Origin of the sequence: Streptomyces liliifuscus, assembly GCF_016598615.1 — a bacterium.
GTDB lineage: Bacteria > Actinomycetota > Actinomycetes > Streptomycetales > Streptomycetaceae > Streptomyces > Streptomyces liliifuscus.
In genome coordinates, this window is the sequence record NZ_CP066831.1 from 9,619,682 (window position 1) to 10,073,139 (window position 453,458).

405 protein-coding genes and 6 pseudogenes (1 of these 411 cut by a window edge) are annotated in these 453,458 nt (G+C 70.8%); 197 read left to right on the forward strand and 214 right to left on the reverse strand.

Features of this window, described 5'->3' with window-relative positions; all coding sequences use genetic code 11:
- Window positions 1-127 precede the first annotated feature (127 nt).
- Entirely contained in the window at window positions 128-1,171 is a 1,044-nt protein-coding gene (locus JEQ17_RS41925) for a lactonase family protein (RefSeq protein WP_200400137.1), read from the forward strand.
- A gap of 126 nt (window positions 1,172-1,297) precedes the next feature.
- On the opposite strand, the gene JEQ17_RS41930 is transcribed toward JEQ17_RS41925, so the two are convergent.
- The 4 genes from JEQ17_RS41930 to JEQ17_RS41945 form a co-directional block, all read right to left on the reverse strand.
- On the reverse strand, window positions 1,298-2,221 hold the full coding sequence (locus JEQ17_RS41930) for a sirohydrochlorin chelatase (protein ID WP_200400138.1): 924 nt from the start codon (window positions 2,219-2,221) through the stop codon (window positions 1,298-1,300).
- Window positions 2,222-2,376: 155 nt separating this feature from the next.
- On the reverse strand, window positions 2,377-3,384 hold the full coding sequence (locus JEQ17_RS41935) for an N-acetylglucosamine kinase (protein WP_234048568.1): 1,008 nt from the start codon (window positions 3,382-3,384) through the stop codon (window positions 2,377-2,379).
- Window positions 3,381-4,058: a uracil-DNA glycosylase gene (locus JEQ17_RS41940; protein ID WP_200400139.1), complete on the reverse strand. Its 678-nt coding sequence runs from the start codon at window positions 4,056-4,058 to the stop codon at window positions 3,381-3,383. Before JEQ17_RS41940 ends, JEQ17_RS41935 begins: the two co-directional genes overlap by 4 nt.
- 132 nt (window positions 4,059-4,190) lie before the next feature.
- The gene (locus tag JEQ17_RS41945) at window positions 4,191-5,276 is read right to left on the reverse strand and encodes a WD40/YVTN/BNR-like repeat-containing protein (RefSeq protein WP_200400140.1); all 1,086 of its coding nucleotides are present in this window, start codon (window positions 5,274-5,276) and stop codon (window positions 4,191-4,193) included.
- 201 nt (window positions 5,277-5,477) lie between these two features.
- Between JEQ17_RS41945 and JEQ17_RS41950 the strand changes: the two genes are divergently transcribed.
- The 3 genes from JEQ17_RS41950 to JEQ17_RS41960 all read left to right on the forward strand — a co-directional run bounded on the left by JEQ17_RS41950 (window position 5,478) and on the right by JEQ17_RS41960 (window position 8,001).
- Window positions 5,478-6,050: an Rv1733c family protein gene (locus JEQ17_RS41950; RefSeq protein WP_200400141.1), complete on the forward strand. Its 573-nt coding sequence runs from the start codon at window positions 5,478-5,480 to the stop codon at window positions 6,048-6,050.
- Between the two features lie 150 nt (window positions 6,051-6,200).
- A complete protein-coding gene (locus JEQ17_RS41955; protein WP_200401998.1) occupies window positions 6,201-7,148 on the forward strand; it encodes an RNA polymerase sigma-70 factor in 948 nt (315 codons plus the stop codon).
- Window positions 7,149-7,254: 106 nt separating this feature from the next.
- Window positions 7,255-8,001 (forward strand): SDR family oxidoreductase, encoded by a 747-nt coding sequence (locus tag JEQ17_RS41960; RefSeq protein WP_200400142.1) that lies wholly within the window; start codon window positions 7,255-7,257, stop codon window positions 7,999-8,001.
- Between the two features lie 56 nt (window positions 8,002-8,057).
- Here the strand turns inward: JEQ17_RS41960 and JEQ17_RS41965 are convergent, their stop codons facing one another.
- A complete protein-coding gene (locus JEQ17_RS41965; RefSeq protein ID WP_200400143.1) occupies window positions 8,058-9,137 on the reverse strand; it encodes an NADH:flavin oxidoreductase/NADH oxidase in 1,080 nt (359 codons plus the stop codon).
- 149 nt (window positions 9,138-9,286) lie between these two features.
- On the opposite strand from JEQ17_RS41965, the gene JEQ17_RS41970 reads away from it, so the two are divergent.
- Window positions 9,287-9,643, forward strand: coding sequence for an ArsR/SmtB family transcription factor (locus tag JEQ17_RS41970; protein ID WP_200400144.1), 357 nt, complete (start codon window positions 9,287-9,289; stop codon window positions 9,641-9,643).
- Here the strand turns inward: JEQ17_RS41970 and JEQ17_RS41975 are convergent.
- Together JEQ17_RS41975 and JEQ17_RS41980 are read right to left on the reverse strand one after the other, a co-directional pair.
- On the reverse strand, window positions 9,563-10,966 hold the full coding sequence (locus tag JEQ17_RS41975; protein WP_200400145.1) for a nucleobase:cation symporter-2 family protein: 1,404 nt from the start codon (window positions 10,964-10,966) through the stop codon (window positions 9,563-9,565). The genes JEQ17_RS41970 and JEQ17_RS41975 overlap by 81 nt on opposite strands.
- Before the next feature lie 193 nt (window positions 10,967-11,159).
- Complete coding sequence (locus JEQ17_RS41980; protein WP_200400146.1) at window positions 11,160-12,512, reverse strand: FAD-dependent oxidoreductase; 1,353 nt, start codon at window positions 12,510-12,512, stop codon at window positions 11,160-11,162.
- Window positions 12,513-12,737: 225 nt separating this feature from the next.
- Between JEQ17_RS41980 and JEQ17_RS41985 the strand changes: the two genes are divergently transcribed.
- Window positions 12,738-13,223, forward strand: coding sequence for a DUF6214 family protein (locus JEQ17_RS41985; protein ID WP_200400147.1), 486 nt, complete (start codon window positions 12,738-12,740; stop codon window positions 13,221-13,223).
- Window positions 13,224-13,291: 68 nt separating this feature from the next.
- Here the strand turns inward: JEQ17_RS41985 and JEQ17_RS41990 are convergent, their stop codons facing one another.
- Window positions 13,292-13,945 (reverse strand): DUF305 domain-containing protein, encoded by a 654-nt coding sequence (locus JEQ17_RS41990; RefSeq protein ID WP_200400148.1) that lies wholly within the window; start codon window positions 13,943-13,945, stop codon window positions 13,292-13,294.
- A 193-nt stretch (window positions 13,946-14,138) separates the two neighbouring features.
- Here JEQ17_RS41990 and JEQ17_RS41995 point away from each other — a divergent pair, with 193 nt between their 5' ends.
- Window positions 14,139-15,641 (forward strand): LVIVD repeat-containing protein, encoded by a 1,503-nt coding sequence (locus JEQ17_RS41995; RefSeq protein WP_200400149.1) that lies wholly within the window; start codon window positions 14,139-14,141, stop codon window positions 15,639-15,641.
- A 38-nt stretch (window positions 15,642-15,679) separates the two neighbouring features.
- Here the strand turns inward: JEQ17_RS41995 and JEQ17_RS42000 are convergent, their stop codons facing one another.
- The gene (locus JEQ17_RS42000; RefSeq protein ID WP_200400150.1) at window positions 15,680-16,396 is read right to left on the reverse strand and encodes a TetR/AcrR family transcriptional regulator; all 717 of its coding nucleotides are present in this window, start codon (window positions 16,394-16,396) and stop codon (window positions 15,680-15,682) included.
- A gap of 244 nt (window positions 16,397-16,640) precedes the next feature.
- Here JEQ17_RS42000 and JEQ17_RS42005 point away from each other — a divergent pair, with 244 nt between their 5' ends.
- Window positions 16,641-16,886, forward strand: coding sequence for a DUF2630 family protein (locus JEQ17_RS42005; protein WP_200400151.1), 246 nt, complete (start codon window positions 16,641-16,643; stop codon window positions 16,884-16,886).
- A 45-nt stretch (window positions 16,887-16,931) separates the two neighbouring features.
- Here JEQ17_RS42005 and JEQ17_RS42010 read toward each other — a convergent pair whose 3' ends face one another.
- Both JEQ17_RS42010 and JEQ17_RS42015 read right to left on the reverse strand, forming a co-directional pair.
- Window positions 16,932-17,624: an HAD family hydrolase gene (locus JEQ17_RS42010; RefSeq protein ID WP_200400152.1), complete on the reverse strand. Its 693-nt coding sequence runs from the start codon at window positions 17,622-17,624 to the stop codon at window positions 16,932-16,934.
- A gap of 154 nt (window positions 17,625-17,778) precedes the next feature.
- Complete coding sequence (locus JEQ17_RS42015) at window positions 17,779-18,204, reverse strand: SH3 domain-containing protein (RefSeq protein ID WP_200400153.1); 426 nt, start codon at window positions 18,202-18,204, stop codon at window positions 17,779-17,781.
- Between the two features lie 428 nt (window positions 18,205-18,632).
- On the opposite strand from JEQ17_RS42015, the gene JEQ17_RS42020 reads away from it, so the two are divergent.
- Together JEQ17_RS42020 and JEQ17_RS42025 are read left to right on the forward strand one after the other, a co-directional pair.
- Window positions 18,633-19,607: an XRE family transcriptional regulator gene (locus JEQ17_RS42020; protein ID WP_200400154.1), complete on the forward strand. Its 975-nt coding sequence runs from the start codon at window positions 18,633-18,635 to the stop codon at window positions 19,605-19,607.
- A 109-nt stretch (window positions 19,608-19,716) separates the two neighbouring features.
- Window positions 19,717-23,106: a S8 family peptidase gene (locus JEQ17_RS42025; RefSeq protein ID WP_200400155.1), complete on the forward strand. Its 3,390-nt coding sequence runs from the start codon at window positions 19,717-19,719 to the stop codon at window positions 23,104-23,106.
- A 106-nt stretch (window positions 23,107-23,212) separates the two neighbouring features.
- On the opposite strand, the gene JEQ17_RS42030 is transcribed toward JEQ17_RS42025, so the two are convergent.
- The 5 genes from JEQ17_RS42030 to JEQ17_RS42050 all read right to left on the reverse strand — a co-directional run bounded on the left by JEQ17_RS42030 (window position 23,213) and on the right by JEQ17_RS42050 (window position 26,545).
- The gene (locus JEQ17_RS42030) at window positions 23,213-23,848 is read right to left on the reverse strand and encodes a YdcF family protein (protein ID WP_200400156.1); all 636 of its coding nucleotides are present in this window, start codon (window positions 23,846-23,848) and stop codon (window positions 23,213-23,215) included.
- Window positions 23,849-23,936: 88 nt separating this feature from the next.
- Window positions 23,937-24,092 (reverse strand): hypothetical protein, encoded by a 156-nt coding sequence (locus tag JEQ17_RS42035; RefSeq protein ID WP_200400157.1) that lies wholly within the window; start codon window positions 24,090-24,092, stop codon window positions 23,937-23,939.
- A gap of 59 nt (window positions 24,093-24,151) precedes the next feature.
- On the reverse strand, window positions 24,152-24,856 hold the full coding sequence (locus JEQ17_RS42040; RefSeq protein ID WP_200400158.1) for a phosphatase PAP2 family protein: 705 nt from the start codon (window positions 24,854-24,856) through the stop codon (window positions 24,152-24,154).
- A gap of 66 nt (window positions 24,857-24,922) precedes the next feature.
- Entirely contained in the window at window positions 24,923-25,855 is a 933-nt protein-coding gene (locus JEQ17_RS42045; protein ID WP_200400159.1) for a M56 family metallopeptidase, read from the reverse strand.
- Between the two features lie 150 nt (window positions 25,856-26,005).
- A complete protein-coding gene (locus JEQ17_RS42050) occupies window positions 26,006-26,545 on the reverse strand; it encodes a DUF5134 domain-containing protein (RefSeq protein WP_200400160.1) in 540 nt (179 codons plus the stop codon).
- Window positions 26,546-26,707: 162 nt separating this feature from the next.
- Between JEQ17_RS42050 and JEQ17_RS42055 the strand changes: the two genes are divergently transcribed.
- Together JEQ17_RS42055 and JEQ17_RS42060 are read left to right on the forward strand one after the other, a co-directional pair.
- Complete coding sequence (locus JEQ17_RS42055; RefSeq protein WP_200400161.1) at window positions 26,708-28,423, forward strand: FUSC family protein; 1,716 nt, start codon at window positions 26,708-26,710, stop codon at window positions 28,421-28,423.
- Window positions 28,420-28,995, forward strand: coding sequence for a MarR family winged helix-turn-helix transcriptional regulator (locus JEQ17_RS42060; protein ID WP_200400162.1), 576 nt, complete (start codon window positions 28,420-28,422; stop codon window positions 28,993-28,995). The genes JEQ17_RS42055 and JEQ17_RS42060 overlap by 4 nt, the downstream gene beginning before the upstream one ends.
- A gap of 35 nt (window positions 28,996-29,030) precedes the next feature.
- Here JEQ17_RS42060 and JEQ17_RS42065 read toward each other — a convergent pair whose 3' ends face one another.
- Window positions 29,031-29,795: a VOC family protein gene (locus JEQ17_RS42065; protein ID WP_200400163.1), complete on the reverse strand. Its 765-nt coding sequence runs from the start codon at window positions 29,793-29,795 to the stop codon at window positions 29,031-29,033.
- 234 nt (window positions 29,796-30,029) lie between these two features.
- Between JEQ17_RS42065 and JEQ17_RS42070 the strand changes: the two genes are divergently transcribed.
- A complete protein-coding gene (locus JEQ17_RS42070; protein WP_200400164.1) occupies window positions 30,030-30,935 on the forward strand; it encodes an N-acetyltransferase in 906 nt (301 codons plus the stop codon).
- Window positions 30,936-30,963: 28 nt separating this feature from the next.
- Here the strand turns inward: JEQ17_RS42070 and JEQ17_RS42075 are convergent, their stop codons facing one another.
- Window positions 30,964-32,031, reverse strand: a complete 1,068-nt coding sequence (locus JEQ17_RS42075) for a LacI family DNA-binding transcriptional regulator (RefSeq protein WP_234048569.1) — start codon at window positions 32,029-32,031, stop codon at window positions 30,964-30,966.
- Window positions 32,032-32,154: 123 nt separating this feature from the next.
- Here JEQ17_RS42075 and JEQ17_RS42080 point away from each other — a divergent pair.
- Window positions 32,155-33,597 (forward strand): annotated as a pseudogene (locus JEQ17_RS42080) (endo-1,4-beta-xylanase).
- A 64-nt stretch (window positions 33,598-33,661) separates the two neighbouring features.
- Here JEQ17_RS42080 and JEQ17_RS42085 read toward each other — a convergent pair.
- Window positions 33,662-34,738: a Ppx/GppA phosphatase family protein gene (locus tag JEQ17_RS42085; RefSeq protein ID WP_200400165.1), complete on the reverse strand. Its 1,077-nt coding sequence runs from the start codon at window positions 34,736-34,738 to the stop codon at window positions 33,662-33,664.
- A 93-nt stretch (window positions 34,739-34,831) separates the two neighbouring features.
- Between JEQ17_RS42085 and JEQ17_RS42090 the strand changes: the two genes are divergently transcribed.
- Window positions 34,832-35,194, forward strand: a complete 363-nt coding sequence (locus JEQ17_RS42090; RefSeq protein ID WP_200400166.1) for a DUF6479 family protein — start codon at window positions 34,832-34,834, stop codon at window positions 35,192-35,194.
- 77 nt (window positions 35,195-35,271) lie between these two features.
- Here the strand turns inward: JEQ17_RS42090 and JEQ17_RS42095 are convergent, their stop codons facing one another.
- The gene (locus JEQ17_RS42095; protein WP_200400167.1) at window positions 35,272-36,294 is read right to left on the reverse strand and encodes an SMP-30/gluconolactonase/LRE family protein; all 1,023 of its coding nucleotides are present in this window, start codon (window positions 36,292-36,294) and stop codon (window positions 35,272-35,274) included.
- A gap of 142 nt (window positions 36,295-36,436) precedes the next feature.
- Window positions 36,437-36,679 carry a DUF7218 family protein gene (locus JEQ17_RS42100; protein ID WP_200400168.1) on the reverse strand — a complete coding sequence of 81 codons (243 nt, stop codon included), beginning with the start codon at window positions 36,677-36,679 and terminating at the stop codon, window positions 36,437-36,439.
- A 171-nt stretch (window positions 36,680-36,850) separates the two neighbouring features.
- Here JEQ17_RS42100 and JEQ17_RS42105 point away from each other — a divergent pair.
- Both JEQ17_RS42105 and JEQ17_RS42110 read left to right on the forward strand, forming a co-directional pair.
- Window positions 36,851-37,635 (forward strand): annotated as a pseudogene (locus JEQ17_RS42105) (TIGR03557 family F420-dependent LLM class oxidoreductase); the annotation flags it as partial.
- Window positions 37,636-37,691: 56 nt separating this feature from the next.
- Window positions 37,692-38,063: a VOC family protein gene (locus JEQ17_RS42110; protein WP_200400169.1), complete on the forward strand. Its 372-nt coding sequence runs from the start codon at window positions 37,692-37,694 to the stop codon at window positions 38,061-38,063.
- A 56-nt stretch (window positions 38,064-38,119) separates the two neighbouring features.
- Here the strand turns inward: JEQ17_RS42110 and JEQ17_RS42115 are convergent, their stop codons facing one another.
- Complete coding sequence (locus JEQ17_RS42115) at window positions 38,120-38,506, reverse strand: VOC family protein (protein ID WP_200400170.1); 387 nt, start codon at window positions 38,504-38,506, stop codon at window positions 38,120-38,122.
- A 35-nt stretch (window positions 38,507-38,541) separates the two neighbouring features.
- On the opposite strand from JEQ17_RS42115, the gene JEQ17_RS42120 reads away from it, so the two are divergent.
- Window positions 38,542-39,117, forward strand: a complete 576-nt coding sequence (locus JEQ17_RS42120; protein ID WP_383380007.1) for a GNAT family N-acetyltransferase — start codon at window positions 38,542-38,544, stop codon at window positions 39,115-39,117.
- Between the two features lie 24 nt (window positions 39,118-39,141).
- On the opposite strand, the gene JEQ17_RS42125 is transcribed toward JEQ17_RS42120, so the two are convergent.
- Entirely contained in the window at window positions 39,142-39,825 is a 684-nt protein-coding gene (locus JEQ17_RS42125; RefSeq protein ID WP_189842207.1) for a glycerophosphodiester phosphodiesterase, read from the reverse strand.
- A gap of 378 nt (window positions 39,826-40,203) precedes the next feature.
- Between JEQ17_RS42125 and JEQ17_RS42130 the strand changes: the two genes are divergently transcribed.
- The 5 genes from JEQ17_RS42130 (at window position 40,204) to JEQ17_RS42150 (ending at window position 44,854) form a co-directional block, all read left to right on the forward strand.
- Window positions 40,204-41,601, forward strand: coding sequence for a DUF6421 family protein (locus tag JEQ17_RS42130; protein WP_200400172.1), 1,398 nt, complete (start codon window positions 40,204-40,206; stop codon window positions 41,599-41,601).
- A 38-nt stretch (window positions 41,602-41,639) separates the two neighbouring features.
- Window positions 41,640-42,395, forward strand: a complete 756-nt coding sequence (locus tag JEQ17_RS42135; RefSeq protein ID WP_200400173.1) for an SDR family oxidoreductase — start codon at window positions 41,640-41,642, stop codon at window positions 42,393-42,395.
- Window positions 42,392-43,462 (forward strand): threonine aldolase family protein, encoded by a 1,071-nt coding sequence (locus tag JEQ17_RS42140; protein ID WP_200402000.1) that lies wholly within the window; start codon window positions 42,392-42,394, stop codon window positions 43,460-43,462. The genes JEQ17_RS42135 and JEQ17_RS42140 overlap by 4 nt, the downstream gene beginning before the upstream one ends.
- 83 nt (window positions 43,463-43,545) lie before the next feature.
- Window positions 43,546-44,139, forward strand: a complete 594-nt coding sequence (locus tag JEQ17_RS42145; protein ID WP_200400174.1) for a transglutaminase domain-containing protein — start codon at window positions 43,546-43,548, stop codon at window positions 44,137-44,139.
- A 22-nt stretch (window positions 44,140-44,161) separates the two neighbouring features.
- Entirely contained in the window at window positions 44,162-44,854 is a 693-nt protein-coding gene (locus JEQ17_RS42150; protein WP_200400175.1) for a B3/B4 domain-containing protein, read from the forward strand.
- 21 nt (window positions 44,855-44,875) lie between these two features.
- On the opposite strand, the gene JEQ17_RS42155 is transcribed toward JEQ17_RS42150, so the two are convergent.
- Window positions 44,876-45,604 carry a lysophospholipid acyltransferase family protein gene (locus tag JEQ17_RS42155; RefSeq protein WP_200400176.1) on the reverse strand — a complete coding sequence of 243 codons (729 nt, stop codon included), beginning with the start codon at window positions 45,602-45,604 and terminating at the stop codon, window positions 44,876-44,878.
- Between the two features lie 189 nt (window positions 45,605-45,793).
- Window positions 45,794-46,210 (reverse strand): DUF4395 domain-containing protein, encoded by a 417-nt coding sequence (locus JEQ17_RS42160; protein ID WP_200400177.1) that lies wholly within the window; start codon window positions 46,208-46,210, stop codon window positions 45,794-45,796.
- A gap of 75 nt (window positions 46,211-46,285) precedes the next feature.
- On the opposite strand from JEQ17_RS42160, the gene JEQ17_RS42165 reads away from it, so the two are divergent.
- The 4 genes from JEQ17_RS42165 (at window position 46,286) to JEQ17_RS42180 (ending at window position 49,529) form a co-directional block, all read left to right on the forward strand.
- Entirely contained in the window at window positions 46,286-46,708 is a 423-nt protein-coding gene (locus JEQ17_RS42165) for a TlpA family protein disulfide reductase (protein WP_200402001.1), read from the forward strand.
- Window positions 46,709-46,940: 232 nt separating this feature from the next.
- On the forward strand, window positions 46,941-47,465 hold the full coding sequence (locus JEQ17_RS42170) for a flavin reductase family protein (protein WP_200400178.1): 525 nt from the start codon (window positions 46,941-46,943) through the stop codon (window positions 47,463-47,465).
- Window positions 47,466-47,708: 243 nt separating this feature from the next.
- Window positions 47,709-48,494 (forward strand): electron transfer flavoprotein subunit beta/FixA family protein, encoded by a 786-nt coding sequence (locus JEQ17_RS42175; protein WP_055613450.1) that lies wholly within the window; start codon window positions 47,709-47,711, stop codon window positions 48,492-48,494.
- Window positions 48,495-48,566: 72 nt separating this feature from the next.
- A complete protein-coding gene (locus tag JEQ17_RS42180) occupies window positions 48,567-49,529 on the forward strand; it encodes an electron transfer flavoprotein subunit alpha/FixB family protein (protein ID WP_200400179.1) in 963 nt (320 codons plus the stop codon).
- An 88-nt stretch (window positions 49,530-49,617) separates the two neighbouring features.
- Here JEQ17_RS42180 and JEQ17_RS42185 read toward each other — a convergent pair whose 3' ends face one another.
- Window positions 49,618-50,529 (reverse strand): endonuclease/exonuclease/phosphatase family protein, encoded by a 912-nt coding sequence (locus JEQ17_RS42185; RefSeq protein WP_200400180.1) that lies wholly within the window; start codon window positions 50,527-50,529, stop codon window positions 49,618-49,620.
- Window positions 50,530-50,913: 384 nt separating this feature from the next.
- On the opposite strand from JEQ17_RS42185, the gene JEQ17_RS42190 reads away from it, so the two are divergent.
- Together JEQ17_RS42190 and JEQ17_RS42195 are read left to right on the forward strand one after the other, a co-directional pair.
- Window positions 50,914-52,218: a DUF6986 family protein gene (locus JEQ17_RS42190; RefSeq protein WP_200400181.1), complete on the forward strand. Its 1,305-nt coding sequence runs from the start codon at window positions 50,914-50,916 to the stop codon at window positions 52,216-52,218.
- 211 nt (window positions 52,219-52,429) lie between these two features.
- Window positions 52,430-54,565: a serine/threonine-protein kinase gene (locus JEQ17_RS42195; RefSeq protein WP_200400182.1), complete on the forward strand. Its 2,136-nt coding sequence runs from the start codon at window positions 52,430-52,432 to the stop codon at window positions 54,563-54,565.
- Here the strand turns inward: JEQ17_RS42195 and JEQ17_RS42200 are convergent.
- Window positions 54,511-55,323 carry a hypothetical protein gene (locus JEQ17_RS42200; protein WP_200400183.1) on the reverse strand — a complete coding sequence of 271 codons (813 nt, stop codon included), beginning with the start codon at window positions 55,321-55,323 and terminating at the stop codon, window positions 54,511-54,513. The two genes, JEQ17_RS42195 and JEQ17_RS42200, sit on opposite strands and share 55 nt — an antisense overlap.
- A gap of 3 nt (window positions 55,324-55,326) precedes the next feature.
- Entirely contained in the window at window positions 55,327-56,391 is a 1,065-nt protein-coding gene (locus JEQ17_RS42205) for a LacI family DNA-binding transcriptional regulator (RefSeq protein ID WP_200400184.1), read from the reverse strand.
- 194 nt (window positions 56,392-56,585) lie between these two features.
- On the opposite strand from JEQ17_RS42205, the gene JEQ17_RS42210 reads away from it, so the two are divergent.
- On the forward strand, window positions 56,586-57,545 hold the full coding sequence (locus JEQ17_RS42210; RefSeq protein ID WP_200400185.1) for an ROK family protein: 960 nt from the start codon (window positions 56,586-56,588) through the stop codon (window positions 57,543-57,545).
- A gap of 178 nt (window positions 57,546-57,723) precedes the next feature.
- Here JEQ17_RS42210 and JEQ17_RS42215 read toward each other — a convergent pair whose 3' ends face one another.
- Window positions 57,724-59,790 carry an NPCBM/NEW2 domain-containing protein gene (locus JEQ17_RS42215; RefSeq protein ID WP_200400186.1) on the reverse strand — a complete coding sequence of 689 codons (2,067 nt, stop codon included), beginning with the start codon at window positions 59,788-59,790 and terminating at the stop codon, window positions 57,724-57,726.
- Window positions 59,791-60,174: 384 nt separating this feature from the next.
- Between JEQ17_RS42215 and JEQ17_RS42220 the strand changes: the two genes are divergently transcribed.
- Together JEQ17_RS42220 and JEQ17_RS42225 are read left to right on the forward strand one after the other, a co-directional pair.
- Window positions 60,175-60,372 carry a hypothetical protein gene (locus tag JEQ17_RS42220; RefSeq protein WP_200400187.1) on the forward strand — a complete coding sequence of 66 codons (198 nt, stop codon included), beginning with the start codon at window positions 60,175-60,177 and terminating at the stop codon, window positions 60,370-60,372.
- A gap of 155 nt (window positions 60,373-60,527) precedes the next feature.
- Entirely contained in the window at window positions 60,528-61,568 is a 1,041-nt protein-coding gene (locus JEQ17_RS42225) for an NUDIX hydrolase (protein WP_200400188.1), read from the forward strand.
- 99 nt (window positions 61,569-61,667) lie between these two features.
- On the opposite strand, the gene JEQ17_RS42230 is transcribed toward JEQ17_RS42225, so the two are convergent.
- Window positions 61,668-63,023 (reverse strand): dipeptidase, encoded by a 1,356-nt coding sequence (locus JEQ17_RS42230; RefSeq protein WP_200400189.1) that lies wholly within the window; start codon window positions 63,021-63,023, stop codon window positions 61,668-61,670.
- Window positions 63,024-63,194: 171 nt separating this feature from the next.
- Between JEQ17_RS42230 and JEQ17_RS42235 the strand changes: the two genes are divergently transcribed.
- A complete protein-coding gene (locus tag JEQ17_RS42235; protein ID WP_200402002.1) occupies window positions 63,195-64,397 on the forward strand; it encodes a geranylgeranyl reductase family protein in 1,203 nt (400 codons plus the stop codon).
- Window positions 64,398-64,456: 59 nt separating this feature from the next.
- Here JEQ17_RS42235 and JEQ17_RS42240 read toward each other — a convergent pair whose 3' ends face one another.
- Window positions 64,457-64,912: a nitroreductase family deazaflavin-dependent oxidoreductase gene (locus JEQ17_RS42240; RefSeq protein WP_200400190.1), complete on the reverse strand. Its 456-nt coding sequence runs from the start codon at window positions 64,910-64,912 to the stop codon at window positions 64,457-64,459.
- A 192-nt stretch (window positions 64,913-65,104) separates the two neighbouring features.
- On the opposite strand from JEQ17_RS42240, the gene JEQ17_RS42245 reads away from it, so the two are divergent.
- Window positions 65,105-65,839: a TetR/AcrR family transcriptional regulator gene (locus JEQ17_RS42245; protein WP_200400191.1), complete on the forward strand. Its 735-nt coding sequence runs from the start codon at window positions 65,105-65,107 to the stop codon at window positions 65,837-65,839.
- Here JEQ17_RS42245 and JEQ17_RS42250 read toward each other — a convergent pair.
- Window positions 65,794-66,618, reverse strand: coding sequence for an AfsR/SARP family transcriptional regulator (locus JEQ17_RS42250; RefSeq protein ID WP_200400192.1), 825 nt, complete (start codon window positions 66,616-66,618; stop codon window positions 65,794-65,796). The genes JEQ17_RS42245 and JEQ17_RS42250 overlap by 46 nt on opposite strands.
- Between JEQ17_RS42250 and JEQ17_RS42255 the strand changes: the two genes are divergently transcribed.
- Genes JEQ17_RS42255 through JEQ17_RS42265 form a run of 3 tightly spaced genes read left to right on the forward strand, consistent with a single transcriptional unit; the run spans window position 66,603 to window position 70,953 of the window.
- A complete protein-coding gene (locus JEQ17_RS42255; protein ID WP_234048570.1) occupies window positions 66,603-68,933 on the forward strand; it encodes an MMPL family transporter in 2,331 nt (776 codons plus the stop codon). The genes JEQ17_RS42250 and JEQ17_RS42255 overlap by 16 nt on opposite strands.
- A gap of 53 nt (window positions 68,934-68,986) precedes the next feature.
- Entirely contained in the window at window positions 68,987-70,291 is a 1,305-nt protein-coding gene (locus JEQ17_RS42260; RefSeq protein WP_200400193.1) for a sensor histidine kinase, read from the forward strand.
- A complete protein-coding gene (locus JEQ17_RS42265; RefSeq protein WP_200400194.1) occupies window positions 70,288-70,953 on the forward strand; it encodes a response regulator in 666 nt (221 codons plus the stop codon). The genes JEQ17_RS42260 and JEQ17_RS42265 overlap by 4 nt, the downstream gene beginning before the upstream one ends.
- On the opposite strand, the gene JEQ17_RS42270 is transcribed toward JEQ17_RS42265, so the two are convergent.
- Complete coding sequence (locus JEQ17_RS42270; protein WP_200400195.1) at window positions 70,914-71,198, reverse strand: DUF6332 family protein; 285 nt, start codon at window positions 71,196-71,198, stop codon at window positions 70,914-70,916. The two genes, JEQ17_RS42265 and JEQ17_RS42270, sit on opposite strands and share 40 nt — an antisense overlap.
- 233 nt (window positions 71,199-71,431) lie before the next feature.
- Window positions 71,432-72,940, reverse strand: a complete 1,509-nt coding sequence (locus JEQ17_RS42275; RefSeq protein ID WP_200400196.1) for an MFS transporter — start codon at window positions 72,938-72,940, stop codon at window positions 71,432-71,434.
- 50 nt (window positions 72,941-72,990) lie between these two features.
- Between JEQ17_RS42275 and JEQ17_RS42280 the strand changes: the two genes are divergently transcribed.
- Entirely contained in the window at window positions 72,991-73,437 is a 447-nt protein-coding gene (locus JEQ17_RS42280; protein ID WP_407700172.1) for a MarR family winged helix-turn-helix transcriptional regulator, read from the forward strand.
- A 76-nt stretch (window positions 73,438-73,513) separates the two neighbouring features.
- Here the strand turns inward: JEQ17_RS42280 and JEQ17_RS42285 are convergent, their stop codons facing one another.
- The 5 genes from JEQ17_RS42285 to JEQ17_RS42305 form a co-directional block, all read right to left on the reverse strand.
- A complete protein-coding gene (locus JEQ17_RS42285) occupies window positions 73,514-74,251 on the reverse strand; it encodes a maleylpyruvate isomerase family mycothiol-dependent enzyme (RefSeq protein ID WP_200400198.1) in 738 nt (245 codons plus the stop codon).
- A gap of 239 nt (window positions 74,252-74,490) precedes the next feature.
- Window positions 74,491-75,390 carry an NAD(P)-dependent oxidoreductase gene (locus JEQ17_RS42290; protein WP_200400199.1) on the reverse strand — a complete coding sequence of 300 codons (900 nt, stop codon included), beginning with the start codon at window positions 75,388-75,390 and terminating at the stop codon, window positions 74,491-74,493.
- Window positions 75,391-75,576: 186 nt separating this feature from the next.
- On the reverse strand, window positions 75,577-76,749 hold the full coding sequence (locus tag JEQ17_RS42295) for an MFS transporter (protein ID WP_200400200.1): 1,173 nt from the start codon (window positions 76,747-76,749) through the stop codon (window positions 75,577-75,579).
- Between the two features lie 807 nt (window positions 76,750-77,556).
- Window positions 77,557-79,743 carry a protein kinase domain-containing protein gene (locus JEQ17_RS42300; RefSeq protein WP_200400201.1) on the reverse strand — a complete coding sequence of 729 codons (2,187 nt, stop codon included), beginning with the start codon at window positions 79,741-79,743 and terminating at the stop codon, window positions 77,557-77,559.
- 150 nt (window positions 79,744-79,893) lie between these two features.
- Window positions 79,894-80,673 carry a GNAT family N-acetyltransferase gene (locus tag JEQ17_RS42305; RefSeq protein WP_200400202.1) on the reverse strand — a complete coding sequence of 260 codons (780 nt, stop codon included), beginning with the start codon at window positions 80,671-80,673 and terminating at the stop codon, window positions 79,894-79,896.
- 374 nt (window positions 80,674-81,047) lie between these two features.
- Between JEQ17_RS42305 and JEQ17_RS42310 the strand changes: the two genes are divergently transcribed.
- Window positions 81,048-81,656: an NAD(P)-dependent oxidoreductase gene (locus tag JEQ17_RS42310; RefSeq protein WP_200400203.1), complete on the forward strand. Its 609-nt coding sequence runs from the start codon at window positions 81,048-81,050 to the stop codon at window positions 81,654-81,656.
- 86 nt (window positions 81,657-81,742) lie between these two features.
- On the opposite strand, the gene JEQ17_RS42315 is transcribed toward JEQ17_RS42310, so the two are convergent.
- A complete protein-coding gene (locus tag JEQ17_RS42315) occupies window positions 81,743-82,642 on the reverse strand; it encodes a LysR family transcriptional regulator (protein ID WP_200400204.1) in 900 nt (299 codons plus the stop codon).
- A gap of 54 nt (window positions 82,643-82,696) precedes the next feature.
- On the opposite strand from JEQ17_RS42315, the gene JEQ17_RS42320 reads away from it, so the two are divergent.
- Window positions 82,697-83,482, forward strand: coding sequence for an inositol monophosphatase family protein (locus JEQ17_RS42320; protein WP_200400205.1), 786 nt, complete (start codon window positions 82,697-82,699; stop codon window positions 83,480-83,482).
- Between the two features lie 36 nt (window positions 83,483-83,518).
- Here JEQ17_RS42320 and JEQ17_RS42325 read toward each other — a convergent pair whose 3' ends face one another.
- A complete protein-coding gene (locus tag JEQ17_RS42325) occupies window positions 83,519-84,322 on the reverse strand; it encodes an SDR family NAD(P)-dependent oxidoreductase (RefSeq protein WP_200400206.1) in 804 nt (267 codons plus the stop codon).
- A gap of 86 nt (window positions 84,323-84,408) precedes the next feature.
- Here JEQ17_RS42325 and JEQ17_RS42330 point away from each other — a divergent pair, with 86 nt between their 5' ends.
- Entirely contained in the window at window positions 84,409-85,260 is an 852-nt protein-coding gene (locus JEQ17_RS42330; protein ID WP_200400207.1) for a helix-turn-helix transcriptional regulator, read from the forward strand.
- A 68-nt stretch (window positions 85,261-85,328) separates the two neighbouring features.
- On the opposite strand, the gene JEQ17_RS42335 is transcribed toward JEQ17_RS42330, so the two are convergent.
- Together JEQ17_RS42335 and JEQ17_RS42340 are read right to left on the reverse strand one after the other, a co-directional pair.
- Window positions 85,329-87,320, reverse strand: coding sequence for a serine/threonine-protein kinase (locus JEQ17_RS42335; RefSeq protein ID WP_200400208.1), 1,992 nt, complete (start codon window positions 87,318-87,320; stop codon window positions 85,329-85,331).
- 210 nt (window positions 87,321-87,530) lie between these two features.
- Window positions 87,531-88,493: an EamA family transporter gene (locus JEQ17_RS42340; RefSeq protein ID WP_200400209.1), complete on the reverse strand. Its 963-nt coding sequence runs from the start codon at window positions 88,491-88,493 to the stop codon at window positions 87,531-87,533.
- Window positions 88,494-88,561: 68 nt separating this feature from the next.
- Here JEQ17_RS42340 and JEQ17_RS42345 point away from each other — a divergent pair, with 68 nt between their 5' ends.
- On the forward strand, window positions 88,562-89,419 hold the full coding sequence (locus tag JEQ17_RS42345; RefSeq protein WP_200400210.1) for a LysR family transcriptional regulator: 858 nt from the start codon (window positions 88,562-88,564) through the stop codon (window positions 89,417-89,419).
- A gap of 67 nt (window positions 89,420-89,486) precedes the next feature.
- On the opposite strand, the gene JEQ17_RS42350 is transcribed toward JEQ17_RS42345, so the two are convergent.
- The 3 genes from JEQ17_RS42350 to JEQ17_RS42355 all read right to left on the reverse strand — a co-directional run bounded on the left by JEQ17_RS42350 (window position 89,487) and on the right by JEQ17_RS42355 (window position 92,084).
- A complete protein-coding gene (locus JEQ17_RS42350; RefSeq protein ID WP_200400211.1) occupies window positions 89,487-91,439 on the reverse strand; it encodes an APC family permease in 1,953 nt (650 codons plus the stop codon).
- 145 nt (window positions 91,440-91,584) lie between these two features.
- On the reverse strand, window positions 91,585-91,719 hold the full coding sequence (locus JEQ17_RS50575; protein ID WP_267924815.1) for a hypothetical protein: 135 nt from the start codon (window positions 91,717-91,719) through the stop codon (window positions 91,585-91,587).
- 74 nt (window positions 91,720-91,793) lie between these two features.
- Window positions 91,794-92,084: a hypothetical protein gene (locus tag JEQ17_RS42355; protein ID WP_200400212.1), complete on the reverse strand. Its 291-nt coding sequence runs from the start codon at window positions 92,082-92,084 to the stop codon at window positions 91,794-91,796.
- A 54-nt stretch (window positions 92,085-92,138) separates the two neighbouring features.
- Between JEQ17_RS42355 and JEQ17_RS42360 the strand changes: the two genes are divergently transcribed.
- From JEQ17_RS42360 to JEQ17_RS42420, 13 genes are all read left to right on the forward strand, one after another.
- Window positions 92,139-92,867 carry a MerR family transcriptional regulator gene (locus JEQ17_RS42360; RefSeq protein WP_200400213.1) on the forward strand — a complete coding sequence of 243 codons (729 nt, stop codon included), beginning with the start codon at window positions 92,139-92,141 and terminating at the stop codon, window positions 92,865-92,867.
- A 163-nt stretch (window positions 92,868-93,030) separates the two neighbouring features.
- Entirely contained in the window at window positions 93,031-95,604 is a 2,574-nt protein-coding gene (locus JEQ17_RS42365) for an ATP-binding protein (protein ID WP_200400214.1), read from the forward strand.
- Window positions 95,601-96,422, forward strand: a complete 822-nt coding sequence (locus JEQ17_RS42370; RefSeq protein WP_325176309.1) for a DUF4118 domain-containing protein — start codon at window positions 95,601-95,603, stop codon at window positions 96,420-96,422. The genes JEQ17_RS42365 and JEQ17_RS42370 overlap by 4 nt, the downstream gene beginning before the upstream one ends.
- 182 nt (window positions 96,423-96,604) lie before the next feature.
- Entirely contained in the window at window positions 96,605-98,443 is a 1,839-nt protein-coding gene (locus JEQ17_RS42375) for an APC family permease (protein ID WP_200400215.1), read from the forward strand.
- Window positions 98,444-98,739: 296 nt separating this feature from the next.
- Window positions 98,740-98,829, forward strand: a complete 90-nt coding sequence (gene kdpF, locus JEQ17_RS42380; RefSeq protein ID WP_037659531.1) for a K(+)-transporting ATPase subunit F — start codon at window positions 98,740-98,742, stop codon at window positions 98,827-98,829.
- Window positions 98,830-98,861: 32 nt separating this feature from the next.
- Window positions 98,862-100,526 carry a potassium-transporting ATPase subunit KdpA gene (gene kdpA, locus JEQ17_RS42385; RefSeq protein WP_200402005.1) on the forward strand — a complete coding sequence of 555 codons (1,665 nt, stop codon included), beginning with the start codon at window positions 98,862-98,864 and terminating at the stop codon, window positions 100,524-100,526.
- The gene (kdpB, locus tag JEQ17_RS42390; RefSeq protein ID WP_200400216.1) at window positions 100,523-102,658 is read left to right on the forward strand and encodes a potassium-transporting ATPase subunit KdpB; all 2,136 of its coding nucleotides are present in this window, start codon (window positions 100,523-100,525) and stop codon (window positions 102,656-102,658) included. Before kdpA ends, kdpB begins: the two co-directional genes overlap by 4 nt.
- Window positions 102,659-102,664: 6 nt before the next feature.
- Window positions 102,665-103,375: a potassium-transporting ATPase subunit C gene (locus JEQ17_RS42395; RefSeq protein WP_200400217.1), complete on the forward strand. Its 711-nt coding sequence runs from the start codon at window positions 102,665-102,667 to the stop codon at window positions 103,373-103,375.
- A gap of 124 nt (window positions 103,376-103,499) precedes the next feature.
- Complete coding sequence (locus tag JEQ17_RS42400) at window positions 103,500-104,183, forward strand: response regulator (RefSeq protein WP_200400218.1); 684 nt, start codon at window positions 103,500-103,502, stop codon at window positions 104,181-104,183.
- A gap of 90 nt (window positions 104,184-104,273) precedes the next feature.
- On the forward strand, window positions 104,274-106,817 hold the full coding sequence (locus JEQ17_RS42405) for a sensor histidine kinase (RefSeq protein ID WP_200400219.1): 2,544 nt from the start codon (window positions 104,274-104,276) through the stop codon (window positions 106,815-106,817).
- Window positions 106,818-106,998: 181 nt separating this feature from the next.
- Complete coding sequence (locus tag JEQ17_RS42410; RefSeq protein WP_200400220.1) at window positions 106,999-107,373, forward strand: hypothetical protein; 375 nt, start codon at window positions 106,999-107,001, stop codon at window positions 107,371-107,373.
- A gap of 133 nt (window positions 107,374-107,506) precedes the next feature.
- Window positions 107,507-108,946 carry a carotenoid oxygenase family protein gene (locus JEQ17_RS42415; RefSeq protein ID WP_200400221.1) on the forward strand — a complete coding sequence of 480 codons (1,440 nt, stop codon included), beginning with the start codon at window positions 107,507-107,509 and terminating at the stop codon, window positions 108,944-108,946.
- Between the two features lie 26 nt (window positions 108,947-108,972).
- On the forward strand, window positions 108,973-109,950 hold the full coding sequence (locus JEQ17_RS42420) for an RNA polymerase sigma factor (RefSeq protein ID WP_200400222.1): 978 nt from the start codon (window positions 108,973-108,975) through the stop codon (window positions 109,948-109,950).
- A gap of 22 nt (window positions 109,951-109,972) precedes the next feature.
- Here JEQ17_RS42420 and JEQ17_RS42425 read toward each other — a convergent pair whose 3' ends face one another.
- Entirely contained in the window at window positions 109,973-111,502 is a 1,530-nt protein-coding gene (locus tag JEQ17_RS42425) for a purple acid phosphatase family protein (RefSeq protein ID WP_200400223.1), read from the reverse strand.
- Window positions 111,503-111,929: 427 nt separating this feature from the next.
- Here JEQ17_RS42425 and JEQ17_RS42430 point away from each other — a divergent pair, with 427 nt between their 5' ends.
- Both JEQ17_RS42430 and JEQ17_RS42435 read left to right on the forward strand, forming a co-directional pair.
- Entirely contained in the window at window positions 111,930-112,277 is a 348-nt protein-coding gene (locus tag JEQ17_RS42430; protein WP_200400224.1) for a hypothetical protein, read from the forward strand.
- Window positions 112,278-112,333: 56 nt separating this feature from the next.
- Window positions 112,334-113,071 (forward strand): GntR family transcriptional regulator, encoded by a 738-nt coding sequence (locus JEQ17_RS42435; protein ID WP_200400225.1) that lies wholly within the window; start codon window positions 112,334-112,336, stop codon window positions 113,069-113,071.
- Window positions 113,072-113,092: 21 nt separating this feature from the next.
- On the opposite strand, the gene JEQ17_RS42440 is transcribed toward JEQ17_RS42435, so the two are convergent.
- The 6 genes from JEQ17_RS42440 to JEQ17_RS42465 all read right to left on the reverse strand — a co-directional run bounded on the left by JEQ17_RS42440 (window position 113,093) and on the right by JEQ17_RS42465 (window position 119,395).
- On the reverse strand, window positions 113,093-113,416 hold the full coding sequence (locus tag JEQ17_RS42440) for an L-rhamnose mutarotase (RefSeq protein ID WP_200400226.1): 324 nt from the start codon (window positions 113,414-113,416) through the stop codon (window positions 113,093-113,095).
- On the reverse strand, window positions 113,413-114,993 hold the full coding sequence (locus JEQ17_RS42445; protein WP_200400227.1) for a sugar ABC transporter ATP-binding protein: 1,581 nt from the start codon (window positions 114,991-114,993) through the stop codon (window positions 113,413-113,415). The genes JEQ17_RS42440 and JEQ17_RS42445 overlap by 4 nt, the downstream gene beginning before the upstream one ends.
- Complete coding sequence (locus tag JEQ17_RS42450) at window positions 114,990-116,072, reverse strand: ABC transporter permease (RefSeq protein ID WP_234048830.1); 1,083 nt, start codon at window positions 116,070-116,072, stop codon at window positions 114,990-114,992. Before JEQ17_RS42450 ends, JEQ17_RS42445 begins: the two co-directional genes overlap by 4 nt.
- A gap of 5 nt (window positions 116,073-116,077) precedes the next feature.
- Window positions 116,078-117,142 carry an ABC transporter permease gene (locus JEQ17_RS42455; protein WP_200400228.1) on the reverse strand — a complete coding sequence of 355 codons (1,065 nt, stop codon included), beginning with the start codon at window positions 117,140-117,142 and terminating at the stop codon, window positions 116,078-116,080.
- Complete coding sequence (locus JEQ17_RS42460; RefSeq protein WP_200400229.1) at window positions 117,139-118,227, reverse strand: mandelate racemase/muconate lactonizing enzyme family protein; 1,089 nt, start codon at window positions 118,225-118,227, stop codon at window positions 117,139-117,141. The genes JEQ17_RS42455 and JEQ17_RS42460 overlap by 4 nt, the downstream gene beginning before the upstream one ends.
- A gap of 76 nt (window positions 118,228-118,303) precedes the next feature.
- A complete protein-coding gene (locus JEQ17_RS42465; RefSeq protein WP_200400230.1) occupies window positions 118,304-119,395 on the reverse strand; it encodes a substrate-binding domain-containing protein in 1,092 nt (363 codons plus the stop codon).
- A gap of 367 nt (window positions 119,396-119,762) precedes the next feature.
- Between JEQ17_RS42465 and JEQ17_RS42470 the strand changes: the two genes are divergently transcribed.
- The gene (locus JEQ17_RS42470) at window positions 119,763-120,548 is read left to right on the forward strand and encodes a carbonic anhydrase (RefSeq protein ID WP_234048571.1); all 786 of its coding nucleotides are present in this window, start codon (window positions 119,763-119,765) and stop codon (window positions 120,546-120,548) included.
- A 61-nt stretch (window positions 120,549-120,609) separates the two neighbouring features.
- Here JEQ17_RS42470 and JEQ17_RS42475 read toward each other — a convergent pair whose 3' ends face one another.
- Window positions 120,610-121,740: a peptidoglycan DD-metalloendopeptidase family protein gene (locus JEQ17_RS42475; protein ID WP_200400232.1), complete on the reverse strand. Its 1,131-nt coding sequence runs from the start codon at window positions 121,738-121,740 to the stop codon at window positions 120,610-120,612.
- Window positions 121,741-121,979: 239 nt separating this feature from the next.
- Between JEQ17_RS42475 and JEQ17_RS42480 the strand changes: the two genes are divergently transcribed.
- Window positions 121,980-122,894 carry an expansin EXLX1 family cellulose-binding protein gene (locus JEQ17_RS42480; protein WP_200400233.1) on the forward strand — a complete coding sequence of 305 codons (915 nt, stop codon included), beginning with the start codon at window positions 121,980-121,982 and terminating at the stop codon, window positions 122,892-122,894.
- 27 nt (window positions 122,895-122,921) lie between these two features.
- Here the strand turns inward: JEQ17_RS42480 and JEQ17_RS42485 are convergent, their stop codons facing one another.
- A complete protein-coding gene (locus JEQ17_RS42485) occupies window positions 122,922-123,815 on the reverse strand; it encodes a class I SAM-dependent methyltransferase (RefSeq protein ID WP_200400234.1) in 894 nt (297 codons plus the stop codon).
- 74 nt (window positions 123,816-123,889) lie between these two features.
- Here JEQ17_RS42485 and JEQ17_RS42490 point away from each other — a divergent pair, with 74 nt between their 5' ends.
- Entirely contained in the window at window positions 123,890-124,321 is a 432-nt protein-coding gene (locus JEQ17_RS42490; RefSeq protein WP_200400235.1) for a helix-turn-helix domain-containing protein, read from the forward strand.
- Between the two features lie 60 nt (window positions 124,322-124,381).
- A complete protein-coding gene (locus tag JEQ17_RS42495) occupies window positions 124,382-125,578 on the forward strand; it encodes an epoxide hydrolase family protein (protein WP_200400236.1) in 1,197 nt (398 codons plus the stop codon).
- 120 nt (window positions 125,579-125,698) lie between these two features.
- On the opposite strand, the gene JEQ17_RS42500 is transcribed toward JEQ17_RS42495, so the two are convergent.
- Window positions 125,699-127,219: a glycoside hydrolase family 3 protein gene (locus tag JEQ17_RS42500; protein WP_200400237.1), complete on the reverse strand. Its 1,521-nt coding sequence runs from the start codon at window positions 127,217-127,219 to the stop codon at window positions 125,699-125,701.
- Window positions 127,220-127,757: 538 nt separating this feature from the next.
- Here JEQ17_RS42500 and JEQ17_RS42505 point away from each other — a divergent pair.
- From JEQ17_RS42505 to JEQ17_RS42530, 6 genes are all read left to right on the forward strand, one after another.
- Complete coding sequence (locus JEQ17_RS42505; RefSeq protein WP_200400238.1) at window positions 127,758-128,825, forward strand: phytanoyl-CoA dioxygenase family protein; 1,068 nt, start codon at window positions 127,758-127,760, stop codon at window positions 128,823-128,825.
- The gene (locus JEQ17_RS42510; RefSeq protein ID WP_200400239.1) at window positions 128,807-130,126 is read left to right on the forward strand and encodes a DUF6271 family protein; all 1,320 of its coding nucleotides are present in this window, start codon (window positions 128,807-128,809) and stop codon (window positions 130,124-130,126) included. The genes JEQ17_RS42505 and JEQ17_RS42510 overlap by 19 nt, the downstream gene beginning before the upstream one ends.
- A complete protein-coding gene (locus JEQ17_RS42515; RefSeq protein WP_200400240.1) occupies window positions 130,060-131,346 on the forward strand; it encodes a type III PLP-dependent enzyme in 1,287 nt (428 codons plus the stop codon). Before JEQ17_RS42510 ends, JEQ17_RS42515 begins: the two co-directional genes overlap by 67 nt.
- Entirely contained in the window at window positions 131,343-131,945 is a 603-nt protein-coding gene (locus tag JEQ17_RS42520) for a GNAT family N-acetyltransferase (protein WP_200400241.1), read from the forward strand. Before JEQ17_RS42515 ends, JEQ17_RS42520 begins: the two co-directional genes overlap by 4 nt.
- Window positions 131,923-133,086 carry an MFS transporter gene (locus tag JEQ17_RS42525; RefSeq protein ID WP_200400242.1) on the forward strand — a complete coding sequence of 388 codons (1,164 nt, stop codon included), beginning with the start codon at window positions 131,923-131,925 and terminating at the stop codon, window positions 133,084-133,086. The genes JEQ17_RS42520 and JEQ17_RS42525 overlap by 23 nt, the downstream gene beginning before the upstream one ends.
- Window positions 133,087-133,320: 234 nt before the next feature.
- Window positions 133,321-133,734, forward strand: coding sequence for a DUF3662 domain-containing protein (locus JEQ17_RS42530; RefSeq protein WP_407700173.1), 414 nt, complete (start codon window positions 133,321-133,323; stop codon window positions 133,732-133,734).
- Between the two features lie 79 nt (window positions 133,735-133,813).
- Here JEQ17_RS42530 and JEQ17_RS42535 read toward each other — a convergent pair whose 3' ends face one another.
- Both JEQ17_RS42535 and JEQ17_RS42540 read right to left on the reverse strand, forming a co-directional pair.
- On the reverse strand, window positions 133,814-134,200 hold the full coding sequence (locus tag JEQ17_RS42535) for a hypothetical protein (protein ID WP_200400244.1): 387 nt from the start codon (window positions 134,198-134,200) through the stop codon (window positions 133,814-133,816).
- 117 nt (window positions 134,201-134,317) lie between these two features.
- On the reverse strand, window positions 134,318-134,923 hold the full coding sequence (locus tag JEQ17_RS42540) for a hypothetical protein (RefSeq protein ID WP_200400245.1): 606 nt from the start codon (window positions 134,921-134,923) through the stop codon (window positions 134,318-134,320).
- A 114-nt stretch (window positions 134,924-135,037) separates the two neighbouring features.
- Here JEQ17_RS42540 and JEQ17_RS42545 point away from each other — a divergent pair, with 114 nt between their 5' ends.
- On the forward strand, window positions 135,038-135,823 hold the full coding sequence (locus tag JEQ17_RS42545; RefSeq protein ID WP_200400246.1) for a cyclase family protein: 786 nt from the start codon (window positions 135,038-135,040) through the stop codon (window positions 135,821-135,823).
- Complete coding sequence (locus JEQ17_RS42550) at window positions 135,820-137,595, forward strand: thiamine pyrophosphate-binding protein (RefSeq protein ID WP_200400247.1); 1,776 nt, start codon at window positions 135,820-135,822, stop codon at window positions 137,593-137,595. The genes JEQ17_RS42545 and JEQ17_RS42550 overlap by 4 nt, the downstream gene beginning before the upstream one ends.
- Before the next feature lie 106 nt (window positions 137,596-137,701).
- Here the strand turns inward: JEQ17_RS42550 and JEQ17_RS42555 are convergent, their stop codons facing one another.
- From JEQ17_RS42555 to JEQ17_RS42595, 9 genes are all read right to left on the reverse strand, one after another.
- The gene (locus tag JEQ17_RS42555; protein WP_200400248.1) at window positions 137,702-140,008 is read right to left on the reverse strand and encodes a glycosyl hydrolase family 95 catalytic domain-containing protein; all 2,307 of its coding nucleotides are present in this window, start codon (window positions 140,006-140,008) and stop codon (window positions 137,702-137,704) included.
- Between the two features lie 28 nt (window positions 140,009-140,036).
- The gene (locus tag JEQ17_RS42560; protein ID WP_200400249.1) at window positions 140,037-140,741 is read right to left on the reverse strand and encodes a polysaccharide lyase family 7 protein; all 705 of its coding nucleotides are present in this window, start codon (window positions 140,739-140,741) and stop codon (window positions 140,037-140,039) included.
- Window positions 140,742-140,885: 144 nt separating this feature from the next.
- Window positions 140,886-142,244 carry an MFS transporter gene (locus JEQ17_RS42565; RefSeq protein ID WP_200400250.1) on the reverse strand — a complete coding sequence of 453 codons (1,359 nt, stop codon included), beginning with the start codon at window positions 142,242-142,244 and terminating at the stop codon, window positions 140,886-140,888.
- A complete protein-coding gene (locus JEQ17_RS42570) occupies window positions 142,241-143,548 on the reverse strand; it encodes an ATP-grasp domain-containing protein (RefSeq protein ID WP_200400251.1) in 1,308 nt (435 codons plus the stop codon). The genes JEQ17_RS42565 and JEQ17_RS42570 overlap by 4 nt, the downstream gene beginning before the upstream one ends.
- The gene (locus tag JEQ17_RS42575; protein ID WP_200402007.1) at window positions 143,545-144,690 is read right to left on the reverse strand and encodes a pyridoxal-phosphate dependent enzyme; all 1,146 of its coding nucleotides are present in this window, start codon (window positions 144,688-144,690) and stop codon (window positions 143,545-143,547) included. The genes JEQ17_RS42570 and JEQ17_RS42575 overlap by 4 nt, the downstream gene beginning before the upstream one ends.
- 71 nt (window positions 144,691-144,761) lie before the next feature.
- Window positions 144,762-145,769 carry an ABC transporter substrate-binding protein gene (locus JEQ17_RS42580; RefSeq protein WP_200400252.1) on the reverse strand — a complete coding sequence of 336 codons (1,008 nt, stop codon included), beginning with the start codon at window positions 145,767-145,769 and terminating at the stop codon, window positions 144,762-144,764.
- A complete protein-coding gene (locus JEQ17_RS42585; protein ID WP_200400253.1) occupies window positions 145,766-146,581 on the reverse strand; it encodes an ABC transporter ATP-binding protein in 816 nt (271 codons plus the stop codon). The genes JEQ17_RS42580 and JEQ17_RS42585 overlap by 4 nt, the downstream gene beginning before the upstream one ends.
- Window positions 146,582-147,727, reverse strand: coding sequence for a FecCD family ABC transporter permease (locus JEQ17_RS42590; RefSeq protein ID WP_200400254.1), 1,146 nt, complete (start codon window positions 147,725-147,727; stop codon window positions 146,582-146,584). It lies immediately after the preceding gene.
- A gap of 81 nt (window positions 147,728-147,808) precedes the next feature.
- Window positions 147,809-148,576 (reverse strand): class I SAM-dependent methyltransferase, encoded by a 768-nt coding sequence (locus JEQ17_RS42595; RefSeq protein ID WP_200400255.1) that lies wholly within the window; start codon window positions 148,574-148,576, stop codon window positions 147,809-147,811.
- A 200-nt stretch (window positions 148,577-148,776) separates the two neighbouring features.
- Here JEQ17_RS42595 and JEQ17_RS42600 point away from each other — a divergent pair, with 200 nt between their 5' ends.
- Complete coding sequence (locus JEQ17_RS42600) at window positions 148,777-149,262, forward strand: PaaI family thioesterase (RefSeq protein WP_200400256.1); 486 nt, start codon at window positions 148,777-148,779, stop codon at window positions 149,260-149,262.
- Between the two features lie 42 nt (window positions 149,263-149,304).
- On the opposite strand, the gene JEQ17_RS42605 is transcribed toward JEQ17_RS42600, so the two are convergent.
- From JEQ17_RS42605 to JEQ17_RS42615, 3 genes are read right to left on the reverse strand one after another with little or no spacing between them, the layout of a single operon-like run.
- Window positions 149,305-150,798 carry a tripartite tricarboxylate transporter permease gene (locus tag JEQ17_RS42605; protein ID WP_200400257.1) on the reverse strand — a complete coding sequence of 498 codons (1,494 nt, stop codon included), beginning with the start codon at window positions 150,796-150,798 and terminating at the stop codon, window positions 149,305-149,307.
- 1 nt (window position 150,799) lies between these two features.
- A complete protein-coding gene (locus JEQ17_RS42610) occupies window positions 150,800-151,342 on the reverse strand; it encodes a tripartite tricarboxylate transporter TctB family protein (protein ID WP_200400258.1) in 543 nt (180 codons plus the stop codon).
- Entirely contained in the window at window positions 151,339-152,325 is a 987-nt protein-coding gene (locus JEQ17_RS42615; protein ID WP_200402008.1) for a Bug family tripartite tricarboxylate transporter substrate binding protein, read from the reverse strand. The genes JEQ17_RS42610 and JEQ17_RS42615 overlap by 4 nt, the downstream gene beginning before the upstream one ends.
- 287 nt (window positions 152,326-152,612) lie before the next feature.
- Here JEQ17_RS42615 and JEQ17_RS42620 point away from each other — a divergent pair, with 287 nt between their 5' ends.
- Window positions 152,613-154,274: a sensor histidine kinase gene (locus JEQ17_RS42620; protein ID WP_200400259.1), complete on the forward strand. Its 1,662-nt coding sequence runs from the start codon at window positions 152,613-152,615 to the stop codon at window positions 154,272-154,274.
- 14 nt (window positions 154,275-154,288) lie between these two features.
- Window positions 154,289-155,029, forward strand: a complete 741-nt coding sequence (locus JEQ17_RS42625) for a response regulator (RefSeq protein WP_200402009.1) — start codon at window positions 154,289-154,291, stop codon at window positions 155,027-155,029.
- An 18-nt stretch (window positions 155,030-155,047) separates the two neighbouring features.
- Here JEQ17_RS42625 and JEQ17_RS42630 read toward each other — a convergent pair whose 3' ends face one another.
- On the reverse strand, window positions 155,048-155,827 hold the full coding sequence (locus JEQ17_RS42630) for a DeoR/GlpR family DNA-binding transcription regulator (RefSeq protein ID WP_200400260.1): 780 nt from the start codon (window positions 155,825-155,827) through the stop codon (window positions 155,048-155,050).
- 179 nt (window positions 155,828-156,006) lie between these two features.
- Here JEQ17_RS42630 and JEQ17_RS42635 point away from each other — a divergent pair, with 179 nt between their 5' ends.
- Complete coding sequence (locus JEQ17_RS42635; protein ID WP_200400261.1) at window positions 156,007-156,891, forward strand: SIS domain-containing protein; 885 nt, start codon at window positions 156,007-156,009, stop codon at window positions 156,889-156,891.
- A gap of 11 nt (window positions 156,892-156,902) precedes the next feature.
- Window positions 156,903-157,760, forward strand: a complete 858-nt coding sequence (locus JEQ17_RS42640) for a class II fructose-bisphosphate aldolase (RefSeq protein ID WP_200400262.1) — start codon at window positions 156,903-156,905, stop codon at window positions 157,758-157,760.
- A 6-nt stretch (window positions 157,761-157,766) separates the two neighbouring features.
- Here JEQ17_RS42640 and JEQ17_RS42645 read toward each other — a convergent pair whose 3' ends face one another.
- Window positions 157,767-158,069, reverse strand: a complete 303-nt coding sequence (locus JEQ17_RS42645) for a hypothetical protein (RefSeq protein WP_200400263.1) — start codon at window positions 158,067-158,069, stop codon at window positions 157,767-157,769.
- A complete protein-coding gene (locus tag JEQ17_RS42650; protein ID WP_234048573.1) occupies window positions 158,066-158,845 on the reverse strand; it encodes a phytanoyl-CoA dioxygenase family protein in 780 nt (259 codons plus the stop codon). Before JEQ17_RS42650 ends, JEQ17_RS42645 begins: the two co-directional genes overlap by 4 nt.
- Window positions 158,846-159,038: 193 nt before the next feature.
- On the opposite strand from JEQ17_RS42650, the gene JEQ17_RS42655 reads away from it, so the two are divergent.
- Window positions 159,039-159,815, forward strand: coding sequence for an AraC family transcriptional regulator (locus tag JEQ17_RS42655; protein WP_200400265.1), 777 nt, complete (start codon window positions 159,039-159,041; stop codon window positions 159,813-159,815).
- A 27-nt stretch (window positions 159,816-159,842) separates the two neighbouring features.
- Here the strand turns inward: JEQ17_RS42655 and JEQ17_RS42660 are convergent, their stop codons facing one another.
- Window positions 159,843-161,012, reverse strand: a complete 1,170-nt coding sequence (locus JEQ17_RS42660; protein WP_200400266.1) for a methyltransferase — start codon at window positions 161,010-161,012, stop codon at window positions 159,843-159,845.
- 74 nt (window positions 161,013-161,086) lie between these two features.
- Here JEQ17_RS42660 and JEQ17_RS42665 point away from each other — a divergent pair, with 74 nt between their 5' ends.
- A complete protein-coding gene (locus JEQ17_RS42665) occupies window positions 161,087-161,737 on the forward strand; it encodes an alpha-ketoglutarate-dependent dioxygenase AlkB family protein (protein WP_200400267.1) in 651 nt (216 codons plus the stop codon).
- 84 nt (window positions 161,738-161,821) lie between these two features.
- A complete protein-coding gene (locus JEQ17_RS42670; protein ID WP_200400268.1) occupies window positions 161,822-163,063 on the forward strand; it encodes an ROK family protein in 1,242 nt (413 codons plus the stop codon).
- A 77-nt stretch (window positions 163,064-163,140) separates the two neighbouring features.
- On the opposite strand, the gene JEQ17_RS42675 is transcribed toward JEQ17_RS42670, so the two are convergent.
- The 3 genes from JEQ17_RS42675 to JEQ17_RS42685 are packed head-to-tail and all read right to left on the reverse strand — an operon-like array spanning window position 163,141 to window position 165,292.
- On the reverse strand, window positions 163,141-164,091 hold the full coding sequence (locus JEQ17_RS42675) for a phosphotriesterase family protein (protein WP_200400269.1): 951 nt from the start codon (window positions 164,089-164,091) through the stop codon (window positions 163,141-163,143).
- Window positions 164,088-164,672 carry a DUF4865 family protein gene (locus tag JEQ17_RS42680; RefSeq protein ID WP_200400270.1) on the reverse strand — a complete coding sequence of 195 codons (585 nt, stop codon included), beginning with the start codon at window positions 164,670-164,672 and terminating at the stop codon, window positions 164,088-164,090. The genes JEQ17_RS42675 and JEQ17_RS42680 overlap by 4 nt, the downstream gene beginning before the upstream one ends.
- A 41-nt stretch (window positions 164,673-164,713) precedes the next feature.
- A complete protein-coding gene (locus tag JEQ17_RS42685; protein WP_200400271.1) occupies window positions 164,714-165,292 on the reverse strand; it encodes a TetR/AcrR family transcriptional regulator in 579 nt (192 codons plus the stop codon).
- Window positions 165,293-165,470: 178 nt separating this feature from the next.
- Between JEQ17_RS42685 and JEQ17_RS42690 the strand changes: the two genes are divergently transcribed.
- The 3 genes from JEQ17_RS42690 to JEQ17_RS42700 are packed head-to-tail and all read left to right on the forward strand — an operon-like array spanning window position 165,471 to window position 169,152.
- Entirely contained in the window at window positions 165,471-165,818 is a 348-nt protein-coding gene (locus JEQ17_RS42690; protein WP_234048575.1) for an SHOCT domain-containing protein, read from the forward strand.
- Window positions 165,815-166,594 carry an ABC transporter ATP-binding protein gene (locus tag JEQ17_RS42695; RefSeq protein WP_200400272.1) on the forward strand — a complete coding sequence of 260 codons (780 nt, stop codon included), beginning with the start codon at window positions 165,815-165,817 and terminating at the stop codon, window positions 166,592-166,594. The genes JEQ17_RS42690 and JEQ17_RS42695 overlap by 4 nt, the downstream gene beginning before the upstream one ends.
- On the forward strand, window positions 166,591-169,152 hold the full coding sequence (locus tag JEQ17_RS42700; RefSeq protein WP_200400273.1) for an ABC transporter permease: 2,562 nt from the start codon (window positions 166,591-166,593) through the stop codon (window positions 169,150-169,152). The genes JEQ17_RS42695 and JEQ17_RS42700 overlap by 4 nt, the downstream gene beginning before the upstream one ends.
- Window positions 169,153-169,298: 146 nt before the next feature.
- On the opposite strand, the gene JEQ17_RS42705 is transcribed toward JEQ17_RS42700, so the two are convergent.
- Both JEQ17_RS42705 and JEQ17_RS42710 read right to left on the reverse strand, forming a co-directional pair.
- Complete coding sequence (locus JEQ17_RS42705) at window positions 169,299-169,832, reverse strand: ATP-binding protein (protein ID WP_200400274.1); 534 nt, start codon at window positions 169,830-169,832, stop codon at window positions 169,299-169,301.
- 227 nt (window positions 169,833-170,059) lie between these two features.
- Entirely contained in the window at window positions 170,060-170,383 is a 324-nt protein-coding gene (locus tag JEQ17_RS42710; RefSeq protein ID WP_200400275.1) for a hypothetical protein, read from the reverse strand.
- 418 nt (window positions 170,384-170,801) lie between these two features.
- Between JEQ17_RS42710 and cds1 the strand changes: the two genes are divergently transcribed.
- Complete coding sequence (gene cds1 / locus JEQ17_RS42715) at window positions 170,802-171,899, forward strand: L-cysteine desulfhydrase Cds1 (RefSeq protein WP_200402010.1); 1,098 nt, start codon at window positions 170,802-170,804, stop codon at window positions 171,897-171,899.
- Window positions 171,900-171,968: 69 nt separating this feature from the next.
- Here the strand turns inward: cds1 and JEQ17_RS42720 are convergent, their stop codons facing one another.
- Together JEQ17_RS42720 and JEQ17_RS42725 are read right to left on the reverse strand one after the other, a co-directional pair.
- Window positions 171,969-172,451, reverse strand: a complete 483-nt coding sequence (locus tag JEQ17_RS42720; protein WP_200400276.1) for an SRPBCC family protein — start codon at window positions 172,449-172,451, stop codon at window positions 171,969-171,971.
- A 142-nt stretch (window positions 172,452-172,593) separates the two neighbouring features.
- Window positions 172,594-173,430, reverse strand: coding sequence for a DeoR/GlpR family DNA-binding transcription regulator (locus JEQ17_RS42725; RefSeq protein ID WP_200400277.1), 837 nt, complete (start codon window positions 173,428-173,430; stop codon window positions 172,594-172,596).
- Between the two features lie 291 nt (window positions 173,431-173,721).
- Here JEQ17_RS42725 and JEQ17_RS42730 point away from each other — a divergent pair, with 291 nt between their 5' ends.
- Window positions 173,722-176,127 (forward strand): hypothetical protein, encoded by a 2,406-nt coding sequence (locus tag JEQ17_RS42730; protein WP_200400278.1) that lies wholly within the window; start codon window positions 173,722-173,724, stop codon window positions 176,125-176,127.
- A 45-nt stretch (window positions 176,128-176,172) separates the two neighbouring features.
- Here JEQ17_RS42730 and JEQ17_RS42735 read toward each other — a convergent pair whose 3' ends face one another.
- The 4 genes from JEQ17_RS42735 to JEQ17_RS42750 form a co-directional block, all read right to left on the reverse strand.
- Complete coding sequence (locus tag JEQ17_RS42735) at window positions 176,173-178,608, reverse strand: right-handed parallel beta-helix repeat-containing protein (protein WP_200400279.1); 2,436 nt, start codon at window positions 178,606-178,608, stop codon at window positions 176,173-176,175.
- A gap of 177 nt (window positions 178,609-178,785) precedes the next feature.
- Window positions 178,786-179,391, reverse strand: coding sequence for an Rv1733c family protein (locus tag JEQ17_RS42740; RefSeq protein WP_200400280.1), 606 nt, complete (start codon window positions 179,389-179,391; stop codon window positions 178,786-178,788).
- 161 nt (window positions 179,392-179,552) lie between these two features.
- Window positions 179,553-180,377, reverse strand: a complete 825-nt coding sequence (locus JEQ17_RS42745) for an MOSC domain-containing protein (protein ID WP_200400281.1) — start codon at window positions 180,375-180,377, stop codon at window positions 179,553-179,555.
- Window positions 180,378-180,422: 45 nt separating this feature from the next.
- On the reverse strand, window positions 180,423-180,857 hold the full coding sequence (locus tag JEQ17_RS42750; RefSeq protein ID WP_200400282.1) for a DUF6643 family protein: 435 nt from the start codon (window positions 180,855-180,857) through the stop codon (window positions 180,423-180,425).
- Window positions 180,858-181,163: 306 nt separating this feature from the next.
- Here JEQ17_RS42750 and JEQ17_RS42755 point away from each other — a divergent pair, with 306 nt between their 5' ends.
- On the forward strand, window positions 181,164-182,459 hold the full coding sequence (locus JEQ17_RS42755) for a TerD family protein (RefSeq protein ID WP_200400283.1): 1,296 nt from the start codon (window positions 181,164-181,166) through the stop codon (window positions 182,457-182,459).
- Between the two features lie 34 nt (window positions 182,460-182,493).
- Here JEQ17_RS42755 and JEQ17_RS42760 read toward each other — a convergent pair whose 3' ends face one another.
- A complete protein-coding gene (locus JEQ17_RS42760) occupies window positions 182,494-183,669 on the reverse strand; it encodes a glycosyltransferase (RefSeq protein WP_200400284.1) in 1,176 nt (391 codons plus the stop codon).
- A gap of 58 nt (window positions 183,670-183,727) precedes the next feature.
- On the opposite strand from JEQ17_RS42760, the gene JEQ17_RS42765 reads away from it, so the two are divergent.
- A complete protein-coding gene (locus tag JEQ17_RS42765; RefSeq protein WP_234048576.1) occupies window positions 183,728-184,513 on the forward strand; it encodes a glutamate racemase in 786 nt (261 codons plus the stop codon).
- Between the two features lie 95 nt (window positions 184,514-184,608).
- Window positions 184,609-185,166, forward strand: coding sequence for a hypothetical protein (locus JEQ17_RS42770; protein ID WP_200400286.1), 558 nt, complete (start codon window positions 184,609-184,611; stop codon window positions 185,164-185,166).
- A 57-nt stretch (window positions 185,167-185,223) separates the two neighbouring features.
- On the opposite strand, the gene JEQ17_RS42775 is transcribed toward JEQ17_RS42770, so the two are convergent.
- Window positions 185,224-186,297, reverse strand: a complete 1,074-nt coding sequence (locus tag JEQ17_RS42775) for an O-antigen ligase family protein (protein ID WP_200402011.1) — start codon at window positions 186,295-186,297, stop codon at window positions 185,224-185,226.
- A 223-nt stretch (window positions 186,298-186,520) separates the two neighbouring features.
- Here JEQ17_RS42775 and lnt point away from each other — a divergent pair, with 223 nt between their 5' ends.
- The 4 genes from lnt to JEQ17_RS42795 all read left to right on the forward strand — a co-directional run bounded on the left by lnt (window position 186,521) and on the right by JEQ17_RS42795 (window position 191,530).
- The gene (gene lnt, locus JEQ17_RS42780; protein WP_200400287.1) at window positions 186,521-188,134 is read left to right on the forward strand and encodes an apolipoprotein N-acyltransferase; all 1,614 of its coding nucleotides are present in this window, start codon (window positions 186,521-186,523) and stop codon (window positions 188,132-188,134) included.
- Window positions 188,135-188,211: 77 nt separating this feature from the next.
- Window positions 188,212-188,685: an NUDIX hydrolase gene (locus tag JEQ17_RS42785; protein ID WP_200400288.1), complete on the forward strand. Its 474-nt coding sequence runs from the start codon at window positions 188,212-188,214 to the stop codon at window positions 188,683-188,685.
- A 60-nt stretch (window positions 188,686-188,745) separates the two neighbouring features.
- Window positions 188,746-189,546 (forward strand): 3-hydroxybutyrate dehydrogenase, encoded by an 801-nt coding sequence (locus JEQ17_RS42790; RefSeq protein ID WP_200400289.1) that lies wholly within the window; start codon window positions 188,746-188,748, stop codon window positions 189,544-189,546.
- Between the two features lie 58 nt (window positions 189,547-189,604).
- Window positions 189,605-191,530 (forward strand): helix-turn-helix domain-containing protein, encoded by a 1,926-nt coding sequence (locus JEQ17_RS42795; RefSeq protein ID WP_200400290.1) that lies wholly within the window; start codon window positions 189,605-189,607, stop codon window positions 191,528-191,530.
- A gap of 54 nt (window positions 191,531-191,584) precedes the next feature.
- Here JEQ17_RS42795 and JEQ17_RS42800 read toward each other — a convergent pair whose 3' ends face one another.
- The 5 genes from JEQ17_RS42800 to JEQ17_RS42820 all read right to left on the reverse strand — a co-directional run bounded on the left by JEQ17_RS42800 (window position 191,585) and on the right by JEQ17_RS42820 (window position 209,325).
- Entirely contained in the window at window positions 191,585-192,982 is a 1,398-nt protein-coding gene (locus tag JEQ17_RS42800) for an MFS transporter (protein WP_200400291.1), read from the reverse strand.
- Between the two features lie 240 nt (window positions 192,983-193,222).
- Complete coding sequence (locus tag JEQ17_RS42805) at window positions 193,223-194,095, reverse strand: TauD/TfdA dioxygenase family protein (protein ID WP_200400292.1); 873 nt, start codon at window positions 194,093-194,095, stop codon at window positions 193,223-193,225.
- A gap of 25 nt (window positions 194,096-194,120) precedes the next feature.
- A complete protein-coding gene (locus JEQ17_RS42810; RefSeq protein WP_200400293.1) occupies window positions 194,121-203,570 on the reverse strand; it encodes a non-ribosomal peptide synthetase in 9,450 nt (3,149 codons plus the stop codon).
- Window positions 203,567-207,565: a non-ribosomal peptide synthetase gene (locus tag JEQ17_RS42815; RefSeq protein ID WP_267924816.1), complete on the reverse strand. Its 3,999-nt coding sequence runs from the start codon at window positions 207,563-207,565 to the stop codon at window positions 203,567-203,569. The genes JEQ17_RS42810 and JEQ17_RS42815 overlap by 4 nt, the downstream gene beginning before the upstream one ends.
- A 554-nt stretch (window positions 207,566-208,119) precedes the next feature.
- Window positions 208,120-209,325 (reverse strand): glycosyltransferase, encoded by a 1,206-nt coding sequence (locus tag JEQ17_RS42820; RefSeq protein ID WP_200400295.1) that lies wholly within the window; start codon window positions 209,323-209,325, stop codon window positions 208,120-208,122.
- Between the two features lie 468 nt (window positions 209,326-209,793).
- Between JEQ17_RS42820 and JEQ17_RS42825 the strand changes: the two genes are divergently transcribed.
- Both JEQ17_RS42825 and JEQ17_RS42830 read left to right on the forward strand, forming a co-directional pair.
- Complete coding sequence (locus tag JEQ17_RS42825) at window positions 209,794-210,378, forward strand: hypothetical protein (protein WP_325176310.1); 585 nt, start codon at window positions 209,794-209,796, stop codon at window positions 210,376-210,378.
- 181 nt (window positions 210,379-210,559) lie between these two features.
- A complete protein-coding gene (locus tag JEQ17_RS42830; protein ID WP_234048577.1) occupies window positions 210,560-211,213 on the forward strand; it encodes a hypothetical protein in 654 nt (217 codons plus the stop codon).
- Window positions 211,214-211,288: 75 nt separating this feature from the next.
- Here JEQ17_RS42830 and JEQ17_RS42835 read toward each other — a convergent pair whose 3' ends face one another.
- Genes JEQ17_RS42835 through JEQ17_RS42845 form a run of 3 tightly spaced genes read right to left on the reverse strand, consistent with a single transcriptional unit; the run spans window position 211,289 to window position 213,193 of the window.
- Window positions 211,289-212,083 carry a thioesterase family protein gene (locus JEQ17_RS42835; protein WP_200400297.1) on the reverse strand — a complete coding sequence of 265 codons (795 nt, stop codon included), beginning with the start codon at window positions 212,081-212,083 and terminating at the stop codon, window positions 211,289-211,291.
- Window positions 212,084-212,136: 53 nt separating this feature from the next.
- On the reverse strand, window positions 212,137-212,466 hold the full coding sequence (locus JEQ17_RS42840; protein WP_200400298.1) for a branched-chain amino acid transporter permease: 330 nt from the start codon (window positions 212,464-212,466) through the stop codon (window positions 212,137-212,139).
- Entirely contained in the window at window positions 212,459-213,193 is a 735-nt protein-coding gene (locus JEQ17_RS42845) for an AzlC family ABC transporter permease (protein ID WP_200400299.1), read from the reverse strand. Before JEQ17_RS42845 ends, JEQ17_RS42840 begins: the two co-directional genes overlap by 8 nt.
- A gap of 62 nt (window positions 213,194-213,255) precedes the next feature.
- Here JEQ17_RS42845 and JEQ17_RS42850 point away from each other — a divergent pair, with 62 nt between their 5' ends.
- Entirely contained in the window at window positions 213,256-213,714 is a 459-nt protein-coding gene (locus tag JEQ17_RS42850) for an Lrp/AsnC family transcriptional regulator (protein ID WP_200400300.1), read from the forward strand.
- Between the two features lie 84 nt (window positions 213,715-213,798).
- On the opposite strand, the gene JEQ17_RS42855 is transcribed toward JEQ17_RS42850, so the two are convergent.
- Both JEQ17_RS42855 and JEQ17_RS42860 read right to left on the reverse strand, forming a co-directional pair.
- Entirely contained in the window at window positions 213,799-214,596 is a 798-nt protein-coding gene (locus JEQ17_RS42855) for an SDR family NAD(P)-dependent oxidoreductase (protein ID WP_200400301.1), read from the reverse strand.
- A gap of 95 nt (window positions 214,597-214,691) precedes the next feature.
- Window positions 214,692-215,585, reverse strand: a complete 894-nt coding sequence (locus JEQ17_RS42860; protein ID WP_200400302.1) for a helix-turn-helix transcriptional regulator — start codon at window positions 215,583-215,585, stop codon at window positions 214,692-214,694.
- A gap of 107 nt (window positions 215,586-215,692) precedes the next feature.
- Between JEQ17_RS42860 and JEQ17_RS42865 the strand changes: the two genes are divergently transcribed.
- Window positions 215,693-216,085 (forward strand): alpha/beta fold hydrolase, encoded by a 393-nt coding sequence (locus JEQ17_RS42865; protein WP_200400303.1) that lies wholly within the window; start codon window positions 215,693-215,695, stop codon window positions 216,083-216,085.
- Between the two features lie 82 nt (window positions 216,086-216,167).
- Window positions 216,168-217,145 carry a Ppx/GppA phosphatase family protein gene (locus JEQ17_RS42870; RefSeq protein WP_200400304.1) on the forward strand — a complete coding sequence of 326 codons (978 nt, stop codon included), beginning with the start codon at window positions 216,168-216,170 and terminating at the stop codon, window positions 217,143-217,145.
- Between the two features lie 299 nt (window positions 217,146-217,444).
- Here the strand turns inward: JEQ17_RS42870 and JEQ17_RS42875 are convergent, their stop codons facing one another.
- Both JEQ17_RS42875 and JEQ17_RS42880 read right to left on the reverse strand, forming a co-directional pair.
- Window positions 217,445-218,404, reverse strand: coding sequence for an arsenic resistance protein (locus tag JEQ17_RS42875; RefSeq protein WP_200402013.1), 960 nt, complete (start codon window positions 218,402-218,404; stop codon window positions 217,445-217,447).
- A 234-nt stretch (window positions 218,405-218,638) separates the two neighbouring features.
- Window positions 218,639-219,457, reverse strand: coding sequence for a heavy metal-responsive transcriptional regulator (locus JEQ17_RS42880; protein ID WP_200400305.1), 819 nt, complete (start codon window positions 219,455-219,457; stop codon window positions 218,639-218,641).
- Window positions 219,458-219,745: 288 nt separating this feature from the next.
- Here JEQ17_RS42880 and JEQ17_RS42885 point away from each other — a divergent pair, with 288 nt between their 5' ends.
- The gene (locus JEQ17_RS42885) at window positions 219,746-220,081 is read left to right on the forward strand and encodes an ArsR/SmtB family transcription factor (RefSeq protein WP_200400306.1); all 336 of its coding nucleotides are present in this window, start codon (window positions 219,746-219,748) and stop codon (window positions 220,079-220,081) included.
- On the forward strand, window positions 220,081-220,788 hold the full coding sequence (locus JEQ17_RS42890) for a cation transporter (protein WP_200400307.1): 708 nt from the start codon (window positions 220,081-220,083) through the stop codon (window positions 220,786-220,788). The genes JEQ17_RS42885 and JEQ17_RS42890 overlap by 1 nt, the downstream gene beginning before the upstream one ends.
- A gap of 88 nt (window positions 220,789-220,876) precedes the next feature.
- On the opposite strand, the gene JEQ17_RS42895 is transcribed toward JEQ17_RS42890, so the two are convergent.
- Together JEQ17_RS42895 and JEQ17_RS42900 are read right to left on the reverse strand one after the other, a co-directional pair.
- Window positions 220,877-222,904 (reverse strand): ATP-binding protein, encoded by a 2,028-nt coding sequence (locus tag JEQ17_RS42895; protein ID WP_200400308.1) that lies wholly within the window; start codon window positions 222,902-222,904, stop codon window positions 220,877-220,879.
- A 67-nt stretch (window positions 222,905-222,971) separates the two neighbouring features.
- Window positions 222,972-223,625: an alpha/beta fold hydrolase gene (locus tag JEQ17_RS42900; RefSeq protein ID WP_200400309.1), complete on the reverse strand. Its 654-nt coding sequence runs from the start codon at window positions 223,623-223,625 to the stop codon at window positions 222,972-222,974.
- 231 nt (window positions 223,626-223,856) lie between these two features.
- On the opposite strand from JEQ17_RS42900, the pseudogene JEQ17_RS42905 reads away from it, so the two are divergent.
- Both JEQ17_RS42905 and JEQ17_RS42910 read left to right on the forward strand, forming a co-directional pair.
- A pseudogene (locus tag JEQ17_RS42905) lies at window positions 223,857-224,440 on the forward strand (sigma-70 family RNA polymerase sigma factor).
- Window positions 224,437-225,186 (forward strand): anti-sigma factor, encoded by a 750-nt coding sequence (locus JEQ17_RS42910; protein ID WP_200400310.1) that lies wholly within the window; start codon window positions 224,437-224,439, stop codon window positions 225,184-225,186. Before JEQ17_RS42905 ends, JEQ17_RS42910 begins: the two are co-directional and overlap by 4 nt.
- Window positions 225,187-225,281: 95 nt before the next feature.
- Here the strand turns inward: JEQ17_RS42910 and JEQ17_RS42915 are convergent, their stop codons facing one another.
- Window positions 225,282-226,508, reverse strand: a complete 1,227-nt coding sequence (locus JEQ17_RS42915; RefSeq protein ID WP_200400311.1) for a phospholipase D-like domain-containing protein — start codon at window positions 226,506-226,508, stop codon at window positions 225,282-225,284.
- Window positions 226,509-226,750: 242 nt separating this feature from the next.
- Here JEQ17_RS42915 and JEQ17_RS42920 point away from each other — a divergent pair, with 242 nt between their 5' ends.
- On the forward strand, window positions 226,751-227,611 hold the full coding sequence (locus tag JEQ17_RS42920) for an RNA polymerase sigma factor SigF (protein WP_200400312.1): 861 nt from the start codon (window positions 226,751-226,753) through the stop codon (window positions 227,609-227,611).
- 102 nt (window positions 227,612-227,713) lie between these two features.
- Here JEQ17_RS42920 and JEQ17_RS42925 read toward each other — a convergent pair whose 3' ends face one another.
- The 6 genes from JEQ17_RS42925 to JEQ17_RS42950 all read right to left on the reverse strand — a co-directional run bounded on the left by JEQ17_RS42925 (window position 227,714) and on the right by JEQ17_RS42950 (window position 233,163).
- The gene (locus tag JEQ17_RS42925) at window positions 227,714-228,295 is read right to left on the reverse strand and encodes an Asp23/Gls24 family envelope stress response protein (protein ID WP_200400313.1); all 582 of its coding nucleotides are present in this window, start codon (window positions 228,293-228,295) and stop codon (window positions 227,714-227,716) included.
- Window positions 228,295-229,302 (reverse strand): DUF6286 domain-containing Asp23/Gls24 family envelope stress response protein, encoded by a 1,008-nt coding sequence (locus tag JEQ17_RS42930; protein ID WP_200400314.1) that lies wholly within the window; start codon window positions 229,300-229,302, stop codon window positions 228,295-228,297. The genes JEQ17_RS42925 and JEQ17_RS42930 overlap by 1 nt, the downstream gene beginning before the upstream one ends.
- Window positions 229,299-229,490: a hypothetical protein gene (locus JEQ17_RS42935; RefSeq protein ID WP_200402125.1), complete on the reverse strand. Its 192-nt coding sequence runs from the start codon at window positions 229,488-229,490 to the stop codon at window positions 229,299-229,301. Before JEQ17_RS42935 ends, JEQ17_RS42930 begins: the two co-directional genes overlap by 4 nt.
- Window positions 229,491-229,540: 50 nt before the next feature.
- Complete coding sequence (locus JEQ17_RS42940) at window positions 229,541-230,041, reverse strand: Asp23/Gls24 family envelope stress response protein (protein WP_200400315.1); 501 nt, start codon at window positions 230,039-230,041, stop codon at window positions 229,541-229,543.
- A 783-nt stretch (window positions 230,042-230,824) separates the two neighbouring features.
- On the reverse strand, window positions 230,825-231,478 hold the full coding sequence (locus tag JEQ17_RS42945; RefSeq protein ID WP_200400316.1) for a fasciclin domain-containing protein: 654 nt from the start codon (window positions 231,476-231,478) through the stop codon (window positions 230,825-230,827).
- Between the two features lie 68 nt (window positions 231,479-231,546).
- Window positions 231,547-233,163 carry a sulfite oxidase gene (locus JEQ17_RS42950; RefSeq protein ID WP_200400317.1) on the reverse strand — a complete coding sequence of 539 codons (1,617 nt, stop codon included), beginning with the start codon at window positions 233,161-233,163 and terminating at the stop codon, window positions 231,547-231,549.
- A 289-nt stretch (window positions 233,164-233,452) separates the two neighbouring features.
- On the opposite strand from JEQ17_RS42950, the gene JEQ17_RS42955 reads away from it, so the two are divergent.
- Genes JEQ17_RS42955 through JEQ17_RS42965 form a run of 3 tightly spaced genes read left to right on the forward strand, consistent with a single transcriptional unit; the run spans window position 233,453 to window position 234,992 of the window.
- Window positions 233,453-234,037: an RNA polymerase sigma factor gene (locus JEQ17_RS42955; RefSeq protein ID WP_234048578.1), complete on the forward strand. Its 585-nt coding sequence runs from the start codon at window positions 233,453-233,455 to the stop codon at window positions 234,035-234,037.
- 29 nt (window positions 234,038-234,066) lie between these two features.
- Window positions 234,067-234,648: an Asp23/Gls24 family envelope stress response protein gene (locus JEQ17_RS42960; RefSeq protein WP_325176311.1), complete on the forward strand. Its 582-nt coding sequence runs from the start codon at window positions 234,067-234,069 to the stop codon at window positions 234,646-234,648.
- Window positions 234,645-234,992 carry a hypothetical protein gene (locus JEQ17_RS42965; RefSeq protein ID WP_200400321.1) on the forward strand — a complete coding sequence of 116 codons (348 nt, stop codon included), beginning with the start codon at window positions 234,645-234,647 and terminating at the stop codon, window positions 234,990-234,992. Before JEQ17_RS42960 ends, JEQ17_RS42965 begins: the two co-directional genes overlap by 4 nt.
- Window positions 234,993-235,065: 73 nt before the next feature.
- Here the strand turns inward: JEQ17_RS42965 and JEQ17_RS50580 are convergent, their stop codons facing one another.
- From JEQ17_RS50580 to tsaD, 5 genes are all read right to left on the reverse strand, one after another.
- Window positions 235,066-235,194 (reverse strand): hypothetical protein, encoded by a 129-nt coding sequence (locus tag JEQ17_RS50580; protein WP_267924817.1) that lies wholly within the window; start codon window positions 235,192-235,194, stop codon window positions 235,066-235,068.
- 148 nt (window positions 235,195-235,342) lie between these two features.
- Window positions 235,343-236,401: a TerC family protein gene (locus JEQ17_RS42975; protein ID WP_200400323.1), complete on the reverse strand. Its 1,059-nt coding sequence runs from the start codon at window positions 236,399-236,401 to the stop codon at window positions 235,343-235,345.
- Window positions 236,402-236,595: 194 nt separating this feature from the next.
- Window positions 236,596-236,757 (reverse strand): hypothetical protein, encoded by a 162-nt coding sequence (locus JEQ17_RS42980; protein WP_200400325.1) that lies wholly within the window; start codon window positions 236,755-236,757, stop codon window positions 236,596-236,598.
- An 83-nt stretch (window positions 236,758-236,840) separates the two neighbouring features.
- Window positions 236,841-237,407: a GNAT family N-acetyltransferase gene (locus tag JEQ17_RS42985; protein WP_200400326.1), complete on the reverse strand. Its 567-nt coding sequence runs from the start codon at window positions 237,405-237,407 to the stop codon at window positions 236,841-236,843.
- Window positions 237,404-238,468 carry a tRNA (adenosine(37)-N6)-threonylcarbamoyltransferase complex transferase subunit TsaD gene (gene tsaD, locus JEQ17_RS42990; protein WP_200400327.1) on the reverse strand — a complete coding sequence of 355 codons (1,065 nt, stop codon included), beginning with the start codon at window positions 238,466-238,468 and terminating at the stop codon, window positions 237,404-237,406. The genes JEQ17_RS42985 and tsaD overlap by 4 nt, the downstream gene beginning before the upstream one ends.
- Window positions 238,469-238,835: 367 nt before the next feature.
- Here tsaD and JEQ17_RS42995 point away from each other — a divergent pair, with 367 nt between their 5' ends.
- Window positions 238,836-239,477, forward strand: a complete 642-nt coding sequence (locus JEQ17_RS42995) for a superoxide dismutase (protein ID WP_200400328.1) — start codon at window positions 238,836-238,838, stop codon at window positions 239,475-239,477.
- A gap of 467 nt (window positions 239,478-239,944) precedes the next feature.
- Here the strand turns inward: JEQ17_RS42995 and JEQ17_RS43000 are convergent, their stop codons facing one another.
- Window positions 239,945-240,724, reverse strand: a complete 780-nt coding sequence (locus JEQ17_RS43000) for a class I SAM-dependent methyltransferase (RefSeq protein WP_200400329.1) — start codon at window positions 240,722-240,724, stop codon at window positions 239,945-239,947.
- A gap of 136 nt (window positions 240,725-240,860) precedes the next feature.
- Window positions 240,861-241,472 (reverse strand): TetR/AcrR family transcriptional regulator, encoded by a 612-nt coding sequence (locus JEQ17_RS43005; RefSeq protein WP_200400330.1) that lies wholly within the window; start codon window positions 241,470-241,472, stop codon window positions 240,861-240,863.
- Window positions 241,473-241,582: 110 nt separating this feature from the next.
- Between JEQ17_RS43005 and JEQ17_RS43010 the strand changes: the two genes are divergently transcribed.
- A complete protein-coding gene (locus tag JEQ17_RS43010) occupies window positions 241,583-242,158 on the forward strand; it encodes an ester cyclase (RefSeq protein WP_234048579.1) in 576 nt (191 codons plus the stop codon).
- A gap of 96 nt (window positions 242,159-242,254) precedes the next feature.
- On the opposite strand, the gene JEQ17_RS43015 is transcribed toward JEQ17_RS43010, so the two are convergent.
- The 3 genes from JEQ17_RS43015 to JEQ17_RS43025 all read right to left on the reverse strand — a co-directional run bounded on the left by JEQ17_RS43015 (window position 242,255) and on the right by JEQ17_RS43025 (window position 244,962).
- Window positions 242,255-243,268 carry an NAD(P)/FAD-dependent oxidoreductase gene (locus JEQ17_RS43015; RefSeq protein WP_200400332.1) on the reverse strand — a complete coding sequence of 338 codons (1,014 nt, stop codon included), beginning with the start codon at window positions 243,266-243,268 and terminating at the stop codon, window positions 242,255-242,257.
- Window positions 243,265-243,804 (reverse strand): isoprenylcysteine carboxyl methyltransferase family protein, encoded by a 540-nt coding sequence (locus JEQ17_RS43020; protein ID WP_200400333.1) that lies wholly within the window; start codon window positions 243,802-243,804, stop codon window positions 243,265-243,267. Before JEQ17_RS43020 ends, JEQ17_RS43015 begins: the two co-directional genes overlap by 4 nt.
- 72 nt (window positions 243,805-243,876) lie before the next feature.
- The gene (locus JEQ17_RS43025; protein WP_200400334.1) at window positions 243,877-244,962 is read right to left on the reverse strand and encodes a type III polyketide synthase; all 1,086 of its coding nucleotides are present in this window, start codon (window positions 244,960-244,962) and stop codon (window positions 243,877-243,879) included.
- Between the two features lie 170 nt (window positions 244,963-245,132).
- Here JEQ17_RS43025 and JEQ17_RS43030 point away from each other — a divergent pair, with 170 nt between their 5' ends.
- From JEQ17_RS43030 to JEQ17_RS43040, 3 genes are all read left to right on the forward strand, one after another.
- Complete coding sequence (locus JEQ17_RS43030; RefSeq protein WP_200400335.1) at window positions 245,133-245,999, forward strand: UbiA family prenyltransferase; 867 nt, start codon at window positions 245,133-245,135, stop codon at window positions 245,997-245,999.
- A 283-nt stretch (window positions 246,000-246,282) separates the two neighbouring features.
- Window positions 246,283-246,549, forward strand: coding sequence for a CU044_2847 family protein (locus JEQ17_RS43035; RefSeq protein ID WP_200400336.1), 267 nt, complete (start codon window positions 246,283-246,285; stop codon window positions 246,547-246,549).
- On the forward strand, window positions 246,542-248,389 hold the full coding sequence (locus JEQ17_RS43040) for a trypsin-like peptidase domain-containing protein (protein ID WP_200400337.1): 1,848 nt from the start codon (window positions 246,542-246,544) through the stop codon (window positions 248,387-248,389). The genes JEQ17_RS43035 and JEQ17_RS43040 overlap by 8 nt, the downstream gene beginning before the upstream one ends.
- Here the strand turns inward: JEQ17_RS43040 and JEQ17_RS43045 are convergent.
- The 4 genes from JEQ17_RS43045 to JEQ17_RS43060 all read right to left on the reverse strand — a co-directional run bounded on the left by JEQ17_RS43045 (window position 248,371) and on the right by JEQ17_RS43060 (window position 252,452).
- A complete protein-coding gene (locus JEQ17_RS43045) occupies window positions 248,371-249,006 on the reverse strand; it encodes a class F sortase (RefSeq protein WP_234048580.1) in 636 nt (211 codons plus the stop codon). The genes JEQ17_RS43040 and JEQ17_RS43045 overlap by 19 nt on opposite strands.
- Before the next feature lie 118 nt (window positions 249,007-249,124).
- Window positions 249,125-249,484, reverse strand: coding sequence for a hypothetical protein (locus tag JEQ17_RS43050; RefSeq protein ID WP_200400339.1), 360 nt, complete (start codon window positions 249,482-249,484; stop codon window positions 249,125-249,127).
- A 123-nt stretch (window positions 249,485-249,607) separates the two neighbouring features.
- A complete protein-coding gene (locus JEQ17_RS43055) occupies window positions 249,608-251,707 on the reverse strand; it encodes a sensor histidine kinase (RefSeq protein WP_234048581.1) in 2,100 nt (699 codons plus the stop codon).
- Window positions 251,694-252,452, reverse strand: a complete 759-nt coding sequence (locus tag JEQ17_RS43060) for a response regulator transcription factor (RefSeq protein WP_200402015.1) — start codon at window positions 252,450-252,452, stop codon at window positions 251,694-251,696. Before JEQ17_RS43060 ends, JEQ17_RS43055 begins: the two co-directional genes overlap by 14 nt.
- A gap of 535 nt (window positions 252,453-252,987) precedes the next feature.
- Here JEQ17_RS43060 and JEQ17_RS43065 point away from each other — a divergent pair.
- From JEQ17_RS43065 to JEQ17_RS43080, 4 genes are all read left to right on the forward strand, one after another.
- Window positions 252,988-255,702 carry a LuxR C-terminal-related transcriptional regulator gene (locus JEQ17_RS43065; RefSeq protein ID WP_200400340.1) on the forward strand — a complete coding sequence of 905 codons (2,715 nt, stop codon included), beginning with the start codon at window positions 252,988-252,990 and terminating at the stop codon, window positions 255,700-255,702.
- A gap of 182 nt (window positions 255,703-255,884) precedes the next feature.
- The gene (locus JEQ17_RS43070; protein WP_200400341.1) at window positions 255,885-257,522 is read left to right on the forward strand and encodes an MFS transporter; all 1,638 of its coding nucleotides are present in this window, start codon (window positions 255,885-255,887) and stop codon (window positions 257,520-257,522) included.
- 61 nt (window positions 257,523-257,583) lie between these two features.
- Entirely contained in the window at window positions 257,584-258,102 is a 519-nt protein-coding gene (locus tag JEQ17_RS43075; RefSeq protein ID WP_200400342.1) for a hypothetical protein, read from the forward strand.
- A 144-nt stretch (window positions 258,103-258,246) separates the two neighbouring features.
- Window positions 258,247-258,444 (forward strand): hypothetical protein, encoded by a 198-nt coding sequence (locus JEQ17_RS43080; protein ID WP_200400343.1) that lies wholly within the window; start codon window positions 258,247-258,249, stop codon window positions 258,442-258,444.
- A 74-nt stretch (window positions 258,445-258,518) separates the two neighbouring features.
- Here JEQ17_RS43080 and JEQ17_RS43085 read toward each other — a convergent pair whose 3' ends face one another.
- Together JEQ17_RS43085 and JEQ17_RS43090 are read right to left on the reverse strand one after the other, a co-directional pair.
- Window positions 258,519-259,928, reverse strand: coding sequence for a DUF2252 domain-containing protein (locus JEQ17_RS43085; RefSeq protein WP_200400344.1), 1,410 nt, complete (start codon window positions 259,926-259,928; stop codon window positions 258,519-258,521).
- 40 nt (window positions 259,929-259,968) lie between these two features.
- Complete coding sequence (locus JEQ17_RS43090) at window positions 259,969-260,577, reverse strand: potassium channel family protein (RefSeq protein ID WP_200400345.1); 609 nt, start codon at window positions 260,575-260,577, stop codon at window positions 259,969-259,971.
- 199 nt (window positions 260,578-260,776) lie between these two features.
- Here JEQ17_RS43090 and JEQ17_RS43095 point away from each other — a divergent pair, with 199 nt between their 5' ends.
- The 5 genes from JEQ17_RS43095 (at window position 260,777) to JEQ17_RS43115 (ending at window position 265,242) form a co-directional block, all read left to right on the forward strand.
- Window positions 260,777-261,481: an HdeD family acid-resistance protein gene (locus JEQ17_RS43095; protein WP_200400346.1), complete on the forward strand. Its 705-nt coding sequence runs from the start codon at window positions 260,777-260,779 to the stop codon at window positions 261,479-261,481.
- 55 nt (window positions 261,482-261,536) lie between these two features.
- The gene (locus tag JEQ17_RS43100; RefSeq protein WP_200400347.1) at window positions 261,537-262,889 is read left to right on the forward strand and encodes a hypothetical protein; all 1,353 of its coding nucleotides are present in this window, start codon (window positions 261,537-261,539) and stop codon (window positions 262,887-262,889) included.
- 105 nt (window positions 262,890-262,994) lie between these two features.
- The gene (locus JEQ17_RS43105) at window positions 262,995-263,459 is read left to right on the forward strand and encodes an SHOCT domain-containing protein (RefSeq protein WP_200400348.1); all 465 of its coding nucleotides are present in this window, start codon (window positions 262,995-262,997) and stop codon (window positions 263,457-263,459) included.
- Window positions 263,460-263,511: 52 nt separating this feature from the next.
- Window positions 263,512-263,946: a DUF7144 family membrane protein gene (locus tag JEQ17_RS43110; RefSeq protein WP_200400349.1), complete on the forward strand. Its 435-nt coding sequence runs from the start codon at window positions 263,512-263,514 to the stop codon at window positions 263,944-263,946.
- A gap of 93 nt (window positions 263,947-264,039) precedes the next feature.
- Window positions 264,040-265,242, forward strand: a complete 1,203-nt coding sequence (locus JEQ17_RS43115) for a hypothetical protein (RefSeq protein ID WP_200400350.1) — start codon at window positions 264,040-264,042, stop codon at window positions 265,240-265,242.
- Between the two features lie 104 nt (window positions 265,243-265,346).
- Here JEQ17_RS43115 and JEQ17_RS43120 read toward each other — a convergent pair whose 3' ends face one another.
- The gene (locus JEQ17_RS43120) at window positions 265,347-265,766 is read right to left on the reverse strand and encodes a RidA family protein (protein ID WP_189838724.1); all 420 of its coding nucleotides are present in this window, start codon (window positions 265,764-265,766) and stop codon (window positions 265,347-265,349) included.
- A 165-nt stretch (window positions 265,767-265,931) separates the two neighbouring features.
- Here JEQ17_RS43120 and JEQ17_RS43125 point away from each other — a divergent pair, with 165 nt between their 5' ends.
- The 9 genes from JEQ17_RS43125 (at window position 265,932) to JEQ17_RS43165 (ending at window position 278,171) form a co-directional block, all read left to right on the forward strand.
- A complete protein-coding gene (locus JEQ17_RS43125; RefSeq protein WP_200400351.1) occupies window positions 265,932-266,414 on the forward strand; it encodes a cupin domain-containing protein in 483 nt (160 codons plus the stop codon).
- The gene (locus JEQ17_RS43130; RefSeq protein ID WP_200400352.1) at window positions 266,411-267,325 is read left to right on the forward strand and encodes an acyl-CoA thioesterase; all 915 of its coding nucleotides are present in this window, start codon (window positions 266,411-266,413) and stop codon (window positions 267,323-267,325) included. Before JEQ17_RS43125 ends, JEQ17_RS43130 begins: the two co-directional genes overlap by 4 nt.
- A gap of 41 nt (window positions 267,326-267,366) precedes the next feature.
- Window positions 267,367-269,064, forward strand: a complete 1,698-nt coding sequence (locus tag JEQ17_RS43135; protein WP_200400353.1) for an AMP-binding protein — start codon at window positions 267,367-267,369, stop codon at window positions 269,062-269,064.
- Between the two features lie 11 nt (window positions 269,065-269,075).
- A complete protein-coding gene (locus JEQ17_RS43140; protein WP_200400354.1) occupies window positions 269,076-271,457 on the forward strand; it encodes a bifunctional salicylyl-CoA 5-hydroxylase/oxidoreductase in 2,382 nt (793 codons plus the stop codon).
- Window positions 271,458-271,773: 316 nt separating this feature from the next.
- Window positions 271,774-273,264: a hypothetical protein gene (locus JEQ17_RS43145; RefSeq protein ID WP_407700124.1), complete on the forward strand. Its 1,491-nt coding sequence runs from the start codon at window positions 271,774-271,776 to the stop codon at window positions 273,262-273,264.
- Window positions 273,265-273,410: 146 nt separating this feature from the next.
- Entirely contained in the window at window positions 273,411-275,630 is a 2,220-nt protein-coding gene (locus JEQ17_RS43150) for an NADP-dependent isocitrate dehydrogenase (protein WP_200400355.1), read from the forward strand.
- 111 nt (window positions 275,631-275,741) lie between these two features.
- Complete coding sequence (locus tag JEQ17_RS43155; RefSeq protein ID WP_200400356.1) at window positions 275,742-277,238, forward strand: purine-cytosine permease family protein; 1,497 nt, start codon at window positions 275,742-275,744, stop codon at window positions 277,236-277,238.
- Window positions 277,235-277,795 (forward strand): cysteine hydrolase family protein, encoded by a 561-nt coding sequence (locus JEQ17_RS43160; protein WP_200400357.1) that lies wholly within the window; start codon window positions 277,235-277,237, stop codon window positions 277,793-277,795. The genes JEQ17_RS43155 and JEQ17_RS43160 overlap by 4 nt, the downstream gene beginning before the upstream one ends.
- 94 nt (window positions 277,796-277,889) lie before the next feature.
- Window positions 277,890-278,171 carry a metal-sensitive transcriptional regulator gene (locus JEQ17_RS43165; protein WP_200400358.1) on the forward strand — a complete coding sequence of 94 codons (282 nt, stop codon included), beginning with the start codon at window positions 277,890-277,892 and terminating at the stop codon, window positions 278,169-278,171.
- A gap of 24 nt (window positions 278,172-278,195) precedes the next feature.
- On the opposite strand, the gene JEQ17_RS43170 is transcribed toward JEQ17_RS43165, so the two are convergent.
- Window positions 278,196-279,461, reverse strand: coding sequence for an alpha-L-fucosidase (locus JEQ17_RS43170; protein WP_200400359.1), 1,266 nt, complete (start codon window positions 279,459-279,461; stop codon window positions 278,196-278,198).
- A 226-nt stretch (window positions 279,462-279,687) separates the two neighbouring features.
- On the opposite strand from JEQ17_RS43170, the gene JEQ17_RS43175 reads away from it, so the two are divergent.
- Together JEQ17_RS43175 and JEQ17_RS43180 are read left to right on the forward strand one after the other, a co-directional pair.
- Window positions 279,688-280,929 carry an acyl-CoA dehydrogenase family protein gene (locus JEQ17_RS43175; protein ID WP_200400360.1) on the forward strand — a complete coding sequence of 414 codons (1,242 nt, stop codon included), beginning with the start codon at window positions 279,688-279,690 and terminating at the stop codon, window positions 280,927-280,929.
- 121 nt (window positions 280,930-281,050) lie between these two features.
- Complete coding sequence (locus JEQ17_RS43180; protein ID WP_200400361.1) at window positions 281,051-281,458, forward strand: SseB family protein; 408 nt, start codon at window positions 281,051-281,053, stop codon at window positions 281,456-281,458.
- 217 nt (window positions 281,459-281,675) lie between these two features.
- On the opposite strand, the gene JEQ17_RS43185 is transcribed toward JEQ17_RS43180, so the two are convergent.
- The 9 genes from JEQ17_RS43185 to JEQ17_RS43225 form a co-directional block, all read right to left on the reverse strand.
- Window positions 281,676-283,070 (reverse strand): FAD-binding oxidoreductase, encoded by a 1,395-nt coding sequence (locus JEQ17_RS43185; protein ID WP_234048583.1) that lies wholly within the window; start codon window positions 283,068-283,070, stop codon window positions 281,676-281,678.
- On the reverse strand, window positions 283,067-284,230 hold the full coding sequence (locus JEQ17_RS43190; protein ID WP_234048584.1) for an acyl-CoA dehydrogenase family protein: 1,164 nt from the start codon (window positions 284,228-284,230) through the stop codon (window positions 283,067-283,069). Before JEQ17_RS43190 ends, JEQ17_RS43185 begins: the two co-directional genes overlap by 4 nt.
- Window positions 284,227-285,237 (reverse strand): ABC transporter substrate-binding protein, encoded by a 1,011-nt coding sequence (locus JEQ17_RS43195; RefSeq protein WP_200400362.1) that lies wholly within the window; start codon window positions 285,235-285,237, stop codon window positions 284,227-284,229. Before JEQ17_RS43195 ends, JEQ17_RS43190 begins: the two co-directional genes overlap by 4 nt.
- A 111-nt stretch (window positions 285,238-285,348) precedes the next feature.
- The gene (locus JEQ17_RS43200) at window positions 285,349-286,449 is read right to left on the reverse strand and encodes an LLM class flavin-dependent oxidoreductase (protein ID WP_200400363.1); all 1,101 of its coding nucleotides are present in this window, start codon (window positions 286,447-286,449) and stop codon (window positions 285,349-285,351) included.
- 64 nt (window positions 286,450-286,513) lie between these two features.
- Window positions 286,514-287,494, reverse strand: coding sequence for an ABC transporter substrate-binding protein (locus tag JEQ17_RS43205; RefSeq protein WP_234048585.1), 981 nt, complete (start codon window positions 287,492-287,494; stop codon window positions 286,514-286,516).
- Entirely contained in the window at window positions 287,491-288,237 is a 747-nt protein-coding gene (locus JEQ17_RS43210; RefSeq protein WP_200402020.1) for an ABC transporter ATP-binding protein, read from the reverse strand. The genes JEQ17_RS43205 and JEQ17_RS43210 overlap by 4 nt, the downstream gene beginning before the upstream one ends.
- A 62-nt stretch (window positions 288,238-288,299) precedes the next feature.
- Window positions 288,300-289,184, reverse strand: coding sequence for an ABC transporter permease (locus JEQ17_RS43215; protein WP_200400364.1), 885 nt, complete (start codon window positions 289,182-289,184; stop codon window positions 288,300-288,302).
- Between the two features lie 53 nt (window positions 289,185-289,237).
- Window positions 289,238-290,146 (reverse strand): sulfurtransferase, encoded by a 909-nt coding sequence (locus tag JEQ17_RS43220; RefSeq protein WP_200400365.1) that lies wholly within the window; start codon window positions 290,144-290,146, stop codon window positions 289,238-289,240.
- Window positions 290,143-290,895 carry an alpha/beta fold hydrolase domain-containing protein gene (locus JEQ17_RS43225; RefSeq protein WP_200400366.1) on the reverse strand — a complete coding sequence of 251 codons (753 nt, stop codon included), beginning with the start codon at window positions 290,893-290,895 and terminating at the stop codon, window positions 290,143-290,145. Before JEQ17_RS43225 ends, JEQ17_RS43220 begins: the two co-directional genes overlap by 4 nt.
- 334 nt (window positions 290,896-291,229) lie before the next feature.
- Here JEQ17_RS43225 and JEQ17_RS43230 point away from each other — a divergent pair, with 334 nt between their 5' ends.
- Window positions 291,230-292,087: a LysR family transcriptional regulator gene (locus JEQ17_RS43230; RefSeq protein WP_200400367.1), complete on the forward strand. Its 858-nt coding sequence runs from the start codon at window positions 291,230-291,232 to the stop codon at window positions 292,085-292,087.
- Between the two features lie 133 nt (window positions 292,088-292,220).
- On the opposite strand, the gene JEQ17_RS43235 is transcribed toward JEQ17_RS43230, so the two are convergent.
- Together JEQ17_RS43235 and JEQ17_RS43240 are read right to left on the reverse strand one after the other, a co-directional pair.
- Window positions 292,221-292,679 (reverse strand): MarR family winged helix-turn-helix transcriptional regulator, encoded by a 459-nt coding sequence (locus tag JEQ17_RS43235; protein WP_200400368.1) that lies wholly within the window; start codon window positions 292,677-292,679, stop codon window positions 292,221-292,223.
- 143 nt (window positions 292,680-292,822) lie between these two features.
- Entirely contained in the window at window positions 292,823-293,407 is a 585-nt protein-coding gene (locus tag JEQ17_RS43240) for a TMEM165/GDT1 family protein (protein ID WP_200400369.1), read from the reverse strand.
- A 357-nt stretch (window positions 293,408-293,764) separates the two neighbouring features.
- On the opposite strand from JEQ17_RS43240, the gene JEQ17_RS43245 reads away from it, so the two are divergent.
- Complete coding sequence (locus JEQ17_RS43245) at window positions 293,765-294,157, forward strand: SseB family protein (protein ID WP_200400370.1); 393 nt, start codon at window positions 293,765-293,767, stop codon at window positions 294,155-294,157.
- 12 nt (window positions 294,158-294,169) lie between these two features.
- Here JEQ17_RS43245 and JEQ17_RS43250 read toward each other — a convergent pair whose 3' ends face one another.
- From JEQ17_RS43250 to JEQ17_RS43265, 4 genes are read right to left on the reverse strand one after another with little or no spacing between them, the layout of a single operon-like run.
- Window positions 294,170-295,201, reverse strand: a complete 1,032-nt coding sequence (locus tag JEQ17_RS43250; RefSeq protein WP_200400371.1) for a LacI family DNA-binding transcriptional regulator — start codon at window positions 295,199-295,201, stop codon at window positions 294,170-294,172.
- On the reverse strand, window positions 295,198-296,103 hold the full coding sequence (locus tag JEQ17_RS43255) for a carbohydrate ABC transporter permease (RefSeq protein WP_200400372.1): 906 nt from the start codon (window positions 296,101-296,103) through the stop codon (window positions 295,198-295,200). Before JEQ17_RS43255 ends, JEQ17_RS43250 begins: the two co-directional genes overlap by 4 nt.
- Complete coding sequence (locus JEQ17_RS43260) at window positions 296,100-297,023, reverse strand: carbohydrate ABC transporter permease (RefSeq protein WP_200400373.1); 924 nt, start codon at window positions 297,021-297,023, stop codon at window positions 296,100-296,102. Before JEQ17_RS43260 ends, JEQ17_RS43255 begins: the two co-directional genes overlap by 4 nt.
- Window positions 297,020-298,342 carry an ABC transporter substrate-binding protein gene (locus JEQ17_RS43265; protein WP_200400374.1) on the reverse strand — a complete coding sequence of 441 codons (1,323 nt, stop codon included), beginning with the start codon at window positions 298,340-298,342 and terminating at the stop codon, window positions 297,020-297,022. Before JEQ17_RS43265 ends, JEQ17_RS43260 begins: the two co-directional genes overlap by 4 nt.
- A gap of 311 nt (window positions 298,343-298,653) precedes the next feature.
- Here JEQ17_RS43265 and JEQ17_RS43270 point away from each other — a divergent pair, with 311 nt between their 5' ends.
- Both JEQ17_RS43270 and JEQ17_RS43275 read left to right on the forward strand, forming a co-directional pair.
- Window positions 298,654-300,675: a beta-galactosidase gene (locus JEQ17_RS43270; protein ID WP_200400375.1), complete on the forward strand. Its 2,022-nt coding sequence runs from the start codon at window positions 298,654-298,656 to the stop codon at window positions 300,673-300,675.
- A 300-nt stretch (window positions 300,676-300,975) separates the two neighbouring features.
- Window positions 300,976-302,544, forward strand: coding sequence for a glycoside hydrolase family 53 protein (locus JEQ17_RS43275; RefSeq protein ID WP_200400376.1), 1,569 nt, complete (start codon window positions 300,976-300,978; stop codon window positions 302,542-302,544).
- 70 nt (window positions 302,545-302,614) lie between these two features.
- On the opposite strand, the gene JEQ17_RS43280 is transcribed toward JEQ17_RS43275, so the two are convergent.
- Entirely contained in the window at window positions 302,615-304,126 is a 1,512-nt protein-coding gene (locus JEQ17_RS43280) for an AMP-binding protein (RefSeq protein WP_200400377.1), read from the reverse strand.
- Window positions 304,127-304,240: 114 nt separating this feature from the next.
- On the opposite strand from JEQ17_RS43280, the gene JEQ17_RS43285 reads away from it, so the two are divergent.
- From JEQ17_RS43285 to JEQ17_RS43335, 11 genes are all read left to right on the forward strand, one after another.
- The gene (locus JEQ17_RS43285) at window positions 304,241-304,636 is read left to right on the forward strand and encodes a nuclear transport factor 2 family protein (protein ID WP_200400378.1); all 396 of its coding nucleotides are present in this window, start codon (window positions 304,241-304,243) and stop codon (window positions 304,634-304,636) included.
- Between the two features lie 50 nt (window positions 304,637-304,686).
- Window positions 304,687-305,163 (forward strand): fluoride efflux transporter CrcB, encoded by a 477-nt coding sequence (crcB, locus tag JEQ17_RS43290; RefSeq protein WP_200400379.1) that lies wholly within the window; start codon window positions 304,687-304,689, stop codon window positions 305,161-305,163.
- Between the two features lie 31 nt (window positions 305,164-305,194).
- A complete protein-coding gene (gene crcB, locus JEQ17_RS43295; RefSeq protein WP_200400380.1) occupies window positions 305,195-305,569 on the forward strand; it encodes a fluoride efflux transporter CrcB in 375 nt (124 codons plus the stop codon).
- A gap of 112 nt (window positions 305,570-305,681) precedes the next feature.
- Window positions 305,682-306,512: an undecaprenyl-diphosphate phosphatase gene (locus JEQ17_RS43300; protein WP_200400381.1), complete on the forward strand. Its 831-nt coding sequence runs from the start codon at window positions 305,682-305,684 to the stop codon at window positions 306,510-306,512.
- 87 nt (window positions 306,513-306,599) lie between these two features.
- Window positions 306,600-307,343, forward strand: a complete 744-nt coding sequence (locus JEQ17_RS43305; protein WP_200400382.1) for a FadR/GntR family transcriptional regulator — start codon at window positions 306,600-306,602, stop codon at window positions 307,341-307,343.
- A complete protein-coding gene (locus tag JEQ17_RS43310) occupies window positions 307,340-308,791 on the forward strand; it encodes an amino acid permease (protein WP_200400383.1) in 1,452 nt (483 codons plus the stop codon). Before JEQ17_RS43305 ends, JEQ17_RS43310 begins: the two co-directional genes overlap by 4 nt.
- A complete protein-coding gene (locus JEQ17_RS43315; protein ID WP_200400384.1) occupies window positions 308,788-309,825 on the forward strand; it encodes an asparaginase in 1,038 nt (345 codons plus the stop codon). The genes JEQ17_RS43310 and JEQ17_RS43315 overlap by 4 nt, the downstream gene beginning before the upstream one ends.
- Window positions 309,826-309,905: 80 nt before the next feature.
- Window positions 309,906-311,303 (forward strand): aspartate ammonia-lyase, encoded by a 1,398-nt coding sequence (gene aspA / locus JEQ17_RS43320; RefSeq protein ID WP_200400385.1) that lies wholly within the window; start codon window positions 309,906-309,908, stop codon window positions 311,301-311,303.
- A gap of 367 nt (window positions 311,304-311,670) precedes the next feature.
- On the forward strand, window positions 311,671-312,603 hold the full coding sequence (locus JEQ17_RS43325) for a glutaminase (RefSeq protein ID WP_200400386.1): 933 nt from the start codon (window positions 311,671-311,673) through the stop codon (window positions 312,601-312,603).
- Between the two features lie 131 nt (window positions 312,604-312,734).
- A complete protein-coding gene (gene mptB, locus JEQ17_RS43330; RefSeq protein ID WP_200400387.1) occupies window positions 312,735-314,141 on the forward strand; it encodes a polyprenol phosphomannose-dependent alpha 1,6 mannosyltransferase MptB in 1,407 nt (468 codons plus the stop codon).
- Window positions 314,138-315,538: a glycosyltransferase 87 family protein gene (locus JEQ17_RS43335; protein ID WP_234048586.1), complete on the forward strand. Its 1,401-nt coding sequence runs from the start codon at window positions 314,138-314,140 to the stop codon at window positions 315,536-315,538. The genes mptB and JEQ17_RS43335 overlap by 4 nt, the downstream gene beginning before the upstream one ends.
- Before the next feature lie 59 nt (window positions 315,539-315,597).
- Here the strand turns inward: JEQ17_RS43335 and JEQ17_RS43340 are convergent.
- Window positions 315,598-316,440: pseudogene (locus tag JEQ17_RS43340) on the reverse strand (D-alanyl-D-alanine carboxypeptidase family protein); the annotation flags it as partial.
- A 125-nt stretch (window positions 316,441-316,565) separates the two neighbouring features.
- Window positions 316,566-317,708 (reverse strand): transcription termination factor Rho, encoded by a 1,143-nt coding sequence (gene rho / locus JEQ17_RS43345; RefSeq protein ID WP_234048587.1) that lies wholly within the window; start codon window positions 317,706-317,708, stop codon window positions 316,566-316,568.
- A 397-nt stretch (window positions 317,709-318,105) separates the two neighbouring features.
- On the opposite strand from rho, the gene JEQ17_RS43350 reads away from it, so the two are divergent.
- The 4 genes from JEQ17_RS43350 (at window position 318,106) to JEQ17_RS43365 (ending at window position 322,393) form a co-directional block, all read left to right on the forward strand.
- The gene (locus JEQ17_RS43350; protein ID WP_200400390.1) at window positions 318,106-319,293 is read left to right on the forward strand and encodes a flavin-dependent monooxygenase; all 1,188 of its coding nucleotides are present in this window, start codon (window positions 318,106-318,108) and stop codon (window positions 319,291-319,293) included.
- Window positions 319,294-319,373: 80 nt separating this feature from the next.
- A complete protein-coding gene (locus JEQ17_RS43355) occupies window positions 319,374-320,639 on the forward strand; it encodes a cytochrome P450 family protein (protein ID WP_234048838.1) in 1,266 nt (421 codons plus the stop codon).
- Between the two features lie 105 nt (window positions 320,640-320,744).
- Complete coding sequence (locus JEQ17_RS43360) at window positions 320,745-321,086, forward strand: YciI family protein (RefSeq protein ID WP_055616712.1); 342 nt, start codon at window positions 320,745-320,747, stop codon at window positions 321,084-321,086.
- 41 nt (window positions 321,087-321,127) lie between these two features.
- Window positions 321,128-322,393 (forward strand): RNA polymerase sigma factor, encoded by a 1,266-nt coding sequence (locus JEQ17_RS43365; RefSeq protein WP_200402022.1) that lies wholly within the window; start codon window positions 321,128-321,130, stop codon window positions 322,391-322,393.
- Window positions 322,394-322,460: 67 nt separating this feature from the next.
- Here the strand turns inward: JEQ17_RS43365 and JEQ17_RS43370 are convergent, their stop codons facing one another.
- A complete protein-coding gene (locus JEQ17_RS43370; RefSeq protein WP_200400391.1) occupies window positions 322,461-324,056 on the reverse strand; it encodes an alpha-amylase family glycosyl hydrolase in 1,596 nt (531 codons plus the stop codon).
- 163 nt (window positions 324,057-324,219) lie between these two features.
- Here JEQ17_RS43370 and JEQ17_RS43375 point away from each other — a divergent pair, with 163 nt between their 5' ends.
- Window positions 324,220-324,957 (forward strand): class I SAM-dependent methyltransferase, encoded by a 738-nt coding sequence (locus JEQ17_RS43375; protein ID WP_200400392.1) that lies wholly within the window; start codon window positions 324,220-324,222, stop codon window positions 324,955-324,957.
- Window positions 324,958-324,981: 24 nt separating this feature from the next.
- Here JEQ17_RS43375 and JEQ17_RS43380 read toward each other — a convergent pair whose 3' ends face one another.
- Both JEQ17_RS43380 and JEQ17_RS43385 read right to left on the reverse strand, forming a co-directional pair.
- Window positions 324,982-325,545 carry a hypothetical protein gene (locus JEQ17_RS43380; RefSeq protein WP_234048588.1) on the reverse strand — a complete coding sequence of 188 codons (564 nt, stop codon included), beginning with the start codon at window positions 325,543-325,545 and terminating at the stop codon, window positions 324,982-324,984.
- A gap of 158 nt (window positions 325,546-325,703) precedes the next feature.
- Window positions 325,704-327,725, reverse strand: a complete 2,022-nt coding sequence (locus JEQ17_RS43385; RefSeq protein WP_200400393.1) for an amino acid permease — start codon at window positions 327,723-327,725, stop codon at window positions 325,704-325,706.
- Between the two features lie 216 nt (window positions 327,726-327,941).
- Between JEQ17_RS43385 and JEQ17_RS43390 the strand changes: the two genes are divergently transcribed.
- From JEQ17_RS43390 to corA, 4 genes are all read left to right on the forward strand, one after another.
- Window positions 327,942-328,355 carry a VOC family protein gene (locus JEQ17_RS43390; protein WP_200400394.1) on the forward strand — a complete coding sequence of 138 codons (414 nt, stop codon included), beginning with the start codon at window positions 327,942-327,944 and terminating at the stop codon, window positions 328,353-328,355.
- Window positions 328,356-328,672: 317 nt separating this feature from the next.
- On the forward strand, window positions 328,673-329,065 hold the full coding sequence (locus JEQ17_RS43395; protein ID WP_234048589.1) for an SAV_915 family protein: 393 nt from the start codon (window positions 328,673-328,675) through the stop codon (window positions 329,063-329,065).
- A 19-nt stretch (window positions 329,066-329,084) separates the two neighbouring features.
- Entirely contained in the window at window positions 329,085-330,419 is a 1,335-nt protein-coding gene (lysA, locus tag JEQ17_RS43400) for a diaminopimelate decarboxylase (protein ID WP_200400395.1), read from the forward strand.
- 143 nt (window positions 330,420-330,562) lie between these two features.
- Complete coding sequence (gene corA / locus JEQ17_RS43405; protein WP_200400396.1) at window positions 330,563-331,645, forward strand: magnesium/cobalt transporter CorA; 1,083 nt, start codon at window positions 330,563-330,565, stop codon at window positions 331,643-331,645.
- Between the two features lie 37 nt (window positions 331,646-331,682).
- Here the strand turns inward: corA and JEQ17_RS43410 are convergent, their stop codons facing one another.
- Window positions 331,683-332,504 carry an alpha/beta fold hydrolase gene (locus JEQ17_RS43410; protein WP_200402024.1) on the reverse strand — a complete coding sequence of 274 codons (822 nt, stop codon included), beginning with the start codon at window positions 332,502-332,504 and terminating at the stop codon, window positions 331,683-331,685.
- A 202-nt stretch (window positions 332,505-332,706) separates the two neighbouring features.
- Window positions 332,707-334,779 (reverse strand): ATP-binding protein, encoded by a 2,073-nt coding sequence (locus tag JEQ17_RS43415; protein ID WP_200400397.1) that lies wholly within the window; start codon window positions 334,777-334,779, stop codon window positions 332,707-332,709.
- A 170-nt stretch (window positions 334,780-334,949) separates the two neighbouring features.
- Between JEQ17_RS43415 and JEQ17_RS43420 the strand changes: the two genes are divergently transcribed.
- The gene (locus JEQ17_RS43420) at window positions 334,950-335,837 is read left to right on the forward strand and encodes an MEDS domain-containing protein (protein WP_200400398.1); all 888 of its coding nucleotides are present in this window, start codon (window positions 334,950-334,952) and stop codon (window positions 335,835-335,837) included.
- A gap of 26 nt (window positions 335,838-335,863) precedes the next feature.
- Window positions 335,864-336,838 carry a sensor histidine kinase gene (locus JEQ17_RS43425; RefSeq protein WP_200400399.1) on the forward strand — a complete coding sequence of 325 codons (975 nt, stop codon included), beginning with the start codon at window positions 335,864-335,866 and terminating at the stop codon, window positions 336,836-336,838.
- Here JEQ17_RS43425 and JEQ17_RS43430 read toward each other — a convergent pair.
- On the reverse strand, window positions 336,816-337,523 hold the full coding sequence (locus tag JEQ17_RS43430; protein ID WP_200400400.1) for a TetR/AcrR family transcriptional regulator C-terminal domain-containing protein: 708 nt from the start codon (window positions 337,521-337,523) through the stop codon (window positions 336,816-336,818). The two genes, JEQ17_RS43425 and JEQ17_RS43430, sit on opposite strands and share 23 nt — an antisense overlap.
- Window positions 337,524-337,684: 161 nt before the next feature.
- Between JEQ17_RS43430 and JEQ17_RS43435 the strand changes: the two genes are divergently transcribed.
- From JEQ17_RS43435 to JEQ17_RS43455, 5 genes are all read left to right on the forward strand, one after another.
- Complete coding sequence (locus tag JEQ17_RS43435; protein ID WP_200400401.1) at window positions 337,685-338,722, forward strand: zinc-binding dehydrogenase; 1,038 nt, start codon at window positions 337,685-337,687, stop codon at window positions 338,720-338,722.
- On the forward strand, window positions 338,719-339,237 hold the full coding sequence (locus JEQ17_RS43440; RefSeq protein WP_200400402.1) for a VOC family protein: 519 nt from the start codon (window positions 338,719-338,721) through the stop codon (window positions 339,235-339,237). The genes JEQ17_RS43435 and JEQ17_RS43440 overlap by 4 nt, the downstream gene beginning before the upstream one ends.
- 67 nt (window positions 339,238-339,304) lie before the next feature.
- A complete protein-coding gene (locus JEQ17_RS43445) occupies window positions 339,305-340,405 on the forward strand; it encodes an MBL fold metallo-hydrolase (protein WP_200400403.1) in 1,101 nt (366 codons plus the stop codon).
- A complete protein-coding gene (locus JEQ17_RS43450) occupies window positions 340,402-340,944 on the forward strand; it encodes an ester cyclase (RefSeq protein WP_200400404.1) in 543 nt (180 codons plus the stop codon). The genes JEQ17_RS43445 and JEQ17_RS43450 overlap by 4 nt, the downstream gene beginning before the upstream one ends.
- Window positions 340,941-341,726, forward strand: a complete 786-nt coding sequence (locus JEQ17_RS43455; protein ID WP_200400405.1) for an MBL fold metallo-hydrolase — start codon at window positions 340,941-340,943, stop codon at window positions 341,724-341,726. The genes JEQ17_RS43450 and JEQ17_RS43455 overlap by 4 nt, the downstream gene beginning before the upstream one ends.
- Before the next feature lie 45 nt (window positions 341,727-341,771).
- On the opposite strand, the gene JEQ17_RS43460 is transcribed toward JEQ17_RS43455, so the two are convergent.
- On the reverse strand, window positions 341,772-342,350 hold the full coding sequence (locus JEQ17_RS43460) for a TetR/AcrR family transcriptional regulator (protein WP_200400406.1): 579 nt from the start codon (window positions 342,348-342,350) through the stop codon (window positions 341,772-341,774).
- A gap of 116 nt (window positions 342,351-342,466) precedes the next feature.
- On the opposite strand from JEQ17_RS43460, the gene JEQ17_RS43465 reads away from it, so the two are divergent.
- A complete protein-coding gene (locus JEQ17_RS43465; protein ID WP_200400407.1) occupies window positions 342,467-344,743 on the forward strand; it encodes an MMPL family transporter in 2,277 nt (758 codons plus the stop codon).
- Between the two features lie 139 nt (window positions 344,744-344,882).
- Window positions 344,883-345,509, forward strand: coding sequence for an NAD(P)-dependent oxidoreductase (locus JEQ17_RS43470; RefSeq protein WP_200400408.1), 627 nt, complete (start codon window positions 344,883-344,885; stop codon window positions 345,507-345,509).
- A 38-nt stretch (window positions 345,510-345,547) separates the two neighbouring features.
- On the opposite strand, the gene JEQ17_RS43475 is transcribed toward JEQ17_RS43470, so the two are convergent.
- On the reverse strand, window positions 345,548-346,702 hold the full coding sequence (locus JEQ17_RS43475; protein ID WP_200400409.1) for a serine hydrolase domain-containing protein: 1,155 nt from the start codon (window positions 346,700-346,702) through the stop codon (window positions 345,548-345,550).
- Between the two features lie 188 nt (window positions 346,703-346,890).
- A complete protein-coding gene (locus JEQ17_RS43480) occupies window positions 346,891-347,859 on the reverse strand; it encodes an acetylxylan esterase (protein ID WP_200400410.1) in 969 nt (322 codons plus the stop codon).
- A gap of 112 nt (window positions 347,860-347,971) precedes the next feature.
- On the opposite strand from JEQ17_RS43480, the gene JEQ17_RS43485 reads away from it, so the two are divergent.
- Window positions 347,972-349,330 carry an 8-oxoguanine deaminase gene (locus JEQ17_RS43485; protein WP_200400411.1) on the forward strand — a complete coding sequence of 453 codons (1,359 nt, stop codon included), beginning with the start codon at window positions 347,972-347,974 and terminating at the stop codon, window positions 349,328-349,330.
- Window positions 349,331-349,351: 21 nt separating this feature from the next.
- On the opposite strand, the gene JEQ17_RS43490 is transcribed toward JEQ17_RS43485, so the two are convergent.
- Window positions 349,352-349,936, reverse strand: a complete 585-nt coding sequence (locus tag JEQ17_RS43490) for an Rv1733c family protein (protein WP_200400412.1) — start codon at window positions 349,934-349,936, stop codon at window positions 349,352-349,354.
- 307 nt (window positions 349,937-350,243) lie between these two features.
- Between JEQ17_RS43490 and JEQ17_RS43495 the strand changes: the two genes are divergently transcribed.
- A complete protein-coding gene (locus JEQ17_RS43495) occupies window positions 350,244-351,131 on the forward strand; it encodes a universal stress protein (RefSeq protein ID WP_200400413.1) in 888 nt (295 codons plus the stop codon).
- A gap of 60 nt (window positions 351,132-351,191) precedes the next feature.
- On the opposite strand, the gene JEQ17_RS43500 is transcribed toward JEQ17_RS43495, so the two are convergent.
- Window positions 351,192-351,977, reverse strand: coding sequence for a ferredoxin reductase (locus JEQ17_RS43500; RefSeq protein WP_234048590.1), 786 nt, complete (start codon window positions 351,975-351,977; stop codon window positions 351,192-351,194).
- 16 nt (window positions 351,978-351,993) lie between these two features.
- On the reverse strand, window positions 351,994-352,599 hold the full coding sequence (locus JEQ17_RS43505; protein ID WP_200400414.1) for a sulfite oxidase-like oxidoreductase: 606 nt from the start codon (window positions 352,597-352,599) through the stop codon (window positions 351,994-351,996).
- Between the two features lie 206 nt (window positions 352,600-352,805).
- Here JEQ17_RS43505 and JEQ17_RS43510 point away from each other — a divergent pair, with 206 nt between their 5' ends.
- Window positions 352,806-353,726: an NADP-dependent oxidoreductase gene (locus JEQ17_RS43510; RefSeq protein WP_200400415.1), complete on the forward strand. Its 921-nt coding sequence runs from the start codon at window positions 352,806-352,808 to the stop codon at window positions 353,724-353,726.
- Window positions 353,723-354,442, forward strand: coding sequence for a GNAT family N-acetyltransferase (locus JEQ17_RS43515; protein WP_200400416.1), 720 nt, complete (start codon window positions 353,723-353,725; stop codon window positions 354,440-354,442). The genes JEQ17_RS43510 and JEQ17_RS43515 overlap by 4 nt, the downstream gene beginning before the upstream one ends.
- Window positions 354,443-354,562: 120 nt before the next feature.
- On the opposite strand, the gene JEQ17_RS43520 is transcribed toward JEQ17_RS43515, so the two are convergent.
- Window positions 354,563-355,021: a MarR family winged helix-turn-helix transcriptional regulator gene (locus JEQ17_RS43520; protein ID WP_200400417.1), complete on the reverse strand. Its 459-nt coding sequence runs from the start codon at window positions 355,019-355,021 to the stop codon at window positions 354,563-354,565.
- Between the two features lie 306 nt (window positions 355,022-355,327).
- Here JEQ17_RS43520 and JEQ17_RS43525 point away from each other — a divergent pair, with 306 nt between their 5' ends.
- From JEQ17_RS43525 to JEQ17_RS43535, 3 genes are all read left to right on the forward strand, one after another.
- Window positions 355,328-356,095 (forward strand): putative protein N(5)-glutamine methyltransferase, encoded by a 768-nt coding sequence (locus JEQ17_RS43525; protein WP_200400418.1) that lies wholly within the window; start codon window positions 355,328-355,330, stop codon window positions 356,093-356,095.
- Between the two features lie 151 nt (window positions 356,096-356,246).
- Window positions 356,247-358,262 carry an NADPH-dependent 2,4-dienoyl-CoA reductase gene (locus tag JEQ17_RS43530; RefSeq protein ID WP_200400419.1) on the forward strand — a complete coding sequence of 672 codons (2,016 nt, stop codon included), beginning with the start codon at window positions 356,247-356,249 and terminating at the stop codon, window positions 358,260-358,262.
- A 46-nt stretch (window positions 358,263-358,308) separates the two neighbouring features.
- On the forward strand, window positions 358,309-358,863 hold the full coding sequence (locus JEQ17_RS43535) for a PadR family transcriptional regulator (protein WP_200400420.1): 555 nt from the start codon (window positions 358,309-358,311) through the stop codon (window positions 358,861-358,863).
- A gap of 145 nt (window positions 358,864-359,008) precedes the next feature.
- On the opposite strand, the gene JEQ17_RS43540 is transcribed toward JEQ17_RS43535, so the two are convergent.
- The 3 genes from JEQ17_RS43540 to JEQ17_RS43550 form a co-directional block, all read right to left on the reverse strand.
- Entirely contained in the window at window positions 359,009-359,581 is a 573-nt protein-coding gene (locus JEQ17_RS43540; protein WP_200400421.1) for a hypothetical protein, read from the reverse strand.
- 201 nt (window positions 359,582-359,782) lie between these two features.
- A complete protein-coding gene (locus JEQ17_RS43545; protein WP_200400422.1) occupies window positions 359,783-360,724 on the reverse strand; it encodes a LysR family transcriptional regulator in 942 nt (313 codons plus the stop codon).
- 106 nt (window positions 360,725-360,830) lie between these two features.
- Entirely contained in the window at window positions 360,831-361,832 is a 1,002-nt protein-coding gene (locus tag JEQ17_RS43550; RefSeq protein ID WP_200400423.1) for a fibronectin type III domain-containing protein, read from the reverse strand.
- A gap of 360 nt (window positions 361,833-362,192) precedes the next feature.
- On the opposite strand from JEQ17_RS43550, the gene JEQ17_RS43555 reads away from it, so the two are divergent.
- Window positions 362,193-362,927: a glycoside hydrolase family 75 protein gene (locus JEQ17_RS43555; protein ID WP_200400424.1), complete on the forward strand. Its 735-nt coding sequence runs from the start codon at window positions 362,193-362,195 to the stop codon at window positions 362,925-362,927.
- Window positions 362,928-362,942: 15 nt separating this feature from the next.
- Here JEQ17_RS43555 and JEQ17_RS43560 read toward each other — a convergent pair whose 3' ends face one another.
- From JEQ17_RS43560 to dhaK, 3 genes are read right to left on the reverse strand one after another with little or no spacing between them, the layout of a single operon-like run.
- Window positions 362,943-363,368 (reverse strand): PTS-dependent dihydroxyacetone kinase phosphotransferase subunit DhaM, encoded by a 426-nt coding sequence (locus tag JEQ17_RS43560; protein ID WP_383384298.1) that lies wholly within the window; start codon window positions 363,366-363,368, stop codon window positions 362,943-362,945.
- 1 nt (window position 363,369) lies between these two features.
- Window positions 363,370-363,969, reverse strand: a complete 600-nt coding sequence (gene dhaL, locus JEQ17_RS43565; protein ID WP_200400426.1) for a dihydroxyacetone kinase subunit DhaL — start codon at window positions 363,967-363,969, stop codon at window positions 363,370-363,372.
- 59 nt (window positions 363,970-364,028) lie between these two features.
- Window positions 364,029-365,021, reverse strand: a complete 993-nt coding sequence (dhaK, locus tag JEQ17_RS43570) for a dihydroxyacetone kinase subunit DhaK (RefSeq protein WP_200400427.1) — start codon at window positions 365,019-365,021, stop codon at window positions 364,029-364,031.
- A gap of 296 nt (window positions 365,022-365,317) precedes the next feature.
- On the opposite strand from dhaK, the gene JEQ17_RS43575 reads away from it, so the two are divergent.
- On the forward strand, window positions 365,318-366,211 hold the full coding sequence (locus tag JEQ17_RS43575; protein WP_200400428.1) for a MurR/RpiR family transcriptional regulator: 894 nt from the start codon (window positions 365,318-365,320) through the stop codon (window positions 366,209-366,211).
- A gap of 125 nt (window positions 366,212-366,336) precedes the next feature.
- On the opposite strand, the gene JEQ17_RS43580 is transcribed toward JEQ17_RS43575, so the two are convergent.
- The 5 genes from JEQ17_RS43580 to fae form a co-directional block, all read right to left on the reverse strand.
- Window positions 366,337-367,497 (reverse strand): iron-containing alcohol dehydrogenase family protein, encoded by a 1,161-nt coding sequence (locus tag JEQ17_RS43580; protein WP_200400429.1) that lies wholly within the window; start codon window positions 367,495-367,497, stop codon window positions 366,337-366,339.
- Window positions 367,498-367,599: 102 nt separating this feature from the next.
- Window positions 367,600-368,535 carry an NAD(P)-dependent oxidoreductase gene (locus JEQ17_RS43585; protein ID WP_200400430.1) on the reverse strand — a complete coding sequence of 312 codons (936 nt, stop codon included), beginning with the start codon at window positions 368,533-368,535 and terminating at the stop codon, window positions 367,600-367,602.
- 62 nt (window positions 368,536-368,597) lie between these two features.
- Window positions 368,598-370,118: an aldehyde dehydrogenase gene (locus tag JEQ17_RS43590; RefSeq protein WP_200400431.1), complete on the reverse strand. Its 1,521-nt coding sequence runs from the start codon at window positions 370,116-370,118 to the stop codon at window positions 368,598-368,600.
- The gene (locus JEQ17_RS43595) at window positions 370,115-371,227 is read right to left on the reverse strand and encodes a mandelate racemase/muconate lactonizing enzyme family protein (protein WP_200400432.1); all 1,113 of its coding nucleotides are present in this window, start codon (window positions 371,225-371,227) and stop codon (window positions 370,115-370,117) included. The genes JEQ17_RS43590 and JEQ17_RS43595 overlap by 4 nt, the downstream gene beginning before the upstream one ends.
- Window positions 371,224-371,763, reverse strand: a complete 540-nt coding sequence (gene fae, locus JEQ17_RS43600; RefSeq protein ID WP_200400433.1) for a formaldehyde-activating enzyme — start codon at window positions 371,761-371,763, stop codon at window positions 371,224-371,226. The genes JEQ17_RS43595 and fae overlap by 4 nt, the downstream gene beginning before the upstream one ends.
- Window positions 371,764-371,994: 231 nt before the next feature.
- Between fae and JEQ17_RS43605 the strand changes: the two genes are divergently transcribed.
- From JEQ17_RS43605 to JEQ17_RS43620, 4 genes are all read left to right on the forward strand, one after another.
- Window positions 371,995-372,804, forward strand: a complete 810-nt coding sequence (locus JEQ17_RS43605; protein ID WP_234048591.1) for an IclR family transcriptional regulator — start codon at window positions 371,995-371,997, stop codon at window positions 372,802-372,804.
- 169 nt (window positions 372,805-372,973) lie between these two features.
- Window positions 372,974-374,455 carry an NAD-dependent succinate-semialdehyde dehydrogenase gene (locus JEQ17_RS43610; RefSeq protein WP_200400435.1) on the forward strand — a complete coding sequence of 494 codons (1,482 nt, stop codon included), beginning with the start codon at window positions 372,974-372,976 and terminating at the stop codon, window positions 374,453-374,455.
- A 104-nt stretch (window positions 374,456-374,559) separates the two neighbouring features.
- Window positions 374,560-375,930, forward strand: a complete 1,371-nt coding sequence (locus tag JEQ17_RS43615; RefSeq protein WP_200400436.1) for an MFS transporter — start codon at window positions 374,560-374,562, stop codon at window positions 375,928-375,930.
- Between the two features lie 116 nt (window positions 375,931-376,046).
- Complete coding sequence (locus JEQ17_RS43620) at window positions 376,047-377,294, forward strand: pyridoxal phosphate-dependent aminotransferase (RefSeq protein ID WP_325176341.1); 1,248 nt, start codon at window positions 376,047-376,049, stop codon at window positions 377,292-377,294.
- Between the two features lie 1,517 nt (window positions 377,295-378,811).
- Here JEQ17_RS43620 and JEQ17_RS43625 read toward each other — a convergent pair.
- Both JEQ17_RS43625 and JEQ17_RS43630 read right to left on the reverse strand, forming a co-directional pair.
- Entirely contained in the window at window positions 378,812-379,471 is a 660-nt protein-coding gene (locus JEQ17_RS43625) for a fasciclin domain-containing protein (protein ID WP_200400438.1), read from the reverse strand.
- A gap of 948 nt (window positions 379,472-380,419) precedes the next feature.
- Window positions 380,420-380,581, reverse strand: a complete 162-nt coding sequence (locus JEQ17_RS43630) for a hypothetical protein (RefSeq protein WP_200400439.1) — start codon at window positions 380,579-380,581, stop codon at window positions 380,420-380,422.
- A 185-nt stretch (window positions 380,582-380,766) separates the two neighbouring features.
- On the opposite strand from JEQ17_RS43630, the gene JEQ17_RS43635 reads away from it, so the two are divergent.
- Genes JEQ17_RS43635 through JEQ17_RS43655 form a run of 5 tightly spaced genes read left to right on the forward strand, consistent with a single transcriptional unit; the run spans window position 380,767 to window position 386,186 of the window.
- Entirely contained in the window at window positions 380,767-382,056 is a 1,290-nt protein-coding gene (locus tag JEQ17_RS43635; protein WP_200400440.1) for an NAD(P)/FAD-dependent oxidoreductase, read from the forward strand.
- Window positions 382,050-382,796 (forward strand): DUF1365 domain-containing protein, encoded by a 747-nt coding sequence (locus JEQ17_RS43640; protein ID WP_200400441.1) that lies wholly within the window; start codon window positions 382,050-382,052, stop codon window positions 382,794-382,796. Before JEQ17_RS43635 ends, JEQ17_RS43640 begins: the two co-directional genes overlap by 7 nt.
- Window positions 382,793-384,085 carry a class I SAM-dependent methyltransferase gene (locus JEQ17_RS43645; RefSeq protein WP_200400442.1) on the forward strand — a complete coding sequence of 431 codons (1,293 nt, stop codon included), beginning with the start codon at window positions 382,793-382,795 and terminating at the stop codon, window positions 384,083-384,085. The genes JEQ17_RS43640 and JEQ17_RS43645 overlap by 4 nt, the downstream gene beginning before the upstream one ends.
- Window positions 384,082-385,392, forward strand: a complete 1,311-nt coding sequence (locus JEQ17_RS43650; protein WP_200400443.1) for an SAM-dependent methyltransferase — start codon at window positions 384,082-384,084, stop codon at window positions 385,390-385,392. The genes JEQ17_RS43645 and JEQ17_RS43650 overlap by 4 nt, the downstream gene beginning before the upstream one ends.
- On the forward strand, window positions 385,389-386,186 hold the full coding sequence (locus tag JEQ17_RS43655; RefSeq protein WP_200400444.1) for a DUF1295 domain-containing protein: 798 nt from the start codon (window positions 385,389-385,391) through the stop codon (window positions 386,184-386,186). The genes JEQ17_RS43650 and JEQ17_RS43655 overlap by 4 nt, the downstream gene beginning before the upstream one ends.
- Before the next feature lie 30 nt (window positions 386,187-386,216).
- Here JEQ17_RS43655 and JEQ17_RS43660 read toward each other — a convergent pair whose 3' ends face one another.
- The 4 genes from JEQ17_RS43660 to JEQ17_RS43675 form a co-directional block, all read right to left on the reverse strand.
- The gene (locus tag JEQ17_RS43660) at window positions 386,217-386,966 is read right to left on the reverse strand and encodes an anti-sigma factor (protein ID WP_200400310.1); all 750 of its coding nucleotides are present in this window, start codon (window positions 386,964-386,966) and stop codon (window positions 386,217-386,219) included.
- Complete coding sequence (locus JEQ17_RS43665) at window positions 386,963-387,547, reverse strand: sigma-70 family RNA polymerase sigma factor (RefSeq protein WP_200400445.1); 585 nt, start codon at window positions 387,545-387,547, stop codon at window positions 386,963-386,965. The genes JEQ17_RS43660 and JEQ17_RS43665 overlap by 4 nt, the downstream gene beginning before the upstream one ends.
- 259 nt (window positions 387,548-387,806) lie before the next feature.
- Complete coding sequence (locus JEQ17_RS43670; RefSeq protein WP_200400446.1) at window positions 387,807-389,849, reverse strand: hypothetical protein; 2,043 nt, start codon at window positions 389,847-389,849, stop codon at window positions 387,807-387,809.
- Window positions 389,850-390,010: 161 nt separating this feature from the next.
- Window positions 390,011-390,481, reverse strand: a complete 471-nt coding sequence (locus JEQ17_RS43675) for a CorA family divalent cation transporter (RefSeq protein ID WP_200400447.1) — start codon at window positions 390,479-390,481, stop codon at window positions 390,011-390,013.
- A 6-nt stretch (window positions 390,482-390,487) separates the two neighbouring features.
- Between JEQ17_RS43675 and JEQ17_RS43680 the strand changes: the two genes are divergently transcribed.
- A complete protein-coding gene (locus tag JEQ17_RS43680; RefSeq protein WP_200400448.1) occupies window positions 390,488-390,895 on the forward strand; it encodes an ArsR/SmtB family transcription factor in 408 nt (135 codons plus the stop codon).
- Window positions 390,896-390,906: 11 nt separating this feature from the next.
- Here JEQ17_RS43680 and JEQ17_RS43685 read toward each other — a convergent pair whose 3' ends face one another.
- From JEQ17_RS43685 to JEQ17_RS43705, 5 genes are all read right to left on the reverse strand, one after another.
- Window positions 390,907-391,119, reverse strand: a complete 213-nt coding sequence (locus JEQ17_RS43685; RefSeq protein WP_200400449.1) for a hypothetical protein — start codon at window positions 391,117-391,119, stop codon at window positions 390,907-390,909.
- A 353-nt stretch (window positions 391,120-391,472) separates the two neighbouring features.
- On the reverse strand, window positions 391,473-391,835 hold the full coding sequence (locus tag JEQ17_RS43690; RefSeq protein WP_200400450.1) for an STAS domain-containing protein: 363 nt from the start codon (window positions 391,833-391,835) through the stop codon (window positions 391,473-391,475).
- Window positions 391,832-393,103, reverse strand: coding sequence for a SpoIIE family protein phosphatase (locus JEQ17_RS43695; protein ID WP_200400451.1), 1,272 nt, complete (start codon window positions 393,101-393,103; stop codon window positions 391,832-391,834). Before JEQ17_RS43695 ends, JEQ17_RS43690 begins: the two co-directional genes overlap by 4 nt.
- Window positions 393,103-393,912, reverse strand: coding sequence for an alpha/beta fold hydrolase (locus JEQ17_RS43700; protein WP_200400452.1), 810 nt, complete (start codon window positions 393,910-393,912; stop codon window positions 393,103-393,105). The genes JEQ17_RS43695 and JEQ17_RS43700 overlap by 1 nt, the downstream gene beginning before the upstream one ends.
- Window positions 393,909-394,226 (reverse strand): hypothetical protein, encoded by a 318-nt coding sequence (locus JEQ17_RS43705; RefSeq protein WP_200400453.1) that lies wholly within the window; start codon window positions 394,224-394,226, stop codon window positions 393,909-393,911. Before JEQ17_RS43705 ends, JEQ17_RS43700 begins: the two co-directional genes overlap by 4 nt.
- A gap of 66 nt (window positions 394,227-394,292) precedes the next feature.
- On the opposite strand from JEQ17_RS43705, the gene JEQ17_RS43710 reads away from it, so the two are divergent.
- Complete coding sequence (locus JEQ17_RS43710; RefSeq protein WP_200400454.1) at window positions 394,293-394,517, forward strand: heavy-metal-associated domain-containing protein; 225 nt, start codon at window positions 394,293-394,295, stop codon at window positions 394,515-394,517.
- A 48-nt stretch (window positions 394,518-394,565) separates the two neighbouring features.
- Here the strand turns inward: JEQ17_RS43710 and JEQ17_RS43715 are convergent, their stop codons facing one another.
- Window positions 394,566-396,536 (reverse strand): potassium transporter Kup, encoded by a 1,971-nt coding sequence (locus tag JEQ17_RS43715; RefSeq protein ID WP_200400455.1) that lies wholly within the window; start codon window positions 396,534-396,536, stop codon window positions 394,566-394,568.
- A gap of 322 nt (window positions 396,537-396,858) precedes the next feature.
- Here JEQ17_RS43715 and JEQ17_RS43720 point away from each other — a divergent pair, with 322 nt between their 5' ends.
- The 4 genes from JEQ17_RS43720 to JEQ17_RS43735 are packed head-to-tail and all read left to right on the forward strand — an operon-like array spanning window position 396,859 to window position 399,705.
- Complete coding sequence (locus JEQ17_RS43720) at window positions 396,859-396,996, forward strand: lasso RiPP family leader peptide-containing protein (protein ID WP_200400456.1); 138 nt, start codon at window positions 396,859-396,861, stop codon at window positions 396,994-396,996.
- Window positions 396,997-397,034: 38 nt separating this feature from the next.
- Window positions 397,035-399,005 carry an asparagine synthase-related protein gene (locus tag JEQ17_RS43725; protein ID WP_200400457.1) on the forward strand — a complete coding sequence of 657 codons (1,971 nt, stop codon included), beginning with the start codon at window positions 397,035-397,037 and terminating at the stop codon, window positions 399,003-399,005.
- A complete protein-coding gene (locus JEQ17_RS43730; RefSeq protein ID WP_200400458.1) occupies window positions 399,002-399,265 on the forward strand; it encodes a lasso peptide biosynthesis PqqD family chaperone in 264 nt (87 codons plus the stop codon). Before JEQ17_RS43725 ends, JEQ17_RS43730 begins: the two co-directional genes overlap by 4 nt.
- Window positions 399,262-399,705, forward strand: coding sequence for a lasso peptide biosynthesis B2 protein (locus tag JEQ17_RS43735; RefSeq protein ID WP_200400459.1), 444 nt, complete (start codon window positions 399,262-399,264; stop codon window positions 399,703-399,705). Before JEQ17_RS43730 ends, JEQ17_RS43735 begins: the two co-directional genes overlap by 4 nt.
- Window positions 399,706-399,784: 79 nt before the next feature.
- Here the strand turns inward: JEQ17_RS43735 and JEQ17_RS43740 are convergent, their stop codons facing one another.
- Entirely contained in the window at window positions 399,785-401,683 is a 1,899-nt protein-coding gene (locus tag JEQ17_RS43740) for an ATP-binding cassette domain-containing protein (RefSeq protein WP_234048592.1), read from the reverse strand.
- 241 nt (window positions 401,684-401,924) lie between these two features.
- On the opposite strand from JEQ17_RS43740, the gene JEQ17_RS43745 reads away from it, so the two are divergent.
- Window positions 401,925-403,457, forward strand: coding sequence for an MFS transporter (locus JEQ17_RS43745; RefSeq protein ID WP_200402026.1), 1,533 nt, complete (start codon window positions 401,925-401,927; stop codon window positions 403,455-403,457).
- 57 nt (window positions 403,458-403,514) lie between these two features.
- On the opposite strand, the gene JEQ17_RS43750 is transcribed toward JEQ17_RS43745, so the two are convergent.
- Window positions 403,515-403,703 (reverse strand): hypothetical protein, encoded by a 189-nt coding sequence (locus JEQ17_RS43750; protein ID WP_200400461.1) that lies wholly within the window; start codon window positions 403,701-403,703, stop codon window positions 403,515-403,517.
- Between JEQ17_RS43750 and JEQ17_RS43755 the strand changes: the two genes are divergently transcribed.
- Entirely contained in the window at window positions 403,678-404,217 is a 540-nt protein-coding gene (locus JEQ17_RS43755; RefSeq protein WP_200400462.1) for a P-loop NTPase family protein, read from the forward strand. The genes JEQ17_RS43750 and JEQ17_RS43755 overlap by 26 nt on opposite strands.
- 36 nt (window positions 404,218-404,253) lie before the next feature.
- Here the strand turns inward: JEQ17_RS43755 and JEQ17_RS43760 are convergent, their stop codons facing one another.
- Window positions 404,254-404,685: an SRPBCC family protein gene (locus JEQ17_RS43760; RefSeq protein ID WP_200400463.1), complete on the reverse strand. Its 432-nt coding sequence runs from the start codon at window positions 404,683-404,685 to the stop codon at window positions 404,254-404,256.
- Between the two features lie 64 nt (window positions 404,686-404,749).
- Complete coding sequence (locus JEQ17_RS43765) at window positions 404,750-405,766, reverse strand: aldo/keto reductase (protein ID WP_200400464.1); 1,017 nt, start codon at window positions 405,764-405,766, stop codon at window positions 404,750-404,752.
- A gap of 152 nt (window positions 405,767-405,918) precedes the next feature.
- Here JEQ17_RS43765 and JEQ17_RS43770 point away from each other — a divergent pair, with 152 nt between their 5' ends.
- Both JEQ17_RS43770 and JEQ17_RS43775 read left to right on the forward strand, forming a co-directional pair.
- A complete protein-coding gene (locus tag JEQ17_RS43770; protein WP_200400465.1) occupies window positions 405,919-406,818 on the forward strand; it encodes a LysR substrate-binding domain-containing protein in 900 nt (299 codons plus the stop codon).
- Between the two features lie 310 nt (window positions 406,819-407,128).
- A complete protein-coding gene (locus JEQ17_RS43775) occupies window positions 407,129-409,501 on the forward strand; it encodes a M4 family metallopeptidase (RefSeq protein ID WP_200400466.1) in 2,373 nt (790 codons plus the stop codon).
- Window positions 409,502-409,866: 365 nt separating this feature from the next.
- Here JEQ17_RS43775 and JEQ17_RS43780 read toward each other — a convergent pair whose 3' ends face one another.
- The 15 genes and pseudogenes from JEQ17_RS43780 to JEQ17_RS50280 form a co-directional block, all read right to left on the reverse strand.
- On the reverse strand, window positions 409,867-411,009 hold the full coding sequence (locus tag JEQ17_RS43780) for an acetate/propionate family kinase (protein WP_200400467.1): 1,143 nt from the start codon (window positions 411,007-411,009) through the stop codon (window positions 409,867-409,869).
- 489 nt (window positions 411,010-411,498) lie between these two features.
- The gene (locus JEQ17_RS43785) at window positions 411,499-413,673 is read right to left on the reverse strand and encodes an FUSC family protein (protein ID WP_200400468.1); all 2,175 of its coding nucleotides are present in this window, start codon (window positions 413,671-413,673) and stop codon (window positions 411,499-411,501) included.
- 123 nt (window positions 413,674-413,796) lie between these two features.
- Window positions 413,797-414,927 carry a hypothetical protein gene (locus JEQ17_RS43790; RefSeq protein WP_200400469.1) on the reverse strand — a complete coding sequence of 377 codons (1,131 nt, stop codon included), beginning with the start codon at window positions 414,925-414,927 and terminating at the stop codon, window positions 413,797-413,799.
- A 530-nt stretch (window positions 414,928-415,457) separates the two neighbouring features.
- A pseudogene (locus JEQ17_RS43795) lies at window positions 415,458-415,661 on the reverse strand (transposase); the annotation flags it as partial.
- A gap of 299 nt (window positions 415,662-415,960) precedes the next feature.
- Window positions 415,961-416,944 (reverse strand): AraC family transcriptional regulator, encoded by a 984-nt coding sequence (locus tag JEQ17_RS43800; RefSeq protein WP_200400470.1) that lies wholly within the window; start codon window positions 416,942-416,944, stop codon window positions 415,961-415,963.
- Between the two features lie 122 nt (window positions 416,945-417,066).
- Window positions 417,067-417,201, reverse strand: coding sequence for a hypothetical protein (locus JEQ17_RS50585; RefSeq protein ID WP_267924819.1), 135 nt, complete (start codon window positions 417,199-417,201; stop codon window positions 417,067-417,069).
- Window positions 417,202-417,242: 41 nt separating this feature from the next.
- Window positions 417,243-419,024, reverse strand: a complete 1,782-nt coding sequence (locus tag JEQ17_RS43810; RefSeq protein WP_200400471.1) for an FAD-dependent oxidoreductase — start codon at window positions 419,022-419,024, stop codon at window positions 417,243-417,245.
- Window positions 419,024-419,284, reverse strand: coding sequence for a UBP-type zinc finger domain-containing protein (locus JEQ17_RS43815; protein WP_200400472.1), 261 nt, complete (start codon window positions 419,282-419,284; stop codon window positions 419,024-419,026). Before JEQ17_RS43815 ends, JEQ17_RS43810 begins: the two co-directional genes overlap by 1 nt.
- 6 nt (window positions 419,285-419,290) lie before the next feature.
- Window positions 419,291-419,749 (reverse strand): thioredoxin, encoded by a 459-nt coding sequence (gene trxA / locus JEQ17_RS43820; RefSeq protein WP_200400473.1) that lies wholly within the window; start codon window positions 419,747-419,749, stop codon window positions 419,291-419,293.
- Entirely contained in the window at window positions 419,746-422,385 is a 2,640-nt protein-coding gene (clpB, locus tag JEQ17_RS43825; RefSeq protein ID WP_200400474.1) for an ATP-dependent chaperone ClpB, read from the reverse strand. Before clpB ends, trxA begins: the two co-directional genes overlap by 4 nt.
- Complete coding sequence (locus JEQ17_RS43830) at window positions 422,376-422,744, reverse strand: chaperone modulator CbpM (protein WP_200400475.1); 369 nt, start codon at window positions 422,742-422,744, stop codon at window positions 422,376-422,378. The genes clpB and JEQ17_RS43830 overlap by 10 nt, the downstream gene beginning before the upstream one ends.
- On the reverse strand, window positions 422,744-423,679 hold the full coding sequence (locus JEQ17_RS43835; protein ID WP_200400476.1) for a DnaJ C-terminal domain-containing protein: 936 nt from the start codon (window positions 423,677-423,679) through the stop codon (window positions 422,744-422,746). Before JEQ17_RS43835 ends, JEQ17_RS43830 begins: the two co-directional genes overlap by 1 nt.
- Window positions 423,680-423,685: 6 nt before the next feature.
- Complete coding sequence (locus JEQ17_RS43840; RefSeq protein WP_200400477.1) at window positions 423,686-424,270, reverse strand: nucleotide exchange factor GrpE; 585 nt, start codon at window positions 424,268-424,270, stop codon at window positions 423,686-423,688.
- Between the two features lie 10 nt (window positions 424,271-424,280).
- Window positions 424,281-426,197 carry a molecular chaperone DnaK gene (gene dnaK / locus JEQ17_RS43845; RefSeq protein WP_200400478.1) on the reverse strand — a complete coding sequence of 639 codons (1,917 nt, stop codon included), beginning with the start codon at window positions 426,195-426,197 and terminating at the stop codon, window positions 424,281-424,283.
- Window positions 426,198-426,265: 68 nt separating this feature from the next.
- Entirely contained in the window at window positions 426,266-426,427 is a 162-nt protein-coding gene (locus tag JEQ17_RS50280) for a hypothetical protein (RefSeq protein ID WP_234048594.1), read from the reverse strand.
- A 475-nt stretch (window positions 426,428-426,902) separates the two neighbouring features.
- Between JEQ17_RS50280 and JEQ17_RS43855 the strand changes: the two genes are divergently transcribed.
- Together JEQ17_RS43855 and JEQ17_RS43860 are read left to right on the forward strand one after the other, a co-directional pair.
- Window positions 426,903-428,612, forward strand: a complete 1,710-nt coding sequence (locus tag JEQ17_RS43855; RefSeq protein WP_200400479.1) for a PucR family transcriptional regulator — start codon at window positions 426,903-426,905, stop codon at window positions 428,610-428,612.
- Window positions 428,613-429,053: 441 nt separating this feature from the next.
- A complete protein-coding gene (locus JEQ17_RS43860) occupies window positions 429,054-432,290 on the forward strand; it encodes a glycosyl hydrolase family 95 catalytic domain-containing protein (protein ID WP_200400480.1) in 3,237 nt (1,078 codons plus the stop codon).
- Window positions 432,291-432,462: 172 nt separating this feature from the next.
- Here JEQ17_RS43860 and JEQ17_RS43865 read toward each other — a convergent pair whose 3' ends face one another.
- The 10 genes from JEQ17_RS43865 to JEQ17_RS43910 form a co-directional block, all read right to left on the reverse strand.
- Entirely contained in the window at window positions 432,463-433,881 is a 1,419-nt protein-coding gene (locus tag JEQ17_RS43865; RefSeq protein ID WP_200400481.1) for an NADH-quinone oxidoreductase subunit N, read from the reverse strand.
- Window positions 433,878-435,383, reverse strand: a complete 1,506-nt coding sequence (locus tag JEQ17_RS43870; RefSeq protein WP_200400482.1) for a complex I subunit 4 family protein — start codon at window positions 435,381-435,383, stop codon at window positions 433,878-433,880. The genes JEQ17_RS43865 and JEQ17_RS43870 overlap by 4 nt, the downstream gene beginning before the upstream one ends.
- A 5-nt stretch (window positions 435,384-435,388) precedes the next feature.
- Entirely contained in the window at window positions 435,389-437,278 is a 1,890-nt protein-coding gene (locus tag JEQ17_RS43875; RefSeq protein WP_200400483.1) for an NADH-quinone oxidoreductase subunit 5 family protein, read from the reverse strand.
- Window positions 437,275-437,580: an NADH-quinone oxidoreductase subunit NuoK gene (locus tag JEQ17_RS43880; RefSeq protein WP_200400484.1), complete on the reverse strand. Its 306-nt coding sequence runs from the start codon at window positions 437,578-437,580 to the stop codon at window positions 437,275-437,277. The genes JEQ17_RS43875 and JEQ17_RS43880 overlap by 4 nt, the downstream gene beginning before the upstream one ends.
- Window positions 437,577-438,137 carry an NADH-quinone oxidoreductase subunit J gene (locus tag JEQ17_RS43885; RefSeq protein WP_200400485.1) on the reverse strand — a complete coding sequence of 187 codons (561 nt, stop codon included), beginning with the start codon at window positions 438,135-438,137 and terminating at the stop codon, window positions 437,577-437,579. The genes JEQ17_RS43880 and JEQ17_RS43885 overlap by 4 nt, the downstream gene beginning before the upstream one ends.
- A 32-nt stretch (window positions 438,138-438,169) precedes the next feature.
- Entirely contained in the window at window positions 438,170-439,114 is a 945-nt protein-coding gene (locus JEQ17_RS43890) for an NADH-quinone oxidoreductase subunit H (RefSeq protein ID WP_200400486.1), read from the reverse strand.
- Window positions 439,107-440,357, reverse strand: a complete 1,251-nt coding sequence (locus JEQ17_RS43895; protein ID WP_325176312.1) for a hypothetical protein — start codon at window positions 440,355-440,357, stop codon at window positions 439,107-439,109. Before JEQ17_RS43895 ends, JEQ17_RS43890 begins: the two co-directional genes overlap by 8 nt.
- Before the next feature lie 11 nt (window positions 440,358-440,368).
- Entirely contained in the window at window positions 440,369-440,725 is a 357-nt protein-coding gene (locus JEQ17_RS43900; protein WP_200400488.1) for an NADH-quinone oxidoreductase subunit A, read from the reverse strand.
- A gap of 97 nt (window positions 440,726-440,822) precedes the next feature.
- Window positions 440,823-443,081 carry a heavy metal translocating P-type ATPase gene (locus JEQ17_RS43905; RefSeq protein WP_200400489.1) on the reverse strand — a complete coding sequence of 753 codons (2,259 nt, stop codon included), beginning with the start codon at window positions 443,079-443,081 and terminating at the stop codon, window positions 440,823-440,825.
- Between the two features lie 77 nt (window positions 443,082-443,158).
- Window positions 443,159-443,449, reverse strand: coding sequence for a heavy-metal-associated domain-containing protein (locus JEQ17_RS43910; protein WP_200400490.1), 291 nt, complete (start codon window positions 443,447-443,449; stop codon window positions 443,159-443,161).
- Window positions 443,450-443,641: 192 nt separating this feature from the next.
- On the opposite strand from JEQ17_RS43910, the gene JEQ17_RS43915 reads away from it, so the two are divergent.
- Both JEQ17_RS43915 and JEQ17_RS43920 read left to right on the forward strand, forming a co-directional pair.
- Window positions 443,642-444,640: a hypothetical protein gene (locus JEQ17_RS43915; RefSeq protein ID WP_200400491.1), complete on the forward strand. Its 999-nt coding sequence runs from the start codon at window positions 443,642-443,644 to the stop codon at window positions 444,638-444,640.
- Between the two features lie 113 nt (window positions 444,641-444,753).
- Complete coding sequence (locus tag JEQ17_RS43920; RefSeq protein WP_200400492.1) at window positions 444,754-445,473, forward strand: DUF5134 domain-containing protein; 720 nt, start codon at window positions 444,754-444,756, stop codon at window positions 445,471-445,473.
- A 42-nt stretch (window positions 445,474-445,515) separates the two neighbouring features.
- On the opposite strand, the gene JEQ17_RS43925 is transcribed toward JEQ17_RS43920, so the two are convergent.
- Together JEQ17_RS43925 and JEQ17_RS43930 are read right to left on the reverse strand one after the other, a co-directional pair.
- A complete protein-coding gene (locus JEQ17_RS43925) occupies window positions 445,516-446,637 on the reverse strand; it encodes a sensor histidine kinase (RefSeq protein ID WP_234048595.1) in 1,122 nt (373 codons plus the stop codon).
- Between the two features lie 65 nt (window positions 446,638-446,702).
- Entirely contained in the window at window positions 446,703-447,368 is a 666-nt protein-coding gene (locus JEQ17_RS43930; RefSeq protein ID WP_200400493.1) for a response regulator, read from the reverse strand.
- Between the two features lie 175 nt (window positions 447,369-447,543).
- On the opposite strand from JEQ17_RS43930, the gene JEQ17_RS43935 reads away from it, so the two are divergent.
- From JEQ17_RS43935 to JEQ17_RS43955, 5 genes are all read left to right on the forward strand, one after another.
- Window positions 447,544-448,788, forward strand: coding sequence for a DUF418 domain-containing protein (locus JEQ17_RS43935; protein WP_200400494.1), 1,245 nt, complete (start codon window positions 447,544-447,546; stop codon window positions 448,786-448,788).
- A gap of 230 nt (window positions 448,789-449,018) precedes the next feature.
- Window positions 449,019-449,447, forward strand: coding sequence for a DUF6153 family protein (locus JEQ17_RS43940; protein ID WP_234048596.1), 429 nt, complete (start codon window positions 449,019-449,021; stop codon window positions 449,445-449,447).
- An 85-nt stretch (window positions 449,448-449,532) separates the two neighbouring features.
- Window positions 449,533-450,174, forward strand: coding sequence for a DUF305 domain-containing protein (locus JEQ17_RS43945; protein WP_200400495.1), 642 nt, complete (start codon window positions 449,533-449,535; stop codon window positions 450,172-450,174).
- A 218-nt stretch (window positions 450,175-450,392) separates the two neighbouring features.
- Window positions 450,393-450,923, forward strand: coding sequence for a hypothetical protein (locus JEQ17_RS43950; protein WP_383384187.1), 531 nt, complete (start codon window positions 450,393-450,395; stop codon window positions 450,921-450,923).
- A 254-nt stretch (window positions 450,924-451,177) separates the two neighbouring features.
- Entirely contained in the window at window positions 451,178-451,792 is a 615-nt protein-coding gene (locus JEQ17_RS43955; protein ID WP_200400496.1) for an MFS transporter, read from the forward strand.
- Here the strand turns inward: JEQ17_RS43955 and JEQ17_RS43960 are convergent.
- The 3 genes and pseudogenes from JEQ17_RS43960 to JEQ17_RS43970 form a co-directional block, all read right to left on the reverse strand.
- The gene (locus JEQ17_RS43960; protein ID WP_234048597.1) at window positions 451,789-452,298 is read right to left on the reverse strand and encodes a DUF6174 domain-containing protein; all 510 of its coding nucleotides are present in this window, start codon (window positions 452,296-452,298) and stop codon (window positions 451,789-451,791) included. The genes JEQ17_RS43955 and JEQ17_RS43960 overlap by 4 nt on opposite strands.
- 108 nt (window positions 452,299-452,406) lie before the next feature.
- The gene (locus JEQ17_RS43965; protein ID WP_200400497.1) at window positions 452,407-453,420 is read right to left on the reverse strand and encodes a VOC family protein; all 1,014 of its coding nucleotides are present in this window, start codon (window positions 453,418-453,420) and stop codon (window positions 452,407-452,409) included.
- Window positions 453,417-453,458 (reverse strand): annotated as a pseudogene (locus JEQ17_RS43970) (alpha/beta fold hydrolase); it runs 830 nt beyond the window's last position. The gene JEQ17_RS43965 and the pseudogene JEQ17_RS43970 overlap by 4 nt, the downstream one beginning before the upstream one ends.

Sequence of the window (453,458 nt, forward strand, 5' to 3'; positions counted from 1 at the left end):
CCTCACCGGCGACGGGACCGGGTTGGCCGACGGCCGAAGCCTCACGTCTGGTCTAGGCCCCTCGTCTGGTCTAGGCCATTGACTGCTACCGTCGCCCCGAACGGCTTGGCACCGAGAGGGGACGGCAGTGGCGGACGGCGACGGACGGCGGCGACGGGCCTACATCGGCTCCTTCACGGCGGCAGGGGGCCTCGGTGTCCTCACCGCGGCCGTGGACGAGGAGAGCGGCGCCCTGACGCTGCTGGGCGCCGTGAACAGCGTCGCCGACCCCTCGTATCTCGCCCTGTCACCCGCGGGGGACATGCTCTACGCGGTGAGCGAGACGGCCGACGGCGCGATCGCCGCGTACCGCCTGAAGGGCGACGAACCCTCCCTGGCCGGCCCGCTGGTGCCGGTCGGCGGCAGCGGACCCACCCACCTGAGCCTCTTCGACGGACACGTCCTGACGGCCAACTACGGCTCCGGCAGCGTCAGCGCCGTGCCGATCCGCCACGACGGCAGCCTCGCCACCGCCTCCGGAGTGCTGCGGCACAAGGGATCGGGTCCCCACGGCCAGCGCCAGCAGGGCCCGCACGCCCACCACGTGCAGCCCGACCCGAGCCGCCGGTGGGCCGTGAGCGTCGACCTCGGAACCGACTCGGTACGCGTGTGCGCGCTGCGGGACGGGGTGCTCTCCCTGCACCGCGAGTTCGCGCTGCGGCCCGGCTCGGGGCCCCGCCACCTGGCGTTCCACCCGGACGGCGAGCGCGCGTACGTCCTCAACGAGCTCGCGCCGACCGTCACGGCCTGCCACTGGGATGCCGTCGAGGGAGCCCTCCGGCCGGTCGGTGAGACGTCCGTGCTGCCCGGCCTCCCCGACGGGGACGCCTATCCGTCCGGCATCGTCGTGTCGCCCGACGGCCGCTTCCTGTGGACCGCCACGCGCGGCCAGGACGTCCTCTCCGTGCTCGTGCCCGGCCCGCCCGGCGAAGGGCCCCGCCTGGTCACCACAGTGCCCTGTGGAGGCACCTGGCCACGGGCCCTCGCCCTCGACCCGACCGGCCGCTTCCTGTACGTGGCCAACGAACGCTCGGGACACGTCACATGGTTCGAGGTGGACCAGGACACGGGCGTGCCGAAGCGGGGCGGCTCGGTCAGGGCACCCGCGGCGTCCTGTGTGGTGCTCGACTAGGACGCCCGCGGGGAAGGCCGCCGGCGCAGCTGCAGCTGTGGGAAGAACGCCGGAACCCCGAAGGGCCCGGCTCCGGACAACGGAGCGGGCCCTTCGGGATTCGTGCCTGTGTGACTGCCGTCCGCGTCAGCGGACCGGGGCGCCCTGCGGCTGCGGGGGCGCGATGCCCAGCGCCGAGGTGTACTTCGCGAGCGCGAGCTTGCCGATCGCCGGGTACGGGCCCAGCGCCTCGGCGGCGGAGCAGCCCGCCTCCTTCGCGGCGGCGTCGAGCAGACCCGCGTCGAGCTCGGGACCGATCAGGTACGGGGCGAGCGCCAGCTGCTGCGAGCCCGAGGAGCGCAGTTGCTCGGCGGTGGCCGCGATCGCGCCGTCCACGTCGAGCGCCGCCGCCATCACGGGCACGGCGAGCCGCGCGGCGAGCAGCATGCCGGTGATCCCGGCCGCCTGCACGGCCTCGTCGCCGCCCACGGACGCCAGGATGATGCCGTCCGCGGCCGTCGCCACGGTGAAGAGCCGGGCGCGGTCGGCGCGGGCCAGACCCGCCTCGGACAGCCGCACGTGCAGCCCCTCGGCGAGCAGCGGGTGCGGGCCGAGCACATCGGTCAGCTCGGCCGCCACGCGGCTGTCCATGACGGCCTGGCGGACGCGGCGCAGCAGCGCGCCGTCCGGGCCCGCGAGCAGCGGCACGACCACGGCGACCGGGCCGTCGGGCTCCACCACGTCCACACCGGCGGCACGGGCCTGCTCGAAGCGCGCGATGCGCTCCTCGGAGGCGTGCGCGAGCACGGACTGGAGCGTGGGGAACTCCGAGTCGTCCCCGTCGAGGTACCCGATCCGCCCGTCGAGGCCGGGAAGCTCGGAGCGCGCGATGCTCACGACCTCCTCGGCGAGGCTGCGGGTGGCGGCGCTGGGCATGCCCGGCACCGCGAGGACGAGCGCGGGCGCGCCCTCGGGAGCCGCCAACGGTTCCGGTCGGCGGTGCCGGCCGGGCTGGCGGGGTCGCGGCATTCGTACTGGCAGGCCGGACGCGGGCCCAGTGGGGGAGCTCATGGCGCCGAATGTTACTGGTTTCCTGGGCTCCCCTGTTCGGGGAGGGTGCAGGTGAGCGGTATCCGTCCGGTTTTGTCTGATGAGTTACGTACGGATTGATCTCACTGGCTGTCCACGGATCAAGGGGAGTACGTCCACCGACGGTGATCCGGGGGCTACGAGGCGTCCGTCACGACGTACAGCATGCTCTCGTCGCGCGGCAGCGTCAGCCGGTCGTCGGCCACGTCGACGGCGATGCGTACGGCACCGTCGAGCGGGTCGCCCGCCGCCGGGACCTGCCGGGCGTACGGCAGCCGCTCCGCCAGGGCGGCCCGCAACGGTACGAGGAGGGGATCGCCCATCCTGAGGAGACCACCCGTGAGGGCGACCTGGATTTCTCCCGGAGCCTCGTCCGGGCACACCGCGGCCGCCGAGTCCGCGATGTGCCGGGCGGCGGCGGCCAGGATGTCCGCCGCCACCGGGTCGTCGCCGGCGCAGGCGGCCACCTCGGGTGCGAAGGACGCCAGCACGGCGGGGCGGTCCGAGCGCGGGTAGAGCTGTCCCGGCAGCGCCGAGGCCGAGCCGAACATCTCCTCGGCGCGGGTGAGGAGCACGGCCGAGCCGCCGGGCCGTCCGTCGTCGGCGCGCAGCGCCGCCTCGAGTCCGGCCCGTCCGATCCACGCGCCGCTGCCGCAGTCGCCGAGCAGATGGCCCCAGCCGTCCGCCCTGCGCCAGCTCTTCAGATCCGTGCCGATCGCGATCATCCCCGTTCCGGCCGCGACGACCGCGCCCACCCGCTGCCCCAGCGCACCCGTGTACGCGGTGACGGCGTCGGCGACCAGCGCGAGCCTGCGTACGCCGAGTTCGCGGGCCAGCGCCGACGGCAGATCGGCGCGCAGCGAATCGCCGAGGGTGGTGAGACCGGCGGCGCCGACCGCGATCGCCCGGAGCCTTTCGACCCCGGCCTCGGCCGCCAACCGCCGTGCCATCGGCACCAGTTGTTCGAGGAGATGCCCGGCGTCGATACCCCGAGGGCCGGTGCGCACCGGCTCCCTGGACGCCAGCGGAGCCGTGACCCGGCCGCCGTCGACGGCCAGGACGACACGCAACCCCGAACCCCCGGAATCCACACCCAGTACGCCCGACGCCTCCGACACCCCCGACGTCCCGCCGGGAGGGGTCACGGCAGCCGCCAGTCCACGGGGGTGCCCCCCTGGCGGGTCAGCAGGTCGTTGGCCCGGCTGAACGGACGCGAACCGAAGAAGCCGCGGTCCGCCGACATCGGTGACGGATGCGACGACTCCACCGACGGCAGATCGCCCAGCAGCGGCCGGAGATTGCGGGCGTCGCGCCCCCACAGGATCGACACCAGCGGACGCCCCCGCGCGGCCAGCGCCCGTATCGCCTGCTCCGTGACCTCTTCCCAGCCCTTGCCTCGATGGGCGGCCGGCTTGCGCGGGGCCGTGGTCAGCGCCTTGTTGAGCAGCAGGACGCCCTGCTGGGTCCAGGGCGTCAGATCGCCGTTCGTCGGCGGGGGCAGACCCAGGTCGGTGGTCAGCTCCCGGTAGATGTTGATGAGGCTGCCGGGCAGCGGACGCACCTCGGGCGCGACCGAGAACGACAGCCCCACCGCGTGCCCCGGGGTCGGATAGGGGTCCTGGCCGACGATGAGGACCCGGACGTCGTCGAAGGGTTGCTGGAAGGCGCGGAGCACGTTCGGGCCCGCTGGCAGATAGGTGCGTCCCGCGGCGATCTCCGCGCGCAGGAAGTCCCCCATCTCGGCGATCCGCCCGGCCACGGGTTCAAGCGCTTTCGCCCAGCCCTGTTCGACGATTTCATTCAACGGTCGTGGTGCCACGGCGTCACCCTACTGCCGTACGCGCATGGTTGATCAACCGGTTGCCGCCGCACGGCCCGGAGTGGTATGTGCCGTGACAGCGGCGGGTGTTGGGGCCCAGGGCGGTGGCGCGGCCCGGCTCGGTCGGGGGACTCAATCGATCACCGCGGCCCGTACGCAGAGGACGTCCGGAAGATGGGACGCCAGCTGCTGCCAGCTGTCCCCGTCGTCCGCGGACGCGAACACCTCGCCGTTGCGATTGCCGAAGTACACGCCCGCCGGGTCCGCGTCGTCCGTGCACATGGCATCGCGCAGCACCGTGCCGTAGTGGTCCTCCTGCGGCAGCCCCGCCGAGAGCGGCTCCCAGGTCTTGCCCGCGTCGGCCGTGCGGAAGACCCGGCATCGGTGGTCCGCGGGAACGCGGTCCGAGTCGGCGTTGATGGGAAAGACGTAGGCGGTGTCCCCGCGATGCGGATGGGCGGCCGCGGCGAAGCCGAACGTGGACGGCAGGCCCTCGCCGATGTCCGTCCACCGCCCCCCGGCGTCGTCGCTGCGATAGACACCCCAGTGGTTCTGCAAATACAGGCGGTCCGGTGTCGTCGGGTCCTGCGCGATCTTGTGTACGCACTGGCCGAACTCCGGGTTCGGATCCGGCAGGAACACCGCGGAGACACCGGAGTTGGACGGCTCCCAGCTCTCCCCGCCGTCCTTCGTGCGGAAGACGCCGGCCGTGGAGACGGCGACCGTCACCGCGCGCGGGTCGCGCGCGTCGGTGAGGACGGTGTGCAGGCCCTCTCCGCCGCCGCCGGGCACCCACTTCGAGCGGGTGGGGTGCTCCCAGAGGGGACGGACGAGCTCGAAGGACTCGCCGCGGTCCGTCGAGCGGTACAGCGCCGCCGGTTCCGTGCCCGCGTACACCACGTCCGGTTCGGCCGCCGCCGGGTGCAGCTGCCACACGCGCTCCAGCGAAGCCCCCGTGTCCTGGGGGAACTTGACGGCGGCCTTGGCCGGTTCGGTCCAGGTGCGGCCCAGGTCGTCGGAGTGGAACACGGACGGGCCCCAGTGCGCGCTGTCGCCGCCGACGAGGAGCCGCGGCACGTCACCACGGGTGTCGATCGCGACCGAATAGACCGCCTGAGCGTTGAAATACGGACTGTCGTCGAACTCCCAGGCAGCGCCGCGTCGCCTTCCGACGAACAGTCCCTTGCGTGTGCCTACCGTGAGCAGTACCTCGGCCATGCCGGCCACCTCCGGACGTCGTTGTCTCAGATATCGGCCAGTTTGCACCCCGGCACTGACAGTCACCCCCGGACGCGACATCTGTGCAGGTCAGAACGTTTCTTCGGCGGTGCCGCCGATGTGGGGTACGTCTCCTGAGCAACAGGGCGGCGGCGTTCGTATGGGAGGGCGTCGGTGTGCCGGTGATGAGGAGGGCCCGCGATGGCGGCGTTACGAGGTCCGAGGGCGTTGCTGTGGCGGTGGTGGCCCAATCCGCTGCGGCGCCGCAGCGACCGGCTGGAGGCCTGGACCGTGCTCGCCACCTGGCTGCTCGTGCTGCTCGCCGGGATGGTCGCGGGTCTGGCGGCCGCGGAGTCGGTCGAGCGCACCCTCGCCAGGGAGCGCGTCGAGTGGCGGCCCGTACCCGCGCTGCTCACCGAGCGGGCGCCCGGCACCAGGGCCGCCGGTGCGGAGCGGGTGTGGGCGAAGGTCCGCTGGACCGCGCCCGACGGTTCGGCCCACGAGGGCCAGACCCGGGTCGACCCCGGCAGCGCGGCAGGCACGCCGGTCACCGTGTGGACCGACCCCGACGGCCTGCTCGTCACCAGGCCCGCGACGGAGGCCCAGGCGGGTCTGCGGGCGGCGATGATCGGCATTCTGATCGGAGTGAGCGCCTCTGCCGTGCCTTTCGCCGGCGGGCGGATGGTCCGCGGCCGTCTGGAGCGCCGGCGGATGGACCAGTGGGACATGGAGTGGGAGCGGGTCGGTCCCCAGTGGGGATGGAAGACCGGCTGAGGGGGGCGGGGCGGACCGCGGTGGCGTGAACCCCGCGGCCTCCCGCGGGCGCGTCGTGTGCCCCGTGAAAGAATCCGCACGTTCACGGAGCGGCTCACGGAGGCGGAGGCAGCAGCGATGCGCTCGGACCGGCCGGAGAGAGCCGCGGCGATGCGTTCGGAGCATCCGGAGAGAGCGGCAGAGGCGACGCACTCGGAGCCTCCCGGGAAGAGCGCGCTGGACGAGGCCGCGAAGGTCTTCGTCGGCGTACGGCGACAGCTCTTCGGCATCGCCTACCGCATGCTCGGCAGCGCGGCGGAGGCCGAGGACGTGGTCCAGGAGGCATGGCTGCGCTGGCAGTCGACGGACCGCACGGTCGTCCTGGACCCGCCCGCCTATCTCGCCACCGTGACGACCCGCCTGGCGATCAACGTCGCCCAGTCCGCGCGCGTGCGCCGGGAGACGTACGTCGGCCCGTGGCTTCCCGAACCGGTGGACACGAGTCTCGACCCGCAGACGGGGGCCGCACGCGGCGAGGCGGTGGAGCTCGCGGTGCTCCTCCTGGAGAAGCTGACGCCGACGGAACGGGCGGCCTACGTCCTCCGCGAGGCCTTCGACCACCCGTACGAGCAGATCGCGGCCATCCTGGAAACGGGGCAGGCCAACGCCCGTCAGCTGGTCAGCCGGGGACGCAGGCGCCTGGCCGCCGAGCGGCGGGAGCCGGTGGACGCGGCCGAGCACCGGCGACTGCTCGAAGTCTTCCTGGCGGCGGCGCGGACGGGCGACCTCGCCGCGCTCGAAGCGCTGCTCGCCGAGGACGTCGTCAGCTACTCGGACGGCGGGGGAGTGCGCGGCGCGTCGAGGATCCCGGTGCTCGGCAGTGCCCGCGTCGCCAAGTACCTGGCGGCCTTCGCGCCGAGGTTCTGGCCCGGTGCCGGGACCGAGTGCGTCGAGGCGAACGGCCGCCCGGCCGTGCTCGTCTCGCACGAGGGCCGAGCCGTCGCCCTGCTGGCCGTCGACGCCTCCGCGCGGGGCATCGAGCGGATCATGTGGGTGATGAACCCCGCCAAGCTCGACCCGTACGTCCGGTCGCTGTCGAGTCCTCGCGGCACTGCGTAGGAGGCGGGCGCGAGGAGAGGATCCGGGCTGTCACAAACCCGGACCCTGTCCGGTCTTCATGGTCAGCAGGTCCGATTCCGTCGGACGAAACCGGAAGGGTTGCACCATGAAGATCGTAGTCATCGGCGGCACTGGGCTCATCGGGTCGAAGCTGGTGGAAAGGCTGCGGGCGGACGGCCACGACGTACTGCCCGCCTCCCCGAACACCGGCGTCAACAGCATCACCGGCGAGGGCCTCGACGACGCGCTGGGGGGCGCCTCGGTCGTCGTCGACGTGTCCAACTCGCCCTCCTTCGAGGACAGCGCGGTGCTGGAGTTCTTCCGTACGTCCACGGACAACCTCGTCGCGGCCGAGGCCGCCGCGGGCGTGGGACACCATGTCGCCCTGTCGGTCGTGGGGAGCGAACAGCTGCCCGACTCGGGCTACCTGCGCGCCAAGGTCGCCCAGGAGGAGCTGATCAAGGGCTCCGGGATCCCGTACACGATCGTCCGCGCCACCCAGTTCTTCGAGTTCGTGAAGGGCATCGCGGCCGGATCCACCGAGGGCGACACCGTCCGGCTGCCCTCCTCGCTCCTCCAGCCGCTCGCGTCCGACGACGTGGTCGCGGCGGTCGCCCTCGCCGCCGAGGCGGCCCCGCTGAACGGCACCACCGAGGTGGCGGGCCCCGAGGAGCTCCACCTCGACGAGTTCGTCCGCACGGGCCTGGCGGCCGAGAAGGACCCGCGCGAGGTCGTCACCGACGAGTCCGTCGGCTACTTCGGCGCGCACCCCCAGGGGCGCGAGCTGCTGCCCGGTCCCGACGCCCACGTCGCCGGGACCAGCTTCACGGAATGGCTCGACCGCCAGAAGTAGGCCGCGTCGGAACGTAGGCCGCACAAGCGGTAGGTCCCGCCTCGGGCGGGACCTGTTCAGACCGAACGGTGGTACTGGTCCGGCACGTGCGCGTCGCCCCCGAGTTCGCGGGCCGCGTGCCGGGCCCACGAGGGGTTGCGCAGCAGCTCGCGGCCGAGCAGAACGGCGTCCGCCTCACCGTTGGCGACGATCTTCTCGGCCTGCTCGACGTCGGTGATCAGACCGACGGCGGCGACGGCCATCGACGTCTCGTCCTTGACGCGGGCGGCGAACGGAACCTGGTAGCCCGGCCCGACGGGAATGCGTACGCCGGAGGCGTTGCCGCCGGTGGAGACGTCGAGCAGGTCCACGCCGTGGGCGGTCAGTTCGGCGGCGAAGCGGACCGTGTCGTCGGCCGTCCAGCCGTTCTCCTCCAGCCAGTCGGTGGCCGAGACGCGGAAGAACAGCGGCTTGTCGTCCGGCCACACCTCGCGCACGGCGTCCACGACTTCGAGCGCGAAGCGCACGCGGTTCTCGTACGAGCCGCCGTACGCGTCCGTGCGCCGGTTGGAGTGAGGGGAGAGGAACTCACTGATGAGATAGCCGTGCGCGCCGTGGATCTCGGCGACCTCGAAGCCGGCGTCCAGCGCCCGCCGCGCGGCGTCGGCGAACTGGCCGACGATCTCCTTGATGCCGTCCACGGTCAGCTCGGTCGGCACGGGGTGGTTCTCGTCGAAGGCGACCGGGCTCGGCCCGAGCGGCTGCCAGCCGTACGCGTCCGGGCCGACGGGCGCGCCGCCCTTCCAGGGGCGGTCGGTCGAGGCCTTGCGGCCGCCGTGTCCGAGCTGGATCGCGGGAACCGTGCCCTGGGACACCAGGAACCGCGTGATCCGCCGGAACGCCTCGACCTGGGTGTCGTTCCAGATGCCCAGGTCGTACGGCGAGATCCGCCCCTCGGGGCTGACCGCGGTGGCCTCGACGATGATCAGGCCCGTCCCGCCGGCGGCCCGTGCCGCGTAGTGCGCGAAGTGCCAGTCGTTGGGGGCGCCGGTCCCGGGGCCCTCCGGCGCGGCCGAGTACTGGCACATCGGCGGCATCCAGACCCGGTTCGGGACGGTCAGATCGCGCAGGGTGTAGGGCTCGAAGAGCGCGCTCACGGCGGACTCCAATTCGTGACGGGGCCGGTTACGACTCGTACGATAGGCATCGTAGTACGGGAGATGTCAAACTACGAGACCTCTCGTACAATGAGGTTCTCCGGAGATCTCGGACCTCAGATCTCCGGCCCCGACGGACTGGAGCCGCCGTGACGACCGCCGCCCCCACCAGCAGCCGAGACCTCCCGCACCCCGAGCGCACGGAGATCCGGCTGGCGGCCGTGCTGCACGCGCTCTCCGATCCGATGCGGCTGCTGGTCGTGCGGGAGCTCGCCGCCGACGGCGACGAGCTCTCCTGTTCGCACTTCGACCTGCCCGTCACGAAGTCCACGACCACGCACCACTTCCGGGTGCTGCGCGAGGCGGGCGTCATCCGGCAGATCTACCGGGGCACCGCCAAGATGAACGGGCTGCGGCGCGACGACCTAGACGACCTCTTCCCGGGGCTTCTCGACAGTGTCCTCGCCGCCGCCGCTCGCCAGGCCGTCCGCCTCGGGGGCAGCTGAACCTCCCTTCGAGGGAAGGTGGTTGAAGAGCAGGTTCAGCACGATCGCGGTGAGACAGCCCGCGCTGATACCGCTGTTCATCACCGTCTGGAACCAGTCGGGGAACTTCGCGTACACCGTCGGCACGCCGACCGGCAGCATGCCCACGGCGACCGAAACGGCCACCACCGTCAGGTTGTTGTTGCCCTTGAAGTCGACCTGGGCCAGCGTCCGCAGGCCGCTCGCTGCGACCGTGCCGAACATGACCAGGCCCGCGCCGCCGAGCACCGGAGCCGGTATGGCCGCGACCACCGCGCCCAGCTTGGGCAGCAGGCCGAGCAGGACGAGGATGCCGCCGGCGGTGGCGACCACCCAGCGGCTGCGGACCCGGGTCATGCCGACGAGGCCCACGTTCTGCGCGTACGCCGTGTACGGGAAGGTGTTGAAGACACCGCCCAGGACCGTGGACAGGCCGTCCGCGCGCAGGCCGTCGGCCAGTGACCGTGGCTCGATCTTCCGGTCGGTCATCTCGCCGACCGCGATGAAGTCACCGGTCGTCTCCGTCATCGTCACCAACGCCACTACCAGCATCGACGCGATCGCCGACGCCTCGAACGTGGGGGCGCCGAAGTGGAACGGCGTGCTGATGCCGAGCCAGTCCGCGCTCCCGACCCCGTCGAAGTCCGTGAAGCCGAACGGCACGGCGACCGCGAGCCCCACCGCGATGCCGAGCAGCACCGCGATCCGGCTCAGGAAGACCGGCGCGAACCGCTGCACGGCGAGCACGGCCGCCAGGACGAAGGCCGCGAGCGCGAGGTTCTTCGGCTCGCCGAAGTCCGGTGAACCCACCCCGCCGGCCGCCCAGTTGCCCGCCACCGGCAGCAGCGAGAGCCCGATGATCAGGATCACCGTGCCCGTGACGAGCGGCGGGAAGAACCGCAGCAGCTTCCCGAAGACCGGCGCCAGCAGGATGATCGCCAGTCCGGCGACGATCACCGACCCGTAGATCGCGGGCAGTCCGCCGCCGCCCGTACCGATCAGCACCATCGGCGACACGGCCGCGAAGGTGCAGCCCTGCATGATCGGGAGCCGCACGCCGAAGCGCCAGAAGCCGACGCACTGGATGAGCGTCGCGATGCCGCACAGCAGCAGGTCGGCCGTGATCAGGTACGCCATGTCCGCCGGCGACAGCTTCATCGCGCTGCCGACGATCAGGGGGACCGCGACCGCGCCCGCGTACATCGCGAGGACGTGCTGCAGACCGAAGGCGGCGAGGTGGCGGACGGGTGGGACCTCGTCCACGGGGTGCACTTGACGTGCGGGGGTGGGGGTGGGGGTTGCCATGGGCACTCCAGGAACGGCGGGGAGCGGGGACTGCACGTGACCGTACGTGGCTTGAACAGTTTGTTGATTTCTGACCTGTTGCCGCCAGGTGTCATGCCCCTTGGGGCATGGTCCACTCCCCCGGGAGGGCCCCGGAAGGGTTGCACGTCGACTGCGGGCCGGGAGGGGCTGGTCGCGCAGTTCCCCGCGCCCCTTACGGGGCGTCTGTCGTGCGGGCCGCCTCCATCAGTGACTGCCAGTCCGGGAGTTTGACCACGTGCCTGCCCAGGGAGGCGCCCAGGGCTGCCTCCGCTCGTTCTATCGCCTGCCAGCCCTCCCACTCGACCGGGTCCAGCCCCTCCGCCCTCAGCGCGGCCAGCGGGTCGGGCGGCACATCGCGGCGCGCGAGAGTGGGCGCGTCCTCCAGGAGTGAGGTCACCGTTTCCTTTGCGCAGGGGCGGTTGGTGCCGATGACGCCTGTGGGGCCGCGTTTGATCCAGCCGGCCACGTACTCGCCGGGGGAGACCGAGCCGTCGCGCAGAACGCGGCCCGCGAGGTGGGGGACGGTGCCGAGGCTCGTGTCGAAGGGGAGGCCCTCCAGGGGTACTCCGCGGTAGCCGACCGAGCGGAAAACCAACTGGGCCTCGATGTCCTCGAATCGGCCCGTCCCCGTCACGCCGCCTCGGCCGTCCGGGAGTGTCCGTTCGAAGCGGACGGCGCCCACGCGCCCTGCGTGCGGAAGGAGTTCGACCGGGCGGAGGAAGAAGCGGAGGCGGATCCGGCGGGTGCCGGAAGGGTGCGGGTTCTCGGCCCAGCCGCGCAGCACCTCGACGTTGCGGCGCTGCGCGGCCGGCAGTCCCGAGGGGTCGGCGTACGCCGGGTCGAGCGCCAATTCGGCAGGATCCACGACGACTTCGGTGTCGGGCAGGCCGCCGAGTTCGCGCAGTTCCTTGGTGGTGAAGCGGGCCTGCGACGGACCGCGCCGCCCCACCATCTGGATCTCCCGCACCGGGCTGGCGGCCAGTGCGGCGAGCGCCGCCTGGGGCATGTCGGTGGGGCTCAGCTCCGCGGCGCCGCGGGCCAGCATCCGGGTCACGTCCACCGCCACGTTGCCGACGCCGATGACGACCGCCGCCCGCGCGCCGACCACGAAACCGTCGGACAGGGAGTCCGGATGCGCGCTGTACCAGGACACGAACTCGGTCGCCGACCAACTGCCGGGCAGCTCCTCGCCGGGCACCCCGAGATGCCGGTCGGTGGCGGCGCCCACGCAGTACACGACTGCGTGGTACAGCTCCCGCAGCCGGGCGGCCGACAGCCCGTCAGGGCCGACCCGGACACCGCCGAGGAACCGCACCCGCTCGTGCTCCAGAACCGTACGCAGATTGTTCTGCAGTGACTTGATCTTCTCGTGGTCGGGTGCCACGCCATAGCGCACCAGTCCGTACGGGCACGGCAGCCGGTCCAGGACGTCCACCCTGACTTCCGGCACCTGGCCCTGCTGGACGAGACCTTGCGCGGTGTACACCCCACTCGGCCCCGAGCCGACGACGGCGACCTGCAGCACGGCTGAGCCCCTTCCCCGAGGAGAACGAGGAGATCGCTGGTGCTTCCAGCATCGCACCGCATGGCGCGCCCGGGGAGGGGCAGTGCACGGTGCTGCGCCGACGGGGTGCCCTGCCGGGAGCGTATGCGTGCCTATTCGCAGTGAATGTGATCATGCGGTTACGTTGCGTATGTGCTGGAAGCATCCTTTCTTAATCTTTTTGATCGATATGCGCCGGACGGCGTCGTGTCCGTATGGCCCGTCTGGGAAGTGCGGGAGTGCGAGCAGGAGCGCGACACCGCCTCGACGTGGTGCAACGTCCGGCTGACCTTCGACGACGGCGCCCAGGTCGACATGCTCGCCGTGGTGTGCGACGGATGCGTCTCCATCGAGGACGTGCGGGCCCAGCCGGCGCTCTCGCTCGACGACCTGGCGGTTCTTCCGGAGTGGATCGAGGGTCCGCTCCTGGAGGCGTGCGGGGGAGCGGCGGAACCGGCGGGAGTCGCGTCCGCCGAAGGGTCTTCGGGCAAGCGGCACGCGCGCCCCGCCCGGCCGCGCGGCATCGAGGGCCGACGCTTCGTCGCCGGGGAGTATCTGGCGGCTCAAGGGGCGGGCCGGGACCCGGTGCTCGCGGTGATGTCCGCGACCGGACACAGCCGCCGGCGTGCGCTCAGGCTGATCGCCGGAGCGCGCGACGCGGGTCTGCTGACGCCGCGTCACGTGCGTCGCTGAGCGGAAGATCGGGCGATCGGGCGATCGGAGGGTCGGGAGGGTCGGGAGGGTCGGGCGTTCGGGAGCCGTCAGGACATCTCGCGCATCCGGCTGATCTCGGCCGTCTGCTGGGCGATCACGTCGTCGGCCATCTCCTCGATCTGGAGGTTGTTGCCCTGCGCCTTCACGTCGGTGGCCATGGTGACGGCCCCGTCGTGATGGGTGATCATCAGCTTCAGGAAGAGCTCGTCGAACGCCTTGCCCTGCGCCGCCCGCAGCTTCTTCAACTGAGCCTCGGTCGCCATGCCCGGCATCGGCTCGTGGTCGTGGGACTCGCTCTTCCCCGCGCCGCCGTGCTTCTCCAGCCAGCCCTTCATGGTGTTGATCTCGGGTCGCTGCGCGGCCGTTATCCGGTCGGCAAGTCCCTTCACCTGGGTCGACTCGGCCTGCTTCGCGGCGAGTTCCGTCATCTCCAGCGCCTGCGTGTGATGCTCGATCATCATGCGCGCGTAGTCGCGGTCGGCGGAGTTGGGGGAGTCGTCCTCGGCCCGGTGCTTCGCGGCGTCCTCGGCGGAGAGCGTCTGGGCGGCCTCACCCGGCTTGCCGGGGGCGATGACCGAAGGGCCCGTACCCGCCGCGGACTTGGACGGGGTCTCGTCGTCCGAACCCGTGCAGCCCCCGAGTGCGAGGACGGCGGACGCCGCGATCGCGACGCGGTACAGGGACGTACGGCCAAAGGGCACAGCGACCTCCTGAGTCACCCGGGACAACAGACACCTCGTGAGTGTTGATGACCGTCTTAGCACGCTGCTGAACGTGATTGATCAAAAACATTCATTACGAATGCGTTGCCGCCTGTTGATCTGTGCATGATGAAGACGATACTTCGGGTGAACCTGAACCGTTCGACTGCGAACGGCTACAAGGGAGGACGCAGTGACCCTGTTGAACAATCACCGAACGCGGCGCAGACGTCTGGGAGTTGCCGCCACCGCGGCCGGCCTCCTGGCCGCGCTGCTCACAGCCGGTCCGGCGGTCGCGACCCCAGACCCCGGGGACTCGCCGGCCGCGTCGCAGAAGGTCTCCAAGAGCGATGCGGCCGAGGCCAGGGCCGCGATAGCGAACGGCGAGATACCCGGGCAGGACGAGATCGTCCACTCGGAGAACATCCAGCACCTCGCCAACATCCCCAAGGACACGCTGCCGGGCACCAATTCGGACCTGGCCTTCCAGGGCAAGTACGCGTTCGCCGGCAACTACGACGGCTTCCGCATCTTCGACATCAGCAACCCGAAGTCCCCGAAGACGGTCTCCCAGGTGCTCTGCCCGGGCTCGCAGAACGACATCTCCGTCTCCGGCGACCTGCTCTTCCTCTCCACCGACTCCTCGCGCAGCGACAACTCCTGCAACAGCACCACGCAGCCTGCGACCGAGAAGTCCTCCTGGGAGGGCATGAAGGTCTTCGACATCAGCGACAAGAGGAACCCGAAGTACGTCGCGGCCGTCGAGACCGCCTGCGGGTCGCACACCCACACGCTGGTGCCGGAGCGCAAGAACGTCTACGTCTACGTCTCCTCGTACTCGCCCAGCGCCGCCTTCCCCGACTGCCAGCCGCCGCACGACGGCATCTCGGTCATCAAGGTGCCGCGCAAGGCCCCGCAGAAGGCGAAGATCGTCAACTTCCCCGTCCTGTTCCCCGGTTCGGGACCTGACGGCGGCGGCAACCCGGGCGGGCCCACCAACCCGGGCGTCTCCAAGACCACCGGCTGCCACGACATCACCGTGCTGCCCTCCAAGGACCTCGCGGCGGGCGCCTGCATGGGCGACGGCATCCTGTTCTCCATCAAGGACCCGGAGAACCCGAAGATCATCGACCAGGTCCAGGACAACGTGAACTTCGCGTTCTGGCACTCGGCGAGCTTCAACCAGAAGGCCAACAAGGTCGTCTTCACCGACGAGCTGGGCGGCGGCGGCGCGGCCACCTGCAACGCGGCCATCGGTCCGAACCGCGGCGCCGACGGCATCTACGACATCGTCGGCAAGGGCGACAAGCGCAAGCTCGTCTTCAAGAGCTACTTCAAGATCCCGCGCCACCAGGCCGACACCGAGAACTGCGTTGCCCACAACGGCTCGCTGATCCCGGTCAAGGGCAAGGACATCATGGTCCAGGCCTGGTACCAGGGCGGCATCTCCGTCTGGGACTTCACCAACTCCTCGAAGCCCAAGGAGATCGCCTACTTCGAGCGCGGTCCGCTGAGCACCGACACCTTCTCGGTGGGCGGTTCCTGGTCGGCGTACTACTACAACGGCTACATCTACTCGAACGACATGGCCAAGGGCTTCGACGTTCTGAAGATCAACGACCGTCGTACGGACCCGGCGAAGAAGCAGCGTCTGCATGAACTGAACGTCCAGACGCAGCCGGACTACTTCGACTGACCGGACTGTTCCGGTCGGCCGGACCGGCTCCGGCCGGACTACTCCGGTCGGCCGGACCGGCCGGACTCGTCCGTCTCGCGGTTGTGCTCACGGCCCTGTTCCCGGCTCTCGGGAGCGAAGAACCGTGAGAGGTCCTCGTGGCAGGTCCCGTCGGGTGCCTCGGCGCCCGGCGGGGCACCCCGCTCCCAGTCGAGCCGGTAGCGCCGGAACAACTCGGCCCGCAGCGTCCGCAGCGGCATCGGGACTCCGGGCACCAGCGCCGCGTACACCGAACCCATCAGGAGCGCGCGCAGCATGGGGTAGTCGGTGGCGGCGTCCGGTGAGCCGTAGCGGGCCATGGTGTCGCTGAGCAGTTCCGCCAGGCGCTGCTGCTCCGGGCACTGCACGAACCCCTCGGCCTGGAGGATGCCCGCCATGTGCTGGCGCATCAGCATGGGGTGATCACGGGCCAGGCCCAGGATGGCGTCAATGGCCCGCGCCATGCGCTCCCGACCGTCCTCCGTACGCGGCTCGCGCTCCAGCGCCTCCTCCAGCGTGCGGTGCATCAGCCGGTGCACCGCCGACTGCACGAGCTGGCGTTTGCCCGGGAAGTAGTACGAGACGAGGCCGCGGGCGGAACCGGCCCGGTCCGCTATGTCGCCCAAGGTCGTGGCCTCGTACCCACGCTCGCCGACCAGCTCCAGGGCCGCCTGCAGAAGCCTCTCGCGGGAACGCCGCCGCAACTCTTCATTGACCGAGGCGCTGCGAGGGGACATCCTATGTACTCCTGCGTTGACTGGCTGCCAGCCAACTATACTCAGCGCGTCCGGAGCGAGTCCCGTCAGGGATCTTTCTCCGGGCTGCCGTCCGCTCGGGGCGACGCGGGGGATCGTCCCGGGCGGACGGGAAGTACTGCCGCCTCCCTGCCGTCCCGCGCAGCCGTCCTGGCCTGACCAGCAGCTGTCGCCGAGCCGTCGCCCGCTCCTTACAGTGGGCTGGAGTGCCGAGGAGGCGTAGGACATGGATCAAGAGCAGATCCTGGCCAGGATCACGGCGATGGTCGACGACGAACGCAGGCTCCGTGACGCCGTCGCGTCCGGGCAGATCGACAGCACGACCGAACACGAACGGCTCGGACAGCTGGAGCGCGAGCTCGACCAGTGCTGGGACCTGCTGCGCCAGCGGCGGGCGAAGTCCGAGTTCGGCGAGAACCCGGACGAGGCACACGTCCGTCCGTCGTCGCAGGTCGAGGGCTACCAGAGCTGACCGGTCCGCCCGGACCTCGTTCGGCCCACCAGGTCCGGTACGCGGTCAGCCCACCAGGTCCAGTACGGGCCGCAGCCCGTCCGGGCGCTCGGTGACCGGCAGGTGGTCGACGAAGTGCACTCCGCAGCCCAGGGCCGCGGCTCCGCCGTCCGCACGCCGGTCGTCGCCGACCATCAGGGTGTCCCGCGGTTCGACCCCGAGCGCGTCGCAGGCGGTCGCGAACAGCCCGGGGTCCGGCTTCTGGATGCCGTGCTCGTACGACAGGACGTACGCGCCGATGTACGCGTCGAGGCCGTGGTCCCTGAACACCGGCCGCAGATCCCAGCCGATGTTGCTGACCACGCCGACGGCGACCCCGCGCTCACGCAGCGCGCCCAGCACCTCGGCCGTGTCGGGGTACGGACGCCAGGCGGCCGGTGCCATATGGCGGTCGTACAGCCTGTCGTGCAGCGCCGGATCGGGTAGCGCCACCTGACGGGAGACACCGGTGTACGCCGTCCGGTGCAACTCGGAGGTCTGGTCTCGGATGCCCCAGATGGGGGCCACGTCGGCCGGCACCGGCGCCGACGGGTTGGCCCCGCCGGGCTGCGCCCCGACGGTCTCCAGTTCCTTCGCCGCCCGGATCAACTCCGGCTCGGACAGGGACACTTCGGAGTCGTCCAGAACCGCGCGCAGCCATGACTCGGCGGATTCGATTCGGAAGAGGGTCCCGGAGAAGTCGAACAACACGGCAGCCATGCGCCGGACTTTACCGGCGGCAAAGGCGGCGTACGCAGGCAGGCTCCGGGCGATGACGCGTACAGAGGGACTTTCACGCCGCGGGTGGCTCGCCCGACGGGTCCGGCGAGCCACCCCTCCCCCTGTCGCGTCACTCAACGGACATGGCGTCGGCTCAGCACAGGACGGTGCTGCCGCCGTTCGTGAGATTGCCGTCGTACACCCAGCCCTGGGCTCCGCTGGCACGGACCGTCACGTACGTCCATGTGTTGTCCGACTCGTTCACCGTGTAGCAGTGGTAGTCGACTGCCCTGCTCCCGACAGGATTGCTGCCGCAGGTGCTGTGAGGGCCGCTGCGGCGCGGCGTACTGGTGCTGGTTGTCTCCCCGCCGCCGTTGTCGCGGTCGCTGTGGGAGTGGGAGGAACAGGTCGCTGTTCCACTGGGAGTCCAGCTGGGCGGTTCCCCGATGCCGGTGGCCCGGGCCTCGAACGGTAACGAGGCACTCGGGCCGGCGGGAACCGCCTGCGCGGTGGTGACCGAACTGCCGGCCAGCAGGGCGGCTCCCGCCGCGAGGCCGGTGAACCATGTACGAGTACGCATGAATCTCCTTCGAGATCGGTGTGTCGAACGATGGGCCGAGGGCGGATTCGCGCCTCGGGCTTTCACCGCTGTCTCGTCAGCCCTCTTCGGCCTCCGAACAATGACTTGATGGAACCTGCCGACCGGGAGCGGTGGTGCGTAGATTTGGCCGCCGACCGGGGCTTCGGTGTCGGAGGGGGCGGGAGCGTGGCGGGTCAGCGCGAGGTGCCGGTGAATCAGGCGGTGGAACCGGCGCGGAGAGTTGGAGTCCTCGCAGAACCGTCGCTCGGATTTCGCTGGGGCCAACGCTGCTTGCCGCTCGTCGCGTCGGCAAGGCAGAACGATGTTCGGCCGTGTTCGGAACAATGCTCGTCGTGTTCCGAACCTGTCCGAACACGGGAGTGTCGTCTCAATGTGATGGCTGTCCGGTTTCCGCGAGGGCTGTGGCGATGAGCCGGGAAGAGGGCGACTTAGCCGGGCAACCGGCGGCGACACCACAGCCGGCACAGGTCGGCACCCCGGCCGAGTTCGTAGCGGTACTGCGCGTGTTGCGGACCTGGTCCGGACTGACCTACCGCCAGCTGGAGAGCAAGGCGACCGCGCATGGCGACACACTGCCCGCCAGTACGATCGCGACCACCCTCGGTCGTACCACCCTGCCGCGGGAACGGTTCGTCGACGCCTTCACCCGCGCGTGCGGCCTCGGTGACGAGGAAGTGCGTCAGTGGCTGAACGTTCGCCAGCGCATCGCCACTGGCGAGCCCGCACCCACCGGCGACAGCCAGGCTTCCGGTTCCGACGTCTCGAAGCGTGCCCCGCGCTGGCACCGGGCAGCCGGCCTGGCCGTCGCGGCGAGCATCGGGATGGCCGGCACCCTGGGTGTCAGCAGCCTTTTCAACGCCTCGGCGCCGTCGGCAGCCCCGTCGGCGAGGCCGGTGAGCGGACTGCGCATCCTGGCTGTGGGCAGTTGGGCACGTATTCACCCTGTCCGAACACCCGAGTTCTGTGTCACCGAAGGAAGAGATCGCACTGGGCACTACAAAACCGCTGTCGCCGCCCAGCAACCCTGCGCGGAGGCGGTCCAGCCCCGGGTGTTCCTCGAACCGCTGGGCAAGAACATCGTGCAGATTCAGTGGCACCACCCGAAATACAGCATCGGCTGCCTGACGGTTCTCCCGAAAGGGCCCGGTCGTGACCTGCTCGAACCTCGCGACGACTGTGCCGACGACAACCGGGCCCAACAGTTCCGCATCGGCTCCGTCGGCCCGTCTGCCGCAGCGCACTTCCGCCTTCGCCCTGTCAGTACCGGCCGGTGTCTGAGCCTGCGCGACCAGGACACCGACGTCGGCACGGAAATCGTCCAAGGCCGCTGTTCCGGCGCCGCCGACCAGGAGTTCCTGATCGAACTGATCCCGCCTCCGTGAACCGCCTCTCCCCTCCACCGATTTGCGAGTGCCGTCGAGAACCGAACGTGATCTCTGTGCGTGGTAACGGAGAACGCGTTGGCATGGACACAAAGGCGGGGGAACGCGAGTGGGATTCACAGGACGCGCGAGAACGGCGGCGCTGGCCGTCGTCGTGGCCGGGGCGCTGGTCACGGGGGCGGTATCGGCGGGCGGTCAGCCGGCGCAAGCGGCCGGCTCCGCCGCACAGGACGGGACGAAGCCCTCGGCGAAGGAGAAGGCGAAGACCAAGCCACCGGCGACCGTCACGCTGATCACCGGCGACCGCGTGGACGTCGACTCCGACGGCCGGGTGGTTCGGCTCAAGCGCGCCAAGGGCCGGGAGGAGATCGGCTTCTCGGTGCGGCGCGAGGCCGGCCACACGTACGTCGTACCGCAGGACGCCCTGCGCCCGATCGCCGACGGCGTACTCGACCGGAAGCTGTTCGACGTCGCGCGGCTGGTCAAGGACGGGTACGACGACGCACACCGCACCACGCTGCCGCTGATCGTCGGGTACCGGCAGGACGGTGCAGGAGCAGGAGCAGGAGCAGGAGCAGGTGCCCGCACCGCCGCGCGCGACCCGTTCGCGGGCGTGGCCGTCCGGGAGCGCCGTGCGCTGCCCGCGGTCGACGGCGAGGCGTTCAAGGCGCCCAAGACCGGTGCCCCGGCGCTGTGGGCGGCCGTCACAGGCGGCTCTCCGGCCCGTACGGCAGGAGGTAGGGCCGCACCCGTGCGGCCCATCGCCCATGTCTGGCTGGACGAGAAGGTCCGCGGCTCCCTGGCCGAGAGCGTGCCGCAGATCGGTGCGCCCGCCATGTGGAAGTCGGGCTACACCGGCAAGGGCGTCACGGTGGCGGTCCTGGACTCGGGTGTGGACGAGACCCACCCGGATCTCAACGGCGTCGAGATTGCGCAGAAGAACTTCAGCGATTCCCCCGACGTCCAGGACCGCTACGGGCACGGTACGCACGTGGCCTCCATCATCGCCGGGAGCGGTGCGAAGTCCGACGGCCGCCACAAGGGCGTGGCGCCCGAGGTGAAGCTGCTGGACGGCAAGGTCCTCGACGACGACAACATGGGATCCACCTCGAACATCGTCGCCGGCATGCAGTGGGCCGTCGACCAGGGCGCGCAGATCGTCAACATGAGTCTGGGCGGCCTCGACAGCCCGGGAGTCGACCCGAAGGAGGCGGCCGTCGCCCGGCTCTCCGACAAGGCCCTGTTCGTGGCGGCCGCGGGCAACTCGGGCAACGGGCCCCGCACGCTCTCGTCGCCCGCCAGCGCCCCCGAGGCGCTCGCAGTCGGCGCCGTGGACAAGGAGGACCAGATCGCCGACTTCTCCAGCCGCGGCCCGAACCTCGACGGCACGCCCAAGCCGGACATCACCGGTCCCGGCGTGGACATCACCGCCGCCCTGAGCACGCAGAGCTCGGTCCCCCCGACCGAGGACTACGTTTCGAACTCCGGTACGTCGATGGCCACCCCGCACGTCGCGGGCGCCGCCGCCCTGGTGCTCCAGCAGCACCCTGACTGGAGCGGCGCCCGGGTGAAGGCGCTGCTGACCGGTTCGGCCAAGCCCAACCCGCTGCTGAACGCCTACCAGCAGGGCGCGGGCCGGGTGGACCTGACGCGCGCCGCCACGAGCCTGGTCGTCGCCGAGTCCGGCTCCCTCGGCTTCGGCACGCAGGCCTGGCCGCACACCGACGACGAGCCGGTCTCCAAGACCCTCACCTACCGCAACCACGGCACCCGGCCCGTCACCCTGCGGTTGAGTGCCTCCGGGACCGACCCGGCGGGCGACCCCGCCCCGGCCGGCATGTTCACCGTCAAGGACGCCCAGCTCACCGTTCCGGCAGGCGGCACCGCGGAGACCACCGTCACGGCCGACACCCGCGACGGCACCGTCGACGGCGTCTTCGGCGGCACCCTGCTGGCGTCCGGTGAAGGCCAGGAGGTGCGCACCGCTCTCGTGGTCGAACGGGAGGAGGAGTCGTACGACGTCACCGTCCGGCACATCGACACCACCGGGGCGAACCCCGTCACCTACGCGACGATCATCACCCCCATCGGCGGGCTCGGCGATCGCATGGAGCTCCCCCACAGCGAGAACGGCACCGTGGTCCATCGGCTGCCCAAGGGCTCCTATCAGCTGGAGAGCCTCGTCTTCGACGACGACAACGATGTGGCCTTCTTCGTCCAGCCCGTGCTGAACGTCGGCGCGGACACCACGGTCACCCTCGACGCGCGCAAGGCCAAGCCGTTCGCGGTGAAGGCCCCCGATCCGGCCGCGAAGCTCGTCACCTCCAGAGTCGGGTACGACGACGAGGCCGCGGGTGTGTCCCAGACCTGGTCCAGCAACGGCGTGCCGGCGATGCGCACCGCTGCCCTCGGACCGGCCTCCGACGCGATGCGGGCCCAGTTCAACGGGGTGTGGCAGACGCCCGGCGCGGCCGGCAAGAACGTCGACTACCGGCTCGCCTTCAACCGCCAGGGCAGCTTCTTCACCGGCCTGAACCGCACCGTCACCCGGGCCGAGGTCGCCGAGGTGAAGCTCGGCTTCGGCGCCTCCGTCACCGGGGCCAAGGGCCTGGTCCACATCACGCCGCTGGACGAGCGCGGGATGGGCGTCGGCATAAAGGACCCACAGGAGCAGAACCTGCCGCAGAGCACCACGCACTACCTCAGCACGGAAGGCGTGCACTGGTCCTGGAAGGCCGCGCAGCTCAACTCCGGCGGCGAGGAGCGCCTGGTCCACACGAAGGACTGGGTGACCTACAAGCCGGGCTCCAGCCACACGCTGAGGTTCAACACCGGTGTGGCCGGCCCCGATCTGGCGGCCGGAAGCCCGGAGCTGCAGGGCGCCGAGCGGACCGGCGACTACCTCAGTGCCAGGATCCCGCTGTTCAACGACGGCAGCGGCAACCCGGGGTCCTCGGTCGTCACCAGCGGCTTCACCCGGCTGGAATCCGGCGGGCGGATCCTCAACGAGGGCTCGCCCACGGAATGGCTGACCACCGAAGTCCCCGCCGCCTCCGCCCCGTACCGCCTGACGGTCGAGGCGAGCCGCTCCGCCGAGGACACCTCCACCAGCACGAAGGTGACAGGGGTGTGGACGTTCACCTCGGCCCTGCCGACGTCTCAACCCACGGCCAGGCTGCCGCTGTCGACGGTGCGGCTCGCGCCGAAGCTGAGCCTGGGCGGGACGGCTCCTGCGGGCGGCACGCTCACGGTGCCGCTGAAACTGAGCGGTGCGGCCGCCGAGGCCGGGCAGGTCGCCGCGCTGACCGTGAACGTCTCCTACGACGAAGGCCGGACCTGGAAGCCGCTCACGGTGACGACCGACGCGAAGGGGGCGCGCTCGGTGAGCGTCAAGCACCCGGCGACCGCCAAGGCCGTGTCCTTCCGAGTGGACCTGAAGGACAAGGGCGGCAACACCGTGCGCGAGACGATCACGAACGCCTACCGGCTCGCTCCATGAAGTGACCCGACGACGGTGACCGTTGCCCGGCGCCGTTGAACCTCCGGCCTGGTTCCCGCACCCGCGGGCACCAGGCCGGATCAGTCCCTGTCCACACAGGTGCTGTCTACGGCGAGATCTTCTGTTCGTCGGGCTTGAGAACGCGGAGCTTCCAAAGTCCGTACACGGCGAGCAGCGGCTTGACGACGATCCACTCGCCGGGGCGGTAGTCGTCCGCACGCACGAGTCTCGCTGCGAGATCCGGGCGTTGGCGCCGCAGGTACGCGCGGGCCTTGAGCGCGTGCGCCGGCTGCGAGACGATCTTGATGTGGTCGACGTCCTCAAGCAGTGGGATCACGTTCGTGATGTTCTCCCAGGTCGTCGTGCTCTGGTCCTCCAGGAGCACCGTGCCGTCGAACTCGAGCACCGACTTCGCGTAGTCGGCCATCAACTGGGCCTCGGAAGCGCCGCTGCCGGTCGCACCACCACTGAAGATCACGCGGGTGTCGTGCGCTCCGTCGGTGGCACTGTCGGTGGCACTTTCGTTGACCCTGTCGGCGGTGATGGAGCGAAGTCCGGCTCGGACCCGCCATCGGTTGACGACGTTCGCCGTCGCCTGGGGGTTCTGGAAGCCCAACACGACCACGGCCTCGACAGCGCCCTCGCTGTTCCCCACGAGAGTTCGTGACCAGCGCCAGTTCAACCACTCGCTCCAGGCCAGGGCCGCAACTCCGGCCATCGCCAGTCCTGTCCTTCGCCGCATCCGGCGACTCTAGGGCACCTCGGCAACAGCCGCGACGGAACCAGCCACGCGTACGACTGAGGCAGCAGCCGGATCCGGCCACGGTGGTTCAGGTCAGTGGAGCCGGAGCCGGGGTGCCGTAGAAGGTGGCGGCCGGCCAACCGCGGGACTCGGTAAGCTCGTTGAGCAGGTTCGCGATCTCGATCGGGGTGATGACGTTCCCCGTCGGCGTGTCCATGACCGAGCCGCTGAAGGTCAGCGTCATGTACGCGTCGATGGGGCTTCGTCCGCAAGTGGAGGCGGCAGGACGGCCCGACGGCGCCGTCAGCGCGGCTCGGCGGTGCCCTGGAACCTCGTGGTGCCCTGGAACCTCGTGTACGACGCCACCGCGAGCGCCACCGTCAGCACGCCCAGCAGCCAGCCGCCGAGCACGTCCGTCGACCAGTGCACGCCCAGCCAGATACGGGTGAGGCCGACGCCGAGGACGGACACGACGGAGAGGGCGAGCGCGATGCGCCACAGGACGCGACCGGCGCCGTACAGCCGCAGCAGCCACAGCATCAGGCCGCACACGACCGTGGCCGTCATGGCGTGGCCGGAGGGATAGGCCGCGAAGTGGGCCGAGTCCACGGGGTCGGACCAGACCGGACGCTCCCGGTCGACCGCCGCCTTGAGTCCCTGCTGGAGCAGTGTGCCGAGCACACATGTGGCCGTCAGCCACAGCGCGAGCCACCATGCCGAGTGGTGCAGGACCAGCCAGAGCACGGCGACGGCACACAGGGCACGCATCGTCCAGGGGTCCCACACCCAGTCCGTGAGGATGCGGAACGTCTGCGTCGTGTCGGGGTCGTCGACCGCCCAGCGGTGGGTGGTGCGGGCGATGTCCCCGTCCAGGGCGACGAGCGGGTCCCAGGACATCGCGACCAGGACGAGCAGGAGTACGGAGGGAAGAGCGACAGCCGCCGCGACACGTACGGCGATCCCGGGACCAGGAGCGTGGGGCGGCGAGTCGACGGGTGGGGAGTGCATGCACCGATCCTCGCCGACCGGTGGGGTCGAACGCGAACCCGGGGTGTCCTGCGTGCTGCGAGCCGGCTAACCGAGCGCCCGCAGACCCGGCACGAAGGTCACCAGGACCGGGATCACCGGCACCAGCGCGGCGGCCGCCGTGAGCCGCAGCCGACGGGCGGGCGGAAGGCGGTCCGGGGGAGTGAGCAACCGGTGGACACGCTGCGGAACATGGGCATGCGGCGTGGGGCAGGGGCCGAACACGCCCCGGTCCTCGTTGAGTTCGACCAGCGCGAGGGCGGTCGTCAGCCGGCCGAAGCGGCGCGAGGCCATGTCGTCCGCGGCGAGTTCGACCAGCCGGTGCATCTCGTGGCGGAACGCCGCGAACACCGGGACCTGCGGAAAGCCGTTGGCCAGCGCGGCCGACGAGTGCAGCAGCCAGTCGTGCCTGGCCTGCGCGTGGCCCTGCTCGTGGGCGAGCACCGCGTCCAGCTGACGTCCCTTGAGGCGGCGCAACGCGGCCGTGGTGATGACCAGTTGGGGTGCCGCCCCCGGCAGCCACCAGGCGTCGGGACGCTCGCCCTCAAGGACGACCAGACGATCGCTGCCGGGCTCCTCGCCGGGCAACACCGGGGCGCGTACGAGGAGTTCGGTCCGCCGACGACGGTGCCGGGACCTGGCCCGGGTGATCTCGCGGGCCAGCATCGCGGCGCTCCAGACGCCACCGAGCGCGAGTGCCACCGCGGTCGTCGCGGCCCAGGGGCCTCCGGCGAGCGCGTAACTCTCCACGACGGCATGCGGGGCGGGGGCGAAGACATGGCCGCGGACGGCCTGCCAGGCGGCCGCCGCACTGAGCGTCATCGACAGCGCGCAGCACAGCAGAACGGCCATCACCACGCACTGCCACACCCACAGGGCGACCACCGGTTCGCGGTCCTGCCAGTCCGTCCGGGCGAGCAGCCGCGGAGCGAGGACGGCGGCCAGGGCGCCGAGCAGCAGCAGTGCCGCGGGGACCATCATGGCTGCAGCCTATGAGCGGGGCACCGCCGACGGATATGGGCTGCCGCGGCAAGTGACGTACACCACGGTTTCGTAAAGCGAGCCCGGGGCCCGGCAGATACCCGTCCGGAGCGTGAGATGCCGCCGGCCCGGAACGTGAGAAGTCGCGGTTCAGAGTGTGAGAAGCATGGCCAGCATCCCGATGCCCATCGAGAGACGGCACGCCCGCGCCAGCTCCAGCCGGTCGCCCCACCCGGCGGCCCGGACGCTCTCTCCGGGGCCACCCCCTGCGACGGCGACCGGCATCAGTCGTGTGCCGGTCCACAGCACATACGCGGTGAAGTACGCGAGAAGTACCCCCGTGAGAATCGGAACCCCTGCGTGCGCCCCGCTCGCCATCACCGCCGCCATGTAGGCCATCGCGAACGCGCCGATCAGATGGTGCAGATGGTGGGCGCTGCTCCGCGCGGCCCACAGAGCGCGCAGCCCGGCCGCCCCGAACACCGCCGCGTAGGCGACCCAGGCCCAGCGCGGAGGTGCGAGAACCGCCGCTGGCACGGCCATCGCGGCCATTCCGAACCCCATCAGCGCCTCGCCGCCCGCGGTGCGGCGCTGTTCCTCGACCCTGCTGCGCATCCGCAGCAGACAGTAGGCCCCGGTCGCCGCGCACAGCGCGACGAGCAGCCAGCCGGGTGACGCAGGACCGTGCACCGCGCACCTCCCCGCTCGACGGTGTCGAACAGTCCGCTCGAAGTGATGCCCGGACAGGGCGGAGCGCAAGCAAGCGCAAGGGTGTAGACGGGGGAGCGTGCGGGAGCGCGGGCGATATCCCCGATATCTTTCACGAGTAAAACACCTGCTAACCTTATCGCCATGAGCAGTGCCGCACCCAGCCCTACCCCCGTACGCCGACTGCCTCTCGCCGGCGTCCTGCGCGTCGGCCGGCCCTCCGACATCTGGTTCAAGCCCGCGCTGAGCGTGGTCGTCGCGGTCGGCGTGCCGAACCTGACGCTGCTGGCGCTCGGCCGGCTGGACCTCGCGATGTACACGATGGCCGGGTCGCTCTGCGCGCTCTACGCCCACAACCTGCCGTACGCGGCCCGTGCCCGGGCCCTTGCCTGGGTCGTGCTCGGCATGCTGACCTCGCTCGCGGTCGCCCTGGTCACGGCGTCGCTCACGTCCTCCGCCGTGATCCTCGTCGCCGTCGGCGCGCTGCTCGCCGCCGCCCAGAAGGTGCTGTGCGACGCGACCCGCATCGGCCCGCCCGGACCGGTGATCTTCGCCTTCATCAGCTCGGCCGCCCTCTTCACCCCGCAGACGCTCGGCCAGGTCCCCGGCCATCTCGCCCTCGCCGCCGCGGCAGGCACCTGGGCATGGCTTGTGGGCATGGCCCCCGGCCTCGTACGACCGCACGGGCCGGAGCGCCGGGCCACGGCACGAGCCCTGAACGCGGCCGCCGCGTACGCCGACACGTACGCCACCGCCACCGCCACCGCCGCCTTTGCCGAGACGTCCGCCGCCGCTTCCCCCACCGCTTCGTCCGGACACGAGCGCGCCAGAGCCGCGGCCGCCGCAGCCGCGGCGGCCGCCGTGCACGCCGCCTGGCAGTCGCTGCTCGCCACCGGTGCCCGTTCGGAGCCCCGACGTGCCCTCGAACGGTTCGTCGTGCGGGCCGAGGTCGCGCTCGCCGCACCCGCCGACACGGATCCCGGACGGCTGCGCTCCTGGGCACGCGACCTGCGCGGAACGCGCCCCGTACCGAGCGTGGACCTGGCATCGGCGGCCGACGACCTCCTCGGCTCGGAGGCCGAACGGGCCGCGGGCAGGCGCCCGTTGGCCGACCGGCTCGGCCCGCTCCTGCCCCTCGCCCTGCGTACCGCGCTCGGCTGTGCCCTCGCCGGTTATGTGTCGCTGGCCCTCGGCGTCGGCCGCCCGTACTGGGCGCTGGTCACCGCCGCGTCGCTCTATCAGGCGAACGTCACGCTGACCTGGAGCCGTGGAGTGCAGCGCGTCGTCGGCAACCTCGTCGGCGTCCTCCTCTTCGCGGCCGTCGCCCCGCTCGCCCACCTCGGCCCCGCCGCCCTCGTCCTGTGCTGCCTCGCCTTCAATTTCGGAGCGGAGGCCCTGATCAGCCGCAACTACTGGCTCGGCAGCATCTGCGTGACCCCGATGGCGCTGCTGATCACCGAGTTCACGGGCTTCCAGCAGCCCGGCGAGCTGATGACGGACCGGATCGTGGACACGGTCGTCGGCGCGCTGGTCGGCTTCGCCGCCGCGGTCGCGGTCACCAACCGGCGGGCCGGAGACCGCATCGAAAATGCCCTCGACTCGGTGGAACGGGCCCAGGAACACGCCGCGCGACTGATCGCCGCCGAGCAGCCGGGTCCGGGCGCCCTGGAGGCCTCCCGGCGTCGGCTGGCCGCGGCGCTCGTCGAACTGCGCGCCACGGCCGATGCCGCCGCGGGCGAGTGGTGGCAGCGCGCCGTGCCGGAGGAGCGGGTGCTGCTGGCCGAGCGGACCGGACACCGTACGCTCGCGACTGCGGTACGACGGCAGGGACTGCACGTTCTGGAGGGCACACGGGCATGACGGCAGCGAACGGGCGGACGGCGGGCGGAGGGGGCGCGGTCCATGGCGGGGCGGCCGGGAGTACGGCTGCGGGGGACACCCTCGCCGCGGTGGTACGGCAGTGGAAGACGGTCCACCCCGACCTCGACACCGGCCCCATGGAGATCATCGGCCGCATCAACCGCTGTGCCGCGCTCCTCCAGCAGGCCGAGGACGCGCCCCTGCGACACGCCGGACTCACCCGCCCAGAGTTCGACCTCCTCGGCGCCCTGCGCCGCACCGGCCTGGAACTGACCCCCGGCGAGCTGGCCCGCGAGACGTTCTCCTCCGGCGCCGCCGTCACCAAGCGGCTCAAGCAGCTGACCGAGCGAGGTCTGGTCGAGCGCCGGGGCGACACCCGCGACCGACGCGTCGCCCATGTGCGCCTCACGGACGCCGGACGCGACCTGGTCGACTCCATCCTGCCCGAGCAGCTCTCGTACGAGACCGCTGTCCTGTCCGGGGTAGACGACACCGTGCAGCGGGAACTCGCCGCGCTGCTGGGAGAGTTGCTGGTCCAGCTGGAGGGCCGGCTGCGCGCCCCGCGCGGCTGACGCCTCGGCGGCGTCAAGCCCTGGCCGATGGCTCCCTAGCCCTCGTCGCCCGCCCGGTAGATGCCGAACACCGCGCCCTGCGGGTCCCGGAGCACCGCGATGCGCGGGCCCTCCGGGACAGACGTGGGCTCCATGAGTACGCCGCCGCCCGCCTGCGTACTCGCCTCGGCGGTGGCCTCGACGTCCTCGACGGCGAAGTACGGCAGCCAGTGCGAGGGCACCTCGTGCGGGAACTTGTCGCCCATCTCCACCATGCCGCCGAAGTCGGCGCCGCCGATGCCCCACTGCGTGTAGTGCTCCGAGGCGTTGACGGTCCAGCCGAACACCGTCGTGTAGAACGCGGTGACCAGGCCGGGGGTACGTGTCATCAGCTCGACCCAGCCGAGCGCGCCGGGGGCGTTGAACAGCCCGGCGCCGGCGAAGGAGCGCGCCTGCCAGAGCTGGAACACCGCGCCGCCCGGGTCGGCCACCACCGCGAAACGTCCCAGGTCGAAGACGTCCATCGGCTCCATGACGACCGCGCCGCCCGCGTCCCGTACCGTCCGCACGGTCGCGTCCGTGTCGGGCACCGCGAACGACACGTTCCAGGCGACCGGCTGCGACTCCTGGAACAGCGGGGTCAGGGCGGCGACCGACGCGTCGCCGAGGTGCGCGAGCGTGTAGCCGCCCGCCTCCGCGCGCGGATCCGTCTCCGGACGCCAGCCGAAGACATCGGAGTAGAACCGCTTGGCCGCCTCCAGGTCACTGGTCCCCAGCTCGGTCCAACAGGGCCCGCCGGGCACGGGCTTGTCCAGTTTCATGGCCGACCTTCCTTCCGGCTTTCCAGCTTTCCAGCTTTCTGGCTTGAGCACGTCACTTTCCTGTGTGAGCACGTCAGGAGCGTGACGGGCCCCTCCTCGCACGCTAGTCCCGGCCACGGGCCCCGGCGAGCCGACGGAAAACCACATGGCGGCGCCACCCGGTGAGGCGTACTCTCGCCCGCGTACCGCACCTCATGGCGGCCTCCTCATGTACACCGATCCGGAGGTCTCCGCATGCCCGCGCTCACGGTGCGTCCCTTCCACCGCGACGACCGCGACCAGCTCACCGAACTCGTCAACGCGCATGTCGCCGCTGTCGTCCCCGGTGTCTCCGTCTCCGTGAACACCGTGCTCAGCGGTATGACACGGCAGCCGGACGAGTTCATCACCGACCCCTGGGTGGCCGAGCGGATCACGCTCGTCGCCGAGCAGCGCCGGTACGTGGTGGCCGGCGCGCATCTTCTGCGCTACCGAGCCGACACCGAGGTCGGTGAGAGCTTCCGGGACGCCGGCGCGATCGACTGGTTCGTCTGCCATCCGCCCGCCTCCTTCTGGCCGGATTCCGACCAGGCCTCCGACCTGCTGATGGCGGCCTGTCTGGCCCAGCTGGCCCGCTGGAACGTCCGCCTCCGTTACGCCGACGGATCCCTGCCCGCACCCGTCGTCTACGGACTGCCACGGCCCTGGCCGCACATCCGCGCCGCCTACGAACGGGCCGGTTTCCGGCACACGGGCGACACCGAGGTCATCCTGATCGCCGACGTGGCGGATCTGCCGTCGTTCACACCCCTGCAGGGAGTCTCCGTCGACCGCACGCTCGGCGAGTGCGGCACCCGCTTCACGGCTCACGCCGACGGGCGCGCACTCGGCTTCATCGAGGTCGACACCGCCCTGGACCGCCCCGAACGGCACTCGCGCAGCGGCGGCCTCGCCGACATCGGCAACCTCCACGTCGAGCACCCGGTGGACGGCCTGGAGAACTGGCTCCTCGCGCAGGCCGCCCACTGGCTGCGGCTCTCAGGAGTACGACGGCTCTTCGCGTACGAGGCCGCCGGCGCCGTGGAAGCGATCGGCAGGCTGACCGGCGCCGGGTTTCGCGAGCTGACCCGCACGGACCGCGGGTGGGAGCACCTTCCGTAGGACACCCCCAGGACATACCAGGGCACCCTCACACGCCGCCGCCGCGCCGCCCGGCCGGCACCGGTGCCGTGCTCGACCGCACGACGAGTTCGGTGGCCAACTCCACCCGGGGCGAGTCGAGTTCCTCGCCCCGGGTGAGCTTCAGGACCGTACGGACCGCGAGTTTGCCCATCTCGGCGAGGGGCTGGCGGACCGTGGTGAGCGGGGGAGCCGACCAGCGGACTTCCGGAAGGTCGTCGAAACCCACCACGCTCATGTCCTCCGGGACACGAAGTCCCCGTCGCCGCAGTGCCTCGACCGCGCCCATCGCCATCTGGTCGCTCGCGGCGAACAGCGCCGTGGGCGGCTCGGCGAGGTCGAGGAGGGCGTTGCAGCCGGTGAAGCCGGACTCCTGGTAGAAGTCGCCGGGCACGATCAGCGAGGCGTCGACGGCGATCCCGGCACGGTCAAGGGCCGCCCGGTAGCCGTGGAGGCGGGCCCGGGAGCAGAGCAGCCGGGGCGGACCCGCGACGAATCCGATCCTGCGATGGCCGAGCCGCAGCAGATGCTCGGTGGCGGCCATCCCGCCCGCCCAGTTCGTCGCCCCGACCGTCGGCACGTCCAGCGTGGGGGAGCCCGCCGGGTCGATCACCACGAGAGGCACGCCGAGGCGGCGCAGTTCCTCGTGCAGAACCGGTTCCAGGACGGAGGTGACCAGGACGACACCGTCCGAGGCGCGGGCCCGCAGGTTCGTCATCCACTGGCGTGCGTCGCCCGAGCGGTTGTGGATCGCCGAGACGACCGTGCCGATGCCCGCCGCGTGCGCGACCTCCTCCACACCGCGGATGATCTCCACGGCCCAGGGGCTGTCGAGGTCGTTGAAGACCAGGTCGAGCAGCGCGGCGCGGGTGCGTGAGACGGCCGGCTTTCTGCGGTAACCGTGTTGGTGCAGCAGGTCCTCGACCCGGGCCCGGGTTCCGGGCGCCACGTCCGACCGGCCGTTGACCACCCGCGACACGGTCGGTACGGAGACACCGGCCTCCCGGGCGATCTCCGTGATCGTGACCTTGCCCCGGCCCTCCCGCAGCGCCCTGTCCCCGGCGTCCCCCACGGTCAACTGCCCCACCTCCGTTGACGGTTACCACGTACGCCTCTACCGTTCCGGACGCACTCTCGAAACTTTGCAGAAGTCCTCCGGAAATTCCGGGATCGACGTGAAGCCATCATGAGAGGGACGTCCATGAAGCTCCAGAGCTTACGCAGAGCCGCGTCGGTGACCCTGGCCGCGGCGTCGCTCGTGATCGGGGGAGCCGTCTCCGGTCACACGGCGGACGGGTCGGGGCAGGCCGACGGTTCGGGACGGGCCGGCGGCTCGGGCCAACAGGCCGCCGCCGCACCCGTGTTGCGGGACCTCGCCGCTGCCAAGGGCATCTACTACGGGACGGCCGTCACGGCCTCCAAGCTGACCGGCACGTACGGCACGATCGTCGGCGAGCAGTTCGACTCGATCACGCCGGGCAACGAGATGAAGTGGGGCTCGGTCGAACCGACCCGCGGCAGCTTCAACTGGTCGGGCGCCGACGCCGTCGTGAACTACGCCGAGGCGCACGCGCAGAAGGTCCGCGGCCACACCCTGGTCTGGCACAGCCAACTGCCGAACTAGGTCAGCAACGGCAGCTGGACCGCCGACAGCCTGCGCACCGTCATGACCGACCACATCGCCACCGAGGCAGGCCGCTACAAGGGCCGCATCGACCACTGGGACGTGGTCAACGAGCCGTTCAACGAGGACGGCACCCGACGCCAGTCGGTCTTCCAGACGGCGATCGGCGACTCGTACATCGCCGACGCGCTGCGGGCGGCCCGCGCCGCCGACCCGGCAGCGAAGCTGTACGTCAACGACTACAACGTCGAGGGTGTCAACGCGAAGAGCACCGCTCTCTACAACCTGGTCAAGTCCCTCAAGGAGCAGGGTGTTCCGATCGACGGTGTCGGACTGCAGGCCCATCTGATCCTCGGCCAGGTGCCGTCCACCATGCAGGCCAACATTCAGCGCTTCGCCGACCTCGGCGTGGATGTCGCGATCACCGAGCTCGACATCCGCACGACGGTCCCGCCGACCAGTGCCCAACTCGCCCAGCAGAAGGCCGAGTACAAGGCCGTCACCGCCGCCTGCGTCGCCGTGGCACGCTGCGAGGGCGTAACCGTCTGGGGCTTCACCGACTCCGACTCATGGATCCCCGACGTGTTCCCCGGCTACGGAGCGGCGACCCCGTACGACGAGAACTTCCAGCCGAAGCCCGCCTATTACGGCATCGCCGAGGCGCTGGGCTGGACCGACGGCGGTACGAACCCACCGGCGGGCGCCTGCGGGGTGACATACGCCGTGCAGAGCCAGTGGAACACCGGCTTCACCGCGCAGGTGACCATCAGGAACACGAGCACGGCCGCCGTCAACGGCTGGGCCCTGGCGTGGAGTTGGCCCGCCGGGCAGAGCGTGACGCAGGCCTGGAACGCCAGCGTCACCCAGTCGGGCTCCGCGGTCTCCGCGGCCAACGCCACCTACAACGCGGCGATCGCGCCCGGTGCTTCGGTCACCTTCGGCTTCAACGGTTCCTGGTCGGGCGGCAACGCCGCACCCACCGCCTTCACCCTCAACGGAACGGCCTGCGCGCTGTCCTAGAGGGCGGGGTGCCTTGCTCCTGGCGCACCGGGTGCCGGCGGGAGTCGCCCGCCGGCACCGGTCATCAGTTGAACTGCCCTGATCGGGTGGAGAGTTGAGCGGACGACGGGGTGGCGGACACCGTGGCGCTCGCGTCCACTCCTCCGAAAGGCCGGAGTACCTGCGGCGGTACGGCCCCCTGATCGCGGAGACTGGGTGCCGTTCCGTCCCACCAGTCCGAGTTGCCGTCCTCGATACAGCGCAGCAGAACCCCTTCGCGCAGCGCCCACGGGCAGAGGGTCATCTCGTCGATGCCCATCAGCTTCATCGTGGTGTGCGCGACGATCGCCCCGGCCAGGGACTGACCGGCCCGCGCGGGGGAGATGCCGGGCAGGAGGGCACGATCGGCGGCGGGCAGCACCGAAAGCCGCTCGACGGCCACGCGGAGATCGGTACGGGTGATACCGCGCGGAGTGAAGGGCCCCGACCGGCCCGGGGCCGCGCCGCACAGCCGGCCCAGTTGCTGGAGCGTGCGCGAGGTCGCGACCGTCGTCCGGGGCGCCTCCCAGCGGATACGGGCGGCGACGTCACGCAGCTGGTGGCGTACGTGCCGACGCAGCAGCTTGGCCCTGCGGAGCGAGGGCGGGTCCTGGCCGCGGAAGAACTCACGGGTCAGCCGGCTGGCCCCCAGCGGCAGCGAGATCGCGAAGTCCGGCAGCTTGCTCCGGCCGAACGCCACCTCCAGCGTGCCGCCCCCGATGTCCAGCATGGCCAGTGGCCCCGCGCGCCAGCCCATCCAGCGCCGCGCCGCCAGGAAGGTCAGCTCCGCCTCGACCTCGCCGGGGAGCACATGCAGCGGCACTTCCGCCTCCGCGGTGACCCGCTCCAGGATCTCGGCGCGGTTCGGGGCGTCCCGCACGATCGCCGTGGCGAAGGCGAAGGGCTGGGTCACCCCCCACCGGCTGCCTTCCACCCGGGCCTCCGCCACCGCCTCCACCAGCCGGTTCACCTGTTCCTCGGGCAGATGGCCACCCCGCTCGACATGGTCGGAGAGCCTCAGCCGGCGCTTGGCCGTGTGCACAGGGAGCGGAACGGCTCCGTCCGTCTCCGCGATGACGAGTCCTACGGTGTTCGAGCCGACGTCCAGTACACCCATACGCATCCCCTCCCCGTACCCTTGGCGGCCCTCTGCACACCGTCGCGGGAACACCGAGCAGGCCCTGTTTGAGCAGGTATGGGTGGGTACTATGCCTTTATGGACAGCTTCGGCAGGGAGATAGCCATCCCGCACGAAGTCGTGGCCGGTTCGGCACCCTTCGTGGTGGGACTTCTGATCACGGCGATGCTGGTCGTCGCGGTGTGGTGGGGGATGCGGGTGCGCGCCCGGGAACCGGGTCCACCGCGCCCCGAGGACCACCCCCATCTGCCCGAGGGCGGCGCGGTCCACGAGATCAGCGAGATGCGCGAGCCCGACGAGATGCCGCAGAACGGCAGGGTCCTCACCCCGCACGAGCTGCACGGCAACGTCTCCTCGCGCCGCGCAAAGGACCAGACACGACCGATCTGGGGCCGCAACAGCAGCGGCGGCTTCGGCAGCGGCGGCCTGGGCCACCACTGAGGGACTGGGCCATCACAGAGCGGCTGGACCACCGCTGAGGGGCGCGGGCAGAGGGCCCCTGTTCCGTTCCGTCGTCCTCACGCCCGCCCCGGCAGCTCGCACACGACGATCCCCTTCTCCAGCAGGCTGCCCATGATCAGCATGCCGTCGTGCTCGCACACGCTGGTCACCATCCGGTAGCCCGCCCTGCGGCGCCTGAGGTCGTGGCGGACGCGCCCGCCCGGGCCGATGCCCAGCACCCGGGCGACTGGACGAGGGCGGATCGGCAGCGGCCGGGCGGCTCGCCACGCCGCCCGCCGGGCGCTCGCGGGCGCCCGGCGCAGCCAGTCGAGCGGCCGCTGCCGCGGACCCGCCAGGGCGATCCACACCGTGCCGTCCGCGCCACGGGAGAGGTTGTCCGGGAAACCTGGGAGGTTCTCGACCAGGGTGTCGCGCTGTCCGGCCCGCGGCCCGGACAGCCACAGCCGGGTGAGACGGTACGCACCGGTCTCGGCCACGGCGACCCAGGACTCGTCCTCCGCCAGCACGACTCCGTTCGCGAAGTCCAGGTCGTCCAGCAGGACCTCGGGCTCGCCACCGCCGGGCGGGAGCCGCAGCAGGCGTCCCGTCGCCGTCTGCTCCATCAGGTCGCCGAGCCACTCGTGAAGCCCGAAACGCCTGCTGGAGGCCGTGAAGTACACCGTGCCGTCCGCCGCCGCGGCCGCGTTGCTGCAGAACGTCAACGGCTCACCCGCCACACGGTCGACCAGAACCTCGACCCTCCCCGCGGAAGAGGAAGGGAGAGAGCCGGCAGAGGTCCCGGAGTCGGTCTCCGGAGTGACCCGCAGCAGCCCCCGCTCCGCGTCGCACACCAACAAACGCCCGTCCGGCAGGACTTCGAGTCCCAGCGGACGCCCTCCCGTCCGGGCGATCTGCTCCACACGGGCGGGGCTGCGCGGCCGGACGCGGAGGATGCGGCCGTCGGCCACGCCCGTGATCACGCGGCCCTCATGGTCGACGACGACATCCTCGGGACCCGTGCCACCGAGAGGGATCGGACGAAGGGGCGGCAGGACGCCGGGCCCCGCGGTGCGGGCTGTCACGGAGAGTCGCGGTGTCATGAAGAGCGTTCTGCCCGTATGAGACGCCACAACTCCTCGACGCCTCGATGCGCCCTCCTGCAGCTCCCCAAGGAACCACGAGATACGCGCTCGCCGCAGGCGTCGCCGGAGCGTGGTCAGGGACAGTCCGGCCGTTCGGCCGTCAGCGGTTCCGCAGAGCCTTGATCAGCTCGTCCTTCGACATAGACGAGCGGCCCTCGACACCGACCTTCTTCGCCTGCTCGTACAGATCCCGCTTCGACCGGTCCTCGTACGAGCCGCTCGTGCCGCCCTTGCGCGAGGAGGATTTCGGACTGTTGGCGATCCGAGCGGCCTTCTCCTTGCCCGCGCCCTCGCGGCGCAGCGCCTGGTAGGTCTTCTCGTCCTTGATCTGCGGCCTGGGCATGGCTTCCCTTCCTCCGCTCGTCCAGGGTCGTCCGGGGACCGAACCGCCGCGCGGCGCGACTCGTTGCGCCACCCGGCGGGGCACGTTTCGGGTACCCCCGACCGGCCACTCGGAACACATGACGCACATCGGACACACGATGACGACCGAGCAGGCCGGCCCCCGTGACCTCGTACAACCACCACGATCCCTCTCATGACGTACGTGACCTGTCCGACGACCCGCTACCACCCGGCGGTCGTCGCCCAGAAGGCCGCCACCACGCAGCTGCTCGCCGAGGGCCGCTTCCGGCTGGGACTCGGGTCCGGCGAGAACCTCAACGAACACGTGGTGGGCGGCGGCTGGCCCGCCGCGCACGTACGGCTGGAGATGCTGGAAGAGGCCGTGGAGATCATCCGCGCGCTCTTCGACGGCAAGAACGTCAACCACCACGGCCCGCACTTCGACGTGGAGAACGCCCGGCTCTTCGACCTGCCGGACGAGCCGACCCCGATCGGCATCGCCGTCGCGGGTGAACGCTCCTGCGCCCCCGCCGGCCGCCTCGCCGACCTGTTGATCGCCACCGAGCCGAAGGCCGAACTGGTCGACTCATTCGAACGGCACGGCGGCAGTGGCAAGCCCAAGGTGGGCCAGCTGCCCGTCTGTTACGACCCCGACAGGGATGCCGCGGTCCGGCGGGCCCACGAACAGTTCCGCTGGTCGCTGGGTGGCTGGCCGGTCAACTCCGAACTGCCCGGCCCGGCGAGCTTCGACACGGCACCCGGCACACCCGGCCCGAGGACGTCGCGGAGTCGATCCCGTGCGGCGACGACGTCGACACCTTCGTCGAGGCCGTACGCCCTTATGTCACCGCCGACTTCACCGAGATGGCCCTGGTCCAGGTCGGCGGCGACCACCAACTCCCCTTCCTGGACTGGGCCGAGAAGAAACTGCTCCCCGCACTGAAGGACCTCTGAGGGGCCGCTGAACGACCCCTGAAGGGACCTCTGGGCGGACGACCGAAGGGACGATCATGGCCATCGCCACGTACACCCTCGTAGCCCTGGACTGCCCGGACCCACCCGCCCTCGCCGAGTTCTACGCGGGCGTGCTCGGCGGCGAGGTCAAGCAGTACGACGACGACTGGTACGACCTCCACGTGCCCGGCGGCCACCGCATCTCCTTCCAGCGGGCCCCGGGCCACCGCCCGCCGGACTGGCCGCGCGCCGACGGCAACTCCCAGCAACTGCACCTCGATTTCCTCGTGCCGGACATCGACGCGGCCGAGCCGCAGGTGCTGGCCCTCGGCGCCACCCCGCTCGATCTGGACGACGAGGGCGGCACCCGCAGGTTCCGCGTGTACGCGGACCCGGCCGGCCACCCGTTCTGCCTCTGCTGGGAGTGACGCCAAGGGCGGTCCGCGCAGAGCCTCCGCGCAGGGCTTCCGCGTAGAGCCTTCGCTCAGGGCCGGTACCGCAGCGGATGGTCCGCAGGTACCTCCACCACCACGATCTCGGTGCCGTCAGGATCCGCGAGCCACATCTCGATCAGCCCCCACGGCTCCTTCACCGGCGGCCGGCGCACCTCGACGCCCGCGGCCACGAGTTCCTCGTACGCCGCTGTGACGTCCGCGACCTGGAGCCACAACTTGACGGCGGGGGAGGGGGGTTCCTCGGAGCGGCCCGCGACCTCCAGAAAGCCGCCGCCCAGGAAGTAGACCGTGCCGCGCTCGGGACCCGTACCGAACTCGCGATAGACGGGCAGGCCCAGCTTCTCGCCGTAGAAGGCGCGGGAACGCTCAGGGTCGGTGGGTCGGAGCAAGGTCCGGCTGCTCAGTACATGCACCATGCGCCCGGAGCCTAGTAGGAGGGTTACGCTCGGCGGTGCCCGAGCCGCGCCCGAGATCGGAGAACCGCTCCATGGACACCGCCGCCACCGGACTGACGTTCCGCGACGCCACCGACGCCGACGTGGACGCCCTCGTCGTGCTGATCGAGTCGGCCTACCGGGGAGACTCCAGCCGCACCGGGTGGACCACCGAGGCGGACATCCTGGAAGGCCAGCGGACCGACCCGGAGGGCGTGCGCGCGGTCATCAAGTCCTCCGACAGCCGTCTGCTGACCGTCGAGCGCGACGGCACGGTGGTCGCCTGCTGCCAGCTCGAACACCGCGGCGACCACGCCTACTTCGGGATGTTCGCGGTCAGCCCCGCACTCCAGGGCGCCGGCCTCGGCAAGGTGATCATCGCCGAGGCGGAGCGGTTCGCCCGCGAGACCTGGGCCGTCAAGGAGATGCACATGACCGTGATCTCCGTACGCGAGGACCTCATCGCCTGGTACGAGCGGCGCGGTTACCGCCGTACGGGAGAGATGACCCCCTTCCCGTACGGCGACGAGCGGTTCGGCATCCCGCAGCGCGACGATCTGCGCTTCGAGCTCCTGGTGAAGCCGCTCGCATAATCGTTCCGCCGCGTGGTCCGGCCGTTACGCCGTGAAGCGGCCGGTGCGCTTGATCTCCGGATAGTCGGTGGTCGCGCCGTCCAGCTCCAGGGCGCGTACGAGGCGCAGATGGTCCTGGGTGTTCACGACCCAGCCGATGATCCGCAGGTCCGCCTTGCGGGCGCGCTCGACGACCTCCAGGGTCAGGCGCCGGATGTTCAGGACGAGACTCGTGGCGCCGACCGCGGTGGCCCGCTCGACGACATCGATGCCATAGCGGCTGGCGACCAGCGCCGTGCGGACACCGGGGACGAGCCGCGCGATCTCGGCGATGGCCTCGTCGTGGAACGACAGGACCTCGACCCTGCCGACCAGATCGCGCCGGTTCATGACCTCCGCCAGCGCCCGGGCGGCGGCCACGTCCTTGATCTCGGCCTGCAGCGGCGCCGTGACGGCGTCCAGGACCTCCTCGAACACCGGGATGCGCTCACCGCGGCCGGCGTCCAGCACCCGCAGCTCGGCGAGGGTCTTCTCGGCGATCGGCCCCGAGCCGTCGGTCGTACGGTCCACGTCGGCGTCGTGCATGACGACGAGCGCGCCGTCCTTGCTCAGATGCAGATCGAGTTCGATCAGGTCCAGGCCGGCCTGCTGGGCGGCGATGAAGGAACGGAGGGTGTTCTCGGGTTCGACACCCATGATTCCGCGGTGCCCGATGGTGAGAAAGTTCAAGGCTGACTCCGCTTCCGTCGACGGCGGCTTGGCTGCCGCGTGCTGCGGTCCCGTGCCCACGCGGCAAGGCCGCAGCCTAATCGCCCGGCCCGGCGTTGAACCCGCTCCGGCAGCGGCCAATGAGGCCTTCCAGCGGCGAGAACAGGCCGTGCCGGGCTCCTCCCGCCTCACTCCTGCGTGGGCGAGTCCCGAGTCGGTTGACCGAACTTCGGCGGCTACCCAGCAATCGGCGGAAGTATTCGTCCCCGTGGCGTCCGGCAGGAAAAAGAGCGGTGAAGATGAGGGGAGGCAGGATAATCTCCCGAGTCTCCACTTGTGGCGGAGAACCCTGCGCGCATACGGTGTCCATACGCGAGGTTCTCCCGTGGAGGATGGGTCATGACGGAAATTCTTGTGCAGGTGGGTACGGAGGAGCAGGCTCCTCCCCAGGACAGGGTGGTGGAGCACCCGGCTTGGCCCGTGCTCAAGGATGCCGTGGAGCGGATCCGGCCATGGCAGTCCAAGGACGGTTCGGTCGACTTCGACGCCGAGGGTGCCCCGGATCAGGCCGAAGCCGGTCTCACCGTGCGCCGTGTCATCGACGCGGTCGAGGAGCTCTCCCCCCTCCTTCCGCACGACGCCGCCTACCACGAGGCGCTGGTCAAGGACCTGCACCGCTGGGCGGAGGGCGGCTTCCAGGTCCCCGACTTCCTCGACTCCCTGCTGGCCTTCCAGCCCGCCGCGCACCGCGAGGACGGGCTCCAGCACCTGGTCGTCTTCCCGATGTACACGCAGAACGGCAATCCGGACCGCAACTTCGAGGCGATCGTCCTGCGCATGGTCTGGCCCGAGTGGCTGGCCGATCTTGAGCGCACCCGCTACGACAACCCGTTGTTCTGCGGCATCACGTTCGAGGACTTCACGGCCGGCTACGACACCAACTCGGCCGTCCTCTTCCCGGAGACCATCGCCGTGCGCGAGGCGCCGGAGCGATTCTCCTGGGGCGGTATCTTCTGCGACCGCGAGGCCGCCCGCTTCCGCAAGGTCACCGAGGCCGCCGTCGGCACGCTCGGCCTCGAACTGCCCGACGACATCCGCGAGATGGTCGGCGACCAGGCGCGCTGCGAGCAGGCCTTCGTGCTGTGGGACATGGTCCACGACCGCACCCACAGCCACGGCGACCTGCCCTTCGACCCCTTCATGATCAAGCAGCGCCAGCCGTTCTGGATGTACGGCCTGGAGGAGCTGCGCTGCGACCTCACCGCCTTCAAGGAGGCCGTGAAGCTGGAGGCCGACGGCTTCCCGCAGGGCCGTGACGTGCAGTACGCGGTGCTGTTCGACCGCCTGTTCCGCTTCCCCGTGACCGGCGACCGCGTCCGCAACTACGACGGGCTCGGCGGCCAGCTGCTCTTCGCCTACCTGCACAAGCACGACGTCGTCCGCTGGACCGACAACAAGCTGCACATCGACTGGCAGCGCGCCCCGCAGGTCACCAACCAGCTGTGCGCCGAGATCGAGAAGCTGTACCGCGACGGCATCGACCGTCCGAAGCTGGTCCACTGGTTCGCCGCGTACGACATGGTGTCCCAGTACCTCGCGCCGCACCCGGGATCCCGCTGGGCCAAGGGCCCGGACGCCCTCGATCTGAACCAGCCGCCGCGAAAGCTCGTGGACGACGTGCTTCCTGACGAGTTTCCCCTGAGCATGTTCTATGAGGCCCTCTCCAAGAAGCTGAAGAACGTGATCGCCTCCACCAAGGGGATCACGGCGGAGAGTGCCGAGCGGGTGGCCGCGTGAGCGACCGCGCCAAAAACACTGCTCAGGAGGCGAAGATCATGGGGAATGGGGCTCTCAGCGGTGCGGTGATCGCGGTGGCCGGCGCGGGCGGACCCGCGGGCCGGGCGGCGCTCCTGCGGCTCGCCGAGGCGGGAGCGACCGTCGTCGGCTCGGACAACGATCCCGAGCGGCTCGCGGAGGCGGTGGACGCGGCCCGGTACGCGCACGGCGGCTCCACGGTCGTCGGCGACACGGTCGACCTGCTCGACCTGCAGTCCAGCCACGACTGGGCCGCCCGCATCGAGAAGGACTTCGGGCGGGTCGACGGCCTGGTCCACCTCGTGGGCGGCTGGCGCGGCAGCGAGACCTTCACCAAGACGGTCCTCGACGACTGGGACCTCCTGGAGATGCTGCTCATCCGCACCGTGCAGCACACCTCCCTCGCCTTCCACGAGGCGCTGCAGCGCAGCGACCGCGGCCGGTACGTCCTGATCAGCGCCGCGGGCGCCAGCAGGCCCACCGCGGGCAACGCCGCCTACTCCGCCGCCAAGGCCGCGGCCGAGGCCTGGACGCTGGCCATGGCCGACTTCTTCCGCAAGGCCGGAGTGTCCGAGGGCGCGGACGGGGCGACGTCGGCGGCTGCCATCCTGGTGGTGAAGGCGTTGGTGCACGACGCGATGCGCGCCGAGCGCCCGAACGCGAAGTTCGCGGGCTTCACGGACGTCAAGGAACTGGCCGAGGCCATCACCGGCGTCTGGGAGCAGCCCGCCTCCGAAGTGAACGGAAAGCGTCTGTGGCTGACCGAGAAGCGGTGAACCCTCCGAAGACCGACGCGCGACGTCGTCACGACCCGGAGATCCGCGGATTCGCCAGCGACAACTACGCGGGGGCCCACCCCGAGGTGCTCGCCGCCCTGGCCCTGGCCAACGGCGGGCACCAGATCGCGTACGGCGAGGACGACTACACCGATCACCTCCAGCAGGTGATCCGGGGCCACTTCGGCGCGAGTGCCGAGGCGTTCCCCGTCTTCAACGGCACCGGCGCGAACGTCGTGGCGCTCCAGGCGCTCACCGACCGCTGGGGCGCGGTGATCTGCGCGGAGAGCGCGCACATCAATGTCGACGAGGGCGGCGCCCCCGAGCGCATGGGCGGGCTCAAGCTGCTCACGGTGCCCACGCCCGACGGCAAGCTCACCCCCGAGCTCATCGACCGGCAGGCGTACGGCTGGGACGACGAGCACCGCGCGATGCCGCAGGTCGTGTCGATCACCCAGAACACCGAGCTGGGCACCGTCTACACGCCCGACGAGGTCCGCGCGATCTGCGAGCACGCCCACGCGCACGGCATGAAGGTGCATCTCGACGGCGCCCGGATAGCCAACGCGGCCGCCTCGCTGGACGTCCCGATGCGGGCGTTCACCAACGCCGTCGGCGTGGACGTCCTGTCCTTCGGCGGCACGAAGAACGGCGCGCTGTTCGGTGAAGCCGTCGTCGTTCTCAACCAGGACGCCGTCAGTCACATGAAGCACCTGCGCAAGCTGTCGATGCAGCTCGCCTCCAAGATGCGCTTCGTCTCGGTGCAGTTGGAGGCGCTGCTGGCCAAGGACCTGTGGCTGCGCAACGCCCGCCACGCTAACGAGATGGCCCAGCGCCTCGCCGAGGGCGTGCGCGCGGTGCACGGCGTCGAGATCCTCCACCCCGTGCAGGCCAACGCCGTCTTCGCGCGGCTGCCCCACGACGTGAGCGAGCGCCTGCAGAAGCGCTACCGCTTCTACTTCTGGGACGAGGCCGCGGGCGACGTCCGCTGGATGTGCGCCTTCGACACGACCGAGGACGACGTCGACGGGTTCGTGGCGGCGCTCAAGGAGGAAATGGCCCGCTAGCGTCCTAGGACGTCATGCATAGATATGTGGTCACCTGAAAAGTCATTGACTCTCGGGTGGCCGCATTCCTATGCTCTGCGGGCATGGAGCTGATCCAGAACACCCCCGACCTGTCCGCATACTTGGCCGCTGACGAGGTGGTCGACCATCACCATCCGCTCGTACGGGAGACGGCCGCACGTCTTGCCGAGGGGGTGGCGGACTCGTATGACTATGCGCGTGCCGCGTACGAGTTCGTGCGCGACACCGTTCCGCACTCCCAGGACGCGGGCGACCCGCGCGTCACCTGGCGCGCGTCCGACGTCCTCGAACTGCGCACCGGCATCTGTCACGCCAAGGCGCACGCGCTCGCCGCGCTCCTGCGGGCCGAGGACATCCCCACCGCCTTCTGCTACCAGTCGCTTCTCCATGACGACGGAAGCGGGCATGTCGTGCACGGTCTGGTCGCCGTGCGGTTCAACGGGGCCTGGCACCGACAGGACTGCCGTGGCAACAAGCCGGGTGTGGACGCCCGGTTCTCGCTCGACGGCGAACGGCTGGCCTTCCCCGTCGATCCGCAGTCCAATGAGGTGGACTATCCAGTACTGTACGCTGAACCTCATCCGGTCGTCCTGAGCGCCCTCAAGGCAGCCCCCGACCGGCCGCACCTGTGGAAGACCCTCCCCACCGCACTCTGAGGCAAGGCAGACAAGGCAGAAGATGACCCTCCCGCTCACCGTGTCCGACGAGGTGCGCGCCCTCGCGCCCGGTTTCACGCACCTCACCATCGAGGCGCACGGACTCGTCAACGGGCCCAGTACGGACGGCACCTCGGCACTCCTCGACGACGCGGCCCGCCGTCTCGTCGCCCGCCTCGACGGGCGCGCCCCGCACGAGGACCCGCACATGGCCGCCTGGCGCGAGGTCTACACGGCGTTCGGCTCCAAGCCCTCGCGTACGCGCAACTCGGCGGAGGCGCTGGCGAAGAGGGCCCTCTCGGACGCAGGGCTGCCCCGGATCAACATGCTGGTCGACCTCTACAACGCGATCAGCGTCGCCCACCTGATCCCGGTCGGCGGGGAGGACCTCGACCACATCCAGGGCGGGATGCGTCTCGTGCGCGCCACGGGCGACGAGGACTTCGTGACCGTCGCGGCGGGGGAGGAGACCGTCGAGCACCCCGACGCGGGCGAGGTGGTGTGGTGCGACGAGAGGGGCGTGACCTGCCGCCGCTGGAACTGGCGCCAGGGCCCGCGCACCCGCCTCACCGAGGAGTCGACCTCGGCGGTGTTCCTCCTGGAGAGCCTCACACCGATGCCGGTGCCCGCCGTCGAGGCCGCGGGCACCGAACTCGCCGAACTGCTGGAGAAGTTCAGCCCGGGTGCGCGGATCACTGTGCACGCGCCTCGGTAGCGGCTCGGCGTAACCGGCCTCTCAGCGGGCCTCGGCGGCCTTGACCTCTTCGGGGGTCGGGGCCGTGCCGCCGAGGTGGGCCGGCATCCACCAGGTGTCGTTCGGGCCCTTGGGGCGTACGGGGTAGGCGCGCTGGGCGGCTTCCAGGAGCTCCTGTACTCGCTCGCGCAACTGGCGGGTGATCGCGCCCGCGTACTTGTCGCGCGAGGCCTCTATGGCCTCGCCGACGCGGATGGTGATCGGGATGTGGCTGCGCTTGAAGTGGCGCGGGTGGCCCTTGGTCCACAGCCGCTGCGTGCCCCACACCGCCATCGGGATCAGCGGGACGCCGGCCTCCTGGGCCATGCGCGCGGCACCCGACTTGAAGCTCTTCAGCGTGAACGACTGAGAGATCGTGGCCTCGGGGAAGACACCGACGATCTCGCCGGAGCGCAGCGAGTCGAGCGCGTGGGCGTACGCCGCCTCGCCGTTCTTGCGGTCCACCGGGATGTGCTTCATGTTGCGCATCAGCGGACCGGAGATCTTGTGCCGGAAGACCGACTCCTTCGCCATGAAGCGGACCAGACGCTTCTGCGGCAGGGCGGCCAGACCGTCGAAGATGAAGTCGAGATAGCTGATGTGATTGCTCACCAGCACCGCACCGCCCGAGCGCGGGATGTTCTCCGTTCCCTTGAGGTCGATCTTCAGGTCCCAGGCCTTGAACAACGTCTGGGCGAGACCGATGGCGGGACGGTAGGCAAGCTCAGCCATGGACGGAGTGGACCCTTCTCTCTGGTCTGCCTGGGAAGGGGGCTCCCGGCGGGAAGTTACGGTGCCGTAGGTTTACGGCATTGCGCAGATCGTGCCCCAAGAACGGACGAGTGGCCAGTCCTCGTGCCGCGCAAGGGCGAGATCCTCGTCACGTCACCCCTTGATCCACCTCGGAGTTTTAAACCGCCTTTACTCTGCGCGAACCGTGAGCCGACGTACGAGCAGGTACATCTCGCACCCGAGGCAGTACCCGAACGCCGCGTTCAGAAACGCCGCCGCAAGCGCCGCGCCGGTCGCCGCGAGCCCCAGCCACTCGGGCCCCACTCCGTAGCCGATCAAACCCAGCGCCGCGAACACGAAACCGACCGCCTGTGCGAACCGCGGCGGCTCCGGCGCCTCGAACTCCGTCGGCGGCCCGATCCGGGGACGCACCGCCTTGCGGAACAGCCAGCCGTACGGGGAACGCGCCACGCCACCGGCCGCGCCGAGCGCGAACGCCAGCGTCTGCCAGGCCAGCAGCCAGGCGCTGCCGGTGATCAGTACGACCGCCAGTACGACGGTCGTCACGGCCGCTCCGAAACGCGGCCCTCTTGCATCGATGTCCATGGATCAAGCATTCCGCATGGAAAACGATCCGTTGACGCGGGAATCTTTGCAGTCTCGTGAATGCTGAAGCCGAAGATGGCCGGAATCGTGGTGTGCGTGGTGGTGCTCGTGGCGGCGAGCGCCTTCGGAGTGCTGAACCGACGGCGGAGCGGGAGAGTCAGAGTGCGCGGGCGGGACGGCGGAAAGCGGCTCGGCGCGGCCGAGTTGGGCGAGGACCTCGGTGAGCGCGCCACACTCGTCCAGTTCTCCAGCGCCTTCTGCGCTCCCTGCAGGGCGACCCGCAGGGTGCTCGGCGAGGTCGCCGACATCGTCCCGGGCGTGACGCACGTCGAGATCGACGCCGAGGACCACCTCGACCTCGTACGGGAACTCGACATTCTCAAGACGCCGACCGTGCTCGTCCTCGACGCGGACGGACGCGTGGTCCGGCGCGCGACCGGACAACCGCGCAAGGCGGACGTGATCGCCGCGCTCGGCGAGGCGGTCGGAACACCCTGACCTGTGACGCTGGACGAGGCTGGAGGGCACCGGTGACGCATCTCCCATATGCCGGGACGCACTTGACTGCACGCACCACCTATCGTCAGCCTGACCGTATGCCCCCGGAACTCCTTCTCGTCGAGCGCGAACGCCCTCGGACCGCGGCTCCCGCCCGCTGCGCGAGCGCGCACTGTCCGGGCTGTTGACCAGCCCAGGACCTGCTCGTCGCCTCCCGCAGAAGGACAACTCCATGACGGCCTCGCCCGATCTCGGAACCCCTCGACTCACCACTCCCGAACTCGCCTCCCCGGACCTCCTGCGCTCCGTCTTCCGGCGCCACGCGGCCGGAGTCGCCGTGATCACCGCCCAGGGCGGCGAGGGCCCCGTGGGCTTCACCGCCACCTCGCTCACCTCGGTGTCCGCCGAGCCCCCGCTGGTCTCCTTCGGTGTCGGCACCGGCGCGTCCAGCTGGCCGGCGATCGCCGAGAGGGACCACGTCGGCGTCCACATACTCGGCGAGCACCAGCGCGAACTGGCGGCCACCTTCGCCCGCAGCGGCGCCGACCGCTTCGGCGCGCCCACCGCCTGGCGGGAGGGGCCCGAGGGCGTCCCCGTACTGGACGACGTCCTCGCCTGGCTCGTCTGCCGGGTCGTCGCCCGTGTGCCGGCCGGGGACCACCGCATCGTGCTGGCCGAGGTGGTCCTCGGGGACCCCACCGGTGCCGGTCGCCCACTCCTGTACCACCAGGGCGACTTCAAGGGGCTGCGGGAATGACGCGTCGGGCCGTACGGCCCACCTCGCCTGCGGGAGCGTCGAGTTCCGATTACGCTGCGTTGCAAAGGTCACAGTTCAAAGCGCTTGCTTAGAGGGAACCACCTGCGGGAGCGTAGATGTGCGTACTGGCGAGTAATATTTCGCTCGGAGCGCGGGTCGCCCCCACCGGGAACGGCCGCTTCAGGCGCCTATGCTGCCCATAAGCAGGCAGCCCAGAAAAGACGATGCAGTAGGAGAGCCGGCGTGAGCTTGAGGATCGTTGTCACCGTGAAGTACGTGCCCGACGCCACTGGCGACCGGCACTTCGCCGATGACCTGACCGTCGACCGTGACGACGTGGACGGCCTGCTGTCGGAGCTCGACGAGTACGCGGTCGAGCAGGCCCTGCAGATCGCCGACGAGGCGGACGACGCGGAGATCACCGTGCTGACCGTCGGCCCCGAGGACGCCAAGGACGCGCTGCGCAAGGCGCTCTCCATGGGCGCCGACAAGGCGATCCACGTCGAGGACGACGACCTGCACGGCACGGACATCATCGGTACGTCGCTCGTGCTGGCCAAGGCCATCGAGAAGGCCGGCTACGACCTGGTCATCTCCGGCATGGCGTCCACCGACGGCACCGCCGGTGTCGTCCCGGCGCTGCTCGCCGAGCGTCTGGGCGTCCCGCAGGTCACGCTGCTCTCCGAGGTCTCCGTCGAGGACGGCGTGGTCAAGGGCCGCCGCGACGGCGACACCGCCTCCGAGCAGCTGGAGGCCTCCCTGCCGGCCGTCGTGTCGGTCACCGACCAGTCGGGCGAGGCGCGTTACCCGTCCTTCAAGGGCATCATGGCCGCCAAGAAGAAGCCGGTGCAGTCCTGGGACCTGGAGGACCTGGAGATCGAGACGGACGAGGTCGGTCTCGAAGGCTCCTGGACCAAGGTCGACTCCGCCACCGAGCGCCCGGCACGCACCGCCGGCACGATCGTCAAGGACGAGGGCGAGGGCGGCAAGCAGCTCGCCGAGTTCCTCGCGGGCCAGAAGTTCATCTAGGGCCCCGTCGAGGCTCGCTGAACCTCCGTTCGCCCACCGCCCCTCATCTTTCGCAAGCAGGAGAGCATTCCCATGGCTGAAGTTCTCGTCTACGTCGACCACGTGGACGGTGCCGTCCGCAAGCCCACCCTTGAGCTGCTGACGCTGGCCCGCCGCATCGGCGAGCCCGTCGCCGTCGCGCTGGGCCCCGGCGCCGCCGACACCGCCGCCGCGCTCGCCGAGCACGGCGCGGTCAAGGTCCTCACGCACGACGCCTCCGAGTACGCCGACTACCTGGTCGTCCCGAAGGTGGACGCGCTGCAGGCCGCGTACGAGGCCGTCTCCCCGGCCGCCGTGCTCGTGCCGTCCTCCGCCGAGGGCAAGGAGATCGCCGCCCGTCTCGCGGTCCGTATCGGCTCGGGCATCATCACCGACGCCGTCGACCTGGAGGCCGGCGACGAGGGTCCGGTGGCCACGCAGTCCGCGTTCGCCGCCTCCTTCACCACCAAGTCCCGCATCTCCAAGGGCACCCCGGTCATCACGGTCAAGCCGAACAGCGCCGCCGTGGAGGCCGCCCCGGCCGCCGGCGCCGTCGAGGCCCTCGCGGTCTCCTTCTCGGACAAGGCGACCGGCACCAAGGTCACCGGCCGCACCCCGCGCGAGTCGACGGGCCGCCCCGAGCTGACCGAGGCCGCGATCGTGGTCTCCGGCGGCCGTGGTGTCAACGGCGCCGAGAACTTCGGGATCATCGAGGCCCTCGCCGACTCGCTCGGCGCGGCCGTCGGCGCCTCGCGTGCCGCGGTGGACGCCGGCTGGTACCCGCACACCAACCAGGTCGGCCAGACCGGCAAGTCGGTCTCCCCGCAGCTCTACATCGCCTCCGGCATCTCCGGCGCCATCCAGCACCGCGCCGGTATGCAGACCTCGAAGACGATCGTCGCGGTCAACAAGGACGCCGAGGCACCGATCTTCGACCTGGTCGACTACGGCGTGGTCGGCGACCTCTTCGAGGTCGTCCCGCAGCTCACCGAGGAGATCAACACCCGCAAGGGCTGATCGGCTCCACGGGTACCCCGCAGGTGTTTCGCGGGTGCCCCGTGACCTACGAGGCCCCGGTGACCGTCAAGGTCACCGGGGCCTCGCCTCATGCCAGGGTCAGCGACGCCTGTACGGGCAGATGGTCGCTCGGGAACTGTCCGCCCACGGCGAAGGTGTTGATCGACGCCCGGTGCGAGGTCACGCCGGGCGTGGCGAGTATCCAGTCGATGCGGTCGCCGTCCGGGGTCAGGGGCCGGTAGCCGTGGAAGGTGGCGTACAGCGTGCTCCGCTCGGCCGCGGTGTCCCAGGTGTCGGTGAGTCCGGCAGCCAGCATCGTGTCGTAGACCGCGTTCTTGTGGGCGGCGACATTGAAGTCGCCGGTCACCACGAGCGGCAGGGTCCGGTCGAGCCCGGCGATCCGTGCGGCGATCAGGGACGCCGCACGCGCGCGTGCGTTCTGGCTCGCGTTGTCGAGGTGGGTGTTGAGGAAGTAGAACTGCCGCTCGCCGTCGCCCAGGTCACGGAAGCGGACCCAGGTCACCATGCGTATGGATCCGCCGCCCCAGGTGTTCGAGCCGATCACGTTGGGGGTGTCGGAGAGCCAGAAGTGGTCGTACTCGACCGGGGCGAGTCTGCGGGTGTCGTAGTAGACCGCCATGAACTCGTCGCGGCTGCCGCCCGCGCGGCCCGTGCCGATCCAGTCGTAGTGCAGTCCGAGGTCGGCCTCGATGTCGCGTACCTGCTGGTAGAGACCCTCCTGGACGCCCATGACGTGCGGCTGCTCCTGGCGCAGCAGTTCGCGCATCACGGGGCGGCGGACGGCCCAGCTGTTGGGTTCGGCGGTGCTCGCGTACCGCAGATTGAAGGACATGACCTCCAGTCGGCGGCTCCGGGGTATTCGGTTCGCGGCGGAGGCGGGTGAGGTCGACAGTGCTGTACTGGACAGAGGCAGCGTGACCGCCGCGGCGAGCGCGGTCTTGAGGCCCAGGCGGCGCGTGACTCGACTGCGATGGGGCACGGGTGGCTCCTTCTGTGGCGGATGCCGGTTCCTGTGGGGGACACCGGTCCTGCAGCGGACAGCGGACGAGTCGTGCGCATCGCAGTCTCGAAGCTCGGCGTGAACATGTCGAGATCCCGGGATGGACCCCGAAGGAAGTCCCGGGGACGGCCCCCGAGGGAATTCAGGGGCGGCCGCGGTGCGAATCCCGGACGGCCGGGGAAGGGATCCGGCCATGGCCTGAAAGGAATCTGGACGTGGCCCGGCAGGGTATCGGAGGCGGTCGGGGCGGGAGCCTTCGGGGTGGCCCGGGTGGGCGGAGGGTGTTGACCGGCGGGAAGGTCCGCGGATAACTTCGCTCTACGGATATTTGATTCCGTGAAGCGGAAAACAGGAGGGCGTGGAATGGGTCAGGGCCAGCAGGAGAAGGTGGCGACGAGCCTCGCGGGCGCGGTCAGCGAGGAGATCAGCGCCTCCCTCGCCCCGGTCGACGCCGAGTTGGGGCGCCGCTACCCCGGCGACCCCGGCACCCGCCAGCCCGTCCACACCGTGTACGTCCCCGGTGACGTCTTCGCCGCCGACACCATCCGCTCCTGGGGCGACCAGGCTCTCGCGGCGCTCGACGAACACGCGCCCGACGCCGCCTCCTTCGCCGCGGTCCTCGGCCTCTCCGACGACCTCGCCGCGCCCGTGTACGACCGCGTACGCGCCAAGCTGGAGCGCGAGCCCGTCGAGGACCTGCGCGTCGACTTCGAGGACGGCTACGGCCCGCGCCCGGACACAGAGGAGGACGAGGCGGCGGCCCGCGCGGCACGACTGGTCTCGGAGGCGTACGAGAACGGCACGGCGGCCCCGTACATGGGCATCCGTATGAAGTGCATGGAGGCGCCGGTCCGTGACCGTGGCATCCGCACGCTCGACATCTTCCTGACCGGCCTGATGGAGGCGGGCGGCCTGCCCGACGGGCTCGTGCTGACCCTCCCCAAGGTGACCTATGCCGAGCAGGTCACGGCCATGGTGCGGCTCCTGGAGGAGTTCGAGAAGGCGCGCGGCCTGGAGCAGGGCCGGATCGGCTTCGAGATCCAGATCGAGACCAGCCAGTCCATCCTCGCCACCGACGGCACCGCGACCGTCGCCCGCATGATCCAGGCGGCGGAGGGGCGGGCCACGGGCCTGCACTACGGCACCTTCGACTACAGCGCCTGCCTGGGCGTCTCCGCCGCCTACCAGGCCAGCGACCATCCGGCCGCCGACCACGCCAAGGCGATCATGCAGGTCGCGGCCGCGGGCACCGGCGTCCGTGTCTCGGACGGCTCCACGAACGTCCTGCCGGTCGGACCGACGACCAAGGTCCACGACGCCTGGCGGCTGCACTACGGCCTCACCCGCCGCGCGCTCGCCCGCGCCTACTACCAGGGCTGGGACATGCATCCCGGCCACATCCCGACGCGCTACGCGGCCGTGTTCGCCTTCTACCGCGAGGGCTTCGAGCAGGCCGCGGGACGTCTCGCCCGGTACGCCAACCACGCCGGCGGCGACGTCATGGACGAGCCCGCCACCGCCAAGGCCCTCAGCGGCTACCTCCTGCGCGGCCTGGACTGCGGCGCCCTCGACATCGCGGAGGTGGCCCGAGCGGCGGGCTTGACCCGCGCCGACCTGGAGACCTTCGCAACCCCGAGGCGCGCGGACCTGACAATCTCGGCTCCATAAGGGCTCGGCCCAGCCCCGCCCCACCAGGGGCGCGGGGAACTGCGCGACAAGCCACAACCGGCCCGCAGGTTCAAGACGGCCCGTGGCACCCCGCACACCGGAGTACCCCGCACTTCGTGGCACCCCGCACCTAGCGACCAAGTCACAGCGACAGCGCCCCGCCCCGTACTCTGGACGCCACTCATTGGTGTGACTCAGGAACGGGGCAGCGGTGTCTTCGGGGGAAAATCAGCAACCAGGGGAGAAGGACCGACCGGACGGGCCAGACCAGCCCGACGGGATCGGCCGACTCCTCGTCGGACGCTACCGCGTCGTCGCCCAACTGGGCCGCGGCGGAATGGGCGTCGTCTGGCGGGCGCTCGACGAGGTCCTGGGCCGCGAGGTCGCGGTCAAGGAACTGCGTACGTACTCGGACGCGGGCGCGCCCGAACTGGCCGACCTGGGGCTGCGCATGCAGCGCGAGGCGCGTGCGGCGGCCCGCGTGCGCCACCCCGGAGTCGTCGCCGTGCACGATGTGGCGGAGGTGGACGGCCGGCCGCTGATCGTCATGGAACTGGTGGACGGACCGTCCCTGGACGACGTCCTGCGCGACCGCGGCACCCTCGACGCCCGCGAGGCGGCCGGGATCGGTGCGAAGGTCATGGACGCGCTCTCCGCGGCCCACCGCGTCGGAGTGCTTCACCGTGACGTGAAGCCCGGCAACATCCTGCTCGACCGCTCCGGCCGGGTCGTCCTCACCGACTTCGGCATCGCCACGATGGACGACCCGGGCGACGGCTCCGCCACCCATCTCACCCGCAGCGGCGAACTGGTCGGCTCCCTGGACTACTTGGCACCCGAACGGGCCCAGGGCCACGAACCGGGCCCCGCCTCCGACATCTGGGCCCTGGGCGCCACGCTGTACGCGGCCGTCGAGGGAGCCTCGCCGTTCCGGCGTACGTCGACCTGGTCCACCCTCACGGCGATCGTGGTCGAACCGCTGCCGGAGCCGCAGCGCGCCGGACCGCTCGGCCCTGTTCTGCAGCAACTGATGCACAAGCAGCCGGAGTCCCGCCCGGACGCCGTAGAAGCGAGCCGCCTGCTGCAAGCGGTGGCGGACGCCACCACCGGCCCGGACTCGGCGACGAGGGGCCTGCGCCCGCCCGCGCCCCGGCCGCGCGAGGCGACCGAGCGGAGCGTGCCGGCGGTGCCGCCGGGCTTCGGCCCACCGGAGTCGGCCGGCGCGGGCTTCGGGCCCGCGGGCGAGGGCCGGGCGGAAGCCGGCTCCTTCGGCGGCTCCGCGCCCGGCGTTCCGGCGACGGGTCATGCGGGCTTCGGCGCCCAGGAACCGGGCGGGGCCGGGGCTGAGGGGCCGCGTACAGGCACGGGAGCAGCCGCATTCGGCGCTGCGGGCGTCGGCGGGACCGGGCCCGGATCCCCCGGGGAAGGCCGGCCGGGGTCCGCAAGTCCGGCGACGGACGGGACGGGCGCCTCGACATCTGCATCGCCGTCGGCCTCCGCTTCCGCTTCCGCAGGGAGCGGTTCCGGGCCCGGCTTCCCGGACGCGGGGCCGACAGCACCCGGTGCCCAGCAGACAGGCGGCCACGGCACCCCCTCGGCCGTGGGCTCCTCCGCACCATCCCCGATGACCGGGCCGGGCTTCGGGCCGCCCGAGTCGATGGCTCAGCCCGCCGTTCCGGCGGGCCCCCGGCGCCGCAAGGGCCGGGTCCTTCTCGCCGCCGCAGCGGTCACCGTCGTGCTGGCCGCGACCGGCGTCACCGTCGCCCTCATGAACGGCTCCGACGAGTCGGGACCCACGGCCGGGCCCAGGGCCTCCCAGGGCGGTGACGCCACCCCGTCCGAGGGCGCGAGCCGCGGCTCGATCGACCTCTCCGACGACACCGAGCCCACGGAACAGGGCGACAAGAAGGAGTCCGCGAAGCCGAGCGAGAAGCCGGAGCGCACCGAGGACGCCAAGCCCACGGACAAGGCACCGGCCGCCTCGCCCAGGCCCAGCGAGGGCGGTACCACGGGCGGCGGTTCGGACGGCGGCACGACCGGCGGAGGCGAGGACCCCAGCCCCGCCCCGGTCTGCCACGCCATCGGCGGCGGCAAGTTCAACTGCGAGGTCTGGAAGACGTCCAAGTCCTACACCGCGGCCGGCGCCGAGGCGGGCACCCTCAACGCGGGCACCAACTACTTCTACTGCCAGCAGAACCTCGGCCGCCGCGAGACCTACGGCGAGTGGACGAACGTCTGGTGGGCGAAGACAGACGACGACAGCGGCAACACCAACGTCTTCGTCAGCGACGTCTACATCAAGGGCGGCGACAACGACGCGCCGGTTCCGGGGCTGCCGGTCTGCTGACCGGGCAGGTACTTCTCCAGTCCGGAGGCCGTCGTCCACCCCTCCTCTGCGAACAGCCGGGTGCCCGCGGTGCAGAGCCGCAGATCGCCGCGGGCCCGGGCGCAGAACTCCTCGGGCGTGGCGCCGAACAGGTCCCGCAACCGCGCTGACCGGGCAAGGAGTCCGGTGAGCAGCGGCCGCTCACCGGGATGCCTCAGCGGCGCCCCCGTACCGTCGTGGAGGACTCCGCGCCGGTTGACGTAGAGGTGGGCGCCGTCGAGTGCGGTGCCCGACTCCAGCTCGATCCGGACGTCGGCGGCGGGCAGCGACACACGGTCGTACGCCCCCGCCGGCGCCGTGACGCCCTCGCTCGCGTCGACCGCCGCGAGCTGCGCCGGGTCCAGCCAGGTGACGAACAGCTCGCGGGTGTGCCCGGGCGCGCGAAAGGGCGACGCGGACACGTACCCCATCGCGCTGACGTGGGCCGAGGCGCCCACCTCCAACCCGGTGACCCGGGCCTTCACCAGCGGGAGCGGGGACGACAGCTCGTACTCCCGCATCTTGTGCCGGAGTTGCGCGGGGCAGGCGTTGGAGCCGACGGCGAGGACCGGGACGCGGTCCGGGAACGTGTGGCGGGTGAGGGGCAGCAGCCGGTCCCCGTCCAGGAGTCCCGATTCCTCGGGCCACGCGCCCGGATAGGCCAGCGGATGGTCGCGGGGCGCCTCGGCGAGACCGAGCGCTTCCAGCGTGCGGTGGGCATACGGGTCGCCGGCCGTCATGTGTCAGTCCGAGGGCGGCTGTTCGCCCGAGCCGCGGGTGATCAGACGCGTCGGGAGTTCGATGCGTTCAGGTAGGACGAGCGAGCCGTCGAGCTGACGGAAGAGGCGCTCGGCGGCGGTGCGGCCGAGCTGCGCGGCGTCCTGGGCGACGACCGTGACCCCGGGCTTGAGGAGGTCGGCGAGTTCGATGTCGTCGAAGCCGACCAGGGCCACGGGGCGGGAGCCCTCGGCGATGACACGCACGGCCGTGACCGTCACACGGTTGTTGCCCGCGAAGATCGCCGTGACGGGGGAGGGGCCGGCGAGCATGTCCTCGGCGGCCTTGCGCACCCGCTGCGGGTCGGTGACGCCCAGGGACATCCAGGCGTCCTCCACCGGAATGCCGGCGTCCTCCATGGCGGCGCGATAGCCGCGCAGACGCTCGGCGGAGGTGTGGATGCGCGGCATGTCACCGATGAACCCGATCCGGCGGTGGCCGTGCGCGATGAGGTGGGCGACGCCGTCGCGCGCACCGCCGAAGCTGTCGGAGAGGACGACGTCCGCGTCGATCTGTCCGGCGGGGCGGTCCACGAAGACCGTGGCGACACCCGCCTTTATCTCGGGCTCCAGATAGCGGTGGTCGTCACCGGCCGGGATGATCACGAGCCCGTCCACGCGGCGCGCGCACAGCGCGAGGACGAGCTCCTGCTCGCGGTCCGGGTCCTCGGCGCTTGAGCCGTTGATCAACAGGGCGCCATGGGCGCGGGCCACTTCCTCGACCGCCCGGCTCAACGGACCGTAGAACGGGTCCGCCAGATCCTCCAGTACGAGACCGATGCTCGCCGTACGCCCCTTGCGGAGCACCCGCGCGCTGTCGTTGCGCCTGAAGCCCAGCGCGTCGATCGCCTCCTGTACCCGGCGCTCGGTGTCCGGGGTGACTCCTGGCTCGCCGTTGACTACACGCGATACCGTCTTCAGACCGACACCGGCACGCGCCGCGACGTCCTTCATCGTGGGACGGTTGCCGTAGCGGCTCTCGGTTCGGCGGGCGGTCTCGGCCACGATGCGCTGTCCTGTCCTGTAGTCCATGGGGCTGCGTCGGTCCTGAGGATGCTCGGTTGGTCGCCAGATCGGGGTGTGGCGTCGAGCATAGAGCCTGGACAACGTTGTCAGATGCGGGAGAGACTGTCCATCGCAATCTCCGGCCCACCCTTCCTCACGCCGAGACCGGCCTGCCCTTTTCTCATGGTCCAAATGGGATCCAAACGGGAGAACAGACACTGATGCACACCGACCTCGTGGCCGCGCTCGACATCGGCGGCACCAAGATCGCCGGAGCGCTGGTGGACGGCCACGGCCGGATCCTGCTGCGCGCCCAGCGGCCGACGCCCGCTCAGGAGGGCGGCGAGACCGTCATGGCGGCCGTTGACGCCGTGCTCGGCGAACTGACGGTCTCGCCCCTGTGGAGCCGCGCCACGGCCATCGGCATCGGCAGCGCGGGCCCGGTGGACGCCTCCGCGGGCACCGTGAGCCCCGTGAACGTGCCCGGCTGGCGCGACTACCCCCTGGTCGAGCGGGTCCGGGCAGCCACGGCCGGGCTGCCCGTCGAGCTGATCGGCGACGGCGTGGCGATCACCGCGGCCGAGCACTGGCAGGGTGCGGCCCGCGGACACGACAACGCGCTCTGCATGGTCGTCTCGACAGGCGTCGGAGGCGGCCTTGTCCTGGGCGGACAGCTGCACCCCGGACCCACCGGCAACGCCGGTCACATCGGGCACATCAGCGTGGAGCTCAACGGCGACCCCTGCCCGTGCGGGTCCCGCGGCTGTGTCGAGCGCATCGCGAGCGGCCCGAACATCGCGCGCCGCGCCATCGAGGGCGGCTGGAAGCCCGGGGCCGAGGGCGACGACTCGGCGGCCGCCGTGGCCGCCGCCGCCCGCGCCGGTGACCCGGTCGCGGTGGCGTCCTTCGAGCGTGCCGCCCAGGCCCTGGCCGCCGGGATCGCGGCTACCGCGACGCTGGTGGAGATCGACATCGCGGTGATCGGCGGAGGGGTGGGGAAAGCGGGTGACGTCCTGTTCACGCCGCTGCGTGCCGCGTTGCGCGACTACGCCACGTTGTCGTTCGTGCGGCGGCTCACTGTGACGCCGGCGCAGATGGGGACGGATGCGGGGCTTGTGGGTGCGGCGGCGGCTGCGCTCAGCCGGCAGGCCGGCGCCACCACCGCGGTGGTTGGCGGCTGAGCCGCCCTCTGTTGCCCGGGTGGCGATTCGATACGAGCGTTGTCGGGTGCCGGCCGGTGGGGGCTGGTCGCGCAGTTCCCCGCGCCCCTAAAAGGCGCGCAGTTCCCCGCGCCCCTGGAAAAGAAGGCACTTCGGGGTGCGGGGAACTGCTTGGTCGAGCCCTGCCGGACCGTTGCTGTCAGCAGGTGAGTTGGGTGTCTGCCCAGTCGCCGTGGTCCGAGGTGATTCCGTTTCCGCCGTCCGTGACGACGAGGCGGATCACCTGGGCGCCGCTCACGTCGGCCGAAAGGGGCTGTGCCGGCTGGGCGTTGGTCAGGACGCCGGTCGACGCGACCTTCGTGCCGTCGGCCCAGATCTCGAAGGCGACGGACCCGTCGGTGCCTTCCTCGTCGTCCACGCCGACCTTCGCGGTCACGGTCTCGCAGGCCGTGCCCGTGTAGTACTCGACGGTGCTCTCCGCATGGACGCCGAGCCCTGTGGCGTACACGACGCCGTTGATCGTGATCGGCGTGCCGTCGCCCGCGTCGCTCTCGCCGTTGCTGGTGTTGCGCTCGACGGGGCCCCAGCCGTTGGTCGTCGAGAGCCAGGGGAGATCACCGAGATTCGAGGCGCCCGAGGGCGGGGCCACCACGACGGACGCCGTCAACGGCAGCACACTCTCGGCCCGCACCCCGCTCGGCGAGCGGTAGGTGGCCTTCAGCTTCAGTTCGTACGACCCCGTGGGTGTGCCGACGGGCGCGGTCACCGTCCACTTGGTGCGCAGCGCCCTGCCGGTCGGGAGGGAGTCTGTCGTGGTCTTTGACCTGGCCTTCACCTTCCAGCCCTCGGGGCCGGTCAGGGAGACGGAGACGCGCTTCGCGGGTGTGCGGCCCAGGTCGGTCACCGAGGTCGTCAGAGCGGTCGGCTTTCCCGCCTCGATCAACGTGCCCCCGTCCAGGCCGAGTTCGACGGCGGGCGGGTTCTTGGCCCAGCGGCCGTCCGTCGATACGCGTACGAGGACCGTGCCGTGCGCCGGAACCGTCGCCGAGATCGCGCCCGCCGTGTTGTAGCTCTTGTGCTGCCACAGGTCGCGCAGCGTGTATGCGTCCGCCTCGGGCAGTCCGACGGCCTTCGCGGTCGTGGCGATGCGCTGGGCGCTGCCGGTCTCGTTGAAGAGGGCGACGGTGCGGCTGCCGTCCTTCATCTCCTTGGCGACGACCCAGCGACCGCCCTCGGAGGAGAGCACCGCGCCCTGCTTGCCGAGCGGGTCCTGGTCGACCGCGATGACCTCCTTGTTGCCGAGGATGTCGAAGGTCTCCTCGGGGACTGACCGCAGGTCCGAGCCGATGAGCAGCGGCGCGGCCATGATCGACCACATCGAGAAGTGCGTGCGGTACTCCCTGTCCGTCATGCCGCCGTTGCCGACCTCCAGCATGTCGGGGTCGTTCCACCGCCCGGGACCCGCGTACTGCGCGAGCGGCAGGTTCTGCTTCATGATCGAGAGCATCGAGCCCCAGTTGTCACTGATGTCCCCGGTCGTACGCCACAGTTGGCCGACGTCCGCCGCCCACTCCCAGGGCTTGTTCTCGCCCCACTCGCAGATGCTGTAGACGATGGGACGGCCGGTTGTCTCGGAGGCGGCCTTCAGCGCGTCACGCATCGTCGTGTAGCGCTGCTTGGCGTCCACACCCTGGTTGTTGCAGTTGTCGTACTTCAGGTAGTCGACACCCCAGTCCGCGAACTGCTGGGCGTCGCTGTACTCGTGGCCGAGCGCGCCCGGGAAACCCGCGTCGTTGCACGTCTTGGTGCCCGCGCTGGTGTAGATGCCGAGCTTGAGCCCCTTGGCGTGCACGTAGTCCGCGACCGCCTTGATGCCGCCGGGGAAGCGGACCGGGTCGGGCACCAGCTTGCCGTTCGCGTCACGGGCGGGCAGTGCCCAGCAGTCGTCCAGGTTGACGTACTCGTACCCGGCCTCCTTGAGCCCCTTGGCCACGAAGATGTCCGCGATCCCCTTGACCATCTCCTCGTCGAACTCCGCACGGCAGTGCGTGGAGTTCCAGTTGTTGAAGCCCATGGGCGGGGTGAGGGCGAGACCGTCGTCCGGGGCGGCTGCGGTCGGTGCCGCCGGAGTCCCGGCCGGTGCTCCGGTCAAAACTCCGGCGTTGGCTGCCGGGGCAGGCCCGGTCAGTCCCAAGGTGCCGAGCAGCCCTGCGGTGAGTGCTCCGACCACTCTTCGGCGAGTCGTGCGGGTGAGAAAGTGACGCATCGTTACGTCCTCCGTACTCGCGAAAGGTTGGATGTCTTCATGTCCGCGTCATCCGTGCGCGTTTACGGTAGGACCTGTCGCACTGTGGTGGAAGAGGTGCGGTGACGTTTGTTCGATATCCCGTCAAAACCCTAGACGATGCTCCTACTAGGGGGTGGGATTCAAGCCTCGCGTGCGGTTGTGTTGAATTGCGGACGCGGGATGGGAGTGCGGCCCGGTCATGGTCGAAGGGGCTCGTGGTCCTCGGAAGCGCGACAGGACATCGGATGTCCCGGTGAAATCTCCTGCGTGGCGCGGCTGTGCCGTGGGGCGGCGAAAAGGCCGACCATGACCCATGAGCCGGTCGGCCCGTGACCCATGGGCCGGTCGGCAGTTGAATCGGGCATGAAGAAGCGCAGCATGCTCGCCATCGCCTCCCTCGCCGCCGGATTCGTGGTGGCGGCCGTCACGCCGTCCCACTCCGCGGAGGGTGGCGACGCCCTCGGCAGCCTCGACGTTCAGAACACGCTCAGCAGCCTCGACCAGACGATCAGCGACGGCAGTCTGGCCACGGACGACAAGCCCGAGGAAGAGAAGGGCTGACCCACGAGTCAGGACCGTCCCGACCATCAGCCCGGCCCGTCGAGGGCCGGGCTTTCGCATGCGTCCGGCCCGTCGAACGCGACCTCTTCAGGGCCTGGTTTCCGTGGCAGGGTGGAGCGGGCAAGCCTCAGGGGGCCAACAGCAGAGGGGGAACCGTGATCGTTTGGATCAACGGTGCGTTCGGTGCGGGGAAGACCACCACCGCACGGGAACTGATCGACCTGATCCCGAACAGCACACTCTTCGACCCCGAGCTCATCGGCGCCGGGCTGACGCAGCTCCTGCCCGCCAAGCGCCTCGCCGAGGTCGGCGACTTCCAGGACCTGCCGATCTGGCGACGGCTCGTGGTCGACACCGCGGCCGCGATGCTCGCCGAACTCGGGGGCGTACTCGTGGTCCCCATGACACTGCTCCGCCAGGACTACCGCGACGAGATCTTCGGCGGACTCGCATCCCGCAGGATCGCGGTACGCCATGTGCTTCTCGCCCCGGCGGAAACGATCCTGCGCGAGCGAATAGCCGACCGGGAGGTCCCCCCGGACCTCCCCGACGGGGAGATACGGGTGCGGCAGTGGTCGTACGACCACATCGAGCCGTACCACGCCGCACTCGCCGGCTGGCTCACCGCCGACGCCCACCCGGTCGACACCAGCGCGCTCACCCCCCACGAGGCCGCCGTGCGCATCGCCGGGGCCGTGAGCAGCGGAACCGTCCCCGTCTGCGACATCGTGCAGACCCCCGAACCCACCTCGGAGACCGTCGCCGCGGGCGTGCTCCTCTTCGACGAGGAGGACCGGGTGCTGCTCGTCGACCCGACCTACAAGGCGGGCTGGGAGTTCCCGGGCGGCGTCGTCGAGTCCGGCGAGGCACCCGCGCGCGCGGGCGTCCGCGAGGTCGCCGAGGAGACGGGCATCCAACTCGCCGACGTACCCAGCCTGCTGGTCGTCGACTGGGAGCCACCGGTACCACCCGCCTACGGCGGACTGCGCCTCCTCTACGACGGCGGCCGGCTCGACAGCGACGAGGCCAGGCGGATGCTGCTGCCGGGCCCCGAACTGCGCGCCTGGCGCTTCGTCACCGAGGAGGAGGCGGCCGCACTGCTGCCGCCCGTCCGCTACGAGCGCCTGCGCTGGGCACTGCGCGCACGGGAGCGGGGATCCGCCCTGTATCTGGAGGCCGGGGTGCCCAAGGGGTAGCCGTCCCCGCCGAGAGACGTGGGTGCACGAGGGATGAGGGGAGCACGACGGGCGTGCCCCGGTTGTGTTGTGTGGGGCACGCCCGTCGGACCAACTCGCTCAGTTCGCCGCGTAGTTGCGCAGGAACAGCGCCTCCGCGACGGACAGCCGCTCCAGCTCCTCGGGCGACACGCTCTCGTTCACTGCGTGGATCTGTGCCTCCGGCTCGCTCAGCCCGATGAGCAGGATCTCCGCCTGCGGATAGAGCGACGCGAGGGTGTTGCACAGCGGGATGGAGCCGCCCTGACCGGCGTACTGCATCTCCGCCCCGTCGTACGCGTCGCTCATCGCCCGCGCCATCGCCGCGTACGCGGGACTGGTCGTGTCGGCGCGGAACGGCTGGCCCTGGCCGATCTGTTCGAGCTGCACGCGCGCGCCCCACGGGGTGTGCGCCTCCAGATGGGCCTGGAGCAGCTTGGTCGCCTCGACCGTGTCCACGCCCGGCGGCACCCGCAGGCTGACCAGCGCGCGGGCGCCCGCCTGTACGGACGGGGTGGCGCCGACCACCGGCGGGCAGTCGATGCCGAGCACGGTCACGGCCGGCCGCGCCCAGATGCGGTCGGCGACCGTGCCCGAACCGATCAGCTCCACACCGTCGAGCACCTTCGCGTCCTTGCGGAACTGCGCCTCGTCGTACTGGAGGCCGTCCCAGCGCGAGGTGCCCGTGAGCCCGTCGACCGTCGTCGAGCCGTCCTCGGCACGCAGCGAGTCCAGTACGCGGATCAGCGCGCCCAGCGCGTCGGGGGCCGCGCCGCCGAACTGGCCGGAGTGCAGGTTGCCTTCGAGGGTGTCGACCCGGACACGGACGAGTGTCATGCCGCGCAGCGCGGTCGTCACCGTGGGGACGCCGACCCGGAAGTTGCCCGCGTCGCCGATGACGATCGTGTCGGCGGCCAGCAGCTCGGGGTGCTCCTCGGCGTACCTCTCCAGGCCGCCCGTGCCCTGCTCCTCGGAACCCTCCGCGATCACCTTGACGTTGACCGGGACCCCGCCGTTGGCCTTGAGCGCGCGCAGCGCCAGCAGGTGCATGACCAGGCCGCCCTTGCAGTCGGCGGCCCCGCGGCCGTACCAGCGGCCGTCCCGCTCCGTCAGCTCGAACGGCGGGGTCGCCCAGCCGGCCTCGTCGAGCGGCGGCTGCACGTCGTAGTGCGCGTACAGGAGGACGGTCTTCGCGCCTTCGGGGCCCGGCAGGCTGCCGTACACCGACTGTGTGCCGTCGGGGGTGTCGAGCAGCGCGACGTCCTGGAAGCCCTCGGCGCGCAGTGCGTCGGCCACCCAGTTCGCGGCGCCCTCGCTCTCGCTCCTGGGGAACTGGTCGAAGTCCGCCACCGACTTGAAGGCCACCAGCTCGGTGAGCTCCGCCTTCGCCCTCGGCATCAACGAGGCGACGGTCTCGGCGACCGGATTCGACGACATGGGCACGCTCCTCGTGGATGCGACGTTGTACGGATGGGTACGTCTGCGATGCGCGCATACGGGTGTGCGCTGCATTCGCTGCAGATCCTCCCACAGCGGTCCTCGCCGGTCGTCGCCGTAGGATGCGTGGAGCAGGTGCGGCAGGCGGCTGGATCGGAGCAGCAGACCATCGTGAGCAGCGAGAACTCTTCGGACGACGCACAGCGGGTGTGGGACGTCGTCGTGGTCGGTGCGGGGCCCGCGGGCGCCTCGGCCGCCTATGCGGCAGCGGTCGCGGGGCGCCGCGTCCTGTTGCTGGAGAAAGCGGAGCTGCCCCGCTACAAAACGTGCGGCGGCGGCATCATCGGACCGACCCGTGACGCGCTGCCACCCGGCTTCGAGCTGCCGTTCCAGGACCGGGTGCACTCGGTCACGTTCTCGCTCGACGGCAGGTTCACGCGCACCCGTCGCTCCAAGCAGATGCTCTTCGGGCTCATCAACCGGCCCGAGTTCGACCAGCAGCTCGTCGAGCACGCCCAGAAGGCGGGCGCCGAACTGCGCACGGGCGTCACGGTCTCGCGGGTGGAGCAGCACGGCTCGGCCGTCCCCGACCGGCGCACGGTGGCCGTCGTCCTCCAGGACGGCGAGACGGTGCTGGCCCGGGCCGTGGTCGGCGCGGACGGCAGCGCCAGCCGGATAGGGGCACACGTCGGGGTGAAGCTCGACCAGGTCGACCTGGGCCTTGAGGCTGAGATCCCGGTGCCGGAGACGGTCGCGGAGGACTGGAAAGGACGGGTCCTCATCGACTGGGGCCCCCTTCCCGGCAGTTACGGCTGGGTGTTCCCCAAGGGCGACACACTCACCGTCGGTGTGATCTCGGCGCGCGGTGAAGGCGCCGCCACCAAGCGGTACTTGGAGGACTTCATCGCCCGGCTCGGCCTCGCCGGTTTCGAGCCGAGCATCTCTTCCGGGCATCTGACGCGCTGCCGCGCCGACGACTCGCCGCTGTCGCGGGGACGGGTGCTGGTGTGCGGGGACGCGGCGGGGCTCCTGGAGCCGTGGACCCGCGAGGGCATCTCCTTCGCGCTGCGCTCGGGGCGGCTCGCGGGGGAGTGGGCGGTGCGGATCGCGGAGGCGCACGACGCCGTGGACACGCGACGGCAGGCGCTGAACTACGCCTTCGCGATCAAGGCGGGTCTCGGTGTCGAGATGAGCGTCGGTAAGAGCATGCTCACGATCTTCCAGCGGCGGCCCGGCATGTTCCACGCCGCGCTCACCGGTTTCCGGCCCGCCTGGAAGGCGTTCACGGGCATCACCCGCGGATCCACCTCACTGGGCGAGATGGTGCGTACGCATCCGATGGCGGGGCGCGCCCTGACCGCGCTCGACCGGTGAGCTGAGGGGAACCAGCGGGTTTCGAGGGCTGGCCGGGTGGCCGAGCAGTCGGGGCGGGCTCAGCTCTTGACGGTGATCCGGAAGACCGGGTGGTCCGGGGCGATGCGCCGCAGCTCCTCGTTGGACGAGTCGGGGCCGACGCCGTTGAAGAAGACGCCGACCTCGGCCTTCCAGCGCTTGAGGTAGGCGCGCAGCAGCGGGACCTTGTCGTCGTCGGCGACCTCCACGGCGGTGAACACGTCCACCTTCTTGCCGAGGTGCAGCTCGCCGCCGCCCGCGACCCGCATGTTGTGCGTCCACTGGACGTGCCCGCGCGGGGCGACGAGGTACTGCCGGCCGTCGAAGGTCAGCAGGTTGACGGGGGTGGTGCGCCACTCGCCGCTCTTGCGGCCGCGGACGGCCAGGACCCGGGAGCCCCAGACGCTGAAGCCGCGGCGGGTCATCCAGGCGACGGTCCGGTTGAGGACGTTCACGGTGAACCAGCCGGGCTTCTTCACGTGCGTGGACGTGGTCATGGTGACTTCCTCCTGGGGCGGAAAGTGTGAGCACTGCTCTCGCTTGAGAGCAGTGTGCACGAGATCGGTGATCCAAAGCAAGAGCAGTGCTCTCGTAATGGTTCGCTGCTCTCTTTTGTGTGCGCCGATCTCTGTAGAGTGCACCGCTCTCGTTTGTGTGCACTGCTCTGGAAATATGGAACACTGGTGCGCATGAGTACCGCCAAAGGAGCCCGCGCCCGAGCCCGGATCGAGGTCACCGCGGCCATCAAGGACGAGGCGCGCAGACAGCTCGCCGAGGACGGTGCGGCCAAGCTCTCCCTGCGGGCCGTGGCCCGCGAGCTCGGCATGGTCTCCTCCGCGCTGTACCGCTACTTCCCCAGCCGCGACGACCTGCTGACCGCGCTCATCATCGACGCCTACGACTCGCTCGGCGCCGCCGCCGAGGCGGCGCACGCCAAGGTTGCCGACGCCGGACCGATCCGCCGTTGGACCGCGGTGTGCGAGGCGGTACGCGAGTGGGCACTGGGGCACCCGCACGAGTACGCGCTGATCTACGGATCGCCCGTGCCCGGGTACACCGCACCCCCCACCACCGTGCCGGCGGCGTCCCGCGTCGGGCTGCTCCTCATCGGCATCGTCCGGGACACGCACCAGGGCGCAGGCGTCGCCCTTCCTCCGCTGCCCGCCGAACTCGGGCCCGAGGCACGGAGGTTGGCCGAGGATCTCGCCCCGGACCTGCCGCCCGCGGTGGTCACCGCGCTCGTCGCGGCCTGGGCGCAGCTCTACGGACTCGTCGGCTTCGAGTTGTTCGGGCAGTTCAACCGAGTCGTGGAGGACCGCGAGCCGTTCTTCCGGCACGCCGTCGCCCAACTCGGTCATGGTGTGGGCCTCGTGTTCCCTCAGGACACCGGCACGGGCGGCCGGGGCAACAGGGCGGGATCCTGACGGAGCATCCGCGCGTGCAGTGACCGCAGCGGCGGCCCCGGGTCCGCGCCCAGTGCCTCGGCGAGCCGCTGCCGTGCGGCCTCGTAGGCGGTCAGCGCGTCCGAGGAGCGGCCCGTCCGATACAGCGCGAGCATCAAGAGCTCCACGAACCGTTCCCGCAGCGGGTGCGCGGCGACGAGCCGGACCAGCTCATGGACGTACTCGAAGGACCTGCCGAGTTCGATCTCGCCGGCCAGTCGGGCCTCCAGCACCGTGAGCCGCTTCTCGGCCCAGCGCAGCCGTTCCGCCGCCAGATAGGGCGCCCGCAGGCCCTCCGCGAACTCGCCGCGCCACAACTCCTCGGCCCGCGCGACCAGTTCAGCCGCGCGCCGCAGCTCACCCGCGTCGCGCGCCGCGAGCGCCTCGTCCACCCATCGCCGCCGCTCGCGCAGGTCGTCGGCTTCCGCGCCGGTGAGCCGGTAGCCGCTGCCCGTCCACACCAACTCCGCTGCGCCGCCCAGGGATCGGCGCAGCCCGGAGACGTACTTCTGCACGAGGTTGCGTACATGCAGGGGCGGGGCGCCTCCCCACACGGCCTCGACCAGGGTGTCGTACGAGATGGGGCGCCCCTCCTGGAGGAGCAGTACGGCGAGTACGGCGCGCTGCTTCGGTGGGCCCAGCGGCACCTCGACTCCGTCGCGCAACGCCCTGAGCGGGCCGAGCAGTTCGAAGCGCAGGCCGTCGGAGGCCCCCTTGGCCGAACCGCTCTCGCGCAAGCCCTTCGGTGTCCCCTCGCCCATGCGTCGAGAGTATCCCGGCACCGGCGTTCCAGTGGATCTTCCAGCGGACGGTCAGCGGCGCCGACGACCGTGGCCGCTACGGATCCCCGGAGAAAGGCCACCCCACGATGCTCACCCGCCTCGGCCGCCTGGCGGTGCGGCGCAGCGGCGCCGTCCTCATCGGCGTACTCCTCGTCCTCCTCGGCCTCGCCGCCTACGGGGCCGGTGCCCAGCAGGACTTGGACCTCGCGCGCTGGAGTTCGCCCGGCACGGAGTCGGTGCGCGCGGGGGACGTACTGCGCGAGGAGTTCGGCACCGGCAACCCCAACCTGGCGCTGCTCGTCACGGCCCGCGACGGTGACGTGGACAGCGCCCGAACGCGGGAGGCGGCCCGCGCGTTCGCCCGGGAGGTGGAGCGGCTGCCCCTGGTCACCGACATCACGTCGTACTGGGACGCCGACAGCCGTGCCCTGCGCGGCACCAACGGCCGGCGCGCGCTCGTCCTCGTCCGCCTCGAAGGCAGCGCAACGGAAGCACGCGAGCAACTGGCCACGCTTTCACCGCGGTTGACGCGCACGACTGATGAACTCACCGTCCAGGTGGGCGGTCAGGAGGAGATCTCACGCCAGGTCGGCGAACAGGCACGCACCGACTTCCTGCGCGCCGAACTCTTCGCACTGCCCGCCGTCCTGCTCCTCCTCGTCCTGGTCTACCGGCGCGCCACGGCCGCCCTGTTGACCGTCGCGGTCGGTCTGCTGTCCGTACTGGGCACGCTCGCCGGGCTGCGCGCGATCGCGCAGTTCACCGAGGTCTCGACGTTCGCGGCCAACCTCGCACTTGTCCTGGGCCTCGGACTCGGCGTCGACTACAGCCTGTTCGTGATCAGCCGCTACCGCGAGGAACGCGCGGCCGGGCGCCCGGGGCCCGATGCCGTCGTGCGGGCGACCGCGATCGCCGGGCGCACGGTGGTGTTCAGCGGAGTGACGGTGGCGGTGTCGCTGTGCGCGCTGCTGGTGTTCCCGTTCTTCTTCCTCAGCTCGTTCGCGTACGCCGGTGTCCTCGTCGTGGTGACCGCGGTGGCCGGAGCGGTGGTCTTCCTGCCCGCGGCCCTGGCCCGCTGGGGCCACCGGGTCGAACGGCCCGCCGCCCGCACGTCCGGCTTCTGGCACCGCACGGCGCTCGCGGCCATGCGCCGCCCGCTGCTCGCCGGCGCCGGAGTGCTCACCGTGCTGCTCCTCGCCGCCTCGCCCCTCCTGGGGCTGCGCTTCGGACTCCCCGACGAGCGGGCCCTCCCCGAAGGAACCTCCTCACGGACCACCTCCGAGATCGTGCACGAGGAGTTCCCCGCGGAGCCGACCGACACGATTCAGGTCGTCCTCGCGAAACCGAGCCCGAAACAACTCACGGATGCGTCCACCGAAGCGCCCACGACCACGGCCGCCACACGCGCCTACGCAGCCCAACTCTCCTCGATCCCGGGCGTGTTCCAGGTCGACGCCCCCTCCGGCACCTACCGCGACGGGCAGCAGACGGGAGCGCCGGGCCAGGACCGGCTCACGGCGCCCGACGGCCGCGTACGGCTGGCGCTGGTGCCCACTCAGGAGGCGATGCGCGGGGACGTACCGGCGCTCGTCGAACGTGTCCGTGACACCGCCGCACCCGACGGCGTACTGGTCGGCGGCTACCCGGGCGAGACCACCGACTTCCGCGCCACGCTCCTCGACCGGCTGCCGCTCGCCGCCGGGTTCGTCCTCGGGGCGACGTACCTGATCCTCTTCCTGATGACCGGCAGTGTGCTGCTCCCGCTGAAGGCGACCGTCCTGAACCTGCTCAGCCTGGCCGTGATGTTCGGCTGCCTGGTGTGGGTCTTCCAGGACGGGAACCTCTCCGGAGTGCTCGGCTTCACGCCGACCGGTTCGATCGAGCCGAGCATCCCGGTGCTGATGTTCTGCGTGGCGTACGGCCTCTCCATGGACTACGAGGTCTTCCTGCTGTCCCGTATCAAGGAGGAGCACGACCGCACCGGCGACACCGAGCGCGCGGTCGCCGAGGGCATCCGGCGCAGCGCCCCGCTGATCACGGCGGCGGCCGGCATCCTCGCGCTGTCCTTCCTGTCGTACGCCACCGGAGGCGTCGTCTTCCTGAAGGAGCTGGGCATCGGCACTGCCCTGACGATCCTCGTCGACGCGACCCTCATCCGGGTGGTCCTGCTGCCGGTGACGATGCGGCTCGCGGGGCGCGCGAACTGGTGGGCGCCGAAGCGACTGCGCCGCTTCCGGATCAGGGAGGCCGCCGAGCCCGGGCCGGAGCAGGTACTCCGCCGGGAGTACGTGTGATCACCACGCTCGGCTGACGCCTCCGGCGACCCCCGGCGTCTAGCGTGGCAGGCATGGAAGAGCAGCGCACACGCCGGTGGGGTGGACCCCCCTGGGCCGGGGGCGGCCCGCCCTGGGGCCGGCGGCACGGCCCTCCGTGGTGGAACCGCCGCGACGAGGAGGAAGAAGGCGGCGGCCGTCCGCGTTGGCCGTGGCGCTCGACGCTGCTCCTCACCGTGTTCGTCCTCGTCGGCAGCAACTTCGCCGCGGAGCAACAGCCCGATCGGGAACAGCTCGACGTCCTCTCACGGCTCCTCCTCTTCGGGGGCGCCGCCCTGCTCCTGTGGCGGCAGCGGTATCCCGTGGCCGTGGTGTTCGGCACAGCGGCCACGGCCCTCGTCTACTTCAGCGCCGGATATCCGTACGGGCCGATCTTCCTCACGGTCGCGCTCGCCTGCTTCAGCGCGATCGTGGCCGGGCAGCGCTGGGCGGCCTGGACCGCGCTCGGCACGCTGTGGGTGGTCCACCTCCTGGTGGGGCACTGGCTCTACCAGTGGCTGCCGCCGAAGGGCGACCCGGTCTCCTCGTGGGGCGAGGAGGTCGCCATCGCCGCCTGGATGGTCGCCATCCTCGCGGTCTCCGAACTCGCCCGGGTACGCCGTGAACAGTGGGACCGCGACCGGGCGGAGCGTCGGCAGGCGGCCAAGCGGCGCACCGACGAGGAGCGGCTGCGGATCGCCCGGGAACTGCACGACGTCCTCGCACACAGCATCTCCGTCATCAACGTCCAGGCGGGCGTGGGCCTCGCGCTGCTCGACTCCGACCCCGAACAGGCACGCACCGCGCTCACCACCATCAAGGCCGCCAGCAAGGAGGCCCTGGGGGAGGTGCGCCAGGTCCTCGACACACTCCGTACGCCCGGAGACGCGCCGCGCGCGCCGGCGCCCGGCCTCGACCGGCTCCCCGAACTCGTCGAGCAGGCGGCGGGCGCCGGACTGACGGTCGACGTCGAGAGTGGGGGCGAGCGCAGGGCCCTGCCGCCGGGCGCCGACCTCGCCGCCTTCCGTGTCATCCAGGAGGCGCTGACCAACGTCGTACGGCACTCCGGATCGCGGCACGCGCGCGTGCGGGTCGACTACGCGCGCGACGCGTTGACGCTCCGTATCGACGACGACGGACCCGCGACCGGCGAGGACGCGGGCGGCAGCGGCAACGGACTGGCCGGAATGCGGGAGCGGGCCGCGGCCCTGGGTGGCACGATCGAGGCCGGACCGCGCGAGGACGGAGGCTTCCGGGTGCTGGCCCTGCTGCCGCTCAAGAACTCGCGCGGGGCGTCCGAAAGGCCCGAGAAACCCCTCAAGCTCAAGGAGGACCGGTGATCCGCGTACTGCTCGCCGACGACCAGTCACTGGTCCGCGCAGGCTTCAAGGCACTCCTCGACGCCCAGCCGGACATCGAGGTGGCCGGAGAGGCCGCCGACGGCGAGGAGGCGCTGCGCGCGGTGCGCGAACTGCGGCCGGACGTCGTGCTGATGGACATCCGCATGCCCCTGCTCGACGGCCTCGCCGCGACCCGCCGTATCACCGACGACGACGGCCTGAACGACGTCAGGGTCGTCATGCTCACCACGTTCGAGCTGGACGAGTACGTCTTCGAGGCCATCCGCTCCGGAGCGTCCGGCTTCCTCGTCAAGGACACCGAACCGGAGGAACTCCTGCGCGCGGTGCGGGCGGTGGTCGAGGGCGACGCACTGCTGTCGCCGGGCGTGACCCGTCGGCTGATCGCCGAGTTCGCGGCGCGTTCCAAGGAGCCTGCGGCCGCCGGGGCGCTCGCCGAACTCACCGAGCGGGAGCGGGAGGTGATGGCGCTGGTCGGCATCGGACTGTCGAACGACGAGATCGCGCGCCGGCTGGTGGTCAGCCCGCTGACCGCGAAGACCCACGTCAGCCGGACCATGGTGAAGCTGGGCGCCCGCGACCGGGCCCAACTGGTCGTGCTCGCCTACGAGTCGGGGCTGGTGCGGCCGGGCTGGTTGGGCTGAGGCGCCTGCCTGAAACGGACCAGCACACTGGCCACCCGGAAGATGAAGAGCACGGCCGCGAGTGAGGTCCCGGCCGCCAGCTGGACCTTCTCGATGGTGACCGGCAGGTCGAAGAGCAGCGCCGGTCCGGCCAGGGCCCCGAACGCCACCGCCGCGGCGAACGCGGCACTGAACAACGCGTATCCGATCTCGACGGTCATCTCGTCCCGCTCGGACTGAGTCCGCCGCCCCCTGGTCTGTCCCATACCGGCAGTCTCACAGGGGAGCGCCCGGCGGGGCAAGGAAAGACGCGCCCGGCGGGGCAGGGAAAAGCGCGCCCGGCGGGCCGGCGAAAGACGCGCCCGGCGAGCAGGGAAGCCCGCCGGGCGCATGCCGTTGAGAAAGAGGAGCCAGTCGTGGGACAGAGGTCAGACGCGGGCCGGGGGTCAGTCGCGGGCCGGGGGTGAGTCGCGGGCCGGGGGTGAGTCGATGCCAGGGGTCAGTCGCGGGCAGCCACCCGCTCGTCCTCCCGCTCACGCTCGTCGTCCCGTACGTCCTCGGACTTGGCGACCAGGATCGTCGTCTGCCGCGTCCGCTGCCCGCGCAGTCCGGTGGCCGTGATGAGCAGGCCCACGACGGCGATCGCGGTGACGACGGCCAGACCCGGACGGTAGCTGTCGAGGACCGCCTGCGGCGAGGAGCTCTCGGTGGAGTTCGCGGTCACGACGGCCGTCACGATCGCGAGGAAGATCGCGCCGCCCACCTGCACCGAGGTGTTGAGCAGACCCGACACCATGCCCTGCTCGTGGTCGTCCACGCCGTTGGTGGCCTGGATGTTGAGCGAGGGGAAGACCAACGCGCAGGCCGCGCCGATCAGCAGCATCGACGGCAGGATCACCGCCGCGTACACGGGGTCCAGGTCGACCCGCAGGAACAGGGCGTAGCCGACGACCATCAGGGCGAAGCCGGCCACGATGAGCCGCGGCGTGCCGAACCGGTCGACGATCGCGCCCATCTTCGTCGAGGACAGCGCCACCAGCGCGCCCGCTGGCAGGAAGGCGAGCGCGGTGTGCAGCGCCGACCAGCCGAGCAGCGACTGCATGTAGATCGTGACCAGGAACTGGAAACTGACGTACGAGCCGAAGAACGCCATCGCGCCCAACTGGGCCCGGATCTGGTTGCCGGAGCGCAGTACGCCGAGCCGGATCAGCGGGCTGGGGCTGCGCTGCTCGACGCGTACGAACACGGTCAGCAGAACGGCCACCGCGAGGAACGACAGCAGCGTACGGGCCGAGGCCCAGCCCACCTCGGGTGCCTGGACGACGGTGAAGACGAGCAGCAGCATCGAGGCGGTGCCGAGGATGGCGCCGGGGATGTCGTAGCCGCGGTGGGTGCGGTCGCGCTCGCTGCGCGGGATGAGCTTGAGACCGGCTATCAGGGCGATGACCGCGATGGGCGCGGGCAGCAGCATGGTCAGCCGCCAGCTGGCCTCGGTGAGCAGCCCGGACAGGACGAGGCCCATCGAGAAGCCGGTCGCGGCGCAGGTGACGTAGATGGAGAGCGCGCGGTTGCGCAGCGGGCCCTCCGGGAACGTCGTGGTGATGATCGACAGGCCCGCGGGAGCGGTGAACGCGGCGCTCAGGCCCTTGATGAACCGGCTCGCGATGAGCAGCGGGCCCGAGTCGACGAGCCCGCCGAGCAGCGAGGCGAGCGCGAAGACGGCGAGCGCCACCAGGAAGACCTGGCGGCGGCCGAGGAGGTCGGCGGCGCGTCCGCCGAGGAGCAACAGGCCGCCGTAGCCGAGGATGTAGCCGCTGACGATCCACTGCAGGGTCGAGGTGGAGAGATCGAGTTCGGAACCGATGGACGGCAGGGCGACGCCGACCATCGACACGTCCAGCGCGTCCAGGAACATCGCGGCGCAGAGCACCAGGAGGGTGCCCCATAGGCGAGGCGTCCAGCGAACGGCTGAGGACGGCGCCGCGGGGGTGGTGAGCGGAGAGGTCATGCGCCACACAGTACATGCGCATGCATTCAATGCAAGCGCATTTAATGCGGATGCAACAAAGGCGGTTTTTTGCTAGGGTGCGGGCCATGGCGGCTGTCGAGAAGGCCGAGCAGGGCCTCGTGGACCAGTGGCGCGACATCCTGTCGGTGCATGCGCGCACACTGTGCGAACTGGACCGGACGCTGCACCAACACGGCCTGGGTGCAAGCGACTTCGAGGTCCTCGACGTACTGGCCACGACCGCGCCGGCCGACGGCGGCGACGGCTCGTACCGCGTCCAGGAGATCGCCGAGCGGGTTCATCTGAGCCAGAGCGCGCTGTCCCGGCTGATCGGCCGCCTGGAGAAGGACGGCCTCGTGGAGCGCTGCATGTGCCCGGAGGACCGGCGTGGTGTGCGAGTCGCCCTCACGCCGAAGGGGCGCACGCTGCACGGCGAGGTACTGCCGGTGCAGCGGGCGGTGCTGGGGCGGATGCTGGCGGGTGGCTCCGCGGGGTGAAGTGGCTGGGGCGGGTGAGTCGCTGAGGCGGTCGGCCGTCCGCCCGCCGAGTGTGTCGTCGCCCGTCGCCCGTCGCTCAATTCCAGGTGACCGCGGACTTCTCCCGCCACAGTGTTGCGATCGACGAGTCTCCTGTCACGCTCGGGAACGGGCGGCGGTTCCACAGCGCCAGATAGAGCTGGGCGGCCGTCCCCGCCAACTCGCAGTCCGCAGCCGCCACTTCGCCCCGCTCGGCCGCCGGGGGTTCGGCCGACAGCCGTACGCTCCACACGGCGTCCGAGTCCGCGGCCCGCACCCTCAGGACGCGCGGCTCGTCCGTCCGCACCCTGCTCCTGCTGCGGGCGTGAAAGCCGAGCAGCAGTTCGTCGATGCCGTCGACCGCGAAGTCCACGGGGACCGCGGTCGGGGTGCCGCCGCGTGCGGACTCCGCGTCGACCCGGTGCACGGTCGTCTCGTGGGCCTGCCGACGTGCCCAGAAGGCGAGCGGCGAAGGGGCGGGCATGAAACTCCAGCACTCCACGTCGGGAGGGGCGGTGGCGAGCGTCTCGACGAGCATGCGGTGCCCGTCCCGGAACCAGGTCAGCAACGCCGAACCGTCCAGCTCCGGCAGGCCGCCGTCAGGGTGGTACGAGGTGTGTCCCTCGGCCACGAACGCCGTGGCCCAGCGGTGGACCATCCCGGTGTGCCGCAACAGGTCCCGCACCTGCCACTCCGGACACGTCGGCACCTTGGCGTCGGCCCCGGCCTCGTCCGCGGCCTCGGCCAGCAAGCCGCCTTCCCGGTCCAGGCTTCGAATGAGCTCGGCAATCTCCATGTAGGGGAGTGTGCCGGATGGAGCGGGCTTCAGGGGGCAGCGGGAGGGCAGCAGGCGGCGTGCCGGCCGAGGGTCACGATGTTCGCGCCGTGACGGCTGAGCACCGAGCCGATGGTGCGGCGACGATGCCGGGGCTGGGCTGGGCTGGGCTGGGCTGGGCTGGGCAGGGCTGGGCAGGGCAGGGCAGGCGTCGTACGCGACTCGGCATCAGCTGGTGGCCGGTGCGTCCAACTCCGGTGTCAGTCCCGGGTGTTCGGGCCCTTCTCGTCGAAGCTCGCGAAGTAGGCGGCGGCCATGTCCTCGTCGGCGTGGCCCTGGCTGGCGGCGCGGGCGAAGCGTTCGGCGCTCGCGGCGGCGACGTCGAGACGCAGGCCGTGCCGCTCGCCGGCCTCGACGATCAGACGCGCGTCCTTGGCGGCCGTGCCCACGGCGAAGGCGGCCGGTGACAGTTGGTCGTTGAGGATGAGCCCGGCCTTGGCGCGCAGGTAGCCCATGTCGAGCGGGCCGCCCGCGATGGCGTCGAAGAAGCTCTGCGGCTCCACGTCCAGGGCCTTGGCCAGGGCCAGCACCTCACCGGTCGCGTTGGTGACGGCGAGGACCCAGCTGTTGGCCACGAGCTTCAGACGGGTGGCGCTGCCCGCCGCGCCGTCCTCGCCGGTCCACACCGTACGGGCGCCGACGGCTTCGAAGACCGGCGTCACGGCCTCCCTGCCGTCGACCGGACCGGCGGCCAGGACGAGCAACTGGCCTGCCTCGGCGGGCTGTCGGGTGCCGAGAACGGGCGCGTCGTAGAAGACCAGGCCCTTCTCCCGGGCGAAGTCGGCCAGTTCGCCGATGGCCTCGATCCCGGCGGTCGTCGACTGCACCCACGTGGTGCCGGCACGCAGGGAGGGCGCGGCCTGCCGCATCACGTCCAGCGCGGCGGGACCGTCGTACAGCATGGTGAGGACGACATCGGCGCCCTCGACCGCCTCCGCGGGGGTGCCGACGACGAGTGCCCCGTCGGCGGCGAGGGGTTCGGCCTTGTCGCGGGAGCGGTTCCAGGCCCGGACGGTGTGTCCGGCGCGGACGAGGTTGCGGGCCATCGCGGCGCCCATGATCCCGGTGCCGAGGACACTGACGGTGAGCTTGTCGGTCATGACATCAACTTTCCTGATCCGTATGGTGCGTCGGTTACCACTGTGCCCTGCCTTGCCCTGCCGTGGCGTGCTGTGCCGTGGCGGTGTCGGGCTGGCGCGAGGTACCGGGCTGCGGGGGGGGGAGAGAGAGGCTCACCCGGCGGCGGCACCGACCATGTCATCAGCCGACGTCATCAGCCGAGGCCATCAGTCGGCGGTCGCCCGCCGTGTCCCGTATCCGATGGCGGCTGCGACCGCGGCCAGGGTCGCCACGCTGGTGAGGGCGATGGGCAGGGAGAACCAGTCGGCCATGAAACCGATGGCGGGTGGCCCGAGGAGCATGCCGCCGTAGCCGAACGTGGAGGCGATGGCGACGCCGCTGGGGCCGGCCAGGGCGCCGGCCCGTTCGACGGCGATCGGGAAGATGTTGGCGAGGCCGATGCCGGTGACGGCGAAGCCGAGCAGGGCCGCCCACACGGAGGGGGCGAGCGATCCGACGAGCATGCCGATGGCGGCCAAAGTGCCGCCCGCGACGACCGTCCGGGTCCGCCCGAGCCGCTCCAGGAGAGTGGTCCCGCAGAGCCGGCCGATCGTCATGGCGAGCGCGAAACACGAGTAGCCCGCGGCCGCGATGCCCGGGTGCGCGTCCAGGTCCTGCTCCAGGTGCAGTGTGCCCCAGTCGGCCAGGGCGCCCTCTCCGTAGGCCGTGCAGAGGGCGATCAGACCGAAGACGACGACCAGCCGACGCGTACGGGGGTCCGGTCGGCGCGGTGCACGCTCCTCGGGCTTTCCGGGGGCCGTCCGCGGTACGGGGGACTCGTACCGCAGCAGGGCGCGTCCCGCGAAAGCCGTCACCAGCAGGCCGATCACGGTCAGACCGAGCAGATGCCGGGTCGGCGAGAGCGAGCCCGCGACCAGTCCGCCGAGGCCTGCGCCGACCATCCCGCCCAGGCTGAAGGCCGCGTGGAAACTGGGCATGATCGGCCGCCGCAGGGCGGCCACCAGGTCGACGGCGGCGCTGTTGAAGGCGACGTTGATCCCGCCGTACGCGGCGCCGAAGATCAACAGGACCGCGCCGAGTGCCCAGGTGGAGTGGGTGAGGGGCGGCAGCGCGACGCTGAGGGAGAGCAGGATGCCGCAGACGACGGTGACGGGGTGGCTGCCGTAGCGGCGGCAGAGCCGGCCGGTGAACATCATCGTGACGACGGCTCCGGCGGAGACGCCGAGGAGGGCGAGGCCCAGTGTGCTGGCGGAGGCGCCGGTCTGTTCCTTGATGGCGGGAATGCGGACGACCCACCCGGCGAAGATGAAGCCGTCGAGGGCGAAGAAGGTGGTGAGGGCGATCCGGAGTCGGCTGAGGTCGTTGCTGTGTCCCGGCACGTCGTTGTGCGTTCGGGATTTGTTTATTTGCGGCACAAACTCAGGCTAGGTGTCAGCCGGGGGCTGGGCAAGGGCGTGGACGGGCGTAGGCGGGTGCGAGCGGGTGGCTGATCGCCAAGGGCTTCGGGTGCCGCAAGGAAACGCCTCGGCGGTCTATGGACCCCAGTGGCGCGTAGCGGTTGACCGAGACAGTCGTCGCGGGCCCCTGTCGCCTTCCGAGGGCTACTCGTCCCCATTGAATGGGCAGGGCGGTGCACCCATCGTCTTCGCGGACGTAGACCGTGCCGGGATGGTCGATCTTGTTGCCCAGGGCGTATTCCTTCGGGAAGCGGCACCGGCAGTAGGTCAGCGCCGAGTGCAGGGGCAGGGGCACCTGCATCGTCCGGGTTGTCGGCCATGCGCCTTCGGCGTACCGCCATGGCGATCACGGCGGCGATGGCGCTCACGGACATGGCTAGTCCCCCCAAACCGGTGAGTGTGCCGTTCACCCACCGCCACAGGTCCTCAGCCCAGGAGAACCAGGGATTGCGATGGGGGCCGCCGCGTCGACGCGCAACATCACAGGCGGTTTCTCGGCGAGCAGCCTCCGAACCCGACAGACCGCTCCTGCCGCAGGTGGCTCCATGGTCACCCAACTGCCATGCCCAGCAGTGTTGTTCGGCAGAACTCAGCACCGATGCACAGCCGCCGAGAGGCGAGAGCAGGAGTTGCCCGCAGCGAACTCTGAAGTTCAACTGGCCACCTCGGATGCGAAGTCCGCCGACTGCACGTGCGGCGGCGAACCGCTTCGGCCCACCGTCTCGGTGTTCAGGGAACGTCGGCCACCGAGAAGACCCCCGGGCCGCTGACCCCGTACAGGACGCCGCCCACCAGGAGCGGTGGCACCGAGTTCGGTGTGAGTTCCTCGAAGGAGCGGTCCCCTGTGTCGAAGGACGAGGCGGTACGTCCGATCTCTTTGCCCGTGCGTGGATCGAGGGCAAGGATGCTGGTGTCCGGCATCGTGACGTACAACCGGCCGTCGTGGATGGCCGGTTCGCTGAAGACGCGCAGGTCGCGGGAGCTGGTCCAGAGCGGCTTGCCGCGTTTCAGGTCGAGGGCGAGCAGGGTCTCGTTGCCGTAGTCGAAGATGTACATGGTGTCGCCGTGCACCAGCGGCGGCGCTTCCGGCTCGACGCTCCAGGGGATGTCGATTCGGCGGGTCTTCCCGCTGTCGAGGTCCTGGATGAAGAAGGCCGCGGAGACCCCGGTGTTGTCGTCCCAGCGCGCGTAGTACGCCGTGTCGTCGTGGACCGTGGCCAGCCACAGATCGCCCTTGGGCGCCTCGACGTTGCCCAGGGTCCTGCCGGTGCGTGCGTCGAGGCGGGCTATGCCCCCGGAACCGTCGCGCAGATCGGCGTAGAGAGTCCCCTTTGACCCCTCGTGGAACGGGCTCGCCGACGCGGAGGCCAGCTTGCGCTGCCACAGTTCCTCACCCGTGCGCGGCTCGTACGCCGCGAAGCGCGCGGTGTCGGAGGGTCCGAGCTCGTCCAGCCGTACGAGCAGCACCCCGCTCAGGTACGCGAAGTCGCCCACCGGACCGTCCACATGCCACAGCCGTGCGCCCGTCCTGCCGTCGAAGGCGTCCACTCCCTCGGAGCGGTCCGAGCTGTTGACGAACACCACACCCTCACGGACGACCGGCTCGCGCAGCGTGTACCCGTTGACCTTCTTCCGGCTCATGGGCTTCGTCCATTCCACCTGGCCCGTCGCGGAGCTCAGACGCATCAGGGCGACCTGCGGAGAGGAGCAGAAGACGCCGAGCGCGTCCGGAACGCACGCCGGGCCGAAGGGCATCGGATCGTCGTCCTTCACCTCCGGCTCCAGTGCGTTGTGCCACGGACTCCAGCCCGCCGGGACCGAACCACGGGGCGTCACCCGCGTGTCGGCACCGTCGACCGTGCCCGCCCGATCGTCGTCCAGCACAGTGACCGAGGCCGTCCCCGCCATGCCGAGGACGGCCGCGCCGACGAGGGCGGTCCACAGCCAGGTTCTGCGGCGCTTCCGTTCGTTCGGCCTCGGGCCCGAGAGCGACAGCGTTCCTGTTTCCGGCGGCACGGTCACCGGGATCCGGGACGGTTTTTCGTCGGACTCGGACTCGGACGCGGAATCGGACTTGGACCCGTCGTCAGTCGGCTCCTCCGGCAGGCCGGTCAGCGCGTCCAGCACCTCGCTCGACGTCGGACGGTCCGCCGGCTCCTTCGCCAGACAGGCCGAGACCAACGGGCGCAACGGCTCCGGCAGCCCGCCCAGTTCGGGCTCGCTGTGCACGGTGTTGTACGCGGCGAGATAGGCGTTCTCCGCCTCGAAGGGGCTGCGCCCGGTGGCCGCGTACACAAGTACCGCGCCCAGCGAGAAGACATCGACGGCGGGGCCCACCTCGCGGGGGCGGCTGAACTGCTCCGGTGCCATGAAGGGCGGTGAGCCCATCACCATGCCCGTCTGGGTGCGGACATCGCTGCTGGCCGCGCGCGAGATGCCGAAGTCGATGACGCGTGCCGCCCCGTCGTCGCCCTCACCCTCCAGCAGGAGCACATTGCTCGGCTTGAGGTCCCGGTGCACGACCTCCGCGCGGTGGATCTCACGCAGCGCCTCGGCGAGTTCGGTGCCGAGGCGGCGCAGTGCCCGCCCGTCCAGCGGACCCGCCTCGGCGACCCGTTCGGTGAGTGTGCGGCCCGGGACGAACGCCGTTGCCATCCACGGTCGTTCCGCGTCCGGGTCGGCGTCCACGACCGGCGCCGTGAACGCACCGCTGACCCGGCGCGCGGCCACGATCTCCTGCCGGAACCTGGCCCGGAACTCGGCGTTGTCGGCATACCTCGTGTGTACGACCTTGACGGCGACGGCCCGCCCCGAGGCCGATCTGCCGAGATAGACGACACCCATGCCGCCGGTCCCGATCCGCGATTCGATCCGATAGCCGCCGACAGACCGCGGATCGTTCTCGCGCAGGGTCACCCTGGCTCCTTCACCAATTCTCGCCCGGACGGTTCCGGCCCGCGTTCTTCTGACAGGGAGTCTTCTGACAGGGACCCTTCACTCTAGTGCCCGTCTCCCGGGCCCTTCCGGTGAACAGTCGGCGCGCGGGTCGCAGATTCCGCCCGGGTGTCATCGTTCGAGCGTCATGTACAGGCGGGTGCCATGGGGTTGGTAGCCAACGCGTTCATAGACGCGACGGGACCCCTCACCCCCGTACTCCAGCCAGACCGAGCGTGCTCCGCGGGCGAACATGGCCTCACTGAGCGCCGCCGTGACAGCGGCGGCGATGCCCTGCCCCCGGAAGGCGGGCCGGGTGCCCACGCCCGCCAGCTCTGCCGTGCCCACGGCCGGCGCGGAGCAGGAGGCCGCACCGGCGCAGCCACCGTCGGGGGCCCGCACGAAGCGAACGGCCCCGCCGCCCGCCTCGATCCGGCGCAGCCTGGCCGCGCCTTCCGCGGACGCGGGGAACTCCCCGGCGAACGCCTCGGACAGTGCGGCATCGATCGACGCGTACTCCTCGTCCGAGCGCGGAGCTTCGACCCGCGGCGGAACGAGGCTCACGGGGTGGGTCGTGCCGACGGCCGGCGGCATCGTCAGGGTGGCGGGAGTACAGACCAGGTACTCGTGCGCGGCCTCCGTGGTGAACCCCGCCTGCCGAAGGGCCGCTTCCACGGCGGGCGCGCCGTCCGGAGCGAACTCCAGGCGTGGCTCGAGGCCGCGTTCTCGGAATGCGTCGATCAGGGCTGCGACGTCCCGTCCGCTCGGGCGGGCGCCGGGCAGAGGCGTCGCGTAGTTGACGTAGGGGCTGGTGGTCGAGGGGTCGAACCCCGCGATGAAACCGCCGACTTCAGTCGCTTCGGGGCGGCGACGGAGGTTGATGACGGCAAAGCTCTGGACGTCGATGTCCACGGTATGGATGACCTCACGAAAGACAGCAATGACGGAGAGCGGTCCCGCCGTACGTACATACGGATCGAGAGCCACGCAGGCTCGTGGTCCCGGCATCGACCGGGAATCACCTCGGCGCCGAGAGGCGAGGGCGGTGCATCGGGCACCGCGTTGGTGGGCCGCCGTCATCAGCGCGCTGGAGAACTCGACGGACGTTTCCACACCTTCGAGGTGCGAGGCAAGGGAGTTCCCGACAGCAGCGCTCCAGCCTTCCCGAAGACCTTTCCGTAGGCCTTTCCGTGGACCTTCCCGAAAGATTTGATTGCGTCTGGGTAACTTATCAAGTCAGATGCATGCACTTGATGTTAAGTGATGGCCTCCCTAACGTTCTCGGCATGAACCTCACCGTCCTCGCGGCCTCCGGTCGGACCGGAATCGCCCTCACTCGACAGGCGCTGCGACGGGGTCACACCGTGACCGCCGTCGCGCGTGATCCCGAGAAGATCGCCCTGCCCGATTCCCCGAACCTGCGCAAGGTCGCGGGCGACGTGAACGACGCGGCCCGTATCGCCGCCGTCGTGGACGGGGATTCCGTGGTCCTCTCCGCGCTCGGCACGGACCGGGCCGGGACTCTTCTGACCGGCGCCCGGGCCCTTGTCGCCGCCGGACCTCGGCGCGTCATCTGGCTCGGTGCCTACGGCACGGGCAAGTCGGCCGAAGCGGCGGGGGAAGGGGCGGGCGTGCTCGCCAAGGTGCTGGGCGACCGGCTCCCGGACAAGGTCGAGGCCGACAACACCGTTCTCGCGGCCGGGGGCACCGTCTTCCACGCCGGGATGCTCGCCGACGGGCCGGAAAGCCCCCGTCGACGCACGGTCGGCCTGGAGGCCGCGCCCCCCTTCGACCTTGGTGCGAAGGTCAGCCGGGAAACCGTCGCCGCGGCGATGCTCGACGAAGCCGAGGCTCCTGGCTTTCCGGGTGCCGTGGCCCTGCCACTGGAGGAGTAGGCGCAGCGGTCAGCATGCGCAGCGGTCAGCGTGCGCAGCGGTCGGCAGGCAGATCGTCAGCCTGCGGATCGTCAGCCTGCGGATCGTCAGCCTGCGGTGATCTCCTCGATCGACGCCCGGACCTGCTCGCGGAGCCAGGCGTGCGCGGGGTCGGAATCGTAGCGCTGGTGCCAGTTGCAGTTGATCGTCGCCGCCGGGGACTCGATCGGCAGCGGCCGGGCGACGAGCCCGAACGCCTCGATGAGCGGGCGGCCGAGGATCGCCGTGCAGGTGACCAGTGTGTCGCCGCGGGCGGCGATCTGCAGGGCGGTGGACACCGTCGCCACCGCCGCGACCACCCGGCGCCGCAGGCCTTGGGCGGCCAGCGCGTCGTCGATCGGCGCGGTGAGGCGGCCGCGCCGGGAGATCACCACATGCGGCTGCGCCGCGTAGGAGGCCAGGTCGAGTCCGGTGGCGCAGGGGTGGTCCGCGCGCATCGCCACGACGAGCCGATCGTCGCCGAGCGGCTCGGACCGGAACTCGGGCAGATCGGGCCCACCGCCACCGAGTTCCAGATCGACGCGGCCGCGTCGCAGGTCGTCGGTGTCGACGGAGTTCTCCGCCAGCACCCGCAACTGCACCCCGGGAGCCAGTCGCTGGATCCTCCCGACCAGTACCGGTACCAGTGACGCGGCCACCGCGTCGTGACACTGGATCGTGAAGGTGCGATCCATCTCGGCCGGGTCCAGCTCACGGATCGGCGAGAGCACCTCGTGCGCCTGCCTGACCAGCCGGTGGACGTCCTCCCGCACCGACACCGCGTACGGGGTGGGGGCCATCGAGTGGCCTGTGCGCACCAGGATGTCGTCCCCGGTGACGGTGCGAAGCCGGCCGAGGGTGCGGCTCACCGCGGGCGAGGACAGGTGCAGCCGCTCGGCCGCACCCATCACGCTGCCCTCTTCGAGCAAGGCGTCCAGCACGGTCAGCAGGTTCAAGTCCAGTTGCATGAAAGTAAACCTTAACAAGATATAGATCCACTTCGATCAACTCAGGAGTGCCCCATGACCCAGAGCCAGGAACTGCTCGCCGCCACCGTCGCCGCCGTCCGCCACGCCGGCGCCCGGATGATGGCGCGCTATTCCACCGAGTCCCGTCAGCCCGGGCTCCCCGAACTGCTCGCGAATTTGCAGGCCAATGACGCGGTCGTCGTGGACACGTTGCGCCCGGCGTTGACCGAGGCACTGCCGAGCGCGGGCTGGCTCAACGACGAACACGGATCGGGACCGCTTGCCGCGGGTGAGTGGTGGCTCATCGACCCGGTCGGTGGCAACGTCAACGCCGTGCACGGCATGCCCGACTGGAACATCGGCGTGAGCCTCGTCCGTGACGGCCGCCCGGTGCTGGCGGTGGTCCACTTCCCGGTCCTCGACGAGATGTTCACCGCGACCGAGGGCGGCGGGGCGTTCCTCAACGGCGCACGGCTGCGGGTTTCGGTCAAGACGTCGCTGGACGGAGCACTGGCCGGGACCGGCCAGGCCCAGCCGGGTCACGACCCCGAACTCGCGCAGCGGATGGGCTCCGCCTTCACCGCGATGACGAACTCCGCCCTCCATGTACGGATCTCCGTACCGGTGACCCAGCAGCTCGCCCAGGTCGCCGCGGGCCGGATGGACCTGCACTGGCAGTTCGACAACGTCCGGTCCCACGCGGCCGGTGTGCTGCTGGTCCAGGAGGCCGGCGGCGTCGTGACCGGCATGGAGGGCAAACCGTGGGAACTGGCCGGCGAGAGCTACCTCGCCGCCGCGCCGGGTGTGCACGCCGCCGCACTGGAAGTGCTCAACTCCTGAGGGAGTTCGGCGGGGCGACGCTCCCGGGGCCCCGGTTCAGGCTCGTGCGCCTCCGTCGACCCGCAGGACCGTGCCGGTCACGAACGAGGAGCGGTCGCTGAGCAGCCAGGCGGCGGCCTGGGCGATCTCGTCCGGGTCGGCCGCGCGGCGCAGCGGCGTGTGCGCCTGGAGTCGCTCCTGGAGACCGGGTGATTCCGACTCCCAGGTACGGATCATCTCGGTCAGCGTGTTGCCGGGGGCGATGGCGTTGACGCGGATGCCTTCCGGGCCGTACGTGATGGCGGCCGACTCGGTGAGGCTGTTGACCGCACGCTTCATCGCACCGTACGCGGGCAGTTCGGGGTTGCCCATCAGGCTGCCGACGGACGAGTTGTTGACGATGGCCCCCGTCCCGGCGGTGGCCCGGATGGCGGCGACCTCGGCGACCATGGCCACCCACGGGCCCCTGAGGTTCACGGCGTAGACGTGGTCGAAGTCGGCCTCGGTCACCTGGTCCATCGGGCCCGGCGGCACGAACGTACCGGCGTTGTTGAAGGCGATGTCGAGACGGCCGTACAGGTCCACGGCGCGGTCCACGGCGGCGCGTACGCCGGCCGCGTCGGCCAGGTCGCACACCACGTGGTCGGCGATGCCGCCCGCCGCCCGGATCTCCTCGGTCACCGCCTTCAGCTGGGCCTCCGTCCGGGCCGCGAGCAGTACCCGGGCGCCCTCCCGGGCGAAGAGCCGTGCCGCGGCCGCGCCGATTCCGCGACCGGCGCCGGTGATGAACGCGACCTTGCCGTCCAGCAGGCCGAGGGCGGCGGGGGCGGCGGATGTGTCGGTGGTTCGTGTGTAGTCCATGGCAGCGAGCCTGCGCCGGTCCGCGAAGCCCATCCAGGCACCGGCGGTACCTGGATGAGTCCCCACCACCCGCGCACACTGGGGGAGTGGACAGACGAGAACTGGCGGCCTTCCTGCGCAGCAGGCGCGAGCGGATCATCCCCGCCGACGTGGGGCTGCCCGCCGGGCCGCGCCGCCGCACGCCGGGGCTGCGCCGCGAGGAGGTGGCGCAGCTGGCGTTCATCTCGACCGAGTACTACACGCGCCTGGAGCAGGCCCGCGGCCCGCGCCCGTCGCGTGAGGTACTGGCCGGGCTGGCCCGGGCCCTTCGCCTGTCGGACGCCGAGCGCGACCACCTCCACCACCTCGCAGGGGCTCCGCCCGGCCCGCCGCCCGGACCCTCGCGCGAGGTGCGGCAGAGCATCCTCGACCTGCTGGGCCGGCTGCCGCAGGCCGCCGCCATCGTGACGTCCGCGACGTTCGAGGTGATCGCCTGGAACGACCTGGCGGCCGCCCTCATGGAGGACTTCTCCGCCCTTCCGCGGCGCGACCGCAATCTCGTACGCCGTGTCTTCCTCGGGCCGCATCCGCAGGGGCGGCGGTTGTACGGAGTGTCGGACGCGGACGCCTTCGCCCGCAACGCGACGCAGCGGCTGCGCGCCACCGCCGCCCGCTATCCCGAGGACCCCGAGGTGACCGGGCTCGTCTCTGAACTCCTGGCCGGAAGCGAGGAGTTCACCCGGCTGTGGGCCTCCCACGACGTGAGCGCCGAGCCCACTCTGTGCAAGACCTTCCAGCACCCGCTGGTCGGCCCGGTCACCGTCAACTGCGACGCCCTCGACATCACCGACCGGGACCAGCAGGTCGTGATCTACACCGCCGCCTCCGGCTCACGGTCCGAGGAGGCGTTGCGACTGCTGTCGGTCATCGGCACGCAGCGAATGGACGCGGGCCGTTGAGCCACTGCCGGGCCGACACCAGGCGGGCGTTGCATCCAGGTGGCCCCTCAGGCCCGTGTAGTCGTCCCTCAGGCCCGCGTATACGTGAGCCGTCGCCCGTCGGCCAGTTCGCGTACGAGTGTGTCGCCCTCGGTGCGCAACGTGGAGGAGCCGCCGCGAAGGCAGGGGCCGGAGGACGCGCTCCGGTCGATCGCCGGTGGTGCGAAGCGCGCAGGTCCGCCGGTGTCCCCCACGGAGACCAGGTTCATGTCGGCCTCGCAGTGCTCGCCGCCGCCGTCCGAGACCAGCGTGGCGGCCGGGCTGCCCACCGGCGTCCGCTCGACGGTCATGCGCTGCGTGCCACCGTTGGCCAGTGGGCGCTGCCAGGTGCCGAGAAGTTCTTCGGGCAGCTCCTCCGGGCCGTCGATCCTGTGCAGTTCGGCGGTGCGCCCCGCGGCTTCCCAGCGGAGGGTGTTCCCGTCGGCCCGGGAGAGGACGTGCTCGCCCAGGGCCGAGCACGAGCCCGAGGGGACGCTGCTGACGACCTTGGTGTCCAGCCGTAGCGACGTACCGCCGCCGGACGGCTTGGCGGCGAGCTTGCCGTCGCTCTTGCACTCGTACTCCTTGCCGAGGCTGATGCTGGTGGCGACGACCTCGCCCACCTGCCCCGACGAGACGACGAACCGGCGGAACTGATCGGTGGGCTTCCCGTCCCGCTCGACCTCGCCCGCCCAGATGCCCACGAACTCCTTGGGCACATCGGATGTCACGCCGCCGTCGTCATCGGAGCCTGAGACGGAGTCGGATTCCGAACTCCCGTACGGCAGCGGCAGACCGGCGGTCGACGCGGCGAACGCGGCTCCTGCCACCACGGCGGTGGCCGCCAGCGCGAGCGCGACCCGTCGGCCCCTGCCCGTCGGGCGAGGGCGCGGCGAAGGAGTTGACTCCGTGCGCCCGTGCTCCGGCTTGGGCACTACCTGGGTTCCCCACTCCGACCGTTCCGACTGTTCCGACGCGGGCGGTTCCTCCCAGGTCACGAGCGAGGCGGCGGACGCAGTCGCGGACGAAGGCGCGGGCGCGGCCGACGCGGGCGACGGTACGAAGGCGGTCGCTGCCGGCGCCGCCATCGCGCTCGCGTGCGGCGGTGTATCAGTGTCGAGCAACTGGACGGCACTGCGCCCCAGTTCGGCGATGATCTGGGCGGGCAGCCACGGCGGCGACGAGGCGCCGGTCGCCACCGGTCGCATCCGTTCGACCACCTCCTGCGGAGTCGGCCTGGCCGCCGGGTCCTTGGCGAGGCAGTCGGCGATCAGTCCCCGTACCGGCTCCTCGATCCCCGTCAGGTCCGGCTCCTCCTGCGCGATACGGAACATCACGGCGTGGACCCCGCCGGAACCGCCACCGCCGAACGGCGTCTGCCCGGTCGCCGCGTACGCCAGTACCGTGCCCATGCAGAAGACATCGGCGGCCGGGCCCACCGGCTCGTCCCTGAGCTGCTCGGGCGACATGAAACGGGGCGAGCCGACCAGTACGCCCGAGCTGGTCGGGGTCGATCCCGGTACCGCGTCCAGCGCTCGCGCGATGCCGAAGTCGATGACCCGGGGGCCGTCGATGGTGATCAGGACGTTGGAGGGCTTGAGGTCCCGGTGGACCAGCCCAGCGCCGTGAATGTCGAGCAGGGCGCTGGCGAGTCCATGGGCGAGGGTGCGTACGGAAGGGGCGGGGAGGGGGCCGTGTCCGCGGGGCGAGACGATGTGTTCTAGCGAGGGACCCGCGATGTAACCGGTGGCCACCCATGGCGTTTCGGCCTCGGTGTCCGCGTCGAGGACCGGCGCCGTCCAGCGGTCGCTCACCCTGCGCGCCGCCGCCACCTCCAGCCGGAAGCGCTCGCGGAACTCGGGTTCGGCGGCCAGCTCCGGCTTGATGAGCTTGACCGCGACCGTGCGCCCGCCCTCCGAACGCGCCAGACAGACCCGGCCCATGCCGCCCGCGCCGAGGGTTCTGAGCAGCCGGTACCGGCCGACTCTGTCGCCAACCCCACCGGAGGTGGCATCGAAGTCGCCTGTCGACGGCTTCGTCATCTGACTGTCTCCCCTCGGTCGGCACTGCGCCCCACTCACCGCCACGAAGGGTCACGAGCCGGTGGACCACGAGCTTCCGTCTGACGTGAACAGAGGCTACCGGGCTTCGAGTTGCCGGTTGTGCGAGGTCCGCAGGCTCTGCCTCCGCCGAACACGCGTACTCCTTCGGCCGTCGTGGCCGCGCTGCGGCACGGGAGGAGCGCGCGCCGGTCAGGTGCGGCGCGTGACGATGCTGAGGGAGTTGGCGGCGACGATGGCCCCGATGCTCGCCCACTCCGTCCAGCCCAGGTTCTGGCCGAGGCCGATCCAGCCGACCACGGCGGCGAGGACGGGGTTGACGCTCATGAACAGCCCGAAGGCCTGGGCGGGTACGCGGCGCAGGGTGAACATGTCCGCGAGGTACGGCACAGCCGAGGAGAGCACCCCGGCGGCGACGGCGTAGCCGACGGCCTCGGCGGTCGGCGGGTGCCGGAGCACCAGGACGACGCCGACCGGTAGGAACATCAGGGCGGAGAGTCCCGACGCGGCGGCCGAACCCTGCGCACCGGGGACGCGTTGGCCGACGGTGCGGTTGAGGAGGATGTACGACGCCCAGCAGGCGGCGGCGAGCAGGCCCAGGGCCATTCCCGCGTAGTCGGTCGAGGGCTGGGGGCGCATCAGCGTCACCACGCCCGCGGCGGCGACGACCGCGGCGCAGATGTCCACGCGGCGGCGCGCGGCGCAGAGGGCGATGGCGAGCGGGCCCAGGAACTCCAAGGTCACCGCCAGTCCAAGGCCGATGCGGTCGATCGCGCTGTACAGGGACAGGTTCATCGTCCCGAAGACCAGGGCAAGCAGCAGCACCGGCCGCCACTGCCACCAGGTGAAGGTCCGCAGCCGCGGCCGGCCGACGGCCAGCAGGGCGACCGCGGCGACGTACTGGCGGACCGCGACGACCCCGACAGGACCGAGCACGGGGAAGGCGAGGGACCCGATCGCGGCGCCGGTCTGGGTGGACAGGCCGCTGCCGATCATCGTGGCCACACCGGCGAGCCGCTGTGAACGTCCGGTCGGCGTCGGGCCCGGCCCCGGGTCCGGGAGATCCGGGGCCGCCCGGCGCGGGGATACCGCGCGGCGCGGCGTGACTGTGGGGCGTACGGAGGCGGTGGTGCCCGGTGCCGGTGTGGCTCGCATGCTTCGAGCGTGTGACACGACGGCTCTTGCGCAAAATGCACTCGGCGAACCATCTATACGCTTGAGTCATGGATGTGGAGCTACGGCAGTTGCGCTGTCTCGTCGCGATCGTCGACGAGGGCAGCTTCACCGACGCGGCCATCGCGCTCGGCGTTTCCCAGGCGGCCGTTTCCCGGACCCTGGCGTCGCTCGAACGCGCCCTGGGCGTACGGCTGTTGCGCCGGACTTCGCGCGAGGTGGCGCCGACCCCGGCGGGACTACGAGTCGTGGCGCACGCCCGGCGGGTGCTCGGGGAGGTGGCCGATCTGGTCCAGGAGGCCAGGTCGGGTCATACGCGTCTGCGGATCGGGTACGCCTGGTCGGCGCTCGGCCGCCACACGTCGGCCTTCCAGCGCCGCTGGGCCAAGGCGCATCCCGAGTCGGACCTGCGGCTGGTCCGTGTCAACTCCGCCACCGCCGGTCTGGCGGAAGGCGCCTGCGATCTCGCGGTCGTGCGCAGGCCGTTGGAGGAGGACCGGCGGTTCGACTCCGCCATCGTCGGCCTTGAGCGGCGCCTGTGCGCCCTGGCCGCCGACGATCCCCTGGCCCGGCGCCGCTCGGTCCGGCTCGCGGACCTCAGCGGCCGCACGCTGCTGATCGACCGCCGGACCGGCACCACGACCGCAGAGCTCTGGCCGCCGGACGCCCGCCCGGCGACGGAGGAGACGTCCGACGTCGACGACTGGCTCACCGTGATCTCCAGCGGCCGCTGCATCGGTCTGACGGCGGAGTCGACCGCCCACCAGTACCCCAGGCCCGGCATCGTGTACCGGCCGGTCCGCGACGCCGAACCCATCGCCGTACGTCTCGCCTGGTGGCGGGACGACCCGCACCCCGCCACCCAGGCGGCGATCGAGCTGCTCACGGCCCTGTACCGCAACGGCTGACCGGCTTGAGGCAGTTCTACGCCGGACAGTGCTACGCCGAACAGTTCCACGCCGGACATCGGTCCGGTCAGCCGACGTGCACCCGCGGCCGTCGTGCCCGGTCCGGTTCCGCCTCGCGGAGGACCTCCCGGGTGACGGGGGCGACCTCGCCCTGGCCGAAGAGGAAGAAGCGGAGGAAGTTGGTGAAGGGGTTGCCCTCGGTCCACTCGAAGTAGATGTGCGGGATGCAGCCGGTGGTGTCGCGCACGTGCAGGACGAGGGCCGCCAGGGCGTTGGGGACGGAGGACGACTCCAGGGTGAGGACACGGTAGCGGCCGTGCAGGACCTCGCCGCGTACGGTCAGGCCCGCCTCGAACTCCGACGGGTCCAGGACCGTGACCTCGACGAAGACGAAGTCCTCCTGGGCGGGGACGTCGTTGTCCGCGCGGATCTGCTCGATCTTCTCGCGGTACTCGGTGAGGTCGCGGTTGTCGGGTTCGTTGGCGATGAACCGGATCCGGCGGCTGGCGATGTCCCGTACGAACCGCTGGGCCATGTCGTCCATGGTCACGCTGGTGACGCGGAGTTCGAAGGCACGGGCGAGCCGCGAGAGGAGGGAGACGAGGATGATGCCCGCGATGAAGCAGGCGCCGATCTTCACGCCGTCCGGGCGCTCGATGACGTTCGCGACGGTGACGTAGAGGAAGACCGCCGAGATCACGGCGAAGGCGATGGTCCAGTTGCGCTGACCGGCCTTGCGGGCGGCGATGGTCACCGCGATCGCGGCGGAGCTGATGAGGACGAGGACACCGGTCGCGTACGCGCCGCCCTGCGCGTCGACGTCCGCGTCGAAGATCCAGGTGACCAGGAAACCGATCAGCGTGAAGACGATCACCATCGGGCGGACGGCGCGTGCCCAGTGCGGGGCCATGCCGTAGCGGGGCAGGTAGCGGGGCATCAGGTTGAGCAGCCCGGCCATGGCCGAGGCGCCGGCGAACCAGAGGATGGCGATGGTGGACACGTCGTAGACCGTGCCGAAGGCGTTGCCCAGGTACTCGTGCGAAAGATAGGCGAGCGCGCGGCCGTTGGCCTCGCCGCCCGACTCGAACTCCTTCTCCGGTATGAGCAGCGTGGTGATGAAGCTCGTCGCGATCAGGAACACGCTCATGATGAGCGCGGCCGTGGTCAGCAGCTTCTTCGTGCCACGGATACGGCCCTTGGGGTTCTCCTCTGTGTCGCCCGGGTCGCCCTCCACGTGCGGCATGACCGCCACGCCGGTCTCGAAGCCGGACAGTCCGAGCGCCAGCTTCGGGAAGACCAGCAGCGCGACCCCCACCATTGCAAAAACGTTTCCGTGCTCGGCGGTCAGGGCGGTGGACCAGTCGCTGATCACATGCCCCTCGGTGGCCACGTGCCAGAGCCCGGTCACCACGACCACGACGTTGAGCGCCAGATAGAGGCCCACCAGCGCCACGGCGACACCGATCGCCTCCAGGAAGCCCTTGAGGAACACCGCGCCGAGAAGGGCGATGAGCACCAGCGTGATCAGCACCTGCTTGTCGTGCAGCGCGTCGGTGAGATGGGGGTTCTCCACCAGGTGGGTGGAGGCGTCGGCGGCCGACAGGGTGATGGTGATCAGGAAGTCGGTCGCGGCGAAACCGAGCAGGGTCAGGACGAACAGCTTGCCCTTCCAGAAGGTCAGCAGCCGCTCCAGCATGGCGATCGAGCCCTCGCCGTGAGGGCTCTCCTCGGCCACCCGCCGGTACACCGGCAGTGCGCCCGCCAGTGTGACGACGACCAGCACGATCGTGGCCACGGGTGACAGCAGTCCGGCGGCGAGAGCGGCGATGCCCGGCTGGTAGCCGAGCGTGGAGAAGTAGTCGACACCGGTCAGGCACATCACCCGCCACCAGCGCTGTCCCTTGTGCACTGGCTTCGGCTCGGCCGGCCGAGCCGCCTGCCGACCCTTGCCCATGTCGGACAGCCCCTCCAGCATCCAGGCGCGCAGGCGACTGGGAGGAGGGTGTTCGGTGGTGGCCATCGGCGTGCTCCTGATGTCCGGCTCGGCATGCGGTTTCCGGCCATCACGCGGACGGCCGCATCAGCGTATGCAGAGAGTGACGCACAGGCCCACGGATGAGGCTGCCGTGGGCGTCAAGCTTCCGTTAAGAGAAACCGTGCGCCCGTCACCGGCCCATCAGGACGACGACGTCCTGGCTTCTGGGGAGTGGCTCGGGCCGTTCGAGGGGTGCCACGGCCCGCGCCCGTCGGGCACGGACACCCAGCGTCATCTCGTACGTCGTCTCACGGGTTCCTCGCACGAACGTGATGCCGACCGGCAGGAGCCTTCGCGCCGATCGACGCGGCCCGGAGCGCCGCCGCGGCGGCCGGGGGATCAGCGGTCCCGCTCCCCGTCGGCCGGTGCCTTCAGCAGCCGTTCCACTTCATCGCCGGCCTCGTCGTACCCGGCGTCGGAGATCCGTTGCAGCTCGCGCAGGTCGCCGGTCGCCTTCGCGCGTCGGGTGAGGAGGAACCCCGCGCGCATGGATCCCTCGTCCAACAGCTCGCTCAGCTCCCCGAGGTCGCCGGCCGCGTCGGCAAGGTCGGCCAGCCGGTCCAGAGCGGTCTCGTTGCCCGCATCGGCCAGCTCGCGCAGGGTCTCCCGATCGACATTCATGTTCGCCATGAGGCCATGCTGCAACCCCGCCCCAGGGGCAGGGTCAAGTGGCACGATGACCGGGTGATCACCATCGGGCAGCTGGCCGGGTACGTCGGGGTGTCGGTCAAGACCGTCCGCGTCTACCACGACAAGGGCCTGCTCCCCGAGCCCGACCGCGACGCGTCCGGCTACCGGCGGTACGGCGCGAAGGACGTCATCGACCTGATCAAGATCCGGACGCTCGCCGAAGCCGGCGTCCCCCTGGCCCGTATCAGGGACCTGAGATCGGCGAGCGACGAGGAGTTCCGGCGGGCGCTGCGCGACATCGACGACGGGCTCACCGACCGCATCCGTGGCCTGCGGGCGACGCAGGGGCGTCTGCGCAGGCTCGCCGCCGGGGATCTGGCACCGCTGCCCACCGAGGTCGGCGCCCATCTGGAGGACCTGGCCCGCTGGGGGTTCACACCTCGGTGGGTGGACCTGCAACGCGACCTGTGGATCCTCGTCTTCGCCACCCACCCGGACCGTGCGACCGCACTGTTCCACGACCAGGCCGAGATCCTGGCCGACCCGGCGCTGCGGCGGATCTTCCTCGACTACGACCACGCGTACGACCTCGACGCCGACGATCCCCGCATCGACGACCTCGCCCGCCGGGCCGCCGAGGCGACCCGCGAACGCTACGGACCGGACGAACTCCCCGGGCTGGACACGGCCTCCGAGATCCCCGCTCTCGTCCAGAGCACGGTCAACGCCTCGTCCCCGGCATGGCAGCGCATCGACACGCTCATTCGCGCACACCTGGAGTAGCCCGATCGGCCCAGCCCCCGTCAAGGCGGTGTCAACGTCCTTGTGACCGGCGACAAGGATGCGTCAAGGAGTGCTCCGCGCGCCTGGGACAAGCGGTTCCGTAGGGGAAGTAACCCGTCCCCTCGGGGAGTTGATCGCCAGTGAGCGGAGCACGTCGGCTGCGATGAGTGACGTACGGGCCAATACGAGTGACGTACGGACCGGCGGGAGCGAGTCGGGGACCGGTGCGGGTGACGTACGCCCCGTACGCCCCGGACGTCTCAAGGTGTACCTCGGAGCCGCCCCGGGCGTGGGGAAGACCTACCGCATGCTCGACGAGGCGCGGCGCAGGGCGGCGCGTGGCGTCGATGTCGTGGTGGGGTTCGTCGAGTGCCACGGGCGGCCCGGTACGGAACGGATGCTCGACGGACTGGAGGTCGTCGAGCGGGCCCAGTGCGCCTACCGGGGCGGGAAGTTCGAGGAGATGGACCTCGCCGCCGTCCTGGCGCGGCGCCCGCAGGTCGCGGTCGTCGACGAGTTCGCCCACAGCAACGTCCCCGGGGGAGGCCGCAACCCCAAGCGTCGGCAGGACATCGAGGAGCTGCTCGCGGCCGGGATCGATGTCGTCACTGCCCTCAACATCCAGCATCTCGAGTCACTCAATGACGTCGTCGAGAAGATCACGCGCGTACCGCAGCACGAGACGGTGCCCGACGAGGTCGTACGGCGGGCCCAGCAGATCGAGCTGGTGGACATCCCGCCCGAAGGGCTGCGCCGGCGGATGGCGCACGGCAATATCTACGCGCCGGAGAAGGTCGACGCGGCTCTCGCCGACTACTTCCGGCCCGGCAATCTGACCGCGCTGCGCCAGCTCGCCCTGCTGTGGGTCGCCGACCGCGTCGACGAGGCACTGCAGTCCTATCGTTCGGAGCACGGCATCGGCGGGGTGTGGGAGACCCGGGAGCGGGTCGTGGTGGCGCTGACCGGCGGGCCGGAGGGGGACACACTGATCCGGCGGGCCGCCCGCGTCGCGGACCGGTCGGCGGGCGGCGACCTGCTCGCCGTGCACGTGACCCGCAGCGACGGCCTCGCCTCGGGAGCCTCGCACGCCTCCCTCGCCCGCCAGCGGCGGCTCATCGAGGACCTCGGCGGCAGCTACCACTCGGTGATCGGCGACGACGTCGCCACCGCCCTGGTGGAGTTCGCCCGCGCCGAGAACGCCACCCAACTCGTCCTCGGCACCAGCCGCCGCGGTCGCCTGGAACGGTTCGCCACCGGACGCGGCACCGGCGAGACGGTCGTCGAACTCTCCGCCGACATCGACATCCACATGGTCACGCACGAGCGCGCCGGGCGCGGCACACTGCTGCCCTCACGCAGGCGCACCCTCTCGACCGTACGCAGGATCGCGGGTCCGGTCGCCGGTCTGCTGCTGCCGGTGGCGCTCACCCTCCTGCTGGACCTCGACGTGGCCAGGGACAAGCTCAACCTCACCAGCGAGGCCCTGCTCTTCCTGCTCACCGTGGTGGGGGTGGCCTGCATAGGAGGGGTCGCCTCGGCGGTGATCGCGTCGGTGACGGCGTCGCTGCTGCTCAACTACTGGTTCATCCCGCCCGTCGGGCAGTTCACGCTCGACGATCCCAACGCGCTGCTGGCTCTGGCGGTCTTCGCGGTGGTGGCCGCCACAGTGGCCGCCGTCGTCGACCGTTCGCTGCGGCTGTCGCGTCGCTCGGCCCGTGCCACCGCCGAGGCGGAGACCATGTCCTCGCTCGCCGGCACCATCGTGCGCGGCGGCGCGACCATACCCGCCCTGGTGGAACGGACCCGCGAGACCTTCGGCATGGACTCCGCGGAGCTGGTGGACGAGCCGCCCGGAGAGGACGGCGCGACGGCCGTACCGGCGGGTCCGGGCGCCTTCCTGGTCCTGCGGGGCCGCACCCTCTCGTCCTCCGAGCGGCGCGTGCTGGCCGCCTTCGCCGCGCACGTGGGATCGGCGGTCGAGCGGTCCCGGCTCGCCCGGGCCGCCGCCGAGGTCGAACCGGTCAAGGCCGCCGACCGTATGCGCACGGCGCTTCTGCGGGCCGTCGGCCATGATCTGCGCACCCCGCTCGCCGCGGGCTGGGCGGCCGTCGCCTCGCTCCGCAGCCGGGACGTCGAGTTCTCCGACGAGGACCGGGACGAACTCCTCGCCACCGCCGACGAGTCCATGGCCAGGCTCAACCGGCTGATCGAGAACCTTCTCGACCTCAGCCGCCTCCAGGCCGGCGCACTCACCCTCGACCTGCGCGCCACCGCCCTGGAGGAGGTCCTCCCCGCGGCGCTCGCGGACACCCCCGAGGTGGAGGTGGCGAGTCTGGAGGAAGTGCCCGCCGTGCTGGCCGACCCGCCCCTGCTCGAACGGGTGATCGCCAACCTGGCAGGCAACGCCGCCCGCCACAGTCCGGCAGGGCGCAGGGTGCTGCTCAGCGCCAGCGCCCACGCGGGCCGTGTCGAGCTGCGCGTCGTCGACCGCGGCCCCGGCCTCCCGGCCACCGACCGGGACCGGATCTTCGAACCCTTCCAGCGCCTGGGTGACACCGACAACACGACGGGCCTGGGCCTCGGCCTGGCGCTCTCGCGCGGTCTGACCGAGGCGATGAACGGCACCCTCACCCCGGAGGACACCCCGGGCGGTGGTCTGACCATGGTGCTGTCCCTGCCCTTCGCCGAGCAGGCGCAGCGCGCCAGTGATACGCAGAGGACAGGAGGCTGCTCATGAGCTCCGACAGCGGTGTACGAGGGCACGGGCTCTCGGGCGCCGGGGTGAACGCAGGAGGTGACGGTGTGATGACCGGCTATCCGCTCCGGGACCGGCTCGCCCTGCTGGCGGGCCTCGCGGGACCGTTCCTGGTGGCACTCGTGCTCGTGCCCTTCCGCACCGACCTGTCCCGTACGAACGCCGCGCTGATCCTCGTCGTGGCCGTTGTCGCCGTCGCGGCCCTCGGGAACCGCGTGGCGGGCGCGCTCGCGGCGCTGTCGGCGGCGGCCTGGTTCGACTTCTTCCTCACGCGTCCCTACCAGACGTTCGACATCGACACCTCCGCCGATGTCGAGACCGCGGTACTTCTGCTGGTCGTCGGCCTGATCGTGTCCCAGCTCGCGGCCCGCGCCCGCCGCCTGAAAGTGATCACGGTGACGGACGCCGACCACCTCCGCCGCGTCCACGAGACCGCCGAACTCGCCCAGTCCGCCAAGTCCTCGGACACGGTGGTCGACCACGTCCGGGGCCAGCTGACCGAGGTGCTCGGCCTGCGCGCCTGCCGCTTCGAGTACGGCACTCTCATGGGCCGGCCGCCACGCCTGGAACAGGACGGGAACATCGCGGTCGGACGCCGGCACCGGGACGTCGACATCGACGGCTGGCCGGACGGCGAGATCGAGCTCCGCACCTACGGCAACGGGCACTACCTCGGCCGCTTCATGCTCACCCCCGGCCCGGGACCCGTACCGCCGCTCCGGGCCCGCCTCGTCGCGGTCACCCTCGCCGACCAGACGGGTGCGGCCCTCGACACGGCCGGGCCTCTGAAGGACGGCTGATCCCGGGGAACGGCACGGGCGGATCACCGGGCCGTCAGGACCGCGTCAAGGTTGGGGGCCTCGGCGCGAAGAAGCCGCAAGGAGCGGTCGGACACGACCGCAACCGGACAGAACCTGGGCGCACCCGTGCGTCGCCCTCCCGCGTGCACGGGCCTTTCCGTGCGTGAAGGAGTGCGTGTCCCATGTCTGTCCTGACGATCGAGCCGGGCGAGGCCCCCGCCGCCGAGGAACCGCCCGATACCGGTGAACGGCACCGGCTCACCGCAGTCACCGGCCTGGCCGCGCTCTCGCTGGACGCGATGGCGTCGGTGGCGTACGGCCCCGAGGCGATCGTCCTCGTACTGGCCGCCGCGGGCGCGCACGGACTCGGCTTCACCCTGCCGGTCACGCTGGCGATCGCCGGACTGCTGGCGGTGCTGGTGGCCTCGTACCGGCAGGTGATCGCCGCGTTCCCGGACGGCGGCGGGTCGTACGCCGTCGCGAAGACCCATCTGGGCGCGCGGACGAGCCTGGTGGCGGCGGCCTCGCTGGTCCTGGACTACGTACTCAACGTCGCCGTGGCGGTCACGGCCGGTGTCGCCGCTCTGACCTCGGCCTTCCCCGCCATGTACGGCGACCGGCTGTGGCTGTGCCTGGTCGTGCTGGTGCTGATCACGGCGGTGAATCTGCGCGGGATCGTGGAGTCTGCGCGGGCGTTCATCGTGCCGACTGCCGTCTTCGTCGTCTCGGTCCTGGTCCTGATCGGCGTCGGGCTGTTCCGGTCGGCGCCGGTCAGTACCGAGGCCGCCGCGGGCCATGCCTCCGTGCTCTCCGAGAACGCCACCACGGTCGGTGCGCTGCTTCTGCTGAAGGCTTTCGCCTCGGGCTGTTCGGCACTCACCGGTGTGGAGGCGATCGCCAACGCCGTGCCGTCCTTCCGCGTCCCGCGCGTGAAGCGGGCGCAACGCGCGGAGGTGGCGCTGGGCGCGGTGCTCGGCGTGATGCTGATCGGCCTGTCCGTGCTGATCTCCCGTTTCCACCTCCAGCCGGTCGAGGGCGTCACCGTCCTCGCCCAGCTCGCGGACGCCTCGCTCGGCCACAACTGGGCCTTCTACGTCATCCAGTTCGCGACCATGATCCTGCTGGCCCTCTCCGCGAACACGTCCTTCGGCGGGCTCCCGGTCCTGCTGAAGCTGTTGGCCCGCGACAACTACCTGCCGCACGTCTTCGCCCTCAAGGCCGACCGCCAGGTCCACCGGCACGGAGTGCTCGCGCTGTCCCTGGTCTCCGCCGCGCTGCTGGTCTTCTCCGGCGGTGACACCAACACCCTCGTGCCGCTCTTCGCCATCGGCGTCTTCGTCGGCTTCACGATCGCCCAGGTCGGCATGGTCCGGCACTGGCGCCAGGAGCGGGGGAGGGGGTGGCGCGGAAAGGCGCTGCTGAACGGCTTCGGCGGCGTCCTGACCGGTGTGTCGGCCGTCGTCGTGACGGCGACCAGGTTCGAGGAGGGCGCCTGGCTGATCGTGATCGCCCTGCCGCTGCTGGTGGCGGCCTTCACGGCCGTGCACCGCGCGTACGCCCGGATCGGCGAGCGCCTGGGCCTGGGCCGCATCCCCGAGCATCCGCACCGCGAGCGCTCCGTGGTGATCGTGCCCGTGTCGAACCTGTCCCGGCTGACCGTCGAGGCCCTGAACGCCGCCGCCTCGCTCGGCGACGAGGTGCGCGCGGTGACCGTCTGCCACCCCGACCCCGAGGACCGCACGCAGTTGCACGCCCTGGAGCGCGACTGGGCGCGCTGGGACCCCGGGGTGCCACTGATCCGGCTCACCTCCGAGCGCCGCGCCCTGGGCCGCCCGATCGCCGCGTACGTGGGCGGGACCGCCGCTGCCGAGCCCGGTACCCGCGTCACGGTGCTGATCCCCGAGGTCGAGCCGGACCGGCTGTGGCAGCGGCTGCTGCAGAACCAGCGGGGTGCCGTGGTCGCCCATGCCGTCCGGAAGGACACGGACGCGGTGATCTGCCGGCTGCGGTTCCGCATCTGATCCCGCACGCCGGAGGCAACCTTCCCGGAGGGCTTGCCCCGGCGCCGTTCAGGCGCCCGGGGGGTTTGGTTCACGCAGTTGGATCAGCTCGCCGTATGGGTTCCGTCAAAGCCGTACGAGCCTGCGTATGGGAGCCGTCAACAGCGCTCGAATCCGGCCAGAGAGGCGCTTTCCTCTAATCGTCCGTTCGATTCGAACCTCATCTAGGAGCTTGCGATGGCCGACGTGGCCTTCGTCGTCACCACGATCGCGGTGTTCGCGCTGGTGGCTCTCGTCGCCAAGGGGGTGACGAAGCTGTGACCGCCGAGAACATCGTCGGCCTGATCGTGGCCGTCGCCCTGCTGGGCTATCTCGTGCTCGCCCTGATCTTCCCGGAGAGGTTCTGACCGTGACATCAGCTGCTGCCGCAGCGGGCGACATGAGTCCCGTCCTCGCCGCTGTGCTCCAGATGCTTGCTCTGACAGCGGCACTGGCGCTCGCCTATCGCCCCCTCGGCGACTACATGGCCAAGGTCTACTCCTCGGACAAGCACCTTCGTGTCGAGAAGTGGATCTACAAGGGCATCGGCGCCAACCCGAACACGGAGATGCGCTGGCCCGCCTACCTGCGCGGTGTCCTCGCCTTCTCCGCGGTCAGTGTTCTGTTCCTGTACCTGCTGCAGCGCTTCCAGGGCAGCCTGCCCGGCTCGCTCGGCTTCTCCTCGATCGACCCGGACCAGGCGTTCAACACTGCCGCGTCGTTCGTCTCGAACACCAACTGGCAGTCGTACTACGGCGAGCAAGCCATGGGCCACGTCGTACAGACCGGCGGCCTGGCGGTGCAGAACTTCCTGTCCGCCGCGGTCGGTATCGCCGTGGCCGTCGCGCTCGTCCGCGGCTTCGCGCGCTCGCGCACCGGTGAACTCGGCAACTTCTGGTCCGACCTGGTCCGCGGCACCGTCCGCATCCTGCTGCCGATCTCGGTGATCGCCGCGATCGTGCTCGTCGCGTGCGGCGCGATCCAGAACTTCTCCGGCATCCACGAGGTCGGCCAGTTCACCGGCGGCACGCAGCAGTGGAACGGCGGCGCGGTCGCCTCCCAGGAGGCCATCAAGGAGCTGGGCACCAACGGCGGCGGCTACTTCAACGCCAACTCCGCCCACCCCTTCGAAAACCCCAACGCGTTCTCCAACCTCTTCGAGATCTTCCTGATCCTGCTGATCCCGTTCGCGCTCACCCGGACCTTCGGCCGGATGGTCGGCTCGCTCAGGCAGGGCTACGCGATCCTCGCCACGATGGTCACCATCTGGATCGGGTTCACGGCCCTGATGATGTGGACCGAGTTCGCCCACCACGGCCCGGCGTTCGATGTCGCGGGCGGTGCGATGGAGGGCAAGGAGACCCGCTTCGGCGTCGGTGCCTCCTCGATCTTCGCGGTGGCCACGACGCTGACCTCGACCGGTGCGGTCGACTCGTTCCACTCCTCGTTCACCGGCCTCGGCGGTGGTATCACCATGCTCGGCATGCAGCTGGGCGAGATCGCGCCCGGTGGTACCGGATCCGGCCTCTACGGCATGCTGATCATGGCGATCATCGCGGTGTTCATCGCCGGTCTCATGGTCGGCCGTACGCCCGAGTACCTGGGCAAGAAGATCGGCACCCGCGAGATCAAGTTCGCGGCCTGCTACATCCTCATCACCCCGGCGCTGGTGCTCGTCTTCACCGCCGCGGCGATGGCCCTGCCGACGCCCGGCAACTCGATGACCAACAGCGGCGCGCACGGGTTCTCCGAGATCCTTTACGCCTACACCTCGGCCTCGAACAACAACGGTTCGGCCTTCGCGGGTCTGAACGCCGACACGCAGTGGTTCAACAGCACGCTGGGTCTGGCGATGCTGCTAGGCCGCTTCCTGCCGATGGTGTTCGTGCTGGCGCTGGCCGGATCGCTCGCCGAGCAGAAGCCGGTGCCCGCGACCGCGGGCACGTTGCGCACCGAAAAGCCGCTGTTCACCGGGCTGTTGGTGGGCGCGATCCTGATCATCACCGGTCTGACCTACTTCCCGGCGCTCGCGCTGGGTCCGCTGGCCGAGGGGCTGGCGTCATGACCACCCGCACAGAGAAGCAAGAGGACACCGTGTCCACGACTACTCCCACCCGGGCGCCGCACAGCGATGTGCCGACCGGTCACAAGGACGAAGGACGCGTCGGCGCGGGTCTGTTCGACCCGAAGCAGCTGCTGAAGTCGCTGCCGGACGCCTGTCGCAAGCTCGACCCGCGGGTGATGGTCAAGTCCCCCGTGATGTTCGTGGTGCTGGTGGGCTCGGTCCTGACGACCGTGTTCTCCTTCAAGGACCCGGGCGACTGGTTCGGCTGGGCCATCAGCGCCTGGCTCTGGCTCACCGTCATCTTCGCCAACCTGGCGGAGGCGGTGGCCGAGGGCCGCGGCAAGGCGCAGGCCGACACCCTGCGCAAGGCCAAGACCGACACCGTCGCGCGCCGGCTGTCCAAGGACGGCGGCTCTGAGGAGCAGGTGCCCGGCACAGAACTGCGCGTCGGCGACCTGGTCGTCTGCGAGGCGGGCGACATCATCCCCGGCGACGGTGACGTCGTCGAGGGCGTGGCGTCCGTGGACGAGTCGGCCATCACCGGTGAGTCGGCCCCGGTCATCCGCGAGTCCGGCGGCGACCGGTCCGCGGTCACCGGCGGTACGAAGGTGCTGTCCGACCGCATCGTCATCAAGATCACGACGAAGCCGGGCGAGACCTTCATCGACCGCATGATCGCCCTGGTCGAGGGCGCGGCCCGGCAGAAGACGCCCAACGAGATCGCGCTGAACATCCTGCTCGCGTCCCTCACGATCGTCTTCCTGCTGGCCGTCGCCACGCTGCCGCCGTTCGCGGACTACGCGGGCACGCACCTCACCATGGTCGTGCTGGTGGCCCTCCTTGTCTGTCTGATCCCGACTACGATCGGCGCGCTGCTCTCCGCGATCGGCATCGCGGGCATGGACCGGCTGGTGCAGCGGAACGTACTCGCCATGTCTGGCAGGGCAGTTGAGGCGGCGGGCGACGTGTCGACCCTCCTCCTCGACAAGACCGGCACCATCACGCTCGGCAACCGGCAGGCCGCCGAGTTCGTGCCGGTGACCGGCACCGCCGACGCCGCCCTGGCCGACGCCGCCCAGCTCTCCTCGCTGGCCGACGAGACGCCCGAGGGCCGCTCCGTCGTCGTCCTGGCGAAGGAGAAGTACGGGCTGCGCGAGCGGAGCCGGGGCGAGCTGTCCGGCGCCGAGTGGATCGCCTTCACCGCCCAGACCCGGATGTCGGGCGTGGACGTCGACGGACGCAAGATCCGCAAGGGCGCGGCCGGTTCGGTCATGGCCTGGGTCCGGGAGCGCGGCGGCGAGGTGTCCGAGGACGCCGACACCCTGGCCAATCGGATCTCCGAGGCGGGCGGCACCCCACTGCTCGTGGCGATCGAGGACACCGAGGGCGCCCGGGTGCTGGGCGTCATCCACCTCAAGGACGTCGTCAAGGACGGCATGCGCGAGCGGTTCGACGAGCTGCGGCGCATGGGCATCAAGACCGTCATGATCACCGGTGACAACCCGCTGACCGCCAAGGCGATCGCGGACGAGGCCGGCGTCGACGACTTCCTCGCGGAGGCCACTCCCGAGGACAAGATGGCCCTCATCAAGCGGGAGCAGGCGGGCGGCAAACTCGTTGCGATGACAGGCGACGGCACGAACGACGCCCCCGCGCTGGCCCAGGCGGACGTCGGCGTGGCGATGAACACGGGTACGTCGGCCGCGAAGGAGGCCGGCAACATGGTCGACCTCGACTCCAACCCGACCAAGCTCATCGAGATCGTCGAGATCGGCAAGCAACTCCTCATCACCCGGGGCGCGTTGACGACGTTCTCCATCGCCAACGACGTCGCGAAGTACTTCGCGATCATCCCGGCGCTGTTCGCGGCGGTCTACCCGGGCCTGGACAAGCTCAACATCATGCAGCTGTCCTCGCCCGACTCCGCGATCCTGTCCGCGGTCATCTTCAACGCGCTGATCATCATCGCGCTCGTGCCGCTCGCACTGCGGGGCGTGCAGTACCGGCCGGTGAGCGCGGACAGGCTGCTGCGGCGCAATCTCGGGATCTACGGGCTGGGCGGGCTGATCGCGCCCTTCATCGGAATCAAGATCATCGACCTGATCATCTCCCTCATCCCCGGAATCGGCTGATCGGCTATGAACAACTCGGTATCCAACACTGCCCGGTTGCTCTGGGCCGGCCTGCGCGCGCTTCTCGTCCTGACGGTGGTGACGGGCATCATCTACCCGCTGGCCATCACCGGCGTGGCCCAGGGCCTCTTCAACGACAAGGCGAACGGCTCGGAGATCAAGGCGGACGGCAAGGTCGTCGGCTCCTCGCTCATCGGCCAGGCGTACAACCTGCCGCTGAAGAAGGGCCAGGAGACCCCGGAGCCCAACCTGAAGTGGTTCCAGGGCCGCCCGCAGAACGGCCTGGGCACCAACAGCGTCAACACCCAGTACAAGCTGATCCTGTCCGGCGCCACCAACCGCTCCGGTGACAACGGCGCGGTCGACGGTGCCTGCCCGAAGGACCCGGCGAAGGCGGAGGAAGCCACCCTCTGCCAGTGGGTCGTCGCCGCCAAGGACGCCGTCGTCAAGGACAACTCCGTGAACGGCTACACGGTCAAGAGCGTGCCGCCCGACGCGGTCACCTCCTCCGGCTCGGGCCTCGACCCGGACATCTCCCCGGCGTACGCCGACATCCAGGTCCACCGGGTCGCGGAGAAGAACGGGCTGTCCGTCGACCAGGTCCAGAAGCTGGTCGACGACCACACCGACGGCCGTGCGCTCGGCTTCATCGGAGAGCCCACGGTCAACGTCCTCCAACTCAACATCGCGCTCAAGGAACTCGTGGCGAAGAGCTGATGGCCTTACGCGCACCATGCGGGAGTTGGCGGTCGGGGCGACACCCCGTCTCGTCAACTCCCGTGGCCACAAAGCTTGTTCCGTACGACCTCGGCTCTCCGCGAGACAGGAAAGGCGTACACCGATGACCCGGGTACTGGTGGTGGAGGACGACCCTCAGCTCGTCCGGGCCCTCGTGATCAACCTTCAGGCCCGCAAGTACGGAGTGGACCCGGCACCCGACGGCGCCACCGCGCTCCGCCTCGCCGCCGCGCGTCAGCCCGATGTGGTCGTCCTCGACCTGGGCCTGCCGGACATGGACGGTGTGGACGTCATCAGGGCCCTGCGCGGCTGGACCCGCGTACCGATCCTGGTGCTGTCCGCGCGCCGGGCCTCCGACGAGAAGGTGGCGGCGCTCGACGCGGGCGCCGACGACTACGTCACCAAGCCGTTCAGCATGGACGAACTGCTGGCCAGACTGCGGGCCGCCGTCCGCCGGACCAAGACCGCACCGCTCGCCCAGGAAACCGCCATGGTCACGACGGACGACTTCACCATCGACCTGCTGGCCAAGAAGGCCACCCGGGCCGGACACGACATACGCCTCACGCCGACCGAATGGCATCTGCTGGAGATCCTGGTCACCAGCCCGGGGCGTCTCATCACACAGAAGCACCTGCTCCAGGAGGTGTGGGGCGTCTCCCAGAGCAACAAGACCAACTATCTGCGGGTCTACATGGCGCAACTGCGCCGCAAGTTGGAGACGGACCCCTCCCACCCCCGCTACCTCATCACGGAGCCGGGCATGGGCTACCGCTTCGAAGGCTGAAGCGCCGCCTCGGACACCCGCCGCCTGTACCCCGACACACCCGCCCCGGCACCCCAACACCCCCGCCCGTAGAGACGAAGAGACGAGAAGATGGCACGCGGCAAGCTTCGGATCTACCTCGGTGCGGCGCCGGGCGTCGGCAAGACGTACGCGATGCTCTCCGAGGCACACCGACGTGTCGAGCGGGGCACCGACTGCGTGGTCGCGTTCGTGGAGCACCACAACCGGCCGCGTACGGAGGTGATGCTGCACGGCCTTGAGCAGACACCCCGCAGGGAACTGGAGTACCGGGGCACGGTCTTCACCGAGATGGACGTGGACGCGGTGCTCACGCGGCACCCGCAGGTGGCCCTCGTCGACGAGCTGCCCCACACCAACATCCCCGGCTCGCGCAACACCAAGCGCTGGCAGGACGTCGAGGAACTCCTCGCCGCCGGCATCGACGTGATCACGACGGTCAACATCCAGCACCTGGAGTCGCTGGGCGACGTCGTCGAGTCCATCACCGGCGTACGGCAGCAGGAGACCGTCCCGGACGAGGTCGTGCGCCGGGCCGACCAGATCGAGCTGGTCGACATGTCTCCGCAGGCGCTGCGCCGCCGGATGGCGCACGGCAACATCTACAAGCCGGACAAGGTCGACGCGGCCCTGTCCAACTACTTCCGCCCCGGCAACCTGACCGCATTGCGCGAGCTGGCGCTGTTGTGGGTGGCGGACCGGGTCGACGAATACCTGACCGAGTACCGCAACGAGCACCGGGTCTCGAAGATCTGGGGCTCCCGCGAGCGGATCGTCGTCGGCCTGACCGGCGGACCCGAGGGCCGTACGCTGATCCGCCGCGCCGCCCGGCTGGCGGAGAAGGGCGCCGGCGGCGAGGTGCTGGCCGTCTACATCGCCCGCAGTGACGGCCTGACGTCCGCCTCCCCGAAGGAACTCGCCGTCCAGCGCACCCTCGTGGAGGACCTGGGCGGCACCTTCCACCACGTCATAGGCGAAGACATACCGACGGCCCTCCTGGACTTCGCGCGCGGGGTGAACGCCACCCAGATAGTCCTCGGAGTGTCCCGCCGCAAGGGATGGCAGTACGTCTTCGGACCGGGCGTCGGAGCCACGGTGGCCCGGGAGTCGGGGCCCGACCTCGACGTCCACCTGATCACCCACGACGAGGCGGGCAAGGGGCGCGGTCTGCCCGTCGCCCGCAGCGCGCGCCTCGGCCGGTCCCGGGTCATCTGGGGCTGGCTGGTCGGTGTGGTCGGCCCAGCCCTCCTCACGCTGCTGCTCACCGGCGTCACGCCCTCGGTCGGCCTGGCCAACGACATGCTGCTGTTCCTGACGCTCACGGTGGCCGCGGCCCTGCTCGGCGGCCTCTACCCGGCGCTGGCCTCGGCCGTGGTGGGCTCCCTGCTGCTGAACTGGTACTTCACCCCGCCCGTCCACACCCTGACGATCGCCGACCCCAAGAACATCGTCGCCATCGCCATCTTCGTGGGTGTCGCCGTGTCGGTCGCCTCCGTGGTGGACCTCGCGGCCCGGCGTACGCATCAGGCGGCCCGGCTGCGGGCCGAGTCGGAGATCCTCTCGGTCCTGGCCGGCAGCGTGCTGCGCGGGGAGACCAGCCTGGAGGCGCTGCTGGAGCGGGTCCGGGAGACGTTCGGCATGGAGTCCGTGGCCCTGCTGGAACGGGCCAGTGACGTCGAGCCGTGGACCTGCGCGGGCAGTGTGGGCCCGCGGCCCTGTCAGAGCCCCGAGAACGCGGACGTCGACATGCCGGTCGGCGACCACATGGCCCTCGCGCTGTCGGGGCGGATGCTGCCGGCGGAGGACCGGCGGGTGCTCGCCGCGTTCGCCGCGCAGGCCGCGGTGGTCCTGGACCGCCAGCGGCTCCAGTCCCAGGCCGACCAGTCACGCGCGCTGGCCGAGGGCAACCGCATCCGCACCGCCCTCCTCGCAGCCGTCAGCCATGATCTGCGCACCCCCCTCGCGGGCATCAAGGCCGCGGTCTCCTCGCTCCGTTCGGAGGACGTGGCCTGGTCCGAGGAGGACCAGGCGGAACTGCTCGAAGGCATCGAGGAGGGCGCGGACCGCCTGGACAACCTCGTGGGCAATCTGCTGGACATGTCCCGGCTCCAGACCGGCACGGTCACGCCGCTGATCCGCGAGATCGACCTCGACGAGGTCGTCCCGATGGCGCTCGGCGGAGTCCCCGAGGACAGCGTGGAACTGGACATCCCCGAGACGCTGCCCATGGTCGCCGTCGACCCCGGCCTGCTGGAGCGGTCGGTCGCCAACCTCGTCGAGAACGCGGTGAAGTACAGCCCCGCCGAGGAGCGGGTCCTGGTGTCGGCGAGCGCCATGGCCGATCGCGTCGAGGTCCGGGTGGTGGACCGCGGCCCGGGCGTTCCGGACACGGCCAAGGACCGCATCTTCGAGCCCTTCCAGCGGTACGGAGACGCCCCGCGCGGCGCCGGAGTGGGCCTCGGTCTCGCGGTCGCCCGGGGCTTCGCCGAGGCGATGCGCGGCACCCTCACCGCCGAGGACACCCCCGGCGGCGGCCTCACCATGGTCCTCACCCTCCCGGCAGCGTCCGGCGCCCACCCGGTCCGCCCGGACCTCCCGGCGACCGCCACGTCCTAGTGCTCCGGTCGGGGGCACCGATCCCTTTGCACAGCGCACCCCAGAACGAGTGTGACGACTGCCACACGCCGAAGTTCGAACTTCGGCGTCCGCCGCGCATCTAGTCGGCGTCCGGCCATCGAGTGGCCGCGGGACGCCACTCCTCCGCGGCCATCCACTTCATTCCACCAAGGAACGTTCAATGGGTTATCTGCGCGGATTCATCCCCTGGATCGTCTCCGGCGTCGTGTCGTCCTTCGGCTGGCTGGCCGCCACGGTCTGGGGGACCCTGGCGATCCGCCGCCCCTTCACCCTGGGCATCGCCCGGCGCCGGACACCCCGCGAGTACTGGGACATGCCGGAGTTCATCCGGGTCAACAACCACATCACCACCGCCTGGGGCGCAGGCTTCACCTTCATCGCGGTCGGCCTGGCCGTGTGCCGTGCGGTCGACGCCCCGGCCTGGGTCGGTATCGCCGCCCATGTCGCCGGCCTCGTCGGACCCGCCGTCTTCACGAAGGTCCATCCCGCCCGGGCCCAGGCACGGTTGCCGGCCCAGGCGCCGGTCGGATCGTGACCGGAGGAACCGGGCCGGCGAGGCCCGGGCCGCTCAACGACCCTTCGGCGCAACGGCCTTCACCGGAAGGCCGTCGGTGCACCGCCGCGGACACGAACCAGGACGCGGCCCGCGTCACCACGAGGAGAGCGCGATGACCGACCGGACAGCTCTTCCCCTGTACCTCCGGGGCCGCTTCGCCCCGGTCCCCGAGGAACACAGCACGGCCGATCTCACCGTTCGGGGCTCCCTGCCGACCGACCTGGACGGCCGCTATCTGCGCAACGGCCCCAACCCGATGCCCGGCCAGGACAACGGGCACTGGTTCACCGGTCACGGCATGCTCCACGGCATCCGGCTGCGGGGCGGACGCGCCGAGTGGTACCGCAACCGGTGGATCCGTACACGGAAGCTGGAGGGACATCCGTTCATCCGCGGCAACGCCACCATCGACCTCACCGTGACGCCCGCCAACACCCACGTGATCCGGCACGCCGACACAGTGCTGGCGCTGTGCGAGGTGGGCCTGCCCTACTGGGTCTCTCCCTCACTGGAGACCGTCGGACCGTACGACTTCGGCGGGCGGCTGACCACCGCGATGACCGCCCACCCCAAGGAGGACCCGGTCACCGGCGAACTGCACCTGTTCGGGACCGGTTGCGCCCCGCCCCACCTCACCTACCACCGGGTCACCGCGGAGGGGATGTTGCTCGACAGCCGGCGGATCGACGTGCCGGGCCCGACGATGATGCACGACTTCGCCATCACCGAGCACCACGTCCTGTGGATGGATCTGCCCGTCGTCTTCGACCCCGCCTTCGCCGGGCGCGGCGGCATGCCCTACCAGTGGGACGAGGGGTACGGCGCGCGGCTCGGGGTCATGTCCCGCACACCCGGCAGCACGGACGTGAGGTGGTACGACGTCGACCCCTGCTACGTCTTCCACGTCGGCAACGCCTACGAGGACCCGCGGGGGCGCATCGTGCTGGACGCGGTGCGCTACGACCACGCCGGCTTCCGGGACGCCTGGACGGACCTCGGCGGACCCGCGGGCCCCGGTGGTCCGGCGGGTGCGATGGAGCCGGGCCGTTCCCAGTCCCTCGCCGTGCTGCACCGCTGGACACTGGACCCGGCCACCGGCCACGTCACCGAATCCCAACTGGACGACCGCGCGGCCGAGTTCCCCACGCACAACCAGACCCTCACCGGACGCCCGAACCGATACCTGTACACCGTCTCCGGTCACGGCATCGCCAAGCACGACCTGACCCGCCACACGAGTCACGCCTACGAAACGCCCGGCAGCCGTCACGCCGGGGAGGCGGTCTTCGTACCGGCGGCGGACGGCGGGGGCGAGGACGAGGGCTGGCTCCTGTCGCTCGTCTCGAACGACGACGGCCTGGCGGGGGAACTGCTCGTCCTCGACGCCACGGACCTCTCCGTCCAGGCCGTGGTGGAACTGCCGTACCCCGTCCCGGTCGGCTTCCACGGAAGCTGGCTGCCGGACCTCGAAATTTTGCCCAAGTCCCACCCCGCGCACAGTGCCGAGTGGGAAAAATGGGACCCCGTCGCCCAGGCACCACACGGATCGTGATTCGTCCGCACGGAGGCGTTCAGCTCATGTTGCCCCTCAACCCGCCCACGGATGAGGAACTCACACGCAGGGCCCAGGCCGGCGAGACCGGAGCCCTGGGACTCCTGCTGGCCCGCCACCAGGCGCCGATGCGCGCGGTAGCGCTGAGCGTGCTCGGCTACGGCCCCGACGCGGAGGACGCGGTCCAGGACGCCGCGCTGACCGCGCTGCGGCGCATCGGCGACGTACGGGATCCGGCGGCCGTGGGAGCGTGGCTGCGCGCGATCGTGCGCAACGCCTCCCGCACCCGCCTGCGTGACACCAGGGAGACTCCCGGCCTGGACGGGCTCGATCAGCTGAGGCTTCGCGACCAGGAGACCTCGCACCAGGAGCAACTCATCGAGCAGCACGCGATGCGGGACTGGATCTGGGACGCGGTGGACGAACTGCCGCCGAAACTCCGGCTGGTGCTGATGCTGCGGCACTTCAGCGGCGTCACCTCCTACCAGGAGATCGCCGATGTCTGCGAGGTACCGGTCGGCACGGTGCGCAGCCGGCTCAACCAGGCCAGGGGGAAAATGGCCCAGGTGCTGCTGTCGACCGCCGCTCAGACGCACGACGACGCCGCCGCGCTCACCGAGGACAGCCGGCACGAGGCCGTGGAGACCCTGCAGGCTTCCGAACGCGGCCAACTGCCCCAGGAGATCTCCGATTTGTGGCCGGTGGAGAGTGAACTGGTCGGCCCGCTCAGCCGGCCGGGAGAACGCACCCATCCCGTCCCCGTCATGCGCCAGACCCTGGAGTTCGGGGTGCGCCAGACCCTGCGCCATGTGGTCGCCAGCCGGGACATCACCATCTGGGAGATGGACGTCACCCACCACGTCACCGACCACCGCGCCGACCACATCTGCCCGCCGACCCTCGCCTGGCTCATGTTCCGCCAGAACAGAAGGGTTCAGAAACTGCGGCTGATCTTCCCCGCGTCGGTTTCGACGGGCCCGGCCGGGTTTCCGGAACCTGCATGAGGCGTCGGTTATGAGGCGTCGGTCATGAGGTGGCGGTGCCCGGGCCGAGAAGGGAGCCCGCCGTCGCCGAAAGGCCGCGAGGGCTGACGCCGGACAGATCGTGGGCGGTCATGCTGTTGCGGTCGGCGACCGCGCGGCCCAGGGCGTGGTGCGGCCACAGACCCCCAGCCACCCGACGGCTGCGCTCGCCCCATTCACGGGCCGGGGCGCCGCTGGTCTTGTAGTGGTTGAGGGCGTAGCCGCCGGAGTGGATCCGGAGCAGGCAGAAGCCGCCCGGATAGTCCTTGGCCGCGCTGACCTCCTGCAGCGTGACGTGCGGCGCCTGCGGCAGGACGGTTCGCTTGTTGCGGTGGGTGTGGCCCGCGTGGTGGAGGAAGACTCCGGGCGCGGAGGCGTAGGCGTCGAGGATGGAGCGGGCCTGGCGGCGGCCGAGACGCTGCCCACCGCTCACGGGGAAGAGGGAGTCCCGCACGGTCAGCGGATGGTGGCCGAACACGACGGTGGGCTGGTCGCCACGCTCCTTCAACCGGGCCCGGAACCAGGACAGTTGCTCGTCACCGAGCCCGCCCGCGTCGGCGCCGTTGCCGTCCTTCTCGTACGTGTCGAGCCCGATGATCCGCAACCCGCCCAGGTCACGGGCGAAGTACGCGGGCCCCGCGCCGCCGAGGAACCCTTCGCGGAAGGCGTCGCCCGCCTCGCGGTGACGGGGCCGGTCGTGGTTTCCGCGTACGACGAAGTAGTCCTGTCCGTGGCTGCCGAAGCCGTCCAGGATCCGCTTCGCCTCCGCAAGGTCACGCGGCGCGCCGCCGGCCGAGATGTCCCCCGCGGCCAGCAGCAGATCCGCCCCGCGCCGCTGGGCCTCCTCGACCAGGGCCCGGCTCATGATCTCCGGATACGGCGCCAGACCCGGCTCCTGTGCCACGCCACGCAGCAGGGGCAGGCCGGCCATCAGACCGGCGGTGGTCTCGCCGATGTGGAAGTCGTTGCAGAGCGCTATCGACAGCAGATGCCGCCCCGGCGGGGGCTGAGGCGTGGTGAATGAGTACGGGCCACGGCTCGAACCGAGCCCGTAGCGGTTGGTGCCGACGGCGTTGCCGCGGATGAGGTGCAGCGGCGTGGGCGTGGCCGCCTTGCCCCGCGAGCGGGCCTGGTAGTAGTACGTCTGCCCCGGCTCCAGGTCCGTCAGCTCGACATGGTGGTGCGCCGTGGGCCGGTCCTCCGACGCGGTGCGGTCCAGCCGGGAGGGGTGTGTGCCGTACACGACCTCACCCTCCGTGACGGCGGGGAGCATGTGGCCGAGCCCGTCGTTGGTGCCGGGCACGCCCGTGTACCAGGTGATGATGGCGCGGTCCTCGGTCAGCGTGACCAGTTCCAGATGGACGGCAGCCAGGCTGTCGGGGTGGTGGCCGTGGCTCTTGCGTCCGGACCCGTGGAAGGCCCCGGCGGCGGCCCGCAGCAGCGTGGGGGCGAGGAGGGCGCCGGATCGTAGGACTTCACAGGGAGAGGGCAGGGCCGACATGGCCGCGAGGGGAGCGGAGAAGCAGCAGCGCATGACTGAGTATGTGCCCGCGCCCGGTGAACGCCAGTGGTGATCCCGAATGCGGCGCCCTGTATGGAATGCGACATCACCGCATGATCAGGGGCATACTTGATCTTTCTCCGTGGTTTCGCACTCTCGTCGACAGGCCCAACAGGGTTGTGCCGCAAGGGATTTGACGGGAGTCTGATGCCGCGTCAGTGACGCCGAGTCGAAGCGGCGTCCCGGCGGGCGGGTCGCCTGTTCCGGCCGGACGTGTTCTTCGCCACCTCCGGCGCAAAGAGGCGTTTCCGGGGCCGAGTCCCTCGCCTTGGTCACGCTCTGCTCTCGTGTCATTCCTCAGGGTCAATATGCCGCCAGGGGCTGTTGATCGTCCGGACCCCTGCACGGAGGGGCACATCAACCGCGTACCGTGGAGCCATCACGACCGGAGGTCACGCACATGTCCGCGCTACCGCACGAGCCGAGCCCGCAGGCCGATTCGGATCTGTACCAGCTTGAGGATCCCTACCAGCTTGAATTCGCCGAGGGCCCCCAGACGCTCGCCGAGTTGCGTGCCGCGCTCGAGGTGATGAACCCCGATGTGCTGACCGCTTTCAACGCCCGGCTCGATTCCGCGAGGTTCGGTGCGGAGCAGGCCGAGGTCATCGCCAAGGCCCGCCGCGCCGTGGCGTTCTCGAAGCGTGCCGAGGAGGAGGCCGCCGCGGCGCTCGCCGCGGACGAGGCCGCCGGGGAGCCGCCGGTCGAGGATCTCTGGTCTCACCTGGACGTGCGCGACAGCGCCTCGTGACGTCCCGGCCGCCTGGGTAAACTGGCGGACACGCAGAGTCTTCAGGAGGAGCCGGGATGCCGCCGCACAGCCCTTCAGCGGCCGGTGTCCCCGACGAGGGCGACGAGCGGAGTGTGCCGCCCGTCCGGCAGGCCCTGTCGGACAGCGTCTACGAACGCATCAAGGCGATGGTCATGGACCACGAGATCGCCCCCGGCGCACGCGTGGGCATCGAGTCGCTGGCCCGAGCGCTCAAGGTCTCGCCTACCCCCGTCCGGGAGGCGCTGGCCCGGTTGGAGTCCGACGGCCTGGTGGTGAAGCGCGCGCTCTCCGGATATCGGGCCACGGAGTTGCTGACCCGTCAGGGCCTTGAGGAACTCTTCGAAATGCGCCTGCTGCTGGAGCCCAGGGCGGCCGCTCTGGCTGCCGCGAACGCCACTGAGGCACAACTCGACGGCCTGGAGCGGATCGTCGAGGAGATGCAGGTCCAACCGAGCCCGAACGGACGGTACGCGTCCTACCGCGACTTCGCCGCCCTCGACCAGCGCTTCCACGAGGCGATCGGACAGGCCGCACACCGGCCGCTGCTGGCGGACGCGGTGGAGCGGCTCCACGCGCACCTGCACATCTTCCGGCTCAGCAAGGTCGTCGGCGCGGGCGGCCCGACCGTCGCGGAGCACGAACGGATCGTACGCGCGGTTCTGCGCCGCAATCCCGAGCGCGCGGCCGAGGCGATGACGGAACATCTCACGCGCAGCATGGAACGTCAGCACGACGACGGCGACGGGCCCGCTCCCGCGTCCTCGATCCGGTAGACGCGCCGCCGCCTGACTCCGTCACTCCATGAGGAACACCTGTTCCGCCGTTGCCCACCACTCTCCGGCGGCCGCCTCCGTCACCGGTACCTGACAGGGGCCGGTGAGTCGCCACCACCGCTGCGTGGCCTCGTCCGCGGCCATCAGGGCCAGGTCCGCCTCGAGATCGTCGCCGTGATACTCGAAGTAGCCGAACAGCCGGTCGCCCAGCAGATGGATCGAGTAGTTGGAGATGTGACTGCGCCGGATCCGATCGAGCACCGCTGGGGGTACGTCGCGGTGCAACTCCCGGTACTCGTGGAGTTTTTCCGGCCGTACCGCGATGATCTGCGCCACGCGTCTCATCCGCTCACCGCCTTCGCGTCGGCCGTATCGGCCGTATCGGCCGCATCGGCCGCATCGGCGGTGGGCTCCGCCCGGTCGTGGATCAGGCGGATGACGCGGCCGCTCATGCGGTCGTAGTCGCGGTCGTTGTCGACCTCGCCGCGGACGCGATGGTCGGTCATGACGACGATCCGGTCGGCGAGGGTGACCATCTCGGCGAGGTCGCTGCTGATCAGCAGGATGGGCAGGCCGTCGCGCGCCAGGTCCCAGATCAGTTCGTGGAAGGCGTGCTTGGTGCGGACGTCGACGCCCACCGTCGGTTCGTCGACGACGAGCAGCCGGGTGTCGGCGGCGAGCCACTTGGCGAGGCTGACCTTCTGCTGGTTCCCGCCCGAGAGTTCACCGGCGTTCTGCCCGAGCCCCGCGATGCGGATGCCGAGCCGCTCGACGAGATCCTGGGCCACGTCACGCTCCTCGCGTGCCGAGACGAACCCGAGGGCTCTGGCCAGCCTCCTCCACACCGTCACCGTGATGTTGCGGACGATGGGCTGCTCCAGGAAGACGCCCTCCTCCTTGCGGTTCTCGGTGACGTAGCCGATGCCGAACTCGTGCAGGGCTTGACGGGGCGAGGTGATCCGGGCCGGCCTGCCGTGCACCCGGACCTCGCCGCCCGTGATGCGGTCCAGGCCGAGCACCGCCTTGACCAGTTCGCTCCGCCCGGCGCCGACCAGCCCGTACAGGCCCACGATCTCCCCGGGCCGCACCTCCAGGCTGATGTCACGGTGCCCGCCGGCCGTGGAGACCGCGTCCAGCGCGAGCACCGGTGCGGCGGACCGGTCGACCGTGCGCGGGCGCATCTCGGTCGCCGCGTGGGCGCGGCCCACCATGAGGCCGACGATGTCGTCGTGGGTGTGGTCGGCGAGCGGCGCGGACTCCAGCACCGACTTCCCGTCGCGCAGCACGGTGACGGTGTCGCAGACGGCGAACACCTCCTCCAGCTTGTGGCTGACGAAGACGACGCAGGCGCCGCGGGCGGCCAGCCGCCGGATCACCTCGAACAGCCGCTCCGTCTCCTGCGGGGAGAGGGACGCGGTGGGTTCGTCGAGGAGCAGCACCCGGCTCTCGGTGTGGAGGGCCTTGGCCGTCTCCACCAACTGCTGCTGTGCGACGGACAGTTCACGTACCGGCTGATGCGGGTCGAGGTCGACACCGAGCTCCGCGAGACACGCCAGGGCCGGTTCGGTCATGGCCTCGCGGTCGACCAGTCCCCGGTGCGAGGGGGGCTTCTGCAGGGTGATGTTCTCCGCCACCGAGAAGCCCGGGATCAGGTTGCGCTCCTGGTGGACGACACCGATGCCGGTGCGGGTCGCCTCCAACGGCGAGCGCAGGTGGACCGGTTCGCCGCACCAGGTGAGCCGGCCGCCGTCGGGGGAGTGCACCCCGGTGAGGACCTTGATCAGGGTGGACTTGCCCGCGCCGTTCTCGCCGAGGAGCGCGTGCACGCTGCCGGCGGTCAGCCGCAGCCCGACACCGTCCAGCGCCCGCACACCGGGGAAGACCTTGATCAGGTCGTGGCATTCGAGAAGGACCGTACTCAACGGGCACCTCCCGGCTGCGGCAGGACGGCGGGCGGCCGCTTACCCGCCTCCGCCGGCGGTGGTGCCGTGCCACCCGTCCTCCCCAGGCGACTCTGGTGCAGGCGGCCACCGGCGACCGTACCCAGGACGACCAGGCCGATCAGGAGGTTCACCCAGCTCGGGTCCAGCGAGAACTGCGCTCGCGCCGCGTCGATCAGCCGTGTCACGAAGGCGGCGAGGACGGTCCCGAACACGGCGATCGAACCGCCGGTGAGCGCCACGCCCCCGATGATGGGCGCGGCGAAGCTCGGCAGCAGCCAGTCGCCGCCGACGCTCCGGTTGACGCCGGGCAGCGAGGCCGTGGCCGTCACGGCGGCCACGCCGATCAGCAGCCCGGACAGTGTGTGCGCGGCCACGATCTGCCGGTCGGTGGAGATACCGGACAGTCGGGCGGCCAGTGGGTTGCCGCCCGCGGCGAGGAGCCGCCTGCCCGCGACCGTGCGGTACATGAAGGCGGCCAGCAGAGCCGCCGCGACGAGCGCGGTGACGAAGACGAGAGGGATGTTGAGCGGCGCCGCCGTGCCGAGGTCGCGCAGCGCGGGGGAGTAGCCGTCGACGGTACGGGTGCCGGTGAGCCGGTACTGCGCTCCCAGGAGGATCGTCATGGTGGCGAGCGTGACGATGAACCCGTTGATCTGTGTGGCCACGATGACGACGCCGGTCACCAGGCCGACGGTCGTGGCCGTCAACAGGCCCACGATCACGGCGACCGCGGCCGGCACCCCGTGGTCGGCCATGAGAACGCCCGTCAGACAGGCGGTGAAGCCGCCCAGGGCGCCGACGGCGAGATTGAGCTGCCCCACGCACAGCGCCACCATCTGCGCCAGGCCGATGAGGATGGGGGTGGCCAGGTACTGGAGGAAGACGCGCACCGAGGGGCCCTCGAAGAAGGCGCCCGACGAGGCCACACCCAGTGCCACGTATCCCGCCACGACCACGCACAGCAGCATCGCCGTCGTGGAACGGGAGAACCGGCGCAGGGCCGGCGCGGTCCGGCTCCACTGCTCGCGGATCGCGCCCGGGCGGCTCATGTCATTCATGCGGCTCATGTGGAGCGCACCACCTTGCGATAGGACACCACGGTGCGGATCCGGTCGGCAGACAGGGCCAGCAGGAGGACACAGCCGAGGTAGATGTTCAGGCTTTCCAGGCCGACGCCGAGCAGGTCGAGGCCCTTGCGGATCACGCCGACCAGGGCGGTGCCGAGCAGCGTGCCCAGCACGGACACCACCCCGCCGGTGAGCAGGGTGCCGCCGAGCACCGCTCCCAGGAAGGAGGGCAGCATGAAGTCGTTGCCGATGGAGGCGCGGAACGTTCCCGTGCCCGCGGCGGCCATGAATCCGGCGAGCGCGGCGAGCAGTCCGGAGAGCGTGTGCGCGAGCAGGACCCGGCGCCCGGTGGGGATGCCGGACAGCTCCGCGGCCGCCGGGTTCGCACCGGTGAGCAGCAGTTCCCTGCCGATGCGTGTGCACCCGTACAGAAAACCGAGGCCGACCATGGCGAGCACGGTGAACTGCGCGATCTGCGGTACGGCGGGCGAGCCGCAGATGGGGCCCGCGCAGATGTCGGCGAGCGAGTAGGACCGCAGTTCGTCGATGCCGGACGGCCGGGTGGTGAAGGCGGCGTCCTCGGTGAGCGCCGAGTACAGCAGGGACACCAGCCCCAGCAGGGCGAAGTCCATCGCCAGCGTGACGACGAAGGAACTCACGCCGGTACGGGCGATGAGCCAGCCGGTGACCGCGCCGATGGCGGCACCGGCGGCCAGGCACAGCAGCAGCCCGGCAGGCATCGGCAGACCGAGCCGGTCGTACCCGAGGCCCGCGAACATGGCCCCGAAGGCCGCCATCCGCCCGACCGCGAGATTCATGTGCCCCACGGACAGGGCCACCATCTGCGCGAGCGCCACCACGGTCAGCGTGGCGACGTCCCGCAGGAGCGGAAAGAGCACCAGGCGCTGATCCAGGAACGCCGGCCGCAGCACCCCGAACAGGACACTCAGCGCGATGACCAGCACCAGCAGGCCGAGCCGCTGGTTGACCCAGAACGGCATGCGATGACCTGCCGCCTTCTCCTCCGGGACGGTGTCCGGCGGGCTGATGGAGGTCGTCATGCCACCCTCCGGTCGTCGAGCGCGTCCAGGTCCCAGTCGATGCCGATGCCCGGCACGTCCGGGGCCACGGCCATGCCGTCGCGGACGGTCAACTCGGTCCGGGTCACGGCCCGCAGCTGCGGGATGTACTCGACGTACCGTCCGTTGGGCACCGCGGCAGCGAGGCTGACGTGCAGTTCCATCAGGAAGTGCGGGCAGACCATGACGTTGTGGCTCTCGGCCAGGTGCGCGACCTTCAACCACGGTGTGATGCCACCGATCCGGGCGGCGTCGACCTGCACGACGGAGGCGGCGCCGGCCTCCAGATAGCCGCGGAACTGCATGAGCGAGTACATGGACTCCCCGACTGCCAGGGGAATCCGCGTCGCGCCCGCGAGACGGACGTGCCCGCTGATGTCGTCCGCGGGCAGCGGTTCCTCCAGCCAGTACGGGTCGTACGGCTCCAGCGCGGACGCCAGCCGCAGGACGGAGGACGCCGTCTGGGACTGGTTGGCGTCGGTCATGATGTGCAGCGAGGGGCCCACGGCCTCGCGCACCGCGCGCAGCCGTTCCGCGTCCTCGGCGGGATGCGGACGGCCCACCTTGATCTTCACGCCCGCCCACCCCGCCTCCTGGGCCCGCAGGGCGCCCTTCACCAACTCCTCGGCGCTCAGGTGCAGCCAGCCACCCTCGGTGTCGTAGACCGGCACCTCCTGACGGTGTCCGCCGGCCAGCCGCCACAGCGGCTCGCCCGCCCGCTTGCACCGCACGTCCCACAGCGCGGTGTCCACGGCGGCGAGGGCGAGCGAGGTGATGGCTCCGGTGGTGGTCGCCCGGGTCAGGGCGAACAGCCGCTGCCACAGGGCCTCGACGTTGCGGGCGTCCTGTCCGACGAGGGCGGGCAGCAGATGGTCGCGCAGCAGGGCCAGTACGGAGGTGCCGCCGGTGCCGATCGTGTAGGTGTAGCCGGTTCCCGCGACGCCGTCCGCCGTCTCCAGGTCGACCAGGACCGTCTCCTGTTTGACGAAGGACTGCACCGCGTCGGTACGGTCCTGCTCGACGGCTATGTCGGCCAGCCGGGCGGTCGCGGTCGTGATGATGCTCATCCAGCGAATCCGATTTCTGTCGTGGTCCGTTGTCAGTCGAGCGAGGGTCCCGCCGGAGGTCCGTCGTGGGAGCCGGTCAGCCGCACGAGAGGATCTTGTCGGCGAACTCCGTCTTGAGCTGCGCGGTCTTCTTCTGCCGTGCCTTGTCGTAGGTGGAGACGCTCGCCTTGTCGACGACGAACGAACCGGAGTCCACCTCCACCCCGGGATCGCGCACGGTGCACTGCTTCGTCTGCAGCAGCGCCAGGGCCCATGTCCCGATCTCGGCCTGACCGACCGGGTTCTGCACCACGGTGGCCGTGACCGTGCCCTGCTCGATGCCGCTCAGGATCTTGGCGTCGTCGTCGATGGCGATGACCTTCGCCTTCGACCCGGAGGTGCTGACGGCGTCGGCGGCGGCGACGGCCGGGTTGTAGGCGGTGGCGACGATGCCCGTGATCTTGTCGCCCTTGGCCGCCATCAGGTCGGACACCGCCTTCTGCGCGGTCTGCAGGTCCGTGTCGATGTCGGTGATGGTCTGCAGGAGCCGTACCTTGCCGTCCGTCTCCTTGACGGCCCGGGTGACCCCCTTGATGCGCAACTGGGTGTTGGCGTCGACGTTGTTGCCGGTCAGGTGGACCAGAGTGCCGCGGCCGCCCATGGCCTCGATCGCCGCCTTCGTGGCCTTGTGGGCGGCGAGTTCGACGTCCGTGGAGAGGCAGAAGTCGGCCTCGTCCTTGTCGCCGGCGGGGCAGGAACCCAGGGACGCCACGGGGAAGCCCTGCGATCTGAGGTCCGCGAAGGTCGAGTTGATGTCGGTGGGGGAGACACCGAACACTCCGAAGGAGTTGTAGCCGCGCGCCGCCAGCGTGGACAGCAGGTTGTTCTGCTTCTGCTGGTCCCACTCCGCCGTCTCGTCGAAGGTGACGGCCCCGAGGCCGTAGGTCTTGCGCGCGGTGGTGACCGTCGCCTTCCAGGGCTGGAAGTACGGGTGTGCGCCGCCGGGCACGAGGGCGACCTTGGTCCGGGAACCGTCCACGAGTTCGGCCCCGCCGCCGGTCCTTGCGTCCGGCGCGGCCTGACCGCCTGCCGGTGCACCCGAGTTCCTGTAGGTGCACGCCGCTGTCCCCGCGGCCAGCACCACGGCTGCGACAACTCCGGGCAGGACGGATCTGGTTGGGAAGCGCATGCCCCACCCCTGAGGAATCAGATAGGAAATCGATGCGGCGATCGTGGGGCAGGAACGCTGACGCGTCAAGACTTGCGGCGTAGGTCGGTGGCGTAAAGGGAGGTTTACGCTGGCATGTCGTGGCTCGTGCCGACTGTGGGGCGACCTCGGAGGGCGTAGTGCCTGCACTTCTCGGGAGGTCTGGACGACCGCAAAATCATATAGGAAACTGAAGAAGTCTTGCTGGGTAACAGCACGCGAGCTCTGGCCAAGGATTCCCCTCGGAGTTCCCAAGAACGGTTCAACGGCTGATCATGGTTCATCAATGCTCGTCCATGATTCGGCAACCCGAACGGAGGGGTGTCGAGTCGGACGTACGTTCCCGTTCGTGATCTCTGACCCAGCACCCCACAGAGCCGTCCGCCCTTCGCGGACGGCATCCGTCGCCCCGCTCTCCGGCGCGACATCTCCCGCCCGGCGCTCCCTCCTCCGCGCCGCGCTCACCGGCACCGCGGTCCTCGGCGCCGGCCTTGCCGTCGGCGCCGCACCCGCGGCCGCCGCACCCCTCACCGCCGCCGCGCGCAAGCGGCCCACCACCGCAGAAGAGGCCCTGCGGGAGCTGGCGGCGGGCAACCGCCGCTGGAGCACCTTCCGCCAGCAGCATCCCGACGAGTCCCCCGCCGTCCGGCAGTCGCTGACGACCGCTCAGCACCCCTTCGCCCTCCTGCTCGGATGCATCGACTCCCGGGTGCCCCCGGAGCTGGTCTTCGACCAGGGCCTCGGCGACCTGATGACGGTACGCAGCGCGGGCCAGGTCCTCGACGAGGCCGTGCTCGGCAGCCTCGCGTACGGGGTGCTCGAACTGGGGATCCCGCTGCTCATGGTGCTCGGCCACCAGTCGTGCGGGGCCGTGAAGGCCACGGTCCAGGCGGACGAGTCGGGCGAGGAACTGCCTGCCCACATCCAGTACCTGGCCGACCAGATCAGCCCGGCCATAGATCGCAGCCAGGAGGGTGACGCGCGCGTCGACGCGACGATCGACGCCAACATACGACTCATACGGTCACGGCTCGCGGCCGAGCCCGACCTCGCCGCCAAGGTGGACTCGGGTGAGCTGGCCATCGTCGGCGCCCGCTACGAGCTGACCACCCAGCGGGTGCACCGCATCGGCTGAACCACGTACACACGGGGGCGACCGCTGCGGACAGTTGCCGCGGTCGCCCCTCGTGCGCGGGTCAGCGGGCGGTGCTGAGCCAGGGCAGCGGATCCATGTACTGGCCGTCGAGGAGCACCTCGAAGTGCAGGTGGGGTCCCGTGGACAGGCCGGTGGAGCCGACGAGCCCGACCGCGGAGCCGGCGGTCACGGTCTGGCCCGTCGTGACCTGGAGGGCCGACAGATGACTGTAGGTCGTCTGCAGCCGCTTGCCACCGATCGTGCCGTGGTCGATCACCACACGGATGCCGTACGCCGTGGTCGTGCCCGCGAACTCGATCCGGCCGTCACGCGCCGCCGACACCTGAGCCCCTTGAGGTGCGCCGAAGTCGACTCCCGTGTGGAGCTTGGTGACCCCGGTGAGTGGATGCGTACGCGATCCGAAGGACGAGGTGACCGTGAGCGTGCTGACGGGCGGGGTCAGTACGGCGGCGGCGTTCTGACCGCCGTTCTGGTCGGGGGTCCGGCGGACGAGCGCGTCGTACCGCGGCAGCCGTGCCTTGACCTTGTTGAGGAACGTGCGTGCGTCGGCGGGCACGCGGCCCGCCCTCTTCACGCTGTCCGTCCCGGCCGTGTACGCGGCGAGCGTGAGGTCCACGAGGTTGCCGCTGACGGCTCCCTCGGTCCTGAGGTCGGTCACCTTCTCGGCGAGAGAGCAGTCCTGCCGGCCGAGGGCCATGATGGCGTCCTCCGTATCGCGCGGCGAGGAGCGGCCGTTGGCGTTGTCGTCCCGGCCCCAGGTCCGCCATTGGGCGTCCGTGAAGCCTGCGATTCCCTGCTGCGACAGGCTGGCGCCGTCATTGCTCCACCCGGAGAGCTGATCGATCTGGGCGGCGAGGAGGGCGGGGGTGACGACCGTGCAGGCATCGGCCGCCTTGCGCAGCCAAGGGACGTAGGAGGCGTCGACGTTGGCGACGGACGTCTGCGCCGGATCCGGCCCCTGGGACTGGTCGGGGGAGAGCCCGCCGGTCAGGGCCAGATACCCCGACACCCCGATCAGCGCCACCAGACTGGGCGCCACGATCAGGACGAACGGGCCGGGACCGCGGCGCCGCGGCCGTTGTTGCCCACTCAACGCCTCTTCGGTACCAGCTCGTTCGGCCGTTCCCGCCGCCTCGTCGACGACTGCCGTGCCTTCCCTCTCCTCGGTCACGTGCCGGGCTGGCCGCGCAGACGTGGTGAGGCTGGGAGTGGTCTCGAGGGAATGTTCATGCTCACATTCGGACGCTAACGGCCCCCCGACCGCACGTCACCGGCCATCGAGGCACATTGGCCTGCCCGAAGGGGCAGTTCTGCGAGGCTTGCCGCCGTGCTCCCGGGTCTGGGACGATCGCCGGCCCTGGGCCGCGGCAACAGATCGCGACAACGGGTCGCGGCAGTCAAGGAGGTCCGGTGCACAGACGGTGGCTGTTCATTGGGGTGGCCGGGGTGCTCATAGTCGCCTCATTGATCGTGGGGCTGCTTGTCGACCCCAAGGACGACACCGGGGACGCCGAGGCCAAGCCCGTCGCCGGTACCCAGGCGGATGTCCCGCCCGCGACGGTGTCTCCGACCGCGTCCGTCAGCGCGACCGAAGCATCGGCGAAACCGTCGGCCAAGAGGACGCCGCGGAAGAAGTCCCCCCGCGCGACCGCCACGTCGGCGAAGCCGTCGGCCGCGGACGCCCCGCGAACCGGGTCCGCCGCCGCGCCGCTGGCGGGACGCATACGGCCCGGTGCCACGTACCGGGGCACCGCCACGTTCTACGACTCGGACGGTACGGGCGCCTGCATGTACGACGCGAGCGGTGACGTCATGACCGGGGCGATGAACAGCACCGACTACGAAACCGCCAAGGCGTGCGGGGCGTACGTACTCGTCCGCGCGGCCAGCGGGGCCTCCATCACGGTTCGCATCACCAACGAGTGCCCGGGGGACTGCGCGCCCGGCCAGATCGACCTCAGCGCGGAGGCCTTCGCCGAACTCGCCCGGCCGTCGGCCGGCCAGATCCCCATCACCTGGACGCTGGCGAGCCCCGGCGCCGCCGACACGGTCTCCATCCGGTACAAGACCGGGTCCAGCCGCTACTGGTGCGGCATCCAGGTCATCGGGCACCGCAATCCGGTGGCCCGGCTCGAAGTACGCGCGGGCAGCGGCTGGCGTCAGCTGTCGCGCGCCGAATACAACTACTTCATCTCCGACGACGGCAGCGGGTGCGGCGGCGCGATCAGGGTCACGGACATCTTCGGAGAGCAACTCACGCTCACCGGGGTCGCGTTGACGGCGAACGCGGTGCAGTCGACCCGTGCCCAGTTCGCCGAGCGCTGATCCGGGCCGGCCCCTCGGCCACCCCGTTCACACGGACGGGGCTCGGGCGCCGACCAGCCAACTGGCCGCGGTGAAGCGGACTTCCGTGCCCTGGACAAAGGGATCGAAGGCGGCACGGACCGTTTCGACGACCCGCGCGCGGGTCTGCTCGTCCGCCTCGCCCAGGATCATCCCGACGGGACCGAACCGGGTGAAGTAGCGGATCAACTCGCTCTCGGGGAGCGTGCAGGTCACGTCCTTCGGCTGGATGTCGATCCCGGTCCAACCGGCCTCCGCCAGGATGCGCCGGACCCGGTCCGCGTCCGCGAAGGCGAACTGCCCCGGCTCGTCCGGCCGACGGGCGGGAAGGTTCGGAAGGAGCGGTGCCGCGGCGCGTTCGGCCGTCGTCATGAACGGATTCTCCGCCGGGCCGCGCCACGCGATGAACCGGAGCGCGGCCCCGCCCTTCGCGGCACGCCGCAGGTTCGCGAAAGCCCGGACGGAGTCGCTGAAGAACATGACGCCGAAGCGCGACATGACGGCGTCGAAGGTGGCGGGCTCGAACGCGTACTCCTGCGCGTCGGCGCGGATGAAGGACGCCGGTGCATCCGCCCGCTCGGCGCTCGCCCGGGCAGCGGTGATCATCGGCTCGGAAATGTCGACGCCGACGATGTGACCCCCCGCGCCGAGCCGCCGCGCCACAGCCAGCGTGGTGGTGCCGGTACCGCAGCCGACGTCGAGCACACGGCCGCCGGCGTCGAGCACATGGTCTCCGGTATCGAGCTCATGGCCTGCGCGTTCGGCGGACAGCGCTTCGACCAGGAGGTCCTCAAAGGGCTTGAGCACCCCGTCCACCAATGACTGGGCCTCGACCCAGGCATGGCCGGCCGGCCCGTTCCAACGGGTCGTCTGCACGTCATCGGTCCTGCGGGTGGCGTCCATGTTCGTCTCCTGTGCTTGCCTTCGACGGGCCTGGGTGAAAGCGTGCTACTTCAAGTCGACTTGAGGTCAAGAGAATGACAGACCTGGACATCTCCGAGGTGGCGCACCGCGCCGGGGTTCCCGCCTCGACACTGCGGTTCTACGAGGAGAAGGGGCTGATCACCCCGAACGGCAGACGGGGCCTGCGCCGTCAGTACGACCCCGGCGTACTGGAGCGCCTGGCGCTGATCGCGTTGGGGCGCACCGCCGGGTTCTCGCTCGACGAGATCGCGCGCATGATCGCGCCCGACGGGCAGCCGCGCATCGACCGGCAGATGCTCAGGGCCAAGGCGGAGGAACTGGACAGGACGATCCGTGAACTCGGCGTCCTGCGCGATTCCCTGCGGCACGCCGCCGCCTGCCCCGCGCCGAGCCATATGGAATGCCCCACCTTCCGCCGCATTCTCAAGGCCGCCGTGTCCGGCGTTGTCGCAGTCCCGAGGAAGCCGGCCTCGGGGCCACCGTGACCCCCGTACCCGGCGGAGGCAGCGCGAACACGCCGGGGCGCGACTTGTAGGCTGCGTCCCATGTCGGACGTTTCGCCCCGCCCCGAGCCGTTCGCGCCGCACACCGATCCCGCGGTGCTCGAGGACCTCCGTACGCGACTGCGCGCGACGCGCTGGCCGGACGCTCCCGAGGACGCCGGGTGGTCGCTCGGCACCGACATCGGCTACCTCCGCGAGCTGATCGCCCACTGGGCGGACGGGTTCGACTGGCCGGCGCAGGAGGCGGCGCTCGCCCGGCTGCCCCGCTTCCGCGTCCCGCTCGGCGGCCTGGGCATCCACTTCGTACACGCCCGGGCCGTCGCACCGACCGAGCCCGTCCTGCCGCTCGTCCTCAGCCACGGCTGGCCGGACTCGTTCTGGCGCTACACGAAGGTCATCCCGCTCCTCACCGATCCCGGCGCGCACGGCGCCGACCCCGCCGACGCGTTCGACGTGGTCGTTCCCGACGTGCCGGGCTTCGGGTACTCCGACCGCCCCACGGGCCCGCCGCTCGACTCCATCGCCGTCGCCGGACTGTGGGCCCAGCTCATGGGCGTCCTCGGTTACGAGCGGTTCGGTGCGGCGGGCGGGGACATCGGCAGTCATGTGAGCCGCTACCTCGCGCTCGACCACCCCGACCGGGTCGTGGCCGTCCACCGCATGGACGGGGGCCTGCCCGTCCTCACCGGCGACCCGGCGGATCTCACGCCCGGGGAACGCGCCTGGATGGAGGGCGTCGGGGCCTGGAGCGCGACCGAGGGCGCCTACGCAGCCATGCACCGCACAAAGCCCCAGACCGCCGCCGTCGGGCTCACCGACTCACCGGCCGGGCTCGCCGCGTGGATCGTCGAGAAGCTCCGGGCGTGGAGCGACTGCGACGGCGACGTCGAGCGGGCGTTCACCAAGGACGAGATCCTCACGAACGTCACGCTCTACTGGCTCACGGGGACGATCGGTTCGTCGATGCGCATGTACAACGCGAACGCGGCCATCCCGCCCGAGCAGCTCGCCCGCCGGGTCGAGGTGCCGTCCGGTTTCTCGCTCTTCCGCGGCGACGTCGTCCGTCCGCCGAGAGCGTGGCTCGAACGCACCACGAACGCCGTACGCGTGACCGAACCCCCGCGCGGCGGCCACTTCGCCCCGTTCGAGGAGCCCGAGCTGTACGCGGAAGAGCTGCGCGAGTTCTTCCGCCCGTTCCGGGCAGCAGCAGCAGCGGCGACGGAGACGGCAACGGGCTGAGGACAAGGCCGGCCGGGCGGAGACTGGCACACCGGCCTGCCCCTGTGCTCGGACAGGCCGTGGCCTCCCAAGAGGCCGGGGCCCAGCAGGCCAACCGGCCCACCAGCCCCGCCCAACGGCCTACCGCGCCCCCACCAGCACCTCCGCGGCGGCCACCCCGGAGGCGGCGGTGGCGCCATGGGTGAAGATCTGAACCGCCCCTGGAACAGCGGCACTCGGCAGGCCCATCTCCACGACGATCGCGTCGGGACGCGCCGCGATGAGGTCCGCGAGGGCACGGGCCATCCACTCGTGCCGGGAGGCGTCCCTGACGACGACGACCAGGGGGCGCCCGGCGGCCGGTTCGAGTGCGCAGGTCTTCAGGGCGCTCATGGCGGCGGTCCGTGAGTCCAGCTCCTGGTGCCGCACCCGGGCGGTGGTCGTGCCGGGCAGCCGCTCGCTCAGCGGGGCGGCGACACCCCAGGGGGTCTCCTTGCCGATGGCCAGGTTGGTGGTGGCCACGAACTCCACCACGTGCGGCGCGGCGGACAGGGGCAGGGCGTCCCGTGCCGCTCCGGCCAGCCGGATGGCGCGGCGGGCTGCCGTGAAGCCGATGTCGCTGCTGATCGCGTCGACGGTGTCGGCCTGGACCAGGCCGGCCGACCAGTCGGCGAACGCCCGTACGCGCCCGGCCGCTTCCTCCAGTCGCTCCCGGGCGAGGTCGCCGGAGGCCACGGCGTCGGCGAGAGCGCCGGCGAGGAGGCCGACGGTCGCCTCCTCGGCGCTCTCGCCGCCGACACAGACCGCGTCGGCACCGGCGGCGACCGCTTTCACCGTGGCACCGTCGATGCCGTAGCGGTCGGCGACGGCGCCCATCTCGATGGCGTCGGTGACGGTCATGCCGTCGAACCCGAGCTCCCCGCGGAGCAGTTCGCCGAGGATGCGTGGGCTGAGAGTGGCGGGCAGTTCGGGATCGTAGGCGGGCACCAGGAGGTGGCCGCTCATCACCGCGCGGACACCCGCGTCCAGGGCGGCCCGGAACGGCGGCAGGGCCTGGGCGGCGATCTCCTCGCGGTCGGCACCGTACGTGGGCAGGCCGTGGTGGGAGTCGACGGCGACGTCGCCGTGGCCGGGGAAGTGCTTGGCGCAGGCGGCGACCCCGGCCGACTGGAGCCCCCGGATCCACGCGGCGGTGTGCCGGGACACCACCTTCGGATCCACGCCGAAGGACCTGACCCCGATGATCGGGTTGTCGGGGTTGGAGTTGACGTCCGCACTGGGCGCGTAGTCGAGGCTCACGCCGATGGCGCGCAGCTGGCGGCCGAGGCCGGCGGCGACGGACTCGGTGAGCTCGGTGTCGTCGACGGTTCCGAGGGCGAAGTTGCCCGGCCGGGTGGAGCCGGTCGCGGACTCGATCCGGGTGACGTCGCCGGCCTCCTCGTCGATGGCGATGATCAACTCGGGGTTTTCCGCGCGGAGTTGACCAGTCAGCTGGGCAACCTGGTCGAGCGAGACGATGTTGCGGGAGAAGAGCACGACGGATGCCAGTCCGTCGCCGATCTCGCGCAGAACCCAGTCCGGTGCCTCGGTACCCACGAACCCCGGCTGCAGGACGGAGAGCGCCAGCCGCCGCAACTCCTTGCTGTGCTTGCTGGAGACCATCGAGTGCGTTCGCCTTTCGGGTAGGGCCCGCGCGTCGGTGCCGCCGATGACAGCGCATCGACACCACGACACAGCTTGGTACAGACCAATGAGTCTCCGCTCAGGCTAGCGGCTCGTGTCAAGAGGCGGGTCGGGTCGCCGTGCGTGCATTCCCCCGGGGCTGTTGTGCCAGGTGAACCGCATTCCGAGTGTCATCAACCGGGCTTCGGTGCAGGCGATTTGAGTGCGACACGCAGTCAACGACCATGTTTGACAGGGCGGTTGGTCTAGTCCAGGTTAGTGGCACGCGAGTTCGAGGGGGCTGGCGCGGCGCCCGATGCAGTGACCCTGCAGGCCGGGCCGTCTCTCTCTTCATGCCGTGCGACGTGCGCTGCTTTCGGCGTCGTCGTGCAGCGCCGGTGCGTGTCCGGAAGCGAGCTGCGCAGACCGCCGCCCGTCCGGATCCACGCGATTCACGTGCCGCGAGCCACCGGTGACCGCGTTCTTCGTCCCCGTCGACATGTCCGTCGACGGGGAACCCCGAGGTCCGGAGCACTGCATGCCCATGCCTGACGACTATCTCCATCGAGCAGCATCTCGCGTCCCCTACTTCAGTTCGGACGGCGAGACCTATCTGGCGCAGACCCCGCTGCGCGACCTCAAGAAGACCGTCCCGCTCAGGGTGCTGTCCGAGGAAGACCTGGCCTTATGGCAGACCTACGGCTATGTCGTGGTGAAGCAGGCCATCCCCGTCTCGGCGGCCCGCAGCCTGCTGGACTTCACCTGGGACTTCCAGGGACTCGACCCCGAGCGTCCGGACACCTGGTACGAGGACCGCGAGTACCGCTCGGACCTGGACCGTGACCTGCACATCTACGGGTTCGTCGAGGCCTACCAGCACCAACTCCTCTGGGACAGCCGCCAGGCGCAGCGGGTCTACGACGCGTTCGTCGACGTATGGGACTGCGAAGAGCTGTGGGTGACCCTCGACCGGCTCAACCTCAACCCGCCCAACGTCAGGAACCGCGACCGGGCCCTCATCCCGAGCACGGACGAGGGCTTCGACATCGAGCTGCACTGGGACGTCGACACCACGCTCGGCATACCGCCGCAGCGGGTCCAGGGGATCATCGCGCTCAACGACACCAGCCCGGAACTCGGCGGCTTCCAGTGCTGCCCCGAGCTGTTCCGGCAGCTGGACCGGTGGAAGGCACTCCAACCGGACGACCGTGACCCGATCCGCCCCAGGATCGACAAGGCCGAATTCCCCGTCGTACGACCGGAACTGGAGGCCGGCGACCTGCTGATCTTCAACGGCCTCCTGGCGCACGGAGTGGCACCCAACACCTCCACCCGCAACGGCGTACGGGCGGTGCAGTACCTGTCGATGATGCCGGCGCTGGAGACCCACCAGACCCTCAGGGACTCACGGGTCGACTCGTGGCGCACCCTCAGCACACCGGACTGGAACGCGACCCTGCTCGGCGACGCCGTGCGGCACGAGTCCCTGCGGTACGGCAGGGCCGAACTCAGCGACCTGGGTGCCAAGTTGCTCGGTCTCGCGTCCTGGAACGGTCCGGAACTGAACGAGCCGGTCGGAGAAGCGGCATGCGCAGAATATGTCTGACCCTTCCCACCAACAGGCCGTGTTCCGCGACGATCGAGGCCATCGGTGAGGAAGCGGCCTACGCGGCCGAGCACTTCGACACCGAGGTGCACCTGCTGATCCTGGACTCCTGCGACGCACCCGCCTACGCGGAACACGCCGAGACCGTGCGCCGCCTCCCCGTCGGCCCGCGGATCGTCGTACACCACCTCGACGAGGCGGGGCAGCGGGACTTCCTCCAGCGGGCGATCGGCCGGACCGCAGCCACGAAGCCCGACCTCCTGCTGGAACTGATGCTCCCCGCGGGACTCTCCTACGGCGCCTGCACCAACCGGGCGTTCCTCATCGGCGCCGCGCTCGGCTGCGAGTCCGTGCACCGCAGGGACTCCGACAGCCGGTACCAGGTCGTGGACGGCGAGACGGTCTTCCCCATCCATCACGAACTCACCTCGCTCGGCCGACGCGCGGCCGACGCCGCGCACGACGTCACCGAGAACGCGCTCGCCGCACAGCACGCGGACAAGCGGGTCTCGATGGTGGGCAGCTCCTTCGTGGGCGAACTCTCCGTCGACATCGGCGAGATCCTCCGGATCGACCCCGACGTCTACTACGACCTGGTCAGCCTGTGGGCACCCGCCCACTGGTCGGGCGAGCAGAAGAGGGAACTCGTCGACGAGTCCTTCCGCGGCGCGGGCACGGACCCGTTCGTCCGGGACCACTCGACACTGGCCCTGGTCGACCCCATGCGCGTGGACATGTGCAACATCGGCTTCCACGGGGTGCACGAACATGTGCCGCTGCCACCGGCCACCGACACCATCGGCAGCGACTACTTCCTGATCCATCTGGTCCACGACGCCGCGCTGCCCGGTGTGCTGCACAACCGGAACATCGTGAACTTCTACACCGGCGAACGCAGAACGGACGCGGGCTTCACGGCGTACCAGATGCGCTACGTCAAGTTCCTGCTGTCGATGCTCTACTTCAACGTCGTCTACGACGGGATGGCCGAGGCCGGACCGGAGTTGACCGACGAGCGGGGACAGGTGCGCGCGTCCGTCGTCGCCCGGCTGGTGAGCGAGAGCACGCGACTCGACCGCACCGAGAACATCCAGCGGCTGGACGCCCTCGACACGGCGTACCGGAAACTGGGCGGCGCCTACGCCGAGTTCGCCGACCTCCTGGCCACGCGCCGTGAACGGCTCCTCGACGAGGCCCGCAGCGACATGGAGGACTTCGCCCTCCTGACCGAGGCATGGGGCCCATTGGTGCGCGCGGCCAGGCTCACCCCCGTACACACCTCACCGGGGCGGCCGGGGTGAGGGCGGCCACGACGCGCAAGTCAACGACACCTGAGCCGGCGACACATGAGTCCGCGGCCCTGCTCGCCGCGCTGGCGGCCGCCGACGAGGACCGGATCGTCTTCGACCTGACCGGAATCGAGGACCGCTACGACACGCTGCGGCGCGAACTGCCCGGAGTCCTCGTGCGATTCGCGATGAAGGCCTGTCCGGTGGACGAGGTGCTCGCGTGCCTGGCGGCCAGAGGCGCCGGCGTGGACGGGGCGAGCCCGCGCGAACTGGAGCAGGCGCTGCGGGCGGGGGTGCCGCTCGACCGCATGCACTACGGCAACACCGTCAAGTCCGACCGCGACATCGCCGACGCCCATCGCCTCGGCGTCAGGGACTTCGCGACCGACAGCCTGGAGGACGTGGCGGCCATCGCCGCCCATGCCCCGGGCGCCCGGGTGTTCTGCAGACTGACGACCAGCGGTGAAGGGGCGCTCTGGGGCCTCAGCAACAAGTTCGGCTGCTCGCCCGCCGACGCCGTACAGGTGCTTGAGGCGGCACGGGCACAGGGCCTGACACCGTCGGGCCTGTCCGTGCACGTCGGGTCCCAGCAGATGACGGCCGACGCCTGGCACAGTGCCGTCGAGTCCCTGGCGGACGTCCTGACCGCCCTCGGCCGGCGCGGGATGACCCTGGACCATGTCAACCTCGGCGGCGGTCTCCCGGCACTCGGATACCTCGACAGGTTCGGCATGCCCCTGGATCCGCCGATGGACAAGATCTTCGCCGTGATCCGCGAGGGAATGCGGTACCTGAAGGGCGTCCACGGCGACCACCTCCGGTTCGTCATGGAGCCGGGGCGTCATCTCGTCGCCGACCAGGGAGCCATCCGGGCCCATGTCTCCCGGCTCGCCGAGAGGCGGGGACCGGACGGCGAGCGGCAGCACTGGCTCTATCTGAGCTGCGGCAAGTTCAACGGGCTCTACGAGATGGACGCGTTGCAGTACCGGCTCGTCTTTCCCACACACCCCGACGCCGAGTGCGTTCCCGCCGTCGTGGCGGGTCCCACCTGCGACAGCGACGATGCCTACCTCCATGAACACGCTGGCCTCGTCTACGTACCCAAGGACCTGGCGTCGGGCGATCCGGTCTGGGTGATGTCCAGCGGTGCCTACGCGATCAGTTACATGACCCAGGGCTTCAACGGTTTCGATCCGCTCCCCTACACCTGGACGAGGGTGGGCCGCCCGTGAGCGACGTCGTACACATACGCCACATCACCGAGGCCGACTGGGACGGCATCGTGGCGATCGAGTCCCGCGCCTACACCGGACTCGGCCTGTCGGAGGGCCGCGCGGCGCTTCGGTCACGGGCGGAGATCTCGCCGAGTACGTGCTTCGTCCTGGACGTCGGGTCCGGGCCGGCCGGCTACCTGCTGGCACTGCCCTATCCGGCCTTCGAGTACCCGGACCTGGAACGGACCGAGGAGGCGGTCGCGCCGCACCCCGCGCCCGCACCGCGCAATCTCCACTTGCACGACATCGTTGTCGAGGAGGGGCTTCGCGGCAGGGGACTGGGGCAGCGCCTTCTCCACCACTTCACCCTGACGGCCCGCTCGCGCGGGTACGAACGGATCTCGCTGATCGCCGTCGGCCGCAGCGACACGTTCTGGTCGGCCCGCGGCTACACCGCCCACCCGGGAATCTCGCCCGGTGGCTACGGCGCGAACGCCGTCTACATGTCCAAGGCGGTGCCGACCGACCCAGGTGCACAGCCCGAGCCGACCGGCGTGGTGCCGCGCGGCCCCTCCGTCCCCACGAAGCGAGCTGATGCGCGTGTCCCGTGTCCATGACCCCTTCCTCCGCAGCCAGTTGGCGATCGCCGCACTGTTCTGCTCCCTCGGCTTCCAGTACGCCACCTGGGCCGCGCGCATCCCCGCCATCAAGACGGACCTCGGCCTGACCGCGGCCGAGGTGGGTGTGCTGCTGATGGCGGCGGGGATCGGCGCGGTGGCGTCGTTCCCCTTGGTCCCGGTGCTCATGAAACGGCTGGGTTCGGCACGGCTCGCCCTCCTGTCGTCCCTCTGTCTGACCCTCCTGCTCCTGGCGCTGGCCGTGGCGCCCAACTATCCGGTCGCGCTGCTCGTCATGGGCGTCGACGGCGTCTTCGTGGGATGCCTGAACGTCGCCATGAACGCGCAGGGCGCTGCCCTTGAGGCACGGCACGAACGCAACACCATGGCCAGACTGCACGCGACCTTCAGCGGTGGTTCGCTGCTCGCCGCGCTCATCGCCTCCGGCATGAACGCGGCGACCTCCTCGGTCGTGGCGCACTTCGGCGTGGCGGCCGTGATCCTCGTCCTGCTGACCGCCGCCGCACGCCCAGGTCTTCTCTCCGAGGACGCGCCTGCCGAGGAGAAGGCGCAGAAGACCCGCGGCAGATGGAACCTTCCGTCCCGTATGACGCTGTGGATGTGCTGCGCCATGGCGTTCGGCACCGTGACCGAGGGCGCCATGACCGACTGGTCCGCCCTCTACATGAAGGACGTGGCCAAGGCATCGGCGGAACTGGCACCCATGGGCATCGCCGTCGTCTCGGGAATGATGGTGGTGGCCCGCCTCTTCGCCGACGGCTGGCGCAGCCGGTGGGGCGACGGACGGGTCGTCCTCCTCGGCAGCGCGCTGGCCGCGGCAGGGCTGGCCTTCGCCCTGGTGAGCGGGGGAGTGGTGCCCGCCCTCATCGGATTCGCCTGCGTCGGACTGGGCTGCGCCGCCGTGACCCCGTGCGTGTACGTGGCCGCCGCCAAACAGGGCTCGGACGCGCTGGCCCTCGTCGCCGCCACGGGTACGACGGGCCTGCTGGCGGGCCCGCCGTTCATCGGCTTCGTGGCGAACGCCAGCAGCCTGGTGTGGGGGCTGGGGGTGGTCGCGGCCGCGGCGGTCGTGGTGTCCCTGTGCAGCACCCGGATCCGCTGGACACCGGTCAGCAGCTGACCCGTCACGCCGGTCGTCGATTCCGTCATGGGCAGGTCCCGTCGGCAGTGCTGCCACGTGACCTGCCCCCTCGCACGTGCCCGGGAAGACCCGGGAAGAGTCGTTCTCCGCTTACGGGGAACCTGGAGACGAATGGAGCACAACGACACGAACACGAACTCATACGACCAAGGAGTCCCGCCCGTCGTGACCGTCCCTGAAGAGAACCGTCGCAAGACCGCGAACAGTGACCCGGTGCCGGAGCGGCCCGAGGGCGCGAGCGGACTCACCGGTCTGGAGCGGGCGCTGGAGCGCTTCGGAGCGTCGCTGCTCGCGCAGTTCCGCCACAAGGAACCGGTCGAACTGGTTGCCGCCCTGCGCAGGGAGTGCGACGACCACGCCGTCGTGTGCAGTGAGAGCCTGGTCGTCGTCCCCAACGCCTACGGCGTCGAACTGCCCGAGCCCGTCCATCAGGAACTGGAGCGGAACGGCGGTCGCGTCGACCAGGTGCTCACCGAGAGCCTGCTCCGGCACGGCGAGGACCGGGGCTACGCCTGGGCCGGACCACTCGCGGTGCATGTCACCAAGTCACCCTCCGTGCCGAACGGCCGCTACCGGGTGACGAGCAGCGTGATGCGGCACGTACGGGCCGGCGAGTTCCACAACTGAGCCGGGCCCGAGGTGTTCGACCCGAGCGGGCAGGCGCGAGGTGTCCGGCTGCAGGAGTCCGGCCCGAGGTGTCCGCCCGTCAGTTCGTGAGCGTGACGCAGGGCAGGCCCACGCTCGCGCCGCCGCGGAAACCCTCCGCGCACAGCCGGGTGCCCGCGGGGAAGTGGCGCTGGGGGTATGCCTGGTCCCGGTAGGTCCTGAACGCGGAGACGTCCTCCACCTTGGTGTTGGCGCCCCAGCCGTTGGTGGTCCAGACACGGGCGCTGATGCGGTGCGGCTGGTTGGTGTTGGTGACCGAGACCTCGACCCTGCCCAGGTAGGTGCCCGTGTCGTACGTCTCGATGCAGACGGAGTGGTTGCACCACTTGCCGTCCGCCGCCGCGGGCGGCCCCGCGACGATGACACAGCCGAGTGCCGCGGCAAGGGTTCCGATCCCCGCAGTGATCTTCTTGGTGATGCAGCGCATGTGAAGCGACCTCACACAGTCTTCCGGGTCCGACGGAGCGTCGGCCAGACCAACGAGGGGCTTGATCATGAGTTACGTGCCCCTACCCGAGACCCCTGCCTCGCTCGGTCTGCGAGGTCAGTGACCCGGCAGCCATTCGCTGAGCGCGTCGATGAGGCGGTCCAGCGCGGGCTGGTCGGCGGAGCGGTCCGTCATGACCGTGCGGCCGTTGAACTGCAGCGCGTACTGGAACATGTCGGCCGCCCCCGTGTCGATCGTGAACTCGGGGACATCGGCGAGCGCCGGATCGCCGAGCAGCGTGCGCAGTTCAGTGAACTGGGCCGCGCTCGTACGGCGCACCTCGGGGTCGCCCTTGTCGTCGGCGAGGACGGTGCCGTCGCCCCGGAGAACCACCTTCTGATTGATCCCCGCGAAGCCGCCGGTGACCGTCATGGTCACCAGCTTCTGCTTGGGCCCGGTGACGGGCACCGGCGACGGGCTTTTCGAAGCCGAAGCGGACGCCGAAGCCGGAGCCGACTTGGAAGGGGAGGGCGTGGGTGAGACCGGCGGCGAGGCGGACGAAGGAGACGCGGTGCTGACCGCCGTACCCGCCGTGCCTGCCGTTCCCGCCGCGTCCGGCGACTCCTCCGAACCGCCGTCCGACCCCGACGTGCAGCCGGTCAGTCCCAGTACCCCGACCGCGATCACCGACGCCGCCATCGCGGCCGTACGCCCTCGGAACATCGTGCCCCCGCCCGTCACCGTCGACCGACTCAACCGGACTGTGAGTACCACGGAACCGCAATCGTCATGTCCGGTGCCATGCTGTCAGTTCCGCGCTGCCTCATGGAGGTCTTCATGCCCGAGCCGTCCATCCTCGCCTCGCTGGTGTCCGCGCTGCGGAGCGGGGCGATCGAAGTCGTCGACCTGACGGCGCCGTTGTCGTCGTCGACACCGGTACTCCAGTTGCCGCCCGAGTTCGGCCAGACGGCGGTGTTCGAACTGGATGAGATCAGCAGGTACGACGACCGGGGGCCGGCCTGGTACTGGAACAACTTCCGCAGCGGCGAGCACACCGGCACCCACTTCGACGCCCCGAACCACTGGGTGACCGGGAAGGACCTGGCCGACGTGGCGTCCGTACCAGTGAACCGGCTGGTCGCGCCCGCCGCCGTGCTGGACTTCACCGCGGAGGCGCGGGAGAACCCGGACTTCCTCGTGGAGGTCGACCATGTGAAGGCGTGGGAGGCGGAGCACGGGCCGCTGCCCGACGGCGGCTGGCTGTTGGTGCGCACCGGCTGGGACGAGCGCTCGTATGCGCAGGAGCCGTTCCTGAACGCGGACGAGAACGGCCCGCACACTCCTGGCCTGTCGGCGGAGTGCGCTCGTTGGGTGGCTGAGGAGTCGCCCGTCATCGGCCTCGGGGTCGAGACGGTGGGCACCGACGCGGGTGGGGCGCACTCGTTCGACCCGGTCTTCCCGTGTCACTCGTACCTCATGGGCAGCGACAAGTACGGGCTGACCCAGTTGCAGAACCTGGCGGTGCTGCCCGCGACCGGCTCCGTCGTCGTCGCGGGGCCGCTGCCGATCGTCACGGGGTCCGGGTCCCCCGCGCGGGTGCTCGCCTTGGTGGAACGTTCGTGAAGGTCGCCGAGGCCGTCGGACGGGCGCTGTACGCGGCCGGGGTCGGTCAGGTCTTCGGCGTGGTCGGCTCGGGCAACTTCCATCTCACCAACGCCATGGTCGCGGCGGGTTCGCGGTTCGTGGCCGCACGTCATGAAGGCGGCGCGGCGACCATGGCCGACGCGTACTCCCGGATGAGCGGAACGGTGGCCGCGCTGAGCGTTCATCAGGGCCCCGGCCTGACGAACGCCATGACCGGGATCGCCGAGGCGGCCAAGAGCCGTACGCCGCTGCTCGTGCTGGCGGCCGAGGTGACCGAGCCGCGATCCAACTTCTACGTCGACCAGGAGGCGTTGGCGCGATCGGTGGGCGCGGTCACGGCGCGCGTGACGTCGGCGGAGGACGCCGTCACCGAAGCCCTCGACGCCGTTCGGCGAGCCGTGTGCGAGCGGCGGACCGTACTGCTCAACCTCCCGCTGGGCGTACAGGCCCTCGACGTATCCGCTGCACCCGACGTACCCGGCGACGCGTCGGCCCTTGCCGTCGTGCCGCCCGAACGGGCCCCGCTGGAGCCGGAGTCCGCCGATGTGGAGGCCCTGGCGCGGGTGCTGGAGAAGTCCCGGCGGCCGGTCTTCGTGGCCGGCCGGGGAGCGCGCTCGCCCGGCGCCCGGGACGCCCTGGCGGCGCTCGCCGAGCACCATGGCGCGCTGCTTGCGACCTCGGCCGTCGCACGCGGCCTGTTCCAGGGCGATCCCTGGTCGCTCGACGTGTCCGGAGGCTTCGCGTCACCCCTGGCCGCCGAACTGATCCGGGAAGCCGACCTGATCGTCGGCTGGGGCTGCGCGCTGAACATGTGGACCATGCGGCACGGCCGGCTGATCGGCCCGGACACCACCGTCGTACAGATCGACGACGACGCCTCGGCCCTCGGCGCGCACCGGGAGGTGCACCTCGGAGTCACCGGGGACGTGGAGCTAACGGCTCGACGCACGCTGGAGACGGGCGACGGGAGCCTGCAGGCCCAACAACCGCAACACACCCAACAACCGCAACACACCCAACAACCGCAACACACCCAACAACCGCAACAGACACACCAAGGGCAGCAGGCACAGCAAGGGCAACAGGCCCGCCAGGGCTTTCGGACCGCCGACATCGGCGCGGCCATCGCCGCCCGCGTGCGCTGGCGGGACGTGCCGTACGAGGACACGAGCAGCCGCGAGCGCATCGACCCGCGCACACTGAGCATCGCGCTCGACGACATCCTCCCCGCGGAGCGGGTGATCGGCGTGGACTCCGGCAACTTCATGGGCTACCCGAGCATGTACCTGTCGGTGCCGGACGAGAACGGCCTGTGCTTCACCCAGGCGTTCCAGTCGATCGGCCTGGGCCTCGCGACCGCGATCGGCGCGGCACTGGCACGGCCGGACCGGCTTCCCGTGGCCGCGCTCGGCGACGGCGGCGCGATGATGGGCGCCGCGGAGTTCGACACCGTACGCAGGCTCGGGCTGCCCATGGTGGTGGTCGTCTACAACGACGATGCCTACGGGGCGGAGGTGCACCACTTCGGGCCGGACGGACATCCGCTGGACACCGTCGAGTTCCCGCCGACGGACATCGCCGCCGTGGCGCGCGGCTACGGCTTCGAGGCCGTGACCGTACACGAGCGGGCGGATCTGAAGGCCGTCGAGGACTGGCTAGCCGGGCCACGCACCGCGCCCCTGCTCATCGACGCCAAGGTGGTCGCGGACCGGGGAGCCTGGTGGCTGGAGGAGGCGTTCCGCGGACATTGAACGACGCCCGGCGGCCGCCGGGCGAGGCCACGGTCCGCCTCCGCGGTATCGGCGTGGCCGGGCAGCGGTGTCGCTCCTCGCGGGCCGCCCGGCCACACCGATCCGGTTACGGCAGTCCCCAGGGCTCTCCCGGCTCGCTGGGACTGACCGGGGCGATGACGAGATCGGGGCGCTTGCCCGCGTACAACAACACCTCGCGTCCCTTGGCCAGTTCGACGGTGAGGGTGCCGTCGTCCGCCGTGTGGGTACGGGCCGGTCTGCCGTCGTCCAGGACCGCGGTCACCCGCCCGCCGGTCAGACCGTGCCGCAGGCGCAGCGGCTCGCCCGCCAGACTCCGCACGCGTACGAAGCGGGTGACGCCGTCGCTGCGGACCGCGCTGACCAGGAAGGCTCCCTGGGTGCGGAAGTCGTGCAGGGTGACATCGGCCCAGGAGTCGGGCACGGCGGGAAAGACCCGGATGACACCGTCCCAGCTCTGGCAGAGCATGTCGTGCAGGGACTGGGACGCCGACAGCGGAGTCTCGATGACCGGCCCGGCCTCCGTGTAGTGGGTGTTGGCCCGGCACGGATAGCGCGTGCTGGTGTCGAAGAACTTCTTCAAGTACGAGAGTGCCGTGTCGCCGCGGCCCATCATCGCGTACAGCGAGGCGGCGCCCGTATAGCTGTAGCCGCGGTGGGAGCCGGTCAGCGCGTGCCAGTGGACGACCGACTTCTCGATCAGCTCGCGCTGCTCGGGCTGGTCCCAGTTCACGAGATACAGCGGATAGACCATCAGCAGGTGCGAGTAGTGGCGGTGGGACTGTGCGTACGGCGTGTCCGCGCCGATCATGTAGCCGTTGGCGTCCACCGGATACGGCGTCAGCCTGGCCAGCACCTCCTGCCAGCGCGGCACGAGCGGGTCGTCGACGCCCAGGCGCTCGGACGCCTCCAGCAGAGTGCCGCAGCCCCAACGGATCAGCGCCAGATCGTAGTTGGTGTCCTTCGGGGGGACCACCGGATACTCCGGGGACAGCGTCGATGGCAGATGCAGCTTGCCGTCGTCGCCCGGCTGGAGGAAGTGCAGGTAGTAGTTGATCGCGCGGCGCAGCAGCGGGTACACCGTGTCGCGCAGCAGGTCCTCGTCCATGCTGTGGCGGTAGCTCAGCCATACGTTGTGCAGGGCCCAGGTCAGATTGCCCGCCTCGCCCCCGCTGCCCGGCACGGGGACGCCGCGGTTGGCGAACATGTCGGAACTGCGGCCGACTCCGGCGCTGTCCGCCCGGTACGCGGCGGGCACGTTCGCGATCAGCTGCTCCTGGTTCTGCCTCAGGGTGCTGGCGAGCGAGTCGAGTTCCAGGTGGTTGGAGCCGTGGATGAGCCAGTACTCCAGCTGGATGTTGAGGTTCCACCACACGGCGGGCCAGGGAGTGGGTTCGAGCCAGGGCCCACAGGTGGCCATCGGCGGGCCGCCCTCGCGGCTGGCCGACGCGATCTTGTAGAGCTGGATCCAGTGGAAGCTCTGCAGCCGTTGGTCGGGGATCGAGACGAAGCTCCGGCGGTAGAACGCGTGCCACCAGCGGGTGTGCTGCCTGCGGAGCGTTGCGTAGGGAGCCGCACGCTGGATCTTCCTGAGCGAGGCCTCCCCGGCCCGGGTGTCCGAGGGATGGCTGTGGGCCACGTTGAGCAGCAGGGTGTCGCCTGAGCGGCGGTAGGCGGTCGCGGTCTGGCCGCCGCCGACGAGCGGCTGGAGCACCTGCTCGACGTCACCGGTGGTGCGCGTGGTCCAGGGCGGGTTGGCGACGTAGCCCGTCGGCGGTGCCTCGCTGATCTTCCTGGGGCTGATGGCCTCCTCGGGGTGGAACGTCCAGCGGACCTCCTCGTCGCCGTCGGCCGTCACGCGTGCGGCGAGGACTCCGTCGTGGATGAGGGCGGAGAGCGTCAGGGTGCCCTTGTCGGTGGTGACGGTGCCGGTGAGTTCGGCGTTCCACAGGCTCAGGCGCCAGTCGACCGCGCCGATGGTGCCGACCGGATCGAGGGTCAGATGTCCCACGGGCAGCCGACACGTGCCCCAGCCGCTGCCGAACTCGGGCCGGTGGTCCTGTACTTCGCCGTGCTGGACGGTGAAGCGGACGCTGTTGGCGCCCGGCTCCTTGTAGACCATGCTGCCCAGCCGGCCGTCACCGAGGAACGGTCCCTCGTGCCACAGGGTGGGCATCCTGTGCCACACCAGGTCCTGCCCACGCAGGAAGTCGGTCCACGCGCCGTCCGAGCCCATGCGGTTGCGGAGCTTCCAACGGCCGTCGGCGGAACCGGCCGTGAGGTCCTCGCCGACGGCGTCCGGGACTTGGGCCGGTGCCGCCTCGGCGACCGAGGGCAGTGCGGCGGCCGCCGTACCGCCCAGTACCGAACCGAGCACAACTCTTCTAGAGGTCATGTGCGGTGCCTCCAAGATGCGACACGGTTCACCGAGTCCAGTACGTGAGGTTGCGGAAGCGTGCCTCGGCCCGGCCGCTGCCGTGGTGGTAGACGCCGTTCTTGAAGTGGCGGGTGGCGGGTCCCCGGTCCCTGGTCGTCAGGACCAGCTCGTCGTCGAAGTAGACGTTGACGCCGCCACCGGTGGCGTTGTGTTCGAGCTTGACGTTGAACCACGTGTTGTAGGCGTTCGTCCTGAGAACCGTGCTGTCGTACGCCCTCACCGTGCCGCCGCTCGCGCTGTAGGCGTTGAGCATGAAGTCCGTCGCCGGTGTGCCCGACGGGTGGATCACACGGAGGATCTGCACGAAGGTCGCGCCGTTCGTGCCGGACGGGAGGTACACGTCCGCGTCCCACATGTGCTGGCCGGACGTGTACTCCTGCCTCCAGCGCATCTCGGTGCGCGGGTCGGTGGAGCTGCCCTGCGACATGGGCTCATCGGTGTCGTACACCCACATGCGGTGGACGCCGCCGCTGTTGCTGTACCGGTCGGCCAGGTCGAGGTTCCACGGCTTCTGCATGCCGTACGTGAACGCGGTCCTGTTCCAGCCGTCCGTGGGCGACGCGGCAGAGGTGGCAGCGGAGGCGGCGGAAGCGGCGGAGGACGTCGACGGGGTCGTGGCCCAGGCGGCGCCTCCGGCGAGTAAGCCTCCGGCGGCGAGAACGGTACGTCTCGATGGGCTTGATGGGGGCATGCCAATCCAATCCTCGAAGCGGTACGCGTGATGCGAACGAGCGATACGAGCGATTCATCGGATCTATTGCCTGTCGAAGGGTAGAACTGGCTGCCTGGAGCGTCAATGATGGTGATGAGGCAAAAATAGATCCGATGTGCGGGGTCAGTGTTCGGTCGTTGAACCGGGGCGGAGGCGGCGCAGTGCACGGATCAGCAGCGGGGGCAGCAGTGCGCACTGCACGGCGACCGCGGCCCAGAAGAGACCGGGACACCCCGAGCGCTCGGCCAGTCCATAGCCCTCGCCTCCCGCGATGCCGCTGGCGAACGCGCCGATTCCGGCGGCCAGCCGCTGGTGGCCGAAGACGACGGCGGGGGAGCGGGGAGACCGGGCCAGGGCTTCGAGGTCGTTCTTGAGGAAGAGCACGATCTCGCCGAGGCAGATGAGCAGGGCTCCGGCCAGCAGGGCGGCGGGGCGGCCGAGAGCGAGCGTGGCCATGCCGGCGGCCAGCGCGGCGAATCCGACTCGCAGGGCACGGGCATACGGCATGCGGGCTATCCAGTCCGACAGGAGCGGCTGGGCCACCACCAGGAGCACGGCGTAGAGGGCGAGGACCAGGCCGTAGAACTCGGTCGAGGTCCGGGGCACGGCGTACACCGCGAGGTAGTGCTGGAAGAACATGAAGACGTACAGGCTCAGGACGGTGACCGCGAAAGGCAGGACCGGCAGCCCGGCGAACGGCTTCTCCCGGCGGCGGGACGGATGTTGGGCCTCGACGCCTTCTTCTGTGTGCCCGCTGTCCGCTGTGTGCCCGGCTTCCTTTGGCTGTCCGGCTTCCTTCGGTGTCCTGGGTTCCTGCGGTCGTTCCGGCTCTTCCGGGTGGTGGTCGGGGGCCTCCACAGGCAGTAGCGCGTGGCCCACGGTGATGGCCGCGAACAGCACGGCGACCGCGGTGAAGAGTCCCGCGGAGGCGCTGAGTACGAAGGGGGCGGCGGCGATCGGACCCAGCGCGATACCGGCGTTGAGGGCGGAGCCGCTCGCAGACAGCAGCAGCGGGCGCCGCTCGTCCGCGACGCGGTGCACCAAGTACGCCTTGTTGGCGGGCAGATAGAGCGCGGCACCGCAGGAGACGAGGAACAGCGCGCTGACGGCAGCGGCGGGATGGCCGAGCCCCGGCACGAAGCCGGCGAATCCCGCCGTACGGATCACCAGGGCGAGCAGCATGGTGCGTTGCAGCCCTATGCGCTCGGCGACCACCGCCCCCAAGACACCACCGGCGAACTGCACGAACGAGGCGATGGCGAGCACCACGCCGACGGCGCCGAGCCCCATCCCCAACTGCTCGTGCAGCAGCACCGACATGAAGGGCAGCACCGCGAAGCTGCCCAGCGGGATGAGGAACGATCCGGCCAGCAGAAAGTACTGCGGGCCGCTCAGACCGGCCAGCCCTTTGAGGCCTTCCCGCCCGGTGAGCCGTGCCGGGCGGGACCGCAGTCGGCCCGGCGGCTCGGCCGACGGCGTCACCCCTCGTCGTCGGCCGCGACGACCGGACGTACGCTCCCGGCCGCGCTGAGCGCCCGGTGCAGGGCCAGTTCGGCCGTCGCGGCCTCGGCCAGCACGATCCCCGTACAGCCTCGCTGATCGCCCAGGTGCTCAACACGCCGTCCCGGCACGGCGGTTGGGTACCACTCGGGTGAGCCGGGGAAGGCGGACAGCGTGTCGAGGCCGGTCCAGCCGGTGAGCGTGCCGCGCCGGTCCGGGTAGACGAGCACGAAGCCGGTGGCCGGTCCCGAGGAGGCGTCGACTGGGCTGTCCAGCAGTGCGGGGCGGCGGCCGAGAGCCGTGTCGACCATGGCCTCGTAGACATTGGTGCCCAACGCACGGCACAGCGCCTCGCCTACCAGGGCACCGCCGATACGGCGGTTGATCTCGACCAGTTCCGGCCCCTCGGTGGTGAGGACGAACTCCACGTGCGCGAAGCCCGTGTCATGGCCGGCGGTCACCAGTACACGCCCCACCCAGTCCTGGAGCAGACCGAGTTCGGGATCCGGGAAGGCCACGGGGAACGCCGCCGCCTCCTCCCGGACGGACGGCTCGGGGGACATCTGGCGGCTGAGCACGCCCAGCAGCCTCGTCTCGCCCTCCCAACTGAGGGTCTCCGCGCTGTAGACGGGGCCGGAGAAGAAGGGCTCCGCGAACAGCCGCCCGGCGAAGGGGCGTTGGGCGGCCTCGGCGAGGGCGGCGTGCAGCTGCCGCTCGTCGCGTACCGGCCACACATTGCGGGAGGAGGTGCCCGCCGAGTCCTTGAGGACGGCGGGCAGCCCGATCTCGCGGAGGATCTCGGCGGCTGCGGAGGAGGTAGGAGAGGTATGGGTGGAGCCGTCGGAGCCGTCGGAGCCGTCGGAGCCGTCGGAGCTATTGGAGCCAATGGGGACGGTCATGGCTCCGCCGCGGCTCAGGCCGCGCTCATGGAGGAGCGTGCGCACTCGGCCCTTGTCGCGCAGCAGCCGGACCGAGGCCGGGTCAGGCCCGGGGAGGCCGAGTTTGGCGGCCAGGTCGGCGCCCGGAACGCTCCAGGTGTCGGTCGAGTTGACGAGCCCTCGCAGGTCGGGCACCGCGGCCAGCGCGGCGGCGCACGCGGACTCGTCGAACGTGTCGACGTCGACGATGTCGAGTGCGGCGAGCGCTTCGGGCGTGAGGTGGGCGAGTTCGTGGCGGTAGACGGCCCGGTCGCCGGTGAGCAGACACAGCCGGTGCCCGGCGCCGTCGGCCGCCTCCGCCAGGCGGCCCAGTCCGAAGGTGAGTGCTTCCAGGGCGGCGATGGTCACGATGCCCGGTCCTCCTTGTTCGTCGCGGCGGCCGAGATGTCAGCCGAGACCTGAGTCGGTACGTCAGCCGATACGGCGGTCGATGTGGCGGCCGGCGCGGCGAGTGGCACCGGAACCTGTCCGGGCGCGGCGAGCGGCGCCGGTACCTGTGCGGGCGCGGCGGTCCCGCGTACGTCGTAGCGCCGTCGTTCCCACGCCATCACCGACCAGGGCGGGGCGAGGTCGGCGAGGCCCGTGATCTGGTGGGGCTTGAGGACGCTCGGGTCGAGGGCCTCCTGGTGGCGGGCGAAGACGCGCTCGGTGTAGCGGTGTCCGGTGTCGGCGCCGATCACCACGTGCACCCGCTCCGGGTGGCGCGCGGCCTCCCAGCCGGCGACGAGGTGGGCGGCGCCGGTGGACAGGCCGGCGAACACGGCGTGTTCCCGCAGCAGGCCGACGGCGCCGGCCATGGCATGGCGGAAGTCGAGCCAGTGCAGCGTGTCGTAGAGGTCGTGGCGGACGTTGTCGAACGGGATCGAGCTGCCGATGCCCGCGATGATCGCCTCTGGGTCAGTGAACCCGTCGCTGCCGAAGGTGACGCTGCCGAAGGGCTGCACCCCCAACAGCCGTACGGCCCGGCCGCGTTCGCGCAGCGGATCCACGAGACCGCCGGTGGACGATCCCGTGCCCACGGCACCCACGACGGTGAGCGGGGTGTCGGGCAGCGCACGGTCGACCAGGTCGGCGAACTCGCGGTAGCCGGTGTAGTGGACGGCGTCGTGGTACTGGCGCATCCAGTGCAGACCGGGCCGGTCGGCCAGCAGCTGCCGCACCCGGCGCACCCGCCGCTCCTGGTCGAGCCGCAGGTCCTGCGAGGGCGGCATCTGGTCCACGGTCGCCCCGAGGATCTCCAGTTGGGCACGCATCGCGGCGTCGACGGTGGTGGAGGCGACGATGTGACAGTTCAGCCCGTACCGGTGACACGCCATCGCCAGGGCCAGCGCGTAGATACCGCTGGAACTGTCGACGAGGGTCTGGCCCGGCTTGACGGTCCCGCGCTCCAGCAGGGTGCGGACCGCGCCGAGGGCGGCGTAGACCTTCAGGGTCTCGAAGCGGGCCAGCACCACGTTGTCGGACAGCCGCAGCAGGTCGGGGGCCTTCATCGCGTCGGTGATGTGCTCGTGGACCGGGGGAGCGGGAGCAGGGGTGGGTGCGGTACGCGTCGGAGTCACCGTCACCGCCCGACCGAGCGCAGGTAACGGCCCAGGTCCTCGGCGCCCTTGACATTGCGGGGGCCGCTGACGGCGTCGCCGTAGGACATCACGAAGAAGCGGTTGTCCTTCACCGCCGGAACCGACTTCAGGCTCTTGAGCGACTTGAGGTGGGCGATCTTGTCCTTGGCGGGCTGGTCGGCGTAGTCGACGATCACGATCACTTCGGGTTTCGCCTCGATCACCGGTTCCCAACCGACCGTCGTCCAGCCCTTGTCGAGCCCGTCGAAGACGTTGGTCGCTCCGGCGGCGGTGATGATGTCGTTCGGCGCGGCATGGCGGCCCGCGGTGAACGGCTGGTCGGTGCCGGAGTCGTAGACGAAGACCTTGGCGGGGGCGCCCTTCTCGGGCCAGGTCTTCTTCAGTGCGGCGACACGGTCCTTGAGGTCGGTGACGAGCTCGTCGGCCCGCTTCTCGACGTCGAAGATCCGGCCGAGGTTGTCCAGGTCGGTGTAGAGCGCGTCCAGCGGTGTCACGTCGACGCTCTTGTCGCCGTAGTCCCAGCAGGTCTCGGTGTGCAGATAACTGGCGACGCCGACCTTCTCCAACAGGGCAGGGGTGATGCCCCGTTCCTCGCTGAAACCGGAGTTCCAGCCGGCCAGCACCCAGTCGGCCTTGGCATCGACGACGATCTCCCGGGTGATCCGCTCGGTGCCCAGCCGCTCGACCCCGGTGTAGTCCTCGCGCCAGGGCGAACCCTTGATAGCCGGGTCGCCGAGCTTGTTCATGACATAGCCGCGCATCCGGTCGGCCAGCCCGAGGGAGAACATCTTCTCGGCGCCGCTGACGTCGTAGGCCACCGCGCGCTTCGGGCGGGTGTACGTGACGTCCTCGCCGCAGTTGGAGACGGTGACGGTGTCGTCCTTCTTGTTCTTCGCCGCGGACTCGACCTCGGCGCCGCAGCCGGTGGTCAGGAGCCCGGCCGTGAGCAGTACGGCGGCCAGGTTCCGGGGCAGCGGTGGTCGCATCATGAGTGCCGTCCTTCTGGTGGGGCGTCGGGAAGCGCGGCAGGCGCCGCGGCGGTCAGGTCGTAGATGAGGTGGGGTGCGCCGGTGCGCGGGTGGTGGACGACCGTGACATCGACGCCGAACACCTTGCGGACCAGTTCGGGGGTCAGGACCTCGGTCGGGCTGCCGGTGGCGACCAGCGAGCCGGAGCTCAGTACGGCGATCCGGTCGCAGGCGGCGGCCGCCAGGTTGAGGTCGTGCAGGGCCGTGAGCACGGTCAGCCCGGAGCCGCGCAGGAAGGACAGCAGCTCCACCTGGTGCCGTACGTCGAGGTGGTTGGTGGGTTCGTCGAGGACCAGGACACGGGGTTCCTGGACCAGGGCGCGTGCGACGAGGACGCGTTGGCGCTCCCCGCCGGAGAGCGTGAGCACGCTGCGTTCGGCGAGGTGGGCGACGTCCAGCCGTTCCATCGACTCCCGGCGCAGGGCGCGTTCGCGGGCGGTGAGGGGGTGATTGCCACGGGCGTGCGGAGCGCGGCCGAGGGCCACCACCTCCTCGACGGTGAAGTCGAGTTCGGTCTGGCTCTCCTGGGTCAGGGCGGCGATCGACCGGGCGCTGTCCCGCAGTTTCAGCGATGTCAGATCGGTGCCGTCGAGCAGGACGGCCCCGGACGTCGGCCGCAACGCCCGGTAGACACAGCGCAGCGCGGTCGACTTGCCGCTGCCGTTCGGACCGACGAGCCCGACGATCCGGCCGGCCTCCACGTCGAGGTTCAGCCGGTCCACCAGGGCACGCCCGGCCGCCTCGACCGACAGGTCACGCAGGGACAGGACCATCTACCGGCCTCCGAACAGATAGCCGCGGCGGCGCATCAGCGTGATGAACACCGGCACCCCGATCAGTGCGGTGATCACCCCGAGCGGTAGTTCCTCGGGTGCGAAGGCCGTACGGGCCACCAGGTCGACCCACACCATGAAGCAGGCCCCGGCGAGTGGCGTGACCGCGAGCACCCGGCGATGCGTGGAGCCGACCAGGATCCGCACCACATGGGGCAGGACGAGACCGACGAAGGCGATCGCGCCGCTGACCGCCACGATCAGCCCGGTGACGGCGGCGGTGAGCAGGAACAGCCCGCGCCGCAGCGCGTCCGCGTCCACGCCCAGGCTGGCCGCGGTCTCGTCGCCCAGCGCCAGCACGTCCAGCGACCGGCTCTGCCGCAGCAGCACCACGATCGCCACCAGAACCGCCGCCGTCACCAGCGGCAACGACTCCCAGGACGCCGCCCCGAGACTGCCCAGCAGCCAGAACAGCACGGTCCGTGCGGCCTGCCCGTTCGGCGAGAGGAAGACCAGGACACTCATGAGCGCCTGAAAGCCGTACGCCAGCGCCACTCCGGTGAGCACCAGCCGCAGCGGTGTCAGCCCCAGCGGGCCCCGGGCGGCCAGATACACCAGCAGCGTGGCGCCGAGCGCGCCCAGGAACGCGGCGGCCGACAAGGCGTAGACCCCGAGGCTCGCGAAGACCCCGAACACCACCACTGCGGTCGCCCCGACGGACGCGCCGGACGAGATGCCCAGCACGAACGGGTCCGCGAGCGCGTTGCGCACCAGAGCCTGGATGGCGACTCCGACGACGGCCAGCCCGGCTCCGACGACCGCGGCGAGCAGCACCCGCGGGGTGCGCACATGCCAGACGATGGAGTACCCGGTCACCTCGTCGGCCCCGATGCCGCCGCCCGTGACGGCCGCCGACAGGAAGTGCACGACATCGGCCGGCGGTACGACGGTCGGCCCCAGCGCGATACCGGCCAGGACCGAGACCACCAGCGTCACGGAGAGCACCACCAGCGCGGTCAGCAGCCTGCCGCGACCCGCACCGCGATCGTCCGGCTCCCGACGCGGCTCCTCGGGACACGCCTCGTCCCGCGAGGGCGCGCCGGTGCCGGACTCGGCGGAGGGTGTCTCGGATACGGCTTCGGCCATGAAGTCCCCTTGTCCGTACGGCAGTTCGGGTGCGGGTAGCCCCAAAAGCCGCCCGCTCAACAGTAGTCGGCCGCGACCGCCTCAGAGTTCCCGCGTATCGCGTGAGAGTTCGGGACGGGTCCCTCGCACGATGAGCCGCTTCGCGTGGTTGTCGTACGGGCCGCCGTCGAAGTCGCCGTAACAGCACACGTCGGTGAAGCCGGCCGCCTCGAAGAGCGCGCGCAACTCGGCCGCGCTGTAGAGGAAGGAGGTGATCGAGGCCTCCCGCGCGATCCCGTCGCGCACGAGCGTCCAGTCGGTGCGCAGCCGCGTCCAGCTGTCCAGGACGGTGTCGCGCTGGACCACGTACGCGCCGCCGTCGAGCTCGACGACCTGGGGCCGCCCGATCCAGCCCGCGAGGACCTCCTTGCCCATGACGTCGATGAGCAGCTGTCCACCCGGTACCAGCGATTGGTACGCGTTGCGCAGCACCCGCTCGTTGTCGTCCGGGGAGTCGAAGTAGCCGAACGACGTGAAGACGTTGAGCACCACGTCGTACGAGCCGGGCTCGACGTGCGTCAGCATGTCGGCCCGCATCAGCCGGACTTCGGCCCCGGCCTCCTCGCAGACGGCACCGGCCCGCTCCAGCATCACCGGGCTGAGGTCGACTCCTGTCACCACGTAGCCACGACGGGCCAGGGGCACCAGATACACACCGGGTCCGCAGCACAGGTCCAGCACCCGGCTCCCGGGCGGGAACTCCAGCAGCGGCGACTTGGCGACGATGCCCTCCGTCTCCGTACGCCTGCGCCCGGAGAACATGGTCTCGGAGAAGTCCGACCAGAATCCGTCGTCCTCGTACCAGTGCATACAGCTGCTACCTCGATCCAGGGCCGGACGAGCCGCACACCACACCGCAGTGCAACGGCCTCGTCGGTGCGGGGCTTGTTGTTGCAGTGGTCGGACGCGAAGGCCCTGGAGTTCCCGACGGTTGCCGGCGGATCGCGCGCCGCACGCACTGGGCACTTCCGGGACACCCGGTCGTAAGGGGGAAGTGTCACGCTGCGGCGATGGACATGACGCCACTGGCACGCTCGCTGCTGGAACCGATACCGGCGCATCGGACCGTGGGCGTCGAGGTGCTCCGGGCCGCCGACGGCACGGCCGAGATCGCGGCGGACACCCCCGAGGGACTGACGAACGTCATCGGCTCGCTGCACTCCAGCGGCCTCGTCGCCCTGGTGGACGCGGCCGGTCTTGGAGCGATCATCGCCGCCGCGGCGCGTCCCGAGGACTTTCAAGGTGTCGTGCCCTTGGGAGCGGCCGCCTCACTGGAGTTCCTCGCCCCGGCGCGCGGGCGGCTCGTGGCCACCTGCCGTCTCACCGACGAGGCTCGGCGCGTCCTGCGCCCGCTCCTGGACGGACAGGCAGACCGGGCCCGGTTCGCCACAAGCGCCGAAGTCACCGACGCCGAGGGGACATTGGTGTGCCGGGGCGCCTTCGACTGGAGTGTCCGGCGGACCGCGCCCCCGGCGACGCGACACCACCCGGAGTGAGGGATGGAGATTCCCGGCGCCCCGAAGGGCACCGGGAACCGATCAGGCCTCTGCCCGCTTGCGCATCACGAGCTTCTTGATGAGCGGCCAGGCCAGCAGCAGCACGATCACCACGTACACGGTCACCGCGAAGGGCGTGTTGACCAGTCCCGTGACGCTGCCGTCGCTGATCTGCAGGGCACGCCGGAGCTGCTGTTCGGCGTTCGGGCCCAGGATGACGCCGATGACGGCGGGCAGCACCGGCAGCCCGTAGCGCCGCATGCCGAAGCCGATCAGGCCGATGATCAGGAGGATCACCAGGTCGATGACCTCGCCGCCGACCGCGTACGCGCCGACCGCCGCGAAGAACATGATCCCCGCGTACAGGTACGGCCGCGGGATGCGCAGCAGCTTCGCCCACACCGGCGCGAGCGGCAGATTGAGCGCGAGCAGCAGCACCATGCCGACGAAGAGGGAGGCGATCAGGCCCCACACCAGGTCGGGTTCGCGCTCGAAGAGGAGCGGGCCCGGCTGGATGCCGTACTGCTGGAAGGCGGCCAGCATGACCGCCGCGACCGCCGTGGTCGGCAGGCCCAGGGTCAGCATGGACACCAGCGTGCCCGCCGCCGAGGCCGACGCGGCCGACTCCGGCCCCGCCACACCCTCGATCGCGCCCTTGCCGAACTCGTCCTTGTGCTTCGACAGGCGCTTCTCCGTCACGTACGACAGGAAGGTGGGGATCTCGGCGCCGCCCGCCGGGATCGCGCCGAACGGGAATCCGATGAACGGTCCGCGCAGCCACGACTTCCAGGTCCGCCGCACATCGGCCCTGCCCAGCCACGGCCGGCCCACCGGGATCGGCTCGCCCGGACTGCGCCGCAGATGCGCCGCCACCCACAGGGCCTCGCCGATCGCGAAGAGACCCACCGCCACGATCACCACGTCGATGCCGTCGGCGAGTTGGAGCGAGCCGAAGGTCAGCCGCTGCTGCCCGGTCATCTGGTCGAGGCCGACCAGCCCGATGGTCAGTCCGATCAGCAGCGACGCGAGTCCCCGGATACGGGACGAGCCCAGCACGGACGTCACGGCGATGAACGCCAGCACCATGATGGCGAAGTAGTCCGGCGCACCGATGTCCACCGCCAGTTCGGCGACCGTCGGCGCGAGCATCACCAGCAGGATCGTGCCGATCAGGCCGCCCGCGAAGTGGCCGATGGCGGCGGCCGCGAGCGCCTGTGCGCCGCGCCCCGACTTGGCCATCGGGTTGCCCTCCATGGCCGCGACCACGGCCGCGCTCTCGCCCGGTGTGTTCAGCAGGATCGAGGTGGTCGAGCCGCCGAACATCGCGCCGTAGTAGATGCCGGCGAACATGATGAACGCGCCGATCGGGTTGAGTCCGTACGTCACCGGCAGCAGCAGGGCGACCGCCATCGCGGGGCCGATACCGGGCAGCACACCGATCGCCGTGCCGAGCAGCACGCCGATGGCGGCCCACAGCAGGTTGATCGGGGTGAGCGCCGTACCGAACCCGTCCATCAGGGAGTTGAGGGCGTCCATGTCACAGCACTCCCATCAGCGGGCCGCCGGGCAGCGGTACCCCGAGCAGATTGTTGAAGATCACGTACGTGACGAGGGAGAGCACGGCCGCGATGAGCGGGTCCCGGTCGAAGCGCCGGCTGCCTAGCGCGAAGGCCGCTCCCCAGAAGAGGAGCGCGCCCGCGACGGGGAAACCGGCGGGCTCGATGAGGACGGCCGCGCCCAGGAACACCCCGGCGAGCAGCAACACCGTGCGCCAGTCGGCCGGTTCGGACAGATCGATGTCCTCACCGCCCTCGGCCTCGCCGCGGCCGCCGCGCAGTACGTCCACGGCGAGCAGGGCGGCGATGACGAGCAGCCCGATACCGACCACGATCGGCACGGTCTTCGGCCCGACGGGACCGCGCTGGGTGATCTCCACGTCCATGGTGAGCGCATCGCCCAGGACGAGTGCGCCGAGCGCCAACAGCAGGACGCAGACGCCCAGTTCGGAGTGGTCGCGCAGCCACGAGCGCCGTTCGTCCGCGGGTGGCGTCGGGGAGGCTTCGGTGGTCGGCGTCGTCACAGTCCCAGCTCCTTCAGTACCGAAACCACGCGCTTGTCCTGGGCGTCGAGGAAGTCACCGAACTTCTCGCCGGTGAGGAAGGCGTCGTCCCAGCCGTTCTGCTGCATCGACTTCTGCCACTCGGGCGAGTCGTGCAGCTCCTCGACGAGGCGTACGAGCTTGTCGCGCTCGGCGTCGGACAGGCCGGGCGGGGCCACGATGCCCCGCCAGTTGGTGAAGTCCACGTCGTAGCCGGACTCCTTGAGCGTGGGCGCCTGGGCGAGTTCGTCGACCCGCTCCGGTCCGGTGACCGCGAGAATCCGGAGCTCGCCCGCCTTGATCTGGTCGAGGTACTCACCGACACCGGACACCCCGAAGGCGACCTTGTTGCCGAGGATCGAGGCGAGCAGCTCACCACCGCCGTCGAAGGGTATGTAGTTGACGTCCTTCGGGGCGATACTGGCTGCCTTCGCCATCAGCATGGGCGCGAGATGGTCGGGCCCGCCGGGCGAGGAACCGCCGCCCACCGGCAGCTTGCCCGGGTCCTTCTTCCAGGCGTCGACGAGCTGGTCGATCGTCTTGTACGGGGAGTCCTTGCCGACCACCACGACGTCCTGCTCCTCGGTGAGCCGGGCGATCGGGGTGGTGTCGGCGAGCGTCTTGGGCGCGTCGTTCGAGCGGACGGCGCCCACGACACCGAGGCCCATCGACATGGCGAGCTTGCCGTTGCCGTGCTCACTCACCAGCCGGCTCAGTCCGACGGTGCCGCCGGCGCCCGGCAGGTTGAACACCTCGATGTTGTGCGTGAGTTCGGCGTCCTCGGCGTTCTTCGCGGCCGTGCGGGCCGTGATGTCATAGCCGCCGCCGGGCGTGTTGGGGACCATGAAGCGCAGGCCCGGGATCTGCGTGCCCGTCGCGGAATCGCTGCCCGCCGTGAGCAACGGCGGGCCCACGAGCACGAGCACGGCGGCCCCGAACAGGGCGAGGAGGGTGCGCAGGCGCACGAATGCCACCACCTGTCGGTACGTCGATGAGGTCGGGGGAAGCCCTGTGGGGAGGGTGACGTGGGCCACATGTTGCCCGCACGTCGAACGTCTGTCTCTCTTCCGGAACCAACGGAGGTTGTGGTCTTTGCGGTCACCGGCGCCGGTCGCGTGCACGGATCGTACGGCGCCTCTCCCGTCCCGGCTCCCTGCTCACCCCTTTTCCCGGCCACGGGAGGGGTCCATGATGGTGCGACCCCACAGACGAGCCGCCCAACGCAGTGTCGGCCCGAGAGATTGAGTACGTCGTGGTCGCCACCTTCCGCCGTCAGACCCTCGCGGGCGAGATGCTGGTGCTCCAGCTCGCCATCGTCGTGGTGGTGCTGCTGGCCGTCGCCGCGGTCTCCCTCGCCCAGTCGGAGGCGACCTTCAACCGCGTGGAGGGCCGCCGCGTCGCCGCACTGGCCGAGCAGCTGGCCGCCAACCCCCTGGTCCGAAGCCAGCTCGTACGGCCCGCGCCGCTGGAGGCCCTCGCCCCGCTGGTGAATTCCACACAGACCCAGTCCGGGGTCACCTCCGTGACGGTGACCGACGCCGACGGCCGGATCGTCAGCTCCACGAACCCCACGGCGATCGGCGACCGGCTGGCCCTCGGCGAGGGCGCCGCCGAGGGCCGCGGCTGGTCCGGCCCGCTCACCCTGGACGGCAGCCGCCAGCTCGTGGCCCAGGTGCCGGTGCTCGGCGCCACTCAGCAGAATCTCGGTCAGTACCTGGGCACGGTGATGATCGGCGAGGCCGACCCTACCGTGTGGCAGCGCCTCAACGGCGCCTCCTCGTATCTGCTCGCCTACCTGGGCATCGCCAGCGGACTCGGCCTGGTGGGTTCCTGGCTGCTGGCCAGACGCGTCAAACGGCAGACCCTCGGCCTGGAACCCCGCGAGATCGCCGGACTGGCCGAACACCGCGAGGCGATGCTGTACGGGATCGCCGAGGGCGTGATCGCCCTGGACCCGCAGCACAGGCTCACCCTGGCCAACGACATGGGCCGCCGTCTGCTCGACCTGCCCGAGGACTGCGTGGGCCAGAGCCTGGCCGAGCTCGGCATCGAGGGAAGGCTGAGGGACGTCCTGGTGGGCGACCGCAAGGGCGCGCCCCACGAGCGCGACGAGGTCGTGATCCGGCACGGCCGGGTGCTGGTGATGAACCGGATGACCGTCACCAAGGACGGCCGCCTGCTCGGCTCGGTCACCACCCTGCGCGACCGCACCGAACTGGCCCGCCTGGAGCGGGAGATCGGCTCCTTCCGCAGCTCGTCCGAGCTGCTGCGCGCGCAGGCCCACGAGTTCGCCAACCAGCTGCACACCATCTCAGGGCTGATCGAGATCGGTGAGGAGGACGAAGTCGTGTGCTACATCCGCGCGTTGAACCAGCGCCGCCAGTCTTTGGACGTCACCCTCAGCCGCCGCGTCCGCGACACGGCCGTCGCCGCCCTGCTCATGGCGAAGGCGTCCCTGGCCGCCGAGCGGAAGGTGCGGCTGCGGATCTCCGACAGCACCGCTCTCGACCGGCTCGTACCGGAGGACGCCGGCGACGTGGCGACCGTGGTCGGCAACCTCGTCGACAACGCCGTGGACGCCGCGTCCGTCGCCGGGGTCGCGGGCGAGGCGGACGGCCACGAGGCCTGGGTCGAGGTCGAACTGCGGCAGGACGCCTCCAGCGTGGAGATCGTGGTCCGCGACTCCGGCCCCGGCGTCGCCCCGGAACTCGCCCGGGAGGTCTTCCTGCACGGCTTCACCACCAAGGCGGCCCAGGAGGGCGAGCGGGGCATCGGCCTGGCGCTCACCCGGCTGGTCTGCGAGCGTCACGGTGGTGAGATCTCGGTGACCAACACCCCCGAGGGGGCCATGTTCACCGCACGCATGACCGTCAGCCACCTCACCGACGCGGTGGCGGAAGGAGCGGCCCGATGAAGGGGACGAAGGGGATGAAAGGCACGTCCGGCACGCCGGGCACGCCCCGTGGGCCGGGCACGTCCGTCGCGACCGACACGATCGACGTGCTCGTGGTCGACGACGACTTCATGGTGGCCCGCGTCCACCGCACCTTCGTCGAACGCGTCGAGCCGTTCCGGGTCGTCGGTGTCGCCAGCACCGGCGAGCAGGCGGCCCACGCCGTCGACGAACTGCACCCGGACCTCGTCCTGCTCGACCTCTACCTGCCGGACGTCTTCGGTCTCGACGTCATCCCCCGGCTGCGCACCTCCGGCCACGACTGCGACGTCATGGTCATCAGCGCCGCCCGGGAGGCCGACACGGTCCGCGGCGCCGTCCGCCACGGCGTCGTCGACTACCTCCTCAAACCGTTCGAGTTCGAGGACCTGCGCGCCCGCCTGGAGCGCTACGCCGTCCAGCGGGGCCGCCTCCTCGCCACCGTCGTGCACGGCCAGGCCGACGTGGACCGCGTCCTGGCCGGATCCGCCGTGCCTGCGTCGACCCCCGGCACCCTCCCCAAGGGGATGAGCGTCGAGACCGCCGAACTGATAGAACGCACCCTGCGTACCGCGGAGGGCACCCTCTCCGCCGCCGAGTGCGCCACCCTGGCCGGCATCTCCCGCGTCAGCGCCCGCCGCTACCTGGAACACTTCCACACCGTCGGCAGCGCGGACGTGACGCTGCGCTATGGGGCGGCGGGGCGGCCCGAGCGGCGGTATCGGTTCCAGGGGTAGCCGGTTCCGGCGTGTGCGTCAGACGGCGACGACCGTGACGCCCGCCTCCTCGAACCGCCGCACCATCTCCTCGCTCACCGCCACATCGGTGACCAGCGTGTTCACCGACTCGGCCGCGCAGATCCGGGCGAAGGCACGCTGTCCGAGCTTGCTGGAGTCGGCGGCCACGATGACACGCTCGGCCCGCTCGCAGAGCAAGCGGTTGATCGCGGCCTCCGCCTCGTCGGTCGCCGCCGCGCCATGGGCCACGTCGAGGGCGACCACGCCGAGGACGGCCACGTCCAGGGTGATCTGGCCGAGCACGCCGTCGGCGAGGGGGCCGACGAGCTCGTACGACTGCGGGCGGGCGACGCCGCCGGTCAGCACGATCTTGAACTGGGGCCGCACCGCCAGCTCGTTGGCGATGTTGAGCGCGTTCGTGACGATCGTCAGGGCGGGCGAGCCGGACGCGAGATCACTGCGTACGGCCAGCGCGCGGGCCACCTCCGTGGTGGTCGTGCCACCGGTCAGGCCGACCGCCTCACCGGGCACGACGAGGTCGGCCACCGCCTTCGCGATGCGCTGCTTCTCGGAGGCGTGGCGGGCCGTCTTGTAGCGCAGCGGCAGCTCGTACGAGACGCCGTGCACGACCGCGCCGCCCCGGGTGCGTACGAGCATCTGCTGCTCGGCGAGCTGATCGAAGTCGCGCCGGATCGTGGCCGCCGACACCGACAGCTCGGCCGCCGCCTCCTCGACATCCAGCCGGCCCCGCTCCACGAGCAGCTCCAGCAGTGCCTGCCAGCGGGCGTCGCGCGACATCCGCACCCTCCGTCCGTCGATCCGACCACCGATCGGCCCACCGGCCGGTCCTTGGACCGGTCCATGGATCTGATCTTTCGGTGACCCTAACGCAAGCCGTTCACCCGTGAATGCTTGATTGTGCTTGAAAGCTCGCTATATCTTGCAAGAACAATCATTCCAGCGGGGAGGTCGCGAACGTGAGCCATGTCGAGAGCGAGCTGAAGAGCCAGCCCGAGTGCTGGGTGCGGGCCGCGGGGGAAGCCGCAGTCCACGGGGCCGTGCTGCCCGCCGCGGGGGAGCGGACAGCCGTCGTCGGCTGCGGCACGTCGTGGTTCATGGCCCAGGCCGTCGCGGCGCTGCGCGAGCAGGCGGGACAGGGCGAGACGGACGCCTTCGCCGCCTCCGAGTTCCCGCACGGCCGCTCGTACGACCGGGTGGTCGCCCTGACCCGCTCCGGCACCACCACAGAGGTGCTCGACCTGCTCGGCCGGCTGAAGGGGCATACACGCACGGTCGCGATCACCGCGGATCCGCGAACTCCCGTGATGGAGGCGGCGGACGACGTGGTCGTGCTCGACTACGCCGATGAGAAGTCCGTGGTGCAGACGCGGTTCGCGACCACCGCGCTCACCCTGCTGCGGGCCCACCTCGGGCTGCACAGCGACGCCGTCGTCGCCGATGCCCGTACCGCGTTGGCGGAACCACTGCCCGAAGGGCTCGTCGACTGCACGCAGTTCACGTTCCTGGGGCGCGGCTGGAGCGTGGGGCTCGCCAACGAGGCCGGGCTCAAGATGCGCGAGGCCTCGCTCGCGTGGACCGAGGCCTACCCGGCGATGGAGTACCGGCACGGTCCGATCAGCGTGACCACCTCGGGAACCGCGACCTGGATGCTCGGCGAAGCACCCGAGGGGCTCGCCCAACAGGTGCGTGACACGGGCGCGTTGTGGGTCGGAGGCGGACTCGACCCGCTCGCCGAGCTCGTCCGCGCCCAGCGCCTCGCCGTGGCCGTCGCCGCCGCCCGGGGCCTCGATCCCGACCAGCCCCGCCACCTCACCCGCTCGGTCATCCTCACCACGCCCTGAAGGGGGAGCCCATGCCTCTCGCAGCAGCCGGGGAGCTGGTCGCCGGGGCGGCCGCGTCCCGTACCGCCGTCGCGGCGTTCAACGTCATCACACTGGAACACGTCGAGGCCGTCGTCGCCGGGGCCGAGGTCGCTGACGCGCCCGTCATCCTCCAAGTCAGCGAGAACGCGGTGAAGTTCCGGGGCGGACGACTGCTCCCGCTGGCCCAGGCCGCGAGCGCCGCCGCCGAACACGCCTCCGTACCCGTCGCGTTGCACCTGGACCACGTCCAGAGCGACGAGCTGCTGCGACAGGCGGCAGGTGCCGGATTCAGCTCCGTCATGTACGACGCCGCCCGTCTCCCGTACGCCGAGAACCTCGCGGCCACCCGGGCCGCCGCAGACTGGGCGCATGCCCAAGGGCTGTGGATCGAGGCCGAGTTGGGTGAGGTCGGCGGCAAGCCGGGCCAGCCACCGTTGGACGCCCACGCGGCGGGCGCCCGTACCGATCCGGCGGAGGCGCGCGCGTTCGTCGCCGAGTCCGGCGTGGACGCCCTGGCCGTGGCCGTCGGCAGCACACACGCCATGACCACCCGCACCGCCGCCCTCGACCACGACCTCCTCAAGCGTCTCGCCGAGGCCCTCGACGTGCCGCTCGTGCTGCACGGCTCGTCCGGTGTGCCGGACGCCGAGCTGAGAGCGGCCGTCGCGGGCGGCATCACGAAGGTGAACGTCGGCACCGCGCTGAACATCGCGATGACCGGTGCGATCAGGGACTACCTCACCGCCCATCCCGAGGCGGTCGACTCACGCAAATACTTGACCGTGGGACGGGCGGCGATGGCGGAGACGGTGACCCGGATCATCAGAGTTCTCGGCACCACGGACTGAGGGCGCTCAGCCCGCAGCCACGCCCTCCGGTCCCACCGATCCCTCCGCGAGCTTCTCGAAGAAGAACTCGTGCTTGAGGAACGACACGTCGTACTCGCTCCCCGGGTACGGCGGGATCAACTGGGCCGCCTGGAACAGCCGCCAGCCGTCCCGCAGGGCGTCCACCCCGGACTTGTACGGGGGTTCGTCACTGTCCCCGGTGGTGGGCGACGTACGCCCAGTGCCGTCGTACACGGACCAGCCGACCACCGGCGAGTCCAGCGCCGACGTACCCAGATAGAGCACCAGAACCTGCTGACGGACCGTCATGCGACCTCCTCCTGAGGACGGTTGGAGACACGGGTCACCCAGTGCTCCAGGTCGAAGGACTCGTCGCCGGTCAGCGACCGCCACAGCAGCACGCGGTTGTAGATCTCCAGCCGGCCGGTGGCGGGCTCGTACCAGGGGAAGGTCGTCATGAGCTCCTCGGCCACCCGGGGATCCTCGAGGTCCGAGGTGTCCCACAGCCGTCGCTGCCGCACTGCCGGATTGAAGCGGATCTTGAACATGTACCGCACCGCGTCGCTGTCGTTGCGCCGCCCGCCGTGCCAGAGGCCGTGGTGCAGAAACACCACGGTGCCGGCCGGGCAGACGAGCCGGGACTGGCCGAGCAGGTTCTGGTAGCGGCCGGTGTCCGTTTCGTTCGTACGCCGCAGATGGCTGCCCGGCACGCTGAGGGTGCCGCCCATGTCGAGGGTCACGTCCTGCGGGTAGTACATCAGCTGGACGTCGAAGGCATCGGTGCGGACGTCGATGATCGCGTCACCGTGCAGCGGCTGCGCCGACCCCTCGCGGGGATCGCGGACGTGCACCGCGTGGTGGTCGACGCGCGGGTGCGGGCCGACGAGGCTGCGCAGGGCCCCGGCCACGGCCGGGATGTCGAGGAGCCGCCGGGCGAAGGAGCCCTCGGGGTAGGCGTCCGCCACCGCGCTTCCGTAGGGCACACCCGGGACGCCCCGCCCCAGGAACCCGATCGCCTCGGCGTTCATCTCCGCCGGAACCACCGCGTCGAGGCGCAACGAACCGTGAGCCACGAAATGCGCCATCCGCACCGAGCTCAACAGCGGAGCGACTCCCGAGCTCAGCAGCGGCGAGGCAGAGGGAGAGACAGAGGCAGAGGGAGGGGCAGGACGAGGGGGCGGCGGCGGGGGATGCTCAGGATTCGTCATGCTCCGAACGTACGGAGCAGCGCCCGTCCCGCGCGTTGGCCCGTTTCACCACCGCTGGTAGTTTTTCACCATGCGGGAGACGCGGATCCACCTCGGGCAGCCGCCCGTCGTCGCCAACGCGGGCGTCGGCGTGCACGGCGTCGCGAGCCGTACGGACGTCTTCCGGCTGCCGGAACTGTGGCAACTGCATCTGTACCAGTACGAGGCCGAGCTGACCGTCGACGGAACGGCGCACGTCATCCGTCCCGGCCGAGTCAGCCTCGTACCGCCTGGCACGACGGTCCGCTACCGCTACCGGGGCCGCTCGGAACACCTGTACGCGCATTTGCGCATCGCACCCGCGGGGCCGCCGCACACCGTGCCCGTGATGCAGGACGCCGGACCCGAACTCCCCATGCTGACCGGGCTGTTGCTCCAGGCGGTCGCCTCCGTACCGGGGGAGCCGGAGCGTACCCGCGCCGAGATCTGGACCGCTCTGTGGCGCATCGCCCATCTCGCCCCGGCGGCCGAGCGGCCCGGACCGCATCCCGCCGTCACCGCCGCGATCGCCTTTGTCGAGGCGAACCTCGCCGCCCCGCTCACCGTGCCCGCCGTGGCCCACGCCGCGGGCGTCTCGCACAACCATCTGACCCGGCTCTTCCGCGCGACCACGGGCGGCACCGTCGTCGCGTACATCCGGCGCCGCAGGCTCGACCGCGCCCACCACCTGCTGCGGGCCTCGACCCTGTCGATCCCGGCGGTCGCCGCGTCGGTCGGCATCCCCGACCTGCAAGCCTTCAACAAGGCATGCCGACGCGAACTGGGAGCGTCCCCGCGAGCGCTGCGCGGCGAGACGAGCGCTGCCTGAGTCCCGTCGGGCGCCGGCGAACGACCCTCAGGACTCCGCGGACTCCTTGACGGCCCTCAGAACCACGAACTTCGCGTCGCTGGCGACCAGTTGGCTGTTGCCGAAGAGGCGACGCAGCTTCACGTGGTAGCCGAGATGACGGTTGCCGACCACCCACAGCTCGCCACCCGGCCGCAGCGCACGGCGTGCCCCGGTGAACATCCGCCAGGCGGTGGCGTCGGACGTCGCCTGGTGCGAGTGGAAGGGCGGATTGTTCAGCACGAGGTCGACGCTCGCGTCCGGAACGCCCTCCAGCCCGTCGCCGACGCGGAACTCCGCCTTGCCGTACTCCACCGTGTCATCGGTGTTCGCCCAGTACGTGGCCTCCGCCGAGGTCACCGCCTGGTACGACTCGTCCAGGAAGAGCGTCTCGGCCCGGGGGTGTGCCAGCGCCATCGCCGTACCGACGACTCCGTTGCCGCAGCCCAGGTCCACCACGCGCTCCGCCCCGCCCTCGTACGGCAGGTGCTGGAGGAAGAACCTGGTGCCGATGTCGAGGCGCTCGGCGCAGAAGACGCCCGCGTGGTTGACGACCGTACGGCCCGAGGCGGGACCGATTCCGTCGGGCAGCGTGTAGCTGTGCGGCCACGGGTTGGCCGGTCTGGTGATCCCCGGATTCGGCGTGCAGAAGATGAGCCGGGCCTTCTTCTCGGCCAGCGAGGTCCGGGTGGGACCGATGATCCGCTCGAACAGCTTCAGCGTGGAGGTGTGGATCTCCTTCACCATGCCGGTGCCGATGACGACCGTCCCCTCGTGCACGGCGGGCGCCAGGCGCAGCAGCTGGTCCTCCAGGAGCGCGAGGCTCTTCGGTACCCGCACCAGCAGCACGTCGACGCGGTCGACCGGCGGGTCCTGGGTGGTGAGGAGGCGTACGGAGTCCTGGTCCGCGCCGTTGCGCGCCAGGTTGGCGCGGGTCGCCTCACGGGTGAGGAACGAGTCGGTGATCTGCACCGGCCGATGCGCCCGCAGGGCCGTGGTGAGGGCGCCCCACCGGTCGCCGACCACGACCACCGTGCCGTCGAGTGCGTGGTCGCCGTCCGCGAGATGCTTCAGCAGATACTCGTCGGAGGCGTCCCACGCACGGAGCTGGTCACGGGAGTCCTCGGGGAAGCGGGCCAGCGTCAGCTCGGCCGAGGGGGTCGTCATACGGTCGGTCATTGGGTCCAGGCTATCCGAGGTGCAGCTCAGAGGGTTTCCGCGTCCATCCGGGGCCGTGGGCGAGGATGGGAGCCATGGACGCCGAGCTGTTTCCCCGTGCCCGTGCGACGATCGCGCCGGGCGCCGTGCACCTGCCGGACTGGCTTTCCGCCGAGCGCCAGAGCGAGCTCCTCGACGCCTGCCGCGACTGGGCACGCCCGCCCGCGGGGCTGCGCACGGTCCGCACGCCGGGCGGCGGCACGATGACGTCCCGGCAGGTCTGCCTCGGCTGGCACTGGTACCCGTACGGGTATGCGCGCACGGTCGTCGACGGGGACGGGGCGCCGGTGAAGGAGTTTCCCGAGTGGCTGGGGGAGCTGGGCCGCCGCGCGGTCGTCGACGCGCTCGGCCCGGAGGCGGCCACGGCGGAGGCGCACGACATCGCCCTCATCAACTTCTACGACGCCGACGCCCGCATGGGCATGCACCGGGACAGCGACGAGAAGTCCGACGCTCCGGTGGTGTCGCTGAGCCTCGGCGACACCTGCGTCTTCCGCTTCGGCAACACCGAGTCGCGGACCCGCCCCTACACCGACGTGGAACTGCGCAGCGGCGACCTGTTCGTGTTCGGCGGCGCCGCCCGGCTCGCGTACCACGGGGTGCCGCGGGTGCACACGGGCACGGCACCGCCCGAGTTGGGCCTGACCGGCCGCCTGAACGTCACGCTGCGGGTGAGCGGCCTCTAGGCCGGTGGGTTCAACCGGCTCGTCCGGTTCGTTGAGGTCGTTGCCCTGGCCACGGGACGACCGGATCATGGGAGACTCGCCCTCATGAGCGGCAATGCGGCCCCCAGAGCGGCGGGAGAAGGAAGCACCAGGACACGCCTGGACCGGGGGCGGGGTGCGCTCGGGCCCGCCCTGGAGCTCGTGCACACCGGACGCGCGCCCACGAGGGCCGTACTCACCGCCGAGCTCGGCGTCACACGAGCGACGGCAGGCGCGGTCGCCGCGGAACTCGAAGCGCTCGGACTGATCCACGTCGACGCGCGCCCCGGCGCGGCCGCCGGCTCGCAGGGCCGCCCCTCGCACCGTCTCGAACTCGCCGAGGACGGCCCCGTGGCCCTCGCCGCCCAGGTGCACGCCGACGGCTTCCGCGCCGCCCTGGTCGGCCTCGGCGGCCGTCTCGTCGCGACCGCCCCCGGCTGCGAGACCGTCGACGCCGACCCGGCCAAGGTGCTCGGCTCCGTCGTCGAGGCGGGCGCCGAACTGCTCCGGGAGACGGGACGCCGCTGCGTGGGCGCGGGACTCGCCGTACCGTCGGCCGTCGCCGAACCCGAGGGCACCGCCCTCAACCCCCTCCACCTGGCCTGGCCCGCGGGCGCACCCGTACGGGAGATCTTCGCGGAGCGCGTCCGCGCGGCCGGGATCACCGGACCGGCGTTCGCGGCCAACGACGTCAACCTCGCCGCGCTCGCCGAGCACCGGCACGGCGCGGGCCGCGGCTCCCGCGATCTGCTGTGCGTGGCGACCGGGCACCGGGGGGTCGGCGGTGCGCTGGTCCTCGACGGGCGTCTGCACATGGGCAGTTCGGGGCTGGCGCTGGAAGTCGGACACCTCACCGTCAATCCGGAGGGGCGCCCCTGCCACTGCGGCAGCCGCGGCTGCCTGGACGTCGAGGCGGACCCGCTGGCGTTCCTGACAGCGGCGGGCCGCGACCCCGGCCCCGAGGTGTCGCTGCTCCAGCAGTCCAACGACCTGATCCGCGACCAGTACGCCGACCCGACCGTACGTACAGCGGTCGAGGCTCTGATCGACCGGCTGGGCCTGGGTCTCGCGGGCCTGGTCAACATCCTCAACCCGGACCGCATCATCCTCGGCGGACTGCACCGCACCCTCCTCGACGCGGACCCCGAGCGGCTGCGCGCGGTGGTGGCCGACCGGAGTCTGTGGGGGCAGAGCGGCGGCGTCCCGATCCTCGCCTGCACGCTGGACCACAACAGCCTGGTGGGAGCGGCCGAGTTGGCGTGGCAGCCGGTCCTCGACGACCCGATCGCGGCGCTGGCCCAGGTCTGAGCCCTTTCGGGGCACGGGGAACTGCGCGATCAGCCACAGTCGGTCCGCGGCCGAAGAACACCCTCGTAGCGGAACTCTCACCACTCGACAGCGAAGGCCCGTCCAGGGTTGACCGTCAGAACGCGCTCCACCAACGCCGCCCCCAGGGCGAGTTCGAGCCGAGGCCGAACCCGACGCAGCAGATACGGCATCCCGGGGCCGCCGTCGACCGAGCGGGCCCCGGCCGTCGTCGTGTCCCCGCCGAGCAGCAGCCGATCCCCGAACCCGGCCTCGGCGAGGGCCCGCACGGCATCCGGCATCCGCCAGTCCGTCGCGTGGTTGGCCCGTGACGGTCCGTCAAAAGCCAGATAGGCACCGGTCTCCGCGGCCTGAAGGTGCACCACCGGGTCGGGCGAACGGTTGAGGTGCCCGAGGATCACCCGGTCAGGCGGCACCCCCAACTCCCCGCACAACAGGTCGAGTACGTCGAGCGCGCCCGTACCGAGTTCCAGGTGCACGGCGATGGGTGCCCCCGTAGCGTGATGCGCCTCGGCCGCCGCGGTCATCGTCCAGCGGGCGTGCGCGTCCAGGGCGTGGAACCCGCCTGCGACCTTGATGAATCCCGCCCGGACCCCTGACGTGGCCAGGCCCTCCGTCAGCTCGGCGACGAAGAGGTCCGCGAGCCCGTGCCGCAGACGGTCGATCGACTCGGGTGCGTAGTGGGCGGCCTGGTGCAGTCCGGTGGCGGCCATGATGTGAACCCCGGTGGCGCGGGCGAGCAGTGGCAGATCGGCGGCCCGCCGCCCCAGCCCGTACGGTGTCCACTGCACGACACTCCCGCCGCCCGCCGCACGGAACGCCACCAGCTCGGCCGTCGCAGCGGACGCGTCACGTAACTCCTGACCGGGGAGCAGCGGACTGCTGAGGAAGAGATGGTCGTGGGCGTCGCACACTCCCAACTCCGTTGGGGAGAGGTCCCCGAGGACCGTCCGTACGGTACCGACGGCAGGGAGCGCAGGGACCGGACGTGCCCCGCGCGCCGTGTTCACCACTGCCGCCCCCGCCGGAGCAGGTCACGGTCCGGCGCCGAGAGATGCAGCACCCGGTACACCTCACCGGCCGCCTTGGGCGAGTCATGGGCCCAGAGCGAGAAATGCACGACCTCCCAGTGACGTGGATCGACGGCGACAGCGGCACCGACGACCCCGTCCAGCGCGGCCAGCCGCCCGGTCACCCGCATCGCCTCCTCCGTCACCTCGGCAAGCGGTACTCCCTCCGGAATGCTCACGCGCCGACGCACCGCGACCTCGGGTGTGGCACCGGCGGCGCCCCCGTCCTCGTACGCGAGACCTGTCCAGTGCTGCACCGCAGGGCGCCCGAAGTCGTTCACGAGGCCCTGGAATCCCGGCCCCCAGAGGAAGGAGTTCATGCCCTCGGGTGTGTGCCACAGATAGAACGGCGCGTACTGGTTGACCAGCGAGCCGTCCACTCCGCGCTCGCGCAGCAGATAGGCCTTGAGGCCGAGCCCGTCCCAGTCGTCGAGCAGGTGCCCTACGCGGGCCACCCGGCCGCGGATGACGTCCATGTCGTAGTCGGCGGGCAGGGTTATCTCGTACTGCATGGCGTGCATCGATGCCTCCAACGGCTCCAACAGGTTCCGAGCGGTGGTGCCTAACCATCCAGACGGGCAGGGGAGTTGAGGGCGAGCAGGGACAACAGTCCGCGAACTCCCGCGTCGAAGGCCGCGGTCGAGCCGGACGCCCGGGCCAGGACGTACCCACCCTGAACCGTGGCGACGATCGTCGCGGCGATCTCCTCGCCGTCCAGCGAGGGCGCGAACTCGCCCCGCTCCCGGCCCTCCTCGACGAGCCCCGCGAGCCGCTCGCGCAGCCAGTCCAGCGTCTCGTCGAGGGGTGCACGCAGCTCGTCGTTCGCGATGACGTCCGGGTCCATGGTCAGCCGGCCGATCGGGCAGCCGCGCAGCACATCGCGCTCGCGACGCAGATACGCCTCGACACGCTCGTACGGAGAACCAGGGCCGCCCAGTACTCCCTCGGCGGTAGCGCGCATCTCCTCCGCCGTACGCCGGATCGCGGCGAGCGCCAGATCGGGCTTGCCGGCGAAGTGGTGGTACATGCTGCCCTGGCCCGCTCCGGCCTGCTGCTGGATCGCCTTCGGGCTCGTCCCCACGTACCCCCGCTCCCACAACAGCTCGCGCGTGGCCTCGATCAATCGCTCCGGAGTGCTCATGAAATCACTGTACATACTAGTAGGTACAGAATCGAGGGCAGCCGAGGAAGCAGCGGAACACCCCGTTCGTACTCCCGCGGAGGTACGCGCAGTGCCGCTGGCCGTACGACGACCCGGCCCCCCACCCGGCGCGAGTCTCGAAGCATCACCGGAACACCCACCGAGGAGATGACTTCAGATGCAGACCCTGGCGCACTGGGACGGCGGGCCCGGCCCGTGGATCCTTCTCTTCCCGCTGATCTGGGCGGCCGTCGTGATCGGCGTAGTGACCGTCCTCCGCCGTACCGTGTGGCGCGGCCGTCGTGGCCCCTGGCGCGGCATGGACCGCACCGCGACGGACGTCCGCCCGACCGGCGACTCGCCGATCGCGATGCTCGGCTGGCGCTTCGCCTCCGGCGAGATCGACGAGGACGAGTACTGGCGTCGGCTCTCCGTCCTCGACGAGCAGTTCGGACGCACCGATTTCAGCCGCACGGACTTCGGCCGCACCGACTTCGGTCGTACGGGCAAGGGCGGTGCGGCATGAGCACCGCGACCGCCACGAAGGCCACGCGGACCGCGGCACGTGTCGCCGACGCCGTGAAGGTGTACGGCAGCGGCGACACCGCCGTCCGGGCCCTGGACGGGGTGAGCGTCACCTTTCGGGCCGGACGCTTCACCGCGATCATGGGGCCCTCGGGCTCCGGCAAGTCCACCCTGATGCACTGCGCGGCCGGTCTGGACACCCTCACCTCGGGCGCCGCGTTCATCGGCGACACCGAGCTGAGCAGCCTCGACGACCGCCGCCTCACCCTCCTGCGGCGCGACCGCATCGGCTTCGTCTTCCAGGCGTTCAACCTGGTCCCGACGCTGACCGTCGCGGAGAACATCACGCTGCCCAGGGACCTCGCGGGCGGCCGGGGCGACGCCTCGTCGCAGGAGTGGATCGACGCGCTCGTCGACGTGGTCGGCCTGCGCGACCGGCTGCACCACCGGCCCTCCGAACTCTCCGGCGGCCAGCAGCAACGCGTCGCCGTGGCAAGGGCGTTCGCCGGCCAACCCGACGTCGTCTTCGCCGACGAGCCGACCGGCAACCTCGACTCGCGCTCCGGCGAGGAGGTCCTGAACCTCCTCGGCCGGGCCGTACGCCAGATGGACCGCACGGTCGTCATGGTCACCCACGACCCGGTCGCCGCCGCACACGCCGACGAGGTCGTCTTCCTCGCCGACGGCTGCCTCGTCGACCGGATGGAAGCACCCACGGCCGACAAGGTCCTGGACCGTATGAAGGCCTTCGACAGCAAGGGAGCGCCGCCGGCATGAACGCCTCCGTGCGCATCAGCGTCTCGTCCCTGCGCGCGCACAAGCGCCGCTTCGCCGGTACGTTCCTGGCGGTGCTCCTCGGCGTCGCCTTCCTGGCCGGCACCCTCGTCATGGGCGACACCCTGCGCGCCAGCTTCGACACGATGTTCGGCAACGCCACGAGCGGCACCGACGCGGTCGTCCGCAGCGCCGGCACCATCACCACGCCGGGCGAGAGCCAGGGCGTACGGCAGCCCGTCGACACCGACCTGGTGACGGCCGTCGAGAAGGCCCCGGGTGTCGCGGCAGCGGAGCCCGACATCCAGGGGGCCGGCCAGCTCGTCGGCGCGAACGGCAAGCCCATCGGCGGTCAGGGCCCACCCACCCTCGCGGGCAACTGGATCGACGACCCGAAGCTCAACTCCTACCAACTTGCCGAAGGCCGTGCCCCGTCCAAGTCCGGCGAGGTCGTCGTCAACCGGGGCGCCGCCGAGAAGGGCGACCTGAGGATCGGCGACACGACGACCCTGCGGACCCCCGACCCGGTCAAGGTCACGATCGTCGGCCTGGCGACCTTCGGCGGCGAGGACGGCATGGCCCAGGTGACCTACACGGGCATGACGCGGTCCGACGCCGAGAAGTACCTGACCGCGAAGCCCGGCGAGGCCGCGAGCATCCTGGTGCGGGCCGGGCCCGGTACCGGTCAGCAGGAACTCGTCGACGCCCTGACTCCCGTACTGCCCAAGGGGGTTGAGGCGATCACCGGCCAGGAGCTGGCCGCGGAGAACACCGACATGATCTCCGGGCAGTTCCTGTCGCTCTTCACCACCTTCCTGCTGGTGTTCTCCGGTGTGGCGCTGCTGGTCGCGACCTTCTCCATCCACAACACCTTCGCGATCGTCGTCGCCCAACGCACACGCGAGAACGCCCTGTTGCGCGCTCTCGGTGCCTCACGCAGGCAGGTCACCGCGTCGACCCTGGTCGAGGCGAGTGTCGTCGCCGTGGTCGCGTCCGCCGCCGGACTCGCGGGCGGCATCGGCATCGCGGCCGGGCTCCAGGCACTGTTCCCGGCCATCGGATTCCCGTTCCCCGAGGGCGACTTGGTGATCAGCGGGCTGTCCATGATCCTGCCGCTCGCGGTCGGCATCGTGGTCTGCATCGGCTCGGCGCTGCTGCCCGCCGTACGCGCCGGGCGCACCGCACCACTGGCGGCGCTGCGGGAGACCGCCGTCGACCAGTCCGGCGCGTCCCGCACCCGTGCCGTCGTGGGCACCGGTCTCGCCGCGCTGGCGATCGCCGTCACACTGACCGGCGTCACCGTCAGCCCGTCCCTCTGGCTCGCCGGAAGCGGCGCGATCCTGGCGCTCGCCGCCTTCGTGGTCCTCGGCCCGGTCGCCTCGACCACAGCCGTACGCGTCCTCGGCAGCCCGCTCGACAAGCTGCGCGGCGTCACCGGCGGCCTGGCCAGGCGCAACGCCCTGCGCAGCCCCAAGCGGACCGCCGCCACCGCCAGCGCGCTGATGATCGGCGTCGCCGTCGTGTCACTGTTCACGGTCTTCGGCGCCTCGCTGAAGGCCACCATGGACCAGACGGTCTCCCGTTCCTTCGCGGGCGACGTCGCGGTGAGCACTCCGTCGTTCGGCGCGGGCGGCAGCGGACTGAGCCCGCGGCTCGCCCCCGCGATCGCCGAGCGGCCCGAGGTCGACACGGCGGTCGGACTCGGCCGCGGTGTCGCCGAAGTCGACGGCAAGGGGCGGGCGTTGACCGTCACCAACCCGGTCGCGCTGGAGCGCACCTTCGACCTCGGCGACGTACAGGGCTCGATGCGGAACCTCGGCGACGACGGCATCGCCATCACCGAGAACGAGGCCGACAAGCAGGGCCTCAAGACCGGTGACACCGCCCAACTGGCGTTCACCGACGGCAAGAAGCAGACCTTCACGGTCCGCGCGGTCTACGGCCAGTCCGAGCTGGCGGGCGACTATGTCATCACCCGCGACGCCTGGGCCCCGCACCGCACCCAGGACTCCGACACGCTCGTGGCCGTCACCTTCAAGGACGGCGTGAGCGCGGCCGACGGCAAGGCGGCGGTCGAGAAGGTCGCGACGGCGTACGGCAATCCGGAGGTGCAGACCCGCGACGAGTACGCGCAGTCCTCGGCCGGCGGCATCGACATGATGCTCACCCTGGTCTACGCGCTCCTCGCGCTCGCGGTGCTCATCGCGCTGCTCGGCATCGCCAACACGCTGACCCTCGCGGTCCACGAACGCACCCGCGAACTCGGCCTGTTGAGGGCCGTCGGGCAGACCAGGGCGCAGCTGCGCGCCATGGTCCGCTGGGAGTCGGTGCTCGTCGCCGCGTTCGGCACGGTGGGTGGACTCGCGCTCGGCGGATTCCTCGGCTGGGTGCTCGTCAAGGCGTCCGACGGAGCGTCCGCCAGCGCCTTCGCCTTCGCGATGCCGCCGTTCCAGCTCACGGTGGTGGCCCTCGTGGGGGTCGCGGCCGGAGCCCTCGCGGGCCTGCGCCCGGCCCGGCGGGCGGCACGCCTCGACGTACTGCGCGCCATCGCCACCGAGTAGTGGGGTGGGCACGCCATCGCCGCCGAGTGGGCGGGCGGGCGTGCCACCTCCACCGAGCGGACCCACGGATGCGCACCCGCCACCGAGTGGACCGAACCGCGGGCCTTCGCCACCGAGCGGAGGAGGAGGCCCCGGTCACCGCCCGGTCAGCCGGCAACGGCCGACCGGGCGGGAGCGTGTCCGGTCCTGAGCGTGCCGGCGGCGTGCTCCACCTCCGCGAAACTGCGCGCGGGCGACTCGGCGGCCGCGCCGTACGGCGGGCAGGCGGGCAGACCCGCCGTGGCGGAGGCGGCCGGAAGGGTGAACCACACGACCTTCCCCGACTCGCCGTCCGGCCGCACACCCCAGCTCTCGCTGAACGCGGCGACCATCGCGAGCCCACGTCCGCAGGTCGCGGAGGAGTCGGCCTCCCGCACCTCGGGAAGGCGCGGGTCGTTGTCGTGCACCGAGACGGTGAGCCGGTCGAGCAGCAGCTCGATCTCCACGGTGCACAGCTTGTCGGGCAGGGCGTGCCGGTGGACGTTGGTCAACAGCTCTGTCACACCGAGCGCGGCCCGGTCTATCAAGGGATCCAGATGCCAGTAGCGCAATTGCGCAGATACGATTCTGCGGACCTGGCCGATCCGCGACGGCAGGGCTTGGAGCTCCACCGTGCAATGCCTGCTTGGCTGGCTGATCACGGCTGCGACTCCCCGAATTGAGGTCCGGAAGAAGACGGAGTACGGATCCAGCGGGCGGCCTGCGCGCAAACGACCGCCTGCGGTTGGTGCCCGGCGGGCTGGTTCGCAGCGTTATCGCCGGTAAACCCAGAGTGACGTGAGAACAGCGTGACGCAGGAGGTTCGGTCCCGCAAGTCGTTGTGTCCGTGGCGATGTCCCCGGCAACCGGGCCGACAACGCGAGGGCTCTCAGCGCCCGCGCCCCGCCGCCTTGCGCACGGCCTCGATGAACCGGCTGGCAGCCGGTGGGCCCGGTTCCCCCGGAGCCGGATCGTGTTCCCCCAGTGTCAGCAGATAGCGCGTGCCGTTGACGTCCGCCAAGGCCCGGTCGTCATGGGCGAACCAGGGCTTCGACGCCCGGACCGCCTGCACCGGCGCGCTGTCGATCTCGCTGCCGTAACTGGTGAGCAACTCCAGCCTGCCGTCGCTGATCCGGACCTGTCCGGCCCGGGTGAGCGAACGCAGCCTCTTTCCGATCCGCACGCCCGTGGCCGTGAACTCCGGCTCCGCCATGTGCCCCGCCCCCTTGTGCGCTTCGGCCTCTGTGCCTGGGTCTTGCCACGTTTGCTGCTGTCCGGCCGCACCTGCTTCGGTCCGGCCGCGCCGCGACCCGGGTGGATCCCGCTCCAGTGTGCGTCCCCGCCCGGACCGGCGTCCCATGCGGTGCAGTCTGCCCGCCTTCGGTGTCGAGCACCAGTGCGCATGACGACGTCACGGGTGCTCTCCGGCGCACTCGCGCGAATGCGCCCCCCCACCGTCCGACGCGAGCTGCGCCAGGGGTTCCTTTGAGGTGCTCAAAGGTGTGTTTATGCAGGTGAGAAGCGTGCGGAAGGTGCATATGATCGAGGTGTCCGACCGCGTGAACCGGCGTCGGCACAACCGAAGGAGCCCCGCCGTGACCACCCCACAGCAGGCCCGCACCCATGAGCCGATGGCCACACTCGATGTCGATCACAGCGACGCGGAGTACCGGCACTGGCTCAAAGAAGCCGTACGGAAGGTCCAGGCCGACGCGAACAGATCGGCCGACACCCACCTCCTGCGCTTCCCGCTGCCCGAGGGATGGGGCATCGACCTCTACCTCAAGGACGAGTCCACCCACCCCACCGGCAGCCTCAAGCACCGCCTGGCCCGCTCGCTGTTCCTGTACGGCCTGTGCAACGGCTGGATCCGCCGCGACCGTCCCGTCATCGAGGCGTCCAGCGGCTCCACCGCCGTCTCCGAGGCGTACTTCGCGAAGCTCATCGGGGTGCCCTTCATCGCCGTCATGCCCCGCACGACCAGCCCCGAGAAGTGCCGCCTGATCGAATTCCACGGCGGACAGTGCCATTTCGTGGACGACCCGCGGACGATGTACGCGGAGTCGGCGGCCCTCGCGGCCGAGACCGGCGGACACTACATGGACCAGTTCACCTACGCGGAGCGGGCCACCGACTGGCGCGGCAACAACAACATCGCCGAATCGATCTACCGTCAGCTGGAGTTGGAGCGCTACCCCGAACCGGCCTGGATCGTCGCCACGGCCGGCACGGGTGGCACGTCGGCGACCATCGCCCGGTATGTGCACTACATGCAGCACAACACCCGTATCTGTGTGGCCGATCCGGAGAACTCCTGTTTCTTCGAGGGCTGGACCACGGGTGACGCGGACGTCACCACCGACTGCGGGTCGCGCATCGAGGGCATCGGCCGGCCGCGGATGGAACCGAGCTTCGTGCCGGGGGCCATCGACCGGATGATGAAGGTGCCGGACGCGGCGAGCGTGGCCGCCGTGCGGGCACTGGAGGCGGCCATCGGGCGCAAGGCGGGGGGCTCGACCGGTACGGGGTTGTGGAGCGCGCTGAAGATCGTGGCGGAGATGGTGGCCGCGGGGCGGACGGGGAGCGTGGTGACTCTGTTGTGCGACCCCGGTGACCGCTATCTGGACAAGTACTACTCGGACGAGTGGGTGGCCGGTCAGGGGCTGGACATCGAGCCGTACGCTGCGGCGATCTCGTCGCTGTTGGCGACGGGGGTTTGGCCGGATTGAGGAGTTCGCTGCGCGTGCAACTGCGTCTGCGGGTGCGTCGTGGCTGGTCGCGCAGTTCCCCGCGCCCCTTCAGGGCGCGTGCGTGGAGCTCAGCCGTCGGTCCAGCTTCGTCACCGCGTCGCGGAACGCCCTGCCCAGGCCCGCTCGGCCCAGTTTTATCGCGAAGCGGAACGGGGCTGTTCCGTCGGCGGCCCAGGTCCACTGGACTCTCGTACCCGTGCCGTCCCGGGTGAGGCGCCACTCCTCCACGAGGGCGCGGGCACCGGGAGCGTTCGTCACGTCGACGCGGTACGTGTAGACCTCGGAGGGCTCGGCCGCGAGAATCGTCTCCTCGAAGCGCGTCCCGCCCTTCAGCCGGATCTGCCTCCCGGTCCCGTCCTCGGTCGGGCGGGCCGCTGTCACCGCCGAGAACCACTCGGACCAGCCGGTCACGTCCTCGGCGAGCGCGCGATAGACGGTCTCGGGTGGCGAGGCGATCTCTCTCGCGAAAACCAGACGCAGGGGAGCGGTCTCGACGAAGTCGAGTCCCACCGGACGCAGTCGGTGTGCCATGTACGGACCCCCTCGCGGGAACAAACGGGGAACGAATCCGAACGCAGCCCCACAACACGGCGGTTGACGGGGCATCGTCACCATAGCCGGGGGCTCGTCGGATGTCTGTACCGCCCACCGATGCCCCGCCGCCCCGGCGCCGTCAGTCGTCCGGCTCGCTCTCGTCCTCGGGCTCGCCCGCCACCACCAGGCGCCGCAGATGCTCGGAGATCTCCGCACGCGCCCCGGAGGGCAGCCCGTCGTCCGTGACCAGCGTGTCGATCTGTTCCAGCGCGGCGAACGAACTCAGGCCCACCGTGCCCCACTTGGTGTGGTCCGCGACCACGACGACACGCCGTGCCGACTGGACGAGGCGCCGGTTGGTCTCGGCCTCCGCCAGGTTCGGCGTCGACAGGCCGGCCTCGACCGATATGCCGTGCACACCCAGGAACAGCACGTCGAAGTGGAGCGCCGCGATCGCCTGGTCCGCGACCGGCCCCACCAGCGAGTCCGACGGCGTGCGCACGCCACCGGTCAGTACGACCGTCGCCGCTCCCTGCCGCTGTCCCGAGGTGCGCTGTGCCGCGTGGAAGACATCGGCGACCCGCACGGAGTTGGTCACGACCGTCAGATCCGGCACGTCGAGCAGCTGATGGGCGAGCGCGTAGGTCGTCGTGCCGCCCGACAGGGCGATCGCCGTGCCCGGTGCGACCATCGCCGCGGCGGCCCGCGCGATGTCCTCCTTGGCGGTCAGCTCCAGACCCGACTTGGCCTCGAAGCCCGGCTCGTGCGTGCTCGCCTCGACCACCGGGACCGCTCCGCCGTGCACCTTCTCCACCACGCCCTGGCGGGCGAGCGCGTCGAGATCGCGGCGGACCGTCATGTCCGACACGCCGAGTTTCCTGGTGAGTTCGTTGACGCGGACACCGCCGCGCCGCCGGACCTCGTCGAGGATCAGAGCGCGCCGCTGCTCCGCGAGGAGGTTCTGATTCTCACTCACGTCCGCTCCGGTTCCCTTCGCCTCGACACGTCCGGCATGTCCCCGAACCCCCTCCGACAAGGACATTCACCCTCACCTCCGGTCCATGGGATGCCCCATCCTCGCATGGGTCACCGCAGGTCGCGCCACTGCCTGTGGCGACGCGCACACGTCACGCTGCCATCTTCCGTTCGTCACTGTCACACGGATCGGGGAGATTCCGTGACGAGTGGTGCGCAACGATCCCGGAGGCGGGATCCTTGTACCTGAACATGACACGTGCCGTACGGGCATCACGGGGGAAGCGGAACAGTGGAGCGTCCACAGAGGCATGCCTCGTCGCATGAGGCGCACGAGGCGCACGAATCCGAGCGGCGGCCCGCGACGGCCGACACCGCACTCGAACTCCTGGTCCACGGCGTCGGCGGTACGACGCCCCAGGAGATGCTCAATGATCCGCGCACCGTCCGGATCACCGGCGACGACACGGCCGCGGTCTTCCGCCGCGCCGACGACGTCGAAGCCGAGAAGAAAGCGGCGAAGCGGCTCGACGAGGACCCGGGCAAACCGGTCCCCGAGGCGTACGTCTGGTGCAATCTCACCTCGGGCAACGGCTCCCGCGCACTGTGGCTGCTGCTCCTGCCGTTCATGGTGGTCAACCTTGCGCACTGGATGCGGCCCACGGTCAGGGACAACCGAGTGCGGACCGTACGGCTCTACGGTCTGCTCGTCCGACTCGCCGGCCTGACCCTCACCGTGCTCCTGGTCGCCGCCGCCTGCGAGGTCGCCCTCGACCTGGCCGCCTGGCAGTGCGCGGGCACCGGCGGATGCGCCCAGGAGCATTCCTGGCTGGGCTTCCTCTCCCCGGCGGGCCCCGACGCAGGCTGGTGGAGCCTGCCGGGCCGCCGACTCGCCCTCGCCGCCCTGGTGCCCGCCGCCCTCACCGTCCTCCTCTGGTATCTCTCGCACCGCACCTGGAGCGCGTACGAGTCCCAGCCGCCGATCGAGTACGGGCCCGAGTCCGACGACGAGCCAGGCCGGGCCGGTCTCGGCCGCCCGGGCTTCTGGTACGGACGCCGGCTGGTCGCCCGGCTCCGCGCCGCGCACACCGCCGCGGGCCTGCTGACGATCGTCGCGGCGGTCGGCACCTCGGCCGCCCGCTACGACCGCGAGCCCGGCGGACCACCAGTCCTGGAGGCGCTCGGCCGGATCGTGGAGGCGACACTCGTGGTGGGCGGGGTCGTCGTGGTGTGGGTGGTCTGCCGCCGAGGCCGCAGCGAGCACCGGCTCGACCGGCACCTCGACGCCGCCCTGGTCCGCTGGCTGCCCATCGGCTCACTCGTCCTGCTCGCCCTCACCCTCCTGTACGCCGGCTGGTCGCGCCCGGGATGGAGGTCGGAGGGCCGACTGCCCGGTGGCGACGCGATCTTCGGCGGCATCGCACTCGTCCAGTGCCTGCTGGTGATCGTGCTCGGCGTGGTGGCCCACCTCCTGTACCGCGCCCACCCGGATCCACGTACCGCGATGCGCGGTCTGGCCGGGCCCGCCGTCGCCATGCTGGCCTGCGCCCTGGGCGGGGTCATGTCCGGCGGAGTGGCCCAGCGTGTCGCCGACTGGCTGGACGGCACCGGAGGAACCATCGAGGGCCCGCCCGTCCTGCTGACCTGGCAGGCTTCCGTCATCCCGCCGCTGCTGATCGTCCTGCTCGCCCTCGTCGGCTGGCTGGCCAGGCGCACCGTACAACTGCGCCGCATCGAGACGGCCGCCGTGGAACTCGACTACGACGACGAGCCCGCAGACACCGGGCGCACCCGACGCATCGCCCGCATGCGCGCCATGGCCGCCCTCACCGACCGGGCGCCCCGGATCATCGGCATCACCTCCATCGTGACGCTGCTCCTGGGGGCCCTGGCCCTGATGGGCGCGATGACCACCGACGAGACCCCCGGCGAGGCCGCGCACGGTACGTACCCCGTCGTGCAGGGGGCGGCGGAGGCCGCGCAGGCGCTGGGGTCCTGGCTGATCGGTGTCGGCTTCATACTGTTCGTCACCTGGGGACGCCGCGCCTACAAGGACCCCTCGGCCCGGCGCACGATCGGCATCCTGTGGGACGTCGGTACCTTCTGGCCGCGCGCGGCACACCCCTTCGCGCCCCCTTGCTACGCCGAGCGCGCCGTGCCCGACCTGACCTGGCGCATGGCGACCTGGACCGGTGCCGCCGAGGGCCGGCGGCTCGTCCTCTCCGGCCACTCCCAGGGCAGTGTCCTCGCGGCCGCCGCGGCCTGGCAGCTCAAGCCCTCGGTGCGCAAGCGGGTCGCGCTGCTGACCTACGGTTCCCCGCTGGAGCGGCTCTACGGGCGCTGGTTCCCGGCCCACTTCGGGCCCGACGCGCTCAGCGGGCTGCACCGAGAGGTCGACTGCTGGCGCAACCTGCACCGGGCCACCGACCCCATAGGCGGCCCCGTCCGGCTGCCCGGCGACTGCGGCCCCAAGGTCGACCGGGAGGCCCTGAAGGACCCTCTCGCGTACGGCCGCACCGAGGACCATCCGCTGCCCGCACCGATCCTCGGGCACTCCGACTACCAGGCCGACCCCGCCTTCGCCGAGGAGCGGAGGAAGCTGCTCGCACGGCTCAGGCCGGAGGTGCCGGGGCCAAGGGAGGACAGCGGACCCGAGGAGTCACAGGAAGAGTCCCGGCTGGAGCCGACGCCCATGTGAGGCCCGGCGCCCACGCGAGGCGGAGGCGGCCGATGCGGGAGGGCCTCAGGGGAGCTCCGGGAGGTCCTCCGCGTACAGGAGGGTGAGGTCGTCCTTGCTCGGTTCGGGGAGCTGGGCGACCCGCCCCGCGTGCCGCTCCACCATCGCCTCGAACGTCTGCCGCGCCGTGCGGCCGTTGCCGAACGCGGGCCCCTTCGGGATCGCCGTGAAGTACTTGATCAGCGCCTCGCCCGCACCCGCCGCGATCCGGTACTCGTGCTCCTCGGCCTGCTGCTCCACGATCCGCAGCAACTCCTCGGAGTCGTAGTCCCCGAAGGTGATGGTCCGTGAGAACCGGGACGCCACACCGGGGTTGACGGTCAGGAAGCGCTCCATCTCGGCCGTGTAGCCCGCGACGATCACCACCACCGCCTCCCGGTGGTCCTCCATCAGCTTCACAAGTGTGTCGATGGCCTCGCGGCCGAAGTCGCGCCCCGAGTCCTCCGGCGAGAGCGCGTACGCCTCGTCGATGAACAGCACACCGCCGCGCGCCCGGTCGAAGGCCTCCTGCGTACGGATGGCCGTGGAGCCGATGTGCTCGCCGACCAGGTCCACCCGGGACACCTCGACGAGATGACCCTTCTCCAGCACTCCGAGCGAGGCCAGGATCTCGCCGTACAGCCGGCCGACCGTCGTCTTGCCGGTGCCCGGGGACCCCGTGAAGACCAGATGGCGTCGCGCCGAGGCCGCCTTCAGACCCGCCTGCTGGCGGCGGCGGCCCACCTCGATCATGTCGGTGAGGGCCCGCACCTCGCGCTTGACGCTCTCCAGGCCCACCAGCGCGTCGAGTTCACCGAGCACGGCCGTCGACGAGCGCGCGGGCTGGTCGGGCTCCTCGGGTGCGACGAGCGGCTCCTGCTCGGTGATGCGCTGCCCCGGGATCGCCCCCAGCAGACCGGGAGACTGACTCGTGGTCTGTACGGCGGTCTCCTGCGCCGGAGGCCGAACCCCCGCGCTCTCGTCGCTCGTGCAGTCCTCGACCACGGGGCCCGTGCCGGACGCCTGGTCGCCACCGGCGTCCGCGAACTCGTAGCCACCGCGCGCACAGCGCTCCGTACGGCACTTCTTCAGCGTCGTACGGCAGCCGTCGAGCACATGGAAGCCGTAGCCGCCGCTGTCCGTGACGCGGCAGCCGTTGAAGGTGCCGCGGCCGCCCGCCGACACATAGAAACCGGCCTCCGCGGGCGAGGTGACCGTGCACCGCTCGATGGTGGGATCGGCGCCCTTGGTGACGATCACGCCCGTCTGAGTGCCGTCCACGGTGCAGCCGTTCAGCGTGCCGCCGCTGCCGTGGTCGCGGAACCAGGCGCCCGTCGCCGCGTCCCGGATCCGGCAGTCGTCGAGCTGCGCGGTCGCGCCGTCGCTCACCGACACGGCCGTGTTGCGGACCTGCGAGATGTCGCTGTCGACGACGTCCGCGCGCGAGCCGCGGTCCAGCACGAACAGCGCGTCCGGCACGTCGTGCACCCGGCAGGAGTCGAGCACCACCGTCGCGCCGTCGCTGACCCACACCGCGGGGTAGTCGCCCGTACTGTCGTGGATCTCGCACTGGTTGGCGTCCACGCGCGTGCCCGGGTCCCAGACCGACAGACCGTTGCGCCCGAACTGCCGCACGGTGGAACGGGTCATGGTGAGGACGGAGCGGGACCGCAGGTCGACCGCGTTCTCCGGGATGTCGTGGATGCGGCAGTCGGCGAGCGTCAGAACGGCGTCCGTGTCGAGCGTGATGCCGTCCGCGGTCGTACGGTGCACATCGCAGTCGGTGAGATGTGCCGTGGCCCGCGCGGTGACCTGTACTCCGCTGCCCCTGACCTCGTACACCTCGCAGCCGATGGCTTCGAGCGCGGACTGCTCGCCCGTCGCCGACAGGCCGGCGCCCGAGGTGTGGTGGATCCGGCAGCGCTCCAGACGCGGATGGGCACCGCCGCGCACGGAGACGCCCGACTGGCCGGCCGCCACGACCTCGCACTCCTCGAACACCCCGCCCCCGCCGTCCAGTACGGCGATACCGACCCCCGCGGGGTTGTCGACGGTGCAGCGCCGCACCGTAGGGCGCGCGCCGCCGCGCACCTCGATACCGGCCGCGGACCGGGTGACGATCCGGATGTCCATCAGCTCGGGTGTGCCCTCCTCGACGAGCAGGGCGGGCGCGGCCGAGTCCTGTCCTTCCACGAGCAGGTCCTGGACCACCGCGGAGGCGCGCACGGTGAGCGGTACCCCGTCGACGGGAGCGATGCGCACGGAACCGGATGAGCCCTCGGGGCCGCGCAGTGTCACCGCCCGCTGGACGACGAGGTTCTCCCGGTAGGTTCCGGCGGCGACGGTGAGGACGTCACCGTCGGCCGCGGCCTCCAGGGCGGCGGCGAGCGATGCGTACTCACCCGTGCGGCGCCGCCACCGCGACGTACCGGTGTGCGTCACCTGGACCGTGCCCTGTGCCATGGCGCTGCTGTGCCCCCACCTCGTCGTACGCGGGTCCTGAGAGGCTCTTCCCGACACCCGGCCGCGTCAACTCCGCGCACGGGGAACGAGAACAGCCTCTCACGACGGTGCCGAACATCTCGGCCGGTCCACCGTAGCGTGCGCGGAGCTTGCCGGTTGACCGGAGCGGTGAGGCCGTCAGCTGCCCGTGCCCGTCCTGCCCCAGTCCGGGCCTGCCTGCGACCATGCCTGGTCGAGGCGGTCGTACCTGCGCCGCACCATGCGCCACACCACCAGCCGCCGGGAACCCTCGACGAGACCCGCGCAGGCGACGGCCGTGCCGAACCCGGCCAGGGCGGCATGTGTCGTCGCCGTCGCGGTGTCCAGCGGCCGGCCGACTATTCGGCCCTGCAGGTCCGTCCAGACCGTGAAGTGGTCGCCGCGGTGCGGGGAGTTCAGGGCCGCCATGACGGTGTCCCGCCGCGCGGTGCCGTCGGGAGCCGTCCAGTCGGCGATGACGCGGGTGTGCGAGTCACGCCCCGAGGCCGTCTCGGGATCGGGGTCGAGCGGGGTGCGGTCAGCCTTCTTGACGACGATCGCGACCACGGGATGGCGGTCCAGCCGCTGCTCGCGCACGGACTGCTGCAGGGCGTCCTGGGCCAGCCCGCCGATCAGGACACCGGCCAGGGGTGCCGCGACGAGGATCAGCAGCAGCGCCCCCAGCGCGAGCCACGCCTCGGCGAGATCCGTCGTGCGCCGCAGCGGGTTGTGCCGCCAGCGCCAGAGTCCCCTGATGGCCCGCAACGTCCCGACCCCCTTCCGCGTCCGTGATAACCCCCACCGGAGTCGTTCACGCGCGGTGCCGGCGAAGAGAGAGCGAAGTCACCCCTCGCGCCCGGCCTCTCATGAACTTCTCACACAGGCTCAACGGGCATGCCGGGCGTCGGTGTTCCCACGGCGAGGGCCTATTCCAGGAGCCTGACCGGATCGCCCATGCGGACCGAGCCGGGGGACTCCGGCACGAGATTCTGCCCGAAGACCAGCTTGTCGCCGAATCGGCGGTGGCGGGCAAGGGTGCGCAGCGGCTCCCTGCCACGCTCGGCGGTGCCCTGGTCGGTGGTGGTCACGACGCAGCGCCCGCACATCTTCGCGACCCGGAAGGTGACCTCGCCGATGGCGATCCGGGACCAGTCGTCCTCGGCCCAGGCGGCGGTGCCCTCGACCACCACGTTCGGCCGGAAGCGGTTCATGGGCAGCGGGCCCTCGCCGGGCCGGTCGCCCTGTGCGATCAGCGCGTTGAGGGCGTCGAGCGAACCCAGCGTGGTGAGCAGCAGGGGATAGCCGTCGGCGAAGCTGACCGTCTCGCCGGGCCGGGCGAACTCCGGGTCGATGGGCCTGCGGACGGCGGGGTCGTCCAGGTGCACGAGACGCACCGCGATGCCGAGCCAGTCGCTGAACCAGGCGTGCGCCGAGGCGTCGGCGGCGACCCCCTCCACCTTGTCGTTCCAGATCTCCACCGTCGTCGTCCCGGTCGGCTCGGGCACGCGGACGGCGAGCGGCTCACGGCCGGGCGCGGACAGCAAAATGCCGCCGTCGGGCCCTTGCTCGACGGCGGACAACGCCATGCGCGGCTGTGGACGTTGAGTGACGACCTTGTCGTTCTCGTCGATCAGCACCCAGCGCCGGTCACCCGACAGACCCCACGGTTCCACGACGGCCTCGCGCAGGGCATGACCCCCTGCCGCCTTCAGCGGATAGACGTGAATCGAGTGCAGCACCGGCTTCGACATGAGGTCATCGTGCCAGCGGACACGGACGACCTCGGCCGATTTTCCTCAGTAACCGCGGTACTGCTGGTTGTTGTAGGGCTCCTGGTACGGGGCCGGGGCGGGACGCGGGGCGGCGGGGCGCATCGCCTCGTAGCCCGTACCGCCCGCCATCGGACGCTGCGGCTGGGGGGCCTGCTGGCCCGGGTAGCCGCGCGGCGCACCGGCCTGCTGAGGGATGTAAGGCGCGGCCTGTTGCAGCGGCGAGGGCTGTTGGGCCTGCGGGTAGGCGTACGAAGGAGCCTGCTGAGAGGGCGCGGCAGGCAGTGCGGGCAGTGCTGACGGCAGCGCGGGCAGGTGACTGCCCGTGTCATAGGCCGCGGGGACCCGGATCGGGGCGATCTGCGGGGTTCCCCGCTCGGCCACGAGGGAGTCGTAGATCGGAGTGTCCGGGAAGGAGGCGGAGTAGTAACCGCCGCCATAGGTGGAGCGGGGGGAGGTCATGGCACATAAGTTAAGCCCACGATGTGCTGGTTGGGGAGACCGATAAGAGGGTTGTTTTCCGTGTCGGCCGTGACGTGGGATCGTCAATGCGAGCGAACTTGGCGAAAAGGGGCGGCGGCCGGGACTCAGTTCATGTAAAAGCCGAGTTCCAGGCCGGTTACTCGTGGGTTGGTCGTTGATCTCCCGCACCGGGTGATGGGCGTTCGCCGCTCGGGGGATTAGGTTGGCGCGGAACGGCTGAACGAACCGAATGAACTGAACGTGACAAGGCGCGGTCGTGCGCGGAGACACCCGATGGGGGCGGACATGTCAATGCCTAAGGGATCGAACGTTCCGGTGCCGACGACGGGACTGCGAGTCGAGCTGGGATGGCAGGCGGGCCCGGGCGTGCCCGACGCCGACGCCTCGGCCCTGTTGCTGGCTTCCGGGAAGGTCCGCTCCGACGGGGACTTCGTCTTCTACAACCAGCCGGCCCACTCCTCCGGCGCGGTGCGCCACGAGGGCAAGCAGAGTGCCGGCGGCCAGGTGAACGACACCCTGTTCGTCGACCTCGCGCGCGTGGAGCCCGGGATCGAGACGGTGGTGCTCGCCGCGTCCTCGGACGGCGGCACGTTCGGGCAGGTGCCCGGCCTCTACATCCGGGTCGTGGACGCACAGCAGGGGACGGAGATCGCGCGCTTCGACAGCGAGGGCGCGAGCGTCGAGACGGCCTTCGTGCTCGGGGAGTTCTACCGCCGCCAGGGCGCCTGGAAGTTCCGCGCCGTCGGACAGGGCTACAGCAGCGGCCTCGTAGGCCTTGCCACGGACTTCGGGATCTCGGTGGACGAACCGCAGCAGGCGGCGCCCGCTCCCGTGGCCCCGCCCGCCCCCGTGGCGCGGCCGGTCACCGTCCCGCCGGTCACGGCCGCGCCGGTGACACCGCCGCCCGCCCCGCCGACACCGCCCGCCCCGCCCACGGCTCCGGTACGCCTGACCAAGGTCACGCTCACCAAGGAGGCCCCGTCCGTCTCGCTGACCAAGCAGGGCGGCACCTCCGGCGTGATGCGGGTGAACCTCAACTGGCAGGTGCGCAAGCAGTTCTCGGGGTGGCAGGCCAAGCTGGGCCGGGCCGTCGCCATGCACGCGGACCTCGACCTCGACCTGTGCGCCCTGTACGAGCTCTCCGACGGGAGCAAGGGTGTCGTCCAGGCCCTGGGCAACGCCTTCGGAGCACTGCATCAGCCGCCGTTCATCCATCTCGACGGCGACGACCGCACCGGGGCCTCGACGAGCGGCGAGAACCTCAGCATCAACCTCGACCACACACAGCACTTCCGCCGCGTCCTCATCTTCGTGACCATCTACGAAGGGGCGCGTTCCTTCGCGGACCTGGACGCGACGGTGACCCTGCAGCCGCTGCACGGCGCGCCCGTCGACTTCTCGCTCGGCGAGTGCACGGTCCCCTCGACGGTGTGCGCGCTCGCCCTCATCACCAACACCGGCAGCGACCTCGTCGTCCAGCGCGAGGCCCGCTTCCTCGTCCCCGATCGCGGAGTGAGCCCACAGCGCACCGTCGACTACGCGTACGGGTGGGGCATGAACTGGACGCCCGGCAGGAAGTGACCGGCAGGAGCCCGTCGGCGCCGGACGTGCTCGCTCAGGGCTGCTCGGGCGCCGCGTCGGGACGGGTGTAGGTGCGGCCCTTCCAGGCCGCACCGCGCCCCCTGTAGTGCTGCACCGCGGAATCCACCGTCATGAGGAGGTACAGGAACGCGGTGACCGGGAGCGACGGGGCGAGCCACAGCGGCTGGCGGTAGTACCGGAGCATCGGCAGATACGTCACGGTCATCACCAGCCACGCGAGCCCGCCCGCCACCGCGGCACCGGCGCTGCCGGCCGCGAGGCCAGCGAACAGCGCCACGGGCGGCACCAGATACACCACCGCGAGACCGGCCACCGTCCCGGCCAGCACCAACGGGTTGTGCCGCAGCTGGGCGTACGCGCTGCGCGAGACCATCCGCCACAGATCGTGCAGCCGCGGGTAGGGGCGCACGCTGTCGACGCGTTCCGCGAGCCCCAGCCAGATGTGCCCTCCGGAGCCCTTCACCGCCCTGGCCACCGCGACGTCGTCGATCACCGCGTGCCGGACGGCGTCCGGGATCCGTGCCCGGTCGGCGGCCTCGGTGCGCAGCAGGACACAACCGCCCGCCGCCGCCGCGGTCCGCGACCCCTTCACGGCGATCCACCGGAACGGATACAGCTGAGCGAAGAAGTACACGAACGCCGGCACCACGAGCCGCTCCCAGACACTCTCCACCCGCAGCCGGGCCATCTGGGACACGAGATCGAAGTCCCCGGCCTCGGCCGCGGCCACCAACTCCCGCAGGCTGTCCGGCGCGTGCGCGATGTCGGCGTCCGTCAGCAGCAGATATTCGGGTGCACGCGCGCGTGCCAGACCGATGCCGTGATGTACGGCCCAGAGCTTGCCGGTCCAGCCCGCGGGCGGCTCCCCGGGCGAGTCGACGGTGAGCGGCAGCCCGCCGTGCAGCCGCGCCAGTTCACGGGCCAGCTCCCCGGTGCCGTCCGAACTGCCGTCGTCCACGAGGAAGATCTCGGCCCGCCCCGGATAGTCCTGCGCGAGGAGCGAGGGCAGGCTGTCCGGCAGCACGGCGGCCTCGTCCCGTGCCGGTACGACGACACACACGGACGGCCAGCCGTCCGGCTCCCGGCGCGGCGGCAACCGCATGTCCGTACGCCAGAAGAAGCCCTGGCCCAGGAGCAGCCACAGCCAGGCGGCGAGTGATCCGACGGCGGTCCACACAAGGGCGCTCACCCGTCGCAGTCTGCCCCACCCCGGCGGCCCGTCGAGGCGGATCGTCTATGGTGACCGGGTGAAGATCGCGCTCATGGACTCCGGAATCGGACTGCTCGCGGCGGCCACCGCGGTACGTCGTCTGCGGCCCGACGCGGAGCTCGTTCTCTCCTCGGACCCGGGCAGCATGCCGTGGGGACCCCGCACACCCGAGGACGTGACCGCCCGCGCCCTCGCCGTCGCCGAGGCGGCCGCCGCGTACCGGCCCGACGCCCTGATCGTCGCCTGCAACACCGCCTCCGTGCGCGCCCTGCCCGCGCTGCGCGCCCGCCTTGAGCCGGGGGTGCCCGTCATCGGCACGGTCCCCGCGATCAAGCCGGCCGCCGCGGGCGGCGGACCCGTCGCGATCTGGGCGACGCCCGCCACCACCGGCAGCCCCTACCAGCGCGGCCTCATCCGGGAGTTCGCCGACGGTGTGAGCGTCACCGAAGTCCCCTGCCCCGGACTGGCCGACGCCGTGGAGCACGCGGACCGGGCGGGCATCGACGCCGCGATCGCCGCCGCCGCGGCACGTACCCCCGACGATGTAAGGGCCGTCGTCCTGGGCTGCACCCATTACGAACTGGTCGCCGAGCGGATCCGCGCGGCCGTGCAGCGGCCCGGCCTCGCCCCGCTCGTCCTGCACGGCTCCGCGGGCGCGGTGGCCGCCCAGGCGCTGCGCCGGATCGGCGAGCACCCGGCCCCGGACGCTCCCGCGCACGGCAGCCTCACCGTGCTGCTCGGCGGACGCGAGGGGACGCTGACCGAGACCGCGTTGACGTACGACGAGGGCCGTCTGCTGCAGGCGATGAGCCCCGCCCGCTGAGCCTCCGCCACGAAGCGGACACCTGGCGTCCACCCGGAGCAGTAACAGCCCGCAACCTGGTGCCCGCACTGCGGAACCTGAGTACGCTCTCTGGCATGAGGGACCACCCCCACGGCGAATCGGGCGCTGCCGACGCCCCGCACCCCGAGGTCTGGCACGGCCGCGCCTCCAATCGTGTGCAGTGGCTGCTCGCGAGCGGTGGAGCCGCCTGTCTGGCGCTCGGTATCGAGCTTGCCGTCGACTCCACATGGACGTCCGGCATCGCCCCCCTCGTCATGTCCGTGGTCGGCTGCATCGCCGCGGGACTCCTGGTGCTCTTCGGCACGCTCGCCTTCGTGCACGTCGCCGTGAAGGTCGACAAGGACTGCCTGGAGGTGCGCTGCGGCCACATGGGCCTCCCGCGCCGCCGCATCCCGCTGTCGCACATCATCGGCGCCGACTTCGCGCCCCGGGTGACGCCCCGCCAGTGGGGCGGCTGGGGCTACCGCTGGCGGCCCGAGCAGGGGACCGCCGTCGTCGTCCGCCGCGGTGAGGGCCTGGTGCTCCGGCTCGGCGACGGCCACACGTTCACGATCACGGTCGACAACGCGGAAGCGGCCGTACGGGACATCCGTCGTCGGCTGAAGGCGGCCGCCTCGGGCACCACCCGCTGATCGCGGAACGGATCCCGCCCCGCCGACTGCGGAAAGGGGTTCGGCGTCCCGGGTTCCTCACGGGGACAGCGGGTCCTTTCGGGCGCGTCCACCGGGCCCCATCGCGTTCTGCGGCGCCTCTTCGAGCATGGGGCGTGCCGTGGCCAGGCCCGCGAGGAGGCCCGCGCCCGCCGTGACCGTGGTGAAGCTCAGCGCGTTGCCGACCGCGGCGATCGCGGCCAGCGCCGTCAGGGCCGCACCCGCCGTGAGCACGACCGGCGTCGGGCGCGGCGACCGCCACAGGGCGTACAGAACCCAGCAGAACACCGCCGCCAGCAGGGCCACGCCGACCACGCCCTGTTCGGCCGCCTGCTGGAAGGGCGCCGAGTGGGGTTTGCCGTCGGGCAGCAGCGTCTGCGTGACGGTCGGGCTCAGTTCCGAGAACCGGCCCGGCCCCACGCCCAGCCCCGGCTCCCGGCCGGCCATGTCGAGCGCGTCCTGCCACAGCAGCACGCGATGCGGGGTGAGCTGTCCCTCAAGAGACGTGGTGAGACCGTCCGGCAGCACGTTCTCAGCGACGGCCCAGGTCGCCCCGGTCACCATGACAGCGGCCAGCGCGAGGCCGCCGAGCCCCAGGCCACGGCGTCGCATACGGTCGGCGGCCAGGGAGCACAGCAGCACGGCCAGACAGGCCGCGAAGCCCGACGTCGACCCCAGGACTGCGGCGGTCCCCGCGATACCGGCGGCCAGCAGACGGAACACCAGCCGCAGTCCCGGCGGACGGGCAGCCCAGGCCGCGCAGCACGCGGACCCCGCGGAGAGGGCCAGCAGCGCGGCGGTGGCGCCGGTCTGCCCGAGCGGCGAGATCACCTGGGGCCCCTGGGTGGTGTGCGGGGAGGCCACCGCCAGACCGAGCCCGGCGAGCGCGCCCGCACAGGGCGCGGCGACCGGCAGAAGCTCTCCGCAGATCCGCCCCGAGGCGTAACCGGCGGCGACGGCGAGCACCGCCAGGAGTACGCCTTCGGGACGCCCGCCGTGTGCCGCGGCCGTGATCAGGGACCAGGCCGCGCAGGCCCCCAGCACGACCACGCCCGTCGCGTCCGACGCGCTGCGTCTCTCGTGCGCCGACGCCGGACCGGCCGCCGACGCCATTCCTGTGGACCCCACCCCGTCGCCCCCGGCCTGTGAAGGGCCCCGACCGCCCGGCCGGCCTGCCACGGCCCGTACGTCAGAGGCTCCGGCACACCGTAACGGGTGATGCGCCGGTTTGTGGACGAGTTGCGCAGAAACGATGCAGCAGGTGGGAGGGGAGTGCCCGGGCACGTGACCAGGGCCGCGCTGTCGGCTCCGTGACCACCCGCCGTACACTCCGGGGGTGACCGTCACAGCAACCTCCGTGGACGAGCCGGAGCAGCTCGAACCGCAGGCCCGGCCCGTTTCGCGCGTGGTCCGGCTGATGCGGCGGCTCGCTCCGGCCGCCACCGCGGCACTCTCCGGAGTGCTGCTCTACGTCAGCTTCCCGCCGCGCACTCTGTGGTGGCTGGCCCTGCCGGCCTTCGCGCTCTTCGGCTGGTTGCTGCGCGGCCGCACCTGGAAGGCGGGCCTCGGGCTCGGCTACCTCTTCGGCCTCGGTTTCCTGCTGCCCCTGCTCGTGTGGACCGGAGTGGAGGTCGGGCCCGGGCCGTGGATCGCGCTGGTCGTCATCGAGGCGGTGTACGTCGCGCTCGTCGGCGCCGGCATCGCGGTCGTGTCGAAGCTGCCCGGCTGGCCCCTGTGGGCCGCCGCCCTGTGGATCGCCGGTGAGGCGGCACGCGCGCGTGCCCCGTTCGGCGGCTTCCCCTGGGGCAAGATCGCCTTCGGTCAGGCGGACGGCGTCTTCCTGCCGCTCGCCGCGCTGGGCGGCACCCCGGTGCTCGGCTTCGCCGTCGTCCTGTGCGGCTTCGGCCTGTACGAGATCGTCCGCCTGGCCGTCGAGACGCGGCGCACCCGTGCCGTACGACGCGGGGCCGCCGCGGTGGCTCTGCTCAGCTTCCTCCTCCCCGTGCTCGGCGCCTTCGCCGCGCGGCCCCTGGTCAGCGACAAGGCCGAGAACGGCACGGCGACCGTCGCCGTCATCCAGGGCAACGTTCCGCGCGCGGGCCTCGACTTCAACTCCCAGCGGCGCGCCGTCCTCGATTACCACGCCCGGGAGACCGAGCGCCTGGCCGCGCAGATCAAGGCGGGCAAGGTCGCCCAGCCCGACTTCGTGCTGTGGCCGGAGAACTCCTCCGACATCGACCCGTTCCGCAACCCCGACGCCTACGCCGTGATCGACAAGGCGGCAAGGGCGATCGGCGCGCCCATCTCGGTCGGCGGCGTCGTCGAGAAGAACGGCAAGCTCTACAACGAGCAGATCCTCTGGGACCCGCGGAAGGGCCCCGGCGCCACCTACGACAAGCGGCAGGTCCAGCCGTTCGGCGAGTACCTCCCCATGCGGTCGCTCATCGGAGCCATCAACGACAACTGGACCTCCATGGTCCGCCAGGACTTCAGCCGCGGCACCGAGCCGGGCGTGTTCACCATGGCGGGCACCCGGGTCGGCCTCGCGACCTGCTACGAAGCGGCCTTCGACTGGGCCGTGCGCGACACCGTCACCCATGGCGCACAGATGATCTCCGTGCCGAGCAACAACGCCACGTTCGACCGCAGCGAGATGACCTACCAGCAGCTCGCGATGTCCCGGATCCGCGCCGTCGAGCACAGCCGCACCGTCACCGTCCCGGTGACCAGCGGCGTCAGCGCCGTGATCATGCCGGACGGGAGGATCACCCAACGGACCGGCATGTTCGTTGCGGACTCCCTCGTCCAGAAGGTGCCGCTGCGCTCCTCCGAGACACCTGCCACACGGGTCGGAATCGCGCCGGAGATGGTCCTGGTGCTGATCGCGGCCGGCGGCCTCGGCTGGGCCGTGACGGCCGCGGTGCGCGGACGACGCGCCGGTGACGCGTAGCCGTACGCCGGTGGTGCGCTGCTCGTACGCGTCCTGAATGCGCCGAGCCGACGAAACCGGGCGGTTAGGGTCGGCCCATGGCTACTCCTGACTTCATCCGTACGATCCGGGCCACCGCCGGCCAACAACTGCTCTGGCTCCCCGGAGTCACCGCCGTCGTCTTCGACGACGACGGCAGAGTGTTGCTGGGGCGCCGGGCCGACACCGGCAAGTGGGCCGTCATCGCCGGAATGACGGACCCGGGGGAGCAGCCCGCCGCCTGTGCCGTGCGGGAGGTGTACGAGGAGACGGGCGTCCGGTGTGTCGCCGAGCGTGTCGTGCTCGTACAGGCACTGACGCCGACCACGTACCCGAACGGCGACATCTGCCAGTTCATGGACATCACCATCCGCTGCCGGGCCGTCGGCGGCGAGGCCCGTGTCAACGACGACGAGTCGCTGGAGGTCGGCTGGTTCGACGTGGACGCGCTGCCGGAGCTGACCGAGCACGGACTGTTCCGGATCAAGCAGGCGCTGTCCGACGAGCCCACGTGGTTCGACCCCATGACCTGAGCGCGAAGTGTGGGTTGCACCCACATCGGTAGGGGCGTGGCCGCTGCCTAGGGTCGGGGCATGACCGCGCCCAGCGCCCTCGCAGGCACCCACGCCCCGTCCCTCGACCTCGGCGGCCGTACGGCCCTCGTCACCGGCGCCGCGGGTGGCATCGGCCGCGCGTGCGCACTGCGGCTCGCCGCGGCCGGGGCCAAGGTGCGGGCGGTCGACCGGGACGCCGCTGGACTGGGCACCCTCACCGAACAGGCCCGCGGCCTCGCGGGCACGGTCGAACCGCACGTCCTCGACCTCACCGACCTGGACGCCGCCGAGTCCGCCGCGGCCGGCACCGACATCCTCGTCAACAACGCCGGGCTCCAGCTGGTGCGCCCCATCGAGGAGTTCCCGCCCGACACCTTCCACACCGTGCTGACCGTGATGCTGGAGGCCCCGTTCCGGCTGATCCGCGGAGCACTCCCGCACATGTACGGGCAGGGCTGGGGCCGCATCGTCAATGTGTCGTCCGTACACGGGCTCCGCGCCTCCCCCTTCAAGTCGGCGTATGTGGCGGCGAAACACGGTCTGGAGGGACTCTCCAAGACCGCGGCCCTGGAGGGCGCCCCCCATGGCGTCACCTCGAACTGTGTGAACCCCGCCTATGTGCGCACCCCACTGGTCGAGAAGCAGCTCGCCGACCAGGCCGCCGCCCACGGGATACCCGAGGAGCGGGTGCTCGGCGAGATCCTTTTGCAGGACAGCGCGGTCAAGCGCCTCATCGAACCGGACGAGGTCGCCGAGGCCGTGGCGTACCTGTGCGGACCGGCCGCGTCCTTCGTCACCGGAACCTCACTTGTCCTCGACGGTGGTTGGACCGCGCACTGAGCACGAGTTGTCCACAGGGCTGGTCAGGCTGTCGGTGCGACGGGTAATCCTGGTGCACATGTCTCGCGATCATTTGCAGTCCGCCGAGCGCTCCGGGGCGAGCGCCGAGGCGCCGTTCCTGGAGCTACTGGCCCGGGGCGCGTCCGCCGACGCGTACGAGCAGCCGGTGCTGCTCGCCCGCGCGGACGGGCTGCCGCCCGACCGGATCGCCGCTCTGGAGCGCGCCAAGCTCCTCGCGCTGCGCGTGCGCTCGGAGATGGAGGGGCGCCGCAGACGCGAGGCCGAGCTGTCCGCGCTCTTCGAGACGGCCCACGACCTGGCGGGGCTGCGCGACCTCGACGCCGTGCTCCAGGCGATCGTGCAGCGCGCCCGCTCCCTGCTGGGCACGGACGTCGCGTATCTGAGCCTCAACGACCCGGCCGAGGGCGACACGTACATGCGGGTCACCGAGGGATCGGTCGCGGCGCGCTTCCAGCAGCTGCGGCTCGGCATGGGGGAGGGCCTCGGCGGACTCGTCGCCCAGACGGCCCGCCCCTATGTCACCGACGACTACTTCCAGGACGACCGCTTCCAGCACACCTCGACCATCGACACTGGCGTACGGGACGAGGGCCTGGTGGCGATCCTCGGCGTGCCGCTGATGCTCGGGCCGCACGTCATCGGCGTCCTGTTCGCCGCCGACCGCCGGGCGCGGGTCTTCGAGCGGGAACAGATCGCACTGCTCGGCTCGTTCGCAGCCCTGGCGGCCGCCGCCATCGACACCGCGAACCTGCTCACCGAGACCCGCGAGGCACTGGCGGACCTGGAGCGGGCCAACGAGATCATCCGCGACCGCAGCGGGGTCATCGAGCGGGCCTCCGGCGTCCACGACCGGCTGGCCGAGCTCGTGCTGCGGGGCGGCGGGGTCCACGACGTGTCGGCCGCGGTGTCCGAGATCCTCGACGGCAGCGTGCAGTTCGCGGACGCGAGCACCGCACCCGGTGACGCGCTGGAGGCGTCCCGTGCCGAGGGCCACGCGGTGCGCCACGGGGACGACTGGGTCGCGGCCGTGACCGCCGGCGGCGAACTGCTCGGCGCGCTGGTGCTGCGCGGCCATCCGGGACTCGACCCCGTCGACCAGCGCACCCTGGAGCGGGCGGCCATGGTCACCTCGCTCCTGCTGCTCGCCCGGCGCTCGGCCTCCGAGGCCGAACAGCGCGTCCGCGGCGAGCTGCTGGACGATCTGCTCGACGCGCGGGACCGCGATCCCCGGCTGCTGCGCGAGCGCGCGGCCCGGCTGGACGCCGACCTCGACGCCACCCACGTGGTGCTGGCCTCCCGCCTGGACGCCACGGCAGCCGACGCGGACCAGGAGGCCGCCGCGCGCCGCAGACTGTGGTCCGCCGCGTCCCATCTCGCTGCCACCCGGCACGGACTGGCCGCCGCACGCGACGGCGGCACCGTCCTGCTGCTGCCCCTGACCCCCGGTGACACAGCGACGGAGCTGGCCCGCCGCACGGCCAAGGAACTGGGCACCGCCGTGCACGAGGCGGTCACTGTCGGCGCCTCGGCACCGGTCCAGGACCTCGCCGCCCGCCCTGACACCGTGGCCGAGGCCTACACCGAGGGGCAGCGATGCCTCGAAGCGCTGCGGCTGCTCGGCCGTACCGGAGACGGCGCCGCCGCGGAGGACTTCGGGTTCCTGGGGCTGCTGCTCGCCGGGAGCAGGGACATCTCCGGCTTCGTCGAGCGCACCATCGGCCAGGTCGTCACCTACGACGAGAAGCGCGGCACCGACCTCCTGCACACCCTCGACGCGTACTTCGCCTGCGGCATGAGCCCCGCACGCACCAAGGACGAGCTGCACGTCCACGTCAACACGGTCGCGCAGCGCCTGGAACGGGTGGGCCGCCTGCTGGGCCCCGACTGGCAGAGCCCGGCCCGCACACTGGAGATCCAACTCGCCCTGCGGCTGCACCGGTTGACGTCCACGGGGCATCGCTGACAGCACGGACCCCCGTACGCGCGGGCGCACGGGGGTCGGTCCGGGGCCGGCGGCTCAGACGGTATGGGCGTCCGCGGTGCGGGCGGACTCCTTCGTGTCGTCCGCCTCGGGGCCGTCGCCCGCCTCCACGTCCGCGAGGTCGCGGTGGCGGGTCTCCTTCGCCACGCCCACCGCGATCAGCGTCAGCACGACCGCCCCGATCACGTACAGGGAGATGGGCGTGGAGCTGTCGTAGTCCGCAAGGAGCGCGGTCGCGATGAGGGGTGCGGGCGCGCCCGCGGCGACCGACGCGAACTGCGCGCCGATGGAGGCGCCGGAGTAGCGCATGCGGGTCGCGAACATCTCCGAGAAGAAGGCGGCCTGCGGTGCGTACATTGCCCCGTGCAGGACCAGGCCCACGGTCACGGCGAGGATCAGGTTCCCGAAGGTCCCGGTGTCGATGAGTGAGAAGAACGGGAACATCCACAGACCGATACCGGCCGCGCCCAGCAGATACACCGGCCGGCGGCCCACGCGGTCGGACAGTGCGCCCCACAGCGGGATGACCGCGAAGTGCACGGCCGAGGCGATGAGCACCGCGTTCAGCGCGGTCTGCTTGGACAGACCGGCCGAGGTGGTGGCGTACACGAGGATGAAGGCGGTGATCACGTAATAGCTGATGTTCTCCGCCATGCGCGCGCCCATGGCGATCAGGACGTCCCGCCAGTGGTGGCGGAGCACGGACACCAGCGGCAGCTTCTCGGCGGCCCCGCCCTGGGTGGCCTTGCGCGCCTCGGCCTGGGCGAGGGCAGCCTTGAAGACAGGCGATTCATCGACAGACAGACGAATCCACAAACCGACGATCACCAGTACGCCCGACAGCAGGAACGGGATGCGCCAGCCCCATGAGGTGAAGGCGGCGTCCGACAGGACGGCGGTCAGCAGCGACAGCACGCCCGTCGCGAGCAACTGCCCGGCGGGCGCCCCGGTCTGCGGCCACGAGGCCCAGAACCCGCGCCGCCGCGCGTCCCCGTGCTCCGACACGAGCAGCACGGCGCCGCCCCACTCCCCGCCCAGCGCGAAGCCCTGCACCAGGCGCAGCACGGTCAGCAGCACCGGCGCCGCCGTGCCGACGGTCGCGTGCGTGGGCAGCAGCCCGATCGCGAAGGTCGCCCCGCCCATCAGCAGCAGACTCAGGACCAGCAGCTTCTTGCGCCCGAGCCGGTCGCCGTAGTGCCCGAAGACGAGCGCCCCGAGCGGCCGCGCGGCGAACCCCACCGCGTACGTCAGGAACGACAGCAACGTGCCGACGAGTGGGTCGGAGTCCGGGAAGAACAGCTTGTTGAAGACGAGCGCGGCGGCGGCTCCGTACAGGAAGAAGTCGTACCACTCGATCGTGGTGCCGATGAGGCTCGCGGCGACGATGCGCTTGAGGCTGGCGGGTGGTGGGGGAGCGGTTGCGGGGGAGGACATCGGCACCACTTCCAGGCGGTTGGCGGGGACGCTTTCGTGTCGCCACACCGTAGGAAGACGCAGGTCAGTGTCACATGTGGTGGGACACCATAGTTCTGCACGGAGAAGTGCGTGCGACCACCATGAGGAGAGGGTCGGGGCCTTCATGTACGGGCCGTCGAGCTGTTGACCTCAGGCAGCGCGGTCAGGCGTCGTGCGCGGGAGCGGGGCCGGTGCACGACGCCTCACCTGGTCAGGGCATCAGCCCTTGACGGGGCCGCCGTTGATGGCGACGCGCTGGCCGTAGCGGGCGTAGGGGTAGTAGTCGTACGTCGCGTGGTGCTGGACGCAGCGGTTGTCCCAGAAGACCAGCGTGCCAGGGGTCCAGCGGACGCGGCAGTGCAGGACCGGCCTGCGGGCGATGATGTCGAAGAGCACGTCGAGCAGGGCCCGGCTCTCGTCGGCGGAGAGCTGCGGGATGCGACTGGTGTAGGCCTTGTTGACGTACAGCAGTTTGCGGTCGGTCTCGGGGTGCCGGGCGATGAGCGGGTGTTCGCTCTTGGGGATGACGTAGTCCGCGGGCGGTGTGTATCCCGCCAGGGCCTGCGCGCCGTCGTGTATCGCGGTCAGCGGGTCCAACAGGCCACGCATGGCCGGTGAGAGCATGCCGTACGCGAGGTGCATGTTGGCGAACAGGGTGTCGCCGCCGCATCCCGGCTCGGGTATCTCGGTGATGTAGAGCATCGACCCCAGTGACGGTTCGGCGTCGGCCGTGCCGTCCGCGTGCCAGCCGTTGCCCGCCACGTCCGCCGCGGCCGACGTCGTGCGGATCTCCAGGATGCAGGGATCGCCCTCGGGCGGCGGCGGATTGACGGGGCGCGGTTCGCCGAAGGCGGCGGCGAAGCGCTTGTGGTGCTCGGCGGTGATCGTCTGATCGCGGAAGACGAGGACGTGGTGGTCGCGGAAGGCGATCCGGATCTCCTCCAGTTGCTCCGCCGGGATCTCCTGCGACAGGTCGACGCCCGAGACCTCCGCCCCCAGAACGGGGGTGATCCGTTCGACCGTGAGCGTGCGATAGGAGTACACGGGGCGCGTGGTCACCGCTTCCAGTGCTTCGCGTTCGTACGACTCCATGTCAACCTCCAGAGGGGGGTGGGGTTTACAGGTCAGCGGCTTCGCGGGTAGCGGCACCCGGGGACGCGAGCGTCGCCCTGATGGCCTCGGCCACCGTGTCCACGTGGGGTGCCGCGACGATGCCGTAGTGGTCCGTGGGCAGATACCTGAGCACGGCGGACGGAGGCAGGCAGGCGTTCCACTGCCGGTCCGATTCCCGAGGGTCCGCGGGGGTGGGCATGCCCTCCGTGGGGTGTTCGGCCAGCCACAGATACGTAGGGACGGAGACGAGCGGCCGTACGCGATGTTCGCCGAGGCTGCGCAAGTTGGCGCGGCAGCAGCGGGCCAGCCGCTCGGCGTACGCCTGTGCGTGCTCGCTCGGCAACGAACCCGGCAACCTCGGCAACGAGCCCGGCAACGAGGAGGCTCCGGTCCCGAGTTCGGCCGCGAACACCCTTTCCAGGTGGGTCTCGTCATAGGCGGCGACCAGCGCCTCCGCCCGGGGCGGTGGCGGATCCAGAAGGTAGAGCGCGTCCAGCGCCCGGCCGGCCGACTCGGCGAGACCCGCCATCTCCATCGCGACACGGGCGCCGTAGGACCATCCGGCGAGGTGAAGCCGGTGGTCCGGTCCGCCGAAGCGCTCACGTAATTCCGCGTCGTAGTGACGGGCCCGCTCGGTCAGTGACCACGCGGGCATCTCGGTGTCGCGGAGTGCCGGGTCGGCGATGAGACACACCGTCGGCACGGGTCCGAGGGCCGCCACCAGGGAGCGGTAGGCCTGGATGTCTCCACCCACCGGGTGCACCAGGCACAGGACGGCCGAACCGGTGCCCTCCTGCCAGATGTCGAGGACGACCCGGGAGGTGCTCCCGGCCGCCTCGGCGCTGGACTCGGCGGAGGACTCGGTGGTGGACCCGGAGGTCGGCTCGGTGGAGGCGAGAGCCGCCTCGATGTGTTTCAGGATCTCCGTCAGGCTGACGCGGTGACTGAACGAGGCCAGGTCGAACTCGACGCCGTAGTCGTCCTCGATCTGCGCGATCACGCTGATCAGGGTCAGCGAGTCGGCGCCCAGGTCGTAGAGGGAGTCCTCGGGGTCCAGCTCGTCCACACCCAGCAGATCCTGGATCACCCGGGCCATGGCGTCCGCTCGCGCCCCGGCACCGCCGGTGTCGGAGGAGGTTGCCTCCTCTCCGACCGTCGGGTCCGTCGGGTGCGTCGGTCCGGGGCCCGAGGACCGATCGGCGATCCCGGCAGGAGCGTTGGCAGGAATGCAGGCAGGAGCGTAGAAGGCCCGGGAGGCCTCGATGTCCGTTGTGGACACGAGGAGTTGAGGCAGTTGCAGAGCCAGGGCTTGGGCGAAGACCGCCTTGCCCTCCTCGACGGTCAGGCCGACCGCGAGGTGGGCCTGATGGCGGCTGTCCGTGTCCAGGACCCGGGTCGCCATTCCGGTCTCGCTCCAGATGTCCCAGTCGATGCCGATCCGGACGGTTGTCTCCGCCTCGGTGGCCCGGTGGTGGGCGAAGCCGTCGAGGAGGCTCGCGCCGGCCGCGTAGTCGCTCTGGCCGACACCGCCGAGCAGGGCGGACATCGAGGAGCAGTAGATCGCGATCTCCGGGCGGAAGGCTCCGATCAGGTGCTCGACGACGAGTGCGCCACGCTCGCGTACCGCGGCGGCGTCGCGCATCGCGGTGGCGTCACGTCGTACGAGCAGCCCGCCGTGTCCGAGACCGGCCGCGTGGACGACGCCGTCCAGCCGGGACGTGTGGTCGGCGACGGCAGCCGCCACTTCGTGGACGGGCATGGTCGCGAGGTCCGCCGGGACGAGGCCGACGCGGTCGGCCCATCCGTTCAACTCCTCGGGCAGCCGCGGGTCTCGCGACAGCAACAGCACCCGACCGCGGGTGTGTTCCAGTAGCCAGGCGGCGATGGCGCGGCCCACGCCGCCCGTACCGCCGAGCACCAGGTGGACGGTGTCCGCTCCGGCCGGTACGGGGGACCGCGTACCCGCCGGCTCCGATACGGGTACCGTGCCCGGCCGCCACCAGTAGCCCTGCCGCAGCGCGAGCTGGCGGGGCAGGACCGGTTCACCGCGATGACCGGCTTCACGTGTTCCGGCGACGAGCGAGGCCACGTGTCCGGCCCAGCGGGTGAGGTCGCCGTCCGGGAGGTCGAGCCAATGGCCGTTCAGGGCGGACTCCTGATGGGCGACCTCGACCGGCCCGGCGAGCAGCGCCAGTTCAGGTCTGTCCACCGTTCCCGTCACGGGCCGGGCGCCGTACGACAGCCACCACACACGTGGGGAGCCGTTTCGCCCGGTCAACGCCTGGGCCAGGGCCGCCGTGCTGTCCAAGCAGGCGTGACGGGCGTGTTCCAGGGTGCCGGGACCGACCGGCCCTGTCACGTCGAGGGGCAGGGCGTGCACCCACTCCGTGTCGCTGGAGACGGGGGCACCGTCCTCGGACAGCGCGTCGAGCAGCCGTCGCACAGACGCCGGATCGGCGGGGTCTACGTCGTAGGAGTCCGGTCCTCTGCGGGCGAAGGCGCCGGCCGGGTGCACCCGTATCACCCTCGACGCCACCGCCTCGAAGGGCGCGAGCGCTGTCCGCGGAGTGTTCTCGGAGGCTACGACGACCACGGTGGAGGCGTGGCCGGTCGGCGCGGTGGTGTCAGTGTCCGCGGCGGCGGCACGGCGCAGCCGGACCCAGTGCGGCTGGTGCAGCCAGTTCTCCCGGGGCAGCCGCCGGGGTGTGGCGGCAGGGGTCTCGCGCGGGTCGGGCAGTCGGTCGAAGTCGTACTCCGAGAGTGAGAAGGACGGGGGCGGGAAGTCCCAGGGCGCCGGAGCGGATCCCGCCCCCCAGTCGACAGGGTGTCCGGCGGCCCAGGCCTCGGCGAGGTCGTGGGCCGTGAGACCGGCCGCGGAGACCGCTACGGCGTCCGGGTCCGCGCTACCGGGTTGCACCGTTCCAGTGGCGACCGTGCGCAGCCAGTGTTCTGCCGAGGCGGCGTCCGTCACGGGTGCCGCGGTCCGCAGACGGCGAGCGACCCGACCGGCCTGGAGATGGCGCAGCACGAACTCGTGCCGCTCCGGGTGCAGTTGGAGGTAATCGGCGATCCGAGCGGCGTCGGCCGTCAGGGCGTCCGCGCTGGAGGCAGACAGCACAAGGCACTTGGGCACGTCGCGGGTTGCCACCGGTTGGGGCGCGGTGTCCTGCTCCACGATGACGTGGGCGTTGGTGCCGCCGATCCCGAAACTGCTGACCGCGGCCACCCGTTCACGCCCCTCGGGCCAGGGCGTGGCTCGGGTCGGGACGTGGAAGGGAGTGGGATCGGGGCCGATCTCCGGGTTGAAGGCCCGGAAGTTGAGGTTGGGCGGAAGCGTCCCGTGGTGCACCGCGAGGACCGCGCGTACGAGGCCCACCACACCGGCGGCCGCGCCCAGGTGGCCGAGCTGACTCTTGACGGAACTCAGAGCGCAGCGGCCGGACTCGCTCACGTCGAACGCCTGCCGCAGCGCCCCCACTTCGATCGGGTCGCCCAACCGGGTGCCGGTGCCGTGGGCCTCCACATAGCCGAGGTCGGCGCCCGTGCGTCCGGCGCGGGACAGGGCGGTCCGGATCACCTCCCGCTGTCCGGCCAGGGACGGCGCGGTGTAACTCATCTTCGCCGCACCGTCGTTGTTGATCGCGGAGCCTGTGATGAGTGCGTGGACGGTGTCGCCGTCGCGCCGTGCCTGCCGCAGCGTCTTGAGGACCACCACGCCGACGCCGCTCGCGCCGACCGTGCCGGTGGCGTCGTCACTGAAGGGCCGGCAGTCACCGTCCGCGGAGAAGATGTGCTGCGGCCGGTAGCGGTAGCCGCCGGTCAGCCCGGGGTCGACGAGTACACCTCCGGCGAGCATCACGTCGGCTTCGCCCTGCCGGAGCAGACCGGCGGCGAGGTGCACGGCGACCAGAGAGCTGGAGCAGGCCGTCTGGGCGCTGAAGGCGGGGCCGGTCAGCCCGAGGTGGTACGCCACCTTGGTGGCCAGGAAGTCCTTCTCATGGTGCAGGGCGAGCTGGAAGCCGTCAGGCAGTCGGCCGGGGTCCGCCTCGCGCAGCAGGGACTGGAAGTAGGTGTTCTCCCCGGCACCGGCCACCAGGCCCACCCGGGTGGCCGAGGTGTCCGCAACTCCCGCGTGCGCCAGGGCCTGCACGCCGGCCATCAGCAGATGACGCTGCTGGGGGTCCATCAGACGTGCTTCTTGTGGGCTGATGCCGAAGTGACCCGGGTCGAAGTCGAGCATCCCGTCGAGCGTGCTGTGCGCGCCGACGACTCCTTCCGGCGCGTCGATACGGCGGATTCCGGTGCCGCCGGAGACCACCAGCTCCCAGAAGGCGGCCAGGTCCGGGGCGCCGGGCACCCGTACCGCCATGCCGACGACCGCGATCGGCTCCCCTGGTGCGGGGGTCCGTTCGGGGGGCCCGTCATGCTTCGCCGCCGATGGGGTGAGTGACCGCGCGGCGGTGAGATGGCGGGCCAGGGAGCGGACGGTGACGTGCTCGAAGAGGTCCGCGACACCGAAGCGCAGACCGAGTGCCGTGGTGCAGCGCAGGTGGAAGCGCATCAGGGCCAGACTGGAGGCACCCGCCTCGAAGAAGGTCTGGTCCGGTGCGATCGTCGACCCGGTGACCTCCTCGAAGACAGCGGTGAGGCGCTCCTCCTCGGCCGACAGGCCCGTGCGGGCGATCGCGGAACGACGTAACTCTTCCCCCGGTGCCAGGAGGACCGCCTGCCGGTCCAGCTTGCCGCTGGGTGTGCGGGGGAGTCTGTCCAGCCTGCGGAAGCGGTCCACACGTACGTAGGAGGGCAGAAGGGCGGACAGATGCGCGGTCAGGTCGTCGGCGGACGGGGCCTCGCCACGGACTTCCAGGCCCGCCGTCAGCCGGTCCCCGTCACGGGTGACGACCGCGTTGACCACCGCCGGATGGCGCAGCAGGGCCGCCTCGACGGAGCCGAGTTCGAGCCGGTGCCCGCTCAGTTTGATCTGCTGGTCGTCGCGGCCCGCGTAGTGCAGCAGGCCCTCACGGTCGAAGAACGCCCGGTCACCGCTGCGGTAGAACAGGCCCGCGCCGGGGAGTTCGACGAATCGGGTGTCGTCGAGCGCGGGTTCGTCGAGGTAGCAGCGGGTGGCCATGGTGCCGCCGATCAGCAGCTCGCCGGTGCACCCGTTCGGGACCGGGTCGCCCTGGGCGTCCACCACCCGCAGGTCGGCGCCGGCCACCGGGCCTCCGATGGCGGGCCGTTCGGGCCATTGCGCAGGATCTCCCTCCAGACACAGAGCGCTGACCACATGTGTCTCGGTCGGCCCGTAGTGGTTGAACAGACGAGCGCCGGGGAGACCGGCGAACCAGCGCCGGATGCTGTCGGTGCACACCAACTGCTCGCCCGCGGTGACCACTTCGCGCAGCCGGGAGGGATACCTGTTCAGGCGGACGGCGTACTCGGCGAGCAGTTGCAGGGCCACGTAGGGCATGAAGATCCGCTCGATGCCCGCGGAGTCCAGCCGGTCCAGGAGCGAGGGCGCGTCCTGACGCCACTCGGGACGTATGAGCTGGAGGCTGCCACCCGTGCACAGTGTCCCGAAGATCTCCTGGAAGGACACGTCGAAGGCCAGCATCGAGAACTGCTGGGTGACCGCGGGGGCGGTCAGGCCGCCGGGACCGGACTGCCACCTGATCAGGTCGCACAGCGTGCGGTCGTTGATCTGCACGCCCTTGGGGACGCCGGTGGAGCCGGAGGTGAACAGGGTGTACAGGGGGCGGGTGCCGTCGTGGGTCGGCGCGTCGGCCGCGGGTCGGTCATACCTGTGCCCGTCGTGCGCCGCATCCGGCGCCGGGTCTGCCGCTACGACGAGGTGGCGCACCACACCGTCCGGGAGCAGCGTGTCCAGCGTCGGCGAGCTGTCCTGCGTGGCCAGGACGCACAACGGGTCGATCTGTTCCAGGACGCGGCGCAGCACGTCGGCCGGGTAGGAGGGGTCGAGAGGGACGGCGGTGACGTTCAGCCGCGCCAGCGCCAGCAGCGCCACCACGTGTTCGACGGACGGATCCAGATACAGGGCCGCCCGGCAGGGGCTGCCGTCGGCCGGGATCGGGTAGCGGTCGGCCAGTTCCGTGGCGAGGGCCGCGGCACGGGCGTCGAGGGCCGCGTAACTCAGGGTGTCGCCGTCGGCCGTGACCACGGCGGGGGCGTCCGGAGCGCGGGCGACCTGTCGGCCGAAGCCTTCGGCGATCGTGGTGAAACCGGGTTCGGGAGCGGGCCCGCGCCCGTGCTCCGGGAGGGACCGCCGGTAGGGCACGACGAGTTCACGAGCGGTGGAGCGGCCACCGGCCGCGAGCGCGTCCACGCCCCGCCGGAACAGTTCCGCCATCGCCTCGACGTCCTCGCCGGTGAACCGGTCCTCGGCGTACTCCCACAGCACGTCGAGTCCGTCCGCATGCTCGACCACGGAGACCGTCATCGGGCACTTGGCCTCGGGTGCCGCCCACCACAGGGGGCGGTGGGAGCAGCCGGGCAGCCGCAGGGCCCCGAAGTCGGTGTTCTCCAGAACGAACAGGAAGTCGAACGGTGTGCTGTCGCCGACGGCCTCCCAGCCGGTCAGGACGTCCGCGAGCGCCACGTCCTGGCGTCCCAGCACCTGCCCTGTGTCGCTCTTCGTGCGGGCGAGGAGTGAGCGCAGGTCCTCACCGGGCACGACGGTCAGGGGCAGCAGCACGGTGTTCGCCATCATGCCCACGCTGTTCTCGAACTCGCGCACCGGGCGGCCCGCGGCAGGGGCGGCGACGCGCGGGCGGACCAGGCCGGTCACGCCGTACAGGCACCAGGAGAACACGCACAGCAGGACCTGGAACCGGGTCAGTCCGAACCCGGCGCACAGCTGGTCCACTTGGGACCGCCGAACGGCGTCGAGCGACGTGTGCAGCAGGCGCGCCCGCGGTGCCGGACCCGCGTCCCGGGCAGGCAGCGGCTCCTGCGGCTCCTCCAACCCCCGGTAGAACGCCAGGAGTTCATCGCGCTGCGCTTGGTAGGCGGTGCTCGCGAACCGGTCGCTCTGCCAGTCCGCGAAGTCCAGCGGGGTCGGAGCGGGTGATTCGTGCCCCCCGCTTCCGGCGTAGGCGGCCGACAGGTCGTGCAGCAGGATGCTCAACGACCAGCCGTCCACGGCGATGTGGTGCAGGTGCAGCAGGAGCGTGCCGCCGCCGTCACGCGGCAGCCAGCAGGCGCGGAGCATACGGGGGACGGCGAGGTCGAAGGGCTCGGCGAAGAAGGTGTCGGCGAAGGCGTGCGCTTCTTCCTCGTCCCAGGTCTGCTGAGGGCCCGGCTGGTGCCAGGGGGCGCCCGGCTCGTGCCAAGGGTCGTACGGCTCGCCGACGGTCTGCTCCAAGCCGTCCGGCCCGAGGCCGAAGCCCGTCCGCAGCGCCTCGTGGCGTGCCACCAGACTGCGCAGCGCTCGCCGCAGGGCAGTGGTGTCGACGGGCCCGTCCACGCGGAAGGCCTGGTTGACGGAGTAGGCCCGGGAGCCCGGGGCGCGGCGCTGCATCAGCCACAGCCGCTGCTGTTCGCTGGTGGCGGGCGCCGAGCGGGCACCGGAGACCGCTGGTGTCGGCAACGGGCTCTCCTCGTCGGGAGGGACCGTGCCGAGGAACCGGGCGACGGCGGCCAGGTCGCCGTGGAGGACCGCCGCCTGAGTCAGCTCGCGGCCCCACCGCTGTCGTACGGCGAAGCAGAACCGGAGCGCCTTCAAGGAGTCGCCGCCGCAGGCGATCCACCGGTCGCCGAGCCCGAGGCCGGTGGTGCCGAGTATCTCCTCGGCCAGTTCGACGACCCGGCGCTCCGTCTCCGTCGCTGCCGGTCCGTCGGATTTCGCGGCGGCGGGTCGCCAAGGCCGGTCGGTCCGCCGCAGCAGAGCGGCCTGGTCGACCTTGCCGTTGGCGTTGAGCGGCAGTTCGGCGACGAGATGGATCTGGTGGGGGCGCATGTAGGCAGGCAGATGGGCCGCCAGGTGGCTGTCGAACTCCTCGTAGGACAGCTCCTGTTGGAGGACGACGAACGCCAGCAGTTCGTTGGGCCCCTCCGGACTCGCGCGGCGCGTGCACACATGGGCACGCTGGACGGCCGGGTGGGTCAGAACCCGCCGCTCCACCTCGCCGGGCTCGATCCTGAAGCCACGGACCTTGACCTGGCGGTCGGTTCGTCCGACGTACTCCACCAGGCCCTCGTTGTCGGCCCGTACGAGGTCACCGGAGCGGTAGTACCGCTCCTCGCCTCCGTCGAGCCACGGCAGCCGCACGAAACGCCGCTCGGTCTCCTCGGGAAGGTTGCGGTATCCGACGGCGAGTCCGGCTCCGCTCAACAGGAGTTCGCCGACCTCACCGGGCGCGGCGACCCGCTCCTGGCCCGGTACGACCAGCACCGCACCGGTCTGCGGCAGCGGCCGGCCGATCGGCACCACGTCCCCGTCGAAGTCGCGCGGGATCGGATGGCACAGGGCGAAGGTGGTGGACTCCGTCGGCCCGTAGATGTTGAACAGACGGGTGCCGCTGTCGGCGTTGTCCCGGTACCAGCGGCGCATCACGTGGGGGTTGAGCTGTTCACCGCCCACCAGAACCTCGCCGACCGAGGCGAAGCAGTCCGGCACAGCCGTGACCATCGCGTTGAACAGCGCGGTGGTGATGAAGAGGGTGTCCACGCGCTCGTTCCGCAGTGCCGCGGCGAGCCGCTCGGGAGTCTGTACGTCCCCGTCGCGCAGGATCACGCAGCAGCCACCGGTCAGCAGGGGCACCCAGACCTCGAAACTCAGCGCGTCGAACGCCGGATTGGCCATGCAGGCATAGCGCAGACCGGGCTCGACGCGGATGTAGCCGGGTCGGGCCAGTCGCCGGACCCCCGCGTCACGGACCTCGACTCCCTTGGGCCGGCCCGTCGTTCCGGAGGTGTAGAACAGGAAGGACACCTCGCCGGGGGCGGACGGCGCCTCCACGGCGGCACCGGCGTCCGGAAGTTCGGGCAGAAGGGCGTCCGCGGCGAGCGCCATCACGTCCTGCGGGAGGTCGGTCCGTGGGAGGTCGGTGACGCTCTCGATCGTTTCGTACACCAGGGCGACCGCGGCGGAGTCCCGGAGGATGAAGCGACGGCGTTCGGCGGGGCTCTGGGTGTCGAGAGGCACGACCTGCGCTCCCAGCCGCAGAATGCCCAGCATCACGCAGACCAGCCGCCACGACCGCGGCACCGCCACCGCCACCGCCTGCCCCGCGGTGACGCCCCGGCGCCCCAGCTCCTGGGCGACGATCGCGGCTGCCGTGTTCAACGTCGCGTAGTCGAGGCTTACTTCGCCGTCGACGACCGCCTCGGCGTGCGGTGTGCGAAGGGCTCGGCGGTGAATCGCAAGGGCAATCCCGGCCGGGGCGCCCGGGTCCTCGGCCACGTCGGTGCGGGACGTCTCGACGCGCGGTTTCATCGTGCCTCCGACGTGCCTGAGTGTGCTGTGCGCTCCGTCTCGCCCTGGCCGGGGGCGGATGTCAGCCGGTGCAGTTCGGCGGTGAGGACGGCGGCGACGCGGGGCAGTTCGTCGCTCTCCAACATGTCCCAGTGACCGCAGGCGACCGGCTCGACCACGAACTCACCGCCGACCCGGTGCCGCCAGAACGCGCGTAGACGAGCGGCGGCGTCCTCGACGTCCGCTTCCTCGTCCTCCACGGCCGTCGCCTGCAACAGCACGACACGGGCGGGCGATTCAGGTACGACGTAGTCGCGCCCCGTCTCGCGGTGGTGGTTGTAGACGTTCAGGTACCGGGCCACCTGGTCGTCGTCGATACCCGGGTACATGCCGTTGAAGCGCACCAGCTTCTCCCGGAACTCCGCCATGCCGACCGGCGCGATCGCGGCGCGCTGCTCCTCGTCCTGGGCACCATGGGTGTCGAGGAGAACCACGCTCACCTTCTCGTGTCCGGCCGCCACCAGACGGCGGCCCATCTCGTACGCGATCAGACCGCCGTAGGAGAGCCCGCACAGCACCAGTGCCTCGTCGGCACGGGGGCCGACGAGCCGCAGATATTCCTCGGCCATCGCCTCGACACCGGGCAGGGTGGACTCGCCGGGATTGATGCCGGGCGCCTGAAGCCCCACCACACCGATGTCGTCGGCCAGTTCGGCGGACAGTGGCAGATAGCAGAACGCGGTGCCACCGGCGGGATGCACACACACCACGCGCTGTCGGCCGCCGCCCGCACGGAATTCGACCAGGCTGCCGGGTTTGGCGGACTGTGAGGCATCGCCGACGTCGCCGCGCACCCGCTCGGCGAGCGCCTCGATGGTGGGGTGCAGCATGACGTTCCGGACGGGCAGGGCGACGCCGAGTTCCTCCTGGACGGCGGACGCCATCTTGATCGCCGAGATCGAAGTGCCGCCCAGCTCGAAGAAGTTGTCACTGATGCCGATGTCCGGGTGCAGCAGCACCCCGCGCCAGACCCGGTACAGGGCCATCTCCACATGGTCGCGGGGCGCGGCCGTGTTGACCGGTCCCGCGCGGGTTCCCGCCGCGGCGCGCAGCACCTGTGGCCGGTCCACCTTGCCGCTGCGGTTCAACGGCAGTCGCGGGAACTCGGCCACCACTGCGGGGATCATGTAGTCCGGCAGCCGGTCCTTGAGAGCCGCACGCCACTCGTACGGCATTCGCGTGGCCTCGGCGTCACATCCCACGCCGGCGATCAGACGGGGGCCACCGGGTGTGTCGCGATCGGCCAGGACGACGGCCTCGCGGACTCCGGGGACCGCCAGCAGCGCCGCCTCGACCTCGCCGGGTTCGATGCGGAAGCCGCGCAGCTTGAGCTGGTCGTCGCGGCGGCCGACGTACTCGGCGTTGCCGTCCGGCAGCCAGCGCGCCAAGTCACCTGTGCGGTAGAGGCGTTCACCGGGGACGAACGGGTCGGGCACGAAGAGTTCGTCGGTGAGGTCGGGGCGGTTCAGATATCCACGGGCCAGACTCGCTCCGCCGAGGTGGACCTCTCCGGTGACTCCCACAGGCACCGGGCGCATTCGGCCGTCGAGCAGGTACAGGCGTGTGTTGCGCAGTGGCCGCCCGATGGGGCATGACCGCTCGTACGGCTGTGGGTCGGTGTAGGCGGTGGCGTAGAGGGTGGCCTCGGTCGGGCCGTAGCCGAAGCAGATGCGCAGTCCGGGCAGCAGCTCACGCATGCGGTGCAGGGTGCTCTCGGGCAGGGACTCCACTCCGGTGAGGAGCTGACGCAGGCTTGATCCGGCCAGGCGTGCGGCCGGGTCCTCGCCGATCCACAGGACGTAGGAGGGGGGCAGAAACGCCTGGGTGACCTTGCGTTCGCGCATCCAGTCCAGCAGTGCCGCAGGGTCTGTACGGAGTTCGTCGGGGACCAGGTGGAGGACGGCGCCGGTGGTCAACGGGACGAGGAGTTCGTGCACCGACGCGTCGAAGCCGATGTTCGACCAGGCCGATGACGCCTCGCCGGGGGCGTCCCCCATGAGTTCGCGCCAGTGGTCGAAGAGATTGACGACGCTGCCGTGCGTCACCGCCACGCCCTTGGGGCGGCCCGTCGATCCCGAGGTGTAGATGACGTAGGCGAGCCGAGTCAGGTCCGTGCCGATGGCCGGCGCCTCGTCGTGCGTCCCCTCTGCCTCCACCTCCGCAAGGTGCTTCCACAGCTGTCCGTCGTCCTCCGCGCTGTCCTTCCGGTCGGTCAGCACGAGGACCGGTGCGGCGTCGCTCACCATGGCGGTGAGCCGCTCAGCGGGCTGGCCGGGGTCGAGGGGCAGGTAGGCGGCTCCGGACTTGAGGATGCCGAGCACGCCGACGACGAGTTCGGCCGTACGTCCGACGTGCAGGCCCACCACTCGATCGGGACCGGCACCATGGGCGATCAGCGCATGGGCGAGGCGGTTGGCCCGGCGGTCGAGGGTCGCGTAGTCCAGCTCCGTGTCGTCGGCCACCACCGCGCACTGCCCGGGGCGTTGGCGGACCTGCGCGGCGAAGCGCTCCAGCACGCCCTCCGATGCCGGGTCCGTCACGGTGGGCCCTGTGCTGAAGGTGGCGAGGAGTGCCCGCTGCTCGTCCTCGTCGAGCAGTGTCAGGTCGGCGATCTCGGCATCGGGCTGTTCGGTCATCAGACGCAGCACGCGCAGGAATTGACGTACATACCGTTCGATCGTCGTCCGGTCGAAGAGCGCCACCGCGTAGTCGAGCTCGCCGGTGAGGTGCCGGCCCTCGTCGGCCAGGGCCAGGACCAGGTCGAACTTCGCGGGTGTGTGGGCGGCGTCTTCCCGTAACTCGACCTCCAGACCTGGAAGTTCGAGTTCCTTCCGCATGGAGGGGACCCAGGCGAACATGGTCTGGAACAGGGCCGTGTAGGCGGGGCTCCGCGGTGGGTTGACCAGCTCGACGACTCGCTCGAAGGGGAGGTCGACGTGCTTGAGGGCGTCCCGGATCCGCTGGTTCACCCTCTTCAGGGCGTCCTTGACACTGGGTGAGCCGGAGAGGTCCGCGCGCAGGGCGAGGGTGTTGACGAAGAAGCCGATCAGGCCCTCGACTTCGCCGTGTCGGCGGTTCGACGTGGGGGCGCCGACCACGATGTCGTCCTGCCCGGAGAGCAGGGACAGCAGTACGGACCAGCCGGTGAGGACGGTCGCGTAGAGGGAGACATCGTTGTCAGAAGCCAGGGCACGCAGGGCCTGTGTCAGATCCTCGTCGACGGTCACGGGCAACCGGTCGCCACGGAAGTCCTGTTCGGGTGGGCGCGGCCGGTCGGTGGGCAGGGAGATCACGGTCGGGGCGTCGGCCAGTGCGGTGGTCCAGTGGTCGGCGTGCGAGCCGGGCTCGTCTCCCGACATCCACTCCCACTGCCAGCGCGTGTAATCGCTGTACTGCCAGGTCAGTTCGGGCAGCGAGACGTCCTGACCCTGCTGGAGCACGGAGTACACCAGGCCCAGCTCTTTCAGCAGCAGGGAGCGGGACCAGCCGTCGAAGATGATGTGATGTGCGACCAGGATCAGTACGTGATGGTCCGGTTGGAGCGCTATCAGGCAGCCGCGTGCCATGGGCTCCTCGCCCAGGCGGAACGGGGTGCCCTCCACCTCCGACCGTATGCGTGTGAACCGATCGGCCGCGTCCGGCAGTCCCGTCAGATCCTCGAAGGCCACCGGGAACCCCGTGTCCGGCGGATCGACGACCTGAAGGGCCGAACCCTCGGAGGGGACCAGCCGGGTGCGCAGGGCCTCGTGGCGGGCCGCGAGCAGTTGCAGCGCCGTGATGAGCAGGTCCCGATCGAGCGGTCCCCGGATGTCGAAAGGCATCGGCTCGTTGTAGGCGGCGCTGGCGTCTCCGTCCATGCGCGCCATGACCCAAAGGCGTTCCTGCGCCAGTGACAAGGGCGCGGATTCTGTCTCTTCGCCGGAATGATTACTGACTGCGATTCGGGGTAAGGACACGGATTACCCTTCACGAGAAGAGAACGCGGCGGAAATCGGTTCCGGCGTTCCCGGAGTATCAGACTGACGTCCGGAACGTGTGCGTTGCAATCAAAGTGCGAACTGAAAACAGTGCTTGCGGATCCAGGCCCTTCGGCGGGCCGCGGCTGGGGTGATCGGCTGCCTGGCCTGGTCGACTTCCTCGTTGCGCCACTGCGCGAACAGCATGGGCGGCGGGCCGTTCAGGATTTCGAACCGGGCTTTCACGGACTCGGCGGAGTCTCGCGCAAGCTCATGGAAATCGCCATCTGTCCATCAAAACTCCGTCAAATTGCGTGAGGTGCATGCAGAGTGGTGATTGCGGACGCTTCTGTTTGTTCGACCACCCGTGCGGTGGCACATTTCCGTTGATGCTAAATGTGCTCGGATCGGGTGGTCAACGGTGACCAACGCCACATCCATTCGGTGACGGAAAGCTGTTTGCGCTCGGCATGCGACATTAAGGGTTTTGCCTGAAGAAAGTGGACCGCATGAGGCGCCGGTGCCGCGGGACCGGTCCTACGGGCCCGCGTCGTTCACCGCGTCCCGTCGACCAACCGGCGCGCGGCCACCTCCGCTCCGTCGGCGCGGAGCCGGCTTGCCAAGGACTGCGCACGAGCCCGGGTTTCAGGTGAGAGGGCGGTCTTGAGCCCCATGCCCAGAGAGCCGACGGTCGTGGTCGGAGCATCGAGGGCCGCACCGAGGTCCAGTGCCGCCACACGGCCGGCCCAGTACGGGTTGTCCGACAGCTGGAGAGGTATCACCACTTGCGGCGCGCCCGCCCGGGCCGCCGTCAGCGTCGTGCCCGCGCCACCGTGGTGGACCACAGCGGCCACCCTGGCGAACAGGGTCTGATGGCTGACCTCGCCGATGGCGAAACAGTCGTCCCCGTCGTCGACGAGCTCCAGGTCGGCCCAACCGCGGGACACGAGCACGCGCTGCCCCTGTGCGCGGATCGCCTCGACGGCCATGCCCCCGATGCCTTCGGCCGGGGACATACTGCCGAAGCCCACATAGACCGGCGGGGTGCCCGCGTCCAGGAACCTCACCAAATCCGCCGGGAGGGGCCGTTCGTCCGCGAGGGTCCATGCGCCGGTCTGTACGACGTCGAGGCCGGGGGTCTCCTGCCATGATCCCAGGACCGGGTCCGCCGCCAACCACGGACAGTCGGTGAGGATGTGATCGCGGACGTTGTCCACCGGCGGCAGACCGAGGGCGGTCCGGTGACCGTTGAGTGCCTCGCCGAACTGCGCGTTGACGTTCTGGGCGTCCAACTCCCACAGTGTCAGGTTGTCGGCGACCTCAGGCTTCGGCCAGCCCGGCCGCGGCGGTGGCGCGTGGTGCGGCGACGGCAGGTGGACCGCCGCGTAGCTCACGTACACGTAGGGGATACCCGCGGCCTCGGCCACGGATCGCGCGGCGACCTGCCCCAGACCTGCCGCCACCACCACGTCACATCCGTCGAACGCCGCGGGGAAGGTGTCGAACTGCGTCTCGACCAACTCGTTCCTGTAGCGGGCCAGGTCCGTTGCCGAGGGCAGGATCTTGCCACGCATCAACTCCCTGACGGGTGGCCCGACCGGCACCGGCTGCACTCCGATACCCGCGAGCCGCTTGGCGAATTCCTCGTCCGGCGGGGCGCACATCCTCACCGCCGCGCCGAGCGCCCGCAGCCGCACCGCCAGTGCCACCAGCGGTTCGACGTCGCCACGTGTCCCGTATGTGGACAACAACACCCGCATTCAGCGTCCTCTTTCGTCGAGTCTTCCCCGCGCTTGTGTCGTTTCCGTCCGGGCTCGGGGTGATGGCCGGCGGCGGTGATGCGTCGGTCGTCAGGCATGATCGGCAGCAGTGTAGGGCGAGTGTCGGCCGGGGCAGGCGGCGATTGCCTCGTGTCATCGCGCTTGGTCGCGTCGGTCAACTCGCTTGTCTGGCGGCAGACTTGTGCGTTCGGGAGTTGCCGGGAACAGATCTCTCGGTGGCCACGGTGCGTGTGGGGCCGGAGGTTCGGCGTCGGCCGGCTCTGGGCAGTCTGTGCTCGGCGAGGTGTGCAAGATCCCCCATCGTCCACACAACCGGAGTGCCACGCGATGCAGAGTTCGTCCACACCCTTACCCGATGTTTCGGTCATCCTGCCCTGCGCCGGAGACGCAACCCGTTTCGGTGCGCCCTACCCGAAGGAGTTGCACTGTCTGGCTCCTGGGGTCACCGTGCTGGACCGCAGCCTGGAAGCCGTCGTCGAACTCGCCAAGAGCGGACTCAATGTGCGCCTGGTCGTCGTGTTCGGAACACACAAGCTGGACACGGTGAGCTATCTCGCTCGCTATGCCGACACCTTCCAGATGGTCTTCGTCTACCAGGACGAATCGTTCGGGCCCGGTCTCGACGGGGCGATCCGGTCCGCCCTGCCGATGACACAGGGGCCGGTGGCCCTCGTACTGCCTGACATCGTTGTCGCGGGGTCGGACACGCCGGGCAAGCTCCTTGACGCCTTGCGGCAGGTGGAGGTGGCGGGCTGGAGCGTAGTGGCCGCCGAGGAGCGGGATCACGACACGCTGCGGCAGATGGGCGCGTTGGCGGTGGCCGAGGAGGGCGGCGTCCTGATCGTGGGGGCGGCCACCGACAAGCCGGCGGATCCCTCGGGCTTCAACGCGTTCTGGGGCATGGTGGCCGTCACCGAGAGGGAGGCGCACAAGCTGCCCGACGTGGTGGGCCTGGGAGCGACCAACCCGTTGGCCGGTGCGGTCGCTCTCATGGTGGAGGGGATCGTCAATTACAACACCCCCTCGGGCTGACTTCCTGTGCGCCGACGAGTTGGCGCACGGTGTGGCGTACGGGCTTCCCCTGGGCCGGGCGTTCGTCCAGGTGTTGGGTACGCCCTCACGTAAGACGATCCCGCCGCGGTGAGCCCTTCCGTGCAAGGGGCGGCGGCCAAAGGCGCTGTGCCTGCCGACGTGGCAGGTCCAGAATGCTGTCGTGGCCGAAGACGAACAGAGCGGCATGGAACCGGGTTCATTCCTGCAGTGCGCGACGGAGGTGGCTCGGCTGCTGGGTGTCGAAGACGTCGTCATGAAGCCGGACGACCGGCGTGCCCGCCTCCTCGCCCATGCGGTGCGCAAGCCACTGCTCGAACGTGCGAGTCTGCCCGAGGAGTTGTTCGCCCCGTTGATGGCGGCAGCCGTGTACGACCCGGATCCCAGCTTCTGCCGCTGGTTCGTCGAGCCGGCGGTCTACGCATTCGGACGCCGCCGCGTGATGGCAGCACTGGTCGACTACCTACGGATCGGCACGGACGCCGAGCGAGCGGGTGCCGTGCGGGCCTGGTACTGCGCCCATGTGCCTTTGCGCGCGGACCGGTCCCCGGCGTACGGACCCGGTGGGGTACGTGATCCCGCGCTGGACGAGTCGCAGGACATCAAGGACGCCTGGCTGGAGGCCTCGATGCGGGTGTTCGCCGAGGCCACCGATCTGCGGATGAGCCACCGTGTCCTGCTGGACCTGCCCACCTCCCGCGCGGCATACCCGCCACGCCTGCACAACCTGCTTGAGAGCACACTCGCATCCGCCCAGGCGCATCCCGACCAGCGCATCCGTCGCTGGGCGGCCGCAGCGGACCGCGACGCAGTCTGAGCCCGGCTGTCACCCACCCCTCAGCAGCTACTGTCACCCACCCCTCAGCAGTTACGGACAGCCCTTGGCCCCCGTCTACAAGGGGCGGACAGTGAGGATCTGTACGGCGTGGCCGACGGGGCCGTCGAGGTCGTGCAGGACGCTGCTCGTGAGCCCCTGTCCGGTCGGGCCGAAGGTGACGGTGGTGTCCAGGCCGGTCCACGGCCCGTGTGGCTGCCGGTGCAGGTGGATCGTCAGGTCCAGGTTGGGGAACATCCACGCGGCGGGGTCCTGCTGCACGGCGATGCCGTTGGCGGTGTCGACGAGCGCGATGTACGAGGCGAGGGCGGTGCTCGGCTCGTCAGCGACGAGGTCGACGAGCGAGGACACCCAGGCCGTCGCGCGGCCCTTGCGGGGCGGAGTCGTCCGGCGAACGTCGATGGACGAGACATAGCCCCCGTTCCACGCCTCGTTCATCGCCCAGGGGCTGAGCTCTTCGGGGAGGGGGAGCCGCTCGTGGGGGCTGTCGGCCACGGGCGATGTGTCCAGGGACGCCAACAGCCAGGCGCGGGCACGGACGACCGGGCGGCCGGCGATGACCACGGTCGCTTCGAGGAGTTCGATGGTCCGGCCGGGACGAACGGTCTCAACGGCTATCTCGCACTCGTCGAGGGCGAGGCGGCCGAGGATGTCGTAACTGATCCTTGCGAGCGTCGGATTCCCGGGGCGCTCGGCGAGTTGTCGTTCGATCGCGTGGACGACAAGCCCCGCGAGCGGGCTGAAGTGCTGTTCGTCGGTCTGCCAGGCGCCACCCGCGTGAGCTGTGGGTTTGTAGGTGTGCTCGCCCGTCCGCTCGTAGTAGCTCTCGCGCGCGATGACGCCGGTGGTCACGGGATCTGTCTCCTTGGATCGGGTTGCATGGGTGTTGACCTGCCCGCGGGTGCCTAGTGGCTGAAGAGGGTGCCGGCCAGGACGACGTGGACGGTGGTGCCGCCGAGGATGCTGAGCAGGGCGTTGCGGCGCCACAGGTGCAGGCCGATGGTGGTGGCGAGTGCGACGAGGGGTGCCGCGGCGCGTGCCTCGGTCACCGGGAGGTCGTGCAGGCAGTACACGACGAGGATGATCATGACGCCGGCCGGCATGCGGGCGCTGAGGTACTGCACGGTGCTGCTGGCGCGCAGCGGGGCGAGCGCGGCGAACGGCAGGGCGCGCAGCACCCAGGTGACGGCGGCGGCAACGCCGATCGCTGCGACGGCGTAGGCGGTGTCAGGCATGGCTCGGCTTCCCGCTCCTCGTCAGGTGACGGATCAGGAGTCCGGCGGTGAACAGGGCGAAGGCGGCCGGCAGCATCTGGCCCGGGACTAGCAGCCGGGCCGCCAAGGCGCTCAGCAGGGCGAGGAGTGGAGTGGGCAGGTCCCCGCGGAGATCGTGGACGGCGTCGAGCGCCAGGACGGTGAACAGGGCGGTCAGGGCGAAGTCCAGGCCGGTGACGCCGGCCGGAATGAGGGAGCCGAGGAGGGCTCCCGCGGTCGCGCTCCCGGCCCAGTACAGGTGCAGGAGGAACTGGACACGCAGGATGCGTCGACCGGACCAGGAGCGGGCCTGCTCGCCGCTGGCCAGTGCGTACGCCTCGTCGCAGAGCGCGAAGGTGCTGTACGTCCTGCCGAGGCGGCCCGATATCCGGTGCAGGGGGAACGACAGCGCGTAGAAGACGTGCCGGACGTTCACCATGAAGGCCGCGAGCGCGATCGACGCCAGCGGCGCCGCCGCGACAACCAGTCCGATCAGCAGGAACTCGAACGAGCCGCCGAAGGCGAGCGCGGCGGACAGGCCCGCCCACCACCAGTCCAGACCGGAATGCACGCAGAGTGCCCCGAAGGCGAGCCCGAGCGGAACGAACCCCAGGCCGACGGAGGCGGAGTCGCGGAGCGCGACAAGGACATCGGACGGCGCTCTGGTCGGCTGGGGCGGCACCACGACGGCGACAGGGCGTATTCGCATACGGACATTTTAGAAGGAATCGCGACTCATATGGTTGCGTGTTGTGACCCTATGATCTACTCATGAGCAATGAAGTGAGCCTCGATGCGACCGATCGTGAAATCTTGTTTCACATGCGCCAGGACGGTCGGCTCGCCAACGTTGAGCTCGCCAAGCGGGTCGGCCTGACGCCGCCACCGTGCCTGCGCCGGGTCAAGCGGCTGGAGGAGGCGGGTGTCATCGCCGGCTATCGGGCCGTCATCGACCCCGCGGCCATGGGGCGCGGACTGGAGGTCCTCGTCGACGTCGAGATCTCCGCCCAGGACCGCAGGAGTTTCGAGGAGTTCGAGACGACCGTCTCCTCGTACGAGGAGGTCATCGAGTTCCGCCGCATGTATGGCCGCCCCGACTACTTCATTCGCGTCGCAGTCGCCGATCACGCCGCCTACGAAACCTTCCTCACCAGCAAGCTCAGTGGCCTGCCCGCCGTCCTGCGCCTCACCTCTCACCTCACCATGAAGAAGATCAAAGCGGAGGACTGAACCCGCGTCGGTGAGCACGAAGGAAGACCCATCGATCTTCCGTCGTGATCGTGCCGCGGTTGCAGGGCGTCGGAGTGAGGCGGATCAGGCCCGCGGTTTGGCCATGCGGGCGTGGCGTGACGCCTTGAGCGTTTCTGGCATGAAGCGGTGTTTGACGGCGGTGCGCCGGGTGGCGGCGTCGCCTCCGACGACTTCGGCCCGTCCGTCCATCAGGGCCAGGAATCCCTGGCGTGCGACGTCCTTGCGGCTGTTCTTCTTCATACCGGAGCCGAAGGCGGTGTTGTTCATGCCGGCACGGGCGTGGAAGTCGCTGTCGGTGGCGCCGGGCATGAGGGTGGTGACGCTGACGCCGTGTTCCTTGAGTTCTTCGCGCAGGCCGAGGGCGAACATGCGGGTGAAGGCGCGGGAGGGTCCGTAGACGGTCTCGTAGGGAGTGGGCAGGGTGGCCGAGAGGGATGAGGTGATGAGGATGCGGCCCTGCCGGTTGGCGGCCATGTGGCGGGCGACGTGCTTGGCCAGGTGGACGACGGAGGTGACGTTGAGTTCGATCAGGCCGAGTTCGTCGTCGAGGTCGGTGTCGAGGAAGGCGCCGCCGATGCTGCGTCCGGCGTTCAGGACTGCCGCGTCGAGGGGGCGTCCGGTCTTCTCCACCGCTTGCCATACGGTTTCCACGCCGTCGGCCTGGGCGAGGTCGGCGCGTACGGGAATGACGTCGACGCCGTGCCGGGCGAGGTCGGCGGCTGCCTGATCGGTCTTCTCACTGCGGCCGGTGGCCACCAGGTCGAAGCCGTTGATGGCGAACAGCAGGGCGAGTTCGTAGCCGATGCCGGAGGAGGCTCCGGTCACCAGCGCCAGCGGACGCTCGGTGGGGGTCCCGTTCATGAGGTGCTCCTTGGGGTGGGGGACGGTCGGCGCCGGCGGGCGCCTGGTGGTCGATGGCCAGGGGCCGACCGCCGTCCGTACGAGCCGGGCTGGTCCTACGGGCGTGAGCCGGGGCGTCCGGGAGGCGGGGTGTCGGCCGGGTTCTGGTCTGTCCGGTGGGTGCTCCAACTGGCGAGGATGCGGAGCTTGTCGAGGTCGGCGTCGGATTTCCCGGCGTAGATGAACAGCACTTGATCCGGGTCGCCGGGGAGGGTGAGGGCCTCGTAGGTGATATCGAGACGGCCCACCGTGGGGTGGTTGAACCGTTTCGTGCCCCAGGTGCGTTCGACGACAGTGCGCTCGGCCCACCAGGTGCGGAACTCGGGGCTCGCGGCCTTGAGTTCGTCGACGAAGCGGGCGGTCAGCGCATCGTGGGGGTAGCGGCCCGCTTCGGCGCGCAGGACGCCTACGACTTCGGACGTGACCTTCGCCCAGTCGAGGTAGAGGTCACGGGCGGCAGGATCCAGAAGCAGCCAGCGCAGCAGGTTGCGGTCGTCGGCGGCGCGTTGGCCGAACGGGGTCAGGAGGGCGTCCAGGAGAGCGTTGGAGGCCAGGACCTCGTTGCGGCGACCGAGGACGAAGGCGGGCTGGTCGTGCATGCCGTCGAGAATGCGCAGCAGGTCGGGGCGTACCTCCTGGCGCGGCGCAGGCTCCCTCACCGCCTGCCGGGGCTGAGGGCGGAGCAGGTCGCGCAGGTACTGGGTCTCGGCCTGGGTCAGCCGCAGCGCCTCGGCGATGGACAGGATGACGCCTTCCGAGGCGCTGGTGAGCCGTCCCTGTTCGAGGCGTGTGTAGTAGTCCACGCTGACGCCGGCCAACTGCGCGACCTCCTCGCGACGCAGGCCCGGGACGCGGCGGCCCGGATGGTTGGCCAGCCCGGCCTGCGAGGGCCGGACGGCGTCACGCCGGGTGCGCAAAAACTCTTTGAGCTCTTCGGCTTTCTTCGCCATGCCTGCCAGTGTTCCCCCGGTCGGGGTGCGGATCCACCGACGAAGGGGGGCAGGTCTTTCCCGGTCAGGAGTGTCCCCCGCCACAGCACTGCCTGCGGCTTTGTCAGGTGTCCGACCGGTCGGGCGGCCACCGCGGCGACGTCGGACAGTTCGCCGACACCCTCGCTCGGCCCGCCGCCGTCGCCGAAGAGCGGCCGGAGAAGACGCCATGGAGCCCCGCAGACCCGGCACGCCTGGCGCAGGTCCTCGCACCTCTCGCCGCGGCCGGCCACCAGGTCATCGCCCCCGACTGCCGCGGTGCCGGCGCGTCGGCCAAGCCCCGCGACGGCTACGACAAGGGGACGATGGCCGGGGTCTCCGGAACATCGTCGGCGCGTACGGAGTCGAACTCCTTGCCGTCCGGTGCAGTCCGCTTCCGTCCGCAGAGGGGCGGTTCTCGGGGATCAACGATGCATCGGCAGCAGCTCGGCGCGTGTGCGGCTCGGGTTAGGGTCGTGTGAGCGTGTGCTTTCCCGCAGGCAGCCGCAGCGGTCGTTGCCGACCGGACATGATCGAGCGGGCGGAAACGGGGGAGACGGCAGGATGGGGCGGGGAAGGCCGGAGCAGGCCGCGGTACTGGACGTCGGTTGCCACAGCGCACTGCTGACAGTGGTCCGGTGGCGCCCGGGTGCGGGACTGGAGCCGGTCTTCTCGTACAAGACCCGGCTACGGCTGCACGAGGAGCTCGACGGCAGAGGCCGCCTGCGCAAGGTCGGGATCACCAGCGTGCAGCACGCCGTGGCCGAAGCGATGGCCGCCGTCCGGGTCCGCCGCCCGCCGACCGTGTTCCCCTTCGCGACCTCGGTCATCCGGGACGCGCCCAATCGGGAACAGGTGATCGCGCAGGTGGCCCGTGCCACCGGTACGCGGCTGCTGGTCCTGCCCGGTGAGGAGGAGGCACGCCTGGCCTATGTGGCGGCCCGGCAGTGGACGGGTTCCGGGAGCGGCCCGCTGCTGATGCTGGACATCGGTGGCGGCACCGTGGAGATCGCCTCGGGCCGTGGAGCGCGTCCTCGCAGTGTGCTCTCGCTGCCGTTGGGCGCGCGGCGCATCACCCGGGACTGGCTTCCGGGCGGCACCGTTCCGTCCGCGGCACGTCTGGAGGAGGTCCGGGAGTTCCTCGGCCATGCCCTGAGTACGGCCCCCGGCCTGCCGGTGGCCGCACGGGACGGGAGCGTCGTCGCCTGCTCCAAGACCTTCGAGCAACTCGCCCGCCTGGCCGGCACTTCGTCCAGGCGCAGAAGAGCGCATGCCGGGCGGCAGTTGACGCTGTCCCAGTTGCGGCGGTGGATCCCGGTGCTGGCCGGAGCGGATCCCGCCCGTCGGACCCGACTGCCGGGCATCTCCCGGCACCGCGCGGGGCAGGCCCTGGCCGGCGCTCTCGTCGCCGAGGCACTCCTCACGGCGTGCGAGGCCGAGAGCATCGGCATCTCCCCGTGGTCGACCAGGGAGGGCCTTCTCCTTGAGCACCTCGGCGTGGTCCCGGCAGAACCCGGGCACGACCTCCCTCTCGTCGGCTGACCGCCGGACCGACGCGGCTGGCCGCGAAGGCGGGGCTTCTACGGTTCCAGGGTCTTCGCCCATGAGAGCGGGAGGCCTCACAGCCAGTCGTCGCGGCGGAACGCAACTCGGCGAAGCGCGTGATGCGTTCCGCCGCCTGCGTGAGGTGGTCGCTCACGTCCCGCAGGGAGGTGCCGATCTCCGGGGCGAATCCCGGCACCTCCCTCGGCCGGGTCCCGCAGCGGCATCGCGAGCGTAATCACCGCGCGCCGCCGCTCCGGCACCTCCCGCTCGAGCTGGTGGCACGGTGGCAGGACGGGTCAGCCGGAGACGGTGATTCGGTCGGCCGGGACGAGACGGGGGACGAGGCGGACGTACGCGATCATGCCGAGGACCTCGACCAGGGTCTGGGTGACCACGACCACCGCGGCCACCGACAGGGCATCGGGCAGGGCCAGGGCCAGGGGCAGGACGACCAGGGAGTTGCGGGTCGCGCCGGTGAAGACGACGGCCCGGGAGGCGGGGGCGTCGAGGCGGAACAGGCGGGCGACGGCCTTCCCGGCGTACGCCATCACGATCAGGAACACCACGTAGAACGGGATGACGGCCGCGACATCGGCGAGGCTGCCGCCGAGCTTGGGGACCTGGGAGGCCACCACGACCAGCAGGGTGGCGGCCATCAGCGGGACCATCGCAGTGCTCGCGGCGTCGGCGACACTCTGCCCGGCCGGCCGGCGGGCCGCCCACGTCTGCAAGGTCCACGCCAGCGCCAGCGGGATGACGATCAGCACGAGGAACGCCTCGACGAACGGGTCGACCTCGACGATGTCGGCCAGCTCCGAGCCCATGAAGACGTACAGGAACCCGGGCAGCAGGATCATCTGCGCGACCAGCAGCAGCGGGGTGGCGGCCAGCAGCCGACGGCCGGAACCCCCGGCCAGGCCGGAGAAGACGATCACGTAGTCCACACACGGGCACAGCAGCACCAGCAGGACACCGATCCGTACGGCCTGGTCGGCGGGCAGGAAGGTGAACATCGCGGCGACGACCAGCGGCACCACCACGAAGTTCACCACCAGCGCGGCCGACAGGAACCGTCCGTCGCGCAGGGAACGGAGGAGCTCGGCGGCCGGGACCTGGAGGAAGGTGACGAACAGCAGAGCGCCGAGCACCGGATTGATGGCGTACTCCAAGCCGGGCCCGGCCGACGGCGCCGCCCAGCCCACCAGGGCGCCCAGCGCCATCGCGCCGAGGTACACCGCGATCTGGTGGTGTTCCATCCGCTCGACCGGACCCGACGGTTCCCGCGACACCCGACTGCTCCCCTGCTCCGTACCGGCCCGCCCCTGGCGGCGGTCCGCTTCCGTCATCCTCACAGGCCCGGCCGACGACCTCCGCCCCAGGTCAGTGCACGTGCTCAGCCCAAGCCGTGCCGACGGTGGGCACGCCGAGGTCGACCGGGCCCGCTCCCGTGTCGCAGGCGGCTGCCCGGCGTCGGGGAGAAGCGGGGTGGTTCATGCGGTCGCTCCGAACAGGTCGGTCAGCAGCGGTGCCGCGGCTTCGGGGGTGCGCACGGTCAGTTCCAGCGCGGCGGGATCCAGGTGCAGGGTGAAGTCGAAGAACGAGCAGCAGCTCTGTTCGGCCGCTGCCAGGGCCGCGACCCGCCCGGCCAGCTCCACGGTGGCCGGGAACGTGAGCCGCAGGCCGTCGGGGATCTCGTGGAGTGTGATGGCCTGCTCCACCAGCTGACGCCACTCCTGCTTGCGACCCTCCAACTCGGGGCCGTCCAGAGTGCAGTCCACCGGAGCCTCCCGCCAGGATTCGGCCGCTGATTCCGGTGCCGCTTCCGGTGCCGGTTCCGGCGCGGCGGGCCGGAACCGCGACAGCGTTACCGGCACCGGTCCGGTGGTGGCCGGTCCGGCGGCGGCCGGGACAGTGGGGCAGCCACAGTCCGGCCCGCACCCGCCCTCCGGAGCCGGACCCGACAAGTCGGCGTGAACGGCGGCAAGATGTGCGGAGAATGCCGACAAGTCGGCGATCCGGCCCTCGGTCTCCGCGATGCGGCCCGCGACCAGCGGCACCATCCGCCCACGGACCGCCGCGCACACCCCCTCCTCCCGGACGTCCAGGAGCTCGCGGATCTCCTCCAGGGCCAGGCCCAGGAGCTTGGCCGAGGAGATGAAACCCAGGCGCTCGACGGCGTCCTCGCCGTAGACGCGGTAACCCGAAGGGGTCCGCCCGGCCGGCAGCAGCCCGGCGTCCTCGTAGAAACGCAGCGTGGTGGCGGGAACACCGCAGCGTTCCGCCAGCTGCGAGATCCGATAGGTGCCCATGCCCCCGACGGTAGACCTTCGACCCGACTCGAAGGTCAAGCCCTCTGACGTGGGACGGCGGTAGCGCTCGGCGGAGCGCTCAGGCGTCCGGGAGCATCGAGCGCTGGTGGACGAGCTCACCGCCGAGCGGTTCCCATGCCAGTACGCCCAGCAGCTCGGCATCGTTGGTGGTGGGCCTCGTCGGCGGCCCTGCGCAGGGCCGCCGGGCCGGAGGTGGGCCTTGGGTGTCGCAACTGAACTCGATGGTTCATGATTTCCTGAATTCATGATGAGGTGTATCTTCAAGATGTGCTGACTATTGCCTCCGACATCGAGGTGCTGGCCCGATTCGGCCGTGCGCTCGCAGACCCGATCCGCTGCCGGCTGCTGCTCGCGCTGCGCGAGGCCCCGGCCCACCCTTCCGATCTCGCCGACGCCCTCGGCATCTCCCGTACGAGGCTGTCGAACCACCTGGCGTGCCTGCGGGACTGCGGTCTGGTGATCGCCATCCCCGTCGGCCGCCGCACCCGCTACGAGCTGGCCGACGAACGTCTCGGTCATGCCCTCGACCACCTGCGCAACGCCGTGGTCGCGGTCGAGGCCGACAAGACCTGCCCGGACGCCGAGACGCGGGGCTGCTGTTGATGACCTCGATATCCCTCGGGCCGTCGCCGGCCCGCCGTGACGCACTCGCGCGCCGCATACGCCTGTTGGTCGCCGCGACGATCACCTACAACGTCGTCGAGGCGATCGTCGCGATCACCGCCGGAACGATCGCCTCCTCCACCGCACTGATCGGCTTCGGCCTCGACTCGGTCATCGAGGTCTCCTCGGCCGCCGCGGTCGCCTGGCAGTTCTCCGCCCGTGAGCACACGGTCCGCGAGGCACGGGAGAGGACAACGCTGCGGATCATCGCGGTGTCGTTCTTCACGCTCGCCGCGTACATCACCTTCGACGCTGTCCGCGCATTGGCCGGCACCGGCGAAGCTGAACGCTCCATCCCCGGCATCGTCATCGCCGCCCTGTCGCTGGCCGTCATGCCGTTCCTGTCCGCCGCCCAGCGCACGGCCGGACGCGAACTCGGTTCCGCCAGCGCGGTCGCGGACTCCAAGCAGACCCTGCTGTGCACGTACCTGTCCGCCGTCCTGCTGGTCGGCCTGGTGGCCAACGCCACCCTCGGCTGGTCCTGGGCCGACCCCGTCGCCGCACTCGTCATCGCCGCCATCGCGGTCAAGGAAGGCCGCGACGCCTGGCAGGGCAAGGGCTGTTGCGCGACACCGGCAGCCCCGGTCCCCACTCAAGAGCAGGCAGCGGATGGGTGCGGGTGCCGACCGGGATGCGACTGCTGCTGAACCGGGTGGGGCCCGCCCGCCGCAACTGACCGGCTGCTCGGTCGACTTCATGAGCGGAAGCGGCACCCCGCGTACCTCACGCTGTTCCTCACCCGTTCGGGCCGGTTCCGTTCAGGAGCTCGTGCAGGATCAGGTCGGGGTCCTGGCGTGCCGCTCGGCGGAGGGCCTCGTCGTATCTGTCGTCGCCGAGAAGGTGGCGAGTCGTCTGTTCGAGCTGGTCGCGTACGTGCTTCATTTCGGGGGTGCCGCGTTGAGGGTGGCCGACGGTGCCCCAGTACGTCTCGCCGGCGCCCAGTGCCGTGACGGCCTGTTCTCCTGCGCCCTGGGCGGCGAGGATCGATGCCAGCAGGTCGAGGCCGAGGGCGATGCCGAAGCTGTCTCCGAGGTGCTGCTTGCCTTGCAGCATGCGCATGGCGTGCGCGGTGGCGTCCTGGGTGCGGTCCTCGAACAGGGCGATCAGGGCCAGTTGATAGGCGGCGTAGGAGCGGGTCCACCACTCGCCGATCGCCACGCAGTCGTCGTACAGTTCCCCGGCCTCGCGGCGGGCGATGCTCAGCTGCCCCTCCGCCGTGAGCGCGAAGACACGGACGAGCCGGCACATGAACCGGCCCTGCGAGGCAGGCGCGGTATGTCCCGCGCGGTCCAGTTCGCGGTCGGCCAGCCAGCGGGCGGTCATCGGACGGCCCTGCAGGAGGTAGATCAGGCCCTCCAGGTAGGCAGCCCGCAGCATGCCCTCGACGTCCTGCCGGGCCGACGCCTCCGCGTGACTGGACGCCGCCAGCGTGCCCGCGGCCTCGTACTCTCCCCGCAGCACGCGCGCCACGCCCAGGGCCCACCGGGCCCGGGCACGCGAGGCACCGGACTCCACGTCGGCGTCCAGGGAGGCCTGCACGTAGTGGGCGACCTCGCGGAGGCGTCCGCAGCAGCTCCAGAAGAAGCCGAGCAGCCCGCTCATCTCGAGGGCGGCCCGGGGGTGTGTGGCGAGGGAGCGGTCGAGGGCGGCGCACAGATCGGGGTGGGCGCGGCGGATCGCGTGGTACCAGGATGCCTGCCGAGGGCCGAGCCAGTCCCGGTTCGCGCTGCGGGCGAGACCCAGGAAGTGCTCGGCGTGGCGGTCGGCCATGCTTGAGGCCTCGCCGGTCTCGTCCAGCCACATGTGTCCGTAGTCGCGCACTGTGTCCAGCATCCGGTAGCCGCCCGCGCCGCGGGACACGACGGACTTCGCCACCAGGCCCGACAGCGCTGCCTCCACGGCCGTCTCGTGCAGTGGACCTCCGCCGCACACGGCATGGACCGTGTCGATGTCCACCGTGCCGCGGAAGACGGACAGCCGCGCCCACAGCAGCCGCTCCGACGGTTCGCACAGCTCATGGCTCCACCCGATGGTGGTGCGGATCGCCCGGTGGCGCGACGGCCCGGTGACCTCTCCCTCGGCTTCGAGGTCCAGCCGTGACCACAGAGTGTTCTCGACCTCGCGGAGCGTCCGCTGCCCAAGGTGCCCGGCAACCAGTTCCAGGGACAGCGGGATCCCTTCCAGCCACCGGCACAGGCGGGCCGCTGTCGCTCGATCCTTCGGGTCCGTCAACGATGCTCCAGCGGTGGACGCACGGCGGCGCAGCAACTCGACGGCGTCGGTCGCGGTGGGCAGTGGTTCGACGGTGACGAGGTGTTCGCCGGGCATCTCCAGTGGTTCGCGGCTGGTCGCCAGCACGGTCAGGGAGGGGCAGGTCATGACCAGATGGGCGGCCAGGTGACGGCAGGAACTCAGCAGGTGTTCGCAGGAGTCGAGCACGAGTACGGCGTCCGTGTCCGCCAGCCACTCGCAGAGGGCATCCAGCGGCAGGGTCGCCGTGTGGTCGGCGAAGCCGGCGGCGTCAGCCACCGTCGCGATCAGGAGACGGTCGTCCCGCAGGGGCCACAGTTCCACCCAGATCGCCTTGCGACGCTGGTTCCTGAGAGCCGCGTGCACGGCGTGCAGAGCCAGCCGGCTCTTGCCGACACCGCCCACCCCGATGAGTGTGACAAGGCCCTCCCGCATCAACGCGTCGGAGAGGTGAGCCAGTTCGGACTTGCGCCCGATGAACTCGTCGGAGATGTCAGGGAGGTTGCTCAACACGGAGGACAGTCTTGCCTCTTCACCGGCGCGAGACGGGTGCCCGTTCACCCGTCGGAGTGAAGGGCGGTCAGAGCGGCAGCAGCCCGACGGCGGTCGAGGCCGCGATCCGGTGCCAGTTCGCGCTGCGGTGGAGCATCGCGTGGTCGCCGCCCGGCACGAGGAGGACATCGGCACGGGCCCCGGCCGCGCGGGCCCGGTGAACGAACGCCACCGAGTCGTGCGGGTCGGTGACGCGGTCACGGTCTCCGTGGATCACTGTGACGTCCTTGTCCCGCAGGTGGGTCACCGGCTCGTCGTCCGGACACCAGGGCGCCAGTGCCAGCACGGCCCGGACCTGAGGCGCGTCCGCGGCGCGCAGGGCCGCGCGACCTCCCATCGAGTGGCCCACGAGGATCACCGGGACATCTCCGACGAGGCGCGTGAGCTCCGCGAGTGCCCGCCGGACGTCCCGCAGGGCATCGGCGTCAGCGCCGTTCCAGCCGCGCACGCGGTAGCGCACCTCTCCCAGGAAGACCCCGTCGTCCGGCAGCGCCGCGGCCACGGCCCGTACGAACGGTTTCATCCGTACGGCTGCCAACTGCCACGGCCGGGACGGAGCCCGGCTGTCGGCCGTGCCGCCGTGCAGGAACAGGATGGCGGCACGCGCCGCGGGAGGAGAGCGGCGCGGCACCAGCGCGGCGCGCGCACCTGCCCTTGCGGCCTGGTGCCCGTGAACCGTCATCCGTGCCCCTCACCCATCATGTGGCCGTCTCCGCGGAGGTCCGTTCACTGATCATTCGTTGCCGACCGGCGGAAGGTTTGGTCGGCCGGTAGCACGCCGGTTCGTCCTCTCCCATGACCCTCCTGCTCGTGCTGTGGGGTTTCACCTGCGTTTTCATGGGGGGTGGGACCAATCCGTGGCCGTGTGGGGATCGGATTACGTCCGGAGATGTCCCGACCACGAAGGACCACCGTGAAAGAAGCCGTGCACATCGGCACAAACCCGTCCCTGGAGCCGGACCTGCAGGAACTGCTGGGCCGGGTCGCCCTGGGCGAGGAAGCAGCCTTCGCCCCCGTCTACGACCGCGTGGCCGGCCCGGTCCTGGGCGTCGTACGCGCCGTCCTGCGCGACCAGGCACAGTCCGAGGAAGTCGCCCAGGAAGTCCTCGTGGAAGTGTGGCGCACCGCCCCCCGCTACCGCCCCGACCGCGGCACGGCCATCAACTGGATCCTCACCCTCGCCCACCGCAGAGCGGTCGACCGGGTCCGCTCGGCAGAAGCCGCATCCGCCCGCGACCACAAGGCCGCCCTGCTGGACCACACCCCGACTACGACGAAGTGGCCGAACAGGTGGAAACCCGCCTCGAACGCGAACAGGTCCGACGCTGCCTGCGCACCCTCACCGACATCCAGCGCCAGGCCGTCGTGCTCGCCTACTACCGGGGACTGACCTACCGCCAGGTCGCCGAAGCCCTCACCCTCCCACTGGGCACCGTGAAAACCCGCCTGCGCGACGGACTCATCCGCCTGCGCGACTGCCTGGGAGTCACCGCATGACCACCGCCGACCCGCACACCCTCACCGGCGCCTACGCCCTGCACGCCCTCACCCACGACGAACGCGAAGAATTCCGACGCCACCTCGCCGCCTGCGAACCCTGCACCCAGGAGACCGCCGAACTGAGTGCCACCGCCACCCGCCTGGCCCTGGCCGTCTCCCTCACCCCCCGCCCCGCACTGCGCGCACAGGTACTCCACCAGATCACCACCGTCCGCCAGGACACACCCCGCCGGCCCCTCCTGCCCAAGACAGCCCGCACGGCCCGGCGCGGACGCCTCCTGCCACGCTGGGCGCTGGCAGCCTCCCTGGCCGCGGCCGCCGCCCTCGGCACCACCGCGGCATGGCAGCACCAGCGTGCCGAGGATGCCCTCCAACAGGCCCGGCAGTCCCAACAGCAGACAGACCGGATCGCCGCCGTCCTCGCCGCACCCGACGCCAAAACCCGCGCCACCACCCTGCCCGGCGGGGCCACCGGCACCCTCACCGTCTCCGACCACCAGGACAAAGCCGTCCTCGCCGTCACCGCCATGACCGACCCACCCCCGGGCAAGGTCTACCAACTCTGGTTCAACACCCACGGCACCATGCGCCCCGCCGGACTCATGGACCCCACCCGCAGCAACCAGTCCGTCCTGATGGACGGTCTCCACGACGCCACCGGCATGGGCATCACCCTCGAACCCACCGGCGGATCCCCACAACCCACCACCACCCCACTCACCCAGATGAACCTCCCCACCTGAGCTTGAGTTTTATCCGCCCGAGAAGCCCGAGAAGCCCGAGAAGAAGGTCGGCAGGCTACGTCGTCACTTGGGCGGCCCTCGGTGCTGAGGCGGTGCTACAAGAATCGGCGGATGGGCATGACGGCGACCTCGCGCGCCCGCTGCAGTACGGAACGTCGCTTCCAGCGTCCCTCACGGATCAGCGTGGCGGCCTTGAGATCGTTGTCGAAATGGCTGTCGAGAATGGCCGTGAACTCCTGGTCCAGCGCGGCGAGCATTATCTCCTCGTCGTGGTCGAGGGAGCGGCGGTTGAAGTTGGTGGAGCCGACCAGGGCGGCGACGCCGTCGACGGTGATGACCTTGGTGTGCAGCATCGTCGGCTGGTACTGGTAGATCTTCACGCCACAGGCGATGAGGTTCTCGTAGTGGTGCTGGCCGGCCAGTTGGCAGACCCTCTTGTCGGTGTGAGGGCCGGGCAGCAGGATCTCCACCTCGACCCCCCGCCGGGCCGTCGCGCACAGCAGGTCGATGAAGTAGACGTCGGGTGAGAAGTAGGCGGTGGCCAGCCGGAAGCGGTCTTCGGCGGACTCCAGCACGACCCGGAGCAGGGTCTGCATGTCCTGCCAGCCGAAGCTGGCCGACCCGCGCACCACCTGCACCACCGCGCCACCCTGCGGACTGTGCGGGACGAACCGGTCGCAGTCGTCGAAGAGTTCGTCGTGGCACTCGGCCCAGTTCTGCGCGAAGGCGGCAGCCACACCGTTCACGGCCGGCCCGCGGACCTCGACGTGGGTGTCGCGCCATTCGTGCTCGTTGCGCGCGTCGCCGCACCACTCCTCGGCGATGCCGACCCCGCCGGTGAACGCCGTCTGCTCGTCCACGACGAGGACCTTGCGGTGACAGCGGTGGTTCTGTTTGAACGGTGACAGGGCCAGGGGCTTGCGGAACCAGGCCACTTGCACACCTGTCTCCTTCATTTCCTCCAGCAGGTCCTTCTCGATCAGCCGACTGCCGAAGCCGTCGAGCAGCAGCCGCACCCGTACACCCGCCCTGGCCCGTTCGGCCAGCGCCCGCGCGAACTCGCGGGCGATGTCTCCCCTCCAGTACACGAAGGTCATCATGTCCACGGTGTACTCGGCGGACCGGACGGCCGCCAGCATCGCCGGGAAGATCTCGTCTCCGTTGCGCAGAGCGGTCAGCGTGTTGCCCTCGGTCGCCGCGATACCGATCAGCCGCTCAAGGCGGCGCCGTATCCGCGTGACGCGCTCCTGGGTCTTCGCCAGTGACTCAGTGTCGGAGCCGGGGACGGTCTGCTCGGGCTGGTCCCGCGTGCTACTGGCCATGGCGTCACCTGGCCGGCACTCACAGGAGACAGACGAGCCGCGCTGCCCGGACCGGCGCGGGACGCAGCGCACAGAATGTACCCACTCATCACCCCCCGAGACGCGGGCAGCGGGAACCCGGCGTCCGTACCGTGCGATTTCGGACTCGGACACGATGAGCGGACCCTCGCAGACATGCGTACTGCCGGAGCGGGCAGGAGACAATCACCCTGCTTTCCACACAAGGCGGCATCGTGACATCCATGAGCGCCCGCGCAACCACTGCCGTCACCACCGAAGCAGTCGACGAGGCCGATGACCTGCCCTGGATCGAGGACGGCGGAAAGGTCGCCCCCAAGGACGCACGCGTACTGTCCCGGCTGTTCCTGGACCGGCTTCAGGTCCTGGAGGAGGGCACCCGCGAGTACCAGTACGCCCGCAACACGCTCATCGAGATGAACCTCTCCCTGGTGACCTTCGCGGCCCGCCGCTTCCGCAACAGGGGCAGCGGGGACATGGAGGACATCGTCCAGGTCGGCACCATCGGCCTGATCAAGGCCATCGACCGGTTCGACCTGTCACGCGAGGTCGAGTTCACCTCCTTCGCGATCCCCTACATCGTCGGCGAGATCAAGCGCTTCTTCCGCGACACCACCTGGGCCGTGCACGTCCCCAGGCGCCTGCAGGAACTGCGCGTCGAACTCGCGAAGAGCAAGGAAGCCCTCGCCACCACGCTCAACCGCACCCCCACGGTGAAGGAACTCGCCGCCCACCTCGGCCTGACCGAGGACGAGGTCGTCGAGGGCCTCGTGGCCGCCAACGGCTATGTCGCCGGCTCCATCGACACCCCGGGCGGCGACGACGAAACCGGCGACAGCGGGCAGAAGTACACGGACACCCTGGGCGAAGTCGATCCGGCGCTGGACCTGTTCGAAGACCTGCACGCGCTCGGCCCTCTGCTGCAGCAGCTCGACGAGCGGGAGCGCGCCATCATCGAGATGCGCTTCGGCCAGGAGATGACCCAGGCGGAGATCGGCAGCGAACTGCAGCTGTCGCAGATGCACATATCCCGCCTGCTCTCCCGCACCCTCACCAAGCTCCGCAAGGGCCTGCTCCCGGCCTGACCCGTCGCCACCGAGCCGGTGCCGCACGTCCAACTCCGGATGCCGGTACGGCTGATCGGCAGGGCATTGAATCGCCCTGCCGATCACTCTCGCCGGGTGCTTTCAGCGGAGGTGCGGCCTGGGGTGCGAGCGCGTGCTGAAGCGTACGAGCGTGCGGACGTCCGAGGGGGCGAGAGCTGTCTCCGTGTGGTCGGTGAGTGCGGTGACTGCGGGCAGGACGTCGGCAGGGGCGACGGTCGGCTGAAGCCATACGTGTAGGCGTACGCGCAGATGTCCTGGCCGTGTCAGTACGCGGGTGCGGCAGCGGGCGACGCCATCGATCGCGACCGCCTGCCGGGTCATGGCGTCCTCCAGGGCCCTGGTCCGCAGGGCGGTGCCGGGGGTGGGCAGAGCCATGAGCGGTCGGAAGCCGCTGCGCAGTTGCCGGGCGCACCAGAGGGCGAGCAGGACGGTCGCGGCGATCGAGCCCGCCGTGATCGTGGGTGTCCACCACCCCTGCGTGCGGACCGCGGCGAGTTCCTTCGCGTCGATGAGTGCGGTGTGGGGTCCGGTAGTGGGCCACCACCCCGGCAGGCGCGGCGCCCACGACGCGTGGGTGACGGCGAGCCAGACGCCGCCGGCGAGAAACACCAGGCCGACGACGGCCAGGACGGCCCGGTTGATGACCATGCGGGGATGTGGCATCAGCGGTTCGCTCCTTCGAGAGCCCTGCCGTCGGCAGTGACTGCGACGGGGTGTCCCACCCCTCCACCACCCTCTTCCGTCTCGGGATCCCAGGCGGCCTCGGGCCGGACACGGACGCGCAACCGCGGCACTCGGAGCAGGCCGCAGCCCTCCAGTGCCCGGCCGGCCGCGCTCTCCACTCGCCGCCGAGCGACTGCCCGGTCGCCGAAGGCCAGTCGGGCCCGGACAGCGACGGTGCGCCGTCGCACCCGAACCCGCACGCGACCGATGCCCTGGGTGTCACCCACGGCGTCGCGGACCAGGACCGCGACCGCCCCACGGTCCACGGCCGCCCGCAGGCGCGGAGAGGGCGAGGCGAGCGTGAGCAGCCCACGACGTCCGGGAGTGAGGGCCAGGGCGATCATCAGGAGGCCGAGAACGGCGAGCACGCCGGCGCCGATGACCACGGACGGCTCGCCGGGGCCGTGTCCCGACAGCCAGTTCAAGGTGTGGGTGCGCCAGAGCGCTGCCGGGCGGTGAGCGGTGTGCACCAGAATCAGGTCGAACGCCAGGGCGCCGCAGGCCACCGCGGCCGCCAGGGTGAGGAGCCCCATCGGCAGTCGGCGCCGCGACCACCACCGCAGCGGCGTCCGCGAAACGACTACCGGCTCCGCGCTCGCCGGGGCGGAGTGGTTGCGCGGCGCCACGGACTTCGCCGCGGCAGGTACGGGGATCAGAGCGGTGACGGCGATGCGCACCGCGGCGATGTCGAGACCGGTCAACCGGTGTGTGCGGTCGGTGACATGCTTCTGAAGTGCCCGGACCGCGCCGGGCAGTGGTGTCGGGTAGCGCAGCGCCACATCGACCGCGACATCCGCCCGGCGCCCGCGCACGGTGGCCGAACCCTTGGCGGCTCCTGCGCCCGGAACCGACACCGACACGGCTTCGGCGGCCACCCGTTCGGCGATCTTGCGTACCGCCTTGTCCGAGACGGTCGTTGTGCCCCGCTGGGCGGCTGCCACGGTCATCGGCGGCTCCGCTCGTAGGCGTCGCGTACGTCCTGGACGCTGCCGCCGCCGTCGAACCAGTGGCCAGCCGCCCACCCCACACCGCCCAGGGCGGCCACAAGCAGGAACGCTCCGAAGCCCCCGAAGTGTCCCGCGAAGGCCAGCGCCATCCCGGCGATCATCCCGACGAACGCCCTGCTCTGTGCCATGTCCCGTTCCCTTTCACCGGCTGTCGACCCTCTTGTGCGCGGCCGTGCGCTCACTCCACGCGGGAGTCCGTCGCCGCGTCGGTGTCGTCGTCGGGCAGGTGTACGTCGTTGATGGTGACGTTCACCTCCACCACGTCCAGCCCGGTGATGCGCTCCACCGCGGAGATCACGTTCTCCCGCACATCGCGGGCCACGTCGGCGATCGGGACGCCGTACTCCACCACCAGGTCGAGATCGATGGCTGTCTGCCGCTCGCCGACCTCGACCTTGACGCCGCGCCCGACGTTCGGCCGGCCGCCCGGGACCCGGTCGCGCACGGCGCCGATGGTGCGCGACAGGCCGCCGCCCATGTCGTACACCCCCGGGATCTCCCGGGCCGCGATGCCCGCCACCTTCACGACGACGACATCGGCGATCGAGGTCCTGCCGCGGTCCGGGGCGGGCTGGTCGGCCCCGGTGACACCATTGGTCACGGCTGTCGTCGTCTGTGTCGACTTGCCGCCCTGCGAGACGGATACGTCCTTGCCGGTCGGCGCGGTCTGCGTGGTCATGGCATGTCCTTCTTCCTGTGGACCGGTGAGCTGCTCTCACTCCGTCAGACCCGCCCCGGCCACGTCTGTGACGCCGATGCCCGGAAAATTTCTCCAGCCGCTCACACACGGGTCCCCGGCCGACGCCTCAACACGGCAGGCGTGAAAATCGTGGATGCCGGACGCGCAGCGATTCGTTGTGTGAAGAGTTGCGTGAAAAGGCGCGTCGCCGCGTGGCGCGTCCACAAATGGATTCCGCGGGAATTGTTCAAGTGAAGAAGCGAATTGCTGCCGAGTTCTGTGTGATTCCCCCGAACGGGACGGCAGTTCAGGGCAAGCCACCGCCGGCGACACCTGTTCATGAGGCCGGGCCGGACCACGCATGCCAGGCCGTGTCCAGGTCTGTGTGCCAGTGGACACGGGCATCGGGGGGAATGCGGGAGCGGAGGATCGGTCGTGGCCAGCACGTGGATCGTGCCAGGCCCGTCCGGCCACAGCGGCGGCAGGAGGGCACCGTCCGTGGGGAGTTGGATCTCGCGGACATCCAGAACGACGGCGGACGCTCCGAAGCACCTCTCGGTGAGTTCGTGGCGCAGGGCACCGCTGGTGCGCACGGTGAGACGTCCCGCCGCGGCACACCACAACCGTGCGCCAGACGTGGCGAGTACTCGGATGCGGAACTGCGCGGACATGCCACCTCACCTTGGCCCTGTTGAGGGTCGTCGTCTCCGCAGCGGATGCGGGGCCGGGGCGGATCGCCCCGGCCCTGCTTCTTTCTCCCCGTCACAGGAAGCCAGATTCCCGTCAGCTGCTGGGCATCAGGACGCTGTCGATGATGTAGACGTTGGCGTTGGCGGTCTTGACGTTGCCGCAGACGACCTTGGCGGAGTCGTTGACGGTGTAGGACTCGTCGGAGCCGGATGTGGTGAGCTTCGACTTCTCCAGTGTGTCGAAGGAACCGTTCTCGAGGTCCTTGGGGGCGAGTTTCTGGCCCACCACGTGGTAGGTGAGGATCTTCGTCAGTTGTGCCTTGTCGTTGAGCACCTTGTCGAGGTCGGCCTTGGGGATCTTTGCGAAGGCGTCGTTGGTCGGTGCGAACACGGTGATGTTCTGGGCGTTGTTGAGGGTGTCGACCAGGCCGGCCTTCTTGACTGCCGTCACGAGTGTGGACAGGGCCGGGTTGTTGGAGGCGGCGGTGGCCACGGGGTCCTTGGCCATGCCGTCGAAGGAACCGGTACCGTCGGCCGGCACCGACGAGCAGGCCGGGCCGAACGGCTCGTCCGTCGTGGAGGCAGCACCGGGGCTGTCCATGCCTTCGTCGGCCGCCGACGCCGACGCCTTGCTGGAGGAGTCCGACTTCGCGGAGTCGCTGCTGTCGTCGGAACAGGCGGTCAGGGCGAGGGGGAGGACGGCGGCTGCGGCCACGGCCACGGCGACACGACGGATACGGGTGTTCATGGTGCTTCTCCTGTTGGTTGACACGGCCGAAGCCGCGTTCATACGGGGGTAGGGAAGTGGCTGAGGGGTTATCCGACGGTGACGACGACCGAGTGCCGGCCGCTCGCCCCGTCGGGGATGGTGCGGGCACGCTTCTCGGTCTGGACGGCGCCGGTGCGGTCGGTGGCGCGCACCGTGAGGGTGTGGCCGCCCTTGCTCGCCTGCCAGGGAAAGGACCACTGGCGCCAGGTGTCACGCGAGTCCTCGGCCGCGAGCCGGGCCTCCTGCCAGGGGCCGTCGTCGACGCGGATCTCGACCTTGTCGATGCCGCGGTGCTGCGCCCAGGCGACTCCGCCGACCATGACCGTGCCGGCCTCGGGGCGGGCGAACGGCTTGGGCGTGTCGATCCGGGACTGGGTCTTGATCGGCGCCTTGCGGGCCCATTTGCGTTTGACCCAGTAGGAGTCGTAGGCGTCGAACGTGGTGAGTTCGATGTCCTTGATCCATTTGCAGGCCGAGACATAGCCGTAGAGGCCGGGCACGAGCATGCGGACCGGGAAGCCGTGCTCGAAGGGGAGGGGCTGTCCGTTCATTCCGACGGCGAGGAGGGCGTCGCGACCGTCCATGACGTCGTCGACCGGGCTGCCGATCGTCATGCCGTCCACCGAGCGGGCCACCAACTGGTCGGCCGGGCCGCCCCGGGAAGGAGGCTTCACCCCGCACTCGGCGAGCAGGTCCGCAAGGCGTACGCCGATCCAGCGGGCGTTGCCCACGTAGGGACCGCCGACCTCGTTGGACACGCATGTGAGGGTGATGTCGCGCTCGATCAGCTCCCGTTGGAGCAGGTCGTCGAAGGAGAGAGTGACCGGCCGGGTGACTCCCTTTCCGTGGATGCGCAGTTGCCAGGTCGTGGCGTTCACCTTGGGCACCACGAGCGCGGTGTCCACGCGGTAGAAGTCGTTGTTCGGCGTAGTGAAGGCACTGATTCCGGGGATCCGGAGCTGGGCCCCCTTGGGTACGGAGGGAGCGGGAGAGGCAGGGGTCGGCAGGGCGACGTTCCTGCGCGAGGTGATCGCGTCCTGACCGCGTGAACCGGTCAGGGACCTTCCCAGTGCGCCGGCCCCGGCTGACGCGGCGGCAGCAGCGGTCGCGGCGATGACGAAACCGCGACGGTCCCACCCGGCAGCGCGGACCGAGTCCCCCTCCTCACTGCTGCTCGGACTCGGCTTGGAGGTGGGAAGCGTGAGGTGGCCGACGAGCAGGAACAGGACCACGGCTCCGACGGCCGCGCCCACGGCCGAGGGCAGCGCGTCGGTGAGACCGGTCGAGTCGGGCCGGCTGGTGGCCGCGGCAGCCCCGACGATCCCGAACACCAGGACGCCTGCCGCCCCGGTTCGCCGGTACCGCAGCGCGACAAGTCCCAACGCCAGTGCGAACAGGGCCAGTACGGCGAGGATCCCCAGCTGAAGAACCAGCTTGTCGTTGGTGCCGAAATTCCGGATCGCCCAGTCCTTCACACCGGCGGGCGTACGGTCGATCGCCGCGCCCCCGACCGCGATGACGGGACCGGACTGCGGGCGCACCCATGCCGACACGAGTTCGGCGACAGCGAGTGCCGCGAATCCCGCGAGAGCGCCACTGAATGACCCCAGAATCAGCCGCAGCCAGTTGCGGGGAATTCGCGGCTTCTTCTCGTCGTCTGTCACGTGGGGAATCCGGCCCCGAGGGCCTGGCGGATTGGTCGATCACTCGATCGGAGGAAGCTTTTTCTGAGACCAATCCGCAGGCGTCACCGCAACGGATTCATGAATACGCTCGTCGACTTTTGCCTCGGCTCCGCCTCTCTCCCGCCCATGTGCACCGGGCCGGAGATGAGCTCCTCGTCCCACGAACGCCCCGCTCTGCATCCGCAGGGATCCAGTTTCTGGAAGTGCCGCGTAACAGGAGGCGGCCCAGATGTGTCCAACCTTCAGAACGGACGAGAGGAGCCGCCCAGTGGCGGGGGCCCGTAGACAGAGCGCAGCGCTCGATACTCAGGGCGAGGCCGAGGACGCCTTGCTGGCGGTCCGGGCTGCGGAAGGGGACGAGGACGCCTTCGCCGTCCTCGTGCAGCGCCACGCCGCCGCACTGATCCGGCTGGCCACACGCCTGCTCGGAACCCGCGCGGAGGCCGAGGACGCGGTACAGGAGGCCTTCATCAGTGCCTGGCGACGGCTTCCGGAGTTCCAGGGCCGGTCCTCCTTCGCCACCTGGACATACCGGATCGTGACCAACCGCTGCCTGAATGTGCTGCGATCCCGCAAATTGGAGGCGCCCCTGGAGGCGGCGGGGGACGTACCCGCCCCCGAGCACGCGGCCTCTCCGGCCCGTATCACCGAGGGCCGCGACGCGGTCCGCGAACTGCGGGAGGCTCTCGACCAGTTGTCGGCCGAACAACGGACCTGTTGGGTGCTGAGAGAATTGGACGGCCAGTCCTACGAGTTCATCGCGGACGCGGTCGGGATCAGCCAGGAGGCTGTCCGGGCCCGTGTCTTCCGTGCACGACGCTGCCTGACACAAGCACTGGGGGCCTGGCGATGACCGCTCACAACCCACCCGACCACACGGACGTGCACGACGACGAGCAGTTGCTCTGCGGGCGACTGCTGTCCGAGGTCTGGGACGCGTGGGAACGACAGGTGGACGACCCGCACCGACACGAGTGCCCGCACTGCCGGCAGGCGGTACTTGGTCTCGACGAGCTAGAGACGGCCGTGCGTGATCTGCGTGACGAGGCCGCGGACACAGAAGGCTACGACGCGTCGACGCTGACCCGCCGGGTGATGGATGTCGTGCGCCTCGAACTGCGTCCCGGCCGTCCGTTGCCGCTGGGGGAGCCGGCCGAGGACCTTTGGATCATGGAGGCGGTCGCGGCCCGCGTGCTGCGTGCGGCAGCCGAGACGGTGCCTGGCGTGCGGGCCGGCTCCTGTCGGCTGCTGCCCGACCCCGAGGGGGGTGCCGGTCCGGTTGAGGTGCGCCTCGAGATCCACGCACCGGCCGACGCCTGCCTTCCGGACCTCGCCGACCAGGTTCGCGGGCGAGTGCAGGAGGCGGCCGACCGCGAGCTCGGCATGGGCACAGCGGCCGTGGACATCCGTATCACCGATCTCGTCGACACACCGCCCGACGGCCAGGAAGGCTCCACCCCATGACGCAGCACGCCGTGCACGGCACGCTCACCGAGGAGATCGCCCGGGCCGTGCGGAACGTACCGGGCGTCGCCTTCCTCAAGCCGGGGCTCGCCACGAGGGTGCGCTCCGCCCTGGCCCGCCCACAGCAGGAAACGGCTGCGGAGCGAACGGCCGGAGTGCGTCTGGCCGGCCCGGGCGGCACCGGGCCCTGGCGCGTCGAGGTCCACCTCGTGGCGCGCAGGCGGGCCCGCACAGTCGATGTGGCCCGCGCGGCTCGCCGTACCGTCCTGGACCACCTGGCGGTGAGGTGCCCGGATGAGGCCGTACGGGCACACGTCACCGTGACCGTCACCGGCCTCGTCTGACACAGGGCCCGGACGAGGCAGTGGATCACTCGGCCACGAGCGGCATCCGTTCGGCCAGGGCCCTCTCCTGACGTCAGTCGTTCTGCGGGCTGTTGCGCTCGCGCTCCTTCAGGGTTTCCAGACACTCGGGGTTCTGGCAGGGGTCCGGACCCCACACGGGCACGAAGACTCCGAGCGTCTTGTGCCGCTTCTTGATGCTCATGTCCAGGGGGTGCTCGCAGACCGGGCACACAAGCGTCCCTGGGGGACTGGTCTCATGCTCGGTTTTGCTCATTCTTTAACAATAGGCCGGATGGCCGGATAAAGAGATGATCGGCGTGCCATCTGTCGCGTGCTGATCGGTTCGCCGCTCAGAGTGGATCATCCCGTCGCTGTTCCCGCTCGGCATGCGTGCCCTTGTCGAGCGCGGGCGCCTCGGTTGCCGCATCCGGCGGGGAGGGGGCGTTTTCCTGCTGAGCGGCGGGTGCAGGGTGGCCCGGGGCGGGTCGTCGCAGGCTGAATACGACGGATGCGGCCAGCACGACAACGATGACCGCCAGACTGATCGGCGAGGGGATTTCCGGGATGCTGGAGCTGATCATCTTGTGGGACGCCTGGAGGATGAGCTTGACGCCGATGAAGGACAGGATGATCGCGAGTCCCTTGTTCAGGTAGTGGAATCGGTCGAGCAGGCCCGCGAGCAGGAAGTACAGGGCACGCAGGCCCAGGATCGCGAACGCGTTGCTGGTGTAGACGATGAACGCGTCGTCGCTGACGGCGAGGACGGCCGGGACGCTGTCGACGGCGAAGACCAGGTCGGCGGCCTCGATCGCGGCGACGACCGCGAGGAGCGGGGTGGCCACGCGTTTGCCGGCCTCCTTGACGAAGAACTTCATGCCCGCGTACTCGTCCCGGACCGGGATGACCTTGCGGAGGAGTCGCAGGGCGAAGCTCTTGCCGGGGTCGAAGCTGTCCTCCTCGTTCTTGAGGAGCTTGTAGGTGCTGTAGAAGAGGATGGCGGCGAAGGCGAACAGCACCGCGGTGAAGCGGCTGACGACGGCGACACCGAGGGAGAGGAAGATCCCTCGGAAGACCAGGGCGCCCATCACGCCGAAGAACAGCACGCGGTGCTGGTAGGCGCGGGGCACCTTGAAGTAGGCGAAGATCACCGCGAAGACGAAGAGGTTGTCCACCGACAGGCTCTTCTCCAGCAGCCACGCGGTGGTGTACTCGGTGCCGGCCGTCGTGCCCAGCACGAGGAAGACGACGCCCGCGAAGATCAGGGCGAGACCCACCCACAGGCCGCTCCAGGCGGCGGCCTCCTTGAAGCCGATCACGTGCGCGGTGCGGTGGGCCAGCAGGTCCACCGCCAGCGACACCACCACCGTCGCGGCGAACGCTCCCCACAGCCAGAGCGGGACCTCAAGCACACCCGTCACCTTCTCCGCGGTCCACGGCGATACGGGCCCCTATACGGAAGTCTGCGGCATTTTCCGGGACCGGGCGACATCACGAGCACCGGGCCACCGGCGGAGCGGGCAGGAGATTCCGCCGGGCGGCGGCGCGCAGAACCTCGCAGCCGGCTTTGGGCACCGGAGAGGCTTGCTGCGTTACTCCGCGGCGGTCATCCCGTGCACGCGCACATGCGCCCCAGCGAGCGAAAGGCCCGCCCGTACACATGACAGATCACGGTGTCCGTGGACTCGTCACGGACCAGGCGGCCGAAGTCGGGATGCCGGACCGCGCGGTCGCTCTCCGGTATCCGCGGTATGTGTGGACGGGTCATGGCTGTCTCTTGCCGGGCTGCGCTGGGGGAGCGGGTGCGGGTTCACATTCCGCTGATCGGACGCGCGACCGGTGTCTCGACGCCTACAGGGGCTGGACGGCGAGCGCCCGGGCGGGGTGGCGAGGGCCGAGGAAGACGACGATGCCCTTGCCGTCGGGGGAGGGATGGGTGGCCTGCGTCCAGCCCTGGCGGCGGTAGAAGGACATGGCGTGCGTCGACTGCACCGAGGTGAGCAGCCACGACCGGCCCTCGGGGGCATCGTCGGTGACCGCATCGAGGAGGCCGGCGGCCATGCCCGTGCCGCGGGCATCGGGGCGTACGGCGAGTTCGTCGATCTCGCGGGCGCCGCACAGCCAGCTCTCGGTGCGGTCGGGCCCGAGGCCGGCGGCCGCCTGGGGATAGCAGCGGTCGGCGGGGAAGGGGTCGAGGGTGGTCCAGGCGGTGGCGAAGCCGGTGACCTCCTGGCCGGTGAAGGCGAGCGCGGCGGTGAAACCCGGCCGCCCCACGTTCACGGGGAGCCGGGCCACGAACTCGACGGCCTTCTCCTCGTCCTCGTTCCACGGCGGGGCACAGAAGGCGTCGACGTACACGGAGCGCAGGGCGGCGGTGTGGGCGAGCAGGTCGGCGCCCTTGAGGATCCGGATGCTCATCGGGCCGCACCTGCCAGGGATGCCGCCGGGTGCAGAGTGGCGTACTCCAGTGGAGCCGACGGGTCGATGGACAGGTCCAGTGGGGCGGGTTCGGCTCCGGCCCGTACGAGGAGGTCGCCGACGGCGGCGATCATCGCGCCGTTGTCCGTGCACAGCTTCAGCGGCGGCACGCGCAGCTCGATCCCGGCCGCGAGGCACCGCTCCTCGGCGAGCGCGCGCACGCGCGAGTTCGCGGCCACCCCACCCACCACGACGAGCGTGCCCACGCCGTGCTCGGCGCAGGCCGCGACCGCCTTGCGTGTCAGCACGTCGGCAACGGCCTCCTGGAGCGAGGCCGCGCCGTCGCCCACCGGCAACTCCCTGCCCGCGTGAGCCTCCGCCCAACGCGCGGCGGCCGTCTTCAGCCCCGAGAAGGAGAAGTCGTACGCGTGATCGGGCGAGCCGGTCAGCGGGCGCGGGAAGGCGACGGCGCGCGGATCGCCCGTGCGCGCGGCCCGGTCGATGGCCGGGCCGCCGGGGTAGGGCAGCCCGAAGACGCGCGCGACCTTGTCGAAGCACTCACCGGCCGCGTCGTCGAGCGTGTCACCGAGGTGGACGATCGGATCGCGAGCCAGGTCACGGACAAGGAGCAGCGAGGTGTGGCCTCCGGAGACGATCAGCACCATGCAGGGGTCGGGCAGGGGGCCGTGCTCCAGGGTGTTGGCGGCGACGTGACCGGCCAGGTGGTGAACGCCGTACAGCGGGACGCCCAGTGCGTAGGCGATCCCCTTCGCCCCGGCCAGTCCCACCTGGAGCGCCCCCGCGAGGCCCGGACCGGTCGTCACCGCGACCGCGCCGATGTCGGCCAACCGCAGGCCGGCGTCGTCCAACGCCCGCTGGATCACCGGCCGTACGGCGTGCACATGGGCGCGGGCGGCGATCTCGGGCACGACACCGCCGAAGCGGGCGTGCTCGTCCATGCTCGACGCCACCACATGGCCCAGCAGCTGCCCGTCCCGGACGAGGCCCGCGCCGGTCTCGTCGCAGGACGACTCGATGCCGAGCACGATCGGAGAGCCCATGCCCACCCCTTTCTGCAGCAACATGTTATTGCAAGTGGAGTGCAATAACGTATCTGTTGCAACAAGGCGGGCGCTGGGCCAGACTGGCGGACGCGGCATTGCCGTATGAGCCGGGTGCGGGGCGTCGTCCTGCCTGACCTCGTCCGTCCTCGCGGACGCCGTCCCGCCCCCTTGGTGGCTCCGGTGCCCGCCATCGCCTGCGGACTGATCGCCTGTCCCCGCGACCGGAGTGCGACGCGTCGGGGTGATTGTCTCCACCCGACACGGCGGAAGTCCTAGGACCAATGCCTGATCGGCGAGGGTCTTCTGTTGCTGCTAGCGTGCAACTGCATACTAGTGGCAATAACAACGCCGAAGGATGTTGGACATGGCGGTTTACACGCTCCCGGAGCTCCCGTACGACTACGCGGCGCTCGAACCGGTCATCAACCCCCAGATCGTCGAGCTGCACCACGACAAGCACCACGCGGCGTACGTGAAGGGCGCGAACGACACCCTGGAGCAGCTCGCGGAGGCGCGGGACAAGGAGTCGTGGGGGTCGATCAACGGGCTGGAGAAGAACCTGGCCTTCCATCTGTCCGGCCACATCCTGCACTCCATCTACTGGCACAACATGACCGGCGACGGCGGCGGCGAGCCGCTGGAGAAGGACGGAGTGGGCGAGCTCGCGGACGCGATCGCCGAGTCCTTCGGGTCGTTCGCGGGTTTCAAGGCCCAGCTGACCAAGGCCTCCGCGACCACCCAGGGTTCGGGCTGGGGCGTCCTCGCGTACGAGCCGCTCAGCGGTCGTCTGATCGTCGAGCAGGTCTACGACCACCAGGGCAACGTCGGCCAGGGCTCGACACCGATCCTGGTCTTCGACGCCTGGGAGCACGCCTTCTACCTCCAGTACAAGAACCAGAAGGTCGACTTCATCGACGCCATGTGGGCCGTCGTCAACTGGCAGGACGTGGCCCGGCGTTACACCGCGGCCAAAGAGCGCGGCGACAGCCTGCTGCTCACGCCGTGACGGCGTAGGCACGCACAGATGTCCTGCTCGTGATCGTCTTCTCAACTTTCACCGGCAGGCAGTGGAAGGAAGGGCTCCCGCAAGGACGTGACTTGCGGGAGCCCTTCTGTGTCTGGTTCACGCTCACGCCTGTTGAGCGAACGGCAGGTGTGCCGCACGGACCAGGTCGCTCGCCGACGACGGGCCCGACCGGCCGAGGGCTCTCAGTGGGCGTGCTGTGCAGCCACGAGCACGGCCTCAGGCCGATCGGTCCTCCCAGTGCACGCCACTTGGTGTCGTACCAAGCGTCCTCCCAGCCCACCGCGTAGGGCGCTCGGCCCTGGCGTAGCAATGGACCCAGGTGGTCTGGACGTAGGCGCCGTCCACGCAGGTGAGTCCTATCTGCACGTACTCACCTTGACCGATGTCCGGGCAGGTCACCGCTCTGTCCGGGGTTCCGCCCGAGGCTCGGGCGTCGACGTGTTGCTTCACAGCCGCCGGACGCGCAGCACCCCTGTCCGCATCGGGAGAGTGAACTCGCCGCGGGCGGTCTCCGGTCGGCTCGCGAGGAACGCGCGGATCCGGCCCAGCGTGGCCTCTTGTTCCTGTTCTGGCATGACCAGCAACCCCGCGCGCGTCGCGAGAGTCGCGACGAGAGAGTCGGCGGTACGGCGCTGCCCGTGGGGGAACTCGGCCTGCTCCGGTGAGCCGAACCGGGCGGGTTCGCCACTCTTCGGCAGGTGCATGTCTGCCGTCTCGGCGCGCCAGCCGGCGGGTGTGTCACGCGGGCCGATGACCGCGCTCCCGCCGACCCGCGCGAGCCCGGAGACCCACTCGACCCCGTCGTCCATGACGTTCCACAGACCTGCCAGGATGCCGCCGGGCGCGAGGACCCTGGCGATCTCGGGCCCGGCGACGGCCATGTCGAACCAGTGCAAGGCGTTGCCGGCCAGCACGGCATCGACAGACGCGTCCGGCAACGGAATCGCCTCCGCGCCACCCGACAGGGCGCGGACAGCAGGCAGCGAGCGGCGCAGCTCGGTCAGCATCGCCGAATCGGGCTCGACCGCAACGACTTCGGCACCCAGCGCGACCAACGTGGCCGTCAACTTGCCGGTTCCGGCGCCGAGGTCGAGCACACGCGGCCCGGACGCGGGCTCAAGTGCCCACCGCACCGCGGCCCGCGCGTAGTCCGGACGGTGCTCGGCGTAGGCGACCGCCGCCGCGCCGAACGACGAGGAATGAAGCAGGCGTTCGTCCTGATCCATCCGGCCACCGTATCGACGCCGCAGGCGCCCGGCCACCCCGCGTCACCACCGCGGCGGCGGCCACCCGATGCAGCTCCGAGGAGCGGGGGGTTCTCCCTGCCTGTCCGCGTCGTGGCGGGGACTTCGGTGATCCGTGTCAGCGAAGTGTGGCGACCGCCGTGCCGTGGAGGACCTCCTCGGCGCGGTCCCACGACCAGCCGTTCTCGACCACGAGTGTTCGCCAGCCGGTGGGGCCGAACCAGTACCAGAGGAGGTCGCCGGTTTCCTTCACCGAGTGGGACGGCGGCGGAGTCAGGGTGTGCAGATGGCGGGCGGCGGTACGGAGGGCGTCCCGGTACGCGGCGGTCGCGCGCTCCCACAGCTCTTCGCCGTTCTCGTGGACGGGCAACGCCTTGCGGATCGCCTCGTGCACCGCGAACTGCCCCTCGTTGCCCAGGCGCGTCCCGTGGGCCAGGGCCTTGAGCACCGCCTCCGGGGTCCGTAGTTCGAGCAGATCCTTCATGGCCCGGTCGTAGCCGGAGGCGTTGACGCCCTGGTCGACGATCCGGTCCAGGATGTCGCTCTTGCTCCCGACGCTCGCGAAGACGGTCTTCGAGGCGACACCTGCCGCCGAGGCGATGTCGGCGACGGTGACCCGGCCGTAGCCGCGCTCGGCGAACAGCTTCGTGGCGTGTTCGAGGATCAGCGCGTGCGTCCGTGCGGCGGCCTGTTCGCGCAGCGGAGAGACGTAACGGCGCTTGGGAGGCATGGCGTCATCCTACGGGGATGAATTCAATAGGCGTGCTGTAACCTCAATTCCCTGTCGGCTGACATCACCTCTCTGATCGCACCTCCCTCGAAAGGGATCACGCAATGGGCATGGACGCCACGGAACTGGCCCACGGGCTCTTCCGCATCCTTGAGACAGGCGACCCGGCACTGGCCGCCGAGGTGGTCCACGAGGACTTCCGCAACCGCGAGGCAGCCGTGTCGCCCACGAGTTGCGCGCTCCCCGGGCCCGCAGGAGTGCTCGCCTCCAGCGCGTGGATGCGCTCCGCCTTCAGCGACCTGCGCTTCCCCGTCCTCGGTATCGCCCACAACGACGAGCAGGTCTGGCTACGGCTTCGTATGCGGGGCCGTCAGACAGGACCCTTCGTCCGCTTCCGGGACGGCGCGCTCGACCAGGCGATACCTCCCACGGGGCGTGACATCGACTTCGAACAGATCCACGTGCTCGACCTCCGCGACGGCAAAGTGGTCGGTCACGAAGCGGTGCGCGACGACATGACCATGCTCGGGCAGCTCGGCATCTTCCCGCCGAGCCCCGCCACCGCGCTGCGCATGCTCGCCTGGCGAGTGACGGGAAAGGCCACGCGCGCCGCCGCGGACGTAACGACGAAGGCCGCCGAGGCAGCGGCCGGCCCGCTGCGGGAGAGCCCGGGGCAGAGCCACTGAACCGACTGGGCCGAGGAGTTCGCGACCCGTACGAGCTCATCACGGAGGCAGGTCACGAGGTCGCTGCCGAAGGCGGTCTCCAGGGCCGGAGCGGCGTTACTGCAGTGCGTGGACCGCGGCTGAGAACACCGGTGGCATCCGGGACGCCGCGGGGACGATGAGGCGGGCGGTCCCGGGGCGGCGGCCGGCGGCCAGCAGGGCTCCCGTCAGCAGTCGGTGGCGCCGGGTCAGCCGAGTCCAGGCGCGCTCGTACGCGTCCGGTCGCCCGACGGCCAGGCAGCGGACGGCCGCCCCGGCCGTCGCCAGGGCGAGCGCGACGCCCTCGCCGGTGAGGGCGTCCAGGTACCCCGCGGCGTCGCCGACGAGCAGGACACGGCCCGCGGTTCTGCGCCGCACCCGCTGCCGCAGTGGTCCGGCGCCGCGTACCTCCGTCGCGGCCGTTCCGCGCAGCGACGCGGTGAGCGCGGGAAAGGCGGCCAGGTGCTCGTCGTACCCGCGACGGCTGCGGCTGAGGATCGCGACGCCCACCAGGTCGTCGCCGACCGGCGTCACATAGGCCTCGCCGTGCCGGGACCAGTGGACCTCCACGAAGTCCGTCCACGGCTCGACGCGGTAGTGCCGGCGCAGTCCGTAGCGCCCGTGGGGACGGTTCGGCAGTTCCAGCCCCAGGCCGCGGCGCACCGGGGAGTGCAGACCGTCGGCGGCGATCAGCCAACGGGCCGTGGTCCCGGCGGCGGTGACCGTGTCCGTGCCCTGCTGTACCGCGCCGACCTTGCCCGGCAGCATGCGCACGCCGAGGTCGAGCGCGCGCTGGTGCAGTGCGGAATGCAGAGTCGTACGGCGGATCCCCAGCCCGCCCCGGCCGCGGAAGGACGCTTCGGCGCGGGCGGCGCCGTCCACATAACGGATGCCCCGCAGCTCGCGGCCACTGGCGTCGACGCCCAGTGCTCGCAGCGCGGCGACTCCGCCGGGCATGACGCCTTCTCCGCAGGCCTTGTCCACGGGCGAGGTCCGGGGTTCGACGACGACGGCCTCCAGGCCGGCGAGCGCCGCGTGGATGGCGGCGGCCAGACCGGCCGGTCCGCCGCCGGCCACCAGTACGTCGATCACGCCGGGGCGGGCGTGGTCGAGGTGGTCGCGACGGCGAGTGCCCGGTTCTCGCAGCGGATGCGTACGGTGAGCAGGGCGGCGTTGAGGACCGTGAACGCGACTGCGGTGACCCACGCGGTGTGGACCAGGGGCAGGGCCACACCCTCGGCGACGACGGCCACGTAGTTCGGGTGCCGCAGCCACCGCCGGCGGTAAGGGCCGTCGGTCACCAGTGGCAGGCCGGGTACGACGATCACCCGGGTGTTCCAGCGGGCTCCCAGGGTGTGGATGCACCACCACCGCAGCGCCTGGGAGGCCACGAGCACGGCCAGCATCGGCCAGGCGAGGGCGGGTACGAAGGGGCGGTCGGCCAGCCACACCTCGGCCGGGCAGGCGATCAGCAGGCCGGTGTGGAGGGCGACCATCGCGGGGTAGTGGCCCTGCCCGGACTCGGTCGCGCCGCGGGCGGTGCTCCACCGTTCGTTGCGGCGGGCGACGACGAGTTCGGCGACGCGCTCGCCGGCGACTGCCGCCACCAGCAGTCCGTACCAGATCATGTGCCCACTGTCCTTCGTTGCCTTCGCGTTCTTCGTGTTCTTCGTGTTCGTCGTGTTCTTCGATGGGGCGAACTACCAGCGCAGCAGGACGAGTTCGCTGGCGAAGCCGGGCCCCATCGCCAGGAGTACACCCGGCGTGCCCGGCGGCGGGCGGCGTTCGGCCAGGGTGTCGCGCAGTACGTGGAGGACCGACGACGAGGACAGGTTGCCCACGTCGGCCAGATGACGCCAGGTCACATCGAGCGCCTCGTCGGGCAGGTCGAGGGCCTCGGTGACCGCCTGGAGGACCTTGGGACCACCCGGGTGGCACACCCAGGCGGTCACGTCCTTCCGCTTGATCCCGTGGTCGCCGAGGAACCCCTCGACGTCATCGGCGAGGTACCGGCGCACCACGTCGGGGACCCGGGGGTCGAGGACGACCTTGAAGCCGGAGTCCTTGATGTCCCAGCCCATGACGCGCCCGGTGTCCGGATACAGGTGGCTGCGGGTGTCCACGATCGTCGGGCCTGCGCTCTTGTCCCGGAGGCCCGGGAGGCCCGGGCCGCCCTGGCGGTTGGCGCCGCAGGCGACGACCGCGGCGGCGCCGTCGCCGAACAGCCCGGTGGCGACCAGGTTGGCCACGGAGGCGTCGTCGCGCTGGAAGGTGAGCGAGCACAGTTCGACCGACAGCAGCACCGCGACGTGGTCGGGCCGGCCCAGCAGGTAGTCGTGCATACGGGCCAGGCCGGCGGCGCCGCCGGCACAGCCCAGGCCGAACAGGGGCAGCCGTTTGACGTCCGGCCGCAGTCCGAGGCGGCCGGCCAGCCGTGCGTCGATCGAGGGGGTCGCGATGCCGGTGACGGAAGTGAAGACCAGCAGGTCCACATCGGCCGCGGACAGACCGGCCAGGTCCAGTGCGTCCCGGACGGCCTTGGCGCCCAGGTCGGTGGCGGCGGCGACGAAGACGTCGTTGGCGGCGCCGAACCCGTCCAGTTCCGCGTACCGTTCGAGCGGCAGCGTCATATGGCGCGAGCGGACCTTCGCGCTGCGGTGCAGCCGGTCCAGGACCCGGCGGTCGGTGCCCTCGGGCAGGCAGGTGCGGGCCACCATGTCGGTGATCTCGGACTGGGTGTGACGGTGCGGTGCGAGGGCACCGTGAACGGCGGCGATCCGCGTCATATGGTTCCCGTCCGGTTCCCGACTCTGGTGCGTTGCCAGCTGCTCTGGTGAGTTGCTCCCCACGTGTTCCCCGGCCCGGGACGTCGACACCACGAATCGCCCGTCCGGCCGTTCCCCTTGGGGGTGTGTGCTCCGGCCGGGTTGGGGCGCGGGCGCCTACGATCGGCCGGGTGGGCACTCCCGAGCAGTTCACGGGCGGCCCGGCCGCGAGTTGGGCCGGCCGGGTGGGCGGCCTGGCCGGATCGTGCCACCCCGGGCCTGTCGTGGCGGTCACCGCCCTGATGGCGACTCTGGCCGTCACCGCCGGTCAGAGTCCCGCGCGTTGCGTCCTGACCGCCGCCGCCGTGCTGACCGGGCAGCTGTCCGTCGGCTGGTGCAACGACGCGTTCGACGCCCGCCGGGACATCGCCACCGGCCGCCGCGGCAAACCCGTCGCCGACGGCACGGTCGGCGTGACCGAGGTGTGGGTCGCCGCGTACGCCGCGCTGGCGCTGTGCGTGCCGCTCTCGTTCGCCTGCGGCCTGTGGGCGGGCGCCGTTCATCTGACCGGGGTGGCGGCGGCGTGGGCGTACGACCTGCGGCTCAAGGCGACGGCATGGTCCTGGGCGCCGTACGCGGTGGGTTTCGCCGCCCTTCCGGCCTTCGTGGCACTGGGTCTGCCGGGGCAGCCGTGGCCGGCCTGGTGGGTCGTCACCGCCGGGGCCCTGCTGGGGGTCGGCGCCCACCTCGGAGACGTACTGCCGGACATCCGCGGGGATCTGGCGACGGGCGTACGGGGATGGCCGCACCGGCTGGGCCCGGACGGCGCGCGGCTGCTGCTGCCGGTGCCGCTGGTGGCCGCGTCCGCGGTGCTGGCGCTGGGGCCCGCCGGACCACCCGGCCGGTGGGGAGTGGCGGCGCTCGCGGTGGCCGTCCTGGTCGCGGTGGCGGGGACGGTACTGGGACGCCGCCGGGAACGGGCGGCGTTCGCGGCAGCGGTCGCCGTGGCGGTGGTGGACGTGGCGCTACTGCTGCTGCGCGGCACCGGAATCGCCTGACCGCACCCCGCCTCGCCGACCGGCTCGCAGGTCCGTGTCCGCAGGGACGGCGGGCGATCACGTCACTGCCGATCGGGTACCAGCGGTCGCAGGGCACACCTGTCGTGCTGCCGCTCATCCAGTGCGAGGCACATCTTGGCCGTCACTCGTACGGCGGACTTCATGTGAAGAGCCCACACACGCATCGGCGACCTCGCAGAATCGGGTCGGGGAATCGATTCGGGGGGCGTGGAACATGGCGGGACAACCGTTGCTCGTACGCGCGGGCACAACGGAGTTGTACATGGAGGCGGTGGGGGGCGGTGGACCTCAGACGGTGAGTCTGGGCCATGCCTTGGCCTTCGACGGGGTTCGCGAGTGCATTGAAGCCGTGGCCGAACAACTCGCTCAGGCATGGGAGCAAGTGAAGCCGTCCGAGGCGACCGTCGAGTTCGGGCTCTCGGTGACGGCCAAGGGTGGCAAGCTCACCGGGCTGATCGTGGAAGGGGGAGGGGCGGCCAGCCTGAATATCAGGCTGACCTGGAAGGCCCCGGAGCCTGACCATGGGTGACCTCGACTGGCGCTCTTCGCGGCGTTTCATCGTGCGACTGGACACCCCGGACGGGCAGTCCTCCGACCAGCGGAACACGCTGGGCACCGGGTTCTTCGTCGCCTACGGCAAGGTGCTGACCTGCGCGCACGTGGTGTACGACGCCATGGCGGGCGGCCCGCTGGACAAGGTCCTCGTGGTGCCCGACCGGTCCCTGCGCTCCCAACCGGTGCTCGCTCGAGTGGTGGCCCGTACGGACCCGCCGACGAAGAGTGTGTTGTGGCCGATGCCCGACCTGGCGTTGCTGGAGCTGGAAGCCGACCTGCACCACGAGGTGCTGCGGCTCAGCCCGCAGCGGCGGCTCAGTGTCGACAGGCGGTATCAGGCATGGGGTTACGCGCCCCGGGCGGACGGCGAGACGCCCGAGGGGGCGTCGGTCTCCTTCCGCTTCGAGGGCCATGACGGCGACGGCTACCTACGGCTGGCGGCGGGGCAGGCCGCAGCGGGCCTGTCGGGTTCACCGCTGGTCGACGCCGCCCGGCCGGACGAGGTGCTCGGCGTGATCGCCGCTTCCCGGGATCCCCATGCCGATCTGGGAGGCTGGGCCGTTCCCGTCTCCGCGCTGGAGGATCCCGGTCTGCCGAGACCGCAGTGGACGTCGGCCCCGGAGCCGAAGCCCCTGCCGAAGCCTCTGCGGGATGTTCTGTGGGAGAACTCCCAGTGGGATCAGGATCCCCCGTTGCCCGCGCCGGACAGTGCTCCCGTTCCGCGGGCCGTGGTGCTGCGCCGCTCGTACCGGCTCGGGGCAGCGTTCGCCCGGCTGGGGCGTATGGAGTTGCTCGCGCAGCGGTACGCGGCCGCCGACCAGGATTCCGCCGAGCGGGGCCGGTACATCGCAAAGTACTACGGCGTCTGTGTGGACGCCTGTCGCTTCCTGACGGTCGTCGCCCCGCCGGGTGAACTCACGAACGAGGAGCGGGACAACGCCACGGCCGTCCGAATCGGCCACGCGGAGCGGATCGCCGCACAACTGCAGCGGGAACAGGGCGAGCGCGAGTCCGCGGAATTCGGCGCCAGGGCCGCGGCAGCCCTCCGGCTCGGTCTCAGGGCCGGGATCGCACCGGCGATGCTTCCCCACCTGCGACCGGAGCAGCGGGCCGAAAGTGCCAGGGGCTTGATGGCACTCGCCACCGAGCTGAGGCTCCCGCAAATGCTGATCGACCGCGTCGAGGCCCTGACGGCCGGGGCCGACCAGGAAGCCGTACAGACTGAGGCCTTCGCGCTGGACGACGAGGTCTCGCGCTGGTTCGAGGAACAGGCCCGTACCGGCCTCTGGATGCGGCTGTCCCTCTGTACCTTCTGGCGGTTGGCGTGGCGCGCCTGTCTTGCCGCGCTCGCGCGGTCGGAGCACATGGCGCCCGGACTGGCCGGCGGGCTGATGGGTCGGGCACGCGGGTACGGAACCTGGCTCGGACTCCCGGCGGCAAACCTCCCCGAGATCACCGGGGTCCGCCCTGAGGACGGCGCCCATGCCATGCACTATCTGCTCCACGAACTGCCGGATCCGATGGTCACCGTGGTGAAGGAGCGCTACGGCGAGGACGCCTGCGGTCTGCTGTGGATCTGCACTCGACTGGTGGGCTGGTTGATCTTTCCCGATGACGGGTTGCGCGCGTCCATCGCGGCGGGCACCGCGAAGAAGTGCGTGTCGCTCGGCTTCCCGGACGACCTCCATCGGGAGGTCGTCTCATCCCTTGGCTCCGGGCAGGACTTCGGGGCGGTGAAGGATGCCGTCTGGAAGTTCAACCAGGAAGTGAACGGGTTCTACTTGGAGCACACGCCTCAAGCCAACCTCGCATAGACGATGAGGTTGTTCACCGGATGGCCCTGCGCGTCGAAATCGCCGTCGCAGGTGACCAGGCGTAGGGCGCGGTCCTTTGTCGGGCCGTAGACCTTCTCGGTGGGGAAGGTGTCCTTGCTGACGCTCTCGGTGGCCGTGACCGTGAAGTGTGCCGATTCGCCGCGGTCGTTGGTGACGGTGATGTCCGCACCCTTGGTGATCTTCTTGAGGTCGTGGAAGACGGCCTTGCCGAAGCGGGTGTCGTTGTGGCCGATGATCACGGCGGGACCGACCTCACCGGGCACGGAGCCGCCGATGTACCAGCCGGCGGTCATGCCCTTCTCGGGAGGAGGGACCTCGACGGTTCCGTCCTTGTTCCGACCGAGCTCCATCAGGGAACTGGTGATCCCGATCGAGGGGATGGCGACTTCGGTGGGGACGGCCGGCCGTGTGGCCTCCGGAGCGCCAGGCGAGGCGGTACCGGCGGCGGCAGGGGTGTTCGGGGACGCCGGGGTGGGCTTGTCGGGGGCCGACGAACAGCCGGTGAGCACGGCGAGGACCACGGGTACGACGAGGGCGGCACGGGCAAGGGTCGGCAGGGTGCCGAAGCGCCGTACGGGATCGGGTGCAGGTGACACTACGGACTCCAGAGCAGAAGCAAGGGACTGAACGACCAACAGGACCGGGCGCATACGCGGTGGCGCCGCCCCGAGCAGGGCGGCGCCACCGTTGTGCCCGGTCGGGCTGTGCCGGGTGTCAGCCGTTGTGGCGTCCGGCCGCGCGGCGGCGCAGGACGATCGTTCCGGCGCCCGCGAGCAGCAGAGCGCCGGTGGCCGAACCGACGAGGGCGGTGGTGTCGGTGTTTTCGGCCGGGGCCTCGCCCGCGGCGACGCCACCCTTCGGAAGGTCCTTGGCGGCCGCGGCCTTCCTGGCTTCGAGCTCCTTCGCCTTCTTGGCGTCCTCGGCCTTCTTCTCGGCCGCGGTCTTGTCTTCTCCCGTGACCGCGCTCGGCGTGGGGGTCGGGTCGTCGGCGACGGCCGCTCCGACCGGGACGAGCATCGCGCCGGTCGCGACGGCGGTCAGAACGGCGAAACGCAGGGTGAGTTGGCGGGACATGTATCGCTCCAGTTCCAGCCCGGCCTTGGTGGTACCTGGTTGGCGAGCCGCACCAGGTTCCGGGCATGGCCCAACCCTCGCGCCCACTTGTGAAGAAGCTGTCAGAAGGTCATGGTCATCGCATCAGGGCTGTCCAGGAGTCTCCTCGACCCCCTGAATTCCGCGGTCCTTCGCGGTCCGTTCCGGTCCCGTGGAGGCTGTCCCGTCCCGTGTGACCGGCAGCCACAGGGTGAAGACCGAGCCCTCTCCCTCCGTGCTCACCACGCTCGCCGTGCCACCGTGGGCCTCGGCGAGCTTGAGGACGATCGCCAGGCCGAGGCCGCTGCCGCCGGTGCTCCGGTTGCGGGACTTCTCCGCCCGCCAGAAGCGGTCGAACACATGGGGGACATCGCCCGAGGGGATGCCGCTGCCGGTGTCGGCCACCTCAACGGCCACCTCGTCCCCGGCGTCGGTGACGTACGAGCGCAGCGTCACCCTGCCACCGGACGGTGTGTGGCGTACGGCGTTGGAGACCAGGTTGCTCATGGCCTGCCGCAGCCGTACGGGGTCGGCGTCGAGCAGCGGAGGTCGAGGGGCCTCGGGCGGCGCCGCGGAGACCGCCAGCGTGACACCCGCGGTCTCGGCCAGACCCTGGTGTGCCGTGGCGACCTGGCCGAGCAGGTCGTCCACGCGTACCGGCTCCAGGTGCAGGCGCAGCGCGCCCACGTCGGCAGCGCCCAGGTCCTGGAGATCGTTGACGATGTGCTGGAGCTGTACCGCCTCCTCGTGCAGCGAGGAGACGAACGCCGGGTCCGGTTCGGCGAGACCGTCCTGTGCCGCTTCCAGCCAGCCACGGATATTGCTCAGCGGGGTGCGCAGTTCATGGGCGACGTCGCTGACCATCACCTTGCGCTGCTCCTCCAGCCGCGCCCGGTGTGCGGCCATGTCGTTGAAGGCCGCCGCCAGCCGCCCGATCTCGTTGTCCGAGCCGACCGGTACGGGCGCCGAGTCCATGCCGTCCCGCATCCGCTGGGCGGCGCCGGTGAGCGCGTGCAAGGGGCGTACGAGCCGGGCTCCGGCGATCACCGAGGCGCCGACGGTGAGGGCGAGGACCAGGGCCGTGACCCCGGCGATGCGTGCGGTGTTGGCCGGGGAGAGATCGAAACCGGGCACGCCGGCGGCGGCGTCGGTGCTGTCGATGAACAGCAGCGCGGGCGCGGCGACATAGGACGTGAGCTGTTCACGGCGGGCGCTGCCGACGCAGGCGGCTATGGCCCGGTCTTGCTTGCTGTTGTGAGCCGCGGGCATGGGCCTGTCGTCGGCCGCCTTCTCCTTGGTCACTCTCGCCAGCGCCGCCTTCTCCTCGACCGCCTTCTGCTCCGCGGCCCGCTGCTGGGCGGCCGCCTCCTCCTTGGTGAGGCCGGTCGTGGGAAGCGCGACCGGCAGGGCGGTGTCCGTGCCGCCCGACCCGTATCCCCGGTCCCAGGAGAGGTCCAGGTTCAGTTTCACGCCCGTGCGGCCCTGCCGCTTCAGACAGGCGTCGGCCAGTTGGTTGAGCGCGCGCAGGGCCTTCTTCTCGGTCGGCGTGGGACCGGCCGCGTAGTTGGTCAGACACTTCAGTTCCATGGAGCGGTCGGTCTCACTGCTCACGAACTGGACGCGGGACCGCCCGCTCGGACTCTCGACGATGTCCGCGGCGATGCCCGCCGCACCGAGGCACTGCGCGCTGTCGGCGCTGGCCTTCCGCAGGAGCGTACGTTCCTGCGCGGGCAGCAGGAACGGCCCCACCGCGCGTGGATCGACGCGGTCCGCGCCCGCGGAGGCGGTGTCGGGCACCAGCACGGTGTCGACGGACAGCGGGTCGACGACCGCCGAGGCCTGCGGTGGCAGCGGGGCGGGGGAGGAGGTGCCGTTCGAGTGGTCGGAGGAGTCGAAGAGCGGGCGCTTGTCCTGGGTGGTCAGCACGATCCGGCGCTGGGACCGCCCGGCCAGCTTGCGCACGGTGCCGTCGACGCCCTCCCAGCTCGGGTGGGTCGCCGCGTACCCCAGCAGGGTGTTGTAGATCTCGGCATCGGCGCTGAGGTTCTGCCCCTGTTCCTGGCGGATCGCGCCGGAGGTCGTCTGCACGGCGAGCCAGGCGGTCGCGGCCACCGAGCACGAGGCCACCAGCGCCGACACGGTCAGCAGCCGCCCGAGCAGGCTCTTGCGGAGCGGCAGCCGCGCCCGCCCGTCACGACGACGCACGGCGCACGCTCTTGGTGTTGGTCCTCGTACTGCTCCTCGCGGGATCCGTCAGCTTGTAGCCGACGCCGAAAACCGTGAGCAGCCGGTCCGGCCGCCGGGGGGCGCGCTCGATCTTCTTGCGCAGATTCATGACGTGTACGTCGACGGTGCGGCCGCTGATGTACTTGTCGAAGCCGTGCAGTTCCTCCAGGAGCCGCTGCCGGGTGAAGACCCGGTCGGGCTCGGCCGCCATCGCGGCCAGAATGCGGAACTCGCCGGGCGTGCACACGACCGGCGTCCCCCCGACCGACACCTCGTGCCGATCCGGATCGACTCTGAGCGTGCCCACCGACAGCGCCTTGTCCCCGGCGGCGCCGGGAGCGGGGTCGGCGGCGGGGGCGGACCCGTCCGAGCTCCGGTTGCGGCGCAGGAGCGTACGCACCCGGGCCACCAGCTCACGCGGACTGAACGGCTTGGTCACGTAGTCGTCGGCACCGAGGTCCAGGCCGAGCAGCAGATCGTCCTCGGTACTGCGGGCCGTCAGCATCATCACCAGCACCTCGCGGCCCTCGGCGCGCAGAATCCGTACCACGTCGAGGCCGTCGGCCCGGGGCATCATCACATCGAGGACGAGCAGGTCCGGTTCCCGGTGCCGAACCTGCTCAAGGGCCGTACGGCCGTCCCCCACCACCGTGACCGTGTGTCCCTCGTGCTCCAGATAACGGCGCACCAGTTCGGCCTGCTTCGTGTCGTCTTCGGCGACCATGATGTTTGCGCACACGCCGGAGAGCGTAACGAGCGTGGAGCCGGGGGCGGTGGTAAGTGACCTTTTCGGGCGGGGAGTTCAGGCCACCGCGGCGAAGCCGGACCGCTCCCGCGCGGTCGCGGCGACGCCCGCCGGGCGACGGTCGGACGTGCTTCCCGGGCGGCTTCCCGTACGTCCACACGCTCGCGTCGGCGGGACGGCCCGGGCCGGTCGCGTACGCCGTCGACGAGATGCCTGCCTCCACCAATCACGTCGGACCGGTCGCCGAGGAGACCGGCCCGACGGGGGAGCGGCCCAGGAATGAGCCGCGGGCCGTCACGCGCCCGGCCTGACCACGGCCGTCCCGCCGGCGGACGACCGTGCGGGCGCTGTCGGACGGGCACGGTCCTCGTACGAACCCACAGGACTCGGCGGCGGACGCCGCTGCCGCCCCGGAGAGACCACCGGCGCCCGTTTGGCGCGCACATGCGCAGAAACCGCGGGATGCTGAGGGGGAGCGCTGCCCATGACCTGACGAACAGTGGTGGTGAGCGCCATGGCTGGGCTGGAGGAGAACGGTCCGGAACCGACCACGTCGTGCGCCGATCCCCAAGGAGACCCGTTCCTGCACACGCGGTTCGTGATCCCGGCGCGTCCCGCGACGTTTCTACGACGGGAGCGCCTGGTCAGGCATCTCGACCAGGCTCTGCGGACGCCGTTGACCATGGTCAGCGGGGCCGCGGGCGCCGGCAAGACCCTGCTGGCCGCCGACTGGGCCGCGCGAGGCGACCGGCCCGTGGCCTGGCTCACCAACGACGCCACGGCCCAGGGCTGCGGCATGTTCTGGGCGTACTTCCTCCAGGCCCTGAGCGCCTCCGGTGTGCACCTGCCCGCCGAGGTCGGCTCCCCGGCCGACGCGAGCCGCGTGGACCAGACACTGCTGACGCGCCTCGCCGCGGGCCTGGGCGACCGGGACCGGCCCGTGATCGTGGTGCTCGACGAGTACGACCGTGTGACGGCGCCCGAGATCGCGGAGCAGCTGGAATTCGTCCTGCACCACGCGGGACGGGGCATGCGCCTGATCCTCGTCACCCGCACCGAGCCCCTGCTGCCGCTGCACCGCTATCGGGCGGTCGGCGACATGACCGAGATCAGGGCCGCGGAGCTGGCCTTCACCCCCGAGGAGGCGGCCGCGCTGCTGGAACTGCACGGACTGCGTGTGCCGGTGTCCGCCGCGCGGGCCCTCGTCGAGCGCACCCGGGGATGGGCCGCCGGACTGCGGCTGTGTGCCCTGGCCGCGCAGGAGAGCCCGGATCCGGAGACGTACCTCAAGGAGTTCGAGGTCGACCGCACCACGGTGGCCGACTTCCTGCTCGCGGAGGTGCTCAAGCGGCAGAGCCCCGAGGCGCAGGACCTCCTGCTGCGGGTCAGCGTCCTAGACCGCTTCGGTCCCGAGCTGGCGAACGCGCTGACCGGGCGAACCGATGCCGAGTCCGTCCTGGCCGGGCTGCACCGCGAGAACGCGTTCGTCGAGTACCTCGGGCACGCCCGCTACCGGCTCCACCCGCTGTTCGGGGAGATCCTCCATGCCCATCTGCGGATGCGCTCTCCCGGTCTGGAACCCGAACTCCACCGACGGGCCGCGGCCTGGCTGCGGGACTCCGGATCCCTCGCGGAGACGCTCGGCCACGGCGCCGCCGCGGGCGACTGGGAGTTCACCGCCGGAGCCCTCGTCGACGACCTCGCCATCGGCCAGCTCTTCACCGGTCTCCGCTCGGACCATCTGGCCGAGCTGTTCTCCGGGATGGGCCCCGAGGCCACGAGCCCCGCCACGGATCTCGTCCGGGCGGCCCGTGAGCTGGCGCGCAGCGACCTCGACCACGGCCTGGCCCACCTGCGGCACGCCGAACAGAGCCTGGCCGCGGAGGAGCGGACACCGGCAGGGGACGGCTCACCCGGCCTCGCGGCGGCCCGGTTGAGCTGCGCCCTGCTGGAGGCGCTGGCGGCCCGGCTGACCGGTTCGCCCGCACGGGCCGAGACGGCGGCGGAGACGGCCGCGGAACTCCAGCAGGAGGTACCCGCCCAGCTCCTCGACGCACACCCCGAACTGGCCGCCCTCCTGTCGACCCACCTCGGCTCGACACGGCTGTGGGCCGGGCGCTTCGAGGACGCAAGTGACGCCCTGAGCACGGCGGTCGCCTGCTCCGGGGGAGCCTCGACGGCGCTACCGCGCGAGGAGTCCCTCGGTCATCTGGCTCTGATCGACTATCTGAACGGCTGGCCCGGCAAGGCGGAGCGCAAGGCCCTGGCGGCGACCAGTGAGACCGAACGGTTCAGCCTGAGGGAGGAGTCCGGCTCCGGCATCGAGCTGCTCGTCCTGGCCGCCGTGGCCGTCGACCGCAACGAACTCGACCGCGCCCAGGCCCTCCTCGACGCGGCGGCCGACTCCCATCACGGCATGCGGGACCCGGTGATGCGGGCGGGACGGGCCCTCGCCACCGCGCGGCTGCTCCTGGCCCGCGGCGAAACGCGTGCCGCGCTCGAAGCGGCGGAACCGGCCGTCGCCGCCGACGTGGTCTCACCGTGGTCAAAGGCGCACACGGCACTGGTGACCTCGGCCGCACACCTGGCGGAGGGCCGGCCGCAGACTGCCGCCGAACTGCTGCAGGAGGTGCCCGGCGACCAGCCGGCGTGTGTCGTCGGGGCCGCACGGGCCCAGCTCGCCGCGGGCCGGCCCGTCGAGGCGCTCGACCTGCTCGACCGAGTGCGCTCCGAGGGCCGTGCGGGGCCCGAGGGCCGTGCGGGTCCCGCGCTGACCGTCCGGGCCTTGTTGGTGCGGGCCCAGGCCGCGGACCACGCGGGGGACTCCGCCACCGCGCGCAGACTCGTCGCCCATGCCCTCCACGAGGCTCGGCGCGAGCGGCTGCGGCGCCCCTTCCTCGAAGCCGGACCGTGGATCCGGCCCCTGCTCGGCACGGTGCCGCTGCGCGGGCTGTCCGAGGGCTGGCTCACCCCCGGACCGCCGCCGTGCGCCGCGCCGCGGACTCGCCAGGGAGACCAGCCGCCGCCACCGGTCGTGGAGGAGCTGAGCGGACGCGAGCACGACGTACTGGAACGGCTCGCCCAGATGATGTCGACCGAGGAGATCGCCGCCGATCTGTATGTATCGGTGAACACGGTCAAGACCCACCTCAAGAGCGTCTACCGGAAGCTGTCGGTGAACCGGCGCCACGACGCGGTGCACCGCGCGCGCGAGCTGCGGCTGCTGTGAGGACGTGGCCGCGTCTTCGGAGGCTGCCCGGGCGGGGGCCTTCGCGGGGTGTCCGGCTCGCCCGTGCGGGGTGAGGCGCGTGGCACGTTCTTCGGGTGCGATGGGGGTGGCGGCAGGGCATCGGCCCGTCGCTGCCCGGTGGATTTGGCCGGGTCCCGGGGCGACTCGGCGAGGTGGGCACCTTGAGGCACTGGCGGGCACTGATGGTCCTGGGTACGGCCCAGTTCCTGATGGTCCTGGACACCTCCGTCATGAACGTGTCCATCAGCCAACTCGTGGAGGACTTCGACACCGAGGTCACCGCGATCCAGGCCGTCATCACGCTGTACGCGCTGGTCATGGCCGCCTTCATGATCATCGGAGGCCGGCTCGGAGACATCTTCGGACGCCGTCGTCTGTTCCTGTTCGGGCTCGTCGTCTACGCCACGGGATCGGCCCTGACCGCCGCGGCCCCGACCCTTTGGGTCCTCGCGCTGGGCTGGTCGGTCATCGAAGGACTCGGCGCCGCGCTGGTGCTGCCCGCCATGGCTGCCCTGGTGGCCGAGGCCTACCGCGGGCGGGACAGGGCAGTCGCGTACGGCGTCATCGGCGGACTCGCCGGAGCAGGTATCGCGGTCGGCCCGCTGCTGGGCGGCTGGGTGACGACATACCTCACCTGGCGGCTGGTGTTCGCCGGTGAGGTCGTGGTCGTCCTGATCGTGCTCTGCTTCCACCGGGCGGTCACGGAAGAACCCAGGACCGGTCCGAGCCCCCGCCTGGACGGCGTCGGCGCCGCACTCTCGGCGACCGGCCTCGCGCTCGGCGTCCTAGGTGTGCTGCAGAGCGGCTCCTGGGGATGGGTGCAGCCCCGAAACCCGCCCTTCACCGTCCTCGGCTTCGCGCCGACGCTGTTCGTCGTCGCCGCCGGGGTCGCCGTGCTGGCCGCCTTCGTGCACTGGGAGAAACGGCGGGAGGCGAGCGGCGCCGAGCCCCTGGTGCATCTGCCCCTGCTGCACAAGCCCGCACTGCGATCCGGCCTCATGACGCTGGTGAGCCAGAACCTCATCCTGCTGGGGCTGTTCTTCACCATCCCGCTCTACCTGCAGGTGGTGCAGGGCTTCGACGCCTTCCAGACAGGTCTGCGACTGCTCCCGGTGTCCGTCACCATGCTCGCGGCCTCCATGGTCGCCGCCCGGCTCGGTCGGGCGGCCGGACCGCGCAGGGTGGTCCGACTGGCCCTGCTGACCCTCACCGGCTCCATCGTGTGGCTGCTGGCCACCATCGACCCGGTCATCGACGACGCGCAGTTCGCCGGAGCCATGGCCCTGCTCGGCGTGGGCATGGGCCTGCTCGCCTCGCAGCTGGGCAATGTCGTCCAGTCCAGCGTGGGCGAGGAGGAACGCAGCGAGGCCGGCGGACTGCAGTTCACCGCCCAGAACCTGGGCTCCGCACTCGGCACGGCCCTCATCGGATCACTGCTCATCGGCGCCCTGGCCCATGCCTTCACCACCCAGGTGGACAAGAACCCGCAGCTTTCGGAGGAGGCCCGACAGCAGACCGGGGTCGCCCTCGAAGCCGGCATCACCTTCGTGCCCACCGACCAGGTGCGCTCGGCCGCCGAACGCGCCGGACTGCCGCCGTCCGAGGTCGACGCCCTCGGTGACTCGTACGCCTCGGCGCAGCTCGACGGCCTGAAGGCGGCGATCCTCGCCACCGGCGGAATCACACTCGCCAGTTTCCTGGTCACGCCGCATCTGCCGACCCGAGGGGCCGGCCGTCCGAAGCAACCCGACACCGGCACGCCCACCGGGGCGAGCAGCCCGACCGGCTCGACCGGCTGATAGTTGGGCTCCGGCCGGCTGACCGATCGGCTACGGCCGGCCGACTTGGAGGGAGGCCGCGATGTCCGAGGCCGAGCACACCGCGGCCCGAGCGGGCAGCGCCGAGCACCGGGCCCGTGCCGACTACACCGGTGCCGTCTACGGATCCATGCTCGCCGCCTCCGTGATCGTGGGCGCCGGCTCCCTGGGCGAGTTCCCCCGACTGGAACTGGTGCTGCTGCTGTTGCTCACCGGTGTGGCGTTCTGGATCGCGCATGTGCACGCCCAGCTGTTCGGGGCCCGGCTGGCGGAGCTCGGTCTCGACCGCCGGACCGTGCTGCGCGCGTGCCGTGACGAGTGGCCGATCGTCAAGGCCGCCGTCCCTCCTGCCGTCGCCGTCGCCGTCAGCCCGCTCCTGGGCCTCGACCTGTCGGGCTCCCTGTGGCTGGCCCTCGCGGTCGCCGTGGCGGGCCAGGTGGGCTGGTCGGCGGCCGCGGCACGACGGGCCGGGGCCTCGTGGCGCCTGGTGGCCACCACCGCCACGGTGAACCTGCTGCTCGGGCTGCTGATCATCGCGTTCAAGATCTACTTGACGCATTGACGCATTGACGCATTGACGCAGGTGAAGCGCGTGCCGGACGGCGTATCACCTCTACGGGGTGAGGCCGGGCGGTCCGCCGAGGCGGAGGATCGCACCGTAAGGCCGCAGCCCGCCTGTCCCAGGCCACCCGCGGGAGAGCAGCTCATGCGCTACGAGATCCGCGTCGAAGGACACATGTCGGAGACACTGACGAGTGCCTTCCCGGAGCTGGATCACGTGATGATGTCCGGACACACGGTCCTGTACGGCTCCGTCATCGACGAGGCGCACCTGTACGGCCTGCTGGCCCGTTGCCGGTCGCTGGGACTACGGGTCCTGGAGATGCGCCAGCTGCCGGAGTGACACGGCGTTCGGCCGCGTACGACGATCGGCACGATTCAGCCCGTACGTACGACGATCCGCACGAGCGGCAGTGGTCACAGGCTTTCCGCCCGGAGCCTGCCGGACGCGACAGCGGCGCCGAGTGCCTCGAAATCCCGCTCGTTCTGGTCGGCGTAGGCCTGGGCGAACTCGGCGAGCGCGCGGTCGAAGCGGTCGCTTCCGCCCAGGTAGGCGGCGATGGCCACCGGATCGCCCGAGCGGGCGTGGGCCCGCGCCAGACTGGCCCCGCACAACTGCGCGAACAGACGGAGCATGCCGGGATCCATGGTGTCCGGCCGCGCGATGCCCTTCCAGTCCTTCAACTGGCGTACGTAGAAGTCGCGCTCGCGCCCGTCGAGGCCCACGACATGGGTCCAGCCCAGGAAGATGTCACTGGTCGTCTGGATCAGCCGCTGTCCCGCCACCACCCGGCGGCCCTGGTTGTCGTAGCGTTCGCCGCCCGTGTGGGCGGCGAGGACCGACTCCTGCGCCTCCTTGGCCTGCAGCAGCAGCGGGTCGGAGTCGTCCCTGCCGAGGAGGAGCACGATCCAGCAGCGTGTCCCGACGCTGCCGACGCCCACCACCTTCCGGGCCATGTCGGCCAGGTGGTAGTGGCGCAGCAGGTGCCGGCGTTCGGACGACAGGGTCCGCTTGTACCCGTCCAGGACGATCTGGAGCTCCTTCTCCTCGTCGCCCTCCGAGGAGTCCGGCAGCAGGTCCTGGAACGGGGTGATCAGTGGCGGGTCAGGTGCGATCCGCCGGCCCTCGGCCGTCATCCGGGTGAGTTTCGCGAAGGCCTGGAGCTGGGTGCGCGTACGGGCCCGCGTCGTCGCCTCGGCGGTACGACGCCTGGTCTCCTTGTCCATCGACGAGGCCTGCAGTTCCCGCAGTCGGTCGGCGTCGTCCTGGGCGTACCAGATGTCCAGGGTCCCCATGCCGGCGAACGTCCGCATCCGCTGCCGGTAGGCCCGCACGCAGGTCCGTACCGTGCCGTTCTGTTCCTTGACCGAGAAGCCGTTGGCCCGGCCGGCGATCGCGAAGCTCGCCGCCAGTCGCTTCACGTCCCATTCGAACGGCCCGGCGAGGGTCTCGTCGAAGTCGTTGATGTCGAAGACGAGATGACGTTCGGGCGAGGCCAGCAGCCGGAAGTTGAGCAGATGGGCGTCCCCGCAGAGCTGAGCGGTCAGGCCGGTGTTCGGGACGGGACCGAGGTCCGTCGCCATGATCGACGCCGCGCCCCGGTAGAAGCGGAACGGGGATTCGAGCATGCGGCCGTAGCGGATGGGCACCAACTCGGGCAGCCGCGTGGCCGACTGACGCTCTATCACCTCGATGGGGTCGGGTCGTTCCTTCCCCGCCTCGAACCAGCCGTGGCACGAACGCGAGGCGCGCGTACGCGCCTGCCTTCCGTACGCGGCTCGCTCGGCCGGTGTCAGGGACGCGGTGAATGCGCTCGTTACGGCCATGACTCACACCTCCTGTGCGCTGTTCCTGTGCCGAGGAGTCCTACTCCGGCGGTGGCTCCCGGCCCTGCCTCCGCAGACCCGCCCGGACCGCGCCCGCGAGCACCCGGGCGGCGACGCCCACGAGCATCAGTCCGCCGGCCATCTGGAGCATGGTCACCACGCGTCCCGTCTGGGACCGGGCCGCGATGTCGCCGAATCCGACGGTGGTGAACGTGGTCAGGGTGAAGTACAGCGCGTCGGTCCTGGTCAGCGGTTCGCTGAAGGAGCCCGGGGAGGAACGCTCCATGACGTAGTAGACGCAGGCGAACAGCACCAGATACAGCGCCAGCGTGGCGGACAGTGCCTCGACGGCCTTCAGACGGGGTGAGGGCGAGCGCACGATGGCCCGCACCTCCCACAGGAAGACCAGGACGACCGCCAGCAGTCCGCAGGTGAGCAGCACCGTGGTGCGGGCCGTGCCTCGCCCGTCCAGGGGCAGCAGGTAGTACGCGGTGACGAGACCCACCGTGAGGCACACGGCCCGCACCACGGGCACGACTGTCTGCCGCCGCCCCGGACCCGGTCGTCTCCGGTACGCCGCCCGCTCGGACCGGGCGGACTCCGTCGGGGCGGCCACGGGATCTCTCCGGGCAGCCGCTCGATCATTCATCTCGTGTCTCTTCGTCCTGGCGCGCCGCACGCCGACGCGTGTCCTGCCGCCCCCACCTCATCGCTCCGGCGGCCCGCACGGATCACCCGCCGGGGGTGACCCGGTGGCCGACGAGGGGCGGGACGCTGGCCCTGCGATCCCCGTGTGCCGCCTCACCGGCGGCCCGGGAGCGACCCTCTCGATCGCGCCAGGAGGAGCCATGACCGTCTCGCGTGATCCGGAACCGGGCACCGGACCGGCACACATGCCCGACGGGGCGGCCCATGCGTCCGACGGGCCGGACCGCATGCCCTACGGGGCGACCCCCGTCCCCGCAGCCGACCCCGCGGAGGTGCTGGCGAAACTCGGGCGCTCCTGGACATGGGTCCTGGGCTCCGCGATCGCCACGCTGGTGCCGGGCATCCTGATCCTGGTCTGGCCGGACGGGACCCTGCACGTGGTGGCGGTCCTCCTCGGCCTGTATCTGCTCGTGACCGGGGCGTTCCGGTTCGTCGAGACCTTCGCCCGGGAAGAGCACGGCGAACGGCTGCCCGGACTGCTCCTCGCCGTGCTGTACGTCCTCGGCGGGGTGCTGTGCCTGCGGAACCCGCTGCAGACCATCGCCGCGCTCTCGCTGATCGTCGGGATCGTCTGGGTGGTGTCCGGCATTCTCACCCTCTACACGGCCCTGGCCGCCCGGGACCTGCCCCACCGGGGTTTCGTCCTCGGCATCGCGGTGATCGGCATCGTCGCGGGGATCGTGGTGCTGGCCCTGCCCTCCGAGTCCGCCCGGGCACTGACCCGCCTGCTCGGACTGTGGCTCGTCCTGCTCGGCCTGGCCGAGGTGGCCCTCGCCCTCGCCTGGCGCGCCGCACTCCGCAGGGCCGGCATCACGGGGCCGCACGACCCCGCCCGGACCACCTGAGACCCAGCTCGAAGCGGCCGGGGAGGGGGGCGTCACCCGCGACCAAGGAGGAGCCATGGCCTCAGGCAAGGCCTCCGGACCGTCCCCTTCCGGCAGAGACGCGCAGTCCGGAGAGGCCCTGACCGCCGCGGAACGTGCGGAGTACGAGCGGCTGCGCCGGGCGACGGGGGTACGCCACCGGCGCCTGCGCCGTGTCGGTGCCTCGGTCCTGCTGCTTCTCGCCCTCCTGCTGGCGCCCTTGGCCGTCGTCGCGGCCTGGGTTCAGGACACCGTCACCGACACCGACCGGTATGTACGGACCGTCGCGCCGCTGGCCTCCGATCCGGCGGTCCGCAGCATCGTGACCGACCGCCTGACCAACCGCGTCGTGGACAACGTCGACGTCGAGGCGGTGACGGCCTCGCTCACGAAGGCCCTCTCGGACACCGGGGCGCCGCCCCGAGTGGTGGACGCGTCGAAGAACCTCGCCGCTCCGCTGCGCTCCGCGGTGCAGACCGTCGTTCACCGCAACGTCAGCCGTGTGATCACCAGCGACGCCTTCGAGCAGGCCTGGGAGGGCGCCAATCGAAGGGCTCACGCTGCGGTGCTGAACATGCTCACCGGAGAGCGGGAAGGTGCCCTTCGCGCGACGGGCGAGGCCGTCGAACTGGACATCGGGTCCGTGGTCGACCAGGTGCGGCAGCGCCTCGTCGACCAGGGCTTCGAGAAGGCCGCCGCCATCCCGGACACCGACCGCACCATCACACTGTTCGAGACCGAGCAGCTGGGGAAGGCACAGGACGCGATGCGGCTGCTGGACGTCATGGGTACGTGGCTGCCGGTAATCGGTGTCGCCCTCGCCGCCCTCGCTGTGTGGACCGCTCCCGGACACCGGGTGATGCTGCTGGTCACAGGACTCGGCATCGCCCTGATGATGGTGCTCCTGCTCGTCGCACTTGCGGTCGTACGACGTGTCTACCTGGACGGGATCCCCCCTGGGGCGCAGTCCACCGACGCCGCCGCGGCGATCTTCGACACCTTCGTCCGCTTCCTGCGGGAGAGCACACGCACACTTCTCGTCGTCTCGCTGATCGCGGCACTGAGCGCCTATCTGTACGGACCCGGGCGGGCGGCACGCGGAGTGCGGAGCGTGGCCCAGCGGGGCGCCACGGCGGCCGGCCGGGCGTTGAGCGGCGCAGGGCTGCGCACCGGCTCCCTGGGACGCCGACTGGCCGAGCACCGGTCGTGGACCGCCGGAATCACCATCGGCGCGGGTGCCCTGGCACTCGTGCTCTGGAACCACCCCACAGTCGGTGCGGTGGTGCTCGTCCTCGGCCTGGTCCTGTTCGTCCTGGCCCTGGCGGCGGTGCTCGCCGCCGCGTCGGAACCCGCCCCCGCCGATGCGGAACCGGGGCGGGCGATCCCCTGAACCGTGCCTCACCCGCCTCGGGTGAGGCCGCCCGGTCGTGACCATGCGCAGGGTGGAAGGGACAGACAACTGCCGGCGGGCGATCGCCCGGGACGGAGGAAAGAGATGAGCGGGCCGACGTACCTCGCGTACGACTATCCCCTGCTGAGCGTCTTCTGGTCCATGCTGGTGTTCTTCCTGTGGATCATGTGGTTCGTTCTGCTCTTCCGGATCGTCGTCGACATCTTCCGTGACGACGACATGAGCGGCTGGGCCAAGGCCGGCTGGCTGGTGTTCGTCGTCCTCCTGCCCTTCCTGGGTGTCTTCGTCTACGTCATCGCCCGCGGCAAGAACATGGGCCGCCGGGAGGTCGCGCAGGCTCGCGCACAGCAGGAGGCCTTCGCGAGCTACGTCCGTGACACCGCCAAGGGCGGCGACGGCAGGCCCAGCAGCGTCGACGAACTCGCCAAGCTCTCCGAGATCCGCGGCCGCGGCGACATCACGGACGAGGAGTTCCGCAGGGCGAAGGAACTGGTCCTGAGCGGCCACGGCCCCTCGGAACGCGCGGGCAGCACCGCCTCCGGCAGCTAGAGGCACACGCACCCGTCGAGAACACCGCACGAGACTGAAACGAGGCAGCACGATGACCGCCACACACACCACGCAACACCCGCAGACGGCCCATCGGCCGTGGGCCGAGGGCCTGACGGTTTTCGCAGCCGTCATGCTCATGATCGCAGGCGTGCTCGACATCTTCCGGGGCATCATGGGGATCGCCGAGGACGACGTCTTCGTCACGACACGCGACTACGTCTTCGCGTACGACCTCACCGGCTGGGGCTGGATCCACCTCGTCCTGGGCGCCGTCGCCGTGATCATCAGCCTCGGACTCTTCCAGGCGTCGTTGTGGGCGCGCGTCGCGGGCGTCACCATCGCCGGATTCATCATCATCGCCAACTTCCTCTCCCTGCCGTACTCCCCGGTCTGGTCGATCGTGATGATCGCCTTCTCGGGGTTCATCATCTGGGCCCTGTGCGTGGTCCGGAAGGACGACTCCGACGAGTTCGGACGCTCCTGAGTCCGTGAGCTCCAAAGCGTCATGAGCAGGCTCATATAGGCTGCACGCTCTGTCCGTTGCAGCCCGCACCACCTTCCCCAGGAGAGTCGCTCAGTGACCGTGGAGACCGCTCAGCCCGCACCGGCCGTCCAGTCCGCAGACGGGACACCCGCAGAAGGAACGCCCGCGGACGAGGCCTTCTGGGAGGAGCCCGGAGCCTCCGACGACGGGGATCCGGCCGGCTCCGCGCACGGCATCGTGGCGCAGGGCACGCCGAAGGACGTGGTGACTCAGGGCACCGCGAACGACGCGGCGACGCAGAGCAGTTCGAACGACGTGGTGGCGCAGGACGCCCGGGACTTCGGGGCGTACGTCCGGGCCGGCGGCTGGGCCTTCGCGCTGAAGGTCGCCCGCAGCGTGCGGCCCGGCGGGGAGGCCGCGGGGGAGACGGCGAAGATCTCCGCGAAGGACTTCGCCGAGCTGGCCGGATGCTCGCCGGAGCGGGTCATGCGCTACTACAAGGCGTGGGACAAGGCGGCCGACGACGGTCTCGTCCCGTACTTCGAGGCGCTGGCCCCGGGCCAGGACGTGGAGCTGCCGGACTCCGACGTGTGGCACTCGTACTACATCTCCCGTTCCAGCGCCGCCTCCGACCGCGGCACCGCGATCGCCGCGGCGGCCGAGGCCGAGGGCATCCGGCCGACCAAGGCCCTGGAGGTCGCCGAGAACCCCACCGCGCTGCGCGCCGCGATCCTCGCCGACCCCTCGACCGCCCAGGCGGCCCGGGCCGCGCTCTTGGACCGGCTCAAGGAAGACCCGGCCCTGCAGACCGAGTTGGCGCGTGACATCGCCCGTACCGACGATCTGAAGAAGGCGGTCGCCACCGAGACGCAGGCGGCCAGCCGGATCGGCTATGTTCGCCAGATCGTCGAGAACGGCCAGGTCAAGACCCCCGCCGGGCAGACGATCGAGGCAACCTCCGAACTGCGCGCCGAGGCCGAGCGCCACCTGTCCCTCATCGACGAGCTGGACGAGGGCGAGGACACCGGAGAGTGGGCCTCCGACGCCTACGACACGGTGAAGGACCTGGTCGCACAGACCGTGCAGGCCGACCCCGAGCTCCGTCTCCAGGAGCGCCGGACGAAGTTCTACAGCAGCCTGCAGAAGGCGACGAAGGTCTTCGAGGAACTGACCTTCGACGACGTGGACGACCTCGACACCATCTACGAGGACGACATGCTCCAGCGCCTGGAGGAACTCCAGCAGGCCGTCGGCATGTGCATCACGGCGCTGCGCAAGGCGGCTCCCACGAGCTGAGCGCGCGTCCGGCGCTGGACATGCGGCCTCGGTGGCCGCCCCGAGACAGGGCGGCCACCGAGGCCGTTTTCGTGCCGCAGATGTGACCGTGCGGCCCGCGCTGTTCACCGACTCGGTCGAACGAGCCGTTCCTCCGGGATCACGGCCACGCCGAGGATCTCGATCATCGCCTCGGGCTGCCACAGGGCGGTGCAGCCGATACCCGCCATCGCCGGGTACACGGGCCCGGCGAGTTCGCGCCAGACCCTGCCGATCTCCTTGCCGTGCGCCTGGTAGTCGGGGATGTCGGTGAGGTAGATCGTCACGCTGACCAGGTCCTCCGGCAGGCCGCCGGCCTCCCGGAGCGTCGTCAGGACGTTGCCGAACGCCTGGCGGAACTGCTCGACGATGCCCCCAGGAACGATCTTCATATCGGCGTCGAGGGCGGTCTGCCCGCCGAGATGCAGGGTGTTCCCCGCCAGGGTTCCGTGGGAGTAGCCACTGGGCGTCGGCAGGGCAGCCGGGTTCACGGGGATGTGCTTCATGCGGCCTCCGGTTCGAGGTCGGTCGCGGTGCGATCCGACGATCCGTACAGTGGCATGTATTGACAGTAAATGACGGTCGTGAAAAAAACGAGATAGCGCGAACGTGACTGAAGTCGTCTGAACCGAAGTCGTTTGAGCCGTCACGACTGGAACGGAGCCCCCTCCATGGAGCCCGACCTCAGCAAATACCGCCTTGAGGGCGACAACTCGATGTACCGGCTGCCCAGCGGGCTCGTCACGCCCGTGGTGACCCGCGCCGGTTCCGAGAGCGCGAACACCGCGGACTCCGGTGGGGCCGTTCGTGTCTCGGGCGTCAGCGCCCAGCACACCCCGGCCCGGCGGCTCTGGTTCGGCAAGGTCAGCAACGAACCCGGCTACCGCTCGGTCACCCACCATCACGGCGAGGCGGAGACCGGCGGCTACGTCCTGTCGGGCCGGGCCCGCATCTACTTCGGCGAGAAGTTCGAGGACTACGTCGACATGCAGGAGGGCGACTGGGTCTTCGTGCCGCCGTTCATGCCGCACATCGAGTGCAACCTCTCGCGCAACAGGCCGCTGACATGGATGACCACCCGGACGCCGGAGAACATCGTGGTCAACCTGCCCGACATCGCGGACGCCGACCTGCGGGATTGGCTGGACCGATGACGACCGGGACACCGCCCACCTCGGAGATCTTCACCGCGGCCGTCGCGCTGACACCGGCCGAGCCCGAGCACTTCGATCTCGCCTTCACCGCCGTCACCCAGCCCTGTCCCTGGCCCAAGGCGTACGGCGGAGACCTGGTCGCCCAGGCCGCCGCCGCGGCCATGCGGTCGGTGACCGACGGCAAGACCCTGCACTCCATGCACAGTTACTTCCTGCGCCCGGCCGACATCGGGGCGAGCGTGCGCTACGAGGTGGAGGTGCTGCGCGACGGCCGCGGCTACAGCACCCGTCAGGTACGCGGCTACCAGAACGGCAAGACCCTCTACGTCTGCCTCGCCAACTTCGCCGCCGGGGAGCCCGGACAGACCTTCGAGGCCGAACTCCCGGAACTCGCCGAGGACTTGCCCGCCCCCGAGGAACTGCCCAGCTCGGCGGCGTATCTCGCCGAACTCGGCGGCGGTTCCATGACCGAGGAGTCCAAGGCCTACTGGTCCGGCGGCCGCGGCTTCGACATGCGGCACGTGCCCGGCCCGGTCTACCTCACCGTCGAGGGCAAGCAGGTCCCCCAACAGGCCGTGTGGCTCAAGCCGTTCGACCCGCTCCGGCCCGTCGAGGGGCTCACCGACGCCCAGCGCGACCTGGCCGCTCTGGCGTACGTCTGCGACTACACGATCCTCGAACCCGTACTGCGCGTACTGGACCTGCCCTGGGCCAAACCCGGGCTCGTCACCGCCAGCCTCGACCACGCCATGTGGTTCCACCGCCCCGAACCCGTCGGCGACTGGCTCCTCTACCTCCAGGAGGCCGGCGCCGCCGACGCGGGCCGCGGACTCGGCACGGGTCGCTTCTTCACTCGCGACCACCGTCACCTGGCCACCGTCGTCCAGGAGGGCATGATCCGCCCCACCTGACCCGCCGCCTCCACCGGTGGGCTTCCGGAAGGACTCCCGCGTTGACTCCTCCGTCGTCACCCCCGACATCCGCGCACCTGGACACCTTCACGCGCGATCACCTGCCTCCCGCGCACCTGCTGCCGACGATCGAGTTCAGCACACCCGAACTGCGCTACCCGGAGCGGCTCAACGCCGGCGCCGAGCTCATCGACATCCCCGCATCGACGTTCGGAGCCGACCGTCCGGCGCTGCGCACGCCGGCCGGGGAGACCTGGACCTACGGCGAGTTGCGGACCCGGACCAACCAGGTCGCCCAGGTGCTCACCGAGGACCTGGGGCTGGTCCCCGGACAACGGGTTGTGCTGCGGTCACCCAACAACCCCTGGGCTGTGGCGAGTTGGCTCGGTGTGCTCAAGGCCGGGGGAGTGGTCGTCACCATCATGGCCGCGCTGCGCGCCCGCGAGATCGCCCCGATCGTCGAGCGGACGCGCCCCACCGTCGCGCTGGTGGACCAGCGGTTCGCCGAGGACGTGCACGCCGTCCGGGAGGCGCAGGACGCGCATGCCGAACGGGACCCCGCGTCGCCGGCGATGACGGTCGTGGAGTTCGGCGGCACCGGCCCGGACGACCTCGTGGCGCGGGCCGGTGCCAAGTCCGGCGAGTTCACCGCCGTGGACACCGCCGCCGACGACGTGGCACTCCTCGCGCCGACGTCAGGCAGCACCGGCGTCCCCAAGATCACCATGCACTTCCACCGCGACATCCTGTCCATCGACAACACCTTCGGCCGCCATGTGCTGTGCCTGCTCCCCGACGACATGGTCGCCTGCAGCGCCCCCTTCGCCTTCACCTTCGGCCTCGGCATGCTCGTCGTCTTCCCGCTGCGGGCCGGCGCCTGCGCCCTGCTGACCGAGGCCGCCACACCGCTCCAACTCGCCCAGTACGTCGAAGAGTTGGGCGTCACCGTGCTCGCGACGGCCCCCACGGCGTACCAGGCGATCCTGCGGGAGGGGCAGGAACAGCGGCTCGCCGGGCTGCGGGTCGGGGTGTCGGCCGGTGAACACATACCCCAGGCCGTCTGGGAGCGGCTGAGGGACCGGCTCGGACTGCGGATCGTCGACGGGATCGGCGCCACCGAACTGCTGCACATCTTCCTCTCCGCCGCCGGTGACGACATCAGGCCGGGCGCCACCGGGAAGCCGGTGCCGGGCTACCGCGCCACGATCCTCGGCCCCGACGGCTCGGAGCTCGGACCCGGCGAGCCGGGGCGGCTCGGCGTCATCGGCCCGGTCGGCTGCCGCTACCTCGACGACGAACGCCAGAAGGACTACACCGTGGACGGCTGGAACGTCACAGGCGACGTCTTCCACCGGGACGAGGACGGCTACTTCCACTACCACGCCCGCGGCGACAGCATGATCGTCTCCTCGGGCTACAACATCGGCGGGCCCGAGGTCGAGGCCGCCGTGGACACCCACCCCGATGTGCTGGAGTCCGCCGTCGTCGGAAAGCCCGACGCGCAACGCGGCTTCGTCGTCTGCGCGTTCGTCGTGCTCCGCGAGGGCGTGCCGGGCGACGCAGCCAAGGCCAGGGAGATCCAGGACCACGTCAAACAGGTCATCGCCCCCTACAAGTACCCGCGTGACGTGCGGTTCTGCGACGCGCTGCCCCGCAACGCCAGCGGCAAGCTGCAGCGGTTCGCGCTCCGCAGGATCGTCGAGGACGAGCAGGCCGCCACGGCCGCCGTCGAGCAGTGAGAGGAACTCCCGTGAAGATCGCGATCGTTGGCGGTGGCCCCGGCGGCCTCTACTTCGCTGCTCTCATGAAACAGCTCGACCCGGCCCACGAGATCACTGTCTGGGAACGCAACGCCCCCGACGACACGTTCGGCTTCGGTGTCGTCTTCTCCGACGAGACGCTCGGCGGGATCGAGAACGCCGACCCGGAGTTCGCCGACGCCATGGCGCGGCGGTTCGCCCGCTGGACCGACATCGACATCCACTACCGGGGCCGCAGCCACACGGTCGGCGGCCAGGGCTTCGCCGCGATGAGCCGCAAGGACCTGCTCCGGCTGCTGCAGGAACGTTGCCGCAAACTGGGTGTCTCCGTCCACTACTCGACGCTCGCCCCTCCGGTGGACGACCTGAGTGCCTCGTACGACCTGGTGGTGGGGGCCGACGGTCTCAACTCCCAGGTCCGGGCGGCCCGCGCTGACGTCTTCCGCCCTTCGCTGGACCGGCGGCACAACAGATACATGTGGCTCGGCACGGACCGGGTCTTCGAGGCCTTCCAGTTCTTCATCAGGCAGACCGAGTGGGGGACCATGCAGGTCCACGGCTACCCCTACTCCGAGAGCGGCTCCACCTTCATCGTCGAGATGCACGAGGACGTCTGGCGGCGGGCCGGCTTCGGCGACACCGAGGAGACCGAGTTCCCGCCGGGCGCCTCCGACGAGCGGGCCGTGGATCGCGTCCGCGGACTCTTCGCGGAGGAACTCGCCGGCCACCAGGTGTTCGCCAACAACTCGAAATGGCTGGCCTTCACCACCGTACGCAACGAGCGCTGGCACCACGGCAACCTCGTCCTCGTCGGCGACGCCGCGCACACCGCGCACTTCTCGATCGGGTCGGGCACCAAGCTGGCCATGGAGGACTCCCTCGCCCTCGCCGCCTGTCTGCACGAACACCCGGACATCGAGAGGGCGCTGACGGCCTACGAGGCCGAGCGGCGACCCGTCGTCGAGTCCACCCAGCGGGCCGCGCAGGCCTCGCTGGAATGGTTCGAGAACATCGGCATGTACGTCCACCAGGAGCCGACCCAGTTCTGCTTCAACCTGCTCACGCGCTCGCGCCGCATCACCTACGACAACCTGCGCACCCGCGACCAGGAGTTCGCCGACCGCGTCGACGCCGCCTTCGCCGAGTCGCAGGGCCTCGACGAGGTCGCGCCCGCGATGTTCCAGCCGTTCCGGCTCGGGGAGCTGGAGCTGAAGAACCGGGTGATCGTCTCCCCGATGGACATGTACTCCGCCGTCGACGGCGTGCCCGGTGACTTCCATCTGGTCCACCTCGGCTCCAAGGCCATGGGCGGGGCCGGACTGGTGATGACGGAGATGGTCTGCGTCTCGCCCGACGCCCGTATCACCCCCGGCTGCACGGGGCTGTGGACCGAGGAACAGCGTGACTCCTGGGCGCGGATCGTGTCCTTCGTCCACGACCGCAGCACCGCCCGCATCGGACTGCAGCTCGGCCACTCGGGCCGCAAGGGCTCGACGAGGCTGATGTGGGAGGGCATGGACGATCCGCTGCCGGACGGCAACTGGGAGACCGTCGGCCCGTCGCCGCTGCCGTACGGCCCCGGATCGGCCGTCCCGCGCGAGACCACCCGCGCCGACCGGGACCGGATCACCGCCGACTTCGTCGCCGCCGCCCGCCGCGGCGCCGAGGCGGGCTTCGACCTGCTCGAACTGCACTGCGCGCACGGCTACCTGCTGTCCTCCTTCCTCTCCCCGGTCGCCAACCACCGCACCGACGAATACGGCGGTTCGCTGCAGAACCGGCTGCGGTTCCCCCTGGAGGTGTTCGACGCGGTCAGGGCCGTCTGGCCCGCCGAGCGGCCGATGATCGTGCGCATCTCCGCGACCGACTGGGTGCCGGACGGCAACACCGAGCACGACGCCGTCGCCATCGCCCGCGCCTTCGTCGCCCATGGCGCGGACGCCATCGACGTCTCCACGGGACAGGTCACCAGGGACGAGGACCCCGCGTACGGCCGCTCGTACCAGACCCCGTTCGCGGACCGGATCCGCCACGAGGTCACCGCCGCGACCGGCACCGCGGTCATCGCGGTCGGCGCGATCGCCTCCTACGACGACGTGAACTCGATCCTCCTGGCGGGCCGGGCCGACCTGTGCGCCCTCGGCCGCACCCACCTGTACGACCCGCACTGGACGCTGCACGCGGCGGCCGAACAGGAGTACCGGGGCGCCGCGAGCCAGTGGCCGGTCCAGTACCGGGCCGGCAGCCGCAAGCCGCCCACCTCGCGCACCGACGCCGTACGCCCCCGCCTCTCGCTGCTGCGGGCGGACGACTCCGACCAGAACGTCCATCTGCGCTGGACCCCGCCCCGCGAGTCGGCGACGGTCACCTGAGCCGACAGCCGACAGCCGACAGCCGACGGAGGGCACCCCTCCGCAACCCGTGCGGTGAGCCGTGCGACCACCCATGCAATGAGCCGTGCGAAGCGCCCGACGAGCGCGCCGCACGGCTCTCGTGCGTCAGGTCCGCGGGCCCCGGTTTCGGCGGGGGCGTTGCTCCGGACAGCGGAACGGCTCCCTGCTGCCGCACTGCGCCCTCGAAGATCGCACGTTAATTTGGCCATGTTTTCACCGGATCACACCTTTCGTCCTGCCTGCCGCGGCAGAGGCGGAAGAGGCCCTGCGCCCGCGCGGGGACGAAGGGTGGACGATGGCCAAGACCTTGAACGAGACGCTCGCCCCGGCCGAGCGCCACGGACCGACGCGGACCGCCCGCATCGGTCCACGCACCCGCGGCCTGGCCTGGCCGGCAGTGGTCGCGGCCGCCTTCACGCTGGCCCAACTGGCCCTCGTGCGCCCGGGGATGGGCCTCGGCTGGGACGAGTCGGTGTACGTCAGTCAGGTCAGCGGTCACACCCCGGCGGCGTTCTTCAGCGCCCCGCGCGCCCGCGGTGTCCCGTTGCTGGTCGCGCCGATCGCCTCCTGGTCGTCGTCCACGGAACTGCTGCGGGTCTATCTGGCCCTGCTGTCCGGGCTCGGCCTCTTCCTGGCGCTGCGTGCCTGGCGCGGACTCTTCCCCGCCCGGGTGCTCGGCGCCGGCGGTGCCCTGTTCGCCACGCTGTGGGTGACCGTGTTCTACGGCCCGCAGGCCATGCCCAACTACTGGGTCGCGATCGGCGCCCTCGCGGGTGTCGGCCACTTCCTGCGCGCCCAGGCCGACCCCGGCGACCGCGCGGCCCTGTGGGGCGTCGGTGCGAGCGCGGCGCTGATGGCGTGGATGCGGCCCACCGACGCCGTCTGGGTCACCCTCCCGTTGTTCGCCGTGTTGCTGTGCCTCCCGCGCTGGAGACGGCCGCGGCTGCTGGCGCCGCTGCTCGTCGGGCTGGCGACCGGGGCGGCGCAGTGGGTCGTCGAGGCGTACGTCGGGTTCGGCGGCCTGAGCGAGCGGCTCGCCGACGCCTCCGGGATCCAGGGCGGCCTCGGCTGGAACATCGCCGTCCTCGACCAGCTGCGCACCCTGGGCGGACGCAGCCTGTGCCGCCCGTGCGCCGGATCGATTCCGGCCACACCGATCATCGTGTGGTGGTTCGTCCTGCCGCTGCTCGCCGCCGCCGGGCTGGCGGTCGCGGTCAGGGCCCGGCGCACCCCGGGCACCCTCCTGCCCCTCGCCTGCGCCACGACGGCGGGCATCCCGTACCTGTTCATGATCGGATACGCCGCGCCGCGCTTCCTGCTCCCCTTCTACGCGCTGCTGGTCATCCCGGTCGCCGACGCGCTCATCCACCTCGTCACCGCGTCGCTCCGCAAACGGCGACCGGTGGCCGCGACCCTGGTGGCCCTCGGCCTCGCCGGGCATCTGGCGGTCCAGTACACCGTGCTGGACCACGCCGTGGACCGCACCACGGCCTCGCACCGCGACTGGGCCCGCACGGCGGCCGAGCTGCACCGACTCGGCGTACGACCGCCCTGTCTGCTGACCGGGCACCTGGCCATCCCGATCGCCTTCTACGCCGGCTGCCGTTCCGTCCAGACCCAGGGACACAACGCCAACACCACCCCGGCGGACATCGTCGGGGCCGCCGAGCGGCTGCCGGTCGCCGCCCTCACGACCCCCAAGGGGCAACCGCCCGAATTCGCCAGGACCTGGGAACAGCACCGCGTCGCCGGCCTGCGCCTCCACGTCGCGCCCGCCGCGGGCTGAGGCGACCGCGCCGACCGCACGCCGAGCCCACCGCACACGGCCTCCGGCCGGACTGTGACGTACTTGTGCGGCCTCCTGTCCGGTCAGGTCCGATCACGAGATATCTTGATGTCGAGCAATGTTGCAGACGTGGAGCGGAGCACCCGGTGACTGACTCGACCATCATCTATACGCACACTGACGAGGCCCCGGCCCTGGCGACCTATTCGTTCTTGCCGGTGGTCCAGGCGTACGCGTCGCAGGCTGGTGTCACTGTGGAAACCCGTGACATCTCGCTGGCCGGACGGATCATCGCCCTCTTCCCCGAGTTCCTGGAGGAGGGCCAGCGCATCCCCGACGCCCTCTCCGAGCTCGGTGACCAGGCCAAGACGCCCGAGGCCAACATCATCAAGCTGCCGAACGTCTCGGCGTCGATCCCGCAGCTGAAGGCCGCGGTGGCCGAGCTTCAGGCGCAGGGCTACGCGCTCCCCGCCTACCCGGACGACCCGAAGACCGACGAGGAGCGCGACATCCGCTCCCGTTACGACAAGGTCAAGGGCAGCGCCGTGAACCCGGTGCTGCGCGAGGGCAACTCCGACCGCCGCGCCCCCGCGTCGGTCAAGAACTACGCCAAGGCCCACCCGCACCGCATGGGCGCCTGGACCCCCGAGTCGAAGACCAACGTCGCGACCATGGGTGTCGACGACTTCCGTTCCACCGAGAAGTCCGCGGTGATCCCGGAGGCCGGCTCCCTGCGCATCGAGCTGGTCGGCGACGACGGCACCACCACGGTGCTGCGCGAGTCGGTACCCGTCCTCGCGGGCGAGGTCGTCGACGCGTCCGTCATGCACGTCGCCGCCCTGCGCGAGTTCCTCACGGCGCAGATCGCCCGCGCCAAGGCCGAGGACGTGCTGTTCTCCGTGCACCTCAAGGCCACGATGATGAAGGTCTCCGACCCGATCGTCTTCGGTCACGTGGTGCGCGCCTTCTTCCCGAAGACGTTCGCGAAGTACGGCGAGACGCTCGCCGCCGCCGGTCTGACCCCGAACGACGGTCTGGGCGGCATCCACAAGGGCCTGGAGTCCCTGCCCGAGGGCGCCGAGATCAAGGCGTCCTTCGACGCCGAGCTCGCCGACGGCCCCGCGCTCGCCATGGTCGACTCCGACAAGGGCATCACCAACCTGCACGTCCCCTCGGACGTCATCGTCGACGCCTCCATGCCGGCGATGATCCGCACCTCCGGCCACATGTGGGGCCCGGACGGCGCGGAGGCCGACACCCTCGCGGTCCTCCCGGACAGCAGCTACTCCGGTGTCTACCAGGTCGTCATCGACGACTGCCGCGCCAACGGCGCCTACGACCCGTCGACGATGGGCTCGGTCCCGAACGTCGGTCTGATGGCGCAGAAGGCCGAGGAGTACGGCAGCCACGACAAGACCTTCGAGATCCCGGCCACCGGCACGGTCCGCCTCGTCGACCAGGCCGGCAACGTCGTCATCCAGCAGGCGGTCTCCGCCGGCGACATCTTCCGCGCCTGCCAGACCAAGGACGACCCGATCAAGGACTGGGTCAAGCTCGCCGTCACCCGCGCCCGCGCCACCGGCGACCCGGCCGTGTTCTGGCTGGACGAGAGCCGCGCCCACGACGCCGTGCTCATCGAGAAGGTGAAGCAGTACCTGCCCGAGCACGACACCGAGGGCCTGGACATCCGGATCCTGGCCCCGGTCGAGGCCACCAAGCTCTCCGTGGAGCGCATCCGCCGCGGCGAGAACACCATCTCGGTCACCGGCAACGTCCTGCGCGACTACCTGACCGACCTGTTCCCGATCCTGGAGCTGGGCACCAGCGCCAAGATGCTCTCGGTCGTCCCGCTGATGAACGGCGGCGGCCTCTTCGAGACGGGCGCCGGCGGCTCCGCTCCGAAGCACGTGCAGCAGCTGGTCAAGGAGAACTACCTGCGCTGGGACAGCCTGGGCGAGTTCCTCGCGCTGGCCTCCAGCTTCGAGCACCTCGCGCAGACCACGGACAACGCGCGTGCCCAGGTCCTCGCGGACACGCTCGACCGTGCGACCGCCACGTTCCTGGAGAACGACAAGTCGCCGAGCCGTCGCCTCGGTGGCATCGACAACCGCGGCAGCCACTTCTACCTCGCCCTCTACTGGGCGCAGGAGCTGGCCAGGCAGACCGACGACGCGGCGCTCGCCAAGGCGTTCGCCCCGCTCGCCGAGACCCTGACCGCGCAGGAGCAGACGATCGTCGACGAGCTGATCGCGGTGCAGGGGTCGCCGGCCGACATCGGTGGCTACTACCAGCCCGACCCGGTCAAGGCGGCGGCCGTGATGCGGCCGTCCGCGACGCTCAACGCGGCGCTCGCCACACTGGCCTGACACTCCGCTGGGCCCGGTGCGTTGTCTGCGGGCCCGTTGTGGCTGGTCGCGCAGTTCCCCGCGCCCCTTTGGGGCGCGGGTGTCCGGCCCCTCCAGACAGGCAGGTCGACGATGACGGACTCTCCCGACAGAGGCGCAGGCAGTCGGCAGCTCCAGGTGGAGGTGCATGGCCTCGACGTGATCGGTGACGCCGAGCGCAAGGGGACACCCCGCACGCTCTTCTGGCCCTGGTTCGGCGCCAACGTGTCGATCCTCGGCCTGAGCTACGGGTCCTTCGCGCTCGGGTTCGGGATCTCGTTCTGGCAGGCGCTGGCCGCCGGGGTGATCGGGATCGTCTTCTCGTTCCTGCTCTGCGGGTTCGTCGCGGTCGCGGGAAAGCGTGGCTCCGCGCCGACGATGGTGCTCAGCCGGGCGGCCTACGGAGTGCGCGGCAACCGGCTGCCGTCGGTCGTCTCCTGGATGCTCACCGTGGGCTGGGAGACCGTGCTCACGGCCCTGGCGACGATGGCCACCGCGACCGTTCTCGACCGGCTCGGCTGGGGCGGCGGCACCGGGACCAAGGTGGTCGCCCTGATCGTCGTCGGGGCGCTCGTCGTGGTCGGCGGAGTGATGGGCTTCGACCTCATCATGCGGCTGCAGACGGTGATCACCGTGGTCACCGGTGTCCTGACCGTCGTTTACATCGGACTCGTCGCCGACCACATCCACTGGTCGGCCGTCAGCGCCGTACCGTCCGGCTCCGCCCAGGAGTTCATCGGTGCGCTGGTCTTCATGATGACCGGCTTCGGACTCGGCTGGGTCAACGCCGCCGCAGACTACTCGCGCTATCTGCCGCGCGACTCCTCCGGCCGGGGCGTGGTCGGCTGGACCGCCTTCGGCGCCTCGGTGGCACCGCTGCTCCTGCTGGTCTTCGGCCTGCTGCTCGCGGGATCGTCCACCGAGCTCAACACGGCCATCGCGGCCGACCCGATCGGCGCGCTGACCACGATCCTGCCCACCTGGTTCCTGATCCCCTTCGCCGCCGTGGCCGTACTCGGCCTGGTCGGCGGTGCGGTCCTCGACATCTACTCCTCCGGCCTCGCCCTGCTCGCGGCGGGCCTGCGGGTGCCGCGCTATCTGGCCGCCCTGCTGGACGGCGTCCTGATGATCGCGGGCTCGATCTACATCGTGTTCCTCACGGACGACTTCCTGGGCCAGTTCATCGGCTTCCTCACCACACTTGGTGTGCCCGTCGCCGCCTGGTGCGGTGTGATGCTCGCCGACCTCCTGCTGCGGCGCCGCGACTACGACGAGGCGGACCTGTTCCGCACCAGCGGCCGCTACGGCGACGTCGAACCGCTCCCGCTGCTGCTGACCCTCGCCGCCACCGCGATCGGCTGGGGCCTCGTCACCAACACGGCCGCCGGCTGGCTGGAGTGGCAGGGCTATCTGCTCGGCCCGCTGGGCCTCGGCGGCAAGGACGGCTCATGGGCCTACGCCAACCTCGGCGTACTCGCCGCGCTGGCCCTCGGCTTCCTCGGCACCCTCGCCCTCGGCCGCGGCCGGGTCCGTAAGCAGGAGGCGGGGCCCCCGAGCCGGCCGCTCGACGTGAAGCTGCCGGGCGCATGAGCCGACCGGGAGCCCAAGGCCTGCTGGCCGTCATCGACATGCAGCGCGTCTTCGCCGAGCCGGACAGCCCCTGGGCCGCGCCCCGCTTCACCGAGGCCGCGGAGGGGGTACGCCGCCTGCTGCCGGCCTTCGCGGAACGGGTCACCTTCACCCGGTTCCTGGCACCCGAGAAGCCCGCCGGCGCCTGGCGGGCGTACTACGAGCAGTGGCCCTTCGCGCTGCGGCCGCCGCACGACCGGCTCTGGGAGCTGGTGGACGAACTCGCCCCCCACGCCCGGCACTTGGTGGACGCGCCGACCTTCGGCAAATGGACTCCCGAACTGGCCGAGCGGGTCGGTCCCGAGGGGCGTCTGGTGCTCGCCGGAGTCAGTACGGACTGCTGTGTGCTCTCCACCGCGCTGGCCGCCGCCGACGCCGGGGCCGAGGTGTGGGTGGCGGCCGACGCCTGCGCCGGGGCGGACGACGCCTCGCACACCAAGGCCCTGCAGATCATGGACCTGTACCGGCCGCTGATCCGGGTCGTCACCGTGGCCGAGGTGCTCACCCGGGTCGCGTAAGTCCCTGAGCGCCGCAGGCCTCACACGGCACCCCAGTCCCCATCGGGCGAGGCGTACCATACCGGGTGGGGTATATACCGAGGGAGCGCTCCACATGGAACTGCAGATGGCGGCCGACGAGCTGAAGTCCGTGATCAACCGCCTCAAGCGGGCCCAGGGGCAGATCGCGGGCGTGATCAACATGATCGAACAGGGGCGGTCCTGCGAAGAAGTGGTCACCCAACTGGCAGCGGCTTCAAGGGCGTTGGACCGCGCCGGGTTCGCGATCATCGCGACCGGACTCCAGCACTGCATGACCGACGAAAGCGGCGAGCAGGATCTGGACCGCGACCAGATGCGGGCGCGCCTGGAGAAGCTCTTCCTGTCCCTCGCCTGACGCACCCGTGCCGGACGGCCGTCGTCAGAGGCGCCCCGCCCCCGTGTAGAGGTCCAGCTCCCCTTCGAGTTCGACTGCGATCACTGTCGCCCGGTCGTCCAGGTCGGAGGCGGCGGGCGCGTCGATCCACGTCACACCGGGAACGGTGTCGAGGCCGCCGGTGACGTGGTGGCCCAGTTCCGCACCCGTACCGAGGACCGTGGCCCGCCGGACGGGATTGCGCAGGCCGCGGATCGAGACGGACTCGCGGGGAGCGTCGAAGCACACCAGGTAGAGGGTGCGCCGGTCGGCGGACAGGGTGCTGGGGCCGTAGTGGTGCCCGGCGGGCAGCCCCGCGACCGTGCCGTACACGGCGTCGGAGTGCCGCGCGATCCACGCACCGAGGCCCTCCAGGCGCTCGATCTGCTCCTCGGGGATCGTGCCGTCCTCGCGGGGTCCGGCGCCCAGCAGCAGATTGCCGCCCATGCCGATCGTCTCGGTGAAGTACCGGACCAGCTGGCGCACAGACTTGAAGTCGCGGTCCTGCGGCCGGAAGCTCCATGAGTCGTTGATCGTGAGGCACAGTTCCCAGGGGCCGTCCGGGGCCCGCAGCGGGGTGCCCTGCTCCGGCGTGGCGTAGTCGCCGTAACTGAGCATGCGGCCGTTGAGGATGGTGTCCGGGTTGCCCGAAAGGATCAGCTCGGCGAGCTCGCCCATCCGCCACTGTTCCTCGGTGCGCTCCCACTCCCCGTCGAACCAGAGGATGTCGGGCCGGAAGCGCTTGACGAGCTCGCCGACCTGGCCGTCGCGGTACGCGAGATAGCGCGCCCAGGCCGCCGGGTCCTCCTTGCCGGGCTCGGCGTGCGAGTACTCGTTGGGCGGCACGACGACCGGCCCGGGGTGCCGCTCGGTCGCGTAGTCCGGGTGGTTCCAGTCGGAGTGCGAGTAGTAGAGGCCGACCTTGAGATCCCGGGCGCGCAGCGCGTCGACGAAGCCGGTGACCAGGTCGCGCCCCGCCGGAGTGTCCCGCACCACGTCGAGATTGCGGTGGTCGGTGTCCCACAGGGCGACACCGTCGTGGTGCCGGGCGGTGAGCACCGCGTACCGCGCGCCCACCCGGGCGAACAACTCCGCCCAGGCGTCCGGGTCGTAGTGCGACGCGGTGAAGCCGTCGAGCTGTTTCATGTACTGCTCGTGCGTCATCTCGCCCGTGTAGAACGACCAGGACTCGGCGGCGCCGCCCACGGCGTAGACGCCGTAGTGGATGAAGATGCCCAGCTTGGCATCGGGAAACCAGGGTTGCATCGGCATGGCTCCACGCTAGGCGCGCGCCCGGTTCCCACGCGTGGGCGACGGTCACCACTACTGGTCCGTTTTCACCCTGGGATCCGGATGCCGGGAGGTGCCTGCGCGCGCCGCCGGGTCACTCCCGTACGCCACTACTTGGCGCTATCCGATGGGTACAGCGGGTGCCCGTGGCGTGTTCAATCACCTGTATCGCGACACGTACGGACGGCCCCACACGTCAGGAGGCACCGTGATCGCCGCTCCCGAGCCCGGACTGACCGAACACGAACTGATCGACCGAGCCGTCGCCCTGCGGCCCGCACTGCTCGAACGTCAGCCGGAGACAGAGCGGTTGACGCGCTATCCCAAAGACACGCACGACGACTTTCTGCGGGCCGGTTTCTACCGGATCCTGCAGCCGCGCCGCTACGGCGGATACGAGTTCGGCGTGCCGACCTTCTACCGCGTGGTCACCGAGATCGCCCGCGGCTGCCCCTCCACCGGCTGGGCGCTCTCGCTGACCGCCGCCCATGTGCTCCAGGTCGCGGCGCAGTTCGAGGAGCGGGCGCAGGACGAGATCTTCGGCGACGACGGCGAGTTCCGCGCCGCGTCCACGGTCATGCCGGTCGGCGTGGCCACGCCGGACGGCGACGGGCATGTCGTCCTCGACGGAACCTGGCCGTACTCCTCCGGATCGCCGTACTCCACGCACTACGTCGGCCAGAGCCTGCGCGCCCCGGAGAAGCCGGGCGACCCGCCCGGACCGCTCGTGCTGTTCGTCGCGCCGCGCTCGGTGTGGACGCTGCTCGACGACTGGCACGGCGTCCTCGGGCTGCGCGGCAGCGGCTCCAACAGCATCCGCATGGAACAGGCCCGCATCCCCGAGTACCTCACCCGGGAGGCGGGCCTACTCGACCTGCCCGTGGAGGGCGGCACACCCGGATCGAAGCTGCACGGCAACGCGCTGTACGCGGGCCGTGCCCCCAGCTTCTTCCACGGGGAACTGGCCGCCATCATGGTCGGCACCGCGTACGCCGCCGCCGACGAGTACGCCCGGATCCTCGCCGAGCGGCCGCTGACCCTGGAACCCGACCGCACACGGGCCGAGCTCCAGGACTACCAGCGCCACCTGGGCGAGGCACTCGGTGCGATCCACACCGCCGAGGCGGCACTCCAGCGCAGCGCCGAGGACTACATGGAGACCTGCCGCCGCAACGTCTCCGGGGAGGCGCCCTTCACCATCGCCGACGACAACCGCCTCGCGCTGGTCTTCCTCACGGCGGGCCGCATGGCCTGGGACGTCACGCAGAGCATCCTCTTCCGCACGGCGGGTTCTCGCCATGCCCGTGACGGGGAGCGGATGCAGCGCTATTTCCGGGACGCCGCCACGTACTGGTCCCACATCGGGCCGAGCATGGCCGAGCCGCTCGCGAGGCGCGTCGGCTGCGATCGGCTCGGGCTGCCGTCCCACGACATCCCGCTGATTCCGTGAGCGTTCGGTGACGTCCGGGTGAGACGTGCATGGCCCGTCCCGCGTCGGGTACGCGACCAGCCGCGCCCGGGTCGGAACCTGGTCCGGGCGGCCTGTTTTCGTTACTACGTCGGGATGTGCCATGGAGATTTCCTCGAACGACAACGTCACGGCGGAGGCCGAGCGAGCGCTTACCGTGCTGGCCGAGAACGCCGAGGACGGCGATGCCCTGGACACCCTGGCCGGCAGCGACGTGCTGGTCCCGGTGCCGGACGACGCCGATGACGAGGCGGCCGGTGATCCCTCCGTCGTCGCCCTGCCCGTCATCGAGCAGCCGGGCGGGGACCCGCTGGTCCCGGTGTTCACCTCGGAGGTGCGGATGGCCGAGCTGCTGCCGTCCGTTTCGCGCTACCGCCTGGTGCCGCTGGGTGCGCTTGCCGCGCAGTGGCCCACCAGTGAGGTCTCGCTGAGCATCGACGCGAGTGCGCCGCATGGGCTGACGCTCAGCTCGCAGGGTGTGCGCGCGCTGTTGGCCCGGCCGCACGCCTGAGCCGGCCCTGGTCGGGTGGCCCTTCGGGGCGCGGGACGCCTTCGGCTCCCGCGCCCCTGGTTCGTGTCCGGGTGCGGGTGCGTGGGGGCTGGTCGCGCAGTTCCCCGCGCCCCTAAAAGCAGGGCTGCGCCCCAGCTTTTGTCTTTAGGGGCGCGGGGAACTGCGCGACCAGCCACACACAACCCGCAGCCGACAGAGAACAGGGAGCGGCCGGTGCTCAAAGGCTCTTGCCGGGGTTGAGGATCCCCCGGGGATCGAACGCCTCCTTCAGCCGCCGCTGAAGCGCGTGCGCCGCGGGCCCCAGCTCCTCCGCGACCCACTGCCGCTTCAGAACACCCACGCCGTGTTCTCCCGTGAGCGTGCCCCCCAACCGCAACGCAAGCGCGAAGATCTCGCCCGCCGCCTCCCACGCGGCATCCGGGAGCCGGTCCAGATCCGGATCCGGATCCACGACGATGATCGGATGCAGATTCCCGTCGGCAGCGTGCGCGATGGTGAAAATCGGGACGCCATGGCGTTCGGAAATGGCACGGATGGAACGAGCCGCCTCCGCGAGCCGCGAGCGCGGTACGGCGATGTCCTCGATCAGCGGCCGGCCCAGCCGTTCCAGGGCGGGCAGAGCCAGCCGACGCGCGGCGAGCAGCGACTCGGCCTCGGCGGGATCGTCGGTCACCTCGACCGTCGTCGCCAGTGGCGTGAGCAGTCGCGCCACCACCTCCGCCTCCACGGCCGCACCCGCGCCATCGCACTGGACGACCAGCAACGCCGCCCCCCGCTCGCGCAGTTCGGGGTCGATGGCGTGCAGCACGGGCCCGTCGACCAGCTCCGCGAGCGCCGGTTCGACCCCGGCCCGGCCGATCGCGTACGACGCCTCGGCCGCGGCCTCGAAGGACGGGAAGTAGGCGGCGAGCGTGGCCGTCGCCACCGGGACGGGCCGCAGCCGCAGCGTCGCCGAGGTGATCACCGCGAGGGTGCCCTCGGAGCCGGTGAGGAGGGCGGTCAGGTCGTAGCCGGTGACGCCCTTCACCGTACGGCGGCCGGTCCTGATCACCGTGCCGTCCGCGAGCACCGCCTCCAGACCGAGCACGCTGTCCCGCGTCACGCCGTACTTGGCGCAGCGCAGCCCGCCCGCGTTGGTCGCGATGTTCCCGCCGATCGTGGAGATGGCGGCGCTGGCGGGGTCGGGCGCGTACCGCAGGCCGTGGGCGCCGGCCGCGCGGTCCAGCTCGGCCGTGATCACGCCTGGTTCGACGACCGCGAGCTGGTCGTCCGCCGACAGTTCGAGGACGCGGTTCATGCCGGACAGGTCGAGGACCAGCACGCCCTCGCCCGCGGTCGCGCCGCCCGAAAGACCGGTGCCCGCACCGCGCGGCACGACCGGCACACCCAGGGCATGCGCGTGCCGGAGGGTGACCGTCACGTCCTCGGTGCGCCGGGCGTGGACGACAGCCAGGGGACTGCCGTCGGACCGGGCACCGGAACGGTCGGTGGCGTGCGCGGCCAGCGTGCGCGGATCGGTGGCCAGCCGGTCGGGGGCCAGGTCACGGGCCAGCAGCCCGAGCAACTCGGCGGCCTTCGTGGACTCAAGAGCGGTCGTCGTGGGAGCGGTCACAGGTCGAGTGCCTTCGTTCCGATGGCGAGCAGGGAGATGTCCTCCTGGGGCGCGTGCACGGGCGCGCACTGGATGTCACGGAAGTGCCGCTCCAGAGGGTTGCCGCGGGCCAGCCCCGGATTGCCGAGCAGCCGCACGGCCAGTTCCACGGCCCGTACCGCGTGCCGGTCGGCCAGTACGCGCGCACCGAGGGCCTGCTCCGGCGTGTAGGCGGGGTCCTCGGCGTCGACCCGCGCGGCCCCGTCGAAGAGCAGTTGCTCGGCGGTGGCGAGGAGCACCTCGATCTCCCCGGCCGTCCGCCGGAAGCGTTCGGTACGGGCCACCGGGTGACCGAGATTGGCGGGCACACGCGTGTGCGCGAAGGTGTGGAAGAACGCCTGCGCCGCACGCGCGACCCCCACATACAGCGCGGCGAGCGGGAGATGGAGCGACGCTCCGGCCCGGTTGTCCTGCTCGCTCGCGGGACCGTGCGGGCCGAGCCCGATGACGTTCTCGTACGGGACCTCCACGTCCCGGAATGTCACATCGTGGCTGCCGCTCGCCCGTAGCCCCAGCTGGTCCCACCGGTCGGTGATCTCGATGCCGGGCGAGCCGCCGGGCACCAGAAACGTGCCCACGCGCGGCTCCGGCTCATCGGTGGTCGCCCACACCAGGAACCAGTCCAGTCCCTCCGCGCCCGTCACGAACCGCTTGCGCCCGCTGACCGACCAGCCGTCCGCGGTACGCCGGGCAACCGTCGCGGGCAGTCCGCCCCGCGCCGGGGAACCCAGATCGGGCTCCACGCGCGCGTGGTTGACGAGAACCGGCCGCTCCTCGGACTCCTTGAGCACGCGCGCGTACAGCTCCTCGGGCCATGTCGGACGTACGGCCTCGCGGGCGTGGGTGTTGAGGGTCATCGCCGTGATCAGGGCCACGGACGGATCACCTCGGCCGAGGGTGTGCAGGATGCGCGCGGTCTCCTCGACGCGGGCGCCCCGGCCGCCGTACCGCTCCCCGACGGTCGCGGTGAGCAGCCCCGCCTCGTGCACCACCTGGATCGACTCGGCGGGAAAGGCGCCCGACCGGTCGTACTTGACGGAGAGTTCGGCGAGGCGCGCGGTCAGCAGGTCCGGGTCTGCCTCCGGGCTCACGCTCGGGTTCACGCGGGGTTGCACGGTCACAGGGCCTTCTCCAGATCGGTGTCGAGTGCGCGGCTCCAGAAGGACTTCACGTCCAGCTTTCCCTTCAGGGCGCCCAGTTCGGTGAAGGCGTCGGCGACCTTCTGCTGCGAGGCGATGGTGTCGTCGCCGACCGTCCTGGCTTGGGTCGGCCGCTGTGCCTGCGCGTCGCGGAAGTCCTTCTCCGCCTGGGCCACGGGCTGGTGGGTGGCCTTGGCGACGACCTTCGCGAACTCGTGCTCGCGGCCGTCACGGATGTACGCGTACGCCTTGGTGATCCGGGCGATCAGATCGGCCGCGGCGGCCCGTCGGCCGGGACTCTTGAGGACGTTGTCACGGGCCGACCAGAGGAAGTTGCCGGACAGTACGTCCTTGCCCGAGCCGATGGTGACGGCACCCTGCTGGTGGGCGGTGATGACCGACGTGCCGTAGGACGCGAAGGCGTCGATACCGCCGCCGTTCAGGGCGGCCAGTCCGTCGTTGGGCAGGAGCGGCTTGGCGTCGATGTCCGACCACTTCAGACCTGCCCGCTTCAGTAGCTCGTACAGGAAGTAGTGGGCGGTGGTGTTCTGGACGTAGCCGACCTTCTTGCCCTTCAGGCCCGCGATGTCCGTCACCTCGGAGCCCTTGGGGACGATGACCTCCTGGTTGAGGGTGGTGCCGCGCTGCACGGCGACCACCTTGAAGTTCGGGCTGCCGTCGGCGGCGGCGAAGATCGGCGGGATCTCGCTGGAGGAGGCCAGGTCGAGCGCTCCGGCCCGGACGGCCTGGAGCTGCTGGTCACCGCCCTGGAACAGACTCCACTTGACCTTGTACGGGGTGTCGTCTAGGTGGGCGAACTTGAGCACGGCCTCCTCGTTCTTCCAGCCGGTGGCGCCGACGGCCAGTGTCACCGAGGAGAGGTCCGAGGAGGACGAGGACTCGGCCTCCGCGTCACCTCCGCAGGCCGTGGCGAGCGGCAGCAGCAGCGCGAGCGCGGCGGAGGACGTGAGCAGGGTTCGACGGAACACGGAGTCTCCATGAGAGGAATCGATTCAGACGAGGACGGAGGACGGAGGGCAGGGGACGGAGGCCGGAGAGCGGGGGAGGAGCGACGAGAGACCGCTCGGGGGCCCGAAGAGTCAGGCGGCCCGGTCGGCCGAAGCGCGGTGGGCGAGTTCCTGCCGGACCAGCGGCAGGACGTAACGGGCGTAGTCGATCGCGTCGTTGAGCGGGTCGTAGCCGCGGATCGACAGCAGGTCGCAGCCGATGTCCACGTAGTCGAGCAGCGCCTTCGCGACCGTCTCGGGGGAGCCGACCAGTGCGGTCGAGGCGCCGGCCGCGTTGGTGGCGACCGCCGGGGCCGTCCACAGGCAGCGGTCGTGCACCTCGCCCCGCTCGGCGATGTCGAGCAGCCGCTGCGAACCGACGTTGGCCGGGCGGCCGCTCGTCCTGTAGTGGCGCAGCAACTCGGTGTTCTGCGCCTGGTCCTTCAGCACGCCCAGGGTGCGGTGCGCCTTCTCCCAGGCCAGCTCGTCGGTGGGCGCGATGATCGGACGGAACGACACCCAGATACGGGGACGGGGGCGCCCGGCGGCGTCCGCGACCGCGTTCACGGCGGCGATCTGCTCGGCCGTCTCCTTCAACGGCTCGCCCCACAGCCCGAAGATGTCGCCCTGCTGGCCGCCCACGCGGTAAGCGTCCTGGGAGGAGCCGCCCACCGAGATCGGGACCAGGCCGTTCACCGGCTTCACGTCCGAGTAGTAACCCTCGAACCTGAAGTACTCGCCCTCGTGTGACACGGGCCCGTCGGCCTGCCACACCTTCCGCAGGATCTGGATGTACTCGTCGGAGCGCTCGTACCGCTCCCTCTTGTCGAGGTAGTCGCCCTCGCGGTGCTGCTCCTCGTCACTGCCGCCGGAGATGATGTGCACGGTCAGCCGGCCGTCGCTGATCCGGTCGAGAGTCGCGAGCGCGCGGGCCGCGTGCGTCGGGAAGATCACGCCCGGCCGGTGCGCCAGGATCGGACGCACCCGCTCGGTGTGCGTGGCCACGAACTGGGCGATCTGGAAGGCGTCCGGCGAGGCCGAGTGGTAGGCGACCAGCGTGTGGTCGAAGCCTCCGTCGTCCAACGCCCGGGCGTACCTGCGCAGATGGTCGACGTCGAGACCGGTACGGCTCGCGGCGGCCGGTCCGGACGCCCCGGAGTCGGTGTGCACGGCGCTGATGAACTCGACAGGCATGGTGAACTCCTTTGCTCGGAAAGCCGCTTGAGGCTCTCGGCGGCTGTTTGAAGGCTCTCGGCCGCTACTTGAGGACGGAGGCGTCGGCGGACTTCGCCACATCGACGTTCGGGTCGAGGACACCGATGCCGTGCATCAGGTCGGCCACGTCCTGGACGGTTCCGTTCACCTCGGGCGTGACGGGCAGCACCTTGCTGTAGGCGGCCGAGGCTAGGGTCTTCGCGATCGCGGGATCGGCGCCGTTGCGCTCGACGATGGCGTCGGCGTACGCGTCCTGGTGGGTGCTGGTCCACTTCAGGGCCGTACCGAGCCGCTTCAGGAAGTCGCCGAGCGCGGCCTTCTTCGCCTTGTCCGCGAGCGCCTTCTCGGAGGCCCCGATGAACCCGTAGCCGCTGATCCGTCCGTCGGCGCCGTCGACCAGCAGCCTGCCGCCCTGCTGGAGACCGACCGCCTGGTAGACCCCGAAGGTCGCCCAGACCTCGATCTTCCCGGAGGAGAAGGCGGCCTGCGCGTCGGTCGGCAGCAGGTACTGGACCTTCACGTCGGAGTACTTGAGGCCGTTCTGCTGAAGCACGTTGGCGAGCAGGTACTCGGCGATGCTGCCCTTCGCGGAGGACACCACGACCTTCTTGCCCTTGAGGTCCTTGACGCTCTTCACGTCCGAGTTCTTGCTGACGACGATCCCGGTGTGATGCCCGTCGTTCTTCAGAGCGGCGACGTTCTTGAACTTCACCCCGCCACTGAGCGCCTGGAGCGCGGGCAGGTCCGCGGAGTACGTGGTGTCGGCGGCGCCCGCCTGCACGGCCTGGAAGAGCGGGGCGGCGCCCTCGAACTCGGCCCACTTCACCTTGTAGTCGGCCCCCTTGAGGGCCCCGGAACCGGCAAGGATCGTCTGGAGGGTCTTGGCCTGGTCGCCGATGGTGAGCGTGACGTCCGAGGAGCCGCCGGCCGTGTCCGCGGCGGAATCCCCTCCACAGCCCGTCACCGTCAACAGGGCGCTCAGACCGAGAGCGGCGGCGAGCGTACGGAAGATGGTGCGCTTCACGAGGGGTTCCCTTCGGAGGTACGGGAGTTGGGGACGTCGGAGGTGCCGGTGTGGGTGACGCCGAGCCAGCCGAGCAGGCGGGCGCGGAGTGTGACGAACTCGGGTGCGGTCAGATCGCGGGGGCGGGGCAGCTCGACGGTGACCTCGTGGGCGATGCGCCCCTCGTCCATCACCAGGACGCGGTCGGCGAGCAGCAGCGCCTCCTCCACGTCATGCGTGACCAGGAGAATCGCGCAGCCGTGCCGCTCCCACAGCTCGGCGACGAGCTGCTGCACCTTGCCGCGGGTCAGCGCGTCCAACGCCCCGAACGGCTCGTCCAGGAGCAGGAGTTCGGGCTCACGGACCAGGGCCCGGGCCAGCGAGACGCGCTGGGCCTGACCACCGGAGAGCGTCTTGGGCCAGACGGTGGCCCGCTCGGCGATCCCGACCTCGTCCAGCGCCTTGTCGGCCAGCGCCCGGTCGGGCCGGCCCGGCAGCCCGAGGACGACATTGCGCCACACCTTCAGCCAGGGCAGCAGGCGCGGCGACTGGAACGCGGCGCTGCGCCGGGCCGGCACGGTCACCTCGCCGCCGATCTCGTCGTCGAGTCCCGCCAGGATGCGCAACAGGGTCGACTTGCCGCAGCCGCTGTGGCCGAGCAGGGCCACGAACTCGCCCTCACGGATGTCGAGATCGAGCTCGTGCAGCACGGTGTTGCCGTCGAAGGCCCGGGACAGACCGCGGATCTCGATACTGTTCGCCACCGCGGTCGGGGTCGCGGTCGCGGGCTGGGACTTCACGGTGTTCACGGTGTTTGCGGTCATGGTCACGCCTCGCCTTCGAAGGAGGCACGCCAGCTCAACAGGCGGCGCGAGAGGACCCGTACGGCGAAGTCGCAGGCCAGGCCGAGCAGCGCGTACACGGCGAGGCACAGCACGATGACGTCCGTACGGAAGTACTGCTGGGCGTTGCTCATCAGATATCCGAGCCCGGCGTCGGCGTTGATCTGCTCGGCGAAGACGAGGGCCAGCCAGGCGGTGGAGAGGGCGTACCGGAGTCCCACGAGGGCACCGGGCAGCGCGCTCGGCAGGATGACGTACCGGATCAGACCGAGCCTGCCGAGCCCCATCATCCGTGCGGCCTCGACGAGTTGGGCGTCGGTGGAGCGGATGCCGCCGTAGATGTTGAAGTACAGCGGGTAGGTCACGCCGAGCGCCACCAGCGCGATCTTCGGCGTCTCCTCGATGCCGAACCAGACGATGAACAGCGGGATCAGACCGACCCACGGGATCGCCCGGAACATGCCCATGGAGGAGTCGATGACGTCCTCCCCGAGCCGGAACAGCCCGGCGAGCAGGGACAGCGACAGGGCGACCGTCGCTCCGATGAGGAAGCCGGTCGCCGCCCGGCGCCCGGACGCGGCGATTGCGTCGGGCAGTTCGCCGGTCTTGGTCAGCTCGACGGCTTGGCGTACGACATCCACGGGCGAGGCGAGCACGGACTCGGGGAGCACACCGGTGGCGGAGCCCAGGAACCACAGGAGCATCAGCCCGACCGGTCCGGCGGCACGGCGTACGGAACGGGGGACGGACAGACGGCGGCGGGGGAGATGCGCCGTACCGCGGATGGTGACGCGGGCGGGTGAGGGCTCGGCGGGCGGTTCGGGCTTCTCCAGTGGCGGGGCTGTCACCCCGATCTGTTTGGTCGGCATGGCGGTCTTCCTCTCGGGAGGGCCGAAGGCGGTTCGGGACTGCTCGGTGCGCATCAGGACGGCAGGGAACCGGTCGCGGCCGGGCGGGCGGGATCGCCGGACCAGGCCGACCAGGAGCCGGGGAAGAGCGTCGCGTCGAACCCGGCGATCGCGAGGGCGGCGATCTGGTGGGCCGCGGTGACACCGGACCCGCAGTACACGCCGATCACGGTCGTTTCACCGGCACCGCGGTCCTCGAACCGCTTGCGCAGCACCTCGGGCGGCAGGAACGTCCCGTCGGCCGCGAGGTTCTCGCCGGTCGGTGCGGAGACCGCGCCCGGGATGTGGCCCGCGCGAGGGTCGACCGGCTCCTGCTCTCCGCGATAGCGCTCTCCGGCGCGGGCGTCCAACAACAGGCCCGTGACGGCGAGTTGGGCCGCCCCGTCGGCGTCCGTCACCGGCAGTCCGCCCGGCCGGAGGACGATGTCACCCGGCTCCGCCGTATCTGGATCCGGCTTCAGCGCACCTGTATCCGGCTTCGGCTCGTTCGCCGCATGCCTTGTCGCACCCGGACCGGATTCCAGCGGCAGCCCCGCCGCCCGCCAAGCGCCCAACGCCCCGTCGAGCAGGGTCACTTCGGGCACTCCGGCCCAGCGCAGCAGCCACCAGGCGCGGCCCGCCGCCGTGTTGCCCAGGTCGTCGTACACGACGACCGGCCGCCCCTCGCCGAGGCCCCAACTCCGCGCCGACGCCTGCAGATCCGCGAGGTCCGGCAGCGGATGACGGCCGCACTCCTGGCTCGGCGGACCGGCCAGTTCGCGGTCCAGGTCGACGTACACGGCTCCCGGGATGTGAGCGGTCTCGTAGTGGTCGCGGCCGTGCGGGTCGCCCAACGCCCAGCGCACGTCGAGCAGTACGGGCGGCTGCCCGGAGTCGAACAGCTCGCGCAGCTCCGCGACCGTCGTCGTCACCCGGGCGCTCATGCGAGGCCCTCAGCGATCGCGGGGAGTTCGGGGGAGAGACGCAGGCGTTCCAGGAAGAGCACGACCGTGGCGGCGGCGGTGCGATGCAGCGCGTCGTTGAGCACGTCGTGCCGGCCGCCGTTGAAGGTCACGGTCCGTACGCCGACGTGCCCTTCGTATGCGCTGAGCGCGTCGGCGAGTGGGCTGACCGTGTCCTCGGCGCCGTGCAGGGCCAGCACCGGAACCCGTACGAGATCCAGCCGCGGCTCCGGCAGGTCCGGGGTCGTGTCCAGTGCCCCGCGCCGGAAGCCCGGGTCGTTCGTGAGGCGTGCCTGGTGGGTGGGGCAGGCGGTCCGTGCCTCGACCTCGGCCTCCCAACTCCCGGAGGAACTCCCGGCTTCCCGACTCCCTGACTCCCAACTTCCGGACGCCCAGGGGGCGGTGGGCAGACCGGCCAGGATCAGCGCGTCGATCCCCGGGGTCTGCTCGGCGGCGAGCCCGGCGGCGTACAGGGCACCCGTGTCCGAGCCGACCAGCACCTTCGGACCGGGCAGGGACTCGTCGGCGAGGAGCTTGGCCGCCTCGTCGAGCACGGACGGATCGGCGACCGGGTCACCGAGGGCACGTACGCGATAGGCGTCGAAGGCGAGACGGCGGCCGAACCGCTCGTACACGCCACCGTGCTCGCCCCGGCCGGCCAGCACGATCAGCGTGCCGCGGGCGGCGAGACCTTCGGGTTCGTCCCAGGAGGCGGACAGCGAGGAGGGCATGAAGAAGCAACTCCCTTGTTCAGGGCAGGGGATAAGGAGGACCGCAGGAGCGAGGGGGAGGCGCGGCAGCCTGCCGACACGTGTCAGGACAGGGGAGACACGATCAGTGGAGGCCGAGCGGGAACGCCGGTGACCGGCGGGGAATCAACGACAGCGCGCGCTGCACGCCACGCCGAAGTCGATGACTCGGCGCTGCGTCAGAAGGGCAGCGGAAGCGGTCGTGGGAACCATGGGTTCATCATGACCGGCCGGTGCGGAATCCGTCCAACGACGATTCCGCATCGAAATCGATCAGCGATCGCGATCGATAAGGGGGACGGGCTACGGTCGCCGTATGCCCCAACCTGTCCTGGACATCGTGGCCCTGCGCAGCCTGACCGCGATAGCCGACTGCGGCGGTTTCCACCGCGCGGCCCACTCCCTCGCCCTGAGCCAGTCCGCGGTCAGCCAGCATGTGCGCAGGCTGGAGAAGACGCTGGGGAGCCCGGTCGTCGAACGCGAGGGCCGGGGCACCCGGTTCACCCCGGAGGGGCGGCTCCTCGTGGAGCAGGCCCGTCGCATCCTCGCCGTGCACGACGAGGCCGTGCGGGTGCTGCTCGACACTGAGGGCGACACCGTCACCATCGGGTCCACCGAGCACGCCGCCGACCAGTTCCTGCCCCGGCTGACCGCGGCCGTCCAGGAGGTGCGGCCCGGCTGCCGGGTGCGCTTTCGCATCGACCGCTCGGCACGGCTCGTCGAGGCCGTGGAGCGCGGCAGCGTGGACGTCGCGGTGTACGTGACGGAGGCGGCGGCCACCGAGGGGACTCCGGTCGGCGGCCTCCCGCTGACCTGGCACGCCACTCCCGGGTGGGTGCCGCCGGCCGCGCCCGCTCCGGTCCCGCTGGTCGCCATCGAGGACCCGTGCGCGATCCGTCGCCGGGCCATCGCGACCCTCGCCGCGCACGGAGTCGCCGCCACGGTGGTGGGCGACGCCGGCTATCTCGCGGGGGTGCTCGACGTGGCGCGCACGGGTGTGGGTGTGGCGCTCCTCGCCGCGGTCGGGCCCGCGCCGGACGGGCTGAGCCCGTACGACGGACTGCCGTCGGTCACACCGATCCCGATGAGCGCGCTGGCCCGGCCGGGCGCCGACCCGGAGACGGTGGCTGCGGCGTTCGATGCCGTACGGAAGCTGCTGCGCCCGGCGGGATGACTCGGCCCCAGCCGGGGACTCGGGCTCTTGGCGCGGAGCGACTCAGCCCTGAGCCCTCAGTTACAAGCCTTCAGCTCCCAGCCCTGAGCCCTGAGCCCTCAGCCCTGAGCCCTGAGCCCTCAGCTCTAGGGCCTCAGCCCTTGGCGAGCATGCGGGCCAGGACGGCGCGCTGCAGCGGGCGTACCTCGGTGTGCAGATCGCGGCCCTTGCCGGTGAGGGCCACCCAGACCCCGCGGCGGTCCTCCTGGCAGACGCTCCGCTCCACCAGGCCCTCCTTCTCCAGGCGGCCGATGAGGCGGGAGAGGGCGCTCTGGCTGAGATGGACCCGGTCGGCGATGTTCTGCACCCGGCACTGCTCGACCCGACCCGCGCTTGAGCTCGTGCCCGTGCCCGAACCCACGCCCGTATGCGAGTCGGAGTCCGGGTCCACGGTCGTCGTGCCCGACGCGAGGATGTCGAGCACCTCGAAGTCGCTGGCGCCGAGGCCGTGCGGATGGAGTTCGCGGTCGATCTCGCACATGGTGCGCGCGTGCACCGACAGGATGTCCCGCCACTGGTCCTCGAGCGGGGGAGCGACCTTCTCTGCTGCCATATCCGCACGGTAACAGAGAAAGCGGCTATTGTTTACCATGCAACTAGTGCAGTTGCATGGAGTTGCTCACCTTGCTCAGGGACGCCTCCCGGGCAGGTGATCGTCCTGAGGTCTTGGGCCGTGACGGGCTCCCGCGCCGGTCGTCACCCGGCGAAGATCTCCACGACCGACCAGACGGCGAGTCCGAGCATGCACAGCCCGCCGATCCGCTGCACGGTCTTCAGCGGTACGCGCTTGGCGATGAACCGCCCGGCCAGCAGCGCGAGCGCGGAGACCGACATGAGGGCGGCGGCGGAACCGACGGCCACGGACGCGACGCCGTTGGTGGCCGCGAGATTGGCGGTCGTGATCTGCGTCAGATCGCCCCACTCGCTGATGAAGACGGCCATGAAGGCGGTCGTGTAGACGGGCCAGAAGCCGGTCACGGTCCGGCCTCCGGCGTCCTGCTCGTCGTCGTCCCCTCCGCTGCGCAGCAGCATGAAGGCGCCGAACGCGAAGAGCGCGGCCGAGACCGACTTGACGGTCCAGTCGGGCAGCAGGCCGATGAGGCTTCCGGCGCCGACGGCGATAGCGACGTGCACGACGAACGCGGTGGACGTACCGAACCACACGTACAGCGGCCGCATACGGGTGCCCATGGCCAGCGACGCGAACATCGTCTTGTCCGGCAGCTCGGCGAGGAAGATCAGCCCGAAGGCGGTGAGGATCGCCAGAGGGTCGAGATGCATTCCGGGTGACTTTCTGTAAGGACCGGGCCCCCGGATCTTCGCGAAGCGCCCTTGACCGGGGCGACGGGAGAACCGTTCGGCCCGGCATGACGGGGTGCGCCGCAAGGACTTGCGGGCACATCAATGCCTGGCCGAAGGTCTCGTCCACCCGTGTGATCACGCGGGCCCGGCCACCGGGAACCCGAGGGCTCCAGTGTGTCGACGACCGGTTCGCAGGACTACTCCCCTTCGCAGTCACTCAGTGTACAGGACACCCATACGGGTCTCGCATGAGAGTGCGGGCGGGGGGTATGCGAAGAACACTCGACGCGGACGGGCAAGGGATGGTCCCGCCCGCGACTCACGAGCGGAACCCTCATGAACGGCTCACTTCACGAAGCGACAACCTCGGACGACACGTCCGATGTGATCCTGCGCGCCCTGAGCGTCCTGGCCCACAACGGCCTGGACGGCGCCGCGCGGACGCGGCTGGCCGGGACCAAGGTGCTGGTGCCGGCCTCCGACACGGAGACGTCGAAACTGATCCTGCCGGTCACCGGCCGGGCCGTCCTCGTCTTCACGTCAGAGGAGCGCATGGCGCAGGCCCTGCCGGACGTCCAGTGCTACCACCTCGTGCCCCTGGGCATGATTCCGGCCCACTGGCCGGTGCGCGGCCTGACGCTCACCATCGACCCGGGTTCGCCCGAGGCCGTGACGCTGTCGGCGGAGGGCGTGCACCTGCTGCTGGGCCCACCCCTGAAAGCCGCGTGAAGCGCTCCGGCCTCAGGTCGACCGACGCTTCACCAGTTCCGTCGGCAGGATCACCGCCGCCGGATCCTCCCCGCCGATCTGTGCGAGCAGCACCCGCACCATCTCGGCGCTGATCCGGTCGTAGGGCTGCCGGATGGTCGTCAGCTGGGGCCGTGCGGCCAGGGCGGCCGAGGAGTCGTCGAAGCCCCCCACCGAGACGTCCTCCGGGACGCGGCGACCGGCCCGTTCCAGTGAGGTGAGTACGCCCTGAGCCATCAGGTCGGACGCGACGAACACGGCGTCCACGTCCGGGCACTGGGCCAGGAGCCGTTCCGCGCCCGCCTCGCCGCTGGCCCGGCTGTAGTCACCGGACACGACGAGCCGCTCGTCGAAGTCGATGCCCGTCTCGGCGAGCACCTCCCGGTAGCCCGCGAGCCGCTCCACACCGCCGGGTGTGTCGAGGGGACCTGTCACCACGCCGATACGGCGACGGCCGAGCGACACCAGATGGCGCACCATGTCACGGGCGCCGTCCCGGTCGTCAGCGGCCACGTAGCTCACCTTGGAACCGACGCCGATGGGCTTGCCGCACATCACCAGCGGCACCCCCGCCTCGCGCAGTTGCTCGGCGACCGGGTCGCCGGAGTGGCTGGAGACCAGCAGCACCCCGTCGACATGACCCGCCGTGATGTACCGGGTGATACGCCGCCGCTCGTCCTCGGTGCCCGCGAGCATGAGCAGCAGCGGGATGTCGTGCGCCGCCAGTGCCTGCGTACAACCCCGCAGCAGGACATTGAAGTTGGGGTCCTCGAAGAACCTCTCCTGCGGCTCGGTGAGGAGGAAGCCGATCGAGTCCGAGCGTCCGGTGATCAGTGAGCGGGCGTGCCGGTTCACGACGTAACCCGTCCTGCGGATGGCGGCGTTGACCGCCTCCTGGGCCGTGGGACTCACATAGTGGCCGCCGTTGAGCACGCGCGAGACGGTCCCTCGTGAGACTCCCGCCTCGCGCGCGACATCGTGAATCGTCGGCGGTTTGCGCCGGCCCCCCGATTGGCTCATGGTCACGACTTTACGGCTCCCGACAGCAGATCGAGGCTCCAGAACCGCTGGATGACCAGGAACAGCGCGATGAGCGGAATGACCGCGAGGAGCGCGCCGGTGATCACCAGTGTGTAGAGGGCCGGGGTGTTGGATCCCTGTTCGAGCAGGGTGAACAGACCGAGGGTGATCGGGAACCTCTCGTCGTCGCTGAGCATGATGTACGGCAGCAGGAAGTTGTTCCACACCGCAACGAACTGGAAGAGGAACACCGTCACCAGTCCGGGCACCATCATCGGCAGCGCGATCCGGGTGAAGATCCGCAGCTCGCTCGCCCCGTCCATCCGCCCCGCCTCGACGACATCGCCCGGCACGGCGGCGGCGGCGTAGATCCGCGCGAGATACACGCCGTACGGGGACAGGACGAGCGGCAGCAGGACGGACGCGTACGAGTCCGTGAGGTCGGCCTTGGCCATGAGCAGATACTGCGGGATCGCGAGGATCACCGGCGGCATCAGCACGCCCGCCATCAGGATGTTGAAAATGGTCTCGCGGCCGCGGAAGCGGTAGATCGCGAGGGCGTAGCCGCTGAACGCGGAGACGACGGTCGACAGGACGGCGCCCAGGCCCGCGTAGAGAGCGGAATTGGCCATCCACTTCCAGTAGATGCCGTCGCGGTAGGCGTTCAGGTCAGTGACGTTGTCGGCGAAGCCCGTCCCCGGCAGGAACGTGAACGTCGAGAACAGCTCGCTGCCCGACTTGGTCGCCGCGATCACCACCCACGCCACCGGCAGCAGACAGTAGATCGCGCCGATCAGCAGTGTCACCGTCGGGACGAAGGCGATCCGGCGGCGCAGCGGCGGCCCCTGGGCGGTGCCGGGTGTCGTCCCCGCGGCCGGGGACGCCTTGCGGACGGCAAGAGAACTCACTGTGCTGCCTCCTGCTTGTTACGGGAGTTCGCGGCCCGCAGGAAGCCGAAGGAAAGGACCAGCGTGACGATGGCGATGATCACCGCGGTCGCCGCCGCCGAGTGGATGTCACCCTTGCCGAAGGCGTCCTGGTACACCTTCATCAGCGGACTCCAGGTCGTGGACACGGAGTTGGTCAGGGGCTTGAGGGTGGTCGGCTCGCTGAACACCTGGAGCGTCGCGATGATCGAGAAGAAGAAGGTCAGCACCAGCGAGGGCGCCACCATCGGGATCTTGATCCTGATCGCGATCTGCAGCGGGGTGGCGCCGTCCAGCTTCGCCGCCTCGTACACCTCGGCAGGGATGGACTGCAGCGCGGTGTAGATGACGATCATGTTGAAGCCGGTGCCGCCCCACACCGCGATGTTGGACAGCGCGAAATACAGCGGCCCGCCGTCCAGCAGGTCCGGCTGCGGCATGCCCAGCCTGTCGAGGACGAAGTAGAAGGGGCTGACGTCCGGCAGATACAGAAAGCCCCACAGCATCGCCGCGACGACACCCGGAATGGCGTACGGGAGGAAGATCGCGAGCCGGGTGACCGGTGCGAGGCGGACCCGGTCGGTGTCGAGCATCAGCGCGAAGAGCAGCGCGAGCCCGAGCATCACCGGCACCACGATGGCGCCGTAGCCGAGCACACGCACGGCGCCGTCGAGGAGCTGGGAGTCGGTGAGGGAGTCGGTGTAGTTCTCCAGGCCCGCCCAGACCTCCTCGCGGGCGCCCGCGCCCAGGCCGAGACCCTTGACCTGGACCTTGTGCAGGCTGAGCCACATCGCGTAGCCGATGGGCAGCGCGAAGAAGAGGGCGAACAGGATCGTCGCGGGGAGAAGGAAGGCATACGGGGCCCCCTTGACCCCGTACGACTTCCGGCGTGCGCTCGTCACTCCGCGACCTCGAAGCCCTGCTTCTTGAGGTCGGCGACGGTTTCGCCCTGCATCGACTTCAGGGCGGCTCCGAAGTCCGACTTGTTCTTGGCGGCGGCGCCGAACACGTCGTTGAACGTGGTGTACGCGACGTTCACGTTCGGGCCCCACGCGGAGGGAGCGGCGGTCTTCGCGATGTCGGCGGCCTGGGTGTAGAAGTCCGTCTGGTTCGAGAAGAAGGCCGGCGGCTCGGTGAACGCGTCACTGGTCTGGGCGGTCGTGGCGGCCGGGTAGATACCGCCCTCCTTCGCGAGCGCGGTCAGCGCCTCCGGGTCCGTGTTCAGCCAGGCGGCGAACTTCGCGGCGGCCGACTTGTGCTTGGAGTCCGTGGTGACGGCCGTGGACGAACCGCCCCAGCTCCCCGTGACGTCCTCGCTCTGCGACCACTGAGGCAGCGGAGCCATCGCCCACTTGCCCTTGGTGTCGGGCGCGGCGGTGGTCAGGGTGCCGGGCGCCCAGACGGCGCTGACCCAGGCGATCTGCTTGCCGGTGTTGAGCGCCTTGTTCCAGGCCGGGGTGTACATCGGCTGGTTGTCGATCGCGCCCTCCTTGACGAGGCCGCCCCAGAAGTCGGCGACCTTCTGCGTCGCCGCGTCGTCGATGCCGACCTTCCACTTCTGGCCCTCTGTCGTCCACCACTTGGCGCCCGCCTGCTGGGCGAGACCGGCGAAGAGACCGGAGTCGTTGGCGGAGAACGTGGTCAGGTCCGTGTCCGGCGACTTCTTCTTCAGCGCGCGGGCGGTCTCGGCGAACTGCTCCCAGGTCGCCGGGACTTCGAGGCCGTACTTCTTGAACAGGTCCTGGCGGTAGTAGAACATCATCGGCCCGGAGTCCTGCGGGATCGCGTACACCGCGTCCGAGCCCAGCGTGGTCTGCTGCCAGACGCCCTCGGCGAACTTGTCCTTCACGCCGTCGACGTCGCCGGCTATGTCGGCGAGCGCGTCATTGCTGACCAGGGTCGGCAGGGCCTGGTACTCGGCCTGGACCAGGTCCGGGGCCTTCTTGGCCTTGTGCGCGGTGAGGATCTTGGTGACCAGCGTGTCGCCGGACGCCTGCTTCTTGACCGTGACCTTGATCTGGTCCTTCTTGCCCTGGCCGTTGTTCCACAGGTCGGCGACCTTGTCCATGCCCGGCGTCCAGGACCAGTACGTCAGCGAGACCGGCCCCGAGTCGGCCTCGCTGTCGTTGTCGTCCGAGGAGCCGCAGGCGGCAAGTGCGGTGGCGCCGAGCGTGACAGCGACCGAGATGGTCACGAGGCGACGCAGCTTCGTGTGTGGCATGGATCTGTCTCCCTGACCGTGGTCTCCGCCTGCTGCGGAGGCCTGCCCCTTTTTCCCTGTGCGGCTCGCCTCCGGGGCGCTTCAGCCGGTGTCGAAGGTGCGACCGTGCTCAGCCCTTCGGGCCTCCGCACGCTCGCGCTCTCGACACCGGCGCGCCTCTCCGGCTCGCCGGTGCTGCTTCTGTGAGCGTTCACAGTAGAGAAACATCCAGGACACTTGTCAATGGTTGTTGCTGTGCGGTTATGTTGGCCCCGCGCCATTGGAACTGTGTGTGCACGTTCCCAAATGATCGATCGACCGGGAGACAATCCATGCCGGAGACCACCCCCAAGGGCCTCACGAGGCTCGCCTTCGGTGGGGACTACAACCCCGAACAGTGGCCGGAATCCGTCTGGCCCGAGGACGTCCGGCTGATGCGCGAGGCCGGTGTCACGATGGTCAGCGTCGGGATCTTCTCCTGGGCGCTGCTGGAGCCCGAGCCCGGGAACCACGACTTCGGCTGGCTCGACCGGCTCCTCGACCTGCTGCACGAGAACGGGATACGCGCCGACCTCGGTACGCCGACGGTGGCGCCGCCCGCCTGGTTCTACCGCGAGCACCCCGAAGCACTGCCCGTGGCAGCGGACGGCACCCGCTACGAGCTCGGCTCACGCGGCGCCATCTGCCACAGCAACACCCACTACCGCACGGCCGCCGCCGACATCACCACCAGGCTCGCCGCCCGGTACGCCGACCACCCGGCGCTCGCGATGTGGCACGTCCACAACGAATACGGCGTCCCTGTCTCGGCCTGCTACTGCGAGAGCTGCGCCGCGCACTTCCGCCGCTGGCTCGCCAGGACGTACGGCACGGTCGACGCGGTTAATGCGGCCTGGGGCACGGCCTTCTGGGGCCAGCGGTACGCGGACCTCGACCAGATCAACCCGCCCCGGGTGACCCCGACGGTCGGCAACCCGGCCCAGGCGCTCGACTACAAGCGGTTCGCCGACGACACCATGCGCGAGAACTTCGTCGCCGAGCGGGACATCCTGCACCGCCTCGCGCCCGGCATCCCCGTCACCACCAACTTCATGACCGCCCTCAGCCAGTGCGACTCCGTCGACTACTGGGCCTGGGGCCGCGAGGTCGACCTCGTCACCAACGACCACTACCTGATCACCGACGGCCGCCGTACGCATGTGAACCTTGCGATGGCCGCCGACCTCACCCGCTCCGTCGCCGGCGGCGCCCCCTGGCTGCTGCTCGAACACTCCACCTCGGGCGTCAACTGGCAGACCCGCAACCCCGCCAAGGCACCCGGCCAGATGGCCCGCAACTCCCTCGCCCATGTGGCCCGCGGCTCCGACGGCGCGATGTTCTTCCAGTGGCGGCAGTCACGGCGCGGCGCGGAGAAGTTCCACTCGGCGATGCTGCCGCACGCGGGCACGGACTCGCGCGTGTGGCGAGAGGTCGTCGAACTCGGCGCGTCCGTCGACTCGTTGAGCACGGTCCGCGGCACCCGCACCCAGGCCGACGCCGCCGTTCTGTGGGACTGGCACTCCTGGTGGGCGCAGAACCTCCAGTGGCGCCCCAGCGAGGACCACGACCCGCGCGAGCGCGCCGACGCCTTCTACGAATCCCTCTACGACCGCCACCTCACCGTCGACTTCGCCCACCCGGAAGCCGACTTGTCGGCCTATCCCCTTGTCGTCGTACCGGCCCTCTACCTGATGACCGAGGCTGCCGGACAGAACCTCACGGAGTACGTCGAGAACGGCGGCACCCTCGTCGTCTCGTACTTCTCCGGCATCGTCGACGAGCACGACGCCGTGCACGACGGCCCCTACCCCGGCCCGCTGCGGGATGTACTCGGCCTGACGGTCGAGGAGTTCTCACCGCTGCTCGCCGGCGACCAGGTCCGCATCACCGGGCCCGACGGATCCGAGCTCGCCGGGGACGTCTGGACCGAGTTCGTCGTGCCTCGCGGTGCCGAGACCGTGTGGACGTACGGCGACGGGCTCACCGAGGGGCATCCGGCCGTCACCCGGCACCGGCTCGGTGAGGGGTCCGCTTGGTACGTGTCCACGCGGCTCGGGGCCCATGGGCTCGACGCGCTTGTCGGCTGGGCCGCCGATGATGCGCGGATCGCGCCGCGGGCGGATCTGCCTCGGGATGTCGAAGTGGTGCGGCGGGTGGGGGAGTCGGGGGTGTTTCTCTTCGCGATCAACCACTCCGGTGTCGATGCGAAGGTGGCGCTCGATGCGCACGGCACTGAGCTGCTCACCGGTGAGCGGGCGGCGGGGCGGCTCGCGGTGCCGGCGGGGGCCGTACGGGTTGTGCGCCTCGACGATTGATCGGCCCATTGTTTTCGCCCCCGCCGCCCCTACCCATTCCCGTCCCTTACTCAGGGGCTCCGCCCCCGAACCCCCGCTCCTCAAACGCCGGAGAGGCTGAATACATTGCGGCCCGGGCCGACACCTTCAGCCCGTCCGGCGTTTGAGGACGAGGCCGTTCAGGCCGACAGCGGGGGTCTGGGGGCGGAGCCCCCGGAAGGGACGGGAACGGGCAGGGGCGGCGGGGGCGAAGAACCCCACCCCCCTCAGCCCCCTCCGGGGCACATCCACATCATCACGTCGAAGGGACGACGGACGACGATGTTCCATCCCAGACGCACACTCAAGGCCCTGCTGCTACCGCTGGCAGCAGCCCTCGCCCTCACCGCCCTGCCCCCGCAGAGCGCCCACGCCGCAAGCACCCTCACCAACGCGGGCTTCGAGTCGAACGGCACAGGCACCACCACCCCGACCGGCTGGTCGACCTACTCGGCGGGCGGCCAGACCGCGGCCTCCTTCACGGAAGCGGGCGGCCACGGCGGCAGCTACCGCCTGACGCACTATTCCGCCTCCGCCTACAAGGTGGAGACGTACCAGTACCTCTCGGGCCTCACCAACGGCAACTACAAGCTCACCGCCTGGGTGCGCTCGGGCGGCGGCCAGAACTCCGCCCACCTCGCCCTGAAGAACTGCGGCGGTTCGGAACAGCGCACCGACATCCCGGTCTCTTCCAGCGGCTGGATACGGATCGTCACCCCGGTCGCCGTGACGAACAACCAGTGCACGATCAGCGTCAACTCCGATGCGAAGGCGGGCAACTGGATCAACGTCGACGATCTGACGTTCACCTCCGGCACGGCGGGCCTGCCCATCAAGGGCTCCGACGTGTCGTCGCTCGCCAAGAGCGAGGCCAAGGGCGGCGTCTACAAGAACAGTTCCGGCACGACCGGTGACGCGCTCGCCATCCTGAAGTCCGCCGGGCAGAACTACGCCCGCCTCAAGGTGTGGGTGAACCCCGCCGACGGCTACAACAACAAGGCGCGCGTCCTGGCGACGGCCAAGCGCGTCAAGGCGCAGGGCATGAAGCTCCTCGTCGACTTCCACTACTCGGACACCTGGGCCGACCCGGGCGCCCAGTCCAAGCCCGCCGCCTGGGCAGGACACTCGTACAGCCAGTTGAGGACCGACGTCTACAACCACACGTACGACGTGCTGAACGCGCTGAAGGCGCAGGGCACCACGGCCGACATGGTCCAGGTCGGCAACGAGATCAACGGCGGCATGCTCTGGAACGAGGGTTCCACCTCGAACTGGTCGCAGCTCGCCGGGCTGCTCAACTCCGGCTACGACGCGGTCAAGGCGGTCAACTCCGGAACCACCGTGGCGCTGCACCTCGCCAAGGGCGGCGATCTGGCGGGCACCCGCTGGTGGTTCGACAGCGCGGTCTCGAACGGCGTGAAGTTCGACGTCATCGGGCTGTCCTACTACGGCTACTGGCACGGCACGCTCGTCGACTTCCAGACGACCCTGGACGACGCGGCGGCCCGCTACGGCAAGCCGGTGTACCTCGCCGAGACGGCCTATCCCTTCCGGTTGGACAGCAAGGACTCGCACGAGAACATCATCGATCTCAGCAGCGAGCTGGTGGCCGGCTACCCGGCCTCGACCGCCGGCCAGACGCAGTGGATGAAGGACATGGCGAGCATCGTGGAGGCCGTCCCGAACGGCCGCGGCCTCGGCATCTTCTACTGGGAGTCCACCTGGACCGCGGTCACCGGCAACGGCTGGGACCCGACGGACCCCTCCTCCGGCAACGGCTGGGAGAACCAGGCCCTGTTCGGCTACGACGACAGGGCGCTGCCGGCGATGGCGTGGTTCAGCCACCGGTGACGGTCTGAAGTCATGGTGAGGGGGTGACGGAAGCGGTCCCGCTTCCGTCACCCCCTCACCGCTCGCGGCCTCACTCCCGCCAGAACGGCTCCCGCAGCTTGAACTTCTGCAGCTTCCCCGTCGCCGTGCGCGGCAGCGACTCCACGAAGTCGACCCGCTTGGGCGTCTTGAACCCGGCCAGCCGCGTACGGCAGTGCGCGATCAACTCCTCGGCGGTGACGCCCGATCCGTCCGTCACGACGAGCGCGGTCACCAACTCGCCCCACTTGGCGTCCGGAATCCCGATCACCGCGACCTCGCGCACGGCCGGATGCGAGGTGATCACGTCCTCCACCTCGATCGACGAGACGTTCTCGCCGCCCGAGATGATGACGTCCTTCTTGCGGTCGGAGATCACCAAGTAGCCCTCGTCGTCGAGGTATCCGCCGTCCCCGGTGTGGAACCAGCCGCCCGCCTGCGCCTTCGCGGTCTCCTCGGGCTGGTCCCAGTAACCGTCCAGGTTGTGGTTCGACGCGGTCAGCACCTCACCGTCGACGTCCACATCGACGCGTACGCCGAGAGCGGGCACCCCCGCCCGCCCGAGCCGCCGGGCACGATCGGTGGGCTCCAGGTCGTCCCACTCCTGTCGGCCGCGGTTGACCGTGACGAGCGGCGAGGTCTCGGTGAGGCCGTAGATCTGGATGAACTCCCAGCCCAGCTCGCCCATCACACGCTCGATCGTGCGGGTCGGCGGCGGCGCGCCCGCGCAGACGATACGGACCCGGTCGCGCCCGGGGATCTCGCCCTCCCAGTCGGCGGCGGCGTCGAGCACGGCGTTCAGGACGGCGGGCGCCGCGCACATCAGGGTGACGCCGTGCCGCTCGACGCGCCGCAGGATCTCGGCGCCGTCGATCTGGCGGAGCACGATGTGCCGGCCGCCGACGCCCGTGACGCCGTACGGCATGCCCCAGCCGTTCGCGTGGAACATCGGGAGCGTGTGGAGGTAGACGTCACGGTCGCTGATCGTGGTGTGCAGCCCGAACACGGTCGAGTTGAGCCACAGATTGCGGTGGGTGAGCTGAACTCCCTTGGGGCGGGCGGTCGTTCCGGACGTGTAGTTGACGCTGGCCGTCGCGCTCTCGTCCGGTGCGGCCCACTCCCGCGGTTCCGTGTCGCGCAGGAAGAGATCCTCGTCGTCGCCGAGTACGAACTTGTGCTTGACGTCGAGCGTGTCGAGCACGTCCGCACAGGACGCGTCCGCGTAGACCACCGAGGCACCGGAGTGCCGGACGATGTAGTCGATCTCCGGCTGCGTCAGCCGGAAGTTCACCGGCACCAGGACGCGCCCCCAGCCGGAGACACCGAAGAACGAGGTGAGCAGCCGCGCCGAGTTCTGCGAGATCACCGCCACCCTGCCGCCCACGGGTACGTCCAGTTGGTCGAGTTTGGCGGCCTGGGCGCGGGCGAGCGCCGCCAGCTCCCGGTAGGTGGGTTCGCCGAGGCTCGGCCCAGGCTGCTCCGGTTCGTCGACGACGGCGACGCGGTCCGGATAGACATGGGCCGCGCGGTCGAGGAAGTCACGGACGGTCAGCGGGTAGTACACGACAGCACCTCCGGGGTCGGTGATGCATACGTACCTACCCCGGCGTTGCGCAATGCCACCAGCGGCCACTACTGTCCAAAGTGGCTAATCAATTAGTTACCTAAGAGGTGGCAGATGAATCCCTTCCGCAAGGCGGTGGAGGACGGCGACCACGCGGCCGTCGTCGACCTGCTCGCCGAGGACGTCGTGTTCACCAGCCCCGTGGTGTTCAAGCCGTACGCCGGAAAGCCGATCACCGCGGCGATCCTGGGCGCGGTCATCGAGGTCTTCGAGGACTTCCACTACATCCGCGAGATCGCGAACCCGGACGGCCGGGACCTCGTCCTCGTCTTCGAGGCGCGAGTGGGCGACCGCGCACTCCAGGGCTGCGACATCCTGCACTTCGACGAGGACGGCCGCATCGACGAGCTCACCGTCATGGTCCGCCCGCTGTCGGCGGCCCAGGCACTCCAGGCCGCGATGGCGGCCCGGTTCGAGGCCGTCGAGAAGGAGGCGTCGGGCGCGTCCTGACGAGTCGGGGTTTAGCCTGATCTCCTGCCACGACCAGGAGACATACGCCCATGACCGCCCCCGATTCCGAGACCGTGGACGAACCTGCGGAACGGCGCGCGTCCGGCCGACGGCCTTCGGTCTGGCGGGGGCAGGGGCCGGCCGTGGCGGCGGTCTCGGTCGGCGGCGCGCTCGGGGCCTCGGCGCGCTACGGGGCCGCGCTCCTCTGGCCCACACACACGGGCGGCTTCCCGTGGACCACGTTCTGGGTCAACGTCGTCGGTTGTTTCGTGATCGGCGCCTTCATGGTCGTGATCACCGAGGTGTGGGCGGCCCACCGGCTGGTACGCCCGTTCTTCGGCACCGGAGTGCTCGGCGGCTTCACCACGTTCTCGACGTACGCCGTCGACATCCAGAGACTCGTCGACACGGGCCATCCCCGCACCGGCCTCGCCTATCTCGCCGCGACCCTGTTGGCGGCGCTCGCGGCGGTCTGGCTCGCGGTGACGGCCACGCGCCGGATCCTGGAGTGGCGGCGGCGCCGATGAACCCCACGGGCGGGAAGGGTAAGAAGTCGTTGTGAACTGGGTGTTGGTGATCGTCGGTGGCATGGTCGGTGCGCCGCTGCGCTATCTCACCGACCGCGCGGTGCAGTCCCGGCACGACACGGTCTTCCCCTGGGGCACCTTCGCGGTGAACGTCGTCGGCTGTCTGATCCTGGGCCTCCTCACCGGCGCTGCCGTGGCCGGAGCGGCCTCCTCGCACCTCCAGCTGCTGCTCGGCACCGGCCTGTGCGGAGCGCTCACCACGTACTCGACGTTCTCGTACGAGACCCTGCGGCTGACCGAGGACGGCGCCCGTCTCTACGCCGCCGCCAACGTGATCGCGAGCGTCGTCGTGGGACTCGGTGCGGCGTTTGCGGGTGTTTCGGTGGCCGAGGCCCTCTGGGCGTAGCCCCTGAGGTCACACCTGGGCGTAGTAGGACTGGCTCCGCCGCGGCCGACGTACGGCTGCCCGCCCGTGCCGCGGCAGTCGTCCGCACGTCCGCCCAGCAGAACTGGATCCCATGAGCGCCATCTCCGTCGGTCAGGCCGTCGTCCTCGGAGCCGTCGAGGGGGTGACCGAGTTCCTTCCCGTCTCCTCCACCGGCCATCTCAAGATCACCGAGGGGCTCATGGGCATCCCCGTCGACGACAACGCCGTCGTCGGCTTCTCCGCCGTCATCCAGGTCGGTGCCATCGCCGCGGTGCTCGTCTACTTCGTCAAGGACATCGTGCGGATCGTCTCGGCCTGGTTCCGGGGCCTGCGGGACCGCGAAGAGCGCTACCACCACGACTACAGGTTCGCCTGGTGGGTGATCTGCGCGACGATCCCGATCGTGGCCGTCGGCCTGGCCGCCAAGCCGCTGATCGAAGGCCCGCTCGCCTCGCTCTGGGTGGTCGCGGGCTCCCTGATCGTCGGCAGTGGCGTGATGTGGGCGGCGGACCAGATGGGCCGGCACAAGCGTGGCGAGGACGACACCTCGTTCAAGGACGCGATGCTGGTGGGCAGTTCACAGATCCTGGCCCTGCTCTTCCCCGGCTTCTCACGCTCGGGCGCCACCATGTCCACCGCCCTGCTCCTCGACCTCGACCGAGTCGCCGCCACCCGCCTCTCCTTCTTCCTCGGCATCCCGGCCCTCACCGGCGCAGGCCTCTACGAACTCAAGGACGCCCTGGGCGCGGGCACGGGCGCCCTCCCACTGGCCGTGGGGACAGCGGTGTCCTTCCTGGTGGCGTACGCCTCGATCGCGTGGCTGCTGAGGTTCGTGTCGAAGCACTCGTTCAACGCATTCGTGATCTACCGGATCATCATCGGGTTGTCGCTGTTCGGACTGTTGGGCGCCGGCGTCCTCTGATCGTCCGGGCGGGCGGGGCCCGCGAGCCGGTCTCACGCCCCGGCCCTCCCTTGACAGTCACCTCCCGTTCCCCCCAGGATCACCCCCGTGAACCTGTCAGACAGCCAGACAGCTGGCTCGGTGCCGAGGCGTATCAGCGCCATGGAAGCGGTGCTCGGGCACCTTCGTGGTGCCATCGAGCGCGGTGAGTACGCCGTGGGGGACAAGCTGCCCTCCGAGGCGGAGCTGTGCCGACGTCTTGAGGTCAGCCGGCCCGTGCTGCGGGAGGCGCTCCGGGCCCTGCAGACGATGGGCCTGACCGTGTCCCGGACCGGCAAGGGCACTTTCGTGCTGTCCAACGGACCCGTCGAGGACCCCACGTTCGGCGATTACGCGGCCAGCGACCTGCTGGAGGTCCGGCGGCACGTCGAGATCCCCGTGGCCGGATACGCGGCGGCGCGCCGCACCCCCGAGGACCTCGACCACCTGGCCCACCTGCTGGAGCGGATGGAGCGCGAGACCGACACCACCGCGTGGGTGGCCATGGACACGCTCTTCCATCTCGCCGTGGCACAGGCCGCCCAGAACCCGGTCTTCCGCCGGGTGATCGAGGAGATCCGGGACGCACTGGCCCGCCAGTCGGCGTTCCTGAACGAGCTCGGGGGCCGCCGCGAGCAGTCCAACCGCGAACACCGCGCCATCGTCGAGGCCCTGGTCGACGGCAGCGCACACGACGCGACCGAGGCGATGGCACATCACCTCGACCGCGTCGAGACGACCCTCACCGCGATCGTGCGCTCCGAGCACACGGACGGCGCGGACACCCCCACGGAAGGCGGACCAAAGGCGTGAGCGAGCAGTCCCTCGAAAAAGAGACAGGGCAGACACGGAAAGCCGCCGTTCATGTCGACGCCGGTGACGCGGGATACAGCAAGTCCCTGAAGTCCCGGCACGTCAACATGATCGCCATCGGCGGGGCCATCGGCACCGGTCTCTTCCTCGGCGCCGGAGGCCGCCTCGCCGACGCCGGACCCTCGCTCTTCATCGCGTACGCCGTCTGCGGTGTCTTCGCCTTCCTGGTCGTCCGCGCCCTCGGCGAACTCGTCCTCTACCGGCCCTCATCCGGGGCCTTCGTGTCGTACGCCCGGGAGTTCCTGGGCGAGAAGGGCGCGTACACCGCGGGCTGGATGTACTTCCTGAACTGGGCGACCACCGGCATCGCCGACATCACCGCGGTCGCCACCTACACCCACTACTGGGGGATGTTCTCCGACGTCCCGCAGTGGGTGATCGCCCTCATCGCACTCGCGGTCGTGCTGACCGTGAACCTCATCTCCGTGAAGATCTTCGGCGAGCTGGAGTTCTGGTTCGCGATCATCAAAGTCGGCGCGCTCGTCGCCTTCATGCTGATCGGCATCTTCCTGCTGGTCACCCAGAACCCCGTGGACGGGACCACCCCCGGCCCCTCGCTGATCACGGACAACGGCGGCCTCTTCCCCAACGGCCTTCTGCCGATGCTCCTGATCGTCCAGGGTGTTGTCTTCGCCTACGCCTCCGTCGAGCTGGTGGGCGTCGCGGCGGGCGAGACCGAGAACCCCGAGAAGATCATGCCGAAGGCCATCAACTCGATCATGTGGCGCGTCGGTCTCTTCTACGTCGGCTCGGTCCTGCTGCTGTCGATGCTGCTGCCCTGGAACAAGTACACCTCCGGAGAGAGCCCGTTCGTCACCGTGCTCTCCAACATCGGCATCCCGGCCGCGGGCGGCGTGATGAACCTCGTCGTGATGACCGCCGCCATGTCCAGCCTCAACTCCGGGCTCTACTCGACCGGCCGCATCCTGCGCTCCATGTCGATGTCGGGCTCGGCGCCGAAGTTCACCTCGGTGATGAGCCGCAGCCAGGTCCCGTACGGCGGAATCCTGCTGACCAGCGGTATCTGTGTACTCGGCGTCGGACTCAACTTCGTCGTCCCCGCCGACGCGTTCGAGATCGTGCTGAACTTCGCGGCGATCGGCATCCTCGCCACCTGGGGCATGATCATGATCTGTCATCTGCAGTTCTGGCGGAAGACGGAGGACGGCGAGCTGGACCGCCCGAGCTACCGCCTCCCGGGCTCGCCCTGGACCGAGCTCGTGACCCTCTTCTTCCTCGCCTCGGTACTGGTCCTCATGTACGCCGACGGAGGAGCGGGCCGCACCACGGTCCTCTGCCTGCCGCTGATCGTGGCGGCACTGGTCGCCGGCTGGTACGGCGTACGCCGCCGGGTCGAATCGATACGAAAGCCCGAGGTGGACGCATGACCCCCGGCGCCCTCGCCGACTACGGGTGCTCCCTCGCCGCGGCGCCCTCCATCAGAGAACCGCTCCACGCACCCGTGGCCCATCTCGTACGCGGCGGAGTCATCGAAGGCATCCACTACGGTTCGGTGGTCGTGCTGGCCGCCGACGGAAGCGTGGAACTGCAGATCGGTGACATCGAGGCGGCCTTCTACCCCCGCTCGGCCCTCAAGCCGGTGCAGGCCGTGGCGATGCTGCGCGCCGGGCTGCCGCTCGACGGCGACCTGCTCTCGCTGGCCGCCGCGAGCCACTCCGGCGAGGAGCGCCATCTCGCCGGCACCCGGCGGATCCTTGAGCTCGCCGGACTCGCCGAGGACGATCTGCGCAACGTCACGGACCTGCCCTACGACCCGGTCGTCCGCGAGGACTGGATCCGCGCCGGCCGACTGCCCTCCCGGCTCGCGCAGAACTGCTCCGGCAAGCACGCGGCGATGCTCTACACCGCACGCCTGAACGGCTGGTCGCTCGACGACTACCTCGACCCCGCGCATCCGCTCCAGCAGGCGATCGCGGAGATCGTCGAGGACCTGACCGGCCAGGCCATCGCCCAGGTCACGGTCGACGGCTGCGGTGCCCCGCTGTTCTCCGTCTCGCTGCACGGGCTCGCCCGCGCCGCCGCCCGGATCACGACGGCCCCGCCCGGCACCCCCGAGGCACGGGTCGCCGACGCGATGCGCGAGCACGCCGAGATGGCGTCCGGCACCGGCCGCGACGTCGCCGCGCTGATGCGGGCCGTACCCGGCCTGCTCACCAAGGACGGCTTCGAGGGCGTACAGGTAGCCGCGCTCCCCGACGGCCGGGCCGTCGCCGTGAAGATCGCGGACGGCGCCGACCGGGCCCGCGTACCGGTCACCGCGGCGGCACTCGCCCGCTGCGGCGTAGACCCGTCCGCGCTCACCGAGTTCGCCGGGGCGCCGCTCCTCGGCGGCGGCACGGTGGTCGGAAGCATCCGCCCGGCCCGGGCACTCGACCCGATCGCAGGGCCTCCGGCGTCCTGAGGAACCCAACGAATCCGCCGGACGCGCGACGTGCACAGCCTCGCCTCCCCACCCTCTCCAGAAGGAAGAACCGCACCGACATGACCGTCCGCAGTGAGCACGACCTGCTCGGCGACCGTGACGTCCCGGCCGAGGCGTACTGGGGGGTCCACTCCCTGCGTGCCAAGGAGAACTTCCCCATCACGGGGATGCCGATCTCCGCGTACCCGCACCTGATCGAGGCGCTCGCAGCGGTCAAGGAGGCCGCCGCCCGCGCCAACGAGGACCTCGGGCTGCTGGAGCCCCGGAAGGCGGCCGCGATCGTGGCGGCCTGCCGGGAGATCCGGGACGGGAAACTGCACGACCAGTTCGTCGTGGACGTCATCCAGGGAGGGGCCGGCACCTCGACCAACATGAACGCCAACGAGGTGGTCGCCAACCGGGCGTTGGAGCTTCTCGGTCACGCCAAGGGCGAGTACGAGTTCCTGCACCCGAACGAGGACGTCAACCTCGGGCAGTCGACCAACGACGTCTACCCGACGGCCGTCAAGGTCGCCACGGTGTTCGCGGTACGCGAGCTGCTCAAGGCGATGTCCGTGCTGCAGGACGCCTTCGCGGCCAAGGCGTTGGAGTTCCGCGACGTCCTCAAGATGGGGCGTACGCAGTTGCAGGACGCCGTGCCGATGACGCTAGGGCAGGAGTTCTCGGCGTACGCGGTGATGCTGGACGAGGACCGCAGCCGGCTCGCCGAGGCCGTCGAGCTGATCCACGAGATCAACCTGGGTGCGACGGCGATCGGCACCGGGCTCAACGCGCCCGCCGGGTACGCCGAGGCGGCGCGCCGGCACCTCGCCGACATCACCGGCCTTCCCCTGGTGACGGCGGCGAACCTGGTCGAGGCGACCCAGGACTGCGGGGCGTTCGTCCAGATGTCCGGAGTGCTGAAGCGGATCGCCGTAAAACTCTCCAAGAGCTGCAACGACCTGCGGCTGCTGTCGTCCGGGCCGCGAGCCGGGTTGAACGAGATCAACCTGCCGCCCGTGCAGGCCGGTTCGAGCATCATGCCCGGCAAGGTGAATCCGGTGATTCCCGAGGTCGTCAACCAGGTCGCCTTCGAGGTGATCGGCAACGACGTGACGATCACCATGGCGGCGGAGGCCGGGCAGCTCCAGCTGAACGCGTTCGAGCCGATCATTCTCCACTCGCTGTCCGAGAGCCTGACGCATCTGCGGGCGGCCTGCATGACGCTGGCCGAGCGGTGCGTCGCCGGAATCACGGCGAACACCGAGGCGCTGCGGGTGACCGTGGAGAACTCGATCGGCCTGGTCACCGCGCTGAACCCCCACATCGGCTATACGGCCGCGACGGACATCGCGAAGGAGGCCCTCGCGACCGGGCGCGGCGTCGCCGAACTGGTCCTGGAAAAGGGCCTGCTCCCACCGGACCGCCTGGCGGCGCTGCTTCGCCCCGAGGTCCTGGCGGGCTCCCAGACAGGCTGAGGGGGCGGGGGTCCGTGTACGGGTGCGGCTCGGCGGTGGCTGTTCGCGCAGTTCCCCGCGCCCCTAAAAGCCCGCGCCGTTCCCCGCGCCCCTAAAAGCCAAAAGATTGCGCAGTTCCCCGCGCCCCTGAAGGGGCACGCCCCCACCCAGCGGCAGTCGCCCCCCGGCCGAAGGGGTCGTGTCGGGGTTTCCGATCGCAGCACGACCTCCCGAGGGCACCCAATAGAACAGGGGATGACACAGCTGCGATCGGATGCCCCGTCGCGGCCCCGACCCGACGACACACGGGAGGCGCATCTTTCAGGGGCGCGAGGAACGGCGCGACCAGCCCCACCCAACCCGCACCCACACACGAACCGGCGTCACAATGGTGATCATGAGCTCGCCCCTGACCTTCCAACCGGTCCTGCAGCGAATCGCCGAAGAGATCGCGGCCGCCCCCGACCGCGGCCGCCCCGCCGACTACATCCCGGCGCTCGCGGCATGCGACCCGCACAGCTTCGGCATGGCGGTCGCAGAACTGGACGGCACGGTGTACGGCGTCGGCGACTGGCGCCAGCCCTTCTCGACGCAGTCCATCACCAAGGTCTTCACCCTCGCCCTCGACCTGGCCCGCGAGGGCGACGAACTCTGGGAACACGTAGGCCGCGAACCCTCCGGCAACCCCTTCAACTCCCTCGTACAGCTGGAGTACGAGAACGGCATCCCCCGCAACCCGTTCATCAACGCCGGCGCCCTCGTCGTCACCGACCGCCTCCACACCCGAACCGGCGACGCGGCGCGCACACTCCTCGACTTCCTGCGCGCGGAGAGCGGCAACGACCAGCTCGCCATCAACAAGGACGTCGCCGCCTCCGAGGCCACCCGAGGCGACCGCAACGCCGCACTGGGCCACTTCATGGCGTCGTACGGGAACATCGAGAACCAGGTCCCCGTCCTCCTGGACCAGTATTTCCACCAGTGCTCCATCGAGGCCTCCTGCGCGGACCTCGCCCTCGCCACCGGCTTCCTCGCCCGCCACGGCATCCGCTCCGACGGCACCCGCCTGCTGACCCAGAGCCAGTCCAAACAGGTCAACGCGATCATGCTCACCTGCGGCACGTACGACGCGGCGGGCGACTTCGCCTACCGCGTGGGCCTGCCCGGCAAGAGCGGCGTCGGCGGCGGCATCATCGCCGTCGTCCCCGGCCGCTGCACGCTCTGCGTCTGGAGCCCCGGCCTGGACGAGCGGGGCAACTCGGTGGCGGGAGTAACAGCCCTGGACCGCTTCACGACCCTCACGGGCGTGTCCGTGTTCTAGCCGGTTCGAGGGGAACGTCCGCCGGCACCGAAGCGACGGCCGCCGCCCGGTAACACGGCGGACATGCTGCGGCTGCCGCTCAGAGGGAGACGTGTCGCTTTCCGGCCACCCCGCGTTGACACGCTGACCGAGTGTTGGCCAAGGGTTTCTCCGTCGATCTGCGTCGCTGTCAACTGCTCGGGCTCACGGGCTCGGTCGTCCTCGCGCTGGGAGGCGAGACGGCCGGGGCACTGCCCGTAAGGGAGTTGCCGGCCCTCGCGTCGGGACGGGCGGCGCTCGGGCTGGTCGGCGTGTACTTCGGAGTGGTGCTGCTCATAGCGGCCTGGGGTCTGCTGGGGCGCGTGATCCGAGGGCCCGAGCCACCGAGTCCGCGAGCGCTGCTGGTCGTACTCGCCGTGTGGGCCACGCCGTTGCTCCTCGCGCCGCCGCTGTTCAGCCGTGACGTCTACAGCTATCTCGCACAGGGCGCGATGGTCGACGCGCACATCGACGTCTACACGCACGGCCCGGCCATACTCGGCGGACCACTCGCGGACGAGGTCGCACCCGTGTGGCAGCGGACCGCGACACCGTACGGACCGGTCTTCCTCGCGGTGTCCTCCGCGCTGTCCGGGCTGACCCGCGGCGAGGTGCCCGCCGGCCTGTTCGGCATGCGGGTCGTCGCGCTGCTCGGCGTGGCGCTGATGGCGGCCGCGCTGCCGAGGCTGGCCAGGCACAGCGGCGCGGATCCGGCCGCCGCGCTGTGGCTCGGCGCGCTCAACCCGCTCGTGCTGCTGCACCTCGTCGCCGGAGCGCACAACGACGCCATCATGCTCGGCCTGCTGGGCGCGGGACTGGTGGCGGCGCTCGGCCGGTGGCCCGTCCTGGGCGCGGTGCTCGTCACGCTCGCGGCCCTCGTCAAGGTCCCCGCCCTGCTCGGCCTCGCGGCCGTCGTGGCCCTCCAGGTGCGGGCCGGCCGCAGCATGGGGAGAGCCATCGCCACGACGGCGGCCGCCGCAGCGGCCACCACCGTCGCGGCAACGGCCGCCGCCGGTACGGGATACGGGTGGATAGGCGCCCTCAAGACGCCCGTGTCGCCGGAGAACCTGTCGCCCACGAGCGTTCTCGGCCGTGCCACCGGTGCCCTTCTCCAAGGCCTGGGCAGCGATCTCGCGCGCTTCGCACTGCCCGCCTGGCACGCCCTCGGACTCGCGGCCACAGCGGTCGCCGTACTCGTCATATGGCTGCGCCGCCCCCGCCTCAGCCCGGTCTACGCGCTGGGCCTCAGCCTGGCGACGGTGGCCGTGCTCGGCCCGGCCATCCGCCCCTGGTACGCGCTGTGGGGGCTGTTCCTCATCGCCGCGGCCGCGCCCAGCACATCCGTACGCCACCGCGTCGCCGCCGTGAGCGGAGCCCTCGCGCTCGCGGTCCTGCCGAGCGGCGGTCCGCCCGATGCCGAGCAGCTGGCCCTGGCGGTGTCCGGCGGGATGCTCGCGCTGGTCGTGCTCTGGCAGGCCCACCAGACGACGACCGCTCCCGTCCTGGGGCGGACCGCATGAGGCTGACCGGTACGGATCGCGGGCGGCTGCTCCTCGTGCTCGCCCTGGCAACCGCGGTGGCCGTCTTCACCGCGACCGTGCCGCTCCTTCGGGACTGGTTCGACCTGCGGGTCTACCACGGGGCCGTCGACGCCTGGATCCACCACGGCGGCAGCGTCTACGACTACCGGGTGCCGGGGACGGAGTACGGCTTCACGTATCCGCCGTTCGCCGCGGTCAGCATGCTGCCGATGGCGCTGCTCGCCCTGCACGCCGCGATCGCCGTGGGCCTGGTGCTCAACCTCGCCGCGACGGCCTTCGTCCTGCACGTCCTGGCGGGGGAGAGGCTGCGCCGGCACGGCTGGTTCGGCCTCGCCGTCACGGTCTGTCTGCTCGCCCTTCTCGAACCGGTCCGCGACACCTTCAGCTTCGGCCAGGTCAACCTCGTGCTGTTGGCTCTCGTCCTCGGCGACGCCTGGCTGCTGTCGACGGGCCGTGCGCGCTGGGCCGGCGTCGGGATCGGGCTCGCCGCCGCGATCAAGCTGACGCCCGCGATCTTCATCGTCCTGCTGCTCCTCGCCGGACGTCGGCGGGCCGCCGGAACCGCGGTGGGCGTCGCCGCGGCAGCCACCGCGCTCGCGGCCTGGGTCATGCCCGACGCCTCCCGCTTCTACTGGACCGAGGCGGTCTGGGACACCACCCGCATCGGCCGTCTCGACTACGTCTCCAACCAGTCGCTGCAAGGCGTACTGGCCCGGCTCGCCGACCCCGCCGAACCGAGCCGCGCCGCCTGGGCGTTGGCGGCGCTGGTCGTGCTCGGCGTGTGGGTGTGGCGCGCGCGCCGGGCGCTGGCGGCGGACGACGTCCTCGGCGCCTTCGCCCTCACCGGGCTCGCCGCCTGTCTCCTCAGCCCGATCACCTGGGTGCATCACCTCGTCTGGCTGCTGCCGTCGCTCGCGATCCTGTTCGGGGAGGGGCTCCGGCGCAGACGGCTGCTGTGGATCGCCGGGGGCCTGTACGTCCTGCTGTGCAGCAGTGTGGTGTGGCTGTGGTTCGACGACGCGTCCGGCATCGACGGCTTCGTCGGCAGCAACACCTATGTGTGGATCACCCTCGGCCTGCTCCTCGGGCTGCCCGTCGGTCAGGCACGGCTGAACCGCCCGCCGTGGAAACGCAGGACCAGTGACACGGCGCCCGCGCCCAGTCCCGCGGCGCCCGCGAGGGTCCCCGCCTCCGCCAGCCAGTCGGCCGAGGCGTCCTCGCCCGTCGTGACCGCGGGCACTGCCGCCGGGCCCGCCGTGGACACGCGGCGCGGCGGCAGCAGCGAGCCCACCGGTTCGACACGCCCGGCGGCCCCGAAGCCCCAGTCGAGCAGCGAGCGCGCCTCCTCGTACACGGTGAATCCGCCGCCCGCCTGAGGGTCCATCACCGTGACGACGAGGGTGCGCCCGTCCCGGCGCGCGGCGGCGACGAGCGTGTTGCCCGCCTGGGAGGTGTAGCCGTTCTTGACGCCGACGAGCCCCCGATAGGGCGCGACCCCGTCGGCGCCGGTGAGCAGCCGGTTGGTGTTCTGGATCTCGAACGACCAACCGCCGGCCGGGAACTTGGCGCGGACGGTGGCGGCGTACCGCGCGAAGTCCGCGTTGCGCAGCCCGGCCCGCCCGAAGACGGCCAGGTCGTACGCGGACGACACCTGCCCCGGCGTGTCGTACCCGTCGGGCGAGACGACCCGCGTGTCGCGGGCGCCCAGGGACCGGGCCTTGGCCTGCATCTGGGCGGCCGTGCTGCGCCAGCCGCCGTTCATCTCGGCCAGTACGTGCACGGCGTCGTTGCCGGAGTTCAGGAAGACGCCCCGCCACAGGTCGGCGGCGCTGTAGGTACGGCCCTCGGCGATGCCGACCCGGCTGCTGCCGGGGCCGACGCCCGCCAGTTCCTCCGCCGTGACGGTGTGCCGGACCGCCGCGGGCAGCACCGGCAGCACGGTCAGTGCGAAGAGGGTCTTCAACGTGCTGGCGGGCGGCAGCTTGAGATGGGCGTTGTGCGCCGCGAGCACCTCGCCGGTCTCGGCGTCGGCCACCACCCACGACCGGGCGGAGACGTCCTGGGGCACCTTGGGCGCCCCGGCCCGGGGCCTTACCTGGGTCCCGGGCCGGTCCAGCGTCGAGGGCCGCGCGGTGGCGGGTTTCGACGCGGAGACATGGGGAGTGGCCGGGGCGGCTCCGTCGTGGGCGGCGGCCGTTTTCGGCGCGAAGGCCAGCGCACCCACCACACAGGCGGCGGAGCAGCAGACGGCCGCACGCGAAGGAAATCCGATTGTCATACCGCCAACCTAGGAACGCGCAGGTCACATCCCCGGCTGCCCGGGCCGGGCGGCGGCATCGAGCACCCGGATGCCGCAGCGTTCCGGGGCCTGCCAGGTCCGGGGCGGGCCCGCGAGGTCCACCTCTACTGGCCCGTGGGCACGGTCGGCTGGACCTGCCGCAGGAACGTCGCGTTGTCCGGGGTCCGGCGCAGCTTGTCCAGGAGCGTCTCAAGCCCGGCCTGCGGGTCCCCGCGGGAGAGCAGGGCGCGCCGCAGACCTCGTACGGCCCCCAACTCGGCGGCCGGGACGAGGAGTTCCTCGCGGCGGGTGCCGGACGGGGTGATGTCGACGGCGGGGAAGATCCGTCGGGACGCGAGATTGCGGTCCAGGCGGAGCTCCATGTTGCCGGTGCTCTTGAGCTCCTCGAAGTAGTAGTCGTCTGCGCGGGAGCCGGTCTCCACGAGGGCGGTGGCGATGATGGTGAGCGAGCCGGCCTCCTCGGTGAGGCGCGCGGCCCCGAAGAACCGCTTGGGCCCGTGCAGCGCGGCCGCGTCGACACCGCCGCTGAGGGTGCGGCCACTGGTGGCGGCCGCGTTGTTGTGCGCCCGGCACAGCCGGGTGAGCGAGTCGAGCAGGATCACGACGTCCTGGCCGGCCTCGACCAGCCGCTTGGCGCGCTCCACGGCCAGCTCGGCGAGCGCGATGTGCTGCTTGGGAGCCTGGTCGAAGGTGGAGGCGAGCACCTCACCCCGTACGGAACGGCGCATGTCGGTGACCTCCTCGGGCCGCTCGTCGAGGAGTACCACCATCAGGTGGGCCTCGGGGTGGTTGCCGGCGACGGCGGCGGCCAGCTGCTGGAGCAGCACGGTCTTGCCGGTCTTGGGCGGGGCGACGATCAGGCCGCGCTGGCCCTTGCCGATCGGCGCGACCAGGTCGATGAGACGGGTGGTCGCACCGCCCGCCGGGTGTTCGAGGTGCAGCCGCTCACACGGGTGCAGCGGGGTCAGGTCATGGAAGTGCGGGCGGCCACGCAGTTGCGCTGCCGGCAGGCCGTTGACCCGCTGGACCTCGGTGAGGGCTCGCTGCTTGCCGCGTACGCCTTCGACGAGGTCGCCCTTGCGCAGTCCGTGTCGGTGGATCAGCGCGGCGGAGACCTGAAGGTCGGAGGGCCCGGGAAGCAGGCTCTGGGCCCGCAGGTGGCCCTGCCCGTTCGAGGTGATGTCGAGTACGCCGGTGGCCTGCTCCTGGGTGACGGGAGTGGGCGGGCGTTCGAGTGTGGTGGTCATGGTGGTTGTCCTTTCGCGGACGGTTCTTGTGGTCATGTGGGATGGGGGAGAGGCCGGATCGGGGGCGGTATGGACACACCCCGGCGGCGGAGACATCACCTCTCGTGCCGTGCCACGCCGTGACGGCGGACGCGAAGCCCCGTGACCGGACACGGCGTAGGAGTCGCACGACTCGCACGCGTTGTGCCTGTACGAGGAGAGGTGGTGCGGAGAAGCTGCTTCGCCGGTCGGAAGGGACGGGCTGATCAGCTGGATGAGAGGTATTTCAGCACCGGCGCCCGAGAAAGGGGCGTACACAAGTGCTGATGGCACTGTAGCACTACTCCCTCCGGCGAGGGCCGGATGGCCGGATCCCAGGGCGTTGACACGGGAGATGCCTCGCGTCACGGTGGTCGGCATGGTCGATGCCGGGATCGTCGAACGCGTAAGGGAACTGCGGCCGTTGATCCGGCGGAACGCGCTGCGGGCCGAGCGGGAACGGCGCGTGCCCGACGAGGTCGTCGCCGCGCTGACCGGCACCGGCATCCACCGGATGAACGTCCCTCGCCGTTACGGCGGTTACCAGACTCCGCTGCGCACACAGGTCGACGCCTTCGCGGAGATCGCCGTCGAGTGCGGCTCCACGGCGTGGATGACACTGAGTCAGGCGGGGGTCTCGTACATCGCGGCGCTCTTCCCCGACGAGGCGCAGGACGACTTCTTCACCGGCCCGAGCGGTCCCGACGCGAGGATCGGCGGCACGCTCGTCCCCGGCGCCACGGCGGTGCCGTACGACGGGGGGTATCGGGTGGACGGCGCCTCGGCCTTCGCGACCGGCTGTCATCACGCGGACTGGCATCTGCTGACGGCCGCGGTCACGCCCGCCGACGGTTCGCCGCCGGAAGGGCCGCCCGAGATGGTCTGGGCCGCGGTGCCGATGGCCGAGCTGGAGATCCTGGACGACTGGCATGTCACAGGTCTCGCCGGTACTGGGAGTAACACCGTCGTGGCCCGGGACATTCCCGTCCCCGCCCATCGCGTGCTTCCGGTCGGTCCGATGCTCGCCGGACAGATCCCGTCGAAGGCCAACGCGGACGACCCCTTCTACCGGATGCCCGTGCTGCTGCTGTTCTGCGCCTGGGCAGCGCCGGTGGCACTGGGCCTGGCCCGGGCGGCGATGACGGAGTTCGGCGAGCGCATCCACCGGCGCGGCATCACGTACACCTTCTACGAGCGGCAGAACGAGGCCACCGTCACGCATCTCCAGGCGGCCGAGGCGCAGATGAGGATCTCCAGCGCCGAGCTGGTGGCCGCCCGACTGACCGACGAGATCGAGACCAAGGCCCGCGACGGCTCCCCGTACACCCTGCGCGAGCGGGCCAGGATCCGGGCCGAGAGCGGCTATCTGACCCGCCTCTGCAAGGAGGCCGTCGATCTGCTCGCCTCCGCCGCCGGTGCCTCATCGCTCCAGCAGGAGGTGCCCATGCAGCGCATCGCCCGCGACATGAACGCACTGTCCGTGCACTCCTTCGTCAACCCGGCCACCAACCTGGAGATCTACGGCCGCGTCCTGTCGGGAGTGGACCCGGGCACCCCCTTCCTGTGACGGTCACGGACGGTCACGGACGGCGGCGAGGGCGGCTCGCCGACGACAGTCAGGAGAATCGGTTGGACAGCACCCCTGCCATGCACACCCCTGGAATACCCACTCCTCTCGTCCCACCGCACCGGATGGACCCGGCCGGCGGCTGCCCGCACGCCGACAACGCGCGCCTCCTCGCACGTGGCGCCGTCGCCTCGGTCGTCCTGCCCGGCGGAGTGGAAGGCATGGCGGTCCTCGGGCACGAGGCGCTGAAGGAGTTCCTCGCCCACCCCGAAGTCGCCAAGGACGCAGGCCACTTCACCGCGCTGCGGGAGGGGCGGATAGCCAAGGGATGGCCCCTCACGACCTTCGCGACCGTACGAGGGATGACGACCGCGGACGGCGACGACCACCGACGGCTGCGCGCATTGGTCAGCAAGGCGTTCACCGCCCGACGGGTCGAGCAACTGCGGCCCAGGATCGAGGAGTTGACGGACGGACTGCTCGACGACCTGCATCGCGCGGCCGAAGAGAGCGGAGGAGTGGCCGACCTGCGCGAGCACTTCGCGCTGCCGCTGCCGATGGGCGTCATCGGGGAACTGCTCGGGGTCGACGCCGAGTACCGTGACCGGCTGCACCACCTCTCCAACCAGGTCGTCGCCACCGACATCCGGCCCGAGAAGGCCCTCGCCGCGAACAAGGAGCTGGTGGCCGTGCTGGGCGCGGTGGTCGCGGTCCGCACCGAGCGGCCGGGCGACGACCTCACCACCGCGCTGATCACCGCCCGCGACGAGGGCGGCGACCGGCTCACCCACGAGGAACTCATCGGCACCCTGGTACTGATGATCATCGCCGGGCACGAGACCACACTGAACCTCATCACCAACGCCGTACGCGCCCTCTGCGGCCACCGGGAACAGCTGGAGCGGGTCACGCGGGGCGAGGCCGGCTGGGCGGACGTCGTCGAGGAGACCCTGCGCTGGGACGCGCCCGTCAGCTACTTCCCCTTCCGCTACCCCGTGCGGGACCTGACGGTCGACGGGACCGTGATACCCCGGGGTACGCTCGTCCTGTCCGGCTACTCGGCGGCCGGGCGCGATCCGGCCGCCCACGGGCCCGACGCCGACCGCTTCGACGTCACCAGGCCCGCCAGGCCCGGCACCACGCGGCATCTGTCCCTCGGTCACGGCACCCACTACTGCCTCGGCGCCCCGCTGGCCCGGCTGGAGTCCACCATCGCCCTGGAGCGGCTGTTCGCCCGATTCCCCGGCCTCGACGTGGCTCTGCCCGAGGCGGACCTCGCCCGCCACTCCAGCTTCGTGGGCAACAGCGTCCGGGCACTTCCCGTACGCGTGTCACCGCGGGTGTGAAGTCCGCTCGCCCGAACAATCATGGGGATGTGTCGATCCGGCGCCGGCCCGTTCGTCGGTGGGGTGCAGGGACCAGGAACAGAGGGAATCGAGGAGGACCGGGTCATGAAGTACGTGATGTTCATCTGCACCCCCGTCGGCGGCGAGGAGCTCAGCCCCGAGGAGATCGCCGACGACCCCCGCTTCACCTCGTACATCGACGAGGTCCGCACCAGCGGCGTGGTGAAGGGCGGCGCACGGCTGCGGCCGGCCACCGACGCCACCACCGTGCGCGTCCAGGGCGACGAAGTCCTGCTCAGCGACGGGCCGTTCGTGGAGTCCAAGGAGTATGTCGCCGGTTTCGACATCATCGAGGTCGCCGACCTCGACGAGGCCATCGCGCTGGCGTCGCGGCATCCCGCCGCGCTCGGCGGCGGTTCTGTCGAGGTGCGGCCGGTCTGGGAGTGAACGAGAACGAAGCGGCGGACGACATCGAAGGCGCGGAAGACATCGAAGCGACGGACGGCGTCGAGGAGGCCGTCGCCGCCGCCTTCCGCGAGGAATGGGGCCAGGTCGTTGCCACCCTGATCAGGGTGACCGGCGACTGGGACCTCGCCGAGGAGTGTGCGCAGGACGCCTTCGCCCAGGCACTCGCCCGGTGGCGGCGCGACGGAGTACCGCGCCGCCCCGGCGCCTGGCTGACCACGACCGCGCGCAACCGCGCCCTGGACGTGCTGCGCCGGGAGGCGGTCGGGGCGGCGAAACTGCGGGAGGCGGCTGTGCTGGCACGGGACGGGGGACCCTTCGACCCGCACGACCCGGACTTCGACAACGACAGCGGGGTGACGGACGACCGGCTGCGGCTGCTCTTCACCTGCTGCCATCCCGCGCTGCCCATCGAGGCCCGGGTCGCCCTGACCCTGCGCACCCTCGCGGGGCTCACCACGCCCGAGATCGCCCGCGCCTTCCTCGTCCCCGAGGCGACGATGGCGCAACGCCTCGTGCGCGCCAAGCGGAAGATCCGCAACGCCGGCATCCCGTACCGCGTACCGCCCGCGCATCTGCTGCCCGAGCGGACGATCGGCGTGCTGGGCGTGGTGTACCTCCTGTTCAACGAGGGGTACGCGGCCACGTCCGGCGCCGATCTCCTGCGGAGGAACCTCTGCGCGGAGGCCGTCCGGCTCGCCCGGGTGCTGGCCCGGCTCATGCCCGACGAGCCCGAGGTCCTCGGACTTCTCGCGCTCCTCCTGCTGCACGACGCCCGGCGGAACACCCGTGTGGACGCGGCCGGTGACCTGGTCACCCTGGAGGACCAGGACCGTACGGCCTGGGACCGGGCGGAGGCCGACGAGGGCGCCGCCCTCCTGGAGACGGCACTGCGCCGGGGGCGGCCGGGGCCGTACCAGATCCAGGCCGCCATCGCGGCCTGCCATGTCACTGCGACCACCGCCGAGGAGACGGACTGGGCCGACATCGCCGCGCTGTACGGGGAGTTGGCGCGCCACGTGCCGTCCGACGTCGTCCGGCTGAACCGCGCGGTGGCCGTCGGCATGTCGGAGAGCCCCGAGGCCGGTCTGGCCCTGGTGGCGGAGCTGGAGAAGGCGGGCGACCTGGCCGGCTACCACCTGCTGCCCGCCACCCGGGCGGACCTCCTGCGGCGCACGGGACGCATGGGCGAGGCGGCCGAGGCGTACGAGAAGGCGCTGGAGCTGGTGGAGAACGACGCCGAGCGGCGTTTCCTCGAAAAGCGGCTCGCGGAGTGCCGATCGGCGTAGGAACAGCTCGTAGGCGGCGCGAAAGGCGACGGCCTGCCGGGCGCGGTCCTCCGGGACAGGGGCCGGACTACCCGATCACGTCGAAGATCCCGAACCCGAAGCCCTGAGCCGTGACGGTATCGCCGTCGATCGCGACACCGGACGACTCCAGGGCCCGGCCGGGCCGGACGCGGCCGAGGCGGTAACTCGTCTGCCCCTGCTGGGGGTTGACGACCACGAGATACCGTCCGCCGCGTACGTACACGAACGGGTATCCGGCGTGCAGGACCTCCACCGAGCCGCCCGACCCGAGTTCCGGAGTCGTCGTGCGGAGAGCGATGAGACGGCGTACGAGATGGAGGAGGGACCTGTCGTCGGCGCGCTGGGCGGCGACGGTGGGGCGGTCGGGGGCGGGGTCGACCGGGAGATAGGGGTGGTCGGACGTCGAGAAGCCCGCGTTGGGGCCGTCGTCCCACTGCATGGGAGTGCGGGAACCCGCCCGGTTGTAGCGCGGGCCGAGCACGCTGCCCTCGGTGTCGGGGAGGTCCGGGACGTAGCGCATGCCGATCTCGTCGCCGTAGTAGATGGCCGGGAGCGTGGGCCAGGTGAGCTGGAAGGCGAAGGCGGCAGGGAGCTGTTCGGCCGTGCGGGGGCCGCAGTTGAGGCGGGAGAAGTCGTGGTTGGCGGTCGGCAGGGAGATGAAGCCGCTGCCGCGGAGAGCGGACGAAGCCCGCTGCCAGGCCTCGACGAAGGGGCGGGGCGAGCCCTGGCCGCTCGGGTCGAAGAAGCAGTCGAGCGGGTCCCAGGTGTCATTGACGGTGCCGGTGCCGTTGCTCCACAGCGAGCGCAGCGCCAGGCCGTCGGTGGGGCCGCCGAAGTGCAGGAAGAAGTCCGTGTGGAACCCCGCCGGGACCGACACCTCGGGCTCGCCCCACTCCGACAGCAGCACCGCGTCCGGGTGCGTACGGTCCAGCCAGTGACGCAGCTCCGTCCAGATCTCGCTCGTACCGGCCTTGTCCGGGTCGTCCTTGACGAGCGAGGCGGCCATGTCGACGCGGAAGCCCGAGAGGCCGAGGCTCAGCCAGTGGTCCATGATCGTGCGCAGGGCCTCACGGTTGGCGCGCGGACCCTCCGCGTCCACCGGCTGCCGCCACGGCTCGGCGGAATTCTCGCGCGCGTAACCGAAGTTGAGAGCAGGTTGGAAGTCGAAGAAGTTCGGGAGATACGCGCCGGGTCGGCTGCCAGGCGAGGCCACGAATCCCTCCGGCGTGCCCCCTGACCGGCCCTCCGGCGCCCAGACGTAGCGATGGTCGTCCGGATCGTTCGCCGAGGCCCTGAACCACGGGTGCTCGGCGGAGGTGTGCCCGGCGACCAGGTCGAGGAGCACCCGGATACCGCGACGGCCCGCCCGGTCGACGAGCTTCGCCAGGTCGTCGTTGGATCCGTAGCGCGGAGCCACGTTCAGGTAGTCGGCGACGTCGTACCCCGCGTCCCCGAACGGCGAGACGAAGCACGGGTTCAGCCAGACCGTGTTCACCCCCAGCCACACCAGATGGTCGAGACGCTCGGCGATGCCGTCGAAGTCACCGATCCCATCGCCGTTCGAGTCCGCGAACGACTGCGGATAGATCTGGTAGAACACGGCATCGGCCAGCCATGCGGGCGCGGGACGGAAGGAGTTCATAGATCGAGAGTGACAGCGAGACCGAGGCCTGGGAAAGACCACGCCATGGCCAGAGCCTGGGCGGGAGGCGCGCCCCGAAGGGGCGCGGGGAACTGCGCGCCCAGCAACAACGAACCCGCAGACAAATCACGGCACCCCAGTGGAACGCCTACGCTGAGCAGCCATGTTCACCCCGCAAGGCCCCACGTTCCGCGAACTCGCCGTACAGGCACTGTCGTCCGTCGAGCACGGCTACGACCTGCTCGCACCCAAGTTCGACCACACCCCGTTCCGTACACCGGACTCGGTACTGCGGTCCGTCGCACGGGCCCTCGGAAGGATCGGCCCGTTCCAGCGTGGACTCGACCTGTGCTGCGGCACCGGCGCGGGCATGGACGTGCTGCGGACGGTGTGCCGGGAGCAGGTCACCGGCGTCGACATCAGCACCGGCATGCTCGCCGTGGCCCGGGAGAGGGCGGCGCGTCCCGGCGGGCCGCCGACCGCCTGGGTACGCGGTGACGCCCGCGCCCTCCCGTTCGGACCGGCCTTCGACCTCGTGGTGAGCTTCGGGGCGTTCGGGCACTTCCTGCCCAGGGAGTTGCCGGGGCTGTTCGCGCAGGTCCACTCCGTGCTCCGGCCCGGCGGACGATTCGCCTTCCCGATCGGAGCCCCCGCCCGCCCCGGCTCACGCGGCTACTGGGCCCTGCTCGGCTTCGACGCGGCGATGCGCGTACGGAACGCCGTGTGGCGTCCCCCGTTCGTCATGTACTACCGGGATTTCCGCCTCGACGACGTACGACGGGAACTCGCCCGCGCCGGTTTCGCGGTGGAGCTGTACGCCCTCCCCGAGTTCGGGTGCAGGAGTGACGGCAGCCCCCGCTGCAGGATGGTGGTGGCGACGAAGCCGGGGAATGCGGAGTAGCTGCGGCCGGGGAGCCGGGAGCGGCTATTCGAGCCCGGAGATCCGGAACACCGTCCGAGCGGTCTCCCGGTCGAGCCGCTCCGACAGCCGCCGCAGCTCCGTCGTACCGCAGACGAGTGAGCCGCCCGCCGCCGAGGCCCGCGCGCCCTCGTCCAGGAGCCGCCACAGTGCGGGGTTGGCGACCAGGACCCGGGGATCGAACTCGACGCGCCCGCCGAACTCGTCGCGCAGGACGAGGCGTTGGGCCACCCCGTGCGAGCGGCACACCGCCACGAGTCTGTCCGTGCACACGGACCGGTGCCCGAACAGGCCCTGGCACACGAACTCGTCCTCGCACGCGGACACGCGGGCGGGCAGCAGCACGGCGAACAGGACGAAGGCCAGCGTCGCCCACAGCAGGAACCGCAACGCCGTGAGGTGTCCCGAACCCGCGTCGCACACCAGCAACAGCCCCAGCATCAGCGCGGCACAGCCCGCGGCCGAGCGAGCCTCACCCGCCCACGCGCGGTCGTGCACCCACGCGCCGTCGTCGTACGCCGGCACATCGGGGAAACGACCGGACGCGGGCCCCTCGATACGTCGAGACATGGCGGCGACGGTAGGCACGCCCCACACGCGGTGGGAGCGACTTGATGCTTCGCTGACTCTCCGGCCGACGAAATTGACGCGTGTCGTACGGCGCCCGTCCGGAATGCAACCACCCGTCACCGTGCGTAGTGCTCATTTCGCCGGTGCGGCGATGCCGGTCAGCGCGGCCGCGCCCTCGTGTAGGCGGGCTCGCCGCGGCGGACCGAGCCCGGTGCCCTGCGGGTGGGACGGTCGGCGCCCGCCGAGGAGCTCAGCTGCCAGGGCACGCTGATGACCATCACACCGGGCGTGAACAGCAGACGGCTCTTCAGCCAGAGCGCGGACTGGTTGTGCAGCAGGTTCTCCCACCAGTGGCCGACGACGTACTCGGGAATGAACACCGCCACGACGTCCCGGGGGCTCTCCCGCCGCAGCGAGCGCACATACTCGACCACCGGCCGCGTCACCTCGCGATAGGGCGAGTCGACGACCTTGAGGGGCACGTCGATGCCGTACTCCTCCCAGTGCTCGCGCAGCGCGAGTGCCTCGTCGCGGTCCACCGACACCGTCAGCGCCTCCAGTCGGTCGGGCCGCAGAGCACGCGCGTACGACAGTGCCCGCAGCGTCGGCTTGTGCAGTGTGGAGACGAGCACGATGCCCAACACCCTTGAGGGGGGGACGAGTTCCTCGCGCGGGTCCGTCACGGCGAGCTCCGCGGAGGTGGCGTCGTAGTGCCGGCGGATGCCCCGCATCATCACCCACAGCACGACCGCGGCGAGCACCGCCAGCCATGCGCCCTCCAGGAACTTCGTCGCGAGCACGATCACCAGGACGAGGCCGGTGACCACCGCGCCCAGCGCGTTGATCAGGCGCGCCGAGTGGTGACGGCGCCGCAGGGCCGGGTCATTCGTGGCACGCAGCTCACCGTTCCAGTGCCGGACCATGCCCGTCTGCGACAGCGTGAACGACGTGAACACGCCCAGGATGTAGAGGTGGATGAGGTTCGTGACGTTCGCCCGGAAGCCCCACAGCAGCAGACCGGCGACGACCGCGAGGGCCACGATGCCGTTGGAGAAGGCGAGCCGGTCGCCGCGGTTGTGCAGCTGACGCGGCAGATAGCGGTGCTGGGCGAGGATCGAGGAGAGCAGCGGGAAGCCGTTGAACGCGGTGTTCGCGGCGAGGACCAGCACCAGCGCGGTGGCCGCCTGGATGAAGTAGAAACCGACACTGTTCTCGCCGCCGAACACCGCGGCCGCGATCTGCGCGATGACCGTGCGCTGCGTATGGCTCTCGCAGCTGCCGTCCAGGCCGGTGAGCCGGCAGGAGTCGTCGGTGATGCGCACCTTGGAGACGATCGCGAGCGTCGTGACACCGACGAACATGACGATCGCGATGGCACCCATCGCCACCATCGTGGCCGCCGCGTTCCGCGACTTGGGTTTGCGGAACGCCGGTACGCCGTTGGAGATCGCCTCCACACCCGTCAGCGCCGTACAGCCCGACGAGAACGCGCGCAGGACCAGCATCACCAGCGCCGGCCCGGCGAGATCGGCGTCCCCGGGCTCCGGCGTCACGCCGTACTGCGCGCTCTCCGCGACCGGCGCGTCGCCGAGCAGATAGCGGACCAGACCGGTTCCGACCATGATCAGTACGCCGCCGATGAACAGGTAGGTCGGAGCCGCGAAGGCGTTCCCGGACTCGCGGGTGCCGCGCAGGTTCATGGCGGTCAGGACCGCCACGAAGGCCAGCGCCAACGGGACGCGGTAGTCGGCCAGTTGGGGGATCGCCGAGATGATGTTGTCGACCCCCGAGGCGACGGAGACGGCCACCGTCATCACATAGTCGACGAGCAGCGAGGCCGCCACCACCAGACCGGCCGACGGGCCGAGATTCGTGGAGACCACCTCGTACGAGCCGCCGCCGCTCGGATAGGCGTACACCACCTGGCGGTACGAGAGCACCACCACCGTCATCAGTGACACGACCGCCACAGCGATCCACGGCGTGAAATGCAGATACGCGAGCCCACCGAGGGTGAGCACGAGCAGGATCTCCTGCGTCGCGTACGCCACCGACGACAGTGGGTCGGAGGCGAAGATGGGCAGGGCGAGCCGCTTGGGCAGCAGCGTCTCCTGGAGCTCTTCGCTGCGCCTGGCCCGGCCGATCACCAGGCGTTTCAGCAGACCGGTCACGTTGAACACGGCGCGAGCGTAAGCGGGGGAGCGGCCCGAACCCGGGGAGCCCTGCCCGGCAGGGCGTCAGGACGGCGTCAGGTGCGGCGAGATCCGTACGGATGGCGTAAGAGTCGGGGCCGGGACCGTCCGGCCCGTTCCTGTCGACGCCCACGACGGGCCGTTGTCGGTGGCCCGCGCTAGTCTGCGCAGATCTGATCGTTTGGCCCAATCTGGGAGGTTTTCATGGCCTCGCGCCTCAATCCGTACATCAGCTTCGACGGTGACGCCCGGCAGGCGTTGGAGTTCTACAAGGAGGTCCTCGGCGGCACACTGGCGCTGAACACCTTCGGGGAGTCCGGTATGGCGGACAGCCCCGAAGCGAACCAGATCATGCACGGAATGCTGGAGACCCCGAGCGGTTTCACGCTGATGGCCGCCGACACCCCGCCGGGCATGAAGTACACCCCGGGCGGCAACTTCTCGGTGAGCCTCAGCGGTGACGACGACGCCGAGCTGCGCGGTTACTGGGAGAAGCTGTCCGCCGGCGGCACGGTGGCCGTCCCGCTAGAGAAGCAGATGTGGGGCGACGTGTTCGGCATGTGTACGGACCGTTTCGGCATCCCCTGGATGGTCAACATCACCGAGACACAGGCCTGAGCCGGCCACCCGCAGGAAACCGGGCCCGGACGCCCGCCCGAGGTCCCGCCGACGCGACGGTCGGCGGGACCTCGCCGTTTCCACCGTCGTGGCTGTCATCGGGGCCGGGTGACAAGGGCCTCTCACCCTCCAGGCGTCCCCTCGCGTCAGCGTCCCGTCAGTCCGTGGCGGTTCCCCGTCAGCATCGCGTCATGAAGCGCGTCGGCGGCCGAGGGAGCCGGGGGAAGCGGGCATACCTTCGTGGCACGCCCCGGGTACGCCTCCCCGCGCCGGGGCGCCAACACGCCCCAGCACCCGGATCCTCCAGGAGGCATCCCATGACAGACCTCGCGTGCGCCGAAGACCCGGAGCCCTCAGAACGGTTCCCGGCCGGGCCCCTGTACGTACCCGTCCGGCCGGGACCAGCAGGATGCTCCACCCGGCTGTTCCGCACACCCCTCGGAACCCGGACCGCCGTCGGCTTCACCAGCAGGGACCGCCTGATCGCCACCCTCGGCGACGGGCAGGCCTGGATCCGGCTCGCCGAGCCCGTGCTCCGCGCCCTCACCGAACCGCTCGGCGTCACCACGGTCACCGTGGACCCCCAGTTCTCCGCACCCCCGGCCGGTCCCGAGCCCCGCGCATGGGATCCGCGGGCCGCCGAGGTGCCGCGCGCGAGCGGGGCGACCACCCGCGCCGTACCGGCCGTACGGACCGTACGGACCTTCTGAGGCCGGAAAGGGAACCGCGATGACCACAGTGCACGAGCCCGCCGTCACGACCCGCGCCGACGACCTGTCGGTGTGGCCCGCCTCCACCGCCCGGCAGGACCGGGGAGACCTCGCCGTCGGCGGCGTACCCCTCACCGAGATCGCCGACCGCTTCGGCACCCCCGTCTACGTACTCGACGAGGGCGAGGTCCGCGCACGCTGCCGTACCTACCGGGACGCCTTCCCCGAGGCCGAAGTCCTCTACGCCGCCAAGGCGTTCCTGTGCCGTGCCATGGCCCACTGGGTCGAGGAGGAGGGCCTGGGACTCGACGTGTGCTCCGCCGGTGAGCTGGAACTCGCCGTCACCACCGGCTTCCCGCCCGAGCGGATCGTGCTGCACGGCAACGCCAAGTCGCCGCACGACCTGGAGACCGCGCTGCGGCTGGGCGTCGGACGCATCGTGATCGACAGCCCGTCGGAGATCGCGCGGCTCGCGGCGGCGGTCGGCACCGGCGGACACCAGAGGGTGATGGTGCGGGTCGTCCCCGGCATCAGCGCGGGTGGCCACGAGAAGATCCGAACGGGCACGGACGACCAGAAGTTCGGGCTGACCCTCACCGACGGCTACGCCCAGCACGCCATCGCCCGCATCCTCGACCAGCCGCAACTGGAACTCACCGGCCTCCACTGCCACCTGGGCTCGCAGATCACCAGCGTCAAGCCGTATCTCGCGGCCGTACGACGGATGGTGGGGCTTACGGCCCGTCTGCGCGACGCCCACGGAGTCGTACTGCCCGAACTCGACCTGGGCGGCGGCCACGGCATCGCCTACCGGCCGGGGGAGGAGGCACTCGACCTCACCACGCTGGCCCGAAAGGTACGCGCCGAACTCGTCGAGAGCTGCGCCGCCGCCGGGCTGCCGGTGCCGCGGCTGTTGATCGAGCCCGGGCGCGCCATCGCCGGACCGGCGGGCCTCGCCCTCTATCACGTGCTCGCGGTGAAGCGGACCGCCGACCGCACCTTCGTGGCCGTGGACGGCGGGATGAGCGACAACCCCCGTCCCGCGCTGTACGGAGTGCGGTACGCGCCCCGGCTGATCGGACGTCACTCCACCGCGGAGCCGGCCCCGGTGACCGTGGTCGGCCGGCACTGCGAGGCGGGCGACATCCTCGCCTCGGACGTCCGGCTGCCCGGTGACGTGCACCCGGGCGACCTGCTGGCCGTGCCGGTCGCCGGTGCGTACCACCTCTCCATGGCCTCGGGATACAACCTGGTCGGACGCCCGCCCGTGGTGGCCGTCGACCGCGGTCACGCCCGGCTCCTCGTCCGCCGGGAGTCGCTGGATGACATCCGCAGCCGGGACGTCGGCCTGTAGGCGGGGACCCACCTCCGGGCGGGTGACGGCCCGGCCCCGCCCGGAGGTGTTCGCCCCGGTCAGCGGCCCGGAGACCCATACGCGGAGTGAACGCGATTCGGTGGCACACTGACCCGGTCACCGAAGGAGCCCAAGCCGTGCCCATGATCAGCAACCTGAGCAGAGCGGTGCGTCGCGCCTACCGCCGCACCGTGGATCTCAGCCACCCCGCCCGTTCCCCGCTCGGCAGCGCGGTGGTGAACTGCGTGGTCTACCGCGAGGGTGGACGGCAGCCCGGCGACTGGGCACCGGACGAGGCGATCCGGCGGGCCCGCAAGGGCAGGGGCGGCTTCGTCTGGATCGGACTGCACGAGCCGACGAACGAGGAGTTCGCGGGCCTCGCCAAGCTCTTCGGCCTCCATCCGCTGGCCGTCGAGGACGCCGTGCACGCCCATCAGCGGCCGAAGGTCGAGCGGTACGACGACACGCTGTTCGCCGTCTTCAAGACCGTGCGCTACGTCGAGCACGAGCAGCTCACCGCGACCAGCGAGGTGGTGGACACCGGCGAGCTGATGGTCTTCATCGGCCGCGACTTCGTGATCACCATCCGGCACGGCAGCCACGGCTCCCTGGGCCCGCTCCGTGAAGCCCTGGAGAGCCTGCCGGACCAGCTCGCGAAGGGGCCCTCCGCCGTCCTGCACGCCATCGCGGACCATGTGGTCGACGACTATCTGGAGGTCACGGACGCCGTACAGAACGACATAGAGGCCGTCGAGACCGCCGTCTTCGCCGAGCACACCGCGCGCGGCGACGCCGGCCAGATCTACCAGCTCAAGCGGGAACTCCTGGAGCTCAAACGGGCCGTGGTCCCGTTGGCCCGTCCCCTGCAGATCCTCGCCCACGAGCCGCCGGCGGCCCTCTCCCCGGACATCCAGCCGTACTTCCGCGACGTCGCCGACCATCTCGCCCGTGCCACCGAGCAGATCAACGCCTTCGACGGGCTGCTCGACTCGATCCTCCAGGCCCACCTCGCGCAGGTCACGGTCGCCCAGAACGAGGACATGCGCAAGATCACGGCCTGGGCCGCCATCGTCGCCGTCCCCACCATGATCTGCGGTCTCTACGGCATGAACTTCGACCACATGCCCGAACTGCGCTGGACGTACGGCTACCCCCTGGTCCTCGGCGTCATCGTCACCCTCTGCTTCGTCATCCACCGCGGCTTCAGGCGCAACGGCTGGCTCTGAGCCGGGCCCGCAGGTCTCAGCTCCCGGAGAGCACGCCTCAGCTCCTGATGAAGTCGAGCAGGTCCGCGTTGAAGGCCTTCTCGTACTCGCCGACCAGGCCGTGCGGAGCGCCCGGGTACACCTTCAAGGTGGCGTCCTTGACGAGCTGCGCCGACTTGTGGGCGGCCGCTGCGATGGGCACGATCTGGTCGTCGTCCCCGTGTGCGATCAGCGTGGGTACGTCGATGCGCCCCAGGTCCTCGGTGAAGTCCTGCTCGGAGAACTGCTCGATGCAGTCGTACGCGGCCTTCAGCCCGACCTGCATGCTCCACATCCAGAACGAGCGGCGCAGACCCTCCGAGACCGTGGCGCCGGGCCGGTTGAAGCCGAAGAAGGCCTCGCTGAAATCCCAGTAGAACTGAGAGCGGTCCGCCGCGACGCCGGCCCGGAGGCCGTCGAAGACCTCCCGCGCGGCGCCCTCGGGGTTGGCGTCCGTCTTGAGCATCAGCGGTGGTACCGCTCCCAGCAGGACGACCTTGGCGACCCGCGAGGTGCCGTGGCGCCCGATGTACCGGGCCACCTCGCCGCCGCCGGTCGAGTGGCCGACCAGGATCGCGTCGGTGAGTTCGAGCCTGTCGAGGAGCTCGGCCAGGTCGTCCGCGTACTGGTCCATGTGGTTGCCCTGCCACGGCTGCCCGGAGCGGCCGTGACCGCGACGGTCGTGGGCGACGGCACGGAAGCCGTTGTCGGCGACCAGCCGGGCCTGTCCGTCCCAGGAGTCCGCGTTGAGGGGCCAGCCGTGACTGAAGACGACCGGTCGGCCGGTGCCCCAGTCCTTGTAGAAGATCTCGGTGCCGTCGCCGGTGGTGAAGGTTCCCATGGGGGTGCCTCTCTTCTCGAACGTTCTGGATCTCCGCAGGTGGTCCGTGCCCTTGTCGATGGTGAGCGCGTGGGCCCGGTTCGGCATCTCGGTGATCTCCCCGATGCCCGGACCACGCTGCTGCTGCTTCCGGGTGAGCAGTCCGCCGAAGGAGTGACCGACCGAATCCTCGGACCGGTGTCGCGGAGAGGTTCGGTCCCGCTCAGAGACCCGGCTCGTCGAGTACGCCGTCCAGTGCGAGCCGGAGCGCTGCCTCCGGGCTCAACTCCCGTCCCTCGCACACCGCTTCGGCGAAGACGTCCTCGCCGAGGGCCTTGCGGAGGTGGCGTGCGTACTCCCGGCGGAAGACGGTCGTCCCCGTGTCGCCGAGCTGGGGGAGTCCGGCCGCGTGCCAGAGGCGTGTGCCCGCGCCCAGGAGGAGGGCGGCGCGTTCGGGCTCGCCGCGGGAGGCCTCGGCGGCGACCAGGAGGTCGGCGACGGCCGCGACGCCCAGCCGGTCGTGGACGCGCCACTTGGCGGCCAGGGCCTCTCGGGCACAGACCAACGCGTCGTCCGGCCGTCCGAGCCCGATCCCGGCGAGGGCGACGAAGAAGTCGCCCCAGGCCCGCATCCACAGTTCACCGCGTTTCGCGCAGTCGGCGCGCAGCCGTTCGGCCACCGCCGCGCACCGCTCGAACGCGCCCTGGCCTGCCAGGAGATACGCCTGCAGCGCCAGCGTGAGGAGCTGGAAGAACTCCGCTCCGCCCCCGCCGCCCGGCCCCTGCGCGCTGCTGCCGTACAGCAGCGCGGACCGCGCGGACTCGCCGCGCACCGCGAGACTGGCCCCGGTCAACGGCAGTGCGGGCACGGGCAGTTGACGTTCCTCGGCGACCCACACGTAGGCCGCGCTCACCGACTCGGCGGCGTCCACGTCGTCCGGCACCACGGTGACCAGGCGGTGTGCCCAGGTCGCCAGCGCGTGCTCGGGGCCACCGTCGTGCGCCCGCCGCAGCGCGCGCTCCAGATGGCCGCGGCCCTCCTCGGCGAAGCCGCAGGCGAACCAGAAGTACCAGAGTGTGCCCGCGAGTTCGAGCGCGGTCTCGGGCTCCGGCGCCGCCAGGCACTCCTCCAGCGCGACCCGCAGGTTGGCGTGCTCCACACTCAGCCGCTCGGCCCACATCCGCTGGCCCGGGCCCAGCCACTCGGCCTGACCCTGGCGCGCGATCCAGCGGAAGTAGTCACGGTGACGGTCGCGTACGGTGTCCTGCTCGCCGAGGCCCGCGAGCCACTCGGCGCCGAAGGTGCGGACCGTGTCGAGCATGCGGTAGCGCCCGGCCACACCGTCGCCCTCGCGTGTCACGATCGACTTCTCGGTGAGCGAAGCGAGCAGCGCGAGTATCTCCTCGGCGTCCAACGGGCCCCCGTGGCAGACGAATTCGGCCGCCTCCACGTCCCAGCCGCCCGCGAACACCGAGAGGCGGGCCCACAGCAGCCGCTCCAGCGGAGTACACAGTTCGTGGCTCCAGCCGATCGCCGTACGCAGTGTCTGGTGCCGGGCGAGCCGCGGCCGGGCGGGGGAGACGAGCAGGTCGAACCGCGAGTCGAGGCCCTCCAGGAGCCGGTCGAGGGGAAAGCCGCGCAGCCGTACCGCGGCCAGCTCCAGGGCCAGCGGGATCCCGTCGAGACGGGCACAGACCGCCGCCACGTCCGTCCGGTTGGTGTCGGTCAGCGTGAACGACGGCACGGCGGCCGCGGCGCGGGCCGCGAACAGCGCCACCGCGTCGGCGCGTTCACCGAGCGGCAGCGGCGTCACGGACAGCAGATGCTCACCGGCTACGCCCAGTGGCTGCCGGCTGGTGGCCAGAACCCGTAACTCCGGTACGTGCGCGAGGAGTTCCTGGGCGACACGCGCGCACTCGTCCAGTACGTGCTCGCAGGTGTCCAGGACGAGCAGCAGCGGCCCGTCGTCGAGATGCTCGCAGAGGGCCTCCAGGAGCGGGCGCAGGGTCTGCTCGGTCAGCCGGGTCGCCTCGGCCAGGGTGTTCGTGAGGAGTTCGGGGTTCTTGAGGTCGGACAGTTCCACCAGCCACACTCCGCCGGGGAAGGAGGCCCGCACGGTGTGCGCGGCCCGCAGTGCCAGCCGTGACTTCCCGACCCCGCCGGGGCCGGTGAGGGTGACGAGCCGTGCGGTCCCCAACAGGGCCGATATTTCGGCCAGTTCGGATCTGCGGCCGATGAAGGCGTTGGACTCGGCGGGGAGATTGCCGGTCCTGCCGTTGCGTACCGAGGCCACCATCGCTCCCCCTCACCCGACCGATGGCGGTCACCCTAACGCCCGGGAACGCCCGTGTCCGACGCCAGTCCGGGTGACCGGTATTCGGGCCCGTGCCCTCACACCGAGGCCGTATGGGGCGTAGCGTGGATGCGTTCCGGCACGCCGAGTGGCGACCTTGGGAGGTGCGGGGGATGGACACCGTGCCCGTACCGAAGGCAGTCGGGGAGATGCGCGCCGGGGACCATCTGCTCCTGGGCTACGGAGCGGACGAGGAGCGCGAGACCGTCGTCGCCACGTTCCTTCTGGACGGGCTGGCCAGTGGCCACCGCGGGCTGCTGCTGGGGCCGGCCGATCTGCCTGCCGACCTCGCCCTCACCTTCCTGGAGTCCCGCGGTTGCGCCGTCGACGACGAACTCGCGGCCGGGCGGCTGACCGTGGACCCGCACCTCGCGACCTCCGACGGTCTGTGGGACCTCGACGAGGTGATCCGCCGCGAGACGCGCCGCGCGGTCGGTGACGGCTACCTCGGCCTGCGCGTCAGCATGGAGGTCATGCGCGGCCAGGCGGGCAAGGGTCTCAAGACGCTGCACGACAGCGAACTCCTCCTCGAACCCGTCTTCGCGTCCCTGCCGGTGCTCGGCATCTGCCAGTACGACCGCCGTGTCTTCGACGAGGGAGAGCTGGCCCCTCTCGACGGCCTGCACCAGGGCCGGGTCGCAGCCGACCTGGTCTGGCACGACGAACTGCTCTCCATCACCCGTACTTTCGCCCCGCCCGGTCTCGCGCTCGCCGGAGAGGTCGACGACACGAACGTGACCGCCCTGGCCCGCGCCCTGCACGCCGAGACGGACCGCGCCCGTGCCCGCCCGGTGAACGGGATGCGCACCCGGATCGATCTGCACGACCTGCGCTTCATCGACGTCGGTGCGCTGCGGCTGCTGGTCTTCGCGGGCGGTGCCCTGGCCGCGTCCGGTGGCACCCTCGTCCTGCATGGGGTCGCCCCGCACATCCAGCGGCTGATGCGGGTCACCGGCTGGGACCGCGTCCCCGGACTGCTCGTCGAGCAAACTCACCTGTGAGAGGACTTGGCGGAAGGAGCGGCTCCGTGAGCCGTACGCGGTTGGTCCACCAGGCGCTCTGCTACGGCTCGGACGACGAGTTCCTCGACGGGACGCTCACCTTCGTCCGCGACGGCCTGGACGCCGGCGACACCGTCCTCGCCGTCGTCGCGTCCCACAACATCGGTCTCCTCGGTGAGGCGCTCGGCCACCGCTCCGACGAGGTCGAGTTCGTCGACGCGGACGACTGGTACGGCAGTCCGTCCCGCACCCTGGGCCGCTACAACGACTACTGCGCCGCGCACGACACGGACGAGACCGGCCGCCGACGCAGGGTCCGGGTCATCGGCGAGCCCGTCTGGTCGGACCGTACGGCCTTCGAGGTCCGGGAGTGGATGCGCTACGAGTCCCTGCTCAACATCGCCTTCGCGGGCACCGGACACTGGATCCTCTGCCCGTACGACACCCGCGCCCTGCCGGTCGGCATCATCCGCTCGGCGGTCCGCACACACCCCGAACTCGCCCTGGGGCCGAGGCAGTCGGCGTACTGCGGCCGCTATCTCGACCCGGCCGACTTCTACGCCGAGTGCGACACGACCCGGCCGCCGGTGCTCCCCGCGGGGCGCGACGACGTTCCCTTCACGCGTGGCCGCTCGGCGCACGTGCGGCGCGCGGTCTCCGCGTACGCCCGTGCCCTCGGGGTGCCCGAGCCGCTGACGCACGACATGGTGAGCGCGGTGCACGAGGCGGTGGTCAACTCCGTGCGCCATGGAGGCGGCCGGGGTGTCCTGCGGCTGCGCAGCGACTCCGACCACGTGATCTGCGAGATCTCCGACACCGGCACGGCGACTGCGTCCCCGCCACCGCCCCCGCCGTTCCCGGGCCATCTGCCACCCGACCCGCGCGCCGCGAACGGCCACGGGATGTGGGTGGTACGGCAGTTGAGCGACCTGGCCACCGAGACACTCGACCCCTCGGGCTCCGTCGTACGCCTGTACTTCAGGAGGAGCGCCGCCCTGTGACCGGTGCGGAACCGCCGTCGTACGGCACGCCCGTCCGGGCTGCGAGACCGGCGATCAACAGCTCGATGCCGTACTCGAACTCGAGGTCGTGGTCGCTGACGGCCAGATGGGGCGCGACGGAGATGAGCAGGGGGTCACCCGTGGCGGTGATCTCCTCGACGCGTTCCTCCACTTGGCCGGGGTCCATCACGCTCAGGGTGATGGCGGAGCCCAGCTCGCGCATGATCGTGCCGTAGATGAAGGAGACATAGCTGCGCAGCGCGCGGACCGACTCCTGTGGCCCGAGGCCGAGTTCGGTGAGGCCGGCCAGTGCGGAGCGGATCGTCTCCAGGGCCGCTCGTGAGTGCGGGGGCCTGGTGAGGACCAGCGGGAACGCCTTGGGGTGCCGCAGCGCGGCCGCGCGGAAGATGGTGGCGTGCGCACGGACGCGGTCCTGCCATGTGCCGGTGTCCGCGCCGGAGAAGTCGATCCCGGCGAGCAGCGTCTCGGCGACGCCGTCGAGCAGAGCCTCCTTGTTCGGCACGTGGTTGTAGAGCGACATCGCCTCGATGCCCAGCTCGGCGGCCAGCCGGCGTACGGAGAAGGAGTCGAGCCCGTCCCGGTCGATCACCGTGATCGCCGCGGCGACCACCTTCTCCTGCGTCAGACCGAGCCTTCTGCCCCGTCCGGTGCCTCTGACGCCCATGCGTCCCTCTCTCCGTGCGACTGCCGACGGCCCCGGCGTGACGGCCGGTGCGGTGACGATCATGCCAGGCCCTTGACATCACTTACAGCGCAAGTCTAGCGTCCCGAACGTAAGACTTACGCCGCAAGTGTTTGGGACGGAGAGCCGATGGAGAGCCGCCAATGACCAGCACCAGCACCAGCACGATGCGCGCACTGCTCGGAGGGGCCGGGCCCGACTGGGAGGTGCGGGACGTGCCCGTACCGACGCCGGGCCCCGGGCAGGTCCTCGTCCGCGTCCGGGCCGCCGCCCTCAACCGGGCGGACCTCTACATGCTGCAGGGCACCTACAGCCCCGACGCGAGGACGAGCGAGCTGTTCACCGCCGGGTTCGAGCTGGCCGGCGAGATCGAGGCCGTGGGTGCGGGTGTGGAGAGCGTCGGCGTCGGCGCGCGTGTGATCGGGGTGACCCTCGGCGCCTTCGCGCCCTACGCGCTGGTCGACCACCGGCACGTGGTCGTGGTGCCGGGGACGCTGGCGTGGACGGAAGCGGCCGGGCTGCCGGTCGGACTGGCCACCGAGTACGACGCCCTCGTCACCCAGGCCGGGTTCCGCGCCGGGCAGAGCGTGCTCGTCGTCGGCGGAACCTCGTCGATCGGCCTGCTCGCCGTGCAGTTGGCCAAGGCGCTGGGTGCGTCCCGGGTCATCGCGACCACCACCTCGGACGGCAAGGCGGACACGCTCAGGGCCGTCGGGGCGGACGTGGTCGTCAACACCGCGACCGAGAACCTCGCCGAGGCCGTCGGCGCCGCGACCGGCGGGGCGGGTGCCGACATCGTCCTCGACCACGTGGGCGGACCGCTCTTCGCCGACACCTTCCTGGCCACCCGCGTCGGCGGAACGGTCGTCAGCATCGGCAGGCTCGCGGGGGCCGAATCCTCCGTGGACCTGGACCGGTTGGCGTTCCGGCGCCTCAGGGTCCTCGGTACGACCTTCAGTGTCCGTACGCCCGAGGAGATCGCGGACGTGTGCGCCGCGCTCGTACCCGAAGTCGTGCCCGCCGTCGCGGACGGCCGTGTCCGCGCGGTCGTCGACCGGGTCTTCGCCTTCGACGACGCGAAGGCCGCGGCGGACCGCATGCGCTCGAACGAGGCCCTCGGCAAGATCGTGCTGGACATGGCGGGACCGGCCGTGGGCGCGCCGGGGACGGGGCCGTCATGAGCCGGATCTTCGGGCGGATCGCCCAGATCGGATACGTCGTCCGGGACATCGAGGCGTCCATGGAGCACTGGGTCGCCCAGGGTGTCGGCCCCTGGTTCTACCTGGAGCGGTGCGAACTGGACCACTTCCGCTACCGGGGCGCCGACTCCGCCCTGGAGATGAGCGCCGCGGTCGCCAACTCCGGTGACATCCAGATCGAGTTGATCCAGCAGCGCAACGACGCACCCTCCCTCTACAAGGACTTCCTCGACGCCGGGCACGAGGGCGCGCAGCACGTCGCGTACTGGACGAAGGACTACCAGGAGCTCTACGACCGTGCCCTGGCTCTCGGCTACACGGTCGGACAGGAGGGCTCGATCGGCGGCGGCCGCTTCGCCTACCTCGACACCGAGAAGGACCCGGGAACGGTCATCGAGATCTCCGACATCGGCGGCACGAAGGGCGAACTGTTCAAGGCCGTCCGCGACATGGCCGCCGACTGGGACGGCAGCACCCCCATCCACCGGCTCGGCTGACCCGACCGCACCCGACTCTGCGGGAGCGCGGCTCAGCCGCCCGCACCGACCCGGTTCAGGAGGACCGATGAAGCTCGCCTGGCAGGACACCGACGTCATCGACATGCCCACACTCGGCACCCGGATCGCCGCCCTCGACGGCCTGGACGAGGTGCCGGGCGGATACGGCGCCAAGCTGGAGTGGGCCCGTACGCGGGCGAAGGCGTTCCGCGCCGAGTTCGCTGCCACGGGCACCCCCGACAGCGTGACGACCTGCGATCTGATCACCCTTCCCTACCCGACCAAGTTCGGCCTGTTCAGGGCCAGTCGGGCCGTCGCACCGTTCGTGTCCATCACCAACCGCATGCTGGTCGTGCGATGGACGGAGAGCGACGGGCGCAATCGGGTGCTGTTGTTCGAGCCCAGCGATCACGAACTCGGCCAGAACACGCCGTACTTCGCCGCGCTGATCCGCCGTACTCCCGGACCGCTGCGGAATCTGCTGACCACCCGGCACGGAACGGTCCTGGACCACCTGGCCCGGCTCGGCATCGAGCCGGAGGACGTCGACTACCTGCTCTTCGACCATCTGCACACCCAGGACCTGCGCCGCTGGATCGGCACCACCGGACCGCAGGCCGACCTCGGCGGCACGCTGAAGCCCGCCTTCCCCAACGCCAAGGTCGTCGTGCAGCGCCGAGAACTGCTCGCCATGTCCCGGCTCCACCCGCTGCAGCGGCCCTGGTACCAGCCGGAGACCTACCGGGACGTCCCGCCCGACGCGTTCCTCGCCGTCGACGGCGCCCTGGTCCTCGGCCCGGGCGTCGCCGTGGTCGCCACTCCGGGACACGTCTACGGCAACCAGACCCTGCTGCTCAACACCTCCACCGGCATCTGGGCCAGCAGCGAGAACGCCATCGCCGCCGAGTGTCTGACCCCAGAACACTCCCGTATGCCCGGCATCGCACGCTGGACCCGCACCTGGCAGCAGGAGGTCGTCCTCAACGCCAACACCATCGAGACGACCGCCGAGCAGTACAACTCCCTGATCCTGGAGAAGACCCTGGTCGACCGTTCCCAGACCGACCCGCGGTTCCTGCAGTTCTTCCCGTCCAGCGAGCTCACGGCCTCCTGGGCCAACCCCGGTACCTCGCCCACCTTCACGCACAAGGCGCTGACACACCGATGATCACCGACGACATCCGCAAGGCCCGCCAGAAACTCGTCCTCGACCACTTCCACGACGAGGTCCGCCAGGAGTGGGACGACGTCCTGTCGACGTTCCCGCATCCGCGCTACGAGCTGATCCCCCTCATGAAGGTCCACGACGGTGACCGTGCCGTGCGGGGCTACTACCACGACAGCCGGGTCGCCTTCCCCGACCAGGACCACGAGATCATCGCGCTGCGCCACAGCGACGACGCCGTGATCGTCGAGTTCTGGCTGCTGGGCACCCACCTCGGGCCGTACGGGGGCCTCCCGCCGACCGGCAACCGCTTCCGAGTGCGCATGACCGCGTACTTCGTCTTCGACGCCGACGAGAACCTCGTCTGCGAACGCATCTACTTCGACAGCCTCACCATGCTCAAGCAGCTGATCGGCGGCCTGAACATGAAGAGGCCCAGGAACTGGATCCTGGCCGTGCGCTGCCTCAAGGGTCTTCTCGCGATGTCCGGCGACCAGCCCGACCCCACCCTCACCGACACCCCCGCGGCGGTGCTGAAGTGAAGGTCCACCACCTCAACTGCGGCACCATGCTGCCGCCCACCACGCACCTGGTCTGCCACGTCCTCCTGGTCGAGACGGCGGGCGGCCTCGTGCTGGTGGATTCCGGCTACGGCCTCGACGACATCGCGGACCCGAGGCGCCGGGTCGGACCGGCGCGCCACTTCGTCAGGCCGACCTTCGCCCGTGAGGAGACCGCCGCCCACCAGGTCGAACGGCTCGGCTTCCACCGGAGCGACGTCCGGCACATCGTCCTCACCCACTTCGACGCCGACCACATCGGAGGCCTGTCCGACTTCCCCGGGGCCCAGGTCCACGTGACCGCGGCGGAGGCGCTCGGAGCGGTCCACTCCCCGTCCCGAAGGGAGCGGATCCGCTATCAGCAGCCCCAGTGGGCCCACGGCCCGAAGCTCGTCGAGCACAGCCCCGAAGGCGACGCGTGGCGCGGATTCGCCGCCGCCAGGGAACTCGACGCCATCGCCCCCGGCATCGTCCTCATCGCCCTGCCCGGTCACACCCGCGGCCACGCGGCCGTCGCCGTGGACACCGGTTCCCGCTGGCTGTTGCACTGCGGCGACGCCTTCTACCACCACGGCACGCTCGACGGCCACTCCCGTGTGCCCGTCGCCCTGCGCGCAATGGAGTCCCTCATCGCGTACGACCGGAAGCAGGTCCGCGCCAACCACGCCCGGCTCGCGGAGCTGTACCGGCGGGCGGATCCCGACCTGGCGATCATCAACGCACACGACCGGGTCCTGTACGACAGGATGCGTGCCGACGTCTGACCGCCTGGGCCTGCCTGGGCCCGCGCCTGCTAGGAGCGCGCCCCGTCAGGGGCGCGGGGCCGCGGGCAGTGTCGCGAGGCCGGCGCGAAGGAAGGCCATCGCCGCCTCGATGTCTGCCTCCTGGGGCCGGTGGCACACCTCGGCGACCACCGCGGCCGCCGCTGCCGCCGCCATGCGCGGGCCGAAGTCGTCGGGATCGGCGCCCTGTTCCTCGGCGAGGATGCGGGCGCCCTCCTGGATGACCTCCGCCAGACGGGCCCCGGCGACCGCGCGCAGCTGCGGATTCAGTTCGAGCATGGTGTCGGCGAGGTCGTCCAACTCGCCCCTGCTGGAGATCTCGTCGCGCAGCCAGTGCTCCAGCGCGTCCAGGATCGTCCAGTCCTCCTCCCGCCTGCGCAGCGCGCTGCCGAGCCGGACCGAGAAGGCGTCGAAATCCGACAGCGCCAGCTCCAGCTTGGACGGGAAATACAGCGTGACCGTACGGGGCGACACCTCCGCCGCCGTGGCGATGTCGGCGATCGTCGTGGCCTCGAACCCGCGCTCGGCGAACAGCTTGTAGGCGGCCCGGAGGATCGCCTCCCTGCGCCGCGCCTTGCTCCGTTCCCGTAGACCCTCACTCGTCATGACCGCACTTTACCATCCATGGCCAATTTACAGTCGACTGTAAAAATGCGTTAGGGTGTAGCAATGCCGCGGTCCGATCGGGGAGCCGCGGCGTGGACGAGGGAAGGAACACGGGCATGGCGTCACGCCTGTACACCTGGGGGCAATGGGCGGTGCGCCGCCGTGGCCGGGTCATGGCCGTCTGGCTGCTGCTGCTCGCCGTGGTCGGCGGCCTCGGGATCACCCTGCACGGCAAGGTGACCAACGAGTTCTCCGTGCCGGGGATCGAGTCCCAGAAGGCGCAGGACCTGCTGGAGGAGAAGTTCCCGACAGCCGCGGGCGGGGTGGCCCGAGTGGTGTTCGCCGCTCCCGAGGACGGCACGCTCACCGAGCCCAAGGCCGACGCGGCCGTCACCGCGAGCCTGAAAAAGGCCGCCGACGTGCCGGGAGTCGTGAACGTCTCCGATCCGGCCAGGACCGGGACCGTCTCCGAGAGCCAGCGGATCGGCTACGCGGACGTCCTGTTCCGCCAGTCGGCGGACTCGGTGCCCGAGACATCGAAGGACGCCCTGTCCGAGGCGATGGCCCAGGCGCGGGACGTCGGTCTCGAGGTCGAGTTCGGCGGGTCGGCCATGCAGCCGAAGACCGAGGTCGGCGGGCCCGCGGAGATCGTGGGCGTGATGATCGCCTTCGCCGTCCTGGCCCTCGCCCTCGGTTCACTGATCGCGGCCGGACTCCCGCTGGTCACCGCTGTCGTGGGGGTGGCGATCGGCGTGCTCGGCGTCCAGTTCGTCTCCCGCTTCCTGGAGATGACCAGCACCGCCACCGTGCTCGCCCTAATGATCGGCCTCGCGGTCGGCATCGACTACGCCCTGTTCATCCTGTCCCGCCATCGTGAGCAACTGGCCGATCCGGATACGGACGTCGAGGACTCGATCGCGCGGGCCGTGGCCACCGCGGGCAGCGCGGTCGTCTTCGCCGGCGCGACCGTGATCATCGCGCTGGCCGCACTGGCGGTCACCGGTATCCCGTTCCTCACGATCATGGGGCTGGCCGCCGCCGTGACGGTCCTGCTCGCCGTACTCATCGCGATCACTCTGGTCCCCGCCGTACTGGGCCTGTTCGGCGAGCGGCTGCGCCCGCGAGCCCGCCGTACCGAGCGCACCAAGGACACCGAGAGCGCCGAGAGCACCAAAGACACCCAGAGCACCGGGCGAGCCGCCGGGTCCTGGGGTCTGGCCTGGGCCCGCGTCGTCACCCGCAAGCCGCTGATCGTTCTCCTCGTGGGCGTGATCGGGATGCTCGCACTCGCCCTGCCCGCCCGCGACCTGCGCCTGGGACTGCCCAGCTACGCGTCACAGCCGTCCGACAGCACCCAGCACAAGAGCTACGACCTGCTGAGCGAGGGCTTCGGACCCGGCTTCAACGCCACCCTCACCGCCGTCGTCGACACCAGCGGCATACCCGCCGCCGAGCGCACCGCGACGGTGACCGACCTGCGTACGGCTCTGGCCCGCGAACCCGGCGTGGCAGCTGTTGCCCCGCCCGTCACCAACCCCGACTCCACCCTCGCCGTCGTCGCGGTCGTCCCCAAGACCGGCCCGGACGCACAGGCCACGACCGATCTGGTGCACCGGCTGCGGGACAACGCGCCCGCCATGGCCAAGGCGGGCGGCACCCTCTACATCGCCGGCGCCACGGCCGCAGCCATCGATGTCGCGGGCAAACTCTCCGACGCCCTGCCCCTGTTCATCGCCATCATCGTGATCCTGGCACTGATCCTGCTGACCGTCGCTTTCCGGTCCCTGCTGGTCCCGGTCAAGGCCGCCCTCGGATTCCTGCTGTCGGTCGCCGCGGCCCTGGGCGCCACCGTCTGGGTCTTCCAGAACGGCCATCTGAACGGTGTCCTCGACATCCCGTCGGCAGGCCCGGTCACCAGCTTCCTGCCCGTGCTCCTGATCGGTGTCCTCTTCGGGCTGGCCATGGACTACGAGGTGTTCCTCGTCAGCCGTATGCGCGAGCACTACGAACACACGGGCAGCGCGTCCGAGGCCATCACCCACGGCGTGGCACGCAGCGGCCGGGTGGTCAGCGCCGCCGCGCTGATCATGGTCGCGGTGTTCGGCGGGTTCGTCTTCAACCACGACCCGATCATCAAGTCCATAGGCTTCGCGCTCGCGTTCGGGGTCTTCATCGACGCCTTCGTGGTCCGTATGACCCTCGTCCCGGCCGCCATGGCCCTGCTCGGCCGCCACGCCTGGGGCCTGCCCGACTGGCTCGACCGCATCACCCCCGACGTCGACATCGAGGGCGCCAAACTCCCACAGCGCGCACTGCCGACGCAGGACGGTGAAGACCGTGCGGACGGCTCGGAGGGCGAAGCCCGCGAGGAGCGCGAGGTCGCCGTGCGCTGAGCCGGATGCCGTCCCCGACCACACCGCACGCCATCGCCGAAGGCGGCCCCACCACACGCCGCACGCCGCCCTCGCCGGACGCGGCCCCACCGATCCGTCACCGATACAGCCCGAGCCAGTACCTCACCAAGGAATCACCATGCACATCACTCTCCTGGGCGCCACGGGCCCCACCGGCCAACTCGTCCTCGAACGGGCCCTGAAGGCCGGGCACCGAGTCACCGCGCTGGTGCGCGACCCCGCCCGGCTGCCGCAGCGCGACAACCTGGACGTCACGGTCGTCACCGGCGACGCCACCAGCGCCGAGGACCTCAAGCGCGCCCTGGCCGGCAGCCAGGCCGTGGTGTCGGCGCTGGGCCCCGGCAAGGCCCGCACGTCCGACCTCGCGAGCCGTACCGCCCGAGCGCTGGTCCCCGCCGCCGAGTCGACCGGTGTGCGGCGGGTCGTGGTCCTGTCCGCCTTCGGCGTGGGTGACACCCTGCGGGACTACAAGGCCGTCCCCAGGATCGCCATCAAGCTGCTGCTGAGCGACGTCTTCGGAGACAAGGCCGTCGCGGACGATCTCCTCCGCTCCAGCGGCCTGGACTGGACACTGGTCTACCCGACCATTCTCACCAACGGTCCCTTCACCGGCACGTACACCGTGCTGGAGACTCCGACGAGCAAGGTCGGCGGCCGAGTCGGCCGGGCCGACGTCGCGGACTTCATGCTCCGTCAGGCCGAGAGCGAGGAGTGGTCGCGGCGAACTGCCGTACTCACAGGCTGAATCGGGGCACCGGGCCGTGGACGGTATCCAGGGTGCACTCAAAGTGCGGCGTAGAGGGCGTCGATGAGTGCCATCTTCCGCGGGTCGTCGGCGATGTGCGGGCCCATGCGGTTCATGACATAGCCCAGCGAGACGCCCGTCTCCGGGTCGGCGAGACCGCAGGAACCGCCGAAACCGTCATGTCCGAAGGCCCTCGGATTGGGGCCGTAGGAGCCGTTGGGACCGCTGAGCCAAAGGCCCAGGCCGATCTCCGTCTCGCTTTCGAAACCGGCCCCGAGAACCAGGTCCCGGCAGGCGCCCTGTCCCTCACGGACCCGCTCGGCGGCCTCCGCGGAGAGAACGCGCTGCGAGCCGTACGATCCCCGCCCGGCGAAGATCCCGTACAGCGCGGCGACCGCGCGGGCCGTGCCGTGTCCGTTGGCGGCTGGGAACTCCGCGGCCCGCCACGCCGCCGTGTTGGCCTCGGCCGCGCCCATCACGGGATTGGCCAGTGCGGCCAACGCCACCGGCGTCAACTGGCTGAAGATCGCGGCCTGTTCACTGGATGTGGCGGCCGGCGGATGCACCAGCTCGGCCGCACGCCCGGCCTCCTTCTCGGGCAGCCCGATGGTGAAGTCGATGCCGAGCGGCCCGGTCACCTCCCGCTCCAGGAAGGCGCCCGGCAGCAACCCCGAGACGCGTCGCACCACTTCACCGACCAGGAAGCCATACGTGAAGGCGTGGTAGCCCGAGGCCGTCCCCGGCTCCCACCAGGGCTCCGTCGCCGCGAGCCGCTTCGTGGTCAGCTCCCAGTCGAGGAACTGCTCAAGCGAGTGCGGCTCCCGCAGCCCGGCCAGACCCGCCCGGTGCGACAGCAGATGCCGTACGAGCACCGCCTCCTTGCCTGCCGCGGCGAACTCCGGCCAGTACGTCGCCACCGGCGCGTCCAGGTCGAGCAGCCCACGGTCGGCCAGGATGTGCGCACACAGTGCTGTCGGCCCCTTCGTGGTCGACCACACGTTGACCAGCGTGTCCCGCTCCCACGCGCGTGTCCGCGCCGAGTCCGCCCAGCCGCCCCACAGGTCGACCACGGTCTCGCCGTCCACCGTGACGGACACGGCCGCGCCCAGCTCGTCGCGCTCCCGGAAGTTCTCCTCGAACGCGTCCCGCACCGCCTCGAAGCGCGCCTCGCACCGACCCTGAACCTGGGACATGGCTCCTCCGTCGTCCGCCGGGAACGCCGGGCGCGAAAGGGCCGCCCGGCTTCCCCGAACGTACCGACTGGTCGGACTGGAGGGAAGCAGTCGGGGCGAACAGCGCCCCGCAAGGGGCGCGGGGAACTGCGCGACCAGCCACATGCGACCCGCAGGTACCGAGTACCGAACAGCCCGACCCGCCCTCCTCAGAACCGCTGAGGCAACCACGCCAGCTTCACGGCCTCCTGGAACGGCCCCCCGCCCTCGTGGTCGTTGAAGTCGTACACCTCGATCGCCTTGTCGTCGTGCCCCCACGCGTTGAAGGCCGCGAACACCGTCGACGGCGGGCAGGTCTGGTCCTCCAGCGCCGCCGAGAACAGGGCGGGCGCCCGGCCGCGCGCGGCGAAGTGCACGCCGTCGAAGTAGGAGAGCGTGCGCAGGACCTGCTCGGTGCGGCCGCGGTGCGTCTTGAGGTAGTTGCCGACCTCCCGGTACGGATCGCGGTCCGTGAGCGTCGTCGCGCGCGGGTAGTCGCACAGGAACGGCACATCCGGCGCGACCGCAGAGAGATCCGGCATCAGTCCGCCCACCGCGATCGAGATGCCGCCGCCCTGACTCGAACCGACCACCGCGACGCGCTCGGCGTCCACGAACTCGTGCGAGCGGGCCGCCTCGACGGCCCGTACCCCGTCGGTGAACACGCGCCGGTAGTAGTAGTTCTCGGGGGCGTCGATGCCCCGCGTCATGAACCCGGGATACGCGGGCGCGCTGCCCACCGGGTCCGGCGTGTCGCCCCCGCCGCCCCACGCGCCGCCCTGCCCCCGCGTGTCCATCACGAAGTGCGCGAAGCCCGCCGAGGCCCACAGCAGATGCGTATGCGAAAGGCCGCGTCCGCCGCCGTAGCCGATGTACTCGACGACCGTCGGCAACGGTGTGTTCGCCCAGGCAGGAAGCGTCAGCCAGCCCTTCACCGGGTGACCGCCGAACCCGGCGAACGTGACGTCGAAGACCTTCACGTTCTTCAGATGCGCCTCGACGGGTTCGAAGCGGGCGTCCAGACCGTGCTCGCGCGCCCCCTGAAGCGTCTTGCCCCAGAAGGCGTCGAAGTCCTCGGGCTCGACGGACGCGCTGCGGTAGTTCCGGAGCTGATCGAGAGGAAGGTCGAACAAGGCCATGGAAGACCGCCTTTGCTACGAATAAGGGTGCGGATGATCACACCGTACGGGGGTGGCCGGAGGCCCGCCAGACCTCCTCCGCGGGCCCGCCGGCCCTGGCTACGATGACGCCATGCCGCCTGCCGTGGACCTGCTGGTCAAGGACGCCGAACTGCTCGTCGTGGACGGGGAACGGGAGATCCCGGGCGGCTGGGTGGCCGTCACTGACGGCAGGGTCGCCGCCGTAGGCGGTCCCGGGGCCGAGCCGGAGGCCCGCTCGACGGTGTCCGCGGCCGGCCGGATCGTCACCCCCGGACTGATCAACACGCACCACCACATCTACCAGAACCTCACCCGCTCCTACGCGCCCGCGGTGAACGGCTCCCTCTTCGACTGGCTCACCACGCTGTACCCGTTGTGGGCCGCGCTCGACGAGGAGGCGGTCCACGTGTCGGCGTACGTCGGCATGGCCGAGCTGCTGATGGGCGGCTGCACGACCTCCTCCGACCACCTCTACGTCCACCCGCGCCCGCACCTCGTGGACGCCGAGATCCGCGCCGCACGGGACATCGGATTCCGCTTCCACGCCACCCGCGGTTCGATGACCCGGTCCGTGGAGGACGGGGGACTGCCGCCGAGGAGCGTCACCCAGACCGAGGACGAGGTACTCGCCGACAGCGAGCGGCTGATCAAGGCCCACCACGACCCGCGACCGGGCGCGCTCGTCCGGGTCGCGCTCGCCCCCTGCTCGCCGTTCTCGGTCACCAAGGAACTGATGACGGCGACCGCGGAACTCGCCGAACGGTACGACGTACGACTGCACACGCATCTCGCCGAGGACCGCGACGAGGACACGTACTGCCTGGAGACGTACGGCTGCCGGCCCGTCGAGTACTTCGAGGACACGGGCTGGCTGAGCGACCGCAGCTGGGTCGCGCACTGCATCCACCCGAACGACGCCGAACTGCGGCGCCTCGCCGCGGCAGGGGTCGGCGTGGCGCACTGCCCCAGCTCCAACATGCTCATCGGCGGCGGCACGGCCCGGGTGAAGGAGATGCGCGAACTGGGTCTGCCGGTCGGCATCGGCTGCGACGGCTCCGCCTCCACGGACCACGCCTCGCTGTGGATGGAGACCCGCGGCGCGCTCCTGCTCGGCCGCTATCGGGGCGGACCCGGCGCGATGACCGCCCGAGACGCCCTCGACATCGCGACCCGCGGCTCCGCCCAATGCCTCGGCCGCGCCGACGAGTTGGGGCATCTGCGGCCGGGTGCCTGCGCCGACCTCGTCGTCTGGGACCTGCACGAGGTCGCGCTCGCGGGCGCGCTGAGCGACCCCGTCGAGGCCTGGCTGCGCTGCGGGCCGGCCCGCGCCTGGACCACGGTGGTCGGCGGCCGCGTCCTCGTCGACCGGGGCGAGCCGGTACTGCCCGGGCTGCGCGACGCGCTGCGGGAGCACGGCCGCATCGCGCGGAGCATGCAGCGACTCACCTGACGCCGCCCGCCGCGGACCCGCTCAGGTGCAGTGCCGCCGCCACTCGGGCCCCGTGTACGCCCACTCCCGCTCCCACTCGGCCAGACGATGGCGCGTGGCGACCCGTCGTACGACGGCGTACGCGGCCACGACGCCGCCCGCGAACAGGGCCGTGGCGCAGGCGCCCGCCGACAGCGTGTGCTGCCACACGGCGGTGCCGTCCGCGGGGGCGGGGACGACCCGGCCCCGGTCGTCCAGCCAGATGTACGCACGGTCGCCGCTCCGGGTGCCGGCGGGTACCCGGGCCTTGTCCGTACGAGGCGGCTCGCCCGGCTCGGCCCAGCGGACGGTCACCCGGTAGGTCGGCTGACGTTCGCCCTCGGAGGTGGGCACCGCGGCGGGCGCGTGCTCGGTGACCTCTGCGGGCACCCGGTGCCGTTGGGCGCGTTGCTCCTCGGCCGTGGCCCGCGCTCCGTCGTACGCCCACCAGCCCGCGGCGATCCCGGCCAGCGGGCCGCCGACGCACAGCAGGACCGCGACGCACAGTGCGGTCCACGCCTCCACCACGTCCGAGCGGCGTCGCAGCGGATTGCGCCGCCAACGCCAGCCCCGCATCCGAGTCCGCATCTCCCGGGCCTCCTCACCGCTCGACCGCTCTCGCCTCCCGGCACCGCTCGTGACCGCTACCGCCTCTCGTCACACCCTCACCGGCGTACATCGCCCACCTTCCACCGTCCTCTTCGTCGGGCGTCTTCGCCAGCCGCCCACGACTGATCCGCGCCACGTGTGGAACCCGCGTCCTGTGTGCGGCCCGGAAGTCGTGTGTGCGAACGGGGCGGCGATCACCGCGAGGGCATCCGCGAGACGCGCGAGAGGGGTACCCCGGGGCACGCGGGCGAAAGGCAGGAGGCATGAGCTTCGAAAGGTACGAGCCATGAACAAGGACACCCGGACCGTCACCGTCGGCATCGACGGCTCCCACGCGAGTCTCGACGCCGCCGACTGGGCGGCCCGCGAGGCCGAGCGACGCGGGGTCGCCCTGCGGCTGCTGCACGCAGGAGACGAACCAGCCGCACCCGCACACCCCCCGGGCGGCGCGCCCGTCCGCACCACCCTCGACCGGGCCGCCGTCCAACTCTCCTACGGCCACCCGGCGTTGGACATCATCGCCCGCCGCACCGACACGCCCGCCGTCCCGGCGCTGGTCGCCGCCGCCGCGGAGTCGGAGACCCTGGTCCTGGGCTCGCGGGGCTTCAGCGGCTTCGCCGGATTCCTGGTCGGCTCGGTCGCGCTCGCCGTGGCCGCACGGGCCGAACGCCCGGTGGTGCTGGTGCGCGCGGGCGAACTCCCCGAGGACGAGCGGATGCCCGTCGACGGGACCACCCCGCCGACCAGGGCCCCGTACCTGCCGGTGGTCCTCGGTCTCGACCTCGCCCATCCCGCCGACGACCTCATCGGCCACGCCTTCGACACCGCCACGGTCCGCTCGGCGCCGCTGCACGTCGTGCACGCCTGGACGCCGTCCCCGCGGCGGGGCTACCTCAACGGCGGGCGGACACCCGGCGACACGGCCGAGCAGGAGGACGCCACGTGCCGCTCCCTGGCGGTGACTCTGCAGCCGTGGCGCCACAAGTACCCGGAGACCGAGGTCACCGAGCGCGTGGCCCACGGGCACGCCGGGCACCATCTGCTTCAGGCGTCCGCCCGGGCGGGGCTGCTGGTCATCGGCCGCCGCGCCTCGGCCGGCCCGGGCCTGGGCCGAGCGGCGCGCTCCCTCGTCCACCACTCCACGTGCCCGGTCGCCGTGGTGCCCCATCCCTGAGAAAGATCACACGCCACCGCGCGATCACACGACTCGGGCCGATCGCGCGACTCGGGTCGATCAGCCGAAGCGCTCGATCCGGATACGGTCCACCGGCTGGCCGGCGTCCACCAACAGCCGCGAGGCATGCTCGGCGAACCCGTTCGAACCGCACACATAGGCCTCCCACCCGCCTTCGGGCCGGTCGGCCTGGAGCGCCGCCACATGTGCGGCCGACACACGTCCCACCGGCACACCCTCCGGCGCGGTGCGCGTGAACACGGGTGTGGTCTCGGCGCCGTACTCCGACGCGTAGATCAGCTCCTCGGGGCTGCGAGCCGACACGAGGAGTCGCAGCGGCACCGACAGCCCCCGCGCGCGATGGTGGCGGACCATCGACATCAGCGGTACGACGCCGGAGCCCGCGCCGACGAGCAGGGCGGGCCGGTCGCCCGGCCAGGCGAAGAAGCCGCTGAGCGGCCCGCGCACCTCCACCTCGTCGCCGGGCTCGGCGACCGTGTGGAACCAGCCGGACACCTCACCGCCGTCGACATGGTCGAGGGTGAGTTCGATGTGCCCGGTGTCGTCGGGCGGCGAGGCGATCGAGTAGTGCCGCTGGGCGACATAGCCGTCCCCCGCCCGAAGCCGCAGCATCAGGTGCTGCCCGGGCAGATGGCCCTCCCAGTCCGGCACGGCGAACCGGAAGGTCGCCGCGTGCGGGGTCTCCCGGCGGACCTCGGTGAGCGTGGCGCGCTGCCAGGTGGCCGCCGCGCGGTTGCTCACGGCGATCCGCCCCGGCACGGCGAAGCGGGTCGGCGGCGTGAAGCCCGCCGACTGCGCGGAGTCCATGGCGGATGTGGCGGGCATTGCGGACATGGAGGTCTCAGTCACCGGAGTAGCGCTGCTCTTCCCAGGGGTTGCCGCGGTGGTGGTAGCCGTTCTGCTCCCAGAAGCCCGGCTCGTCGTGGTCGAGGAGCCTGAGGCCCGCGATCCACTTGGCGCTCTTCCAGAAGTACAGATGCGGCACGAGCAGTCGCGCCGGACCACCGTGCTCGGCGGGCAGCGGCCCGTCCCCGTACTCCCACGCGATCCAGGCGCGCCCGCCGGTGAGATCCGCGAGGGGGAGGTTCGTGGTGTAGCCGGTGTGCGAGTACGCGACGACGTGCGTGGCCTCCGGCGCCGGACGGACCGCGTCGAGGAACGCGTCGAGCGACACACCCCCGAAGCGCACCCCGAACTTCGACCAGCTCGTCACGCAGTGGATGTCGCCCTCGTAGGCGGACGGCGGCAGCGCGTGCGCCTCGTCCCAGGTCCAGGTGCGCGGTTCGGCCACCAGTCCGTCGACGGTGAACGTCCACTCCGCGGGCGTGAGGTCCGGTGTGACCTCCGCGGACAGGACGGGCCAGTCGTCGCCCGCGTCGTACTGGCCGGGCGGCAGCCCGTCGTTGCGGACGCGCGGGCGGCCGGTGAAGCCTCGGGTGACGTTCATGCGGGAGGTGCCTCCAGGCCTGCCGGACGGCGGCCCTTGATCGTTGCGTACGTCCTCCACGGTACCGGGCCCGCCGGGAAGCCCCGTCCCTGGATGGTCCGTGGATCATTGCGGCCGCATGAACAGTCCGGCGGCCGGGGAATAGCAGCCCCGCGATCTTCCTTGCCGCTAAGGCCCACCCCGGTGCGAAGGAGAGTGACGGAGCAATGCCCAAGGCGTACGTCTTCACCCAGTACGGCGGCCCCGAGACCGAAGCCCTCGTCGACCAGGACCGCCCGAGCCCCGGGCCCGGCGAGCTGTTGGTCGCCGTACGGGCGGCGGGCGTGAACCCCGTCGACTCCAAGCAGCGCACCGGATACCAGCGCCCCGGCCAGCAGCCGCGCGCGGTGCCCGCCGTGTTCGGCAACGAGGCCGCCGGAGTCGTCGAGGAGGTCGGCGAGGGCGTCACGGGCTTCGCGGTCGGGGACGAGGTCTTCGGCAACCCGGTCGCCGGGGCGTTCGCCGAGTACGTGCTGCTCCCCGTGGCGGTCACCGCCCACAAGCCCGCCGACGTCTCCTTCACGGACGCCGCGGCCCTGCCCGTCGCGGCGGCGACCGCCTACGACGGAGTCCGTCAGTTGGACCTTCCGGCCGGTTCGACCCTGCTGGTCACGGGCGCGGGCGGCGGGGTGGGCGTCTCGGTTGTCCAGATCGCACGCGCCGAGGGGCTGAACGTCATCGGTGTCGCGAGCGCGGGCAAGAAGGACCTGGTCGAGTCGCTCGGTGCCGTGCATGTGCCGTCGGGCCCCGACTTCGTCAGTGGCGTACGGGCCGTGGCGCCCGACGGCGTGGACGCCGTGTACGACGTGGTCGGCGGTGAGGTCCTGGAAGCCGCGTCCGTGCTGGTCGCGGACCGGACGAAGCTGATCACCGCGGGCGGCAAGGACATCGTGGCGCGACTCGGCGGCTCGCCCGTCGCGCGGGCCCGTACCGCCGCTGTGCTCGACCAGGTGGCCCGGCTCGTGGCCGACGGCAAGCTGGACCCCTTGGTGACGCAGACCTTCCCCCTCGAACGGGCCGGGGAGGCGCTGCGGACCGTCGAAGAGGGCCACACGCGGGGCAAGGTCGTGATCGAGGTCGCCATATGAGCGGGGCGCGTCATCCGCTGGACAACCCCGCGCTCGGCTCGCTGACCGGCCCGCACGCCCACTTCGCCGAGCACCGCGGACGCGTGCTGCGCTACCCCGTCGACGTGTCGCCCTGGCTGGCGCTGCCCGACGAGCCGGACGCCGACGACTGGGCCGACCTCGCGGCGCTCGTCGGTCCCGGCGAGGAGGTAGGGCTGCCCGCCTTCGACGGTGGCATCCCGGACGGCTGGGACGTGACGTTCGACCTGGACGGCGTACAGCTCGTGGACGACGGCCTGGCCACCGCACCCGAGCCGGAGGCCGTACGGCTCGGCCCCGCCGACGTACCGGAGATGCTGGACCTGGTCGAGCGCACCAGACCGGGCCCGTTCCTGCCCCGGACGGTCGAACTCGGCACGTATCTCGGGATTCGCCGGAACGGGGCCCTGATCGCCATGGCGGGGGAGCGGCTGCACCCACCGGGCTGGACCGAGATCAGCGCGGTCTGCACCGATCCGGACTTCCGCGGCGAGGGCCTCGCGACCCGGCTGACCCTGGCGGTCGCCCACGGCATACGCGCCCGGGGCGAGATCCCGTTCCTGCACGCCGCCGCCGGCAACACCACCGCCATTCGGCTCTACGAGGCGCTGGGCTTCCGGCTGCGGCGCAGGACGCGGTTCGTGGGGGCGCGGGTTCCTGAACTGCTCGGTGACCGGCAGACGTTGGGGGTCGCTTAGCGGCGGGGAGGGCGTGCGGCTGCGGGCGGGACGGACCTGACGGTTGGTGGCGCGACGGGCCTGGAGGTGTGGGGCGGGGCGCGCGGCCCGCGTTCAGCTCGCGCGCGTGCCCGACGTGCCTCAGTCGGTCGCGGGCGCGGCCTTGAACGTCACTCCGCCCGCCGCCGCGTTGTACCGCAGCAGATACCCGGCGAACCGCTCCAGGTCCTCCTCGGGCCAGCCCGCGAGCCGCTCTCGGAACGCCACCCGGCGGCTCGCGGTGACCTGGGCGAGGATCTCCGTGCCGGCGGGGGTGAGGTGGAGCACCTGGACGCGCTGGTCCTGGGGATCGGCGCGGCGCTCGACCAGCCCGGCGCGTTCGAGGGCCGAGACCTGACGGCTGACCGTGGACTTGTCCAGGGCGTAGTGCGCGGCCAGGTCGGTGGCGCGGCAGCCGCCGACGTCCTCCAGGTGGCCGAGCAGCGTGTACGACACCAGGGACAGCTCGGGGTGCAGACGTCCCGCCGAGGCCCGGGCGCGGCGGGCGAAGGCCGTCAGCTCGTGGTGGATCGTCTCGATGGACACGTCGGCTGCGTTCACGGTTTCTTCCTTTCTCTTCTGGTTGCACCGTACAACTAAGTGGTTGCCTAATGCAACTAGAGGAGTCTCGGGTGCCGCAACCGGCGGTGCCCGGATGTGAGGCGGAGAGGGTCGGGGACCGCGTCCCGGCCGGAGTCGGCGCCGTGTAATGTTGCCGTCCGGCTGCGGACCGCCCCAGCCGCGAACGGACCGAGGAGGTGAGCCCCATTACCGCTGTGTCAGCTCGGGTGCTCTCGCCTCGGGGCCTCACCGGCATCAGGTGACCTGGAGGGCGCCCTTCGGCTTCCCGAAAGGCTCTCGGCTTCCATGCCACCTTCTTACGCACATGTCGTCACCGCGCTCCGCTCCGCCGGCTGTGTCTTCGCCGAGGACGAGGCGCGGCTGATCTTCTCCACCGCTCGTACGCCCGCCGAACTCACCGCGATGGTGGACCGCCGTGTCGCGGGCCTGCCCCTCGAACACGTCCTGGGCTGGGCCGAGTTCAGGGGCCTGCGCATAGCCGTGGAACCCGGTGTCTTCGTGCCCCGTCGTCGCACCGAGTTCCTGGTCGAGCAGGCCGTCGCGCTCGCCCCCGAGGCCCCCGTCGTCGTGGACCTGTGCTGTGGCTCGGGTGCGGTGGGTGCGGCGCTCGCCGCCGCGCTTCCCGGCGTCGAGTTGCACGCCGCCGATGTCGATCCCGCCGCCGTGCGATGCGCTCGACGGAACGTGGGGGCGGGTGCGCATGTCCATGAGGGGGATCTCTTCGAGGCGTTGCCTCGTGACATCCGTGGTCGGATCGGCATTCTGGCCGCCAATGTGCCGTACGTGCCGAGCGGTGAGGTCGGGCTGCTGCCGCCCGAGGCCCGTGATCATGAGCCTCTTGTGGCCCTCGACGGGGGTGGGGACGGGCTCGATGTCCTGCGTCGCGTTGCCGCGGAGGCGCCGGAGTGGCTGGCGCCCGGGGGCAGCCTCCTCGTCGAGACGAGTGACGGTCAGGCGGGCCTGGCTGTCGAGATCCTTGCCGGCGCCGGGCTGATACCGCGGCTGGAGGTCTCGGAGGAGCTCTACGCGAACGTCGTGATCGGCGTGAAGTAGCTCCGCAGGGGGCGTGACCGAACCTGCGGGTCCCTTGTGGCTGGTCGCGCAGTTCCCCGCGCCCCTTTGGGGCCCGCGATTGTGCAACTAGTTGCACAATGGTCCCTCCGTCGTCTACAAAGACATGACGACACCGCGTACGGAGGGGCCCATGAGCCGTTACCCGCATCTGCTGAAACCGCTCGACCTGGGCTTCACCACGTTGGCGAACCGCGTGCTCATGGGGTCCATGCACGTCGGCCTGGAAGAGGCCGAGCGGGGGTTCGAGCGCATGGCGGAGTTCTACGCCGCCCGGGCCCGCGGCGGTGTCGGCCTCATCGTCACCGGCGGTATCGCCCCCAACGACGCGGGCCGCCCGTACGAGGGCGGGGCCAAGCTCACCACCGAGGCGGAGGCCGAGCAGCACACCGGGATCACCGCCGCGGTGCACCGCGAGGGCGGGAAGATCGCTATGCAGATCCTCCACTTCGGGCGGTACGCCTACCACCAGGACCTGGTCGCCCCGAGCGCGCTCCAGGCGCCGATCAGCCCGTACGCGCCGCACGCGCTCACCGACGACGAGGTCGAGCGGACCATCGACGACTACGCGAGGGCGGCCCGCCTCGCGCGGCGGGCCGGCTACGACGGCGTCGAGATCATGGGCTCCGAGGGCTACCTCATCAATGAGTTCATCGCCGCCCAGACCAACAAACGCGAAGACCACTGGGGCGGTTCGTACGAGAACCGCATGCGGTTCCCCGTCGAGATCGTCCGCCGGGTGCGGGAGGCGGTCGGCGAGGACTTCATCATCATCTACCGGCTGTCGATGCTGGACCTGGTCCCGGGCGGATCGTCGTTCGACGAGGTGATCACGCTCGCCAAGGCCGTCGAGGCGGCCGGGGCGACCATCATCAACACCGGTATCGGCTGGCACGAGGCGCGGATCCCGACCATCGCGACCTCGGTGCCGCGGGGCGCGTACGCCTGGGTGACCAAGAAGGTCATGGGTGCCGTGTCGATCCCGCTGGTGACGACCAACCGCATCAACACCCCCGAACTCGCCGAGCAGTTGCTCGCCGAGGGCCACGCCGACATGGTGTCCCTGGCCCGCCCGATGCTCGCCGACCCGGACTTCGTCGCCAAGGCGGAAGCCGGGCGCCCCGAGGCCATCAACACCTGCATCGGCTGCAACCAGGCCTGCCTCGACCACACCTTCAGCGGCAAGATCACATCGTGCCTGGTGAACCCGCGGGCCTGCCACGAGACCGAGCTCGTCCTCTCACCGACCCGGCTGCGCAAGCAGGTTGCCGTGGTAGGCGCGGGCCCGGCCGGACTCGCCTGTGCGGTCAGCGCCGCCGAGCGAGGTCACGACGTCACCCTCTACGACGCCGCGCACGAGATCGGCGGCCAGCTCAACGTGGCCCGCCGGGTCCCCGGCAAGCAGGAGTTCGACGAGACGATCCGCTACTTCCGTACGCAGCTCGAACTGCACGGCGTGGACGTGCGGTTGAACACCCCGGTCACCGCCGAGGACGTCTCCGCGTACGACGAGGTCGTCGTCGCCACGGGAGTCAGCCCGCGCACCCCCGAGATCCCGGGCGTCGACCACCCCAGCGTCGTCGGCTACCTCGATGTGCTGCGCGACGGCGCGCCCGTCGGCGACCGTGTCGCGATCCTCGGCGCCGGTGGCATCGGCTTCGACGTCGCCGAGTACCTGACCGACGGTGGCGACAAGGCGAGCGAGGACCCGGCGACGTACTTCCGGCACTGGGGCGTGGACATGGACTACCGTGCGCCCGGCGGCCTCGGCACCCCCGAGCGGCCCGCCCCGCCGCGCACCGTCCACCTCCTGCAGCGCAAGGCGTCCAAGGTCGGCGGAGGGCTCGGCAAGACCACCGGCTGGATCCACCGCACCGAGCTCAAGCACCGCGGCGTCACCATGGTCCCGGGCGTCCAGTACGACCGCATCGACGACGCCGGCCTGCACGTGACCGTCGATGGTCAGGCTTCCGTCCTCCCTGTCGACACGATCGTGCTCTGCACGGGACAGGAACCGCGCCGTGACCTGTACGAGGCACTGCGCGCCGACGGCCGCAACGTGCACCTCATCGGCGGCGCCGACGTGGCGGCCGAACTGGACGCCAAGCGGGCCATCAAGCAGGGCACGGAGCTGGCGGCGGCGCTGTAGGCAGACAGGGACCGGGGGACATGGCGCCCGTCCCTAGGATGACTCCATGTCACTCCCGCACGCGATCCTCACCGCCCTGCTCGAGAAGCCGTCGTCGGGGCTTGAACTGACTCGTCGCTTCGACAGGTCGATCGGCTACTTCTGGTCGGCGACGCATCAGCAGATCTATCGCGAGCTGGGAAAACTGGAGGCCGAGGGCCAGATCAGGGCCCTCCCCACACAGCAGCCGGCCAGGGGGCAGAAGAAGCGGTACGAGGTCCTGCCCGCGGGCCGCGCCGAACTGGCCAGGTGGACCGCCGCGTCCCAGGACCCGAAGCCGCTGCGCGACACACTGCTGCTGCGGCTGCGGGCCGCGGCGGTGGTCGGCACGGACGGCATCGAAGCGGATCTGCGGCGCCATCTCGACCTGCACCAGCGGCAGTTGGCGGAGTACGAGGAGATCCAGGAACGCGACTTCCCGCCCGGCAAGGACGCGCCGCAGGACCGCCTTCAGCACCTCGTCCTGCGGGCCGGGATCGACCTGGAGACCTTCTGGACGGGCTGGCTGACGCACGCGCTGGAGGAGTTCGGACGGCTGCCCGCGGAGGATCCGGCGTCCTGACGGTCAGGATTTCGGGTGGTCCGGCTTCAGGTGGCCGGCACTCAGGTGGCCGGTACTTCAGCTGATCGGCGGCGGCCCGGTCTCCCCGTCGTGACCGGGGCTTCGGCCGTCGAGGCGGGCTGGGGGTTCCGGGCCGCCGCTGTGCTCACAACCGGTGCGGCTTGGCGCGTCGGCGCAGGACCCAGACCGTGGCCCCGACTCCGGCCGCCACCAGGACGCCGCCCGCCGCGTAGGTGGCGGTGCCGTAGTCCTTCGTACCGCCGCCCATACCGCCCATGACCCCGCGCGAAGGAGACGCCGAAGCCGTCGGGGTGGCCGTCGCCGTCGCCGTCGCGGAGATCGTGGGACTGGAGACAGGGGAGACGGTGACGGACTGGGTGCCCGCCGTCGTGCCGTCGGCGCAGACCACGATGACGGTATAGGTGCCGGTGGTGACGTTGGACCAGGCCGCGGCCTGGCTGGTGCTGGTCCCGGACAAGGTCACCTGGCGCCCCTGTGCGAAGTTGGCCTGACCGCTGGAGAGCAGTGAGGCATTCCCCATGGAGCCGTTGGACCTGGTGGCACAGTCGGTGGTGGTCACCTGCACCGTCGTGCCGCTGGTGGTCACGTTGATGACCGTGTTCACCGCGACGGCCTCCGTGGCGGTGAGGGTCAGCGGCAGCGCGGCGGCGGCCGCCACGGTCAGGCCGGAGCGGACGAGCATCTGGGTAATACGCATAGGACTGCCCTCCGACAGCACGGTTGGCGGTACATCCCATGCGCCGCCGAGGATTGGGAACGCCCGTGCGCCTTCGGACCGAGCCAATGCGAGGATCACCGGTTCCGCACGCGGGCCGGGACCGGGCAGGTGACGAATTCCTTCGTCCGGACGACCGCCGATGGCGTACCACCGGGATGGCCCGTCACCTTCCGCGGGCCGTCACCAGGTCCGGCCGGCCGCCAGGAGCCGTTCCGCGACGAGCGCGACATGCGGGTTGTCCGACACCCCCGGACGCCGTACCAGATACGCGGTGTTGATCGGCGGGTCCTCCGGGTCCAGCAGGGAGACCAGTGCGCCGGAGGCCAGCCCGTCGAGGCACAGATAGCGGGGGAGCACCGAGATCCCGGCGCCCGCCACCACCGCCGCGAGGACGCCACGCAGATCCGGCACCGTGATCGCCGCCTGACCGGTCAGCCGCACACCGAAGACGTGCCGCCAGTAGCGCCGCGCGATGGGCAGATCCTCGGCGTACGAGATCAGCGGCGCCCCGTGCAGCACGGCGGGCCCCTCGGCGGCGACCCGGTCCGGACCGATCCGCCCCGCCCACGCGGGCGCGGCCACGAGGACGAACTCCTCGTCCGCCAGCGGCACCGCGCTCAGTGTGCGGCCGCGCGGCCGTGACGTGGCGATCGCCAGGTCGAAGCGTCCGCCGCGCAGCCCCTCCAGCAGACCGTCGGTCAGTCCGGTGGTGACCCGCAGCCGCACCCCCTGCCCGGTCAGCGGGGCCAGAGCGGGCAGCACCCGAGTGCACAGCAGCTCCGCGGGACCCGCCACATGGACCGGCTCCGGCACCACGTCCGCACCGAACCCGCCGCGGTCCGTGACCGTCGCGAGCGCGTCCAGCGGCGCCGCGACCTGCGCGGCCAGCTCGTCCGCTACCGAGGTCGACACCACACCGCGCGGCCGCCGCTCGAACAGCTCACGCCCCAGCTGGTCCTCCAGCGACCGGATCTGCGTGGTCACCGTCGGCTGCGACAGCCCCAGCAGCCGCGCCGCCGCCGTGAACGAACCCGCCCGGTGCACGGCGAGGAAGGTCCGCAGCAGCGAGAGATCGAGCGGGGCGGCGGACGCGACGGTGCCATTGGATTCCCTATGGGCCATACGGAGAATCCTAGGCTCCGTCTATGGCCGAACCGCTTTCGGGCACCCGCCGCAGCAGCGCCCCCACAGCCGCACCGCTCCCGCCGCACCGCCCCATCGCCGCGCTCTACGGCTTCGCCGCTCCCGTCGTCACCGTCCGTTCCGCCGAGAAGCCGCTCCAGGTCCCGTCGGGCAGCTTCGCCCTGATCCGCACCCGCTGGGTGACCCCGGCCTCCCGACCCACGTAGAAGCTGTACGTCGCCTTGTCGCGCGGGGCGGTCCCGCCCCAGACGAGCGAGGTCGCGGGCTCCCGGTCGAGCTGGATCTGGTACTCCGTGATCACCCCGTCGATCGTCTCGGCGTCCGGCGGAATCCAGGAGAGGTCGAGGTAGTACGCCCCGTCGGTGCGATGCGTCGAGGCCCGGAAGCCGGTCGGCGCCAGGCCGGTGCCCTTCCCGTCCCCGGAACCGGCGGGAGTCGTGATCCGTACCGCCGCGCTCGCGGGCGAGACGTTGTCCGCCGCGTCCCGCGCCCGGACCGTGAAGGAGTACCGCGTGCCCGGCCGCAGCCCGGTGACCACGGTCGCCGACTGTGCGCCGCCCACACTGTGGATCTTCGAGTCGCCCTGATAGATGTCATACGACGCCACGCCCCGGTTGTCCGTGGACCTGTCCCAGGACAACTGGGCGGCCCGGCTCCCGGCCGCCTTGCCGCGGGGGCGCTCCGGGGCGCTCGGGGCCCGTCCGTCGGCGACGGACGCGGCCGGAGTGGTGGCCCGCGCCCGCTCGCTGGGCGGTCCGAGCCGCCCGTCGGCGTCCCGCGCCCGTACGGAGAAGGCGTACTCGGTGGACGGCTTGAGCCTGGTGATGTCGACCATGTGGTCCGAACCCGGCACTTCCTTCACCATCGTGGTGCCGCGATACACCTCGTAGTGGGCGACCTCGGGCTTGCCTGAGGCCCGGTTCCACATGACGTGCACGCTGGTGGAACTGCCCGCCGCCGCGGTGACGCCCGCCGGGGCCGCGGGCGGCCGGTCGCCCCCGCCCGGGCCCTCGCCGCCCCAGCCGCAGGACACCAACAACAGCAACGCGCCGCACACCACCGCGGCTCGCAGGAGTACGCGTCGCACAGCCCTGCCCTCCCTCGACGGGAATGGTCCGGACCAATATGACGTGGTAGGCGTGACCACATCAAGAGGGCCGTGTTCGCGATATCGATCGGACGTTACGTATGCTGAGGGTCTTCGCGGCTGAACTCGCCCTTGTCGTAGGGAAGTTCATGCCCACGGTGCGGAACGCTGTCGTCGCTGATCCCGCGCCGGCGAGGGCGGCCGGGCGGCCGGAGCCGACAACGGCTCCGGCCGCCCGGCCCCCGACGAGACGTCACCGGGCGTGCTCCGTACGGCCCCCCAACGGTGGCCACCTGATCGAACCCCCACCAGATTGGGCTGAGTGTTCGTCAGTGCCCGCCCAGGAGAGGGTCTCTTATCGTGCGTGCCCAGTCGCTGACGCTGGCCGCGGCCGGCGCTGCCCTGCTCGCCCCCACCACGATCTCCGACGTCGCCCCCTTGCCCGAGGCCGTGCACGAGCGCGCGGGGAACGCGGGCCCTCCGGGGAACGCCGCCTCCGCGGGGGGTGTCCGGGCCGCCGACCTGCTGGCCGCGGTACGCGACTGCGTCCCCGTCTCCCGCGGCCTCTACCGGACCGACGACGGGGCGCCGGCGGACATCCCCGTCTGCGGAAAGCGCGGCGTGGTCTTCTGGAAGGCGGACCTGGACATCGACTGCGACGGCCGGCCCGGCGCGCACTGCAACAAGAGCACCGATCCGTTCTTCGCCGAAGCCACCGCCTTCCAGCAGTCCGACGGGAACTACCTGGACGCCGAGACCCTTCCGTACGTCGTGGTGCCCGCCCCCAGCCACATCTGGGACCACGACGAGCACGGTGTCCGCAGCGGCACGGTCGCCGCCGTGATCCACGGCGACCGCGTGCAGTACGCGGTCGTCGGCGACCTCGGCCCCGAGGACCTCATCGGAGAGGCGTCGTACGCCACGGCCCGGGGCCTCGGCATCCGCCCCGACCCGCATGGCGGCGGGGCCGCCTCCGGGGTCACGTACATCTTCTTCGAGGGCTCCACCGCGTCTCCCATCGAGAACCCCCGGGCGGCCGTCGCCGAGGGCGAGCGACTGGCCCGGGAGTTCGTCCGCCGGAACGCGGCCCGCTGAGCGAGCGCGCCCGTCTCACACCTTCCGATAGCTGTACGCGTCCGCGGCGGCCGCCTCCACCGCCGCCAGGTCGGCTCCCGTGGACGCCGTGACGACCGCCGCCACCGCGCCCTCGACGAAGGGGGCGTCCACCAGACGGGTGCCCGCCGGGAGTTCGTCGCCCTCGGCCAACAGCGCCTTCACGGTGAGGACCGCGCTGCCGAGGTCGGTCAGCACGGCGACACCGGCGCCCCGGTCCACGGCCGCGGCCGCGGCGGAGATCAGCTCGGCGCTGGTGCCGAAGCCGCCGCCCTCGATGCCGCCCGCGGGTGCCACCGGAGCGGTCGTACCGCCGCCGGCGAGCCCCTTCGCCAGTTCGGCGACCGAGGCGGCCACCGCCGCGCTGTGCGACACGAGCACGATGCCCACCAGCTTCTCGTCGCCTCCCGTCGGGCTCGCCACGTCACTCACCGGCCGCCTCCGCGAGCGCCGCGATCAGGAGGGCCGAGGAGGTGGCACCGGGGTCCTGGTGTCCGATGCTGCGCTCGCCCAGATAACTCGCCCGGCCCTTGCGGGCCTGCAACGGCGTGGTCGCCAGGGCGCCCTCCTCGGCTGCCGTCCGTGCCGCCGCGAAGGACTCACCGAGCGCGTCTACCGCCGGCACCAGCGCGTCGATCATGGTCTTGTCGCCGGGCGCGGCCCCGCCGAGCTGCATCACCGCGTCCACGCCGGTGCGCAGCGCATCGGCGAGCCCCTGCGCGTCGACCTCGGCCGCGTCGCCGAGCGCCTTGCCCGTGCGACGCAGCAGCGTCCCGTACAGCGGCCCGGACGCGCCGCCCACCGTCGAGATCAGCTGCCGTCCGGCGAGCATCAGGACGGCGCCGGGCGTCTGTGGCGCCTCCTTCTCCAACGTGGCCGCCACGGCCCTGAAGCCGCGCTGCAGGTTGCTGCCGTGGTCGGCGTCGCCGATCGGCGAGTCGAGGGCGGTCAGCCGCTCCGCCTCTCGGTCCACGGACGCGGCGGTCGCCGTCATCCAACGGCGGAAGAAGTCGGCGTCGAGCACTGGATCTCCTTGCGTGGTAAAGGTGTTGACCGGTCGCACCGGCACGGGCCGGGGGAGCGTCACATGCCCCAGCGCAGGCCCGCCGTGCGCACCGGCGCGTCCCAGAGCCGCAGCAGGTCCTCGTCGACCTGGCACAGGGTCACCGAGGCTCCGGCCATGTCGAGCGACGTGACGTAGTTGCCGACGAGCGTGCGCGCCACCGGGACCCCGCGCTCGGTCAGCAGCCGCTGCACCTCCGCGTTGAAGCCGTACAGCTCCAGAAGCGGCGTGGCGCCCATGCCGTTCACCAGGACCAGGACGGGATTGCGGGGGCTCATGTCCTCCAGGATCGCGTTCACCGAGAAGTCGGCGATCTCCCGCGAGGTCATCATGGCCCGCCGCTCCCGGCCGGGCTCGCCGTGGATCCCGACGCCCAACTCCAGCTCCCCGGGCGGCAGATCGAAGGTGGGGCTGCCCTTGGCCGGAGTCGTGCAGGCGCTGAGCGCGACGCCGAAACTGCGCGAGTTCTCGTTGACCTGGCGGGCGAGTGCCTCCACCCGCTCCAGTGGCTGGCCCTCCTCGGCCGCCGCGCCCGCGATCTTCTCCACGAACAGCGTCGCGCCGGTGCCGCGGCGACCGGCCGTGTAGAGGCTGTCGGTCACGGCCACGTCGTCGTTGACGAGGACCTTGGCGATCTGGATGCCCTCGTCCTCGGCCAGCTCCGCCGCCATGTCGAAGTTGAGCACGTCACCGGTGTAGTTCTTCACGATGAACAGCACACCGGCGCCGCTGTCCACGGCCGCCGCCGCCCGCACCATCTGGTCCGGCACCGGGCTCGTGAACACCTCGCCGGGACAGGCCGCCGACAGCATCCCGGGGCCCACGAACCCGCCGTGCAGCGGCTCGTGCCCCGAACCACCACCCGAAACGAGTCCCACCTTTCCGGGCACCGGAGCGTCCCGCCGTACGATCACCCGGTTCTCGACATCCACGGTCAGCTCGGGATGGGCGGCCGCCATGCCCCGCAGCGCGTCCGCGACAACGGTTTCCGCGACGTTGATGAGCATCTTCATGGGTACCTCCTGATGAGCCTGGCAGGCATGCGGCGGCTGGAGTGCTGCTCTGGGCAGTATCAACCTTGTGGCAGGGAAGGTCACCTGCGCCTGCGCCGTGGTTTCACCCTGCGGTGCACCTCATGGTCCGGGCGAGGCCGTGCCACCCGTTGAACTGCCGGTCTCCGCGCACACCGTGCAGAGCCACCTGAAATCACGGTTCGCCAAGTTCGGCGTGTCCGGTCGGGGCCGGCTGATCGCTGCCTGCGGGAGAGCCTTCCGGCGCCTCTTCGTGAGCGCGGGGGAGAATTCCCCTCATGGCGTCGACATCCAAGCCCGTTCCGCAGACATTTGACGAACTGCTCGCCGAGTTGCAGCGACGAGCCACTACCCTGACGCCGTCGCAGCGGCGGCTGGCCGACCGTGTCATGGCCGACCCTGAGGGCGTGGCGTTCATGACGGTCTCCGAACTCGCGACGGCAGTGAGCGTCAATGAAGCGACCGTGGTCAGGTTCGCGTCCAGTCTGGGCCTGGATGGATATCCGGGCCTGACGCGTCTGTGCCGAGAGCAACTCCGTGAACAAGCTCAACTCCTTCATCGCTACAAGAGTCTGGAGCAGCTCACTGCCGAAGGAGGCGATCCGCTCGAACGGGCCGTCGCCTTCGATCAGGCCAATATCGCGCGCACGTTTGCCCGTATTCCTACTGCTGCCTGGCAGGAGGCCGTGTCCGCCCTCACGAGCTCATCTCGCGTGCACGTGATGGGCGTGCGGAAGTGCCACGCTCCGGCCTACCTGCTGGGTTATCTTCTGGGCATGCTCCGTGAGGAGGTTCGCGTGGTTGCCGCCGCGGCCGGAAGCCTCACTGACGAACTGCGCCAGGTTCGCGCGGATGACTGCTTCGTGGCCATTTCCATCCACCGCTACAGTGCCGAGACGGTCAAGGCGCTGGAATGGGCCCGCAGCCGAGGAGCCCGCTGCCTCGCCCTGACCGACAACCCCTCTTCGCCGCTGGCCGCCGCGGCCCACCACACGTTCTACGTGGATGCGGCCGGCCCCTCTGTGTTGCGTTCGCTCACCGCCTTCACGTCTTTGGTACAGGCGTTGGCCACAGGCGTTGCTCAGGAGCGGGGACTGGAGGCGCGTTCGACACTGCTGGAGGAGGAGGAACTGCTGGAACAGTTCGGCATTTATGTCACGCCGGAGGGGTGACAGACCCGAATTCGGACTCATCGATCTTGCGGCGCGGAGTGGATCCGCGGATGACCGGTCGTCGATCGATCGCGAGTGGGCGACATCCTCATTCGCCCCTGTCGCCCCTGTCGCCCAAGGTGTCCCTAGAACGTTGCCCGCAGGATCGCGAGAACCTGGTCCTTCGTCGGTAGCAGCGGCGCGTTGCGGGTGACAGGGTCCGCGAGCGCGCCCTCGGCGATCTGCCCCAGCATGTCGGGGTGGACGCTGAGTTCGTGCAGGGGGCGCTTGACGTCGATCGCTCCGGTTATTTCTCGTACGGCCTCGATGGTGGTGCGCGCCCAGTCGCCGTCGACGGGCGGGGCCAGCCGGAGAGCGCGGGCAGTCTGCTCGTAGGCGTCCTGCGCGGCCTCCGCGCTGAACTCCATGACTTCCTCCAGCACGGCGGCCAGGGCGAGGCCGTGAGGTGTGCCGGTATGGGCAGTGAGGGCGTGGCCGATGCCGTGGACGAGCCCCAAGCCGGAGATGGTGAGGGCCTGGCCGGCCAGGTGGGCGCCGAGCATCAGTTGCGAGCGGGCCTCGAGGTCGGAGCCGTCACGGTGGGCGGCGGGCAGCCAGCGGCCGATCATGGCGACGGCCTGGGTGGCGAAACCCACGGAGACCGGATTGGCGCCGCGCGAGGCGAGTGACTCGATGCCGTGGACCAAGGCGTCGATGCCGGTCGCGGCGGTGATGTGTGCGGGCAGGCCGACTGTCAGCTCCGGGTCCAGGAGGGCGATGCGGGGTTTGACCGAGGAGTGGCCGATGTAGACCTTGCGGCAGGCGGCGGTGTCCTCGATGACACCGAAGCCGTTCGTTTCCGCGCCCGTGCCCGAGGTGGTGGGGATCGCGATGAGCGGGAGGCCGTCGAGCGCTTCCCAGAGGGTGTCGGCGTCGGCGGCCGAGGCGTCGGCGTTGCCGACCAGTAGCGAGATGCCCTTGGCGGCGTCGAGGACCGAGCCGCCTCCGAGGGCTATGACGACCGCGGGGCCGAAGGCCCGAGCCCGTGCGGCGCCCTCGTCGACGTTGCCCGTGGAGGGGTTGGCGCCGACCCCGTCGTACACACCGTGTTCCACGCCCGCGGTGTCGAGGACCTTGAGGACCTGGTCGACGATCCCCGCGGAGCGCAGGCCGTGGTCGGTCACCAGGAACGCGCGGTCCACACCGAGGGAGGAGACCAACTCGGGCAGGTGCCCGATCCGGCCGGGACCGAACTCGATGCGGCAGGTGGGGTCGATGGTCAGCTGGCTTGGGGTGTGCTCGCCCATGGCGTGCGGCTCCTGGAAACGCGGCGGGTGTCTGCGGGAGAGAAGGAGGTCATCCGCCGGGCGGCCGTTCCTGGCCGGCCCGGCGGACGTGGGGCAAGGGGATCAGACGGCGCTCAGCGCGGCGTCGTGGGCGGTGGCGGGATTCGGCAGCCGGAACTCCCGGCCCGCCAGGGACTCGTAGAGGCGGACCGGGCTCATCTCACCGGCGAGGTCTCCGTGCTGAGCCTTGGCCCGGCGGTAGATCTGCTCGACGAGCGCGGACAGCTCGGTGGACACACCCAGGTCGCGGCCGAGATCGATGGCCAGGCCCAGGTCCTTGCAGGCGAGCATCATGGCGAAGGAGTCGTCGTAGTCGCCGTCGGCGAGCACGCACAGGATGTCGTTCTCCAGGAAGTTGGAGGCGGCCGGGCTGGCGAGCAGCGAGTTGCGCAACACCCCCAGGTCGACTCCGGCCCTGACGCCTATGGCGAGCACCTCGGAGGTGGCGACGAGGTGGCTGAACCAGAGCAGGTTGATCAGGAGTTTGACGGTGTAGCCGGCGCCGAGCGGGCCGACGTGCAGCACCTTGTCGGGATCGCCCATGGCCTCGAGAACGGGCAGGCACATGCGGAAGTCGTCCGCCGTCCCGCCGACGAATATCTGGAGCTGCCCCGCCTCGGCGCCACGTGCCATGCCGCTGACCGGCGCGTCCAGGCGGCGCACGCCTCGCTGGTCGAGCACCTCTGCCGCGACGCGCTCGGCGGCAGCCGGGGTGGAGGTGGACATGTCGATCCACAGGGCGCCCTCAGGGAGCGCCTCGGCGGCACCACCGCGCAGCAGCACGTCCTCGACGATGCGCGGGTTGGGCAGCATGGTGATCAGCAGTTCGGCATCGGTCGCGCATGCCGCCGGGGTGTCGGCCCAGCGGGCGCCGAGCCCCAGGTGCTCGGCGGCGGACTCGGGCCGGGTGTCGTGCACGGTGACCAGGTGGCCCGCGTGGATCAGGTGGCGGGCCATGTGGCGTCCCATGTTGCCCAGGCCGATGAATCCGATCCTCATCGTTGTCCTCGCTACGGCTTTGTAGGGGTGAGCAGGTGAAAGAAGGTGAAGCAGAGGGCCGGTCAGGCCAGGTTGATCCAGGTCGTCTTCAGTGCCGTGTACGCGTCCAGCGCGTGCAGGGACTTGTCGCGACCCGCGCCGGTGGCCTTGAAGCCGCCGAAGGGTGTGATGACGTCGCTGGCGTCGAAGGTGTTGATCCACACCGTGCCGGCCCGCAGCCGTCGCGCGGTGCGGTGGGCGACCGTCACGTCCCGGGTCCACACCGAGGCGACGAGCCCGAAGTCGCTCTCGTTGGCGAGGCGTACGCCCTCGTCGACATCCCCGTCGTAGGACACGACGGCGAGGACTGGGCCGAAGATCTCCTCCTGTCCGACGGCGGAGGTGTTGTCCACTCCGTCGAGCACGGTCGGTTCGACGAAGCTGCCGCCCGTCCCGGTCAGCGTGCGCCCGCCGCCGAACAGCACGCTCGCGCCGTCTCGCCTGCCGCGCTCGACATGGCCGAGGATGCTGGCGAGCTGGGTCTCGTCGACGATGGGTCCCATGACGGTGGCCGGGTCGAGGGGATCGCCCACACGGAAGGTCTCGGCGGTGATCCGGCGTACGGCGTCCAGGAGTCGGTCCTTGACCGAGGTGTGCACCACGACGCGGGATCCTGCGTTGCAGGTCTGCCCGGCGTTGTAGAAGATGCCCCAGGCCACGGCGGACGCGGCGGCTTCGACATCCGCGTCGGCCAGCACGAGCTGGGGCGACTTGCCGCCCGCCTCCACGGCGATCTGCTTGCCGTTGGACTCGCCCGCGTACACCTGGAACAGTCGCGCGACCTGCGCCGAGCCCGTGAAAGCGATCTTGTCGACCTCGGGGTGGCGGCCGAGCGCCTGCCCGGCGACCTCGCCCCGGCCGGGGACGACGTTGAGGACGCCGTCGGGCAGTCCGGCCTCGGTGGCGAGCGCGGCCAGGCGCAGGGCGGCCAGCGAGGTCTGCTCGGCGGGCTTGAGGACGACGCTGTTGCCGGTGGCCAGCGCCGGGCCCAGCTTCCAACTGGCGATCAGCAGCGCGTAGTTCCACGGTACGACCACGCCGATGACACCCAGGGGTTCCCGGGTGATGAACGCGAGGGCGTCGCCCGGTGTGGGTGCCACCTCGTCATACGTCTTGTCGATGGCTTCGGCGTACCAGGCGATGGTCTCGGCGGCCTTGTCCACGTCGACGCGTACCGACTCGGTGATGGGTTTGCCCATCTCCAGCGTGTCCAGGAGGGCCAGTTCCTCGGCGTTCGCGCGGATCAGCTCGGCCCAGCGCAGCAGGACGTGCTTGCGCTCCTTGGGCGCGAGGTCACGCCAGCGCCCGTCCTCGAAAGCGGTCCGCGCGGACCGTACTGCCCGGTCGACGTCCTCGGCTCCCGCCGCCTGCACATCGGCGAGCTTGGCTCCGTCCCGCGGCGAGTTGCTCCTGAACGTGTCGCCGGAGGTGGCGTCGGTGAAGCCGCCGTCGATGAACAGACGGGTCTCGAAGGTGAGATTGCTCGCCGCGGCCAGCCACTCGTCGTGCGAGCGGGACAGCAACTCGTCGATGTTGTACGTCACTTGATCCTCCAGCGGTCGATCGCGTCCTCGTCCAGCTCGATGCCCAGGCCCGGCTTGTCCGGTACCTCAAGGTCTCCGTCGGCGTTGACACGCACCGGCTCGGCGAGCATGAAGTCGCGGCGCTCGGGGGTCCAGCCGGGCGGGTCGTAGGGGAACTCGAAGAACGGGCCGCCGCCGACGCCCGCCGACACATGCAGGTTGGCGAGGACGCCGATGCCGTTGGTCCAGCTGTGCGGGGTGAAGTGACGGTGCTTCAGCTGCGCCAGCTCGGCCAGGGTGCGGGCGCGGTGCATGCCGATCGCGAGGACCACATCCATCTGGTAGATGTCGAGGGCGTCCTCTTCGAGGTAGCGCAGCAACTCGGTGGGGGAGTGGTGCATCTCGCCCGCCGCGATGCGCACGCCCGGGTTCTCGGCGCGCAGCCGCTTGAAGCCGTCCAGGTCGGCGTAGGGCAGCGGCTCCTCGACCCAGAACACGTCGAGTTCGGCGAGGCGGGCGATGGTCTTGCGGGTGGTGGCCAGGTCGGAGGCGTTGGCGGTGTCACCCGCCATCCGCCAGGACTGGTTGAGGTCGACCATGATCTCGAAGCGGTCGCCCAGTTCCTCGCGTACGGCGCGTACGGCGGCGATGCCGTCGTCGACTCGGTCCCGGTCGATGCGGATCTTCATCGCGCGGAAGCCGGCCTCGCGTACCTTCAACGCCGTCCTGACGCGCTCCTGTGGCGACTTGAGCTCGCCGCAGGACGCGTACGCGGGCAGCTTCTTCGCCGCGTTGCCGAACAACTCGGCGACCGGGCGGCCGTGCACCTTGCCGATGATGTCCCACAGCGCGGCCTCCAGCGGCCAGTAGTAGGCGCCGTGGAAGTTGGCGGTCTCGATCGCCCTGACGTGCCGGGTGATGTCGAGCGGGTCCTCGCCGACGAACAGGTGCTTGTACGTCTCGAAGCCGTCCATCAGATCGCCGGAGCCGATGCCGGTGATGCCCTCGTCGGTGTGGACGCGGACGATCGTGGCATCGAAGTGGCGGCGGGGCTCGGGGTCCCAGGCGGCGTGGAACGGCGGGTCCAGCTGAAGGCGCAGCCGGTCCAGGGTGATGTCGGTGATCTTCATCGGGTGAGCACCTCTGCCGTCGGCGTGTAGAAGGGGTTGGTCGGACCTTCCTCGGCGGCGGCCCGGACATCGGCCACGGTCGGGGTGCCGGTGGCCGCGGCGCGGACGGCGCCGTACGCGGCGGCGCGCTGGTTGCGGAAGGAGGCGTCGAGGTCGTCGACCGCCGGGTTGACCCACACGGCGGCGATGATCAGCAGGTCGTCGGCGTCCGCGGCGGGGATCAGTTCCTCGTCGAGGGCGTCGGCGATCCCCTGGGCCAGGCCCGCCTGCGCCGAGCCCCAGGTGGCGCGCTGGTGCATGTCGCCGCCTGCGGGTGCCTTGTTCACGAACAGCGTCAGCGGCTTGACCGGGACAGACGGGCGCACGACCGTCACGAACGGGACGTGCCCGGTGCTCGGGGTGGCCAGCGCCGTCGCCCACGCCGTCTCGACCGGGCCGCCCTTGCGGCCGATCACGATGTTCGTGTGCGCGGCGTTGGCGCCCTCGCCGACGAAGGACTCGCCGATCAGCACGGTCGGGGCAAATGGGGAGGGCATCGGAGCTCCTGGGCCTGGGGAAGCGGGGCATCGGGAAACAGGAAACGGGGAAACGGGGAAACGGGATGAACCTCGCATTCGGAGCAGTTCATCCGGGCCGATGCGGCGAATCTAGGTCCGCCGCCGCTCCCTAGCAAGGCGGTGGCGGGAATCGAAATGACGGTTGCTCTCACAACAACTGACTCGCTGACCTGGGGATCTCTCCGCAAGGACGAGCCTAGGATGGCGCCCGTGACGCACCAGCCCTCATCCGCTCCCGACCCTTCTGCCGCACCGCGCGGCCACGGCCTGCGGCGCGACATCGACCTGCTGGAGGCACTCGCCTCCGACGAGGCGCAGAACGCCGGCGGTCTCGGCGTCGTACGGCTCGCCCAGCTCGTCGGACGTGAGAAGACCCAGGTCTCGCGGGCGCTGAAGGCCCTGGCCGCGGAGGGCATCGTCGAGCGTGACCCCGACACCCTGGAGTACCGCCTGGGCTGGCGGCTGTTCTCACTGGTCGCACGGACCTCGGAGAACCGGCTCGTGCGGATGGCCGAGCCCGTGATGCACGCACTGTCGGCGGACCTGGAGGAGACCAGTCACCTGTGCGTGCTCAGCGACCGCGAAGTGCTCACCCTGCTGTCGGTGTCCGGGCACTCCTTCCGCGTGCACGGTTGGGAGGGGCGCGGAGTGCCCGCCTGGCAGACGTCCGCCGGGCGCGTGCTACTGGCCGACGCCACCCCGGACGAGCTGTACGTACGCTTCGGAACCGCCACCGAACTGCCCGTCCACGAACTGTGGGCGCTGATCCAGGAGGCCTCGCGGCAGGGGTACGCGCGCGTCAGCGAGGAGTTCGAAGCCGGTCTCGTCGGCGTCTCGGCGCCGATCCGGGACTTCCGGGGCCGCGTGGTCGCGGCCATCAACATCTCGGCGCCGAAGCCCCGACTCGGTGAACGTCTCGATGTGGCCGGCCACACCACGGCCGCCGCAGCGGCCAGGGTCTCCGCGCTGCTCGGCTGGGAGCCCCGGCGCACCCCGCCACCCAGGACACGGCTCACCTGACCGCTCTGCGAGTGCCATGGGCGTCGAATTCCCGCGCATGATCCGCGAGTTGCCCTGACAGCAACCCCTGTTGCGATCTGCGGAGCGGCCTTGTCGGCCGTGTGACGCGCTCGTAAATTCACCGCGAACCGGACGAGCCCCCGTTCCGGAACGGAGAAAAGAGCAGCTCATGAACCTCGTCGGCATCGACACCCTCGCCAAGGCGCCGCTCGCCGAAGGTGATGTCTTCGTCGGCGGCCGCTGGCGGGCGGCCGAGGACGGCCGGACCTTTCCCGTGTACGACCCGGCCACCGGCGAGCTGATCCGCGAGGTGTCGGCGGCGGGACCGGGCGACGCCCTCGCCGCCGTCGAGGCGGCCCAGGCGGCCGCCGGCGAATGGCGCGAGACCCCGGCCCGCCGACGCTCGGAGATCCTGCACACCGCCTTCACGCTGATGCGCGAACAGGCAGACACACTCGCCCGGCTGATCGTCCTGGAGAACGGCAAGGCCTACCGGGACGCGGCGGCCGAGGTCGGCTACGCGGCCGAGTTCTTCCGCTGGTTCGCCGAGGAGGCCGTACGCATCGGATCCTCCTTCGGGGACGCCCCGGGCGGCGGCTACCGGCATGTCGTCCGCAGGCACCCGGTCGGGGTCACCGCCTTCGTCACCCCGTGGAACTTCCCGGCCGCGATGGCCACCCGGAAGATCGCCCCGGCACTGGCCGCCGGCTGCCCGGTGCTCCTCAAACCCGCGCCGGACACCCCTCTCACCGCCCTCGCGGTCGCCGCGCTACTGGCCGAAGCCGGTCTGCCCGACGGCCTGTTGAACGTCCTGCCGACCGACCGCGCACCCGAGGTCGTCTCGGCCTGGCTCGGCGACAGCCGCGTCCGAAAGTTCTCCTTCACCGGCTCCACCGCCACCGGCAAGGTGCTCCTGGAGCAGGCCGCGGCCAACGTCGTCAACGTGACCATGGAGCTGGGTGGCAACGCCCCGTTCATCGTCTGCGAGGACGCCGACATCGACGCGGCGGTCCGCGGCGCGATGGATGCCAAGATGCGCGGCGGCGGCGAGGTCTGCATCGCCGCCAACCGCTTCTACGTCCACGCGTCCGTCGCCGCGGAGTTCACCGAGAAGTTCGGCGCCGCCATGACCGCCGTACGCACCGGCCCCGGGCTGGAGGACGGCGTCACCCTCGGGCCGATGGTCAACCAGGCCGCGGTCGACGGAATCCGCTCCCTCGTCGACGACGCGGTCGCGCGAGGCGCGAAGGTCGCCGCGCGCGGCACGGTCCCCGAAGGCCCTGGCGCATTCCACCCGGCGACCGTCCTCACCGACGTACCCGACGACGCCCGCATCCTCCACGAGGAGGTCTTCGGACCCGTCGCCCCCATCACCACCTTCACCGACGAGAACGAGATGCTGGACCGCGCCAACGCGACGGTCCACGGCCTCGCCTCGTATGTGTACTCGCGGGACATCGGCCGCGCGCTGCGCATCGCCGAGCGCCTGGAGGCCGGCATGGTCGGCCTCAACCGGGGCCTGCTGTCCGACCCGGCCGCGCCCTTCGGCGGCGTCAAGCAGTCCGGGCTCGGCCGGGAGGGCGGCCGCGAAGGCATCGAGGCATTCCTGGAGACGCAGTACATCGCCCTCGACTGGCCGACGACCGCCTGAGAACTCCGTCCCCTTCTCTCCTCGGGTTCTTCCCCCGCTGTGTTCCGACGCGAGCCGCGGCGCCGCTCAGGCCTGCCCGGACACCGACAAGACAAGGACCGCACATGGCAACGACGCCTGCGACCCAGCACCACCAGACCGCCGCTCCGAAAGCCTCCGACACCGCCACCGGGCGCGAACGCCGCCGACTGCACCTGAAGTTGAAGCTCGCCACGCAGATAGGGCAGGGCATCGACGGCTACATCATCGGCGGCATCGGCATGGCGATGGCCGCGCTGACCACCGACCTCCACTTGTCCACGCTGATGCAGGGACTCGTCGGCGCCTCACCGCTGATCGGCATCTTCGTCGGCGGGCCGCTCTTCGGCCGCCTCGCCGACCGGTTCGGGCGGCGCCCGGTGTTCCTCGTCGACATGCTGATCTTCCTGATCGGCTCGGTCCTCCAGTTCTTCGTCGCCGACGGCCTCCAGCTCTTCCTCATCCGGCTGCTGATGGGCGTGGCGATCGGCGGCGAGTACGCCATCGGCGCACCCCTGCTGTCGGAGTACGCGCCCCGCCAGGGCCGCGGCCGGCTGCTGGCCAGTCTGGAGATCAGCTGGTACGTCGGCTACGCGCTGGCCACGGTCGTGGGCGCGGTGTTCGCGGAAGTCGACGGCGGCTGGCGCTGGTCCCTGGCCAGCAGCGCGGTCATCGCCGTGGTGTGCGTGTCACTGCGGGGCGGGATCCCGGAATCGGCGCGCTGGCTGCTGAGCAAGGGCCGCCGGGAGGAGGCCGAGGCACTGATCGAGAAGTACGGCATCGAGGTCGACGTGGCCGCCGAACTCGCCGAGCGCGACGCGGGACACCAGGACGGATTCCGGGCGTTGTTCAGCCGTCGCCACCTGCGCAGCACGGTGTTCGCAAGTGTCTTCTGGGCCGCGCTCGTGCTGCCCTACTTCGCGATCGGCACGTTCTGGACCCAGGTGTTCGAGGCCCTGAACATGGGAGACAACGCGGTCGCGGCGCTCCTCGTCTACTCCTTCACCGCGGTGGCGGGCGTGACCGTGGGCTGCCTGGTCGTGGACCGCATCGGGCGCCGCAGGCTGCTGATCCCGCCGTTCTGGATCACGGCCGGCTGCCTGGCCCTGGTGGCGGTGTGGCCGTCCTCGACACCCGTCATCGTGGGCGGGTTCCTGTTCTTCATCTTCCTCAACGCCGCCTCCAGCGCCCTGACCGCGATCTATCCCCTGGAGGTCTTCCCGACCTCACTGCGGACCACCGGCGTCGGTTTTGCCACTGCGATGAGCCGGGTCGGCGCCGCCATCGGCACCTTCTTGCTGCCCATGGGCCTGGACCGCTTCGGCGCGGAGTTCGTCCTGCTGGTCGGTGCGGGGGTGCTGGCGATGGGCGGCCTGGTGTCCCAGTTCCTCGCGCCGGAGACGACGGACATGGATCTGGCGATGGCGGCCCGCAAGGCCGGCAAGGGATCGGCCTGACGGGAACGGGTGCCGAGCCCGGCGATCCCGGGCTCATGCAATTGAGATTGCATGCTGGAGTGCTGGTGCATATATTGTTGCACACAGACCCCTGAGGAAAGTGGACTCCGGTGACCATGCACTCGGCGACCCTGGCCATCAACGAGACCATCCAGGCGCGTAAGGCGGCTGGTGAGAAGGTTCTGCACCTCGGCTTCGGCGAGGCCGGGCTGCCGGTTCCGGACCGGACAGCCACCGTGCTGGCGCAAGCCGCGGGGCTCAACAGCTACGGTGCCGTCGTCGGCTCGCCCGCGGTGCGCGAAGCTGCGGCCGGCTGGTTCAGCCGCAGGAACCTGCTGACGGGCCCCGACCAGGTTCTGTTCGCCCCCGGAAGCAAGCCACTGCTGTTTGCCCTGCTGGCCGCGCTTCCCGGTGATCTGGTTCTGCCCTGCCCGGCCTGGGTGAGCTACGCCGCCCAGGCGGCGATCGTGAACAAGCGCGTTGTCGACGTGCCCATCCCGGCCGAGTCCGGGGGCATACCCGATCCGGCACTCCTCGAGCAGGCCATCAGCAGGGCCCGGTCCAAAGGAGCGGCCCCCGGAGTGCTTGTGCTGACCGTGCCCGACAATCCGACGGGGACGGTCGTCCGTCCCGAGCATCTCCGCGAGGTGTGCGCCGTGGCGGATCGTCATGGTCTGGTGATCGTCTCCGACGAGATCTACGCCGAGCTGTGCCACGACGGACGGCCCGCGCCGAGCGCGGCCTCGTACCTGCCGGAGCGGACCGTGGTCACCACTGGTCTGAGCAAGTCCATGGCCCTCGGTGGCTGGCGGATCGGCTTCGCCCGGGTACCCGACAACCCCTGGGGCACCGGACTGATGCGAGATCTGACCGGCCTCGCCAGCGAGGTGTGGTCCAGCCTGGCTGCCCCGATGCAAGCCGCGGCCGCCTACATCCTCGCCGACCCGGTGGAGGTGACAGAGCACATCACCGCCGCGCGCCGGCTTCATGCCACGGTGGCCCACGCCGTGCACAGCGAGTTCGTCCTGGCCGGTGCCTCGTGCCGCATTCCCGACGCAGGGTTCTATCTGTACCCGGATTTCGAGCCCGTGCGCACCCGCCTGGGCCGCCAGGGCATCACCACCGGCGCGCAGCTGGCATCCAACCTTTTGACGCAGCACGGTGTGGGAGTGCTGGCGGGGGAGGCCTTCGGCGACGATGCGAGCGCACTGCGTGCCCGTGTCGCCACCAGTCTTCTGTACGGCGATTCGGCCGAGGAGCGCTGGACGGCACTGCGCAGTGACGACCCGCTCTCCCTGCCATGGATCTCCGCTTCCTTGGAACACCTGCGCGGAGCTCTGGCCACCCTCACTCTCCATACCTGAGCTGCCGCTGCGACGGGGTGAGGGATGTTCCTCTCCTGCACAGTTCGGACAGAGGTTGGGCCGTCACTTGCCGAAGAGATCGGAGACTGTGTTCACCAGCCCGTTGAGGAGCCCGGTTGAGGATGTCTCGCTCGGGGAGGCCTCCGGCGAGGTGCCCGGGGAACCAGGGTCGGCCGAACTCGGTGATGTCGTCGGCTTCTGCGCCGTATCAGGAGAGGCCGACCGGCTCGGCTCCCCAGTGGCCGCTTCGGCAGTGCCGGTGGGTAGTGCTTCGGTGCCGCCGGCGTTTGACGGGGTGCCGGCCGTGAGTGGCTTGCCGGACGAGGTGTTCGTGCCATTGCCATCCGGTCGTGGACCGATCCTCGTATCCGGGGGTGGAGTCTCGGTCTGCTGCCGAATCGACGGCCCTGCGGCGGTGGACGAGGGGCTGTCAGCGCCCGGTGCGCCGAGCCCCCGCTGCTCCGGCTGCTCTGCCACCTTCGTTGGTCGGTTCTGGCTGTCGCCTCCGAGCATGCCGGGCAGGTGGAGCCAGGGCGCGGTGGAGTTGCCGCCAGTGACCGCGACACCCAGGGTGGCGGCCGAGCATATGCAACCGGCCGCCACGAGCCAGCCCATCCGGCGCACCCGGCCGGCTCGCCGACCGCTGGGGTCGACGAAAATTGGTGTACTGCCAGACGAGATTGGTGTACTGCCAGACGAGTTGGATCTGTTTACTGCGCAGTGGTCGTCTGCGGTGTGTGTCGTAGGGCCGCTGTCGGCGTACGCATCGTCGCCATCGACGGTCCGAACTGCGTCGGTTGGCACGGTGTCCGAGTGGCGAGTGCTCGAGACTGCTGAGGCGGCGCCACTGGGCGGAAATTCGGCATCGTCGGCCGGGTCTATCAGCTTCCATTCGGTGGCGGGGATCCGCACCGAGTCGTGCGCCTCAGGCCGCCACTGCCACTGTCCCTTCCGCTGGGCCTCTGTCCCGGCGGCGGCCCCTTCGGCTGGAAGATCGCCCGCGCCGGGCATCACGGTTGTCACCGGCTTTGCACGATCCTTCTCGGCAACTCCAGCCGCCCTGTCCGGCCTTACTGCTTGAACCTCTGACGGAGCCGGCGGCAGCACACCTGTCTTCTCGGCTCGGTTCTGAAAGTCCGTGCCGCGCGTTGGGCGTATGTGTCCTTTGCCGCCTGCCTTGGCTGTCATGCAACTGCCCTTTCACTGGAGACGTGTTGCTCCGACAGTGCAACCGGCACTTGGTCCAGCAGCAGCCGAGCGGTGGCGCCCGCCCTGCGACTGCGGACGCCGTCCGTGCGTCGTCGGCCTACGGACGTGATCCGTTGCCGCCCTGTGCACGGATTGGTCCGTAGGCGAAAAGTTTGGAAACAGCCTGGTGTCCGTACTGGCACTAGCGGTCATGAGCGCTCGCCCAGGGACCGAGCAGCCTTCGTCCCGGCTTCCGGCAGCAACGGCAAGGTCACGGGAGGCTTGCAGTCGGGCGCCTCATGCTGTGGCGCCCGGCACGCGGTGTGTCGTCAGCTGCTGGGCATCAGGACGCTGTCGATGATGTAGACGTTGGCGTTGGCGGTCTTGACGTTGCCGCAGACGACCTTGGCGGAGTCGTTGACGGTGTAGGACTCGCCGGAGCCGGATGTGGTGAGCTTCGACTTCTCCAGTGTGTCGAAGGAACCGTTCTCGAGGTCCTTGGGGGCGAGTTTCTGGCCCACCACGTGGTAGGTGAGGATCTTCGTCAGTTGTGCCTTGTCGTTGAGCACCTTGTCGAGGTCGGCCTTGGGGATCTTTGCGAAGGCGTCGTTGGTCGGTGCGAACACGGTGATGTTCTGGGCGTTGTTGAGGGTGTCGACCAGGCCGGCCTTCTTGACGGCTGTCACGAGTGTGGAGAGGGCCGGGTTGTTGGAGGCGGCGGTGGCCACGGGGTCCTTGGCCATGCCGTCGAAGGAACCGGCACCGTCGGCCGGCACCGACGAGCAGGCCGGCCCGAACGGCTCATCCGCGGTCGAAGCGCCTGCGGTACTGCCCATGCCGTCGTCCGAGGGTGACGCCGGAGCGGATTCCTTGGTCGAGGTGTCGGACGAGGCGGAGTCGCTGCTGTCGTCGGAACAGGCGCTCAGGGCCAGCGGCAGGACGGCGGCTGCGGCAACGGTCACGGCGATGCGGCGGATACGGGTGTTCATGGTGTTTCTCCTGTTGAGTTGATGCGACCGCAGCCGCGTTCGTGCGGGAAGTGAAAGGACCGCTGCCAGGGAGCGCGAGGCGGCCAATGGGGACGAACAGGAGAACCGCTCCGACGACCGCACTCACGGCCGAGGGCAGCCCGTCGGTGATGCCGGTCGCGTCGGGCCGGCTCGCGGCTGCGGCAGCCCCGACAAGCCCGAACATCAGGGCGCCGCGAATCCCGCAGATTTTTCTCGCTGCTTGTCACGTGGGGAATCCGGCCCTGAAGAGCCGGTGGATTGGTCGATCACCCGATGGGAGTAATTCTTTTCTCAGACCAATCCATGTGCGCCACTGCAACGGATCCAAAGAATGTGGGTTTCTCGCTGAATTCGGCAGATGCCGCCAACTGTCATCACACCCCTTGATTCTCAAGCCATCCACAGCCGGGTCGGCCACGAATCACCTGTGAGAACAAAAAGGGTCGAATGGCATGAAAAACCTATGCGCCTGGGGCGACCTGCCTGGTGGCCTCGGCCACACGGTCTGGGCCGAGCTGCCGTGCGGCGCCTGCACATGACATCCCGCCGACTCTCTGCGCGCCGGGCCGAAGCCGACTCCCTGTGCGCCGGGCCGAGAAAAGCGCTCCCCGTCTCGGAAACACCGCGCTCTGCATCCGAACGGGGCCGGCTTCTGGAAGTGCTTCGTAACACGAGACGGCCCAGACGCGGCCAACCTTCAGAACAGACAAGAGGAGCCGCCCAGTGCCGGAGCCCGTAGACCGCAGCACCGGAAAGGCACGGCGAGGTCGAGTACGCCTTGTCGGCGGTACGGACTGCGGAAGTCGACGAGGACGCTTTCGCCGTTCCCGGGCAGCGCCGCACCGACGCACTGATCCGGCCGGCCACGGCCGGAGTCTTTGTGTCCGGTGTCGGCGGGTGCCGGAGAAAGTCCTTGCGCCAGGCCGCTCAGGAACGCCGCGCAGGCGGCTCGCCACCCTTGTCGTCGTCGTAGGGCTCCGGCTCCCAGGACCGCGCCGTCGCCGAGGTCAATCCGAACGTCGAGGCCGCCTGCTGTTCGGTGAGATGCCATGCGCGGCGCAGCCGGACCCGCTCCGCCAGGGTGGCCAACCGCGCCTTCCCCTCCCGGCCATGGCATCCGCATGCCCGGACACGGCGCGGGCGGGTCATCGCCCCTGGCGGACGGCCCTGCGCTCACCGGATCGTAGGAAGATCGCCCTTGAGGCAATCCGCTCTCCTCACAGCTCCGGATTACGCGCGAGATCCACGTTCGCGGCCGACCGGGAGGAGAAGCGATGACACACGCGCCAGGAGGTGCCGCACAAGGCCGGGAACGGCGCACGGCCGTGATCGGCAGTGGGGTGGCCGGCCTGACCGCCGCACACGTGGTCGGCCGCGCGCACCACGTCACGCTGTACGAGGCCGACGACCGGCTCGGCGGGCACGCCCACACCCACGACCTGGTGTCGCACGGCAAGACATACCGCGTCGACTCCGGCTTCATCGTGCACAACCACCGCACCTACCCGAACCTCCTGCGTCTCTTCGATGAACTCGGCGTCACCACACAGGAGTCGGAGATGAGCATGTCGGTGCGGTGCGAAGGCTGCGGCCTGGAGTACGCGGGTGCGCGTGGCCCCGCCGGGCTCTTCGCCCGGCGCCGCAACGCCCTGCGCGGGGCCTACCTGCGCATGCTCACCGAGGTGCCCGCCTTCCACCGAGCCGCACGACGCCTCCTCACCCAGGGAGCCGAACACGCCCTCACCCTCGGGGAGTTCCTGGACCGAGAGGGCTTCTCCCCCTACTTCCGCACTCACTTCATGACGCCGGTCGTGTCGGCGGTGTGGTCCTGCGACGCGGACACCGCCCAGCACTACCCGGCCGCCTACCTGTTCCGATTCCTGGAGCACCACGGAATGCTCTCGGTGGGCGGATCGCCGACATGGCGCACCGTCACCGGCGGCTCCCGCGCATACGTCGATCGGGTGGCCGCCCGCCTGGACGCGGTGCGCCTCGCGGCCCCGGTCCGTGCCCTGCGGCGGCACCCGGACGGCGTCACCCTGACCGCGGAGGACGGCACCACGGAGTCGTACGACTCCGTGGTCGTGGCCACCCACCCGGACCAGGCCCTGAAGTTGCTGGCCGACGCCACTCCGGAGGAGAAGGAGGTCCTGGGCGCCTTCCGCTACTCCCGCAACACCACGCTCCTGCACACCGACACCCGTCTGCTGCCGCGCGCCCGAGGAGCCAGGGCCTCGTGGAACTACCTGATGCCGTCATGCACGGCGGGCGCCGACCGGGTGCGGGTCAGCTACGACATGAGCCGTCTCCAACAGCTGGACGCCGCCGAGACGTTCGTGGTCACGCTGGGCGGTCAGGACCGGATCGCCCCCGACCGGGTCCGCGCCCGCATGGTCTACGAACACCCGGTCTACACCCCGGAGTCGGTGGCCGCCCAGCAGCGGCTGCCCGAACTGAACACCCCCATCACCTCGTTCGCGGGCGCCTATCACGGCTGGGGTTTCCACGAGGACGGCTGCCGGTCCGGGGTGGCGGCCGCCGCCGCACTGGGGGTGGAATGGTGACGACTCCAGCACCCGCGCCCGCCCTGTACGACTGCGCGATCGCCCACGTGCGCACCGCGCCGATGCGGTACGTGCTGCGCCACCGCACGTACATGTGGCTCATCGACCCCGACCGGCCCCCCGAACCACCCCACCTGCTACGACCGTTGGCGCGTTTCGAACCGCGCGACCACTTCACCGGCGATCAGTCCTCGATCCGCGCGGGACTGGACGCCTTCCTGGCCGGGCACGGGGTGGATCTGGACGGCGGCCCGGTCGTGATGCTCGCTCACGCACGGGTGTTCGGGTATGTGTTCAATCCGCTCACTCTGTACTGGTGCCACGGCCCCGACGGCACCGTGCGCTGTGTCGTCGCCGAGGTGCACAACACCTACGGCGAACGCCACTCCTACCTGCTGAGCCCGGACGCCTCGGGGACGGCGGAGGTCGGCAAGGAGTTCTACGTCTCGCCGTTCTTCCCCGTCGACGGCCACTACCGCATGCGCCTGCCGGCTCCCGGGGAGCGGCTCGACCTCACCGTGCACCTGGAGCGGGAAGGCGGCAGGGCCTTCACCGCGACCGTTCGCGGCACACGGCACGAAGCCCGTGCGAGAACGCTGCTGCGGCTGGCCCTGCGACGGCCGTGGTCCACGCTCGCGGTGTCCGTGGCCATCCGCCTGCACGGCATCCGTCTGTATCTGCGCGGGCTGCCCGTCCAGCCCCGTCCCGACCATCGTCAGAACCCGGAGAAGACCACATGAGGACAGCCGAGCCCCGATCCGCCGACGCGGGGCAGACCGTGACCGTGTCCCCGGGGACCGCGGCCGTCGACCCCGCCCGCTGGCCCGACGTCGCCTCGCAACCGTCCGCCTCCCGGGCGCGGACCGCGGTCACCGCGGCCGTCGTACGCCGTGCTCTGCGGCGACTGCCACTGCACGTCCGGTTCGCCGACGGCACCTCATTCGGCAAGGGCGGCCCGGCACTGGACGTCCACGATCCGAAGGCGTTCCACGGCCGCATCGGCAGCCAGGGCCTGGTCGGTTTCGGTGAGTCGTACATGGCCGGCGAGTGGGACGCCCCCGACCCGGTCGCCGTCCTCACCGTGCTCGCGGCGAACGCGGCCGAGCTGATTCCCGCGCACCTCCAGCGGCTGCGTGGGCTGTGGGCGCCGCGCCGACCGCACGCCCAGCGCAACACCCCTGACGGCTCCCGGACCAACATCAGCCGCCACTACGACCTGTCCAACGACCTGTTCGCTCTCTTCCTCGATGGCACCCTCACCTACTCGTCGGCGCTCTTCCGCGGCTTTCCCTCCGACTGGGACCTGCTCGCGGCCGCCCAGCACCGCAAGATCAACCGGCTTCTCGACCTCGCCGACGTGCAGGAGGGCACCAAGGTCCTGGAGATCGGCACCGGATGGGGCGAACTCGCGATCCGTGCCGCCGCGCGCGGCGCGCACGTCACCTCCCTCACCCTCTCCCGGGAGCAGCGCGACCTCGCCCGCGAGCGCGTCGCGGCGGCCGGACTCACCGACCGGGTCTCGGTGGAACTGTGCGACTACCGCGAGGCGCGCGGCATGTACGACGCCGTCGTGAGCGTCGAGATGATCGAGGCAGTAGGCGCGGAGTTCTGGCCCGTCTACTTCCGCACCCTCGACGAACGGCTGGTCCCCGGGGGCCGCGCCGTCCTCCAGGCCATCACCATGCCCCACGAGCGGATGCTGGCCAGCCGGAACACCTTCACCTGGATCCAGAAGTACATCTTTCCCGGCGGCCTGCTGCCCTCCGTCGAGGCCGTCGCCGAAACCGTCCGAGACCACACGCGGCTCGCGATCACCCGCCGGGACGCCTACGGCGCCCACTACGCGGAGACGCTGCGCCTGTGGCGCGAACGCTTCACCGAGCGCACGAACGAGATCACCGCGCTCGGTTTCGACGAGACGTTCCGCCGCATGTGGACCTTCTACCTCGCCTACTCCGAGGCCGGATTTCGCTCCGGATATCTGGATGTACAGCAGTACCTGCTCACCAAGGAGGCTCCCGCCCGATGACCCCCGTCCAAACTGCCGGAGTCGGGACCGCCCAACGGCTGGCCGCGCTCGCCGAGGCCGCGTTCGGCGGCCGTCTTCCCGTGCGCTTGCGCACCTGGGACGGCAGCGAGGCCGGCCCACCCGCAGGCCCGGTCGTCGTCGTACGGTCCCGGCGCGCCCTGCGGCGGCTGCTGTGGGAACCGGGCGAACTGGGCCTGGCGCAGGCGTACATCACCGGTGAACTCGACATCGAGGGCGACCTCGGCGAGGGACTGCGCACCCTGTGGACGGCAGCCCGGGGGCGCAACCTGCACGCCCCCCGCCTCACTCTCACCGACCGCGCCCACGCGATCGGGACCGCGGTGCGGCTCGGCGCCGCGGGTCCACGCCCGGCCCCGCCAGCCTCCCAGGCGCGCCTGCGCGGCGGTCTCCACAGCAAGGCCCGCGACCGGGCAGCCATCAGCCACCACTACGACCTGTCCAACGCCTTCTACCGTCTGCTCCTCGACGAGACGATGGCCTACTCGTGCGGCTACTGGGCGAGCGAGGCCCCGGACTTCACTCCGGCCGACGCCCAGCGCGCCAAGCTGGAGCTGATCTGCCGCAAGCTCGGCCTGGTGCCCGGCTCCCGGCTGCTCGACATCGGCTGTGGGTGGGGCTCCCTCACCCTGTACGCCGCCGAGCAGCACAAGGCGCAGGTCACCGCGGTCACCCTGGCACAGGAACAGGCTGCGTACGTCCGTGAGCAGGTGCGCGACCGGGGCCTGGAGAGCCGGGTGGAGGTGGTGTGCCAGGACTACCGGGACATCGCGGGCGGCGGCTACGACGCCGTCGCCACCGTGGAAATGGGCGAACACGTCGGCGACGCCGAGTACCCCGCGTTCGCGGCGGCCCTGCACCGGTTGGCCCGGCCGCTGGGCCGCGTATTGGTGCAGCAGATGTCCCGGGGGGCCGAGGCGCCGGGCGGGGGCGCCTTCATCGAGGCGTACATCGCGCCGGACATGCACATGCGGCCGGTGGGCGAGACACTCGCCATCCTGGAGCAGGCCGGGCTGGAGGTACGGTCCGTGGAATCGCTGCGCGAGCACTACGTGCGTACGGTCGGTGCCTGGCACCGGACGCTGGAAGAGCGCTGGGACGACGTCGTACGGCTCGTCGGCGAGGAGACCGCCCGGGTGTGGCGGCTGTACCTGGTCGGCGGGGCGCTGGCGTTCGAGGAGCAGCGCATGGGTGTGGACCAGATCCTGAGCGTGCGGCCGACGGCCGAGGGGCGCGGCGGAATGCCCGCGACACCCCAGGACTGGTACGCCGGGCTGGACCGGCTGTGAACGGGTTCGCCTGGGCGGCCTTCGCCGTCAACCTCGCGTGGTCCGCGGCGGCCGCGCTGGGCGTCATGCTGATCACCTTCGCCATCGCCGTGCGCAAGGGCATGCACCGGATCGTCGACGTCGCCTGGGGGCTCGCGTTCACCGCGGTCGCCGTGGTGACCTTCCTGGCGTCGGCGGACACAGGTGATCCAGGCCGACGCCTCCTGGTGACCGTGCTGACGGCCGTGTGGGGTATGCGGCTGGCCGCGCACATCGCCCGGCGCGGGCGCGGACACGGCGAGGACCCGCGCTACGAGGCGCTGTTGTCCAAGGCGCCCGGGAGCCGGAACCTGTACGCGCTGCGGATCGTGTACCTGCTTCAGGGACTGCTCGTGTGGCTGGTGTCGCTGCCGGTGCAGGCGGCGCAGTACATTTCCGGGCCCATGACCCTGGTGGCCGCGGCGGGCGCCTGTCTGTGGGCGGTCGGCATGTTCTTCGAGACGATCGGGGACGCTCAGCTGGCCCGGTTCAAGACGGATCCGGCGAACAAGGGCCGGATCATGGACCGCGGACTGTGGCGCTACACCCGCCACCCCAACTACTTCGGGGACTTCTGCGTCTGGTGGGGCCTGTTCCTGATCACCTGCGACTCCCTCGCCGCCGCTGCGGTCAGCGCGGTGTCCCCGGTGGTGATGAGCCTGCTGTTGACCAGGGGCAGCGGAAAGCGGCTGCTGGAGCAGCACATGGCCGAGCGTCCGGGCTTCGACGAGTACGCGGAACGCACCAGCGGGTTCTTCCCCCTGCCGCCCAGATGAGGAAGTGGAGCCCGAGCGGGCTCCACTTGTTCAGGTGGGGAGGTTCATCTGGGTGAGTGGGGTGGTGGTGGGTTGTGGGGATCCGCCGGTGGGTTCGAGGGTGATGCCCATGCCGGTGGCGTCGTGGAGACCGTCCATCAGGACGGACTGGTTGCTGCGGGTGGGGTCCATGAGTCCGGCGGGGCGCATGGTGCCGTGGGTGTTGAACCAGAGTTGGTAGACCTTGCCCGGGGGTGGGTCGGTCATGGCGGTGACGGCGAGGACGGCTTTGTCCTGGTGGTCGGAGACGGTGAGGGTGCCGGTGGCCCCGCCGGGCAGGGTGGTGGCGCGGGTTTTGGCGTCGGGTGCGGCGAGGACGGCGGCGATCCGGTCTGTCTGCTGTTGGGACTGCCGGGCCTGTTGGAGGGCATCCTCGGCACGCTGGTGCTGCCATGCCGCGGTGGTGCCGAGGGCGGCGGCCGCGGCCAGGGAGGCTGCCAGCGCCCAGCGTGGCAGGAGGCGTCCGCGCCGGGCCGTGCGGGCTGTCTTGGGCAGGAGGGGCCGGCGGGGTGTGTCCTGGCGGACGGTGGTGATCTGGTGGAGTACCTGTGCGCGCAGTGCGGGGCGGGGGGTGAGGGAGACGGCCAGGGCCAGGCGGGTGGCGGTGGCACTCAGTTCGGCGGTCTCCTGGGTGCAGGGTTCGCAGGCGGCGAGGTGGCGTCGGAATTCTTCGCGTTCGTCGTGGGTGAGGGCGTGCAGGGCGTAGGCGCCGGTGAGGGTGTGCGGGTCGGCGGTGGTCATGCGGTGACTCCCAGGCAGTCGCGCAGGCGGATGAGTCCGTCGCGCAGGCGGGTTTTCACGGTGCCCAGTGGGAGGGTGAGGGCTTCGGCGACCTGGCGGTAGGTCAGTCCCCGGTAGTAGGCGAGCACGACGGCCTGGCGCTGGATGTCGGTGAGGGTGCGCAGGCAGCGTCGGACCTGTTCGCGTTCGAGGCGGGTTTCCACCTGTTCGGCCACTTCGTCGTAGTCGGGGGTGTGGTCCAGCAGGGCGGCCTTGTGGTCGCGGGCGGATGCGGCTTCTGCCGAGCGGACCCGGTCGACCGCTCTGCGGTGGGCGAGGGTGAGGATCCAGTTGATGGCCGTGCCGCGGTCGGGGCGGTAGCGGGGGGCGGTGCGCCACACTTCCACGAGGACTTCCTGGGCGACTTCCTCGGACTGTGCCTGGTCGCGCAGGACGGCGCGTACGACGCCCAGGACCGGGCCGGCCACGCGGTCGTAGACGGGGGCGAAGGCTGCTTCCTCGCCCAGGGCGACCCGGCCCAGCAGTTCCTGCAGGTCCGGCTCCAGGGACGGGTTTGTGCCGATGTGCACGGCTTCTTTCACGGTGGTCCTTCGTGGTCGGGACATCTCCGGACGTAATCCGATCCCCACACGGCCACGGATTGGTCCCACCCCCCATGAAAACGCAGGTGAAACCCCACAGCACGAGCAGGAGGCAGCGCAGTACCAGCGCTTTTCTTGATCACATACTTCGGTTCGGAGCCTTCCCTGCTGCTGGTCCTGGCCTGGTCCTGGCCTGGTCCTGGCCTGGTTCTTGCTGTTCCTCGTGCTCATTGCCTTGCGGTCGCTCCCGGCGAGGGCACTATGGGGCCCGTACCTCGTCTCCGTCGGGGAGCCGGCCCGTGACGACGGCGTCGGTGCCCTCGCTTGTGGCGCGGGCCGCGAGGAGCCGCCCGTCCGCCTTCGCCCGTACCGGACGTGACGATTCGACGCGGGTGACGGACCGACTGCCGGCGGCGAGCAGGTACCAGGAGCCGGACGGTGCCCGCCACCTGGTGTCGGCCAGCACGTCCTGGCCGAACCGGCTGCATTCCGCGGTGTTCCGTCGGCCGCCGACCGAGCGGGCGGGGCCGTCGTCCGGGCCGAGGAAGAGGTAGTCCGCCCGTCCGGGCCCCCGCCAGGTGTCGGCTCGTGCGCACACCCATGAGCCCAGTCCGGCACGCTCCGGCAGGGGCTGCGTGGCGAACACCCAGTGGTTGACCGCGCGCACCCCCTGATGGCGCAGGGTGTCCAGTCGACAAGCGGTACGCGCCCAGCCGCGCAACGCGTCCGGGCCGGTGGCCTCCGCGGGCGGTCGCGGTCGTACGCCGGGCACCGGCGCGGGCATGTAGGTCAGGTGGGCGGGCATGAGGCCGCCGAGGTCGGCGAGCAGGAACGCGTGGTTCTCCACGATCCGCGTGGAGGAGCGCAGCTGGACGACAGGCTTGCTGGTGCACTCTCCCTCGGCTCCCGACAGGGGCAGGGCCAGGCTCACGCCATTGGTGGCGCGCCGCACGTCTCGGGCCGGGATGTCGGGTGCCAGCAGGTCGCGGACACTCGCCCTGGAGATCCACGGGGCCAGCAGGAACCGTACGGAGTCGGGTGTGCGGGAGATGGTCACCGCGGCGGCGGTGGTGACGTCGGCGCCTTCTGCGAGGGCGGAGACCAGTTCGGCCGGGCCCGTGCCGCGGGCCGGTTCGCTGTAGCGCAGGAGGTGCAGACCGTCGTGGAGCAGGACGACAGCCCGTCCGTCGACTTCATCGGCGAACAACAGCCGGGTCGCCCGGCCGAATCCGGTGGGCGCTGCTCCGGGTTCGGTCACACGTCGGCCCGGCCAGGCGGGGTCGGTCCAGGCGAGCACCGCGCGATCGAGCAGCGGCCGATTCGTGACGAGTGTGCCGCGGGCCGGCCAGGCGGTGAAGTCGAGCCTCGTGGTGTCGGCCCAGGCCTCTGCGGGGGCGCGGAGCAGTCGCTGCGCGGGCACGGCGGACGAGTGCCTCGTCCGCTCCCCGACGTGGTGCGCGCCGTCGGAGACGGCAACGACGGCGATCACGGCGACGGCGGCCAGCGTCAGTGCCGTTCCGACTGCGCGTACCCGGTGTCTGCGCCGTAGAAGGTCGGACGGGCGGGCGTGCAGAAGGCAGGGATCGAACTCCGGAGCGAGCAGCACGGCTTTGCGCGGTTCTCGGAGCCCGGTCGGGGTGGGGTCCGAGAGACTTCCGGGCGTGTGGGATCCATCCGTTTCGGGGCGGTCCGTGTTGTCGGCGGTCGATGGTTGCTGCGGGGCCGCGTCGGCAGCGAGAGCGCGGGCGGCTTTGAGTGCTTGCTCGGGCTCTGCCACTCCCGCGCCCTGGAGGGCGTGGATGACGTCCTCGGGGCCCGCGCCGTCGAGCACGAGGAGCGCCAGCGCCGCGCGCACCGGCCAGTCCGCCTCCGCCATGGCGCGGTCGAGAGCCAGTTCCTCGGGGCCTCCCGGCTGGGGGAACACCCGCAGGCCCCACACGGCTGGGAGCGTCGGACGTCCCGTCCGGCGTGCCCATGGGCGGGACAACCGTCGCGGTCGCGCGTCCAGGGCACGCGCTCTCTTCAATACGCGCGTCCGCAGGGCGTGGTACGCGTCGAGTTCCTCGGTCCTCGCGGGTGCTGTCTGCCGTCGGTCGGCTATGGCGAGCCCGCGGCGGGGCAGGGCGCCCTGCGCGGCACCGTGGGCTGCGAGGACGCGCTCATGGCGGCCGAGGCTACGGGGCAGCGTTACGTATGCCAGGCGGACCAATTGAGCGTAGTGCCCCATCAAAGTGGCCTCCGCGCGCTCGACATCGAGCAGGCGGGTGCCGTTGACCGGCCGTGTCGGACGGCGCATCGACATGTTCGCTTCGCTCCTCAGGTGAACGCGACGAGGGCTGTTCATACCGTCAAACGAGTGATCTTCGTCGTCGTCACCTCGACAACACGCGGGCGATCCCGCTGAGCCGGCCGAGCCGAAGCCGGACCTGATCGTGAGGACGGGCGATGGTGGCAACAGCTCGGTCAGAGCCAGCGTTTCTTGCGGAAGACCCGGTAGACGCTGGTGACCAGGGTGGCGGTGGTGACGAGCATCGCTGGGTAGCCGAAGAGCCATCGCAGTTCGGGCATGTGGTCGAAGTTCATGCCGTAGACGCCGGCGATGGGCACGGCGATCAGCGCGGCGGCGGCGCTGATGCGGCGCATGTCGTGGTTCTGCCGGACGCTGGTCCGGGCGAGGGCCATGGTCAGCGCGTTGTCGACGGCGACGACCTGGAGCTGGTCGGCGGTCGGGGCGTGCAGGTCGATCCAGACGAAGGCTCCGGGGGTGGTGTGTGCGGCGTCCATGGCTTCTTCCAGCGGCAGATGCCCCGGTCGGCGGCGCCCGTGCTCGTACAGGGCGCATTCGACGACGGGGACCTGCTGCTGAGGCGTGTCGTGGGCCGTTATGGCTCGCCTCCTTGCGGGGCGGATGCCGTCCGGGCCACCGGTTAGCATATTTGCATGGAAGCGCAAGTACCGTCATGGGACGAGGAGCAGGCCGAGCGGTCGGTGGCGGTGCTCAAGGCGGTCGCCGATTCGTCGCGGTACCGACTGCTCTGGGCGCTGAGTGACCGGGAGCTGCCGGTCAGCCGGCTGGCGGAGCTGATCGGCGCGCATGTCGCGGCCACCTCCCAGCATTTGGCGAAGCTGCGTGCGGCGGGGCTGGTGGCCTCGCGACGGGAGGGCACGCGGATCTACTACCGGGCCGCCGGGCGGCAGGTGCGGGCGTTGCTGGAGTGCGCCGTGCTGGTGGCGGACCCGGCGGAGTCCGGTTCGGGCGGGGCGGGGGAGGCGGAGGCGCCGGCGGCCGTCGCGCAGGAGAGCCCGGCGGGGGTGCGGGCCCGGCATCGCCCGGTGGCGGAGCACTGAAACCTCTCTCGTCATGCGGCGGTCTGCCGCCAGAGGGCCGAGATGACGGCCGGTTCCACGCTGATGCGGGCGACCGCGCTCTCCACCGGTGTGCTGTCGGCGCCGTCCGAGGTGATTTCCGCACGTATCCGCACCTGTCCGCTCCCGGCGACCCCGGTCGAGGCGACGGCGTGCAGTCGGCTGTCGGAGCCGGAGAGGGACAGGACGAGCAGGGTGCGCAGCATGGGAAAGACAGGTAAGGAACGAGTGTGCGCCTGCGGGACCACCGCCGCCTCATAGAGACGGGGGCCGCGTGCGGCGCGGGAGAACCAGGGCCGAGGGCCCGGGCGTACGAATGTCAGCGAGTGCCCAGGAGGCAGTGCGGACTGGGAGGGTCGGCACCCATGGCTGCCTCCGATCCGTGATGCGGCTTCACCCCGCACGCGCTCTCGACGCACACACGGGATCCGACCCCAAGAGTGTGCCCCTTGTTGCGTAAATACGCAAATAGCCAGGTGACGGCTGTCCGGTGCTTCCTGTCCTCACTCGACGGACGGGCCGGGTCGTGTGACCTTGTGCGGGCTCCTGTGTGGTCGTTTCAGGTGCGGGGTGCGGAGGGGGTCCAGGCTGCTTCCGCTGCTTGTGCGGTGGGGTGCGTGGTGAAGACGCGGTCCAGTCCGACGGTGCTGAGGATGCGGCTGACGTGTTGGGGGACCGATGCCAGCGCGATGCCGGCCCGGGCGGCGAGGGCGTGGTTGCGGGCGGCGAGCAGGGCCGTAATGCCGCTGGAGTCGCAGAACGTGATGTCGGTCAGGTCGATGACGAGCTGTTGGCCCGACTGAAGGGCCAGGCCGGGCAGCAGGTCGCGTACCTGGGTGTAGCTGTCGTAGTCGAGTTCGCCGGTCAGTTCCATGACGGGCCCGGCGGTGGTGGTTCGGGTGTGGACGGCGAGCTGGCTCACTGCTGCTCTTCACTGGTGGGTCGGGGCACGCTGATGGCGAGGACGGCGGTGTCGTCGTCGACGCCGGTGCCGAAGGTGTCGAGCAGGTCGCGGATCGCGGTGATGATGCCGGTCGCGGTGGTGGGCGCGATGGCCTGGGCGAAGTCGAGGAGGGCTTCGTCGCCGTAGCGCTCATCGTCGTTGTCTTGAGCCGTGTGCGCTTCGGTGAGGCCGTCGGTGTGGAGCAGCAGGGTGTCGCCGGCCTTGAGGTGGACGGTGGTGGTGGCGATGTGGGCGTCGGGCAGGGCGCCGATGAGCTGTCCGCCGGGAGTGGGCAGGTAGTCGGCGCTTCCGTCCGCGCGCAGGAGCAGGGCCGGGGGGTGGCCGCCGCCGGCCAGGGTGATGTGGAAGCCGCGCTGATCGGCGTCGGGGGTGAGCAGTCCGAAGATGACGGTGCAGAACCGCGGGTCGTGGCCGTTGTACTCGTGGTTGAGGACCGTGTTGAGGTTGCGCAGGACGGCGGCCGGGTCCGGGTCGTAGACAGCGGCGGCACGCAGTGTGTAGCGGGCCAGGGAGGTGACGGCCGCGGCGGCGGCGCCCTTGCCGCACACGTCGCCCAGGAACATCCCCCATGCCCCGGCGGCGAGCGGGAAGAGGTCGTAGAAGTCGCCGCCGACCTTGTCGGCGGAGGCGATGTGGTAGTGCGCGGCCACGTCCAGCCCGGGCACACTCACCAGCACCGGGGGCAGCAGGGTCTGCTGCAGGGTGGCGTTGAGGCGTTCGAGCTCTTCGCGTTCGCGTTCTGCCTGCTGCCGGGCGCGCAGCAGTTCGGTCTCGTAGGCGCGGCGGTCGCGGGCGTCGAAGACGGTGGTACGGATCAGTACGGGCTGTCCGTCGCTGCCGGACTTGACCGTGGAGGTGACCAGCACGGGCAGCCGGCCTCCGTCGGCCGTCCTGAGCTCCAGGGCGATCCCGCTGATCTCGCCCTGCATGCGCAGCAGCGGGCCGAAGTGGGTCTCGTGGTAGAGACGGCCCCCCACGGTCAGCAACTCGGCGAAGGTCTTCTGGCCGACCAGGTCGCCGTGTGTGTAGCCGAGCCAGTCCAGGAGGGTCGTGTTGATCTTCGCGATCGTGCCGTCCAGCAGCGTGGAGAGGTACCCGCACGGCGCGTGCTCGTACAGGTCCTCGGCGCTGTCCTCCAGCAGGGTGGCGAACGCCGCACGGTCGTCACCAACTTGTTCCTCGGGAAGCGGGTGTTCGCCGCTCTCGCCGTCGCCGGTCGTGCACATCACCGCTCGGCCGTGACGAACTCGGTGATCGCGGCAGCCGTTTCCTCCGGTGCGGCGAGCTGGGGGCAGTGGCCGGTCGCGTTCAGGGTGACCAGTCTGCTTCCCGCGATCCGGGACTGTACGAAGGCTCCCACCTCCGGCGGCGCTATCGCATCGTTGGAACACTGCGCGACGAGGGTGGGAACGGTGACCTTGGAGAGGTCGTCGCGGTTGTCGGACAGGAACGTCACTCGGGCGAAGACGCGGGCGATGTCCGGGTCGGTGCGGCAGAAGCTGTTGGTCAGTTCCGCGCCCAGTTCCGGCCGCTCGGGATTGCCCATGATCACCGGGGCCATCGCGCCCGACCAGCCCAGATAGTTCGCGTCCAGCGACCCCAGGAGCTCATTGATGTCCTCGGCGCTGAACCCGCCGCGATAGCCGGCGGCCGGATCGTCGATGAAACACGGCGACGGGGCGAGCAGCACCAGCTGGGCGAAGGCCTCCGGCTCCCGCGCCGCCGCCAGCACCCCCATCATCGCGCTCACCGAGTGCCCCACGAACGTCACCGGGCCGAGCGCCAGCTCACGGCAGATCTCCAGCACGTCCGCGGCATAGCCCTCCAGCGTCGAATAGCGCTCCTTGCTCCACGCCGACAGCTCGGAACGCCCGGCCCCTACATGGTCGAAAACCACCACGGTGAAGTCGCGCTCCAGGAGCGGAACCACCAGCCGCCACATGTTCTGGTCGCATCCGAATCCGTGCGCCAGCATCACCACCGGCCCTCCGGTGCGGCCGGACACCGTCAGATGATTCCTGCTGCGCACAGTCATGCGGCACATCCTCGCAGAACGCTTCCTTCACCATCCCCGTGCCGTACGCGCCGTCCCCTCCATGCAATCTCGGTCCCAGCGAGTGTCTGCTCACCCGGGGTCGGCCGTGCCCAGTCGGTCGCGTCGGCGCAGATGTGGCAGTGCTCGTGGTGCTGAGCATGCTGTGAGCACGTGTCGTGGCTGCTGCCGCGGGTGAGGACCCGACGGGTGGCGGCGGTGACGTCGGCGCAGTCCAGGTCCTGGCTGATCGCGGCGCGCAGCTCGTCGGCGTCCTTCTCCGCGAGCATGCCGGCGGCGCACGCGGTGGTGAACACGGCGGGGATGTGTCGCGTACCCCATGCCACAGCGTTCCCGGGAAGCAGAGGACAGGAGCCCCCGACATGGCTGAGAAGATCTGTGCCGTCTCCGGAATGAGCTGTGGTCACTGTGCGGCGAGCGTCACCGAAGAGGTGATGGCGGTGCCCGGAGTGACCGAGGTCGATGTCGATGTACCGGCCGGCCGTGTGACCGTACGCGGGGAGTCGGTCAGCGACGACGCCGTGCGGGACGCGATCGGCGAGGCGGGATACGAAGTCACTGAAGCCGCGCGTTCGACGGCGGCCTGAGCCGGGTCTTCGGAGGGCCGGTGGTTCCCGGGACGGAATGGTCCGGGTCTACACCTCGATCTGCGAACCCATGATGACCGTGCGGTCGCGGGGCAGGCTGAAGTACTCGGCGGCGTCGGCCGTGATGTAGGACGTGGCGATGAACAGCCGTTTGCGCCAGGGGGCCATCGTCGGGGCCTTGCCGCGACGGAGTTCGATCTTCGACAGGAAGTAGGACGCCTGGTCGAGTTGCAGCGGACCTTCGGTTTCGGCCGGGTCGAGCATGGCCAGTGCGCCGGGCACGTCCGGCGTCTCCATGTAGCCGAACAGGGCGGTGACATGGATGATCCCGTCGTCCGCGTACCCGAGGTCGTCGACGACGATCCGCTGGTCGGCAGGGACGCGGGGCACGGGCTCGGTTCCGATGGACAGGATCACCACCTGCTCGTGCCGTACGTGGTTGTGCTCGACGTTGGCCCGCATGGCCAGGGGCGCGGTCTCCTTGTCCCGGTTCAGGAAGACGGCCGTGCCGGGCGCCCGGAGCGTCGGCTCCTCCCCGGTGCGGAGGTGGTCGATGAACTCGGGCAACGGCCCTTCCTGGCGTGCGCGTTCCTCGGTGACGAGTGCGCGGCCGCGCTGCCAGGTCGTCATGACCGTGAACGCGGTGAGGCCGATCAGCAGCGGCAGCCACGCGCCGTGGACGAGCTTGGTCATGTTGGCCGCCACGAACAGCAGGTCCACGAGGAGGAGCAGGCCCGCGCCGATGGCGAGCAGCCACCGGGGCGTACCCCACTTGCCACGGGCGACGTAGAAGAAGAGCAGGGTGGTGATGGTGATGGTGCCGGTGACCGCCATGCCGAACGCGTAGGCCAGCGCCGCGGAGCTCTGGAAGGCGAAGACCAGGGTGAGGACCGAGACCATCAGAAGCCAGTTGATCCACGGGACGTAGATCTGACCGATGGTGGATTCCGAGGTGTGCGCGATGCGCAGCCGCGGCAGGTAGCCGAGTTGGGCAGCCTGGGAGGCGACCGAGTACGCGCCGGTGATCACCGCCTGGGAGGCGATCACGGTCGCCGCCGTCGCCAGGATGACCATCGGCCAGCGCCCCCAGTCGGGCACGAGCAGGAAGAACGGGCTGCTGATGTTGTCCGGGTTGTCGAGGATCAGCGCGCCCTGGCCCAGATAGCTCAGGACGCAGGCGGGCAGTACGAGGAACAGCCAGCCCCGGGTGATCGCCCGGCGGCCGAAGTGCCCCATGTCGGCGTAGAGCGCCTCGGCCCCGGTGACCGCGAGCACGATCGCGGCCAGGGCGAAGAAGGCCGTGCCCCAGTGACCGAACAGAAAGCCCAGCGCGTACGTCGGTGACAGCGCCCTGAGGATGCCCGGATGGTCGGCGATGCCGACCACGCCGCACGCGCCGATGGCCGTGAACCAGACGATCATCACCGGGCCGAACACCCGGCCCACCGCTGCGGTTCCCCGGCGCTGCACCAGAAACAGGAGCACGATGATCACCGCGGTGATCGGCACGACCGCGCTGTCCAGCGACGGCTCGACGACCTTGAGCCCCTCGACCGCGGACAGCACCGAGATCGCCGGGGTGATCATGCTGTCACCGAAGAACAGTGACGCACCGAAGATGCCGAGCGCGGCCAGTACGACGGTGGCCCGACGCCCGCGTTGTGAACTCCACCGCCGCAGCAGGGTGATGAGCGCCATGATGCCGCCCTCACCGTCGTTGTCGGCGCGCATCGCCAGCAGCACGTAGGTGACCGTGACGATGATCATCACCGACCAGAACACCAGCGACACCACCCCGTACACGTTGTTCGTGGTGACCGGGACGGGGTGCGGGTCGTCGGGGTTGAACACCGTCTGGAGGGTGTAGATCGGGCTGGTCCCGATGTCGCCGAAGACCACACCGAGAGCACCGATCACCACCGCGAGCCGCACCGTGTCGCGAGTGCGCGCCCGACGGGCCTCCTCCACCCGTGACGCGGATCCGTCGTCCGACGCGGTTCCCTGCCGGCGATCGGTCATGGTGCTCCTCCTCCGTGCCGTCCCCTGAGCCGCGGACCTGGGCATCTGGGCGGACGATACCGATCCCCTGGCGCGACTGTCGGCAGGGACGCCGGTCACTCGCGCGGTTTGAACTCACCTATAGCGCCGCGGGCTTCCTTCTCAGCTCCGGGCGCGCACGGCGCACGTGGCGCTGCTTGCGCACCTCTGTCGAGGCCGCGTATCCGCCCAGTTCACTGAATCGGATGGGGATAGGTGCATTTGGGTGTAGTGCCCAAATGCTCTAGGTACTTTCCGTAACGGCGCGGCATCCGCGCCACCAGCGGAATCGAGGAGGACCTTCATGCAGCAGGACGAGGTGTACGAGCCGCCGGCCATGGTGGAAGTGGGTGACTTCGCCGACCTGACCCGTGGCGAGGCCCTCGGGGCGTTCTACGAGGGCGGTTTTCCGCCCTACGAGTGGTACCTCGGCCCCAACTGAGATCGAGTCCGACACCACCACATGACGGGTGACATGCCATGAGCGGTGACGTATGGTTCGCGATCCTTCCGGACGGTGAACCCGGCGTGGCCGCGGCGCAGCTCCTGCGCCCCTGGGCCACCGAGACCATCGATCACCACTCCGGCCGGCCCTGGCTTCTGGGCAGTTGGCCGGACGGACAGGTGACGGTGGGAGCGGCAGGGGCGCGGCGAGTTGCGGTGATCGGCCGCTGTCCGGTCACCGCCGACGAACTGTCCGCGCGGGCGGGGCGGTTGCGGGACGCCGAGGACATGGAGCGGATCGCCCACGGCCTCACCGGCAGTTTCCACTTGCTGGTCTCCGTCGACGGTACGGTCCGGGCCAGGGGGAGCGTGTCCGGGGTCCGGCGGCTCTTCCACACACGCGTGGCCGGGGCGACGGTGGCCGCCGACCGGGCGGACCGGCTCGCCGCACTGACGGGAGCGTCCCCCGACGAACGGGTCCTGGCCGCCCACCTGCTCACCTCGCCGCTTCCGTACCCGCTGGACGACCACTGTGTCTGGCAGGGCGTGCGAGCCGTGCCGTCCTACGACTGTCTGCTGATCGACGCGGACGGCTGGGCATCCACCAGACGGTGGTGGACCCCACCGGAGCCGCAGCGCGCGTGGCAGGACGGCGTGCCTGCGGTGCGCGCGGCACTGACCGCGGCGGTGGACGCCCGCACGGCAGGCGAAGACACGCTGAGTGCGGACCTCACCGGAGGCCTGGACTCCACCAGTCTGTGCTTCCTGGCCACACGGGAACGGCTCCTGGCCACTCGGGAACAGTTCCCGGCCGCACGGGAACAGGAACAGTCCCGCCCGGCCGGGCCGAAACTGGTGACGCTGCGCTGGCAGAGCCTCGACCCGGACAACGACGACGCGACCTGGGCCGCGCGTGCCACCGCCCACCTGCCCGACATCGAGCACATCACGCCCGCCACCGGCCAATGGCCGCTCTGGTACAGCGACTTGACGGCCCTCACCGGTGACGCAGTCCTCACCGACGAGCCGGGGCCCTGGGTGAGGGACGGCGCCAGGATGGCGGAGCTGTGCCGTCTGATGACCGGCCGGGGATCCCGGCTGCACCTGATGGGCGGCGGCGGGGACGAACTGTTCAGCTCGTTTCCCCCGCACCTGCACGACTACGTCCGACGCCACCCCCTGTCAGCCTGGTCCCGTATCCGTACGCAACGCGCCTCCCAGCACTGGCCGCTCGGACAACTGCTGCGTCAGCTCGCGGACCGCAGGACGTTCGGCCAGTGGCTGACCGCATGGGCGCAGGGCCTCACCACGCCGCAGCCGCCGTCGCCGGCCCTGGTCCGTGGCGCTCCCTCGACGGCGTGGGGCGTGGACCTGCGCATGCCGCCGTGGGCGAGCCGCGACGCGACCGAGGCCGTACGGGAGCTGATCGAGGAAGCCGCCGACTCTGCCGAGCCCCTCGCGCCCCAGCGCGGACAGCACACGGCACTCACGTGCGTACGCACCGGTGGTCGCGGATTGCGGCTGCTGGACCAGGTGATGTCCCGTCAAGGACTGGGGCTGGCCGCGCCTTTCCTCGACGACCAGGTGATCGAGGCGGCCCTGGCCATCCGCGTGGCCGAGCGCAGCACCCCCGGCCGGTACAAGCCGGTGCTCGCCGAGGCGGTGCGCGGGATCGTGCCCGACGACGTCCTGCGACGGAACACCAAGGGCGAGTACAGCGCGGACTTCCACGCCGGTCTGCGCGGCAACCGCGCCGGTCTGCTGGAGCTCTTCGACGGCTCGTTGCTCGCCCGCGCCGGACTGATCGACGACGCCGCGGTCCGTGCCTCCCTGCTCGGGGTGCACCCCACTCCGGAGGCGCTGCGCTCTCTCAGTTCCAGTCTGGGCAGCGAGATCTGGTTGCGTGCCAGATCCGCGCCCACCTGCCCTCCGAGCGCCGCGAGAACCGAGAGCGCCGCGAGAACCGAGAGCACCCCGAGCACCGCGATCACCGAAGGAGCGCCGTGAGCCTGGCCCTGCGACCCGACGTCTGCGCGACGGACACACCGGACGGCATGGTGCTCCTCGACGAGGTCACCGGCCGCTACTGGCAGCTCAACCGCACGGCGGCGCTCGTCCTGCGCAGCCTGATCGACGGCGCCGAGCCGCCGGACACGGCTCGCGCGCTGTGCGCCGCCTACCCTCGACTCACCGCCGAGCGAGCCGACGCCGACACGGCCTCGATCACGCGCGCGCTGACCGAGGCCCGGCTGGTGGTACCCCGATGAGCCAGCCGATGGTGCCCGCCGCCCGCAGCCGCCTGCCCCTGCGCCGGCGTCCGCCCGTCCTCCTCGCCACGGGCGCCGCCCGGCTGATCGTCATGCTCAAGCCGCACCGTGTGCGTCGTGTCCTGTCCGTGCTCCGGCGCGGGGCCGCCCCCGCCACCGCCTCCCAGGCGCTCGCCGCGCGCGAGGTCGTCGTCGCGCTCAGCGCGCGCTGCGCCGGGGAGGGCTGCCTTCAGCGGTCCGTGGCCACGGCGCTGCTGTGCCGGATGCGCGGGGTCTGGCCGGACTGGTGCACGGGCGTGCGGACCTCGCCGTTCCGTGCGCACGCCTGGGTGGAGGTCGACGGCCTCGCGGTGGGCGAACCGCACCAGTCGGCCGCGTACCACCGCCTGATGGTGGTGCCGGCCCTGCCGCAGAAGAGGTTGCCGGAAAATCCATCCTGAGACCTGGAGGCTTCTGAGGCCCGGTGGCTTCTGAGGCCCGGCGGTCGCGATGGTCGCGATGGCGCGATGAGGGCAGCAGTCACCGGTCCTGGGACAGTCGGTAGAGCTCTGCGAAGAGTCCGTCACGCGACATCAGGGTCTCGAAGTCGCCTTCCTCCCGCACGCGTCCCCCGTCGAGGACGATGATGCGGTCCGCGATCCGGGCGTTCTCCAGGCCCTGGGTGACGAAGATCGCGGTCTTCCCGGCGGCGAGTTCCTTGAAGCGGCGGATCACCAGGTACTCGGCGCGTGGGTCCATCGCGGAGGTGGGCTCGTCCAGCATGAGCATCGCGGCGTCACGGTAGAAGGCGCGCGCGACGGCGACCCGTTGCCACTGGCCGCCGGACAGGTCGGTGCCTCCCCAGTGCGAGCCCGCGACCAGGGTGTCGAGGCCGTGCGGGACGTTCGCGATGACGCTGTCCGCGCCGGCCGCCCGCGCGGCAGCCAGGAGGAGGGCGTCGTCCTCGGAACGGGGCTGGCCGAGATGGATGTTGGCGCGCAGGTCCATCGGCCAGCGCGTGTAGTCCTGGGGCACCAGACCGACCTTGGTCCACACACTGTGCGGATCGGCCTCGGCCAGGTCGGTGCCGTCCCAGCTCACCGTGCCGCTGGTGGCGACGCGGAGCCCGGTGAGCAGGGCGGACAGGGTGGTCTTGCCGGACCCGTTCTCGCCCACCAGCGCGATGAGTTCGCCGCGCCGCAAGGTGAGGCTGACGTCGTCGACGGCTGCTCGCGCGGCCCCGGGATACGTGTAGCCGACGCACTGCGCGCGGATCTCGCCGGGGGCGCCGTCCGGGATCACCTGGGACCCGCGGACCGCCCGCAGAGCCTTCGCCCGGTGCAGGAACGCCTGCCAGTCCTCCAGGTACAGGCTGGTCCGGAACAGCCGAGCGGCGGCCAGGACCAGAGACATCAGCGCGCCTGTGGACGTACGGACGGCGACCACAGCCGTGGCCGCGAGCGCGAGGTCCATCCGCCCGCTCGCGGCGAGCCAGCCGAGCGCGGCCCAGGTCGCCGCGAGCATGAGGCCACTGACACCGGCGCCGAGCAGGCTGACACGCAGCACACGCGGTGCGGCCCGGCGATGCGTGGCCTTGATCCGGCCGGTGATCTCCTGGTACCAGTCGGCCAGGAACGCGGCCATGGTGGTGGCGCGTACCTCGGCCGCGGTGCGCTGGTGAGTGGCGTAGTGCCTCAGCAGGTAACGCAGGTGGCTGTCCGCGATGTTCTGGTGGTCGGCACGGTGCTGGATACGCGCGGTGGTGACGGCCGCGGCACCCTTGGGCACCACGGCGAGCAGCAGCAGCGGCAGCAGTACGGGGTGGAGCAGGGCCAACACCGAAGCGGCGGCGACGAGTTGGCCGAGCGCGGAGACCAGTGCCTGGGCATCGGCGATCAGGCTCTCGGTCGCCTCCGCACCCCGGCCCGCGGCCTGCAGCCGGTCCGCGAAGCCGGGCCGGTCGTACGCGTCCAGCTCCACCCGGGGCACGGCCGCCAGGATCTGGAGGTCCGCCTCGGACGCGACTTCCGGGGCGAGCCGCGCGGACGCGTATACGCCGAGTGCGTCGGCCCCCGCCCGCATCCCGGTGGCGGCGGCGACCACGACCAGTGCGGGAACGGCCGCCACCACCCGGTCGCCCACCTGACCGCCCTGGAACAACTGGGCCAGCGCACCCGGCAACGCGGCGAGTGCGACGGCCGAGGCGGCGACGACGATCAGCTGGCAGCAGGCCAGCAGGAGCATCGCGGGCCGGTCGGCGGCCCAGCCGAGGCGGGCCGCGGCGGCGAGTGTGCGGGGCAGCCTGGCGGCGATCTGCCACCAGGAGGCATGAGCGATGTCCTCGAAGCGTGCGTCGCCACGGAGGCCGACCTGCTGCGGGACGTCGGCCACCTGCTGAGGGACGTCGGCCGAGGAAGAACCGGATGAGGACGCGGTCACCCGCCTCATACTGCTGCTCCCACCGAAGCCCACCGGCCCGAAGCCCTCGAATTCGCCCATAAGGTGGACGAGGCCCGTCCGACGGCCACCCCTTGCCTGTGCACCGTTGGGGAGATGTGCTCCGGGTGCGGCGTCACCGGTTCCGACGCAGACTGACCGGGTGAGCCGTACGCACGCGCAACGCAACGAGAGCGCATCCGGTGCCGGACGCGCGGCCTCCCAGCCGCTGGCGCTCGCGGCGATGATGTTCGCGGTGGCGATGACGTTCATCGACCAGACGATCGTGTCGATCGCCGCGCCCGACATCGTCTCCGAACTCGGCCTCTCCGCCTCGGGCATGCAGTGGGTGGTCAACGCCTATCTGCTGTCCCTGGCCGCGTTCTTCGCCGTCGGCGGACGCCTCGCCGACCTGTTGGGGCCACGTCGTGTCGTCGTAGCAGGCACCCTGATCTTCGTCATCTCCTCCGCGCTGTGCGGCTGCGTGCCCGACGGGGACTACGCACTGACGTGGCTCGTCGCCTTCCGCGCGACTCAGGGACTCGGAGCGGCGCTGCTCTTCCCCGCCGCGCTCGCGGTCGTCGTGGCGGTGTTCCCGGTCGAGCGGCGGGGGCGCGCCCTGGCCCTGTTCTTCGGCCTCACCGGTGCCCTCACCGCCGTGGGACCGCTGCTCGGCGGCTGGCTGACCACCTGGACCTGGCGGGCGATCTTCTGGGTCAACGTGCCTGTCGCCGTCGTGGCGCTGATCCTCACCGCGCTCGCCCACATCTCCGACCGGCGACGCGACGAACCGCTGGACGTCAAGGGCGCTCTGCTGATCGCCGTCGGGATGGGCACGAGCGTGCTCGGCTTCCAGCAGGCGTCGGCCTGGGGCTGGGACAGCGTGGCCACATGGGCCTGCATCATCGGCGGCCTCGCGGTGCTGTACGTTTTCTGCCGCTACGAACTGCGCACCCGCCACCCCCTGATCAACCTGTCTGTCTTCCGCGACCGGGCCTTCACAGTGGACTCGCTGGTGCTCTTCTTCGCCATGCTGGCGTTCGTCCCCGTCTTCTTCTTCGCCTCGGTCTACGCCCAGGTCTCCCTCAGCGCCTCGGCCAACCAGGCCGCCCTGTACCTGCTGTACTTCTTCGTGGGATTCGCCATCGCCTCCCAGTGGGGCGGCCGCATCCTCGACAAGCGGGGAGCCCGCCCCGCGTTGAAGATCGGCTGTGTGGTGGGCGCCGTCGGGTTCGCCCTCTGGGCTGGCAAACTGACGGACCTGTCCATGCACGACCAGTGGCCGTACGTCGCACTCGCCGGCGCGGGCATCGGTTTCATCCTCGCCCCGGCCTCGACGGACGCCGTCAACCGGGCGATCGACGCCTCCTACGGTGAAGTCACCGGCATCACCCAGACCGTCCGCAACTACGCGGCCAGCATCGGACTCGCCGTCTTCGGCACCATGCTGACGCACACCATGACGGACAACGTGGAGAGCACCCTCCGGGCCCGCGGGGTACCGGCGGACCAGGTCGACTCCGTGGCCGGGGACGTGACGCAGTCGATCACGGGCCAGGCGGACGCCCGCACCCCCACCGGCGACGGCCCGGTCGCGACGACCATGCGCGATGCGATGTCCTCGATCCGCATGGACTTCGCCGAGGCCAACCAGTGGGTGTTCTACGGCATGGCCGTCGCGCTCGGCATCGGCTACCTCTGCGCCCTGCGCCACCCGGGCGGCCAGGCGGCGGCCACGGCGGAGGAGACGCCGACGCAGACCCCCGTACGCCATTGAGCACAACTTCCGCCGGGCCAGGCCGCTTTGACGCCGACCTCGGTGAACGGCCTGGCTTCAGTGGTCGGCCGGCGTGGGTGAGATCTGCTGCATGAGGCTGGTCATGTCCGGGGCGGCCCACTCCTCGGCGCCGAAGATGGGCTCGACGTCGATCCAGTGGCCGGGGAAGCCGACGAAAACGGCTTCGCCGAAGGCCGACCGGCGCCCGTAGCATCCGTACGTGCAACGTATCCTCGTCGCCGGCATCACCGGAGCCGGAAAGACCACCATGGCGCAAGCCCTCTCCGCCCGGCTCCGGTTGCCGTTCCACGAGATGGACTCGCTCGTGTTCAACGGCCCCGACTGGGCGGTCGACCCCGACTTGCACCAACAGGTCGCGAAAATAGCCGCAGCCCCGGCCTGGATCTTCGACTCCTTCGGCCACCCCGAGGTCCGCGACCTGTTGTGGACCAGCGCCGACACCGTGATCTGGCTCGACTACCCCAGAGCCGTCGTCATGCCGCGCGTACTGCGCAGATCCCTGCGACGGACCCTGCTGCGCGAGCGGGTCTTCGGCGGCAATGTGGAGACCCTGTCCTCCTGGTTCAGCGGCGACCACCCCGCGTGGTCGTCCTGGACCCAGTACGAGGCCCGCCGCGCCGAGATCAACCGCCGGACGACCGACCCGCGCTTCGCGCCCCTGAACGTCGTCCACCTGCGTTCCCCGCGAGAGGCCACCGCGTGGCTGGGCGGCGCCTGGCCCCGACCCGCCGCCGGCTGACCTCGGACACGGCGGGCAGGCCGGGCATGCCGCCCGCTATGCGCGATGGCTGTGAACGGCGAGCGTTTCGTTCAGCGCGGCGAGGCCGTCCGTGTAGATGCCGTGGAACAGAGCGATGGCTTCGTCGTCGCTGACGCCGTCCGGTGTGAAGGTGCCGGACCACTCCACGCGGGCTGTGCCCTGTCCGGGGATCTCGTGCACCGTGAGGGTGGAGAGGTAGCCGGTGACGGGGAAGGGTGCCTGGAGGATGGAGTAGCTGTAGGTGCGGGCCTTGTCGTCGAAGGCTTCGAGGCGCTCGACGATCACACCGCCGTCCTCGTTGCGGAGACTGCGGACACGTCCGCCTTCGCTGAGTTCGCTGGCGGGGATGTAGGGGAGCCAGTCGGGCAGTGAGTCGAAGCCGCCGATGAGCTGCCAGACGCGGTCGGGCGAGGCGGGGATGTCGAGGGTTGCGGCGGTCGTGGCCACGGGATCCTCCTGGAGGTGTGCGGGTGCGTAGGTGCGCGGAATTTGCGAGGTGACCGGGTCAGGGTCAGGCGGTGGCTGCGGGTACCGGAGCGTCCCGCGCTATCAGGCGCTCCTCGCGCAGGTCCGCCCAGAACGCGGCCGGGATCGTCTCGCCGAGAGCGGCGACGTCCTCGGCGATGCGGCTGGGCTTGGTCGCGCCGGGGATGACGGCCGCCGTCGCCGGGTGGGCGAGGGAGAACTGCAGCGCGGCGGACTTGATGCCGACCCCGTGCCGCTCGGCGAGTGCCTTGATCCGCTCGACCTTGTCGATGATGTGCGCGGGCGCCTGCTGGTACTCGAAGTGCGTTCCTCCGGCGAGGATGCCCGAGCTGTACGGGCCGCCGACCACGATGTCGACGTCCTGGGCGGCAGCGGCAGGCAGCAGCCGCTGCAGTGCCCGGTCGTGGTCGAGGAGGGTGTAGCGGCCGGCGAGGAGGAAGGCGTCGGGCTTCGGCTCGTCCAGGTCGAGGGTGAGCTCCAGGGGCTCCACGCGGTTCACGCCCAGGCCCCAGCCCTTGATGACGCCCTCCTCGCGCAGCTTCTGCAGGACGCGGAACGCGCCGGTGCGGGCGGTCTCGTAGGCGGCCAGCCACTCGTCCCCGTAGAAGTCCTGGGCGACGTCGTGCACCCACACGATGTCGAGGCGGTCCGTCCGCAGGCGCTTGAGGCTGTCCTCGATGGAGCGGAGGGTGGCGTCGGCGGTGTAGTCGTTGACCATCTTGTTCGGGCGCCCGTGTTCGAAGAGGCCGCCCTTCTCGCCGAGGTCGCGTACGGCCGGGTCCTCGATCTCGTCGAAGATGACGCGGCCGACCTTCGTGCTGAGGACGAACTCGTCGCGCGGGTGCTGCGCGAGTACGTCGCCGAGCCGGATCTCGGAGAGTCCCGCACCGTAGAAGGGCGCGGTGTCGAAGTAGCGGATGCCCTGGTCCCAGGCGGCTTCGACGGTGGCCGCGGCCTCCTCGTCCGGGATGGCGCGGAACATGTTGCCGAGGGGGGCGGTGCCGAAGCCGAGGGTGCCGGGCAGGAGGGGCTTGATGCTCATGGGGGGATCCTTGCGATAGCGAGGGTGATATCGATTGCGGAGGATTCGTCACTCAATGTGCGATCCGTCGGCCTTGCGTGTTCGAGGTTAGGATCCATGGATGAGACTGTCCAAGACTTGCTTCGACATACTTGAGTCCTCCGAGGTCCTACATGCTTGACCTGCGTCAACTCCGCTACTTCGTCGCCGTCGCCGAGACCGAACACGTCGGCCGTGCCGCCGAGCAGCTGCACATCTCCCAGTCGCCTCTCAGCCGGCAGATCGCCCAGCTGGAGAAGAACCTGGGCCTGACCCTTTTCGAACGCAGCCAGCAGCGCATCCGGCTGACCTCCGACGGCCGGGTCTTCCTGACCGAGGCGCACGCCCTGCTGCGCCACGCGGACCGGCTGGAGAACCTCGGCCGACGGCTCGGCCGTGGCGAGGAGGGCGGCCTGTGCATCGGCTACGTGGCCGACGCCATGCACACGGGCATCCTGCCCACCGCCCTGCGCACCCTGCGCGATCAACGCCCCGGCATTCACGTGGCGCTCTACGACCAGGAGTCGGCCGAGCAGTTCGAGGGACTGCGCCAGCGCAGCCTGGACATCGCGCTGGTGCGCACACCGCCGTCCGAGGACGACCCGGACCTGAACACGGCCCCGTTGCTGCGGGATCCCCTGCTGCTCGCGCTGCCCGCGGAGCATCCCCTCGCGGGGCAGGAGGAGTTGACCCCAGGAGCCCTCGACGGGCAGCCGTGGATCGCGGTGGGTGACTCCCACGACCCGGCCTGGCGCGACACGTTCGTCGCCTCGTGCGTGGCCTCCGGCTTCACCCCGGACATCCGTCTCGACGCGGCCGATCCACTCACCGCACTGGGCCTGGTCGCCTCCGGTCTCGGCCTCGCGCTCATCCAGAAGAGCATGATGCGCGGCACGACCGACGGTGTCGCGGTACGTGAACTGCCCTGGCACGGAGGGTCTGTTCAGCTGTGGGCGGCCTGGCACCGGGTCGATCTCCGCCCTGTGGTGGCTTCGTTCCGCGAAACCGTCCTCGCGGGCCGGGACGACGCCTGAGCGAGGGCGTATTGCGGGGGTCGGGGACGGCAACGACACCATCGATACCAAGGCCCTCTGCGAGGCGTGACTCGGAGCGTGGCCGATTTACCCCCGCTCTGTGAAACTCGGCAACTGATGTGGCTGAGGAGGCACCTGTGGGGCAATTGTTTACGTCGTGTAAAGGCGCATGTCGCCCTCGTCCCATGCCTGTTCGGACGTGAGCGGCAAGACCTCATTCCGGACAACTGTCTGTTCAGGCCATGACACTGACGACCTTTCAGTGTGAAGATCTTCACGCCGCGCGGCACTCATCGCACGTTCTCCCCGGATGGCCGACACCGCCATCCGGTCTTCCCACACGGCCGCCGTCGAGCGGCCGGAAGGAGCAGGAGTGCCGAGATCCTTACGCCCCCGCAGGCCCAGACTCTCTCGTAGCCCCCAGCGCGTCGCCGGAGGTGCGCTGGTCGTCGTGACCGCCCTCATCGCCGCCGCGACCGCTCCGGCGACCGGAGCGGTCGCCCAGCCGAACCAGGTCCCGACGGCTCAGGCCCGGATCGCCGCGGAGCCCAGAGCGGGCGCGGCTCCCGTCCCGCTCACCCCAGCTCAGCGCGCCGGCCTCCTCAAGGCGGCGGCGAAATCCGCGAAGGCCACCGCCGGTTCCCTGAAATTGGGCGCCAAGGAGAAGTTGCTGCCGAAGGACGTCATCAAGGACGCCGACGGCACCGTCCACACCCGCTACGAGCGCACCTTCGCCGGACTCCCCGTCCTGGGCGGTGACTTGGTGGTCCATCAGCGTGCCGCCGGCCGGACCGTCACCAGGGCGACCGACGCTCAGGTGTCCGTACCGACGACCGACGCCACGGTCGCCGCCTCGACGGCGAGGAAGTCGGCGCTCGCCGCCGCCAAGGCCGACGGCACCGGGCAGGTGCGGGCGGACGGAGCACCGCGACTGATCGTCTGGGCGGCCGACGGCGCACCCGCCCTCGCCTGGGAGTCGGTGGTCACCGGCGTCGAGGACGACGGCTCTCCGCGCGAGGTGCATGTCGTCACCGACGCGAAGAGCGGCAAGAAGGTGCGGGAGTTCGAGACCATCCACCCCGGCGTGGGCAAAGGCCAGTTCAGCGGCGAGGTCGACCTCGGCAGCACACGTGACGGAGACGTCTTCGAACTGACCGACACCCAGCGCGGCGGCCACAAGACGTACGACCTGGGCGGCGCCACGAGTGGCACCGGCACGCTCTTCACCGGCGCCGACGACATCTGGGGCGACGGCGATCCGGCCAACCGCGAGACCGCCGCCGCGGACGCCGCGTACGGCGCCCAGAAGACCTGGGACTTCTACCACGACCAGTTCGGCCGCAACGGCATAGCCAACGACGGTGTCGGTGCGTCCTCCCGGGTCCACTTCGGGAACAACGTTGTCAACGCCTACTGGGACGACGACTGCTTCTGCATGCTCTACGGAGACGGCAAGGACAACGCGAACCCGCTGACCGCGCTCGACGTCGCCGCCCATGAGATGACCCACGGCGTCACCAGCGCCACGGCGGACCTGTACTACTACAACGGCGAGTCCGGCGGTCTGAACGAGGGCAGCAGCGACATCATGGCCGCCGCCGTGGAGTTCTTCACGAACAACCCGAACGACGTGCCCGACTACGAGGTCGGCGAGCGGATCGACATCAACGGCGACGGCACCCCGCTGCGTTACATGGACAAGCCCTCCAAGGACGGCCTGTCCCAGGACTACTGGTCCACCGAGACCGAAGGGCTCGACCCGCACTTCTCCTCCGGCGTGGCGAACCACTTCTTCTACCTTCTCGCCGAGGGCAGCGGAGCGAAGACCGTCAACGGCGTCGGCTACGACAGCCCGACCCACGACGGCGAGCCGGTCCCCGGCCTCGGCCTGCACAACGCCACGAACGTCTGGTACCGGGCGCTGACCACGTACATGACGTCCACCACCGACTACGCGGGCGCCCGCGTCGCGACCCTACAGGCCGCCGCCGACCTGTTCGGCCGGTCCAGCGAGGCGTACGAGGCCGTCGGCAACACCTGGGCAGCGGTGAACGTCGGTCCGCGCTTCGTCAACCACGTCGCGCTGACGGCGCCCGCCGGCCAGGAGTCCGCGGTCGGCCAGCCCGCCACGCTGAAGATCACGGCGGACACCAGCCGTCCGGGCGGTCTCACCTACGAGGCCACCGGCCTGCCCGACGGACTGGCCATCGACCACGAGACCGGTCTGATCTCCGGAACCCCGGCAGAAACAGGGGAGTTCACCCCGACCGTGACGGCGAGCGCCGCGGACGGATCCGGAGCGGAGACGGGCTTCGCCTGGCACGTCATCGCCTCCGGCGGCGACTTCTTCGTCAACCCGGGCAACGTGCGGATCCCCGACGCGGGCGATCCGGTCGAGTCCCCGCTCATCGTGACCGGCCGCACCGGCAACGCACCGAGCGCCCTCCAGGTCTCGGTGGACATCGTCCACACCTACCGCGGCGACCTGGTGATCGATCTGATCGGACCCGGCGGCACCGCATACCGGCTGAAGGACGTCTCCGACGACGACGGCGACGACGTGCACACGACGTACACCGTCGACGCCTCCGCAGAACCGGCCGACGGCACCTGGAAGCTCCGCGTCCAGGACAGCTACCAGATCGACACGGGCTACATCGACAGCTGGAAGCTGACCTTCTGATCCACACTCCCCGGGTCTGTGGTGCCCGCGGGCACCACAGACCCGGGGGACAGTCGTCGGAGGTCGGGGCCCCTGGGGCGAAACCGCCCACCAGGTTGGTGAGTTGCGGGCTTTACGGCCGGAGACGGCCTACCCTCGCCGGGCACCGCCGGGGACAATGAGGCGTTGGCCGGCTGCCACCGGGCCTCGTCGGTCACGCCGTGCCCCGCCGCAGCCGAGAGCGCACGGTATCGCCATCAGTTGTTCCCGGCTCGCCGCCTCGGTGCTGACGTCTACGCCTCCAGCTGGCGCTGCTCGGCGCACCGAACTTCGGACGGAGTTGGACGTAATCCCTCTCCAGATCTGACGCCTGGTCAGGTAGGCCGTCACATGCCGAGCACCCGTCGGGTCTCGGCGGCGATCTGCTGTGTCTCGCCGGTTGCGACCACGAGGACCGGGACACCTCTCCCCGCCTGATCGATGCGTCGGAGGCCTTCCCGCATCAAATCCTCCAGTTCGGGGACGAGCAGCCCGCCTCGTATGCCGAGAACGGTCAGGGCCGAGCAGATCTCCTCGCGTACCTCGGGTTGGTCTTCGCCGATCTCCCCGGTGAAGACCAGCGCGTCCAGCCGGTCCAGCGAGGCGGCCATCGAGGCGATGCCCCTGCGGCAACTGAGTGTGAAAGTCGCCAGCGCCAACGAGGCCGCGGTATCACCCTCCGCGCGGGCGCGCACCAGGTCCCGGGTGTCTCCCGAAGTGCCGGAGAGGCCGAGCAGACCGGAATGCCGGTGGAGTGTGTCATCCAATTCGTCCGTGCTCAGGCCGTGCCGCCGCTGCAGCCAGAGCAGCGCGCCGGGGTCGAGGCTGCCGCTGCGCTTGCTCATCACCAGGCCTTCCAGCGGAGTGAGGCCCATGGTGGTGTCCACGCTGCGTCCGTTCCGGACGGCGCAGGCCGAGCAGCCGCCGCCCAGGTGCACGAGCACGACCTGGAGGTCGTCGACGGGACGGCCCAGGGCCTGCGCCGTCCTCTGCAGCGCCCACGAGTAGGAGAGCCCGTGGAAGCCGTACCGGCGCAGCCCGTATTCGGCTCGCCATCGCTCCGGCACGGCGTACGTGCGCGCCTGGGCCGGCAGATCCTTGTGAAAGACAGTGTCGAAGCAGGCGACATGAGGAACGTCGGGCAGGAGTTCTCGTGCGGCATCGACCACAGGCAGGGCAGGGGTCACGTGCAGCGGCGCGAGATCGGCGACGTCCGCCAGCAGAGCCCGTACGCGTGTGTCGATCAGCGTATGTCCAGTCAGGTGCGGACCGCTGTGGACGATACGGTGACCAACCGCCGCAGGAGAGGGCACCTCGCTGAGGAAGTTCCGCAGTTCCATCGCCGCAGCAGGCCCCGGGGGCTCCGAGGCGTCTTGATCCGCCACCCGTTCACCGTCCGCCGCGAACAGAGCGATGTGAAGGCTCGAAGAGCCGGCATCGAGGACCAGTACGTGACCACCAAGGCTCTCGTGGGAGCGGTCAGCACTCATCACACACCTCCAGTGCTCTCGCGTCCTCCCGCACGGTGCGTCCGCCACGCAGCAACGGGCCCAGTCGGGTTCACCGCCATTACTTCGCGCCGCTCCGGCAACGGAGAGCGGAGAGTCTCCGCCATTGCTCGCGGAACGGTAGGAACTCGGCAGGTCCCGCACCGCCGGGGGCATCCGCCGGAGCCAGGACGGGCCGCAGGTCCTTGCCGTTCGTGTCCGCGTCGGGCTGCCTCACAACCCTTGTCCTGCCGCCGGGTGGGCACCCGTGATGTCGCGCTCGCCGCTCCCCCCAGGCTGCCACCACAGGGAGGGATCCGCTCGTCCACCCGTTCGGCAGCACGCCGCGCCTGCAGGCCGGGGCACCCCTCAGCATGCTGACTGTGCGACCGATTCTCCCGAAGATCGAGGGCGGCCGGGTACAGGGCCTCCTGCAGCTCATCGAGGACGGAATCCACCTCGTCGTCGCGGCGCTCCCCGTCGCCCGAGCCGTCACCCACCCCGGTGCGCGGGTCCTGATCCATCACCTTCCGCAGCCACGGCCGCCCGCACCCGCTGCTCCTCGCGAGCAGAGCCGACGTCCCGTTCCAGGGGTGTGCGGCTCACGGCCGTCGCGAGGTCTTCCAGGGCCCGCTTCTGCAGTTCCGCCTCCCGCCGCACGACCGGGCTCCGGTTGCCGGCGGCGTCCTCCCATGCGTTGAGCGCTTCCTCCACGCGCCCCCAGTCCGGATTCCTGTGCTCGCGCACGTCGACTGCCGCCTGCGCGGTGTCCGCCTCCAGGGCCTCGGCGAACCGCTCCGCTTCGGGGACGAAACGGCTGTCGACCCGCGGGACGTGGCTCTCCATGAGCATCGCCGCCCGGCCGAACCCCTTGAGCGCCTCCTGTGCCTCCTCCGCCTCGCGCGACGTCAGACCCCTGGGGCGGACCGGCTCCTGCCTCGCCTGGTCGTAGGCCTCCTGCCAGGCGGCACGTGCCTCCCTGCTCGCCAGCAGTGCCCTGCGCATGTCGGCGCGATGCTCCCGGGTCGGTTCGGCGTAGCTGCGGAGCACGGCGGCTGCGTAGCGGCCGTTGGCGGCGAGCCAGTCCGCAAGCCGGCCCGCCAGCTTGGGTGTCTCCCACGCGGGGAACACCACGTACGCCAGCATTGCCAGGGCCCCGCCGAGCAGGGTGAGCACCACCCGCTCCGGGACCGTCTGCTCCCATGCCTGGCCGCCCATGCCGAGCAGGAAGACGACGTACGCGGCAGTGAAGCACTGGGAGTAGGCGTAGCCGGTACGGATCAGCATGTAGGACAGGCCCGCTGAGATCACCGCCAGCGCGCCGAACACATGGGCGTCCGGTCCCAGGGCCTGCACCATCCCCGTGGCGAGCGCGACCCCCGCCAGGGTCCCGGCGAGACGGGCCACCGCACGCGCGTACGTCCGGTGGAAGTCCGGCCGCATCACCATCACCGAGGCGATGGGCGCCCAGTAGCCGTGGCCCAGGGGCAGCCTGGCGGCGATCAGATAGCCGAGCGTGGCCACCGCCGCCAGGCGGACGGCGTGCCGGAACACGGGCGACTCCCGGCGGAGCTCCCCGCGGACCGCCCGAACGACGACCGGGACCAGCCGGAACATTGTCGGGCGCATCAGGAACTGGGCGCCCGCGGGGCCGGGCGGCGTGGGCGTCCTCCCGCGCGCGCCGCCGCTCCCGGCGATCTCCAACGCCTCGCCGAGCAGTTCCACGAGCCGCTCGGCCGCCTGCCGGGCGGGCCCCTCCAGCACCTCGTGCTCCTCATCGACGCGCAGGACGTCCGCGCTCCCGGGCGGCACCTCGGCGGGAGTGCCGCGGCGGATCGAACGGGCGACCGCGTCCAGGACGTCGGCGGCCGTGTCGAGCAACTCCCGTGCGCGGTCCCGCCCGGGTCCCTCTGCCGGGGCGCCGACGTCCGGGTCGGCGAGCGCGGCGACGATCGGCCGAATGCGCTCGGCCAGGCCCCGGGGACCGTGGAGGACGGGGGGACGGGTGCGGGCCTGTGATGGCGTCACGGAGGCCGCGTCCCGGGCCGTCATCAACGGCTCCGGGTCGAACGGAGCGGTCGGGTCGTGCCTCAGCCGGCGGGCGTAGTCCGCCACGGCGGCCAGGGCGTCGGCGAGCGCGTCACGATGCGCCCCCCAACGGCGGATCGGGAACAGCAGGATCAGCACGGCCTGTGCCACGCCCCCGAGTGCGATGATCCCGGCGTGCTCCAGGGCTCGCCCGACGCTCGTGGGCAGGGTGACGGTCACCAGCATGCTGCCGACCGTCGTCGCCGCGACGATCCCGGCGGTCGATCCGACGGCCCAAGCCATCCCCGCGACAAAGGCCCATACGGCCAGCAGTGGGAGGAACGTCACGAGTCGCCCCGCCGCCAGGTAGCCCACGAAGGTGCTGAGTGCCAGACCCGCGCCCGCGCCGAGCGCGATCACCTTGCGCGGACGCCAGGTGCGCTGGAAGGTGGCCCCACCCGCGGAGTAGGCACCGAGGGCGGCGGACGCGGCGTACGCAGGGGAGGCCAGCCACAGCGCAGGCCCGATGACGATCGCCATCCCAGCGGCCGTACGCAGCGCGAGCAGGGGCTCCAGCCGCGTCTCCTCGATCGTGAGCCCGGATCGCACGACCTCACCGAAGGCCCGCAGCCATCTCACGGCTGTGAGCCTAGCCGGAAGGCCCTGCCGGGGCGCGTCGGCCGCGCCGCCGCCGCCCGACGGCACCGCGCTCGGCGGACGCACGCCCCCCCCCGGGGAGCCATTCGTGTCGGTATCGGTTCCCTACGAGGGCTGGTCACCGTGGTCGTCTTGGAGGGCGTGACGACGTTCCTGTTCGCGCTTGGAGTAGGTGGCTGCCCGGATCGCCTCGTCCTTCTCCAAGCCTGATCCCAGCGCGCCACCCACGGTGGCGACTGAGGCGACGAACCAGGACAGCGTCAAGTACTCCGTGGCGTGCAGCGGGGTTTGTGTCATGGAAGCGAACACTCGGCCGTTGAGGATGAACAGCGCCCACACCAAGTTGATGACCATCAGACCCACGTAGCAGACGAGCACCCCGATACCCACGGTCACGACCGTCGAGGTGTTGTAGAGCCGCTCCCTCTGCCTCGCCTCCGGCGAGCCCTCTGTCGATCGATGCCAGAGCTCCCCGTCTACGATCAGCCAGCCGATCATGAGCCCGACGGACCCGACCGTGGCGATCACGAGGCGTGGCGCGCTCAGGGCCCCAGCAAGGCTCCAGGTGGTGGAGTCCAGGGTGGCGATGGCCCCGGTGGCGAGTGCGGCCGCCAGGGCTTTCGACAAGCCCGGTACCAACCGCCACGGCCGGTTGGCGCGGACCATGCCGACGAGCACCCGCAGGTAACCGCGCGGCCCGCTGATGACGTACCGAAGATCGGCGGTCTCCTCCGCACCGACCGGGCCCGGGTGGATAGGCGCGAAACGATGGGCGAAGGGACCCAGCAGCGGCTGGCTCTGCGGAGGTCCTTCAGCCGCAGTGGCCTGCGGACCCGCCAGGCCGAGCACGGCTTCTTCCACGGCCCGCCGGGCCCTGGTCTGCAGGCGCAGGCCCCCCAGGGAAGGAAGAGACAACAGCGCCAAGCCGTGTTCGTGACTCAGATTCACAACGAGCTTGCGCCCGTGCGAGTGCAGCGGAAGGTCGGTGAGGGCCACGACGATGTCCCAGTTCTCGGCAGTTCCGCGGTCCATGATCCGGCGCATCAGGGTGGACAGGTCCTCGGTCCCTGCGGTGAAGGGCTCACTGACCACCTCGACGTCGAACCGTCGCCCCTCGCCCGACTTGTCGGCGAGCCGAGCAGGTAGCGTCTGGGCCAGGCGCTGCGCGATCTCCGTCGGCACGTCCGGATCCGCCAGGAGAGCCACGACCGTAACGCTCTGAGACGACGTCCGCATGACTGGACCTTCCTCGTCGGCTGCCTCGCGATCCCAAGTGCCCACAGATGCCGCCGAGGCAACGTCGACTCTGCGTGACACGCCGGCCCCACCTTGGCCCGCACCGCGCGCCGCCGAACCACCCTGCTTCGGTGTCCGACCGGGAGCGACGGCTCGGTCCGCGCCCCCTGCGCGTCCGTCAAAGACGCACCCGGACCAACGATCCGGCGATCCAAACGAAACGCCCAGGCGGGGCTGGAGCGCTGATCCCTGAGTCCGCAAAGCCCTGCCACCCGCAATCCAGAACACCTGCGAGGCACGGCACTACGTCCTGCCCGACGTCCGCCGGCGACTGCGGCTGGTAGGCGGGATGGGTCCGCGTCAACCGGACCGGGCTGCTGTTCGCCGGCCGTTCCCGAGCGCTCCCTGGCGTGTTCGCCACAGTGGCGTTCGGCCGCCGCAACGATCCTGCTGGCCCGCCGCAGGGCCTCGTCCCAGGTCCGGTGCGCTGGTTGTTGGGTGATCTGCGCTTCGGGTTCGGTTGGCTTGGTGGTGAAGAGCTTGGTCATGGAGGCTTCGGAGAGGTGGCGGCGGTCGAACACCTGCCACTCGTAGTGGAGTTCGGCCAGGGCCGCGGCGGCGAGCCGGTACAGGGCGCCGGGGTTGGGGAAGACCCGGACCACGTCGGCCCGTCGTTTGATTTCCCGGTTCGGCCGCTCCAGTGGGTTGGTCGACCAGATCTCATCGGTGTGCCGTCAGTACGGTCAAGGTCCGGGCCGGCGCCGACTCCGGCCCGGACCTTCTCCGGTGTCGGCAGTACACCGTGGCGGGTTTCAGGCCGCATGTGTGCTGCCGACCCGCCCGCGGCTGTTGGAAGGGGCGCCGCCGGGCGGTGACCGGCCCGAAGGGGTGGAGACGGGCCGGCCGATGTCCGCGCGGCGGACCGAAGAGGCGGACGCGCGAACACCAGGAATCTAGGCGTGGTGGCCGCCGCGCACGATCCGCTGAGCGCGGCTGCTGTCCGCACAGCGCGGGGCGATGGCGTGGGCCCTGGTCACCCGGAACGCAGCGTCTGCGAGGGCAACTCGCCGAAGCGCGCTCGGTATCGGGACGCGAAGCGGCCCAGGTGATCGAAGTTCCAGCGATGGGCGACCTCGCTCACGTTCACTTCGCCCGGTGTGCCGCGGCGCAGCTCGTCGTGGGCGCGGGTGAGGCGGACGTCGGTGAGGTAGGCCAGCGGGGTCATGCCGACGTACTGCTGGAAGGCTTCTTGGAGCCGCCGCACGCTCACGCCGGCGAGCACGGCCAACTCTCCTACCGTGAACGGGTGTTGCGGCATGCTGTGCATGGCCTCGACAGCACGCTTGACGGGGCCCGGGCGCAGGGCGGATTTTGGCCGGTCCAGCTCTTCGCGGTAGCGGTGGCCGGTGGCGAGGAGGAGCCCGCTCAGCAGGGCCTCCTGGAGCGGGCGGGCGACCACCGGCCGGGTCAGCAGCCCGCCGGCCTGCATCTCGTCGAACACCGCGCGGATCATCCGTACCCAGCTCAGGCCCGCTCCGTGCGCGACATCGAGTTCGGGCGTGAGGACGACGGGGGTGCGCAGCGGTCGGCCGAGGAGGCGTTCGAGCTGATCGTTGAGGGCCTTGGGGTCGATCTTCACGGCCAGCATGGAGCAGTCGGTGCTCACTCGGTCCAGGGCCGTGTCGCCGTGCGGCTGGAAGACGGCGGCGTTCGCGGTGGTCGCCACCGCATTGGTGTGCCTTCCCTGACGCCAGGCCAGGTGGCCGCCCAGGGGAATGTCCACGTGGTAGGAGCCGAGTTCCCCGAACCGTATGCGTACCTCCGCGCCGAAAGAGAGTCGTCCGAGTGTGAGCGGACCGAGTGCTGCGATGTCGTACCGGGCCGTGAACTCGGCGCCGCCGTCGGGCACGTCGATGAAGTTGGCGTAGAAGCGTTCCTGGAGGACGTGCCGAGCCTCGTCCACATCCGTCGTCTGGAACTTCAGTAAATCCGTGCCCTGGTTGGGCGAGTGGTGCATACCGCAAACTCCTGCGCCTTTGGACTGTGCGAGGGATGGTGCACGCTATCGTCACCCGCTGCCTGATAGCGTGCCCCTATTTTTCCTCCTCACGGCGGATTTGGCCGGAACGAGACGTCGCCTCAGCCTGACCTGACGCCGGGGAGTTCGATCTCGGTGTGGAAGGCGTCGTCGAACGCCGTCAGCGGATTGCGCGCCCAGCCAAGGGGCCCGTCCTGCACGGCGCCACCGCGGTGGCGCCGGACGGGCGTGGTCATTTCCGTCGCCGCCTTCTCGTGATCTCGTCACCCGCTGGGTGTCATGCGAGCCAAGCGGACTCCTTCGGGCGGGTGTGCGGGGAGCTGTCGGTGGCGCCGGGCGCGGCCGTGTGGCCCAGGTGGCGGTGCACGAAGTGGATGCTCATCGCGCCTTCGCCGACCGCGGAGGCCACGCGCTTCACCGAGCCGCTGCGGACGTCGCCGACGGCGAAGACGCCAGGCAGACTGGTCTCCAGCGTCAGGCAGTCGCGGCCCTGGCTCTGCCACAGCTCGGGCATGGAGCCGGCCTGCGCCTCCGCGCCGGTGAGCACGTAGCCCCGTGCGTCGAGGGCGAGCGCGCCGGACAGCCACTCGGTGTGAGGGTCGGCGCCGGTGAAGACGAACAGGGCCCGCACCGCGAGGTGGCGGTGCTCGCCCGTACGGTGGTCGACCACGGTGACCGCTTCCAGAGCCTTGTCGCCGAGTGCCTCAGTCATCTCGGTGTGCAGCAGCACGCGCACCCGCGGGTGGCGCTCGATCTGATCGATCAGGTAGCGGGACATGTGCGCCTCGATGCTCGGCCCACGGACGAGCAGGTACACCTGTGGCGCGTACCCGGCCAGGAAGAGCACGGCCTGGCCGGCGGAGTTGCCACCGCCGACCACCGCCACCGCGTCGGCACGGCACTGCTGGGCCTCGTAGACGGTCGCCGAGTAGTGGACGCTCGTGCCTTCCAACGGCTCGATGCCGGGCACATGGAGGCGGCGGTAGCGGGCGCCGGTGGCCAGGACGACGGTACGGGCGGTGATCTCGCTGCCGTCGGCGAACCCGACGGCGTAGTGGCCGTCCCGCCGTTCGAGCCGGGCCGCCTCCGCAGGGACGCTGATCCGGGCGCCGAACTTGCCCGCTTGGAGCACCCCGCGCTCGGTGAGTTCGGCGCCGGAGATGCCGGAGGGGAAGCCGAAGCAGTTCTCGATGCGGGAGGACGTACCGGCCTGGCCGCCGGTGGCCATCGCCTCGACCACGGTCGTGCCGAGGCCCTCCGAGGCGGCGTTCACCGCGGCGGCGAGCCCGGCCGGACCGGAGCCGACGATCAGGAGATCGCCGCGGCCGTTGCCCGACGGCAGGGGCGGCAGGCCGATGAACCGGGCCAGTTCGGCGTTGCTCGGATTGCGCAGCAGGGTCGTGTCCCGCCAGATCACCAGCGGCGTCTGCTCCGGACCGACCGCGAAGCGGCGCAGCAGCGCCTCGGCCTCCTCGTCCGTCTCCAGGTCGATCCAGCGGTGCGGCAGCCGGTTGCGGGCGGCGAACTCGCGCAGCCGCCGGGTGTCGGGCGAGTAGCGCGAGCCGATGATGCGGAAACCGGCGCCCTGCCCGACGAGCAGGGCACGGCGGCCCAGGCAGGCGCGCAGCACCACATCACCGAGGAGGGAGTCCCGGGTCACCAGGTCACGCAGCTGATCCATCGACAGGGCGAGGACCTCGCCGGGGTCCCTGACCACGGCGGTGTAGAAGGCCACCTGTCCGTTCAGGAGGCCGAGTTCGCCGATGAAGCGGCCAGGGCCGTGCACCCTCAGCAGGTGTTCATCGGGTGTGCCGTAGCCCTCGACGATGGCGATCGAGCCACTGAGGACGACGTAGAACGTCTCGCACCGTTCCCCCTCCCGGATCAGCACGTCACCGGTGTCGACCGCGCGCCGCCGGCCGTGCTGCGCCAGGCGGGCCGTCTGGTCGTCCGACAGGCGGGGATAGGCGCCGTAGATGTCGGGGGTCTCGAAGGGGACGCTCTCCTCCGCATCGTCCGGCACCGGCGCCGCGCCCGGCCGCGTCTCGTCGCCGGGCATCACACAAGCGCCTCGTGGACGAAGCACCACCGCCAGTTCTCGCCGGGCTCCAGCGACGCCACGATCGGATGACCGTCGGCGGCGGCGTGACGGCGGGCGTGCCGGTTCGGCGAGGAATCGCAGCAGCCGACGTGGCCGCAGGTCAGGCAGAGCCTGAGGTGGACCCAGGGGGAGTGCGTGGCCAGGCATTCCTCGCATCCCGCGGTGCGCGGGGTGACGGGGCGTACGAGGGCGAGGTGGGGGTCGGTCCCTACGGTCATGGCCGATCATCCTTTCCCGGCCGGCTCGCGGCCGGCGATCGACTGCTCCACCCACTGCCGCAGGGCAGGGGCAGGTGCGGCACCCGCCTGCCGGGCGATGGTCTGTCCTTTGTCGAGGACCAGCAGCGTCGGTACGGCCTGGACCTCGAACCGCCGCGCCAGGCGCGGGTTCTTGTCGATGTCGACCTTGACCAGCTTGATCGTCCCCGCGAGCTCGGCGGCGACCTTCTCCAGCGCGGGGCTCACCATGCGGCAGGGGCCGCACCAGGTGGCCCACAGGTCCACGACGACGGGCACGGTGGCCTGCTCGACGACCTCGGTGAAGTCGTCGTCGCCCGCGTCGGCCATCCACGGCAGCGGCTGCTTGCAGTTGCCGCACCTGGGACGGCCCTCGGCGGCCACGGGTACCCGGTTGGTGCGCCCGCAGTGCGGGCAGGTGACGGTGGTGGCCTGCACGGTACTCATGCCGCACTCGCTCCCTTCACGTCCTCGGGCGGGTCGTAGGTGACCACCAGTTCTCCGTGCTCGGCGTCGACGCGGACCTTCGCGCCGTCCTGGACGTCGCCGCGCAGCAGGGCGCGCCCGACCAGTGTCTCGACCTCGTGGGAGATGTAACGCCGCAGCGGCCGGGCCCCGTACACCGGGTCGTAGCCCTGGTGGGCGATCAACTCCCGGGCCGTGTCGGTGAGTTCGACGGTGATGCGGCGTTCGGCGAGGCGGCTGCGCAGTTCGTCGAACTGCAGTTCCACGATCCGCTCGATCTGCCGCTCACCGAGCGGCTTGAACAGCAGGATGTCGTCGACGCGGTTGAGGAACTCCGGCCGGAAGTGCCCGCGCAGCTCTCCCATCACCAGGGCGCGGGCGTCCGGCTTGATCTCCCCCTCGGCGGTGGCTCCGTCGAGGAGGTGGTGCGAGCCGATGTTGGACGTCATGATGATCACGGTGTTGCGGAAGTCGACCGTGCGGCCCTGGGCGTCGGTGATGCGGCCGTCGTCGAGAACCTGCAGCAGGGTGTTGAAGACGTCGGTGTGCGCCTTCTCGACCTCGTCGAACAGCACGACAGAGTAGGGCTTGCGGCGCACGGCCTCGGTGAGCTGGCCGCCCTCCTCGTAGCCGATGTATCCGGGCGGGGCCCCCATCAGCCGGCTGACGGTGTGCCGCTCCTGGTACTCGCTCATGTCGAGGCGGACCATGTTGTCCTCGGAGTCGAACAGGGCTGCCGCGAGCGTTTTGGCGAGCTCGGTCTTTCCCACGCCGGTGGGGCCGAGGAAGATGAACGAGCCGATGGGCCGGCGCGGGTCGCGGATGCCGGAGCGGGCCCGGATGATGGCGTCGGCCACCAGCTTGACCGCCTCGTCCTGGCCGATGACCCGCTCGCGCAGGATCTCGTCCAGCCGCAGCAGTTTCTCGCGCTCGCCCTCCTGGAGGCGGGCGACGGGGATGCCGGTCCAGGCGGCGACGATCTCGGCGATCTCCTCTTCGGTGACGACTTCCCGCAGCAGCCGGTTCTGGCCCTGTCTGGCGGCCAGTTGCTCCTCCTCGGCGGCCAGTCGGCGCTCGAGGTCCTCCAGACGGCCGTAGCGCAGTTCGGCCGCGCGGTTGAGGTCATAGCTGCGCTCGGCCTCCTCCGCTTCGTGACGGACCTGCTCCAGTTCCTGCCGCAGCTCCTGTACGCGGCGAATGCCCTGTCGTTCCGCCTCCCACTGGGCGTGTTTGGCGTCGGCCTCGCCGCGCAGGTCGGCCAGTTCCCTGCGCAGTTCCTCCAGGCGGGCCTTGCTGGCGGGGTCGCTCTCCTTGGACAGGGCGGCCTCCTCGATTTCCAGGCGGGTGACGCGGCGGGTGATCTCGTCGAGTTCGGCGGGCATGGAGTCGATCTCGGTACGCAGCCGGGCGCAGGCCTCGTCGACGAGGTCGATGGCCTTGTCGGGCAGGAAACGGTCGGTGATGTAGCGGTGGGCGAGTGTTGCCGCCGCGACCAGCGAGGTGTCCTGGATCTTGACGCCGTGGAAGACTTCGAGGCGTTCACGCAGGCCGCGCAGGATGGAGATGGCGTCCTCCACGCTGGGTTCGTCGACCAGGACCTGCTGGAAGCGTCGTTCGAGGGCGGCGTCCTTCTCGATGTGCTTGCGGTACTCGTCCAGGGTGGTCGCGCCGATCATGTGCAGTTCGCCGCGCGCCAGCATGGGTTTGAGCATGTTGCCCGCGTCCATGGAGCCCTCGGCGGCGCCCGCGCCGACGACGGTGTGCAACTCGTCGACGAAGAGCAGGATCCGCCCCTCGGCGGCTTTGACCTCGCTCAGTACGGCCTTGAGGCGTTCCTCGAACTCGCCGCGGTACTTGGCGCCCGCCACGAGTGAGCCCATGTCGAGGGCGAACACCGTCTTGTCGCGCACGCCCTCGGGCACGTCACCGCGCACGATGCGCTGGGCCAGACCCTCCACGATGGCGGTCTTGCCCACGCCGGGGTCGCCGATCAGGACGGGGTTGTTCTTGGTCTTGCGGCTGAGGATCTGGGTGACGCGGCGGATCTCGCCGTCCCGGCCGATGACCGGGTCCAGCCGCCCGGACCGAGCTTCGAGGACCAGGTCACGGCCGTACTTCTCCAGGGCCTCGTAGGCCACCTCGGGGTTGGCGGAGGTCACGCGCTGGTTGCCGCGGACCTGGGTGAGCGTGCCGAGGAAGGACTCCCGGGTCACGCCGTGCTCCTTGAGCAGGCGCCCGGCGGCGGTCGCCGAGCCCTCCTCGGCCAGGGCCAGCAGCAGGTGTTCCACGGACACGTACTCGTCCTTGAGGCGTTTGGCCTCCCGCTCGGCCGCGTCCAGCAGCCGGGCCAGACGCTGGGTGACGAAGACCTGGCCCGGCGCCGCGCCCGGACCGGTCACCTTGGGCCGGTGGGAGAGCTCCTCGCGTACGGCCGCGCGCAACTCCTTGGGCTCGGTGCCCGCCTGCTGCAGCAGCCGCGGGATCAGACCCTCCTCCTGGTCGAGGAGGGCGAGCAGCAGATGCTCGCCGTCGACCTCGGTGTGGCCCAGGTGGCCGGCGGCACTCTGGGCCTCCTGCAGGGCTTCCTGGGACTTCTGGGTCAGGCGGTTCATGTCCATGGTGGTAGATCACTCCTCATGCCTGCACGCCGCAGCGCGGCTTCGAGCAGGCTGATGCGGTCGAGCAGGTCGAGCACCAGGCCGATGGATGCGTAGTTCAGGCACAGCCCGGTGCGCAACCGCTGGACGCGGGCGAGGGCGGCCGGGGCCGTGGGGGCGAACACCGGCCGTCCGGAGGTGTCACGGCCGGCGTCCACCAGTCCGAGGGCGACGAACCGACGGATCAGATCGGGATGGAGGCCGGTGCGGCGGGCCACGGTCTCCAGGGAGAGCACGGGCACGGGCACGATCGCGTACCGCACACCCACCTCGGTCGTGCGTGCGGGGGACTGGCGGGCCTCGGCCGGTCGGTGGTTCATCAGGTCCTCCTGGGGTCGAACGAGGAGACGGCGGCAAGTTCCTCCAGCAGCTCGCGCTCCCGGTCGCTCAGCCGGGGCGGCACCATGATCCGCAGCTCCGTGTACAGGTCTCCGTTCGCACCGCGCGGGCCCGGCATGCCCTCGCCGCGCAGCCGCAGGCGCCGTCCGCTGGAGGACCCGGCGGGCACGGTCACCTTCGCCGTGTCACCGCTCGGCGTGCGCACCGGCACGGTCGCTCCCAGCGCCGCCTCCCACGGGGTGACCGGAAGCCGCACGTGGACGTCCCGGCCGTCGAGGCGGAACTCGGGGTGCGGCTGGATCCGCACCCTCAGGTACAGGTCCCCGGCGGGAGCGTCGTCGCCGCTCCCACGCCCGCCCTCCCCGGCGAGCCGGATGCGCTGACCGTCGGTGGTGCCGGGCGGCACGTCGACCTGATAGCGCCGCTGCCCGGACGGCCCGGCGAGGGTGACCGAACGGCGGCCGCCCCGATAGGCCTCCTCGACGGTGAGCGGCAGTTCGGCCTCCTGGTCGGCGCCGGGCACACGCATCCGCCCGGCGCCGCCGAACAGCGAGCCGAACAGGTCCTCGACGTCGACCCCCTCGCCCTCGAAGCCTGCCGTGGAGTACCGCACCCGGGGACCGCCGCCGGTGGTCCAACGGGAGCCGCTGCCGGCTCCAGCGCCGGCGGCCACGCGCTCCTCCCAGTCCTCCGGGACCTGCCGGAAGTCCTCGCCGAAGCGGTCGTACCGGGCTCGCTGCTCCGGATCGGACAGGACGCTGAAGGCCTCGTTGACCTCCTTGAACCGCTCCTCCGCCTGGGGGTCCTTGTTGACGTCGGGGTGGTACTTGCGGGCCAGGGTGCGATAGGCCCGCTGGATCTCGTCCCGGTCGGCGGTGCGCGAAACACCGAGCACCTCGTAGAAGTCGCGTGCCATGGCCGCTCACTCCCGCTTGGCGACGGTCACGGCGGCAGGCCGCAGCTGCCGCTCGGCCTGCCCGTAGCCGGGTCGTAGCACCTGGACCACGGTGTTCGGTTCGGCGTCGGGATCCTGGACCACGCCGACCACCTCGTGCCGGGCCGGGTCGAACGGCACGCCGCTCTCCGCGTGGCGCGGGTAGCCCAGCCGCTCCAGGACGTTCACGGCCTGGTCGCGCACGGCCCGGACTCCTTCGACGATCGCATCGGGGTCGGCGGTCGCGTGGCCCAGGGCAAGTTCCAGGTTGTCGATGACGGGCAGGAAGGCCGCAGCCGTACGGGCGCGTTCGGCCGCTGTTTCCCGCTCCAGCTCCCTGGCGTGGCGTTTGCGCAGGTTGTCGAGGTCGGCCAGGGCGCGGCGCCAGCGGTCCTCGGCCTCTCGCAGCGCGACGGCGTGTTCGTCGTCAGGTGCGGCGGTGCCGGTTGCGGCGTCGGCCCCCGGCTCGGCTTCCTCGGTCGGCGGTCCAGGCTGCGTGAGGTCCCCGCGCGGCGGTTGTACGGCGCCTTCCGGCGGCGGGTCGGGCTCTCGGCCCTGGGGTGGGATGGGCATGGCGGCCACCTCAGCCCTTGTCGAACTCGGCGTCGATCACATCGTCGTCGCCCCCGGGGCCGCCCGGCGCGGCGCCGCCGGTACCGGATCCGTCCGGTGAGCCGGAGCCTGCCGGACCGCCCGCGGCGGATCCGGCCTGGTGGGCCGCGAGCGCCGCGAAGACCTGCTGGAGTTCGGAAGTCAGCGGCCGGACCTTGTCCACCCCGGCCTCGTTCTTGACCGCCTCGCGGGCCTCGGCCACCAGCATCTCGGCGCGGGCCTTCTCATGTGCGGGCGCGGCGTCGCCGAGCTCGCCGAGGTGCTTCTCGACCTGGTAGGCGATGGCGTCCAGTTCGTTGCGGGCGTCGACCGCCTCGCGCAGGGCCTGGTCCTGGTCGCGGTTGCTGTCGGCCTCCTGGACCATCCGCTCGACCTCGCCGCGGTCGAGGTTGGAGCTCTCGCTGATGGTGATGCTCTGCTCCTTGCCGGTGTCCTTGTCCCTCGCGGTGACGTGGAGGATGCCGTTGGCGTCGACGTCGAAGGTGACCTCGACCTGCGCCTCGCCGCGCGGCGCGGGGCGGATGTCGGTGAGCTGGAAGCGACCCAGGACCCGGTTGTCGGCGGCGCTCTCCCGCTCCCCCTGCAGGACGACGACATCGACGGCGGGCTGGTTGTCCTCGGCGGTGGAGAAGGTCTCGGTGCGGCGCACCGGGATGGTGGTGTTCCGTTCGATGATCTTCGTCATCACGCCACCGCGTGTCTCCACGCCCAGCGACAGCGGGGTGACATCGAGCAGCAGGACATCCTTGACCTCGCCCTTGAGGACCCCGGCCTGGATCGCGGCGCCCATCGCCACGACCTCGTCGGGGTTGACGCTCATGTTGGGGTCCTTGCCGCCGGTCAGCCTCCGCACCAGCGCCTGGACGGCGGGGATGCGGGTGGAGCCGCCGACGAGGATGACCTCGTCGATGTCGTTGTCGCTGACCTTGGCGTCGTCCATGGCCTGCCGCACCGGGCCGAGGCAGCGCTCCACCAGGTCGCCGGTGATCTGCTCGAACGTGGACCGCATGATCGTCGTGGTCAGGTGCTTGGGCCCGTCGGCGTCGGCCGTGATGAACGGCAGGCTGACCTGTGTCTGGGTCACCGAGCTGAGCTCCGTCTTGGCCTTCTCGGAGGCCTCGAAAAGGCGTTGCAGCGCCTGCGGGTCCTTGCGCAGGTCGATGCCGTTCTCCTTCTGGAAGCCGTCGGCGAGCTGGTCGACCAGCCGGCGGTCGAAGTCGTCGCCGCCCAGATGGCTGTCGCCCGCCGTGGACCGCACCTCCACCACGCCGTCGCCGACGTCGAGGATGCTGACGTCGAAGGTGCCGCCGCCCAGGTCGAAGACGAGCACGGTCTCGTGCTCCTTCTTGTCCATCCCGTAGGCGAGAGCGGCCGCGGTCGGCTCGTTGATGATCCGCAGCACTTCCAGGCCGGCGATCCGTCCGGCGTCCTTGGTGGCGGTGCGCTGGGCGTCGTTGAAGTAGGCGGGCACCGTGATGACCGCCTCCGTGACCCGCTCGCCCAGTTGCTTGGAGGCGTCGTCGGCGAGCTTGCGCAGCACCTGCGCGCTGATCTCCTCGGGCGCGTAGAGCTTGTCGCGCACCTCGAAGCGGGCGGCTCCGCCGTCTCCCTCGACCACGTCGTACGCGACGGCCTTGGCCTCTTCGGAGATCTCGTCGAAGTGGCGGCCGATGAACCGCTTGGCCGAGTAGATGGTGCCCTTGGGGTTGAGAATCGCCTGGCGTCGGGCCAGCTGGCCCACCAGGCGCTCGCCGGTGTCGGTGAAGGCCACCACGGACGGCGTCGTCCGGTTGCCCTCGCTGTTGGGCACGACCGTCGGCTCGCCGCCCTCCCAGACGGCGATCACCGAGTTCGTGGTGCCCAGGTCGATGCCTACTGCCTTGGCCATGAGGAACTCCTTCCGCGACGGGCGGTCCCCGTTCGCCCTCGGAGCCGCGCCCGGTCTTCCGTACTCGCTCAGATGACGGCGGGACCGCCCTGCAGGCGGCTGCTCTTCCAAGCCCCGCTGCTGGTGCTGGTGCCGGTCACGCTGCGTAGCTCGGCCGGCACCCGCATCGCTTGCTCGGCGACCGCGTCGTCGTCGACGACGTCGTACCGGCTGGGCTGTATGAACCTCACCGAGGCGAAGTTCCGGCGGCCACGCTGGGCCGCGTACACCGGCAGGCCGAGCAGAGCGCCAGCGAGTGCTCCTCGCTACACGAAAACCCTGATCGGAAGAGTGATCGACGGCGCGTGCCGTTTCTTGGCAGGTCGTGTACGAGGCGATGGTCCTGCGGGCCACTCGTTCATCAGCCCAGTCCTTCCTGCCACGGCCACCGGTGCGCCCGGCGATCCCTGACAAGCCCAGAGTGGCAAGAGGGCAGCGCGCTCCGCCTGCACCTGGCAGGTCGGAAATCGGCGCGGTCGGTCGGTCCACGAGAACAAGGGCCAAATACGGACAAGTCGGATTCCTTTGCCTAGGCTGGGTGCTCAGGGCTCGCCCAGGCGTGGATCCCGCGACTCGCTCGATCGCCACCGATGACCGGAGGAGAACGGAGGGTCTATGGCGTGCCATCCGTCACCGAGGCCGTCCCCTAATGTCTCCGACCAGGAAGTGACCCGTCATCCGAGCGACACCGCGGGCACCGAACGGCACGATCCCCGTCCGTTCGCGGCGCTGGATCCGCACGGGCTGCTGGTGCTGTCCCGCACCCTCTTTACCTGCGCGGAGCAGAGCGAGATCGTGCGGTTGGCCATGCGGCACGTCAGTGCTCTTGGTCCTTACCGCGCCGAGGCCGGATACCTCGCGACGGGCGACGGTTTGTCCCGCGTCCCCGGCCACGACGCGGGAGCGCCAACGGTCGACGACGTACGGATGAAGGAGTTGGGCGAGGCTGACGGCTCCGTGTCCCTTCCGGGGCGGTCCTGGAGCTGGGCGTTCGGCCTGCGCGGGGCCGGCGGTCTGCTCGGCTACATCGTGGTCTCCTCCCACTCCGGGCCCGATGAGGAGGGGCACTTCCTCCTCTCGACCCTCGTGGGGCTCACATCGGCGGCCCTGTCGCTGGCGGCCACGCGCCCTGCGCACCACGACAGCGCCGGAGAACTGAGCAGGCTCCGCACCGAACGCGACGCCGTACTGCGGCAGTTGGACACAATGCGCTCCGAGCTGCACCTGCAGGAGACCGTGCACGAAACCCTCGCCCGTGCAGCCGCCCGGGGCGGCGGCGAGGACGCCATCACCCAAGCGCTGTACGAGATCACCGGGCTGCCGGCGCTGATCGAGGACCGGTTCGGCAACCTGAGATCCTGGGCAGGTCCCGACCGGCCGGACCCCTATCCGGTGCGGTCCCCGACCTACCAGGACGAGATGCTGCGGCAGGTCGCGCGCGAGGCGGGCCCGGTCAGAGTCAAGGACCGGCTGATCGCTCTGGCCCGTCCGCGCGGCGAGCTCCTCGGCGTACTCGCCGTCGTGGACCCCGAGGCGACGGCCGACGACCACACCATGTTCGCCCTGGATCACGCTCAGCGGTCGCTCGCCCAGGAGCTCATGCATGTGCGCGAACTCACCGAGGTCGAACTGCGGCTGCGCCGCCGGCTGATCGACGACCTGTTGGAGGGGACTGACGAGGCGAGCGCCTGTGCCCGGGCCGAAGCCGTCGGCCACGACCTGCAACGTACCCACTACGTGGTCGTGGTGCACTGGCCGGGCGACGCCGCAGACGGCTCCTTCACCCGTGCCGTCGAGCAGGCGACGGCCGCCACGGCGACCCGTCCGCTGATCACCCGTCGCGGCGACCGGGTGGTCCTGCTGACCGAAGCGAGACCCAATGACGATGCCGTGCACGCGGCGCTGGCCCATGAACTGGGGACGCCCGACGGAGCGATCGGGGTGAGTACCCGCTGCGAGTCCCCGGACGGGGTTCCCCGCTGCTATCAGGAGGCACTACGGGCCTTGGAGGTGAGGCAGAGCTCCCGCCAGCGCAGTGGGACGACGTTCTTCGACGACCTCGGGCTGTACCGGATCCTGGGGCCTGGCAACGATCTTCGGGAGCTCGAAGGCTTCGTGCGAGAGTGGCTCGGCCGACTGATCGACTACGACGCGGAGCATGACACGGAGTTGGTGGAGACGCTCTCGCGCTACTTCGACTGCGGAGGCAACTACGACGATGCGGCCGCCGCGCTGACGGTCCACCGCAGCACCCTGCGCTACCGGCTGCAGCGCATCCGTGAGATCAGCGACCGCGACCTGGCTGATGTGGACACCCGGCTCAATCTGCAAGTGGCGACGCGTGTCTGGAAAATCATCCTGGGTGGGCAGCGCTGACCGCGGACGGAGGGCCGGCACGGCGGGTCGGTTCGGCACCCGAACAGCGCCCGTCGAGTACCGCCCTGGCAGGTCACAGCCGTTTCGGCTTTCAGGGGCCCAGGTCGGACGGGTGCTCCGGAACCACCAGCCGATCCAGGAAGTGCTGAGCGTCCACGGCCTGTTCGTCTGCTGACGAGTCGTCGGACGTGCTCCGCATCAGCGCCCACCTCTCAGGGCGCTCCCCGACCGGGGCAGGTGGAGTGCCAGGTATGTCACGTGGTCTTGGGCGGGCGGAAGACCTGCCCGAGGCCGCTGCTTCACGCCCCGCTTCGTCAACTGCTGCACACCTCTAGACATCCGATCTATTCCCCGGCGACGATGATCGCGCCCTCGACAGGTGTCGATGTGGCTGCGACCTCCTCTGCGATAGAGCCGATGAATGGGCCGGGAGACCTCACCGTGATCAATGAATCCCAACCGCAGCGACGAAGCATCCTCAAGTTCGGCGGAGCCTTCGCCGTCGCACCCCTGATCACTCAGCTGACCGGCGGAATCCCCGCGGGACAGGCCGCCGCCGCGGGGACCGGCGCTCCGGCCGCCGTCCGGTGGCCGACCCTGTCGCGCAAGGCGCTGAAGTACTCCGTGCCCGCCCTGGACTGGCAGTCGCAGGCCCTGCCGATCGGTAACGGCCGACTCGGCGCCATGCTCTTCGCCGATCCCTACGAGGAGCGCATCCAGTTCAACGAACAGAGCCTGTGGGGCGGGGTCAACAACTACGACAACGCTCTCGCCGGCAAGCCGGACAGCGACTTCGACACCGGCATGACCGGCTTCGGCTCGTACCGGAACTTCGGCGACGTCGTCGTCACCTTCGCTCCCCGTGCGAGACCGAAGATCACGGCCCCGGGCGGACCGTACAACAGCTCCTCGTCGGAGGGCGTCGACAGGACCTACGACGGTGAATCGAGCACCAAGTGGTGCATCGACGGGCCCGGTTCGAAGGTGCAGTGGCAGGTCGAGCTCCCCGAACCCGCCGAGGTCGCGTCCTACCGTCTGACGAGCGCCAACGACGTGCCGGAGCGCGACCCCCAGGAATGGAAGTTCTCCGGTTCGGCCGACGGAACCACCTGGACCACGCTGGACAGCCGCACGCTGGATGCGCCCTTCGAGAGCCGCTTCCAGACGAAGGAGTTCACCTGCGCCGACACGGGCACCGGCACCGCGGCCTACCGCTTCTACCGGTTCGACTTCGTCCCCAAGTCAGGCGTCAGCCACTTCCAGTTGAGCGAGATCGGCCTGTCCGGCGTCGACCTCGACGGGGGCGGTTCGATCTATCTGTCGTCACCGAGCGGGCACTCCAGGGGCGCCGGTGCTGATTCCGGTTCCGGGGCCAAGTCCTCCCGGGGCACGGACATCTCCAGATCGGTGGACGGTGATCCGGACACCGTCTGGCGGGTCGACGACGCCGGGCCGAAGGTCGTATGGCAGGCCGATCTGCCCCGCGCGGTCGCCGTCACCTCGTACGCGCTGACGGCCGCCCCGGACCGGCCGCGGGACGACCCCCGGCGGTGGGTGCTGGAGGCGTCGCAGGACGGGCGTGCCTGGACGACCCTCGACACGCAGAACCCCGGAGCGCCGTTCGCCGACCGCGGGAAGACCCGGACGTTCCGGATCACCAACACCACGGCCTACCGCGCCTATCGGCTGACCCTGACCCCCGGCGCGTCCTCCCGCGGCTTCCAGATCGCGGAGATCGCGCTGGAAGGCGCGGGCTTCGACACGCGTACGCAGCGGTCGGTCGTCGACTACCAGCGCAGCCTCGACTTCGAGAACGGCGTCCATGTCACCCGCTTCGGCGCGCCCCGACAGCGCGTCCTGCGCGAGGCCTTCGCCAGCCGGTCCGCGGACGTCATGGTCTTCCGGTACACGGCGGACGGCACCCGGAAACTCTCCGGAGCGATCTCGCTGACGTCCGGACAGGACGAGGCCCCGACGACCGTCGACGCCGGCGCCGGGCGGATCGCCTTCAACGGTGTCATGGGCAACGGACTCAAGCACACGTGCACCGTCCGGGCCGTGCACACCGACGGCGAACTCCGCGCCGACGGGGCGGCGCTCCGGTTCAGCGGCTGCACGACCCTGACCCTGTTCCTCGACGCCCGCACCGACTACAAGCTCGACGCCGCCGCCGGGTGGCGCGGACCCGATCCGGCACCCATCGTCGCCAGGACGCTCGCCAAGGCGACCGCCCGGTCCTACGGCAAACTGCGGGACGAGCACACCGCCGAGATACGCGCCCTCATGAACCGGGTCTCGGTCGCCTGGGGCACGTCGGACAACGCGGTCGTCGCCCTGCCGACCGACGCCCGGCTCGAACGTTACGCGGCGGGCGGCGAGGACCCGACCCTTGAGCAGGCCATGTTCGACTACGGCCGCTACCTGCTGATCAGCTCCTCCCGCCCGAACGGCCTGCCCGCCAACCTCCAGGGCCTCTGGAACGACAGCAACCAGCCGGCATGGGCCTCCGACTACCACACCAACATCAACATCCAGATGAACTACTGGGGCGCCGAGACGACGAACCTGCCGGAGAGCCATGAGGCGCTCGTCCGGTTCATCGAGCAGGTGGCGGTGCCCAGCCGTGTGGCGACCCGCAACGCCTTCGGCAAGGACACACGCGGGTGGACCGCCCGCACCAGCCAGAGCATCTTCGGCGGCAACTCGTGGGAGTGGAACACCGTCGCGAGTGCCTGGTACGCCCAACACCTGTACGAACACTGGGCGTTCACCCAGGACCTGGGCTATCTCCGAACCGTCGCCTACCCGATGATCAAGGAGATCTGCGAGTTCTGGGAGGACCACCTCAAGGAGCGCGAGGACGGACTTCTCGTCGCACCGAACGGCTGGTCACCCGAGCACGGGCCGCGCGAGGACGGCGTGATGTACGACCAGCAGATCATCTGGGACCTGTTCCAGAACTACCTGGACTGCGAGGCGGTGCTCAAGACGGACCCCGCGTACCGGGCCAAGGTCACGGACATGCAGGCACGTCTCGCGCCGAACAAGATCGGCAAGTGGGGTCAACTCCAGGAGTGGCAGGAGGACTTGGACGACCCCGCTGACATCCACCGCCACACCTCGCACCTCTTCGCGGTCTATCCGGGCCGTCAGATCACCCCGAAGACAAGCGACTTCGCGGCAGCCGCCCTCGTCTCGCTCAAGGCGCGGTGCGGCGAGAAGGAAGGTGTGCCGTTCACGGCCGGGACGGTGTCGGGCGACAGCCGCCGCTCGTGGACCTGGCCCTGGCGGGCGGCCCTCTTCGCGCGTCTCGGTGACGGGCACCGAGCCCAGATCATGCTGCGTGGACTGCTGACGTACAACACGCTGCCCAACATGTTCGGCAACCACCCGCCCTTCCAGATGGACGGCAACTTCGGCATCACGGGCGCCGTGGCGGAGATGCTCCTGCAGAGCCACGACGGCGTGATCCACCTGCTGCCCGCCCTGCCGGACGGCTGGAAGGCCAAGGGGTCCTTCACCGGGCTCCGCGCCCGCGGCGGCTACGAGATCGACTGCGAGTGGCGGAACGGGAAGGTCACGTCCTACCGAATCGTGGCCGACCGGGCGCGGAACCGGGGGAACGTCACCGTGCGGGTGAACGGCGTCGACAGGAAGGTGAAGCCGGTCAAGCCCTGACGGGGGGACACCGGATCGCTGCAGAAGCAGTCATGCCGACGGCCGACGGCCGCCCGCCCCGCCGCCGGAAGCGCATCAGAGCGGATCGGAGCGGCACGGTCGTCGGCATGGCAGCTCCCCGAAGGCCCGACACTGTGCCCGCCCGGCCACCGCAGACTCACACCCCGGCCGGTCAGGGACTCATCGGCCCGGCCAACGCGTCGAGGACCGGTCCTCCCGCCAGACCGAGTCCGACGGAGACGACCGTGGCCGTGTACGCGACGACACGTGCCGTACGGTCCTCCTCGGCGAGGCCCGGGGAAGCGTCACGGGAGACCGCGGGCACGATCCAGCGCAGGTAGTAGAAGAGGGACGCCACAGTGTTGACGGCGGCGAGGACGGCCAGCCACGCGTAGCCACCGTCGAACACGGCGGCGAACGCCTGGAGTTTGCCGAGGAAGACCGCGGTGGGCGGGGTGCCGACGAGGCCCAGCAGACAGACGACCAGGCTCGCCGCGAGCAGCGGGCGGTCCTTGGCGAGCCCCCGGTAGTCGTCCAGCGTGTGCGCCTGGGGGAGGGCGCATACGACGGCGAACGCCCCGAGGTTGGTGACCGTGTAGGCCGCGAGGTAGTACAGCAACGCCTGCTGAGCGAGGTCCGAGCGGTCGACCACGGCCACCGGCATGAGCAGGTAGCCGACCTGACTGATCGTCGAGTAGGCGAGCAGCCGCTTCACGTCCTGCTGGAAGAACGCGCCGAGGTTGCCCAGCGTCATCGACGCGGCGGCGAGCACCGCGATGAGCGCCGGCCACGGCAGCGGGCTGCCCGCGAAGACGGCGTCACCGACCCGGAAGAGCGCGGCGAGCGCCCCGATCTTGGGCAGTGTGGTGAGCAGCGCGGCCACCGGCGCACTGCTGCCCTGCACGGCGTCCGGCACCCAGAAGTGCGCCGGTACGCCGCCCGCCTTGAACAGGACACCGGCCAGCAGCCCGATCGCACCGACGGCGATCAGCGGCTCCGGGGCGTCGCGCAGCGCGTCACCCAGCATCGGGTACAAGGTCGCCCGCCCGGCCGCGTACAGGACGGTGACACCGGCCAGCAGGAGTACGCCGAGCAGGGCGCCGACCACGTAGTACTTGAGGGCGGCCTCGGTGCCCGGACCGTCCTTGCGGAAGCCGGCGAGCGTGTACGCGGGGATGCTCGCCAGGAGATACGCGGCGGCGAACAGCAGCAGGTCCTGGGTCCCGGCCATCATCAGCGCGCCCAGGGCGGCCAGTTGCACCAGGACGTAGAACTCGCTCTCCCGGGGATCCCCTCGCAGCGGTCCGAAGGAGACACCGAGGACGAGGAGCGTGCCGCCGAGGACGACGATCCGGGACGCGCCGGTCACGGTATCGACGGCGAAGGCTTCCCCGAAGGCCGTCGTGGCGGGCTCGACGGCCGCCACTGCCGCGGCGACGATCCCCGCCACGCAGGCGAGGACCGCCAGGAGTCCGACGGCCCACTGCCTGGCGCGCGGCAGCCAGGACCCGAGCAGCAGCCCGAGTACGGCCGAGGCAGCCAGCAGCACCTCGGGCAGCAGATCGAGCGGGTTCTCGTTCATCTCGGTCATCGGGCGAGCAACTCCAGGACCGAGCGCGAGGCCGGCTCGACGACATCCAGCAGGAAGCGCGGAGCCACCCCGAGGACGACGGCCAGGACGAGCAGCGGAACCACGGAGACGCTCTCGTGCACCCGCATGTCGGGGAACGCCCGTGGTGTACCCGGCGCGTCGGGCAGCCGCAACGGCCCCGTGAACACCTGGCGCAGCGCCCGCAGGAACAGCCCGGCCGTGAGGAGGATGCCGAGCACCGACAGCGCCGTGGCCAGCGGCTGAGGCCCGAGACTTCCCGTGAAGATCTGGAACTCGGCGATGAAGCCGGAGAAGCCCGGAAGCCCGAGTGAGGCGAAGGCCGCCACGCCCGTCATGGCGGCGAACGCCGGTGCCACGGCGGCGAGTCCGGAGTAGGCGCCCATGTCGTAGGTGCGTCCGCGTTCGTGAAGCACCCCCGCGAGAAGGAACAGCGCACCGGTCAGCAGCCCGTGGCTCACCATCTGGGTCACGGCACCTGTGACAGCGAGGGATCGCGCCTGCTCGGAACTGTCCGCCGTCGCGGCGGCCGCACCGAGAGCCAGCACGATGTACCCCATGTGATTCACGGAGGTGTACGCGACCATCCGCTTGAAGTCGGTCTGCGCGAGTGCGACCAGCGCCCCGTGGAGAACCGAGACCACGCCGATGACGACCAGCACGAGGGCGTACCGCCGCCAGGCCTCGGGGAGGATCGGCATGGCGATGCGTACGAATCCGTACGTGCCCATCTTCAGCAGCACCCCGGCCAGGATCGCCGAACCGGCCGCGGGAGCCTCGACATGGGCCGGCGGCAGCCACGTGTGGAAGGGCACCGTCGGGGTCTTCACGGCCAGACCGACCACGACTGCCAGCAGCACCAGGGCCCCGTAAACGGACCGTCCGGCGAGCGGGTTCTGCTCGGTCAGCTCGACGATGTCGAAGGTGTGCGGCGACGCGGCGAGATACAGGCCGATGAAGCCGAGCAGCAGCGCGAGCGACCCGATGAACGTGTACAGGAAGAACTTCAGCGCGGCACGGGCGGCCTGTCGATGGCCCCATCCGGCGATGACGAAGTACATCGCCACGATGGACAGGTCGAAGAAGACGAAGAAGAGGATCAGATCCAGGGCGACGAAGAGCCCGAGGCAGGTGGTCTGGAGGAAGAGGAACAGCGCCGCGAACTCGCGGATCCGGCGGTTCTCGCGCAGCGAGTGGACCGCGCAGGCGAGGAACAGCAGACAGGTCAGGGCGAGCAGCGGCAGCGACAGGCCGTCGACGCCGACGTGGTAACCGACCCCCGCGCCCGGAATCCAGCGGGCGCGCTCCTCGAACTGCATCCCCCCGCCCGGCTCGTAGCCGACCCACACCGCGATGACCAGGGCCAGTTCGACGGCCGATGCCGTCACCCAGACCGCCCAGAACACGGTCGGTGCCGTACGGCGGGGCAGCGCGAACAACAGCAACGCGACGGCCGTGGGCGCGAAGACGAGGGCGGTCAGCAAGCGGATCACCTCACGAGGACGAAAGCGACGGCGAGGACGGTGAAGGCGGCGACCGCCTGGGCGAGGTACTGGTGCAGCTGTCCGGTCTGCGGGCGGCGGGCCCAGCGGCCGAGGGCACGGGTTCCGGTGGCGACCGCGCCCACCGTGCCGTCGACGGCACGTTCCACCACGTCGTTCGTCCAGCGGGCGAACCGGAGGGTGGTAGAGGCCGAGCCTTCGACGGCTCGGTCCAGGACGCGGTCGTCGAACGCCGCGGCGGCGCGCGCCAGTCGCATCGTGGGCGCGACCAGCAGGACATGAGCCGCGCGTTCGAGGCCCAGCCAGTCGGCGAACCCCGACTTCGCCCGTGCCGCCAAGGGCAGCGGGCGCGCATCCCAGCTCCAAGTGGCCGTGGCGGCCAGGAGGGCCAGACCGGCGGAGAGTACGAACTCCCAGGCGTGTGGGGCTGGTTGGCCGGAGGCGCTGAGGACACGGCTCACGCTGTCGCGTACCGGGGGAAAGGCGGTCGCCACCAACGCCACGCACGCGAAGGCCAACAGGACGAGGGGCCACACGGCGCCGGCCGGGATACGCCGGGCGTCGGGGCGCGTCACCGTAGGACGCCACACGAACCACAGTGCCTTCGCGCTGTAGACCGCGGACAGGAGAGCGGCGGCGAGCCCGGCCGCGTACAGCCATGGACTGCGCTCCAGGGCACCGGCCAGCAGTACGTCCTTGGCGGCCCAGAGGGAGAGTGGCGGCAGTCCGGCCAGGGAGAGTGCGGCCACGGTGAAGGCCGTGCCGACCGTACGGTGATGGCGCGCCGCGCCGAGCAGCGCCGGCAGTTGCTGGGTGCCGAGCGCGGTCAGCCAGGCGCCCGCCGTGAGAAACAGCAGACTCTTCGCCGCCGCGTGCGCGATGAGTTGAAGCGTGCCGCCCGTCGTCGCGCCCGCTCCGGCCGCGAGGACCATGAAGCCGATCTGTGCACAACTCGACGCGGCCAGCAGCTGTTTGAGGTCGGTCTGCGCGATCGCGACGAGCCCGAGGAGGACGGCTGTGGCCGCACCCGTCCAGGCGACCACGTCGTCGCCCCAGCCGGAGGCGTCCAGCAGCGGTCCGGTCCGCAGGAGCAGGTACGCGCCCGCGACGACCATGGTCGCCGAGTGCAGCAGGGCCGAGACCGGACTCGGGCCCCGCATCGCCTTCGACAGCCAGAAGCTGAAGGGCAGTTGGGCCGACTTGCCGAGGGCGGCGACGACCACGCCCGCGGTGATGAACGACAGCCACGGTTCCTCGGCCCGTGCGAGGCCGTCGAGCGAGAGCGACGAGTTACGCCCTTCTCCGGCGCCGCTCGCGAGGGCCGCGCCCGCCGCCAGATACAGGCCCAGGTCCGCGGCGCGGGTGGTGAGGAAGGCGGTGTCGGCCGCACTCGTACGCTCCGGATCCCGCCACCAGTAGCCGATCAGCGCCCATGAGGTGGCGCCCATGACCTCCCAGCCCATCAGCAGGACCGGGAGAGTGGCGGCGGTGACCGTGACGAGCATGCTCCCGGCGAACAGCAGCATCAGCCCGAAGAACCGCGCCCGCGCCTCGCCCGCGCCGAACTCCGCACCGCCGAATCCCGCACCGCCGAACTCCGCCGCGCTGAAGAGGAGCACGACGAGGGTGACCGCGGTGACGGTGACCGCCAGGAGCCCCGACAGACCGTCCACCGCGAGTCGCATCGGCAGACCGTCGAGGAACGGTGCCCGCGCGCTCGGGTGTCGCAGCGCCGCGGTGACGGCGAGTGCCAGCGCGACGGCCGCGACCGCGAGTGCCACGGCCGGCGCCGCACGATCGGCCCGCCGCCCCGCCACCAGGAGCAGCACACCGGCGCCGAGGGGCAGGGCGACCAGCGCCCACAGCAGAGCGCTCACTCCTTCAACTCCGCCGCCATGTCGGTCATGTCGATCTCCCGTGACCGGAACAAGGCGGTGACGACGGCGAACCCGATCGCCATCTCCAGGGCCATCGCCGTGACCGCCACCACGATCAGGACCTGTCCCTCGGCCGCCGCCGGAGCGATGTAGTGCCACGCGGCCGCGGCGGCCAGGATGACCCCGCCGAGCATCAGCTCAAGGCCCATCATCAGCATCACGACGGACTGCTGGGTGAGGGCACCGAACAGACCGACGCTGAACAGCGCGGCGGCCGGCAGCAGAAACAGTTCCAGACTCATCGGCCGACACCACCCCGTACGGGATCGTCCGCGTGCCGGGCCCGCAGATCGTCTCCGAACCGGTCGTAACGTCCCCGGCGGGTGGCCAGCACCACGGTGGCGACGATCGTCGCGAACAGGGCCATGCCCAGGGTCATCATGGTGAGCATCTGCGGGCCCATGAGCGACATGCCGAGTTCCATGGTCGGATCGGCGGGTGCCTTCCCCCGACGGGCGGGCCAGGGCGCGAGCAGGATCCCGGCGGCCAGCAGTGCGAACACCAGGCCGCAGACGACGGCCGCGCCCTTCTTGTTGTGGATCATCGTCATCGGCATGAGCCCGGCCGGGTTCATCATGTACATCACCATGAAGACCGCCATGATGGCCATCTCGATCGTCATCATCAGCACGATGACGATCCCCAGGTAGTCCAGCCCCAGCAGGACGACCAAGCCGCCCACGCACAGCAGCGAGCCCAGCAGGGAGAACGTCGCCCGCGCCATCGAGTCGAAGCGGAACACCATCACACCGCCGACCACCGCAAGGACGGCCAGCACCCAGAAGACCGCGACATCCATCGCCGTACGTCACCTCGCTTTCGTCAGGGAACTCACCGGTTCAGCACCACCACGGCCACGACCAGCGCCTGCACGATCGCCAGCGGGGTCAACACGACCCAGGCCAGCTCCAGATAGCGCTCCATGCGTACGGTCGGAATCGCGCGCCGGACCCCCACCAGGAAGGCCAGGACGGCGGCCGTCTTGAGTACGGTCCAGGCCCAGCCGGGCAGCAGCGGCCCGTGCCCGCCGCCCAGGAAGAGCGGCACACTGAACGCCGCGGCCACGACCAGCAGCAGCCAACGCCCGCCGAGGAAGAGCACCCGGTCCGCGCCCGACAGCTCGGCGCCCGCGCCGCCCGCCACGTCACGCCCCGCGGGCTGGTCGAACGGCCCCCAGAACGCCATCGCCATCGCGCTCAGCAGATAGATCCCGAAGGCCACCGGCATCCACACCGCGAACCACAACCCGGCCTGGGCGCCCACGACTTCACCGACCCGCAGCGACTCGGCGCCCAGTGCGGCCGTGGTGATGGCCAGCATGTGCGGCAGCTCGTACGCCAGCCCCTGCGCGAGGAAGCGGTAGCCGCCGATGAGCGAGAGCGTCGAGTTCGGCCCCCAGCCCGCCAGCCAGACCGCCGCCCACGCCAACGCCTCCATCGCGTTGAACCAGACGATCCCTTCCGGCAGATCACTCACCGACCGGAAGCCGAGCGGCAGTACGACCGCGGCCAGGACGGCGGCGACGGGAAGGAGACCGGCTCCGATCCGGGCCAGGGGCAGGTCCGAGGCCCGGGTACGACGAGGCTGCTGGACAAGATGCCGGAGGACCTGGCGGCCGGGTTCCACCGCGCGGGCCACCGTCTCCCGCAGCGATCCGGGCCGCCCGCGCCGGGCCCCGGCCGCGAGCACGGCGTCGAACCCGGCCGTCACCAGGGCCACCCCGACCAGCAGAGCGGGCAGCACGAGGACCGCCCACAGCGAAGTGCGCTCACCCATGGCTGTGGACCGTCCCTGGCGCCGGTACGTGAGTCAGCTCGTCGAGGTCCGGATCCAGGCTCGCGACGATGACCCGCGCGCAGGCGAACTCCGTTCCTTCGAGCAGCCGGGGGAGGCTGTCCAGCAGCGCCCTCGACGGAGGCACCGGCGTGTCGAGTCTCCCGCGAGGCCCTACGATCTCAGCGGCGTCCAGCGCTTCGGCGGCATCGCAGGCCGCCGCGCTCCGACCCACCGCGTCGAGCCACACGAGCATGCGGCTGTACGCGTCCCCGTCCGCGACCAGAGCCGGTCCGGTCACCCCACGCTGACGTGCCTGCTCGGCGGGCAGCGTTCCGAGCCCCGTCGTCAGCCACCGCAGTGTCCGCGAGCGCTGGGCCCGACGGATCAACGGGCGTACGAGGGGGGTGAGTTCGGCGGCAGCCGCTCCGGCTAGGGCACGGTCCCGTACGTACCGCGTCCGTGCGGCCATGTCGTCCCAGCCCGTCACGGCGAAGAACCTGCCCAGGCTGTCCAGGTGGGCCGCGCACAGCCGCCGCGCCGCGTCGCCCCGCGAAACGTGCTCGCCGGCGGTGGCGCGGAGCCACGGTTCGTCCCAGAAGGGCGGACGCGGGGACGGGGGAGCGGCCACGGGTTCGACGGTGACTTCCTGGACGACGTCACCCTGGAGAGCCAGGCGGAGGATCAGTCCCGCGGGCCAGTCGGCGAGTACGGGGCCGAGCGGCACGTGCAGCACGTCGAGCCGCAGACCGTCCCGGTCGTCGGCCCGGTCCGCCATGGGAAGTCCCTCGACGAGGCCGCCCATGTCGTGCCCTGCGTGCCCGTGATGCCCGCTGTGCATGTCGTGACCGCTGTGGTCCGCACGCGGATCGGTGTCACCGTTCTGTTGGTGCTCGTGGTGCTCGTGGTGCTCCTCGTGTTCGTCGTGGGCGTGGTGGCTCTCGTGTTCTCCGCGCTGAAGGTCCGCGAGCCCGCCGTCCAGAGCGTCGACGACCCGCTCGGGATCCGTGATCCACACTCGGGCCTTGGGCGCCGGAATGCCACGCCACAGACCTGCGACAACCCCGTCGCTCTCCTCGCCCTCGCTCCCGAGGTCGCCGACGACGACCAGCAGATCGGCCTCCGCCGGCCCGCTCACACACGGCCAGCCGCGACGCGCCAACTCCGCTTCCACGGCGAGCCGTTGCCGCGTCGCGCCGGGGGACACCGCGAGGAGAACGCTCGGCCGGGACACGGCTGCTCGCACAAGTGCGCGCCTCAGCTCCACCGGAACGCCCCCTCGCGCCAGGCGTACGCGACACCCGCGAGCAGGATTCCCAGGAAGAGGAACATCTCGACGACCGCGCTGATGCCGACGGCGGAGACGACCTTCGTCCACGGGTACATGAAGAGCATCTCCATGTCGAAGGCGAGGAAGACCATCGTGACGGGGTACCAGCGCACGTGGAACCGGGAGAGCGGGTGCTCCTGAGGTTCGAGGCCCCCGCTGAACGGGCCGGTGTGCACGGGCTCGCGGACCGCGCGCAGTGCGACGGACAGGGCATGGACGAGTACGACGGCCGCGACGATCAGTACGAGGAGTACGAGTACCGGTTGCCAGTCCGATGCAGCCACAAGGACCCCTTCCCGACGATCGCTCTCCGGACGGTCACCACGGCAGGCAGCATGTCAGCAGCCTGGGGCGCAAGGAACGCACGACACCTGCCTCCGGTCAGTTCGCCGCGCGGAACGAGCGCAGCCGCAGGGAGTTGCCGACGACGAACACCGAGGAGAAGGCCATGGCCGCTCCGGCGATCATCGGATTGAGCAGACCGGCCGCGGCGAGCGGCAGGGCTGCCACGTTGTAGGCGAAGGCCCAGAAGAGGTTCGACCGGATGGTGCCGAGGGTGCGGCGGGCGAGCCGGATGGCGTCGGCCGCGGCGCGCAGATCGCCCCGTACGAGCGTCAGGTCGCCGGCCTCGATCGCGGCGTCCGTGCCGGTGCCCATGGCCAGGCCCAGGTCGGCCTGGGCGAGGGCGGCCGCGTCGTTGACGCCGTCACCGACCATCGCGACGGAACGGCCTTCGGCCTGGAGCCGCTTGACGACGTCGACCTTGTCCTGCGGCAGCACCTCGGCGATGACGTCCTCGGGCGCGATGCCGACCTCGCGGGCGACCGACTCGGCCACGGCCCGGTTGTCTCCGGTCAGCAGGATCGGTGTCAGGCCCAGCGCGCGCAGCCGCGTGATCGCCTCCGCGCTGGTCTCCTTCACCGCGTCGGCGATTTCGAGGACCGCCCGTGCCTCGCCGTCCCAGGCGACCGCGATGGCGGTGCGTCCTGCCGCTTCGGCCTCGGCCTTCGCCCGGGTCAGTTCCTCGGGCAGTTCCATGGCCCACTCGGCGAGCAGCCGCTCACGGCCCACGAGAACCGCGTGACCGTCGACGATGCCCTGCACCCCGAGACCGGGTACGTTCGCGAAGTCCTCGGGGATGGGCAGCGAACCCAGCTTCTCGAGCGCCCCGTCGGCGACGGCGCGGGCGATCGGGTGCTCGGAGGAGTGCTCCAACGCGCCTGCCAGGCACAGGACTTCGGCCTCGTCGGTCGTGTCTGCGGTGTGCACGGCCAGCAGGGTCATGCGGCCGGTGGTCACGGTGCCGGTCTTGTCGAGGACGATGGTGTCGACCTTGCGGGTGGACTCCAGGACCTCCGGGCCCTTGATCAGGATGCCGAGCTGAGCGCCACGGCCGGTGCCGACCATGAGCGCGGTCGGGGTGGCCAGTCCGAGGGCGCACGGGCAGGCGATGATCAGTACGGCGACCGCGGCGGTGAAGGCGGCCGTCAGTCCGGACCCGTTGCCCAGCCAGAAGCCGAGGGTGCCCAGCGCGAGCGCGATGACGACGGGTACGAACACGGCGGAGATGCGGTCCGCGAGGCGCTGGGCGGCGGCCTTCCCGTTCTGCGCGTCCTCCACCAGCCGGGCCATCCGGGCGAGTTGGGTGTCGGCGCCGACCCGGGTGGCCTCGACGACCAGCCGGCCCCCCGCGTTGATCGTGGCGCCCGTGACCGGGTCGCCCGTGGAGACCTCCACCGGCACCGATTCACCGGTGAGCATCGAGGCGTCCACCGCGGAGGAGCCCTCGACGACCGTCCCGTCCGTGGCGATCTTCTCGCCCGGGCGCACGAGGAAGCGGTCGCCGACCTTCAACTCGGCGGTCGGGACGGTCTGTTCGCGGCCGTCGGGGCTCAGCACGGTGACGTCCTTCGCGCCCAGCTCCAGCAGTGCCTTGAGTGCCGCGCCCGCCTTCCGCTTCGAGCGGGCCTCGAAGTACCGGCCGGCCAGGATGAAGGCGGTCACACCGGCGGCGGCCTCCAGATAGATGTTCCCGGCGCCGTCGCCCCGGGCGATCGTCAGCTCGAAGGGGTGCGTCATGCCGGGCGTGCCCGCGGTGCCGAGGAACAGGGCCCACAGCGACCACAGGAACGCGGCCGAGGTGCCCACGGAGATCAGCGTGTCCATGGTGGCCGCGCCGTGCCGCGCATTGGTGAACGCGGCCTTGTGGAACGGCCAGGCGGCGTACGTCACGACCGGCGCCGCCAGGGTCAGGGACAGCCACTGCCAGTACTCGAACTGCAGGGCCGGGATCATGGCCATCGCGACGACCGGAACGGCCAGCACCACCGCGGTGACCAACCGCTCGCGCAGCGGCCGCAGTTGGTCGTCCGCGCCCGCCGTTGCGTCGTCACCCTCGGACTCGTCGTGTACGGGCGCCGGCTCGTGCGCGGTGTACCCGGTCTTCTCGACTGTGGCTATCAGGTCCTGGACGGAGACGTCACCGTCGTAGGCGACCTTGGCCTTCTCGGTGGCGTAGTTGACGGTGGCCGTGACCCCGTCCATGCGGTTGAGCTTCTTCTCGATCCGTGCCGCGCACGAGGCGCAGGTCATGCCGCCGATGGCGAGTTCTACCTCGGCGCCGGTCGTCGTGGTGGTCATGGCTGCTCCTCGTACGGGGTGGATGGCCGGGACCCTGCGATGCGCGGGCCCCGGCCGGTGCGGGGGAGTGCCCGGGGTCAGACCCGCCCGGTCAGCTCGTAGCCGGCGTCGTCGACGACCTCGGCGATCAACTTGTCGTCCGGCTCGGCGACGCCGACGACCGTGACCCGACCGGTGTCGAGGTCGACGTCGACCCCGGTCACGCCGTCCAGCTCGCCGATGACCTGGGTGAGCGTGGCCTTGCAGTGGCCGCACGTCATGCCGGACACGGCGTAGGTCGTGGTGACGGTGACGGCCTCGGCGGCCGTCGCGCGGTCGGTGGTGGCGGTCGAGCAGGAGCCGTCGGTGGAGCAGCAGGACGAGGACATGGGTTCCTCCTGGTGAGTACAGTCCGTCTCGGATACGGGGTGGGGGTATCCGTGTCGAGAACCTGTATACCCCTGTAGGGTATCTGACGCAAGCCATTCAGTCGCCTTGACTTTATACCCCCTAGGGGTATGTTGAAGTGCATCGAGGGGCCTCGCCCCCAGTCATCGGCCCACGTCCCTCAGGAGATGGCCATGCATACCGGAGTGAAGATCACCGCGTTCGCCGCAGCACTCGCCGCGACCTTCGGCACCGCCTACGGCGTGGGCCAGGGCATCGATCCCGTCGTCGCGGACCGCGAGCCCGCGAGCCACGACACCCACGCCGAACCGTCACCGGAGCCGGAAGGAGGCGGCGGCCACGCGGAGCACGAGTCCACGCAGGAGGGCCAGTCGCTGCCGGCCGGCGGACTGCAGATCTCCGAGAACGGCTACACCCTCGACCTCAAGACCCCCCGGATCGAGGCCCGGCAGCGCGCCGACCTGCGCTTCACCATCCAGGACGAGAAGGGTCGCGCGGTGACCTCGTACAAGCGCGAACACGAGAAGGAACTCCACCTCATCGTGGCCTCGCGCGACCTGGTCACCTATCGCCATCTGCACCCCACCCGCGCCGCCGACGGCACCTGGAGCATCCCCGTCGAGCTGCCCCGGGCGGGCGGCTACCGGGTCTTCGCCGACTTCACCCCGGCGAAGAAGGGGGCCGAGAACCTCACCCTCGGCGCCGACCTCGCGGCCTCGGGACCGTACGAGCCGAAGGGGCTGCCGGCGGCGAGCACGACGGCCAAGGTCGACGGATACGAGGTCAAGCTGGCGGGCGGGCTGCGACCGGGCGCGGCCGGAGAGCTGGAGCTGAACGTCTCCCGCGCCGGCAAGCCCGTGACCGACCTCCAGCCCTATCTCGGCGCCTACGGCCACCTGGTCGCCCTGCGCTCCGGCGACCTCGCATACCTCCACGTCCACCCCAACGGCGAACCCGGCGACGGAAAGACCAAGTCCGGCCCCGGCATCTCGTTCACGGCCACCGCGCCGAGCCCGGGCGCGTACCGACTCTTCCTCGACTTCAAGCATCAAGGCGTGGTCAGGACCGCCGAGTTCACCGTTCACGCGGGTGAGGCATCGGGCGGCAAGGGCGACCACGGCAAGGCCGCTGAAGAGACCACCGAGGAGACCTCGGACGGCCACGGGCACTGAAGGGGACCGTCCGTTCTGAGTCGGATCGGCGAACCCCACGTACTAAGCGGGTACGTAGGGGTCGGCGATCGGTGAGCCGGAGAACGGGCCCGGCTCACCCGAAGGGTGGAGTCATGACGGGACCGCTTCTGGGCTGGACGTTGGTGGTGTTGGGTGTCGGCGTGGCCGGCGGCAACCTGCTTCGTATGGCTCTCGTCAGAGGCTGGGCCCGGTTCGAGGCGGCGGCCGAGGCCGTGATGGGCGGGGGCATGGCCGTGATGGCCGCGCCGCCGACGGCAGGGCACTACGGCGCGCACAGCACCTGGTGGGCCGCGGTGTTCGGCGCCTTCTGTCTCGGCGGCGTGGCGCTGTCCGTACGGCATGCGGCCCGCGGCGGTCTGCGGTATCTGCGTCACGGCGGCCACGTCGTGATCGGCAGCGCCGCCATGGTGCTCATGACGCTGGCCATGTCCGGAACCACGTCCTCACCCGCTCTCGCGCTGGCCGGTTCCTCCGGGCACGGAGGGATGGCGGGCATGGCCGGGATGGAGAGCGTGGGAGCCCACGGCCACGGGGGTGTGGCCGAGGCGGCCGGCTCCGCGGGAGGCGCGCTCGCCTGGCGTGTGGCCTTCTGGGCGTTGGCCGCGTACTTCGTCGTCTTCATGGCTCTGGCCGTGCGTGCCCGTCTGCGCGGCAGGGACGGGGCGCTGCCGGCCGTGGCCGACGGCACGCGGGTCCGCCACCGTCACGCCCGACGAAGTCCCTCGCTGCTCACCGTGCCGAACGCGCGCCTGGCCGGTCATGTCGGAATGGGCGGCTCGATGGCGACGATGCTTCTGATGATGACCGCGTGATGATGACCGCGTGAAGAGGGCGGCCTGGAGCCGGCCCTGACGTCATGGCGTGTCCTGGTCCTGGACCGGGAGGCGCAACCGGAGTTCGTATCCGCCGTCCGCCGTCGGGCCGGACGTGACGGTGCCGCCGAGGAGTTCGGCCCGCTGGCGCAGACCGACGAGGCCGTGGTGTGCGCCGGGCAGGGGGAGCGCGGGACGGGTGGGGGAGGCGTTGGTGACGGTGGCGTGGACGGTGTCGTCCGCGTGGTGGACGTGAATGGTGGCGGTGGCCCCGGGGGCGTGCTTGCGTACGTTGGTCAGCGCTTCCTGGACCGTCCGGTAGACGGCGCGCTGGACGGTCGCGGGCAGGTCGTCGGGCAGGTCCGTGCGCAGCGTGGCCTCGATGCCGCTGGTGTCGACCAGCCGCTGGAGGTCCGCCAGGGACGGCTGCGGAGTCAGCTCCGTGGGACGGCTTCCGGAGGCGCGCAGGACGCCGACCATGTGCCGCAGCTCGTCCAGTGTCTGCACACTGAGCCGCCGGATCGTGGCCGCAGCCTCCCTCGCCTCCGGGTCCCGCGTGCCCACCTGAAGCACTCCGGCCCGTACGGCGATCAGGCTGACCTGATGGGAGACCACGTCGTGCATCTCCCGGGCGAGTTGCGCGCGTTCCTTCGCCAGCACGCTCTGGGCCAGCAGCCTGCGTTCGTGCTCCCGCGCCTCGGATATCTCGGAGAGCCGCAGGGACAGTTCGCGTCCGGTCTGGACGAGCTGGCCGAGAAAGACGGGCGCGACCGCCGTGGCCAGGCTGTAGGTGACCGTGAGCAGGTCGGAGGAGTCCGACAGATCGGCGAACTCCGGTGACGGCCACGACCACCAGGTGATGTCGCACGCCGCGAACGCCAGCGCGCACAGGGCCAGGAGCACTCGACGACGACTGAGGGAGGCGAGGGTGTAGAGCGCGATCAGAGTGGCGAGTACCGCGTCGCCGACCAGGGCCGCGGGCAGGGCGAGCAGGAACGTCGCCAGCGGCAGACGGCGACGGAGTACGAGGGAGAGCGCGGCGAGCAGGGCGCAGGCCATGCGGAGCCGCTCTTCGCTGTCGAAGTGGATCCAGACGTCCAGCAGGGAGACCGCGACGAGCATGGCGTCCATGAGCGGGGCGGGCAGGCGGCGGCGGTTCCTCATCCGTGTTTCCGGTCCCGCTTCCGGTCCTCCTTCCGCTTCCGGTCCCGCGACTCCCGTGCGGGGCTTCACCCTTCCTCCGGGGCACGCGGCGGCCTGAGCAGACCCGCGCGTTCGGCGAGCAGGGCCGCCTGGACACGGCTGCCCACCTCCAACTTGGCGAGGACGGCGCTCACATGGTCCTTGACCGTGCCGATGCTCAGATGCATCCGAGCGCCGATACCGGTGTTGGACAGCCCCTCGGCGATGAGGACGAGAACGGCACGCTCGCGTTCGGTCAGCCGGGCCACACAACGGGCGGCCTCCTCATGGGGGCCGTTGTCCAGATACCCGTCGACCACGGTCCGGGTGACCCGGGACGACAGGACGACACCGCCGTCGGCCAAACTGCGTACCAGCAGCGGCAGTTGCACGGGATCGGTGTCCTTGAGCAGGAACCCGGCCGCCCCCGAGCGCAGTGCCGTCGCCACGTACTCGTCCATGTCGAACGTCGTGAGCATGGCCACCGTGGGCGGCTGCGGCAACCGGCGCAGGTCGGCCAGGACAGTGAGCCCGTCCACGTCCGGCATCCGGATGTCGAGCAGCACGACGTCGGGACGCAACTCCCGCGCCGAGTGGACCGCCTGGCCGCCGGGGACCGCCGCCACGACCTCGATCCCGTCCGCGGAGTCGAGGATGTGCCTGAAGCCCGTACGGATCAGAGCCTCGTCGTCGACCACCAGTACCCGGATCAACCTGCGCTCCCTCGCCCCGGGGCCGCCGCTGGACTCCTACGACGCGCAGGAGCCTCCTCCGGTTCCTTCGCGGCGGCGCTCGCCGGGCGACGGGGGCGGCTCCGGCCGGTCGGCGGGGCAACTCCGGCCACCTGCCGGATGGGCCGGAGCCCGCACACGCCCGATCCTGAAGCACATGACACACGACGCGTCATCGGTCTCAACGGCCATGTCCCCGGCGCCTGCCTCGGAACAAGGCAGCACTCCCACCACTGCTCCCGCGCCGTCGGCGGGGCGGCTGATAGGCATCGACCTGGCCCGCGGACTCGCGGTCTTCGGCATGTACGCGGCCCATGTCGGCCCGGACCCGTCGGTGGGCGGGCCACTGGGCTTCGTGCTGGAGCTGGCGCGCGGGCGTTCCTCCGCGCTCTTCGCCCTGCTCGCCGGTTTCTCGCTCGTCCTCATCACCGGCCGCCCGCATCCCCGGACCGGTCGGGCCGGACGGCAGGCCGTGGGCAGGATCCTCATCCGCTGTGTGGTCCTGGTCGTGCTGGGCTTCGCCCTGACCGCACTGGACACCGACGTCGACGTGATCCTCGCGTTCTACGGACTGACCTTCCTCGCCGTGCTCCCGCTGTACCGGCTGCGGGTCCGCACGCTCGCGGTCATCGGCGCCGCGAGCGCGCTGGTCATGCCCCAAGTGCTGTACGTGATCCGCCAGTCGATCGACAACGGGGACTGGGCCGACGCCGTCATCCGCTGGGACCCGCTGGCGCGGATCGGCGACACGGACGGTCTCGTCGAGCTGCTGTTCACCGGTGAGTACCCGGTGCTCACCTGGATGCCGTTCATGATCGTCGGCATGGTGGTGGCCCGGCTCGACCTCGGCCGGGCCAAGGTCCGTGCCCGACTCGCCCTGACCGGCGGCGGGTTGGCCGTCCTCGGCTACGGCGGCTCCTGGCTCGCCCTGCGCCTCGTCCCGAACGCGCGGGCCACCGTCGCCGCGGCCACGGACGGAGACTCGGCGGCCTCGGCCTGGTGGTCCGACACCGTCGGCTACCTCACGGACGGCACCCCGGCCGCCTGGCTGCTGGTGGCCGCGCCGCACAGCCAGACGACGTTCTCCATCCTCGGCAACACGGGCGCGGCGCTCCTCGTGGTGGCCGCCTGCGTCACCGTCACGGCCCGGATGCCCCGCGTCACGCGCCTGGCCACGCCCGTCGCGGCGGTCGGCATGATCTCCCTGACCGCCTACGTCCTGCACATCCTCGCCATTTACGTGGTCGGCATGGAGGACGAGACCGTCCCGGCCCTGATCGCGCTGTTCGCCTTCATCGCGACCGCCATGCTGCTGGCGACCGCCTGGACACGACGGTTCCGGCGCGGCCCTCTGGAGTACCTGCTCCACGCCACCACACGGGTCACCCGCTACATCAAGTGACGTCCGGATCAGAGCGAATGACGGTGCCCCCGTGCCCCCCGTGCCGCCCGGCCCACCGGGCGGCATGGGCACGGGTGCTCAGGGCCCTGCGCAGGGCGGAGACCTCCTCGTCAGACACCCGGTGCTCCCGGTGGGTCGGCCGGATGTCGGACCCCCGGTGTGACGCGATACCCCGGGTAGGTATCATCCCCTCGTATCCACTCCGGTGGCACCCGAGACGCAAGGGACCCATGGCCAGTGTCTGCGACGAGGCGGTGAACCGCCTCGGACGGCTCGCTCGACCGCGATCGACGTCGCGGTCCGTCGGGCTGCTCGTGTGCGCGCTGCTCCTCGGCCTGGTCGGCATGCACGGCCTCGGACCGGTTCCCGCGGGCGCCGGCCACGACCCGATGCCGGTGGCCGCGCCCATGAGCGTGGTGGCGTCGATGCCGGACGCGTGCGAGCACGGCGAAGGCGGCTGCACGGGCCATGCCCAGCACGCGGATCCGACGTGCGCGTCCGCGTCGGTCGCCGGTTCGCCCGCGATGGTGCCGGTGCTGCTGTCCGACGTGGCGGCCTGTGCCGGAGTGCCACGGGCAGGCGCCGCCTCGACCGGCAGCGGTCCCGACGGCGGCCGGGCGCCGCCCTCACTCTCCGAACTCCAACTCCTGCGGATCTAGAGCGGCCCGCGAGGCGTCGTACGCCATTTGGCGCGGCGCCGCGCTCCGGCACGCCCTTCATCCCAACCGTCCCAGGAGTTCCACCATGACAGCGCACCGCGCACTCGTCCGCCGAACCGTCCTGTCCGTCACCGCGGGAGCCGCCGCACTCGTCCTCGCCGCCTGCGGCAGTGACAGCGGCAGCGGAGGACACGACATGGGGTCCATGGAGTCCGACTCCGGCCCCACGACGACCGCCCCGGCCAAGGCCGGCGACCACAACGACGCGGACGTCGACTTCTCCAAGGAGATGATCCAGCACCATCGTCAGGCCGTCGACATGGCCGAACTGGCCGCCGACCGCGCCTCCTCGCAGGAGGTCAAGGACCTGGCCACGAAGGTCAAGGGCGCACAGGACCCGGAGATCAAGACCATGTCCGGCTGGCTCACCTCGTGGGGCGAGGACGTGCCCGAGGAGATGTCCGGCGCCATGGACCACGACATGTCGTCCGCCATGCCCGGCATGATGAGCGGCAAGGACATGGACAAGCTGGAGAAAGCCTCCGGCGCCGAGTTCGACACCATGTTCCTCACGATGATGGTCGAACATCACGAGGGCGCCGTCGACATGGCCGAGACCGAGAAGGCCGACGGCAAGTACGGCCCCGCCACGAAGCTCGCGGACGCCGTCGTGACGGCCCAGACCGCCGAGATCAAGCAGATGAACAAGATGCTCGGCAAGAGCTGACACCTCGTCATGATGCGGTGGGCCGACGGGGCGTGAGCCGCGTTGGCCCACTCGGTCGGCAGGCTTCCCCGCGCCCCGTCCGGTCCGTTGGCGATCTCGTCGTTCGGAACGCAACCTTCAGTCGTGTACGGGTGAACGGCCACGTGTGTTCACCCGTACCCCTTGTCGTACGTCTGGCCGCTCACGCGGACAGGAACAGCCCGGATTCGGAGAGGTACGTGTCACAGCAGCCACAGCGAGGACGGACCGGCCGCACTTTCACCGCCCACGGGGTGCGCCGCGCCGCCCTGATCGGCAGCCTCGCCCTTCTTCCCCTGGTCACGGCCTGCAGCGGCGGGAGCGACGACAAGGCCGAGGGCGACAGCAAGCCGTCGACCGCCGCCATGGCCGCGGTCGTGGCACCGGCGAAGGTCGAGGTGATCGCCAACCTCACCGGCTGCAAGGTCAAGATCCGAACCGACGCGGACGAACTCCGCGAAGGTGTCTGCCACACCCCCGCGGGCGACTACCTCATCACGACCTTTCCCGAGGAGAAGTACAAGCTGACCTGGCTGGACAGCGCCGCCATCTACGGGGGCAAGTACCTCGTCGGCCCGCGCTGGGCCATCAGCGCGAAGCCGAACATGCTCGGACCGCTGCGCAAGAAGGTCGGCGGCACCATCCAGGACCTGGAGGCCATGCACGCGCAGCCCTCCCCGAGTTCGTCGAAGAGTTCGTCGAAGTACGGGCCGGAGCCCAGCTCGTCCTAGGGGCGGCCCTGCTCCCGTTTCCCGTCATCGAACGCCCCCTCACAGCCGCGGCTGTGAGGGGGCGTTCGGGTTGACGTGGGATCACGGCCGGGTCTGGGTGCCCGGCCGACTGTGCCCGGGCAGTCGGCCATTCACTCCGCGGGTCGCACCGCGCGGGCCGCGATCCCCTCGACGAAGATGTCCAGGGAGAACGCGAACAGCGTGTCGGGCGAGTCGGGTTGCAGCTCGCCGACCCGCGTCACGACGCCGCGGCGATGGTCTTCACGATGCCGCAGGCGCTCTATCCGGTCCTGGCCGACCAGCAGTTCGGCGGCGGACCGGGTGTGGTGGGACTGCTGTACGCCGCGCCCGCGCTCGGCGCGCTGATCGGCGCCGCCACCAGCGGCTGGACCGGCCGGGCCGGCGGGCACGCCCTGATCGGCGCGGTCCTGCTGTGGGGGCTGTCACTGACGAGGTTCGGCGCGACCTCCTACCTTCCGCTCGCGCTCGTCCTGCTGGCCCTCGCCGGATTGGGCGACCTGATCTCCGAGACACTGCGCTCGGCTCTCCTCCAGCACGGCACCCCCGACGAACTGCGCGGCCGGGTCAGCGGCCTGTGGATGGTGCAGGCGACCGTCTCGCCCGCCCTGGGCAACGCCGCCGTCGGCCTCCTCGCCGAACTGACCGGTGCCCGCGCCGCGGTGGTCGTGGGAGGCCTGTTCTGCGTGGCCGCCACGCTTGTGGTGGCCGCGGCCTTCCCGGCCCTACGCCATGCCCGCCTCGCGCTGTCACCCGTGTCACCCGAGTCGCTTGAGTGGTCCGAGTCGTCCGACGAGGCCGACGCCGGTCATGGGGACGCGGAGACACCTGCGAAGGGTTCGGCGCGCTAGCCGGCGGTCGGCGCGTAGGCGCTGATGACGTACAGGGCTTCGTCGTCGATCGCGTTCTTGTCCCAGTCCAGCGAGATCCGCTCCGGGTGACCGTCGGGCGCGTACTCCGCCTCCGCCGTGTCGGCGTCGTCGCGCCGGGCCTGCTCCAGCTCGTCCAACAGCTCGCCGATGGTGGGTACTTCACCGGGCAACTGCTTCACCACCCGCCGGCTGTCCGCGTCGAGACCGACCGCCTCCGCGACCTTGCCGTCGCGGACGGTCACCCGGAAGGTGCCGAGCAGACTCCGTTCCCCTTCACTGGACTTGAGCGTGTAGACGTACGAGTCGGGCTCCCGCCAGGTGGCCGCGCTCGAGGGTGTGGCGGGATCCGGCTCGGCCACCTCGGTGGATGCGGAGGACGACTCCGTGCCGCAGGCGACGGTCGCCCACAGCAACCCTCCGACCAGTCCGGCGACGGACACAAAACGACGACTGGAGTGAACGGTGGTCATGCGGACGGCGGTCATGGTGGCTCCCTCGGGGACGGCTACCGCTATGACGCCGGTCGGCCCGGGAACGTTCGGGCAGTGCCCATGCCGTGGACAGTCGAGAGCTCCCGAAGGGTGACGGCCCGATCAGCTGTCGGGGATGCCGGTGCCGCTGAGGGCGGGGACGGTGTCCTCCCGGCGGGCCAGGGAGCGGGCGGCGAGCCGGAACTGGTCGAGTGTGTCGACGACGGTCCGGCCGACGGGCGTGTGGCCCCAGACGCTGATGCCCTGGTGGGTGCTGGGCTCCCAGGTGGTCTCGTCGACGACGACGGGGTTCCAGCCGACCTCCCACTCGAAGCCCGAGGGCGTACGGGCGTAGTAGGACAGCTCCTTGTCGTTGGTGTGCTGTCCGATGGACAGGGCCATGTCGAAGCCGAGTTCGCACACGCGCTGATAGCTCTGGGCGACGTCGTCGAGGGTGGCCGCCTGGATGTTGAGGTGCTGGACGCGGGTGCGTACTGGGTCGACGGGCAGGCCCCGGACGGCGGCGACGGCGATGGAGTGGTGGCGCTCGTTGACGCGCAGGAAGCGGATCTTGAGCTTGACGCCGTTGATGGTCTCGTCGATGCAGTCGGTCAGGCGGGCGTCGAAGACGGTGCTGAAGTAGCCCCGGAGCTGGGCCGGTTGGGCGGTCGTGATCGCGACATGCCCCATCCCCGAGTCACCGGTGACGAATCCGGAGGCCCGCATGCGCAGCGGCTCCGCCGACTTCAGGGGGGTGGTGTAGATCTCCTGGGTGATGCCCTTGGGGCCGGGAAAGCACAGCAGACGTTCGACGCCGCGCAGGGCGGCTTCGTCGGGGGTGCCGTGGGCCATGGGAACACCGTGGGCGTGTATGCGGGCTTCGATCCGTTCGAAGGCGGCATGGTCGTCGACGTGCCAGCCGGTGGCGACGACGTCCTCGGCCGGGCCGCGCCGGAGGAGGAAGCGGCACTCCTGGTCGTCGAGACGGAAGCGCATCAAGTCCGCGTCGAGGGCGTCGTGGTGCATTCCGATGGCGTCGGCGCCGAAGCGGCGCCAGTCGGTGAAGCGGTTGGTCTCGATGACGATGTAGCCGAGATGGACGGCGCCGAACACCGACGCGTTCCCAGGTGTGTTCATCGTCGGCCCGCCAGGAAGTCGGCGCACAGCCGGTTGAA

What these genes read in the sequence shown, in the direction of transcription:
- JEQ17_RS41930 (WP_200400138.1), bottom strand. Translation starts at nt 2,221, where the DNA reads ATGAGCTCCCCCACTGGGCCCGCGTCCGGCCTGCCAGTACGAATGCCG.
- JEQ17_RS41945 (WP_200400140.1), bottom strand. Translation starts at nt 5,276, where the DNA reads ATGGCCGAGGTACTGCTCACGGTAGGCACACGCAAGGGACTGTTCGTC.
- JEQ17_RS41950 (WP_200400141.1), top strand. Translation starts at nt 5,478, where the DNA reads ATGGCGGCGTTACGAGGTCCGAGGGCGTTGCTGTGGCGGTGGTGGCCC.
- JEQ17_RS41955 (WP_200401998.1), top strand. Translation starts at nt 6,201, where the DNA reads ATGCGTTCGGAGCATCCGGAGAGAGCGGCAGAGGCGACGCACTCGGAG.
- JEQ17_RS41960 (WP_200400142.1), top strand. Translation starts at nt 7,255, where the DNA reads ATGAAGATCGTAGTCATCGGCGGCACTGGGCTCATCGGGTCGAAGCTG.
- JEQ17_RS41975 (WP_200400145.1), bottom strand. Translation starts at nt 10,966, where the DNA reads ATGGCAACCCCCACCCCCACCCCCGCACGTCAAGTGCACCCCGTGGAC.
- JEQ17_RS42000 (WP_200400150.1), bottom strand. Translation starts at nt 16,396, where the DNA reads ATGTCCCCTCGCAGCGCCTCGGTCAATGAAGAGTTGCGGCGGCGTTCC.
- JEQ17_RS42005 (WP_200400151.1), top strand. Translation starts at nt 16,641, where the DNA reads ATGGATCAAGAGCAGATCCTGGCCAGGATCACGGCGATGGTCGACGAC.
- JEQ17_RS42010 (WP_200400152.1), bottom strand. Translation starts at nt 17,624, where the DNA reads ATGGCTGCCGTGTTGTTCGACTTCTCCGGGACCCTCTTCCGAATCGAA.
- JEQ17_RS42015 (WP_200400153.1), bottom strand. Translation starts at nt 18,204, where the DNA reads ATGCGTACTCGTACATGGTTCACCGGCCTCGCGGCGGGAGCCGCCCTG.
- JEQ17_RS42020 (WP_200400154.1), top strand. Translation starts at nt 18,633, where the DNA reads ATGAGCCGGGAAGAGGGCGACTTAGCCGGGCAACCGGCGGCGACACCA.
- JEQ17_RS42030 (WP_200400156.1), bottom strand. Translation starts at nt 23,848, where the DNA reads ATGCGGCGAAGGACAGGACTGGCGATGGCCGGAGTTGCGGCCCTGGCC.
- JEQ17_RS42035 (WP_200400157.1), bottom strand. Translation starts at nt 24,092, where the DNA reads ATGACGCTGACCTTCAGCGGCTCGGTCATGGACACGCCGACGGGGAAC.
- JEQ17_RS42040 (WP_200400158.1), bottom strand. Translation starts at nt 24,856, where the DNA reads ATGCACTCCCCACCCGTCGACTCGCCGCCCCACGCTCCTGGTCCCGGG.
- JEQ17_RS42045 (WP_200400159.1), bottom strand. Translation starts at nt 25,855, where the DNA reads ATGATGGTCCCCGCGGCACTGCTGCTGCTCGGCGCCCTGGCCGCCGTC.
- JEQ17_RS42055 (WP_200400161.1), top strand. Translation starts at nt 26,708, where the DNA reads ATGAGCAGTGCCGCACCCAGCCCTACCCCCGTACGCCGACTGCCTCTC.
- JEQ17_RS42060 (WP_200400162.1), top strand. Translation starts at nt 28,420, where the DNA reads ATGACGGCAGCGAACGGGCGGACGGCGGGCGGAGGGGGCGCGGTCCAT.
- JEQ17_RS42065 (WP_200400163.1), bottom strand. Translation starts at nt 29,795, where the DNA reads ATGAAACTGGACAAGCCCGTGCCCGGCGGGCCCTGTTGGACCGAGCTG.
- JEQ17_RS42070 (WP_200400164.1), top strand. Translation starts at nt 30,030, where the DNA reads ATGCCCGCGCTCACGGTGCGTCCCTTCCACCGCGACGACCGCGACCAG.
- JEQ17_RS42085 (WP_200400165.1), bottom strand. Translation starts at nt 34,738, where the DNA reads ATGCGTATGGGTGTACTGGACGTCGGCTCGAACACCGTAGGACTCGTC.
- JEQ17_RS42090 (WP_200400166.1), top strand. Translation starts at nt 34,832, where the DNA reads ATGGACAGCTTCGGCAGGGAGATAGCCATCCCGCACGAAGTCGTGGCC.
- JEQ17_RS42095 (WP_200400167.1), bottom strand. Translation starts at nt 36,294, where the DNA reads ATGACACCGCGACTCTCCGTGACAGCCCGCACCGCGGGGCCCGGCGTC.
- JEQ17_RS42100 (WP_200400168.1), bottom strand. Translation starts at nt 36,679, where the DNA reads ATGCCCAGGCCGCAGATCAAGGACGAGAAGACCTACCAGGCGCTGCGC.
- JEQ17_RS42110 (WP_200400169.1), top strand. Translation starts at nt 37,692, where the DNA reads ATGGCCATCGCCACGTACACCCTCGTAGCCCTGGACTGCCCGGACCCA.
- JEQ17_RS42115 (WP_200400170.1), bottom strand. Translation starts at nt 38,506, where the DNA reads ATGGTGCATGTACTGAGCAGCCGGACCTTGCTCCGACCCACCGACCCT.
- JEQ17_RS42130 (WP_200400172.1), top strand. Translation starts at nt 40,204, where the DNA reads ATGACGGAAATTCTTGTGCAGGTGGGTACGGAGGAGCAGGCTCCTCCC.
- JEQ17_RS42135 (WP_200400173.1), top strand. Translation starts at nt 41,640, where the DNA reads ATGGGGAATGGGGCTCTCAGCGGTGCGGTGATCGCGGTGGCCGGCGCG.
- JEQ17_RS42145 (WP_200400174.1), top strand. Translation starts at nt 43,546, where the DNA reads ATGGAGCTGATCCAGAACACCCCCGACCTGTCCGCATACTTGGCCGCT.
- JEQ17_RS42150 (WP_200400175.1), top strand. Translation starts at nt 44,162, where the DNA reads ATGACCCTCCCGCTCACCGTGTCCGACGAGGTGCGCGCCCTCGCGCCC.
- JEQ17_RS42155 (WP_200400176.1), bottom strand. Translation starts at nt 45,604, where the DNA reads ATGGCTGAGCTTGCCTACCGTCCCGCCATCGGTCTCGCCCAGACGTTG.
- JEQ17_RS42160 (WP_200400177.1), bottom strand. Translation starts at nt 46,210, where the DNA reads ATGGACATCGATGCAAGAGGGCCGCGTTTCGGAGCGGCCGTGACGACC.
- JEQ17_RS42165 (WP_200402001.1), top strand. Translation starts at nt 46,286, where the DNA reads ATGGCCGGAATCGTGGTGTGCGTGGTGGTGCTCGTGGCGGCGAGCGCC.
- JEQ17_RS42170 (WP_200400178.1), top strand. Translation starts at nt 46,941, where the DNA reads ATGACGGCCTCGCCCGATCTCGGAACCCCTCGACTCACCACTCCCGAA.
- JEQ17_RS42180 (WP_200400179.1), top strand. Translation starts at nt 48,567, where the DNA reads ATGGCTGAAGTTCTCGTCTACGTCGACCACGTGGACGGTGCCGTCCGC.
- JEQ17_RS42190 (WP_200400181.1), top strand. Translation starts at nt 50,914, where the DNA reads ATGGGTCAGGGCCAGCAGGAGAAGGTGGCGACGAGCCTCGCGGGCGCG.
- JEQ17_RS42200 (WP_200400183.1), bottom strand. Translation starts at nt 55,323, where the DNA reads ATGACGGCCGGCGACCCGTATGCCCACCGCACGCTGGAAGCGCTCGGT.
- JEQ17_RS42205 (WP_200400184.1), bottom strand. Translation starts at nt 56,391, where the DNA reads ATGGACTACAGGACAGGACAGCGCATCGTGGCCGAGACCGCCCGCCGA.
- JEQ17_RS42210 (WP_200400185.1), top strand. Translation starts at nt 56,586, where the DNA reads ATGCACACCGACCTCGTGGCCGCGCTCGACATCGGCGGCACCAAGATC.
- JEQ17_RS42215 (WP_200400186.1), bottom strand. Translation starts at nt 59,790, where the DNA reads ATGCGTCACTTTCTCACCCGCACGACTCGCCGAAGAGTGGTCGGAGCA.
- JEQ17_RS42220 (WP_200400187.1), top strand. Translation starts at nt 60,175, where the DNA reads ATGAAGAAGCGCAGCATGCTCGCCATCGCCTCCCTCGCCGCCGGATTC.
- JEQ17_RS42230 (WP_200400189.1), bottom strand. Translation starts at nt 63,023, where the DNA reads ATGTCGTCGAATCCGGTCGCCGAGACCGTCGCCTCGTTGATGCCGAGG.
- JEQ17_RS42240 (WP_200400190.1), bottom strand. Translation starts at nt 64,912, where the DNA reads ATGACCACGTCCACGCACGTGAAGAAGCCCGGCTGGTTCACCGTGAAC.
- JEQ17_RS42245 (WP_200400191.1), top strand. Translation starts at nt 65,105, where the DNA reads ATGAGTACCGCCAAAGGAGCCCGCGCCCGAGCCCGGATCGAGGTCACC.
- JEQ17_RS42250 (WP_200400192.1), bottom strand. Translation starts at nt 66,618, where the DNA reads ATGGGCGAGGGGACACCGAAGGGCTTGCGCGAGAGCGGTTCGGCCAAG.
- JEQ17_RS42260 (WP_200400193.1), top strand. Translation starts at nt 68,987, where the DNA reads ATGGAAGAGCAGCGCACACGCCGGTGGGGTGGACCCCCCTGGGCCGGG.
- JEQ17_RS42270 (WP_200400195.1), bottom strand. Translation starts at nt 71,198, where the DNA reads ATGGGACAGACCAGGGGGCGGCGGACTCAGTCCGAGCGGGACGAGATG.
- JEQ17_RS42275 (WP_200400196.1), bottom strand. Translation starts at nt 72,940, where the DNA reads ATGACCTCTCCGCTCACCACCCCCGCGGCGCCGTCCTCAGCCGTTCGC.
- JEQ17_RS42280 (WP_407700172.1), top strand. Translation starts at nt 72,991, where the DNA reads ATGCAACAAAGGCGGTTTTTTGCTAGGGTGCGGGCCATGGCGGCTGTC.
- JEQ17_RS42285 (WP_200400198.1), bottom strand. Translation starts at nt 74,251, where the DNA reads ATGGAGATTGCCGAGCTCATTCGAAGCCTGGACCGGGAAGGCGGCTTG.
- JEQ17_RS42290 (WP_200400199.1), bottom strand. Translation starts at nt 75,390, where the DNA reads ATGACCGACAAGCTCACCGTCAGTGTCCTCGGCACCGGGATCATGGGC.
- JEQ17_RS42310 (WP_200400203.1), top strand. Translation starts at nt 81,048, where the DNA reads ATGAACCTCACCGTCCTCGCGGCCTCCGGTCGGACCGGAATCGCCCTC.
- JEQ17_RS42315 (WP_200400204.1), bottom strand. Translation starts at nt 82,642, where the DNA reads ATGCAACTGGACTTGAACCTGCTGACCGTGCTGGACGCCTTGCTCGAA.
- JEQ17_RS42320 (WP_200400205.1), top strand. Translation starts at nt 82,697, where the DNA reads ATGACCCAGAGCCAGGAACTGCTCGCCGCCACCGTCGCCGCCGTCCGC.
- JEQ17_RS42325 (WP_200400206.1), bottom strand. Translation starts at nt 84,322, where the DNA reads ATGGACTACACACGAACCACCGACACATCCGCCGCCCCCGCCGCCCTC.
- JEQ17_RS42335 (WP_200400208.1), bottom strand. Translation starts at nt 87,320, where the DNA reads ATGACGAAGCCGTCGACAGGCGACTTCGATGCCACCTCCGGTGGGGTT.
- JEQ17_RS42340 (WP_200400209.1), bottom strand. Translation starts at nt 88,493, where the DNA reads ATGCGAGCCACACCGGCACCGGGCACCACCGCCTCCGTACGCCCCACA.
- JEQ17_RS42345 (WP_200400210.1), top strand. Translation starts at nt 88,562, where the DNA reads ATGGATGTGGAGCTACGGCAGTTGCGCTGTCTCGTCGCGATCGTCGAC.
- JEQ17_RS42350 (WP_200400211.1), bottom strand. Translation starts at nt 91,439, where the DNA reads ATGGCCACCACCGAACACCCTCCTCCCAGTCGCCTGCGCGCCTGGATG.
- JEQ17_RS42355 (WP_200400212.1), bottom strand. Translation starts at nt 92,084, where the DNA reads ATGGCGAACATGAATGTCGATCGGGAGACCCTGCGCGAGCTGGCCGAT.
- JEQ17_RS42365 (WP_200400214.1), top strand. Translation starts at nt 93,031, where the DNA reads ATGAGTGACGTACGGGCCAATACGAGTGACGTACGGACCGGCGGGAGC.
- JEQ17_RS42370 (WP_325176309.1), top strand. Translation starts at nt 95,601, where the DNA reads ATGAGCTCCGACAGCGGTGTACGAGGGCACGGGCTCTCGGGCGCCGGG.
- JEQ17_RS42375 (WP_200400215.1), top strand. Translation starts at nt 96,605, where the DNA reads ATGTCTGTCCTGACGATCGAGCCGGGCGAGGCCCCCGCCGCCGAGGAA.
- kdpA (WP_200402005.1), top strand. Translation starts at nt 98,862, where the DNA reads ATGAGTCCCGTCCTCGCCGCTGTGCTCCAGATGCTTGCTCTGACAGCG.
- kdpB (WP_200400216.1), top strand. Translation starts at nt 100,523, where the DNA reads ATGACCACCCGCACAGAGAAGCAAGAGGACACCGTGTCCACGACTACT.
- JEQ17_RS42395 (WP_200400217.1), top strand. Translation starts at nt 102,665, where the DNA reads ATGAACAACTCGGTATCCAACACTGCCCGGTTGCTCTGGGCCGGCCTG.
- JEQ17_RS42400 (WP_200400218.1), top strand. Translation starts at nt 103,500, where the DNA reads ATGACCCGGGTACTGGTGGTGGAGGACGACCCTCAGCTCGTCCGGGCC.
- JEQ17_RS42405 (WP_200400219.1), top strand. Translation starts at nt 104,274, where the DNA reads ATGGCACGCGGCAAGCTTCGGATCTACCTCGGTGCGGCGCCGGGCGTC.
- JEQ17_RS42410 (WP_200400220.1), top strand. Translation starts at nt 106,999, where the DNA reads ATGGGTTATCTGCGCGGATTCATCCCCTGGATCGTCTCCGGCGTCGTG.
- JEQ17_RS42415 (WP_200400221.1), top strand. Translation starts at nt 107,507, where the DNA reads ATGACCGACCGGACAGCTCTTCCCCTGTACCTCCGGGGCCGCTTCGCC.
- JEQ17_RS42420 (WP_200400222.1), top strand. Translation starts at nt 108,973, where the DNA reads ATGTTGCCCCTCAACCCGCCCACGGATGAGGAACTCACACGCAGGGCC.
- JEQ17_RS42425 (WP_200400223.1), bottom strand. Translation starts at nt 111,502, where the DNA reads ATGCGCTGCTGCTTCTCCGCTCCCCTCGCGGCCATGTCGGCCCTGCCC.
- JEQ17_RS42430 (WP_200400224.1), top strand. Translation starts at nt 111,930, where the DNA reads ATGTCCGCGCTACCGCACGAGCCGAGCCCGCAGGCCGATTCGGATCTG.
- JEQ17_RS42435 (WP_200400225.1), top strand. Translation starts at nt 112,334, where the DNA reads ATGCCGCCGCACAGCCCTTCAGCGGCCGGTGTCCCCGACGAGGGCGAC.
- JEQ17_RS42440 (WP_200400226.1), bottom strand. Translation starts at nt 113,416, where the DNA reads ATGAGACGCGTGGCGCAGATCATCGCGGTACGGCCGGAAAAACTCCAC.
- JEQ17_RS42450 (WP_234048830.1), bottom strand. Translation starts at nt 116,072, where the DNA reads ATGAATGACATGAGCCGCCCGGGCGCGATCCGCGAGCAGTGGAGCCGG.
- JEQ17_RS42455 (WP_200400228.1), bottom strand. Translation starts at nt 117,142, where the DNA reads ATGACGACCTCCATCAGCCCGCCGGACACCGTCCCGGAGGAGAAGGCG.
- JEQ17_RS42460 (WP_200400229.1), bottom strand. Translation starts at nt 118,227, where the DNA reads ATGAGCATCATCACGACCGCGACCGCCCGGCTGGCCGACATAGCCGTC.
- JEQ17_RS42465 (WP_200400230.1), bottom strand. Translation starts at nt 119,395, where the DNA reads ATGCGCTTCCCAACCAGATCCGTCCTGCCCGGAGTTGTCGCAGCCGTG.
- JEQ17_RS42485 (WP_200400234.1), bottom strand. Translation starts at nt 123,815, where the DNA reads ATGGACGCCACCCGCAGGACCGATGACGTGCAGACGACCCGTTGGAAC.
- JEQ17_RS42490 (WP_200400235.1), top strand. Translation starts at nt 123,890, where the DNA reads ATGACAGACCTGGACATCTCCGAGGTGGCGCACCGCGCCGGGGTTCCC.
- JEQ17_RS42495 (WP_200400236.1), top strand. Translation starts at nt 124,382, where the DNA reads ATGTCGGACGTTTCGCCCCGCCCCGAGCCGTTCGCGCCGCACACCGAT.
- JEQ17_RS42500 (WP_200400237.1), bottom strand. Translation starts at nt 127,219, where the DNA reads ATGGTCTCCAGCAAGCACAGCAAGGAGTTGCGGCGGCTGGCGCTCTCC.
- JEQ17_RS42505 (WP_200400238.1), top strand. Translation starts at nt 127,758, where the DNA reads ATGCCCATGCCTGACGACTATCTCCATCGAGCAGCATCTCGCGTCCCC.
- JEQ17_RS42510 (WP_200400239.1), top strand. Translation starts at nt 128,807, where the DNA reads ATGCGCAGAATATGTCTGACCCTTCCCACCAACAGGCCGTGTTCCGCG.
- JEQ17_RS42515 (WP_200400240.1), top strand. Translation starts at nt 130,060, where the DNA reads ATGGGGCCCATTGGTGCGCGCGGCCAGGCTCACCCCCGTACACACCTC.
- JEQ17_RS42525 (WP_200400242.1), top strand. Translation starts at nt 131,923, where the DNA reads ATGCGCGTGTCCCGTGTCCATGACCCCTTCCTCCGCAGCCAGTTGGCG.
- JEQ17_RS42535 (WP_200400244.1), bottom strand. Translation starts at nt 134,200, where the DNA reads ATGCGCTGCATCACCAAGAAGATCACTGCGGGGATCGGAACCCTTGCC.
- JEQ17_RS42540 (WP_200400245.1), bottom strand. Translation starts at nt 134,923, where the DNA reads ATGTTCCGAGGGCGTACGGCCGCGATGGCGGCGTCGGTGATCGCGGTC.
- JEQ17_RS42545 (WP_200400246.1), top strand. Translation starts at nt 135,038, where the DNA reads ATGCCCGAGCCGTCCATCCTCGCCTCGCTGGTGTCCGCGCTGCGGAGC.
- JEQ17_RS42555 (WP_200400248.1), bottom strand. Translation starts at nt 140,008, where the DNA reads ATGACCTCTAGAAGAGTTGTGCTCGGTTCGGTACTGGGCGGTACGGCG.
- JEQ17_RS42560 (WP_200400249.1), bottom strand. Translation starts at nt 140,741, where the DNA reads ATGCCCCCATCAAGCCCATCGAGACGTACCGTTCTCGCCGCCGGAGGC.
- JEQ17_RS42575 (WP_200402007.1), bottom strand. Translation starts at nt 144,690, where the DNA reads ATGAAGGCCCCCGACCTGCTGCGGCTGTCCGACAACGTGGTGCTGGCC.
- JEQ17_RS42580 (WP_200400252.1), bottom strand. Translation starts at nt 145,769, where the DNA reads ATGATGCGACCACCGCTGCCCCGGAACCTGGCCGCCGTACTGCTCACG.
- JEQ17_RS42585 (WP_200400253.1), bottom strand. Translation starts at nt 146,581, where the DNA reads ATGGTCCTGTCCCTGCGTGACCTGTCGGTCGAGGCGGCCGGGCGTGCC.
- JEQ17_RS42590 (WP_200400254.1), bottom strand. Translation starts at nt 147,727, where the DNA reads ATGGCCGAAGCCGTATCCGAGACACCCTCCGCCGAGTCCGGCACCGGC.
- JEQ17_RS42595 (WP_200400255.1), bottom strand. Translation starts at nt 148,576, where the DNA reads ATGCACTGGTACGAGGACGACGGATTCTGGTCGGACTTCTCCGAGACC.
- JEQ17_RS42600 (WP_200400256.1), top strand. Translation starts at nt 148,777, where the DNA reads ATGGACATGACGCCACTGGCACGCTCGCTGCTGGAACCGATACCGGCG.
- JEQ17_RS42605 (WP_200400257.1), bottom strand. Translation starts at nt 150,798, where the DNA reads ATGGACGCCCTCAACTCCCTGATGGACGGGTTCGGTACGGCGCTCACC.
- JEQ17_RS42625 (WP_200402009.1), top strand. Translation starts at nt 154,289, where the DNA reads ATGAAAGGCACGTCCGGCACGCCGGGCACGCCCCGTGGGCCGGGCACG.
- JEQ17_RS42630 (WP_200400260.1), bottom strand. Translation starts at nt 155,827, where the DNA reads ATGTCGCGCGACGCCCGCTGGCAGGCACTGCTGGAGCTGCTCGTGGAG.
- JEQ17_RS42640 (WP_200400262.1), top strand. Translation starts at nt 156,903, where the DNA reads ATGCCTCTCGCAGCAGCCGGGGAGCTGGTCGCCGGGGCGGCCGCGTCC.
- JEQ17_RS42645 (WP_200400263.1), bottom strand. Translation starts at nt 158,069, where the DNA reads ATGACGGTCCGTCAGCAGGTTCTGGTGCTCTATCTGGGTACGTCGGCG.
- JEQ17_RS42650 (WP_234048573.1), bottom strand. Translation starts at nt 158,845, where the DNA reads ATGGCGCATTTCGTGGCTCACGGTTCGTTGCGCCTCGACGCGGTGGTT.
- JEQ17_RS42655 (WP_200400265.1), top strand. Translation starts at nt 159,039, where the DNA reads ATGCGGGAGACGCGGATCCACCTCGGGCAGCCGCCCGTCGTCGCCAAC.
- JEQ17_RS42660 (WP_200400266.1), bottom strand. Translation starts at nt 161,012, where the DNA reads ATGACCGACCGTATGACGACCCCCTCGGCCGAGCTGACGCTGGCCCGC.
- JEQ17_RS42665 (WP_200400267.1), top strand. Translation starts at nt 161,087, where the DNA reads ATGGACGCCGAGCTGTTTCCCCGTGCCCGTGCGACGATCGCGCCGGGC.
- JEQ17_RS42670 (WP_200400268.1), top strand. Translation starts at nt 161,822, where the DNA reads ATGAGCGGCAATGCGGCCCCCAGAGCGGCGGGAGAAGGAAGCACCAGG.
- JEQ17_RS42680 (WP_200400270.1), bottom strand. Translation starts at nt 164,672, where the DNA reads ATGCACGCCATGCAGTACGAGATAACCCTGCCCGCCGACTACGACATG.
- JEQ17_RS42685 (WP_200400271.1), bottom strand. Translation starts at nt 165,292, where the DNA reads ATGAGCACTCCGGAGCGATTGATCGAGGCCACGCGCGAGCTGTTGTGG.
- JEQ17_RS42690 (WP_234048575.1), top strand. Translation starts at nt 165,471, where the DNA reads ATGCAGACCCTGGCGCACTGGGACGGCGGGCCCGGCCCGTGGATCCTT.
- JEQ17_RS42695 (WP_200400272.1), top strand. Translation starts at nt 165,815, where the DNA reads ATGAGCACCGCGACCGCCACGAAGGCCACGCGGACCGCGGCACGTGTC.
- JEQ17_RS42700 (WP_200400273.1), top strand. Translation starts at nt 166,591, where the DNA reads ATGAACGCCTCCGTGCGCATCAGCGTCTCGTCCCTGCGCGCGCACAAG.
- JEQ17_RS42710 (WP_200400275.1), bottom strand. Translation starts at nt 170,383, where the DNA reads ATGGCGGAGCCGGAGTTCACGGCCACGGGCGTGCGGATCGGAAAGAGG.
- cds1 (WP_200402010.1), top strand. Translation starts at nt 170,802, where the DNA reads ATGGCCACACTCGATGTCGATCACAGCGACGCGGAGTACCGGCACTGG.
- JEQ17_RS42720 (WP_200400276.1), bottom strand. Translation starts at nt 172,451, where the DNA reads ATGGCACACCGACTGCGTCCGGTGGGACTCGACTTCGTCGAGACCGCT.
- JEQ17_RS42735 (WP_200400279.1), bottom strand. Translation starts at nt 178,608, where the DNA reads ATGGCACAGGGCACGGTCCAGGTGACGCACACCGGTACGTCGCGGTGG.
- JEQ17_RS42745 (WP_200400281.1), bottom strand. Translation starts at nt 180,377, where the DNA reads ATGTCGAAGCCGGTGCTGCACTCGATTCACGTCTATCCGCTGAAGGCG.
- JEQ17_RS42750 (WP_200400282.1), bottom strand. Translation starts at nt 180,857, where the DNA reads ATGACCTCCCCCCGCTCCACCTATGGCGGCGGTTACTACTCCGCCTCC.
- JEQ17_RS42755 (WP_200400283.1), top strand. Translation starts at nt 181,164, where the DNA reads ATGTCAATGCCTAAGGGATCGAACGTTCCGGTGCCGACGACGGGACTG.
- JEQ17_RS42770 (WP_200400286.1), top strand. Translation starts at nt 184,609, where the DNA reads ATGAGGGACCACCCCCACGGCGAATCGGGCGCTGCCGACGCCCCGCAC.
- JEQ17_RS42775 (WP_200402011.1), bottom strand. Translation starts at nt 186,297, where the DNA reads ATGGCGTCGGCGGCCGGTCCGGCGTCGGCGCACGAGAGACGCAGCGCG.
- JEQ17_RS42785 (WP_200400288.1), top strand. Translation starts at nt 188,212, where the DNA reads ATGGCTACTCCTGACTTCATCCGTACGATCCGGGCCACCGCCGGCCAA.
- JEQ17_RS42790 (WP_200400289.1), top strand. Translation starts at nt 188,746, where the DNA reads ATGACCGCGCCCAGCGCCCTCGCAGGCACCCACGCCCCGTCCCTCGAC.
- JEQ17_RS42795 (WP_200400290.1), top strand. Translation starts at nt 189,605, where the DNA reads ATGTCTCGCGATCATTTGCAGTCCGCCGAGCGCTCCGGGGCGAGCGCC.
- JEQ17_RS42800 (WP_200400291.1), bottom strand. Translation starts at nt 192,982, where the DNA reads ATGTCCTCCCCCGCAACCGCTCCCCCACCACCCGCCAGCCTCAAGCGC.
- JEQ17_RS42805 (WP_200400292.1), bottom strand. Translation starts at nt 194,095, where the DNA reads ATGGAGTCGTACGAACGCGAAGCACTGGAAGCGGTGACCACGCGCCCC.
- JEQ17_RS42810 (WP_200400293.1), bottom strand. Translation starts at nt 203,570, where the DNA reads ATGAAACCGCGCGTCGAGACGTCCCGCACCGACGTGGCCGAGGACCCG.
- JEQ17_RS42820 (WP_200400295.1), bottom strand. Translation starts at nt 209,325, where the DNA reads ATGCGGGTGTTGTTGTCCACATACGGGACACGTGGCGACGTCGAACCG.
- JEQ17_RS42840 (WP_200400298.1), bottom strand. Translation starts at nt 212,466, where the DNA reads ATGCCTGACACCGCCTACGCCGTCGCAGCGATCGGCGTTGCCGCCGCC.
- JEQ17_RS42845 (WP_200400299.1), bottom strand. Translation starts at nt 213,193, where the DNA reads ATGCGAATACGCCCTGTCGCCGTCGTGGTGCCGCCCCAGCCGACCAGA.
- JEQ17_RS42850 (WP_200400300.1), top strand. Translation starts at nt 213,256, where the DNA reads ATGAGCAATGAAGTGAGCCTCGATGCGACCGATCGTGAAATCTTGTTT.
- JEQ17_RS42855 (WP_200400301.1), bottom strand. Translation starts at nt 214,596, where the DNA reads ATGAACGGGACCCCCACCGAGCGTCCGCTGGCGCTGGTGACCGGAGCC.
- JEQ17_RS42860 (WP_200400302.1), bottom strand. Translation starts at nt 215,585, where the DNA reads ATGGCGAAGAAAGCCGAAGAGCTCAAAGAGTTTTTGCGCACCCGGCGT.
- JEQ17_RS42870 (WP_200400304.1), top strand. Translation starts at nt 216,168, where the DNA reads ATGGGGCGGGGAAGGCCGGAGCAGGCCGCGGTACTGGACGTCGGTTGC.
- JEQ17_RS42875 (WP_200402013.1), bottom strand. Translation starts at nt 218,404, where the DNA reads ATGGAACACCACCAGATCGCGGTGTACCTCGGCGCGATGGCGCTGGGC.
- JEQ17_RS42880 (WP_200400305.1), bottom strand. Translation starts at nt 219,457, where the DNA reads ATGGGCACCTATCGGATCTCGCAGCTGGCGGAACGCTGCGGTGTTCCC.
- JEQ17_RS42890 (WP_200400307.1), top strand. Translation starts at nt 220,081, where the DNA reads ATGACCTCGATATCCCTCGGGCCGTCGCCGGCCCGCCGTGACGCACTC.
- JEQ17_RS42900 (WP_200400309.1), bottom strand. Translation starts at nt 223,625, where the DNA reads ATGACGGTTCACGGGCACCAGGCCGCAAGGGCAGGTGCGCGCGCCGCG.
- JEQ17_RS42910 (WP_200400310.1), top strand. Translation starts at nt 224,437, where the DNA reads ATGACCACCGCCGACCCGCACACCCTCACCGGCGCCTACGCCCTGCAC.
- JEQ17_RS42915 (WP_200400311.1), bottom strand. Translation starts at nt 226,508, where the DNA reads ATGGCCAGTAGCACGCGGGACCAGCCCGAGCAGACCGTCCCCGGCTCC.
- JEQ17_RS42920 (WP_200400312.1), top strand. Translation starts at nt 226,751, where the DNA reads ATGAGCGCCCGCGCAACCACTGCCGTCACCACCGAAGCAGTCGACGAG.
- JEQ17_RS42925 (WP_200400313.1), bottom strand. Translation starts at nt 228,295, where the DNA reads ATGCCACATCCCCGCATGGTCATCAACCGGGCCGTCCTGGCCGTCGTC.
- JEQ17_RS42930 (WP_200400314.1), bottom strand. Translation starts at nt 229,302, where the DNA reads ATGACCGTGGCAGCCGCCCAGCGGGGCACAACGACCGTCTCGGACAAG.
- JEQ17_RS42935 (WP_200402125.1), bottom strand. Translation starts at nt 229,490, where the DNA reads ATGGCACAGAGCAGGGCGTTCGTCGGGATGATCGCCGGGATGGCGCTG.
- JEQ17_RS42940 (WP_200400315.1), bottom strand. Translation starts at nt 230,041, where the DNA reads ATGACCACGCAGACCGCGCCGACCGGCAAGGACGTATCCGTCTCGCAG.
- JEQ17_RS42945 (WP_200400316.1), bottom strand. Translation starts at nt 231,478, where the DNA reads ATGAACACCCGTATCCGTCGTGTCGCCGTGGCCGTGGCCGCAGCCGCC.
- JEQ17_RS42965 (WP_200400321.1), top strand. Translation starts at nt 234,645, where the DNA reads ATGACGCAGCACGCCGTGCACGGCACGCTCACCGAGGAGATCGCCCGG.
- JEQ17_RS50580 (WP_267924817.1), bottom strand. Translation starts at nt 235,194, where the DNA reads ATGAGCATCAAGAAGCGGCACAAGACGCTCGGAGTCTTCGTGCCCGTG.
- JEQ17_RS42980 (WP_200400325.1), bottom strand. Translation starts at nt 236,757, where the DNA reads ATGACCCGTCCACACATACCGCGGATACCGGAGAGCGACCGCGCGGTC.
- JEQ17_RS42985 (WP_200400326.1), bottom strand. Translation starts at nt 237,407, where the DNA reads ATGAGCATCCGGATCCTCAAGGGCGCCGACCTGCTCGCCCACACCGCC.
- tsaD (WP_200400327.1), bottom strand. Translation starts at nt 238,468, where the DNA reads ATGGGCTCTCCGATCGTGCTCGGCATCGAGTCGTCCTGCGACGAGACC.
- JEQ17_RS42995 (WP_200400328.1), top strand. Translation starts at nt 238,836, where the DNA reads ATGGCGGTTTACACGCTCCCGGAGCTCCCGTACGACTACGCGGCGCTC.
- JEQ17_RS43000 (WP_200400329.1), bottom strand. Translation starts at nt 240,724, where the DNA reads ATGGATCAGGACGAACGCCTGCTTCATTCCTCGTCGTTCGGCGCGGCG.
- JEQ17_RS43005 (WP_200400330.1), bottom strand. Translation starts at nt 241,472, where the DNA reads ATGCCTCCCAAGCGCCGTTACGTCTCTCCGCTGCGCGAACAGGCCGCC.
- JEQ17_RS43010 (WP_234048579.1), top strand. Translation starts at nt 241,583, where the DNA reads ATGGACGCCACGGAACTGGCCCACGGGCTCTTCCGCATCCTTGAGACA.
- JEQ17_RS43020 (WP_200400333.1), bottom strand. Translation starts at nt 243,804, where the DNA reads ATGATCTGGTACGGACTGCTGGTGGCGGCAGTCGCCGGCGAGCGCGTC.
- JEQ17_RS43025 (WP_200400334.1), bottom strand. Translation starts at nt 244,962, where the DNA reads ATGACGCGGATCGCCGCCGTTCACGGTGCCCTCGCACCGCACCGTCAC.
- JEQ17_RS43035 (WP_200400336.1), top strand. Translation starts at nt 246,283, where the DNA reads ATGGAGGCGGTGGGGGGCGGTGGACCTCAGACGGTGAGTCTGGGCCAT.
- JEQ17_RS43040 (WP_200400337.1), top strand. Translation starts at nt 246,542, where the DNA reads ATGGGTGACCTCGACTGGCGCTCTTCGCGGCGTTTCATCGTGCGACTG.
- JEQ17_RS43050 (WP_200400339.1), bottom strand. Translation starts at nt 249,484, where the DNA reads ATGTCCCGCCAACTCACCCTGCGTTTCGCCGTTCTGACCGCCGTCGCG.
- JEQ17_RS43060 (WP_200402015.1), bottom strand. Translation starts at nt 252,452, where the DNA reads ATGGTCGCCGAAGACGACACGAAGCAGGCCGAACTGGTGCGCCGTTAT.
- JEQ17_RS43065 (WP_200400340.1), top strand. Translation starts at nt 252,988, where the DNA reads ATGGCTGGGCTGGAGGAGAACGGTCCGGAACCGACCACGTCGTGCGCC.
- JEQ17_RS43075 (WP_200400342.1), top strand. Translation starts at nt 257,584, where the DNA reads ATGTCCGAGGCCGAGCACACCGCGGCCCGAGCGGGCAGCGCCGAGCAC.
- JEQ17_RS43080 (WP_200400343.1), top strand. Translation starts at nt 258,247, where the DNA reads ATGCGCTACGAGATCCGCGTCGAAGGACACATGTCGGAGACACTGACG.
- JEQ17_RS43085 (WP_200400344.1), bottom strand. Translation starts at nt 259,928, where the DNA reads ATGGCCGTAACGAGCGCATTCACCGCGTCCCTGACACCGGCCGAGCGA.
- JEQ17_RS43090 (WP_200400345.1), bottom strand. Translation starts at nt 260,577, where the DNA reads ATGAATGATCGAGCGGCTGCCCGGAGAGATCCCGTGGCCGCCCCGACG.
- JEQ17_RS43095 (WP_200400346.1), top strand. Translation starts at nt 260,777, where the DNA reads ATGACCGTCTCGCGTGATCCGGAACCGGGCACCGGACCGGCACACATG.
- JEQ17_RS43100 (WP_200400347.1), top strand. Translation starts at nt 261,537, where the DNA reads ATGGCCTCAGGCAAGGCCTCCGGACCGTCCCCTTCCGGCAGAGACGCG.
- JEQ17_RS43105 (WP_200400348.1), top strand. Translation starts at nt 262,995, where the DNA reads ATGAGCGGGCCGACGTACCTCGCGTACGACTATCCCCTGCTGAGCGTC.
- JEQ17_RS43110 (WP_200400349.1), top strand. Translation starts at nt 263,512, where the DNA reads ATGACCGCCACACACACCACGCAACACCCGCAGACGGCCCATCGGCCG.
- JEQ17_RS43120 (WP_189838724.1), bottom strand. Translation starts at nt 265,766, where the DNA reads ATGAAGCACATCCCCGTGAACCCGGCTGCCCTGCCGACGCCCAGTGGC.
- JEQ17_RS43125 (WP_200400351.1), top strand. Translation starts at nt 265,932, where the DNA reads ATGGAGCCCGACCTCAGCAAATACCGCCTTGAGGGCGACAACTCGATG.
- JEQ17_RS43130 (WP_200400352.1), top strand. Translation starts at nt 266,411, where the DNA reads ATGACGACCGGGACACCGCCCACCTCGGAGATCTTCACCGCGGCCGTC.
- JEQ17_RS43145 (WP_407700124.1), top strand. Translation starts at nt 271,774, where the DNA reads ATGGCCAAGACCTTGAACGAGACGCTCGCCCCGGCCGAGCGCCACGGA.
- JEQ17_RS43155 (WP_200400356.1), top strand. Translation starts at nt 275,742, where the DNA reads ATGACGGACTCTCCCGACAGAGGCGCAGGCAGTCGGCAGCTCCAGGTG.
- JEQ17_RS43160 (WP_200400357.1), top strand. Translation starts at nt 277,235, where the DNA reads ATGAGCCGACCGGGAGCCCAAGGCCTGCTGGCCGTCATCGACATGCAG.
- JEQ17_RS43165 (WP_200400358.1), top strand. Translation starts at nt 277,890, where the DNA reads ATGGAACTGCAGATGGCGGCCGACGAGCTGAAGTCCGTGATCAACCGC.
- JEQ17_RS43170 (WP_200400359.1), bottom strand. Translation starts at nt 279,461, where the DNA reads ATGCCGATGCAACCCTGGTTTCCCGATGCCAAGCTGGGCATCTTCATC.
- JEQ17_RS43180 (WP_200400361.1), top strand. Translation starts at nt 281,051, where the DNA reads ATGGAGATTTCCTCGAACGACAACGTCACGGCGGAGGCCGAGCGAGCG.
- JEQ17_RS43200 (WP_200400363.1), bottom strand. Translation starts at nt 286,449, where the DNA reads ATGCCTGTCGAGTTCATCAGCGCCGTGCACACCGACTCCGGGGCGTCC.
- JEQ17_RS43215 (WP_200400364.1), bottom strand. Translation starts at nt 289,184, where the DNA reads ATGCCGACCAAACAGATCGGGGTGACAGCCCCGCCACTGGAGAAGCCC.
- JEQ17_RS43220 (WP_200400365.1), bottom strand. Translation starts at nt 290,146, where the DNA reads ATGAGCGCCCGGGTGACGACGACGGTCGCGGAGCTGCGCGAGCTGTTC.
- JEQ17_RS43225 (WP_200400366.1), bottom strand. Translation starts at nt 290,895, where the DNA reads ATGCCCTCCTCGCTGTCCGCCTCCTGGGACGAACCCGAAGGTCTCGCC.
- JEQ17_RS43230 (WP_200400367.1), top strand. Translation starts at nt 291,230, where the DNA reads ATGCCCCAACCTGTCCTGGACATCGTGGCCCTGCGCAGCCTGACCGCG.
- JEQ17_RS43235 (WP_200400368.1), bottom strand. Translation starts at nt 292,679, where the DNA reads ATGGCAGCAGAGAAGGTCGCTCCCCCGCTCGAGGACCAGTGGCGGGAC.
- JEQ17_RS43240 (WP_200400369.1), bottom strand. Translation starts at nt 293,407, where the DNA reads ATGCATCTCGACCCTCTGGCGATCCTCACCGCCTTCGGGCTGATCTTC.
- JEQ17_RS43245 (WP_200400370.1), top strand. Translation starts at nt 293,765, where the DNA reads ATGAACGGCTCACTTCACGAAGCGACAACCTCGGACGACACGTCCGAT.
- JEQ17_RS43265 (WP_200400374.1), bottom strand. Translation starts at nt 298,342, where the DNA reads ATGCCACACACGAAGCTGCGTCGCCTCGTGACCATCTCGGTCGCTGTC.
- JEQ17_RS43270 (WP_200400375.1), top strand. Translation starts at nt 298,654, where the DNA reads ATGCCGGAGACCACCCCCAAGGGCCTCACGAGGCTCGCCTTCGGTGGG.
- JEQ17_RS43275 (WP_200400376.1), top strand. Translation starts at nt 300,976, where the DNA reads ATGTTCCATCCCAGACGCACACTCAAGGCCCTGCTGCTACCGCTGGCA.
- JEQ17_RS43285 (WP_200400378.1), top strand. Translation starts at nt 304,241, where the DNA reads ATGAATCCCTTCCGCAAGGCGGTGGAGGACGGCGACCACGCGGCCGTC.
- crcB (WP_200400379.1), top strand. Translation starts at nt 304,687, where the DNA reads ATGACCGCCCCCGATTCCGAGACCGTGGACGAACCTGCGGAACGGCGC.
- JEQ17_RS43300 (WP_200400381.1), top strand. Translation starts at nt 305,682, where the DNA reads ATGAGCGCCATCTCCGTCGGTCAGGCCGTCGTCCTCGGAGCCGTCGAG.
- JEQ17_RS43315 (WP_200400384.1), top strand. Translation starts at nt 308,788, where the DNA reads ATGACCCCCGGCGCCCTCGCCGACTACGGGTGCTCCCTCGCCGCGGCG.
- aspA (WP_200400385.1), top strand. Translation starts at nt 309,906, where the DNA reads ATGACCGTCCGCAGTGAGCACGACCTGCTCGGCGACCGTGACGTCCCG.
- JEQ17_RS43325 (WP_200400386.1), top strand. Translation starts at nt 311,671, where the DNA reads ATGGTGATCATGAGCTCGCCCCTGACCTTCCAACCGGTCCTGCAGCGA.
- JEQ17_RS43335 (WP_234048586.1), top strand. Translation starts at nt 314,138, where the DNA reads ATGAGGCTGACCGGTACGGATCGCGGGCGGCTGCTCCTCGTGCTCGCC.
- rho (WP_234048587.1), bottom strand. Translation starts at nt 317,708, where the DNA reads ATGACCACCACACTCGAACGCCCGCCCACTCCCGTCACCCAGGAGCAG.
- JEQ17_RS43350 (WP_200400390.1), top strand. Translation starts at nt 318,106, where the DNA reads ATGGTCGATGCCGGGATCGTCGAACGCGTAAGGGAACTGCGGCCGTTG.
- JEQ17_RS43355 (WP_234048838.1), top strand. Translation starts at nt 319,374, where the DNA reads ATGCACACCCCTGGAATACCCACTCCTCTCGTCCCACCGCACCGGATG.
- JEQ17_RS43360 (WP_055616712.1), top strand. Translation starts at nt 320,745, where the DNA reads ATGAAGTACGTGATGTTCATCTGCACCCCCGTCGGCGGCGAGGAGCTC.
- JEQ17_RS43370 (WP_200400391.1), bottom strand. Translation starts at nt 324,056, where the DNA reads ATGAACTCCTTCCGTCCCGCGCCCGCATGGCTGGCCGATGCCGTGTTC.
- JEQ17_RS43375 (WP_200400392.1), top strand. Translation starts at nt 324,220, where the DNA reads ATGTTCACCCCGCAAGGCCCCACGTTCCGCGAACTCGCCGTACAGGCA.
- JEQ17_RS43380 (WP_234048588.1), bottom strand. Translation starts at nt 325,545, where the DNA reads ATGTCTCGACGTATCGAGGGGCCCGCGTCCGGTCGTTTCCCCGATGTG.
- JEQ17_RS43390 (WP_200400394.1), top strand. Translation starts at nt 327,942, where the DNA reads ATGGCCTCGCGCCTCAATCCGTACATCAGCTTCGACGGTGACGCCCGG.
- JEQ17_RS43395 (WP_234048589.1), top strand. Translation starts at nt 328,673, where the DNA reads ATGACAGACCTCGCGTGCGCCGAAGACCCGGAGCCCTCAGAACGGTTC.
- lysA (WP_200400395.1), top strand. Translation starts at nt 329,085, where the DNA reads ATGACCACAGTGCACGAGCCCGCCGTCACGACCCGCGCCGACGACCTG.
- corA (WP_200400396.1), top strand. Translation starts at nt 330,563, where the DNA reads ATGATCAGCAACCTGAGCAGAGCGGTGCGTCGCGCCTACCGCCGCACC.
- JEQ17_RS43410 (WP_200402024.1), bottom strand. Translation starts at nt 332,504, where the DNA reads ATGGGAACCTTCACCACCGGCGACGGCACCGAGATCTTCTACAAGGAC.
- JEQ17_RS43415 (WP_200400397.1), bottom strand. Translation starts at nt 334,779, where the DNA reads ATGGTGGCCTCGGTACGCAACGGCAGGACCGGCAATCTCCCCGCCGAG.
- JEQ17_RS43420 (WP_200400398.1), top strand. Translation starts at nt 334,950, where the DNA reads ATGGACACCGTGCCCGTACCGAAGGCAGTCGGGGAGATGCGCGCCGGG.
- JEQ17_RS43430 (WP_200400400.1), bottom strand. Translation starts at nt 337,523, where the DNA reads ATGGGCGTCAGAGGCACCGGACGGGGCAGAAGGCTCGGTCTGACGCAG.
- JEQ17_RS43435 (WP_200400401.1), top strand. Translation starts at nt 337,685, where the DNA reads ATGACCAGCACCAGCACCAGCACGATGCGCGCACTGCTCGGAGGGGCC.
- JEQ17_RS43440 (WP_200400402.1), top strand. Translation starts at nt 338,719, where the DNA reads ATGAGCCGGATCTTCGGGCGGATCGCCCAGATCGGATACGTCGTCCGG.
- JEQ17_RS43445 (WP_200400403.1), top strand. Translation starts at nt 339,305, where the DNA reads ATGAAGCTCGCCTGGCAGGACACCGACGTCATCGACATGCCCACACTC.
- JEQ17_RS43450 (WP_200400404.1), top strand. Translation starts at nt 340,402, where the DNA reads ATGATCACCGACGACATCCGCAAGGCCCGCCAGAAACTCGTCCTCGAC.
- JEQ17_RS43460 (WP_200400406.1), bottom strand. Translation starts at nt 342,350, where the DNA reads ATGACGAGTGAGGGTCTACGGGAACGGAGCAAGGCGCGGCGCAGGGAG.
- JEQ17_RS43465 (WP_200400407.1), top strand. Translation starts at nt 342,467, where the DNA reads ATGGCGTCACGCCTGTACACCTGGGGGCAATGGGCGGTGCGCCGCCGT.
- JEQ17_RS43470 (WP_200400408.1), top strand. Translation starts at nt 344,883, where the DNA reads ATGCACATCACTCTCCTGGGCGCCACGGGCCCCACCGGCCAACTCGTC.
- JEQ17_RS43475 (WP_200400409.1), bottom strand. Translation starts at nt 346,702, where the DNA reads ATGTCCCAGGTTCAGGGTCGGTGCGAGGCGCGCTTCGAGGCGGTGCGG.
- JEQ17_RS43480 (WP_200400410.1), bottom strand. Translation starts at nt 347,859, where the DNA reads ATGGCCTTGTTCGACCTTCCTCTCGATCAGCTCCGGAACTACCGCAGC.
- JEQ17_RS43485 (WP_200400411.1), top strand. Translation starts at nt 347,972, where the DNA reads ATGCCGCCTGCCGTGGACCTGCTGGTCAAGGACGCCGAACTGCTCGTC.
- JEQ17_RS43490 (WP_200400412.1), bottom strand. Translation starts at nt 349,936, where the DNA reads ATGCGGACTCGGATGCGGGGCTGGCGTTGGCGGCGCAATCCGCTGCGA.
- JEQ17_RS43495 (WP_200400413.1), top strand. Translation starts at nt 350,244, where the DNA reads ATGAACAAGGACACCCGGACCGTCACCGTCGGCATCGACGGCTCCCAC.
- JEQ17_RS43500 (WP_234048590.1), bottom strand. Translation starts at nt 351,977, where the DNA reads ATGCCCGCCACATCCGCCATGGACTCCGCGCAGTCGGCGGGCTTCACG.
- JEQ17_RS43505 (WP_200400414.1), bottom strand. Translation starts at nt 352,599, where the DNA reads ATGAACGTCACCCGAGGCTTCACCGGCCGCCCGCGCGTCCGCAACGAC.
- JEQ17_RS43510 (WP_200400415.1), top strand. Translation starts at nt 352,806, where the DNA reads ATGCCCAAGGCGTACGTCTTCACCCAGTACGGCGGCCCCGAGACCGAA.
- JEQ17_RS43515 (WP_200400416.1), top strand. Translation starts at nt 353,723, where the DNA reads ATGAGCGGGGCGCGTCATCCGCTGGACAACCCCGCGCTCGGCTCGCTG.
- JEQ17_RS43525 (WP_200400418.1), top strand. Translation starts at nt 355,328, where the DNA reads ATGCCACCTTCTTACGCACATGTCGTCACCGCGCTCCGCTCCGCCGGC.
- JEQ17_RS43530 (WP_200400419.1), top strand. Translation starts at nt 356,247, where the DNA reads ATGAGCCGTTACCCGCATCTGCTGAAACCGCTCGACCTGGGCTTCACC.
- JEQ17_RS43535 (WP_200400420.1), top strand. Translation starts at nt 358,309, where the DNA reads ATGTCACTCCCGCACGCGATCCTCACCGCCCTGCTCGAGAAGCCGTCG.
- JEQ17_RS43540 (WP_200400421.1), bottom strand. Translation starts at nt 359,581, where the DNA reads ATGCGTATTACCCAGATGCTCGTCCGCTCCGGCCTGACCGTGGCGGCC.
- JEQ17_RS43545 (WP_200400422.1), bottom strand. Translation starts at nt 360,724, where the DNA reads ATGGCCCATAGGGAATCCAATGGCACCGTCGCGTCCGCCGCCCCGCTC.
- dhaK (WP_200400427.1), bottom strand. Translation starts at nt 365,021, where the DNA reads ATGAAGATGCTCATCAACGTCGCGGAAACCGTTGTCGCGGACGCGCTG.
- JEQ17_RS43575 (WP_200400428.1), top strand. Translation starts at nt 365,318, where the DNA reads ATGGCGTCGACATCCAAGCCCGTTCCGCAGACATTTGACGAACTGCTC.
- JEQ17_RS43580 (WP_200400429.1), bottom strand. Translation starts at nt 367,497, where the DNA reads ATGGGCGAGCACACCCCAAGCCAGCTGACCATCGACCCCACCTGCCGC.
- JEQ17_RS43585 (WP_200400430.1), bottom strand. Translation starts at nt 368,535, where the DNA reads ATGAGGATCGGATTCATCGGCCTGGGCAACATGGGACGCCACATGGCC.
- JEQ17_RS43595 (WP_200400432.1), bottom strand. Translation starts at nt 371,227, where the DNA reads ATGAAGATCACCGACATCACCCTGGACCGGCTGCGCCTTCAGCTGGAC.
- fae (WP_200400433.1), bottom strand. Translation starts at nt 371,763, where the DNA reads ATGCCCTCCCCATTTGCCCCGACCGTGCTGATCGGCGAGTCCTTCGTC.
- JEQ17_RS43610 (WP_200400435.1), top strand. Translation starts at nt 372,974, where the DNA reads ATGAACCTCGTCGGCATCGACACCCTCGCCAAGGCGCCGCTCGCCGAA.
- JEQ17_RS43615 (WP_200400436.1), top strand. Translation starts at nt 374,560, where the DNA reads ATGGCAACGACGCCTGCGACCCAGCACCACCAGACCGCCGCTCCGAAA.
- JEQ17_RS43620 (WP_325176341.1), top strand. Translation starts at nt 376,047, where the DNA reads ATGCACTCGGCGACCCTGGCCATCAACGAGACCATCCAGGCGCGTAAG.
- JEQ17_RS43625 (WP_200400438.1), bottom strand. Translation starts at nt 379,471, where the DNA reads ATGAACACCCGTATCCGCCGCATCGCCGTGACCGTTGCCGCAGCCGCC.
- JEQ17_RS43635 (WP_200400440.1), top strand. Translation starts at nt 380,767, where the DNA reads ATGACACACGCGCCAGGAGGTGCCGCACAAGGCCGGGAACGGCGCACG.
- JEQ17_RS43640 (WP_200400441.1), top strand. Translation starts at nt 382,050, where the DNA reads ATGGTGACGACTCCAGCACCCGCGCCCGCCCTGTACGACTGCGCGATC.
- JEQ17_RS43645 (WP_200400442.1), top strand. Translation starts at nt 382,793, where the DNA reads ATGAGGACAGCCGAGCCCCGATCCGCCGACGCGGGGCAGACCGTGACC.
- JEQ17_RS43650 (WP_200400443.1), top strand. Translation starts at nt 384,082, where the DNA reads ATGACCCCCGTCCAAACTGCCGGAGTCGGGACCGCCCAACGGCTGGCC.
- JEQ17_RS43660 (WP_200400310.1), bottom strand. Translation starts at nt 386,966, where the DNA reads ATGACCACCGCCGACCCGCACACCCTCACCGGCGCCTACGCCCTGCAC.
- JEQ17_RS43670 (WP_200400446.1), bottom strand. Translation starts at nt 389,849, where the DNA reads ATGTCGATGCGCCGTCCGACACGGCCGGTCAACGGCACCCGCCTGCTC.
- JEQ17_RS43675 (WP_200400447.1), bottom strand. Translation starts at nt 390,481, where the DNA reads ATGCTAACCGGTGGCCCGGACGGCATCCGCCCCGCAAGGAGGCGAGCC.
- JEQ17_RS43680 (WP_200400448.1), top strand. Translation starts at nt 390,488, where the DNA reads ATGGAAGCGCAAGTACCGTCATGGGACGAGGAGCAGGCCGAGCGGTCG.
- JEQ17_RS43685 (WP_200400449.1), bottom strand. Translation starts at nt 391,119, where the DNA reads ATGCTGCGCACCCTGCTCGTCCTGTCCCTCTCCGGCTCCGACAGCCGA.
- JEQ17_RS43695 (WP_200400451.1), bottom strand. Translation starts at nt 393,103, where the DNA reads ATGTGCACGACCGGCGACGGCGAGAGCGGCGAACACCCGCTTCCCGAG.
- JEQ17_RS43700 (WP_200400452.1), bottom strand. Translation starts at nt 393,912, where the DNA reads ATGACTGTGCGCAGCAGGAATCATCTGACGGTGTCCGGCCGCACCGGA.
- JEQ17_RS43710 (WP_200400454.1), top strand. Translation starts at nt 394,293, where the DNA reads ATGGCTGAGAAGATCTGTGCCGTCTCCGGAATGAGCTGTGGTCACTGT.
- JEQ17_RS43715 (WP_200400455.1), bottom strand. Translation starts at nt 396,536, where the DNA reads ATGACCGATCGCCGGCAGGGAACCGCGTCGGACGACGGATCCGCGTCA.
- JEQ17_RS43720 (WP_200400456.1), top strand. Translation starts at nt 396,859, where the DNA reads ATGCAGCAGGACGAGGTGTACGAGCCGCCGGCCATGGTGGAAGTGGGT.
- JEQ17_RS43725 (WP_200400457.1), top strand. Translation starts at nt 397,035, where the DNA reads ATGAGCGGTGACGTATGGTTCGCGATCCTTCCGGACGGTGAACCCGGC.
- JEQ17_RS43735 (WP_200400459.1), top strand. Translation starts at nt 399,262, where the DNA reads ATGAGCCAGCCGATGGTGCCCGCCGCCCGCAGCCGCCTGCCCCTGCGC.
- JEQ17_RS43745 (WP_200402026.1), top strand. Translation starts at nt 401,925, where the DNA reads ATGATGTTCGCGGTGGCGATGACGTTCATCGACCAGACGATCGTGTCG.
- JEQ17_RS43750 (WP_200400461.1), bottom strand. Translation starts at nt 403,703, where the DNA reads ATGCCGGCGACGAGGATACGTTGCACGTACGGATGCTACGGGCGCCGG.
- JEQ17_RS43765 (WP_200400464.1), bottom strand. Translation starts at nt 405,766, where the DNA reads ATGAGCATCAAGCCCCTCCTGCCCGGCACCCTCGGCTTCGGCACCGCC.
- JEQ17_RS43770 (WP_200400465.1), top strand. Translation starts at nt 405,919, where the DNA reads ATGCTTGACCTGCGTCAACTCCGCTACTTCGTCGCCGTCGCCGAGACC.
- JEQ17_RS43775 (WP_200400466.1), top strand. Translation starts at nt 407,129, where the DNA reads ATGGCCGACACCGCCATCCGGTCTTCCCACACGGCCGCCGTCGAGCGG.
- JEQ17_RS43780 (WP_200400467.1), bottom strand. Translation starts at nt 411,009, where the DNA reads ATGAGTGCTGACCGCTCCCACGAGAGCCTTGGTGGTCACGTACTGGTC.
- JEQ17_RS43790 (WP_200400469.1), bottom strand. Translation starts at nt 414,927, where the DNA reads ATGCGGACGTCGTCTCAGAGCGTTACGGTCGTGGCTCTCCTGGCGGAT.
- JEQ17_RS43800 (WP_200400470.1), bottom strand. Translation starts at nt 416,944, where the DNA reads ATGCACCACTCGCCCAACCAGGGCACGGATTTACTGAAGTTCCAGACG.
- JEQ17_RS50585 (WP_267924819.1), bottom strand. Translation starts at nt 417,201, where the DNA reads ATGACCACGCCCGTCCGGCGCCACCGCGGTGGCGCCGTGCAGGACGGG.
- JEQ17_RS43810 (WP_200400471.1), bottom strand. Translation starts at nt 419,024, where the DNA reads ATGCCCGGCGACGAGACGCGGCCGGGCGCGGCGCCGGTGCCGGACGAT.
- JEQ17_RS43815 (WP_200400472.1), bottom strand. Translation starts at nt 419,284, where the DNA reads ATGACCGTAGGGACCGACCCCCACCTCGCCCTCGTACGCCCCGTCACC.
- trxA (WP_200400473.1), bottom strand. Translation starts at nt 419,749, where the DNA reads ATGAGTACCGTGCAGGCCACCACCGTCACCTGCCCGCACTGCGGGCGC.
- clpB (WP_200400474.1), bottom strand. Translation starts at nt 422,385, where the DNA reads ATGGACATGAACCGCCTGACCCAGAAGTCCCAGGAAGCCCTGCAGGAG.
- JEQ17_RS43830 (WP_200400475.1), bottom strand. Translation starts at nt 422,744, where the DNA reads ATGAACCACCGACCGGCCGAGGCCCGCCAGTCCCCCGCACGCACGACC.
- JEQ17_RS43835 (WP_200400476.1), bottom strand. Translation starts at nt 423,679, where the DNA reads ATGGCACGCGACTTCTACGAGGTGCTCGGTGTTTCGCGCACCGCCGAC.
- JEQ17_RS43840 (WP_200400477.1), bottom strand. Translation starts at nt 424,270, where the DNA reads ATGCCCATCCCACCCCAGGGCCGAGAGCCCGACCCGCCGCCGGAAGGC.
- dnaK (WP_200400478.1), bottom strand. Translation starts at nt 426,197, where the DNA reads ATGGCCAAGGCAGTAGGCATCGACCTGGGCACCACGAACTCGGTGATC.
- JEQ17_RS43865 (WP_200400481.1), bottom strand. Translation starts at nt 433,881, where the DNA reads ATGACCGAGATGAACGAGAACCCGCTCGATCTGCTGCCCGAGGTGCTG.
- JEQ17_RS43880 (WP_200400484.1), bottom strand. Translation starts at nt 437,580, where the DNA reads ATGAGTCTGGAACTGTTTCTGCTGCCGGCCGCCGCGCTGTTCAGCGTC.
- JEQ17_RS43885 (WP_200400485.1), bottom strand. Translation starts at nt 438,137, where the DNA reads ATGGATGTCGCGGTCTTCTGGGTGCTGGCCGTCCTTGCGGTGGTCGGC.
- JEQ17_RS43890 (WP_200400486.1), bottom strand. Translation starts at nt 439,114, where the DNA reads ATGGGTGAGCGCACTTCGCTGTGGGCGGTCCTCGTGCTGCCCGCTCTG.
- JEQ17_RS43905 (WP_200400489.1), bottom strand. Translation starts at nt 443,081, where the DNA reads ATGACCACCACGACGACCGGCGCCGAGGTAGAACTCGCCATCGGCGGC.
- JEQ17_RS43910 (WP_200400490.1), bottom strand. Translation starts at nt 443,449, where the DNA reads ATGTCCTCGTCCTGCTGCTCCACCGACGGCTCCTGCTCGACCGCCACC.
- JEQ17_RS43915 (WP_200400491.1), top strand. Translation starts at nt 443,642, where the DNA reads ATGCATACCGGAGTGAAGATCACCGCGTTCGCCGCAGCACTCGCCGCG.
- JEQ17_RS43920 (WP_200400492.1), top strand. Translation starts at nt 444,754, where the DNA reads ATGACGGGACCGCTTCTGGGCTGGACGTTGGTGGTGTTGGGTGTCGGC.
- JEQ17_RS43925 (WP_234048595.1), bottom strand. Translation starts at nt 446,637, where the DNA reads ATGAGGAACCGCCGCCGCCTGCCCGCCCCGCTCATGGACGCCATGCTC.
- JEQ17_RS43935 (WP_200400494.1), top strand. Translation starts at nt 447,544, where the DNA reads ATGACACACGACGCGTCATCGGTCTCAACGGCCATGTCCCCGGCGCCT.
- JEQ17_RS43940 (WP_234048596.1), top strand. Translation starts at nt 449,019, where the DNA reads ATGGCCAGTGTCTGCGACGAGGCGGTGAACCGCCTCGGACGGCTCGCT.
- JEQ17_RS43945 (WP_200400495.1), top strand. Translation starts at nt 449,533, where the DNA reads ATGACAGCGCACCGCGCACTCGTCCGCCGAACCGTCCTGTCCGTCACC.
- JEQ17_RS43955 (WP_200400496.1), top strand. Translation starts at nt 451,178, where the DNA reads ATGGTCTTCACGATGCCGCAGGCGCTCTATCCGGTCCTGGCCGACCAG.
- JEQ17_RS43960 (WP_234048597.1), bottom strand. Translation starts at nt 452,298, where the DNA reads ATGACCGCCGTCCGCATGACCACCGTTCACTCCAGTCGTCGTTTTGTG.
- JEQ17_RS43965 (WP_200400497.1), bottom strand. Translation starts at nt 453,420, where the DNA reads ATGAACACACCTGGGAACGCGTCGGTGTTCGGCGCCGTCCATCTCGGC.